Origin of the sequence: Kribbella sp. NBC_01484 (genome assembly GCF_036227145.1) — a bacterium.
In the GTDB taxonomy this organism is placed as follows: domain Bacteria; phylum Actinomycetota; class Actinomycetes; order Propionibacteriales; family Kribbellaceae; genus Kribbella.
In genome coordinates this window covers 1,930,015-2,383,825 of record NZ_CP109437.1, presented here as the reverse complement: position 1 = coordinate 2,383,825, position 453,811 = coordinate 1,930,015, and the positions used below count along the sequence as shown (strand labels likewise).

Below are 453,811 nucleotides of genomic sequence, written 5' to 3'. Positions count from 1 at the left end.
TTGCCGCTGGCACCACGAACGAGGGGCTGAAGGACGGCCCGCTTGCCGATGCGTGGTTCGCGCAGACGAGTGGTCTCGCGGTGGACGGTGACCGGCTCTGGCTGGCCGACTCCGAGATCTCCGCGCTGCGCTGGATCGACACCGAGGTGCACACCGCGGTCGGCACCGGCCTGTTCGACTTCGGGCTGCGTGACGGCAAGGCGAGCGAGGCGCTGCTCCAGCATCCGCTCGGTGTGACCGTGCTCCGGGATGGTTCGATCGCGATCGCCGACACCTACAACGGCGCCGTACGTCGCTATGACCCGCGCACCGACGTGGTCGACACGATGGCGACCGGGCTGGCTGAGCCGAGCGGTGCTGTTGTCGTGGGCAACGAACTGCTGGTGGTCGAGTCGGCCGCGCATCGGCTGACCCGGATCCCGCTCGGCGCGTCGGCGAAGGCGGACGAGTTCAGCACCCGGACGCAGCGGCCGCCGATGGACATCGCGGGCGGCGAGGTGACGTTGGAGGTCGTGTTCACGCCGCCGCCGGGGCAGAAGCTGGACACCCGATACGGCCCGTCGACGCGGTTGCTGGTGTCGTCCACGCCGGAGAGCCTGGTCCGTGAGGGCGCGGGCGACTCGACCGACCTGACGCGCCGGCTCGTCATCGACGAGTGGGTCGGGGACGGGGTGCTGCACGTCGCCGTACAGGCTGCTTCCTGCGACGACTCGGCCGAGGTCGAGTTCCCGGCGTGTCACATGCACCGGCAGGACTGGGGCGTGCCGATCCGCGTCACGGCGGACGGCCCCGCCCGGCTGGAACTGGTGCTCTCGGGCGCGACCGCCTGAGAATCTACTCCTGAACGTCGCGGTGGTGCTCCTCGACGACGCGGTACTCCTCCTCGACCGCGGGGTCGATCGCGTCGGTCTCGACGCGACGGCGCCGGTTGGTGATGTAGAAGGACAACGCGATGCCGGCCAGACCGGCCAGCATCAGGATGTAGCCGACGACTGTCAGGTTGACCGCATCCCACGAGTCCTGGACGGCGAACGCCAGTACGGCGCCGACGACCATCAAAAAGATCCCCACACCGATGCTCACGCGAGCCTCCTAGTGACATCCTCTGTGCCCCGACGCTACTCCGCCGCGACGGCGTAATCCATCAACACCGGTGTCTTGTGCACCACCCGGCACCCAATTAGTACCCGCGGTCAAACCTGCCTGATCAGTGGGTGCGGAGGTCGATGTCGCCGCTCACGGTGCTCGCGTCGATGGTGTGGGACCCGTTCGGGTCGTCGCCCAGCTCGTTGTCGACGTCCCCGCTGCGGGTGTCGGTGCTGACGTTGTAGCCGCCGGACGGAGCGGTCACCTCGATGTCGCTGCTGGTGCCCTTGGCGCGTACGTCGTTCGCCTCGGCCAGCCCGAGTTCGATGTCCCCGGAGCTGGTCTGGACGTTCACCGGACCGCCCTTCAGACCGGAGGCCGTGATGTCGCCGGAGTTCGCCGTCACGTCCAGCTTGCCGGTCAGGTCGCCGATCTCGACGTCGCCCGAGGTGAGGTCGAGCTTCACGTCGCCGCTGACATCGTCGAGCTCGATCTTGCCGGACCTCGACTTCGCGTCCACTCCGCTCACCCCGGAGATCGACAGGTCGCCGCTGCCGTTGTCGCCGGTCACCTTGGTGCCGCGCGGGACCGTCACCACGAAGTCGGACCTGCACTGCCAGCCGCAGTCGCCGTCGAGCTTGAGTACGCCGTCCTTCACGGAGTACGCGTCGCCGTGCTTCCAGAGCCAGTACGTGCGCTTCTCCTGGACTGTGGTCTTGTCGTCGTCGGACACCTTGACGGTGATGTCGGCGCTCTCGGCGGCCAGCTGGACCGTGGTGATCCGCTCGTCGACTTGGTGAGTGTCGTCGGAGTCCCGGTCCCCGAACTGCCAGAACGCCAGCCCGGCCGCGGCCACCAGAAGGATCGCCCCGAGCTGCTTGGTCTCCGCCATCATCCGCCTCTTCTCGAACCCGCCCACCCTTGTCGGCTCGACAGTAGGCGCGGGCACGGTGGCGCAGGATCCGGCAGACCCCCGGAGGCTTCCCTGAGCGGATCCTCAGGGAAGCCTGAGTCGCCGGACGTGACGCGACCCTGGCTCGGACAGGGGAAGCCAAGCCAGGGTCGTGGTGTTGCCACCGGCAGAAACGTTGCTACACCAGCGACGTCCTCACCAGGGCAGATCGTGGGGCAGACCAGGGCAGATCGATCTGCCCCGAGGTCTTCGAGCCTCCGGCTCGACCCGCGCAAGTGGTCGAGCCGGAGGGGCTGGAAACTCAGAAGGCGGACTCGGGCAGGTCCATGATGTCGAGGTCGGTGAGCTCGGCCTTGATGCGCTCGGCCCGGACCGTCGGCATCGTGGAGCGGACGAACCACTGGGCCGCCGCGACCTTGCCGGAGTAGAAGTCCTGGTCGGCGGGGGAGAGCTCGCCGCCGAGAGCGTTCAGCGCGACCTCGGCCTGACGCAGCATCAGCCAGGAGCAGACCACGTCACCGAGGACGTACAGCAGCCGCGACGTGTTCAGGCCGACCTTGTAGATGTTGCGCGGGTCGCCGTTCTCCGCCTGCGGGTTGCTCGCCATCAGCGCCTGGCCCATCACGCCCAGGATCTTCTGGGTGTCCTCCAGACCCTTCGCCAGCAGCGCCCGCTCCTCCTTCAGCCGGCCGTTGCCCGCCTCCGAGGCGACGAAGCCCTGGATCAGGTCGGCCAGGTGGCCCAGCGCCTTGCCCTGGTCCTTGATGATCTTGCGGAAGAACAGGTCCTGGCCCTGGATCGCGGTCGTGCCTTCGTAGAGCGTGTCGATCTTCGCGTCCCGCACGTACTGCTCGATCGGGTAGTCCTGCAGGAAGCCGGACCCACCGAAGGTCTGCAGCGACTCGGTCCCGAGCAGCGTCCACGACTTCTCCGAGCCGTAGCCCTTGACCAGCGGCAGCAGCAGGTCGTTCACACCTTCGGCGACCGCGTCGTGCTCACCGGCGTACCGGGCCTGCTCCGCGCGATCCTGGTACGTCGCGGTGAACAACACCAGCGCCCGCAGTGCCTCGGCGTACGCCTTCTGCGTCATCAGCGAACGGCGGACGTCCGGGTGGTGCGTGATCGTCACCCGCGGCGAGTCCTTGGCCGGCTGGGTCAGGTCGGCGCCCTGGACCCGCTCCTTCGCGTACTCGAGCGCGTTCAGGTAGCCGGTGGAGAGCGTGGCGATCGCCTTCGTGCCGACCATCATCCGCGCGTACTCGATCACCTGGAACATCTGCGCGATGCCGTCGTGCACCTCGCCGAGCAGCCAGCCCTTGGCCGGTACGCCGTCGCCGAAGGTGATCTCGCAGGTCGTGGAGACCTTGATGCCCATCTTCTTCTCGACGTTCGTGACGAAGGCGCCGTTGCGCTCCCCGGTCAGCTCGCCGGTCTCCAGGTCGAAGTCGTACTTCGGAACCACGAACAGACTCAGGCCCTTGGTCCCGGGACCGCCGACACCCTCGATGCCCTGTGGCCGGGCCAGCACCAGGTGGACGATGTTCTCGGTCAGGTCGTGCTCGCCCGAGGTGATGAACCGCTTGACGCCCTCGATGTGCCAGCTGCCGTCCTCCTGCAGGATGGCCTTGGTCCGCCCGGCGCCCACGTCCGAACCGGCGTCCGGCTCGGTCAGAACCATGGTGGCACCCCAGCCGCGCTCGATGATGTGGTGCGCGATCTTCTGGTCCCGCTCGGTGCCGTTGCGCCAGAGCACGTGCGCGAAGTTGGGGCCGGCGGCGTACATGTGCACTGGCGGGTTGGCGCCCAGCACCAGCTCGGCGGCGGCCCAGCGCAGCGACGGCGGGGTCGGCTGGCCGCCCAGCTCGGCGGGCAGCTCGAGCTTGAACCACTCGGCGTCCATGTAGGCGTGGTAGCTCTTCTTGAACGCCTCGGGCATCCGGACCTCGTGCGTGTCCGGGTCGAAGACCGGCGGGTTGCGGTCGGCCTCGGCGAAGGACTCGGCCAGCTCGTGCTTGGCCAGGCGGTCGATCTCCGCCAGCACCTCACGCGCGGTGTCGACGTCCATGTCGGCGTACGGGCCCCGCCCGAGCACCTCGTCACGGCCCAGAACCTCGAGCAGGTTGAACTCGATGTCCCGCAGATTCGACTTGTAGTGGCTCACAGGGGCTCCCCTACCTCTTCGCAGCATTGTACTCACGAGTAACTTAAGTATATACCCGCCGGTAATGAAGGCAAAGTGCGATTGGGTGTGAGGTATGAAGCTGATTTACGAGACTCACGCCACCACTGTCGACAACGAGAACGGAGTAGCGACCGGCTGGCTGCCGGGAGAGTTGTCCGCGCGCGGGCGCGATGAGGCGCGCGAGCTGGGCCGACGGCGCAGCGACGTCGACGTGGTCTTCAGCTCCGACCTGAGGCGTGCGGTCCAGACGGTCGAGCTGGCCGGGCTCGCGGCGCCGCACTTCCAGGACTGGCGATTGCGGGAGTGTGACTACGGCGAGTTCAACGGGGTCTCGCGGGACCTGCGCGTTCCGCCGGCCCAGCACGTCGAGCGCCCGTTCCCCGGCGGCCAGAGTTACAACGACGTGGTCGAGCTGACCCGCTCGTTCCTGGCCGACGTGAAGCGCTGGTACGACGACCAGGTGGTGCTCGTGGTCGCCCACTCGGCGAACCAGTGGGCCCTCGAACACCTGCTCGGCAGCCGGAAGCCGATGGGCGAACTGATCGTTGCCTCGTTCAACTGGCAGCCGGGCTGGGAGTACGAGTTGTAGCCCCGAACCTCGAGTCGAAGACCTTCTCGCGACCTAGGATCGGCGCGGAATGAGCACGAGGCCGCGCACGGCCTCACGAGTCGTACTGGAGATGACAATGGGCTGGGGCTTTGGCACCAACAGCGACAAGGTGAAGGACGATATGGCCGGCGAGGTGGTGGAGGAGAAGTCCAGGCTCTTCGGAAAGGTCGTCGGCAAGCTCGACGAGCTGGGTAAGACCGCGGCGGCAGACAACGTCACCAGGAATGCGGGCCGGGCGGACTCACCAGAGGTGCTGACCGACAGGCGTAGTCGTGGCAAGGGCGGCAGCAGCGGTCAGAGTCGCTGACTGAAAGGATGGCCGGCTGTTGCAGCCGGCCATCCCGTTGCCGCTAAGGCCTGTAGACGCTCGCGCTGCCGTAGAGCTTCTGCGTGAAAGCCGACATGTACGACGAGGTGTCCGACTCGGTGAGGTTGTAGGTGAGGAAGACGCCGTACCCCTCGCTGACCGTCCGTTGGGCGAGGGTAGCCGCGGTGGACGAGCTCGTCGCGGTGTATGACACGGCGGCCGGCGAGAGGCGGGACTTCGAGGTCGGGCCGCTCGGGACGGCCCAGGTGCCGTAGTACGGGTTCCAGGCGTAGTCGAACGTGTTGGCGATGCTCTGGCCGTTGTAGGTGAGGCGGTCCGCGGCGGGGCCGATGTCGTAGAGCGTGATCAGCTTGTTCGGGAGCTTGGCGCGGAGCGCCTGGACCAGGTAGACGAACGAGAAGTCGTTGGGCTGGCCGGTGCCGTTGTTGCCGTACTCGGCGTACTCGTCGTCGAAGTCGATGCCGTCCAGGCCGTACTGGTCGACCGCGTCGGCGAGCTGCTGGGCGAAGGCATCGGCCGCGGCCTGGGACGGGAAGTTCGCGAAGCCGGCGCCCTGGTGGTTGCCGAGGATCGACAGCAGGACCTTGATGCCCTTCTGCTGCAGCGGCCGGACCTGGGTCGCGACGTTGTCGAGCACGCTCTGCACCTGCTGGTTGAAGGACAGGTACGCGTTCGAGCCGTCGTAGTTGATGTTCGCCGCGAAGATCACGGCGACGTCGATCACCTGGGCACCGCCGTTCGCCAGCGTGTACTTGCCGGCGCTCAGCATGCTGTGGTCGTTCACCTCGATGTACGCGACCGTGACCGGGCCGGTCTTCGCCGCGTGGCAGTGCTTCCCTTGCGCCTGGGCGGGCAGCGCGACACCGGTGGTCGCCGCTGCGGCGCCGGCGGCCAGGGCTGACAACAGGGTCCTTCTGCGCATGGGTTGTGGACTCATACGATCGACTCCTCGTCAAAGGCGGGCGGTGCGCTATATCGGTTAAGTACCTGTCACCGTCCGACCGGGAGTGCAGGCGGCAGCAGCAGATAAACCGGTATAGCGACACCGATCATCGATCGGGCCCTCACGCGGTGTCAAGGGCTCACTACGGCGGACTACCTGGTGCGGAGCAGCTTGAAGTCAGGGAAGGTTGCCTCCGGGGTCGCGGGAATGGGAACAAATAGACGAAGATGGGGCGTGGGGCGGGAGGAATTTACCGACGCCGAGTGGAAAAGGATTCCGATGAGCGCACCAGCGACGCCCGTCGTCGACACCCCGCGGATCCGGCGGTCGCTGGTCGCCGGGACGGTCGGCAACTTCGTCGAGTGGTACGAGTTCGGGGCGTACGGGTTCTTCGCGACCGTGATCGCGGCGAACTTCTTCAGCAGTACGTCGACCAGCGACGCGGAGAGTCTGATCAAGACGTACGCGTCGTTCGCGCTGGCGTTCTTCTTCCGGCCGATCGGGGCCGCGGTGTTCGGACGGCTGGGCGACCGGATCGGGCGGCGGCCGACGCTGATTCTCGTACTGCTGCTGATGACTGCGTCGACCACGCTGATCGGACTGCTGCCGACGTACGCGACGGTGGGAGCGGCCGCGCCGTGGTTGCTGACGCTGGTGCGGGCCCTGCAGGGGCTGTCGGCGGGTGGTGAGTTCGGCGGTGCGGTGTCGATCATGACCGAGTTCGCGCCGAAGACGCAGCGCGGCCTGTACGGCGCTTGGCAGTCGTTCACGGTCGCGCTCGGACTGCTCGCGGGGGCCGGGCTGGCGGCGATCCTGGCCACGTCGCTGAGCCAGGAGGCGCTGTCGGACTGGGGCTGGCGGGTGCCGTTCCTGGTCGCGTTGCCGCTCGGCCTGGTGGCGTTGTGGCTGCGGCTCAAGCTCGACGAGACGCCGAACTTCACCCGCGCCGCCCGGGAGGAGCCACGACCGGCGGCGCCGCGGGAGGTCGCGAAGGCGATTGCCCTGGGCATCGGTCGGTTGATGGGCTGGTCCGCGGCCGGCTACACGTTCCTCGTCGTGATGCCGTCGTACCTGCAGGCGACGTTGCACGCGACCTTCCAGCAGGCGCTGGTCGCCACCGTGCTGGCGAACACCGGGTTCGCGATGTCGATCATCCCCGCCGGCTGGCTGAGCGACCGGATCGGGCGGCGACCGGTGATGGTGACCGGCGCCGCGCTGGTCGTCGTCCTCGCGTTCCCGTTGATGAATCTCCTGCAGGACAAGGAGTCCGGGAACGTTGCCAAGGGCATCGCCGTGTTCGTGGCCGGTCTGGTCGTCGGGTTGATGGCGGGTCCGGGGCCTGCGATGCTGGCGGAGATGTTCCCGACCCGGGCGCGCTACACCGGGCTCGGGCTGGCGTACTCGTTGTCCAACGCGGTGTTCTCGGGGTCGGCCGGGCTCATCATCACCGAGTTGATCAAGCGGACGAAGAACGTCGACATCCCGGCCTGGTATGTGGCGGTGACGTGTGCGGTGAACGTGGCAGCGCTGCTCACGTTGCGAGGAGACGACTACCGACGGGAGTTGCGGGACTGACATGCGAGTCATCGGCCTGATGTCCGGGACGTCGTACGACGCCATCGACGCCGCCGCGGCGGATCTTCGGCTGGACGGCGATCAGTTGGTGCTGACGCCGCTCGGCCTGCTGAGCCACCCCTATTCGGACGAACTGCGGGCTGCTATCGCCAGTTCGTTGCCGCCGGCAAGTACGACGATGGAGCAGGTGTGCCGGCTGGACACCGGGATCGGGCAGGCGTTCGCCGACGTCGCGCGGCAGGCGGTCGAGCAGTTGTGTGGCGGGTACGCCGATCTGATCGTGTCGCACGGGCAGACGATGTTCCACTGGGTCGACGGAGGGTCGGTGCGCGGGACGCTGCAGCTCGGGCAGCCGGCCTGGATCGCGGAGGCGACCGGGATCTCGGTCGTGTCGGATCTGCGGTCGCGTGATGTGGCGGCGGGCGGCCAGGGTGCGCCGCTGGTCAGCATCCTCGACGTGCTCTGGTTGCGCGGGCGCAGCGGCGTACCGATCGCGCTGAATCTCGGCGGGATCGCGAACATCACCGTGGTGCATGGTGACCCCGTTGCCTTCGACACCGGTCCGGCGAACGCGCTGATCGATGCGGTGGTGGCGGAGCTGACCGGTCGCGCGTTCGACGCGGACGGGGTGATGGCTGCGCGCGGGCGGGTGAACGAGGAGTTGCTCGGGCGGTTGCTGGCGGAGCCGTACTATGGCCGGCCGGCGCCGAAGTCGACGGGGAAGGAACTGTTCAACCTCGCGTATCTCGCGCGGGCACTGGAGGGGCTGCCGGACATCCCGGCCGACGATCTGGTCGCCACGGTGACGACACTGACCGCCCGGACCGTCGGCGACGCGGTGCGACGGTACGGCGGGACCGAGGTGATCGCGTCCGGCGGTGGGATCCGGAATCCGGTGCTGATGCACCTGCTGGCGTCGGAGGTCGGCGTCCCGGTGCGGACGACGGACGAGCTCGGGCTCCCGTCGGCGGCCAAGGAGGCGTACGCGTTCGCCGTACTGGGCTTCCTGACGGCCCACGGGCTCGGCGGGACGGTGCCGAGTTGCACGGGGGCGGGGCATTCGAGCGTGCTCGGGTCGGTCACTCCCGGGCTGCGCGGCCTGCCGGTTGTTCCGGGCGACGTGCGGCCTCCCGTGCGGCTCGTGGTGCGGTGACCGCACTGAGTGTCGCGCGAGTGGTGGAGCTTGGCGCTGCTGACGCCCATGCACGCACCTCGGGGCACTTGAGCAGCGTCCACGATGCTCCGCATCGAGGACGCTCCTCAAGCACCCCGATGCACGCACCTGGACGCCACCATCGCTCAAGCTCCACCACTCGCGCGACACTAGGACTGTGACGAGGTTGTTCGTGGTGACCGGTGCGCCCGGTTCTGGGAAATCGACAGTGGTGCCTGAGTTGCTCCGGCTGAGTCCGGGGAACCTGGTCGTGATGGACATGGACGAGTTACTGGACGACCACGGTCGGTTGCTCGGGATCGACATCGCGAGTCCGACCGCGGTACCGATCTGGCCGGCGTACAACGCCCTGTGGTTGCGGATCACCGAGCTGATCCGGCGGTCCGGGATCCCCGTGCTGTTGCTGTCGCCGCTGCTGCCCGCCGAGCTGCCCGAGGGGCGGTGGCTGCATCTGGACTGCCCCGACGCCGTCCGGCGGAAACGGCTGGCCGGGCGAGGCTGGCCGGCGGCGCAGATCGAGGAGGCCTTGGAGGACGCGGCCGAGCTCCGCAAGCACGTGCCGCGGTCGGTCCGGGGTGACGTCGCGCCGGAGCGGTGCGCGAAGAGCATCCTCGAGTGGCTCCGCGGCGAACGCTTCGGCGGCCCGCTGAACCTCTGGGAACGGCTGCGCGGCTGATCTGCGGAACATGACTGGCGCTCGGTGGCAGTGATGTTCCACAAAGGTGCCGTGTTGACCTTCAGGCTGGTGGAAGGGGGAGGGTCGGCGGCATGAGTTTGACGATCAGTGAGTTCGCCAGGTTGGTGGGGCTGGCGCCGAGTGCGCTGCGGTTCTACGACGACTGCGGTCTGCTACCGCCCGCGTCGGTGGACAGCTCGAACGGGTACCGCTACTACGCCGCGTCCCAGCAACCTCGCGCCCGCCTGCTCCGCGACCTCCGCGAAATCGACCTTCCGCTCGCCGAGGTCCGCCTTGCACTCGACGCCGACCCCGCCGTACTCGCGGACATCGTCCGAGCCCACCTCCGCACAGTCGAGGCAAAGACCGCAGCCGCCCGAGCCGCCGCCCACCACCTCCTCACCCAGCTACTCACCGAACGAACAACCGTGATCCTGGGCGGCCCAGAGTTCGCCAGCTCCACCCGCCAAGTAGCCCCTGCCGCCGCAACCCCCGCTCCGATCATCGCGCCCATCGCCGGGGCTTCCGCCACCTCCAGTGGAGTCGAGGCGGAGTTGGCTGTTGCGCTCGGGTGTGTGTTGATCGAGCTCGCCGGGGACGAGGTGACGTTTGTGGCGACGGATCGGTATCGGCTGGCGGTGCGGACTGTGCGGGCGATGGAGTTCGCGGGACCGAGCGCGCGGGTGCTGGTGCGGGCAGATGAGTTGGCTGAGCTCGGGCGGTGGGCGGCGGCTGGGGAGACGGTGCGGGTGGAGGTCGGCGCTGGGGGTGCCGAGTTGGTGCGAGGGGACGAGGTCCGGCAGATCAGCGTGGTGGCGGCGGAGTATCCGGCGTACCAGGGGATTCTGGATGGGCTTGCGGCGCCGGTGTGTCGGGTGGTTGTGGACCGGGCCGCGTTGCGGGCGGCGCTGGAGGGGCGTGACGTTGTTGCCTTTGACATCGGTTCGGGGAGGCTGACGGTCGACGGTGAGCAGACGCTCGAGGTGATCGGGTCGGGGGCGGCGCGGATCGGGTTCACCGCGGAGTTGCTGGGCGCCGCGCTGGAGGCGAGTGTCGGACCGGACGTGCTCCTGGAGATCTGCGCCCAGGACCGGCCAGTCGTCGTACGCTCAGCCGATCAGGGCACGTTCACCACGCTGGTGATGCCTGTCCGGCTGGATGGGTGAACCGGGCGTACTGCGGCTGGCTGGCTGGTTCCACACTCTCGGTCTTCGGGGACACCGCCGGGGTGATCGCGGTCGCCGGGTTCGCGCTGGTCCGCGAACCAGTTGGTGTTGTGGAGCGTCGTACCGTGACGTGACGATCATCTGGATCAACGGGACCTTCGGGGCCGGTAAGACGACCACGGCCGGGAAGTTGGTCGGGCTGACCGAGGGGACGCGGCTGTTCGACCCCGAGCATGTCGGCTACATGCTGAGGGCCAATTTGAGCGACCAGGAGTTCACGGACTTCCAGCAGTTGCCACCGTGGCGGACGCTCGTCCCCGTCGTCATGGACGAGATCGGCCGCCTCACGGGCGATCACTTGATCGCCGTACAAACCGTTCTCGTCGAGTCCTACTGGCGCGAGCTCGAGGAGGGCCTCCGTACCCGTGGCTATGACATCGTCCACGTCCTCCTGGACGCCGATCCCGAAACCCTCCACACCCGCATCGACGCCGACCCCGACGGCCACGACATCCGCCCGTGGCGCCACAACCACGTACCCGCCTACCAATCCGCCCGCCCGTGGCTCCTCCCAGCAGCCGACCTGGTCATAGACACCACCAAACACCCAGCCCAATCAGCCGCCGAACAAATCCGCGATCACGTCGCCAACCAGCTCTGAGACCTGAGCGCGCGCAACCGGGTCATCGCTCGTCCTCGCGGTCGCGCGAGATCTCCGAGGCGACATCAACATCGTCCGGTTCCCCGAGAGGTGCGTTCAGAGCGCTGCGCCGCAATTCGGCCACGCGGGGCTCCGACGCTGTCGTCGGTTCGGGCGCGAACTCGATTTCGAAGGTGGGGTAGTCGGGTTGGGGGCAGGGGGCGCCTTGGTGGCCCAGGGCTTCGTAGAAGGGGGCGGAGCGTTCGTGGTGAGCTTGCCATTCGAGGTGGCGGACTCGGGTGGAGGCCCAGGTGGTGACGGCTGCCATCAGGGCGCGACCTACGCCGGTACGACGGTTGGCCGGGTCGACGTAGAGGTCGTGGAGGCGCGCGTGATGGACGCGGCCCGCGCGGAGGTGCGGTCCGTAGTCCTGCACCACCGCATAGCCCACCAGCCCACCGTCGTCGTACCCGAAGGCGGCCCACCGGGGGTCGTCGGCCAGCTCGTCGTAGAGCGGGCGGGTTTCCGCCTCGGACATCGCGGTGCCGAACCCCTGCACCAGCGGCCACAGCTCATCCCAGTCGTCCAGAGTCAAGCGTCGTACGGGCATGACAGGCAGGATGGCAGGCCGGTCGATGTGGAGGCACCTGGTTTGTGGGCTCAGTTGAAGGTCAGGGTGGTGAGGGTGGCCTCGGCGGTGGTGGCGTCGGGTGGGGACGCGTTGGGGAGCGTCACGAAGAGAAGAGCCTTGATGTCTCCGGCGGTGTGATTGAAGGCGTAGCGCAAGGTGGTGCCCTGCTGTGTGCAGGAGTACCAGGAGAAGTCAGGGAGGTCGGCCAGTGGAGCTGACGGGGCTGTCTTGCACCAGTGGGAGTCCAGCGTCTGCTGAAGCAGGGCTGCCTCCTGGCAGGCCTCGTCCGTACTCGCCGTACGGAGTGCCTGCTCGGGCGCGTTCGCGACGACGACGACGGTCTTGTGGTCGGACGAGTTGATGCTTGCGATCTCGGCGTCGGTGCGGTCGCATTGGCCTGGTGTCCAGCCGGACGGCACGCTGATCGTCACCTGATGACCCGGCGGCCGTGCGACAGCGTCCGGGACCCTCGCGATGCTGAGGATCGCCGAGGTCGCGATCACCACGGCCGCGACGGCGCCGGCCGCGAATCTGATCGGACCACCGGCGGGCACCACGGTAGCCGGGGTCCCACCCTTCCACCCTGGACCGACCGGGCGCACCACCGGCTCGGTCTGGCACAACAACGCGAACGTCAACGGAACGATCAGCAGGTTCCACTCGACCCTGGAGCCGTTGTCGAAGAGGCCGATCCCCGCGCCGGCCCCGATCGTGAAGGCCGCCAGGCTGATCAGGGTCGCCCACGTCGCCATCGCCAGCACCGACTTCCAGGCCGGCTTCTCCCGCTCCTCCCGGGTGTCGACGAGGAACCGCCACGCCACCGGCAGGATCACCAGCACTACGGCGGCGGCGGTGGCCGGCGATCCGGACAGCAACGCGTCGATACCGAAGGCCGAGATCGTCGACCCGATCAGCGTCTGTACCAGTAGCGGCGAGACCGCGCCGATGTCGCGGACGCGGATCGCGACGATCAGTACGGCGATGCACACGCACACCACGAGGCGCTGCGGAGACGCAAGGAGCTGGTCGCTGGAGATCCTGTGCTTGCCGACGGCAACCTGCACGGCGCTCGGCAGGGCCCAGAAGACGAAGGCGAGTCCGAACGCCGTCCCTGTCGTCAGCCTCCGATCGGACCGCAGGTACACGCTGGTCACCCAGGCAACCACCACGATCGCGGCGAGACCGTCGTACCGCTGGAACCACAGACCCCAGTCCAAGGCCGTCGGCGCCCAGTCTCCGCGGACGATCGGACCGACGACCAACTGAAGCAGAGATCCGGCCACCAGCAAGACCGAGGGCAGACCAAGTGCGGCGATCGCGACGGCCACGGTACTGCGCAATCGGCCGGGAACGATCGGGTTGCGAGACTCCCATCGCAGGGCCGCGACGCCGGCTGCCGCCACGAGGACGCAGTACGCCCACTGCCAGATCGAGCCGACCCGCCAGATACCTGTCGAGGTGGAGCCGAAGGCACCGAGGTAGCCGAGTGTCAGGACGGCCAGAATGAGTACGGCGGCCGCGATCACCACGCCGCGCCGGTGCAGGACCCGCAACCTGGCGAGACGGCCGGCCAGCGACACCTGCGCCCGGGCGAACTCCGAACCGGACAGCAGGATCAGGATGACCAGCCAGCCGGTGAGTCCGGCAGCGGCGACACCACTGAAGAGCTTCAGTGCCGATGCGGATCGAGGCGCCCGCAGGGACGCGGCGACGTCGGGCGCCAGACCGCCGGCGAGATGGAACGGGATGACGTTCGTGACGTGGCTGGACCACGCCCAGACGGCGATGGTGATCCACAGCGGCACGCTGATAATGAAGCCGGTCGTCACCGGTGACCTGGTGAGTCGCCTGGCCGCCAACAGGAGCCACACCGCTGGGACGAGACTGGACACGACCATGAGACCGAGCGTCCACCGCGGCACGGAACTCCACTCGACCCGGAAGGATGGGAGCTCCTTGGCGACCAGTGCGATGCTGCGCGCCAACCGGGTCGCACCGTCCAGGACGCTGAAGCTCACGCCACAGGTGAGCAATGCCGTTGCTCCGAGCAACGGGCGGGCGTTCGTCGCGACCGAGGCGACGGTCGCCACCGACCAGGCGGCGAGGGCCAGCGACACAAGCATCAGCACGACGGCCGCGTCGGCGAGCGGCGTGCTGTAGAACCACACCTGCGGTTCCGTCGGCCCGATTTCGTAGACGCCCGCCACGATGGCCAGGCCGGCCGAGACCAGCGCGGCCGCGCCGAGCCGGATGCTGGTGTCGTACGGCGCTTCTGCGATCCCCGGGCGAATCAGGCGGTCACCGAAGTACTGCCGCAGCCGCCCGACAGGCCCACCGAGTGCGGCTGTCGTCATGATGCCCCCTGACGTGAGTATGGCATCGCAGCGTTTGGTTATTGACAACATATTGTCGAGATGACAAGGTGTTGTCCATGAGAACTGTGTATGCGGCGGTGTATGACACGTGGGCGGACTGGGAGATCGGGCACCTGCTGGTCGAGTTGCGGACCGGGCGGTTCACCGGGGTGCCCTGGCAGGTCGTGACAGTGGGGGAGTCGAGGGAGCCCGTGGTGACGATGGGCGGGCTGCGGGTCGTGCCGGACCTGGCGCTGGCGGATGTCGAGCCGGACGACGGGGATCTGCTGGTACTCGCGGGATCCGGGCTTTGGGACACCGGACAAGGGGACACATTCGCGAAGCTGGCGCAGCGGTTCCTCGACAGCGGGATTCCGGTGGCGGCGATCTGTGGTGCGACGGCCGGGTTGGCGCGGGCCGGGCTGCTGGACGAGCGCAAGCACACCAGTGCGGCGAAGGAGTACCTGCAGGCCACCGGTTACCAGGGCAGTGACAACTACCTGGACGAGCGGGCGGTCGTCGATGGCGACCTGATCACGGCCGGGCCCGATGCGCCGGTGCAGTTCGCGCGGGCGACGTTGCAGCGGCTCGGGCTCGCGGACGAGCGGAAGCTGGACGCGTACGAGGGCGTGTTCCACCGGGCCGACCCGGCCGCCTACCCGATCCTGGTGGGATGACGGTTCCACCTCGCGAGGACTGGCCGAAGCCGACGCGGCAGACGGAAGGCGGCGCGCTGTTGACGGATGTCGTCCTCGCCACCTTCCGCCTGAACGCGCGGCTGATGGAGGCCGCCCAGGACCTGGCCGCTCACGGCGGGATCACCGCAGCGTGGTGGCAGGTCCTCGGCGGCGTCCTCGACCAGCCGCGCTCGGTGGCCGACGCCGGGCGGATCATGGGCGTCAGCCGGCAGGCGGTCCAGCGGATCGCCGACCTGCTGGTCGAGCGCGGCCTCGCCGAGTACCGCCCGAACCCGGCCCACCGCCGCGCCAAACTGCTCGCCTGCACCGAGGCCGGCTACTGGGCGATCCGGCAGATCGCGCTCGTCCAGCACCCGTGGACGTCCGAACTCGCCAAGGCGGTCGAGTTAGAGGATCTGCGTACGACGTTCGCCACCATGCAGACCCTGATCACCAAGCTGGAAGAAGCCTGACCACCAGACTGCGACCGTTGGTATGGCGCGTGGTGCAGGTGAGTCGCGTCCCGGCCACGGTCCGCACTACCTGTACGCCAGGGGCCGGGGATGCGGACCGAAGATACTGAGCCCAGAGGTTGACCGTGATGGTGTCGCGGGCGGTCGTGGGATCGGACACGGCGATGGTGACCGAGCTCGACTGGCGTCGGAGCAGGACGGAAGCGGGCCCGTCGATCGTCAGTCCAGGCAGGTTGTGAGCGCCAGGCGTGAAGGTATTGGCGCCGGTCAGCCGTGGACCGAGGTGCTGGATCGCCTGCATGCGTGGAGTGTTCGACAGCACCGCGATCCGTCCGTGCTGATACGAACGCAGCCCGGATTCCGTTGCGTTAGGCACCAATGCGTAGGCCATCGACCGCGTGACCCCGGCGGCCTGCGCGACGGCCAGACCGAAGACCTGCTTGGTCACCGCGGTGTCCGGGTTCGACGCCCGCACCACGCGCCGGCTCCGCGTCACCTGCTGCAGCTCCACCGATACCTCGCTCGGCTGCAGGAAGTAGTAGCCGAGTGACACGCCGCCGCCCGCATACCGCAGCCACCGCGGATCGACCGTCCCTGTCCCGGCCCACGTCCGACCATCCCGCCGTACGCCGGTGATCGCGACAGCGTCCCCGGTCGCCGCGATACGCGTGTCGAGTGTCGTGGTCACTGCACGATCCGCGTCGCCCACGCCGGCCGCGAGGACGACGATCTCGTCGTCGAGCAGGAACCACGACTTGGTCGCCGACGCGTTGCGGTAGACCACGAAATCGTCCGGCAGGATGTCGCGCGACGCGTAGGCGAAGTCATCCGACTGCACCCAGCCGGCCGCGCCGTACGCATCGAGCGTCGCACCGCCGGAGTAGGCGTTGGTGCCGGTCGGGAAGTACACATAGGTGTTCTGCGACTCCGACGACGCGGTGAACGTCGGCGGGTTGTCGTAGTACTGCGTCCCGTAGAGCTCGGGGATCGTCTTGCGGGCCTCGACCGGCGCGGTGACGCCGCCCAGCGCGTACGGCGAAACAGTCGTGAAGTAGTCGACACCGTACGACGTGGTCTGGTCCTGGCCGGCCAGGTAGAGGTAGTGCGCGCCGTCGCCCTGGAACCACGGCATCAGGTTCTCGCCGCTCATGTACTCGTACTTGCTGATCCGCTCCGAGTTCCGCGCCAGCGCGAACGCGAACCCCGGCCGCCGATGGACAGTGCGGTCCATCGCGTTGAACGCCGTACTGCTCGCGGCCGGGTTGAGGTCGGCCGGAACGATTGCCGGGTCGGCCTTGATGTCGGCGAACCGCGCGACGCTGACCGGGGAGACGAAGCTCGTCGGGTTGATCGTCGGCCGCGCGGTGAACTTCGCGAACGACTTCAGCCGGGCCGCGTCCGCGCCGGTCGCGTAGTCGGCCAGGTCGACGATCGCCTCCACCACGACCGCGACGTCGTCGTACCCGGTCGCCGTCCGGGACACGGCGCGACCCTTGACGATCTCCATCATCCAGCCCTCGAAGATCAGCGGCGCGAACCCGTGCTCGACCCAGCCCTGGACGACGCCGACCAGGTCGTCGCTCTGCGCGTACTCGGTGCCGTCGAGCACCTTGATGGTCTGCAGGACCCGGCTGAGCAGGGCCTTCCCGTACGACCCGGTGTACGCGACCGACGAGTGCTGGATGAACGAGCCGTCCGCGTAGTACCCGTCGGTGACGCCGTGCTGCAGGTTGTACGGGTCGACGGTCGCGAACACGGTGAACTGGTCCTGCAGTGCCTTCCGGATCCGAGCGTCGTCCCCCATCAGCGCGCCCTGCAGGACCCGGTTCGCGGTGATGTCGACGAGGTTCGCGCCGGTGTGGAAGCGCGAGTCGAGGTCGACGTCGCCGTCCCTGCCGTTGCGCAGGTAGGCGTCCATCGAGGGCACGTACTGCGCGATCAGCGCGGCCGGCCCGTCGAGCAGGGCGAGCGTCTTCGACACGTACGTCGAGATGCCGATCTCCCACGTGAACCAGTTGCCGTAGTACCCCTTCGACTGGTCGCCGTAGTAGTTCTCGTGCAGCCAGACCAGCTTCTCCGCGACACGGGCGCGGACCTGCTCGTTGCCCTGCAGGTCCGAGGCCGGGCCGGGGCGTTTGGTCGCGAGCGCGATCTCGTAGAGGTGCTGGTACGACGCGCTGAGGTTGGGATCGCTGGTCCCGAGGGGGAGCCCGGCGAAGAGCTCACCCGCGCCGGCGCGGTCGAGAGCCGCGATCCAGGTCCGTCCGGTGCTGTCGAGGGCCGCGAGCTTGGCCGCGACTTCGGGGCGCGCGTTGGATTCCGCCGTACCGGCGTAGATCGCGATCGCGTTGGCGAGCAACTGGCTCGGATCGGCCATGGCCTTCAGGGTGGCAGCTCGGGCGCTCGGCGCGGGGTTGACCACGGTCAGCAGGGCGGTGGCAGGTACGAACGACAGCAGGCGGCGGCGGGTGATGTCCACTGGTACTCCCGGGCGGATGGGAAAAACCTCACCCCTGGAGTCAACCAGCCGAAACTATCCTTCAGCAACCGCTTGCCGCCAACTTCTCGGCCGTCCTCGTGGCATCGTTCCGCCGTGACTACGCAGACGTCACCGGACAGCCGGCTCGCCTCGGCTCTCCGGTTCACCACCGAGCTGATCGCCTGGATCGCGACCCCGTGGGCGCTCGCCCCGCACTCGATCCCGCTCGCCGTCGCGTCCGTCGTCGTACTGATAGGTCTGCCGACGATCTTCCAGACCCCAGGGGACAAGCCGCGCGTGATCGTCGCAGTGCCCGGGGTGGTGACCATTCTGCTGGTGCTGCTCCAATTGGTCGCCGCGGTTGTCGCCGCCTGGTTTGCGTGGCCGATGGTGGTCGCAGTCGTGGTCAGCGTGCTTGCGGTTGGGTGTGTCGTGACAGAGCAGCCGCGGTGGCGGTGGTTGTTACGAGCCTCCGGCGCCGACTAGCTGGCCGTCCATCGAGAGGATGCGGATCGGGCCGCCGGTCGCCTTGGTCGGGATGACGAGGGCGAGTTGGTGGAGGTAGTCCTGGTGCAGGGTCTGCGTGTACTTGACCATGCTGCTGAAGGCGGTCGCCTCGCCGCTGGTCCAGTACGCGTTCGAACCCGGCTCGACACGCTGCAGGTACTGCTCGGTGAGGGAGAGGAACACGAGCGCCTCGCCCGACGACGTGATGAAGGTGAGCGGGTCGCCGGACGGCTGGAAGGTGTCGGCGACGCTCGCGATGTACGTCTCGGCGGTGTCCGCGACCTTGGACTTGGCGCGCAGCTCGAGCAGCTTCGACATCCCGGGGGAGGGTGTGAACAACTTCGCCTGCGGAGCCTTCACGCCGCCGGTCAGGTACTCCGCGAGGCTCGCGCCGGCCGCGGCCGGCAGGCTGGCCAGTTTGTCCAGGTCGGCCCTGGCCGGAGTCCGCAGGCCCTCCAGCGGCGGCAGCTTCATCGTCCTCGAGGGGTAGACGGAGTTCGTCAGCAGCCACGGCGCGCCCGCGCTCTGCCGCTGCCAGACGCCGAGCTGGCGGCTCCCCGGGGCGTTCGAGACGCCGGAGCTGACCACGAACCGCATCGGGTACGACCCGAACTCGGGGGCGCCGATCCGCGGGTCGGTGTACGTGAACGGCTTGTCCTTGTCCTTGCCGGGCGCGTCGAGCTTCCGCCCGATCAGGAAGCCGGCCCGGGTCTGGGCGAGGGTCGGATCCGCCTCGATCGTCTCGGACAGGTTGGTGTCGCGGGCCTGGTTCGCCTGGTTGTTGATCTGGTTGTAGCGCTGGACGACGGCCTGCGCGTCGGCGAGCGTCACGGCCGGGCGGCGCTCCGGCGCGGCGTCGCTGTTCCGGGCCGGCAGCAGGCCGCAACTCGTTGTCGTGAGCAACAATGCGCCGCTGGCGAGCAGCGCCGCCGTCCGCCGCACCGCCTCATCACTCTTCTCGAACTCCGGCGACTCCACCAACGAAACGGTCTCCAGCTCAACGCCCCCCTGCTCCGCCGTCCGCTTTCCCGCCGGCGGCCCGTTCGTCGCCCGGCCGTGTGCCGGTCGGTCGTGAGCTGGCGGCTCGTTCGCCGGTCGCTCGTTCGCCGGTCGCTCGTGAGTTGGCTGCTCGTATGGCGGTCGGTCGTGCGCGGGTCCGTCGTACGTCGGTCCGTCGTTGGGCGGCTCGTTGGACGGTGAGCGGTCGCCGCGCGATTCGCCGTAGCCGCGCTTGTCGGAGTGTTCGGTGTACCTCGGCTCGCCGCAGGTGGTCGCGCCGAACCCGACCAGGAGTCCGGGCGACTTCGCCCTCGCGACCGCGGCCGCCGACATGAACATCGGAGCGGCCGGCACGGCCGGGGGAGGCAGCGCGGGCGCGAACGGGCTCGCCGTGACACGCGCCGGCGCGAAGGTGGTCGCCGCGAACGATCCGGATGCCTGGGTGAGAGTGGTTGCCGGGGCGGAGGTGGGCGCCACAGTGGAGGAGGCTAGCGCGGGCTCGAGTGCCGTGGCGGGCTGGAGCGCGGCAGCAGGCTCGACGGTTGCCGCAGTCTGGACAGCCCTTGCGCCAGCCCCATAGCCTGCGCCAGCCCCATAGCCAGAGCCAGCCGCAGGGCCAGCGCCAGCCGCAGCGGCAGAACCGGCGGGAGTGTGTGCAGCCTGACGGGCTGCAGGGAGGGCGACCACCGGGAAGGCGGTGATTGGAGCTGCCGTTGCGGCGGGGCGGCGGAGGGTGAGGGTTAGGCCGAGGGCGAGGACCACGATGCCGGCGCCCAGGGTGATGAGGCTGATGCCGAACGCTCGGTGGACCTCGACGCCGAAGCGGACCTGCGCGCCCACCGCCGGGCTCCCGTCCGCGTTCATCACGACTACGTCGTACCGGCCGTCCTGGATCGGCCAGGCGACCGACGACTGTCCCGTGCCAGACTTCGCGACCCACCAGTCGAGGTCGCCCGGAGCCGTCAGCTTGGTGCTGCGGCCGCGCATGTCCTGGGTGCCGAACGTGGCCGGCAGGTCGAAGCGGATCAGCCGCGTCTGCGCGGCGCCGGCCAGGTAGTCGCGGACGTCGAGGTCCTGCCCGACCCCGACGAACAGCGGCTTGCCGCCGGTCGCGGTCACGTGCAGTGTCGGGCCGTGCCGGTCGAGCAGGTCGGGCGCGGTGATGACGGCCAGGCCCTCGCTGGTCAGCTCCCGGGCGGACGTGGAGATCGTGTTGTCCGGGCCGACCAGCCAGAAGGCCGCCACGGCTCCGGCGACGGTGACCACGAGACCGGCCAAGCTCAGCAGCAGGCCCAGGGCGGTGCGGGCGAAACGCATGAAAAGGCTCCCGTTGTACGACGAAAACCCAGCCCGCGGCGGGTGGACCGGGCAACGGGACCCCCGCCGGGACCCTCAGTGGCCCGACGATCACCCGTTGCCACTGAATAACTGACCGCACAAGAATCTGTTACTGTTCCATCAATTAACGAATGGCCATTCACAAACTCGGAGGTGGCCGGATGGCCCGGCCGAGGCTCGTGAGTGACGACGTGATCCTGGACGCGACCCGCCGGGTCCTCGCCGAGCTGGGGCCGGCGAAACTGACCCTGGCTGCGGTCGGTGCACGGGCCGGTCTCGCACCGCCGACGCTGCTGCAACGGTTCGGCTCCAAGCGCGGTCTGCTGCTTGCCTCGGCCGCCCGATCACCGTTCATGGTGCTCCGCGCGGCCGAGGAAGCGGAGGCGCGGAACACCTCCCCACTGGCCGCGCTGCGGGATTTCGCGCTGACGGCCGTTGCCCACATCAAGCACCGCGAAGAGCTCGGCAACGGGGTCGACGTCACCGACCCCGACTTCCGGCAGCACGCGCTCGCGCACTCGGCGGCGATCGTGGACACCTGCGCCCGGCTCTACCAAGCCGCTGTGCAAGCCGGTGAGCTGCGCCCCGACACCGACGTACCGGCGCTTGCTCGCCACACCCTTGTCTGTTTCACCGGCGCTCTCCAGGTCTGGGCAGTCACCGACTGGGGTTCCCTCCGCGACTTCCTGGCCGACCAGCTGGACCTGATGATCGCGCCCTACCTCGCCCAGGACTGACGCTCGCGACCCGGAGCTGCGCACGGTTGACCAAGGCAACGGTCTGGACCGCAGCTGGGTCAACCGTTTGATGCACAGGCGAGCACGCAACAAAGCCCAGGTCCCGAAACGGTGGGCCTGGGCTTTGACATCTGGAGCGGGACGGGAATCGAACCCGCACTGTCAGCTTGGGAACAGAGTTGTCAGCCGTAGTCGGCTCAGCCTGACGGGCGGCGAGCTGCTCGCCCGGTCCGAATTGTCCGCTGTTGACCGGTGGTTCACGCCGGGTGCCGTCCAATCGGGCACGGATCGGGCACGGATCGGGCCTGCTGCCCAGGTCCGGACCCGACACGCTTTCCAAGTCCTGCACCGATGGTCCGTCGCCACCCTCGGCAGGGTTCGCCGCAATCCTCAACGCGATGCAAGCCCCGACCGAGAGGCACTAAAGCACTTCGCCCAACTCAGGTGGAAGTCCGTCCAACCTCAAGCCGCTCCACCCAAGCCTCCCGGTATCCCCGTGCGGCTGCTTGAACGGGCAGTCGTCGTCTCGATGGGGGACGTCCTGATGGACTTTCGCGAAGCAACGATCGACCTCGGTGGTAAGCCCGGCTTAGCACCCGGTGCAGGTGGCGGCGGCGGTGGAGCCATCGGCTCGGGCGCCCGCGGGGGCTGCGGATCAACGGTGCGGGTCGAAATCACCTCTGGGAGATGATGCCGGCGCGACGGGGCGAGGTGACGCTGGCTGTAGGTGGCCGGCGGCCACAACCTGAACAGGGGGCACCCATCATGGCAGATCGCAACTACACGCTGTTCGTCGCCGCGTACGACGACGAAGCCTCCGCACAAGCGGACTTCACGACCATCAAGGAGCTGGACGACACCGTCGTCATGGCCGCGGTGGTCCTCTCACGTGACTCCTCGGGCCAGGTGGAGGTCAAGGAGCACGGCGGCGGCTACGTCGCCGCCGGTACGACCCTGGGCGCGGTCGGAGGGCTCGTGGTCGGATTGTTCGCCCCGCCCCTGTTGCTTGCCGGTGTGGTCGGCGCCGGGATCGGTGCCGGTGCAGGGGCCATCGCCAAGCGTCACTCGGAGAAGTCCATCGGTGTGGACGCGGAGGAGTGGCTGCCTGCCGGTTCCTCGGCGATCGCCGCGGTCGTCGACGACCTCTACCTCGACCGTGTCGACAAGGCCGTCGGCAAGGCGACCAAGAAGGTCAGCAAGGCCATCGACAAGGGCGACTACGACGCCGTCGTCAAGGCCGTCAACGAGGGCGACGAGAAGGTCATCGAGGCCGCGGAGTCCTGATCCGGACCACACCGGCAGGGGGAGCACCCGCAGACGCTGAGGAGACAGTGCCGTGCCAGCTGAACCAGACACCCCGCGGAGGCCCCGGGTTCTCGACAAGGGCCGGATGGAAGGATTCAGCGACGGCGTCTTCGGTTTCGCCGCCACACTGCTCGTACTGGATCTCGCCGTCCGTCCGCCGGGCACGCCTCTGGAGCAGGTGCTACGCGGCTGGCCCGGCTACCTGGCCTATCTCGTCAGCTTCCTGACCATCGGGGCCGCCTGGCTCCTGCACACCGCCATGACCGACCGGCTCAGCGGGACCGATCAGTTGTTCCTGCGGCTCAACCTGCTCCTCCTGCTCGCGGTGGTCTTCCTGCCGTTCCCGACCGGGCTCATCGCAGACGCGCTGCGCGACGACGACATGAACAGTGAACGCGTGTACGTCACCATGTACGGGCTCACCCTCCTGACCATCAGCCTGCTAGGTTCCGGCCTCGACGCCTACGCCCGGCGCGAGCACCTCTACGCGGTCAAAGCGGGCGAGGAACTGCGCAGCCCACGACGAAAGTCCCTCCGGGGCGTCATCGCGTACGCGATCGCGATCCTCATCGGCCTCGCCCTGCCGATCCTGGCGGTGGCGATCTACTTCGGTATCGCGGTGTACCTCGTGGTGCCGTTCCGGGAGGCCGCACGAGTGCTGCGCAGACGTCATAGCACTCCCCAATGAACACCGCTCACCGGACGTGACGAACGATCCGACGCCGACCACCGAACCACTGATCCGCCTGTATGACGCTCACGGCGGCTTCACCAACCTCGCAGAAGTGCAACTGCTCAAGGCGCCCTGACCATGGTGACGCTGGGTGGCCGGATCTCACCTCGGCGGACGGCCGGTTGACATCATGCGATGGGGATGATGTGGAGCCGCCGCGCAGGCGGAACGATCCTCGTGTACAGGTGTGAACTTTCGAGGGGGTGAGTGGCGGATGAGGTCTCCTATCGTCAGCGCCGCAGTGGCTCTGGTGCTCGGCGCTTCGCTGGTGGGCTGTAGTAACAACCAAGCCGCCGTGTGCGGTTCTGTCGACAAGTTCAAGACGTCGGTCGACGACGTCAAGAAGGTCGATGTGACCTCGTCGACCGGCGTCTCCGACCTGCAGAACGCACTGGCGACCGTCGAGACGAACCTGGCACAGGTCAAGACCGACGCCAAGTCGGACTTCTCGTCCCAGCTCGGGGCGGTCGACACGTCGCTCAACACGCTCAAGACCAGCCTCACCACGGCCAAGTCCGACCCGTCGGGCGCCAGCCTGACCGCGGCAGCTGCGGCGACTCGGGCTTTCGGTGGCGCCGTCGATGCCCTCACCACCAGCATCAAGTCCACCTGCTGACCAGAACCACCTCGGCTGCCCGCCAGCTGGCCGCACAGTCCTGCGCGGCGGCCTCTTCTTCGGCCACCTCCGCCTCCGCTACCTCGATGGCGACACCGATCGCGGCCACTATGCTTCCGGTCCCGCCCGCCCTGAGTGCCGACCAAGAGGCGATCCTCAACGCACTAGATCGCCCGATCCCAAGGCGACGGTCTCACTTGTCGCTAGCCGGCCGAACTCTGCGTAGCTCGGGGTGCCCCGGTGCAGGGCCTCCTCGGCGCGAGCGATACGCCGCACCATTGACGGTCGCATGCGATCGCTTGCCTGGTCCAGTGTGAGGAACTGGCAGCGTCGCGCTTCTGTTGCGTCCAAGGTGATTCGGTTAATCTGTTCATCGGTCAGAATTCCACCGTCGAAGATGAACATGATGCCGTCAAACCAGACTCCCTGAGCTGGAATCCAGTCCACGACAAGCACCGGGCCGATTTCAATGTCAATCCCGATCTCCTCCCGTGCCTCTCGACGGCAAGCTTCGAGAGGGGATTCATCGAACTCAGTCACGCCACCGGGGATTTCAAGGGTTGGCTTGTATGTAGCTTCTAGGAAGAGGATCAGCCCATCGCTATTGCGAACGAGCGCGCCTGCCGCGGTCGTCTTCTTCGGCAGTCTTCCCGCAATGCCTACGTTGAATTCCTTCTCCGGTTCGCCTTCGGCTGCTAGGTCGGCTTCGCGGCTGGGATGGATCATTTCGCTGCACCTTCTGGGTTGAGACCGCTCTGGTCAAAGAAATCTCGGACAACATATGTGTTCATGAATGGTCGAAGTTTCGCGGCAAGTCGTGCGAGATGCCGTCGTGCACGATTAGAGTCAACGTGATCCCGCAGGGAGATTATTTCCGTGCCGTAATGACATGCAAGCTCTAGCTCACCTTCCCGAGCGGCCGCGATTCCGAGTTCTGCAGCGCTATAAATTCTGCGCCTCGGTCGATCCCCCGATCCTTCCCAAACCTGGTTGAGATGCCTCCTCGCTTCCTTCGTATTACCCAGGTCGTTCCAGCAAGTTCCCGCGTGGCTCGCGAACATGATTTCATCCCGCTGCGGCTCCCAAGCACGCGGCTCCGCTGTCTGAATCCGTTCGTACGACTGTTCGGCGCTGTGAAGGGCTGACGTTGCGTCTCGGACAGCACCGAGAGCGGAGTGGGATCGGGCCACCAACAGGTCAGCCTCGACAAGCACCTGTGGACTGCCAGCAGACTCCGCAACGTTTCGTGCGGCCTTGGCGACCCGGAGGGCTGCAGCCGCCTGCCCAACGTGCAGCGCCTGGTGAGTGATACTCGTCATCAGGTAGGCCGACAGAGCGTCGTCGCCAACCTCACGGGCCAGTCGGAGTGCTTGGGTGAAGTAGGCCTGTCCGAATCCGTGGCGTCCGGCGTCGTAGTACATCCATACGACGATCTCGCACAGCTCAGCAACAACGGAGAACAGCTCCGAGCGAGCATTGGTCTCGATCTCGCGTTGGAGCATCGGCAGCGCGATCTCATGGAGGTATCGGCTGGCCGTCGCCCGACACTCCGCACCGCCCGCCCGGCGCTCGATTGTGTCTATTGCCGAGATCATCGTCCGGACCTGCTCGACGTTGCCACTCGTGACGCGGCCACTGTCGGTGGTGGCAATGGCCTGTCCGACCGCCGATGTGGGCCAGTCGAGCACTGTTGCGGCGAGGTCTTCGGGCCGGTACACGGCGCGCTCAGCGGACGGTTCAGCAAGGCTTTCCAGGATCGTGACGGCTGCGTCCAACCCAGACGGATAGGTCGTCAGCGAATGGCCGGCCGCCGGACTGTGTACCTCCCGGAGATCGTCATGCAGGACCTGCGCCTCCACTTCGATATACATGTCAAACGAACGCCTGAAGCATTCGTTTTCACGGGAGCAAAGGGTGCACAGTTGCGTCGGTCAACGTTCCAGCGGAACTGGCGGAAGGGACTCAACGGAGCAGGCCTAACCGGACGCGTCCACTTCCACGACCTGCGCCACACCGGCAACACCTGGGCGGCCGAGTCCGGCGCGACCCTGCGGGAACTGATGGAGCGCATGGGGCACGCCAGCAGCAGGGCATCTCTCATCTACCTGCACACCAACGACGGACGACACCAGGGCGTCGCCCAGGCGATGTCAGAACTCATCGCCGAAGGTCTGCGGGACGACCCGGACGCTGGTCTCCCGGCGGCATCGGGCACGTAACGGGCACGGCGGCGGTAGCCGGTCACTGAGATGACGAAACCCCAGGTCAGAAAGTTGCCTTTGACCTGGGGTTTCGATCTGGAGCGGGTGACGGGAATCGAACCCGCACTGTCAGCTTGGGAAGCTGATGTTCTGCCATTGAACTACACCCGCGCAGCCGGAGGAACCGGCAGGCGCAGAAGAGCATAGCCGATCGGTGGGGGCGAAAGCACGACGGGTGCGGCGCGGCGCGAACGGACGGCCGACTGGGGCGCACTGCCCCGGCCCGGCACCTCGGTCCGTCGTTCGGGACCGGCCGGTGGGGTGGTTGTTGCGGGGTCAGGAGATCAGGTGCCGAACGCATCGAAAAGGGGTCGCGGACGGTTTGCGATCGGGGTTCTTGGGGAGTTTTCCACAAAGGGCACGCTCAGGACTGGGCAGGTCCGTGATCTTCTGGCAGATTAGAACGCGTTGCCGGGGGCAACATTTGACGCAACGTGAGGATGCGGTCCTCGTCAGGACCGGACAAGGTGGTTGCGGGGCAACTGGATGAAGGGGTGAACGGTGGCAACAGACACAAGTGACGCGCTGGAGAACCTGGAGACGGAGCTCGTCACGATGGCGCGCCGGCTGCGTGGTCTGCAGCGGAAGCTGTCCGACGAAGCGCACCCGGACCTGGAGCCGGCGCAGTACGCGTTGTTGAACCACGTCGAGGAGCTGGCGCCGGTGCGGATGGCCGACCTGGTTGCGGCGCTCGAGGTGGACAAGGGTCCGGTCAGCCGGGCCTGTGCGCGGCTGGAGGAGGAAGGTCTGCTGAAGCGGGCGGCCGACAAGTCGGACGCGCGGGCGACCCTGCTGACCCTGACGGCGGCCGGCAAGCGCAAGCTGGCGGCGGCCCGGAAGAAGCGGCACAAGGTGATCGAGGACCTGCTCAAGGACTGGTCGCCGGCGCAGGTGAAGACCTTCGCCACCCAGGTGTCGAGATTCAACAAAGTGGCCGGCTGAGTTAGTTGCCTCAGGCCCGGTTTCGGTACGCCGCAACGGTATCGGAACCGCCCGTGAAGGTCTGGTGGTGAGGTCTCGCCGGGGAGCTGAGGGCTCCGGACGATCCACCACCGGCCCACGGACAGCTCCGCCGGACGACCGGCGGAGTGAGGCGGGAACTGGGCGGATGAGCAGCGCGCTGCTAACGTGCGACCGTGCTGCTCTCCGACCGTGACATCCTGGCCGAGCTCGACGCGAAGCGGGTCCAGCTGGATCCGTTCGACGCTGCGATGGTGCAGCCGTCGAGTGTCGACGTACGGCTGGACCGGTTCTTCCGGGTCTTCGAGAACCACAAGTACCCGCACATCGACCCGGCCGAGGAACAGCCCGACCTGACCCGGCTGGTCGAGCCGGACGGCGAGGAGCCGTTCATCCTGCATCCCGGTGAGTTCGTCCTGGGATCGACGTACGAGCTGGTGACGCTGCCCGACGACGTGGCGGCGCGGCTGGAGGGCAAGTCCTCGCTGGGCCGGCTCGGGCTGCTGACGCACTCCACCGCCGGGTTCATCGACCCCGGGTTCTCCGGGCACGTGACGCTGGAGCTGTCCAACGTGGCGACGCTGCCGATCAAGCTCTGGCCCGGTATGAAGATCGGCCAGCTCTGCTTCTTCCGGCTCTCGTCCCCGGCCGAGCACCCGTACGGCTCCACCAAGTACGGCTCCCGCTACCAGGGCCAACGCGGCCCCACCCCGTCGCGCTCCTACCAGAACTTCCACCGCACCGATATCTAGTACGCCGCAACGCGAAAGGGCTCCCGACCACGGGAGCCCTTCGCCGTGAGGTCCGATCAGGCGGTCGGCTTGAGCGCGATCAACACGCTCTGGAAGCTGGAGCCGCCCGGTGCCTGCGAGTAGACGCCGCCGTACTTCGTCACCGCGGTCGGCGACTCTGGCTTGTCGTTGTACAGGGACATGTCCGAACCGTTCGCACTGCCCGGATCAGTCGGCTGCGAGCCCGGGTCCTGGCTCGGCGTCGACCCCTCGGTCGGCGTGCTGCTCTCCGACGGAGTGCCACCGTCCGACGGGCTCGTGCTGTCCGATGGTGTCGGCGCGCTGGTCGGAACGTCGTTCCCGGTGGCTGCATCGAGCATCACCGGCTGTGCCTCGGTCTGCCCGTAGACGACGCCGTGGAAGGCTGCGGTGAGGTCGGGGACGATCCGGTTCGCAGCCTTGTCGGTGTACCCCCAGGTCTTCTTGCCGGTGGTGTCATCTATACCGATGATCTCGCTGCTGTTGCCGGCGCCTTCGACGCAGACCACGGCGTTGGCCTCGTCGCCCAAGCACCTGAACTTCATCAGGTGATCGACAACCTGAGCCGGGATCGGCACGACCGCACCGGTGGCGATGTCGATCGAGTACACGACGTTGCTGAACTTGTCTCCGCCGCTGGTGCTGCCGGACACATAGGCGCGCTTCGAGCCGTGGCCCGCGCTCCACAGCGAGGCCTGCTTGGTCGGGAACTGCTTGGTGATCTTGCCTGTCGCCGCATCGGCGATCAGGATCGTCGTGGTGCCGCGGCCGGCCGCATCGCCGCCGTTCACTCCGGCGACCACTCCGTTGAGCACGCCGGCCGGTTCGAAGGACGGGATGAGGCCCGACTTCTGGGTCTTCGGGTCGGCGAAGACGGTGAAGATCCCGCCGGACTTCGCGGTCGCAGTGTCGGGATGGACGCCGATCACGATCTGACCGGTGGCGGCGTCGTATGCCTGGCTCACGATGTTGTCGCCGGTCTGGCCGGGGCCGAGGAGCGGAGTGAGGTCCGCGGCCACTTCGGCGACCTTCTTGCCGTCGGCGGCGTCGATCCACTGGAACAGCACTTGGCCCTTGGCCTTCTGGGTGCCGCTGCCGGCGACGGACTGGATGTACGCGATCGCGACCACGTCCTTGCCGTCAAGCTGCACGGGCATAGGCCCGGTGACTGCTGCGATGGTGGTGGTCTCCGCTTCCGCCGGTGGGACGGTCCACGGCTGGCCCTGGCCGGCGATGTTCCGTCCGGTGATGCCGAACTTGCCCGCGATCAGCGTGGTCTGGCCGACCATGCCGGAGGTGAGGCTGTACTGGTTGTCCTTGTCGCTCCGCGGGACGCCGAACGCCGACACGGCGGCGAATCCCTTGGGCGGGTCGAAGGAGGCTACGGGTGGCGCCGACGGGGTGGCCGGGGCCGCGGACTCTCCGCCTGCGGACTTCGCGTCGGACTTCTTGTCGTCTCCGCCGCAGCCGGCCAGCAGGACGACGGCGGCGGTGACGGCGGCTGTTGCGACCATCGGACGCAGCATCGTTGGTTACTCTCCCCAGGTCTCGACCGAGAATGATCGCCTGAACGCTAGCAGTGTTCGCGGGTCCCCGATCGCGGTTATCCACAGGGGTTGCACCAACCTGCAGACTCAGCTGTGACTCCGGGTCCCCACCGTCACCAGTCCCAGGCGGTGCAGCACGCTGCAGAGTGCGGCGGCTGCACCGCTCAGCGGTTGGCTGGTCATCGGTACGCCGGTCATCGGACGATCGACAGGCCGGTCCCGCGGTGGCGGGGCTGCGGTTCGGCCAGCCGGCGGGAGGCCGGCTCGAGGCGGTCGGCCAGGCGGCGGAGGGCGGTGGCGAGTCCGTGCCGCGGGCCGTTGCCCTCCGGCTTGCGGTCGCGGCGCTGGGCCCTGGCCTCGGCGGCCCGCAACTGCTCGGCGACCCGGTAGCGTGCGACCTCTTCGTATTCGGTGATCATGTCCTTGCTCCCCTCACGTTGTCCCCGTACTGATGTGATTTCGGCAATGCTTCGCCCAGGTCCCGCCAGACCTAAGACGTGCGGGACCTTCCTGGGTGGTGTGGTTCAGACCTTGACGACGGTGATGTCGCCGGAGACGGTGCGGGCCCGCAGCATCAGCGCGTGCTCACCCTCGGCCGGCTTCTCGCCGGGCTCCAGCTCGCACCGGATCCGTCCGGTGACGGTCTTCAGGTCCAGGTACGCCGGGACGCCGTCGGGGACCCCGATCCGGACGTCACCGCGAGCAGTCTCGGCTTGGACGCTCGGCCCGTCGGCGATCTCGACCGTGACGTCGCCGGAGCCGGAGGTGGCGACCGAGTGGTCGCGGATCCGCTCGATGGTGATGTCACCCGAGCCGACCTTGACGGTGGTGGGACCGCCGGCGTCGCCGACCTTGACGTCGCCGGAGCCGGTGCTCAGGCCGAGCCCGTCGGCGGCCTCGCCGATGTCGATCGACCCGGAGCCGGTGCTGGCCCGGACCGTGCCGGCCGCGTGCTCGACCTTGACGTCGCCGCTGCCGGTGCTGACTCCGAGGTCACCCTCGACCCGGTCGAGCTGGACGTCGCCGGAGCCGGTCGACAACCGCGCCGTACCCAAGGGCATCCGCGAGTCGATGTCTCCGGAGCCGGTCTTGATCCGCGCGTCCAGCGTCGCCGGGGTGGCGATCCTGACCTGGATCTGCGGGCCGCGGCCACGGACGTTGCGGGGACCCTCGACGATCAGTTCGCCGTCCTCGACGGTGAAGACCACGTCGTCCTCGGGACCGCTGTCGACGTCCAGACTGACGATGGTCTCGGTGCCGTCGTTCGGCACGATCTCGACCTTGCCGGAGCCGATCTCGATCCGGACCCGGTCGATCGTGCCCGCGTCCTCGACGATCTGGCTGCTGAAGCCGCTCACTGGACCCATCCCGTCATCCGTTGTCCCGGCCCGCGGCCCCCACGGCGCTCCTCGTGCCGCCGCTGGTGCTCCTCGCGGCGCTGATCCTTGTCTTCGCGACGGCGCTCCCGGTCGCGGTCGCGGCCACGCCGGCCGCGGTCGTTGCCGAACACGCCTTCCTCACCGAAGGGTCCACCCGGGCCGAACACGCCGTCCGGTCCGAAGACCCCGTCGGGTCCGAGCGGGCCGTTCGGGCCGAGCGGTCCGTCCGGTCCGAAGACCCCACCGCGCGGCGGGCGCGGCGGCCGGGGCGGGCGAGGGCCACCGCGGCGGCGGTCGCTCAGCTCGGTCATCACGGTGCGCATCAGCCACGCGTTCGAGGAGATGCCCTCGGCCGTGGCGGCTTCATCCACCTTGTTCTTGATCGACATCGGCAGCCGCAGCGTGATCCGTGCGGTCGGCTCGTCGGCGTCCAGCGTGAGCTGGTCGGTGACGTCGGTGTCGGTCTCGTCGTCGATGTCGTCGTCGGTCTCGTCCGGACCGGTCAGCTGGCTCGGGGCCGGCGTGACCACGAACTCGGGACGGCCACCGGCCATCCGGAGCTCGACCGAACCGGGGGACAGCTCGCGGCTGATCTCCCCGGCGGCGTCGGACAGGGCTGAGATGAGGGCCAGGCGGCCCGCGTCATCCAGCGTGGCTCCGAGGCGCTGCGCCACGGAGCGAGTTTGGTCGTCGGCCAGGGCGGTTGCGTTCTCGACGCTCCGCCGGACCGACTCGAGGTAGTGGTCAAGTTCCATGGCAGCAAGCATGACGTCATCGTGACGTCACTGTCAACCCCTTTTGATGTCATGGTGGTGGCACGGGCAGAATGAGGGCCAGTCGTCGACAGGAGGAACCGTGTCCAGAGGAGTACTCGTCACCGGCGCGTCCAGGGGCGTCGGAGCGGCCGCCGCGCGGGCGTTCGCGCGGGCCGGCGACCGGGTCGTGCTGCATTGCCGTGGCGCGGTCGACCGGGCCGAGGAGGTCCGGGCCGGACTGCCCGGCGACGGTCACGCGGTGGTCGCCGCCGATCTCGGCGATTCGGCCGCAATCCCTGCCCTGGTTGAGGAATCGGCCACCGCTCTCGGCCGGATCGACGTGCTGGTGAACAACGCCGCGCTGTTCGTCGACGAGCCGGTCGCCGGGTCCCGTCGGATCGGGCATCCGCCGGCCGAGACGCCGTACGACGATTGGGTCGCGGCCTGGCGTCGTACCCTCGCGGTGAATCTGGAAGGGGCGGCGCACGTGACCTGGTGCGTGGCCCGGCAGATGCTCGACAAGGAGCCTGCCGAGGGCGTACGGCGGGGTGCGATCGTCAACGTGGGGTCGCGCGCCGCCTACCGCGGCGAGCCGGACGTGCCCGCCTACGGCGCCGCGAAGGCCGGACTGCACTCCCTGGGCCAGTCGTTGGCCGTCTCGCTGGCGCCACATGACATCACCGTGACGTCAATCGCGCCGGGATTCATCACGACCGACATGACCGAGACCATCCTGTCCGGTCCCGGCGGCGATGCGATCCGCGCCCAGAGCCCCTTCAACCGCACCGCCACCGCCGAGGAGGTCGCCGACGCCATCGTCTGGCTCGCGTCCCCGCAGGCCACCTGGTCCAGTGGCGCCGTCCTCGACTTCAACGGCGCCTCCTACCTGCACTGACGGCTGTTGCGTCCGAAGAAGCGTGGCCTATAGCCCTCACTTCTTCGGACGCAACGGATCGTCAGTTGCCGTAGACCTCGAGTTCGACGATGCGGGAGTAGGTGTGGTCGTTGCCGTCGAGGCAGAGGATGCGGACGGCCGTGGCTTGGACGGGGGCGAAGGTGGACGTGACGTGACCGGCGGTGTTGCCGCGGACCTGGGCGACGGTCTGCCACGTCCCGTTGGCCGAGACCTGGACGTCCCAGTCGCGCAGGCCATTGGTCGCGGCCGGGTACTTGGCCGAGTCGAGGGTGTAGAGCTCGACGCGGTTGATGGTGGTCGGCTGGGCGAGCGCGACGTCGTAGTTGTCGGGGAAGACCGCTCGGGTGCCGTCGTTCCAGCCGGTCAGGGTGTCCCAGTGCTCGGAGTCCTTGTCGCCGTCGACCGCGCCGCAGAGGAAGAAGCTGCCGTGCGTCGACGAGGCGGCGGCCTGCTCGCCGAGGGCGACGTTGCTGCCCGGATCCTTCGACGGCAGCGGGTTCACCTGGACCGGGACGGTGAGCCTGGTCTTGTCGACCTCGAGGTCGATCTTGTACGAGCCGGGCTCGGTGTCACGCGGGACGCGGACCTCGACCGGTGCGGACACCGGCTGGTCGGGGTCGACGGCCGGCAGCCAGGACGAGAACAGCTCCCGGGACAGTTGCAACGGACCACTCGGGGCCAGCGTCAGGTCGGCGTACCGGTCCTGGCTGCCGGTGTTGGTCATGGTGAGCGTCAGGTTGCCCGGGAAGCACGGCAAGCCGACGACGCTGAGCTGCTGCGGTTCGACCGAGATCTGTACGTCGGTCTGCGGGTTACTGTTGGTTGCCTGGGGCACCGAACTGGACGCGACCAGGGTCGCCGCCACCGCGGCACCGAAGCCGACGGCCGACTGCCAGCGGATCTTCATCGCTGCACCTCCGAGATGCCCGGGCGCCCGTCCTCGACGAAGAGCTTGGCGCGGGTGCTGACAGTGCCGTTCTGGACCGTGACCTTGTCGACCACCAGGTAGTCGGAGATCCACTGCTGCGGCGTGATGCTGCAGCTCACGTAACCGCGCTGGAAGTTGCCGAACCTGATGTGCGGGTTCTCGTTCAGCAGAGTCTGGCCGCCGGGATCGATGTCCATGCCGTCCAGGCCGGACGTGATCGACGTACCGACGAACTCGGCGGCGACGGTCTGCGAGTCGGGGTTCGTGAAGTCGAGCTTGAGGTCCGAGGCGACGCTGCGGTGCAGGTCGCCGGCGATCGAGACCAGGTTGCGGACCTTGCGTTGCGCGGCGCCGCCGAGGATCCGGTCGCGGGACGCCTCGTACCCGTCCCAGGTGTCCATCGGGACCAGGACGCCGGGACCGTCCTTGGTGTCGAGCCGGGCGATCGCGGTCTGATGGGCCATCACGTTCCAGCGCGATCGCGAGGCGGTCCAGCCGTCGAGCAGCCACTTCTCCTGGGCGTCTCCGGTGATCGTACGGGCCGGGTCCTTCGTCTCCGGACCGGGCGCCTTGGTGCCGTCGCCGTACGCCTGGTCCGAGCGGTACTGCCGGGTGTCGAGCACACTGAACTCGGCCAGCCGCCCGAACTGGAATCGCCGGTAAAGCTGCATGTCCGAGCCTTTCGGCAACTGCGCGAGCCGCAGCGGCATGTGTTCCCAGTACGCGCGGAACGCGTTGGCGCGCCGGACCAGGAACTGCGCGGGTGGCGCGCTCGGATGCGCCTCGTCGGCCCAGTTGTCGACCACCTCGTGGTCGTCGAGCGTTACGATCCACGGCGCCACCGCATGAGCTCGCTGAAGGTCCGGATCCAGCTTGTACGCCGCGTACCGGAGGCGGTACTCGTCCAGCGTGACGGTCTGCTGGGTGATGTAGGGCTCGTTCGAGTCCGGCCGGATACCGCGGTCGATGCCGAACTCGTAGATGTAGTCGCCGAGGAAGAACACCACATCGTGGTCTCGCTCGGCCATGTCGGCGTACGCCGTGTACCAGCCCTCCCACGAGGCCTGGCAGGAGGCGAAGGCCAACGACAGTTCGGACAGGTTCGCGTCGGCCGGCGGCGCGGTCTTGGTCCGGCCGACCGGGCTGAGCCTGCCGTTCACGCGGAAGCGGTACCAGTACTGCCGCCACGGTCGGAGTCCTCGTACGTCGACGTGCACCGAGTGGCTCGCCTCCGGCCGGGCCTGGGTCACGCCGTCGCGGACGATCCGGCGGAAGTGCTCGTCCTCCGCGACCTGCCACTGGACCTCGACCGGACGCCGGTCCATCCCGCCGAACGGCGCGAGCGGCTCCGGCGCGAGCCTGGTCCAGATCACCACCGCGTCCGGCAACGGATCGCCGGACGCGACTCCCAAAGTAAACGGATCCCGCCGATCGGGCCGGCCGGCCGAGCCGGCCGTCGCACTCCCGATCTCGGGCAGCTTGCCGGTCAGCGCCAGCGCGGCCGCCGTCCCGGACACGGTCAGAAAGGTTCGTCGACTACTGCGCATCGGCACAGGCCCACCCGATCATCCGTAGGTGATCACTTCCGTAACGGGAGATTACGAGAAGTTCTCAGGATCGGGTGGGATCTGACCGGTTCCGGTCTCAGCGGCTGACGACTTTGCTCGCGGGAGGTGCGGTGATGCTGACGGGCTTGTTGTACTCGGACATCGACATCACCATCGACACGCCACTGAGGTCGAACGACAGGCGGCGGACCAGGTGGGACTTGTCCATCCACATCGAGTAGGTCAGGGTCTTCGGCAGGCCCGCGGGGACCTTCTTGCCTTGTGCGGCCAGGGCTTTCGCGGTGTTGACGGTGACGGCGTACCGGTCCAGCTTCTCGCCGCCGATGGTCTCCGTGCGGACGAACTTGACGCTGGCCAGGCTCGAGTCGAAGGACTTGAAGATCTTGGTCGGGTCGCCGCCCTCGAGGAGTTCCCCGAGCTGGTCGGACTGGCCGGTATTGATCTTCAGATACTTGCCGGCAGGCGTGACGCCTGGTATCGACAGGTAGCCGGTGCCTTTGATCATGACCATCTTCGCCGTCTTGCCCTGGAAAGCAGCACCGGTCATCTCCATCGACATGGCCAATGGCTTGGCGGTCTGAAAGCCGTCCATCGTCAGCACGGTGGTGCCGTTGGCGGTCATCTTGCCGGTGACGCGCCAGGACTTCTGCTTGGTCATCGCGGCGTTCATCGACGGGACGAAGGTGACGCGGTTCAGGTGTGCCACGGGTGCGGGCTTGACCGGCGCGGCGGTGTTGGTGGCGGCCGGAGTCGAGGCCGGAGCGGACGGCTTGTAGCCGGTGGCTTCGGGTTTGGCGTCGTTACCGCAGGCGGCCAGGCCGAGAGCAAGCGGAACGGTGGCGACGGCGGCGATCGCCGTGCGGAGCTTCATGGTGTGGATTCCTCCCCAGGTGTGCAAACCGTCGGATCTTATGGTCTGGACCGCCTGGAGAGGAAGTCTTTTACAGCTTGTTGCAAGCAGGCTTAACGCAGCATTGATCAGTTCGCGCCGCGCTTGACCGATGCGAGCAGGAGCTGGGCCACGTCCTGGACCTCGACCGATTCCCGGGCCGAACCGTCCGCCTGCTTGGCGGTGAGGCCGTCGGACAGCATCACCCGGCAGAACGGGCAGCCGGTGGCGATCTTGTCCGCGCCGGTCTCGACCGCCTCCGTGGTCCGGTTCAGGTTGATCCGGCTGCCGAGCTTCTCCTCCATCCACATCCGCGCACCACCGGCACCGCAGCAGAACGACTTGGTCTGGTTCCGCGGCATCTCGGCGTACTCCGCGCCCGGGATGATGTCGAGCAGTTCGCGCGGAGCGTCGTACACCTGGTTGTGGCGGCCGAGGTAGCACGGGTCGTGGTAGGTGATCTTCTGGCCGTTGAGGGAGCTGTCGGCCGGCGCGACCGGAGTCAGCTTGCCCTCACGGACGAGCCGGTTGAGCAGCTGGGTGTGGTGGATCACGTCGAGCTCGACACCGAGCTGGGAGTACTCGTTCTTCAGCGTGTTGAAGCAGTGCGCGCAGGTGGAGACGACCTTCTTCGCGCCGGTCTCCTTGAAGACCTCCGCGTTCTGCATCGCGAGCTGCTGGAAGACGAACTCGTTGCCGGACCGCCGGGCCGGGTCACCGGTGCAGGTCTCGCCGTCACCCAGTACGGCGAAGCTGACGCCGGCGATGTCGAGTAGTTCGGCGACCGCCTGCGTGGTCTTCTTCGCGCGATCCTCGTAGGCACCGGCGCAGCCGACCCAGAACAGGTACTCGACCTCGGCCAGCGTCTCCACGTCCGTACCGACCTGCTTGACCTCGAACGGCAGGTCCTTGGCCCAGTCCATCCGGCCGGACGGGTTCATGTTCCACGGGTTGCCCTTGTTCTCCAGGCCTTTGAAGAGTCCGTTGAGCTCGGACGGGAACGACGACTCGATCAGTACCTGGTAGCGGCGCATGTCCATGATCGCGTCGACGTGCTCGATGTCGACCGGGCACTGCTGCACGCACGCACCACACGAGGTGCACGCCCACAGCGCGTCCTCGTCGATGACCGCCACGTCCGCGGGACCCACGAGCGGCTTGTCCTGTTCCGCGAGTACCAGCTCGGGCAGCGACTTCCGCTCGTCGTCCGACGACGCCAGCAGGTACGGCGCCTTGGCGTACGCGTGCTCGCGCAGGTTCATCATCACCAGCTTGGGTGACAACGGCTTGTCGGTGTTCCACGCCGGGCACTGCGACTGGCAGCGGCCGCACTCGGTGCAGGTGGTGAAGTCGAGCAGGCCCTTCCAGGTGAAGTCCTCGACCTTGCCGACGCCGAGCGCCGCGTCCTCGTCCAGTTCCTCGATGTTCTCGAAGTCGATCGGCTCGCCCTTGACCATGATCGGCTGCAGTGCGCCGAGCGCCGTACCGCCGTCGGCCTTGCGCTTGAACCAGATGTTCGGCCAGGCGGTGAAGCGGTGCCAGGCCACGCCCATCGTGGCGTTCAGCGAGATCGTGATCATCCAGGCGAACGAGATCAGGATCTTGATCATCGCGACCAGGTAGACGGTGTTCTCCAGGGCCTGCTCGGACATGCCGCCGAAGAGCGCCTCCCCGATGAAGAACGTGGTCGGGAAGTGGAACTTCGTGCCGCCGCCGAGCTCATACTCCAGTCCGCGCAGCAACAGGATGCAGATCAGGACGCCGAGGATCGTGTACTCGACGTAGTACGCCTGCCAGGCGGTGGAACCGAAGAAGCGGCTGTAGCGGCCCTTCTCGCCCCGCGGCAGGTTGCGCAGCCGGATCGCCATCAGCCCGATGATCGAGACCAGGCCGGTCCAGGTGAGGAACTCGCTGACCCACTCGAACACGAACCAGTGGCCGATCACCGGCAGCACCCAGTGCGGGTCGAACAACTGACCGAACGCCGTCACCAGGGTGAGGAACAGCCCGATGAAACCGAACGCGACGAACCAGTGCAGGACGCCGACGTGGCTCCACTGCAGCATCCGGGTGTGGCCGAGGGTCTCCTTGGCCAGCGTGGCGGAGCGCCGCCCCGGGTTGTCGGTGCGGCCGGCCGGCTGGCCCAGCTTGATGACGGACACCATGTGCCCGATCGTCTTGCCGAACAGCGCGATACCGACGGCGGTGACCGCGAGCGAGACGACGATGGCGAGGATCTGCATACCAGCGATGTTATTGGTCGGTTACCCATGAGTCATGTCGATGCGGCCCTCGTCACGCCCGAGATGCGGTCGTGAGCGAATCGACACAGAGCGTTACCTGGATCCCGTTGTGACCGCGCTAGACCACTCGTAAGTTTCCTTCCAGTGCGACCGCAGTAGAGTGAATCTTCTTCAAAGGAGAGTGTGATGCGTCTTCGTCAGGGAATCGCGGCGGGAATGCTGCTGGCGACCTGCTTGGTGGTGCCGAGCGTGCCGGCGAGTGCGACCCCGGCCCCCGCCACCGCTCCGGCTGCGGGAAAGAAGTGCAACACCAGAACGATCAACTGGTACACCCGCTATGGGAAAGAGGTGTACGTCGGGACCAATCTGCACAGCGACTGGTTCGAAGGACCCGGCCGGATCACCTACTCGCGGACGGCTACCTCGGAGTCGAACTCGGCGTGGACCGGTGACCTCGGCGTCAGCGTCTCGGCGGTGATCGCGGAGATCCAGAGCAAGTACTCCAAGACTGTCGGTAAGTCCTATTCGGTCTCGCAGAACTGGTCGTACACGGCAGAGGTCAAGGCGGGCCAGGTACGGCGGTTGCAGCAGCTCAAGCAGTCCTGGATGGTGCAGGTTGTCCGCTGGCGCTACACCACCAGCAACTGCAAGAAGACCAAGGAGATCAGCAAGAAGACCGCGACGTTCCCGGTGAAGAACCGCGACTACATGTGGATCCTGGTCGGACAGAATTCCTGAGCGACCGGGGCTGGTCGCTCAACTGATCAGACGGTCGACCCGGGCGGCGACCGCCGGACGGCGCGGGTCGTCCGGCGGCAGGCCGGCGCGTCGGAGCGCGCCAGCAGCGGGCCTGCGTACAGGCCGAGGGCGGCGTCGAGGTCGCCGTTGCGGAGCGCGGCCTGGACGTCGGTCACGTCGCCGGTGACGTCGGCGATGATCCGGTACCGCTTGGTGTCGAGGACTCCACCACCGAGCAGATTCCGCAGCCGGTGCATCTCCGCGCGTACGGTGGTCGGGTTGCCCTCGTCGCCGTACAACTGGAGCATCAGCTGCTCGGCGGTGAGCCCGGACGGATGCAGGAGAAGCAGTGCGAGTACTTCGGGCCGCCTCAGGGTGAGTGCGATCTCGCGGCCGCCGACGACCGCGATCGGTTGACCGGCACCGAGCAGCATCAGCCGGAGTGACGGCCGGCTGCGGCGGACCGGCGTACCGGGCTTGCGGAGCAGGTAGCCCTCGTCGAGTCGCTCGATCAACCCTTCGCGGCCGTCGCCGAGGTCGATGCGGTCGGCACCGTCCGGGACGACGAGGCGGTCGGGCAACCACTCGAGCGGCTGTACGGCGAGCACGCGGCCGGACAGGGTCAGCAACGCACCGGGCGCATCGCCCAGTGCCGTCAGGTGCCGCATGTTGCGGGCGCGCAGCATCTCGTCGGCCGCGGCCATCCGGACCTGCAGTTGTCCTTCTGCGAGTTTGGCCGCGGCTGTCACCAGCGCGACCATCGCTGGGTGGACCGTGCGAAGCGGACCGGAGACGTCGGCGTCTCACCGACCTGCACGGTCCGCTGATGTTCCACCAGTCCGGTGGGTGCTGCGACGGCAGTTCGCCGATGTGTCTCCCGGACGGGAATTTCGAACGGGGTCGGCGGACGTGCATCTAGGTGATCTGGTCGTCGACGGCCTCGACAGGCCGATAGCGTTCTGGATGTCCGCGAATCAGTACGAGTATTGGAAGCACACACAGCTCACCGTCGATGTGGTGAAGGGCCGCGGCAGCGGATTCTCGGTGGAGGCACCGGAGGGCGTCCGCTTCCTGATCCGGTCCCGCGTCTTCACCGACCAAGAGTCCGCAGCGCTGGGACTCCTCTGAGCGAGTGCCGACCGTCCGGTGGCGTTGCCGGACGGCCGGCGCTCTTCATTCCCCGAGCACGGCGCTCGACTTGGTGCCGCGAACGACAAAAACGGCCTCCCGAAGGAGGCCGTTGGACCAAAGCCGCGAGGCGTTGGGCGCGGCGTGGGGGGCGTGAACACCAAACAGGGACCGCGGACACGAAATAGCTTGTTCAAGGTCCCAACTGCCTGCCCCAGCCCCCCACTCCAGACCGGGCGCACCCCAGCAATCCCTCCACGGCCGGAGGCATCATCACGAACTCCGGCTGTAGTCACTAGGTAGCCGGCGCGGCATTCGAGGGCGAGGGAGTCGGGGTGCTGATGGCGGCGCCCCAGCCGGTGCCGGCGACGAAGGGGAGTTGCCAGGTGTCACTGGTGCGGGCGATGGCCAATGGGGTGAAGGTGAGGGTGGCGGACAGGGCGTCGTACCGGAAACCGCTGAGGGCTTCGAGGACGGACCGGCCTGGCCCGGCGGCCGACCGGGCGTAAGGGTCCGGACCGGGAAACTCAGGGGGAAACCTTCATCGCCGGACGGGCTGTCGGCGACCCTGTCAGCCCGGGGAAAATCCGGCTCGATCGGGTCGGCTGTCATGGGTTCACCCATGACATTTGTCAGGGGCCCGATCGCTGGCTTCGGGTCGCGCCGTCGACGGACGATGCGAGAACCCATCCATGCCGGTCTCCGCCCCACCGCAAAGGAACTGGGGCGAAGGCCTGCCCAGCTCGAGGAGTTCTGTTGAGGCAACGGATTCTCGTGTCCGCCCTGGGCGCCGGCGCACTAGCCGTCGCGGGACTGACCGCCCAGGGGGCCATCGCCGCCCCCACCCCGTACACCGCCGGGAAGCACGCCGCCAAGGTCTGCTCGGCCCCGAAGGCCGCGCACACCGCGGCCTGCAACGCGATCAAACTGGTGAACGACAAAGGTGTCGCACCGGCCTCCACCACGCCGCCGTCGACCGGGCTCACCCCAGCGGGCCTGCGCGACGCCTACAAGCTGAACGGCCTGAGCGCCGGCGGTCGCACGGTCGCGATCGTCGACGCGTACGGCTACCCGAACCTGGAGCGCGACCTCGGCGTCTACCGCTCCCAGTTCGGCCTGTCCGCGTGTACGACGGCCAACGGCTGCCTGCGGGTCATCAACCAGACCGGCGGGACCTCGCTGCCGAGGTTCAACGCGGGCTGGGCCGGTGAGCAGGCGCTCGACGTCGACGCGGTCTCGGCCGCTGCGCCCGACGCGAAGATCGTCGTCGTACAGGCCAACTCGGCCAGCTTCGCCGACCTCGGCACGGCCGTGGTGACCGCATCCAAGCAGTCCGGTGTGGTCGCGATCTCGAACAGCTACGGCGGTGGTGACGCGTCCGACGCGACGTACGGCACCTACTACAACCACCCCGGCATCGCCGTCACCGCATCCACCGGTGACAACGGCTACCAGGGTGGCAGCTACCCGGCGTCCTCGTCGTACACGACGGCCGTCGGCGGTACGTCGCTTGTTGCCGCCAGCAACTCACGCGGGTGGAGCGAGACCGTGTGGAGCGGTGCCGGTTCGGGCTGCTCGACGTACAACACCGCACTGAGCGCCGCGTCGTCGTTCAACACCGGCTGCTCGAAGCGCGCGATGGCGGACGTGTCCGCGGCCGCCGACCCGGGCAAGGGCGGGATGGCGATCTACTACCCGACCAGCAAGACGAACTCGACCTGGGCGCAGTTCGGTGGCACCAGCGAGGCCGCCCCGATCATCGCCGCGGTCTACGCGCTGTCCGGCAACACCAGCGGTTACGCGAACGCGCTGCCGTACGCGCACCCGGGCTCGCTGTTCGACGTGACCAGCGGCAGCAACGGCTCCTGCCCGACGACCCAGTGGTGCAACGCTCGCACCGGCTGGGACGGCCCGACCGGCCTCGGCACCCCGAACGGCGCCGGCGCCTTCTGATCGAACGGGCGGACCCCTACCGCGATTGGGGTCCGCCCGTTCCCCAGCAGGTCCACCACCACCGCGGCGACACACGCCGCGGTGCGTTGGTGGCTGGGTGCGACTGTTGGCCTGTCGCTCCTAGTACTCTGCCGGGCACGAAGGACAACCCTCGTCTCCACGTCATTCCGGTGATTTCCCTTCCCAGCGAGCGCTTGCCCGCCTAAGGTCGCCCCCGGACGGGTCGTGGAGGGCGACCCGCAAACACGAACTCCATGGAGATTTGCTGTGACAACATCACGCAGAGGGCGGGGGCTCCTGGCAGTCACCACCGCCGTCTCCGCCGCCACTGTGCTGGCCGTGACGGCCGCCGGTGGCGCCACCGCCGCCCAGACCGCCGGACCGGGTGAGGGCAAGGGCAAGGCGGCCCAGGCCGAGAACCTGTCGGGCAAGGAGCGGAAGGGCAACTACGACGCCCGGACCCCGAGTGCCAAGATCACCCACGCCCGCGCCGCCAAGGTGGCCGGCAAGGAGACCGCGGCCTCGGAGAAGTTCCGCAACTCGCTCGGCACCCAGGGCGTCGTCGAGCTCGACCCGAACACCGGCACCCCGGCCCAGGTCACCAAGCTGAACGGCTTCCTGACCGGCAAGAGCGCGAAGAAGGCGCCGGCCGTCGCGCTCGCCTACGTGAAGGCGCACCCGGAGGTCTTCAAGCTCTCCGACGCCGACCTGTCCACCCTGAAGCTGCGCAAGGACTACGTCGACGACCTGGGCACCCACCACGTGTCCTGGTCGCAGGTGGTCGACGGCGTCGAGGTGTTCGGCAACGGCCTCAAGGCCAACGTCACCAAGAACGGCCAGCTGATCTCGCTGATGGGCTCGCCGGTCTCCGGTCTGACCGCCCAGGCCGAGGCCGCCGCGGCCGCTCCGAAGGTGACCGCCGCCGCGGCCCGCACCGCGGCTGCCGAGGACGTCGGCGGTACGCCGAAGTCCGCCACCGCGAAGGCGGCCGGCGTCAGCACCCGGTGGAGCAACGGCGACACCGCCCAGCAGGTGTGGTTCCACACCGCCGACGGGCTGCGCAAGGGCTGGCTGACCTACGTCAACGCCGGCGGCATGAAGATCTACAACCACGTGATCGACGCCCAGACCGGCAGCCTGCTCTACCGCAAGGACCTGGTCAGCGAGGGCAACGGCGACGCGCTGGTCCAGGACAACTACCCGGGCGCGGCCAAGGGCGGCACCCAGCGGGTCGAGAACCTGATCTACAACAAGTGGCTGCCGAAGAACGCCAAGACCCTCCTCGACGGCACGTCGGTCGCGGCCTGGGCGGACGTGAACGACGACAACCAGCCGAACGCCGGTGAGACGGTCAAGGTGCCGGGCACCAAGACCGGCGCCGAGTACAAGCTGACCACCTTCCAGAGCGCGTCGTCGTTCTGCTCGGCGGCGTTCGTCTGCACCTGGGACCCGGCCAAGCCGGCCTCCTGGAAGACGAACATGAACCAGGACGTCACCAACGCGTTCTACCTGGCCAGCAACTTCCACGACTGGCTGGCCAAGCCGCCGATCAGCTTCACCCCGGCGGCCGGCTCGTTCGACGCCGCGGGCGGCGACCCGGTCCTGCTGAACGCGCTCGACGGCGCGGCCACCGGCGCCGACGGGGGCCCGGACGCCAACCACATCGACAACGCCAACATGTCCACCCCGCCGGACGGCACTCCGCCGACCATGCAGATGTACCTGTGGCACCAGCCCGGCGCGACCGACGCGCAGGATCCGTTCGTCCCGGCCAGCGGCGCGAACGACGCGAGCGTGCTGTACCACGAGTACACCCACGGTCTGTCCAACCGCCTGGTCGTCGACGCCACCGGCAACAGCACGCTGAACAGCATCCAGGCCGGCTCGATGGGCGAGGCGTGGAGCGACTTCTACGCGATGGACTACCTGGTCTCGCACGGCCTGGAGAAGGACACCACCGCACCGGGCGAGGTACTCGAGGGCAAGTACGTCGCCCACGGTGAACTGTTCCGCACCCAGGCGATCGACTGCCGGGTGAAGGCGGTCAGCCCGAACTGCATCCAGCCCGACGGTTCGAAGGGCGGCTACACCTACGCCGACTTCCCGACCATCGGCGGCACACCTGAGGTCCACGCCTCCGGTGAGGTCTGGGCGCAGACGCTGTGGGACCTGCGGGAGCGCTTCGGCCGCAGCTACGCGATGAGCATCATCACCCGCGCGATGGAGCTGTCGCCGGCCGACCCGACCATGCTCGACATGCGCAACGCGATCGTGCAGGCCGACCTGGTCGCCAGCGGCGGCAAGAACGCCGACATCATCTGGACCGTCTTCGCCAACCGCGGCATGGGCTGGTACGCCGGTGTCATCGACGGCGGCGACGCGTTCCCGGCCGAGGACTTCCACAAGCCGCCGACAGGTGCGACCACGACCCTCAGCGGCACCGTGAAGGACAAGGACACCGGTGCTCCGGTGGCAGGTGCGCTGGTCTACATCGGCGGTCACTCGTCCGGCTACGCCGGTGACTACGCCGCCTCGACCGACGCGAACGGCAACTACGCCATCACCGGTGTTGCTCCGGGCACCTACCCGAAGGTCGTCATGTCGGCTCCGGGCTACGAGCTGCTGGTCCAGTCGGCCACGGTCAAGCCGGGTGCCAAGGTGGCCTTCACACCGCGTCGCAACTGGGCGGCCAGCTCCGGCGGTGGCTCGGTGGTCGGCTTCAACGGACCGGACTTCACCCCGCAGTGCGGCCCGGCGTACGCGATCGACAACGCGCAGGGCACCGGCTGGGGCAGCACCACCGGTGACGACGCCGGCACGCCGACCAACAAGATGATCGACAAGCACGTCGACATCAAGCTGCCGGCGAAGGTGAACATCAGCGCCTTCAACGTCGACCCGTCGAACACCTGTGGTGACCCGGGCAGCTCGTCGACCGGCAAGTACCGGATCGAGACCTCGGTCGACGGCACCACCTGGCTGCCCGCTCAGACGGGCGAGTTCACCGCCGCCAACCGGGGCAAGTACACCCTGCTCACCCCGAGCGGCAACGTGACCGGAGTTCAGTACGTGCGGTTCTGGATGCTCAGCCCGCAGGTTCCGGACTTCGAGACCAACTGCCCGGCCGGCGCGTTCGGTGGCTGCACGTTCACCGACATGACCGAGATCCAGGTCTTCGGTACCAAGTAACAACCCCTCCCGCGAAGGCCGGCCGAGCACCCGCTCGGCCGGCCTTCCGACGTTTCAGGACGGGCTGAGCGACGCCGGCCCGGCCAGGCGCAAGTGACTCGTTACTTGGCGGGTTTGGCCGGTGGGACGGTCTGAGCCCAGTCGGCCCAGTCGGCGAGAGAGGTGTAGAGGCGGATGGCCGCCTCGACGGTTACGCGCATTGATTGGGTCTGCGGGCTGTAGCCGAACTCCCCCCGGTCCTTGCGGGCCGCGTACTCCCGGTACTGCTGGGCCAGGTCCCGGTAGTACCGCGCCTCCGCCTGGAGGTGACGCTGCAGGTCGTCGGTGTCCATCAGCCAGAAGAACAGTGATCGCAGCAGCGGCTGCAGGCGCATGGTGTGGTCGACGTCGACCTCGGTCAGCCAGCGCTTGACCTCCGCCACCCCGGCGTCGGTGATCCGATATGCCTTCCGCCGCCGCGGTCCCTCGCTCTCGACCTCGACCAGGCCCTCGGCCGCGAGCTTGCCGAGCTCGGCGTAGATCTTCGGGTGCTGGGCCGGCCAGATCGATCCGAGCACCTCGGTGAACCGGCGGGCCAGGTCGTACCCGCTCGCCGGTCCCTCGGCGAGCAGCCCGAGCAGCCCGTGCCGCAACGACATGCCGTCTCCTCGCATCGCGTCGTACGTCCAGAAGCATCTTGACATGTCCCTGCGGACATGTGCATGCTCGCTTATGTCCCTAGGGACATGTCCTATGGAACATCACGGCGTGAGGGAGTCGATGTGGCGGACAGGCAGGCGGTACTCATCACCGGTTCGACCGGCGGCATCGGGACGGCGACGGTCGAGCTGCTCCGGCGTCGCGGGTTCACCGTGTACGCCGGGGTGCGCGGGCCGGCCGACTTCGGGGCGGGCGTTCACGTGGTCCCGCTGGATGTGGCGGATCCGGAGAGCGTCGCCGCGGCAGCCAAGCGGGTCGCGGGGGAGGTCGACGGGCTGCGGGCGGTGATCAACAACGCCGGGGTGATCGTGCAGGGGCCGCTCGAACTGGTGCCGGCCGACGAGTGGCGGCGGCAGCTCGAGGTGAACACGCTCGGGCCGGCGTCCGTGGTCCGGGAGTTCCTGCCGCTCGTGCGCGCGGGCGCCGGGCGGATCATCAACGTGGGTGCGGCGACCGGGCGGATCGCGTTCCCGCTGCTCGGTGCGCTGTCCGCGAGCAAGGCCGGCCTGGAGGCGTTGTCGAACGCGCTCCGGCTGGAGCTCGCCGCGTGGGACATCCCGGTCGTGATGATCGAGCCGGGATCGACCGAGACGGCGATCTTCGCGAAGGCCGGTGAGGCCGAGCGGGCGGCGCAGGGGCGGATCGGGGCTGATCAGGTGGCGCTCTATCGGGCGCATCTTGCCGCGTACGAGAAGGCCAGTGCGCGCTTCAAGCCCGGGCCGGTCGACAAGGTTGCCGAGGTCATCGTTCGTGCCGTCGAGGCCTCGCGGCCGAAGCGCCGCTACACCATCGGCGACGCCCGCACGTTGGGTGCCGTCCTCACCAAACTCCCCGCGGGTCTGCGCGACCGGGTTCTGACCGGCGCCCTCGGCCTGAACGGCATCAGGCCGTGAAGACGATCGTCGCCGCGGCCGCACCCCGTGACCAAGTGCGCCCACATCATGGACAACGGGAAGTAAGTGTAGTGAATTAGTCTAGTTTCGCGGTGTGGATGTTGCCGCTCGACCGTCGCCGTCCCGCTCAGCCGGGCGGGGCGGCGACCGAGCCGCGCTCGATCAGGACCGGCGCGATCGTGGTCCGGCGGACCCGGCGGTTGGTGTCGACGGTCGAGGTGACGCGGGCGACGACGTCGGCGACCAGCTCGTCGAGCGGCCAGTGGAAGGTGGACAGTGGCGGCGTGAGCAGTTGCGACACCGGCTGGTCGTCGTACCCGAGCAGGGAGAGATCGTCCGGGACGCGGAGGCCGAGCTCGCGGCTAGCGGCGTACACACCGAAGGCCATCGAGTCGGCGAGCGCGAGGATGCCGGTCGGCCGCCGGGTGCTGGTGAGCAGCCCGCGGGCGACCTCGGTCGCGCCGGCCAGGTCGTGCGGGCATTGCAGGATGCGGATCTTCAGCTCGAGGTCGGCGCCGACGCGCTGGGCGATCTCTTCGGCCGGCCGCTCCACCTCGAAGCGGCGGGTCGGACTCAGTACCGCGATCTGCCGGTGGCCGGCGTCGGCCAGCCGGCGCAGGGCCGTGCTGACACCACTCTCGTTGTCGAGCATGACCTCGGACTTCGCCTTCGCGCCCGGCAGCGCGTCGCCGATCGCGACCACCGGCGTCTGCCGCGCGATCTCGGCCCAGCCCTTCGCGGCCGGGTTGATCGGGATCACCACGATCGCGTCGGCGCGGTGGTCGACCAGGTGCTGGGCGAGCTCGAGCTGGCGGTCGGCGTCGCCGGCCGAGTCGATGATCCACGCATTCCGGTCCGGGGCGAGCAGCTCCCGGCCGAGGGCGGCCGCGAGTCGCTGCTGCCAGAGATCCTCCAGCGACGCGCAGAGCACGCCGATCGAACCGCTCCGGCCCGAGGCGAGGGCCCGGGCGACCGGGTCGGCCTGGTAGCCGAGACGGTCGGCGGCGTCCTGGACCCGCTGCCTGGTCTCGGGCGTTCCGTGCAGGCCGCGCAGTGCGTAGGACACAGCGGCCATCGAGAGCCCGGTCTCGGCAGCGATGTCCTTGAGGGTTGGCCTCCGGCCGGTTCCGGACATGTCCACGACCTTAGGGCAGACCTCGGACAAAAGCTTGACAAGAGGTGCATTGAAGCGCTTCACTCTAATCATCCTGAAGCGCTTCAATCTGATCAGACCGCTGGGGGGAGGGTCCGATGATCGACGTCCACCAGCATCTGTGGCCGGTCGGGTTCGTCGACCGCCTCCGGGCCCGCTCCGAGCCGCCGTACCTCGATGGCTGGACGCTCCACACCGCGACCGAGACGCCGTACGACGTGGATCCGGCCGCGCACGCGGTCGACAAGCGGGTCGCGCTGGAGCAGGACAGTGGGACGAAACTCGCCGTGGTCTCGCTGTCGAGTCCGCTCGGGATCGAACACCTCGGGGATGCCGCACTGCTCGATGCCTGGCACGCCGGGGCCGTGGAGTTCCCGGCGCCGTTCAAGGCCTGGGCGGCTGTCGATCTGCTCGATCCTGACGTCGAGGGTCTGGAATCCCTTCTGGACAAGGGGTTTCTCGGGCTGCAGTTGCCTGCGCATGTGCTCGGCACGCCTACCGGGTGGGCCGCGCTGGGTGAAGTGCTTGCCGCGGTCGAGCGACTGAACAAGCCGATCCTCGTCCACCCGGGTGTGGCCCAGCCGGTCGACGAGGCGCTGTGCTGGTGGGCGCCGGTGGTCGATTACACGAGCCAGTTGCAGGCCGCTTGGTGGTCATGGCATGCGTTCGGCGGGCGACGCTCGTACCCGGCCTTGCGGCTGTGCTTCGCGGCCGCTGCGGGGCTGGCGCCGGTGCACCACGAGCGGCTGGCCGCGCGCGGCGGTCGGCTCGGCACCATCGACCCCAATCTGTACGTCGACACCTCGAGCTATGGCCCGCAGGGGATCGACGCGGTCGCAAGGGTCCTCGGCATCGACCAGGTCGTGCACGGCACCGACCGGCCGTACGCCGGGATCACCGACCTCCGCCAAGGCGACGCCGCGACCGCGGTGATCCGCCACAACAATCCACACCGGCTGCTGTTCGGCGCCGGTACACCGACTCCTGAGAGGGGAGTGCAGTGACTGCTCAGCCCATCACCGACGTACCGGTGCCCGCGCGCCAAGCCAGCCGGCTCGTGGAGCTCAACAACTGTCTGTCGCTGGACGACCTTCCGGGCCGCGACCTCGATCCCGCCGAGCTGGCCGAGTTGGCCGCGTCGATCGCCGCGCAGCCGCAGCTGTGGGACGACAAGGTCGCCTACAGTGACGAGGAGCGGGTGTTCGCCTCGCTGCACCGGGACGCGAACGTCGACGTCTGGCTGATCTGCTGGACCCCGGTCAACGACACCGGCTGGCACGACCACGACGTCTCGTCCGGCGCGGTCGCGGTGGCCAAGGGCAAGCTGGTCGAACACAACCTGGCCATCGGCACCGAGTCGGTCGAGACCGAGGTGGAGGCCGGCGACGTCTACGGCTTCGGCCCCGACCACATCCACCGCCTCACCGGCCTCGACAAGGGCAGCGTCACCGTCCACGCCTACAGTCCGCCGCTCTGGCGCATGGGCCAGTACTCCGTCAGAGACGGCGTACTCCGCCGAACCTCCGTCTCCTACGCCGACGAACTCCGCCCCCTCGACTGACCCCCGCCCGTCGACTGACCCCCGGCCCATCCCGCCCACCGGTTGACCCCTGAAATGGCGCTCGACTGATCGCGGCGTGCGTGGTCGGCGGTCTGCGCGTGTTGGTCGGGGGCGGACCCAGATCCGGTGACGTGGAGCAGCCGCTGGTGTGGCCCTGTGGTGCAAGGTCGACAGGAAGTACTGGCCGGACCCTACCCGGGCCGGCCGGTTCCACGCCTGAATACCTCCCCCGACCAGTTCCCCTGAACCGACACCTCCTAATGAGAGTTACCGGGTCGCCGTCGGGCAGACTCGGGGCTGGTAAGCCGCCGGTGGGTGAGCACTTGTACCTCCTGGACCGTTTGAGTCCTGTCGACAGATCGTGCCCCTGCCGGTGACCGGGAGATTTGATCGCTGATGGGATGTCGTGCCCGGCCCTTGGTGTGGTTGGGGGGCGTGAGCACTGCTTCATTAGGTCGCTGATGGTTCTCCCGACCGGCTTGCTGGTGGTGTGGATGGCGTCGAGAGTGTGGGAGATCGGTGTTGAAGTTCTTTGTGGGAGATGACTGGGCCGAGGCGCATCACGATGTGGAGGTGATGGACCCGGCGGGGCGGGTGCTGGCCAAGGCGCGGTTGCCCGAGGGGGTGGCGGGGATGGCGCGGTTGCATGCGCTGGTGGCCGAGCAGTTCGGTGCGGCTGATCCTGACGAGGTCGAGGTGGTGGTCGGGATCGAGACCGATCGGGGCCCGTGGGTGGCCGCGCTGGTGGCCGCGGGGTACCTGGTGTTCGCGGTGAACCCGTTGCAGGCCTCGCAGTACCGCAAACGGCACGCGGTGTCGGGTGCCAAGAGCGACGCGGCCGACGCGCATGTGCTGGCCGACATGGTCCGCACCGACTCCCACCAGCTGCGCCCGGTGGCCGGTGACAGCGCCGAGGCCGAGGCGATCAAGGTCGTCACCCGGATGCACAAGACCCTGATCTGGGAACGGACCCGGACCACGCAGCGGTTGCGGCACGCGCTGCGCGAGTACTTCCCGGCCGCGCTGGAAGCCTTCGAGGACCTGGACGCCGCCGACACCCTCGAGCTGCTGACCAAGGCCCCCGACCCGGCCGCGGCGGCCCGGCTGACCACCGCCCAGATCACCGCGGCGCTGAAACGGGCCCGTCGCCGCAGCATCGCCGACAAGGCCGCGGCGATCCAGGCGGCGCTGCGCGCCGAGCACCTCGGCCAGCCCGCGGTGGTCACCGCCGCCTACGCCGCCTCGACCCGCGCACTGGTCGCGGTCCTGGCCGTCCTCAACGAGCAGGTCACCGGCCTGCAAGGGCAGGTGGAGGCCCATTTTGGCCGGCACCCGGCCGCTGAGATCATCTTGTCCCAGCCCGGGCTGGGACCGATCCTCGGCGCCCGGGTGCTCGCAGAATTCGGCGACGACCCCGACCGCTACGCATCGGCCAAAGCCCGCAAGAACTACGCCGCGACCAGCCCGATCACCCGCGCCTCGGGCAAGAAGAAAGTCGCCCTGGCCCGCTACGTCCACAACGACCGGCTCATCGACGCCCTCATGAGCCAAGCCTTCGCCGCACTCAACGCCTCGCCCGGAGCCCGCGCCTACTACGACAAACAACGAGCCCGCGGAGCCGACCACAACCCCGCCCTACGCCAACTCGCCAACCGACTCGTCGGCATCCTCCACGGCTGCCTCAAAACCAACACCCACTACAACGAAACAACCGCCTGGACCCACCCCACCCAAACCCTCGCAGCTTGACACCCAAACTCCTGGGATGTCTGTCGACCTTGCACCCCAGCCACCCGAACCCCACCAGCCAGACCGCATCCCAGGCCCCCGCCCACATCACCGACACATCCAGCAGCAGAGCCTCAAATTGGGGAGTTGGCGTCCGGGCGATCTGCCCCGGACGGCGCTGGAGTGCTCGCGGACCGCTATCCGGAGCTGGTGCCGGCCAGCTCGCTGCTGTTCGGTGTTGGCCGGCGCGCCTGATGCCTGGTCTTACCCGCCGGCTGCTGAAGCGCCTGTACCGCCGCTGCGACCCTCTCGACCCGATCCTGGATCTCTGACTAAAGTCAGAGAATGGAGATTGGTGGGGTCAGGCGGTTCAATCGGGTGGTTACGCAGCGGGTGGGGGCGTTGCAGGAGGCTTATCTGGCTCGGGGGCGGTCGTTGGGGCTGGATCGGGTGTTGTGGGAGATCGGGCTGGACGGGTGTGATGTCAGGTCGCTGCGGGCCCGGCTTGATCTGGACTCGGGGTATCTGAGCCGGCTGCTGCGATCGCTGGAGAGCAGTGGGCTGGTCCGGGTCGAGCGGAGCGGTGGCGACGGGCGGGTGCGGATCGCGCGACTGACGAAGGCGGGTGTCGCCGAGCGGGAGGTGCTGGATCGGCGGTCGGACGAGCTGGCGGTGTCGATCCTGGAGCCGTTGAGTGAGCGGCAGCAGGAGCGGCTGGTCGCGGCGATGGACGAGGTGTCGCGGTTGCTGACCGCGTCGATGGTGCGCGTCGGGGTGGTCGATCCGCGGCGGCCGGACGCGCAGTACTGCGTGCAGTCGTACTTCGCCGAGCTCGGCCGGAGGTTCGACGCCGGGTTCGATCACACCCGCAGCATCTCGGCGGACAACGCCGAGTTGACGTTGCCCGCCGGATTGTTGCTAATGGCAACACTACACACCGAGCCGGTCGGTTGCGGCGGGTTGAAGCTGCACGGTGCCGAACCGGCCGAGATCAAACGGATGTGGGTCTCACCCGAGGCGCGGGGCCTCGGGCTCGGGCGCCGGTTGCTGACCGAGCTCGAGCGCGAGGCGATCGCCCACGGTGCCCCCGCCGTACGGCTGGAAACCAACCGCAACCTGACCGAGGCGATCGCCCTGTACCGCGCCGCGGGCTACCGGGAGGTGCCGGCGTTCAACACCGAGCCCTACGCCCACCACTGGTTCGAGAAGTCGCTGCGTTAGCTCACGGCTTCCGGAGTACGCCGAGGAGGCCGTGGGTCTCGTCGTTGGGCCCGGCGGAGAAGAAGAGCGAGTCGGTGCCGCCGGTGGTGGCCGTGCCTTGGAGGAGCGCCCAGAGGCCGTCGATCACCAGAGTCTTGCCGTGGGTGTTGCGGACCTGGCCGGCTGGGTTGAACCTGCCGTGGGGGTTCGGATGGAAGATGTTGATCCGGCCGTCGCCGAAGTTGCCGACCAGGAGCGTCCCGGCGGGCTCACCCCAGGCGGCGGGAGCCAGCGCCAGACCCCAGGGAGCATTCAGCGTGCCGCGCGTGGCGACCCGCGCGATCAGCCTGCCGTCCACGGTGAACTCGTCGACGAACCCGAGTCCGCGGCCGGCGATCTCGTCGCCGGTCTGCGGGTCGACCTTGGCGTAGGCGACGAAGATCCGGCCGTTGAGCGTCTGCACGTTGAACGGCCCGAACCCCTTCGGCAGGTGGGAGTCCCGGAACGCCCACCACGGCTTCTTCACCAGGGTGAACGTGGTGTCGAAGACGTCGATCCGGCGCTGGGTGAAGTTGGCGGCGTACAACCGGTCCCCTGCTCTGGTTGTCGCGATCGCCAAGCCCTTGTAGATGGCGCCGGGGGTGGTGGCCTTGATCTGGGCGGCACCGATCAGCGGGCTGACCGGCGGACCCCAGGCCGCGATCTGGCCGGTCTCGGTGGCGAAGATGAACCGGGCCGGCGCGCTCACCGTCCCGTTGGTGAGCACGAACCCGGTGCCTGGGTTGTTGACCTGCCCGGTCGGCACCGGCATCGTCACCCGGACCGTGGGCACCTTGGTCGCGGTGGTCGAGCCTGGCGCGGACGAGTACAGCGTGGACGACGACGTACCGTTGTTCGACACCCACAGCGGGGTGGTCGCGCCGAGGGAGAGACCCCACGGGTTGACCAGGTCGTCGTCTTGCAGCGAGGCCTTGCCGGCCTGGTCCGAGACCAGGTTGACCTGCTGTACGGCGAGTGGAGCGTGGCGGGACTGGTGTGCGCTGGCGGTTGCCGGGCTGAGCAGAGCGAGACCGCTGATGAAAGCGGTCGCCACCGCGAGTGGACGGCCCTTCGAACGGAGTGACATGTCACTTTCCTGTCGGTAGGGATGCGGAACACTCTCGACACGGCCGGGTGGGCTAGGCGGTTCAATCGCCGCAAGGTAAACATGGCGGAGAACTCGGGGCGGGGAATGCACTGGTGAGTAGGAGGGGAGTACATGTCAGGACTTGCGATCGAGCCGTTGAATCCGGAGATCCTGCCGCCGGCAACCGGCAACTACGCGCACGGCGTCCAGGTGGACGGAGCCCAGCGGATGGTGTTCGTCAGCGGTCAGGTGCCGTGGGGCAATGAGCACGGCCGGGTGCCGGAGACGTTCGAGGCGCAGTGCCGGATGGTCTGGCGGAATGTGCTGTCGGTGCTGGCCGAGGCCGGCATGGGGATCCGGAACCTGGTGAAGGTGACGACATACCTGTCCGACCGGCAGTACCGGGCGCTGAACTCGAAGATCCGCGAGGAGGTGCTCGGCCAGCACGTGCCGGCCCTCACCGTCATCATCTGCGACATCTACGCGGAGAACTGGCTCCTCGAGATCGACGCCGTCGCCATGGCCTGACCGGTCCACCGCTCGCCGAGTGGCTATGGAAAGCGTGCGTACGCCGTCTTAGCGTGAAGAGCATGAGAATCCGGGTAGTCGACGCGTTCGCCGATCGTCCCTTCACCGGGAACCCAGCGGGGGTCTGTGTCCTGCCCGCCGGGGCATGGCCCGAGGCCGCCTGGATGCAGTCGGTCGCCGCGGAGCTGCAGCACGCCGAGACTGCGTTCGTGAAGCCGTCGCCGGGTGGTGACGCGGAGTGGGAGCTTCGCTGGTTCACGCCGACGATCGAGGTCGATCTGTGTGGTCACGCGACCCTGGCGACGACACACGCGCTGCTGTCGGACGGGCTGGTCAGCGGCAAGGTGGGCTTCTCGACTCGGAGCGGGGTGCTGACGGCTTCGGTCGACGACGGCTGGATCACCCTCGACTTCCCGGTCAACCGAACGGTCGAGGCGGAGGCGCCGGCGGGTCTGATCGCGGCGCTCGGGGCCGAGCCGGTCAGTGTGCACAGCACGGGCGCGCTGACCGACGTGTTCGTCGTCATGCCCGACGAGTCGGCGCTCCGCGCGCTGTCGCCGGACCTGGGTCAGGTGAAGGCGATCAATCAGCGCGAGCGGAACCGGGGGACGATCGTGACCGCCCCCGCGGACTCCGGCTTCGACTTCGTGTCGCGGTTCTTCGCTCCGGCCGCCGGGATCCCGGAGGACCCGGTCTGTGGCAGCGCGCACACCGCGTTGGCGCCGTACTGGGCCGAGCGCCTCGGACGGAACGAACTGGTCGGATTCCAGGCGTCCGCCCGAGGCGGTGTCGTCCGCGTCGCCACCGTCGGCGATCGCGTTCACCTCAGCGGTCAGGCGATCACCACACTCGACGGTGAGCTACTCGTTTAGGCCCAGGTCTCGGCGTGGGTGGCCACGCCGTTCGGGGCGATGAGTTCGGTGACGACGTCCTCGGCGTCCGCGTCCAGCGGCTCGAACGGGTGCTCCGGTACGACGTACGCGCGGGCGCCGGCCACCATCTCGATGCCGGGGAGCTCGAACCACGCCTCCCCGACCTCGCGGCTGATCTCGTAGATGGCCTGCTCGGCGGAGTCGACCGGCTCCTGCTCGACGGTCTCGTCCAGCTCGGCCGGGTGCCGTTCCTGCGCGGCCCGGCCGGCCTCGAGCAGCGCGTCGAGGTCGATCACGCGCAGGTCGAACCGCGACACCACGCTGATCACCTGGTCCTGCTCGGTGTCCTCGTCGTCCTCTTCGTCGACCGCGTCGTCCAGCAGGAGTGGCGCCGTACCGGTGTGCTCGAAGACGGCGTCGTTCCAGTCCTCGACGAGTTCCTCGAGCGCGGCGTTCTGCTCGAAGAGCGCGGCCTGCTCCTCGTCGCCGGTCATCGCGAGCAGGGCCTCGGTGTGGGCCTGGAGGCGCTCGGCGAGCTTGCGGCTCGCCTCGGCGAGCGCGTCCCGGGTCTCCGTGGAGAAGAACTGCTCGGCGGTGGCGATGTCCATGTCGGTCACTAGGTGTTCTTCCCTTGTCCGTGGGCTGTGATTGCCACGCGTAAGTATGCGGACTGGTGGCGCTCTCGCGAAGTTCTGTCCGCGATGAGCTACCTGTGAGAAGCCTGTGAGAGGTCTGTCAGCGGGTGTGAGAGGCCTGTGAGAACACTCCTGAGCAGGCAGCGAGCGGTGTGCAGTGAACTCATGAGCACTTTTGCCCGTGAGGTGGTGGCGTCATGCATGACGTGATCTACCTCGCCGTCACCGTCGTCGTGTTCGCGGCCGTCTGGTTCGCGCTGCGTGGAGTGGAGAAGCTGTGAGCGCCGAGAACATCGCCGGCCTGGTGGTCGCAGCGGCTCTGGTCCTCTACCTGGTCGCCGCCCTGATCTTCCCCGAGAGGTTCTGATGTCCGACACCGGCGCCGGCCTGTTGCAGGTCGGCCTACTCATCGTGCTCCTGGCCGCCGCATACCGGCCGTTCGGCGGGTACATGGCCAGGGTCTACTCGAGCGAGAAGCACTCTCGGGTCGAGCGTGGTGCCTACAAGCTGTTCGGGGTTGACGCGAAGGCCGAGCAGACCTGGGCTGTCTACGCCCGGTCGGTGGTCGCGTTCTCCGCCGTGAGCGTGATCCTGCTCTACCTGATCCAGCGGCTGCAGCACGCCCTGCCGCTGTCCAACGGTCTGCCCGGGGTCGAGTCGGGACTGGCGTTCAACACCGCCGCGTCCTTCGTCTCGAACACCAACTGGCAGTCCTATGTCCCCGAGGTCACGATGGGCCACCTGGTCCAGTTCGCCGGCCTCGCCGTCCAGAACTTCCTGTCCGCAGCCGTCGGCATCGTGGTCGCGATCGCGGTGATCCGCGGTTTCGCCCGGAACAAGACCGACCGGCTGGGCAACTTCTGGGTCGACCTGACCCGGACCGTGATCCGGGTCCTGCTGCCGATCGCGATCCTGGGCGGCCTGTTGCTCGTCGCGATGGGTGTCGTACAGAACTTCTCCGGCGGCCACGAGGTCACCTCGGTGGTCGGCCAGACGCAGACCCTCCCCGGTGGTCCGGTGGCGAGCCAGGAAGTGATCAAGGAGCTCGGCACCAACGGTGGTGGCTACTACAACACGAACTCCGCGCACCCGTTCGAGAACCCGAACCCGCTGTCCGACCTGTTCGAGATCTTCCTGCTGCTGGTGATCCCGGTCTCGCTGACCCGCACCTTCGGCGTGATGATCAAGGACAAGCGGCAGGGCTACGCGATCCTCGGCGTGATGACCACGATCTGGGCCTCCTTCGTCGCCCTCGCGACGATCTTCGAGGTCCAGGGCGCGGGCACCGCGACCCGGGCCGCCGGCGCCGCAATGGAAGGCAAGGAGACCCGCTTCGGTGAGTGGGCGTCGTCGCTGTTCGCCGTCTCCACCACGGGTACGTCGACCGGCGCGGTCAACTCGATGCACGACTCGTTCACCCCACTCGGTGGAGGCGTGCCCCTGTTCCACATGATGCTGGGAGAAGTCACGCCTGGCGGTACGGGTACCGGTCTGTACGGCATCCTCGTGTTCGCCGTCCTTACGGTGTTCGTGGCCGGGCTGATGGTCGGCCGGACCCCGGAGTACCTGAAGAAGAAGATCACGGCCCGCGAGATGAAACTGGTCTCGCTGTACATCCTGGCCACGCCAACCGTCGTGCTGGTCGGTGCCTCGATCGCGATGGGCCTGGCGACGGCGCGCGCGTCGATTCTCAACACCGACAGCCCGCACGGCTTCTCCGAAGTGCTGTACGCCTTCACTTCGGCCGGTAACAACAACGGCAGCGCGTTCGCCGGTATCAGCGCGAACATCCCCTTCTACAACACGGCTCTCGGGCTCGTGATGCTGCTCGGCCGGTTCGTGCCGATCGTGATCGTGCTGGCTCTCGCCGGCTCGTTCGCCCAGCAGCAGCCCGTCCCGGTGACGCAGGGCACGCTGCCCACCCACAAGGCGCTGTTCGTGGCGATGCTGGTCGGAGTAGTCCTGATCGTCACCGGCCTGACCTATTTCCCCGCTCTCACCCTCGGACCCCTCGCGGAGGGACTGTGACCACGTTAGTGAAGACCCCTCCTCCGGCTCCGGAGAAGGTGGCGAAGAAGGCGGCCTCGGGCGCGTTCGACCCGAAGATGCTGCTCACCTCCTTGCCGGACGCGCTGCGCAAGCTCGACCCGCGGGTGATGGTGCGGAACCCGGTGATGTTCGTGGTCGAGGTCGGGGCGGTCGCGTCCACGATCAAGGCCATCACCGACCCCAGCGTCTTCGTCTGGTGGATCGTGGTTTGGCTGTGGCTGACCGTTGTGTTCGCCAACCTGGCCGAGGCCGTGGCCGAAGGCCGCGGCAAGGCGCAGGCCGAGACGCTGCGGCGGGCGAAGACCGAGACCACCGCACGACGCCTCACCGACACCGGTGAGGAAGAGGTCCCGGCTACCGCGCTGCAACTGGGCGACCGGGTGGTCGTAGAGGCCGGACAGATCATCCCCGGCGACGGCGACGTGATCGAGGGCGTGGCCAGCGTCGACGAGTCCGCCATCACCGGTGAATCAGCGCCGGTGATCCGGGAGTCCGGTGGCGACCGCAGCGCGGTCACCGGCGGCACCAAGGTCCTGTCGGACCGGATCGTCGTGAAGATCACCACCAAGCCCGGTGAGAGCTTCATCGACCGGATGATCGCTCTGGTCGAGGGCGCCTCGCGGCAGAAGACGCCGAACGAGATCGCGCTGAACATCCTGCTCGCCAGCCTCACGATCGTCTTCCTGATCGCGGTGGCGACGCTGCCGACGTTCGCGAACTACGCCAACGTGCACCTGAACATCGTGATCCTGGTGGCTTTGCTGGTCGCCCTGATCCCGACCACCATCGGGGCGCTGCTGTCGGCCATCGGTATCGCCGGCATGGACCGGTTGGTTCAGCGCAACGTGCTGGCCATGTCGGGTCGTGCGGTCGAGGCCGCGGGCGACGTGAACACGCTGCTGCTGGACAAGACCGGAACGATCACGCTGGGCAACCGGCAGGCGTCGGAGTTCATCCCGGTCGCGGGTGTGGCCGACACCGACCTGGCCGACGCGGCTCAGCTGTCCAGCCTGGCCGACGAGACGCCGGAGGGCCGGTCGATCGTCGTCTTGGCGAAGACCGGTTACGGACTGCGCGAGCGGCACACCGGAGAGTTGCCGCATGCAACTTTCGTTGAGTTCACCGCGCAGACCCGGATGAGCGGCGTGGACGTGGACGGCCGGCAGATCCGTAAGGGCGCGGCCGGTGCGGTCAACGCCTGGATCAGCAAGCACGGCGGCGCCACCGACACGAAGCTCGGCGAGATGGTCGACGGCATCTCGGCCTCCGGCGGCACGCCGCTGGTCGTCGCCGAGAGTGTGGACGGGAAGGCCCGTGCGCTCGGCGTCATCCACCTGAAGGACGTGGTCAAGGAAGGCATGCGGGAGCGGTTCGACCAGATGCGCGCGATGGGCATCCGGACCGTGATGATCACCGGTGACAACCAGCTGACCGCGAAGGCGATCGCCGAGGAGGCCGGGGTCGACGACTTCCTGGCCGAGGCGACGCCCGAGGACAAGATGGCGCTGATCAAGAAGGAGCAGGAAGGGGGCCGGCTGGTCGCGATGACCGGTGACGGCACCAACGACGCTCCGGCGCTCGCGCAGGCCGATGTCGGCGTGGCGATGAACTCCGGTACGTCGGCCGCCAAGGAGGCCGGCAACATGGTCGACCTCGACTCCAACCCGACGAAGCTGATCGAGATCGTCGAGATCGGCAAGCAGTTGCTGATCACCCGGGGTTCGCTGACCACGTTCTCGATCGCCAATGACGTGGCGAAGTACTTCGCCATCCTGCCGGCTCTGTTCGCGGCGGCCTACCCGGGTCTGGACAAGCTGAACATCATGGGGCTGCACTCGCCGGAGTCGGCGATCGTGTCCGCAATCGTGTTCAACGCGCTTGTCATCGTGGCGTTGGTGCCGCTTGCCCTGCGGGGTGTGCAGTACAAGCCTTCGTCCGCGTCGGCGATGCTACGGCGCAACCTGCTGATCTACGGCGTCGGCGGTCTGATCACCCCGTTCATCGGCATCAAGCTCCTCGACCTGGTGATCTCGCTGATCCCCGGGCTCCGCTGAAAGGTATATGTTCATGTCAAGTAATCTCCCCGGCTCGGCTCGCCAGTTCGGGGTCGCTATCCGGGTCCTGCTGGTCTTCACCGTTGCCCTCGGCATCGTTTACCCGCTGGCCATGACCGGTGTGGCCCAGGCGCTGTTCCACTCGAACGCGAACGGCTCGATCGTCCAGGTGAACGGCAAGGATGTGGCGTCCGACCTGATCGGTCAGCCCTACACCAAGCAGGCGACCAAGGACGGCAAGCCGGAGGTCGACGCAGACGGCAAGCCGGTGATGGAAGCCGACCCGATGTGGTTCCAGTCCCGGCCGTCCGCGGTCGACTACGACGCGATGGCCAGCTCGGGCTCGAACCTCGGGCCGAACAACCCCGACCTGCTCGCGGCGATCGAGGAGCGGAAGAAGGCCGTCGCCGAGCTCGAGGGTGTCGACCCGTCGCAGGTCCCGCCGGACGCGGTGACGGCCAGCGCCAGCGGTCTGGACCCGCACATCAGCCCGGCGTACGCCGCTCTGCAGGTCAACCGGGTCGCGCGGGAGCGTGGCCTGGACGTGGCCAAGGTCCAGCAACTGGTGAAGGAGAACACGGAGGGTCGCGCCCTAGGCTTCCTGGGTGAGCCCCGCGTCAACGTGGTCAAGCTCAACAACGCCCTCGCGGCGCTGGGCTGAACTGAGAGCATGGGGGTATGAGTAAGAGCGGCCGTGGGCATCTGCGGATCTACCTGGGTGCCGCGCCCGGCGTCGGAAAGACCTACAAGATGCTGGGCGAGGGTCAGCGACGGCTGACCCGGGGCACCGACGTGGTGGTCGGATTCGTGGAGACCCACGGCCGTGAGCACACCGCCGAGATGCTCCAGGGCCTCGAGGTGGTACCCCGCCGGATCCTGGACTACCGCGGCGCGAGCTTCACCGAGATGGACATCGACGCCGTGCTGGCCCGGCGGCCGGAGGTGGCGCTGGTCGACGAACTGGCGCACACCAACGTGCCGGGCAGCCGGAACGAGAAGCGCTGGCAGGACATCGAGGAGCTGCTGTCCGCCGGGATCGACGTGATCTCGGCGGTCAACATCCAGCATCTCGAGTCGATCAACGACGTGGTCGAGAAGATCACCGGCGTACCGCAGCAGGAGACCGTCCCGGACCGCGTGGTCCGGGCCGCCGACCAGATCGAGCTGGTCGACATGACCCCGGAGGCGCTGCGCCGCCGGATGGCCCACGGCAACGTCTACGCGGCGGACAAGATCGATGCTGCCCTGGGCAACTATTTCCGTGTCGGCAACCTGTCCGCCCTGCGCGAACTCGCGTTGCTCTGGCTTGCCGACCGGGTGGACGCCGGCCTGCAGCAGTACCGCGCCCAACACGACATCGACTCGACCTGGGAAGCCAGGGAACGAGTGGTGGTCGCGCTTACGGGCGGCCCCGAAGGCGAGACCCTGATCCGGCGTGCCGCCCGCATCGCCGCCCGCTCTTCCGGCGGGGACCTGCTCGCCGTCCACGTGGCCCGCTCCGACGGTCTGACCGGCGCCGACCCGAAGCGCCTGGCCGAGCAGCGCAATCTGGTCGAAAGCCTCGGTGGGACCTACCACCAGGTGGTCGGTGACGACATCCCGGCCGCGCTGCTGACGTTCGCCCGCGCCGAGAACGCGACCCAGTTGGTCCTCGGTGGCTCGCGAAGATCCCGGCTGTCGTCGCTGCTCACAGGCCCCGGGATCGGGTCAAGCACGATCCGCGATTCCGGTGATATCGACGTCCACATCGTCACCCACGCGCTGATGGGCCGCGGCCGGCTGCCCCGGCTGCGGGGCAGCCTGTCCCGGCGCCGCAAGATCGAGGGTTTCATCCTTGCCGTCGTCCTGCCACCGGTGCTCGCGCTGCTGCTCGGGCTGGGGGGCGACAGCCTCAACCTGACCAGCAACGTGCTGGCATTCCTGCTGGCCGTGGTCGTGGTCGCGCTGGTTGGTGGGCTCTGGCCCGCGTTGCTCACCGCGATCGGTGGCACCGTCGTACTGAACTACTTCTTCACACCGCCGACCCGGACGTTCACCATCGCGGAGCTGAACAATGCGCTCGCCCTGGCGATCTTCGTGCTGGTCGCGGCGATGGTGAGTTCGGTCGTCGACCGGGCGGCCCGTCGGACCAGACAGGCGGCTCGGGCCGCCGCGGAATCCGAGACGCTGGCGACTCTGGCCGGCTCCGTGCTACGTGGCGAGACCGCGCTGCCCGCCCTGCTCGAACGGGTTCGCGAGGCCTTCGGGATGACCGGCGCCTGCTTGATGGAGCGGGTGGACGACGACGAACTGACCGAGGTCTGGCGCCCGCTGGCCTCGGCCGGCACGCTGACGTGCAGCCGGCCGGAGGAAGCCGACGCCGAGGTCCCGGCCCGCGACGACCTCGTCCTGGTTCTGCAGGGACATCAGTTGGCGGCGGACGAGCGCCGGCTGGTCGGCGCGTTCGCCGCGCACGCGGCCGCTCTGGTCGACCGGGCTCGCCTGAGCGAGGCCGCGGCCGAGGCGAAGCCCTTGGCCGAGGCCGACAAGCTGCGGACGGCGCTTCTTCGTGCGGTCAGCCACGATCTCCGGTCCCCGCTGGCGTCGGCCAAGGCGTCGGTGACCAGCCTACGCAGTGACGACGTGGAGTGGAGCGATTCCGAGCGCGAGGAGCTGCTGGAGACGGCGGACGAGTCGCTGGACCGGTTGTCGCGACTCGTGGACAACCTGCTCGACCTCAGTCGCCTGCAGGCCGGGGTCCTGCCCGTCTTCACCCGGCCGATGGCTCTGGACGAGGTCCTGCCCGGTGTCCTTGCCGAGCTGGGTGACGACAGTGACAAGGTCACGGTGGACATCCCGCACACGCTCCCGCTGGTCGAAGCGGACCCGGCGCTCCTGGAGCGCGTGATCGCGAACCTGCTGGCCAACGCGCTTCGCTACTCGCCACCCGGAAGGCCGCCGCTGATCACCGGGAGCGCGCTGGGCGACACCGTCGAGATCCGGGTGATCGACCGTGGACCAGGGATCCCGCGGGAGGACCGGGACCGGGTGTTCGCGCCGTTCCAGCGGCTCGGCGACACCGACAACACCGTCGGCGTCGGCCTCGGGCTGGCGCTGGCCCGGGGCCTGACCGAGGCGATGCACGGCACGCTGCAGCCCGAGGACACCCCGGGCGGCGGGCTCACCATGGTGGTGGCGATGCCAACCGCGACCCTGCCGCCGGCAGACGCGCCGGTGCCGGGCGCTCGCGAACGGTCCGAAGTACCTGAGCCTGAAATGACGCAGTCGGAGGTGCAGGAGTGACCGTGTTGATGCGACGCCTTCGGCGCGGCTGGTCCTGGGGCCTGGCCTCATGACCAGGGTCCTGGTGATCGACGACGAACCGCAGATCGTCCGGGCTTTGCAGATCAACCTGAAGGCGCGCGGGTACGAGGTGCATCTGGCCGGCACCGGTACGTCGGCCCTGAAGGTGGCGGCGCAGCACCCGCCGGAGCTGGTGATCCTCGACCTGGGGTTGCCGGACTTCGACGGTGTCGACGTGATCCGCGGCCTGCGCGGCTGGACCGAGGCGCCGATCCTGGTGCTGTCCGGGCGCACCGACAGCACCGACAAGGTCGAGGCCCTGGACGCCGGCGCGGACGACTACGTGACCAAGCCGTTCGGGATCGACGAGCTGCTGGCGCGGATGCGCGCCGTACTCCGCCGGAGCAACATCGCGCAGGACCAGCCGGTGGTGACGGTCGGCGGCGCCACCGTCGACCTGGCGGCGAAGCGGGTCACGCTCGAGACCGGCGAGGACATCCGCCTTACCCCGACCGAGTGGCACCTGCTCGAGGTCCTGATCCGCCACCCCGGCAAGCTGATGTCGCAACGCCAGCTCCTGACCGAGGTCTGGGGCCCCGGCTACGAAACCGCCAGCGGCAACCTGCGCTTCTACATGGGCCAGCTCCGCCGCAAACTCGAAGAAGACCCAGCCCGCCCCAAGCACCTCCTCACCGAACCAGGCATGGGCTACCGCTTCGAGCCCTGATCCGGGCAGAAGGACAGGAAGTAGTCGGTTCAGCGACCCCTATGCCGGTGGTACTCAGGCGCGCGGTGGGATCTACGTAGACGACTACGTCCTGTTCTTCGGTACGGCGCCAGCCCGTTAGCCCTGGCTGATGGTGACCAGGGTCGGTGCGGGGTCGGCCAGGGCCGGCTCGTTGGCGCGGATGCGGAAGCGGAGGCGGCAGACGATCGCGTTGGTGTCGCGCCGGAGGGCGTGGGCGAGCAGGGCGCCGCGGTGGTTCTGCAGCAAGCGCTGCCACAGGTGCTCGGGTTCGACCTCGGGGATGAGCACGAAGACGGTCTCGATCTCGGTGTGCTTGATGTACCGCACGATCGGGTCGGTCAGCCGGCGGCGGTCGTCGGCCAGCGCGACCAGCGGTACGCCGGGATTCCAGCGCTCCCAGTCCGTGAGCAGCCGGTTGAAGGCGCGTACGTCGTCCGGGTCACTCGCGTTCACCGCGTGAACGGCGACCACGTCGTGCCCGAGTCCGGACGCCACCGAGAGCGCGTCCCGGGTCAGCTTGCTGACGCCGTTCACCGGTACGACGACACGCGACCGGCGGGCCTCAGGACGGTCCGGAACACGGCCGAGCTCGAGTCGCTCACCGATCCGCCGGTAGTTCCGCTGCACGGCCTGCATCACCACCACCAGGACCGGCAGCGCGATCACGATCAGCCACGCGCCGTCGGTGAACTTCGACGCGGTGACCACGACCGCGGCCACTCCGGTGAGGATCGCGCCGAAGCCGTTGAGGGCCAGCTTGAACCGCCACCCGGCCGGCCGCGCGTGCCACCAGTGCCGGACCATGCCGGCCTGCGACAACGTGAACCCGACGAACACCCCGATCGCGAACAGCGGCACCAGCGTGTTCATGTCTCCGCGCGCCCCGATCAGCAGCACCGCCGAGACGAGCGTCAGGAACCCGATCCCGTAGCGGTACACCTGCCGCTGACCCCGCAGCTTGAAGACGTGCGGTACGTAGTGGTCCTTCGCCAGCAACTGCGCGAGCACCGGGAGTCCGCCGTACGACGTGTTGGCTGCCAGGGCCAGCAGGATCACGGTCGAGAACTGCACAACGTAGTACCCGAAACCGTGGCCGAGCGAGGCATCGGCGAGCTGCGACAGGACTGTCACGCCCTCGACCGGCTTGATCTCGAACTTCTTGATCAGCACCGCCAGCCCGATCAGCATCGTCGCCAGCAGAACACCCAGCACGACCTCGGCTCGTTGGGCCCGGATCACGCGCGGCTTGCGGAAGCTCGGTACGGCGTTCGCGATCGCCTCGACCCCGGTCAGTGCCGCGCAACCGTTCGCGAAGGCCTTCAGCAGCAGGAGAATCCCGAGGGCGTGAATCTGACCGGCCTGCTCCGCGCTCGTGGTGGTGACCGCGGCTTCGCCGCGGAGCAGACCGGCCAGAATCACCGTCAGGATGGCCGCGACGAACACGGCCGTGGGCACGATGAACATCCGCGCGCTATGCGCTACGCCCTTCAGATTCACCGCGGTCACCAGGGCGAGCACCGCGAGGGCGATCCACACCCGGTAGCCATACAGCCCAGGTACGGCGGACGCCAGCGCGGCGACCCCGGCTGCGACCGACACCGCGACGTTGAGCACGTAGTCGATCACGAGTGAGGCGCCGGCCACGAGGCTCGCGCGCCGGCCGAGGTACTTCTTCGCCACGCCGTACGAACCGCCGCCATCCGGGAAGGCCGCGATGACCTGCCGATAGGACAACACCAGCACCAGCAGCAGACCCGCGATCGCGAGTGTCACCGGCAGCGTCAGCCCGATCGCACTCGCCCCGCCGAGGGCGAGGACCAGAACGATCGCCTCCGGCCCGTAGGCCACCGAGGCCATCGCGTCCAGCGACAGTGCCGCCAGGCCGCCGATCACACCGAGCCGATGCCGTTCGTCCGCGGAGACACTCACGCCCCCCACTCTCAGGCCCAGGGCCGGCTTCGACACCCGATCCTCACAGCATCCTCATGCCGCGCACGAACTTCAACACGCGCCTCATGCCGGTGTCCGATTCGTTCAAGACGGGCGGTGCGATCTGCGCCAGGGTAGACCCATGGACATCTTCACCGCAGGTCGTGATTTCGTACGGCGGGACGCCCGGCTGCTCGAGAGCCGGCTGTTCGCCACGGTTTTCGAGGACGCCGACCCGCAGGGCGTGGTCGACGCGCTCCGCGGTTATCAGAACGCCGACGGCGGCTTCGGTCACGGCCTGGAGCCGGACAAGCGGTGCCCGGACAGCCTCGCGCTCGACGTGGAGGTCGCGTTCGACACGTTGCTCGCGGCGGGAGCCCGGGACGACCTGATGATCCGCCGGGCCGTCGACTGGCTTGGTCTGACGGCGAATCAGGACGGCGCGGTGTCGCTGTGCGCTCCGGCAGTCGAGGACTATCCCCGCGCCGAGCACATCACCGAATGGACCTACCAGCCCGGCCTCAACCCGACCGCGGGCCTGGTCGGCCGCCTGTACAAACTCGGGTTCGAGCACCCCTGGCGCGAGAAGGCGGGCGCCTGGTGCAGCGCCGAAGTGGCCAAGGGCTTCCCCGAGGACGCTCACGGGATGCGCGAGGTCCTCGAGTTCCTGGAACACACCGACAACGTCGACCTCGATCGCGTCCGCGACTGGCTCCCCAAGCTGCAGTGGTTCCGGGCCGACGCCGCGGACCCGACGTACGGCGTCACCCCGCTGTCCTTCGCCCCCACCCCGGACAGCTTCTGGCGCCCGCTCTTCACCGAGGCCCAACTGGAAGCCCACCTGGACCGCCTGCTCGCCGACCAGCAACCCGACGGCGGCTGGGCCATCACCTGGGAGCCCCCGGGCCCCGCGTCCACCCTCGCGTACCGAGGCATCGTCACCCTCGGTGCACTCCGCACCCTGAAGGCCTACAACCGGCTCTAACTGGACTCGGCGGGATGCTCGACCTGGCGGTCGCCCCATTGGGTCATCAGACCGCGGGCGATCTCCAGGTCCTCCCGCAACGAACGGTCGGCGAGATCACTCGGTAGCGCCGACAGCCCGTCGGCCAGCCACGGGCCGACGGCGGCCGGTGCGAGATCCTCAGGCGTCAACCCGGCCAGGCGAATCGCCCGGACCGCGGTGACCAGCTCACTCGCCAGGACTTCCCGCAACGCGTCCAGGAGCTGAGCCGTCAGTACGGCGGCCTGTGGCGCGAAGCTGGCGTGGTGCTCGGCGCCTCGGGACAGGGTCGCCGTACCGAGCGTGGCCGGCTGGGCGGACGACCGGACCGCGGCCAGCGCGTCGTGGGCGACGTACTCGATCATCATCACGCCGGAGCTCGCCTCGGCCCCGCTGGCCAGGAACCGGCTGAGCCCGGTGAACTCCGGGTCGACCAGGTTCGCGACCCGGGACGTCGACAGGGTCGCGACGCTGTGCAGGCTGAGCCGGAGCGAGTCGAGGGCGAGCGCGATCGGCATCGCGTGCCAGTTGCCGTTGTGCAGCACGGTGTCGCCGGCCACGAGCGGGTTCTCCGCCGAGGCGTTGATGTCGATCCGGATGCTGTTGCCCAGGGCATCCACATGGTCGACGGCCGGGCCGAGCACCTGCGCGAAAGCCCGGAGTCCGAACGGATCCTGGATCCGGGCCGGTGGCAGCGGCAGGTCGTCCAGGAGACCGCGCATCCGGCGTGCGACCCGGACCTGCCCCGGCTGCGGACGAGCCTCGTGCACGCGGACGTCGTACACCTCGGCGTTGCCGCGGAGGGCTACGTGCGAGAGTGCGCCGACGAGCGGTACGACGTTGATCAGTGTGGTGGCCTCGACGTACGCGAGACAGCACTCGGCCAGCGTGATGGCGTTGCTGGAGAGGAGCGGGAGTGCGCTGGTCCCGTCGATGACATCGCCGAGTGCGAGCCCGAGCTCGGCCAGTGGTCCGAGGTCGCCGGTCCCGATCGCGCCGCCGCGGTGCAGGTCGGGCAGCTCGTCATCGTTGAGCAAGGCAACGATCGCGTCGGCGACGGCCGGCTCGAGCCCGGACCCGCCGGCCGCGAGCTGGTTCACCCGGATCAGCAGCCCGAGCCGGACCACGTCCTTCGGGTACGACGTCGTACCAGTGGTGGAATGCGATCCGAGCAACCGGGCGCCGTGCTCGGGATCGGACGTCAGCACGTCGCGGTTGGCGCCGACCCCGGTGGTCCGCCCGTACACCGGCCGGTACCGGGCGACCTCGGCCACCGCGAGGGCCGACTCGTGCATCCGCTTCCGCGCGTCGTCACCCAGCCGCACCGCCGTCCGCCGCTGCCCGAGCGCCACCGCCTCCAGCGGCGTCAACCCACCACCCGTGAGCTCCACCGGTTCCATGCGCACAGTGTGATCCCCGCCACCGTCCGCACCTAGCACCCTCGCCAGTTGACCGTCTCGAATCCGAGATATTCGGCCGCGGTGTGCAGGTCGACAGGAGGTCATCGGCCCGACGGCACCCCGCCACGCTCAGGCCGCTCCTCGGCGGGCGCTTTCCAAGGGACACGTCCTGTCCAGCTGCACACATCGCCCAACAGAAAGCCCGCCGCCTCGGTCGAGGCGACGGGCTGGAAAAGACCAGGGGTTACTTCTGGCCGTAGCGCTTCTTGAACTTCTCCACGCGGCCCTGGGTGTCCATCACGCGCTGCTGGCCCGTGTAGAACGGGTGGCTGGCGGACGAGATCTCGACGTCGACGACCGGGTAGGTGTTCCCGTCGTGCCACTCGATGGTCTCGTTGCTCTCGCGCGTCGACCCGGTGAGGAAGCTGAAGTTGCCGGACTTGTCCCGGAAGACGACCCGGCGGTAGTCGGGGTGAATGGCGTTCTTCATGCTGCGGTACTTCCTTCCAAGTAGGGGGCGAACGGATCGGTCAGGGGGTGGACCGCTTCATCCGCACGAAGGACACAACCATCCAGGCGCTCCCGTAATTCCCGGACGTCCAGGCCGACCCCGGTGACGGACAGGTACGACGCGCGATCGCCGTACTCGGGGTGCCACTCGAGGGCCGAGCGGGCTTGATGCTGCTGCCCGACCGTGGACCAGCGGTCGGCCGGCAGATCGGCCAGCCACGGACCGAGGACGCCGAGCGCGATGTTGGTGCCGAAGCTGTCCCAGCTGAGCCGGTTGCGGTGCTGGGTCGCGATCCACAGCGTCCCCCGGCCGCGCGCCGTACCCGCGACCAGATCCTCCAACGCGTCGTACAGCCGCTCGGGGTGGAACGGCCGGTCCGACTGCCAGACGAGCGTCCGCACCGGCCCGTCGTCCTGCGGAGCCGTGATCGACCCCGGCTCGGTCGCGTCCGGAGCTTGCAGGCGTACGCCGAGGAGCCCGGCCGGCGTGGTCCGGACGAGCAGCTGCGGATTGATCGCCCGGACGAGTGCGCGGACGGTGTCGTCGTCGCTGCTGAGGACGGCCGCGTTCGCGTACTCCAGTTGGCGCGCGACCACCTCGGCGATGGCCCGGCCGTCCTCGGCGGCAGTCGGAACACCACGATCCTGGATCAACTGGTCGCCGGTCAGGTCGTCGATGACGCTGCCCGTGTCGACCGTCGTGACAACCGCATCCACCCGGAGCTCCCCGGCGCCGTCCCGGGCGATCTCCTCGGCCAGGGCCTGGGTGTCTCCGGCGGACGGCAGGTCCACGATCGCGACGTCGTACTGCTCGACGGCTGCGATGCTCAGCAGCAACTCGACCAGCGAGCCGCGCATCGCGCAGGAGGCGCACGGGTGGGCCATCCGGATCACCTCGCGATCGATGACGCCGGTGGCGGTACGGGCAATCCGTACGACGGAGCCCTCGGTCAGCCCGCTGACGTCGTACTCGATCAGGACGCCGGCCGGTCCGGCGGAGGCCAGGGTGTTCCCCGCGACCGCGCCACGGAACTCCTGGTCGACACCCGTCAGCAAGGTCACCGGCAGCATCCGCACTCCCGCCTTACTGAAAACGATAACCAATACAAGGTACCCTCCGAACCGGAATAGCCGCCACCCCACCGGTGTTCTGCTCAGTGTGGGTCACCCGCCAGGTGATCCAGGAAAGGACAGTATGGCCAAGCGCAACGACCTCCGCCCGATCGTGAAGCTCCGCAGCACGGCTGGTACCGGCTTCACCTATGTAACGCGCAAGAACCGGCGGAACAATCCCGACCGGCTCGTGATGCGCAAGTACGACCCGTCGGTCCGCCAGCACGTCGACTTCCGCGAAGAGCGGTAAGCCTGCGTGGCGAAGACCAGCAAGATCGTCAAGAACGACCAGCGCAAGCGGATCGTCGCTCTGTACGCCGACCGCCGCGCGGAGCTGAAGCGGATCATCGCGGACCCGCAGTCGACCTTCGAGGCCCGCGGTGATGCGCAGCTGAAGCTGCAGAAGCTCCCGCGCGACGCCAGTCCGATCCGGATCCGCAACCGCGACGCCGCCGACGGCCGCCCCCGCGGCTACCTCCGCAAGGCCGGCATCTCCCGCATCCGCTTCCGCACCATGGCCCACCGAGGCGAAGTCCCCGGCATCACCAAGTCTTCCTGGTAACACCCCGATGACTCCCCCGAAGCCCACCCGGCCTCGGGGGAGTCGTCGTACGCGCGGTTCAGCCGTGGAGGCGGCGGGTCAGGGCTGTGGCGGCTTGGCGGATGCGGTGGGCCAGGAGGTGGCGATCGGGCGGGGGTACGGCGTCGGTGCGGAAAGTGACGCTGATGGCGGCGGCCGGGTGGCCGGCGTGGTCGAGGGCAGCGCTGGCGACGGACGCGACGCCGGGGGTGATGAAGGAGTCCTCGACCGCGAAACCCTGGCGTTTCTCGTCCGCCAGCAGGCGGCGGAGCTGGGTGAGGGTCTGCGGTCCGTAGTCGGTGCGTCGTACGAAGCTCTCCGGGGTGGGGAAGAGCGCGCGGACCTGGGCCGGTGGGAGCTCGGCCAGGAGCGCCCGGCCGGAGGCGGTGAGGGTGGCGGGGAGTCGTACGCCGACGTCGGTGACCAGCGTGACCGGGCGAGGCGGCTGCTCTTTCAGCAGATAGACGAGCTCACGACCATGCAATACGCCGAGGTGCGCGGTGTGTCCGACCTCCGCGACCAGCTGGACGAGCAACGGCCGCGCCAGCCGCTCGAGCGGGTCGTGCCGCAGATAGGCGGAACCGATCTCGAACGCGGCCACCCCCAACCCGTACCGCTTCTCCTCGGGCAGGTGGACGACGAAGCCCTCGTCGATCATTGCCCGCAGCAAGTGGTACGTCGACGAGCGCGGCAGGCCGACCGCGGACGCGATGCGCTCCATCGGTACCGGTCCGGGCTGCGTGGCCAGGAACGTCAGCACCCGCAGAGTGCGGGTCGAGGCGGGAACGTTGCCGCTCACAACGGCAGGGTAACCGCCCAGGTCTCAGATTCCGGACGATTGCCGCTTCTTGGCGCGGCCCCGCTTCAACCAGAGCCGCAGACACTCGCCCGCCGCGGCCAGTGCGAACAGCCCGCCCGCGACGCCCCAGTCGAAATAGTCGTCGCCGGACACCAGCGAACCGACGACCAGGGACAGGACGCCGAAGAACACCAGCGTCAGCGCGAACCGGATCACAGCGCCTTCTCCGCGGTCCAGGCGCCCGACGACACGCGGTACCCGAGCCACTCGTTCACCGCGAGCATCGGCGCGTTCCCAGCGTCGTTCCCGGTGGATGCGATGCGGAACCCGGCATCCCGGGCCCGCGCCAGCGCGTGCGACTTCACCACCTTCGCCAGCCCACGTCCACGGGCCGACGGGATCGTCCCCGTCAGATTCGACCAGATCATGCTTCGCTCCGGGTCTGCAGTCGTCGTCACAAAGGACAACACGGTGTCGCCGTCGACCACCGCGATACTGAGATCGCGCCGCAGGTCCGGATGGTTCCAATAACTTTCCAGCCACTCGTCGTACGCCGGACCGCCCGAAAGACCACTGGGGTCGTCGTCGCGCACGGCGGCCTCGGCCAAGTAGAGCTGGCGCGGATCCACCTGCTCGTAGTCGACAATGCGAAGCCCGGACGGTGCCGCGACCGGCTCGCGGGCCGCGCTCAGCTCAGCCGTCGAATGGCTCATCCGGCGGCCGATGACGAAGCCACGCCGGGTCGCGAATCCCTTCGACTCGTCGTCATCGCCGACCACGACCAGCAATCGTGCTGCGCCGGCTTCGGCGGCGCCCGCAGTGACCTGCTCGAGCAGCGCGCTCCCGATCCCGAGCCGCCGCGAGCCGGGCGCCACGTGGACGGTGATCCGTACGCGCGGTGCCTGCTCCGTCGGGTCGGGCAGATAGATGTTCGCGTAGCCGACCACCTCCGGGCCGTCGACCGCGACCAGGACGACGCGGCTCTTCGCACGGCGAAGTCCGGCTTCGACACCGCGGGCCGTCATCACCAGTTGCGGCATCGTGACAGCCCAGAGCCGGGCGATTCCGGCCGCGTCCTCCGGGGCCGCCGTCCGGATCTCGAACACCATTCCTGAACTCTAAGGCGGCTGAGGGTTCACAGATGTCTCAGATCCGAGACAGAAAGTGCACGGCGCTGCTGTCGGTTTGCGGGTGCCGCGCGGTGCAATGTTCGAGTGGAAGAGACCAGCAAGGTAACCGTCGGCGTCGGGCCGTTGACACCGGCCGACGTGGTCGCGGTGGCACGGCACGGAGCCCGGGTGGAGATCGACGACCAGGCCCTCGAGGAGATCGCGAAGTCACGCGCCGCGATCGAGGCCCTGGCCCACGCGGACACCCCGCACTACGGGGTCTCGACCGGCTTCGGCGCGCTCGCGACCCGGCACATCGCGCCCGAGCTGCGCGCCCAGTTGCAGCGCAGCCTGGTCCGGTCGCACGCGGCCGGCTCCGGCCCCGAGGTGGAGACAGAAGTTGTACGGGCGCTCGCCCTGCTGCGACTGTCGACCCTCGCCACCGGCCGCACCGGCGTGAAGGTCGAGACCGCCCAGGCGTACGCCGGTCTGCTCAACGCGCACCTGACTCCGGTGGTCCACGAATACGGCAGCCTCGGCTGCTCCGGCGACCTCGCACCGCTGGCCCACGTCGCGCTCGCCGTGATGGGCGAAGGCCCCGTGAGAGATGCCGAGGGCAACCTTCTCGACGCCCGCGACGCGCTGCCCGCCCACGGACTGGCCCCGGTCGTTCTGGCCGAGAAGGAAGGCCTCGCGCTGATCAACGGCACCGACGGCATGCTTGGCATGCTGGTGCTAGCGCTGGCCGACCTCGACCGTCTCTTCAAGACCGCCGACATCGCCGCCGCGATGAGCGTCGAAGGACAGCTCGCCACCGACCGGGTGTTCGCCGCGGACCTGCAGGCCCTGCGTCCGCAGCCCGGCCAGGCCCTCGCCGCCGCCAACCTGCGCGCGATCCTCGCCGACAGCGCGATCGTCGCCAGCCATCGCGGCCCGGACTGCAACCGCGTCCAGGACGCCTACTCCTTGCGCTGCTCTCCGCAGGTGCACGGCGCCGCGCGCGACACCGCCGCCCACGCGGCCACGGTCGCGGGATATGAGTTGGCCGCCGCGATCGACAACCCGGTCGTCCTCCCCGACGGACGGGTCGAGTCCAACGGCAACTTCCATGGCGCCCCGGTCGGCTACGTGCTCGACTTCCTCGCGATCGCCGTGGCGGATGTGGCCAGCATCAGCGAACGCCGTACCGACCGCTTCCTAGACGTCGCGCGCAACCACGGGCTGAACGCCTTCCTGGCCGACGATCCCGGTGTCGACAGCGGTCACATGATCGCGCAGTACACGCAGGCCGCGATCGTGTCCGAGCTGAAGCGGCTCGCCGTACCGGCCAGTGTGGACTCGATCCCGAGCAGCGCGATGCAGGAGGACCACGTCTCGATGGGCTGGTCGGCCGCCCGCAAGCTGCGCAAGTCGATCGACGGGCTCCAGCGGGTGCTCGCGATCGAGATCCTGACCGCCGCGCGGGCGCTGGACCTGCGCGCGCCACTGACCCCGGCGCCGGCCACGGCCGCCGTCCGGGCCGTCCTCCGGGAGTACGTCGAGGGGCCGGGCACCGACCGGCATCTCGCCCCCGAGCTCGAGCACTCCGTCCGGCTTGTTGCCGACGGCACCTACCTGTCCGCAGCCGAGGCCGTCACCGGCCCACTGTCCTAGAAAGGCTGGATCACCCATGTCCGGACCTCGTCCTGTCCGCGCGCCCCGCGGTACCACCCTCACCGCCCGCGGTTGGCAGCAGGAAGCCGCGTTGCGGATGCTGCAGAACAACCTCGACCCCGAGGTCGCCGAGCACCCCGACGAACTGGTCGTGTACGGCGGTTCCGGCAAGGCGGCCCGGGACTGGAACTCGTTCGACGCGATGGTCCGGACGCTGACCACGCTGAAGGACGACGAGACGATGCTGGTGCAGTCCGGTAAGCCGGTCGGCGTCATGCAGACCCACGAGTGGGCGCCGCGCGTACTGATCGCCAACTCGAACCTGGTCGGCGACTGGGCCACCTGGGAGGAGTTCCGCAAACTCGAGGCGATGGGCTTGACCATGTACGGCCAGATGACGGCCGGCTCGTGGATCTACATCGGCACGCAGGGCATCCTGCAGGGCACGTACGAGACGTTCGGCGCGGTCGCGGAGAAGAAGTTCGGCGGTTCGCTGGCGGGCACCATCACGCTCACCGCGGGCCTCGGTGGCATGGGCGGCGCGCAGCCGCTGGCCGTCACGATGAACGACGGCGTCGCGATCTGCATCGACGTCGACTCCAGCCGGATCGACCGCCGGATCGAGCACCGGTATCTCGATGTCCGCGCCAAGTCACTGGACGACGCGCTGCGGCTGGCCGAGGAGGCCAAGAAGGCGCGGCGGCCGCTGTCGATCGGTGTCCTGGGCAACGCCGCGGTCATCGTGCCGGAGCTGCTGCAGCTGGGCGCGCCGATCGATATCGTCACCGACCAGACTTCCGCGCACGACCCGCTGATGTACCTGCCGGTGGGCATCGACTTCGACGACTGGACCACCGCCCGCGAGAAGGACCCGGCCGGCTTCACCGAGCGCGCGCGGGCCTCGATGGCCCGGCACGTCGCCGCGATGGTCGGCTTCCAGGACGCGGGGGCCGAGGTGTTCGACTACGGCAACTCGATCCGCGACGAGGCCCGCAAGGCCGGGTACTCCCGTGCGTTCGAGTTCCCCGGCTTCGTGCCGGCGTACATCCGGCCCTTGTTCTGTGAGGGAAAGGGCCCGTTCCGGTGGGCCGCGCTGTCCGGCAACCCGGCCGACATCGCGAAGACGGACCAGGCGATCCTGGACCTGTTCCCGGACAACGAGCACCTGCGGCGCTGGATCACGCTGGCCGGCGAGCGGGTCGCGTTCCAGGGGCTGCCGGCAAGGATCTGCTGGCTGGGCCAGGGCGAGCGGGACAAGGCCGGGGTGCGGTTCAACGACATGGTCGCCTCCGGTGAGCTCGAGGCGCCGATCGTGATCGGCCGGGACCACCTGGACACCGGCAGTGTCGCGTCGCCGTACCGGGAGACCGAAGGCATGCTGGACGGCTCGGACGCGATCGCGGACTGGCCGTTGCTGAACGCAATGGTGAACGTGGCCAGCGGCGCGTCCTGGGTGTCGATCCACCACGGCGGCGGCGTCGGCATCGGCCGGTCCATCCACGCCGGCCAGGTATCGGTTGCCGATGGCACCGATCTGGCCCGGCGGAAGCTGGAGCGGGTCCTCACCAACGACCCGGCGATGGGTGTCATCCGGCACGTCGACGCCGGCTACGACAAGGCAGTAGAGGTCGCCGACGAACGAGGGGTCCGGATCCCGATGCGGGAGAGCTGACTCCCCTGATCGGGGCGGAGCGACGGGGCTGGAGATAGCACAGTGCGACCGTGGCAATGCCTACCGCTATGGTGCACTTTCTCGGGGATCGAGAAACCGTGCGATCACGTGGCATCGGTCTCGCGGTCCGCTAGGGTCGATCGGGCGACCGACGACGAGCGCGAAGGGGCGCAATGATCGAGTTCGAGGACGTCACCAAGCGGTATCCGGACGGCACCGTCGCCGTCGACACCCTGTCCCTGCGGATCCCGAGCAACCAGATCACCGTGTTCGTCGGGCCGTCCGGCTGCGGCAAGACCACGTCCCTGCGGATGATCAACCGCACGATCGAACGCACCAGCGGCCGCATCTCGATCGACGGCGAGGACATCAACAGCAAGGACCCTGTCACGCTGCGGCGCGGCATCGGGTATGTGATCCAGCACGCCGGCCTGTTCCCGCACAAGACGGTGGTCGACAACGTCGCCACCGTGCCGAAGCTGCTCGGCTGGGACAAGCGCCGGACCCGCGACACCGCGATGGAGCTGCTCGAGCGCGTCGGTCTGGATCTCAAGCTGGCCGAGCGGTATCCGGCCCAGCTGTCGGGTGGCCAGCAGCAACGAGTCGGCGTCGCCCGTGCCCTGGCGGCCGATCCGGCCATCATGCTGATGGATGAGCCGTTCAGTGCTGTCGACCCGATCGTGCGGCACCAGTTGCAGGAAGAGCTGCTCCGGCTGCAGCGCGACATCGGCAAGACCATCGTGTTCGTCACCCACGACATCGACGAGGCGATCAAGCTCGGCGACAACGTCGCCGTACTGAAGGTCGGCGGCAAGCTGGCCCAGTTCGCCCCGCCCGCGGAGCTGCTGGCCAACCCGGTCGACGACTTCGTCCGTGGGTTCGTCGGACAGGATCGTGGTTACCGGGCCCTCACGTTCGTGCATCCCGACGAGTTGCCGGTCAAACCGTTGCCACCTGAGCTCGCGCTGAAGGACGGCGTACCGGTCGGCTGGCGCAACGGCAGCGCGGAGACGTTGCTGCCGGTCGGCGCGGTCTTCAAGCGAGGTGACTCGCTCCGCGCCGCCCTCGACTCCGTCCTGACCTCCCCGAGCGGGTTGGGCGTCTGCGTCGACGACGAAGGCCGTGCCATCGGAGTCGTAGACCAGGGGACCGTCGCAGAGGCGTTGCGGTCATGACTGTGCACATGGCCGCGCCTCCGGCGCGGCGGTCATGGGGCCTTGACTCCCGGCCTTCCTTCGTCGTTCCAGTCGCTTCGCTCCCTACACTCCTCAGTCCAGGCCGGGAGACCCCATGACATGGATCGGCGACAACTCCGGGCTCATCTGGGAGCAGTTGCGCGAACACATCTACCTGTCGATCGTCCCGGTGATCCTCGGGCTGATCATCGCGGTGCCGCTCGGGTACATCGCCACGCGGTACGGGTGGCTGGCCAACCCGTTGGTCGCGCTCGGCGGCGTGCTGTACTCGCTGCCGTCGATCGCGCTGTTCATCGTGATCCCGGCGGTCCTCGGCACCAAGGTGCTGTCCACGGTCAACATCATCGTCGCGCTGACCCTCTATACGGTCTCCCTGCTGATCCGCAACGTGATCGACGGACTTCGCTCCGTACCGGCCGAGGTGCGGCAGTCGGCGATCGCGGTCGGGTACAGCCCGTTGCATCGGCTGATCGCGGTCGACCTGCCGATCGCCGTACCGGTGATCTTCGCCGGCCTGCGGGTGGTCACGGTGGCGAACATCTCGATGGTCAGCGTCGGCGCGGTGATCGGCATCGGCGGCCTGGGGGAGCTGTTCACGCTCGGCTTCCAGAAGGACTTCCTCACCCCGGTGGTGGTCGGCGTGGTGCTGTCGCTGCTGCTGGCGCTGTGTGCCGACCTGATCATCGTCACGTTGCAGCGGATCCTGACTCCGTGGGCGCGCGTCGCGACTCCGGTGGCGGGGGTGGCCTGACATGTGGCAGTACCTCACCGATTCCTACAACTGGTCCGGTAACGAGGGGATCTGGGCGCGGATCGTCCAGCACCTCTGGTACACGTTCGCCGCGCTCGGGCTGTCCGCGGTGATCGCGCTGCCGATCGGCCTGCGGATCGGCCACACCCGGCGCGGCGCGTTCCTGGCGATCAACCTGGGCAACGCCGCCCGCGCCCTGCCGAGCCTCGGCCTGCTGATGATCGCCGTCCTGCTGACCAACGACATCGGCTTCCTGCCCGTGCTGATCGCGCTGGTCGCCCTCGGCATCCCGCCGATCCTGGCCTCGACGTACGCCGGTGTGTCCGGTGTCGATCCGGCCACGATCGACGCGGCCCGGGGGATGGGGATGACCGGCCGGGAGATCCTGACCAAGGTGGAGATCCCGATCGCGCTGCCGCTGATCATCTCCGGCCTGCGCAGCGCCACCCTGCAGATCGTCTCGACAGCGACGATCGCCGCACTGGTGTCGCTCGGTGGTCTCGGGCGCTATGTGGTCGACGGGCTCAAGCTCCGCGACTTCCCGCAGATGTTCACCGGCGCCCTGCTGGTGGCCCTGCTCGCCATCGGGCTCGACGCGATCTTCGCGGCGATCAGCCGGCTCACGGTGTCGGAGGGCCTGAAGGCCAGGTGACCGGTTTTGTCCGACGTATCTGATGAACTTGACGATCTGATGAATCTGCTGAACCGCCCCAACGAAACATCCATCGCCACCGGCCGGTGGCTGACGAGACTCTGGAGGCTCTCGTGTTGAGATCCACACTCATCCGTACTGCGATCGCCGGGGTGGCGGTGCTCGGCCTGGCTGGTTGCGGGGGTGGGGGCGACCAGCTCGGCAGCGACAACGCGGGCTCCTCGCCCGCGCCGTCCAAGGTGTCGAGTATCACCGTCGGGTCCGCCGACTTCTCCGAGAGCCAGCTGCTGGCGGAGATCTACGGGCAGGCGATCGCCGCCAAGGGAATCGAGGTGAAGAAGAAGCCGAACATCGGCAACCGCGAGACCTACATGGCCGCGATCAAGGACGGCTCGGTCGACCTGGTCCCGGAGTACACCGGTGCCTCGCTGGCCTACTTCGACAAGAACTCCACCGAGACCGACCCGGAGAAGGCGTACGACGCCCTGAAGAAGGCGCTCACGCCCGGGCTCGAGGTGCTGGACAAGTCGCCGGCCGCCGATGAGGACACCATCGTGGTGACCAAGGCGACCGCGGACAAGTACAGCCTGAAGTCGCTGGCCGACCTGAAGCCGGTCGGCAAGGAGATGGTCGCGGGCGGTAGCTCGGAGTTCAAGGTCCGGTCCGCCGGCCTGAAGGGCCTGAAGGAGAAGTACGGCGTCGAGTTCAAGGAGTACAAGACGCTGGACGCCGGTGGCCCGCTGAGCATCAAGGCGCTGCTGGACAACCAGATCCAGCTGACGAACCTGTTCACCACCCAGTCGGTCATCAAGGAGCAGGGCCTGGTCCAGCTGGACGACCCGGAGCACATCCTGCCGCCGAACAACATCGTTCCGTTGATCCGGACCGACCACAAGTCGGACGAGATCGCGGCAACGCTGAACGCGGTCGACGCCAAGCTGACCACCGACACGCTGACCGACCTGGTCAAGCGCATCGACGTCGGCAAGGAGAGCGCGGACGCGGTGGCCAAGGACTGGCTGTCCAAGAACCCGCTGTCTTGAGTTTCGAATCCCTGTGGGCGGCCCTGTCCGCCATCGGCCGTGACCCCGACACCGGCGGCTACCACCGAGGCGGCTGGACCCCCACCGAACGCGACGCGACGCACTGGTTCCACGACCAGTGCGTCGCCCGCGGGCTGCAGGTCGAGTCAGACGGCATCGGCAACCTCGTCGCCTGGTGGGACCCGCTGGACCGGCGTAGCGAGGCGGCCGGAGGGCCGGCTTCCCGCCCGGGCATCGTCACCGGGAGCCACCTGGACTCGGTGATCGACGGCGGGGCTTTCGACGGGCCGCTGGGGGTGGTGTCCGCGCTGGCCGCGGTCGATCAGTTGCGGGCGGAGGGGTTCGTGCCGTCGGTGCCGATCGGAGTCGGGGCCTTTGTCGAGGAGGAGGGGTCGCGGTTCGGGATGCCTTGCTTGGGGTCCCGGGTGGCGGCTGGGGTGTTGCCGGCCTCGAAGGCTCTTGCTTTGGAGGACCGCACAGGGGTGACGCTGGCGGCGGCGCTCGAGGCGGCGGGGACGGATCCCGCCGGAGTCGGGCCGTCGCCGTTGCTCGAGCGGATGGGGACGTTCATCGAGTTGCATGTGGAGCAGGGGCGGGGGCTGACGGCTCCGGTGGGGGTGGCCAGTTCGATCTGGCCGCATGGAAGGTATCGGTTCACGTTCGGTGGGGAGGCCAACCACGCCGGTACGACGCTGATGGAAGACCGCCACGACCCGATGCTCACCTACGCGATGACCGCACTGGCCGCGAACAAGCAGGCCCGCCTCGCCGGTGCCCGCGCGACGTTCGGGCGACTGTCCGTGGAGCCCAACGGCACCAACGCCGTACCGTCACAGGTCACCGCCTGGCTGGACGCCCGCGCCGCCACCGACGAGATCCTGCAGTCGTTGCTCGCAGCAATCACCAAGCAGGCCACCGAGCGGGCCGAGCGGGACGGTACGACGCTCGAGGTGGTCGCCGAATCGGTGTCGCCGATCGTCGACTTCCCGACCGGACTGCGGGACCGGCTGGTCGGCGTACTGAATGGTGCGCCCGTGCTCCCGACCGGTGCCGGCCACGACGCCGGGGTGTTCTCCGCGGCCGGCATCCCGACCGCGATGCTCTTCGTCCGGAACCCGACCGGCGTGTCCCATTCACCCGCCGAGTACGCCGAGCTGGACGACTGTCTCGCCGGCGTCGACGCGCTGGCCGCCGTACTGAAGGATCTCGCCACGTGACGTCGTACTGGTGCTCGACCGCCCTGCTACCAACCGGCATCACCCAGGGCGTGCTGATGACGGTCGCCGACGGGCGGTTCGCTACCATCGAGACCGGTGCGGATCCGGGCGACGCCGTACGGCTGGACGGCCTCGTGCTCCCAGGGCTGGCCAACTGTCACAGTCACGCGTTCCACCGGGCGCTCCGCGGGCGGACGCAGACCGAGCGCGGCACCTTCTGGACCTGGCGCGACCAGATGTACGCCGTCGCCGCGGCACTCACCCCGGACACGTACTACGACCTCGCCCGCGCCGTCTACGGCGAGATGCTGCTCGCCGGGATCACCGCGGTCGGCGAGTTCCACTACCTGCATCACGCCTCAGGCGGCCGCCACTACGACGACCCGAACGCGATGGGTACGGCGCTGATCGCGGCGGCTCGCGACGTCGGGATCCGGATCGCCTTGCTGGACACGTGTTACCTCGCCGGCGGCATCGACCAACCGCTCAGCGAGGTGCAGCAACGCTTCAGCGACGGCGACGCCGCGAGCTGGGCCGCGCGGGTCTCGTCGCTGTCCGGATCCGATGACGTCGTGATCGGTGCGGCGGCGCATTCGGTCCGCGGGGTGCCTCCGGAGCAGATCGGTGCGGTCGCGTCGGCGTTTCCCGACGTACCACTCCATGTGCACCTGTCCGAGCAGGTCGCGGAGAACGCTGCCTGCCTCGAGGCGTACGGCCGGACGCCCGCGCAGGTGCTCGACGAGGCCGGGTTCCTCAGCGGCCGGACGAGCGCCGTCCACGCGACTCACCTCACCGATGTCGATGTGCGGCTGCTCGGCAGCTCGGCGACGTACTCGTGCTTCTGCCCGACCACCGAGCGGGACCTGGCCGACGGGATCGGCCCGTCGGTGGCGCTGCGCGACGCCGGCTCGCCGTTGACCCTCGGGTCCGACAGCCACGCGGTGATCGACCTGTTCGAGGAGATGCGGGCGGTGGAACTGGACGAGCGGCTCGCCACCCAGGAGCGCGGCCACTGGTCGGCATCGGAACTCCTCAAAGCCGCAACAGCCGATGGGCACCGGTCGATCGGGTTCGACGACGCCGGCGTGATCGCGGTCGGCGCCCGCGCCGACCTGGTCGCGGTCCGGTTGGACAGCGTGCGTACGGCGGGAACCGGTGGGACTGTGGAGACAGCGGTGTTCGCGGCATCGGCTGCCGATGTGAGCGATGTGATTGTTTCCGGCAAGCATATGGTTGCTGATAGCAAGCATGCGAACCTTGATGTGGCGGCTGAGCTGGCGGCCTCGATCGCGGCGGTGACACGGTGACTTCTCTGCTCTTGACGGGTATCGGTTCGCTGGTGACCAACGACCCAGCGCGTGGCGACCTGCTCGGCGAGCTGCACGACGCGGCCCTGGTGATCGAGGGCAGCAAGGTCGCCTGGGTCGGCTCCCGGCGCGAGGCGCCCGCAGCTGATGAAGTCTTGGAGGTGGGTGGGCGGGCAGTGATCCCCGGGTTCGTGGACTCGCACTCCCATCTGGTGTTCGCCGGCGACCGGGCCGAGGAGTTCGCGGCCCGCATGACGGGTACGCCGTACTCCGCCGGCGGGATCCGGACCACGGTGGCGGCGACCCGGCAGGCCACGGACGAGCAGCTGACGGCGAACGTCGCCCGGCTGGTGGCGGAGATGCGGCGCCAGGGGACGACGACGGTCGAGATCAAGTCCGGGTACGGGCTGACGGTCGGCGACGAGGCGCGGGCGCTGGAGATCGCGGGGCACTTCACCGACGAGACGACGTACCTCGGGGCGCACGTCGTACCCGCCGAGTACGCCGACGATCCGGCGGGCTACGTGTCGCTGGTGACCGGGCCGATGCTCGATGCGGTCGCGGGGCACGCCAAGTGGATCGATGTCTTCGTGGAGCGCGGTGCCTTCGACGAGGACCAGGGCCGCGCGATCCTCGAGGCCGGCCTGGCCCGCGGCCTGCAGGCCCGCGTCCACGCCAACCAGCTCGGCGAGGGCCCCGGGGTCCAGCTGGCGTGCTCGGTCGGAGCCGCAGCGGCCGACCACTGCACCTATCTAACCGACGCCGACGTCGACGCCCTGGCTTCCACGGGCGTGGTCGCCGGGCTCCTCCCGGCGATCGAGTTCTCCACACGTTCGCCGTACCCCAACGCCCGGCGCCTCCTCGACGCCGGCGTGACGGTAGCCCTGGCCACCGACTGCAACCCCGGCTCCGGCTACTCCTCGTCGATGCCGTTCTGCATCGCCCTGGCCGTCCGCGAGATGCACATGACCCCCGCCGAGGCCCTTTGGTCCGCGACAGCAGGCGGCGCGGCGTCCCTCCGCCGGAGTGACATTGGTCACCTAGCCCCCGGCGCCCAAGCAGACCTGACCATCCTCAACGCCCCCACCCACCTACACCTCTCCTACCGCCCAGGCGTACCCCTCGTCTCCCAGAGCTTCGTCCGTGGCCGGCCGGTCTGATCGAGCGGACGCTCGGGCCATCACATCTCGTCACCCAGCCAGCGGCTCCCGCGTGCGACCGCGGATCTCGGGCACATTCTGATGGCGTGGCGGTCCGGCCACCGCCTCCCGGATCGCGCTCACAACCCATTCCCGGTCGAACATCACGTCCTCCCAGGAGAACCGGAGAAGCCGCCACCCGCAGAGGGTCAGGCTGACCTGGCGACGACAGTCACGCGTCAGCGCGGCCCGGGTGCTGTGGAAGGCGAACCCATCGGCCTCGAGAGCGATCAGCAGCCGGGGGTGTCCGAGGTCGACCCGAGCCGAGAAGGTGTCGTCCCGGACCACGACCTGCGGTTCGAAACCGTCGATACCCGCCTCGATCAGGATCGATCGGAGAACGGACTCCAAGGGCGACTCCGCTCGACCGTCCGCGGCGGCCGCGACTCGTCGGGCCCGGCGGGAACCAGGACCGGTGAGCTCGGCCGCCGCGATCAACAGCTGCCCGAGGTCTACCGCGCCAAGTCGCAGCGCCGAGTCCGCGACCGTGAGGGCGGCCTCGAACTGAAGGGTGCGGGCGCAGTCCAGCACCGTCCGGAGCTTGCCGGTACATCGACCGTCGGACGGGACCTCGTCGGCCCAGTGCAGTTCGCACGGGATCGGGCTCAACCGGCGGTGCTGTCCGCGCGGCACGGTGATCTGTGGTTTGTCCGGCAGGTCGAGCACCGAGAAGCCGTGCAGTCGGGCGGCGCTCAGGTGCGACACGATGCCACCCTGGGCACGCGCCGCGGCGAGCGGGTCCGGCACCGGCGGCAGGGCGTAGACCCCCTTCGCGATCCGGCGGATCGCCCCGTCGGCCAGCGCCGTTCGGATGGTCCGCGCGGAGACAAGCGCTCGAAGCTGGGCGAACGTGGCGGTGCCCTCGCGCCGGTGGAGGACGTCAACGACCTGGGACATCCGACGAGGATGGCGGAAACCAGCCTGCGCCGTCGGAGATTGTCCACAGGCGGACCGCCAGGCCATCACAATCGGCCTCGGACTGGCGGTGCCAGGCGGCGCGGACGGCCAAGCCGGCCGTTGTGATGGCCTGGCGGTCCGGCCGGGCGCACTGATCAGTGGAGGCCTGGTTGGGGGCCGCCCGGTCTAGGTCAGGTCTTTGGTGAGGAGGGTTGTGGTGGTGCCGTTGGCCAGGCGTTGTTTGGCTACCTCTACGTAGCCGCGATTGGTGTGGAAGGCGAGGCCGGCGAGGTCGGGTGGGTCGGTGCGGACCCGGGTGGCGGCGCGCTCGAAGGGCTTGGCGGCGCGTTCGATCGCGCCGTACACCTGCGAGGCGAGGCCCTCGCGGCGGTGCTCGGGGGCGATCACGATCCGTTCGATGAACAGGAAGCGGCTCGCGTACGTGGCCGCGAACCACTGGAACTCGAGGCCGTCGTACGCCGACCCCGGGGTGAAGGTGAGCAGGAAGCCGGCCGGACGGCCGTCGAGGTCGACCACGGCGGCGTGCGCGGCGATCAGGCGGAGCCAGTCAAGGCGGTCCGGGCCGAGTGGTTCGACCAGACCCTCCGCGGTGGCGTTGAGCGCAAGTACCGCGGCGAGGTCAGCGGCGGTCATAGGGCGGAGTCTCACGGTGACACCCTCCCACGGAAAACCTTTTCTGCGGCAGGGGTCAGTTCGGGTGCTCCCTGGCCGGACCCTGGACGGAACCCGGAAAATGGGGGGCGCCCTTGGGAATGACCTGGCCCATGTGCCATGTTGAGTCTAGTGAACTCAAGTTTGTTCGGTCTGTGCCGTCTTTGCCGGGCTCATCGCCGGCCGGGATTTGAAACCGAGGCGGACGAACGGCAACATTGAGTCTGCATCACTCAACTCTGTGGAGGTAAAGCATGGCCCGCGCGGTCGGTATCGATCTGGGTACGACGAACTCCGTCATCGCCGTACTCGAGGGTGGCGAGCCCACCGTCATCCCCAACGCCGAGGGAGCGCGTACGACGCCCTCGGTGGTGGCCTTCGCCAAGAACGGCGAGGTCCTGGTCGGCGAGGTGGCGAAGCGCCAGGCCACCACGAACGTCGACCGCACCATCCGCTCCGTCAAGCGTCACATGGGCGAGAGCTGGAGCGTGGACATCGACGGCAAGAAGTTCACGCCGCAGCAGATCAGCGCGTTCGTGCTGCAGAAGCTGAAGCGGGACGCCGAGGCGTACCTCGGGGAGCAGGTCACCGACGCGGTCATCACCGTGCCGGCGTACTTCTCCGACGCGCAGCGCCAGGCGACCAAGGAGGCCGGCGAGATCGCGGGCCTGAAGGTGCACCGGATCGTCAACGAGCCGACCGCGGCCGCGCTCGCCTACGGCCTGGACAAGGGCACCGAGCAGACCATCCTGGTCTTCGACCTCGGTGGTGGCACGTTCGACGTGTCGCTGCTGGAGATCGGCGACGGCGTCTTCGAGGTGAAGGCGACCAGCGGTGACAACCACCTCGGTGGCGACGACTGGGACAACCGGATCGTGCAGTGGCTGGTGACCCAGTTCAAGAACAAGAACGGCACCGACCTGTCCAGCGACAAGATGGCCATGCAGCGGCTCACCGAGGCCGCCGAGAAGGCCAAGATCGAGCTGTCGGCCGCGGCCGAGACCACGATCCACCTGCCGTACCTGAGCCTGACCGAGTCCGGCCCGCTGCACCTGGAGGAGAAGCTCTCCCGGGCCGAGTTCCAGAAGATGACCAACGACCTGCTGGAGCGCGCCCGCGCCCCGTTCAAGGCCGTCATCAAGGACGCCGGCATCGACGTGGCGAAGATCGACCACGTGATCCTGGTCGGCGGCTCCACCCGGATGCCCGCGGTGGCCGAGCTGGTCAAGGAGCTGACCGGTGGCAAGGACCCGAACAAGGGCGTGAACCCGGACGAGGTCGTCGCGGTCGGCGCCTCCCTGCAGGCCGGTGTGCTGAAGGGTGAGGTCAAGGACGTCCTGCTGCTCGACGTGACCCCGCTGAGCCTGGGCATCGAGACCAAGGGCGGCGTGTTCACCAAGATCATCGAGCGCAACACCACGATCCCGACCAAGGGCTCGGAGATCTTCACCACGGCCGAGGACAACCAGCCGTCGGTGATGATCCAGGTCTACCAGGGCGAGCGGGAGATGGCGCGCGACAACAAGTCGCTCGGCAACTTCGAGCTGACCGGCCTGCCGCCGGCGCCGCGGAACGTGCCGCAGATCGAGGTCACCTTCGACATCGACGCGAACGGCATCGTGCACGTGAACGCCAAGGACCTGGCCACCGGCAAGGAGCAGCGGATGACGGTCACGGGTGGCTCCGCGCTGCCGAAGACCGACATCGACCAGATGGTCCGCGACGCCGAGCAGTACGCCGAGGAGGACCGGTTGCGCCGCGAGGCGGTCGAGTCCCGCAACCAGGCGGAGAGCTTGGTCTACCAGACCGAGAAGTTCCTGCAGGAGAACGAGGACAAGATCCCCGACGACGTCAAGACCGAGGTCAAGGACGGCGTCGCGGAGCTGAAGAAGGCGCTCGAGGGTGACGACGCCGACGCGATCAAGGCCGCGTCGGAGAAGCTCGCCCAGTCCAGCCAGAAGATGGGTGCCGCGATGTACGCGAACGCCCAGGCCGCCGGCGGTTCCGAGGACAGCAGCTCCGCGTCCGACGAGAGCAGCTCGAGCAGTGACGACGACGTCGTCGACGCCGAGATCGTGGACGAGGACCGGCCGCAGGACAAGACGGAGGACAAGTGACGGATCGACCGACTGGCAGCGAGTTCGGCGACGGCGAGCCCGTCGTCCGGGACAAGCGCCGGATCGACCCGGACACCGGCGCGGCGCGGGAGCCTTCCGAGGCTCCCGCGGCCGGCGCCGCACCGGGCATGCCGGGCACCCCGGGGGCGCAGCCGCCGCGGGACCCGTCCGATCTGATCGGCCCGTCCGCCCAGGAGGCACTGTTGACCGAGGCGCTCGCCGAGCGTACGGCGGACCTGCAGCGACTGCAGGCCGAGTACGTCAACTACAAGCGCCGGGTGGACCGGGACCGGGAGGCTTCGCGGGAGCTCGTGATCGGCTCGGTGCTGACCGAGCTGCTCGGGATCCTGGACGACGTCGGCCGGGCCCGGGAGGCGGGTGAGCTCGAGGGCGCGTTCAAGGCGGTCGCCGAATCGCTGGAGCGGGTCACCGAGAAGCTCGGCCTGGTGAAGTTCGGCGAGAAGGGCGACACCTTCGACCCGCGCATCCACGAGGCCCTGCTGCACAACTACTCCGACGAGGTGGACGGTCCGACCGCGACCATGGTCATGCAGCCGGGGTACCGCCTCGGCGAGCGTGTCCTGCGGGCGGCCCGGGTGGCCGTGTCGGAGCCGACCGAGCAACTACCGGCCGACGCCGCGAAGGCCGACGTACCGGTGGAGAGCACAGATGATGACGCGGACAGGTCCGCGGAGTAACGACCACGACGGGAGGGGAGGCGTCAAGTGAGCACGAAGGACTGGCTCGAGAAGGACTTCTACAAGGTTCTCGGCGTCTCCAAGACCGCCGAGGCCGATGAGATCAAGAAGGCCTACCGCAAGCTGGCGCGCAAGTACCACCCCGACTCCAACGCCGGTGACGCGTCCGCGGAGGCGAAGTTCAAGGAGGTCTCCGAGGCGTACGACGTCGTCGGCGACCCGAAGAAGCGCAAGGAGTACGACGAGGCCCGCCGGCTGTTCGGCAGCGGCGGCTTCCGGATGCCGAGCGGCAGCAGTCAGGGCGGCGGCGGGTTCAACTTCGACGTCGGCGACCTGTTCAACCGCGGCGGCGGCTCCGGTGGCAGTGGCGGCGGTCTCGGCGACATCCTGGGCGGCATGTTCGGCGGTGGTGGCCGGACCACGACCACCACGTCGACGGCCCGGCCGCGGCGCGGTGCGGACATCGAGACCGAGGCGACGATCGAGTTCGCCGAGGCCGTGAACGGTGTCACCGTCGGGCTGCGGATGACCAGCGACGAGCCGTGCAAGACCTGCCGGGGCACCGGCGCGAAGTACGGCACGGTGCCGAAGGTCTGCCTGAAGTGCGAGGGCACGGGTATGCAGACCTCGGTCCAGGGCGGCGTGTTCGCCATGACCGAGCCGTGCACCGAGTGCAAGGGGCGCGGCCTGGTCGTCGACGAGCCGTGCGAGACCTGCCACGGCTCCGGCCGCGGCCAGTCGAGCAAGACCATGCAGGTCCGCATCCCCGCGGGCGTGCAGGACGGTCAGCGGATCCGCCTGAAGGGCAAGGGCGCGGCGGGCGAACGGGGTGGCCCCGCGGGCGACCTCTACGTCACCGTGCACGTGACGTCGCACCGGATCTTCGGCCGTCAGGGCGAGCACCTGACGCTGAACGTCCCGGTGAGCTTCACCGAGGCCGCGCTGGGCGCCGAGATCAAGGTCCCGACCTTGGACGGCATGCCTGTCACGGTCCGGATCCCTGCCGGTACGGCGAACGGCAGCAAGCTGCGCGTCCGTGGCAAGGGCTCGGTCCGGCGGGACGGCACCAAGGGCGACATCCTGCTCACCCTCGAGGTGCAGGTCCCGCACGAGTTGACCGACGAGCAGCGCGCCAAGCTGCAGGAGTTCAACTCGGCGTCGGACCACCCTGACCTGCGGGCCGGGTTGTTCGGGAGCTCGTGATGGGCCTCCCGTTCAGCCAGGTGCCGACCTGGGACGACCGCACCCCGATCTACGTGATCTCGGTGGCGGCCCAGCTGGCCGGCATGCACCCGCAGACCCTGCGCCAGTACGACCGGCTCGGCCTTGTGGTGCCGAGCCGGGCGTCCGGCCGCGGCCGGCGGTACTCGGCGTACGACGTGGCGAGGCTTCGCTACGTGCAGCACCTGTCCCAGGAAGAGGGCGTCAACCTGGCGGGAATTCGGCACATCCTCGCGCTACAGTCGGAGGTGGAGGACCTGCGAAGGCGGGTCAACCAGCTCCTCGCAGAAGTCCAGCGCGGTGTCGGTGTTTCCCGGCAGAGCACGAACAGCCGGGTCTTCTCAGCCGGCCCGGCCGGCGACGTGATCGCCATGGGCCGGCAGCAGACCACGACCCGCTGGATCCGGACCCAGCCACTGGAGCTGGGTTCCCGCTGACCCAGCATTCTCCGACCACCGGAGGATTCCCGAACCCACCCTTCGGATCCTCCGGTCCCGTGGAGGTCGTCGTCCCCCCGACACCTCCACCGTCGAAGGCGCGCTTTCCCCCAGCGCCCTTCGGCCCCCGCAGGGTGGTCCGTTCCAGGACCGCCCTGCGGCTCGCTCGCAACGGAGCCCCCGGCCCGCATGGCCGGGGGCTCCTCGCGTTCATCTCCCGGTGACCGCGCGCCATGTTGTCTGCGGCGGTTCACCGCCTACTCTGGCGAGGTGACACTCAGTCTGCAGACAGACCGGCTGATCATCCGGGACTGGGAAGAAGACGACGCCGAGGCCGCGCTGGAGATCTACGGCTCGGCCGATGTGGCGCCCTGGCTGTCGCCGGCCATCGACAAGGTCCCCGACGCCGCCAGCATGCGGCTCGTCCTGCAGGCCTGGATCGAGGCCCAGCCGAACTTCGTCCTCCCCGCGGGCCGATGGGCCGTTGCCCGCCGGGACGACGGTGAGGTCGTCGGCGCACTGGTGATCCGGCTGCTCCCGCCGTACGAGGAGGACCTGGAGATCGGCTGGCAGTTGCGGCCGAGCGCCTGGGGCCATGGTTACGCGACCGAGGCCAGCCGCGAGCTGATGCGCTGGGCGTTCAAGGAAGGTGCCGTCGACGAGCTGTTCGCCGTCGCCCGCCCGAACAACAGACGCGCCATCGCCACGGCCCGCCGGCTCGAGATGCAGTGGGTCGGCGAGACCGACAAGTACTACGACCTGAATCTGCAGGTCTACCGCATCCGCGCCTCAGAATTCAGGGCCTGAAGCAACCAGCGGCTGCGACTGGGTGGCCCGTCACAGTCCGCCGGCGATGAAGCCGAGCGTGAGCTGCTCGAACTTCCGGCGGGTGGCGTCGGGGGCGTCGCGCAAGGGCCCTTGGCCGGTAAGCACAGCGAGTCCGTGCACCGTGGACCAGATCGGGTACTCGATGCCGTCGCGGCGTCCGGGCGCGAGCACACCGGCGACGACGAGCTCATCGAGGACGGCTCGCAGTTGACCGAGGGGTGACCGGTCCTGCCCGGTCCCGTCGACTGTCGCCGCGTACTCATGCTGCGCCGGCACTGCGAACGCCGTGGCGAACAGTCCGGGCTCCTCGCGAGCGAAATCCAGGTACGCGGCACCGATCGCGCCGAGACGACGACCGGCAGCCGCGGCATCGCCATGCTTGCCGCGCACCCGACTGACACCGGCTGCCATCCGGTCGGCCAGTTCGCGCATCGCCGCCGCACAGACCGCGGCGAGTAGTTCGTCACGGTCGGCGAAATGCCGATAAGCGGCATTGGGCACGACGCCCACCAGCCGGGTCGCCTCGCGGAGCAGGACCGCGTCCGGGCCACCGGTCCGGGCCAGCTCCAGCCCTGCGGCGACGAGGCCGTCGCGGACCGCGCCCCGCACCCTCCGCCGCGTCGCCTCTGGTGTCATAGGCAACAGACTAACTTAGTGGACACCGTCCACTTGCCGCGTTAATGTGGACAGTGTCCACTAAACGAGGAGGGGCAATGGGAAAGAGTGACGCGGCGGTACTGGTGACCGCGGACCAGTGGTACGCCGGCGGGCAGCGGATCCTGTATCACCCGGATCCGGCGCGGGTCCTGCCCGAGGATGCTGCCGCAACCCCTGGCGCCCTGCGGGTTTTCGAGCGTGTGGTCGGCGCATCTCGGGATCCCGACGCGACCTGGCTCACGATGCTGCCCGGCTTCCCGGACGGCTCGTACGGCTGGGCGCAGGTGGACCGGATGCTCGGCGAGGATCTCGGTCCGCGGCTGTACGTCGAGCCGGTCGGGCAAGGGGATTCGGACAAGCCAGGCAACTACCGGCACTCCACGATGGAGCGTGCGGACCTGGTCGAGGCGTTGTGGCGCCACCACGCCGTACGCCGCACGGTCGTGGTCACCTTCGACTACACGTCTTTGGCGTTGCTCGAACTGCTTCGCCGTACGTCGGAGCGGGCCGGCGCATTGCCGGAGATCGTGGCCGTGTTCATGATGAACGGCGGCCTGTTCGCCGACTCGCACACGCACCCGTGGCAGGTCACGCCGATGCTGCGCAGCCCGCTGGGCGCGTTGGCCATGCGCCGGGCGCAGCGCTCGCCGGAGATGTTCGACTCGGCGATGCTCGGGGCACGGTTGTACTCCCGCAGCTATCGCCCCAGCGCGGAGGAGCTCGCCGAACTGCGGTCGGCGGTCACGCGCCGGGAGGGTGCGGCATTCCTCCATCGAGCCGCTGGGTTCGTCCAGGAACATCGCCGCCATGCCCAGCGCTGGGATCTCGCCGCTGTCGCACGTGACCTGGCGGACACCGTGGCCGTGTACGTCGGCGGCAGCGAGGAAGACCGCTACGAACACCGCCAGGTCGCCGCCGCCCGGATCCGTGTGCCGAGTGCCGACGTACTGACCTTCCCTGGCGGTCATCTGACCACCAGCGAGCATCCGGACCTGCTCGCCGACGCAATCCGCGAGATCGCCTCGCGTCATGGTGTCGGCGTCCGTCCCGACCTTTCGAAGGAGCACCGATGACCAAGCTGTTTCCCTTGCTCGAACGCAATGCGGAGTTCGCCCGGACCTACTCCCCGGCCGCGCTCGGCCTGCCCGCCGTACCGGTGATCGTCGTCACCTGTCTCGACCACCGCATCGACCCGGCTCTTGCCCTCGGGCTCGAACTCGGGGACGCCCCCGTCATCCGCAACGCGGGTGGACGCGTCACGCCGGCGGTCATCGACGACATCGCCTACCTCGTGTTCCTCGCCGAGCAGTTGCGCGGCGGCGCCGGCGCGGTCGATACGCTCTTCGAAGTTGCGGTGATCCACCACACGCAGTGTGGGACAGCCTTCCTGGCCGACCCCGGGTTCCGCCGGCGGGCGGCTGAGGCAACCGGCCTCTCCGAGGTGGCGCTGGAGGCGTCCGCCGTCGCCGACCCACAGATCACCGTCAAGGCCGATGTCGAGCGGCTGCTCGGCTCACCGCTGCTGTCACCCAAAGTGAGCGTCTCGGGACACGTCTATGAGATCGCGACCGGCTACCTCGCCACGAGCGTCGACGCCCGTTTTCCACAGCCGGCGAACTGAGCCTCAACCAGCGGCAGTCAAACGGATACAACTTGTAGTGAGGGTGGGTGGGGACCCTGAGATTTCCCCAGGATTTCTCAGAGTTGAGTGGAATGGACTCAAGTTTGGATAAGTTGTAACCAGTGACTGTTGTAACTTGAGCTGGAAAGGCTGGAACTCGATGGACGTTCAGCGGTTGACGACGCTGGCCCGGGAAACCCTGTCGGTCGCGATCCGTCAGACCTCCGCGGCGGGCAACCCGACCGTGGAGCCCATTCACCTGCTCTCGGCGCTGCTCGCGCAGCCCGAGGGGACGACGGTCGGCCTCCTCGAGGCCGCCGGTGCCGACCTGGACGCCGTACGCCGCAAGACCACCGAGCAGCTGAGTCGGCTGCCGAAGGCGAGCGGTGGCAGCGTGCAGGCGCCGAGCCTGTCGCCGAAGACGAGCGATGTGCTGTCGCAGGCGGAGCAGCGGGCCCTCGGGCTCGGGGACGAGTACGTCTCCACCGAGCACCTGCTGATCGCGCTCGCGACCGTCGAGGGCAACGCGAAGTCGGCGCTCGGCGTGGGCGCCGACGCGTTGCTGCAGGCGTTCGACCAGATGCGTGGCAACCGCCGGATCACCTCCCCGGAGGCCGAGGGCACCACGAAGACGCTGGAGAAGTACGGCGTCGACCTGACCGAGCGGGCCAAGGACGGCAAGCTCGACCCGGTGATCGGACGTGACTCCGAGATCCGCCGTGTCGTGCAGGTCCTGTCCCGCCGGACCAAGAACAACCCGGTCCTGATCGGTGAGCCCGGCGTCGGCAAGACCGCCGTCGTCGAGGGCCTGGCCCAGCGGATCGTGGCCGGTGACGTGCCCGAGTCGCTGCGCGGCCGGCGGCTGATCAGCCTCGACCTCGGTGCCATGGTCGCGGGCGCGAAGTACCGCGGTGAGTTCGAGGAGCGGCTGAAGGCCGTGCTGACCGAGATCAAGGAGTCCGACGGCCAGATCATCACGTTCATCGACGAGTTGCACACCGTCGTCGGCGCCGGCGCGACCGGCGAGGGCGCGATGGACGCCGGCAACATGCTGAAGCCGATGCTGGCCCGTGGTGAGCTGCGGATGATCGGCGCCACCACCTTGGACGAGTACCGGACCCGGATCGAGAAGGACCCGGCGCTGGAGCGCCGCTTCCAGCAGGTGTTCGTGGGCGAGCCTTCGGTCGAGGACTCGATCGCGATCCTCCGTGGCCTGAAGGAGCGCTACGAGGCGCACCACAAGGTCGCCATCTCCGACTCCGCACTGGTCGCTGCGGCCACGCTGTCGCACCGCTACATCAGCGGCCGGCAGCTGCCGGACAAGGCGATCGACCTGGTCGACGAGGCCGCGTCCCGGCTGCGGATGGAGATCGACTCGTCCCCGGTCGAGATCGACTCGCTCCGCCGGACTGTGGACCGGCTGAAGATGGAAGAGCTTGCGCTCGCCCGGGAGGAGGACGCCTCCAGCCAGGAGCGGCTCGAGCGGCTGCGCGCCGACCTCGCCGACCGCGAGGAGGAGCTGCGTGCTCTGGAGTCGCGGTGGGAGAAGGAGAAGTCCGGCCTGAACCGGGTCGGCGAGATCAAGGAGCGGATCGACGAGCTGCGCGGCCAGGCCGAGCGGGCTCAGCGCGACGGCGACTTCGAGACCGCGTCCAAGATCCTGTACGGCGACATCCCCGAGCTGACCAAGGAGCTGGAAGAGGCCTCCGCCGAGCCCGAGGTCGCCGACGGCCCGGACGCGATGGTCAACGAGGAGGTCGGCCCGACCGAGATCGCCGAGGTGATCGCGATGTGGACCGGCATCCCGACCGGCCGGCTGCTCGAGGGCGAGACCGGCAAGCTGCTCCGGATGGAGGACGAGCTGGGTCACCGGCTGATCGGTCAACGGGAGGCGGTCAAGGCCGTCAGCGACGCCGTACGCCGGGCCCGTGCGGGCATCTCGGATCCGGACCGGCCGACCGGAAGCTTCCTGTTCCTCGGTCCGACCGGTGTCGGTAAGACCGAGCTGGCCAAGGCGCTCGCGGACTTCCTGTTCGACGACGAGCGGGCGATGGTCCGGATCGACATGTCGGAGTACGGCGAGAAGCACAGCGTCGCGCGGCTCGTCGGCGCCCCGCCCGGCTACGTCGGGTACGAGGAGGGTGGCCAGCTCACCGAGGCTGTCCGCCGCCGTCCCTACTCGGTGATCCTGCTCGACGAGGTGGAGAAGGCGCACCCCGAGGTGTTCGACATCCTGCTGCAGGTGCTGGACGACGGTCGCCTGACCGACGGCCAGGGCCGGACGGTCGACTTCCGCAACGTCATCCTGATCCTGACCAGCAACCTGGGTTCTGCCTACCTGGCCGACGTCCGGCTCGACGACAACGCCAAGCGGGACCAGGTGATGGCGGTTGTGCGGCAGTCGTTCAAGCCGGAGTTCATCAACCGGCTCGACGAGATCGTGCTGTTCGACGCGCTCGGCAGCGAGGAGTTGACCCAGATCGTCGCCCTCCAGGTCGAGGCTCTGCAGCGCCGTCTGACGGACCGCCGGATCGCCTTGGATGTCGACGAAGGTGCGATGGAGTGGCTCGCGATGACCGGCTACGACCCGGTCTACGGCGCCCGTCCGCTGCGCCGCCTGGTGCAGTCCGCGATCGGCGACGAACTGGCCCGAGGCATCCTCAACGGCAGTATCCGCGACGGCGAGACCGTCAAGGTGACGCTGAACGAATCCAAGGACGCCTTGGAAGTAGCCCCCGCCTAGCAAACCCGACAGCCGGGCCGGTTGACGAACCGGCCCGGCTGTTCTGCGTCAGGCTGTGGTGTAGGTCACGAGCATGACACCGGTCGGGAGCTGGGACTGGGCTTCGAGCGTGAGCTCGGTTCGGGGTACGCCGTCGGGGAAGAGTTTGGCGCCGGCGCCGAGGACCAGCGGGTGCAGCGCGATGTCCAGCTGGTCGACGAGGCCGTTGTCCAGCAGCGTGCGCAGCAGGTTCGGGTTGCCGTACATCATGATGTCGCCGCCCGGCTCCTGCTTGATCTGCTTGAGAGCGGTCACTGTGTCTCCGTCGAGCAAGGACGCGTTCCAGGTGAGCTCGCCGGTGAGAGTGGTGGATGCCACCAACTTCGGCAGGCTCCGCAGCCGATCGGCGTACGGTCCCGGCGCGTCAGCCCACGCCGCGGAGAACATTTCATAGGTACGGCGCCCGCAGAGGAAGTAGTCGCATCCGGACAACTGCTCGATCGACCGCTGGACGGCCTCCGCATCGAAGTACGGCGACGCCCAGCCGCCGAACGCCGTACCGCTGAGCCCGCTCGGGTCCTCCACGACACCGTCCAGCGTCATCAAGGTCGACGCGGTGATCTTGCGCATGGCTCTCCTTCCGTGAACTGCCTTGTAGACCGGCAGGCGACTCGAAAGGAATCGGCGAGAATGAGCGGGTGACACAACCTCGCGCCGACTGGGTCAACACCACGCACGACTGGGCCGGATCGGTCGATCACGCTCACCTGCAGCGGATCCGCGACGACGCCGACAGCTATGCGCCGGGCGGCGTACTCCATCTCGTACTCGAGGTCATCGCCTACCCGGACGACGAGGCGGAGTCGGCCGGGCAGCGGGGGAGTTGTACGGTCACGCTCCACTCCGACGGCTCGATCTCGATCGCTGATGACGGGCGCGGCACGGACACTCGCTTCGACGAACTCGGGAACGTCGTGAAGAAGCCGGTCATGGCCACCGAGGACCTCCGCTTCTTCCGGGACCCGGCCGCGCCACTGCTCCCCGATGGCCGGCCGCGCCGCGGTATGTCCGTGGTCGCGGCCCTCAGCGATCACCTCACCCACACCAACCGCCGCCGCAACGGTTCGTGGACCCAGCGCTACGAACACGGCATCCCGGTCACCGATCTCGAAGCCGTCGAGCCGAGCGACTCGACCGGTACGACTGTGCGCTTCCACCCCGACCCTGCGTACTTCGCGCCGGCCAGGCTCACTGCTGCCGACCTGGCGCCGTACCTGACCTTCGAGCATCTCGACATCACCGTCACGACGGGCTGATCGCAGCACCGGTTTTGCTCGATCTGCGAGGATCGTGGGCAGGGGCAGCTGGAAGGAACACTTGACCGCATGACCGAGCAGCACGGCGACGACTCGACCGAGGACAGGCCCGGCCCGTACCGAGGCGTCTTCGGTTCCGCCGACGCTCCACAGTCTCCCGGCACGACGCCGTACGGCGACCACCCGAGTGCGTACGGCGATACTCCGGCAGCGTACGACGGTGCCTACGGTGCCGGCGCGGATGCGGATCAGGCGAACCCGCCGAAGCAGGTCACGATCGCCGCGGTCATCTCGCTCGGCCTCGGTGCGATGTGCGTACTGCTCGCCGCCATCGCGCTCACGTCCGCGGGCGCGCAGGTCTCCGAGGTCCTCACCGGCTCCAAGGACAACCAAGGCGTCGCGGTCGCGGCGGCGATGATCTGCGCCTTCGTGTACCTGCTGCCGGCGATCTACCTCCGCAAGCGCCGCCCGTGGGCCCGCTACCTGCTCATCGGCGTCGCCGCGATCGGCGTCGTCGGCGGTGTGATGGCGCTGCCGGCCAGCATCCTCGGCCTGGCCATCCACGGCACCCTACTGATCCTGATGCTCCAGCAACCCACCAAGCTCTGGTTCCACCACCGCTGACCGAAGCATCCACCCGTGGAGATCTGGATCAATCCCGCCTGCTCCAAATGCCGAGCCGCCACCGAGGCCCTCGACGAGGCCGGCGTCGACTACACAGTCCGCCGCTACCTGGACGACCCGCCGACCGCGGAAGAACTGGACGCCGTCCTGACCCGCCTCAACCTCGACCCCTGGCACCTCGTCCGCCACAACGAACCCGACGCCAAACCCCTCCGCGACCTCCCCCAAGACGAGTCCCACCGCGCGGACTGGATCCAGGCCATGGTCACCCACCCCATCCTCATCCAACGCCCCATCCTGACCGCCGACGACCAATCCACCGCCATCGCCCGAGACCCCGAAACCATCTCCCGCTTCCTCCCCTGACGATCTGCCCCGCCCTGCCCCTCGACACCTGTGGACAGCGCCGGCGGTCATCCGCGGATCTCCTGCACAATCCGTGGATGATGTCTGGCTGGAATCGCGATCCACTATCCCCGACCGGCGCGACATCTGGCTCGTCGACAGTGCTCGTCGCAAGGGGTTGGTGCCCGGCGGCCTGGTGGTCGATTCGCCCGGCCCAAGGAAGACCCGATGCCTGGATCCCGGACGCGATCGCCGGTGCGGTGACGGCTGCCAACCTTGGGGAACCTCGGTGGATGCTGGCGATGACGGAGATCCTCACCCGGCACGATGTCGACGTGCGCTAGGAAACGCGAAGGCTGGGTCCCACCGTCCGGAGGGGTTCCCAGCCTCACTTCTCGATCGAGCAGCGCTCGTGAGCTGTTAACAGTCTGTCGCACCGCGCCTCGGTTGTCATACGCGTTCAGCCCTCAGAGCTTTTGGAGGCGGGTTAGGGCTTCTTGGAGGACTTCGGGTTGTTTGCAGAAGGCCCAGCGGACGAGGGGGCGGCCGAAGTCCTGGTTGTCGTAGAAGACTTGGTGGGGGATGGCTACGACGCCGGCGCGTTCGGGGAGTTGGCGGCAGAAGGTGATGCCGTCGGTGTGGCCGAGGGGGCGGATGTCGGTGGTGACGAAGTAGGTGCCCTGCGGGCGGTGGACCTCGAAGCCGAGGTCGGCCAGGCCGTCGCAGAGGAGGTCGCGGCGGGACTGCAGGTCGGCCCGCAGGGCGTCGAAGTAGTCGTTGCCTAAGGCAAGCGCTTGCGCGACGGCCGGCTGGAAGGGCGCACCGGAGGTGAAGGTGAGGAACTGCTTGGCGGTCGTCACCGCCGTCACCACCGACGGCGATCCGGTGACCCAGCCGATCTTCCAGCCAGTCACCGCGAACGTCTTCCCGGCGCTGCTGATCGACACGGTCCGCTCAGCCATCCCGTCGTACGACGCCAGCGGCCGGTGCTCGAGTCCGTCGTACACGAGGTGTTCGTAGACCTCGTCCGTGATGACGACCAGATCGTGCTCGACGGCGACCGCGCTGATGCCCCGCAGTTCCTCATCGGTGAGGACGGTGCCGGTCGGGTTGTGCGGGGAGTTGATCAGCAGGACCTTCGTGCGCGAGGTGACCGCGGCGCGCAGCTCGTCGAGATCGAGACGGTACGCCGGGGCGCGCAGGGTGACCGGGACCCGGCGGCCGCCGGCGAAGGCGATGCCGGCCGCGTACGAGTCGTAGTACGGCTCGAGCGCGATCACCTCGTCGCCGGGCTCGACGAACGCGAGCAGCGCGGCGGCGATCGCCTCGGTGGCGCCGGTGGTGACGAGGACCTGCGTGTCCGGGTCGTACGAGAGGTCGTAGAACCGCTTCTGGTGGTCGACGATCGCCTGCCGGAGCGCCGGGATGCCCCGGGCCGGCGGGTACTGGTTGGCGCCGGCGCGGATCGCCGCGATCGCATCCTCGAGCAGCGAGTCGGGTCCGTCGCGGTCCGGGAACCCCTGACCGAGGTTGACCGAGCCGGTCGCCACCGCGAGGGCGGACATCTCGGCGAAGATCGTCGTACCGAGCCCGGTCAACCGCTCAGCGTGTGCGCGCATGCCTCAAGACCCTAGGGCATGTCTGACGTGACCATATGCCCGAGCCACGTCCGGACGGTCGCGCGGTCGCCGGCGCTGAACGACGCCTCGAGTTCTGCCTCGACCTTGCGTACGGCGGGGGCCGCGTCGGCCAGCCGCTGTTCGCCGGCCGGGGTGAGGTGGACCTGCTGGGTACGACGGTCCGACGGGTTGGGGCGGCGCTCGACCAGGCCGGCTCGTTCCATGCCGGCGATCAGCTCGTTCGCAGACTGGCGCGCCGTACCGACCTCCCGGCCGACCTCGGCGACGGTGCGGCCCGGCTTCTCCCGAACCAGCAGCAGCGTGCCGTACTGCTGCACGGAGAGCCCGTGCTCGTCCAGGGCGACGGCCAGCGCCGAGCGCATGCTCAGCCAGGCGTGCCGGACGAGGAAGGTGACGCAGCCGGTCGGGTCGCTGGGGTCCATGCGTCTCATTCTGCCGGGGTCGGGACGAAAAAGGAGATTGACAGGTTCCTGTCAATCGGCGACGATGGAACCTCGTCAGGGTCCTGTCAATTATAGGAGACTTCGTGTCCTCGATCGACCCCTCGCGGCAACGCCGCATTCTCGCCGTCCTGGTCGTGTCGGCCGTCCTGATCTGGATCGACTCGACCGTCCTCGGAATCGCCCTCGAACGCCTCGCCGACCCGGTCGACGGCCTCGGCGCCACGCCGGGGCAACTGCAATGGGCCATCGGCATCTATTCGCTGCTCTTCGCCACCGCACTCTTCGCGGCCGGCGCGCTCGGTGATCGGTACGGTCACCGGACCGTGCTGATGGCCGGCCTGCTCATCTTCGGCGGCTCATCGGCCTGGGCCGCCTGGGCCGGCGGTCCGGTCGAGCTCATCCTGGCCCGCGCGACGATGGGTCTGGGCGGAGCGCTGATCATGCCCACGTCGATGGCCATCATCGGCTGGACGTTCCCGCCGGAGCGCCGGGCCGGAGCGATCGCGGCCTGGTCGTCGTCGGCCGGCGTCGGTGTCGCCGTCGGCCCCGTGCTGGGCGGCGTACTGATCGACCACTTCTGGTGGGGATCGGTCTTCACCATCAACCTGCCGATCGTCGCGTTCGGCCTGGTCGGCGCCGCGCTCGTCCTCCCGAACCCGAAGAGCCCGCGGCGGCGCAAGCTCGACCCGGTCGGCCTCGGCCTGTCCACCCTCGGTCTGCTCGGTGTCTCGTACGGACTGATCGAGGGCGGTCACCAAGGCGGCTGGAACCGCTGGCAGGTGTGGTCGAGTATCACCGTCGGCCTCGTCCTGCTGGCCGGCTTCCTGTACTCCGAATGGCGCGAGCACGAGCCGAGCTTCGACCCGCGCCTGTTCCGCAACCGCCGGTTCGCCGCGGGCAACTTCGCCCTCGCCGCGGTCTTCCTGACGATCACCGGGCAGAGCTTCTACCTGGCCTTCTATCTGCAAGGCGCGCGTGGCATGAGCGCCCTGTCGGCGGGCCTGATGTCACTGCCCGGCGCGGCCGGAGTAGTGGTTGGTTCACCGCTCGGCGCCCGCCTGGCCGCCCGCTTCGGGGTGGCACCAGTGTCTGGCACGGCTGTACTCGCGCTGGCATTGTGCTTCGCGCTCAACCTCACGTACGACGTGCACACCTCGCTGATCTGGATCGGTATAGTCGGTGGACTGGCCGGCCTGGCGATCGGTGTGACCGTCGCACCCACCACCACGGCCGTAATGGCGACTCTGCCGATGGACCGCATCGGCGCCGGCTCGGCTGTCAGCAATGCGCTGCGTCAGGTCGGCAGCGTTCTCGGTGTCGCCGTCCTCGGCACGATCGTGTCGTCGACGTACCAGCATCGGATCGCACCGTCGCTGGCCGGCCTTCCCGATAACCTCCGCGAAGCCGCGGGGACGTCCGCCGAGGCAACCCGGCACGCCGCCGGCACGATCGGCCGGCCGGACCTGGTGCACGTCGCGAACAACACCTTCGTCCACGCGATGCACACCGCAGCAGCGGTTGCCTCCGGCATCGTCTTCGTGGGCGCAGTCGTACTCACACTGGCGTTCCGCGTGGCCCGCCGTACGCCGGAGGTCCCGGCGGAACCCGAGCCCACCACCGTCGAGGTGTGAGCGGGCCGCTGGGGACGAGTTGGGTGGCCTTCTCGTCCCCAGCGGCCGGGATCCCGGGTGGTCAGCTCCAGGGTGACGGTGGCGGCGGAGGTACGACGGCGGGGCGGTCCTCGCACCACGTTGCTCCGGTCCAGCCGCCGTCGTTGCCGGCCAGCAGGCGTACGTCGAACTCCGGCGGCCCGTTGAAGTGGAACGTCCCGCAGTTGTTGACGAACGGCGCGCCGACGTTGCGCGCGTCGACATTCTCGAACGTCGCCCAGCCGCCGACCCGGGCGTTGACCACGTTCGTCCCGGTGCCGTCGACCTTGATGTTGCGCACGGCAACGTTCGTGATCGCGTAGTCGTCCTTCACCGGCCAGTCGACGACGAACATCATCGCGTTGTACGTCGAGTCGAGGAACGAGCTGTCGGTGATCTCGATCGTCCCGGACATCGTGGACTGCAACGCGTACAGCCAGATCGCGCCGAGTCCGATGTCCCAGTTCAGGTCGCGCGGACCACCGCGGACCGTGGTGTTGCGGGTGAACGTCAACTTCCCCTCGAACGGCGTGGCGTTGAACCGCGAGCCCGCGTGCAACGTGCTGCCCTCACGGATCGGGTCGGCGACCAGGTTGTCGGTGACCGCGTTGTCGCGACCGCCGTAGATCGCGATGTCGTTCGCGAGTACCGGCGTCTGGACCGTGTTGTGGTCGTAGACGTTGCTGTGATTGACCAGGCCGTCCGGGTTGGACTCCGACCACATCGCCAAGCCGTCGTCACCGCTGTTGCGGACGAAGTTGTTGGTCGCCCGGACGTTCGAGACACCGAGATGCAGGTTCATCCCGTCGGCGACCGCGTCCGTGACGATGTTGTTGCGGATCAGCAGGCCGTCCATCGGGCCATCGAGCCAGATGCCGACCTTGGTGTGGTGCAGATAGAGGTTCTCGATCGTCGAGCCGCCGCCGATCGCGCCGCCGATCCCGTTGACCTGATCGGTGTCGATCCGTTCCCGTACGTCGCTCTCGATCGCGAAGTCGGCCAGGTGAACCCGGGTGCTCCCGCCGTCGGCGGCGTACTTGCCGTAGAAGCCCGGTGCGCTGTGCACCGACTTGTCCGGCGCGGGTTCGGCCAGCGGCAGGACCTTGCCCTTGATGATCGTCCACCAGTTGCCGGCGCCGCCGACCGTGACGTTGTCGACGACGATGTGGCGGTTGACCTGGAACCTGCCCGGCGGGATGAAGACCGACCAGCCGATCCGCTGCGCCGCCGCGATGGTCCGCTCGATCGCGGGTGCGGCGTCGTGCCGGCCGGTGGGGTCGGCGCCGAAGAGCCGGACGTCCAAGGACCGCGCGGGTTGCTCCAGCGGCGCCTTCACCAGCTCGAAGTCTGCAACATCCAGCACATACCAAGCGGCATTCGTCTTCTTGGGTACGGCGAACCGGACGCGGTCACCGGCCTGGTAGGTCCGGTCGAGCAGGAGCCGCTGCTCGTCGTAGAAGTGGTTCGGCCGGAACGGCTTGGCGACCGGATCCGGCTCGGGCTTCCACCAGCCCGGGATCGGGTCGACGTTCGGGTCGTTGGAGAACGGATACATCCCGTAGAGCCAGGCGTACTGCGACGTCAGCGTCATCGTCCGCTTGTGCTTGCCGTTGACCGTCACGTCGAGGGGCGCCGTGATCCCACCACCGCCCGGTGCGTCCGGGATGCTGTAGCGAAGCGTCAGTGCGTTGGCCGGCCGGGTCAGCGTGAATTCGACGTACTGCGAAGGTTGCAGGCGTACGGCGGTCCGTCCGGACGCCTCGGCCGGCAACGTGTAGGCCTCCCGGCTCGGGCCGATCTTCTCGCCCGTGTAGTCAGCGTTCTCGGCCTCTTGCTCGAGGAACGCGACCTCCGCTCCGCGTCCGGAGACGAGCGCCGGATCCAGCCCGGCGCGGGTAATCCGCGGCGCCGGGCGAGTGGCGACCGCGGGAGTAGTGAGGACGGCACCCAGGAGTGCGGTGGTGAGCGCGACCGCGACGGCGCGCAGGTGTGATCGGGACATTGGCGGATCCCCTCCAGACGAACTGCCTGGAGAGTATGTAGTCGAGCACCTGTCTGCAAGATCTCGACAGAAGAAAGAAAATTCCTTTCAGGAACGAAGGCTCGGCGGACGCACCATGAAGACGTCGACCGGGTCCTCCGACTCCATGACGAAACCGTGCCGCTCGTACAGCCGGCGGGCCGCGCTGCCCTGCAAGACGTTCAGGCCGACGGTCGCGCCCTGAGCGTCGGTCTGCTCCAGAATCGAGCGCAGGATCGCCGATCCCAGCCCTCGGCCCTGGCAGTGTGGGGTGAGGTAGAAGTGCTCGAGCCACTGCCTGCCGGCGCTGGGGCGGAGCGTGATGGAGCCCGCGAACTCGCCGTCGACCAGGATGATCGAGGTGTGCTGCCGGGAGAGCGAATCCCGCAACCGCTGCCGCACGCGGTGCTCGTCGTACCGCCCGAGGCGTTCCAGATCCGGACGCATGACCACAGCGCGCAGGTCGGCGAGCGGCTCGATGTCGGTGGTAGCCACAGCGCGCAAGGCCCAGTCCGAGGTCTGTGCCACCTCAGCGTCCATCGTCAACTCGCCGGCACCGCCTCGGCCGGCAGGTCGACCTGGGGCACGGGGCGGAGGGCCCGGAGCCAGAGTTCGGTTTGGGCGATGTGGGCCGAGGCGGCGGTCGCGGCGGCCGCTGGGTCGCGGGTCGCGATGGCGGCGAGGATGGCGCGGTGGCCGCGGTCGCTGGTCTGCTTGATGGCATCGAAGTCCGCGCCGGGCTCGAAGATGCGGTAGTGCCCACCGCGGCCCCGGATCACGCCGGTCAAGGCGGTGACGGTCGGGTTGCCGCCCGCCGTACAGATCGCGTTGTGGAACTCGGCGTCGAGATGCTGGATCTCGGTCGCGTCCGTGGTCGACTCGAGGCGGTCGAGGATGGCACTCAGCCGCGCCTGCAGGTCCGGGTCCTGGCGGGCCGCGGCCGAGGCGGTGGCGTGGGACTCCAGCACGCGGCGGACCTCGAGCAACTGGAGGACGCCTTCGAGCGGGATCAGCTCGACCGACAGCGAGAACCGGCTGATGATCTCGGCCGGATCCAGCGCCGAGACGTAGGTGCCCGAACCGTGCCGTGACTCGATCACGCCGAGCGCGGCCAGCGACCGGGCCGCCTCTCGCAACGAACTGCGCGACACCCCGAGGTGGTCGCACAGTTCGGGCTCCGGCGGGAACTTGGCCCCTGGCCCGAGCTCCCCGGACGCAATCATCTGGCGCAGGCCGGCCAATGCCTTGTCGGTGGCTGCCACTCGCTACCTCCCCGTCCCTGTCGATACACGTGCAGGGTAAGTCCTCAGACCAATCGCGGTCACGTTGCCCTCTGTGCGGGCCGTTCCCCGCGAGGCGCCGACCGATTCATCAGATGTCAGGAGGTCAGTTCGCGGGCCACGACGAGGCCGAGCTGGAAGCGGGTGGTGACGCCACGGTCGGCCATCACGTGCGCGATCCATCGCCGCGTGGTTCGGAGGCTGATCCCGAGCTGACGGGCGATTGCCTCGTCCTTCAGCCCGGCCGAGAGCAGTTGCAGCACCCGTTGCTCGGACTTGGCCGGCGGCTGGCCGCCGTTCAGGTGCTGGTCGAAGGGAATGCTCCGCTCCCACATGCCGTCGAAATGCGTGACGAGCAGAGAGAGCAAGGAACTCGGATGGACCAGCACCGCGGTCTCCGCCGCGTCCGCTCCGGCGACCCCCAGCGGTAACAGCGCGAGGCGACGGTCCACGATGACCAGCTTGGTCGGCACGACCGGCGAGAGCCGTGCTTGCTCGCCCGCGTCCCGGAAGGCCGTCATCGTGGCGAGCTGACCCGGCTCGGTCAGTGACTCGGTGGAGTAGATCGCCCGCCACCGCACGCCGCGGGCCAGCGCATCCATCTCGTCAGGGTTGTCTTGGGCGCCGACGTACGGAGGCTTGTCGAACACCACCACCTCGTGCTCGGCGCCGCTCATCAGTTGGACCGCCCGCTGACTGATGGCGGCCTGGCCGCTGATCAGCTCGACGACCTGCGAGGTGTGCTCGTAGCGCGTGCCCTGGTGGAAGTCCGCGAGCAGGCTCTCCGCCGCCAGCCTGGCCCGCTCGAGCTCGTCCTGGCGGTGGGCGATCAGCGAGCCGACTGCGACATCCGGCGGTGCCGGGAGGAATCTCGCCGGAACGCCGGGCCTCCTGCTCACCAGTCCGCATCGCTCGAGCCGCGCGATCGCCTGCCGGGCACGGGTCGCGCCGATCTCGGTTCCGGCGGTCAGCTCGGCCAATGTCGATCCGGGAGTGGTCAGCAACCGCCGGTAGAGCTGCTCGTCCAGTGCGGCGACACCGACGGCGGAGAGCTTGCCCTGGTCACGTCGCTCCCTGGTGGACATCGTGGCGAGAGTACTCCGCGGAACCGGTCTCGGCGCAGTGAATATCTCGATGGCCGGTGAAGGACATTGGCTGCATCGTGCCGCCCGATCCTCTGGCCGCTCGCTGCGTGCCGTGAGCACACTGCATCCGCCATAGATCGATTTCCGTCATGCCATCGGGAGTGCCCTCATGCATCCTGTACCGAGACGTGTCGTCCGGGGGGCGGTGGCGTTGGCGACGCCGCTGACCCTCGTCCTCGCGGCCACCCCAGCTGTCGCCACACCCTCGACGCCGAGTTCTCCGACGCCCAGCACGCGGGTGATCGTCCAGTTCGCCGGCGCCCCGGCTCCGTCCGCTGGAGCGCGGGCTCGGCAGCAGGCCGCGATCGTGCAGGCCGCACATGCGAGCTTCCGGCAGTCCGTCGCCACCGCTGGCATCCATGCCACCGTCACCCGCGAGTTCAGCCAGCTCCTCAACGCCGTGGCCGTCACCACGGACGAGGCCGGCGCCGCCCGGCTCCGCACGCTGCCCGGCGTGACCGCGGTGTACCCGGACCAGCAGCTGCACTCCACCGGTGACGCCGCACTGTCGCAGATCCAGGCGCCTCAGGTGTGGCAGACCAAGGATCGGAAGGGTACGCCGGTCACCGGCGCCGGGCAGACGATCGCGATCGTGGACACCGGGATCGACTACACCCACCCCGATCTCGGGGGCGGATTCGGCCATGGCCACAAGGTCGCCGCCGGGTACGACTTCGTCAACAACGACACCGACCCGATGGACGACAACGGTCACGGCACCCACGTCGCCGGGATCGTCGCCGGCCGCAGTACGCAGGCTGACGGCAGGACCGGCGTCGCGCCGGGCGCGACCCTTACCGCCTACAAGGTGCTGGGCGAGGACGGCCGCGGCTACGAGTCCGCGGTCATCGCCGGGTTCGAGGCCGCGGTTGCCGTCGGCAACCCGTACCGCGCGGACGTCGTGAATCTGAGCCTGTCCGGCGACCCGGCCCCCGACGACCCGCTCGAGCAGGCCGCCGAGAACGCCGTCCACGACGGGGTCGTCGTGGTCGCTGCCGCGGGCAACGAAGGTCCCGGCGAAGGCACCGTCGGTTCGCCGGCGGAGGCGCCGGGCATCCTCGCGGTCGGCGCCAGCATCACCGGCATCGACGTACCGACCGTCACGGTCACCGCGCCGATCCGGCGCGCACTCGACGTCCAGCGGGTGGGACTGTCGGCGAACCCGCCGGCCGGTGGTGAGGACCTGGAGGTCGTCGACGCGGTCAACGGCACCCCGGACGACTACGACACCATCGACGCCACCGGTAAGGCCGTCCTGGTCGCGTACAACAGCGAGATGCTCGGCGACATCCTCGCGACGGCCGAGCAGCACGGCGCGAAGGCGGTGCTGCTGCGAACGCCGAACTACTACAGGGGCGGCGCGGGTCACCTGCTGCTCCCGGCCTTCGCCACCGGTTCGTCGGACGATCCGGGCAAGGCTTCGATGGTCGCCGCCGTGATGAACGGGACCGATGCGTCGGATCTGGCGCAGTGGCTCACGCAGGGCCCGGTCCAGGTCCACATCGGTGGCACCGACGCGACCGACCAGATCGCCGGGTTCAGCTCCCACGGGCCCGCGTCGGGCAGCTTCGCGATCAAGCCGGATCTGGTCGCGCCCGGCGTCGAGATCCGGTCCACCTGGCCCGGCGGTCAGTACGCCGACGACAGCGGTACCAGTATGGCCGCGCCGCATGTCGCCGGTGCCGCCGCACTGATCCGGCAGGCGCACCCCGACTGGACCGCCGAGCAGGTCGCCGCGGCCCTGACCGGCGGCGCCGACCGGCTGTCCGGGTACGACGCCGTCACCCAAGGATCAGGTCGTCTCGACGTGGCCAGTGCCGACCGGCTGGCCGTCCTGCCGAGCAAGCGATCCCTGAGCCTGGGCGTCGCGGACCTCAGCAGCCACACGCTGCGCCCCACGACCACGCTCACGCTCACCAACGTGTCGTCCACGACCAGGACGCTGCACTTCGACGCGAAGCCGGCCACTGGCACGCCGGCGAAGGTCTCTGTGACTCCGAGCTCCGCCCGACTCAGCCCGGGGAAGAAGGTGACGGTCCGCCTCACGGTGACCGGCCCGCGTCCATCCGGCGGTGCGGACTGGAGCGGCTGGCTGCGTGCCTCGGTCAGTGGATCCCCGGAACTGTCCGTCCCCTGGCTGCTGGCCGTAAGTCCGCTCGACCTACACGCGAACCCCGACCCGACCGTCTCGGGCGCGTCGGTCTACATCCACTCGGAGGCCGGTCTGGCCACGGCTCCGCGGGTGTCCGTGACTGCGCCCGGTTCGCATCACGCGATCACCGGTACGGCGACGTTCGACCACACCGGCTGGTGGAAGTACACCGTGCCTGCGGGGCCGGCCGGCGCGTACCAGGTGTCCGCGGTCGCCCGGACCCCTTCGGGCGCCTGGCTCGACGGACAGACGTCGTACGAAGAGTTGGGCACTGCGCATGGGTCCGGCCCGAACGGATGGCAGTCCGTCGGTCCGACCAGTCAGGGTGCGGACAAGATCGGGTACACCTCGAAGGCCGGGCGGATGTTCGCCCTGCCGTACCTGTCGCCGCGGCCCGGCGTGTTCCGGACCGACGACGCCGGCACCACCTGGCGTGAGCTGCGCAATCTCCCGATCGGTGGCGGCGTGAACCTGGGGATGGCGACCGACCCGACCCGGCCGGACACGGTGTACCTCGCGGTCGAGGGCGGACCGGACCCGACGTACCAGGGGAAGATCCTGGTCAGCCACGACGCGGGCGAAACGTGGACCACACTGCCGTTCCCGGACGTCAGCCCGAGGGACCTGTCCATCGACCCGACCGGGCGGATCCTCATCGTGCCCGCGTTCGACAACAGCATCTATGTCAGCACCGACCGCGGTCAGACGTGGACGAACTACCGTAGCCCCGGCGAGAACCTGCAACAGGTCAGCCTGATCGGCCACGACCTGTACTTCGGCGATGGGCTGAAGCTCTACGTCATCCGCAACGTCGACGGTACGCCGGAGCCGCGGCAGGAACTCTTCACGTCGCCCGAGGAGGACCAGTTCGTGGAGGAGGTCGCCGGTGACGCGAATCTCCTCGTGGCGCGCACCGCGCGGCGGCTCTACCTGTCCCGTGATAACGGTGCGAGCTGGCAACCCGGGCTGGCTGCGGCGGAGACCGACACGTTCGCCACGGTGCAATTGGTCAACGGCGACCTGTACGCCGCGACCGATGGCCAGATCTTTGTCGACCGGGGCGAGGGGACGCAGTGGAGCACGGTGCCGGCTCCCGTCGGCAACGATATCTTTCGGATCTCCTCACCGCCGAACAGCAAGCGGCTGGTGGTTTCCGCGGTGGGCAGCGGTGTGTACCTCACCGATGATTCCGGTGCCACATACCACCGTGTCGGCCTGACCAGCGCCGACGTTCATGCGCTGGCAGTGGGGCAGGACGCGTCCGGCAAGTCCACCCTCGTCGCCGGTACGACGTTCTCCACCTTCACGACCGGGTTGCCGGTCCAGCCTGTTCCCAGCCCGGCCGACCACGACTGGGGACTCAACGGCAGCGACATCCTGCTGGGGAACCGGATCACGGCGCTGACCACCGACCCGTCCGATCCGCACCGGCTGTTCCGGGCCGTGTCGAAGGCACAGGGCCGTCCGACGATCGAGGAGTCGACCGATGGCGGCAGTACCTGGACGGTCAAGATGAGTGTGCTGGCCAATGCCCGCGTGTACCAGATCGTCGTCGACCCGGCGAACCGCGACTACATCTATGCGGCGGTCAACGACGTCCTGAGCCCGGGCGTGGTGGTCAGCCGTGACGGCGGCAAGACGTGGCGGAAGAACAACCTGCCCATCCTCGTCACCGCGATCGCCGCCGATCCGCGCAACCCCGACCACCTTTGGCTCGGCGGGCCGGACGGGCTGTACCGCTCGGACGACCAGGGCCAGTCGGTCCAGCGGCTGTCCGCCGTACCGGTGTCGGTCCTGGCGCTCGACCCGCACAACCCCGACCACCTGGTCATCGGCGGGAGCGGCTTGTACGACAGCCGGGACGGTGGCCGGACCGTGAAGGCCGCCTCGACGTCCGGGTTCCGGCTGAACATCACCGCCCTGACGTACGGCGCCGACGGCCTGCTCTTCGCGGCCGACGGCGACGGCGCCGACGCGGGACTCCCGGTCGGCGGCCGGGGTGTGCTGAACAGCCGCGACGGTGGGCGCAGCTGGCACAACATCTCCGACGGCCTGCCCAACCTGGACGTGGCCAGCCTGATCACGTCGCCGGACGGGCGGTGGCTGTACGCCGGAACCGTCGGCGGTGGCGTCTACCGGATCACGACCCACTGAGCACGACCTACTGAGCCGTCCGGCCGGTCCCGTGGCGCCGCGGGACCGGCCGGACATCTACGTCATATCCCTGAGGAACGCGGGCAGGTCCCGGACCTGCCAGCGCTTCGGCGCAATCCGCTCGTACGGCGTCCCGTCCGCAGCCGGCTCGTGCGTCACCCACGCGGTCGTCATCCCGCGCTCGTGGGGGAGGGTGAGGTTCACCTCGAGGTCGTCGATCATCGCCGCCCGAGCCGGGTCGATCGCGAACCGGGTCAGGAACGCGTCGAGGCTCTCCGGGTACGGCTTCGGGATCAGGTCGCCGGCGAGGATGTCGAAGACACCGTCGAAGTGGGTCGTCAGCCCGAGTCGCCCGAGCGCCTGCTCGGCGTGGTAGACGGAGCCGTTCGTGTAGACGAAGCGCCGTCCGGGCAACGCCTCGAGCGCCGCGGCGAGGTCGGGATCCGGAGTCAGCACCGAATAGTCGATCCGGCGCTCGAAGCCGAGGAACGCGTGCGGGTCGATGTCGCGAGTGACCATGGCACCGCGCAGCGAGGTGCCGTACTGCGCAACCAGCTCGGCCTGGATCCGCCGGGCACCGGTCAGGTCGGTGCCGTAGAAGCCGGCGACGGCCGAGAGGATGCCGTGCGTGAGTTGCGCGGCCAAAGCGGAGCCGGCGGGATACAGCGTGTTGTCGAGGTCGAGGATCCAGGTGTCGACGTCAGGCCGCATCTGGCCAGGGTAGTGACACACTGGGGGCGTCACCGACGGGAGGAATTGAACGTGGCGACTGCGCTCATCACCGGGCCGGCGACCGGGATCGGCCGTGCGTTCGCGGACAAGCTGGCGCGGGAAGGCTACGACCTGGTGCTGGTGTCGCGGGACGAGGCGCGGCTGAAGGAGGTCGCGGCCGACATCGCCCGGCTCCACGGGGCCGCGTGCGAGGTGCTGGCCGCGGACCTGACCGATGCGGACGACCTGGCCCGGGTGGAGGAACGGTTCCGGACCGGACCGATCGAGGTGCTGGTGAACAACGCCGGCTTCGGGCAGAAGAAGCCCTTCTGGGCCAACCCGGTCGAGGTCGAGGAGAAGCAGCTCGACCTGCTGGTCCGCGTCGTACTGCGGCTCACGCATGCCGCCGTGCTCCCGATGATCGAGCGCGGATCCGGTGCGGTGATCAACGTGTCGTCGGTGGCCGGGTTCATGCAGCGCAACGTCTACAGCGCACACAAAGCGTGGGTGACGAACTTCTCGGCCGGTCTCGCGGTCGAACTGCACGCGAAGGGTGTCGCGGTGATGGCGTTGTGCCCGGGCTTCGTGCACACCGAGTTCCACGAACGGATGGGGATGGACAAGACGATCATCCCGTCGTTCCTGTGGCTGGACGCGACAGACCTGGTCGAGGACGCGTGGAAGGACCTGATGCGCGGCAAGCCGGTCTCGGTCCCGAGCCGCCGCTACAAACTGATCGTCGGCGTGACCCGCTTCATCCCCCGGGCCCTCATCGCACGGGTCTCGACCGTAGGCCTGGACGGCCGCCGCCGCCTTTGACCGGCTGGAGGGACTCGTACAGAGTCTTGGCCAGCGCGCCGGCGTAGGCGTTCCGCTCCTCGTCCGAGGTGTCGATGCCGGTGAAGTTGACCTCGAAACCGCGCTGGAAGCAGGCGCCGAAGAGCAGTGCGGCCGCGGCTTCGACATCCGCCGTACGTCGAATCCGTCCGAGCTTCTGCTCTTCGCGGAGGTAAAGGATCAGACCCTCCTGGGCTTTGTGCGGACCGGCGTTCAGCTCCCGCATGCGCCGGCGGTGCGCGATCAGCAGGTCCTGCGACGAGAACAACGAGACCAGGATCGGGAAACCGTCGACGTAGAAGTCGATCGCGGTCCGTGCCAGCTGGGTCAGATTGGCGCGGACCGTGCCGATGCCGGGGTTGCCGATCAGTTCCATGAGCGAGCCGGGAAGCTCGGGCAGTCGCTCGTGCATGACCGCGAGCAGGATCGCGGCCTTGTCGGAGAAGTGCTTGTACAGCGCGGCTTCGGAGTATCCGGCGACCTGGGCGATCGACTTCGTCGTCGCCCGCGCGAACCCCTGCGTCCGCATCACCTCCGCGGCCGCGTCCAGGATGTCGTCCCGCGTACTCATCCCCGTGCTCCCCTCGTCGACGGCAGCCTACCTTGACAGGTTGGTGAGTATTCACTAACCATGGTGAGTAAGTGTTCACTAACCTGAAGGGCTGACGATGAAGCTCGTGGTGTTCGGGGCGTCGGGGCGGATGGGGATCGAGCTGGTGCGGCAAGGCGTGGCCGCGGGCCACGAGGTGACGGCCGTGGTGCGCGAGGGGTCGACCGTCCAACTACCAACGCCGGCAGGAACTGTGGGCGGTGCCGGCGAGCAGGTGACCGCGGATGTGATGGATCCGCAGGCGATCGCGTCGGTGGTGGAAGGGTGCGACGCGGTGCTGTCGGTGTTGGGACCTCCAGGGAACGGGCCGAGCACTGTGCTCACGGACGGAGCGCAGAGTGTGCTGCGGGCGATGGGGGAGACCGGCGTACGGCGGTTCCTGGTCGTGAGCGTGGCCGGCATTCACAGCAAGGGAGACGGGCCGGTCACGAAATACGTCGTGAAGCCGATTCTCCAGCGGATCCTGCGGGAGCCGTTCGCGGATGCGCGCCGGATGGAGCAACTCGTTCGCGCGAGCGAGTTGGACTGGACGATCGTCTGCCCACCAAAGCTCACTACCGGTGCGGCGAAGGGAACGATCCGCAGCAACACCGACGGGACGGTGCGTGGCGGATTCACGATCACTCGTGCGGACGTAGCGGCGTATCTGCTCAGTGCGATCGACAACGCGGCAGTCATTCGGAAGACCGTTGTCATAGCCAACTAAATATGCCCTTTCAGCCACTGGAGCCATCGCTGAGCTTGTGTGATCCTGATAAATAGCTGAGCACTTGCGGACCGGTCAGGGGCGGGCGGAGCGGGTGCAGGTGGGGGATGACCGACTGGGCGTTCATGCCCCGCTGCGGCGGGGAGGAACCCATGCACATCACCGGTGCACTACGTCTCCGGAGGACAACGTCAGTTGTCATGGCGGTTCTGCTGGCGCCGGCATCGTTGACGGTCGCCGCCGGACCGGCATCGGCGGTCGTGGCGGGCGTCGCGATCTCGGGGACCGTGGCATCGAACGGCACGACGACGCTGAGCTACCGAGCCACGGCGACCCGAGCGGGAACCCTGCGGTACATCGTCGTCTCGATCCCGAAGGGTTCCGGTGGGCGGATCACGTCGGTGAACGGCTCGGTCCGCACGATCTCGCCGGGCGTACTGCTGTGGCGACCGGCCAAGACTCTGGCCGTTGCCGTCGGTGCCCACTTCTCGATTCCGTTCTACGGCGTGCTGCTGCCGAGTGGTGGACCGTGGACACTGAGTTTCAGGGCGACGAGTACCACGGGAAACGTGCTGTCCGCCGGCAGCGGAACATTCATCCGCCCGGCCAACGTCCGCATCACTGCGACCAAGCCGATCCCCGGTCAGAAGACAGCCCTCACCTATGCCGGCACTGTGGGCCGCGCGGGCGTCCTGTCCTCAGTCCGTATGAAGCTGCCGACCGGCGCGAGAGGAACGCTGACGAGTGTCAACGGGACGCTGGCGATCTCCAGCGGTTATGCGACCTGGAGGCCGCGCTCTCGGCTCAGCGTCCGCAGCGGTGTACGACTGGCGATTCCGATCTACGGAGTAGTCCTGTCCAAGTACGGCGGCATCATGAGGCTGGGGATGACGGCCACCGCCTCGACCGGTGCCCAGTTGATGGCGGGTACGGGAAGCCTGGCGCTCATCGCACCACCTGCACCGATGCCCACGATCGCAGCCGGTTCGTTCCCCGCACGACCGGCAGGCTGTCCGTCCGTCTGGCCGGCGACGACCGTGGAGAACGCGAAGGCGGGCACGGGAGCCTGGGTCATCCCGGTATCCATGAGCGGCTCACTGGCGGCTTACCTGACCAAGGTCTCCGCGACGTGCGGCAGCACCGTCGATCTCAAGGTCACGTCCGGCAGACCGGTCAGCGTCGTGGCGTACCGGATGGGGTATTACCAGGGTCTTGGTGCGCGGGAGATCTGGCGTCGTAACGGCGTACCGACCGTTGTGCAGCCCGCACCGACCCTTGGTGGCACCGCCAACGGCCACCCGCTGCGGATGGCGTCCGCAGCGAACTGGACGAAGACGTTGACCATTCCGGTGACCGCGGCCTGGGTGCCTGGCACCTATCTCATCCGGGTCAGCGATGGCAGGTACGCGTCGTACGCGCCGCTGACCGTTCGCGACGACACGGGGAGAAAGCATGCTCTGCTCATCCAGCAGGCGACCACCACGTGGGCGGCATACAACTGGTACGGCGGCCGGAGCTTCTACAGCAGCGCCACGACCGGCTCAGGGCGGCTGACGTTCGACCGCCCGTACGCCGAGGGCCAAGGGTCCGGGCAGTTCCTGGGGTTGGAGCAGGGGCTCGTGTTCTGGGCGGAGTCGAGGGGATTCGACGTCACCTACTGGACCGACAACGACCTGGATCAGTTCGGTGGTCAACTGGCGGCACGGGCCGGGACGATCTTCCTGCCGGGGCACGACGAGTACTACTCGCTGCGGATGCGGGCTTCGCTCAGTCAGGCGATCAAGCGTGGTGTGAATGTGGGCAACTTCGGCGCCAACACGGCGTACCGCCGGATCACCTTCACGAGCAGCACTCTGCGGGCCTGGGACGTCGACCGGTACACCGCAGGCGGGAGCTCGACGCTCTGGCGTTACCTCGGTGATGCCTACGCGTCGCAGCCGCTGCTGGGTGCCGAGTACGGGTGCGGCGTCGCGGGCAACACCCTCGCCACCGGACGCAGTTGGCTGTTCCAGGGCGTCGCGGCCGGTACCGTCTTGCCGGGCTTCCTCGCGGGCGAGGTCGACTATGTCTGGCCGGGTTTGTACAAGCATCCAGGGCTGGGCATCGTCGCAAGTGGCCGCGCTACCTGCCGGGCGGACGGCAGGTCGGTGCCGATGCACGCCACGGCCTTCATCGCGCCGTCAGGTGCCCGGGTGTTCAACGGTTCGACCTTCACCTACAGCTGCTTCCTGCTCCGCCGTTGCCCGTCGAACCTGGGAATCCCCACGCCCTCGGTAGCATCGCGGCGGGCGGTGACGACCATGGTCACCAACATCACCAACTGGGTCGGCCGCGGGACGATCCGAACACCGGCAAGCACCGCGGCCGCCGCGGCGGCCGAGCTGCGGGCGGCCGTCCCCCAGCAGCAACTCGAAGTGGACCGTTGAGAGGTGGTCAGAGCTTCTCGGCGACCTCGGTCAGGACGGCGAGGGTCGCGGTGACGAGTGGGTGATCGGCACGGCCCGCGCGGACGGCGGCGTACACGCGCCGCGTCGGTGCCGGCTCCGGGAGCGGGCGGATGACCGCGAGGGCCGGAGGCGGCACGGCGAGACGCGGGACAAGCGAGACTCCGCCGCCGGCCGCCACCAGCGCCGCGACTGCTTGGAAGTCGTCGGATTGATGGACGATGCGCGGCTGGAAACCGGCCTGCTCGCAGGCGACTAGTACGACGTCCCGGATCGGATTGCCGGGTGCGGTCATCACCCAGTCGTCGTTCGCGAGCATGGACAGCTCGATCGTGTCGTGTCCGGTCGCGGGGTGTGCGGGTGGGAGTACGGCGACGAAGGGCTCGGCGTACAAGGGGATCCGGATCAGGCGCTGATCGTCGGGCCGGGGTGAGCCGCGGTGCTCGACGGCGATCGCGATGTCGGCCTCGCCGTCGAGCAGGTGGGTGATGCCTTGATGGCCTTCGGCGTCGCGGACGACGAGGTCGAGGCCGGGGCTGGTTTCGCGCAGCCGGGTGAGAGCGGGAGCGACGAGCAGCCTGATCGCGGTGGCGAACGCGGTGACGCGGACCTCGCCGGTGGTGCCGTTCGCGTACAGGCGCATCGCCTCTTCGGCGCGTTCGACCTCGGTGAGGATCGTGTCGGTGTGGGCGAGGAGCAGGCGGCCGGCCGAGGTGATCGCGACCCGGCGGCCGCGGCGTTCGAGCAGCTCCTGGCCGACTTCGGATTCCAGTGCGGCCAGTTGCTGCGAGACCGCCGAGGGCGTCAGATGCAGCACCTCGGCGGCCGCGGTCACAGTCCCGTGGTCAGCAAGCGCGCGCAACACCCGCAGGCGTCGTACCTCGATCACGGACCTCAGCTTCGCACAGCCCGTCGATGGACCCGCCCGCTACCAAGGCCAGCTTGGGCAGCGTCTCGGCGACGGGTGCCGGCTCGGCGAGGATTGCGGGTCGCTGCAGGAGCCGTCGGACGGCGCGCAGTGGGTGACGGCGCGACTGTCTGTGCGGGACGACCGGTGCGTTCGGCATTGCTGAGTGGGTCTGCTCGTGGACCGATTTGATCACGGAGAAGGGGACGTACATCACTTTGATTCCTTTCGACCCTTCAACGGTAGAAACAACCCCCTCTATACGTCCAATGGATTCCTTTCGCAGAGTTGATGCGTTTAGTGCATGATCTGACGTATGGAACTACGCCAGCTCCGGTCGTTCGTCGTGGTGGCCGAGGAGATGAACGTCGGCCGGGCTGCGGCCCGACTGCACCTCACCCAGCCGTCGCTCAGCCGGCAGATCGCGACGCTCGAGCGCGATCTCGGCGTGGAACTGTTCGCCCGGGTCCGCCGGCGATTCGTGCTGACCGCGGCCGGCGCGACGTTCCTGGCCGAGGCACAGGATCTGCTCCGGCGCTCCGACGAAGCGGTACGCGCGGCCCAGCGAACCCAGCGAGGTGAGCTCGGGACGCTGCGGCTGCGGTTCGTCCAGTCCGCGACCCACGAGGCGCTGCCGCGGTTGCTGGGTGCGTTCCGCGACGCCTATCCGGAAGTGGTTCTGGATCTGGAGACCATGACGACTCTCCGCCAGACGGAGGCGCTGCGGGACGGCCGCATCGATGTCGGACTGCTTCGGCCGAACGCTCCGGCGCCCATCGAAGGAGGCAGGAAGCGGGGGTCCACAGCGGCGGGCGGCGCCGGGGACCACTCGCCGGGCGTCGGGACCGTCGTCGTACAGCTCGGGCCGGGCTTGGCGTCGCGGGCGGTTTCGGCGGATCCACTGGTGGCGGTGCTGCCGGCGCGGCACCGGTTGGCGCGGCGGCAGCGGATCCGGCTGGCCGAGCTCGCGGACGAGCCGTTCGTGTTCTACTCCCGGCCCAGCGGCCCCGCGGTGCACGACACGATCGTCGGGTTCTGCCGGGCGGCCGGGTTCGTGCCGCGGATCGAGCAGGAAGCGGCCGACGTACAGACGATCGTGTCGCTCGTCGCCGCCGGCCTCGGAGTCTCGCTGCTGATCAGCCCGACCCCGCTGAGTAACCCGGAAGCCGTCGTCTACCGCGAGTTGTCCGACGACCTGCCGCGCTGGCAACTCTCCGTCGCCTGGTCGCCGGACAACCGCTCCCCGGTCCTAGCCCGCTTCCTCGACCTCCTCTGACCGCCCGCTTGCCCGCCGAGCTGGACGGTTGCCCCCTCAAATTCTGAGCGGGCAACCCTCCAACTGAGGGGATGCCCCTTGGGTTGGAGGGTTCGCCGCGCGGGGGGGGGGTGTGGGTGGGGCGAGGGGTGTGGGAGGGGCGTTCAGCCGAAGATGTCCGGGTCGCCGCCGGTGCGGACGCCCGTCTCCAGGTCGGCGATGGCGGCCATGTCGTCGTTGTCGAGCTGGAAGTCGAAGACGGCGAAGTTCTCCTGGATCCGGCTCGGGGTCTTCGACTTCGGGATCACGACGTTGCCGAGCTGCAGGTGCCAGCGGATCACGACCTGCGCCGGCGACTTGCCGTGCTTCTCGCCGAGCGTCTTCAGCGTCGCGTCGGCGAGCAGCTCACCCGAGGCGAGCGGGCTCCACGCCTGCGTGACGATGTCGTTCTCCGCGTTGAACGCGCGCAGCTCGTCCTGCGGCAGCGCCGGGTGCAACTCGATCTGGTTCACCGCCGGACGGATCGTGGTCTCCTCGAACAGCCGCCGCAGGGCCGGCTCGTGGAAGTTCGACACTCCGATCGCGCGCACCCGCTTGTCGGCGTACAGCTGCTCGAACGCCTTCCAGGTGTCGACGTACTTGTCCCGCTGCAGCGACTGCCAGTGGATCAGGTACAGATCGACGTACTCGAGGCCGAGCCGGTCCAGGCTCGCGTCGAATGCCTTCAGCGTGCTGTCGTAGCCCTGGTCGCTGTTCCACACCTTGGTGGTGATGAACAGGTCGTCACGCGGCAGGTCCGACGCGGCGATCGCCCGTCCGACGCCGGCCTCGTTGCCGTAGATGGCCGCGGTGTCGACATGCCGGTAGCCGGCCTCGAACGCGGTGGTGACGACGTCGGTGACGATCTCGTCCTCGACCTGCCAGACCCCCAGGCCCAGCTGCGGGATCTCGACGCCGTTGTCCAGAGTGATGGTGGGGACTGTGCTCATCTGCCCATTCCACCGGGCCGAACCGTTCTGGCCCAGTCATCCGACGTGTGACAACAACCTCATCAACCGTTCGTGACCACCTGATAGGTCTTCGCATCGGGCTCCAGGAACCGCAGCAACGCGGTCCCTTCCCGCTCCAGTTCGGTCAGCGTCCTCTTCAGCGTCCGACCGAACGGCGTCAGGGTGAGAGTCGCCACACCACGCTTCTTCTCGGCCGTCCAGAGCCCGGCGACCAGACCGTCCACGGTGTACGTCGACTTCACCCGGAGGTTCTTCGTGTAGACCGCCGGCTTGTGCTCGTCCGCGATGATCCGCTCCCGTTTCGCGTGCGAGAGCAGCAGATTGTCGAACTCCGGCAGGAACCGCACGGGCGCCGGTGTGTCCGGATCCGGCCGCGGCCCATCGGGTACGTCGTACAACGTCCTGCCGGCCTCGTCCGTGAAGGTCTCCAGCTCGAGGTCGTCGAACAGCGGCTTGGCCTTCTGTAGCCCGGACCACGTCTGGAAGTCCGCGGGCGTGGCCGGTCCGAAGGCGGCCAGATACCTGGTCACCAGCTCTTTGGGCTCGGCGCGCGTGTGCAGCTTGCTGCCGAGCCAGTCCTCCGCAGGGGTGAACCGAGCGTTCGCGGACCAGCTCCACCGGGCGTCCGTCGGGTACATCACCAACGGCACCAGCATCCGTGTGCAGAACCCGAGCGCGCGCTCGTTCACCTCCGGGAACTGCTGCTGGAGCGCATCCCGCACCTCGGTGAACGTCAACGGCTCCTTCGCCAGCAACTTCTTCGCGGCCGCCACCACCTTCGCCGGCTCCAGCCCCTCGCCGCGGTCGCCCAGGATCTTGAGCCCGGCCTCCAGCACCGGGCTCACCGTCGTCCGGAACCGCAAGTAATCCGCCGCGGTCACTAGATGCAACGTCCCCCGGAACATCGTCGCCCGCACCACGTCCCGCTCTGCGACCGCCCGATCCAGCTCGGCCTCTTCGAACCCGTCGATCCGCGACCACAACCCGACGTACGGATGCTTGGGCTCCTGCCCCTGCATCCCCACGAGTCGCCCGACCGCTTCGACCCCGGATACGTCGGCCCGCTCCACCAGCATCTGCCGAGCCAACGTCGCCCGATTCACCGCCCGCGCACTCATCAGCACCATGCAGGCATCCTGCCGGACTCAACCGACAACGTCAGGCCGCGGCGTCGACCGGCCCGGTGTCGACCGATCCGGGCCGGTGCTCTGTGCTGACGGTCAGGGCTTGCGGGCGACGCCGACCCAGAGGCTGCACATCACGTCGTTGAACTCGTCCTTCGCGACCATTGCCTCGGTCTCGGCGTCCGGGTGCCAGCGGAACGGAGCGGACACACCGGGCTCGACGAGCTCGAGACCGTCGAAGAACCGGGTGACCTCTTCCTTGCTGCGGACCTGGGCGTCACCGCCGTCCGCCTTGTAGACCTGGATCGCCCGCTCCCACAGGTCGGGCGCGAAGTCGGGCGTGCAGTGCGAGAAGATCAGCAGCGACCCCGGTGCGAGCGGCTCGACCAGTTGCCTGATCAGGTCGTACGGCTCGAGCGCGTCGGGCAGGTAGTGGAACACTCCGACCAGGCTCAGGGCGACCGGCTTGCTCAGATCCAGCAGGTCCTTGACCTCTTCCGAGCCGAGGATCGACTGCGGGTCGGTCACGTCGGCCTCGAGATACGCGGTCCTGCCCTCCGGCCGGCTGGCCATCAGGGCCCGGGAGTGGGCGAGCACGATGGGGTCGTTGTCCGCGTAGACGACATGCGCCGAAGGCACGATCTCCTGCACGACCTCGTGCAGGTTGGGGCTGGTCGGGATGCCGGTGCCGACGTCGAGGAACTGGGTGATGCCCTGCTCGGCGGCGTACCGGGCGGCGCGATGCATCCACATCCGGTTCGACAACGCCGCGGTGCGGAACCCGGGGAATGCCTCCAGCAGGTGCTCCGCCGCCTGCCGGTCGACCGCGAAGTTGTCTTTGCCGTGCAGGAAGTAGTCATAGACACGGGCGGGATGTGGCCGGTCCATGTTGAGCCGCTCGGTCATGGTGGCGTCTTCGCCTTCGGCCATCGATGAACTCCCTGTTCCGTTTGCGGTTCGGCCTGCAGGAAGAGCGTAGCGGATCTGCGACGGCACGTGACCGCGACCGCGACAGGCTTTTCCGGAACTGAAGGTACGACCGAGCATGTTGCGCCGGCGAGTCGGGATGACCCGCCCGTGTGAGCTAACCCCACAACGGCCTCGGGCTCCCGCCGGTCCCTTTGTGGAACAAAATTGTCACTGGGCGCACATTTGTTTCCACAGATCGTCTGGCCCAGACCTCTTGGACAGTCTTGGGTCAGTTGTTGGGGGGCGTACCGAGCGACGGGCAGTAGTCCTCAAAACAGGAGTCCGCTGGGCGGGCGGCTGGCCGGCAGGGGTGACTACTACCCGTGCTTCGGTACGCCGCGGGACGAACCACCGCGGCTGCCGTCAAGCGGCGGAAGCCGAGGACGCTCTGTTCGGCCTGTTTGGGGCCGCGCGCTTGAGGTGATGTGTTTCTCGATGACGGTCGCGCCCAGCGCTACCGCGTCGCCGATGCCCATGGTGCCGGCAATGTCCGAATATCGCCCCACGCGGATGAGTCGGGCCCGGACAGAAGATGCGATCTTCCTCGTGAGGACAGACCACACGAGGGGATCCCACACCATGATGCGAGCCGTTGGTCTGGCTGTGGCGGTCCTGCTCCTCACCTCGTGCGCAGACAACGGCTCCACCGAGCGGCCGTCCCCGGCGTCAACACGCACGCCGTCCTCGCTGCCGTCCCCGACGGCGACGATCCCGGAAGTCACTCGCACGCCGGAAGGCGGGCAGACGTCATCGACCTCCGAGCCCACCCGGTCACCGGAACGCGGGCAGACGTCGTCCAGCTCCCAGCCCACCCGGTCACCGGGGCGCGGGGAACAGCCTTCGCCCACCGAGACGACGCCGGAACCGACCCGCTCGTCTCAAGCCGTGGCGGCCCCGTCGCCGACGCTGCCGGAGACGGAACCGACCCGCACCGAGTCATCGGCACCCGAGGAGCCCACGTCGCCGACCGAGACGGAATCCACAGCTGCCCCGTCACCCACGACCTCTGCGTCGGTCCAGCCCACCTCGGCCGAGTCGGACGGCGCGCCCACCTGGTTGTGGTGGCTGCTGGTGGCGCTGCTGGTCGCGCTTGCCGTGGCCATTCCGCTGCTGGTGAGAGCCAGCCATCGGCGGGAGTGGCGCGAGGAACTGGCGTCGGCCGAGGACGAGGTGGCGTGGTTCGCCCGCGGGCTCATTCCCCAACTTCGCCAGCTGGGTTCGCTCGCGGAAGTCGCCGGTGCCTGGAACCTCGCCGAGAGCCGGGTCGCCGCGGTGGAGGACCGGCTGACCGCTCTGGCGCCATCGGCACCGGACGAAGTCGCTCGAGCCCGGGCACTCGACCTGCGAGACGCCGTACGAGCAGCCCGGGGTCAGATCCAGGCCCTGCTGGAAGCCGGCCGGCAGGAGACGATGACCCAGGACCTGGACGCGGTCGCCGCCCGGCTCGAGCAGGTCCTGCGAGCAGGAACCCCCCTCGACTGACGACAGCGACCCCGCGAGCGCAGCGCGGGCCTCGGTGAAGGGCGGCGTCACTCGCGGCCGGGTGACGCGATGGCGAGGGAGTTGCGGCGGCAAGCGTCCGCGAGTCGGTCGTCGTACGTAACGACGAGGTCGGCGTCGATCAACACTGCCGTCGCAAGATGGATGGCATCGAGGCTCCGCAGCACTAGCGGCTCGATCCGGCGAGCGACGCTGACGACCTCGGCTGTCATCGGCCGTTCGTCGATACCGGACATCGCCCCATCGATCAGATCGCCGGCAGTCGTCGGCGCCTTGGCGCGCGCCAGTACGGCGCGGGATACCTCGACCCATGCGAGCGAAGACGACGCCAAGAGGTCGGCCTGCTGGTAGTGCGCATCGAGGAAGTCCACCAGATCGGTGGATTCCTGCTCGACGATCACTCGCTTGATGAGGGCGCTGCTGTCCATGTACACGCGCATCAGAAGCGGTCGTCCCGATCGAGCAGGCCGAGACTGTCGGTGCCCTCTGGGAGGTGGAGTCGCGGCGTCACCTTCCGATAGGCCACCCGCGCCGGACGTACGACGTGCGCCGACCTCGCCTGGTCTCGATCGGTTGCGAACGAATCGTCCTCGACCAAGTGGAGATGACGGGTGACAGCGTCCCGGACGATCTCTTGCTGTGACCTGCCGGTGCGCTCGGCCTCGGCCTGGAGCGCCGTCGCGGTCTCAGGACTGAGTCTCAGATTCATGGCCATGAGGACATGGTACCGCGAGCGGTACCATGTCTGGCACCAACGGTGCGGGGTCAGCCGAGCGCAGCGCGGGCCTCGATGAAGGCGGCGATGGCGCGTTCGACGTCTTCGGTCGAGTGAGCGGCGGAGAGTTGGACGCGGATGCGGGCCTTGCCGTGGGGTACGACGGGGTAGGAGAAGCCGATCACATAGATGCCGAGGTCGAGGAGTTTGTCGGCGAGCCGGCCGGCCTCGGCGGCGTCGCCGATCATCACCGGGGAGATCGGGTGGTCGCCGGGGAGGACGTCGAAGCCGGCCTCGGTCATCTTGGTGCGGAAGAGCTTGGTGTTGGCGGCGAGCTTGTCGCGCAGGTCGCTGGAGCCGCCGATGAGTTCGAGCGCCTTCAGCGAGGCGGCAGTGACGGACGGCGCCAGGGAGTTGGAGAACAGGTACGGGCGGGAGCGCTGACGGAGCAGTTCGACGATCTCGCGGCGGCCGGAGACGTAGCCGCCGGACGCGCCGCCGAGCGCCTTGCCGAGGGTGCCGGTGACGACGTCGACGCGGTCCTTCACGCCGAACAGCGACGGCGTACCGGCGCCGTCCGCGCCGACGAAACCGACCGCGTGCGAGTCGTCGACCATGACCAGGGCGTCGTACCGCTCGGCCAGGTCGCAGATCTCGTCGAGGGGAGCGACGTACCCGTCCATCGAGAAGACGCCGTCGGTGGCGATCATCCGGTAGCGGGCGTCGGCGGCGTCCTTGAGTTGGGCCTCGAGGTCGGCCATGTCGCGGTTCTTGTATCGGTAGCGCCGGGCCTTGGACAGCCGCACACCGTCGATGATGCTGGCGTGGTTGAGCTCGTCGGAGATGATCGCGTCCTCGGCGCCGAGCAGGGTCTCGAACAGGCCGCCGTTCGCGTCGAAGCAGGAGCTGTACAGAATGGTGTCCTCGGTGCCGAGGAAGTTGCTCAGGGCGCCTTCAAGGTCCTTGTGGATCTGCTGCGTCCCGCAGATGAAGCGCACCGACGCCATCCCGAAACCCCAACGGTCCAAGGCGTCCCGGGCCGCCGCGATCACCTCGGGGTGGTCGGCCAGGCCGAGGTAGTTGTTCGCGCAGAAGTTCAATACTTCGTTGCCGGACGCAACGGAGATCAGAGCCTGCTGCGGTGAGGTGATCACCCGCTCGGACTTGTACAGGCCGGCGTCCCGGATCTCGCCGATGGTCGCCGTCAGGTCGTCCCGCATCCGTCCGAACATCAGTGCTTCTCCTCCAGGGATTCCGTCGTCCAGTCCATGATCACCTTGCCGCACTGCCCCTGCCGGGCCACGTCGAAGGCCCGCTCGTAGTCGCCGTACCCGAAGCGGTGGGTGATCACCGGGGTCAGGTCCAGGCCGCGTTCCAGCATCACGGACATCGAGTACCAGGTCTCGAACATCTCCCGGCCGTAGATGCCCTTGATCGTCAGCATGTTGAGCACCACCGTGCTCCAGTCGATCGAGATCTCGTCAGAGGGCAGGCCGAGCATCGCGACCTTCCCGCCGTGCGTCATGTTCGCGAGCATGTCCCGCAGCGCGGCCGGCTGCCCGGACATCTCCATCCCGACGTCGAACCCTTCCCGCATCCCGAGGCCGTGCTGGGCCTCCGCGATGGTCTCGGCGCCGACGTTCACCGCGCGCGTGACGCCGATCTTGCGGGCCAGATCCAGCCGGTACTCCGACATGTCCGTGATCACCACGTTCCGTGCGCCGGCGTGGAGCGCGACGGCCGCGGCCATCACGCCGATCGGCCCGGCGCCGGTGATCAGCACGTCCTCGCCGACCAGGGGGAACGACAGAGCAGTGTGTACGGCGTTGCCGAACGGGTCGAAGATCGCGGCGACGTCCAGATCGACCTGATCCCGGTGGACCCACGCGTTGCTCGCGGGCAGAGCGACGTACTCCGCGAACGCGCCGGGCACGTGGACACCGAGGCCGCGGGTCTTGATGCACAAGTGCCGGCGACCGGCCCGGCAGTTGCGGCAGCGGCCGCAGACCAGGTGGCCCTCGCCGCTGACCACGTCACCCACCGCGACGTCGCGGACACCGACGCCGACCTCGACCACCTCACCGCAGAACTCGTGCCCGGTCACCATCGGCACCGGCACGTTCTTCTGCGCCCAGTGGTCCCAACTCTGGATGTGCAGATCGGTGCCGCACAACCCCGTGCGGAGCACCTTGATCAGGACCTCGTCGGCCTCGATCTTCGGCTCCGGAACGTCCTGCAACCACAGACCGGGCTCGGCCTCGGCCTTGACCAGCGCCTTCACTGCACACCTCCACCTTCGACGATCGTCCACATCGTCGTCCCGGGCAACCACCGGCGTCCATCGACACGTCGTGCACAGCCTTTGCAGTTCCACTGAACATCCGTGGACTCACCCTTGTTCTAAGCTCAAGGCTCATGAGCTACGACCGGGACGGATTGCTGGAGCAGGTCAGGAGCAAGGCCATCGTGCACGGGCGGGTGACGCTGGCGTCGGGGAAGGAAGCCGACTACTACGTCGACCTGCGGCGGATCACGCTGGACGCGGCCGCCGCGCCGCTGATCGGCCCGGCGATGCTCGAACTGACCAAGGATCTCGAGTACGACGCCGTCGGCGGGCTGACGCTCGGCGCCGACCCGGTCGCGATGTCGATGCTGCACGCGGCGGCGCAGGACGGACGGTCGCTGGATGCGTTCGTCGTACGCAAGGCCGAGAAGGCGCACGGCCTGCAGCGGCGGATCGAGGGGCCGGAGGTGAAGGGCCGCCGGGTGCTCGCGGTCGAGGACACCTCCACCACCGGCGGGTCGGTGCTCACCGCCGTCGAGGCGCTGCGCGAGGCCGGGGCCGAGGTGGTCGCGGTCGCGGTGATCGTGGACCGCTCGACCGGCGCGCGCGAGCGGGTGGAGTCGGAGGGCCTGGAGTACCGGGCCGTGTTCGGGCTCGAGGACCTGGGGCTCGGCTGATGCAGGGCGGCACCGTCCTCGTCATCCTGCTCGCCGTCCTGGTCGGCGGTGGCCTCTTCTACCTCAACTACATTGCCGCGAAGAGGCGGCGCGAGTTGTTCGCCGGGTTCGCCGCGCAGCAGGGCTGGGCGTATCTGCCGTCCGACAACACGCTGGCCGGGCAGTGGTCGGGTACGCCGTTCCAGGCCGGTGACAACCGCCAGGTCAGGAACGTGCTCTCCGGCGCGTTCAACGGCCACCAGATGGTTGCCTTCGACTACAGCTACCAGACGCACTCGACCGACTCGCACGGCCGGCGTACGACGACCACCCACAAGTTCGGCGTGGTCGTGGTGCAGCTGCCGGGCGCGCTGCCGCATCTCGAGGTGACCCACGAGGGCATCTTCGGCGGCGCGGTCGCGAACGCCTTCGGGTTCCGCGACATCCAGTTCGAGAGCGAGCAGTTCAATCGGGCGTTCCGGGTGAAGGCGGACGACGAGCGGTTCGGGCACGCGGTCGTGACGCCGCGGATGATGGAGCTTCTGCTGGCCCGCGGCGAGATCGGCTGGCGGATCGAAGGGAACTCCCTGGTCGGCTGGGACAAGGGCGCCCACCACCCGACCGAGATCATGAGTCGGCTCGCCCTGCTCCAGCAGATCGTCGAGCAGGTTCCGCCGTACGTCTGGCGCGACTACGCGGGCGTCGACCCCCGCCTTCGGCAACCGCCGCTCGGCCCCGGCTACCCGTAGAGTCGCAGACAGCATTACCGACACTCGGGAGCAGGGAATGACTTTCGTCATCATCGCGATCGTGGTGATCGTCGTGATTCTGGCCATCGCGCTCATCACGTCGTACAACCGGTTCGTCAAGCAACGGAACCTGATTCAGGAGTCCTGGCGGCAGATCGACGTCGAGTTGCACCGCCGGTACGACCTGATCCCGAACCTGGTCGAGACCGTCCGGGCCTACGCCGCGCACGAGCGGCACGTGTTCGAGGAGGTCGCCCGGCTCCGCACCCAGGCCGTCAACGTGCAGGGCGCGACCCCGGAGCAGCGGGCCGCCGCGGAGGGTGAGCTGTCCGGCGCGCTGCGTCAGATGATGATCTCGGTCGAGGCCTACCCGCAGCTGCAGTCGAACCAGAACTTCCTCGGTCTGCAGCGCGAACTGACCGACACCGAGGACCGGATCGCGGCCGGGCGGCGGTTCTACAACGCCAACGTGGGCGACTACAACACACGGATCGAGGCGTTCCCGTCGAACCTGATCGCGGGTGGGTTCAAGTTCGAGAAGGCCGGCTACTTCGAGGTGAAGGACGAGCAGGTCCGCTCGGTCCCGCAGGTCTCGTTCGGCACCATCGGCTCGGTCGCCGGTGAGCAGGCGCCGCCGCAGATGCAGCAGGGTGGGCCGTCCTCGGGTCAGATCCACCCGCAGATGCCGGGTGACCAGGGCAACTACCAGGGTCAGCCGCAGTTCCCGGGCTACCAGGAGCAGCCGGGTCAGCCGCCGTACCAGGGCCAGCCGGGTCAGCCGCCGTACCAGGGGCAGCCGGGCCAGTACCCGGGTCAGGGACAGGGCCAGCCACCGGTGGGCGGCCCGCCTGCGGGTTCCCCCGCACCGCAGGACGGTCAGCCGCCATTCACCGGTGGCCAATAGGGCACCGGCTCCCCGTAGCTCAGGACCCCCGACCCCGAACCCCTGCCAGTGCCAGACCCGGTTGTGACGGCGGTCAAGTCGCCACTTCCGGGCCTGCCTCCCCCCGGTACCTGTGTCAACAGTGCCGCAACGAGATACATCCGGCGTACATCGGGCTTCCCGCCTGGCACAGCCGGATGCCACGATAGGTCGGTTCCAGAGTGAGGAGGTCAGGGCGAGTGGACAGTCTGAGGTACGGCATCCTCGGACCCCTGCGCCTCGTGCACGTCCCGGGTCAGCCGCTGAAGGCCGCGAAACCCCGCCAACTGCTGGCCACACTGCTGCTGCACCCTAACCGGTTCGTCTCGACCGATCTGATCGCCGACGCGCTGTGGGAGACCAATCCGCCGCGCTCGGCGACCGCGAACATCCGCACGTACGTCCGGGCGCTCCGCGGTGTCCTGCAGGAGGCCGGACTGCCCGCGCCGATCGACACATCGACCGCCGGGTACAGCATCGAGGTCGGCGTCGACGAGCTCGACGCCAGCCTGTTCGAGTCGCTGCTCGCGGAGGGCGGGCACCTCCGCGACGCCGGTGATGGCCGCCAGGCGATGCAGGTGCTGTCCCGGGCCTACTCGCTTTGGCGTGGCCGCCCGCTCGAGGATCTGTCGATCCCGGCCGCCTGGGAGGGCTCGATCGCCCGCCTGGAGGCGCAGCACCGTGGGCTGGTGGACAGCCTGCTCGACCTGCGGCTCGAGTACGGCGACGCGAGTGGAGCCGCCGTACTCCTCGGCGCACGCCTCACCGAGGATCCGTACGACGAGCAACTCTGGCGTCGCCTGGTCGACGCCCTGCTCGCCGCCGGCCGGGTCGGCGAAGCCCGGGTCGCCTACACCAAGGCAGTGCAGACACTCGCCGACGAACTCGACATCAAGCCGGGTCCCGACCTCGAGGCCGCCGGCGCCCGCGCCGAGAACGGCCGCTCCGCCAACTGGCCGAACCCGGGCATCCCCGCGGCCCGTACGACGGAACGCCCGGAACCGGATGTCGGCGTACCGCAGGGCCGATGGGATGCGCCGGAACTGACCGATCCGCAGCGGCCACCGAGTCAGTTGCCGCTCGACCTGGCCGACTTCAGCGGCCGGCGGGAACACCTGGAACAGCTGCGTGACCTCGTCTGCGGTCGCGACCCGGTGCGTCCGCCGGTAGCGGTCATCTCCGGAGCGCCGGGGACCGGCAAGACGTCCTTGGCCGTACGGCTCGGGCATCTGGTCCGCGAGTCGTTTCCGGACGGGCAGATCTATCTGGACATGCACGGTGCGACGCAGCCCCGGGATCCGGCCGCGGCATTGACCGATCTGCTGCTCAGCCTCAACCTGCCGGACTACGCGATCCCCACTGACCCCGACCGGCGCTCGGCGATGCTCCGGTCCGAGCTGGCCAGCCGCCGGGTGCTGATCATCCTCGATGACGTCGCCACCGCCGGTCAGGTCACCCCGCTGATGCCGGGTACTGGCGCGTCGGCCGTCGTCGTCACCAGTCGCAACCGGCTGATGGACCTGGCCGGCGCCGACAGCCTGCCGCTCGACACGTTCGACGACCGCGAGGCCGCCGCGCTGCTCGCGTCCGTGGCCGGCGCGGATCGGCTCGACCAGACCTCGCCGGAAGCCGAGGAGATCCTGACCGCCTGCGCGAACCTGCCGCTGGCGATCCGGATCGTCGGCAGCCGGCTGGCCCAGCGTCCCGACCTCAGCGCGCGGGAGCTCGCCCGGCGGTTGCGCGACGAGACGTCGCGGCTGGACGAGCTGAGCATCGGCGAGCTCGCCGTCCGCACGAGTGCGGACCTGAGCTACGGCGCGCTCAACCCGGAGGAGGCCCGGCTGTACCGCCTGATCGGCCACTTCGCGGTCGGCGTCTTCTCGGCGCGGGCCCTGGAGGCGGTCGCGTCGCCGGCCTCGGTACGACGCAGCCTCGACCGGCTGATCGAGGTGAACCTGGTCCGGATCAGCTCGGTCGACCACCGGGGGACGGCTCGCTACCGGGTCCACGACCTGCTGCGTCTGCACGCACTCGGCGTCGGTGACGAGGAGCAGAAGGCGGAGGCGATCCGGGACGTGGAGGCCGTGCTCGACGCGATCCTGAACAAGATCCGCCGGGCCAACAACGCCTTGGCCTTCGAGTACTTCGGCGTACTCGAGCACACCGGGCCGCTGACTGCGCCGGACCCAGCGCCGTTCACAGAGACCGACGCGATCGCCTGGTTCGACAGCGAGCGCAGCACCTTCGTGCCCGCGATCCGCGCCGCCGCGCAGAACGGGCTGCACGAGTACGCCTGGCGGATCGCCGCCGCCTGGGGGCCGTACCTCGACATGCGGGCCGGCTTCGACGACTGGAACGGGTCGCACCAGCAGGGCCTGCTCAGTGCGATCGCCTGTGGCGACCGGCGCGCGGAGGCGATCATGCATCGTAACCTCGGCCAGCTCGGGCTCTACCAGGACGACTGGGACCCAGCGTGGCGGCACCTGAACGAGGCAGCGAGTGGGTTCGCCGAGGCCGGTGACCGGCTCGGCGACGGCATCACCGCCGTCGGACTCGGCACCTGGCTGCGCGAGCGTGGGCGGCCCGACGAGGCACTGGCGCAGTACGAGAAGGCCATCGAGGCGTTTGTCGAGGTCGGCAACGCGAACGGCGAGGCAGTCGCCCGGACCGCGACCGCGTCCATTTGGCTGGCCCGCGACGACACGGTCACGGCCGGGCGGTATCTGGCTCAGGCCTTCCTGCTCGGCGTACGGCTCGGCGACAACCACCGCGAGGCCAAGGTACGGCGGCGGATCGCGGCGCTCCGCATCCACCAGGAGCGCTACGACCAGGCGGTCCGTCAGCTGCGGACCTCGTTGGCGATCTTCAACGGGATCGGTGACGACCACTGTGCGGCGTACACCCGGGCCGAGCTCGGCCGTGCGCTGATGGCCCGTGGCGAGGTGGCCGCGGCCCGGAAGATGCTGCTGGACGCGATCGACATCGGTCACCGGCTGGGTGATCGCAGCGTCGAGGGACAGGCCGCGCAGCACCTCGGCCAGTTGTATCTGACCACGGGCAACCTCGACTCCGCCCGGCGTACCCTCGACCGCGCCGCGCGGGTCTGGCAACAGGCCGGCAACGACGTCCGCGCCGCCGAGTGCCGCCGCGAGCTGGCCGCCTTCGACCCCGGGGCCGCAGCCGGCTGATCACCTTGTGTGGTTGGCGTTTGCGAATGTACGGCGGCTGTATTCGCACCCGGCAGGATCAGTACTGCCACGGCAAGCAGGCCGAGGGTTTCGGGGGAACGGGGAGGAGACCTTATGGCCTGGGGGGAGGTTGCTGTGGAGCGCCCGATCGTCCCGCGGGTCTCGAACCCGCGGGACACGGAGGCGGCGCTGAACTGGCAGCTGGAACGGGTGGGCTCGACGGCCTGGCAGGACTGGCCGTTGAAGTTCCAGCGGATGTCTTTCGGCTATGCCCAGGACAGCGGCTGGCACGACGCGGCCGATGCGGTGCGGTGGCTCGATCATCACACCCTGCTGCACGAAGGGGTGGCGCCACGGGGGGCGCTGGTCTGGTACCACGCGGCAGACCGGATCCGGGTGGCATGTGCGCTCGGATCCGGTCAGGTGGTCGGCCCGTTACTCAACGGTCAGGTCGAGATCGCGGACCTGGCTGTGCTCAGCAATGACTGGGTCTGGTCCGAGCCCCATTTCCCGTTCGGGCACTGACCTTCAGTCGTTGGTGTGGTTGGTGACCGGGCTCTTCGGGGCGGCGTGCCTGGGGGCATCCTCCGCCGGAGTAGCGGTGCGGTTGCGGCGCTTCGCGAGGAAGTACTCCACGACCATCGGGATCAGCGAGATCAGCACCAGCAGGATCAGCGCCGACTCGAGATGGTTGTGGATGAACTTCACGTTGCCGAGCGCGTGGCCGAGCAGGGTGATGCCGGTCGCCCACAGGACGGCGCCGATGCCGGTCCAGAGGAAGAACTTCTTCGGTTCCATCCTGCCCGCGCCGGCCACGACCGTGATGAAGGTCCGCACGATCGGCACGAACCGGCCCAGCACCAGGGCGCGCGCGCCGTACCGCTCGAAGAACTCGTGCGTCTGCACGAGGTACTTCGGTTTCAGGATCCGGGCGTTCGGGTTCTTGAAGAGCGTCGTCCCGAGCGCTCGGCCGATGTAGTACCCGGAGACGTTGCCGAGGAACGCCGCGACGGTCAGGATCACGCAGGCGAGCCACAGCGGGACGCTGATGGTCCCGGCCGCGATGAAGAGGCCGACGGCGAACAGCAGTGAGTCGCCGGGCAGGATCGGGAACAGCAACCCGCACTCGATGAACACGACCAGAGCCGTCCCCCAGAGGGCCCAGTCACCCAGCCAGTGCAGCAGGTATTCCGGATCCATCCAGTTCGGCATCAGCATCGCGGCAAGAGAGAGCACGCGGACAGGGTAGCGTCCCGAACTGTGCAACAGCTGAGTGGCGATGATCTTCGCGGTGCGGACACGGTCGGTCCGAACGAGGTCGGGGTCGGCCCGTGGCAGGGCGAACGGCCGGATGATCCGCGCCTGGATCCGGAGCTGCTGGCGGCCGGCGACCGGCGGAACGTGGTGGATCGGTACCGGTACTGGAAGCTCGAGGCGATCGTCGCGGACCTCGACACGCAGCGGAACCCGTTCCACGTCGCGATCGAGAACTGGCAGCACGACCTGAACATCGGCTCGGTCGTCCGGACAGCAAACGCATTCCTCGCCGCCGAGGTGCACATCGTCGGCAACCGGAAGTGGAACCGCCGCGGCGCGATGGTGACCGACCGCTACCAGCACGTGCGGCACCACCCTCGCTTGACGGACCTGGCGTCGTACGCCGCTGAGCGTGAGCTGCCCGTGATCGGTATCGACAACCTGCCTGGCGCTGTCCCGTTGGAGACCTTCGAGTTGCCGCGCGGCTGCGTCCTCCTCTTCGGTCAGGAGGGGCCGGGGCTCACGCCGGAGGCGCACGAGTCCTGCAGTGCCGTCCTCTCCATCGCCCAGTTCGGCTCGACCCGCTCGATCAACGCCAGCGCCGCGGCCGCGATCGCCATGCACGCGTGGATCCGGCGGCACACCTTCGGTCAGCCGTCCAGCAGCTGATCCAAACGGCCGGCGCAGTCAGGAGAACAGATGTGGGCTGATCAAGCGATCTGGTGGCAGGTCTATCCGCTCGGGTTCTCGGGGGCGGCCGCTCATCGTTTGCGGAAGCTGGAGGACTGGCTGGAGTACGCCGTCGAGCTTGGTTGCTCAGGGCTACTACTTGGGCCGGTGTTCGCGTCGGAGACGCACGGGTACGACACCGTGGATCATTTCCGGATCGACCCGCGGCTCGGTGACGACGAGGACTTCGACCGGCTCGTGGCCGCGGCTCACGCTCGCGGTCTGCACGTCGCGCTCGACGGAGTCTTCAACCACGTCGCCCGTTCCTTCGATGCGCCGGCCGACTGGTTCCGTCGCGGGCCGGACGGCACGGTCGACACCTTCGAAGGTCACGAGCACCTGGTGGCGCTCGACCACAGTCAGCCGGCGGTCGCGCAGTACGTGACCGACGTTCTGACGCACTGGCTCGATCGCGGTGTGGACGGTTGGCGGCTCGACGCGGCGTACGCCGTACCACCCGGGTTCTGGCGCGCTGTGCTGCCGCGTGAGCGGTTCCCGGACGCGTGGTTCTTCGGTGAGGTGATTCACGGTGACTATGCCGGATACGTCGCGAAGAGCGGCCTCGACTCGGTCACGCAGTACGAGCTGTGGAAGGCGATCTGGAGCTCGCTCAACGACGGCAACTTCTTCGAGCTCTCGTACGCCCTTGGCCGGCACGACGAGCTGCTCGACAGCTTCGTGCCGCAGACGTTCGTGGGCAACCACGACGTGACCCGGATCGCGACCCGGCTGGAGGATCAGCGGCACCTGGGTCATGCGCTGGCGATCCTGTTCGCGGTCGGCGGCGTACCGAGCATCTACTACGGCGACGAGCAGGCGTTCCAGGGGTTGAAGGAGGACCGGGCCGGCGGTGACGACGCGATCCGGCCCGCGTTCCCGGATGCGCCGGCCGGACTGGCGTCGTCCGGCTGGCCGACGTACCAGTTGCACCAGCGGTTGATCGGCGTACGGCGGCGCAACGCGTGGCTGACCCGTGGTCGGACGACGGTCGAGCACCTAACCAACCAGTTGGTTGCGTTGCGGACCGTCGGGGACTCCGGCTCCGTGTTGCTCCTGCTCAACATCTCGGACCAGCCTGAGCGGTTCCCGATGGACGCGACCGGACTGACGGTCGGCGCGCAACCCGAGGCGGGTGTACCTGAGGGTGATCCGCTGCTGGTGCCGGCGCACAGCTGGAGATTCCTGACGAGTCCGTAACCTCCGCCCAGGGTCCCGCGTTGTCACTGTAAGACAGAAGTGAGGCTTCTCGACCAAAGTCAGCCCCAACTCGGGCGGGGCGGCGTGCATCGTGCATGTCGTACTGGGTTTGTGACGGGAATAGGGGGTAGTTGATGAGTTCACTGTGGGACGAACTGATCCATGAGCTCGGGACCGTGCGCGCCTTGAGCGCCGCGGCTCTGGAGGCGCGCACGGAAACGTCCCGGGTCGCGCTGATCACCTTGCTGGACGTCGAGGCCGCCGAGATCTCGGCGATCCTCGATCAGATCGTGCGGGAGGCCCAGCCGACGTCAGCGGCCTAGCAGCGTGGTGAAGGCCTGGCGCAGCGCCTCCGTCGGATCTTCGGGCTGCTCGAAGGCGCGGTAGGCGATGTGCGCGTCCGGCCGGACCAGCAGACAGCCACCGTCCGGGATCCCGCGCACCCGCGACCAGTCGCCGTACAGGTCCTCGAGCTCATGGCCCGGACCGATCACGAACGCTTCGATCGGTACGCCGAGCTGCTCGGACACCGTCTGCGCTGCCTTCACCCACGCGCCCCCGCCGATCCCGGTGAGCAGCGTGAACCGGCCCTTGCCGACCACGTCCAGCGTGCTGACAGTCTCCGATCCGCGCGTCAGCCAGCAGTGCGGGATCCGGGCGCCGGGCCACGTCGTCGGGTGGTAGTACAGCTCCTCGTCCCGGTCGTACGCCGGTTCCGGCGTACCGTCGCCGATCACGGCGGCCGACTGGTATCGCTGACCGAGCTCCACGCCGTGCGCGTTGAACTCGTAGTCCTTCAGTTCGATCGCGCTCCGCAACTCCTCGCGCTGCGCGGCGCCTTCCGGGGTGTCGTCCTTGCGCGACTCGATCGTCCGTCCGGCCGGCGCGTCCGGCGTCATCCCGAGTGCACGGAAGATCTGGCCGAACTGCGTCCGGCTCTTGTTCGCCCGTTCCACGATCTGCTGCGCGATCGGTGTCCGCTCCTCGTCGTACGTCTGGAGGAGTTCGGGCGCGGCCTGGCCCTTCAGCACCAGGGAGAGTTTCCAGGCCAGGTTGTACGCGTCCTGGATCGACGTGTTCGAGCCGAGGCCGTTGCTCGGCGGATGCCGGTGGATCGCGTCGCCCATGCAGAACACGCGGTTGACGCTGGCCCTTTGGGCGTACATGTGGTTGACGCTCCAGACCGACGTACCCTTCAGCTTCACGTCGATGGTGTCGTCGCCGACCAGGTTGTGCACGATCTCGGTCGCCATCGCCTCGTCGACCACCGGTGCGGGCTGGGTGATGTCGTAGCCCCAGACGATCAGCCACTCGTTCCAGGGCCGGACCATGCGGACCAGGCCGGCGCCGATCCCGCCGATCTGGGCACCCGGCTGGAGCACCCAGTACAGGACGCTCGGGCGATGTGCGACGTACCGCGAGAGGTCGGCCTCGAAGACGATGTTCATCGAGCCCTCGATGTCCATCGCGCCCGCCATCGGCAGCCCGATGTCCTCGGCGACCTTGCTGCGGCCACCGTCCGCGCCGATCAGGTACTTCGCGCGGATCTGGTACGTCGTGTCACTCAACCGATCCCGGACCGTCGCGGTCACTCCGTCGTCGTCCTGCTCCAGCGAGAGGTACTCGGTGTTGAACCGGAGCCGGGCACCACGGCTGGCCGCCGTACTGACCAGGATCGGCTCGAACAGTGTCTGCGGCAGGTCGCAGGGGAGGGTCGGACTCGCCTCGGTGTAGTCGGCCAGCCGGCGCGGGTGCGTGCCCCAGGTGCGGATCCGGCCGATCTCCTCGCCGGCCAGGCTGGTACAGAACGCAGTCTCGCCCATCAGGTGGTGTGCGGTGCCCTTGTCGACGACCTGGTCCTCGATGCCCATGTCCCGCATCAGTTCGATCGTGCGCTGGTTGGTGATGTGCGCGCGGGGTGTGTTGGCGGTCCAGCCGTAGCGGGACAGTACGACGTTGTCGACGCCGTACGTGGACAGGAAGAGCGAGGCGGCACCGCCGGCCGGCCCGCTGCCGACGACGAGGACATCTGTGGTGATCACTGCTGCGTCTCCTCGGTGGTGGCGAGCACCAGGTCGTAGCTGACGGAGAAGTAGGGCTGGTCCGGGGTCTTTCCATCCGGTGCTCGGCTGCCGGCCGGGTGCTCGGTGAACTCGGCGATCAACGAATCCTTGACGCCGAAGACCGCGTCGTTGCCGAGGTACTCGTCACCTGCCGCGAAGACGTGCGTGATGAGCCGCGCGTACCCGGGTGCGGTGACCATGAAGTGGATGTGGGCCGGCCGCATCGGGCCGCGGCCGCCGGCCCGGAGGAGCTCGCCGACCGGGCCGTCGTCCGGGATCGGGTAGGCGACCGGCTTCACCGCCCAGAACGAATAGTTGCCGTCGGCATCGGTTGTCAGATGGCCGCGGTTCTGCGGCCCGTCGACGTCCTTCTGGACGTCGTAGAAGCCTTCTTCGTCGGCCTGCCAGGTCTCGACCAGAGCTCCGGCGATCGGCTCGCGCTTCGTGTTCAGGACGCGGCCGCTCACCAGGCACGGCTGTCCGGGGGCGCCGTTCGCGATGTCGCCGCCGAGTTGCACCTCGGGCGATCCCTCGACGAAGAACGGGCCGAACACGGTCGACTGGGTGGCCTCCGGCGGCTTGCGGTTGCCGAGGCCGACGGTGAGCATCGACAGGCCGAGGACGTCGGCCAGCAGCACGAACTCCTGCCGGGTGCCGGTGGAGATCTGGCCCGTCCGGGTGAGGAAGTCGATCGCGGTGAAGTACTCGTCCTCGGTCAGGTCCACCTCCCGCGCGAACGCGTGCAGGTGCCGCACGAGGGCGCTCATCACGGTTCTGGTGCGTGGGTTCGTACTCCCGCCGAAGCTGGCCACCACCGCCTCGGTCAGGTCGTCGCCTTGCAGATCCATCCGGTTGCTCCTCATACCTCTCGGCTACCTGGCTCTGGGCTGCCTGGCCGGGTCCCGGCCCAGGCGCGGGTGAGAATCTCTTCCACGAGTTCTTCGGTCACGGGGATCGGGTTGGCCGTCGGCTGGAACGCGCGCGCGGCCTCCTCCGCCTGCTCCCGGCTCAGCCCCAGCTCCCGCAAGCTCGTCGGGACTCCCGCCGCGGCGAACAGGTCGAACAGACCGCCGGCCAGCTCGTCGGTCTGCAGCGCTTCCTCCAGACGTGCCTTGGCTCTCGGTACTGCGGGCGCGTTGAAATGGGCAACCTGGGGGAGTACTGCGGCGTGGGTCTCGGCGTGCGGGAGGTTGTAGGTGCCCCCGAGCAGATGGCAAAGCTTGTGATGCAGGCCGGTGCCGGCTGTCGCGAGCGCGGATCCGCCGAGGCAAGCGCCGTACAGAAGGTTGCTCCGAGCATCCAAATCGGTCGGGTCCGCAAGGATCTGCTTGAGGCCTACAGTGAGCGCCCGGAGGCCTTCGACCGCGGTCGTCTCGGTGATCGGATCGGCCCTGGGAGTCCAGACCGCTTCCACACAATGCGCGATCGCATTGGCAACACTCGCCGCCGTCACCTTCTTCGGCAGGTGCTGACTCAACACAGGGTCGTAGACAACGACCCTCGGCAGCACCCGCAGATCCGTCCCCGTCGTCTTGCTCCCACCGGCCGTCTCACCCCACACCGGCGTCATCTCAGACCCCGCATACGTCGTAGGCACCGCAACAATCACCACCCCACCCGACGCTCCACCCGCCGCCCCGCTGGTCAACCCACCCACCGCCCGACCGGTCGGGTCGCTTGCCGGCCCGGTTGTCAGTGCCACGGCTTTGGCCAGGCCGATTGCGGATCCGCCGCCGATGGCCACGATCCCATCGGCGCCGATCTCCCGCGCCTTGTCCCGGGCTGCCTCGGCGACCTCGGTCGGCACATGCTGAGCCACCCCATCGATCCGCCCGGCGAACCGATCGCCCAACTCCACCTCGACCACGTCAGCCGCATCCCGCGCCGACCTGGTCGCCACCAGGAGCACGCGCCGGACGCCCAGCAGCTCCACCTCGCCGGCGACCTGGTCGAGCGTCCCCGCGCCGAACACCACCCGCCCTGGCAGGAACGTGTGCACGAAACCCGACTCACCCATCGACGACCTCTGGACGGAGGAGCCGGCGCAGGGCAATCACCCGGAGGGCGTCAGGGAGGAGAACTGGACGTTGCATCTGCTGCTCCGCTAGGATTTCGCTGAGCGAATAGTTCTTCTTTCAACGAAAAGTAGGCTAGCCGATGGCGAGTGAGGCGTCTACAGGAACGTTTCTCCAGGGCCTGGAGCGCGGGCTCGCCGTGATCCGCGCGTTCTCGACTGACGCGCCGTCACTGACGCTCAGCGAGGTGGCGCGCTCCGTCGGGATCACCCCCGCGACGGCCCGGCGGATCCTGCTCACGCTGGAGGAGCTCGGGTACGTCCGCAGCGACAGCCGCCGGTTCTCGCTCACTCCGCGCGTACTCGCGCTCGGCTGGGCCTACCTGTCCTCCCTGGACCTCGGCGAACTCGCCGGCCCGTTCATGGAGGAGCTGAGCGCCAAGACCCGCGAGTCCTGCTCGATCGCGACCCTCGACCTCCCAGACATCGTGTACGTCGCCCGCGTACCGACGAGCCGCATCATGACCGTCGCCCTCGGCGTCGGCGCCCGCCTCCCCGCCTACCCGACCTCCATGGGCCGGGTCCTCCTCGCAGGCCTCGCCGACAACGAGCTCACGTCGTACCTCTCGACCCTCCAGGCCGAGTCCCTCACCGCCCGCACGGTCACGTCTGCCGACAAGCTGCGCGAGACCGTGAGCCGAGCCCGTGCGGATGGGTTCGCGTTGGTCGATCAGGAGCTGGAGCTCGGTCTCCGCTCGATCGCCGCGCCCATCCGCAACTCCCGTGGGCGCACCATTGCCGCGCTCAACGTCTCGGCTCACGCGTCTCGCTCGACGCCCGCGTCCCTCCGTGCCGACGTCCTGCCGCATCTCCAAGCCGCCGCCGACCAGATCACCACGGCACTGACGCACCGCGGCCATCTGTAGGAGTCAGGCGTTGTTCAGCCGGTGCAGCAGTTCGGCGTCGAGACTGATCTCGACGGCGTCCAGCGCCTCGTCGAGCTGCGCTACGGACGAGGCTCCGAACAGGGGGACGACGACCGGGTCCTGGTGCAGCATCCAGGCCAGGACGACCTGGTTCGTGGTGACGCCGAGCTCCTGTGCGACCTGGCGGAGTGCCTCGAACCGCAGGGAGGCGGTCGGGTGCGCGTAGCCGCGCACAGCCGGGAGTGGCCGCTCCGGACGGCTGTACGCCCCGGCCAGGAGCGGGCTGTAGGCCACCAGGGTCATGTCCCGGTGTTCGCTGAGGTAGTCGAGATGCTCGATCCCGGCGTGCGAGAAGTGCGGGGTGCCGAGGCGCTCGACGCCGGTCAGGGGCAATGGACTGGGCCAGAGGTAGGTGTAGTGCTGCTGGATCACCGAATATGGTTCGACACCCTGGTCCTGGGCCAGCCGGCGTGCGCGTTCCAGCCGCCAACTGGTGGTGTTGCTGCAGCCGATCACATCGACGACGCCTTCGGCAGCGAGCCGCCCGAACGCACCGACGGTCTCCTCGAGTGGAGTGGAGCGGTTGTCGATGTGGGCGTAGAACAGGTCGATGCGATCTACGCCCAGCCGGGTGAGACTCTCCTTGGCGGCAGCTTCGATGACCGGCGCGCTGAGTCCTTCCCAGTGCGCGTCGCCCGGGTCGCCGGGCTTGGTCGTCTTGGCGCCGCACTTCGTGGCGATGACCAACTGGTCGCGAGTGCCTCGGGAACTCATCCATCGCCCGAGCAACTCTTCACTCCGACCGGCGTCTCCACCCCATTGCCCGTAGTTGTTGGCGGTGTCGACGAACGTCCCGCCGGCCTCGACGAAACGATCGAGGATCGTGGCCGCCGTGTCCGGGTCCGTCGACGTACCGAAGTTCATCGTCCCCAGACACAGCGCACTGACGGTCCGCCGGCCACCAATGGTTCTGTACAACATGTATTACTCCCTCGGTTCGGAGGTGCTAGGCCGAGACTGCGGAGGACTGGCGGGATCCGCGGTAGGCGGCGATTTTGCGGTTGATGATGTCCAGGTCGCTGTGGAGGTTGGCGATGTGGTCCAGGACCCGGTCGCGGTGGGCCTCCAGCAGCTGTATGCGCTGTGGCTCGGTGGCGTCGCCGCCCTTGGCGAGCTCGGCGTAGCGGAGCATCTCGCTGATCGGCATGCCGGTTGCACGCAAGCGCATCAGGACGGCCAGGCGCCGTAGGTCGGTCCGCGCGTACTGCCGACGGCCGGCGTGGTCGCGGGCGACGCCCTCCAGCAGGCCGACACGCTCGTACCAGCGCAATGTGTCGATCGACAAGCCGGTCATCGTGGCGACCTGCCCCACGGTGAGCGGTCCGCCGACCTTCGGGACGAGTTCGTCGATCCCGCAGTTTTCTACGTCCGGTGATTGATCGTTCACGCCCTCCAGCCTTCCCCCTGGAGTGCACTCCAGGTCAAGCCCTTTCGCGGTCAGACTTTCAGACCGGCCAGGATCTCGAGGTAGTGCGGGTTGCTCATGATCCCGATCAGGTTACCGAACGGATCGACCACCGACGCGGTGCGGAATCCGGTGTTGTTGCCACGCTCAACGATCCCCTCGTTCAGTGTGGCCCCCAGCTCCAGCAGGTGCTCGAGCTCGCCCTCCAGGTCGTCGACGTGCCACGAGACGATCGCGCCCGACGGCCCGTTGCCCACCTGGTGCGGGGCGTACTTCGCGTCGATGATCCCCAGCTCACACTGGAAGTCACCGAACCTGAACTCGACGTATGCCGGCTCCTCCGCCGACGGCACCGCGTAGTACGCCTCGATCCCCAACAGCTTCGAGTACCACTCCCGCGCGGCCTTCACGTCGGCGGCGTAAAAACTGACGGTCGCAAATCCTCGCAACATCTCGGTGGCCCTTCCTCGGTGTTCCCGGTTGATGACCACCACCCTTCCAGCCAAAGTGCTCACCGAATGAGCAGTTTGACCGGGACTTCCGAGAGGGCCTCAGTCGGTCTGGGTGACCTTGCGGAGGCCTCGAGGGGCGTCGGGGTTGAGGCCCAGTTTGCGGGCGAGGGATTCGATGGCTCGTTGGGCCGGGATGATCAGGGCGAGCGGGGCAAGGGTCTCGGGGAGGTCTGGGCCTGGGAGGTTGACGTCGCAGCGGGAGGCAAAGGTGGAGTCGCCGCCGATGCCGAGGATCTTGCTGCCCTTCTCGCGGACGATGCCGGCGAGTTCGATCATGCCAGGCAGGGCGGGACCCTCGCCGGCCGCGACCAGGATGGTGACCAGATCGGCGTCGACCACCGCGATCGGGCCGTGCTTCAGGTCGGCGTACGACAGGCCACGGACCGGCTGCAGGCAGGTCTCCTCCAGCTTGAGGGCCACCTCGAGCGTCGTGCCGAAGGTGAGTCCGCGTCCGCTCGCGAGGACGTCGTGCGCTCCGGCGAGCAGGTCCGCGGCCGCCTCGACGGACCCCGACAGCATCTTCGACGCGGCGTCCGGAACGCGGGCGATGTCCGCGTCCAGCGTCCCGGGCCGCTGCGCCAGCGCGTCGACGGCGACCGTGATCGCGGCGAGTTGGGTCGTGTAGGTCTTGGTCGCCGGTACGGCGAGCTCCTGCCCGGCCTGAGTGATCAGCGCGACGTCGGCCGTCGACGCCAGGGGACTGTCGCCATCGTTGGTGATGCCGACGATCGCGGCGCCGTTGCGCTTGGCCCACTCCGCGGTGTCGACGATCTCCTGGGTCGCGCCCGACTGGCTGACCGCGACCACCAGGGAGTTCGACAGGTCGAGGTTGGCGCCGTACAGCGTGGCCACCGAGGGAGCGGCCAGCGACGCCTGCCGGCCGGCGTGGATCTCGGTCAGGTAGCGGCCGTACACGCCCGCGTTGTCCGACGATCCCCGGGCCACGAAGATCACGTGCCGGCGCCCCGCGGCCAGTCGCGTGATGTCGTGCCGCAGCGGCAGAACGTGCTCGAACGTCGCGGCCAGCGCGGCCGGCTGTTCGGCGATCTCGCGCGCCATCTGAGTTTCCTGGGCGGGAACAGACACCACTACGATCACTGGTCCTATCTGGTCTTAACAGGTATGCTGCGCACGATAGCAGTGAGCGGCGTCCCGGGGCACCCCCGAGGGCCGCCCAGGTCTGGAGGATCGAGATTCGATGGTGGCGACCAAGCGGGCCCAGGTCCGATCGGTACTGGAACGGCTGATCGACGTCGAGTTGCACCCCGGGGACCCGATTCCTTCCGAACGGGCCCTGGTGGACAAGCTGAACGTCTCCCGGGTGACCGTCCGGCAGGCGATCAGCGACCTGGTCGAGTCCGGCGCCCTGGAACGCGTGCACGGCAAGGGCACGTTCGTCACCGGTCCACAGGTCGACTCCCAGCTGCACCTCACCTCGTTCTCCCGGGAGATGCGCGCCCGCGGCCTGGAGCCCGGCACGGTGGTGCTGTCGGCCACCGAGATCGAGGCCTCCGACGAGACCGCGAAGGGCCTGCGGGTCGCCAAGGGCACCAAGGTGATCCGGGTCGAACGGCTCCGCACCGCCGACGCCTCGCCGATGGCGTACGAGGTCGGCTACTACCCGTCCGCGCTCTTCCCCGGCCTGCTCGGCCGTGAGCTCGGCACCTTGTACGACGTCTTCGCCAGCGAGTACGACGTCGTCGTCACCTCCGGTGAGCAGACCGTCCGGGCGGACAACGCCGACGGTCATGTCGCCCGGGTGCTCGGCGTGGCCAGGCGGGCACCCCTGCTGGTCCTCGAGCGCACCACCTTCGCCGGCCGCAAGGTCGTCGAGCTGTCCTGGTCGGCCTACCGCGCCGACCGTTACCGGCTGCACATGGCCCTGACCCCGCGCGGCCCGAGAACCGGGTCCGCCTGAGCGACGGCGGCCGGTCGCGGGAACGACGCCGGAACCGGGCACGACTCCCGGACCGGCTGTCACATCCGGGACATCCGGCCGCAACGAACTGGATCTGTCCTGTTCATCAACTGGTCTGCACCCCTGCCGATCGCTCCCTGGCCGCCTGGCCGGCTCGGCAGGCGGGCCGCTGGATCCGACGAAGTGCCCGGTGGCCATACTGGAGCTCAACCCACAGTTCTTTTGTTGTGAGGAGTACCGCGAGACATGCCTATTGCCACCCCTGAGGTCTACGCCGAGATGCTGGACAAGGCCAAGCAGAACCGCTTCGCCTACCCGGCCATCAACGTCAGCTCCTCGCAGACGCTGATCGCCGCGATCCGCGGTTTCGCCGAGGCGGGCTCGGACGGCATCGTCCAGGTCTCCACCGGCGGTGCCGAGTACCTGTCCGGGTCGACCGTGAAGAACATGGTCACCGGTTCGGTCGCGCTGGCCGCCTACGCGCACGAGGTCGCCAAGAACTTCCCGGTGAACATCGCGCTGCACACCGACCACTGCCCGAAGGACAAGCTGGACGGCTTCGTCCGGCCGCTCCTGGAGATCTCCGCCGAGCGCGTCGCCCGCGGCGAGAACCCGCTGTTCCAGTCGCACATGTGGGACGGCTCGGCGGTCCCGCTGACCGAGAACCTGGAGATCGCCAAGGATCTGCTGGCCAGGACGGCCGCGGCGAAGATCGTGCTGGAGATCGAGGTCGGTGTCGTCGGTGGCGAGGAGGACGGCGTCGCCAACGAGATCAACGAGAAGCTCTACACCACTGTCGAGGACGGACTGGCCACGGTCGAGGCGCTCGGCACCGGTGAGAACGGCCGCTACATCACCGCGCTGACCTTCGGCAACGTGCACGGCGTCTACAAGCCGGGCGCGGTCAAGCTCCGGCCGGAGATCCTGAAGGAGATCCAGGACCAGGTCGGCGCGAAGGTCGGCAAGGAACGCCCGTTCGACCTGGTGTTCCACGGCGGGTCCGGCTCGACGCTGGAGGAGATCCGGACCGCGGTCGACAACGGCGTGATCAAGATGAACGTCGACACCGACACGCAGTACGCGTTCACCCGGCCGGCCGCGGGCCACATGTTCAGCAACTACGAAGGTGTGCTGAAGGTGGACGGGGACGTCGGCAACAAGAAGGCCTACGACCCGCGCGCCTGGGGCAAGCTGGCCGAAGAGGGCATGGCGAAGCGCGTCGGCGAGGCCTGCGAGAGCCTCCGCTCCACGGGTACGTCGCTGAACGGCTGACATCGGATCCTCCTAAGGGTCTTCGAGGGAGCTCACCGCTGCGCGCGGTGAGCCCCCTCACTCACATCCGGGCGCGGGCGAGGTGGAACTGCCGGACGCCGGTACGGCGGGATGCTCGGGTGAAGGTGGCGCGGACTCGGTCGATGACGGCGGGCGGGTCGTTGAGGTCGGCCCAGGAGATCCAGCAGCGCTCGACCGGTTGCGGAGCGGTCGGATCGGAGATCGGTGCGGGTGCTGGTGGCTCGTCCTCATCCGGCTCGAATTCGTCGCACCAGAAGGGGAACCGGGGCTCGAAGTCCAGCACGGTGCGTTCCTCGGGGAACCACAGCGAGCTGGTCTCCGGATCGCCCGGGTCAGGCGCGTCCGGGGTCGGGCACAGTGCGGGGGCCGGGAATCCGGCTTCGGCGAGGATGAAACGAAGGCGTGATTCGGCGACGGACGCCGAGTCCGTGCAGGCGTGGGACACCACAGCGAGGGCGCGTTCGTCCCCGTGGTCTTGGACGGCGCGTTTCAGCGAGCGTCTGGTGACGAGACCGGAGTACAGAGCGGCTTCGGTCAGGACGACGGCGGGCGTTGTGGGGGCGGTCGCGGCGACCTCGACGATCGCGCGGGCGGGGGAGACCATCCGGAGCTTGTTCCAGAGTTGGATGCCGGGGCCGACTGGATCGCGGATGTGGCGGTGGACGCCGCCGACGCAGCCCGAGCGGCCGGCGGACGCGGTCACGTGCACGCGGGACAGGTCGAGGCCCCAGACTGGCAGCGCGTGCAGGGCCGCGGCGGACTGGTGGCTGGCGTAGACGTTGGGCCCGCCGGAGCGGAGCACGCGATACACCTTCCGCAGGTGGAGAACTTCGTCGGTCACGAGGATCAGGGAACGACGCTCGGCGTAGGTGCCCGGCCGGATCCGGCGCCAGCGGCCGGTGTCCAGCAGGGAGTCGATATCGGGGTCGGGGTAGCCGCAGGCCCGCGCATCGGCACGGGTGAACACGCCGCCCCGGATGGAGGCCATCACGGAGAGTTGAGGGTTCATGCCCTAGAAACTGCCGTGATCGAACCCCGCCCAGAACGACGACTTCAAATCTGTGGAGAACCTGGGCACAACCTCAACCGACGCAGGCGAACCCCGCCTGGGAGAGGGCATGAAAAAAGCCCGTCATTTGTCTATGACGAGCTCCGCGCGGGTTGGTACCCAGGGTTGCCAGAGGAGCGGCATGTTGGCCTCGGCGGGTGTGCGATTGCCTTTCCGCTCGTTGCAGGAGGCATGGGCGGCGACGGCGTTCAGCCACTCGGTGCGGCCGCCCCTGGATCTGGGTTGGACATGGTCCATGGTGTCGGCATTGTCCAGACCGCAGTACGCACACCGGAACTTGTCCCGCCGCAGCACACCGTGCTTGCTGTACTTCATCCGGCCGGCCGCGTAGCGCCAGTGGGTGACGACGTACCGGACCAGGCGCAGCACGCGTGGAACCGGAAAAGGGCCGATGGTCCGCTCGCCGTGCGCCTCTTCCACCACTGCGACCTCGCGGACCAGCATCCGGATGGCGTGCTGGATCGACACGGTGTGCAGCGGCTCGTATGACGCGTTCAGGACTATGACGCTCATCCGGTGCCTCCTTCCGGCCGTAGCTGGGAACCACGGCGGCTATGACGCAGGGTCTCAAGCATCCGTGGCCGGTCGGTGAACGGTCAACGGATTTCGTCAGACGGTCACGTTCCGGTACGGCTGCGTGATCGGCGAAGATGTGCCTATGGAATTGAACAATCTGCTCTCAGGTCCTCCCGAGACACTACTCCCCGTCGACCCGGCCGCGGCGGAACTCGCCGCCGGGGCAGCGGCAGTGGACGTCGCCGCCAAGTTCCCGACCTCGTCGCTGGCCTGGGGGGTGCTGGCCGAGGCGGCGCTGGCGGACGGACGCACGATCGAGGCGTACGCCTACGCGCGGACCGGATACCACCGCGGCCTGGACCTGCTCCGGCGCAATGGCTGGAAGGGTCACGGGCCGGTCCCGTGGGAGCACGAGCCCAACCGCGGGTTCCTGCGCTGCCTGGCCGCGCTCGGGAAGGCGGCCGCGCTCATCGACGAGAAGGACGAGGCCGAGCGCTGCGCGACCTTCCTGCGCGATTCGTCACCCACAGCAGCCGATGTCCTGAGCTGAAACGTGGTTGTCGGGCTGGTGACTCGACGGCATGATCCGTCGAGTGATCAGCCCGTATGCGCAGGACGGATTCAGAGTCGGCTTCGACTGGGGCCCGGTAGGGGCTGAGGTCGTCGCCGGCTCGCTCGTCGCGGTCGTGGACGTGCTGTCGTTCACCACGGCCGTGACGGTCGCGGTGGATCGCGGCATCGACGTGTACCCGTACCGCTGGCGCGACGAGACTGCCGTTGCCTACGCCGAGCAGTACGACGCCGTGCTCGCGGTCGGACGATCCGAGGCGAGACCGGGTGACGTGAGCTTGTCGCCAGTAACCATCCGCCAATCGACCGGAGTCCAGCGATTGGTGTTGCCGTCGCCCAACGGCTCGACCATCGTGCAGCAACTCAGCGACAGCGGAGCCACAGTCATCGCGGTGTCGCTGCGCAACCGGGCTGCGGCGGCTGCGTGGGTGAACGAGCGCTGCGCCGAGGACCCGGACCTCAAGGTGGTCGCCATCGCGGCAGGTGAGCGGTGGAAGGACGGCTCGCTCAGGCCGGCGGTCGAGGATCTCTGGGGTGCCGGCGGCTTCCTGAGCGCTCTGCAGTTGGACGGGTTGTCGCCGGAGGCGCGGGCGGCGAAGGCGGCGTACGACGCTGTGGCGGACGAGCTCCCGGTCGTGTTGCGCGATTGCGCCGGCGGTCGCGAACTCACGCAGTACGGCTTCCCCGAGGATGTGGCGATCGCGGCCGAGGTCGACAGCAGTCGGTCAGTGCCCGTGCTGCGGGACGGTAAGATGAGGGCGTCAACCTGAACCACGAGGTTTCTGCCCGTTGACAGAGCCGGCAGGCGGCGAGCGTCCCCGCTTCCTGCCGAACATGGACGGTTGTAGGCGGACGGACAGACCGGTGAAGCAGGACGCCCACGGTCGGGTCCCCGCCCCTTCGGGCAGCGGAAGGTCTCACCGTGCCGGCACTCACCGGACGGATCAGCACGCCCACAACCACCTACGCAGCGGTACTGCGTACCCCAGGGGCGTGGAAGTTCTACTTGGCGGCGGCACCGGCTCGCATCGGTATCGCCATGACCGGACTGGGCATCGTCTGGCTGGTCCACGGATCGACCGGCTCGTACGCCGCGGCCGGCAGCGTGACCGGTGGTTTCGCGGTCGCCGAGGCGCTGGCAGGTCCACAGGTGGCTCGCCTCATCGACCGTTTCGGACAGACCCGAATGCTGCCTATCACGCTGCTCGTTCACGCCGCCGCAGTTGCTCTGCTGATCAGCCTCACTGTCTCCGATGCACCACTCTGGTCACTCATCCTGGCGGGTGTCGTGGCAGGCGGATCACTTCCGCAATTGGGTGCACAGACTGCCGCTCGCTGGTCGCACGCACTGCGTGGCACACCGTTGCTCTCGTCAGCCTTCGCTCTGGAATCGCTCAGCGTCGGAGTCGCGTTCATGGTCGGGCCAGGCCTCGTCGGGACCGTTAGTGCCTTCGTCAGTCCGGTCGCAGGGTCTGTACTCGCGACGAGTCTCCTGCTGACCGGAGGCCTCCTGCTGGCGGTGCAACGTCGTACGGCGCCACCGGCCGGCCCACGTGGTCAGCACGAACGCTCAAACCGCCTGCTACACAAGCGATTCGCCGGACTGGTCGGGACGAACATCGGCATCGGCCTCTTCTTCGGCAGCATGCAGGTGTCCGTCACGGCCTTCGCAGTCGCGAGAGGCACACCAGGTCTGGCCGGACCGCTCTACAGCATCACCAGTCTGGTCAGCCTGTTCGCCGGACTCGCCTATGGTGCAAGGCGCTGGCGTACAGCTCCGCAAACGCAGCTCGTCATCGTGCTGGTCGGTCTCACCGTGGCCTGCGTGCCGCTGATCGCGGTGCAGAGTCCTCTCGCTGCGGCTTTCGCTCTGGCGCTACCTGGCTTGGCGATTGCGCCGTTCCAGACGCTCTCGGCCGTATTGGCCGAGTCCTCGGTGGAGCCCGCCGTACTCACGCAGGCCTTCACTTGGCTGAATTCAGGCAGCGCAGCTGGGATCGCACTGGGCGCGGCGTTCGCGGGTCGCATCGTGGACACTCATGAGCCCCACTACGGCTTCCTGGTCGCCCTACTATCCGCACTGAGCGCTGCCGCGATGGCTGGGGTCGTCTGTCGAGTCAGGGCGGGCAACGATTCGACCGGCAGCGCGGGTAGCGGAAGGTCGTGCTGACCTAGCGTAGTTTTGTCGGCGACACCTGCAACACTTCGTTCGGCAAGCAGGTAAGGGCGACGATCGAACATCGTCGATGGATAAGCTCGGTCTCGGTCGAGATGAGGGGGACACGATGACGGACATCTACAGGACGCCACTCCTCACAGCACGGGAGTCGGCGAGGTATTTGAAGATGCCCGAGTCGACGTTGGACGGCTGGTTGGCTGATGACTCTCGGCAACCGCTGGTGCATGCGGTACCTCCCGAGCGGCGCGGGTGGCCGCGGGTCCCATTCGTCGGCATCATCGAGGCCTATGTGCTACGGACGTTGCGTGAGCAGCTGGGCTTTTCCATGCCCGACATCCGGAGAGCTGCCGACCTCGCTCGCTCTGAGTTCGACGATCCGTATGCGTTGGCAAGCGAACGGATCGCAACCGATGGCGTCGGGCTGTTCGTTCGCGTCGCGGATGAGTCGGTCGTTCATGCACGGGACCGCCAGATTGCCATCCCTGAGGTCATCTCCGAGTACCTGACATACATCACTTGGGACGCGACAGGTAGTCCGGAACGGCTCAGCTTGCCGCAGTATCCGGCCGAGGCCGAGGTCATCATCGACCCGCGGTTCGGATGGGGAGCCCCTGTCCTTGCCAGGAGCAAGGTGCCGGTCGAGGCGCTGGTCTCGCTGTGGAGAACCGGCGAACCCATGAGCGCCGTCGCCGAGGAGTACGATCTGCCCGCGGATGTTGTAGAAGATGTCCTCCGCCAGGCCGCCTGAGTTCTTCTTCGATCGCAGTCTTGGCAAAGCTTCGGCCGAACGGCTGCGTGAGAGTGGTTGGATCATTCACCTGATTGCGGACTTCTATCGTGATGATGCCGCGGACGTCGCCGACGAGGAGTGGATAGCCGAGGGCTGCTCTCGCGGCTGGTTGCTGCTCACCAAGGACAAGAAGATCCGCTACCGTGCGAACGAGCTGGGCGCACTGGAGGTTGGGCACCTTTTCTGTCTCGCGTCCGGGAACGTAGACCTGGATGACATGGCCCAAAGGTTCGTCGAGGCGGAGCGTGCAATGGTCAACGCCAGCCAGAGGTACCCCCTCGGATTCTGGCACGTTCATGCACAAGGGCGGATCACCAAAATGTGGCCCTGACCGCTACGGGATGGCTGCAGTGGCGCAGCTCAGCGGTAGGTGATGTGGCGTTCGGCCGCGGCTCTGGTCGCGTACTCGGCCGGAGTCAGGCCGATCTGCTGCTTGAACTCCTTGGAGAAGTGAGCCTGGTCGAAGTAGCCGAGTGAGGCGGACAGCTCCGCCAACTCGACTACTTCGCCCTGGGCGAGCAACTCCGCGCCGTCATGCAGGCGGTAGCGGCGGAGCACCCATTTCGGACCCACACCGACATAGCGACGGAACAGCCGCTGCAGTGTCCGGATCGGGATGCCGAACCGCTCGGTGACCTGGTCCACCCGAGCCACGGACCGATCCGTCGACATCGCCGTGACGATCTCCCGGACCAGTTCGTACGACGGATCCGGGGGCGCCAGGTGGTCCCGGAGAAACGCCTCGAACACCGCACGACGCCGTACGTCGGACTCCTCGGCGAACACCAGGTCCGCAAGCCGGTCGCCGTCGGGGAAGACTGCAGTCAGCGGCAGCACCTGGTCACGGAACGACGCCACGTCCATCCCGGTCACCGCACCGAAGCCACCGGCCCAGAACTTCACCCCGAACGCGCGGCCCCGCCCGACCAGCTCGCGCTCGAACTTGCGTGTGCAGACCCCGTTCACGAACGCGCCGCCCGGCTGTTCGAAGGTGATGTTGACGCTCGGGAACGGCAGTACCTCGGCCGTGTACGGCTCGTCCAGGTCCCACTCGACGATCCAGTACCACTCCACGAACCGGCCGACCTCCGGGCCGGCCGCGAGGCGGCTCAGCGAGCGGTGGCGGGCCTGCTCCCGCGGGTGCAGGATGCCCTTCTCGCTGTCCGGCGGTGGTGTGCTCACACTGGCTGTCGCTTTCTTACAAGACCGGTACGGCGTCCCCGCCGTTGACTGACTGTCATGACGACGAACACGGTAAACCCCATCCCCGACGGTTATCACTCGCTGACCCCGTACCTCGCCGTACCGGACGGCGCGAAGGCGATCGAGTTCTACCAGTCGGTGTTCGGGGCCGAGGTGATCAGCCGGCAGGACATGCCGGACGGGCGGGTCGGACAGGCCGAGCTGAAGTTCGGGAACTCGATGCTGCAACTCAGCGACCAGATGCCGCAGCTCGGGCTGCGCGCGCCGAACGGCGAGTGGGTGCATTCGTCGCTGGTGCACTACGTGCCGGACGTGGACGCGACGTACGCGAAGGCGGTCGCGGCCGGGGCGAAGCCGGTGGAAGAGGTGCAGACGTTCATGACCGGTGACCGCTTCGGCACCGTCATCGACCCGTTCGGCCACCGCTGGGCGATCCTGACGAAGGTCGAGGACGTCTCGCGCGAGGAGGCCGACCGCCGGGTCAAGGAGTGGCTGGCCTCGAACCCGGAAGGGCTGGAATAGGCCAGAAAGCCTTGCGCACAAGGCGCTTCGTCGGATGAGCACGAGAAAGCGGCCCGCCGGAACCGTCCCCTGCGGCAGTTTCGGCGGGCCGCTGACTAAGAGTGTGCACGCGATCACGGAAAATGGCAACCCGTCGGTTGATGAAACAGTTACTTGAAGTGTGCGTTTCGGCCGTGTGGACGGGGCCGAAAGGTGCCGCCGCGGTCCGGTAGGCTTTGGTCGCAAGAGCCTGGATGCGTTGCCGGATGAACGTCCGGTGAACGTCTCCGGGCTTCACCGTTTCCAGCGCCGGCCGCCGGAGTGTGAGGGCCGTTCCTTTGGGGACAGCTCATCGCGTCAGGGCGGCCGGCGCGTGAAGAGGAGGGCTGAGATGCCCGCAATCGTGCTCGTCGGCGCCCAGTGGGGCGATGAGGGCAAAGGCAAGGCGACCGATCTGCTCGGCAACACGGGCGAGGTCATCGACTACGTGGTCAAGTTCAACGGCGGCAACAACGCCGGCCACACGGTCGTGATCGGATCCGAGAAGTACGCGCTGCACCTGCTCCCGAGTGGCATCCTCACACCGGGTGTGACCCCGGTGATCGGCAACGGCGTCGTGGTGGACCTGAGCGTCCTTTTCGAGGAGCTCGACGCTTTGCAGGCCCGCGGGGTCGACACGTCGAAGCTCGTCGTGAGTGCGAGCGCCCACGTCATCCCGCCGTACAACCGCACGCTGGACAAGGTGACCGAGCGGTTCCTCGGCAGCCGCAAGATCGGGACCACGGGCCGTGGCATCGGCCCGACGTACGCCGACAAGATGAACCGGGTCGGCATCCGGGTCCAGGACCTGTACGACGAGAAGATCCTCGAGCAGAAGGTCACCGGCGCGCTGGAGCAGAAGAACCAGCTGCTGGTGAAGGTGTACAACCGGCGCGCGGTCGAGATCCGCGAGGTGCTGGACGAGCTGCTCGGGTACGCCGACCGCCTCAAGCCGATGGTGGCCGACACGAGCCTCCTGCTGAACAAGGCGCTGGACGACGGCAAGACGGTTGTGATGGAGGCCGGCCAGGCGACGCTCCTGGACGTCGACCACGGCACGTATCCGTTCGTCACGTCGTCCAACGCGATCTCCGCGGGCGCGTGTACCGGGACCGGCATCCCGCCGACCCGGATCGACCGCGTCATGGCCGTGGTGAAGGCGTACACGACCCGCGTCGGCGAGGGCCCGTTCCCGACCGAGCTGCTGGACGCCGACGGCGAGTGGCTGCGGCAGCAGGGCTTCGAGTTCGGTACGACGACGGGCCGGCCGCGCCGGTGTGGCTGGTACGACTCGGTCATCGCCCGGTACGCCGCCCGCGTGAACGGCGTCTCCGATTTCGTCCTCACCAAGCTGGACACGCTGACCGGCCGGGACAAGATCCCGGTCTGCGTCGCGTACGACGTGTACGGCGTCCGCCACGACGAGATGCCGATGACCCAGACCGACTTCCACCACGCGACGCCGGTCTACGAGGAGTTCGACGGCTGGTCCGACGACATCACCGGCTGCCGCAGCTTCGACGACCTCCCGAAGGAAGCCCAGACCTACGTCCGCGCCGTCGAATCCCTCAGCGGCGCCCGCATCTCCGCCATCGGCGTAGGCCCCGAACGCTCCCAGATCGTCCAGCTGTAGTTCCCCCACCGCCAACTCGGTCGGGCCCTGCTGCCCCGACCGAGTTGGCGTCGGTCATACCGCGGTCATACCATGGTCGTATGGCAGTAAAGAAGAAGACGTTGTCCTTCGACGAGGACTTGTGGGCAGCCGTCGAGCGACGGGCCCGTGAGGCCGAGACGACACCGTCGGCCTATGTCAACGAGTTGGTGGCCAAGAGCGAGCGGTTGTATCGAGGGCTGCAGTCGGTCTCGGAGTGGGAGTCTGAGCATGGCGCCCTGACCGCAGACCAGCTCGACTGGGCCGATCGGGCGCTGGCTGATGCGCAGCGCGAGTCGGCTGACGACGCCCCGTCGGGCGACGGTGGGGGTTCGAAGGCGTGACACAGCTGGTCTACGACGCGGGCGCGCTGATCGCTGCCGAGCGGAACGACCCCCGGCTGTGGGCGATCCACCTGCGAGCGTTGATGCGCGGCGTCGAGCCGAGTGTTCCCGCGGCGGCGCTGGCTCAGGTCTGGCGCGGCCACAAGCAACGCGGTCTCCGGCGGCTGATCGACGGGTGTGATGTTGTTCCGCTCACTCAGGACCTTGCGACCAGGGTCGGCGAGTTGCTGGCCGTGGCCGATCGGGCTGACGTTGTCGACGCGCAGGTCGTGGCATGTTGCTTCGAGTCGGCGGCGACCTGTGTGACATCCGATCGAGGGGACATCGCGCACCTGGCGGAGGCTGCGCGCACCGGAGCATGGCGTGGCAACACCCGGTGGAAGGTGCCGATCATCTCGCTATGAGACGCGCCCGCCTTCAGTTGCCGATGAACGGGAGGTCGCGAATCAGGGGGGCGTTGCGGAGGTCGCCGATGGTGGGGCGGTTGATGGTGGGGGCCTCGATGGTGGTGCGGGCCCAGGCGGCGCCTTGGCCCTGAGTGGCCTGGTAGAAGGTGAAGCCGCCGACGGCCAGGAGTACGGCGGCCAGGAGGACGGAGAGCCAGTGGGGGCGGAAGGTGTTGCGGGCCGCGATGTGGGCGCCGCGACGGAGTGAACCGCCGCCGGGGCCCCACCACGCGGTGAAGAGTGCGGTGATAGCCGCGCTGCCGAAGCCGACAGCCGACAGGGGCTGCCAGTCGAGTCCGTAGGTGGTTGCGGCGACGGCGGTGACGATGCCGCCGACGACAACGCCCATCACCAGCGGCAGGATCAGGCAGGGCAGAGTGATCAGGGCCGCGGTAACCAGCTGCAGCGGACTGGACGCCGCGGCGACCACGCCGTCCGAGCGCCCGGACCGGCCGCGGAGCTGACGGCGGCGCATGAGCGCGGTGCTGGTGCGGTCGACGGTCCGCGCGATCACGAGCAGGATGATCGCCACAGCGGTACCAAGGCCGGGGTTGAGAGCGGTCAGGCCGGTCAGCGCGACCATCAGGCCGACCACCATCGCAGTCCGCCGGCCGGTCGGCGGAGCCTTCTCGGGCTTCGCCGGCTGACCAGGCTGCTGATACGGCGTCGGCGCCGAGCCCTGCTGGTACGGCGCAGGAGCCGACCCCTGTTGGTACGGCGCGGGCGCAGGACTCTGGTACGGCGCCGGATCCTGGTACGGCGAAACCGGACCGCCCTGATATGGCAAAGGCATCGCCGCAGGTGCGGCCGCGTTCGGAGCCGGACTGTACGTCGCGGGGTGCATCGGAGCCACCGGCACCGGCTGAGCGGTCTTCTTCGCCGCAGCCGCCTCCCGCAGCTTGTCCCGGATCGGAGCGAACGCCGACATCGGCGGAACGACCGGTGGCACCAACTGCGCGACATCCGTCGGCGACGGCTCGTCCGACGGCATCTCACGCGTCATCAGCGCAGTCTGCGGGTGCAGCTGAATCGTCGGTGGTACGGCGGTGATCGTCGGCGTCTCGCGGGGCGGCAGTGCGTCACGGCCCTCGGCGTACCGGTTGAGGCCGGTCATGATCTCGTCCCGCGTCGGCCGGTCGCCCTTGGCCGGCGACAGCGCCGCAGCGAGCAGTGGCTTCAGCCGCGGGTCCAAACCGTCCAGGTCAGCCTGACCGGTGTGCACCCGGTGCAGCACCGCCTCGAACGGGCCCTTGCCGAAAGGCCGGCGTCCGGTGGCGGCGAACGTCACAGTGGCCGCCCAGCCCCACCAGTCGGCCGACTCCGACACCATCTCGCCCTCGATGAGCTCCGGCGCCAGATAGCCCGGCGTACCGATCACCAGACCGGTCTGGGTGAGACGCAGGTCGTCAGCGGCCTGGGCGATGCCGAAGTCGATCATCACCGGTTTGCCGTTGAACATCATCACGTTGCCCGGCTTGAGGTCGCGGTGGATCACTCCGGCCAGGTGGATGGCCTGCAGCGACTCCGCCAGGCATCCAGCCAGTGGCAGCCATTTCCGCGGGGTCAGCGGCCCGCGTTCGTCCACCTGCTCGTCCAGTGGCCGTCCCGGCACGAATCGGGTGACCAGATAGGGCTGGCCGGCCTCCAGGTCGTGGTCGAGGATGCCTGCCACACCAGGGTGGCTCACCTTCTGCAGTGTGGTCGCTTCGCGCTGCAACCGGGCCCGTGCGATCGGGTCGTGTGCCACGTGCGGGCGCAGCACCTTGAGCGCGACCTCCTGGCGCTCCGGTCCCTCCGCCAGGTAGACGACACCCATCCCGCCCTGCCCGAGCCGCCGGATCAACCGGTACGGCCCGACCCGCTCCTGCACCTCCTCGACGGGTGTGGAAGGCGGCCCCCCTGAGACTGACATGGCATCTACGGTACGTCGGCAGCAGACCAAGCGACCGTGATGACCTCTGAGGTAATCGTCTGAATTCTCCTCGTGCCGGAAGCTGAAGGCATCAACCACCGAGGAGGAGACATGAAGGCCTACGCGATCGCCTACCTGCGCAACGTCCGGATGGGCGCGGACATCGTCGAGTACCTGGAGCGCATCGACGACACGCTGGCCCCGTACGACGGGCACTTCATCGTGCACGGGGCCGGCCCGGAGTCGGTCGAGGGTGAGTGGGAAGGGGCGCCGATCGTGATCGAGTTTCCGGACTACGACCACCTGCGCGGCTGGTACGAGTCGGCGGCCTACCGGGAGATCCTCCCGCTGCGCACACGGAACTCCGACGGCGTGGTGATCTTCGTCGAAGGCGTCGACCGCAGCCACAAGGCCACCGACGTACTGGCCTGACTTCCCATCCCGGCTAATTGACCAGCTCGGGGTACAGCACGGTCAGGTCCTGGGAGACGGCGGCCTTGGCGCCGCGGGCTGTGTCGTCGGCGAGGACCTCGTGGGCGCCGGACTCGATGCCGTCGAGGGCCTGCTTGGCGATGTCCTCGGGACGGGACTTCGGGGCGGTGACCGCGGTGGTCATGTCGGTGTCGACGTACCCCATGTGCAGGCCGGTGACGCCGATGCCGCGGTTGCGCAGTTCGAGCCGGATCGCGTTGGTCTGCAGCCAGAACGCGGCCTTGGTCGCGGAGTACGCGCCGTGCCGCGCGACCCAGGACAGGGCCGAGTGGGCGTTCAGGATGTGGCCGCCGCCGTTCCGCTCGATGATCGGAACGAAGGTCCGGGTCAGCTCGAGCGGGCCGAAGAAGTTCGCGTCGAAGACGGCCCGGATCTCTGCGGCCGGTGCGTCCAGGTAGGTGTCCGGCGAGCTGGCGCCGGCGTTGTTGATCAGGACGGTCACGTCGGGAGCGGCCGCGGCCAGCGCCTCGATCGATGTCGCGTCGGTGATCTCCAGTGGCAGCGGGACGACGCGCGGGTCGGAGCTGTCCTGCGGGTTGCGCGCGGTCGCGTAGACCTTGGCGACTCCACGGTCGAGCAGATCGTCGACGATCGCCTTGCCGATGCCGCGCTGCCCGCCGGTGACCAGGACGACGGCGCCTGCCAGTGAGGTCATCTGAAACTCCCTAGGTAGAAACCGATCTGTTTCCGCCACTGTAAACCGATCGGTTTCCGCAGGCAAATCCAGCCGGTACCCTCGTTCCATGACCACCTCGGCAACCCCCCGCGAGCGGCTCCTGGACGCCGCGGGCGAACTCTTCTACCGCGACGGCGTGAACATCGGAGTGGACGCGCTCTGCAAGGCGGCCGGGGTGTCGAAGAAGTCCATGTACCAGCTGTTCCGGTCCAAGGACGAGCTGATCGCGGAGAGCCTGGCCAGCCGCGGGGCGGCGTACCGGACCCTGCTGCAGCCCGGCGCGGAGGACGACCGGCCGGCCCGGGACCGGATCCTGGACGTGTTCGAGCGGCAGGAGGCTGTGGTTGCTGCTGGCAACTTCTTGGGCTGCCCGTATGTGAGCACGGCGGTGGAGCTGAAGAATCCCGAGCACCCGGGGTCGGTGGTCGCGCGCCACTTCAAGCAGCAGCTGACCGACTTCTTCCATCGCGAGTTGGTGCAGGCCGGCGCGGAGGATCCGGGCACGCTGGCGATCCAGCTAACGATCATCTTCGACGGCGCGAGCGCGCGATCGGTCGTGCGGGCGCAGCCGCTGGGCGGCATCGGCGTCACTACCGCGGCCGCGCTGCTGGACGCGGCCGGCGTTCGCTCCGGCGACCTCGCAACGCAGCTGCGCTGATCCCGCCCACACGTACGCTCGGTGCCTTGTCCCTACGGAGGAGGCGCGAGTGGAGATCCCGGCGGCGTTTCAGGACCTGTTGTCCTCGACTGCGGTCGCGATGGTGGGCACGATCGGCAAGCGTGGCGAGCCGCAGGTGACGCCACTGTGGTTCCTCTGGGACCGCGAACGGGTGCGCATCAGTCTGGTCGACGGCCGACAGAAGCTGCGTAACCTCCAGCGCAACCCGCGGATCTCGGTCGTGATCGTCGACCCGACCCGCCCGACGCACTACGTCGAGCTCCGCGGCCGGATCGACGATCTGGTCCCTGACCCGGAGTTCGCGCTCGAGCGGACGATCGCCCGGAAGTACGCCGGCGAGTGGGCGGACGTGGAGCCGCCGGGCACCACGCGCTACGCCACGAGCGTCATCGTCGAACGCATCACGAGTCAGCTGGGACACCCCTGAGAGACCCGGATCACTGCGAGGTGACGTCCGTGGTCGCGGTGGTGACGGAGGGTGGTTCCGAACCGGCAATGACTGCGATTCCGGCGGTCGAGAACTGGCGGCGTTTCGTGGGACAAGTTCTCACTTTGTTCCACTGAGCTGGGAAAAGCCGTGCGGTTGTTCCGTTGTGAAGCCGATGTTCGCTGGGATATTGACGCGCTCACCGTCCGTCGTCAAACTTTCGCAAAGACCCTGCGCTAGTGCCTCCGGGCACGCGGGGAAGCGCAGTGTCCTACCGCCCCCGAAGACAGGACATCCGCCCATGCGAACCAAACCCCTGCTCCTTGCCACAGCGTGTGCAGCGCTGGTGGCCGGAGCCCTCAGCAGCCCAGCGGTCGCCGCGTCCAGCGCCGACTCACCGCATTCCGCCGTACCAGCAGCTGTCGATGCGCCTGCGACGTTCACCCATCCTGGTGTCGGGGTGAGCCGGGCTCAGCTGGACTTCGTCCGGGCCAAGGTGCAGGCCGGTGCACAGCCGTGGACGAGCGCGTTCAACCAGGCCAAGAGCAGCTCCTACGCATCCCTCTCGCGTACGCCGACCCCACGGGCGGTCGTGGAGTGCGGCCCGTACTCGAATCCGAACCTCGGCTGCACCAACGAGCGTGAGGACGCGATTGCGGCGTACACAGACGCCCTGCTCTGGTACCTCACCGGTGACGATCGCTATGCGCAGAAGGCGATCCAGTTGATGGACGCCTGGTCGGCGACCATCCAGGGCCACACGAACAGCAATGCGCCGCTACAGACCGCGTGGGCGGCGTCGTCCTGGCCGAAGGCCGCGGAGATCATCAAGTACGTGTACGGGAACTGGCCGAACTCGGGCCGGTTCGCGACCATGCTGCGCAACGTGTACCTGCCCGAGATCATCAACGGCTCGAACTCCAACGGGAACTGGGAGTTGAGCATGACCGAGGCGATCCAGGGCATCGGCGTGTTCCTCGAGGACAAGACCGTGTACGACAAGGCGATCGCGCTCTACCGGGTTCGGGTGCCGGCGTACGTGTACCTGGAGTCGGACGGCGCGCTGCCGAAGACGAAGCCGAGCCAGAACCTCGACACCCGCGACAAGATCGTCGCGTACTGGCAAGGTCAAGGGACCTTCGTGACCGGTCTGACTCAGGAGACCTGTCGCGACTTCACCCACACCGGCTACGGCATCTCGTCGATCTCGCACGTACTGGAGACGTCCCGGATCCAGGGGATCGACCTCTACCCGGAGTTCGGTGAGCGGCTGCGGCAGGCGCTCGGATTCCAGTCCCGGTGGGAGCGCAACCTCGAGCCGGTGCCGTCCTGGCTGTGCAACGGCACTGTGAACCGCGGCCTCGGCCCGATCACCGAGGTCGGCTACAACGCCCTGCACACCCGCCTCGGCATCGCGATGACGAACACCCAGGCCCTGACCGAGTCGCGTCGCCCGGCCGGCTCGAACAACCTGTTCGTCGCGTGGGAGACCCTGACCCACGCCGAGAACCCTTCATAACAAGGCTTCCGGGAGAGCTGGAACTCTGCCCTTCAGCTCTCCCGGAGCACGTCAGATCTGGGCCTCGCCACGCTTCCAGTAGCCCTGGAAGGAGATGGCCGCCTTCGGCATGCCGACCGCGTTGACCAGGTGGCGGCGGACCGACTTGATCATCGACGACTCACCCGCCACCCAGGCGTAGTCGGCGTCGTACCGCAGGTCGGCGGATTTGAGGGCTTCGAGCAACGACATGTCGTCGGTGGGCGTGATCCAGGTGACGTCGGCGGAGCCGGAGGTCGGCAGTGGCCGGATGTCGCGGGCGTCGGGGACCTCGACGAAGACGGTCGCGTGGACGGCGGCGGGCAGCTGCTCGAGGATCCCGGCGAGAGCAGGCAGCGCGGTCTCGTCGGCGACCAGGACGCGGCGCACGTTCGTCGCCGGTGGGACGTAGTCGACCCCGGAGTGCAGCAGACCTTTGGTGCTGGTGGTGTCGACCGCGAACGGCAGGATCAGACCGACCTGGTCACCCGGCCGAGCCTCGCTGACCCAGGCCGATGCCGGGCCGTTCACGCCGTGCAGGACGAACTCGACGTCGAGCTCGGCGACCTCGGGACGCAGTGCGCGGACGGTGTACGTCCGCATGATGAAACGCTCCTCGACCGGCTGCGCACACCATTGCGGGTACCACTCGGGGCCGGACGGGAGCTTGATGTCGCTGCCGTCGGGCGGTGCGAGCAGCACCTTGATCCGCTGGTCCGGTCCGGCGGTGACCGCCTCCGCGATCCGCGGTGCGACGAACGTCACGCGGCGCAGGTGTGGGCTCAGATCATCGACCGCCGCCACGGTGGCGAGGACGGAGTCGAACACGATCGGCCGCTCGAGCACAGTCGTCATGCCTTTGGTTTCTCCATGTCTTGGCTACCCCGCCCCACCGCCCGGTCAGGAAACTACGCAGGTGCGGACCCATGGACGACCGGGTTATTCTGATGCGTCTAGAGGTTAGCCTTACCTAAGAGGATCCCAAAGTCCAATGCCGCCGCCCACTGCTGTGGTCTCGGCCGACCCCGCTGTCGCCGTCTCGTCGCGCCCTCGGCGTACCAGGCGGGCGACACTCGTCGTCGGCCTGATCGGCTGTGTCGCCTTGCTCGTGCTGGTGACCTTGCTCAGCATCGCCGTCGGGTCGAAGCAGATCCCGCTGCCGACGGTGATCGATGCCTTGCGCCACTACAACGAGACGGACACCGATCAAGTGATCGTCCACTCACTGCGCGTGCCGCGGACCGTGATCGGTCTGCTCGTCGGCGCCGCCCTGGGGTTGTCCGGGGCGCTGATGCAGGGCGTCACCCGGAACCCGCTGGCCGATCCCGGCATCCTCGGAGTCAACGGTGGAGCCGCGCTCTTCGTTGTCGGCGGCATCTACTGGTTCGGGTTGTCGAGCCTGACGGCGTACGTCTGGCTCGCGTTCGCGGGTGCGGCGGCCGCGTCCGTCGTCGTTTATCTGCTCGGATCGCTCGGCCGCGAGGGAGTGACGCCGGTGAAGCTGGCGCTCGCCGGGGCGGCGATGACCGCGATGCTCGGGTCGCTCACCACTGCCGTCCTGATCGGTGACGTCGACACCTTCGACCAGTTCTGGTTCTGGTCGGCCGGGTCGCTGGCCGGCCGCGGTTCGGACATCGCGGGGCAGGTCGCGCCGTTCATCCTGATCGGGATCGTGCTGGCGCTGGTCTCGGGGCGCTTGCTGAACGCGTTGTCGCTCGGTGACGAGGTGGCGAAGTCGCTCGGTCAACGGGTCGGCCTGGCCCGGTTGTTCGTCGCGGTGGTCGTCGTACTGCTGTGTGGAGCGGCCACGGCGGCGGCGGGACCGATCGGTTTCATCGGGTTGACGATCCCGCACGTCGCGCGGTTGGTGACCGGGCCGGACTACCGCTGGATCCTCCCGTACTCGATGCTGCTGGCGCCGATCCTGCTGCTCGGTGCCGACGTCCTCGGCCGAATCGTCGCGCAGCCCGGTGAGCTGCAGGTCGGCATCGTCACCGCGGTGATCGGTGCGCCGTTCTTCATCGCATTGGTACGGCGACGGAAGTTGGCCGACCTGTGACGACGGCTGAGGCGGTTCAGGTCATCACCGGAGCCCGGGCGGCTCGGCAGGCACGATCGCTGCTGGTGATCGTCGTACTCGCGGTCGTCGTCTTCGCGACGTTCTGCGTCTCGCTGTCGCTGGGTGACTTCAAGATCCCGGTTCTCGATGTGGTGAAGACGCTGTTCGGCGGCGGGGACAGGGCGACCGAGTTCATCGTCAACGAGCTTCGGTTGCCGAGGGCACTCACCGGCCTGTTGGTCGGGGCCGCGCTCGGCATGTCCGGCGCGATCTTCCAGAGCATCGCCCGCAACCCGCTGGCCAGCCCGGACATCCTCGGCGTCACGTACGGCGCCAGCGCGTTCGCGGTGTTCGCCATCGTCACCCTGGGGCTGACCGGGGCAGCGGTGTCGGGCCTCGCGATCGCCGGCGCGGTGCTCACCGCGTTCATCATGTACGTGCTGGCCTGGCGGCACGGGGTGTCGAGTTACCGGTTGATCCTGATCGGGATCGGGATCGGCGCGATCGCCACCAGCATCACGTCGTACCTGTTGACCAAGGCAAGGGTCGAGATCGCGCAGCAGGCGCTGATCTGGCTGACCGGGAGCCTGAACGGGCGGGACTGGTCGAACGTGCGGTCGCTCGCGATCACGCTTGTGGTGCTGGCGCCGCTGACGGCGTTCCTCGTGCACCGGCTGCGCATTCTGCAGCTCGGCGACGAGACGGCGTACGGGCTGGGGCTGCGGGTGGAGAGCTCACGGCTCGGGCTGATCGTCATCGCGGTCCTGATGGCCGCGGTGGCGACGGCGGCGGCCGGGCCGATCGGGTTCGTCGCGTTCGTCGCGGCGCCGATCGCGCGGCGGGTGACGCGATCACCGGGGCCGGCGATGATCGCGTCCGCGCTGCTCGGCGCGCTGGTGGTGGCGTTGTCGGACCTGATCGCGCAGCACGCGTTCGGGGACACGCAGTTGCCGGTCGGCGTGGTGACCGGCGTGGTGGGTGCGCCGTACCTGATGTTCCTGCTGGCTCGGGCCAACCGGGTCGGGAGTGGTGGCTGAGAGATGGAGAACTCTGTGGAACACAGCTTGGCTGCCGATGGGCTCGCGGTCGGCTATGACCAGCGCGAGATCATCCACGACCTGTCGGTGCGGATCCCGACCGGGAAGCTCACCGTCATCGTGGGCGCCAACGCCTGCGGCAAGTCCACGCTGCTGAAGACGCTGGCCCGGCTGCTGAAGCCGTCGCGCGGGACCGTGCTGCTGGACAGCAAGAGCATCCAGTCGATCCCGACCCGGGAGGTGGCGACCAAGCTCGGATTGTTGCCGCAGTCACCGACCGCCCCGGAGGGGATCACGGTCGCCGACCTGGTCGGGCGGGGGCGGTACCCGCGGACCCGGTGGATCCGGCAGTGGACCAGGACCGACGACGAAGCGGTCGCGGCCGCGATGACGTCGACCGACGTACTCTCGCTCGCGGATCGGCCGATCGACGAGTTGTCCGGTGGTCAGCGGCAGCGGGTGTGGATCGCGATGGCGCTCGCGCAGGAGACGGACATCCTGCTGCTGGACGAGCCGACGACGTTCCTCGACCTGACCCATCAGTTCGAGGTGCTCGATCTGCTGGTCGACCTGAACAAGTCCGAGGAGCGGACGATCGTCCTGGTCCTGCACGACCTCAACCAGGCCTGCCGGTTCGGCGACCACCTGATCGCGATGAAGGACGGCGCCATCGTTGCCGAGGGCAACCCACGCGAGGTGATCACGGAGGAGGTCGTCGACGATGTCTTCGGCCTCGCTGTCAAGGTCGTCCCCGACCCGGTCGCCGGTACGCCGATGGTCGTCCCGATCGGCCGCCACATCACTCGCACCAACGCCGTCAACGATGCGAAGCCGTCGGCCGCGACAGCATCTCCCATTGCGGCCGCCCTGGCCGCCTCCGCCGCCGCCGCCGCCATCTGCCGCCCCATCGACCGCTGAGCCCCATACCCCGATCCGGACACCCGGGCCTCGAGTCGTGGATCGCGGCTCTGTGCCTCGCGCCGTACGTCCACCGGAATTCACAACTCGGTGCCCGCGCGGAGGTCGCGGGCCGACAAGTGGTGGGGGCGGACCTGCGCCACTCAGCAACCATCCCCGAGTCACCCCGCCCACGCTCGGCAACTCGCGGAGGCCGGTCATCTCCGGGGGGGTTGGAGAGTGGCAGCAGTCCGCCGAAGTGATCGCCGTGCAGGTGAGAGACGACGATCGTGCGGATCTCGTTCGGATCGAAGCCGGCCTGCCGCAGCGCGGTGAGACTCGTTGCCCCCGCAGTCGACCAGAACCTGCGATTCCAACGCGATGCAGGTCTGAAAGCGTCCGCCAGACCCGCATGCGTACCCACTGCCAACGATCGTGACGTCCGTCATCGCGCCACTCTGGCGCGGGTCTGGTACAGGATCAGGCCGGCCAGGAGGGCGCCCAGGGTGCCGAGGGCGAGGTCGCCGAGGGTGTCGGTGTACGCCGTCTGGAGCTCGGTCGAGTTGCGGACGAAGGCGAAGTACTCACCGATCTCCCACACCACGGCCGCGGTAGCGCCGAAGCCGAGGGCTACGAACGCCGTCAGACCGCGGGAGAGGTTGCGGGGTGCGAAGGCGAGCAGGACGCCGGCGGTGAGGAAGCCCCAGAGGATGAAGTGCATGGCGTCGTCCCACCAGTTCACCGTGTCGAACAGGTTGAGCCGGTTGCCGATCAGATCGATCAGCCACGGGAGCGTCATCAGCAGGTCGGCGGGCCACGGGTAGCGGTCGTGCAGCTTGCTCCTCGCCCGCCCGTAAGCCCACCACCACAGCGGCAGCGCCATCGCGCCGATTGGGTAGACGATCAGCCGTGCGGTCGACGCCTTCCCCTTGATCCCGCTCAGGTCCGGCCAGATCAGTGCCGAGAGCAACAAAGCGAAGAGCAGCACCTTGGCGGTCAGAGCGGCGTACCGAATGACGTTCACCCGCACCGTCGGCGTGGCCGTGGCAACCATCGTCGTCATGCCTCTCAGTCAAACCGACCGCTGGGCGAGGCGGATGAGTACAACTACGCGAAAGACCCCCGCGATGCCGCCATTGTGGCGGATCGCGGGGGCCCCGGACAGAGGATCAGCTGACGCTGATCAGGTCGACCACGAAGATCAGGGTCTCGCCGGGCTTGATCGCGCTGCCCGCGCCGCGGTCGCCGTACCCGAGCTGCGGCGGGATGACCAGCTTGCGCCGGCCGCCGACCTTCATCCCCTGGACGCCGGTGTCCCAGCCCTGGATGACCTGGCCGACGCCGAGCTGGAAGGCCAGCGGGGCGCCGCGGTTGTACGACGCGTCGAACTCCTCGCCGGTCGAGTGGGCCACGCCCACATAGTGCACATTGACCCGGGAACCGGCCTTGGCCTCGTCGCCGTCGCCCACGGTGATGTCGGTGATCTCGAGATCCGCCGGCGGCGGCCCGTCCGGAAAGTCGATCTCTGGCTTCTCAGTCATGTCACAAGCTAAGCAGATCGGTTCATTCGGCCCCAAGGCGGTGCGCGGAGAGTTCCGGGCAAATGCCGGTTGAGGACCTGTTCGGTGCGACGCGAGGCGGTCTAGGCTCACGGTCACGAGCCCAACCTAGGGGGATGGGCCCGACCAGAGGAGCGTGTCATGCCGGATCCCGTCACCCACACGATCGGTGTGCCTGGAGCAACCATGACGTACGACGTCCGCGGCGACCTCGCCGATCGGCCGGTGCTGCTGATGTTCGGTTCGCCGATGGGTGCGAGCGGTTTCCCCACGCTGGCATCGCATTTCCCCGATCGGACGGTCGTGACCTACGACCCGCGCGGGGTGGAGCGGAGTATCCGCAGCGGCGACCTAGGTGAGCTGACGCCGGACGATCACGCCGGCGACCTGGTCGCGCTGATCGAGGCGCTCGACGCCGGCCCGGTCGACCTCTTCGCCACCAGCGGCGGCGCGGTGAACGCGCTGGCCCTCGCCGCGAAGCGGCCCGACCTGATCAACATCCTGGTCGCGCACGAGCCACCGCTCGCCGCCGTCGTGCCGGACAGCGAGGCCGCGCTGGCCGCGGTGGCGGACACCTACGACACCTACCAGCGCGACGGCATGGGCGCGGGGATGGCCAAGTTCATCGCCATGGTCGGCTACGAGGGCGAGTTCACGGCCGACTACACGCAGCAGCCGGCGCCCGACCCGGCCATGTTCGGCCTGCCCACCGAGGACGACGGTTCCCGCGACGACGCCCTGCTCGGGCAGAACATGCGCGGCTGTACGTCGTACCAGCCCGACTTCGACGCTCTCGGCAAGGCGAAGGACCGGATCGTGTTCGGGGTCGGTGAGGAGTCCGGCAACCAGATGGCGGGTCGCGGTGGCAAGGCGGCGGCTGCGCGCCTCGACCTCGAGCCGGTCGTCTTCCCCAGTGGGCACGGTGGCTTCCTCGGCAACGAGTACGGCCAGCCGGGGAAGCCGGAGGAGTTCGCGGCCAAGCTACGGGAGGTGCTCGCCCGCTGACTCCGTGAGGGCTAACGTCACACTTTGTGCTGAAGAAACTCGCCGCTGTAGTCGGCGCGGCTGCTGTGGTGACTGCCGTGGCCGTCGTCGCTCCGCGTACGTCGGACGCGAGTACGGCGGCGGAGAACTATGGCCAGTACTCACTTATGTTCGAGAAGTCGGCCGGACAGTACTGGGCGGGTAAGACCGCGGCCGGGCAGTGGGCATGGACGCCGTTGAGCACGACCGAGTCCGACATCTCGTGGGGTGACCCCAAGACGTGGCCGCCGAAGTCGGCGGAGCACTTCATCCACGACGGCGAGTGGGTCCTGCTCGACGGCTACAACGATGGTGCCGGCCGACCGCTGACCCAGATCCAACGGGTCACGTCCGAGAACGTCGGCGACGCCAACTGCGCCAACCTGCAGCCGATCCCCTCAGCCAGCGGCCGCCAGCACTACGTGAAGTCGAACATCCCGACCACCGGTTACTGCCTGGACGCATCCGGCATCATCAAGCCCCCGAACGGCTCCACCACCGTCACCTTCCGCCACCTCCAGAAGTGGCTCCCACCACACCCCTGCTCGAACCCGTACTTCACCGGCCAAACCTGCATCAGCCAGTTCGAACAGTGGTGGGACGACAACCAACACCCGTACTCACTCCAGCTCTCCCGCACGGTAGAAATCGCCCGCGGCCTCGGCATGGCCTTCACCAACCACACCACAGTCCCCCTCCCCTGGAACGCAGACGCCCGCTACTACTGGCACTACTGATCCCGGTTGCGTCCGGACAACTGACGGGGACGCACCCTTCGGATGTACGCGTTGTCGCCAGGTCGCAGCGCCAGCAGGAGCAGGCTGCTGAGGAGCTGTGGCACCTCCAAGAGGATCCGGTGGGCATCTTGGGGCCGGGGCCGACGAGTTGACCGCAGAGATTGGTGAGATGCGCACGCGACTGCGCAAGGCAGCTCGACTGGTCGACGGCAACTGACGTCCTGGTTTCGATCGGTTCAGCGGTCGCGCCAGGCGAGTGGTGAGATCTGGAGGGCGGCTTCTGCGAGGCGCTGGCCGAAGGGGGTTTGGATTCGGGCTCGGGAGGATTGGATCCAGCCGTCGACCCTCTTGTAGCCGGCTTCGCCGTACTCGACGGCTTGCATCAGACATTCAAGGCGGTCGGCGTCCTTGGCGCAGCGGGCCTCGATGGTTTCGGCGGTTTCGTATTCGAGGACGGCATCGCGGACGCTCTTGGCTGCGGCGTCAGGGAGGACGGCGACCTGGTCCTCGGTGATCCGCTCGTTGCTCGCTACGTCCATGTAGGGCTTTGCGCTGTGTGGGATGTCGCCGATTCTCGTCTCCTGGGAGTCGTGCCACATGCCTAGGTAGGCGGCACGTGCTGGATCGCCGCCTTCCTCGCTTGCGATCAACGCTGCGAGCTGGGCGACCCGGAGGCTGTGCTCTGCAACGGATTCCGGATCGCGTACGCCGACGTGCCACCAGCCGGCTCGGCGGAGTCGCTTGAGGACGCCCATCTCGTAGGCGAAGGCGACAACTCCTGCGGCGTCCTGATCGGTGGTGCCATCCGTCACGGCCCTGGCCTTTCTGCCATCGGTCAACCCGCTGCACAGCGCATCGCGGGTTGGTCCAACTCTACGGTGGTGTGGGCAACCGAATTGCCTCCTCGCTGTCTCGACGTGCTCACTTCGACTTCATCAGGACATGTCGTGCAGAGCGAGAGTCAGGCGCCATTGACCATGGATGCTCGGTGGGATATTCACCTGATCTGGCAGATGCTCCAGTGGCCACCCGTCGAAGTCCGTGGAGCATTTCATCCCCGACGACGCGCCGGCTCCGCACAACCCGGTGATACATCTGCGACACGTCGCCGGAGGGCAGCTGTTCGATCATTACCTCGACAGCTTCGATCGGATCTGGGAGCACGCGAATCCGTACATACCGGCGTCGACCATGAAATCCTGATCACGTGGCTCGCACCGACTATCTCGACGATCCTGATGCGCCGGTGGCGAACAGCCTCGTGCCCTCGGCCAATGTGGTCGTCGCCGACGACGTCGGCCGGATCCTGCTCATACGCCGAACGGACAACGGCAACTGGGCACTCCCCGGCGGCGCGATGGACCTCGGCGAGACGATCGTGCAGGCGGCCGAACGCGAAGTACTGGAGGAGACCGGCATCACCTGTCGGGTGAGCGGGCTGGTCGGGATCTACACCAATCCGCGTCACGTTCTGGAGTACACGAGCGACGGCGAGGTCCGGCAAGAGTTCTCTGTCGTCTTCACGGCGGCGCCGGTTTCCGGCGAGCTGACCCCGAGTTCCGAATCGTCCCACGTCGAATGGGTGGACGTCGTCGACATCGACCAGCTCAAGATGCACCCATCGATGAAGCAGCGAATTGACCGATACATGATGGGTGATGATCAGCCCTACTTGGGCCGATGCCGTTCTAGGTAGTCGGTGGCCCGCTTCGCTGCCGACAGGATGTCTTGACGAGCATGGTCGATGGATCTGCTGACGACATGATCGAGTCCGTAGCGTGATGTGATCTCGATGAGTCGGTCTTCGATGCTCAGATCCTGCCCGAGCAGACCGACCGTCATATCGCACAACCACAAGAGGTCTGCCACTGCCGAATCATCTGGCTCGAACTCGCTGAGCAGCAGCTCTCGCAGACCACGTTCCTCGGCTTCGAAGGCAGCGCCCGAGTGATGAGCAACCAGCCGGGAGACCCGATCGTTGAAGCCTGACCTCCGCAGGTAGCGGGCGCCGTCCAATGGATGAAGGCCCGTCTCTGTCACCTGGGACGCGTAACCGATCCGGCCAGCGTGCAGCGAGGCCGCATCCTTCAACAGGTCGCTCTCCCTGCCCAATGCGGGATTCACCGTGCGGGCCGTCACCACAACCGCCCGGACATGCCGCCAGCGCGCGTGCTTCTCGCCGCCGAGTGCTCACTCCAATCCAGCGGGCGGGCGTACTGGTTCCCTGACAACCTGCGCCCGTCCGCTGTTCCAACCTGCTGCCATCGTTCAGCGCGCCGCGGTGATGAGTAGGAGTCAAGGGCGGCCGGCATGGTGCGTTGGGGCCGGGTGAGCGAGGAGGCGGCCGGTAGGGGTGGTGAGTAGGCGGTCGAGGTTGGACTCGAAGGACTCCTGCATGTGCCAGTCGGCGGTGAGGATGTAGAGGGTTCGGCCGTCGGGGCCGCCGAGGGTGCAGGCGAAGCCGGCGTGTTCCAGCGGGACGGTTTCGAGGATCTTGCCGCCTTCGGCGATGCGGAGGCAGGCGGGGGCGTCGTCGGCCCAGCCGGGTGTCCAGATGGCGCCGTCGGCATCCATCACCATGCCGTCGCCGGTGTGGGGTGCCCAGACGCGACGGTTCGACAGCGAGCCGTCCGCTGAAATGTCGTACGCCGTCAGCACGCGGGCAAAGGATTCGGCGATGACGAGGGTCTTGTTGTCGGGCGCGATCACCATCCCGTTGGGGAATGCGAGCTCGTCGGCCACGCGACGTACCGAACCGTCGGGCGTGATCAGCAGGATGAAGCCGGGGCGTTCCCCTTCATCGGGGTGGAAATCGCAGCCGCCGTTCACATAGATGTTGCCGCGCCCGTCGACGACGATCTCGTTCAGACCGCCGTACGACGAGACGTCCGCATGGACCACCAACTCGCCGGAGGATTCCTGGCGCAGAAGCAGCCCTTCCTGACCGGAGGTCACCAGCAGCCGGCCGTCCGGCAGCCAGTCGATGGAGAACGGGAGAGTAGTCGGCACGCGGGCCATCACCTCCCGTCGCCCGGTCGCGTCGACCGCCAGGACCTCCTGCGTCCCCCAGTTCGAGCACCACAAGCGGCCGTCATGCCACCGCGCCGACTCGCCAATCACAAGCCCCGTCAACAAGACCTCGGTCATCACACAACTCCTTCCGTCTTTACCCCTACACGAACGAGAAATGCCGAGATCGACAGTGACCCGCCTGGCTATGCTCGGCGCCATGACGTCGGAGGAGCGCGAGCCTCACCGTGAGACGCTCGCTCAACTGGAAGCGCAAGCAGATCACCGGGACGCGGAGCAGACGCTTCTGGCGGCGGGGTGGACCCGATGCGGGGCCGGCGACTGGGCGATCGCGCTCCGCTCACCGGACGGCACCGCCGCAGCGCGGATCAGCCCGTTCGATCCGGCCAGCTCGTACTCCGTGGCTCTGTACCGACAGGCCGCGCACACCCGGCAGGTCCCGCAACTGTTCGAGCACCGTCGTCTGGCCGGTGGCGGCGATCTCCAGATCATGGAATGGCTCCGGCCCGTCCCCGAGCCCGAGGCCGTCGCGTTCCACCGGGCGATCGCCGCGCGGGAGCCGGGCGTTGCTGATCTCGTCGACGTCGTACGCCGTATCCATGCACGGGCTCGCAGAGAGCTGCCCTGGTTCGGGCCTGAGCTGGATGACAACCCGGACAACGTCATGCGCGCCACGGATGGGCGACTTGTGGCCATCGACCTGTTCGGCGCCGACGGCCCGAACCTCTACGCGACCGTCGCCGATGACCCCGATCTCGTCGTCGCGCGAATCCCCGAGGCCGACCGGCGATTCATGACCGAGATCCCGCTGACCGCCACCGGACCGTGGGACCCCGAGGTGCGGGACGCGATGCGCGCCGGACTAGCCGCAGCCGACGCCCGTAAGACCAGGCCGACGGTCAGTTGAAGGCAGGCGTGACGGGGTAGACCACAGCCACCGCGCCTACACGAACGGCCGAATCGACAGCACAACGTCCGAAGAATCGTGGGTTATAGGCCACGATTCTTCGGACGTAAGCGATCAGGGTGGGCAGTTACTTCTTGACCGTTTTGTTGTATTGGTCGATTTGGGGCTTGATGGAGTCGGCGGCGGCCTTCATGGCTTGGGTGGGGTCGGTGCCGAGGACTGCCTTTTCGATGCCGTCTTCGGCGGCTTTGCGGGCTTGGGGCATGACGCCGAGGATGCAGCCGGACGAGGCGTTCGTGGGCTTGGTGTTGTGCAGTTGGGTGATCGCGGTGGTGAACTGCGGGTACTGCGCCACCCAGGCCTTGTCGTCGGGCTGGTCGAGGGCCTTGGAGTTGATCGGGAAGTAGCCGGTGCCGGTGTGCCATGCGGCCTGCTGCTCCGGCGACGAGGCGAACTTCACGAACTCCCAGGACGCGCGTTTCTCGGCGTCGGAGTGACCCGGGCCGTCGATCCACAGCGACGCGCCGCCGATGATCGGACCACCGGAGTCGGACGCGGTCAGGTGCGGGAACGGCGCCGTGAGTACCGTGAACTTGCCCTTCGCCGCGTCCAGGTAGCCGCGCAGTGAACCGGTCGACTCCAGGTGCATCGCAGACGTGCCGGACTTGAAGACGGCCTGCGCGTCATCGGTCTTCTTGCCGGTGTTCGGCATCAGGCCCTGCTTGACCATCTGCTGGTACCAGGTCGCGACCTTGACGCCCTGCTCGTCGTCGAAGTTCACCTTCGTCGCGAGGTCCTTGCGGCCGTTGTCGTTGTCGCAGTACGCCGTCCCGGACTGGGCGACGAGCTGCTCCAGGAACCAGCCGTAGATCGCCGCGTTGAAGCCGTACTGAACGGTCTTGCCGCCCTGCTTGACGGTGAGCTTCTTCGCGTCCGCCATGATCTCGTCCAGATTCGTCGGCGGTTTCGAAGGGTCGAGGCCGGCCTTCACGAAGGCTTCCTTGTTGATGTACAGCAGTGGCATCGACGTGTTGAACGGCATCGAGTTCAGCGCGCCGTCGATCGAGTAGTAGTTCGCGATGTTCGGCTCGATCGCATCGAGGGAGTAGCTGTCCTTGTCGGCGAACTTCTGCACCGGCACGGTCTGCTTGGAGTCGATCATGAACCGCGACCCGATGTCGTAGATCTGTACGACGGAAGGCGTGTTGCCCTGCTGGACCGAGGTCTTGTACTTCGTGATCGTCTCGTCGTAGTCGCCCTGGTAGACCGCGGTCACCTCGATCTTGCCGGTGTGCGCGGCGTTGAACGCCTTCACCAGCTTGTCGACGGCCGCGCCGTTGGCGCCCTTCATGCCATGCCAGAAGGTGATCTTGGTGACCCCGGTCGCCTTGTCCAGTGCGTCGGCGCCGGGGACGTCCTGGCTGCCGCTGGAGGAGCCGGAGTCGTTGCTGCTGCCGCCACAGCCGGCCGCCACCAGGGCGAGTACCGCCAGCAGGGAAGCACAGACCGCCGTACGTCGTTGTCGGACGGATCGCATCACAGTCACCTCTCTCGAAGGATTAACGAATCGCGCCCGCGGTCAGCCCGCGGACGATGAAGCGCTGGCCGAGGATCACGATGGCCAGCGTGGGCAGGATGGACAGGGTGACGCCGGCCAGGATCAGGCCCGGGTCGGCCGCCTCCGCGTCGTTGAGTTGGCTGATACCGATCTGCAGGGTCCGGCGGGACGCCGAGTCGCCGATCAGCAGCGGCCAGAAGAACTGGTTCCAGGCGGCCAGGAACACGTACAGCCCGACCGCCATCAGAGCCGGTTTGTTCAGCGGCAGCAGGATCCGGCGCAGGAACCGCCAGTGCCCGCAGCCGTCGATCGTTGCCGCGTCGCGCAGTTCGACCGGGAACTGCAGGAACGACTGCCGCAGCAGGAACACCCCGAACGCGTTCGCCAGGAACGGCAGCACCAGCGCGATCATCGTGCCCGCGTACGACGCGGTGAGCCGCTCACCGCCGAGCGACCAGCCGGTGATGGTCAGGTAGTTCGGCAGCACGATCGACTCCCACGGCACCATCAGCGTGGCCAGGAACAGACCGAACAGCACTGTCCGTCCCCACATCTTCATGAAGACGAATGCGTACGCCGCCAGCACGCTGGTGATGAGTTGCGACAGCGTGATCACCGACGTCTGCAGGATCGAGTTCAGGTACTGCTGCCCGAGCGGCGTCCCGGATGACGACGCGCCCTTGTAGTTGCCGGTGAAGATCCCGTGCGGGAAGAGATCCGGCGGGTACGACGAGATCTGGCCGGGAGACATCACCGACCCGGCGATGACGTAGTACACGGGGAAGATCACCAGCAGCGCGGCCCCGATCAGGACCACGTAGGTGATGACACGTCCGGGCCTCACTTGTAGTGCACCCGCCTCTCCAGGACGCCGAACTGGATCGCCGTACAGAGCAGGAGGATCACCAGCAGGACGATCGCCTGGGCCGACGCGGCGCCGAAGTCGCTGGCGTTGTTCGCGAAGGCGGTGTGGTAGATCGAATAGACCAGCGTCTTGGTCGACTGCTCCGGACCGCCTTCCGGCGTGAGGATCTTGATCTGGCCGAAGCCCTGCAGCGACTGGATCGTCGAGATCACGATCAGGAAGAACAACTGCGGGCCGAGCAGCGGGACGGTGATGTACCGCGACGCCCGCCAGCCGCCGGCGCCGTCGAGTGTGGCCGCCTCGTTGAGCTCGGCCGGGATCGCGCCGATGCCCGCGGACAGGACCAGCACGTTGTAGCCGATGCTCATCCACACCGTGGTGATCGAGACGCTGATCAGCGCCCAGGACGGGTCGGTCAGCCAGCCGATCCGGTCCACGCCGAACTTCCCGAGCAGGCCGTTGGCGAGCCCGATCGCCGGGTTGTAGATGGTCGCGAAGATGACCGACGCGCTGGCGACCGAGAACGCGAACGGCAGCGCGAACGCGGTCCGGAAGATCCGGATGCCCTTGATGTGCTGCTCGAGCAGCAACACGATCATCAGGCCGCCGAGGACGCCCGGGATCACGGTGAGCAGGACGAACGCGAACGTCACCCAGAGGATGTGCCGGAACTCACCGGAGCCGAGCATGTCGCGGTAATGCTGCAGCCCGACGAAGGCGTCCGGGCGGCCGAACAGGTCGGAGCCGTGCAGCGACAGCGACACGGATTTCCCGAGCGGCCAGACGATGAACAGGGCGAACACCACCAGGCAGGGCACCAGCATCAGCCAGGACAACAGCGACGCGGGCGACAGACGACGGCGGCTGGGGCGGGGAACTTCGGTCGTGGGGCGGGTGCCGGCGCGCGCCGGTACGGTGCTGGTAGTCAATCGCTTACCTCCAGTGAAAACGCAGTCTTACACCGCCCGGGGGGCGTCCGGGCCAGAGCACGCTAGGCTGATGGCCCGTGAAGGTCTTGGTGATCGGCTCCGGCGGCCGCGAGCATGCACTGGTCTGGGCGCTGGCCCAGGACCCCGATGTCGAGCAGGTCGTGGCGGCCCCGGGTAACCCTGGCATCGCCGTGTTGCGCCCGGCGTACGACGGGCAAACGATCGTTTGCCGTTCGGTGGACATGTCCGACCACGATGCGGTGGTCGCGCTGGCGAAGGAGCTCGGCGCCGACCTGGTCGTGGTCGGACCGGAGGCGCCGCTGGTGGCCGGGCTGGCCGATCCGCTCCGGGATGCCGGGATCGCGGTCTTCGGCCCGTCCAGGGACGCCGCCCAGATCGAGGGTTCGAAGGCGTTCGCCAAGGACGTGATGGCCGCTGCGAGCGTGCCGACCGGCCGGGCCTATGTGTGTACGACGCCTGAGCAGGCGGCGGAGGCGATCGACGCGTTCGGGCCGCCGTACGTCGTGAAGGACGACGGCCTGGCCGCGGGCAAGGGGGTCGTGGTCACCTCCGACCGGGACGAGGCGCTGGCGCATGCCGCCGAGTGCGAGCAGGTCCTGATCGAGGAGTACCTGGACGGCCCCGAGGTGTCGCTGTTCGCGATCACCGACGGCACTACCGTGCTGCCGATGCAGCCGGCCCAGGACTTCAAGCGCCTCGGTGACAACGACGAAGGCCCGAACACCGGCGGCATGGGCGCCTACACGCCGTTGCCCTGGGCACCGGACGACCTGGTCGCCGAGATCACCGAGAACGTGCTGCAGCCGACGACCGACGAGCTGCGCCGCCGCGGTACGCCGTTCAGCGGCCTGCTGTACGCCGGTCTCGCGCTGACCTCGCGGGGTGTCCGGGTGATCGAGTTCAACTGCCGCTTCGGCGACCCGGAGACGCAGGCCCTGCTGCCGTTGCTGAAGACCCCGCTCGCCGGCCTCCTGTACGCCGCCGCGACCGGGAAGCTGGCCGATCACGGACCACTGAGCTGGCAGAGCGCTGCATCAGTGGCGGTCGTGGTCGCCGCGAAGAAGTACCCGGCCAGCCCGCGCAGCGGCGACGTGATCAGCGGTGTCGACCAGGCCGAGGCCGACGCGGTCCGCGTCTTCCACGCGGGTACGGCGCTCGACGGCGACGAACTCGTGACGTCGGGCGGCCGGGTCCTCGCGGTCAGTGCCACCGGCAAGGACCTCGACGAGGCCCGGCAGCGCGCCTACGCCGCGGTCGGCCAGATCCGCATCAAGGGCTCCCAGCATCGCACCGACATCGCCCTCAAGGCCGCGCGCGGCGAGGTCACCGTCTGAGCCTGCGGGTGCGGACATGAAGAAACCGCCGACCCCGGGACGGGCCGGCGGTTCCGTTCTGCCTGGGTCAGGCGGTGCGCGGTTCCGCGCTGCTCAGCTTCGGCATCAGCTCGGCCTCGGCGGGGACCCGCCTCAGGTGGGCGAAGCCCAGCGCCGACAGGATCAGCAGGAGCCCGGCCGCGATGAAGGCGGCGATGGCGCCGATGAGGGCGATCTGGCCCATCTTCCCGAAGGCGTAGGCGTTGAGCAGCAGGCCACGCAGCGTCTCACCGCGGAAGACGGTCTGCACCTGGCCGGCCAGCTTGGCGTCGGTCGGGTTGGCGAGCGACTCCTGGGACAGCTGCGAGTAGGTCTTGCCGCCGGCCATCTCGTTGATGTGGACCGCGATGAAGTGGTTGGCGTAGGCCTCGGCCTGCGCGCCGGTCACCAGCTGCTGGCCGGCGTACTGGGACAGGTAGGGCTTGACGGCCGGGTCGTTGAGAGATTCGCTGCCCGCCTTGGGGAAGAAGATCTTCTGTGCGGCGAGCTGACTGTGGACCTGGTCGTCGACGAAGTTGTGTGCCCACAGCATGAGACCGCCCGCTGCGACCAGGACGATCGCGAGGACGAGGCCGGCAGAGGTGAGCAGCGCGTCGAACGTCTTGCGGCGCATGATCGGTTCCTTTCAAGCCGCGGGGTGCGGCTGCAGAGTGTTGAAGGTTGTTACTTCGAGTGTTCGGCCGGCGGCCCCGTCGCGGCTATGCACCGAACGGCCCTGATCCGTAGGCCGATGGACCCGCATCAGTCGGGAACCTTTCCGCCGTTCCCGACACAAGACGAGTGCAAGGCAGTCGTGTCGGGAAGGGAGCGCGGATGCGCAGCGGTGTGGAGTCGTGAGCGGCCTGCTGGTCGTCGAGGACGGAGTGAGAGTGTCCGGTAGTTCGGACCGGCGTCTGTGGGACCGGACCGTGGAGGGCGACGCCGATGCGTTCGCGGAGCTGTACGACCGGCATGCCCGGGCGATCTACAACTTCCTGTATCGGCGCACCGCTTCCTGGAGTGACGCCGAGGACCTGACCTCGGCGGTCTTCCTGCAGGCGTGGCGGCGGCGGTCCGGGGTGGTGCTCGACCGCGAGTCGGCCCTGCCGTGGCTGCTCCGGACGGCCGACTACACGGTGCGCAACGACTGGCGCTCCAAACTGCGGTACCGCCGGGCACTGGCCGCCGCGGAACGCTTGCCCACCGAGATCGGCGACCACGCCGACGAGGTGGTCGGCCGGATCGACGACGACGAGCGGATCCGGGCCGCCCGTGCGTCGCTGAAGCACCTGCGCCGCCAGGAGCGGGAGATCATCGAGCTCTGCGTCTGGGCCGGCCTGGATCAGGCCGCCGCCGCAGTCGCACTCGACGTCCCGATCGGCACCGTGAAGTCCCGCCTCTCCCGCGCTCGCAAGCGCCTGCGCGAACTCAATCTTCGGTCTGTTGTGGAGAACCAGTCATGAACACGCTGCCGCCGGAGCGGGATCTGCCCGCCGTTACCCGAACCCGTCAACGTCACGAGCTGATGGCCATCGTCGACCACGAATCCGCCGCACCCCGCGGACGCCGCCGCTTCGTTCCCCTGGCCGCTGCCGCCGCAGTCGTCCTCGTCGTCGGCGCCGCGATCGCCGTACCGTCGCTGCGCAACGACAAGTCGGCCGGCCCGGCCGGGAGCCCGACAACCGCGGCGCTGGGGGTTCGCACAGTCTTCGAACCGCTCGACGCTCGCAGACATGCGGCCTTTGTCGCGAAGTGCTTGGGGACTCGCAGGTTCAGCCCACCGGCCAAGCAGCTCGACGGCTTCGAGGCCGTGAACCCGCCCGAGAATGCGCGCGTGACGACCTTCGTGATCTATTCCGCGATCGGCGGCTGGGACTACTGCGGGTTCGGCCCGAAGGGCAATCGGGTCGGAGGCCATGGCCTGAACGCCGGCCAGCCGATCTTCGATCCGATCTCGGAAACCGGGGTAGGCACCGGGGCTTACGTGAAGGGCGTCGCTCGCGTCACCATCACCCCGCGCGGTGGGAAGACGTACGAGGCGGAGCTCCGGCACGGTTTCTACTTCGCATCTGTGCCCGATGTCCCGTTCGACAGGACGCGCACGGACAGTACGCCGGAGGAGTACGTCACCCGGGCGTACGACGGGAACGGCAAGCTGATGTACACGAGCCCGAGGACCGTCGCGGAGCTGAAGGTCCGTCAGGCCCGGTGCGTCCTGGATCCGGCCGGCAAGACGTACCTGGCCTGGAGCGGGCCGTCACTCGAGGAATCCGGTGACGGGTCCACCGAGCACCCTGCTCCGGGCATGCCCGACCTGAAGACCTGTATGCGGGCCCTCATCTGGAACTGGCTGCCCTGACGATGCTCCCGTGCCGCCCCGGTTCGTTGCACCTGGCGAACCGGGGCGGCAGCCGGTGGTCTTGCCTGCGAGGATGGTGGGGTGCTGCGCAGCTGGAGGTTCGCCCTGCTCGCCCTGGTGATCGGCGTCACGCTGGCCGGGTGGTCTGCGTACGGTGGGTCCGGTAAGTCCGCCGTCGTGCAGCTGGCGGTGTTCGTCGTTCTCGCGTTCCTGTTCTCGCCGCTGGTGTTCCCGCGATCGGTGAGCGCGGCCGAGGCGGCGGTCGGGGGCAAACCCATCGTCTACTGGCGACCTGGGTGCCAATACTGCCTGCGACTGCGGTTGGTGCTGATCGGTGCGGCCGGTCGAGCGTCCTGGGTCAACATCTGGGCGGATCCCGAGGCCGCTGCCGCGGTGCGGGCGGTCGCAGACGGCAACGAGACGGTTCCGACCGTGGTGGTCGACGGAGTGGGCCGGGTGAATCCCGGGCCACGATGGGTGCGGGAGCGGCTGCGGGCTGGACCGGTGGGTGAGTAGGTGGCGAGACCAGGGAGAATGGAGGGGTGTCGAAGCCCAGCAAGCCCCGGATCCCCAACGTTCTCGCCTCCCGGTACGCCAGTCTGTCGATGGCGCAGCTGTGGTCGCCCGAGCACAAGATCGTGCTCGAGCGGAAGCTGTGGGTGGCGGTGCTCAAGGCTCAGAAGGAGCTCGGGGTCGACGTGCCGGCCGGTGTCGTCGAGGACTACGAGCGGGTGATCGACCAGGTCGACCTGGAGTCGATCGCGGCCCGCGAGCGGGTCACCCGGCACGACGTGAAGGCGCGGATCGAGGAGTTCAGCGCGCTCGCCGGGCACGAGCACATTCACAAGGGCATGACGAGCCGGGACCTGACCGAGAACGTCGAACAGCTGCAGATCCGGGCGAGCCTCGAACTCGTCCGGGATCGCGCCGTGGCGACCGCCGTACAACTCGGGCAGAAGGCGGCCGACCACGCGGCACTGGTGCTGACCGGCCGGTCGCACAACGTGGCAGCGCAGGCGACCACGCTGGGCAAGCGGTTCGCCTCCGCGGCGGACGAACTGCTGGTCGCGATCGCGCGGATCGAGGAACTGCTCGAGCGCTATCCGCTGCGCGGCATCAAGGGCCCGGTCGGTACGTCGCAGGACATGCTCGACCTGTTCGGCGGCGACCCGGCCAAGCTGGACAAGTTGGAGAGCGACATCGCCTCCCACCTCGGGTTCAGCCGGACGCTGACCAGCGTCGGGCAGGTGTACCCGCGGTCCCTCGACTACGAGGTCGTCTCGGCGCTGGTGCAGCTGGCCGCGGCGCCGTCGAGTCTGGCGACCACGATCCGGCTGATGGCCGGGCACGAGCTGGTCACCGAAGGGTTCAAGGAGGGCCAGGTCGGGTCCTCGGCGATGCCGCACAAGATGAACACCAGGTCCTGCGAGCGGGTCAACGGTCTCGCGGTGATCCTGCGCGGGTACGCCTCGATGGCCGGCGAGCTGGCGGGCAACCAGTGGAACGAGGGTGACGTCTTCTGCTCCGTCGTACGGCGGGTTGCGTTGCCGGACGCGTTCTTCGCGCTGGACGGGTTGTTCGAGACGTTCCTGACCGTGCTGGACGAGTTCGGGGTGTACCCGGCCGTGGTCAGCCGGGAGCTGGAGCGGTACCTGCCGTTCCTGACCACGACCAAGGTGCTGATGGCGGCGGTCAAGAACGGCGTCGGCCGGGAGACAGCGCACGAGGTGATCAAGGAGCACGCCGTCGCAACTGCGCTGGACCTGCGCAAGGGCCTGGCGGAGAACGACCTGTTCCGCCGGCTCGGCGCGGACGGCGGCCTCGGCCTGACCGAGGAGCAGATCATCGGCATCGTCGGCGAGCCCCTGTCCTTCACCGGCGCGGCGGTCGCCCAGGTGAACACCGTCGTCGCCCAGATCGACGAACTCGCCAAACGCCACCCCGAGGCCGCCGCCTACACGCCGGGTGACATTCTCTAGCTCGTGTTCGAACCGCTCACGTGGGCGCTGGTGGCGCTCTCTCTTGCCGCGATGGTGTATGCCATCGTGCTGGCAGCGCGCGACAAGCGGATCGATTGGCCGCTTCTGGGCGTCCTCGGGGTGGTCGAGGTCGGCCTCCTGGCCCAGCTGGTCATCGGCATCGTGCAACTGGTGCAGACCTCCCGGGATGTCTCGGGACCGTTCTTCATCGGGTACTTGGTCGGCTCGCTGCTCATCTTGCCGATCGGCGCGCTCTGGGCGCTGGCCGAGAGCAGCCGGTGGGGAGCCGGTGCACTCGCGATCGCCTGCCTGGTGATCCCGATCCTCGAACTCCGCCTGCACGAGATCTGGACGGCGTGACATGACGGACCCCGAGGCGACCAGGCATGGACCCGGCCGGATCTTGATCGCGGTGTACGGCGTCTTCGCGCTGGCCGCCACCGCTCGGGCCGGAGTGCAGATCGCGACCAAGTTCAGTGACGCGCCGATCGCGTACATTCTGTCGGCCGTTGCCGCGGTCATCTACTGCGCGGCGACCTTTGCGCTGGCCAAGGCAACCAAGGTCTCGCGCCGGGTCGCGACGGTCGCGATCTGCGTCGAGCTGGTCGGCGTCCTCGCCATCGGAGCCTTCAGCTACGCCGTGCCGGACGACTTTCCGGACGCCACTGTCTGGTCGCATTTCGGCCAGGGCTATGGGTTCGTGCCGGTTGTGTTGCCGGTGCTGGGCCTGCTCTGGTTACGCCGTACCAGCTGATTCAGACTGCCAGGAAACTGCCAGCCCTGCGCAGGGGCTGACTCAGGTTGACCGGACAGCATCGGTGGCATGCAGACACCAGGTCATCCTCGGGTCGAGATCGTCGTACCCGTCAAGAACGAGGAACACGACCTCGGTCCGAACATCAGGCGGCTGCGGGCGTTCCTGGACACCGCCTTCCCGTTTCCGGCCGAGGTCTGCATCGCGGACAACGGAAGCACGGACGCGACATATGAGATCGGCATGCTGCTCGCCACCGAGCTGTCCGGAGTCCGGATCGTCCGGCTCGAGCAGTCCGGGCGCGGCCGAGCGCTGAAGCAGGTCTGGTCCGAGAGCACGGCCGATGTGCTCGCCTACATGGACGTCGACCTGTCCACCAACCTGAACGCGCTGCTGCCGCTGGTCGCACCGCTGTTCGCGGGGCACAGCGATGTCGCCATCGGAACCCGGTTGTCGAACGGCTCCCGCGTGGTCCGGCGGCCGAAGCGGGAGTTCATCTCGCGCTCGTACAACCTGATGCTGCGGGCAACCTTGAGTGCACACTTCTCCGACGCCCAGTGCGGGTTCAAGGCGATCCGCGCCGACGTCGCCCGGGAACTGCTGCCGCTGATCCAGGACACCAGCTGGTTCTTCGACACCGAACTGCTGGTCCTCGCGGAGAAGGCCGGGCTGCGGATCCACGAGGTGCCGGTCGACTGGGTCGACGACCTCGACTCGCGGGTCGCGATCCCGAAGACGGTCGGCGAGGATCTGCGGGGGATCTCGCGGCTGATGCGCGATCTCGGCCGCGGCCGGATCGATCTCGAGCCGATCCGGGAGAAGTACGGTCGCCCGCGGATCCTCGATCCCCGTACGGCGATGGCCGCGCGCGTACTGCGGTTCGGTGCGATCGGCGTGCTGAGCACCGCGGCGTACGCACTGCTCTATCTCGTGCTGCGGCAGGGCATGCCGGCTCAGGTCGCGAACGTCCTGGCGCTGTTGATCACCGCGGTCGGCAACACCGCTCTCAACCGGCGGATCACCTTCGGGGTCCGTGGTCTGGAGAACCGGTGGCGTCATCAGCTGCGCGGCCTCGTTGCCTTCGGCCTCGGCTGGAGCCTGACCGCGTGCTCACTGTGGCTGCTGCACACGGCGATCGCCGTACCGCATCAGGCGGTGGAGATCGCCGTCCTCACCATCGCGAACCTGGCCGCGACTCTGGTCCGGTTCAGCCTCTTCCAGGCGTGGGTCTTCGACGACGACGCGCCGACCCTGCCCGCCTTCGAACCCCCGGCGGTTCTCGACCAGACCCGGAGCAACTGACATGGCAACCCTGACCGACCCCGTCCAGGCGACACCACGCCGGGCTCGGACGATCAGTACCCAGTACACGATCGGCCGCGACAAGGTCCTGTACGGCGGGCTGCTGGTGCTGACCGCGATCGCGTACCTGTGGGGACTGTCCAAGAACGGCTACGCCAACGAGTACTACGCGGCCGCGGTGCAAGCCGGGTCGACGAGCTGGAAGGCCTGGTTCTTCGGCTCGTTCGACGCGTCGAGCTTCATCATCGTGGACAAGACGCCGGCGGCGCTCTGGGTGATGGGGCTGTCCGGGCGGATCTTCGGGTTCAACATCTGGAGCATGCTGGTGCCCGAGGCGCTGATGGGCGTCGCGAGTGTCGGGTTCGTGTACGTGTCGGTCCGGCGGTGGTTCTCCGCGAACGCCGGCTTGCTGGCCGGTGCGATCCTCGCGCTGACGCCGGTCGCCGTACTGATGTTCCGCTTCAACAACCCCGACGCGCTGCTGATCCTGCTGCTCTGCGCCGGTGCGTGGGCCGTGACACGGGCTATCGACTCGTCGCGGCATGCGGCTCGGTGGATGATGCTGGCCGGGGCGCTGGTCGGGTTCGGGTTCCTGACGAAGATGCTGCAGGCGTTCCTCATCCTGCCGGCCTTCGGGCTGGCCTACCTGATCGCCGGCAAGCCTGCGCTCGGGAAGCGGATCGTGCACAGTGTGCTGGCGCTGGTCTCGCTGATCGTCAGCGCCGGCTGGTGGGTCGCGATCGTCGAGTTGCTGCCGGCGTCGGCACGGCCGTACATCGGTGGGTCGTCGACGAACAGCATTCTCGAGCTGACGCTCGGGTACAACGGTCTCGGGCGGTTGAGCGGCAACGAGACCGGCTCCGTCGGCGGCGGACAGGGCAACCCCGGGTGGGGTGGCGCGGCCGGTGTGCAGCGGTTGTTCGGTGGTGAGTTCGGTTCGCAGATCGCGTGGTTGCTGCCGGCTGCTCTGCTCGCGACGATCGTCCTGGTCGTTGCTGCGGGCAAGGCTCCGCGGACGGACCGGACGCGGGCGTTCGCCGTACTGTGGGGTGGTTGGTTGGTCGGCACCGGGCTGGTCTTCAGCTATATGCAGGGGATCATCCACAGCTATTACATGATCGCGTTGGCGCCGGCGATCGGGGCGCTGATCGGCGCGGCGATGTCGGTGCTCTGGCGGCGCCGGGACCAGTGGTTGCCGCGGGCAACGCTGGCCGGTGGGATCCTGCTGACGGCCGGCTGGAGCTTCGCGCTGCTGAACCAGACGCCGACGTGGCAGCCGTGGTTGCGGTGGGTGGTTCTGCTGACCGGTGTGATGGCGGCCGGTGCGCTGGTGTTGCTGCCGGAGCTGAAACTACATCGAACGGCGGCTCGGCGGGCCGGGCTGTTCGCGGGCGCGCTGCTCACGGTGAGCGCGCTGGCCGGGCCGACGGCGTACTCGCTGTCGACGATCAGCACGGCGCATACGGGTGCACTGCCGTCCGCTGGGCCGGCTGGGGCCGGCGGGATGCGGGGTGGGCCTGGCGGCGGCTTTGGTGGCCGGATGGGTACGCCGCCTGGGCAGACCGGGAACGGGACGACTGGCAACGGTACGGCGGGTGGGCCGGCGACTGGGAACGGTGCGACCGGCAACGGGACGACTGGTGTGCCGGGGACTACCGGTAACGGGACGACTGGGCCTGGTGCGCGCGGCGGTGGAGTCGGTGGATTCCTTGGTGGTGGCGGGATCGGTGGAGTGTCGACCGACTTGGTGACGCTGCTGCAGCAGGGTGCGAAGGGTTACACCTGGTCGGCCGCGGCGGTCACGGCGAACGGCGCCGCGCCACTGCAGATCGCATCCGGCGAACCGATCATGGCAATCGGCGGCTTCAACGGCACCGACCCGGCGCCCTCCCTGATCGAGTTCAAGCAACTGGTTGCTCAGGGCAAGATCCACTACTTCATCGGCAGCGGCGGAGGTGGCTTCGGCGGCGCCCGCGGTGGCACCTCCAGCGATATCTCCACCTGGGTATCCGAGAACTTCCAGTCCCAAACCGTAGGCAACACCACCGTCTACGACCTCACCACCAACCCCACAAGCTAAGAACCGGAGCACCCCTATGACGCAGAACCCCACCTCCAATCCAGGCGCCACTCCGGAGGCCCAGTGGCAAGCGGCGCGTGCGGTCGGCCCCCGCCCGCAGCACGACGCAGGCGCCGCACCGCAGTCCGCCGCCAACCCCGCCCCGCAGTTCAGCGCGGGCACCGCATCGCAGTCCGGCGGAGGCGCTGCTCCGCCCCAACCCACCGCTGGTCCTGGCCCGCAGTACGGCCCGGGGGCCGCAGTTTCTGCGGGTGCGGCTGGCACAGCGCCGGCGGCTGAGGGGGCTGGGAAGGGCGGCGGGCGGCCGAGCAATGTGGTGTTGGCTGGAGCAGGTTCATTGCTTGCGGTGCTGGCGTTCCTTGGTGGCATGGCGGTTGGCCACTCGTGGGACGGCACTTCGACGCAGCAGAACCAGTTCGGCGGCCCCGGCGGTGGTGGCTTCGGCCGCTTCCCGGGACAAGGCAACGGTCAGGGCACCACCGGTCAGGGCAACACCGGCCAAGGCCAGGGCACGCTTCCCGGCCAGGGACAGGGCAGCACGGGTCAAGGCAGCACAGGTCAAGGCAGCACGGGGCAGGGCACGCTTCCCGGGCAACAAAGGCAGGGCACCCAGCCCGGCACCGGTACGCAGAACGGTTGAGCCCACACCAGCTGACCCTCGCGAAAGCAGCCCGGCGGGCCTCGAGCGGACACTCGGCCCGCCAGGCACCGCGCGGCGTCCAAACCACCTTGTGCACAGGGCAACCATCTAGGAGGTCCGCAGGTGGTTGATGGGTGCACAAGGCGGCCTGGGAGTGTCCACCAAGTGGAACGGACTGTCGCGACGGAGGATTACGACACGCGAAGACGGTTCGCCAGGTGGTGGGGTGGGGTAGGGATGGGGGCGTGGAATGGTCGAACGTCACCTGGTTCCTGACCGCCCTCGGTGCGGTCGTCGTACTGCTGACGCGCGTTCGCCTCGGCGGCACCGTTGTCGACGGCACCGGTCACGGCGCCGGCCGGCACGGGTACTCAGCCGCCCTGCTGCGGCTGCACACCGTCGTCGGCGTCATCACCCTGCTTGGGTGGGTCGTTGCCCTGGTCACCGGTCACCGCGGGATCGCCCTGGTCGTACTGACCGGATGGTGGCTGCTGACGGTCATCGGATTGTTGCTCCTGGCCCGTTGGCTTCCCAGCGGGGGCAAACACTCCGAGGACAAGCAGAGCGACGCGTGGGGCTCCGGCGCAGGCCTGTCCGTCCTGGGCCACGTCGGCATGCTCCTCGGCGTTTGCTACTTCACCTTCGTCATCATCACCGACCGGTTCTGAGCCCTTCGATCAGCGCGGTGACAGAACGCCGTACTGCGGCTTCGAACGCTTCTGGTGAGAGCGTTGCCCCCGCCCCGGCGACCCGGTCGTACAGGAGTCCGTCCATCATCGCGGCGACCGGCCAAGCCGCTTCCGACGGATTTGATACGCCGAGCCCGTCGAGCAACTGTGCGAGCAGAGCACGTAGTTGCCGTCCGCCCTCATCGATAGCGGTCCGCAGTTCCGGCTGACGACTCGCCTCCAGGGACAACTCGTACCGCGCGACCAGATCGTCCGGCCGATCCCGCGCCAGCCCGACCGTCATCCCCACCAACAACTCCACCGGCGGCACGCCCACACCGCTTGACGCCTGTACGCCCTCGGGTGCGGCGGCGCTCACGTCACGGGCGAGCATGCGGTTGACGCAGGCGGTGAGGAGGGCGCTGCGGGTGCGGAGGTAGTAGGACGTCGAGCCCGGCGGGAGGCCGGCCTCCGCGTCGACCGCGCGGTGGGTGAGCCCGCGCAGGCCGCGGGTCGCGACGAGATGGATCGCGGCGTCGGCGATGGCGTCCCGGCGATCCGCGCCCAGCGGAACCTGCTTCGTCACGCCGGTCAGTCTCGCACTTCCCAACCCGACTCTACAGATGTAGAGTCTCAGTCATGAGTACGGCGATCGTGGTGGGAGCGGGCATTGGCGGGGTCACGGCGGCCGTCGCGCTGCAACGGTGCGGGTGGCAGGTCACAGTCCTGGAGCGTGCTCCGGAGTTGGGTGAGGTAGGAGCCGGGATCTCGGTCTGGCCATCGGCGGTCGCCGTTCTCGAGGAACTCGGGGTGAAGGGTGTCGAGAAGGCATCCGCGGTCTCCAAGCCGGCCGGGATGCGCAAGCCCGACGGTCGGTGGGTCGTCGCGGCGGCCGATCTCGGCGTCGAGATCCCGGTGATGATCCACCGGGCGCAGTTGCACGACCTGATCACGGCCGAGTTCGGTCCGGCCGTCACGGTCCGCACCGGGTACGACGTCACCACGATCACCCAGGACGACACCGGCGTGACGATCAACGACGACCTGCGGGCCGACCTGGTCGTCGCCGCGGACGGGATCCGCAGCACGATCCGGACCACGTTGTATCCGGCGTACGAAGGACCGCGGTACTCCGGGTACACGGCGTACCGCGGGATTGCGGATGTGGACATCGACGACGGTGGCGGGGAGACCTGGGGCCGGGGGCAACTGTTCGGATTCGTACCGCTGATCGACGGTCGGTACTACTGGTACGCGACGGCGAACCAGCCCGCCGGTGCTCGGAGTGAGCCGACGGCGTTCCGGACGTGGCACGACCCGATCCCGAAGCTGCTGGCCGGCTCGGAGACGGTGCTGCAGAACGACATCTATGACTTGACGTTGCCTCTGGTGCCGTTCGTGCAGGGGCGGGTGGTGCTGCTAGGGGACGCGGCGCACGCGATGACGCCGAACCTCGGGCGCGGTGCGTGCTCGGCGATCGAGGACGCGGGCGCCCTCGCCCGGCACCTCGGCGAGAGCACTGATCTGATCACTGCTCTCGCTCGGTACGACGCCGAGCGCCGCCCCGCGACCACCAAGCTGGTCAAGCGGTCCCGGGGTCTTGGCCGGGTGGCCCAGGTGGAGAACCCGGTGGTGTGCGCGATCCGCAACGGCCTGTTCACCCTCGGCGGCAAGCTGGTGTCCCTGCGGAAGCCGAAGAGCAAGGTGAAACAATCGCGTCCGTGACCACACTTCCGCAGGCGCCCGAGATCCCCGGTGCGAAGCATGTCCACTCCGGCAAAGTCCGGGACCTGTACGAGCTGGAGTCCGGCGATCTGCTGATGGTCGCGAGCGATCGGATGAGTGCCTTCGACTGGATCCTGGAGCCGCCGATCCCGGACAAGGGCAAGGTGCTCACCGCGATGAGCCTGTGGTGGTTCGAGCAACTGGACATGCCGAATCACATCCTGTCCACCGACGTACCGGCCGAGGTCGCGGGCCGGGCAGTGGTGTGTGAGCGGCTCGCGATGTTCCCGGTCGAGTGCGTCGCTCGCGGGTACCTGAGCGGCTCCGGTCTGCTCGACTACAACGCCACCGGCGCGGTCTGCGGCATCCCGCTGCCGCCCGGGCTGGTCGAGGGCTCCCGGCTGGACGAGCCGATCTTCACCCCGGCGACCAAGGCCGACCTCGGTGAGCACGACGAGAACGTCTCGTACGACGCTGTCGTGGCGACCGTCGGCGCGGAAACTGCCGCTGCGCTGCGGGACCTGACCCTGGCCATCTACACGCGGGCGCGGGCGATGGCGGAGGAGCGCGGGATCATCCTGGCCGACACGAAGTTCGAGTTCGGTGCGCGGGCGGACGGGACGATCGTGCTGGCCGACGAGGTGCTGACGCCGGACTCGAGCCGGTTCTGGCCGGCTGACCAGTGGGCGCCGGGGAAGCAGCAGCCGTCGTACGACAAGCAGATCGTCCGTGACTGGCTCCAGTTCGACTCCGGCTGGGACCGTCACTCCGGCGAAGCTCCGCCGCCGCTGTCCGACGAGGTGGTCGAACGCACCCGATCGGCGTACGTCGACGCGTATGAGCAGCTGACCGGCCGCAAGTTCGAGGGCTGAACCACATTTGAGGGGGCCAACCTCGGAAGTGGTGGGTTGCCCCGTTGAGATCCCAGGGGCAGCCCACTATCTGAGGGGTTGACCGACTCCTGCCCGATGTGTGGGTGATCGTCGGCCGGGTGTGCTGCGGGATAGCGGCGATGTCTGTGTCCCAAGCGCTCGCACCACGTCCTGTCCCAGGCCCCGGCCACCACGTCCTGTCCCGGGCCTCGGCCACCACGTCCTGTCTCGGGGCTCGGCCGGTCGCGGGATCCGCCGCGACCTCGCACGGGTACCGGAGACCGCGGACAAGGCACAACCTGTCCGAGGACCCCAGAGCGTGTCCCAGGTCCCGCAGCTCCGCACCGATCCCATCGCCACCAGCACGAACCCCGCCCAGTTGCAGCAACCGCCGGTGTGGTCCACCACGATGGCGGCCGCTGCGCGCGGGATCGGCTGGACGGAGGCTGATCGGATGCCGTTGGAGGCTGGGACGTGCAGCTCGACAGGAAGTGTCGGCCCCGACCCCGGCCCCTGCCCCGGCCGGGCGGCCGGTTTCAGGCGTGAATGCCTGACCCGGCCAACACCCCGGCACCGACACATCCTGTCGAGCTGCACATCCCAACCGACCCCCACTCACACCACCCCACACATCCAGCAAGACAGCCGAAATGGCCTGCACCAACCCACCACGACCTGTCCGAACCCACCACGACCTGTCCCAGCCCACCACGACCTGTCCCAACCCACCACGACCTGTCCCAGCCCACCACGACGTGTCCCAGCCCGCTGGCTCCGGTCCCGCCCGGCGCTGTGTGTCGGCGCGGACGTGGCCCGATCGACCCATCTCATGGGTTGACGTCCGAGATGGTGGGCGGAGCCCCGGAATCCGGTACGCCAACCCGCTGCATCGGACGTCAACCCACCGCATGGGACGTCAACCCACCAGATGCGCAAGCCGGGTCGCCGACCGCCTGGGCGAGTTGGCGAACCGCCGGACAACCAACGCCGACCGCGTGCCCGGCATACCTGTCGGGCCGGTGGTTTCACCGATGACCTACCGCCCGTCACATCACCCACACATGAAGCAGAAGTACCGGCTGAACGACCCGCAATGGGTTAGAAGAGGCCGACGCCCAGGGCCAGGAGGACGAAGCGGCCGGCTCGGCCGGCGAGGACGGACAGGCTGAAGGTGAGGACGCCCATCCGGGAGGCGCCGCCGATCAGGGCGACGCCGTACAGGGGTGGGATCCCGACGAAGGCGCTCAGCAGCGTGACGGGGATACCCCAGCGGCGGTCGCTCATCGCGTCGAGCAGCCGCTTGCTGACCTCGCGGTTCCACTGCACGAACCGGCCCCAGCGGGTCCCGAGGTTGACCGGCTTGGGCTCCTTCGTCTTCCGGGCGGCGTACCCCGGCCGGTAGCGGACGGCGAGGAACATCGCGACCTTGCCGATGGTCTGCCCGATCGAGATCCCGATCGCGGCCACCACCGGGTCCAGTGCGCCGGACACGCCGACGCCGAGGACGTACGCCTCCGCGTTCAGCACCGGTACGACGGCGGACCCGATCCCGAAGCCGACCGCCAGCACGAGCTGCCAGACCCACATGACCCCGAGGCTATGCGCCGCGGCCAACGTTGCCACGCAACTCAGCCCCACACCCGGGGTGAACCAGGGCCCCACCCGAGCCGGCGGTTCGCCCCCTTGACAGCCACGGCTGACTGGGTACGGCGGGCCGCCGTCCACGCAGGATCGCGGTCAGCCGGTATGACGGGACCACCTCGACAGTGTCCTGCGATGCACTCATGAACGAGTCTCCTTTTGCTGGGAGATGCGTTCGAGGGCGCTGTCGAGCCAGCGCAGGTCGGCGTCGAGGTGGGCCACGATGTACTCGCGGACCAGCGGCGAGGTCGGGTCGTCCGCGGCCGGCGTCTCCCGTAATTCGCGGATCCGGCGCAGGTGGCTCGCGCGCTGCCGGGCCAGGAACGCCGCCACGTCACCACCGGTCCGGATCGCCGCGACGAGTTTGCGCAGGACCTCGTCCGCGCTGCCCCAGGCGGGTGGCACCGGGTCGCTGAGCCAGTCCGTGAGGTGCTCGCGGCCCTTGGTCGTCAGCGCGTAGACCGTCCGGTCCGGGCCACCGCTGGAGGTTTTGTTGACCACCTCGACGAGTCCGTCCCGCTCCAGCCGGCCGAGTGTCGTGTACACCTGCCCGAACGCCAGCGGCCGGCTGTCCGGGAACCACGTGTCATGGCTGCGCTTCACGTCGTACCCGTGCGCCGGGCCGGTCGAGAGCAGCCCCAGGACGAGCTCGGCGGTTGCCATGGCAGCGACTATACACTGCGTGTATGTACTGAGTGAGTAGTCCGCGATGCGGAGTTCTGGGGCTGGATCGGTAGGATTCAGGCGTCACCCCGGAACGAGACCTGGAGTAAGTCAGTGGCTCGCGTTGTCGTCGACGTCATGCTCAAGCCCGAGATCCTCGACCCGCAGGGCAAGGCGGTGCACGGCGCGTTCGGCCGGCTCGGCTTCGACGGCGTGGCCGATGTCCGGCAGGGAAAGCGGTTCGAGATCACCCTGGACGGCGAGGCGACCGAGGAACGGGTCGCCGAGATCCGCAAGGCCGCGGACACGCTGCTGGCCAACCCGGTGATCGAGGACTACACCCTCCACGTCGAGGACGCCCAAGAGGACGCGCAGTGAAGATCGGGGTCGTCACCTTCCCCGGCTCGCTCGACGACGTCGACGCCCGCCGCGCAGCCGCGGTGGCCGGTGCCGAGGCGGTCGCGCTCTGGCACGGCGACGCCGACCTGCACGGTGTGGACGCGGTCGTCCTGCCGGGCGGCTTCTCGTACGGCGACTACCTCCGGGCCGGTGCCATCTCCCGATTCGCGCCGGTGATGGACACCATCATCAAGAGGGCCGGCGAGGGCCTGCCGGTGCTGGGGATCTGCAACGGCTTCCAGGTGCTGTGTGAGTCGCACCTGCTGCCGGGCGCTCTGATCAAGAACCACCACCGCAAGTTCATCTGCAAGGACCAGCCGCTGCGGATCGAGAACAACCGCACCGCCTGGACCAGCGACTACGACGCCAACCACGAGATCACCATCGTGCTCAAGAACCAGGACGGTTCGTACGTCGCCGACGAGGCGACCCTGGACCGGCTGGAGGGCGAGGGCCGGGTCGTCGCCCGCTACCTGGACGAGAACCCGAACGGCTCGTACCGCGACATCGCCGGGATCACCAACGAGCGCGGCAACGTGGTCGGCCTGATGCCGCACCCGGAGCACTGCGTCGAGACACTGACCGGCCCCAGTACGGACGGCCTGGGCTTCTTCACCTCGGTGCTGAAGGCCGTCGTCTCCAGCTGATGAAGTCGTCAAGGTTGCGGCGCCTCCTGGCCCGCAGCCTCTTTCTGACCGCGGCGGCCGTGCTCGCCGCCACCGGTACGGCGAACGCCCAGCCGGCGAGCCTGATGGCCAAGGTCGTGGTGATCGGCGTCTCCGGTCTGACCTGGAGTGACGTGAAGGCGTCGCCGGAGCTGACCGCGCTGGTCGACCAGTCGAACGTCGGCTCCATCACCGTGAAGACCGCCGGCCCGCACACCTGTCCGATCGACGGCTGGCTGACGATCAGCGCCGGCACCCGGGCCTGGGGGAGTGTGGCCGACCTGCCCTGCGGTGACCTGCCGGCTGTCACCAACGGCAAGGTGGCCGATTGGCAGACGTACATCGACCGCCAGGCCGAACACCACACCGGCGCACCGATCGGTCGTCTCGGTCAGGCCGGCTACCCGATGTGCGGCTTCGGACCGGGTGCGGCGATCGCACTGGCTCACACCGACGGCTCGGTGGTCAACTGGCAGCCCGACTTTGACGCGGCCAGGCTGGCGAGCAATGACTGCGGTGACGCGGTCATCGACGCCGGCGCGCTACCTCTCAGGGAAGGGCGCGCGGAGGCGCGCAATCGGGTCGCGGATCTGGTCGCCCAGGCCCGGGCCGCCGGCGGATGGGTTCTGCTGGTCGGCGTCAGCCAGGAGGTCGCCAACGCACACCAGGAGCCGCTCGTTGCGATGCAGCTCCCGCCGGACAACGGTCCGCGCTGGCTGACGAGCGACAGCACCCGCCGACCGGGTCTGATCCAGCTGACCGATATCACCGCAACCATTCTCAGGGGGCGGACAGCCGCAGAAGTCGATCCGGCTGGGGTGGCGAAGGCTGGACCGCTGGATGGGAACGAGATCCACTCCACCGGTGACGTGCACACCGATGCGGACGCGGTGATCGAGAACCGGCTGGACACCAACCAGCGGTTCGAGCAGCCACGGCCGATGCTGGTCGCGGTCTCGATGACGATCCTGGCTGCGGAGCTCCTCGCGATCGCCTGGTTCTGGATCACGCGCAGCCCGCGGTCCCGTCGTACGCTCGTCTTCACGCTGTTGACGCAAGGTGGATTCTTCATCGCGGTGTTCCTGTCCACGGCGACCGTGTGGTGGCGGTGGCCCGCGCCCGCTTTCTCCTTGTACTGCGTGGTTCTCGGGATCAGCGTGGTCCTGGCAGGTGTGGCTCAGGTCGTGCTGAAGCGCTATGCGTTCCTGGGGATCGCGTTGACGGCGTACGTGATCTTGCTGGTGGACGGCGTGCTTGGGACGCCGCTGCAGTTCGGGAGCATGTTCACAGACGGGCCGGTGATCGGTGGACGGTTCTATGGCTTCGGCAACTCCACTTTCGCGACGCTTGCGGTCGCAGCCCTCGTCACTGCCGGCTGGGCCGCGCAGAAGCTGATCGACAAGAGCAGAGTGCAGGCCGCACTCGCTGTGCTTGCGATCGGCGGCGCTGCGATCGTGGTGGACGGCAGACCCGGCTGGGGGACCGACTTCGGCGGCATCATCGCGCTGACCCCGGCGGTGCTGCTCATGGCCTGGCTGACCTGGCGCGGCAGCATCTCACTGCGTGCATTGATCGGTGTGGGTCTGACCGGCGTACTGGCGGTGTCCGCTGTCGCCTACCTCGACTATCTACGGCCGCCGGACCAGCGGAGCCACTTCGGCACGTTCGTGGCCCGGCTGCTCGACGGGGATGTGAGCGACATACTGATTCGCAAGCTGGACATGGCGGTGCAGGTCTTCACCGGTCCGTCCGGCTGGGCCATGCTCGTGGCAGTGGTGCTGTGCATGCTCGCCACTGTGCTACCCGAGAAGGTGCCCTCGGAGTCCTACCGCCGCTTCTACACCAGTCTGCCGATGATCCGGCCGACTCTCCTCGCCCTGTCGACCTGCGGTCTGGTCGGCATGCTGCTGAACGACGCCGGCGTCGCCCTACCCGCGATCATGGCCGGCTTCGCCGTACCACTGCTGGTGGCTCACCTTGTGACCGCTGAGCAGCCCGCTACCGTTTCACCTGAGTCCCACCTAGTGCAGGAGTCCTAACGTGTCCACCGACACTGTCAGCAACGCCAGTAGTACCCCTGACGTCGAGCAGCCGTGGGCGGAGCTCGGCTTGAAGCCGGATGAGTACCAGCGGATCCGGGACATCCTGGACCGCCGGCCGACCAGCTGCGAGCTGGCGATGTACTCGGTGATGTGGAGCGAGCACTGCTCGTACAAGTCGTCCAAGGTGCACCTGCGCAAGTTCGGCGAGATCCCGCAGGAGACACCGGCCGGGAAGATGCTGGCCGGCATCGGTGAGAACGCCGGCGTCATCGACATCGGCGAGGGGTACGCCGTCACCTTCAAGGTCGAGTCGCACAACCACCCGTCGTACGTCGAGCCCTACCAGGGCGCGGCGACCGGTGTCGGCGGCATCGTCCGCGACATCCTCGCGATGGGCGCCCGCCCGGTCGCGGTGATGGATCCGCTGCGGTTCGGCCCGCTGGACGCGCCGGACACCAAGCGCGTGCTGCCCGGGATCGTCTCCGGCGTCGGTGGCTACGGCAACAGCCTCGGCCTGCCCAACGTCGGTGGTGAGGTCGTCTTCGACCCGACGTACCTGGGCAATCCGCTGGTCAACGCGCTCTGCGTCGGCGTGATGCGGCACGAGGACCTGCACCTGGCCAACGCGACCGGCGTCGGCAACCAGATCATCCTGTACGGCGCCAAGACCGGTGGCGACGGGATCGGCGGAGTGTCGGTGCTGGCGTCGGAGACCTTCGCCGAAGGCGGTCCGACCAAGCGGCCGGCGGTCCAGGTCGGCGACCCGTTCATGGAGAAGCTGCTGATCGAGTGCACGCTGGAGCTGTTCGCCGCGCGCGTGGTGGAAGGCATCCAGGACCTCGGTGGCGCGGGCCTGTCGTGTGCGACGTCCGAGCTGGCGAGTGCGGGCGAGGGCGGCATGTACGTGTCGCTCGACAAGGTGCCGCTGCGGGACGCGTCGCTCGCGCCGGAAGAGATCCTGATGAGCGAGTCGCAGGAACGCATGATGGCGGTCGTCACGCCGGACAACGTCGAGGCGTTCCTGAAGATCTGCGCCAAGTGGGACGTGCAGGCCGACGTGATCGGCGAGGTCACCGACACCGGCCGGCTGCAGATCGACTGGCACGGCGAGCGGGTGGTCGACGTACCGCCGCGGACCGTCGCGCACGAGGGGCCGGTCTACGAGCGGCCGTACGCGCGGCCGGACTGGCAGGACGAGCTGCAGGCCGACGGCGCGGAGAAGTTGCCGCGGGCAACCACGCCCGCGGAGCTGCGGGACACCCTGCTGAAGCTGGTCGCGTCGCCGAACCTGTGCGACAAGTCCTGGGTGACGGACCAGTACGACCGCTACGTGCTGGGCAACTCGGTGCTCGCGCAGCCCGAGGACAGCGGGATGATCCGGGTCGACGAGACCAGCGGGCTCGGTGTCGCGGTGTCGACCGACTGCAACGGGCGGTTCGCCAAGCTCGACCCGTACACCGGTGCGAAGCTCGCGCTGGCCGAGTCGTACCGCAACGTCGCGACCACCGGCGCCCGGCCGGCCGCGGTGACCGACTGCCTGAACTTCGGCTCGCCCGAGGACCCCGCTGTGATGTGGCAGTTCGCCGAGGCGATCCGCGGCCTGGTCGACGGCTGCAAGGAGCTCGGTATCCCGGTCACCGGTGGCAACGTGTCGTTCTACAACCAGACCGGTGATACTCCGATCCTGCCGACCCCGGTGGTCGGCGTACTGGGGGTCATCGACGACGTCACCCGTCGTACGCCGATCGGCTTCACGCCCGAGATGGAGGGCCACCAGCTGTACCTGCTCGGTGAGACCGAGGAGGAGCTGTCCGGGTCGGAGTGGGCGCACGTCATCCACGGCCACCTCGGTGGACGGCCGCCGGCGATCGACCTGGCGGCTGAGCAGCAGTTGGCCGACATCCTGATCAACGCGTCCCGCGACGGCCTGATCGACGCGGCGCACGACGTCAGCGACGGCGGCGTGGCGCAGACGCTGGTCGAGTCGGCTCTCCGCGGCGGTGTGGGTGCCCGGGTGTGGGCGCCGGACGGGCTCGACCCGTTCTTGTTCCTGTTCGCGGAATCGGCCGGCCGGGCGGTCGTCGCCGTACCGCGCACCGAAGAGGTCCGGTTCACCGACATGTGCACGGCCCGCCGCTTCCCGCACGCGAAGATCGGCGTCATCACCGGCGACACCCTCGACGTCCAGGACCAGTTCGAGGTGTCGCTGACCGAGCTGCGGACGGCCTGGACGCAGACGCTCCCGGCCGCCCTCAACTAGCCGGCCGCGCGACGACCCGGGCGCTGTGAGTGCCCGGGTCGGCAGGCCGTACCTGTCGGTCTCAGCCGACCAGTGCCACGCGCTGGGTCGCCTCGGCCAGGACGCGGTTCAGGCCGGCCTGGTCCTGCGGACGACCGGCGACCGTGACCTCGATGTAGGCCCGCTTGCCGTGCTCCAGGGTGTCGATGAAGCGCGTGGTGACCCAGCGCTGGCCACGGGCCCCGTCGCGGTACGTGTAGGTGATCGACGTGTAGGCGACCGGCGGCGCGGTCCACGGCACCTTCGACTTCACCGTGCCGTGGGCGCGGGTGACGATCTTCAGGCCGGGGACGCCGTGCAGGGCCTTGACCCGCTGCTGGGAGGCGGTGTTCACGCTCACCTTGCCGTCGAGGCCGCCGTCGACCCGGAGCATCCAGGTGTTCGAGCTGTCGGTGAACTTCGCCTCGTACAGGCCGAGCCGGGTGAACTTCCAGCCGGTCGGCGCGTAGACCGAGACGTTGCAGTTGCCGACGTGACCCCAGCACTTGTACTTGTAGCTGAGGCCTGCCGGGTTGAGCGCGGGCTTGGCGTAGGCCGCGACGCTCGTGCGGGCCGGCGCGGCGGCGTCACTCGGCGCGACGCCCAGTACGAGCCCCACGGCACCGATGATCGCGGTGCCGACCAGTACGCGAAGCGTGGTCTTCTTCATGTTTCCGTCCTTCATGGCCAGGGGCTCCGTTCGGCCCTTCGCGACTTGAGATGACTTGGTGCCCGCCCGCGGTTGAGCGCCGATCTTGTGAGCAACGTCTCCGCGGGACCCGGCAACCAAATCGCGTTCGGCGGTCGGGCCACCGGGCGTCTGGCACACTCGAAGGGGACGAGTGAGGTGAGCGGATGGCGGAGCGGCGGCCGGTCAAGCCGAGTGAGCTGATGGGGCTCGCGGCGGCGGCCGGGCAGGAGGCTCGGGTTGCGGCTGCGCGGCGCCGGATGGCTGGTTTGCGGTTGAGCGATGAAGAGCGGCGGATCTGTACCGACGAGCTGGCCGAGCAGTTCGCGGTCGGTCGGCTGGATGAGGGTGAGCTGCATCGGCGGGTGGATCGGCTGAACGACGCGGTGACGCATGCCGACCTGCAGCCGATCTTCGCCGACCTCCCGGCTCCATCGCTCTACAAGCCCGAGTCGAAGAAGCCTGGCAAGTGGCGGTGGGCCGCGTTCGCGGGCGCTGTGTGGATGGCCCTGCCGTTCGCGCTGACTGGACTGGTGCTGATGGTCTTCGGCCGTGAGATCGCGGCCGCGATCTTCGGGTTGCCCGCGCTGGCCTGGGTGTTCTTCACGTACCGCTGGGCTTCTCGCCCGCAGCGCGAGGAGCGCCGTCGGTCAGGAAGCTAGCGTCGACCCCGCCCGTCACCCGAAAGGCGCCGCCATGCCCGAATCCGCCCACGCCGTCGCTGTTGACCAAGCTGGCGGGCCGCCGGCTACGCGCGGCGGGCATTACGTCCCGCAGCGGGCGCCGCTGAAGCCGGTCCCGTTCCAGAAGCTGCCACCCGGCGCGATCGAACCGCGCGGCTGGCTCGCGCGACAGCTCGAGCTGCAGGTCAACGGCCTCTGCGGCCGGTACGACGAGATCTCGGACTTCCTGGTCTACGACACCAACGGCTGGGTCGATCCGGCCCAGGGCGCCTGGGAGGAGTTGCCCTACTGGCTCCGCGGCTTCGGCGATCTCGGTTACGTGACCGGCGACACCGGCGTACTGACCAGGACACAGCGCTGGATCGACGGCATCCTTGCGACCCAGGCTCCGGACGGCTGGTTCGGTCCGGAACGTCTGCGGACCTCACTGGAGGACGGTCCGGACTTCTGGCCCGGCATGCCGTTGCTGGCCGCGTTCCGGTCCTGGTACGAGTACTCCGGCGACGAGCGGGCCATCCCGTTCATGACGAAGTACCTGCAGTTCCAGAACACTCAGCCCGCCGAGGTGTTCAACCGCTCGTGGGGCGCGTTCCGGTGGGGCGACAACATCGACACTGCGTACTGGCTGTACAACCGCACCGGCGACGAGTGGCTGCTCGACCTGGTGACGAAGATGCACTCCGGCTCGGCTGACTACATCACTGGCATTCCTACCTGGCACAACGTCAACCTGGCGCAGGGGTTCCGTGAACCGTTGCAGTACTGGCTTCTGAGTGGCGACGTGCAGCACCGGGCGGCGACGTACCGGAACTATGCGACGGTGATGGGGCGCTACGGTCAGTTCCCGGGCGGTGGGTTCGCTGGGGACGAGAACTCGCGGCCTGGGTTCGGTGACCCGCGGCAGGGGTTCGAGACGTGCGGGATCGTCGAACTGATGCACAGCTGCGAACTGCTGACCCGCTTCACCGGTGGCACGGTCTGGACGGACCGGTGTGAGGAACTCGCGTTCAACTCGCTGCCGGCGTCGTACGATCCGCAGCAGCAGGTCATGCACTACATCACCTGCGCCAACAGCGTGCAGCTCGACGACCGGCCGAAGCACGGGCAGTTCGAGAATCCCTTCGCCATGCAGGCCTACAAGTACGGCGTGCATCAGTATCGATGCTGCCCGCACAACTACGGCATGGGCTGGCCGTACTACGCGCAGGAGCTGTGGCTGGCGACGACGGACAACGGACTGGCGGCGTCGATGTACGCCGCCAGCAAGGTCACCGCTCGCGTCGGTGCGGGAGACCTGGTGAGCATCGTGCAGGACACGGAGTACCCGTTCTCCGACAAGATCACCTTCACAGTGCGGACTGCACGCGATGTCCGATTCCCCTTCTATCTAAGGCGTCCTGGCTGGGCGCAAGACGTTTCGGTAGAGGTGAACGGCCAGCCGGTCCGGACTGCCGGCGAGTGGATGAAGGTGGATCGCACCTGGCACTCGGGCGACCGCGTCGAGCTGGTGCTGCCGATGCGGACCACCACCCGGGTGTGGAACGACAACCACTCCATCTCCGTCGACCGTGGTCCGCTGACCTACTCGCTGAAGATCGACGAACGCTACGAGCGCATCGGCGGCACCGAGGACTGGCCGGAACTGGCTGCCTATCCGGAGTCTCCGTGGAACTACGGTCTGGTGCCAGATGCGCAGTTCGACGTCGTACGGCGGGACGCCGGCGAGGACCCGTTCACCACCGAGGGCGTGCCGCTCGCCTTGACCACCCAAGCTCGGCGGATCCCGCAGTGGGAGACGGACACCGAGGACGTGGTCGGACTGCTGCAGCCTGATCCGGCCCGCTCATCGGAGCCGGTTGAAACGGTGACTCTCATCCCGATGGGCGCCGCGCGACTCCGGATCACGTCCTTCCCGCAGGTGTCGTCAGATGGAGAGGAGTGGATCCGCCGTACCCGGATCACCGCCTCGCACGTCAACGACGGCGACTCACTCGAGGCGCCGGACGACGGCCGGCTCCCTGCGTCGTCCGCGGACACATCAATCCCGCGCTTCACCTGGTGGGACCGGCGTGGGACGACGGAGTGGATCCAATACGACCTACGCGAAGTCCGCGACCTCTCCCAGGCATCGGTCTACTGGTTCGACGACACGGGGTCCGGGGAAAGCCGGGTGCCGGACTCATGGCGAATCCTGTGGCTCGACGGCGACACCTGGCGCGCAGCCGACAACACCATCCCGTACGCCGTGACCGCAGACCAACTGAACACGACAACCTTCACACCGGTCCGGACGCAGTACGTCCGAGTCGAGGTCGCACTGCATCCGACCTGCTCCGGTGGAGTGCTCCACCTGGCCTTCGACTGATGGACCAGGCGTACCTAAGGACAGGACGTAGTGCGGATCCGGGCGGAAAGTTGGCTCGGGTTCACGCTCAGCCGGGGCTATACGTAGATGACTACATCCTGTTCTTAGGTACGGCGGATGGCGATGCCGTGGGTGTTGGCGAGGTGAGACCGGGGCTGAACTAGCCTGTGGGGCGTGGAGGCTAGGTTGCGGCTGGCGGTGGGGGCGGACGGGCCGGCGATCGCGGAGTTGGCGCGGGCTTCGGTGCGGGAGGTGTTCCCGGCGTACCACGACGAGGTGCAGACCGCGAGCGCGGCGGAACACATCACCACTCTGGACACCGCGCTGATCGATGACGGCACGTACTACGTGTACGAGGCCGCCGGCGAGATCGTCGCGTGTGGTGGGTGGAGCCGGCGGAACAAGCTGTTCAACGCGAGTACGGCGGGCGCCGACGAGCGACTGCTGGACCCGGCCACCGAACCGGCCCGGATCCGGGCGATGTTCGTCCGCGGGGACTGGACCCGGCGCGGACTCGGGCGAGGGATCCTGACCGCCTGTGTCGACGCGGCCCGGGCGGAGGGGTTCACCCGGCTCGCGTTGATGGCGACGCTGCCCGGCGTACCGCTGTACAAGGCCTTCGGGTTCACCGAGGTGGAGCCCGTCGACCTTCCCATGCCCGACGGCGTCGTCCTCAAGGGAGTCGCCATGGAACGACCGATCGACCTGGAGGAGTACGCATGAACGAGCGGAGCGAGTTCATCATCCAGCACAGTCCGTCTCGCGCCTCATCGGCGCCCGGAGCGAAGCGAGGACGACGATGAGCTCAGGCACCAAAGTCTCCGCCCCCGACGGCACCGAGGTGGTCCTCGGCGAGATCGGGACCCGAGTGCTGCTGAAGAACTCCCGCGTCCGCGTCTGGGAGGTGTCACTGCAACCCGGCGAGGCACAGGGCTGGCACCTGCACCACAACCCGTACGTCGTCCTGTGCCTGTCGACGTCCCCCTGTCACATGGACTGGCTCGACGGCAGCCCGGCACGGCAGCTGAGCGAGACCGTCGGCGGCTCGGTGTATCGCCCGGTGTCACCGGTGCACATGCTCACCAACGACGGTTCGGCGCTCTACCTCAATCGGTTGATCGAGATCCTCGACCTGGGCGAGGAGGCGTCCGGCGACCCGTACTTCGTGGTCGCGGGCGTACCCGCGGACGCCGGCTTCGAGGAGGTCGGTGAGTCCCCGGCCAAGGTGGTCGTCGACGAGGACGACGTACGCGTCCAGCACGTCACTCCGGACGCGGGCGAGTCCTACACCTGGCACACCGGCGCCTACCCGGCCCTCGTGGTCGACCTGGACCTCGACAACCCCGACGTCACCTACCTGGAGCCCGGCGAGACCTACACCCTCCCCGCGAAGCCCAACCGCACCGCCGGCTTCAACCTGGTCGAGCTGTTGTACTACAGCAAGCCGCGCACCTGAGCAGCGTCCCGTGCCGCCAGCACCGCGGCCGTGTCGACCTCACTGAGAACTGCCTGCCGTAAGCGTGCCTTCACCAGCGGGACCTGCGGACCGACCGCGCTGAGCTCCTCCACCCCGAGAGCAGCGAGCAGTACGGCGGACTGCGGATCGCTGGCGAGGTCGCCGCAGACTGCGACGCGAACGCCTGCGTTGCGAACGACATGGTCGATCAACTGCAGTACTGCGGGGTCGAGGCCATCGGCGAGTGGGGCGACGGCGGTGTTGGTGCGGTCTGCGGCCGTTGTGTACTGGGTGAGGTCGTTGGTGCCGATGCTGACGAAATCCAGCCCGATGGCGAGGGTGGCGATCCGGAGTGCGGCGGCCGGCACCTCGACCATGATGCCGACTTCCAGGCCGTCGGGCCGTGGGCCGAGATCGTCCAGTTCGTGGAGTCCCCAGGCGACCTCGTCCGCGGTCGTCACCATCGGGAACATCACGTGCACCGGAGTCTCGGCCGCGACCCGGCGGACGGCTTCGAGTTGATCGCGCAGCAGTTCGGGACGCCGCCGGAACACGCGGATCCCGCGCTCGCCGAGGAACGGGTTAGCCTCCCGGTCCTGCGGCAGGAACGGCAGCGGCTTGTCGCCGCCGATGTCCCAGGTCCGGATCGTGATCGGCTTGCCGTCCAACGCTCGCGCGATCGCCCGGAACTGCTCGACCTGCTCGTCCACGGTCGGCGCCGTACGCCGATCACCGAACAACACCTCGGTCCGCACCAGCCCGGACCCGTCCGCACCCCGCGCCGCCACCGCGTCCTGGACGGCGCCGACGTTGACGAGCACGCCGATCGTCCGCCCGTCCACGGTCGTCGCCGGCTCATCGGCCCGCGTCAACGCCCGCTCCCGCTCACCCCGACGCTCAGCGATCGTCGCCCGTACGGCGTCTTCGTCCGGCGCAACCTCGAACGACCCGACCCGCGCGTCAAACGCAACCACCACCCCCGCCGGCACCTCGACGTCCCCGATCCCGGTGATCAGCGGAATCCCGCGAGACCGAGCCACAATCACCCCATGGCCGGTCGTCCCCGCGGCCCGCACAGCAACTCCGGCAACCCGCCCGGCGTCAAGCGTGGCAGCCGTCGCCGCATCCAACTCAGGCACGACGAGGATGCTCCCCTCGGCAGCGCTGTCCGGGGCGGCTCCGGCCGACGTGGGTTCGTCGGTGGCGCTCCCGGTGAGAGCGCGCAGTACGCGGTCGCGGACGGCTCGCACGTCCTGCGCCCGTTCCCGCTGGTAGGCGTCGTCCAGTCCCTCGAAGGCGGCCGCCAGTTCGTCGTAGGTCTGCTTCCACGCGACGGGGGCCGGCGTACCCGCGGTGATCGCCGCCCGGATCTCCTCCAACGGCTTGCGATCGTTCAGCAGCGCGAGGTGGGCGGCGAAGATCTCCCCATGGTCCGGGCTGCCGTCCCGCAATCCGCGAAGCTCGTCCCCAACTGTCGCCACCGCCTGGTCGAGCTGACCCAACTCGTCGTCCCCGGCAACGTAACCGCTCAGGTCGACCGCCACACCGGCCAGGACCGCGGGCCCGATCGCCACATCCAGCCCTGACCCACCGGTCCCCGCGGATCCACCCGTGCCTGGCTCCGGTGCGCCTCCTCCGGCAGCTCCTGCTCCGACTCCGCCGGCAGTGTCGCCGAAGTTTTCCCCTGCCAGCTTGGTGATCGCCGCCAAGACCTCGGCAGCCTGCGCACCGCTCGCTCCCACCCGCAGCCGGTGACCCTGCTGAGCGTTCAGCGTCGCGACCATGCTCAAGCTGCCGGCGTCAACCGGCCCACGCCCCGTGTCGAGATCGGTGAGCGTGACAGTGGCATCGAAACCATTGACCAGGCCAACGAGTCGCGCAGCCGGCCGCGCGTGCAGCCCGTGCTCGTTGCTCACCGCAACTTCCACCGTCTGGTCGGCCTCAACCGCAGCAGTCGACTCGGCAGCACCGCCGACTCCAAGGTGGTCCTGCTTCCCGAGCAACCCGCGCTCGGCCTCGGCCGCCACCGCGTCGAGAGAGGCGTCGGTGGACGCGGTCACCACTGCGGCGACCAGGCCCTCGACCAGTGGCGCGCTGGACAACCGGACGCGCCCGGCGAGCTCGGGATCGACGAACTCCAAGGCCAGTTCGGCGCTCAACACGGCACTGCCGAGGTCGAGGAGGATCAGTACGCCGTCCGGGCTGTCGGCGATCGTGATCGCCTCGGAGACCGCCGCCGCGTCCGTGCCGAACGTCGTGTCGTCCAGCCCGGCCGCGACCGCGATCACCGGACGGTTGTCCTCAGCAACCATCTCCGACGCCAGCCCCACCGCCGCCGCAGCCAGCGCCCGGCTGTGCGACACCACCACGATCCCGATCATGGGAGCGTGCGAGCAGCCGACTCCAACAGCAACGTAGTACTGGTCGCACCCGGGTCCTGGTGGCCGGCGCTGCGCTCGCCGAGGTAGCTCGCGCGGCCCTTCCGTGCCACCAGCGGCACGGTCGCATCCCGGCCCTTGGCGGCCGCCTCCGCCGCCGCGGTCAGCGCACCGGCGAGATCCGATCCGCCTGCCACGGCAGCGTCGTACGCGTCCAGGGCCGGCGCCCAGGCGTCGTACATGGTCTTGTCGCCCAGCTCCGGCTTGCCGCGCTGAAGGATCCCACCGACCCCGGCCGTGAACGCCTCCCCGATCGTCGCCGGGGTCAGTTCGGCGCCGGCCAGCGCAGTCCCGAAGCGCAGGAAGAACGTGCCGTACAGCGGCCCGCTCGCCCCGCCGACCTTGCTGACCAGCGTCATCCCGGCCTTCTTCATCAGCTCGTCGACCGACCCGAAGCTGGTCTCGTCCAGCACCGCGACGATCGCCTGGAACCCACGGTCCATGTTGGCCCCGTGATCCGCATCCCCGATCGCCGAATCCAGCTCGGTCAAGTACGCCGCATTCTCATGCAACGTACTCGCGGCATCCCGCAACCAATCAACGAAACTGTCGACTCCCATGCTCACGCGCCCCAGCGGAGGCCGGGGGTGTTGACCGGGGCGTCCCAGAGACGCACCAGTTCGTCGTCCACCTTCAGGAGGGTGACCGAGCAGCCGGCCATCTCGAGGGAGGTGATGTAGTTGCCGACCAGGGAGCGGGCGACGGTGATGCCGGCGCGGTCGAGCAGTTTGGCGACCTCGTTGTACATCAGGTACAGCTCGAGCAGCGGCGTACCGCCCATGCCGTTGACGAAGGCAATGACCGAGTCGCCTTGCTGATAAGGAAGGTCGCTCACCACCGGGTCGACGAGCATCGCTGCGATCTCGCGAGCCGGTGCCAGTGGCAACCGTTGCCGGCCGGGCTCGCCGTGGATGCCGATGCCGACCTCCATCTCGTTCTCGGCCAGGTCGAACGTCGGCTTGCCGGCCGCCGGGACCGTGCAGGACGTGAGCGCCATGCCCATGCTGCGGCCGTTGTCGTTGACCTTCTTGGCCAGGTCCGCGATCGCCTGCAGCGGGCGCTCCTCCTCGGCCGCCGCGCCGACGATCTTCTCCAGCAGCACGGTCACGCCGACGCCGCGGCGGCCGGCAGTGTAGAGGCTGTCCTGTACGGCGACGTCGTCGTTCGTCACCACCGACAACACCTCGGTGCCGGCGTCGGCGGCGGCCAGTTCGGCGGCCATCTCGAAGTTCATCACGTCGCCGGTGTAGTTCTTCACGATGTGCAGGACACCCGCACCCGCGTCGACCGCCTTGGTCGCGGCCATCATCTGGTCCGGCACCGGCGAGGTGAACACCTCACCGGCACAGGCCGCGTCGAGCATCCCAGGGCCGACGAACCCGCCGTGCATCGGCTCGTGTCCCGACCCACCGCCGGAGATCAGTCCCACCTTGCCCGGCCTCGGGGCGTCCTTGCGGTACACGATCCGGTTTTCCAGATCCACCCGCAACCGATCCGGATGCGCTGCCGCCATCCCCTGCAGCGCCTCACTCACAACATCACCAGGTTCGTTGATGAGCTTCTTCATGCCACCCATCTGAGCACACGCCCGCCCGGAACGGGAGTCCCACGCTCAGGCCGCCGTCGTCGACGGCAACGGGATCGACCGGATCGCGCGGCTCACCGTGAGCGGAAGAGCCGCGACGGTGATCAGAACGCCCAGGACGCAGACTCGGCGCTGATGGCCGGCCTGCCGCGTCCTGGTCGGAGGCCGGACCCGGATCCGGTGACCTGAGACAGCTTGCGGTGGGCGGAGACACGCAATGCCAGGGCCCCGCCCACCACGTCCTGTCCCAGCCCCTCCCACCACGTCCTCTCTCGGGCCTCGGCCACCACGTCCTGTCTCAGGCCCCGGCCACCACGTCCTGTCCCAGGCCCCGGCCACCACGTCCTGTCCCGGGCCTCGGCCACCACGTCCTGTCTCGGGGCCCGGCCGACCGCGGGATCCGCCGCGACCTCGCACAGGTACCGGAGACCGCGGACAAGGCACAACCTGTCCGAGGACCCCAGAGCGTGTCCCAGGTCCCGCAGTTCCGAACCGATCCCATCGCCACCAGCACGAACCCCGCCCCGTTGCAGCAACCGCCGGTGTGGCCCACCACGATGGCGGCCGATGCGCGCGGGATCGGCTGGACGGAGGCTGATCGGATGCCGTTGGAGGCTGGGACGTGCAGCTCGACAGGAAGTGTCGGCCCCGACCCCGGCCCCTGCCCCGGCCGGGCGGCCGGTTTCAGGCGTGAATGCCTGACCCGGCCAACCCCCCGGCACCGACACGTCCTGTCGAGCTGCACATCCCAACCGACCCCCACTCACACCACCCCACACATCCAGCAAGACAGCCGAAATGGCCTCCACCAGCCCACCACGACCTGTCCCAGCCCGCCACGACCTGTCCCAGCCCGCCACGACCTGTCCCAGCCCGCCACGACCTGTCCCAGCCCGCCACGACCTGTCCCGACCCGCCGGCTCCGGTCCCCGCCCGGTGCTGTGTGTCGGCGCGGACCTGGCCTGATCGGCCCATCTGGTGGGTTGACGTCCGAGATGGTGGGGCGGAGTCCAGTGTTCGAAGCAACGGTTCATGCTGCTGCCGGGTTGGCGAGCAGTTCGGCCAGCGCTTGGGCTGGGGTTTTCAGGTTGAGTGTAGGGCGGGGGCGTTGGTTGAGGGTGGCGGCGATCCGGTCGAGGTCGGCGGCGGTGTGGATGGACAGCTCGCTGCCCTTGGTGAGCCAGAACCGCAGGAGCCGGTTGGTGTTTTCGTTGGTGCCGCGTTGCCAAGGGGAGTGGGGGTCGCAGAAGTAGACCGGCATGTCGAGGTCGAGCTGGATGCGCCGGTAGGCGGCTAGTTCGGTGCCGCGGTCCCAGGTCAGCGAGCGGCGCAGGTGGTCGGGCAGGGTCCGCATCTGGGCGATCATGGCCTCGGCGACGCTGTCGGCGTCGTGCTGTCCGGGCAGGTGCAACAAGATGGTGAACCGGGTGCTGCGCTCGACCAGGGTGCCGACCGCGGAGGTGTTGGCGGCGCCGATGATCAGATCGCCTTCCCAGTGCCCGGGCACGGCACGGTCGGCGGCCTCGGCGGGGCGCTGGCTGATCCGGAACGCCTCCCGGTACGGGCCTGTGGACTGGCGCCGGCCGCCGCGGGGCTTGCGCGCCGAGCGGCGCAGGCTCAGCTGCCGGTGCAGGTCCTGGCGCAACTGGCCACGGGTCTGCACATACAACGCCTGGTAGATGGTTTCGTGCGACACACGAGCCATCTTCTCCTCGGCGCTGGCGCCGGGGTGATCGCGGCGCAGAACCGTCGCGATCAGGCCCGGGGACCAGCCGGCGTCCATCCAGTCGGTGATCCGGGCGCACAGCCCCGGATCGGCGGCCAGCTTGAACTCCTTGGGCCGTCGCCGCCGCTCATGCGCGCCACGGTGAGCCACCGGCGCCCAGTACGACCCGTCCGGGCCACGATTGCGGGCCACCTCCCGCCAGATCACCGACCTGTCCCGCCCGATCGCCTCCCCGATCCCGGCATACGACAACCCCTGCCGCAGCAACACCGCGATCACCGCCCGGTCCTCACTGCTCAACGCCCGCCGGCGCCGCGGCTGCTCACCGGCCGCCGCACCCGGGAACGAGGCCGGCGCACTGCCTACCAATCCACCAGCCCTACCCCGCCGCATCGATGGCTCCACAAGCCCCGATGCTCGCCACCACAACCTCCCCGCCTCCCACGACACGCCGGCCCCCACCGCAGCCGCCTGCAACGACTCCCCACCACACACCAGCGCGAAGAACCGCTCACGCACCTCATACGGATACGCCTTCGGCATCAAACAACACCTTCCAGTAGTCGTTGCTTCGACCACTGGAGTCCGCCTGGGTTGGCGCCCCGGAATCGGGTACGTCAACCCGCTGCATGGGACGTCAACCCACCAGATGCGCACGCCGGGTCGCCGACCGCCTGGGCGAGTCGGCGAACCGCCGGACAACCAACGCCGACCGCGTGCCCGGCATACCTGTCGGGCCGGTGGTCTCACCGATGACCTACCGCCCGTCACATCACCCACACATGAAGCAGAAGTACCGGCTGACCCCTCAAATGGCCGCGCCCCTCAAATGGCCGCACCCATCAAATGGCGGCGCGGTTCACGTGGTCGCGCGGCGAGGGTGCGGGGTGGGTCAGTCCTTGGGGCGGAGGAGGGGGCGGACGACCTCGCGGGCGTCGTGGATGCGGGACTTGACGGTGCCGAGCGGGGCACCGACGAGAGCGGCGATCTCCTCGTACGAGAGGCCGTAGACGTCGCGGAGGACGAGTGGGGTGACCATCTGCGGGCGGTCGCGTTCGAGGGTTTCGAGGGCCTCGAGCAGGTCGAGGCGGGTGCCGGCGATGACGCTGGTGGTGCGCGGGTCCGGCTTGTCCATCGTCTCCGGGTTGTGCGCGGCCTGCGCCGTACGCTTCAGCTTGCGGTACGTGGAGCGCGCCGAGTTCGCCGCGACCGAGTGGACCCAGGTGGAGAAGCTGCTCCGGCCGGAGTACGTGCCGATCTTGGTGGCGATGTTCAGCAGCGCCTCCTGGGCCGCGTCCTCAGCATCCGCCGAGTACGGCAGCACGCTGCGGCAGATCCGCAGTACACGCGGGTAGATCTGCCGCAGCAGGTCGTCCATCGCGTGTTTGTCGCCCGCCTGGGCCCGCTCGGCCAGGGTCCCGAGGTCGTCGGTCGGGCTGGTGCTCTCGCTCATCTGCGCCTTCGCTGTCGATCGGCCCCCGGCCTGGGACTCTTGGTACTCCATAATGCCTTGTATGGGGGTCCCAACCAGGCTTGGCCGCTACGTCGTGCGACGACGGCTGGGCTCGGGTGGTTTCGCTACGGTATGGCTTGCTCACGATGAGCAACTGGATGCCGAAGTGGCGATCAAGGTGCTCGCCGACAACTGGGGGCACGACGACTCGGTCCGGCAGCGGTTCCTCGAGGAGGGCCGGTTCCTGCGCCGGGTGGAGTCCGAGCACGTCGTCCAGGTCCACGACGTCGGCGAACTCGAGGACGGCCGGCCCTTTCTCGTGCTCACGTACGCCGACCGCGGCACGCTGGCCGATCGACTGAAGAAGCAGCCGCTGCCGGTGGCCGAGGCCGTCGATGTCGTCGTCCAGGTCGGCCGCGGCCTGCGGGCCCTGCACCGGCGCGGCCTGCTGCACCGGGACGTGAAACCGGCGAACGTTCTGTTCCGCAGCACGGACGACGGCGAGCGCGCCGTACTGTCCGACCTCGGCCTGGGCAAGTCCCTCGACGAGGTGTCGCGAATCACAATGCCCGGCGGCACCCCGTCGTACGTCGCTCCCGAACAGGCGATGGGTGAGCGGCTGGACCAGCGGGCCGACCAGTACTCGCTGGGCGCGGTCGCGTACGCCGCTCTGACCGGGAGGTCACCGCATCAGGTGGACGGGCTGGGCGCGGCGAGCCGGGTCGAGGCCGCGCCGCCGCCGAGCTCGCTCGGGTTCGACCTGCCGGATCTGGTCGACGCCGCCATCGTCCGCGCACTCGACCCGGACCGGGAGAAGCGCTGGCCGGACGTCCAGTCGTTCACCCGCGAGCTCGTCGGCGCGTTGGACGAGACGACCCACGACTTCCCGCTCTCGATCCGCGAGTCGGTGACGGTCGCCGTACCCGCGGGCCCGGAGGAGGACGGCGAGCCGACCGCCCTCAGCGATGCGAACACGCCGACCATCGTCAAGACGTCGTCCACTCCGGACGCCGATTCGAGTGTCGGGGCGCTGGCGGCGGCCGTCGAGTCCGCAGCCGCAGAGCTTGCGGCCGAAGGTACGGCGGAGTCGTCGACCGGGACCGGGACCGCCGGGGCGCAGCCCGAGCCCCCTGCACCGCGGAAGCGGCGGCGCGGCCGGTGGGTGATCGCGGCCGTACTCGCGCTGATCGTGGGCGGCGGCGCGGGCTTCGAGGGGCAGCGCTATCTGGCGGCGCGCGAGCTGATCGGCGTCAGCTACAGCGGGTTCTCGCTCACCCTCCCGCGCGGCTGGGCGAAGTCGGTGGCCGACTCGGAATGGCAGCCGCCAGGCAGCTCCAAGTCGTATCCGGCGCTCCGGCTCAGCCAGGACGGCGACTGGTCGACGCGCACCCCGGGCGTCTTCGTCGGTGTCACCGATGCGCGCGACGTCAAGCTCGCCTTGGTTGCCAGTCCGCAGTTGAACTGCAACACGCTGGGGGATCCGACGCCGTCGACCGGCGACGGGCGGACGGTGACGGATCAGGTTTCCAGCGGCTGTGGGGACAGCGGCGCTATGCTCTTCCAGCGAGTCGTGGACACGGGGACCACCGGCTCGATGCTCATCCAGGTCCTACTGCCGAAGAACCAGCCCGACCGCGCCCGCGAGATCGCCGAATCGGTCCAGTACACCGGCTGATGAGCACCGGCCCTGTTGTCCCAGCACGCTTGAGGAATCCCTGGTGCGAATCCCGACGGAACGGCTCCGGCCGTCCCCTGCGCTGATCCAGTCGGCCCGGCGGCGCTTCTACCGCCTCCGCTCCACGATCTTCCGCACCATCTGGCCGATCGACTGAAATATCAGCTACACGGTGAGCCAGGTAGCCGCGAGGCCGAGGAGCCAGAGGCCGCCTCCGAGCCAGGCCAGGGTGTGCAGGCCGCTGACCATGTTGTGGCTGACGACTGCGCCGTACACGGCGACGCCTAGAGCACCTACCGCCTGGCGGCAGGTGTTGTTGACGCCGCTGGCCAGGCCGGCCCGGTCTGGCGGAAGGGACGCGACGGCTGCGTTGACGACCGCGGCTGTCAAGAAGCCCATGCCGAGGCCAAGACCCAGCTCCACTGGTACGACGGTCGCGTAGCCATCACGTACGCCGAGCAGACAGAGCGATCCGGTGGCGCCGAGGATCAATCCGATCGTCATGGGCAGGCGTGGGCCGTAGCGGGCGGTGATCCGGCCGGACACCGGTCCGAGTACTGCGAGCGGGAGGAAGAGAGGGATGAGCTCGAGACCAGCCCGGAACGCGCTGTGGGCAAGGTGTTCCTGCAGGTAGAGCGTCATCACGAGCACTGTGCCGAGGCCGACGAAGTTCATCAGTCCGGCAATCACATTCGCGCCGATGAAGTCCGCGCCGATCCGCAGTCGGGTCCGGGCACGCGTGTGCGTTGTCTGCACTCGGGGCACGAGCCGCCACGCTACCGGCAGTCCGATCGCGATGATCGGCAGATTGATCAGGAAGACCGCACGCCAACCGAGCCCGCTGACCAGTGCGCCACCCAGGAGAGGTCCAGAAGGCAGTGCAAGTGCTCCCGCACCGGCCCAGATGCCGACCGCGCGTGCTCTTGACCCACTGTCGGCGTACAGGTCGGTGATGACGGCCAGGGTGCCGGGGAGGAGTAGTGCGGCGCCGACGCCCTGCACTGCTCTTGCTGTCACGAGCAGCTCGATGTTCGGGGCCGCACCGCAACCCAGCGACGCGAGGCCGAAGACGGCGAGACCTGCGAGCACCACGCGCCTATGGCCGATCCGGTCGCCCAATGCGCCGAAGACGAGGAGCAGTGCGGCCAGCGTGATCATGTATCCGGCGACAACCCACTGCTGCCCGGTCAGACTGGTGTCGAGCCCGGTCCGGATGGACGGCAGAGCCACGTTGACCACTGTCACGTCCAGCTGGACCAGGAAGATTCCGATGCAGAGCAGGCCGAGCAGCATGCGTCCCACCCTCCCACCGGAAAACTTCGGGCTGCGCCGAAGTGTGGCGATGTCAGCATGGAGACATGAACGGAGATGCCGACATCGCACGCGCGGCCGCTCCCGAGCAGTCACGCTCACCCCGACCGGCCACCGGGAACTGAGCAAGCTCGTCGAGCTGTCCTGGAGCTTGTCGAGGGTGTTGGTCAGCGAGGTGTGATCGGCGAGTCGTCGCGAGCGGCCGAGTCGGCGGCGTGCTGCAGGACGTCTTCCAGCGCGGCCTGGTCCTGGGGGAGTCCGGTGACCGCGATCTCGAAGGTGCAGAGACCGTCGCCGTTGGCAACCCAGCGGACGACTACGTAGCGGACCGAGTTGTCCGGCACATAGGTGTAGACGAGCGTCGCGTCGTGGGTGTCGGGATCGACGGTCTGGGACTTGATCGAGAGCATCTGGTTGGCGGGGACCGTCCCAAGATCCACGAGCTTTGCGGCCATCGAGTCGGCGGGGGACCGGCGGATCGTGAACCCTGCCTCGATCCGCAGCCAGCGCTTGCCGGTCGGGTCGGTGTAGCGGCCGATCTTCGGGGGATCCGGCTGGGTGAAGTTCCAGTTCCCCGGCACCCGAAGGCTGACCTCCGAGCGCACCACGCTGGTCGCGGCGAACTGGCGGGTCTTGTAGTAGAGATCGTCCGCGTTCAGCGGTTCGCTGTTGTCCGGCACGATCTTCTTCGGCGGCGGGGTCGGCGTCGTACCGACCGTGGGCGATGGCGTCGACGGCTGGAGGCTTCCGAGCGGGGCGGCCACGCCGGATGCCGCGTCCGACCGCTCGGCGGTCGTCAACAGCCCGACGCCGTACCCGCCGGCGCCGCCGATGGCGATCACCCCCACCAGCCCCGACACCAGCAGAGCGCCAACAGTCCCCCGTCCAGCCACGCCTGCCCACCTCCCCAGCTCTCCCTAAACCAAGGACCCGCAAACCCCACCCCAGGTTGCATCCCTCAGATAACAATTCCGTGAAACAGCCACCCCGACGAGTCAGTCCTCCGGGGTTACCGACTGGGCTGCTTCGTCGGCGACCAGTTCGAGGGCCTTGGCGTCCTGGGGGAGGCCGGTGATCGACATCTCGACGTTGGCCAGGCCGTCGCCGGCGGTGGCGACCCAGCGGACCATGACGTAGCGAACTGTCTGGGTCGGAATGTAGGAGTAGATCAGCGTCGAGATCGGCCGCGACTGGCCGTCGTCGCCGGTGACGGTGTCGTCGGTCTGCGAGACGATCTGGAAGTTGTCCTCGTACGGCAGGCTCGACTTCAGTTGGGCGATCAGCCGGTCCCGCTGCTGAGCAGGGGTCAGCTCGACCCGGAAGCCGGACTCCACCCGCACCCCGCGTTCGCGCAGGGAATCCAGGAACTTCACCTCACCCGGCGCCTTCTTGTTCACCGACTTCTCCCAGCCCGCCGGCACCCGCACCGACAACCGCACCGGCGGCAACGACTCCTGGTGCACCGTGAACGTCTGTTTCCGGAAGTCCAGGTCGTCCACCGTCAGCGCGGGCAAGTTGTTCGGCACGGGGGTCTTGACCGGCAGGGACGGCTCGCTCGGGGAGACGTCGCCGATGGGGACGGCGTTGCCGGAGGCGGTGGGGAGGGGGGTGTCGAGGTAGTCACCGGTGAAGTAGCCGCCGGTGGCGCCGAGGGCTACGGCCAAGAGGAGCAGACCGGTCAGGAGTAGTCGTTTCACCCGGGCACCGGTCCTGGACTCACGGACGCGGTGTGCGGGGAGGGCAGGGCAGGACCGCCGGTCGGCAGTACGGCGTACGCCGTACGGGCCGGGTCGGGAGAGGCGGTCGTGAGCACGGTGACATCTTCTCAGGCGAGGCGGGCCGCGGCGCAAAATCCGCAGCGGACGGCTTTTCACACCGATTCAGACTGAATCCTTTCAATGAGGTCTTGACACCCTCCGGGGGCGTCCGTAGCGTCCCGCGTGTCAAAAGTAACACCATCTCGCGGTTACTTCACATCGCCCGGCGGTATCTCAGCGTTCCATGCTCAGGAGGAACCATGACACTCGATCAGTCCGTCAGCCGAAGGCGGCTCCTGCAGCTGATGGGTGGCGCCGCAGCGGTCGGCACGCTGGCAGCCTGCGGCGGCAACGGCGGCTCGGCGTCGTCCGGCGGTCAGCTGAAGGTGATCGGCGCCGGCAGCCAGGAAGCCGGTCTGCGCAAGGCACTCGACGACTACAAGAAGGTGCACTCGGACTTCGACTTCAACCTCTCGTTCTCACCCGCCGATCAATTGCAGACCGCGCTCCGCGCCCAGCTCGCGGCCGGCAACGCGCCCGACCTGCACGCGGTCTACCCAGGCAACGGCAGCGCGATGTCGATGGTCCAGCTGAGCAAGGCGAACCTGCTCGCCGACCTCAGCGACCAGTCCTGGTCGCAGAAGGTCCCGGCCGGCTTCAAGGGCGCGTTCGGGCAGGACGGCAAGACCTACATCTTCTCGCCCGGCACCAGCGTGCTCGGCGCGATCTACAACAAGAAGGCGTTCGCCACCGCCGGCGTCGAGCCGCCGACCACCTGGTCGGAGCTGCTCACCGTCTGCGACAAGCTGAAGAAGAAGGGCATCGTCCCGATCGCACTCGGCGCGCAGACGCCGTGGGTGACCCAGCTGATCGACTACGCGCTGGTCCCGGGCACGGTCTACGCCAAGACGCCCGACTTCGACGACAAGATGATCGCCGGCAACGCGTCGTTCGCGGACTCCGGCTGGGCCGACGCGATGACGAAGTACCTGGAACTGCAGCGGCGCGGCTTCTTCAACGACAACCCGAACGGTACGACGTACGAGCAGGCCACCTCGATGGTCGGCACCGGCAAGGCCGCGATGGCCGTCCAGGTGTCTGCGGTGCTGCAGGCGTTCCGCGAGGCGTCGCCGTCGCCGGCCGACCTCGGCATGTTCCCGTTCCCGGCGACGGATGTTGCCGCCGACAACTGGATTCCCGGCGGCGTGGTGGTCGGCATCGCAGTCAGCGCGAAGAGCAAGAAGGCCGAGGAGGCGAAGAAGTTCATCGAGTACTGCGGTCAGCCGGAGACCGTGAACGCATGGGCCGAGGCGGTCGCGTGCGTCCCGCTGTACTCCGACGGCGACGCGAAGGTCGACCCGGTGCTGACGCCGTTCCTGCCCTACCTGAAGGACGACAAGGCCGTCCCGTTCATGGACCAGCGCTGGCCGAACGCCGAAGTACAGCCCACCCACTTCGCCGTCGTCCAGGAGCTGCTCGGCGGCAAGACCACGGTCGACGGCGCGCTCAAGAAGATGGACGAGGCCTACCGGAAGTCCGCATGACCATCACTGCAGAGGCGGTACGCCGCGATGCCGTGAAGGTATCGCGGCGTCGCCGGGGCGGTATCACGCCGCCCTGGCTGTTCGCCGCTCCCGCCCTGGTCGTCTACGCGCTGGTCATGCTCTACCCGAGCATCGTCGGCGCGGGTTCGGCGTTCACCGACTGGTCAGGGGTCGGCGAGTCGCGCTCGTTCGTCGGGCTGGAGAACTTCGAGCAGCTGTTCCACGACGATCAGGCGCTCGGGGCGTTGCGCAACACGCTGTTCCTGACCATCGCGATCGTCGTTGTGCAGAACGGGATCGGGCTGCTGCTCGCGCTCGGGGTGCACACCGGCATCAAGAGCCGGATGGTCCTGCGCGTGGTGTTCTTCGCGCCGGTCGTGGTCAGCCCGGTGATGGTGTCGTTCCTCTGGAAGTACGTCTACAACCCCGCGCCGGACGCGGGGCTCAACGCCGCGCTCGACGCGATCGGTCTCGGCTCGTTGCGGCAGGACTGGCTCGGGAACCCGTCACTGGCGATCTGGTCGGTCGCCTTCACAGTGATCTGGCAGTGCGCGGGCTACTCGATGGTGATCTTCCTGGCCGGTCTGGAAGGCGTTCCGCAGGAGCTGCACGAGTCCGCGATGGTGGACGGCGCCGGGACGGTCGCGCGATTCCGGCACATCACCTGGCCGCTGCTCGCCCCCGCGGTGACGATCAACGTGATGCTGTCGACGGTCGGCGGCCTGACGTTGTTCACCCAGATCATCGCGATGACGAACGGCGGGCCCGGGTACGCCACCGACACCTTGTCGACCGTGCTGTACAAACAGGCCTTCGTGTACGGGAAGTTCGGCTACAGCACCGCGGTCGCGCTGGTCCTGGCGATCTTCGTCGCGGCGGTGTCCTTCATCCAGATCGGGTACCTGCGCTCGAGGGAGACGACGGCATGAGGACCGGCTACCGGCCCCGCACCCTGGTCCGCGAGGTCGTCATGATCGCGGCCGCGGTCGCGTTCCTGTTCCCGGTCTATGCGCTGGTGACCTTGGCCTTCAAGGATCCGGAACAGATCGCGAACAAGCCGCTGTCACTGCCCGATCCGCCGTCGGTCGGCAGCTTCTCGAAGGCCTGGCAGTCAGCCGCACTCGGATCGGCGCTGCTCAACAGCACGCTGATCACCGTGTCGAGTGTCCTGATCCTGATCGTGCTCGGGACGCTGGCGGCGTACTTCCTGGCCCGGACGGCGTCCCGGCTGAGTTACAGCCTCTACATCCTGTTCCTGGTCGGCATCATCCTGCCGTTCCAGCTCGGGATGATCCCGCTGTATCAGGTGGTCAACAATCTGGGTCTGCTCGGGACGTACCAGGGCATGATCCTCTTCTACACGGGGATCCAGCTGCCGTTCACGGTGTTCCTCTACACCGGATTCATCCGGTCGTTGCCGGCCGACTACACCAACGCGGCGCTGATCGACGGCGCCTCGCATCTGCAGGCCTTCGGCTACGTGATCTTCCCCCTGCTGCGGCCGATCACCGGGACCGTGCTGATCCTCAACGCGGTCCACATCTGGAACGACTTCTTCACCCCGCTGCTGTATCTCGGCGGCTCCGGCCGGGAGACGGTCCCGGTCAGAGTGTTTGCCTTTGTCAACGAGTACACCTCCGACTACGGACTCGTCGCGGCCGGCCTGGTGCTCGCGGCGCTGCCGATCCTGGTGGTGTTCCTGATCCTCCAGCGCTACGTCATCCGCGGCTTCTCGTCCGGCCTGAAGGGTTAGCCGGTAGGGCCGGCATCAGCACATCTCGTGCAGCTCGACAGGATGTCTCGGGCGACAGAACGGGGATCACGGCGTAGGCATGCGGCCGGCAACGGGGAGTGGGCGTATACGTCCTGTCGACCTGCACCCTTCCTGGCATGACGACACCCACACCGCCCTACTGAACGGCCTTGGGTCAACCCGTGAGGTGGTCCCGCCGAGAGCCTCCCGCGGAACGTCTGCCTGCGGCTCAGTGCCGGCCCGCGGTAGAACCGCGGCCGCCTAACATAGGGCGATGCTCGGGGAATCGGACGGCACCACAGGCAACGCCACGATCGAGCAGATCGGCCGGCGCCGGACCTTCACCACGACACTCCAACTCGCGCTCGTCCTCGCGGTGGTCCAGTGGCCGATGCGCGCCGCGGTCCACGACGCGGCCGGCTCGGCCATCGCGTGCGAGGTGCCCGGCCGGCTGTCGCTGCTGGTCGACGCGATGTTCATCATGGCCTACGTCTACGCGGCGTTCCGGGCCTACAAGTACGTCAAGTTCCTCACCCGTCAGTCCTTGCTCAATCGTGAATCCTGGCAGGGGATCGCGGCGATCGGCTCGTGGCTGGTCTTCGGCGCGGCGGGGCTCGACGTCGTCGAAGACATCCGGCTGTGGAGCGAGTTCGGCGCGTCGACCGGCGCGTGCGCTGATCTGTCGACGGGCTGGTTGACGTGGCTGATGCGGGCGGTCGCCCTGGCCGGAGCGCTCGTACTCGCGGTCTCCTTGTTCGCCACGAGCCGGCTGGGCCAGCGGAAGTTGTACGGCGTCCGGCTCGACCCACCGGCGACGTTCAAGCGGCCGATGGACGATGGCAAGGACTCCGGCCGGCTCGTGATCACGTGCTCGGGCGGCGGCATCCGTTCCGCGTCGTTCTGTCTCGGCGCGCTGCAACTCCTGCGCGAGCGAGGCCTGTACGACAAGGCCTCGACGGTGATCGGCGTCAGCGGCGGCGGCTACATGGCGGCGGCCTTCCACGTACTGCGGCGGACCTGCACCGACCCGTTCTCACCCGGCTCGCCGGAGTTGGCGAGGCTCCGCCGGCAGACCCGCTACCTGTTGTCGGGCGGCCGGGCGATGTTCCGCGCGGCGCTGTCGGTGCTGTTCGGTCTGGTCGTCAACCTGTTGCTGATCGGGATCATGCTCCGCGCGATCGCCTGGGTGCTCGGCTGGTTCCTGGCCGACCAGCAGGTGATCCTGCCCGGGTACTCCGAGATCCGGGTCGACTGGCGGCCGCACGACTCGTGGTTCTTCGTCGGCCTGTCTCGCGCGGACCGAGCTGGCGCCCTGGCTGGGCAGCGCGATCATCATCGTTGCCGCGGTCATCGTGTTGCTGCGCTGGACCGGCGGCTACGCGACCGACCGTTCCTATCAGGAGGACTGGAACGTCGCGTTGATCCTGGCCGCGATCGCGCTGGCGATCAAGCTGCTCACCGACGCGAACCGTGATGTCGATCTGGATGCCGTGGTCCATCCGCGCGGTCGCGATCGCCTCGGCCAGCGCGGTGAGCCGGTCCTCGGCGTCGTTCGACGCGTCGATCACGATCACCTGGACCTGACCCGGCGCCGATGATCCGCGGGCCGAAGCCGCGCGCCGACCGGGCCTGGACGTACGGCATCGCGACGCATCCGCTGAAGGACGGCGAGGAGAAGCAGTACAAGACCGAGATCTTCTTTGTGAAGGCCGTGCTGGCCGGCCAGCTCGAGTGGGATCTCGAGCAGTACGCCGTCGAGCACTCGGACTTCCCGCGCCGGACCACCGGCGACCAGTTCTACGACGAGTGGGATTTCGAGGCCTATCGAGCCCTCGGGTACGCGCTGACCCAGTCCCTCACCGATCACCACCGCGTCGCCGCCCGGCTGGCCGACTTGTAACACTCCGTCACGGTGACTGGATGTAGTCCCCGAGGGGGACTCACCATGGCGACATTCAACTCACCACCGGGCTGGCCTGCGCCGCCGACGCCCGACTGGCAACCAACAGCGGGCTGGCAGCCCGACCCGTCCTGGCCGCCGGCGCCTCTCGGCTGGTCCTTCTGGCTGAACGCGCGCGGCCTCCGCTCCCGCGGCCCCAGTGGCCGGTACGGCGCTGAGCCGCCGCTGAAGCTGGTCGCGGGCTGGGTGGCCGGCGGGACTGCCTTCCTCGTCATCCTGGCCGCGATCGGTGGTGGCGGCAGCGAGGCATCGACCGCTGCCACGTCGGTCCCTGGCCCTGCCGTGACAGTCCCCGGGCCGACCACCACCGTCACGGTGCGGCAGACGGTTCCCGGGCCTACGGCAACTATCACGCAGCCGCCGCTGCCGGCCCGGACCGTGACGATCAAGGCGCCGCAGGCAACTACCACGGTGACGGAACCTGTGCCGCTGGTGCAATTGCCTCAGGCCGTCAAGCCGGGAAAGACGACGGCACCCCCGGCAGCGGCGTACTACGCGAACTGCTCGGCGGTGCGGGCGGCCGGCAAAGCGCCTTTGTACGCAGGGGATCCGGGCTACGACTCGCACCTGGATCGCGACCATGACGGCGTGGCGGCGAGTGATGCCATGACGACACTCTGTAATCACAGCTGAATCTGTGGATAACCCGCGCTCGGGCTGTGGACAAGGCAACGGAATCTGTGGACAAGGCAACGACTGCGGATGCCGATGCACGTGCAGTCCGCCTGGTGAGCGGGTGGTTGCCGTCGACCGGTGCTGGTGGTCTGATGGGTGACCGTGCACCGGGCGAAACTTTACGAAGATTTAGCCGTGACGTTCGGCGCGCCAGGTCGTTGATCTGTCAGACAGTTCGCGATCAGCGGATCGCTGGGGAATCCGGAGGGACCGCTCGTGTACCGATTCAATCCACCGCCCGACTGGCCGGAGCCGCCGAGTGACACCTGGCGCCCACCTGCGGGTTGGGAGCCCGACCCCGAGTGGCCGGACGCGCCGGCCGGTTGGGGCTTCTGGGTCAACCGCAACGGCCGTCGGTCCAGCGGCCCGATCGGCGCCTACGGAGCCATCGACGCCGGCCGCCTGGATCTCGCCACCGCCGACCCCGCCCTGGTCCTGATGCACTCCTGACACCCATCGAGCCGCGACCCGGTCCTGGGTGCGGCTCTCATCACCTCTCCTGCCGGCTAAGCGCAGTCGCCGGGAGTGCTCGGCTTCCGCACGCTTCCCAGCCGCGGGAGCCGCGTCGCGTCCACCGAGCCGCGGCGTCGTGTCCGCGGAGCCGCGGCGTCGTGTCCGCGGAGCCGCCGCGTCGCCGTCCGCCGAACCGCCGTCCGCCGAACCGCCGTCCACCGAGCGGCCGAGCCCCGTCCGGCGAGCCACCGAGCCCCGGGGTCGCCGTCCGTCGGGCCAGCCTCCCCGGGGTCGCCGTCCGTCGGGCCGGCCTCCGCGGAGTTGCCGGGCCGCTGGCCAAGTCGGGCATGGGGGGCTTGGGTGGGTTCCGGGGGGCGTGAACAGGAAATAACCTGTCGTGGGGCCCCGGTTGCTGTCCGAGCCCCCGGCTTTCGGCGGGCTCTGGGGTGGGCCGGGCGCGAGGGTGGAGCCGGGTTCCGGCGTGAGGGTGGAGCCGGGTTCCGGCGTGAGGGTGGAGGCGGGGTTCGGCCCGGGAGAGGAGCGGGGTTCCGCGTGAGGGTGGAGCCGGGGTTCGGCGTGGGAGAGGAGCGTGGGCTCGGGGGCGGGGTTGGTGGGTTGTGGATCGGGGTGGTGGGGTGACCGAGTTCGGACGTGGGGTGGCGCGTTCTTATCGTCTTCTGGTGTTATGTTATCAATGCAGATAACACCCGACCTGGAGGCGTGATCGTGGCAGGACCCGGCTGGATCGGCGTCGACCTTGGTACGCAGAGCGTGCGTGCCGTGGTGGCCGACGCCGACGGCATTGTCCTGGCGCGCGCGACCCGCCCGCTGACCAGCCACCGCGACGGCGTACGGCACGAGCAGGACCCGCAGGCCTGGCTCGACGCGGTCGACGGAGTGCTGGCCGAGGTGACCCAAGGCCGAATCGAAGGCATCTCCGTCTGCTCGACTTCCGGCACGTTCCTCCTCACTGACCCGAGCGGCCGCCCGGTCACCCCCGCGCTCATGTACGACGACGCCCGCGCGGCCGACCGTCGTGACCACATCGTGGACGCCGATGCGGAGCGCTGGTCGACCGCCATGCAGCCCACCTGGGCTCTCCCCAAGATCCTTGCGCTCATAGCAGACGGTTACGACCTCGCCAACCATCGCGTCGTCCACAGCGCCGACTTCGTTGCGGCCCACCTGGTCGGTCACCCGGTCGCCACCGACACCAGTCACGCCCTCAAGACCGGCTACGACCTGATCGCAGACACCTGGCCGACCGCCGCCTTCGAGAAGCTCGGTCTGCCGATCAGCGCCTTCCCCGACGTCGTCCTTCCCGGCACCGAGCTCGGCCGCACCTCGGCCGGCGTCCCGGTCTACGCCGGCATGACCGACGGCTGCGCCGCCCAGATCGCCGCCGGCGCCCTCGCCCCCGGCGCGTGGAACTCGGTCCTCGGTACGACGCTCGTCCTCAAGGGCGTCAGCAAAGACCTCCTCGACGACCCGACCGGTGCCGTCTACAGCCACCGTCACCCCGACGGCGGCTGGCTCCCCGGCGGAGCGTCCAGCACCGGCGCGGGCGTACTCACCGAGCTCCTGCCCGGCGCAGACCTCGACGCGCTGGACCAGGCTGCTCGCGCACTGGGCCCGATCGACGCCGTCACCTACCCGCTCACCAAGACCGGCGAACGCTTCCCCTTCGTCGCGCCGCGGGCCGAGCGCTTCACCCTCGGCGCGACCCCGGACGACCTGCACACGTACGCCGCCGTCCTGCAAGGAGTCGCCTTCATCGAGCGCCTCGCCTTCGAGCACCTCGAAAAGCTCGGCGCCGACCCGGTCCACTCCGTGTCGTTGACGGGCGGAGCGACCCGCAGCGGCTACTGGAATCAGCTCCGCTCCGACGTCCTCGGCGTACCGGTGGAGCTCCCGGCCGTCCCGGACCCGGCGTACGGCATGGCCGTCCTCGCTGCCTCGGCCGGGACCGAGGTCACCGCGACTGCGCGCAGGATGGTCCGCGTGGACCACATCCTCGAGCCGCGCAAACAATCGCTCGACGACCTGTACGGCGAGTTCGTCGCCGAGCTGGACCGCCGGGGGTACCGCGGATGAGGACCACGATCGTCCTGGCCCGCCATGGCCGGACCGCATGGCATCACGGCAACCGGTACACCGGTTCGACGGACCTCCCGATCGACGAGGTCGGCGTACGACAGGCGCAGCAACTCAAGGAGTGGGCCACCGACTACGCGCCCGACGCGCTCTGGTGCTCACCGATGCTGCGGGCCCGGCAGAGCATCGCACCGGCGGCCGAGGCGCTGAGGCTCGAGCCGACGCTGGATGCGCGGCTGCGCGAGGTCGACTTCGGCTCGGCGGAGGGCAAGATGCTCGGCGAACTCCCGCCGGCCGTGGCCAAGGCGTTCCAGCTGGATCCGGTGCGCGACCACTTCCCGGGCGGTGAGCATCCCGCCGAGGCCGCCGATCGCGTGCACGAGGTCTTCCAGGAGATCGTACGGCGGCATGACGGTCAGAAGGTGCTCGTCGTCGCGCACAACACCCTCCTGCGGTTGCTCGTGTGCAGGGCGCTCGGGTTGCGGCTGAACGACTACCGCAGACTGCTACCTGCACTCGGCCCCGCGGCGTTGGTGCGTTTCCGGTGGGAGGACGGCACAGTGGGTCTCGAGGCGTACAACCTTCCCGCAGTGCGAATGGAGACCCTGGCATGACATCGGATGTCGACGGTGACACCACCGAACTGAGCCGTCCCGCGCGCCGGCAGGCCGAGATCGCGGCCTACGTCGTCAAGCACGGCTCGGTCTCGGCCAACGATCTGGTCGAAGCGTTCGGGGTGAGCGTGATGACGGTGCACCGCGACCTCGACGAGCTCGAGCGCCAGGGCGTGGTGCGCAAGTACCGCGGTGGCGTCAGCGCGCAGCCGACCAGCGTGTTCGAGAGCAACGTGGCCTATCGGCTGAACACCGCGACAGCCGAGAAGGCCGCGCTGGCCCGGCATGCCCGCGCGATGATCGAGCCCGGCATGTCGGTGATGCTCGACGACTCGACCAGCGCGCTGGCCCTGGTCGACCTGTTCGAGGACATCACTCCGTTGACCGTGGCAACGAACTTCCTGCCGGCGATCAGCAAGCTGACCCAACTCCGGGACATCACCCTCGTCGCGCTCGGTGGGATCTACTCCGCGACGCACGACTCGTTCGGCGGGATGCCGTGTGCGGAGGCGGTCGAGGCGCTGCACACCGACCTGCTGTTCTGCTCGGTGTCCGCGGTGTCGCCGACGCACGCGTTCCACCAGGAGGAGGAGATCGTCCTGGTGAAGCGGGCGATGCTGCGGTCGGCGCGGACCAAGGTGCTGCTGGTCGACCACGCCAAGCTGCAGCGCACCGCCCTGCACCGGCTCGCCCCATTGACCGACTTCGACATCGTTGTCGTCGACGAGAAGACCCCGGAAGACCTGATCACCCCGCTGCGCGACCACGGCGCCACCGTGGAGGTTGCGAAACTCTAGGAGGGGGAGCTTATGGACGTCGGAGTAGACGTCGGCACCACCGTTACCAAGGCCGTCGCGTTCGACGACGACGGGCGGCCGGTGGCCGAGGCGTCCCGGCCGACCAGGCTGGTGCGGCCCGGGACCGGGCGGTTCGAGCACGAGACCGCGGAGATCGTTGCCTCGGTCAACGAGGTGGTCGGTCAGCTGGCCGGGACCGTAGGGGACCGGCCCGGCGTCCTGGCGATCACCGCGCAGGGTGACGGCCTGTGGCTGGTCGATCCGGCCGGTACGGCGGTCCGCCCGGCGATCTCGTGGTTGGACGCGCGGAGCAGTGCGATCCTCGATCGCTGGACCACCGACGGTGTCGCCGAGCGGGTGTTCCGCCGATCCGGCAACCGGATGTTCCCGGGCGCCTCCGGTCCGCTGCTGGCCGCCGTACTCGCGGAAGAGCCTGACGTCATCGCTCGAGCGGGGACAGCGGCGTACTGCAAGGACGTCGTGATGCAGGAGCTCACCGGCGTTCGCGCGACGGACGTGTCGGACGCGTCCGCGCCGTTCCTCGACCCACGCACGAATCAGTACGACGACGAGGCGCTGAAGGCGACCGGACTCTCGGAGCTGAAGCACCTGCTCGCACCCGTGGAGCCGGTCGGACCAGTCGGCGAGCTGCGCGATGACTCGACCGGAATGGCCCGCGGGACCAGGGTCTCCGCCGGTCCGTACGATCTCCCGGCCGCAGCCGCGGGCGCCGGTGTCTCCCGGCCCGGCGATGCTCTCCTGACCGTCGGTACGACGCTCGCCTGCCAAGTGGTGACCCGCGAGCTCCCCGTGGACGGCGAGCCCGCAGGGTTGTTCCTCGGCACCTGGACACCCGGAGTCTGGCTCCGGGCGATGCCCGCGATGGTCGGTACGGCGGCACTCGATCGGGTGCTCGCCCTCGTCGGTGCCGGCACGGACCGCTTGCCCGAACTGCTCGCGGAGAGCCCGGTCGGCGCACAGGGCGTGACGGTTCTTCCCTACCTTTCCGAAGCCGGCGAGCGCGCGCCGTTCGTGGACACCCGGGCCCGCGGCACGATCGACGGGATCTCGCTGTCCACGACGGCGGCCGACGTGGTCCGTGCGACCTGCGAAGGGATCGCGTACGCCGCTCGCCACTGTCTGGAGGCGGCCGGGTGGACCGGCCGGGTGACCGTCTGCGGCGGCGGTGCCCGCAGCCGGGAATGGACCCAGATCCTCGCGGACGTGCTGAATGCGCCGCTGCACACGGCCGAGGCCGAGCAGGTCGCCGCCCGCGGTGCGGTGATCTGCGCGCGCCGCGCGATCGATCCGAACAGCGCCGGACCGGAGTGGATCGCGGAGACCCGCCAGGTCGATCCGGACCCGGCCCGGGCAGCGTTCTATGCCGAGGGTTACACCCACTACCTACGCCGGATCGAGGCGGCCCGCCCGCGCTGGTCCGACCCCGCACCGACCTTCGACCAGCAGCGCTGAAACGCACCGCCTTCACTTCAGGAGTTCGATGAGAACCGTCAAGACATTGCTCGCCGGCGACCACTTCGTTCGCAACGACCTGCTCGCCTCGGCACTGTCCACCATCCGCGGAGTCACCTTCGACCTCCGCGAGATCACGCTGCCCTGGCCGCTGACGCCGTACGGGCGGGTGGCCGAGGTGGACGAGGCGAGCGACGCCGAGGACCAGCTCATCGCTGCGCTGGACGGGGTCGAACTGGCGATCACTCAGATGGGCCCGTTCACCGAGCGGGTGCTGGACTCCGCACCGGAGTTGCGCTTCCTGGTCGTGTGCCGCGGTGGACCGGTGAACGTGAACGTGCCCGCGGCAACCAAACGCGGGATCGTGGTGGCCTCCACCCCCGGCCGCAACGCGGTCGCCGCTGCCGAGCACGCAGTCGCCCTGACGATGAGTGCCCTACGCAACCTTCCCCGCCTGCAACGCACCCTGGAGCAGGGCGAGTGGCGCAGCGACCTCTACGCGTACGACGAATGCGGCCGGGAACTGGACGGATCGACGGTCGGGCTGATCGGGTACGGCGCGATCGGGCAACGAGTCGCCCGGGTGATGCTTGCCTTCGGCGCACAGGTTCTGGTCGCCGATCCCTATATCGACGAGGCTCCCGAAGGCATCGAACTGGTCGAGCTCGACGACCTGCTGCGACGGTCCGACGTGGTCAGTCTGCACGCCCGGCTGACCGACCAGACCCGCGGGCTGATCGGTGCCGACCAGATCGCGTTGATGCCGCGAGGCGCCGTACTCGTGAACACGGCGCGCGGCGGGCTGCTCGACTATGACGCGACTGTGGACGCGTTGGAGTCCGGTCAGCTGGGTGCGGCCGCCTTCGACGTGTTCCCGGCTGAGCCGGTCCCGGCGGGATCGCGGTTGCTGACCGCTCCCAATGTGGTGATGACGCCACACCTGGCCGGCGCGACCCGGCAGACCGCTCACCGAGCCGGCTCGATCGCCGCCGAGGCGGTCGCCGCTTATCTCACCGGGAAGGACCCGGTGGGACTGGTCTCGGCGTAATCAGGGCACCTGAACCCATCATGAAACTCGCAACATCAACCACCTGGACCGAACTGCTGCTCCTCCTGGTCGCGTTCGTGCTGTCGATGATCATCGGCATCGAGCGGCAGCTGCGGCAGAAGAGCGCGGGGATGCGGACGCATACGCTGGTCGGCACCGGGGCTGCCCTCTTCACCCTCGTTTCGGGGTTCGGCTTCAACGCTGTGCTCGGCACCGAGGTCAACCTCGACCCGTCCAGGATCGCGGCCCAGATCGTCTCCGGCGTCGGCTTCCTCGGCGCCGGGGTGATCTTCATGCGCCGTGATGTGGTCCGCGGACTGACCACCGCGGCCACCATCTGGATGACCGCCGCGATCGGGATGGCGTGCGGTGCCGGGATGCCGGTGCTGGCGGTCGCCGCGACCGCGCTGCACCTGGTCGCGGTCGGTCCGTTCGCCCGGGTCGGCCGGTTCCTGCCGTCACCGGACCGGCGTCGCCTCGTGACGGTGCGGTACGACGACGGGTCCGGCGGACTGCGCTCGATCTTGTCGACCGCGACGTCGATGGGCTTCGAGGCGTCGGTCGTCGGCACGGAGGTGCACCGCGACGGCGACCGGCCACAGGTCCGGGCCTCGATGCGGTTCAGCGGGCGGCCGCCGTTGCAGCACCTGGTGCTCGCGCTCGACGACCTGGACGGCGTCACCGGAGTGCGGCTGCGGAACGATGACGACGACGATTGAGATCATCAGCTAAGCTGATGGTATGAACTCGTCTGATGCCGCTGCCCACGAGATCCGTTCCAGCCTGTTCCGGCTGGTCCGCCGGCTGCGTCAGGAGCGACCCGAGGGGGAGTTGAGCTATTCCCAGCTGAATGTGCTGGGCTGGCTCGAGCGCGAAGGCCCGATGACGAACGCCGACCTGGCTGCCGCCGAGCGCGTCACCCCACAGACGATGATGCGCGCGACCGCCGACCTGGTCGCCACCGAACTCATCAGCCGTGCTGATAATCCGACCGACCGACGCCAGGTGCTGCTGAAGATCACCGCGGCCGGCACCACCCTCGTCCGCGAGGACCGCCGCCGCCGCGACACCTTCCTGGCCCAGGCGATGGCGAGCACCCTGACCCCCACCGAGCGGGAGCTCCTCCGCCTGGCCGCCGGCCTGATGGACAAACTCTCCGAGGTCCAGGAATGACGAAGGCTGTCGAAGAGACGCGCGCTGCCGAGGAGGTTCAGGCGCAGCCTGGGCTGCCGGCGAAGTATGCGGCCTCGGTGGGGTTGGGCACGCTCCTGCAGCCGCTCAACTCGTCGATGATCGCGGTTGCCCTGGTGGCGATCGGGAACGACTTTCACGCCGGCACCGAGACTCAATGGCTGGTGTCCGGGCTCTATCTCGCGACCGCGATCTCCGCGCCGACCGCTGGGCGGCTGGCCGATCTTGTCGGTGCACGGCGCGTGTTCCTGGCCGGGCTCGGACTGGTGGCTCTGGTCTCCGCGCTGGCTCCGCTCGCGCCGAGTCTCGGCTGGCTGATCGCGGCGCGGGTGCTGCTCGGCATCGGGACCGGCGCACAGTTCCCGTCCGGCGTCGCGATGATCCGCCGGATCGCCGATCGGCGGAAAGCCTCCGCGGTCGGCGCGCTCGGGCTGATCTCGGTCTTCGCCCAGACGTCCGCCGCCCTCGGTCCGAGCGTCGGCGGCTTCCTGGTCGGCAGCTTCGACTGGCAGGCGATCTTCCTGGTCAACCTGCCGGTGTCCGCGATCGCCGGCTTCTTCGTCTTGCGCCTCGTGCCCGCCGACCCACCGCGACCGGCCGACGACGGCCGCAAGTTGTGGCGTGAGATCGATCTGGCCGGCCTGTTCCTGTTCAGCCTGGCGATGACCGCGGTGATGCTGGTCCTGCTTTCGCTCACCGGCCAGCCGACCTGGTGGTTGCTGGCAGTAGCAGTCCCGGTGGCCGTGCTGTTCGTCCTGTGGGAACGGCGGGCCGCCACCCCGTTCGTCGACGTCCGCCTCCTCGCCCGCAGTGCACCGCTCTCGCTCGGCTACCTCCGCACGATGCTCACCTACGTCGCGTTCTACGCGATCTTCTACGGCCTGCCCGGCTGGCTGGAGCAAGCCCGTGGGCTCGATCCGACACAGGTCGGCCTGGTGGTTCTCCCCATCGCGGCCCTCGGGGCGATCACCGTCATCGGCGCCACCAGACTCGCCCGCAACCACGGTCCACGGCTCCTGCTGGTGATCGGCTCGGCCGGGCTTCTGGTCGGCGGTGCCGCACTCGCCTTCGGCGTCCACGCCGGTACGCCGATCGCCGTACTCGTCCTGATCAGCGCGGTTCTCGGCGTACCCAATGGATTCAACGGACTCGGCAACCAGTTGGCCGTCTACGGCGCCGCGCCGCCCGAGGCCGCTGGTGCGGCGGCCGGTCTGTTCCGGACCTCGCAGTACGTCGGTGCCAACCTGGCGTCGGCCGCGATCGCGCTGGTCTTCGCCGGACCGGCTAGCGACGCCGGCCTGCACCGACTCGGACTCCTGGTCGGTGGAATCGCCACGATCCTGCTCGTTGATGTGATCTTCGTGAGAAAATCACACTGATCATCTATACGACACCATGAAACGGTGATAATTTCACCGCGTGCTGAACATCCCGCCCCTCGCCGACCTCTGCGCGCTGGCCGCGACGCTGGCGACCGCGGCCGGTGAAGAGCTGCTCGCCCGCCAGCAGAGCCTCTCGATCGACGCGCCCGATGTCGAGACCAAGACCTCCGCCAGCGACCCGGTCAGCGCGGCCGACCGCGCGTCCGAGAAGCTGATCACCGATGGTCTCACTGCGGTCCGGCCCGGCGACGGCCTGCTCGGCGAAGAGGGCGCCACCCGCCCGTCCGACACCGGACTCACCTGGGTGATCGACCCGCTCGACGGCACAGTTAACTATCTCTACGGCCGCCTCGACTGGTGTGTCTCCATCGCCGTACAGGACGAAGCCGGTGCCTTGGCCGGCGTCGTCCACCAGCCTCGGACCGGCATGACCTGGTCCGCGATCCGTGGCGGCGGTGCCCGCCGCGACGGCTTCGTACTCGGACCACCACGAGAGGTCGGCCTCGCAGCGGCTCTGGTGAGCACCGGGTTCTCGTATCTTGCGGAGCGTCGGGCCGAACAGGCTGACCACCTCCGCCGCGTGCTGCCCGCCGTACGAGATGTACGGCGCGGCGGGTCGGCCGCGCTCGACTTGTGCTCGGTCGCCGACGGGACGGCGGACGCGTACTACGAGCACGTGATCCAGCCCTGGGACATCGCCGCCGGAGCGCTGATCGCGCGCGAGGCCGGCGCCGGCACCATCGGCGGACCCGGCACCGCACTCCCGAACGGCATCTTGGCCGCCGCTCCCGCGCTGGCGGTCGCTCTTGTCGAACTACTCGCCCCATCAACCCTGAGGAGGTCGGTGTGACCACACTGGACCTGCCGGTCCGGACTCATCCGGACGAACGCCGGCTGGCCGCCGGTGTCGACCACAGACGGCGCCGGTGTCGCCGCGAGTACGGGCTGTTCGCCCTGCTGGTGGCGCCGAACCTGCTGGTGATCGCGGTCTTCGCGTACTGGCCGATCATCTACAACGCCTTCCTCAGCCTGACCGACTGGAACATGATCGCGGCCCGGCCGACCTTCGTCGGGCTGGCGAACTACGGCCGCACGCTGACCGATCCGGCGTTCCACAAGACGCTGTGGATCACCATCGTGTTCACCGGTCTGATCGTGGTCGGCAGCCTGGTGATCGGACTGGCACTCGCCTTCCTGTTCAACCTGCCGCTGAAGGGCCGCGGCGCGGTCCGGACGATCGCGTTCGCGCCGCACGTTCTGTCCGGCGCCGCCGTCGCGACCATCTGGGCCTTCATCTTCGACCCCGGTTACGGCCTGATGCGGGCGCTGATCGAGCCGTTCGGCGCCGAGCCGCCGGACTGGATGAACAGCTCCGACTGGGCGTTGCCGGGCCTCGTCATCGTCTACCTGTGGAAGAACGTCGGCTTCGCCGCGCTGATCTACCTGGCCGGTCTGCAAGGACTGCCGAAGGATCTCGACGAGGCGGCCGCGATCGACGGTGCGTCGACCTGGACCCGGTTCCGGGCGATCAAGCTCCCGTTGCTTGCCCCGATCACCTTCTTCCTGCTGATCACCACGGTGATCGGCACCTTCCAGGCCTTCGACGTGATCGCCGTGATGACCGGTGGCGGCCCTGGTGATGCCACCACCACGCTGAGCTGGTCGATCTACAACGAGGGCTTCCAAGCGTTCAACGCGGGCCGTGCGGCCACGCTGTCGATCATCATGTTCGTGATCCTGCTGGTCGTCACCGCGGTGCAGGCCCGGGTGATGGAGAGGCGGGTGCACTACCGATGAAGGTCCGCGCGATCCAGTACGTCGTACTGATCGGTGTGGCGGCCGTGTTCCTCGGCCCGCTGTACTGGCTGTTGTCGACGGCGTTCAAGCAACCGTCCGAGATCTATCAATGGCCGCCGGCGTGGTGGCCGCACCTCACCTGGGAGAACTTCAGCCTGGCCTGGAAGGCCGCGCCGTTCGACCGGTTCTTCCTCAACTCCACGATCATCACGGTGCTCGGCACACTGTTGAAGGTGACGAACGCGGTGCTGACGGCGTACGCGTTCGCCTTTCTGCGGTTCCCGTTCAAGAAGGTGCTGTTCTTCCTGGTGCTCGGCGCGATGATGGTGCCCGGTCACGTGACGCTGCTGCCGAACTACCTGACCGTGGCAACACTCGGCTGGATCAACACGTATGCGGGCCTGATCATCCCGGGCATAGGATCGGCGTTCGCGACGTTCCTGATGCGGCAGCACTTCCTCACCCTGCCGACGGAGGTGACGGACGCGGCCGCGGTCGACGGCGCCGGGCACCTGCGCACGTTGTGGCGGGTGGTCCTGCCGATGTCGCAGCCGATGCTGATCACGGTTGTCGTGATCACCGCGGTCGAGGAATGGAACAACTTCGTCTGGCCGCTGATCGTGACCAACTCCGCCTCGATGCGCACACTGCCGGTCGGTCTGCTGATCCTGAAGGACGAGGAGGGCCTGGCGGCCTGGGGAACGATCATGGCCGGCACCTTGCTGGTGCTCGCACCGATGCTGCTGATCTTCCTGATCGCCCAGCGCTACATCGTCGGCGGGATCACCCAGGGAGCTCTGAAGGGATGAGAATGCACCGCAGGATGTTCCTCGGGCTCGCAGCCGGCGCGACGCTGGCGGGCTGTGGCTACCGCTCGGTCGACGCGATCTACTCGCAGCCGGCCGGATCCGTGCCGAAGCAGTACGCGAACCGTGTCCGCGTCGTCTTCTGGACGTCGTACGGCGGGGCGAACGGCAAGGCGGTCGACAAGCTCGTTGCCAAGTTCAACGATTCCCAGCAGGATGTCTACGTCGAGGTGCAGTTCCAGGGCAGCTACGACGACGTGGCCCAGAAGGTTGCGGCCGCCCTCGTTGCCAAGCAGGCGCCGGATCTGGCCATCCTCTCCGACGTCACGTGGGAACGCTTCTTCCTGAACGAGGCGCTCGAGCCGCTGAACGGCTACTTCACCGACGGCTTCGGTCCGGCCGTCTATCAGCAGAAGCTGTTCGGCGAGTACGTCGTGAAGGGGCAGAGCTGGGCGGTTCCGTTCGCCCGGAGTACGCCGATCCTCTACTACAACCGTGATGCGTTTGCGAAGGCCGGGCTGCCGGATCGCGCGCCGCGGACCTGGAGCGAACTGCGGTCCTGGGCGCCGGAGCTCGCCAAGGTGCAGTCCGGCGGGCGTTCGCTGCGGACGATCGCCTTCGCGAAGATCGACGGCGACTGGCAGTTCCAGGGCAACGTGTGGCAGTTCGGCGGCGCGTACTCGAAGGGCCTCGACGTCACCATCGATCAGGACGGCGCGGTCGCCGCGGGCGAGTGGCAGCGGCAGATGGTGCACGACCTGGGCGCTGCCTACATGGCCAGCAGCCCGAGCACGGACTTCGCCAACGGACTGGTCGGCGTCATCCAGGAATCGACCGGTGGCATGAAGACCATCTCGAGCAAGGCGAAGTTCAAGGTCGGCGCCGGGTTCATCCCGTCCGAGGTGGCGTCCGGGCTCGCCACCGGTGGTGGCGGGATCGGGATGTTGCGGAACATCTCCGCCGAACGCAAGCAGGCCGCCGCCACGTTCCTGGCCTTCCTCGCCCGGCCGGAGAACTCGGCCTTCTGGACGACGCAGACCGGCTACCTGCCGGTGGTGAACGCGGCCCGCGAAGACCCCGAGCTGAAGAAACTGATCGCCGAAAAGCCGAACTACGGAGTCGCGATCGCCCAACTCGCGAATGCCCGCCAGCAGGACGCGATCCGCCTCTACGGCCGCAACGCCAACGTCGTCATCTACACCGCCCTGCAGCAGATCTACGCCGACAACGCCGCCCCCAAGAAGGTGTTCGCCTCGGTCGCCGGCCGGCTCGACGCGATCGGCGCCGAAGTCAAACGTCTCTACGAGGAGAAGGTTCTGTGATCATCACCGGCCATCGCGGTGCGCTGGGGACCGAACCGGAGAACACGTTGCGGTCGTTTCGGCGTGCGGTTGCCGACGGGTGTGACGAGATCGAGCTCGATCTTCGCGTTACCGCCGATGGTGAGCTGGTGATCTTGCACGACGCGACTGTCGACCGGACGACGTCCGGATCGGGGGAGGTCGCGGCGATGTCGTACGACGACCTGCGGTCGCTCGACGCGGGACTTGGCGAGGTGGTGCCGACCTGGGCGGAGACGGTCGCCGAGATCGGCGTCCGCTTCCAGGCCGAGGTGAAGGCGGCGGACGCCGTACCGCTGCTGGCGCAGACGCTGAAGGCGGATCCGTCGCTGGCCGATCGGACGCTGGTGACGTCGTTCCACCCGGAGATCCTGCTGGCCGTCCGCCGCGCCTTCCCGGCCGCGGCGACCGGCCGGATCTTCGGCCGTACGCCGCCTGTCGCCGAGCTGATCGCCCTCACCCGGGAGGCCGACGCCGGCACGGCCCTCTGCGGCATCGCTGGCCTGACACTGGAGGGCGTGGCCGAACTGCACGAGTCCAGCCTGGATGTCACCGCCTGGCCGGTGCCGGACCAGGCAACCCTCGCCCAAGCGGCCACCCTCGCCGTCGATGGCATCACCACGGACAACCCGCACCTGCTCCAGCCGGTGCGATAGCGGACCGCCACGCATCACAATCTGATCCACCCGGCCACTCCCAGCGTGGCCCGCCCGCAGAACGGCGCATTGTGATGGCCTGGCCGTCCGGGTGCGTGGTCCGTGTCACACGTTTCAACGTGTGAATTTGTTCTTCCGTAGAAGATAAATGTGTGATTGCCTTGCTCGCATGGGAATCAGCATCGGTGTGGTCGGAGCCGGCCAGTTCGCGCCCTCGTTCCTGCGGCTGTGGTCCGTGCACCCGGACGTGTCCGACGTGCGGCTGACCGACGTACTGCCGGAACGGACCGCCGAGATGGCGGCCAAGCAGGGCATCTCGATCACCTATCAGTCGTTCGACGAGATGCTCGCGTCCGACGTGGACGCGGTGGCGATCTTCACCCAGCGGTGGCTGCACGGCGAGATGGCGATCCGGGCGCTCGAGGCCGGCAAACATGTGTACTCGACCGTGCCGATGGCGATCGAGGCGGATCAGATCGCCCGCATCATCGAGCTGGTCAAGGAGACCGGCCTGACGTACATGATGGGCGAGACCAGCTATTACTACCCGTCGTCGGTGTACTGCCGGCAGAAGCTCGAGGCCGGCGAGTTCGGCCGGGTCTTCTACTCCGAGGGCGACTACGTCCACGACATGGACCTCGGATTCTACGCCGCGTACCAGTACAGCGGTGGCGAGGAGTGGAAGAAGACTGCTTCGTTCCCGCCCATGCTCTACCCGACGCATGCCGTGGGCAACGTTCTCTCGGTGACCGGGCAGCACGCCACGCATGTGTCCTGCATCGGGGTGAAGGACGACCGTGGCGACGGTGTGTTCGACAAGGACGTCAGCCAGTTCGACAACGACTTCAGCAACGCGACCGCGCTGTTCAAGCTCGCGGACGGTGGCGTGATGCGGACGAACGAGATGCGCCGCGTCGGCTACCCGTCGCACATCCGCGAGTCCCGGCTGCGCGTGTTCGGGACCGAGGGCAGCTTCGAGCAGCTCGCGACGACCACGCTTTGGCAGACCAAGGAGGGTGTGGAGGACGTCAGCCAGTTGATGGAGACCAAGCCCAGCAGCTCGCTCGACGACGCTGACCTGGCGAACGTCGACCCGGCGCTGCGGGAGGCGTTCCGGTCCGGGCTGTCGCCGGTGCACGACCGCAGCCGGCTGCCGGCCGAGTTCGCCGGCATGCACAACGGCCATGAGGGTTCACATCACTTCCTCGCCGACGACTTCGTCCGCGCGGTCGCCGACAAGGCCCTTCCCCCGGTCAACGCCTGGGTCGCCGCCCGCTACACCCTCCCCGGCATCTACGCCCACCAGTCCGCGTTGCAGGGCGGCGTACAACTCGAGATCCCCGACCACGGGGACGCGCCCGCCTAGACGTCGCTTTCCGGAACATCTCTGCCACCAGGTGGCCGCTTGTTTCCGGAAAGCGGAGCTAGAGGTAGTTGCTGAGCTCGATGAGATTTCCATCGGGGTCACGCAGGTAGACGCTGAGGATCGGCCCGGTCGCGCCAGTACGTTCGACCGGGCCTTCCTCGATCTCGACGGCGTGCGCGATCAGCTCGGCCCGCACCTGCTCGATCGGGTCGTCGACGACGAAGCACAAGTCCGCGGTCCCTGGCCCTGGACGCGCCGCCTTCGGCTCGAACTCGTGCCCGACCTGATGCAGATTGATCTTGCTGGTCCCGAACGCGAGCGCCCGCCGGCCACCCTTGAACGTGACCGCCTCCATCCCCAGCACCCGCTGGTAGAAGCCGGTCGTCGCCTCGAGATCCGCGACCGTGAGCACCAGATGGTCCAGTCGATTCACCTTCATGCTTTGTAGGATCGCGTATGGCTCTGGATCTGTTCGCCGGGATCTCGGTGAGTGACTACGCGGCCGCGGTCGCCTGGTACGAAAAGCTGCTCGGAGCGCCGCCGAGCTTCCTACCGAACGACATCGAGGCGGTCTGGGAGGTCGGCGAGCATCAGTTCCTCTACATCGAGGTGGTGCCTGAGCATGCGGGTCATGCTCAGCACACGTTGTTCGTCGAGGACTTCGAGGGGGTGATCCGGGCGATCGCCGAGCGCGGGATCGAGCCGGCGGTGCGTGAGACGTACGAGAACGGCGTCCGGCACGTCACCTACTACGACCCGGACGGCAACGAGGTCTCGTACGGCGGCGCCCCGGTCGAGTGACACATGTTGGGGGGCGAAGTGGGCCAGCGGACGGATAGCCGACTCTCGGGGGATGGGACACCTTCTGGGGGGCTGGGACAAGAAATAACAGCGGTTCGGTTGGTTCGGTGGGTACTGCCCGTGCCGTCGACCGGATCGCCAGGCCATCACAACGAGGCGCGGACGATGGCCTCCCACGGGCGGTCGCGGCGTCTCGGTGATTGTGATGGCCTGGGAGTCCGCCAACCCCGCCCGGCAGTGGTGGGTTGGGCGATGCCGCGCCGCGGACCGGACGTGCACCACTCACAGTGAGCGATGCCAGCGATGCCCCGCTTGGCCGCGAGCAGTCGGCGGTTGCCGGACCGGGTTGGTGAGTGTGCCACGTCCGCCCAGGTCGCGACCCGCGGGCCGGCCGGGTCAGACTGGGGAGGATCTTCCACCCGGTCCGGTCCACCCGGTCCGGTCCACCCGGTCCGGGACGAGATCCTCCCCACCCCGGCGGCAGCCGACAGAACCAGGCCGACTGCCGAGACGCGAAGGAGGCGAACGGACCACCCCACGGATGCGTCAGCCGAAATAGCGTGTGTCAGCCCACCGGTTCCTGTCCGGGGCCCCAGCTCCTTGCACCCCCAGCCGGCTACCTCACCCGAGTTCAGGGTTCGTGGTCGGCGCGGTAGCGGAAGAGGTCGGGGAGGAAGTTCTCCAGGTTGCCGATCTCCTCGACGTGGTGGCGGGTCCAGGCGGCGAGCTTGGGCGTGGGGAAGGCGCGGTCGTGGGCGATCCGGTTGAGGAACAAAGTCGCGAGCGGAGTGGTGTCGCCGACGGTCAGCCGGGTCGTGTAGCGGGAGCCGCCGCTGGCGGGGGTGAACTCGTTCTCCAGCCGGACCATCGAGCTGCCGAGCACCCGCTTGGTCATGATCGCCGCTTGGCTGTCGACCGTCTCAACGGTGACGTGAAGGTCCATCACCTTGCCGGGATCACGCCCGAACGCCTCGGTGAGATGCAGCCGCGAACCGGGGCCGACGACGGCGCCAGGGCTCATCAGCTCGTACGAGATGTGGTCGAGCGGGTGCCAGACGAGATACCGCGGCCAGATCCCACCGGCGTACTGCATCGTCCCGGGGATGTGCCCGTACCACCAGGCCAGCATCTCCGGCGTGACCTGCTCCAGGGGTGCGTGGGTGATCGTGACGATGGTCCGGTTGTTGTCCGAGGACATCGACACCGCCGCCGACTCGAGCGGCCGCAGCGGCCAGAGAACCGGACGCGGGGCAGGCAGTTCCGGCGCCTTCATCCCGAAGCGGTGCCCGAACCCCACGCCCCCAAACCCGCCTCACCCCCGAACCCGCCTCACCCCCGAACCCGCCTCACCCCCGAACCCGCCTCACCCCCGAACCCGCCTCATCCCCCAACCGCGATCGCGTCCAGCTCCTCCCACGGCAGAATCCGGACCGCCACCACCACCCGCCCTGCCAACTCCGCGCGCAACAGCCGATGGACTCCATCCAGAACCGTGAGCCGCCCATCAGTTCGCCGTACGACGTCCAGCGGGTGGTCGAGGTCCGCGGCCATCGTCCGCTGGTACTGCTCGTGATACCGCAAGGGATCCGCCGCGACCTGATGCGGCGTGACCTGGAACGGGCGACCGTCGTAGAGCCAGAACGGCAGGTCGAGGTGCGGCGCCAGATCGGCAAGTGGGACCCGGGTCGTGGGGAGGTCCAGGCGATGGAGTACGGCGACATCCCAGTGGAAATCGAGGAGGTACGGGCGTAGGTCCGGGGGGACGAGGTGGGCCAGGGGGAAGGGTTGACGGGTCACTCGTAGATGCGGCGGAGGCGGTGGGACATGGAGTTCTCGATGTGCTGGGTCATCGCGGACTCGGCGGCTGTGGGGTCGCCGGAGGTGATCGCCTCGACCAGGGTGCGGTGTTCGGTCAGGACTTCGGGGCCGATGTCGCGGTCGTAGTGCAGGCGGAAGATGTGCAGGTGACAGTGGGTGCGCTCGAAGGCCAGCCGGACCTGCTCGCTGCCCGACAGCGCCGCGATCAGCAGATGGAACCGGTTGTCGTGCGCGGTCAGTGACTTGTAGCCGGCGTAGTCCACCGACGTCGGCTCGACCGCGTTCGCCAGCTCCGCCTTCAGCCGCGCGCGCCCCTCGGCGTCGATCAGTTCGGCCGCCCGGCGCGCCGCCCACGGCTCCAGCAACTGCCGGAACCGGTACAGGTCGTCGAACTCCGCGAGCGAGAGCAACGGTGTCGCGCGATACCCCTTCAGCGGCTCCTTGACCGCCAGTCCCTCCGACTCCAGCCGCGCGAGCGCCTCCCGCACCGGCGTCGACGACACCTGGAACTCCCGCGCCAGCCCGTCGATCGAGATCCGCGCGCCGGGCCGGATGACGTGGTCCATCAGCATCGTCTTGATCGCCTCGTACACGTCGTCGGCCAGCATCTGCCGCCGGAGCAACCGCCGGTCCTGCGGCTGAGGAGTCCCAACGAGGTGCGTGGGTTCCGTCATCGGCTCTCTCCGGATCCTGGTCGCGGCCTTGACCCAGCCGGTCGGGTTCGGCAGGGTGACACTGGTAATCATGCATCATGCACGATTTGGCCCCGGCATAGCTACGGGAAGGCAGAAACGATGGTGAGGTTCGACGAGGTCGGCGTACGGCCGGAGCCGGGGGACAACGTCGCGATCGCCTCCCGCCGGCTCGAGGCCGGCACCGAGATCGAGCTCGGGGGTACGACCGTCACGCTGCCACACACCGTGCTCGAAGGACACCGTTTCGTGATCGACCCGGTTGGCCCCGGTGAGGCGCTCACGTCCTGGAACACGCCGTTCGCCCGCGCCTCCCGCGACCTCCTCCCCGGCGACTACGTCTGTACGCCGACCAGCCTGGCTGCGGTCACGGCCCGCGGAGTCGAGGGCCTTCCGGCCGAACCGTCCGCCACCAACGAGCCGCTCGACCCGTACGAGCTCGACGAGTCAGCGCTGAACTTCGGCCAGCAGGTGACCAGCGTCGAGCAACCCGGCACCTTCCTCGGCTACCCCCGCGAGCAGGGCGCGGCCGGCACCCGCAACCACGTCGTCCTGATGGCGACCAGCTCCCGCAGCAGCGGCTTCGTCACCGAGCTCGCCCGGCGCTTCGACGGCGCGGCCGCGGGCGACGGCGTCGTACCGGTTGCGCACACCGAGGGCGGCGAGGACGAGGTCCCGAACAACCTGCATTTCCTGCTCGCCACCCTGGTCGGCTTCACGCTGAACCCGAACGTCGGCGCCGTCCTGATCGTCGACACCGAGGACGACGTGGTCTCCGGCCAGGCGATCAAGGACTTCATGGCCGAGCACGACTACCCGGCGATCAAGGTGCCGCACGCATTCTTCACCCGCCGGGCCGGCTTCGAGCACGACCTCACCGAAGCCGGTGCACTCGTCGAGCCGTGGCTGCCGATTGTCGACAATCAGACGCGCACCGAGGTCCCGCTCGCGGATCTGAAGATCGCCCTGCAGTGCGGTGGCTCCGACGCGTTCTCGGGCATCTCTGCCAACCCGCTCGCCGGTCTCGTCGGTGCGGAGGTGATCAAGCATGGCGGCGCCGCCGTCCTCGCGGAAACCGACGAGCTGATCGGCGCGGAGCCGTACGTACTGAAGAACGTCCGCGACCTCGCCACCGCGCTGCGGTTCCTCGCCACGATCCGCTCGTTCAAGGAACGGGTCGGCTGGCACGGCCACACCGCCGAGGGCAACCCATCCGGCGGCAACGTCTACCGCGGTCTCTACAACATCGTGCTGAAGTCGATCGGCGCCGCCCGCAAGCTGCCGCGCGAGGTCCGGCTGGACCACGTGATCGAGTACGGCGAACCGCTGCCCGGCAACGGCTACATCTTCATGGACAGCCCCGGCAACGACCTCGAATCCGTGGCCGGCCAGATCGGCAGCGGCTGCAACCTGATCTTCTTCACCACCGGGAACGGCTCGATCACCAACTTCCCGTTCGTCCCGACCCTCAAGTTCGTCACGACCAGCGCCAGGTACGAGCGTCTGCACGCCGAGATGGATGTGGACGCGGGCCGGTACCTGACCGGTACGCCGATGGCCGACCTGACCGCGGAGACGTTCGACCTGACCGTCCGGGTCGCGTCCGGCGAACCGAGCGCGGGGGAGCGGGCCGGCCACAGCCAGGTGTCGATCTGGCGGAACTGGAAGCAGAGCGGTCCGCGCGAAGGCATCTCGATCAGCACCGACGGCCGGATGAGCCGCCAGTTGGCCGACCTCCCGGCCGAGGATCGTGACGCGCCCCTCGATGGCCTCCCCTTGGCTGGGCTTCGCTCCGATGCACGCACGGCGGCACGCCTGCTGCAGGTCGACGACCGTCTCGTGCCCGAGGCTGTCGGGCTGATCCTGCCGACCAGCCTGTGCTCCGGCCAGATCGCGCTGCGGCTCGCAGCCCAAGCGGAGGTAGAGAAGTGGGCCGGTGACGCGGTCACGCGAATGGTCGCGCTCCCGCACACGGAGGGGTGTGGCAGCAGCGGCGGCGCGTCCGAGGAGACGTTCGCCCGCATCATGGTCGGCTACCTCCTGCATCCGAACACGCGGATGGCTCTCCTCCTGGAGCACGGCTGCGAGAAGACCCACAACGACTACTTCCGCTCCCGTCTGGTCGAGGCCGGCAAGGACCCGTCCCGCTTCGGCTGGGCCAGCATCCAGGCCGACGGCGGTCTCGATGCCGTCGGCAACAAGGTGAAGGACTGGTTCAACAGCTTCGACTTGGACAAGCCGGTCGAGCAGCGCGGCAACCTGGGCGCACTCAAGGTCGGCCTGGACGCGCGCGGCCCGTTGACGGACACGACTGCGGAGGCGCTGGCGCTGATCGGCCGCGAGATCGTGGGCTCCGGCGGTTCCGTCGTACTGTCGTCGCGCGGTGCCCTGCTCGGGCACGCCGGCTTCCGCGCGGCCGCGTTCGGCTCGGCGGATGCTGCCGCGTTCGGCTCGGCGGATCAAGTGGGGCCGACGATCGCGCACGGGCAGCGGCTCGCGCAGCCGGGCTGGCACGTGATGCGGATGCCTGGCACCGACTGGATGGAGACCGCGACCGGCTTCGGCGCGAGTGGTGTCCAGCAGATCCTCGCGCATGTTGCCGGCGGCACCTTGTCCGCGCAGCGGTTCGTACCGGTCGTCGAGATCAGCAACGATCCGGAGACGGTCGCGACGTACGGCGACGACCTCGACGCGGTCGCCACCGGTGACGCGGCAGACCAGGCCCGGATCGGCCTGGACACGATCGCGATGGTGGCGAGCCGGCAGCTCGTCCCCAAGGCAGTTGCCTCCGGCAACGTCGGCTTCCAGATCACCCGTGGCCTGCTCGGCACCTCGATGTAACTGTGCACTCTGAATGAAGGGTCTCTCCATGCATTTGGTCCGTTACCAGTCCCCGGCCGGCCGGCCGGTCGTCGGCGTACGCACCGGCGACACCGTGGCTCCGCTCGAAGGCGTCAGCAGCGTCGCGGAGCTGCTGCGACTCCGGCTGGACGAGTTGCAGACGGCGGTCGCCAAGGTCGGGGAGGCGGTCCCGGTCGACGGCGTGAAGTTCCTGCCGCCGCTGGACGGACGGGGCGAGGTGTGGTGCTCCGGCGTCACGTACGAGCGGTCGCGTGGCGCTCGGATGGAGGAGAGCACCGAGCAGTCCGTGTACGACAAGGTCTACACGGCTGACCGGCCCGAGCTGTTCCAGAAGGCGCCGGCCTGGCGGGTGGTGACCGACGGCGAGCCGGTCGGGATCCGGGTCGACTCCGGTCACGACGTACCCGAGCCGGAGCTCGCGGTCGTCGCGAACAGCCACGGTGAGATCGTCGGGTTCACGGTCTGCAACGACATGAGCTCGCGGTCGATCGAGGGCGTGAACCCGCTGTACGTGCCGCAAGCCAAGCTGTTCGCCGGTGGATGCGCGCTGGCGACCGGGATCCGCCCGGCGTGGGAGGTCGCCAACCCGAAGGACCTCGAGATCGGCGTGGTGATCGAGCGAGCGGGCGACGAGGTGTTCGCGGAGACGACGTCGACCGCGAAGCTCGTGCGTGAGCTGCAGGACCTGATCGACGTGCTGTTCCTGCCGAACGACTTCCCGGACGGCGTGATCCTGGCGACCGGCACCGGGATCGTGCCCGAGCTGGACTTCGCGCTGGCCGAGGGCGACGTCATCACGATCTCGATCGCCGAGGTCGGCACGCTGACGAATACGGTGGCCGTCGGCCGGGAACCGTTCACGTTCCTGGCGACCGACAACTTGGAGGAGAAGCGATGACCCAGGACACCACCCCCGCCGAGCTGGAGCAGGCGCTGGTCGACGCGACAGCGGCCGCGCCGGCGCTGGGTGCGGCCGAGCCCGCGGTCCGGGCCGGGTGGATCCGCGCTGTCGCCGACGCGCTCGACGCGGCCGCCGACGAGCTGGTGCCGATCGCGATGCGGGAGTCTTCGCTGCCCGAGGCGCGGCTGCGGGGCGAGGTCGCGCGCAGCACCGGTCAGCTGCGGATGTTCGCCGACGTCCTCGAAGAGGGTTCGCTGCTCGAGGTCGTCATCGACACCGCGGACGCGCAGGCGAAGCCGGTGCCGCGTCCGGACCTGCGGCGGGTGCTGGTGCCGCTCGGGCCGGTGCTGGTGTTTGCCGCCAGCAACTTCCCGTTCGCGTTCAGCGTCTGCGGCGGCGACACCGCATCCGCACTGGCTGCTGGGTGCCCGGTGATCGTCAAGGCACACCCGGGCCACCCCGAGCTGTCCGCGCGCACCGCGGAGGTGATGATCTCGGCGCTGCGGGCCGCCGGCGCGCCGGATGGTTCGCTCGGGCTGATCCAGGGCTTCGACGTCGGCGTCACCGCGCTGAAGGACCCGCGGATCACCGCGGCCGGGTTCACCGGCTCGGTGCCGGCCGGGAAGGCGCTGCACGAGATCGCGGTCACCCGGCCGGAGCCGATCCCGTTCTACGGCGAGCTCGGCAGCCTTAACCCGGTGTTCGTCACCCGGACGGCGATCGATGCCCGGGGCAAGGACATTGCGACCGGGTACGTCGGTTCGTTCACGCTCGGCGTCGGTCAGTTCTGCACGAAGCCCGGTCTGCTCTTCCTGCCGTCCGGTCATGGGCTCCAGGAGCAGCTGACCGAGGCGACCGGTGGGGTGGCCGAGGCGACGATGCTGAACGACCGGATCCACGACGGATTCAGCTCAGGGCTCGACCGGCTGCAGAAGGTCGACGGCATCCGGGTCTGGGCCTCTGGCGGTGCGACTCTGCTGCAGACCACGGTCGCGGAGCTGCTGGCTCGGCGGGACGAGATCCTGGAAGAGTGTTTCGGCCCCGTCTCGATCGTCGTGGAGTACGACGGGGTCGAGGAGTTGAAGGCGGCTGTCGAGGCCTTCGAGGGGAACCTGACCGCGACGCTCCACGCTGAGGACGCGGACGCCGAGTTGGCGCGTGAGCTGCTGCCGTTGCTGACGGCCCGCGCCGGCCGCGTGCTCTGGAACGGCTGGCCGACCGGGGTCGCGGTGTCGTGGGCGCAGCATCACGGCGGTCCGTTCCCGTCGACCGTCGGCTCGATCCACACCAGCGTCGGGGTGACCGCGGCCCGCCGGTTCCAGCGGCCGGTCGCGTACCAAGACGCCCCCGATGCGGTGCTGCCCGACGTACTGAAGGACTCGAACCCGGCCGGCATCAGCCGCCGGCTGAACGGGACCGTAACCACAGCTGAGGTGACTCGATGAGCGATCTTCCCCCGACCAACGACCCGGGTGACGCCGACCTTCCGGCCGACGTCGCCGGAGAGCCGACCTCCGAAAAGACCGGGACGACCGGTGAACCGGGGCGGCCCGATGCGCCGATCGGGCGGCGGAGTTTCGATCACTGGTTCGGTGAGAAGGACCGCAACGGGTTCATCCACCGGTCCTGGATGCGGGCGCAGGGCTTCTCCGAGGAGGTGTTCGACGGCCGCCCGGTGATCGGCATCTGCAACACCTGGTCCGAGCTCACGCCGTGCAACGCGCATCTGCGCCGGCTCGCGGACTCGGTCAAGCGCGGTGTCTGGCAGGCTGGTGGATTCCCGCTGGAGTTCCCGGTGATGTCGCTCGGCGAGACGATGCTCCGGCCGACCGCGATGCTGTTCCGCAACCTGCTCAGCATGGATGTCGAGGAGTCGCTGCGCGGCAACCCGATCGATGGCGCCATTCTGCTGACCGGCTGCGACAAGACCACGCCAGGCTCGATCATGGGCGCCGCCAGCGTCGACCTCCCCACCCTGGTGGTCACCGGCGGTCCCATGTTGAACGGTAAATTCCGCGGCTGCGACATCGGCTCCGGTACGGCGGTCTGGCGGTTCACGCAGGACCGCAACGCCGGCCGGATGTCGGAGGCGGACTACGCGGCGGCCGAGTCCGGCATGTCCCGCAGCAACGGCCACTGCATGACCATGGGCACGGCGTCGACGATGGCCTGCATGGCCGAGGCGCTCGGGCTCCAACTGACCGGGTCCGCGGCGATCCCGGCCGTCGACTCGCGGCGGTACTCGATCGCCCAGCAGGCCGGTCAGCGGATCGTGAAGATGGTCGAGGAGGATCTCAAACCCAGCGACATCCTGACGCGCGACGCCTTCGCGAACGCGGTCCGGGCGAACGCGGCGATCGGCGGCTCGACGAACGCCGTCATCCACCTGCTCGCGATCGCCGGCCGGGTCGGCGTCGACCTGACGCTGGACGACATGGACGAGTGGGCCCGCGGGGTGCCGTGGCTGGTCGACCTGCAGCCGTCGGGCAAGTACCTGATGGAGGACTTCTACTACGCCGGCGGCCTGCCCGCGGTGATGAAGGAGATCCTGCCGCTGCTCAAGGCCGACGCGATCACCGTGACCGGCAAGACCATGGGCGAGAACGTCGCCACCGCGGAGCGGACCGACTGGAGTGGTCAGGAGGGTCAGCCCGCGACCGCCGTCATCCGGCCGGTCGGCAACCCACTGGGCAGTGGTGCGGGAACCGCCGTACTGAAGGGGAATCTGGCGCCGGATGGTGCCGTGATCAAGCAGTCGGCGGCGTCCGAGCGGCTGCTGCAGCACCGCGGCAAGGCACTGGTGTTCAGCAGCATCGAGGAGTACGACAAGGCGGTCGACGATCCGGAGCTCGACGTCGACGAGGACACTGTGCTCGTGCTGCAGAACTCCGGTCCGCGCGGCTACCCGGGCATGCCGGAGGTCGGGAACATGACGATCCCGCGCAAGCTCGCCGAGATCGGCGTCGACGACATGGTGCGGATCTCGGACGCGCGGATGAGCGGTACGGCGTACGGCACCGTCGTACTGCATGTCACGCCGGAAGCGGCTGTCGGTGGGCCGTTGGCGCTGGTGCGGACGGGTGACTGGATCGAGCTCGACGTACCGGCTCGGCGGTTGCATCTGGATGTGTCGGAGGAGGAGTTGGAGAAGCGACGTGCCGACTGGCAGCCGCCGGTGCCACCGACGGATCGCGGTTGGGCCCGGCTGTACGTCGACCACGTCACGCAGGCGAACCAGGGCTGCGACCTCGACTTCCTGATCGGCCGCACCGGCTCCGCCGTAGCGAGACAGAGCCACTGATGACTGCCGCACAGCCGCCGAGCGAAGCGAGGCGTTCGTGGGGGCCGTTCGAGGCCGTCCGTGGGTTGCGGCCGGCGGGTGTGCTCCCGCCGGTGACGCCGATCCGGCGGCTGATCTCGGATCTGCCGACCTCGCCGGACCCGTACGCCGCCGCGCAGGAGGCCCTGGACCCGCTGCGGGATCGGATCCTGCCCGGCGCGCGGATCGCGGTGACCGCGGGCAGCCGGGGGATCCACGATCTCGTGCCGGTGGTGAAGGCGGCGGTGGATTGGCTGACTGCGGTCGGCGCTGCGCCGTTCGTCGTACCGGCGATGGGCTCGCACGGCGGTGCGACCGCGGACGGTCAGCTCGAGATGCTCGCCGGCCTCGGGATCACCGCGGAGTCGGTCGGTTGCCCGGTCGAGGCGACGATGGAGACCGTTGTCGTCGGCACCCTTCCCGACGGTACGCCGGTGCACCACGACGCGCTGGCCGCGAAGGCGGACGGCGTCCTCCTGGTCAACCGCGTCAAACCGCACACCGACTTCCGCGGACCGATCGAGAGTGGCGTGGCGAAGGTCCTCGCCATCGGGCTCGGCAACCACAAAGGCGCTGCCGCCCTGCATGCCGGCGGAATCCCGTCGCTGGGTGGCGCGATCGAGGCCGCGGCCCGGATGGTCGTTGCGCAGGGCAAGATCTTGGGTGGGCTCGCGATCCTGGAGAACGCCCTGGAACGGACCGCCGCGGTGGAGTTCGTCGAACCCGACGGCATTGCCGGCCCGGCCGAGAACGCCTTGCTGCAAAGGGCCGGCAGCCTGCTCGGGCGCTTGCCGTTCGACGAGCTGGACGTCCTGGTCGTGGACGAGATGGGCAAGGACAAGTCCGGTGCCGGGATGGACACGAACGTGATCGGCCGGTGCTGGGTGCACGGGATCCCGGAGTTCGACTCGCCGTCGATCGCGGCGATCAGTGTGCACTCGCTGTCGCCGGCGTCGCACGGGAACGCGTCCGGTCTCGGTCTGGCCGACGTCATCCCGGCCCGAATGCTGGAGCAGATCGACCTGCAGGTGAGTTACGTGAACGCGCTGACCTCCGGCGCCGGCGGAGCGCGGCGGTCCCGGTTGCCGATGGTGATGGAGGACGACGAGGCCGCCGTACTCGCCGCGGTGACGATGTGCGGCCGGCGGGACTGGTCCGAGCTCCGGCTGGCCCGGATCAAGGACACCCTTTCCCCGAACGAGTTGATGGTGACGCCGGCCCTGCTGACCGAGTCGGCCGAGCGTTTCGACCTGGAGATCACCGGTACGGCGCGGGACCTGACGTCGGCCGGGCGGCTTGGACCCTGGAGTGACAGATGAACCTTCGCGAAGCGCGCGCCCTGCTGGCCGATCGTGGTTTCCGCCCGGGGGAGACGTCCACGCGGACGTTCCCGGACGGATCGCCGTACAAGGTGGAGATCCCCTCCTGTGAAGGGCCGCGGGTGATGACCGCGGTGCTGGAGGAGGCGAAGACTCGCGGGATCACGATCGACCGGGTGTCGCAGGGCAGTGGTGTGATGATGCTGACCGACGCCGAGATCGAGGAGATGCTGTCGCTCGGCGCGTCGGCCGGGGTCGAGGTCTGCCTGTTCCTCGGGCCGCGTGGTGCGTGGGACATCGGTGGGCAGGCCAAGGTGTCGGCCGCGGTCGGTGGTGTTGCGCGAGGCAACGAGATGGTTGCCGCGTCGCTGTGTGACGCCTACCGCGCGGTGGAGCTCGGCGTCCGGAGTCTGCTGGTGGGAGACATCGGCGTCCTGGAGATCCTGGGCGCGTTGAAGGTGGAAGGTGAGCTGCCGGCCGATCTGGTGCTGAAGACGTCGGTGCTGATGCCGTTGCCGAACGCACCGACTGCTCGGCTGTACGAGCGGTTGGGCGCGACCAGCCTCAACGTGTCGACGGACCTGCCGGTGCCGGTGCTGGCGGAGATCCGGTCCGTGACGACCGTACCGATCGACATGTACATCGAGGTGCCGGACGACCAGGGCGGACATGTCCGGTTCTACGACGTACCGGAGATCGTCCGGGTCGCGGCGCCGGTGTATCTGAAGATGGGTCTGCGCAACGCGCCGAACATCTACCCGGTCGGTGCGCACCTTTCCGGTACGGCGGAAGCCCTCGGGCGCGAGCGGGTCCGCCGGGCGGAGTTGATCCTGCGGCTGCTGGCCGAACAGGATGAGGGATGAATGATCCGCTGGTAGCTCGGCTCCGGTCGGCGCTCGGTGACGCGGCGGTCGTCGACGATCCCGACGTACTGGACAGTCATCGCAACGATCACGCGACCTTCTGCACTGCCGGGGTGCCGCGCCTGCTGGCCCGTCCCTCGTCGACCGCTGAGGTGGTCGAGGTTCTGCGGGCGGCTGGGTCGTTCGACATTCCGGTGGTGACCCAGGGAGCTCGGACCGGGCTGTCCGGGGCGGCCAACGCGATCGACGGATGCTTGTTGCTGTCCACCGCTCGAATGAACCGGATCCTGGAGATCTCGGTCGAGGATCAAGTGGCGGTCGTCCAGCCAGGCGTCGTGAATGCCGATCTGTCCCGGGCCGTCCTGGCGCAGGACTTGTTCTACCCGCCGGATCCGTCGTCGTGGGAAATGTCCACGGTGGGTGGCAACATCGCGACCAACGCCGGTGGGCTGTGTTGTGTGAAGTACGGCGTGACGGCAGATTTCGTGCGCGGACTGGAGGTGGTGCTGGCGTCGGGCGACGTCGTCCGCACCGGCCGGCGGTCGGCGAAGGGCGTCGCGGGCTACGACCTCACGCGGTTGATCGTCGGATCCGAGGGCACATTGGGTGTGGTCACCGAGGCGACGCTCGCGCTGCGTCCTGCGCCGGAGGCTGCGCTGACCGCGGCTGCCACCTTCCTGTCCATCGAGGACGGGATCGCCGCCGCGGCTGCGGTCATGGCGTCCGGCCTGCGTCCCTCCCTGCTCGAGTTCATCGATGGTCCGACCGCCCGTGCCATTCAGGACTACCGCGACATGGGACTGCCGGCGGACGTCGGATCGTTGCTGATCGCGCAGTCGGACCGTGGCCCTCGTGCGGCCGAGGACGTTGCCCGGATCGCGGCGATCTGTTCTGCGCATGGCGCGGTCGAGGTCGCCGAGGCATCCGACGCCGAGGAGTCGCGGATGCTGCTCGAGGCGCGCCGGCTGGTGAACTCCGCGCTCGAGCCGCTCGGAGTGACGCTGATCGACGACGTCGCCGTACCGCGGTCGAAGCTGGTCGCGTTGCTGCGCGGGATCGCGGAGATCGGCACGAAGTACGACGTACTGATTTGTTGCCCTGGGCATGTGGGTGACGGCAACATGCACCCGACCGTCGTCTTCGACCGCGACGACCCGGCGGCTGAGGCTCGCGCGCTGGAGGCCTTCGGCGCGGTGATGGAGCTCGGGCTGGCGCTGGGCGGAACGATCACCGGCGAGCACGGCATCGGCACGTTGAAGGCGCACTGGCTGGAGACAGAGCTCGGTCCGGTGAGTCTGGAGTTGCACCGGCGGATCAAGCAGGCCTTCGATCCGGGCAACCTGCTCAATCCCGGCAAGGTCCTCGTGTGACGCGGGTCGACGTCGAGCCGTCCGACAGTCTGGACGACCTCCGCCGCAAGGCTTCGATGGTACGGCCGTCGCCCCGGCAGGTTGCGTGGCAGCGGCAAGAGCTGACTGCGTTCGTGCACTTCGGGCCGAACACGTTCACCGATCTGGAGTGGGGGACCGGTGTCGATGATCCGGCCGTCTTCGACCCCTCGGCGCTCGACTGCTCGCAGTGGGTGCGGACGTTGGTGTCGGCGGGCTTCAAAAGTGTGATTCTGACGGCGAAACACCACGACGGCTTCTGTCTGTGGCCGAGCCGGTACCTTCCACATACTGTTGCCGCGAGCCCGTATCGCGGTGACGTCGTGGGCTCATTGGCCTCGGCATGTCAGGAGCACGGGCTCGGGCTGGGCTTCTACTTGTCTCCGGCCGATCTGTACCAGGAGAAGGCCGACGGTGGGTACTACGGCAACGGCAGCCCGGTCGTGTCGTCGGAGATCCCTTCGCTGTCGTCGACGAGTCACTGCCACGGTTCCGGTACGAAGTGGACGACTACAACCGGTTCTACCTCAACCAGTTGTACGAACTGCTGACGCAGTACGGGCCGATCGCCGAGGTCTGGCTGGACGGCGCCAACCCGACGAGCACCGCGCAGGTCTACTCGTACGAGGCGTGGTTCGATCTGATCCGGCGGCTCGCGCCCGACGCGACCATCGCGGTCGGCGGGCCGGACGTGCGCTGGGTCGGCAACGAGGACGGCTTCGCCCGTGAGACCGAGTGGAGCGTCGTACCCTTCGCCGGTCAGCGGATGGTCGCCGAGCAGACCGCGTCCGACGTGGCCGGCCCTTCGTTGTTGGGGAAAGCCGACGAGCTGCGGTGGTATCCGGCCGAGGTCGACGTCTCGATCCGGCCGGGCTGGTTTTACCACGCTGCTGAGGACTCGGCCGTGAAGTCGTTGCCGGAACTCCTGGACATCTATCGCAAATCGGTTGGCCGCAACGCAGTACTGCTTCTGAACATTCCGCCCGACCGCCGCGGGCTGTTCGCCCCACCGGACGTTGCCCGACTGGCCGAATTCGGCGCGGCGGTCCGCGAGTACTACGAGACCGATGTGTCGTTGCCGGCAACCGTGAACGTGATCGACCTCCGCGAGGACATCTCACGCGGCCAACAGGTCGAGTCCTTCGCCGTCGATGCTTTGCTCGACGGCGAGTGGACGCAGGTCGCGGCCGGTACGACGATCGGCCACCGGCGACTGCTCCCACTCGACGAGCCGCTGTCGGTGAGCGCCGTACGCCTGCGCATCCTGTCATCGCGGGCCGAAGCGACCGCGGCGCTGTCCCTTCACTACGACCCGACCATCTGACGGTCCCCCTGCCTGGAGTCGAACCAGGGACCCGGCCTTCGGAGGGCCGAGCGTGCATCCGTCACCAGAGGGTCAGGTACGCCGCCACCTGGTGCGGCGTACCTTTCGCGGTGTTACTCCTCGACTGAGACGACGCGGGTCCAGTCGGAGCAGTCGGCTTCACACCAGACGTGATCGCCGGCGCGGGCGATCCGATCACGCTGCACATGCCCACAGGCAAGCCGCACCCGGCGCAACGCGTGACCCTGCTTCACTGGAGCACCGGTCCTGCCGCCGGGCACTCGCTTTCGATTCCTGAGGTCGGCCATGGCCGGTCCTCCTCTCTTTCCTGTTGCTATCGGTTGCCCAGGGCTCCTTTGCCCTGGCGCGTGCAGGAGGCAGGATTCGAACCTGCTCAGTCGAGACAACGGGTTTACAGCCCGCCCCACCTCTCCCACGGTGGCGCTCCTGCTCATCGCTTGGGGAGGTAGCGACCTACGGTCGCGCAGTACTCCTGGTACTCGTCCCCGAACGTCTCGGCGAGCCTTCGTTCCTCACGCAGAACGTCGCGATGCACAGCGGCCCCGGGGATCCGGGGGGTCCGTAAGACAGCGGTCAACTCTGGGTTCGTGTGGCTTCCTCTAGTGCGTTGACGAAGGCGTCCGGTTGTTCGATATGGCGGATGTGTCCGGCGTCGTCGATCACGTTCGGATCCCGTTGACCTCGATCCGCCCTCGCGGGCGGGCGGTTCAGGCCAGGCGGACCAGGGAACCGCCGGCGGTGATGCCGATCGAGGTCTGTACGCCGGCCACGGTCAGGTCGACGACGTACGTCGTACCGGACCAGCGGGTGCGGTACGTGACCGAACCGGTTGCCGGCACCGGGGCGATGAACGACAGAATCGATGCCGTCGTCCCAGAGCGCGCGAACATCAGCGTGGGCGCTGCCAGCCGCGTGGTGATGTTCGGATAGGTCCAGCCCTGGATCGGGTTGGTCTGCGCTTGCTTGAGCAGGATCGCCCCAGGTGGCAGCGGCTGCCGGTACGGCACCTGGAACAGGATCGTCCGGGTGGTGTCGCCCGGCCGCATCGCCAGTGCGGTCGTCCGCGAGTACACCGTCGCCTTCTGATCCGACGGCAGATGCCACAGCGTCTGGAACTGTTGTGCCTTCTTGGCCGACGCCCGGTCGAGCGTGACGACCAGATCCGGACTCCTGAGCACCAGCGTGGCCCGGACGCGGCTGATCCCGGTCCCGGGGACGTCTGAGAACTCGTAGAAGTCCGACGTCGGGTTCAGTGCGTACCGCGTCAGCTTGGTGGCCGGAAGCAGGTCAGCCGACAGCGGCGTCGTCATCGAGCTCTGCGCGAACGGACTCTTCGCCCACGTGCGCCAGACGTCGTTCTGGTAGCCGGCGTGTCCGCCGTCGATCACGATGTCCCGTCCGCGAGCGGTGTACGTGAGCGACGTGTGGTCGCTGTGCCCGTGCAACTGTCGCGCCGGCCCGTACCTGATGCTGTACGACGACTGGTCCGCGAACGTAGCGTTCGTGCCCCATCCGGAGCGGCCGAAGATGTAGCCCGCGGAGTACACCCCGACGCGCTGGGTGGGTGCGATCCCGGATGCGCCCTGGGACCCGGCGTACTCGAGTGGTGTCCCGGCGATGGGCGCCGTACGCACGACCTCGGAGTCGCCAATCTGATGGAGATTGCCCAGCGAGTTCGTCGCCAGGGCAAGCCAGTCCGCCATCAGGGCGCGTCGCGTGGTGATCGTCGTACCGGGGTCGGCGCCGCACGCTCGCAGTACGTCGACCGCACGGCCCCAGAGGGAGTAGTTGAACTGTGCGTACGCGGTCGACTGCTCGTTGGTCGATCCTTGCGCGTCGATCGAGGTGGTGATGGCGGCAGCGAGACGGTTCTGGGCGAGCGTCTTGTAGTCCGCGCGATCGAGTGTGCAGCCGACGCCGAACAGAGCGATGCTCTCGTCGGTGCCGTGATTCCACGCACCGCTCCAGTTGTTGACCAGGAACGTGGCGTGGTCGAGCACGGCGCTGTCGAGCCAGGAGTACTGCGCCGGGAGCGTGGTGACCTTCAAGCCGGCCAGGACCGCTTGCCGGGTACAGATGATCACGTTGGTGCGGTGCATCGTCGACTCCCAGGCGCCGACGTCCGCCTTCCAGGAGTACGGATTGTCGAGCACCCAGTCGTGCACGATCGTCGTCACATGCGCCAGGGCGTTCGTGTCACCCTGGCCGGCCGCGGTGATTCCCTGCCCCAGCCAGCGCAGTGAGTGGAACCACATGTACCAGCTCGGATTGTTGTAGGGGTTGAGTTTCCAGTTGATGTTGCCGCTGCCGTTGCCGACCTTGTACGGCTTGAACCCGCCCCAGGCATAGACGTCCTGCAGGACGGACGACAACGGTGTCGCATCGTCGACGGTGCTGAACCCGGGGCACGTGTACGTGCCGGCAGCTGCCACCCCCGCCGTCGTCTTGGCGTCGCGCCGCGTCGTGATGTCCTTCGCCGGCGCGGCGGTCGCCGCGATCACATTTGTTGCCCCCGGCACGAACTGCGCCCCCGGCGGCTCCGGCAGATCCGCCGCGACCGCGATCCCCGGCCCCGCCGCCACCGCTCCCGCGGCGGCTGTCCCGCCAGTACCGGCCGCGCCCGCGACCAGCAGCCCAAGCACCAGAATCCATCGAACCATGTACGTTTCTCCACCACTAATCCGCGGCCCCCCAGGCGGCGGTGACAACCCCGTCACCCGCACGATGGTCAGTTCGCAGGAAAAGTTGCGGGCAGCCCCGACAACCTCGAAGCGTGCCTACGCCCTACCTCTCGGTATCGGCGGCGAGAGCAAGCTTGGACCTTGGCAGCCGGCCCACGTCTGCCACGGTGGGCCGGCGGCCCTGGGAAGGTCTCGCGGGAGCCGGCTGCGCGGCGTAATGTCAATTCATGGTGCCGTTCGGCCGGAAGACTCCGGTCCAGCTGACCGTCGAGCCGTCGACGGTCACCGCCGGCGAGGAGATCATTTGCCGCGTCGACGTCGGGGAGATCGACGCCCAAGGTTCAAGGTGGCCTGGTCGGGCTCTCCTATCTGAACACCTACTCTCAGCGCCCTGACAGCGACGGGGACAGCTCGATCACCGAGGCGGTGATGATCCAGACGGTCCCACTGTTCGCCACACCGTCGAGTGGCAGGTCTGGGCCACCGTGGACCGTCGTCGAGGCCTCGACACCTGGGAGGACGTGCCCCTGGTCGTCCAAGCCGCCCCTGGCGTGCTGGCACACCGCATGCAGACTCCGTCGGAGTCTGCGACCGAGATACCGATGACCGTCGAGCTCGCGACACGAGAGCTTCGGCCTGGTGGCATTCTGGCCGGCACAGTGACCGCGAATCCGACCGTCGAAGGGGTCACGCGGGGCTTGCGTGTTCAACTGGTCAGCGAGCGCCACGAGCAGGACGGCATCGTCGAGCGCGGCGTCGAGGCCGTCGTGACCCTTACCGGCGAAGCTGATCTGCGGCCGGGCGTATCGATCTCTTCCCCCTTCCAGATCGCCGGCCCGGCGGATCCCGCCCCGTGCTGGGACGCGGAGTACAACTCACAGCACTGGTACCTGGAGGTCGTCGCCGACCTGCCCTTCATGCGGGACGAGGTCACCCGCATCGAACTGTTGGTAACCCAGGGACGGAAAGTGCAGGACGTTGGCCAACCCACCTACTACTTCCTGTCCCTCTTGCACGCTCTCCTGCTCTTGGTCGGCGCCGCCCGCCGTCTCCCCTGACGACGGCGGGCGGCGCATCTTGTGGATAACTTCCAGGCCACTGGGCCTCGCACTTGTACGCTTAGTGCAGAGGAAGAGGCGCACGACGGGCAGGCGCACGCCGGACACTCGCAGCCGGGCAGCCACACCACACTCGGCAGACGCAGCCGGACAACTCCAGCCGACTCAGCCCTTGACGCAGATGAGCTGCTTGAGGTGGGCGACGACCTCGACCAGGTCGGACTGGGCGGCGATGACGGACTCGATGTCCTTGTAGGCCGCGGGGATCTCGTCGATCACCCCGGCGTCCTTGCGGGACTCGACGCCCGCGGTCTGCGCAACCAGGTCGTCGACCGTGTACCGGCGCTTCGCCTCGTTGCGGCTCATCCGCCGGCCTGCCCCGTGTGAGGCCGAGTAGAAGGACCGCGCCGAGCCGAGCCCACGGACGACGTACGACCCGGTGCCCATCGACCCCGGGATCAGACCGAGGTCCCCGAGCCCGGCCCGGATCGCGCCCTTGCGGGTGACGAGCAGGTCGAGCCCGTCGATGTGCTCCTCGGCCACGTAGTTGTGGTGGCACGAGATCGGCTGCTCGAACCGCACTTCCTGCGGGAACGACTGCCGCACCGCCTGCATCACGAGCGCCAGCATCACCGCGCGGTTCCGCGATGCGTACTCCTGCGCCCACGTGAGGTCCCGCCGGTACGCGTCCATCTGCGGCGTACCGGACAGGAACACCGCGAGATTGCGGTCCGGCAGATCCGCGTTGTGCGGCAGGTCCCGGGCGATCCGCATGTGCCGCTCGGCGAGTTCCTTGCCGATGTTGCGGCTGCCCGAGTGCAGCATCAGCCAGACCCGGTCCTCGTCGTCGAGGCAGACCTCGATGAAGTGGTTGCCACCACCAAGAGAACCCATCTGCTGCTTGGCCTTCCGCTCCCGGTCCTGCACGCCGTCGTGCAGGCTGGTGAACCCACCCCACAGCCGATCCCACGGCCGCGGGTCGAGCCCGAGCCGACGGACCCCGACCGGGTCCGCATGCGCCCGGAAACCGACCGGTACGGCGGCCTCGATCCGCGACCGGATCGCCGCCAGGTCGTCCGGCAGGTCCGCGGCCGTCAGCGAGGTCAGGACGCCTTCCATCCCGCACCCGATGTCGACCCCGACCGCGGCCGGCGACACCGCCTGCTTCATCGCGATCACGGACCCCACGGTCGCGCCCTTGCCGAGGTGCACGTCCGGCATCACCCGGACCCCGTGCACCCACGGCAGCGCCGCGATGTTCCGCAGCTGCTGCAGCGCCTGAGCCCCGACCTCGTGCTCGGGCGCCCACATGAGCGTAGAGCTCTTGGCCCCACTCAGCTCCACCGGAAACTCCACGTTCATCTCCCCACTCTCCTCGATGGTTGACATGCGGCGGAAGCAGGTCTCGAACCTGCACGCCCGCTGAGGGCTGACCGTTTTCGAAACGGCTGCCGTTAGGCCGAAGCTCGGCTTATTCCGCCTGGGACAGCTGCCAGGGCAGGGGTCGAACCTGCGGGGCCTCGGGTCAGAACCGAGGGTGGGTCACCGTCGCCCACCTGGCATCGCACTCCGCCGCGACGCCGGATGGGTGTCGCGTCAGAGCGCTAACTCGGCACGGGAAGGGATCCATGGCTGCCACAACAGCGGCATCCCGGCCTCTTCCGGCGTACGCGAGCCCTTCTCCTCGTTGCACGCTGCGTGCGCGGCGACGGCGTTCAGCCACTCGCCGCGTCCGCCACGTGAGCGCGGGACGACGTGGTCCATGGTGGTCGCGCCCGGCCTGCCGCAGTACGCGCAGATGTACTTGTCCCGCTTCAGTACGCCGACTCGCGTGTACTGCAGCCGCCCCGACGCGTACCGCCACTTCGTCACCACGTACCGGACCAGGCGCAGCACTCGAGGAAGAGGGAACGGTCCGATGCTGGCGCCGTCATGCGCTTCCTCGACGACGGCGACCTCCCGGACGAGCATCCGGATGGCGTGCGGGATCGACACGACATGGAGCTGCTCGTACGAGGCGTTCAGCACGATCACACCGCTCATGTGGTTCCTCCTCCCTTCCAGTGTGCCCGACCGCGCGCCGTCAGGTCGGTGATCTCGGTGTCGGTCAGTCGGTGCGGCCCCAGGGATTCGAACCCTGAACCTCCTGGTCCTAAGCCAGGCGCCTCTCCCAGTTGGCCAGAGCCGCAGGTACTGCGTTTGTGACGTACGGCGACCGCCCGCCGCGGGCCGGCCGTCGTACGGATCGGGTACGACGCTCTCCGTCGTACGGAGCGATCGTCGTGGTGAGGGTGTCCGGCGGGGCTCGAACCCGCTTCCTCCGGGTCCACGTCCCGGCGCATCGCCCACTTCCGCTTCGGACACAGCACGCCCGGCAGGACTCGAACCTGCACCCTCCTGCTTCGTAGGCAGGCGCTCTCTCCGATTGAGCCACGGGCGTCCAGTGCCCTGCGCCGGATGTGGTGCGGATTTCCGTCGCAGGGCACGTCTGTGGCGCCCGCTCGGCCGGTAGCAAGCATCCTGCGGGCGCCTGGTCCAGCTGGAGGGACTCGAACCCCCGACGTCCTCATCCCAAATGAGGTGGCCTAGCCGCTGGCCGACAGCTGGTGACGTCCCCAGGGCGTTGCGGCCCCGGGGACGGTTGCCCGGGTCGCGCCCGGGCGTCTTCCCCGGCGCACGGGCGGCGCCGCAGGGAAGGTCTCCTGGACCGGTCCGCGGCCCTGGAGAAAATGCGATGAATGTCCAGTTGTCAATTGTTCGTGCCGGTATTCGTGAATACCGGAAAAGCATCGGTGGAAGGAATCGAACCCTCATGACGCGGGTTTGGAATCTGGTCCGCAACCATTGCGCACCGACGCGGGGTGAAACGGGCAAAGAAAAAGGAGCCGCCTGCTGCCGGACACCCGGCTCAGACGACTCCTGGGAGAATCTCCCGCTCGGAGATCACCCAGGTGGGCCGCCCGCACGCGGGCTCAGCTCGCTGCCGAGCTGGTGGTAGAAGGCGTCTTCGCGCACGGATCGCAGGCATGCCGACAAAACCATGGGGCCAGGCCGCCATGCCTTTCTCGGGTTCCGCGTGCCGTACACGATGTCTCCTCGATGTAGTAGTCGTTGCGGAATTAGTCTCACGCATCCCACGCAACCAAGTCAACGCATTTCCCGCATCAATTGTTCCCGAACCTATTTACCGCCCTCTCCGACGTACGCCGCCCCCCTCAGGTTCCCCACCCACCCCGAGGCCGGCCCTCACTCCGCGCCCATTCCGACCTGCCGGCCCCGCAAGCTCTGCGCCTCACCTCGACGCCCAGACCCCTCGAGTTCTGCGCCCCTCACCTTGGCCCCGGGCCCCTCAAGTTCAGCGCCCCGCCGCTCCGATTCCGTCAGCCAACCCGGCTCCCGGGCCCCTCCACGGACCGCCACCGCTCAGCTACGATCCCGACAGATCCGGCCGGGCGGGGTATCCGATTCGGAATCACCCCCACCCTCCCGCTACACTCTTGCCTCGGCGTCCGCGCCACCCGCCGCCTTAGCTCAGTCGGCAGAGCGTCTCACTCGTAATGAGAAGGTCGTCGGTTCGATTCCGACAGGCGGCTCCACCTCTGACCTGCGGAAACGCAGGTCAGACCTCTCCTCCGGGCAAGGTCCGTGGAGCCATTCGTGGATCCAATGCCCTCTACGATGCGGCTTGTGCAGAAGAAGACCAGCCCGAAGAAGCGCCAAACGGGAGGGATTCACCTGCTGCCGTCCGGCTCCCTCCGGGTCCGCGTGTACGCCGGCATCGACCCTGTCAAGAAGAAGAAGCTGTACCTCGAGGAGACGGTCCCGGCCGGGCCGGACGCCTGGGATAAGGCTGAGGCGCTGCGGGCAGAGTTCGTCGCCGAGGTCTACCAGCGGCGTCACCCTCGAACCGATGCCACCGTTGAGCAGTTGATCGAACGGCACCTGAAGGATGGGATCTCTAACAGCGGGCGGGAGTGTGCCCGCGGAAGTACCGGTTGCAGATGATGACCGCCTCGCCAAGGAGGTGCTCGAGCTGGAGGTCCGCAGACTCGGTACTCCCCTGACGACCCTCAGGGCGAAGGTCGCTGCGGATGATAACGGTTCGCTTCACCGACTGCTGGTGGGCGCTATCAAACGGCAAGGGGGACTCCTAGCCGAAATCGAGGACTATGAGCTCGTTGTTCGGATGCCGGCCACGGCCGAAATCCTGGCTACCTATGTCGCGCTAGCTCCCTGACGGACCGGGAGCAGCCGCGGGCGATGTGGGCCGGATGCTTCCACCCACGCGAAGGATACGTTCGCGGTCGAGTTGGAGCGCCGAACCTGTCGCAGCAGCGGACGCGGTCGCAGCGATGACCTCACACACCAGCGCCGGCGCGTCGTGGTGGATGCGGTGCCCAGCTTCGTGTGCGACCACCAGCTGCCCGTGCCAGCGTCGTGCGTGATTCAACTGGACCATTTGCTGGTCGCCGGACACAGCCGTGACCCGCGAGGTACGCAACAACTGCCGAGTGGCGCCTGCTGAACTCCCCGGTGTGGTCGCGGTGTCGGCCTCTGGCGTGACCACGCTGGCCGGTTACTCCAACACCGGAGGTCCGACCGTGGACGTGACGGCGCCAGGTGGCGACGCGGTGCAGACTCCTGGTACGACGTTCGGCCGGGTCCTTGCCGCCTGGTCGAGCACCGATGGCACCGGCCAATGGGAGGCCTTGGCCGCCACCGGGCGCGGGGTCGAGGACGCCAACGGCGCCCGGTGGGTCTGGATCAGTGGGACGTCCATGGCATCGCCTCACGTGGCCGGGGTGGCAGCGCTGATCCGTCAGCTCCACCCCAACTGGAGCCCAGGTGCCGTGGCAGCGCAGATTCGGCGTACTGCGACGCCGACGGCCTGCCCGGCCGTCTGGCCGGCCGATGACGTCCGCCAGTGCACCGGCGGGCCGTCGAGCAACACCTTCTTCGGCGCGGGCATGGTGAACGCCTTGGCCGCCACCTCTTGACACCGAAGCGCTGAGTGGGGCGGGCACCAGCCCGCCCCACTCCCGCCATCTGTGACTCGAAGTCCCGCTGACCGGCGATGTCGCTCAAAGTGATCACGATGAAGAGGCCGATCACGATCTCGCTGACGACCCAGGAGTTTGTTGTTCATCCAGTCCCGGATCCTGGGCAGAGGCCGCGCGGCACGGTCGCCGGGGAGGATCGGAAACAGCGCCGGGGCAGCGACGAACAGGAGCGTCAGCAGCACGAACGGCGGGACCTTCCGCCCGCGCGTACCGCCGAGGCCGTCGCCGGATTGCCCTGACGTGTGGTCGGGGGCTACGAGGCGTCGGATGCGGCTCGGTTCTTGGGCGCTGGTGGTGCGAAGGCGGCTTCGAGCACGTCGACGAGGACGTACGAGACCACTGTTGCAACGATGATCAGCGGCGTGACAGCGGGTCCGGCGCTCGAAGTCAACAGCAACGCGATCACCACCGCCGACAGCGGCAGTCGCAGTGCCGCCGCAATGGTCGCCGCCATCACCGTGGCGATCGCCGCCCCTTCCGGGAACGAGGGGAGGTGCGAGGCGATCAGGCCACCGACAGCGCCGACGAAGATCGCCGGGAACACGGGACCGCCGCGGAAGCTGCCCATCGACACGCTCCACGCGAGTCCCTTGCAGGCGAGGAGCAAGCCGAGCGTGGCGACAGACAGCGTCCCCGCCTGTTCGACGACCGGAATCAGCGCGCGTGAGCCGGAGAAGAGCACGGCGTACGGGGTCTGATCGCTGAGCTGCGCGAACGTGATGGCGAGTCCGGCGACGATCAGACCCGCGAGCGGCAGCAGGAGGAACGGCTTGGGCCGTACACGGACCGCCAGCCTTCGAGCGGCCCAGAAGATCGCGAACGTGACGACGGCGGCGAGCGCGGCGACGGCCACCGTCCAGCAGAAATCGACGACCGTCAGCTGGGGCATCGCCGGAAGCGCGAGCGGGTTGATCGCGTACGCCGATGTGTCCAGTCCCGTGAGGTATCCCATGCCCAGATAGACCAGGGAGCCGATCCCCGCGGCCAGCAGTCCCGGTAGCAGGATCAATGGGAGCATGGCGCCGCCGAGTCCCGCGGCCTCGATCAGGATGACCGCGCTGATCACCGGCGATCCGAACACCATCGCGAGGGCAGCGAAGCTCCCGGCTGCCGCCATCACCATCACCACGTTGTCCGGCGCATCGCTCTTGGCTTTGCGCACTGCGAAGACGGCGAGGCCCGAGCCGAGGGCGATGACCGGCATCGACGGGCCGAGGACGAGCCCGAGGCCCAACGCGGCGAGCCCGGCCAGCAGAATCCCCGGGAGATCTGCGGGGGAGGTCACTCCTCCGGCGAAGCCCTCCGCCGGGACCGGACCACCGTTGCCGGGGAGGCGGACGATCGCGAACGCGCTGATCAGCCCGGCGATCGCGAGCACTGGAAGCGGCCACCACCAAGGGGCATCGCTGAATCCCAGCGCGTGAGGGATGGTGACGTAGACGCGGTCTTGGGTCCACGGAACCAGCGTCAAGAACGCCCACGCGGCCAGGGAAACGAAGAACCCCACGACGGCGGCCAGAACGAGCAGGCGCCGATACCCGGCGGTCCGGACGATCGCCTTCGGATCCCCGGGGGAGGTGGCCTTCTCATCCATCGCTTCTCACTCTCCGGCGCTAGGCGCTGTAACCGCGGCGACCGCGTCCCTCACGGTCTCGAAGACGTTCGCCTGGCCGACGGCGTCCATCGTCCCTGCCCGTTCCAGTACGCCGAATTCGTCCGTATCCGCGTGCGTAAGCAGCAGGCGCACCCCTCTGTCGGCCAGTTGCCCGTGAATCTTGGTCAGCATGTCCGCTCCGTCGAGGTCGATCACAGGGGTCGCCTCGAGGTCGAGCACGACCGCGGTGGCGTCGTACGCCGACACGAGGTCGAGGAGATGCGTGCGGAAGGGCACGGCGTCTGCGAAGAACAGCGGCCCGTTCATCTCGACGACGAGTACGCCGTCTGGGGTCGTCGCATCCGGGTGCGTTTCGGCCTCGACGTAGGCCTGTTCCGCGGGATCGTAGGCCATCCGACGCAACGGCGACTTCGACGCCTGCGCGATGAGCAGCACCAGGGACAACAGCACGCCGAAGACGATGCCGGCGACCACGCCGACGAAGAACAGACCGACCGCGGTCGCTGTGAAGACGAGGAAGTTGATCCTGCTCGCCGTGAAGAACCGCCCCGCGACCTTGAAGTGGATCAATCCCAGGGCAGCGTCGATGACGACCGCTCCGAGTACTGCTTGCGGCAGGTTGGTGAACATCGGAGCCAGCAGCAGCAGCGTCAGAACAGTGAGCCCTGCGACCGTCAGGCCGGCGAGCTGGGTCTTCTGGCCGGCGCTCTCGCTGACAGCGGTCTTGCTCAGGCTGCCGCATCCGGGGAATCCGCCCACGAGAGATGAACCGACCCAGGCCGCGCCCTGCGCGGTGAGCTCCTGGTCGGGGGCGAACTCCTGGTGATGCTTCGCCGCGCTCTCGGTGGCGTTGGCGATGGACTCGCTGTAGCTGACGAGGATGATCGCCAGGGCGCCGACCGCCATCGACAGCCACTGATCGATCGAGAATCCCGTCGGCAGCCCAACACTGGGAAGTCCGGTGGGTACCTCCCCGACGACGTCGACACCGTGCGTGCTCAGATCGAGCAACGAAGACGCCACGATCCCCAAGATCACGACGATGAACGCTCGGGGGAGCTTCGGAGCCGTGAAGCGCAGCAGGAGCAGCAGGCCGACCGCGACGGCGCCGACCGTCAGCGTGGCGGCGTTCGTCAGACCGAGATCCTTCACCATGCCCACGAGCACGTCCCAGTACGAACCAGCGGCTTTGGGGATCCCGAGGATCTTCGGCAGCTGATCGACGATCAGGCCGAAGCCGACCGCGAACACGAAGCCTTCGAGGACTGCCTTCGCGAGGAAGTTCGAGATCCACCCCATCCGGAAGATGCCGAGGAGGATGTAGATCACACCGACGCAGAGCGTGAGCGCAATGACCGTCTGCAGATACTCGGGCGCGGTCGAAGCAACGTAGAGGGCGGCGACCGGCGCGGTGACCGCCGCCACGGAGGCAGAAGGTCCGGTCACGACCTGGCGCGTTGCGGCGAACACCGCGTACAGGACCGAGGCGCCGAGGATCGTGTACAGGCCGTACTGCGCCGGCACGCCGACCACGGCTGCGTACGCCAGCGCTTGCGGGACGACGAGCGCCCACACGGACAGGCCGGCGAGAAGGTCGAGCGGGAGCCACGACCTCTTGTAGTGAGGAAGCCATTCGACGATCGGCATCGTACGGACGAAGACGTTCGGCTTCTGCCGTACCACTGCTGCACCCCGGCTCACATGATCACCTTCCATGGGTGGGGACGAGCTGACTGTCCGGCAGGTGGCGGAACGAGGCGAGTTGCCGCAGGCGCGGCCAGTCCAGGGGAGGCTCGGGTGCGGGGACGCCGGGCCGTTCCCTCGGCACGACCACCCGTAGCGCCCCGGGCCGGATGGTGCAGCGGACCGGGGTCGGCAGCATGACCGTCTCGCCGTCGATGCCGACCGGGATCTCGGGTGCGTCGGCGTCGACGGTGACCTGGCCGGCTGTGAGTACTGTCAGCCCGGTGCCATGCCCACGGCGGATCAGCTCGGCTGCCTGCAGCGCGTTTTGCGCCCGGATGCCGACCACGCCGAGAGGGCCGGCATCAAGCCGGGCGCGGCGACCCAGCCCGGCGACGTCGCCCATCCCATAGGGGTCGTTGCTGACCAGCAGGGCCTGCGGATCATCTATCGTTGTCCCTGCGGCCTGTGCCGTCACATGGGCGCCCTGGTGACCCCTGAGCAGGTCGGGACGCATCTGCAAGGTGGTGCCGCGTTTGTCATCGCGGTAGGCCGGGCTTTGCACCACCTCGGCGTAGACGCCGAACGAGGCGTTGTTGACGAACGTGCGGTCGGCGATAACGCCCAAGTCCACCCGCAGCTCCTCCCCGTCGGTGAGCCCATCCAGACAGGCGGCCGGGTCCTCTCGGTCCAGTCCCAGATCCAGGGCGAAGTGGTTGCGGGTGCCGGCGCTGACCACCAGGAACGGCAGGTCGTGCTCGGCAGCGATGCCGGCCACCAGCGCCTGGGTGCCGTCCCCGCCGGCTACGCCGAGCAGGTCAGCGCCGTCGGCTACCGCCTGGCGGGCCAGCGCAGCCACGTCTACCATCCCTGGGCCTTCCAGCAGCGCCACCTCGGCGCCCAGCTTCTCCGCCTTGTCCTTCAGCCCGAACTTGGTGACCTTCCCGCCACCCGACCTCGGGTTCATGATCACAAACGGCCGCCGGGGGCGCGCGGCCGCAACGGTGAGCGTTCCCTCGTCCTGACCGTCGGTGCCCAGCGCGGCCCGCGCGGTTGCCGCCGCGGCCACCATCAGCGCCAGCGCCACCACGGCAACCCACAGCAGTTGGTTCGATACGAACGCCACCACGATGAGGACCGGCGCCGCGATCACCAGGCCCAGGGCGAGCCACCGAAGGACCCCCCGGTTGGCCAGGAACCAGTACCCTCCCGCCAGCACTGCGATCACACCGACCACGGACAGTGCCGCCTGATCGCCGACAGCGGGACACGCAGCACGGAGACCACTGCCGCGCCGATCAGGGCGCCGACGGCGGGGGTCTCGGCGAGTCCTGGCAGGTGTGCCGCTAACAGTCCGCCGACCAGCCCGAGGAAGATGGCTGGAAATGTCGGGCCCCCGCGGGCGACGCCCATCGACAGTGCCCAAGCGGTTGCCTTTGCAGACAAGTAGTAGGGCCAGCGTCCCCAGTGATGCGATCGCTCCCTGCCGGACGACGAGCGACATGGCTTCTTGGCCGGAGAACAGGACGGTATCGGCGGTTTCACCGCTGATTTCGGCGAATGCGATGGCCACGAGGCCGACCAGTACGGCGGCGGGGATGAGGATCCAGGCTTGTCGTGCAGCCACGGTCCGGGTGCGTCGCGCTAGCTCCATGACCAGGTATACGAGGAGCGCTGCGACCAGTGCCAGTGCCACCGTCCATCCGAAGTCGCTGAGTTGGGGCGTTGGGTATGTGGCCAGCTTGAGCGGCGGCAGGGCCCATGCGTCTGAGCTGAGCCCGGTCAGTGCGCCGACGCCGACGAACACGAGCGAACCGATGCCTGCTGCGAGGAGGCCGGGGAGCAGAACGAGGGGGAGTGTGGATCCGCCCAGGCCGGCAGCCTCGATGATGATGACTGCGCCGATGACCGGTGACCCGAAGATCGTTGCGAGGGCGGCGAAGGCGCCTGCCGCGCCGATGACGAGGCGCGCCTGGTCGGGAATGTCTCGCCGGCTGAGGTTCATCAGCAGCAGTGCCACGCCGGTCCCGATCGCGATGAGTGGTGCCTCGGGGCCGAGCACGAGTCCGAGTCCGAGGGTGGCCAGGGCGGCCAGCAGGACGCCGGGTACCTCGGTGGGCTGTGTCGGCGGACTTGTGCGGAGACCCTCGGAGGGTTCGTGGCCGCCGTGGCCGGGCAGGCGAATCACGGCGAAGGCAATCGCGAAACCAGCGACGGTAAGTATCGGAAGCGGCCACCACCAGGGCTTCGTGTCGTACCCGAGGTTCCTGGGAAGGTCGACGTAGAGCCACTGTTGGAGCGCATGAACGAGTTCGAGGTAGCCCCACGACACCAGCGATACGACGACTCCGATCAGTGCAGCCACTACAAGCAGGCGGTGATACTCCCGACTTCTGATCAAGGCGATGGGATCGGCCAGAGCTGGCGACGTACCCTCACCTGCCCCACGCCGCGGTGTAGGAAGCTCGCTGGTCGAGTCATGGGTCATGTCGATACCTCGGTACCTGTTCCGCGCCGGTCTTACGAACTGGGCGCGGTCCTGCAGCGGTACTCGGGCCCGTGCGCAGCACTTACGGCGCGGTCGCACGCTCGGAGTTCAGCCCACGTTACTCGCGTGCGGCGCGAGACGGCCAGGGCCTGCTACCGGCAGCGGCGTCGGTGATCTGAGTGCATTTTGAGTCGGTGGGCCTCAGTAGGCTACGTGTGGATCTCGTGGAACGCGGCTAGGTGCGTTCCGGCATCGTGAAGTGCCTCATTGCGTCTCGTGGCTGCCCGGCTTCAGTCAACGGCGACTTTCTTCACGACCCGGTGAAGGGATACGCGCCCGTAGACGCGCGGGATCATGCCGGGCGCGAGGTTGTCGTCGCCCGGTCCTCGCGGCCACACGAATGTTCGCGGCGCACGCCTGCCGCCTTGGAGTAACTGGTTGCTCGGCGCCTCGACGCTGATCGCGGTCAGCCCGTGTGGGGGCCAACAGTCGGCGAAAGCGTCACAATGGATGGATGGACCAGACGGCGATCACGGCGGCGGGCGTTGTCGACACGTTCCTGGTGCTTCTGATCGGCGTCGGACCCAAGCTCGCGCTGGTCCCGTTTCTGGAGATCACGGCCCCCCTTGACGCGGCGACGAAGCGGCGGGTGCAGCGCAGGATGATGATTACGGCGGCGTCGGTGGCCGTGCTACTCATGGTGCTTGGCGAGTTGCTGCGCGCGTTGCTGCACTTCTCGGTCGCATCCTTGTCGATCGCCGGTGGCGTGATCTTGTTCGTCCTTGCGGTCGGGATGGTGCTCGGGGGGCAGTCCGGGGAGGAGCACCTGACGGCCGGGAGAGACCCGATCCAGCTCGCGCGGTTCCCGTTGGCGGTGCCCTACCTGCTGAATCCGGTCGGCATCGTCGGGCTGGTGACGATCTCCGCCGAGGCCAATTCGATCAGCGTCTTCGCCGTGGCGATCGCCATCCTGGCCGTGGTCCTGCTGATCGACGTAGCGGTGTTCCGCTGGGCCAATCGGGTGAGTTCGAAGTTCGATGAGGGGCGGATGCTCGTGACTGAGAAGGTCTTCGGGTTCCTCATCGCCGCAATCGGCGTGCAATTGGTTCTCGACGGTTTGGCGTCGGCCGGGGTTATCGGACCGGTCCCGCACTGAAGCGCACCGTTGCGGCCGGCACGGGGGATTCGCCGGGGAACGTCGAGCCCACCGTACTGGTCGATCAGCGAGAGTTGCCGCTCGGCGGTCAGCGCGGTCCCGTTCTGCATCGTCAACTCGTTGAACGAGTCGGTGACCGTGCCCTCAGGGCCCGCGCGTACGGACGCTTCAGGCCTTCCCTTTCCGAGCTTTGGCATTCGGCTCCGATTCCGCCTCGGCGCTCTGCCGCTGTCCTCGTTTGACAGCGCCAATGATCACTTGGATGCCCAAGCCCAAGACGACGAGGTCCAGCAGCATCTGCACAGTCACCGTGAGACGGGCTACATCGGCATCCGCGGTGATGTCCCCGAATCCGACCGTTGAGAACACGGTGACGGTGAAGTACACCGCATCGGAGCGATTGAGCTGCTGGGTGAAGGCTGCTGGGTCGTCGCGACTCATGCCGTAGTACGTGGCTGCGAAGAGCAGCAGGAACAGCGGAACAGTCACAGCGAGAGCTTCGATGGCACGAATGGCCGGATACGCGGACCGCACTATCGCTCTGACGTGCCAAGCGACAGTTGCAATCAAGAGAGCCAGAGCGATGGACATCTCGAGAAAGGGATGCCCGTTCGACCAGCGATCTAGCGGCAAGGCGTAATACAGAGCCACCAACGCCGCGCTGCTCACCGCGGCGCCTAGCAAGCCACGTACGACGAGCCACCACCGAGGATGAGGCTTGACGTTTTCGAGGCTGTCAGACGGTGCCACTCGATGTCCTCAGCCGACACCACTGCTCCCGGAACAGGGAGCAAGCATGTGTTCCTCTCGCTGCCATCGGTGCTGGTCCCTCTTCTCCGTTGCCCGCCCATCTTGCATTCACCCTGGGAGGACTCCGTGGGCATCCTCCCAGCCAGGGACATCACGACCACGAAGCCCGGCCCTTCCCACGTCAGCGGCTCAGGGAACGAGTGACCGCACGGCAAGCACTACGGCTTCAAGAGAATCAGCCATGACGTGGGCGGGCAAGGCATGGACACCGATCGGTCCACGCCAACGGATAGCACAAACATCAGACGGATAGGAGACAGTGCTCTGGGGTCCTGACTTTTCGGTGACCTGACCGTGTTCGAGTGCTGCTTGCCGTCTACCTACGGGAGCCGGGGCCGTCAGCCCGGCCCGTTCGCGTCCGCACAGGAGGTACTCAACCGAGACGTCGGCGCCGTCATCACCCAGCCGATGCTGACCAGCTCTTGCCCGTCGTACCGGTACCATCCCACCCCCAAAACAAACAGGTGAATCCACGAATCGTAGGTTCACTTGTCCGGGATGTCTTGAGACATCACACCTCGCCGGGCGTGTTACGCGGATGACGAGGCTGGAGTGCCGTTCGACTCGGCTGGCTTCGTCGGCAGTCGCCAGGTCGCGATCAGTGCGACCACGCCGAGGAGAGCGAGGACGGCGACTGCGGCGCGCAGGCCGTCGATGCGGGCCGCTGCGTTCTCGTCGGTGATCGCCTTGGCCGTGTCGGGGGGCACGTTGGCCTCGGCGAGCGCGTCCTCGAGTTGCGCGTCGGAAATGAATGGGGCACCGCTCGACAACTGCACCTGCGCCTGGTTCGAGACCGAGTCGGGCACCGCGGGCGCGTTCGTGATCCCGGCCAGGAACGAGGATGTGAGCGCGGCGATCAGCACCGCACCCGCGAGAGCGGTGCCGACCGATGCGCCGAGGTTCGTGACCGTGTTCTGGAGCCCGCCGACGTCGTCGGTCTGCTTGTCCGGCACCGCACCGACCGTGACCGCACCGAGCTGGGACGCCAGCGAACCAATTCCGAACCCGGCGAGCAGCATCGGCCACGTGACGATCTCCGGACCCGCGCCGACGACGAGCAGCACGATGAGCGTGACGATCCCCGCGAGGAGCATGAGGAAGCCCGGCCGCACCACGCGCCGTGGGTTCGCGTGCGGGAACACCTTCGGGATGCCGACCGCAGTGATGAGCAATGAGACCGACAGTGGGAGCACCCGGACGCCGGTCTCCACCGCGGAGAGCCCGAGTGCGACCGAGAGGAACAGGGGCACCACGAAGAAGCGACCCATCTGCAGCAGGAACTGGAAGAAGAAGGCGATGAGTCCGCCCCGCAACTGCGGGATCTTCAACATCGCTGGGCCGAGAAGCGCGCCCTGGTCGTGGTCGATGCGGTGCTGCTCCCACATCATGAACGCGCCGAGCACCGCGGCGCCTACCGTGAACAGCCATATGACCGGCGAGACGCCCAACCACACCGGCGCGCCTTCCTTTGGCTGGATCACGCCCCAGGCGCCGGCCTGGAGAATGCCAGACACTATGAGGCTGAGGCCGGCGCCCGACAGCGCCGTACCGACGAGGTCGAGTCGCGCGGTGGGGTCGGGTGGTGTGTCGGCCATTCGGCGCGTCAAGAAGGATCGCGATGACGATCACCACCTCGCTCGCGAAGACGAGCCGCCACGACAGGTAGGTGGTGAACAAGCCCCCGATCAATGGCCCCGCGGCGACCGCGATCGCCCCAGAGGCCGCGATCAAGCCGTACGCGCGCGGTCGTTCGGACTGCTCGAAGTTCGAGGCGACGAGTGCCACGATCGCGGGCATGATCAAGGAGGCGCCGATGCCCTCGAGCACCGACCACCCGATGATCAGAACGGTCAGGCTCTGCGAGATCGAGGTCGTGAGGGATCCGGCGCCGTAGATCACACAGCCGATGGCGAACGCGCGCTTGCGACCCAAGATCCCGCCGACCTTGCGCCGGTGATCATGAGCGCGGCCATGACGAGCGTGTAGAAGGTGATCGCCGTCTGGATACCAGTGACCGTCGTGCCGACATCCTCGGCGACAGTCGCGATCGACACGTTCATCACCGAAATGTCGAGAGTCATCAGGAATTGGCCCGAAGCGAGCGTCAAGAGGACCAGGCTCGTCGAACTCGTCGACGGCGTCCCCGGTGCCGTCACCACGTCCCTCCCATCAGCCTGGAAAGACCGAGCGCTACGAACTTGATGCCCACCCGGAGGCGTGTGTGTGCATCATCGAGCGTATAGCCACAAGAATCGCCCGGCGAGGCTCGCGGCCCTCCATCCCGACCGCCCGTCAAGGCCCCAGGATGGGTGCCGACCGCGGCGCGCCGGTAGCCCAGCTATCGGCGCGGGCGGCCTTCCCCATCGCGCGTCGCTCCGCTCTCGTCGGTGGTTGCGCGGCCCGGTCGCCTTCGTTGCGCAGAGTGTCACTCACACGAGACCATCGCGACGGCTTCGCGCTCCAACTCGAGGTACGGCTTGTCCAGTCGGGGCTCCCGTCACAGAAGGTCCCCTGAATCTCCGCCGCCCCCGTCTCAAGCATCACCACCCAGCGCGGATGATCTGACTCAGCGCCCGCCTACGGCCGCGCACATGTGACCCGTCCCGGGACGGGTCACGGGGCCGAGTCATCCCTGGTGAGTGATGCCAGGCGAGTCGGAGCAAAGCTACGCTTCGCACAAGAGTTTGGTGCGAGGAGGCGAACTCGACTATGGGAATCTTGCGTGGACGACGCGGTGACGACGACACACGGCGATTCCGGATGAGGGAGAAGCTGGTCTCCATCGGCGACGACTTCTGGATCGAGGACGAGAACGGCGACCGCAGGTACCGGGTGAACGGCAAGGCAATGCGGGTCCGCGACACTTTCGTCCTCGAGGACGCCTCGGGTAGCGAGGTCGCGAAGATCCAGGAGCGAAAGGTCAGCGTTCGCGACAAGGTGGCCATCGAGCGCGACGGCAAAACCGTCGCGACTGTACACAAGGCCCTGGTGGGCGTTCGGGACAGGTTCGCGATTGACGTCGACGGTGGCCCCGACCTCAAGGCGCACGGCAACATCGTCGACCACGAGTACGAGATCAAGCGCGACGGCGACACGGTGGCCCAGGTCTCAAAGCGATGGTTCCGCGTCCGCGACACCTACGGAGTCGAGATCAACGCCGACGAGGACGAGCCACTCCTCCTAGCAACAGTCGTGGCGCTCGAGGCGCTGACGGACTGAGCCGCACGCTCAGCCGCCGACGACGAGCTCACGCATCATCTGGCCGGCTGTTCCGCCGGATCCTGAAGCGCCGGCTAGGACCGGTCATCGCAACACGGGACGCCCTCCGAGAGCGTCCAGCTACTGCACGGATACGCCAGTAGCCGGATCACCGGCCTGTTAGTGCGCGCCGCGAGGCTTTGACCGAAGGACTATTAGTCCGACGGCCGTTCCAACAGCGGCCTACTTCGGACTTGCTGAGTCCCCACGAGTGGCCCCACGCCATCAGCGCTGTCAACGGCCGAGTCGTGGTCGCCGCTGGTGGCCAGTTAAAAATGTCCCCACCCCTCGGGTTGATCAGCGGTTCTTGGCGCCACCGCCGTGCCTGGTCCGGGCCTCGCGCATGCGGTAGGAGTCGCCGTCGGTGATGACGACGTTGGGGCGGTGGAGTAGCCGGTCGAGCGGGCTGGCGGCGGTGGTGTGTTCGGGCAGAAACCGGCCCCATTACACGAAGGGCCAGTGGCAGGCCCCCAGCCCAGGCGGCGGTGCATCCAGCCCGAGTTCCTCACCAGCCGGCGGTGCAGACCGCCCCTGATCGTGGGTCGGAGTGAGCCGCGGGCGCGGGAGTAGTGGCGGCGGCGTGGAGCCATTCGTGGAGCGAGCTGCCCGATACTGATGAAAAATACGGGCACCGGAGACAGGTTCCTTGCAACGAATCACGCCCGAAGACGGCAGATGTGACGGTGACTTTCCTCCTCGTAATGAGAAGGTCGTCGGTTCGATTCCGACAGGCGGCTCCACCCCTGACCTGCTGAAACGTAGGTCAGGCCTCCTCCGGGCAAGGTCCGTGGAGCCATTCGTGGATCCAATGCCCTCTACGATGCGGCTTGACCAGTCCTCGTCACCCGAGCCCGCGCGCACATTGAACCGACCAACCATGACGCCAGGATGCCACATATTCGAACTGGTGTTCCCTTAAGCCCTCGTAACAATTTCTTTGACGCTTTCATGTGCGACCCGGCGACGGGGACAGCGATTGGCTGGTGTGGGACAACGCGGTCAACGGGCACCGCGGCAGGTGTTCTGAGCGGGATTGCATCTGATCCGGCTTACAGCACAGGTGACACACCGGAGAATCCGCAGGTCAGGGCCTTCATGATGCCAGCTCGCGGATGCGGGTTGGCCTGTCGATCGGTGGCCCGTAACGGATTCAACGATGTTGCGTTGAAGCATCATGGGTGAAGTGGACCTGCCGGGCGCGGCGCATCTGGTGCTGGCCGATGGGGGTTGTGCACCTGGATCCGGCTGAGGCTGTGTTCGAGGCGATGGCGGAGGGGTGGGCGCGGCAGCAGCGGACCCGGTTCCTGAACGTCGACGGCACGATCAAGCCGCGGTTGACGTTGGTTCGGCGGTTCGCGGAGTTCACCGGCGAGTACCCGTGGCGGTGGCGTGCCGAGGACGTTGAGGCGTTCATCGATCAGGCGCGGTCCCCTTGCTGGCCCGGATCGACGACCTCGCACAGCGGGCAGGGCTGCTCGGCTTCCCTGTCCGGGAGGAGATTCCGGCGCTCGGGCTGACCGAGCGCGAGCTCGTCGTACTGCGTGTCCTTGCCCGCGGCCTGTCCAACGCCGAGATCGCCCGCGAGCTGTTCATCTCCCCGAACACGGTCGCCACCCATGTCGTCCGGATCCTCCGCAAGCTCGGCGTCGCCACCCGCACCGAGGCCGCCGCGGTGGCCCCATCGGGCCGGCCTGGGCCCGGATTCCTGAGTTCCGGGCCAATTGCAACAAGTGGCAGGGCCGTCCACCGTGGCCTGACGGCTCAGCTATAGTCAGCGCGATCTTGAGCTCTTCGAGACTCTTCCCGGAGGGGGAACTCCTTATGAAACTGCAGCGCTTCGCGCTTGCACTGGCCGGCGTCGGCATGGTCGCCGCCACGGCCGCTTCGGTCCCGGCTTCCGCGCAGCCGAGCCCAAAGCCGACCTGGTCGTCGAAGGCCGTTCAGTCGAACACGGCGAAGGCAGCGACCGCGGGAACGTGCCTCAACTCGGTCGCCCTGCCCAGCGCCTCGCCGATCGTGAACGGGATGGACATCACCGCGGGCAACCCGCCGAGGGCGGAGATGTACGACCCGCCGATCGACAACTTCGTGGCCACCCGCGCCAACGCCACCTGGTACTGGGCGGCGAACGCTGCGCTGACCCAGTTCTACTACTACGGTCTGTTCCTGCAGGGCGGGAACCTGTACCGGCACACGACGTACGTGCCGGAGAACAAGCCGCCGGTGCCGACCTTCAAGCGGATCGGGTCGGGCTGGACCAGCTTCAAGTCCATCGCGACCTCCAACTACAACCTCGCGCAACCCCGGCACTCGTACCTGTACGGCCTGAATTCGAACGGCAGCCTGTACCGCTACGCGATGATCGGTGGCGGCTTCAAGGCGCTCGGCCCCCTCCCCGGCTTCCGTAGCTTCCGGGCCATGACGGTGATCAGCGAGACCGCGACGTACGACACGCTGCTGATGACGACCAACACCGGTGGGCTCTACACCGTTCACATTCCGGTCGCGGCCGGAGCGAAGCCGGTGCTGAAGCTGATCCGGTCGACCGGCTGGGCGACGTACGACTCCCTGGCCGTTCAGAGCTGCGGCACCCGTGGCGGTTCGATGATCGTCGCGGTCGATCGCGACACCAAGACCGGCTATCAGTACGCCATGAGCAAGGCCAACGGGACCGCGACCGCCATCACGGCGTACGGCAAGATCCCGGCCGCCTTCGACGGCGTCGACCACGTCTCCATGACGACTGCCTACGACCAGCTGGTCGGCGAGTAGTCCGCACCGAACCCGATGCCGCGCCGGTTCTCCGGCGCGGCATCGGTCTTTTCGGCCCTTGCCCGAAAGGGCAGTCTCGCCGGACCGATCCCACCGGGTCGCTCACCGTCAAGCTCTTTGGCTGCAGCTTGCTGCAAGTTTGTCGTCAAACCTCGTTCGGCTCGGCTATTGTCGGCCGATCTCGAGCTCTTCGAGACGACTTGTCCGGTGCCTGCCTGGGCTGACCGTTCAGCAGGCCATGAGCGCACTCGACTCGCCGCCGCAAGCCGCCGGCGCCGCGACGCGCAGCCATCAACCCAGGCCCGCACCAGCGCCAGCCGATCTGCCCCCTGACACCGTCATCAAGAAACTGTCCAGCGCCGGCGCGTTCTACCTGAACAAGGTCCAATACCTGGTCGGCGCCCAGCACGGCTTCCAGCAGGTCCTCGTCATCACCAACGGCGACAAGCCCGGCGACACGATCACCGTTACCGACCTCGAAGGCGAGATCCTCATCGAGTACACCCGCCCCGCACCCGGCACCGGCTACGTCGGCAACGCCAGACCACCCGGACCGCACACCAACAAACCCCAACCGTCACCGAAGTCCTGAGACATCAACTGTCACCGATGTCCTGAGGCAGAACTGTCACCCATGTCCTGAGACATCACATGTCGCTGACTGTCAAGACAGCTAAACGCACGGCTATCTCGGCGGCCCGGGCCCAAAGCCGCAAGCAGAAGGTCGAACGTACACTCATGCGCGCGGCGAGGCTTGCTGCAGCGCCTCGCGGGCCGAGATGTGACCCGCCAACTACTGCGCGACAGATGTCCGCCAACTGATCCGCGACAGGCTAGAAATCTGGCGACTGGGACGCCGGCCAACGCACGGATCTGCCGAATAGCGGACGTTCAGCCTGATGAGATCGCGAGCAGTTTCGCCGCCGGGCGCCGCTGCTGGTCACCTTGGCACTGAAGGTCAACGCGCTCGTGGGGATCAAACAGGCACCGAACAGCTTGGCACTTGTCGCCGCGACCGGCTCCCTGCTGTCAATCTCGCCAATCCGTTCTTCGGGAAGATGAGCGACCGCACCTCGTCGAAGCTGGGCATGCGGCGGCCATGGATGGCCATCGGCCTGGTGGTCGGCCCCCTCGGCGTCCTCGTTGTCGCGTTGGCACCCAACATCCCGGTCGTCCTGCTCGGATGGTGCATCGCCCAGGTGTTCTTCAACGCACTGCTCGCCGCCATGGTGGCGGTGCTACCAGACCAGGTCTCGGTCGTTCAACGCGGTCAGGTCTCCGGTGTCCTGGGTGTCTGTGTGCCCATCGCGTCGGTGAGCGGCACCTTCGTGGTCAAGCTCTTCACCGGCAACCAGCTCACCATGTTCCTGGCCCCGTGCGCGATCGGCGGATTCTTCATCCTCCTCTTGGCGGTCACGTTGAAGGATCGCCGGCTTGCCAAGGCGGACAAGCCATCGCCAGCAGCTTCAACGGTTTCCTGGTCGGGATGGCCATCGGCGGACTCGGCTTCGGCGTGTATGCGGCCGTCGACCTCGCGCTAGTTGTCACGTGCTGCCGGACAAGGACAACGCTGCCAAGGATCTCGGCCTGTTCAACATCGCGGGCGCGCTTCCGTTCTCCATCGCGCCCGCGATCGCGCCGGCCATCCTGGCGATCAGCAGCGGCAGCTACGGCGTGCTTTACGCGATCGCCGGGCTCTGCGCCATCATCGGAGCATTCGCCATCCTGCCCGTGAAGGGTGTTCGTTGAGCGCCCACATCGACGAAGCGGCCGGGCCCCTCGTGGGCCCGGCCGCGTTTTCGACGCTCAGACGGCGACCTCGCGGTAGGCGGGCGGGGTTGCCTCTTCGCGGATGGCATCTGTGATGGGGCAGGGCTTGAAGCCTTTGACGATCAGATAGACGCCCAGCGAGAGCTCCCACAAGGCGATCGGGATGACGGCGATCCCCGTCACCGTGCCGACCCGGTCGACGACGCCGAACATCGTCAGGACTACCGCGGTGAGGTGCAGTGGGGCTCCGATGAGTCCGATCATGGGAAGGACGCGTGGCACGAGGCCGGATCGGTACAGCAAGGTGCCCAGCAGGATGGCGTTGATGCCCGGCATGAGGCTCCCTCCGAGCGTGAACGCCCAGTGGTAGGTCGCGACGTGCGACGCGCCGATGGCGGCCAGCGAGGCTGCGTCGGCTCCGGCCGCTGTGCCCAGGTCCTGGTGCAGGGTCACGAGCGAGAGGAGGCTCGCGACACCGGTGAAGAGCATGGCGGCTTCAAGGGTGCGGGAGGCGACGAAGCCGAGCGCCATGCCTTGGTTCTGTCGCTTGACCACCGGATACAGCGTGATGGCGGTGCCGATGCCGGCGAGGGCGACGATGACCTCGAGGAAGCAGCCCCATAGGGCGGGGGTGTCGGCGGCGGAGCTGATGATGAAGTCCTTGCCCTTCACCGAGCTGTAGAGGGCTGGGGGGGCGAGTGTGGGGATTGAGACGAAGGTAATCAGGTAGAAGATGCCCGCGACGAGCGAGGTCTTTCGCGTTGGGTCCTTCGGGACTCGTTTCGTTGCTGCGGTCTGGACGGTGGTGGCCATGTCGGTCTATCCCTTTTCGCGATTGATCTTTAGTGGGTTGATGAGCTATCGAGGATCGGCGGTGGGTACATCGGGCTGGTCGGGCTCGACCTGAGTGACCGAGACCAGCGGCAGGCCCATGTCGCGGATCTTCTGGAGCAAGCCATACAGCGCGGCCTGGTCGACCACCGAGCCTTGGATGAGGGTGGTGCCGTCGTTCTCGTTGGTGATGGTCAGTCCGTCGAACCAGCCGGCCCATCGGGAATCCAGGTGCCCCTTGAGGCGGATTTCGTACGGTCCGTTCGTTCGCATGCTCGAAAGGTAGGAACGGATGTGGTGAGCGGGCATCACCACGTGTGGTGATCTATGTGGTGATCTGGCCGGCGCCGGGTTCAGCGGTCGCGGGTCCGGGACAACAGGTCAAGCTGCTCGGCCCGGCGCACCGCTGCCCGACGGTTGTTCACGCCGAGCTTGGCGTAGATGTTCTTGGTGTGGGTCCGCACGGTGTTCAGGGACACCACGAGCTCGCGGGCGATGTCCGGGCCGTCCAGGTCGGTCCCGAGCAGCCGAAGCACTTCCAGCTCGCGTTTGCTCAGTGGCTCAACCAAACCCTGTCGGTCCTCGGGCAAGCCCTGACTGACGGGAGGGCTGTCCTCAGTCTTGTCAACGGCCGCCAGGAGCCGACGCACATCGTCCCGGGCGATCCCCTCTTGTTCGCCAGGTGCTACCCGTGCGGCAGCTCTCAGCAGTATGGCCATGGGTGCGCCCTCATCCGCGAACACTCGGACGTAGCCCTCCGGCTCAGACAGCGTCAGCGCACGTTCCAGCGATACAAGCGCAGCCGGGATCTCGCCTCGCGTCTGGTGGGCAAGCGCCTGCAGCACCAGGATCTCGATGACGCTCCCCGTCCTTCCCCCCTCTTCTGCTGCTTGCAGGAGCCGATCCAAGAGCTGGGTCGCCTCGTCGATGGAGCCCTCTGCACGCTCTGCCCTGGGCTGGGCCAAGAGCACCCTGACCAGGGTGATGTGCTCGAACTCGCGCAGGTAGCTGAGGTCGTCCGTGGCGGAAAGACCCTGCTCACGCACCCAGCCGATCGCTTCACCCAACGCCCCCTGCTCGACCCAGACCCGTGCCCTCCACGCCGGGACCGGCCGCACGTTGGGGAAGAAGTCACTGACATACAGGCGCTCCGCCTCATTGAGCAGGTCGAGTGCGGCGCCCAGATCCCCCTCAGCCTCGCGTACCCGAGCCATCGCGACCCGCCAGCGGTATGGGTTCTGCAGCAACCCGAGGTGCTCGCCGAGCTCCTGGCTCCGCAGCAAGTACTGCCTGGCGGTAGGCAGGTCGTTCCGCTCGCGGTGGATCTCGCTGATCCCGACATACATGTCCGCCGTCCCCCGCAACACCGACCCGCCCTGCTCGGATGCGAGCTGCAAGGCCTGCTCGTAGGTGTGCATCGCGTCGCCGAGCCGGCCTTGCCTACGCCGTATATCCGCCAGCGCGATCGCGCACCCAAAGGTGTCGGCGACGTGCCCGACCCGCCGCAGCCCCGCCATGCAGTCGGCATACGCCCGGTGCGCTTGATCCAGGTCTCCGCTCGTCCAGTACGCCAGCCCCAACAGCCCCGATGCCGATGCGCGCCGGAGGTGGTCTTCCTCAGGCGAAAGCTCGAGCGCCCGCCGGGCATGCCCCTCGGTGCCGGGCACGTCGCCCCGGGCCAGGGCCAGAGCAGCGCGATACAGCTCGATCGTCCCCGGGATGCCTCGAAACTCTTCGTCGTCGACGACGACCATCCCCGCCGGCGAGGCTTCCGGTAACACATGGGTACCGGTCGTCGTGTCCAGCCACCGCTCGGCGTCCTCCAGCCGCGCCTCCACGCCTTCGAGCTCGCCGCCCAGCAGCAACGCTCCGGCATACCCGACAATCAGCACGGGCCTGACCTGGACCACCTCGCCGGGAAGCGCCTCGAGCCAGCCACGCATTGTGGACTCCTGCCGGCTCCTGCGCATGGCCGGGATCGCCAGCTCGACCAGGTCCGCCGCCCGCTCGAAATCCTCGGCGGCCAGCGCGTGGCGGATCGCCTCGGATCGTTCGCCGTTCCGCTCGTACCAGTCGCTCGCGCGCAGGTGCAGCTCATGGACGCGGTCAGGCTGCTCGTCCAGCAGATGCGCTCGCAGCACGTCTGCGAAAAGATGCTGGTAGCGATACCACTGGCGGCGGTCGTCGAGCTGGATAAGGAACAGGTTCCCCCGATCGAGAGCCTCCAGCATGGGCTTGCCGCCGTGCTGGCCGGTCACGGCATCGCAGAGCGGGCCGCTCAGCCGGCTGAGGATGGAGGTCTTCAGCAGGAAGCTGCGGACATTGTCGGGCTGGCGCTGCAAGACCTCTTCGACCATGTAGTCGATGATGTACCGGTCATCCCCGGCAAAGCCCGCGATAAAGCCTGCGATGTCGGCGCGGCCCTGCATCGAGAGCGCCGCCAGCTGGAGCGCGGCGATCCACCCTTCCGTGCGCCCCTCCAACGCTGCGACGTCCTGCGCCGTCAGTACCAGTCCCATCACCTCGTTTAGGTACGCCGCGGCCTCGTCAGGCGTGAAGCGCAGATCGGCGGCGCGGATCTCAACGAGCTCGCCGCGCCCTCGCAAGCGAGACAGCGGCAGCGTCGGGTCTGCGCGGCTGGCGATCACCAGGTGCATCTGTGGGGGGAGGTGCTCCAGCAGGAAGGCCATCCCGTCCTGTACGTCGCGTGCGTCGATGACGTGGTAGTCGTCGAGCACGAGCACGACGTCGTCCGAGCTGGCGCTGAGGTCGTTGAGCAGAGTGGCGAGGACCGCTTCGATCGGCGTCTGAGACGACTGCAGGAGCATGAGCGCACCGGCACCGACCCCCGGCGACGCTGCCTGCAGCGCGGCGACAAGGTACGACCAGAACAGGGCGGCATCGTTGTCGCGCCGGTCGAGCGAGAGCCACGCCGCGGACCGTCCTTCGGCAGGCGCGCCTGCCAGCCACTCGGCCAGCAACGTCGTCTTACCGAACCCGGCCGGAGCTGAGACGAGCGTGAGCGTCGACTCCGCCCCGCGGCTCAGGCGCTCGCTCAGTCTCGGACGCGCTACCAGACCGCGTCGTCCCCTGGGGACGTGGAGCTTGGTCTCGAGCAGTGGGCCTGCCATGACCATCTCCCCTCAGGAGCCAGTCTTCATGTGCCGTCGACAAGCACTTGTTGCCAGCGAGACAGCGGTTGGTTCCGGTAACTGATCGTGCCATCAGCTCGCTCGAGACCATCTGACCACACGTGCGAGGCGGTTACCGGTCATGCCGCGGTGAGGGCGGCCACGCTCGCCCGGATCTGCCGCGATCCGCGCGCTCATGCCGAATTCAGGAAGTTGCGCAGTGGACTCGATCGTCCCGCCTGCGGCCAGAAGAGTGCGCGGTTCCGATACCGTCAGGCTGTGGCCGGTTGGGAGAGTCTGCGTGTGGACCTGCGCCTGTTACTTGAGGAGTCACCGGGTGCGCTCGTAGTAGGGCCCGACCCCGATTACGAGCGGCGTGAGCAGCGGATCCGCATCGAGCTCGCCGCCTGGGCAACCGACATCGCGGCCACGCTGAACGGAAAGTACGGGAGCCTCGTGGATCTGCGCGTCGGGCCGAGCTGGCCAGGTTGCGGCGGGAGAATGCGGAGCTGGCGATGGAGCGTGATGTCCTCAAGCGCTCGGTGGCCCTCTGGGTCAAGGACGCGACGGGCCGGTAGCCGTGGCCGCCTTCATCGCCGCCCAGAGGGATACCTACCGGGTGCCGCAGGCGCTCAGCTGCCGGGCGCTGGGGGTCAGCCAGGCGTGGTTCTACAAGTGGCGCCACGGCGACGCCTCGCCCCGGCACGCCCGCCGCGAACAGCTGAAGATTGCGATCGCTCGATGGTTCGCCAAGCATCACAGGACCTATGGGTCGCCGCGGATCACCGCCGACCTGCGCGACGAGGGCTGGCGGGTCAGCCAGAACACCGTCGCCGCCCTGATGCGCGAGCTCGGTCTGCAGGCCCGGCGCAAACGCCGCCGCAAACAAACCACCCGCCCGGGCCGGGGGAAGTGGCGGGCACCGGACCTGATCCGTCGTGATTTCCCTGCCAGCGCAGCGAACCGCAAGTGGTACGGCGACGGCACCGAGATCAAGACCGACGAGGGCAAGCTCTACCTGGCCAGCGTGCTGGACATGGGGTCTCGGCGCATCGCCTGTGTTCAGCCTGGGGGAACACCACAACGCCGAACTCGCCTACAACGCGCTGGTGATGGCGGTCGCGGTCCGTGGCGGCAAGGACGCTATCGCCGGGGTGATCATGCACACCGATCAGGGCAGCGAATACACCGCCGGCACCGTCCGGGCCGCCTGCACCCGGCTCGGCATCGCCCAGTCCATGGGCCGGCCCGGCTCGGCACTGGACAATGCCGTGATCGAGTCCTGGCACTCCACCGTGGAGTTCGAACTGCACAGGCTCGAACACTTCACGACCAGGACCCAGGCCCGCACTCGAGTGGCCGCCTGGATCGAGAACTACAACCACGACCGGCGCCACTCCGCGCTCGGCATGCGCTCCCCGATCGACTACGAACTCACCCACCCCGCCCACGACCACGAACCGGAACAAGCAGCATGAACGACCGGCTTCCCCGCACACCGAGTCTGACCTCGTCCTCCCCGGCGTCAATTCCCAGCCCTCCGGGTGGCCTCCGGCCAGCCTTGACCCCGACTCCGGGCGAGCTCCCCAGCCAACCAGCGGGAGACCGGGCCAACCGAAACAACAAATCTCAAGTCTCTACAGTTTCAGGGGATTGCCGCACATCCCTAGCCGGCCTGTGGCGAAATATCGGCATCACCGGAGTACGTCGACCCAGTTGTCGCGTGGGAGGACCAGCAAAACCTCGTGCACTCATGGGCGCCGCCAGGCGTGCTGCAGCGGCTCGCTGGGCCGCGATGTGATCCCGCGTCGTGATGCGCCGTCCCCTTCGCGGCACCGACAGTTGACGTCAGATCTGAGCGGCCCTCTTGACATCCTCAGCAGACTAAGAATACTTAGGCATATGCCTAAGTATTCGGGCGAGACCGCCGGTGACGCCGAGCTCGACCGGATGTTCCGGGCACTGGCGGACGGTACCCGCCGGGCGATGATCGCCCGGCTGGTCTACGGGCCGGCGTCGGTGAGCCAGCTCGCCGAACCGTTCGGCATGGCGCTGCCCACGGTCCTCCAGCACCTCCGGCTGCTCGAGGAGGCGCAGATCGTGTCGTCCGAGAAGGTCGGCCGGGTGCGTACGTACCAACTCGTGCCCGACGCGCTGGTTCCGGCCAACGCCTGGATCGTGGGCCACCGCCGCCCGCAGGAACGCCGGCTCGACCGCCTGGGCGACTACCTCACCAACCATCACCCAACGCAGGAGGAATGACATGACCGACCGTACCCAGACCCACGCCACGTTCGTGCTCGAGCGCGAGTACCCGGTTCCGGTCGACCGCGTGTGGGCCGCTTTCGCCGACCCCGAGATCAAGGGCAAGTGGTTCGGCAGCGACGACTTCGTCTACGTCGCGCGTACCGACGACTTCCGGGTCGGCGGCGTGGTGATCGACGACGGGCGTCAGGGCGAGGGCGGCCCGCTGTCCCAGTTCCGCGGCACGTATACCGACATCACGCCCAACGAGCGGATCGTCTACACGTACGACATGTGGCTCGACGGGGTGCACGCCTCGACGTCGATCGCCACGATCGTGTTCGAGCCCACCGACGACGGCGCCGGCCAGGGGACCCAGCTCACATTCACCGAGCAAGGCGTCCACCTCGACGGTGTGCACGGTCCGGGGCCGGATGCCGCGGCCGGTCGCGAGTCCGGCACCGCCGGCCTGCTCGACGCGATCGGGAAGCTGTTCGCCGCCGTCGGCTGAACCCGTCCACGGAGGGGCCTACAGGGCATGAGCCCCGACCCCGAGTGACACAGGTCAAACCCAGACCTCTACGCAGGACCCAGTGACGATCTTTGGCGCGAAGGTTCCTGTCAGACAGGGGCGGCAAGAGGTCGACGAGACTCTTCGCTGGCTCGCAGAGAGGTGGTCCGACGCAACTGTGTCGAGCTTCGACCTCGTGGCCGCGGATGTCAGCGGGGACCTAGCGTATGCGATTGGGTTCGAGCACATCGCGAACTCCGTCGTAGGCGTCCCCGTCGAGCCCTATACGTTGCGGGTCACCCACATCTTCCGACGTGAGAACGGCGAGTGGAAGCTGGCGCACCGCCACGCCGATCGCGTCCCGGACGACCAGACCAAGTCGCCGGGATCATCGCCAGGTTAGAGGCGAGAACTCGATCCGCATGCGCCTCGAACTGGATCTGTCAGAACGCCCGCTCATGCCGCGGACAGTGAAAGAGCGAGCTGACGATGACAGCGAAACTACTGACAACCGCGGCGCCGGGCCAAGGCCGGGCCAGTCGAGGGCTAGTCGAGACGTGAGCAGGCATGGCCGCGATCCCAGCCCGCGAGCTCGAAGGCCCAGCCCGTCAGGAGCACGTGCGCATCCCGCATGTCCAGTGCAACTGTCTTGTAGTGCCGATCGGGAGCGCCATCGCGGCGCTCCACGACGTACCGCCCGTCTCCGAGCCTGAGGCCCTGCGCGTACGTCTGCCCGCTCGGTTCGGAGGTCCGCTCGACGATCAAGAACTCGGCCCTGCCGGCTTCGACGTCCGAGAGCAGCAAGAACAAGCCGTCTTCGGACGGGTCCTCAAGGGTCTCTCCGCTTTCCGAAATTGCGCGGAGTATGGGCTGGTGCATGCGGGTCACTCTGCCAGACCCACCCGTTGAGACGTCCTCTCATGCCGCGATTCGCGCGGTCATGCCGATGCAGCGCGCGGCATGGTTGGCAGCGGCACTCCAGCACTCCTTGCCTGCCACGTTTTCCCGGGACTCAGAATGCTCGCTCGCTGCTCGATGGGCCGGTGGGAACTGTGGGCACGTACTCGAGGCGCCGCAGCTGAGGTCGATCGCCGGCATTGGTCACGGCGGCTCCGCCGCACGCGACAACGACCATGGTCGAGCCGGACTGTCGGGGCGGTCGATCGGACGCGGGATCGCGGGTTCGACGACTTGGTGGGCAGATGGCAGAGCGTTCATCGGCGTTGGGGCCAGCGGCGGTTCAGCTCGTGTGATCAGGTTGAACTATTCGGGCGGATCGTCCGTGTTCATCTGTACAGGCCTCGGCTCGCACAGGCCCACGAGTGTAGGGCAGGTCAGGACATGTCATCGCAGCCTACGGCAACCGGTTCATTCCGTTCGTTCGGTGTCAGCGACCGCACGCTGATCGCATGGCGACTACTTAGTGCGATCATGTTGCTGGTGATGGGCGGGATCCATCTCTACCTCGTGTTCTACGGAGTAGGCGGCTTGCTTGGCGCGCTGTTCCTGCTCAACGCGGTTGGCGCGCTCGTGCTGGCAATCGCGGTGACCGTGCTGCGTGGGCGGCTCCTGGCGCTGGCAACGGTACTGAGCCTGCTATTCGTGGTGGGCACGCTGCTTGCGCTGGTGCTCGCGCTGACCGTTGGATTTTTTGGCATTCACGAGGTCTTAAGCTTCAAGCTGGTGCCCACCACACTGGTGGTGGAGTCCATCGGCACGATCATATTGGCGGTAACAGCCGCGCTCGTGTTGCGGTCGCGACGAGCACCCTGACGGCGCACTTACCGGCAACATCACACCTTGTGCCTATGGCTCCGATCATCGGAAGCGCCGATCATCGTCGTCGTATCCATGGGCACAAGCAACGGACACTGATCTGCCGCGATCCGCGCGCTCGTGGTCGCGGGCGGACACCAGAAGACGAGAGGTTACGGTCGCCTGGTGACCTACGAATTCGACCTTGTTGCAGAGAGTGGGGAACTGCGCTTTGTCGGGCGCGGCTTCGAGCGGGCCACGTTCCTTCTGTCCGAATTCCAACCTGCTACCCCGGGGGAGCCTTGTCGGCACCCCGCCTGCGCGGATCAGGATCCTGGCGCTGGGAAGCACCACAGAGATCGCACCCGGGCTACTTGCCGACGTCGAGGCACTCGCAGGGACGCCGCTTCGATACGAACTGTTGGACTAAGCCGCCGCGTTCGCTCACGCCGCGATCCGCGCGCTGTCATGCCGATGTCAGATCGTTGATCGCCGCCGTCGGTTGCACGCTCCTGATGTGGAACTCAGGGGCGCTGTTGGGTTCATCGGCGGTTAGCCTACGGCGGGTTCAACTGAAGTCGCTCAGATTCCATCGGAACTGTTCGTCGGGCTCGTCGCGCCGATCCAAGATGCCCGCTCGGTATAGCGCCAGCAGCGCGTCATGGAGGCCGTTGCCCATCGGGTTGTCGGTCCAGAACGTTCCCTTGCACGCCCAAAACTCTGAGGGCAGCGGCACCCCGATAGCGCGGGCCAGAAGCCATGCCGCGACATCCCAGTCAACCCACTGGTCTGTCGCATCCGAGAATGGAGGTTCGCTCACAGAGGGATGCTCGCACATGCCGCTGTCAGCGCGCGGTCATGCCGGTGCGCGGCGTTGGCGACGGCACGGGAAACTCTTACTCCGTGCCAGGGCTACTTACGGAGCATTGTCCAGAGTGTGGGGCCGTCTTCTGGGAGTGAGATCTCCTGGATCACGGCGAAGCCAAATCGCTGGTAGAGCGGCACGTTCCTCAGATTGCTGCTCTCCGTATAGGCCGGCCCGCCAATGCTTGCCAGGCGGCGCTCCAGCAACGCCGACCCGACGCCTCTTCCCGGCGTCGAGGCGCCGAGCTGCGCGAGATACCAGAACTGTCCGGCCGGCCTCGCCCGCGTGAAGGCGCGCTCCAGTACAACGCCGCGGCGGAAACCCGAGCCCATCCCAAGAAGCAACCTCGACAACCCCATCAGCCCTTGTCGAAGTGACAAGCTGTGGCCCGGTGGATCCCACAAGGCAGCCCCCACCGGTTGACCGTCGTCCAATGCGATGTCGGCGCAACCGGGAGCGGCATGCAGGTGAGCGGCATGAGCTCGAAACATCTGAACGTCGCCGCCTGCCTTCGGCATGAGCCAGCGGACCACGGGATCGGCGACGAACGCAATGGCCAAGACCCTGCTGATTGCAGTCTGGTCCTGCGCCGTGGCTCTGCGGACCTCCAGCATAGCTAGGACTCTATGGGGCGCAGCCTCGCCAAACGAGAGCAGACTCGAACATCCGCACCTGCCGCGATCCGCGCGTTCGATGAGCGGCGTGCGCGCAAGGGAATGATCGGGCGTGCTGGCTGGCGTTGCAGTTACGTCTGCATGGCGACGTGGTGGAAGGCCTTATTGGCTCGGCACTCGCTTGACCCGAACCTGGCCGGGCATCGACCGAGCGGTCCGAGCGGCCGGCCCATGCACGGAGAACTCGGAGTTGAGATATAACGGACATGCCTTGTCGTTTCGTCTTCGGTGAGCGTTGGTGATCCGGCACTGGCTACGATCGCAGAATGACCGAGACCATCACTCCTCGGCAGCTTGCGGCCGAACTGAGCGTCAGCGACCGGATCATTCGCCAGTGGCTTCGCGACCAAGGATGGCAGAGCGTCCCCTACGCTCGCTGGGAACTTACGCCCGATCAGGCTGACCAGGTCCGAGCCCGCTTCCGCCGCTGATGTGTCCACCGGCGGCCTGAGGCTGCTGCACGGACCGCGTTTGAGACGCACGCTCATGCCGCCCGAGCTCACTCACATGCCGATGAGCGGACACGCCGGGGGTGCTAGCTCGCGAAGACTTCTGAGGCGAATTCCGCGTCGGCCTTAGGGTCGACGGCCAAGTGCCAGTGCGCCGTGATCTTCCCGTCCCGCAGGTGGTGGACGTCGACATACTGGCCGGTGTGGCTGCGGTCCCCGAACGTGAGCGTGCTCTCGTGGAGGATCACGGCGTGCTCGTCATTGGCCAAAATGTCGTGGATAGCGACGCTCATCTGCATGCCCGCGGTCTGGAAGACCTGGCCCAGGAAGGCCATGACCTGGTCGCGTCCGCGGCATACGCCCTCCATGCCCGAGGTGGACTCGTACCAGGTGATGTCGTCGTCCAGCAGCGCCGCGAATGCGGCCATGTCTGCCTTGTCCATGGCCTCGTAGGCCGACCGGATGACAGCGGCATTCGGGTGCTCGCTCATAGCCTCTCTCCTCAGTTCAAACCGTGTCCTGGTGTGGTGCTCGCCCTTGCCCCGGCCACGACCTGGCTTGGCAGTGGGCCACGGACCAATGCGGCTGGATCCATGCAATCGACCCTGCCGACGACCACAGGCGAAGACATCACTTGATCAAGTGATGTGCCGTGCCGCCGAATCGACAGGATCGCAGTCCGCCGCGTAGTCGCCTGTGGCGCGCGACGGACCGCCCGCTCATGTCGACAGCGATCCGCTCACATGTGGGCCGGTACACCGCCCAGCTCGTCACTGCGACTGTTGAGCCGGCGGTGGCTGGCGCGGTCGCCTCCGGTCCCTCGTGCGCACAGACGCGGTAGTGGTCGGGGTTGACGCCGGCGGCGGTGCAGACCGCCCCCTGATCGTGGGTCGGAGTGGGCCAGCGGACGGGGGAGTTGTAGCGGCGGCGTGGAGCCATTCGTGGAGCGAACTGCCCGATACGGATGAAAAATACGGGCACCGGAGAGAGGTTCCTTGCAACGAATCACGCCTGAACACGGTAGATGTGACGGTGACTTTCCTCCTCGTAATGAGCAGGTCGGTTCGACTCCGACAGGCGGTCCGCTGTGATGTCTCAGGACATCCCGTACAGGTGAACCCACATATGGTGGGTTCACCTGTTTCCTTTCCTGACTTGGGTCACGTTCGGGCAGGCGCGAGCCGGGCAGTGCGCTGACCTGCAGGTGTTGCAATCACCCCTTGAGCCCGCCCGCGAACTTGCGCACTAATCGGGGCCGCAATTCTCCTGATCAAGGCCGATCACCGCCACCGTCGACAGTTGCTCCAGGCAACCATCGGTGCAGCCGGGTCGCCCTGAACCGGGTGTCAGGCGAGCCGCTCGATGTAGGAGGTGCGACTGGCGAGGCCACGAAGGCTCTGTTCAGCGTCTATCCGCGCAGCCTTTAAGGCGTTTGCGGTACCAAAGGACGTCCGTTCCGGATGGGAAGTCCTCGACGCAACCCACTAGTTCGTAGCCGTTCCGCTCATAGAGTGCCCGGGCCTGAAAGGCGTAGGTGAAGTGGACGGTCTGCGAGCATCCGCGGGCTGCCGCTTCGGCTTCGGCGGCGGCGAGGAGCCGCGTCGCGAGGCCGCGCCTGCGGAGACTCGGCTCCACCCACAGGCTCTGCAGTTCGCAGCAGTTGCCCCAGGTCCACCCGCTGATGCCGGCGACGACCGTGCCGGCGTCGCGGACGAAGATCGCCAGGTCGGCTTCGCCGCCGAGTCCCATGGCGGCGGACGCCTCATGACGGATCTGCGTTTCGAGGACGTCGATGTCGAGCGGATCCGGATGATCCTCGATGTGGAACTCGACAGCGGTCGGCTCGTCAGACACCGGCGATCTGCTCGATCAGCGAGATGTCGTCGAAGTAGGTCCGGAAGGACCGGATCTTCCCTTCGCGGAAGTCGGCCACGGTGACGCCGGGCAACTGGACGTGCCGTCCTGTTGCTTCCAGCACGGTGTCCCCGAGCACGAGTGGCCCGGTGTGGTCGGATTCGACGAGCCATTCGGCGAATGCCTTGTTGCCTACTTCGTCGAGTCCCCGGAACGTGATCACGACGTTGGAGAACGCTTCTTCACGGAGGGCGGACAGGTCAGCGAGTGCTGCCAGCCCGAACACGGTGGCGTATGGTGACCAGCCGACGACGTCATCGGTGAACAGGGTCTTCAGATCTGCCGATGCGCCGCCGACCTCGGCCTTGAGCGCGTTCGCCAGCACCTCTTTGCGAGATCCACTCATTTCAGCCCCCTGTTCCTGCCGGGAATCGATCGATTCGGCATCTTCTGGCAATCGGGCACGCGTTCATGTCCCGAGTATCTTCGCCTTGGCAGCGGTGAACTCTTCGTCTGAGAGCGCGCCCGAGGTGTGCAGCTGTGCGAGGTGTTCGATCTCGTCGGCCGGGTCCGCCGGAGGGGGCGCATATTGCGCCTGGTCATCGGCCGGTGCCTGGTCGTCAGCGGGTGCCTGGTCGTCGGCGGGTGCCTGGTCGTCGGCCTGCTGCTCGTCGGCCTTCTTGGTCTCGTGGTGAGCGATCGCCGCTCCGGCAATGAGCGCGCGCCGCCTTGTCCGTCGCCTGAAACCCATGGGAGAACTCCTTCCCGTGCGTCCGGCCGACCTGCGTCGGTCCGGACAGTGCGCGTCCATCGCCGCATCACCAGTCGACACGAGCTATCCGCACCAGCCACGTTGCCGCACCGGGCCGTTGTGCACACTACCCAGATGGGGTGATTCGCGTGATCGTGATAGCAGCCCGGCGGGCCGCGGCGCTCGCGATTTCTGTCACGGGCGCACTCGGTTGTGTGCGCCTCGCGAGCAGACTCTGAGGTCCGCTGTGCACTTGGGCAATCGCCGCTATCGGTCGTTCTACGGGTGTGAGCGGCGTTCAGGTCCCGCCGACAGTGGTGGTGGCCAAGGTCCTTGGGCGAAGAGTTGGCGAGGACGGCGAACAGGTTCTCGCCCAGTGTCTGGCTGATGTCTGCAAGCGACAGCGGATGGTAGCGAAGGTCGTGACGCCGCTGGGGCGGCGAGCATCTCCTCGGGGAACAGCCGATGACATTCCCGGCGCACCGCCGGTTCGGCCTCTTGCCGACCCGGGTCGAAACGAAACGCCGCTGTCCCGTCCAACAATCCCGGCTGCCCGGCCGCCACATCCACCGTCATCGACCGCTGCCGGTCTGGAGCCGGATCTACGCGTAGTTCCTGGCCGATCCATGCCCTCTAGGCGGGCATTTGGCGCCCGCGAGAACACCAATCACCGGCGGGGCTACGATGCTGGCGTGCGGACGCCGATCAGGAACCCGCCGGACCCGATGTATGCGGAGTTCGAGGTACACCGGACGATGATCTGTGACCGCGTCCGCACCGGGGCCTTCCGGCGTGCGATCGAGTCGGTGGTGCGCCCCGGCGACATCGTTCTCGATGTCGGGGCCGGAAGCGGCATCTTGAGCGTGTTCGCGGCGCGGGCGGGTGCCGCGCGCGTCTACGCGGTGGAGCGGACGTCGGCCGCCGTGCTGGCGCAGGAGCTTGCCGCCGCGAACGGGGTCGCGGAGATCGTCCAGGTGATCCACGGCGACGTCATGGACCTCGAGCCGCCAGAACGTGTCGATGTGATCGTCTCGGAGTGGCTCGGTGGGTTCGGGATCGACGAAGGGATGCTCGTTCCGGTCATCGTCGCCCGTGACCGCTGGCTCAAGCCGGGTGGGGTCATGATCCCCCGTTTGGTCACGGCGTGGGCCGCGCTGGTGCATGACCGCTACCTCGCGGAGATGGTGGAGTTCCTGCGGGACAACCCGTACGGCCTCAGGTTCGACGACCTGATCGAAAAGACCGTCAACGAGATCTTCTATTCCGGCACCTTCCGTCACCTCGCGGCGCACGACAGGCGCTCCGAGGTGAGCCAACTGTGGGCGACGGACGCCGGCCTGATCCCGCTTCAGCAGGCGCAGGCGCCTCACCAAGCCGAGGCGGTGCTGCCCGTCCTTGACCACGGAACGGCCAACGCGCTCGCACTGTGGTTCAGCGCCGAACTCGCGCCCGGCATCTCGCTGTCGGTGGGACCCGGCGATCCGCCGACGCACTGGGGGATGACGACGGCCCCGCTACGCTCGCCCGTGGAGCTCACGCCCGGTATGTTCGTCCGCGCCAGAGTGAGGACCGCCCCAGCCCGGTCGGCCGGGACATGGACTAGCTGGGCTGTCGCGCTGCCAGGCGCCGACTGGGAGGAGCACGACGAGCAGGCGGTCTGGCAGGAGATTGACGACTGAGCAATCTCAGCAACCGCCAGGGGGCTCCCCGGCGGCGCAAGCGTGTCGCCGGAGCGCTCTCATGGCTGCCCTTCCCGCGGGTTCGGGCACCAGCACGGAGTTGTCCGCCCGGTAGGGTAGTTCGTCCCTGTCAGGAGCCCGTGGATCTGGCCTGCTCTTCCTTGCTCGGGGGAGGCAAGAGCTCAAAGCTGACGACCACCGGTCAATGCTCGTCGGCGAGGAGTACCGCTAGGTGGCGGTGAGCGTGCCCGTCGCCCGATCCTCCAAACCGGCTACCTGCTAACGGATTTGCTAACAGGACCTGTGGACGGCCGTAGACGGATCCCCCCGATCCGAGCCCCTGCACGCTCTTCCAAGCGGGCTACGTCCGGGGGAGTGCTGCCCCCGAGGTGCCCCCGGACGGCCCGGAACAGCCGTCAACGAACTGTGACCAGCGAGCATCTTCGACACTCGGGATCGCGGGTCGCTCGGCTGTCTGCGCCTGTGGTGACGGACTCGTAATTAGAAGGTCGTCGGTTCGATTCCGACAGGCGCCTCCACCCCTGGTCAGAGGCAACTTCGAGTCTCGGCGTTTCGTCGTTCCTAGTTGCGGTCGCGGCGATGCCCTGTCCTACGGTCTCGGTCGGAGGTCGTTGTCTCCACGAACCAACATCCTGACCCGGCACCATCGCGGAGCCGCTGCTGCGCAGTACCGGCAGGGGGTCAGGAGATGCGATAGAGGGAGCCGCCGGCGGAGATTCCGACGGATGTGCGGACTCCGCCTACGGAGAGGTCGACGATAGTGGCTGTGCCGGATGTACGAACCGCGTAGGTGACGCCTTGGGTCGCTCCCACGGGGACGATGAAGGAGAGAATCGAGGCGGAGTAGCCGGACCGGGCGAACATCAAGGTGGGGGCCGGGTTGCGGGTGGTGATGTTCGGGTAGTGCCAGCCCTGGATGGGGCTGGTCTGGCCCTGCTTGATCAGGATGGCGCCGGCCGGGAGGGCTTGCTTGTAGGGCACCTGGAACAAGATCGTCCGCATCGAGTCGCCGGTCTTCATCGCCAGCGCGGTGGTGCGGGAGTAGACCGTGGCCTTCTGGTCCGACGGCAGGTGCCACAGCGTCTGGAACTGCTGGGCTGTCGTCGAGCTCGCTCGGTCCAGCGACATGATCAGGTCTGGGTTCTTCAGCACGAGCACGTCCCGGGTGCGGTTGATCCCGACGCCCGGAACGTCTGTGAACTCGTAGAACTCCGACGTCGTAGAAACCAGGGAGCGTGTCAGCTTCGTTGCCGGGTATTTCTCCGCCGACAGTGGTGTCGTCATTGTGCTGGCCGAGAACTGACCTTTGGCCCACGTGCGCCAGACGTCGTTCTGGTAGCCGGCGTGGCCACCGGTGATGAGGATGTCGCGGCCGCGGGCGGTGTACGTGATCCCGGTGTGGTCGCTGTGGCCGTGCATAGCGCGTGAGGGCCCGAAGCGGATGCTGTACGTCGACTCCTGCGAGAATGGGCGCGTCTCTCCCCAGCCGCTCCGCCCGAAGATGTAACCCGCGGAGTACACGCCGACGCGCTGCGGCGGGACCGCTCCCTTGGTGCCAAGGGATCCCGCGTACTCCGTGGGGGTGTCGGCGAACTGGTTGGTGCTGACCACTTCGGAGTCGCCGATCTGGGGCAGCTTGCCGTGCGAGTTCGTGGCGAGCGCGAGCCAGTTCGCCAGCAACGCGCGCCGCGAGCTGATCGTCGTACCCGGGTCGGTTCCGCATTCCTGCAGAGCCGTGACCGCTCGGCCCCAGAGCGAGTAGTTGAACTGCGCATACGCGGTCGACTGCTCGTTGGTCGATCCCTCTGCGTCGATTGAGGTTGTGATGCCGGCGGCGAGGCGGTCCTGGGCGGTCTGCTTGTAGTCCGCGCGATCCAGCGTGCAGCCGACGCCGAACAGCGCGATGCTCTCGTCGGTGCCGTGGTTCCAGGCGCCGCTCCAGTTCGCGATCAGGAACGAGGCGTGGTCGGTCAGTGCCTGGTCGAGCCAAGCGTATGCCGGTGGCAGTGTGGTTTGCCCGAGCCCGGACAGGACTGCCTGTCGGATGCAGAGCAGCACGTCGGTCCGGTGCATCGTGGACTCGTAGGCCCCGATATCGCTCTTCCACGAGTACGGGTTGTCCGTGACCCAGTCCTTCGCGATCGTGGTGACACGATCCATCGCGACGGTGTCACCCGTGCCGGCGGCGGTGATGCCCTGGCCGAGCCAGCGCAGCGAGTGCAGCCACATGAACCAGCTGGGGTTGTTGTACGGGTTGAGCCGTCAGTTGATGTTGCCGTTGCCGTCGCCCACCTTGTAGGGCGCGAAGGTGCTCCAGGCGTAGGTGTCCTTGAGGAGGTTCGCGACCGGGTTCGGGTCGTCGATGGAACTGTAGCCGGGGCAGGTGTACTTGCCGGCTGTCAGCGACGTGGTGGTGGACGTCTTGATATCGGTGGCAGGTGGAGCGGTCGGCGGGATCACGTTGCTTCGACCCGCCTCGAACTGGGCAAACTTCGGCTCCGGCAGATCCGGCGTGACGGCAATCCCGGCCGACGGAGCGGCGGACGACCCACCGGTGATGGTGAGGGTCGCCACAACAGCGGCGGCCGAGGCCGCAGCGATCCAGCCGACCAACTTTGCAGACATGACAGCTTCCCCACCCTGTAAGACACTGATGCCGCTCCCAGCGGCCTGACCACCCCGTGGCGCCCCGCAGCTCGGCGACCGCTCGCCCCAGTACCGATGCGAAGCTTCATGGTTCTGTGCGAAGTTCGCAATGTCAAAAGCTGCAACCACCTCCCCGCAGTACTTCGCCTGTCAGGTCGCAGCTCCCGAAGCACCGTCCGGCTCTCGTCAGGCGCGACTCGTACCTAGACCGTCGATCTGCACCAGCTTGCCGCTCGACGTCACCTTCACCACCACAGTGCCGCTGCGGTAACCGAAGGCCGGCAGCGCGATGACTGCCCGGTACTGGAGCTTCGCGTTGTAGAGGCTGACGGTTCCGACGGCGACGTTGTTGACGTACACCCGCACCGAGCCACAGGTCGGACACTTCGTGGCCACGATGGCGACCCGGCTGAGCGCTGCTCCGGTGCGGCTGAGGTAGACACCCGCCTTCGTCGTTACGGTGGCGGTGCCGCGGTAGAACACGCTCGACGTACTGCGCGTCCATCCGCTGGATGCGCCCATGGATCGGTCGTCGAGCGGCGCGGCGGCGCAGCTCACGGTGGACCAGGCGCCGACGTTGCCGAGCGCACATGCCGAATTCCGGGCGTTCCGATCACCGTCGAAATGCGGCCGCCAGCTGGCTGATCACACCACAGGCCGGCTCTACGGAGCCAGGCCTCATCGCGGCTTGCTTGTGACCTATGCCCCTGTCGCCTCGCGACGGAGTGCGCACACGCTGACGGTAGAAGTTGCGTCGTGGGGAGGTGATGGCGGTGCCTCGGATTGTGGGTGACATCGTCGTTGAACGGCGTCGGATCCCAGCTTCGGCAGAGGGAGAGACATGATGAGATCGCGCGACATCCACGCCACGACCGCGGGGATGCTGCTCATCGCAGCGACCGCCGCGAGTTTGGTGGCCACGGCCCTCTTGGGGTCGCTCCTCGACGGGCCCGGCTTCCTGGCGGGCGTGTCCCAGCACCAGGATCGAATGCTCACTGCGGGACTCTTCCAGCTGGTGGCAGCCTTCACCAGCGCAGCCATCGCCATCTCGTTCTACCCCGTGCTGCGGACATACGCAGCCGGCATGGCGCTGGGATCCGTCGGCTTCCGGCTCATCGAGGGGGTGTTCTATGCCCTCTCGGCTGTCGGCACGCTGGTCCTGGTGGCGTTGTCGGACCAACTGTCGGCGAGCGGAGTGATCGGCGCGACTACGCAAGCATCGGGCGAGCTGGTACGCGACCTGCGCGAGGCTGCCGCAGTGGCGGGGGTGTTGGCCTTCTACACCGGCGGAACCCTGTACTACCTGGTCTTCTTCCGGTCACGACTGATCCCGCGTTGGCTGTCGATCTGGGGCCTTGCGGGTACGACGTTCGGAGCCATCGGTGCCCTGCTCGTCCTGTTCCGAGCGATCGACACCATGTCGGGTCCGCAAGTTGCGCTAAACGTCCCGATCGGTGTGCAGGAGATCGTGCTGGCAGTCTGGCTTATCTGGAAGGGATTCAGCACGACCGTCCCGGCACCGGTTGCTGATCCGGGTACGCCCCTGACCCACGCTCGGGCTTGACGAAGTACGACGCCGCTTCTGACGGATGCGCGGACAAGTAGCCGCGATCCGCGCGCTCATGCCGATGACAGTTCCCGCGCGTCGGCTGGCACATTCGACATGGCCGAGGCCGGCTGACTCTGTCCTGTCGGCGCGCTGGGGCAGGACGACCGCTCGTCGAGGCGCGCGGAGGCATCGCACTGGACGTGCGTGCGGTGGCCGACAGGATAGGTCCCGCAGCGTTCGATGCCGACGGCATGCACCTGACACGTGCGGCTTACGAGGAGCTGGTGTCGGAGATCGCCGACGCGATCGAAGCGAGCACCCAGTGAGATCCCTCCCGGTGGCGTGATCGACGCGCAGCGCAGGTTCCCCCGGAGGCCACCGAGGGACCGACCACGAACCACCCTGCCAAACCACGGAGTCGTGGGCTGGGAAACGTACGCATCTACCGCCGAGGGTAAAGCCCGCAGCCGATGTGCGGATGTCCCCAAACCGCGCCGGGCGGCCTAGCGTGAACCCACGGTGACAGCGACGACCCGGAGGCGACCATGGACCAGGAAGAGATCTGCGCGGAGATGGATCGCGTCCGAAACGACTACCGAGATCTCGTCGACACCGCCACAGTCGCCGAGCTTCGCAAGCCAACCGACGGCACGAAGTGGAACAACGAGCAGTTGCTGTTCCACATGCTCTTCGGGTACTTACTGGTGCGGAACCTGAGGATTCTCGTCTGGGGGTTTTCCCGACTACCCGACGGCGCGTCCCGGCGGTTCGCCGCGCTCCTGAACGCCGGCGCCCGCCCGTTCCACGTCATCAACTTCGTTGGCTCCCTGTTCGGTGCGCGCACTCTGGGATACGCCCGGATGGAGCGGCTCATGGACCGCGTGCTGAGCAACCTCCAGACATCGCTGCGAACACGGCCGGAGCGTGTACTGGACCGAGGCATGCATTTCCCAGTCCGTTGGGACCCCTACTTCACGGACTACATGACACTGCGGGACGTCTACCACTACGCCACCCAGCACTACGACCACCATCGCAAGCAACTGACCCTCGCGAGCGTTCGGGGGTCGTGAGGCTCGGGTCCTGAACGCACTCATCTGCCGCGTTGAGGGCAGGCTACGCACGTATCGGTCATCCGCCGAAATGCGTGGACCTCAACCCCGGCTGGGGCACCATGGGCGCGTGCCTGATCGAGTCATGTTCGTCCAACTCAAGACCGGCCACGGAACCGACCATGGGCCGGCCTGGATCAGCCGTGTGAGGTTCAACAGAACCTGGAAGACGGCCTACTGGCACGGCCGGACGCTGGCCCGCGGCAACGGCATGTGGGACGCGAACTTCTACGACACAGACACGCACGAGGAGTTCTGGCTGTCCGGCCCCCATCGCGACCGTCGAGACACTCGTTGGAGCAACATCGAGCCAACGGTGGACGACGACGTCCTCGACGTCTACAACGCCTTCCTCGACGGCGCACCCCTGCCCGGACGTGAGCGTGGCTGAACGCCCTGACATCAGCGTAAGGCGCTGTGTGTCAAGCCTTCCGGTCCGGTGCCTCGTCCGTCGTCTGTCCCTGCATAGCGGTGATGGGGTTGGGCCCGTCAGCGTGTAATCGGGTTGTTCAGACGACGGGCGGGGCTGCCCATGATGTCCGGCGAGGTGACTGGTGTTCCTCAATGCCGCGTGGGGCTTGCCCCGACCGTCTGCTTGAGTGGCCGCCTGAGCGGGGTTAGGCGGCCTTGGTGTTGGCTGCGTGGTGTCGGGTGCCGTGGGTTGCGATGACCGGGTCCCAAGCGACGCCGCTGGTGATTACGGCGTGCATGTGCCGCAGGATCGCGGCCGCGATCGCGGTCTGCGCCTGGGTCGGGGTCAGCTTGTTGGTCTCTCGGGTTGTCAGGTGCCGGTAGCGGGCGGCGTAGGCGGTGTTGGTTTGCAGGGCGCCCCACACCGCGCGCCAGGCGGCCAGCCGGAGTCTGGGTCTGCCTTGGCCGGTGAGCTTGGTGCGGCCGGTGAAGGTGCCCGAGAGCTTCTCTCGGGGGGCGAGGCCGGCGTGCTTGACCAGGGCGCGTGCGGTCGAGAACCGACGGGGGTCGCCGGTCTCGGCCAGGATCGCTGCGGCGCCGACGGCCGAGATCCCAGAGATCGAGGTGACCAGCGCGGTCAGCTCGAGCTCGTCGAGGACGGCGGTCATCCGCGCTTCGGTGTCGGCGAGCTTGCGCTGGTTCTCGGCCCAGTCCTCCAGCAGCAACTGGACCCGCTCGAGGGCGCCGCGGCGGTGGGCGATCACACCGGTCGGGTTATTGAGCGCGGCGAACAGCTTCCGGACGATGCGCAGGCAGGGCTTGTGCCCGCCCCGGTTGGTGATCTCGCGGCGCACGGCGGTCTCGAACCGAGCCAGGCCGAGGCGCCGGGTCCGGGTGAAGTCGGCGTTGTCCCGGTCCACGACGACCCACATCGCGGCCGCCCAGGTGCGGGACCGGAACGGGTAATTGGCCGTCTCCAACGCGGCGGGCCAGACGCATTCCAGCAGGTCTCGCATCTGCTGGACCTGCGAGACCGCCTCGCCGATCAGCCGCTCCCGGCGGGTTCCCAGATGCCGCAGCCGACCCCAGGTCTCCTCGACCGGCTCGGGAACGTAGCAGCGCAGCTGGGCGGTGAGCCGGGCGATCAGGATCGCGTCCTTGTCGTCGGTCTTGTCGAAGGTCAGGTCCTCGCTCCTGCGCGCCCAGGAGGTCTGCATCGGCTGCACGCACACGAACGGCATCGACCGGTCCGCGGCCAGCTGCCCAAGCACCCGCCAACGATGCCCGGTCGGCTCGCACGCCACCGTGACCCCGGCGAACCCCTTCGCCGTCGCACGCTCGGCAGCCCAATCCAACGCGATCCCGAGATCCCACGCCCGACAACGAAAGGTCCGTCGTGCCAACACCTTGGAGTCGTGATCGGTGACCACCACCACCTGCTTGTTGTCGGCCAGGTCGATCCCGACGATCGCACTGCTCAACGGCACCAGCACCCGCAGCCGAACAAGCCGCGCGTTACGGTTCCGGTCACCTCGAGACACACCACTACTGTTGGACATGAACGTCCTCCTCCTGCGATGGGACACCAAGCCCTACAAGCGCATCAGGAGGACGTTCCTTCGCCCGGATCGACACGCAGAACGTCTTTCTATGCCGCGGAGAGTGAAGCGCGCTGATGCCGAATTCAGGAAGTTGCTCAGCGGACTAGATCGCCGTCCACCTGCGGCTGGAGGAGCGCGCGGTTCGGATACCGTCGGGCTATGGCCGGCTGGGAGAGTCTGCGTGTGGATCTGCGGCGGTTGCGCGAGGAGTCACCGGGCGCGCTCGTGGTATTTCCTGCCCCCGATTTCGAGCGGCGTGAGCGGCGGTTCCGCATCGATCTGGCCGCCTGGGCAACCGACATCGCGGTCATGTTGAACGCGAAGTACGGGGACGTTGTGGATCTGCGTGTCGGGGCGATGACCTTTCCGGCCAGACAGCTGTGGGTGACTGACTACTCACGCCAACTACACGGAGAACCTGCTGAATCCGCCGGGCTCGACGTGCAACCCCTGTCTCCGTTGACGGTCCGGACCGGCTGGTACAAGCACCAAGACGTGCTGGTAACGAATCGAACTGCGCACGAGCAAGTGCTCCTCACCAACGGCCACCTGCGATCGGCGGTGACCGACAACTCCGGCAGCGTGGTCGGTCTGCACGTCGGCCCGCACACCCTGGCAGGAGTGGGGTTCGCCATCGAACCTCACCAGAGCCGCCCCGTGCCCGTCCTGATCGGCACAGCCTCGGTGGTTCCCGACCTGGGGTACGCCGTCCCGCCCGGACAGTGGCAGCTGGTCATCGCACCACAGACCGACAACGGCAACATGCTGACGGCGCCTATGGAAATCACCATTACGCCGTAACAGCACGAGGAGCTCCGCCCAGCGGCTCACCGGGATGCACGCCACACCCCATCGACCTTCATGCCGGGCCCTTGGGGACAACCAAGAACGCACTGATTTGCCGCTGTCCGGTGCACTCACGATGAGTGGACTCCGACCTGGGCTAGCGTGTCGGCGTGCTCCTCACAAGCGGCAACATCCAAGAGGAGTTCCTAAGGGCCTTTCCGCAGGCAGCCGCCGCTGTTGAGGCAGACGACGGCGCAGATCCCGCGGGGCGCGTCGACTGGGTGTTCCGCCACGATGTGATGCCCCACGCCATTGGCGACCCGGCTGCCCTGCGCGATGTCTTCGCCTGGATTGAGCGATTGCTGCAGTCCACTGACAGCATGATCGACTACTGGACTGCAGTACGCCTCCTTGGTCGGACGTTGGGGTGGCCGGAATGGGTGCCTCTCGTCGAGGCGCACGCAGGGCCACTGCTTGCGACAGCGATGAGCAGATAAACCTACGCCTCAGCCGCACGCTCATGTCGCTGTCAGCGCGAACCAACATGCCGATGAGCGCGCTTTGCCGTCCTGCCGATCTCAGAGCATCGCGCGTCGTGCAGGATGTTCGCCATGGGCGTGCTGTTCGACTACTTCGCAGCTGCATCCGATGAGGAAGCGGCGACCGTCGTTGATCGTGTTGGTGGCCCCGGGTCCCAGGCGACGATGATTACTCTCCCTGAAGGGTGGCAGCGCGGGATCTTCCGGCGCAAGCGCCCGGCGCCAGAGCCCGCGCTCGGCGCAGATCCCGACCTCGTCGTTCACGACACGCTTTCGGTCAAGGGCATTGACCCTGTCGTGCAACTCGCAACGCTCGAGGAACTGCTCACGGGGCGGCCATACGACGAGGTGGTCGACGATCCTCGAAGCGGTCACAACCTCGCAATGCGCGACGGGGGTGAGCGCCTCGTGGTCACACTGACTGACCCCCTGACCGCGGCCCTCGCCGAAGCCGGCTACGAACGGCCCGCAGGCTCCTGCGGATCAGAAGGCCGGCGCCCGAGCGCCTGGTCGGCCTCGACCAGGCGTGGGCCGCGACCGAGGGTGGTCGAGATGCATGGCATGACTCGTGGCACGAAACGACGGCTACGCATGGGGAATCTCGCGCTTGCTGGGGGTGCCCGTGTTGCTAGAAGCGCTGGTAGAGAGCGGATGCGACGCTGTCGTTCTTCCTCGCAATGAGAAGGTCGTCGGTTCGATTCCGACAGGCGGCTCCGCCCGGAGCACCAAGAAACCCCAGGTCAAGGCACATGACCTGGGGATCTTCCATCTCTCGGTCCCATTAGAGGGCCTAGCGGTCGTGCTAACGCGGTCGCAGCGCGGACTGGTCCGGGCCGCCTTCGTCCTCCTCGTTCGGAGGAGCGTTCCGGCCGCAGCGACGGCGATGAGTCAGTTGGCCCTGGGTTGCGGCTTGAAGCGGCGAACTTCGTGTGGCCAACCGCAGGCCTCTGCGACCTTGGCCGCCCACATCTTGGCGGTCTCGTCATCGGCCACGTTCACCAGAGCGAACCCGCCCAGAAACTCCTTGGTCTCGACGTATGGTCCGTCGGTGAGCAACACCTCGCCACTGGTGGGGTCGGCGCTGTAGACCGGGCCGTCCTCCTCCTCCAGCCCCCCGGCGAAGACGTAAACGCCGGCAACCTTCATCTCGTCCACGACCGCCCTGGCGAGTGGCCCGCGCCCGCCGAACCACTCTTCGGTGTGGTCACCCACCCACTGTTGGTTGAAGTAGATGAGGTACTCGGGCATGTCTGCTCCTTCGGCTCGAGCGGACCCGCTGTCCGCCTCCACCTACGCTACGAACGGCGCCCGGTGGATACGACAGGCTTTCGGCAAAAGTTTTCACTGGATCGCCGCCGTACGGCCTCCGCTCAGGCGCCATGTATCCCGTGTTCGCGGAAATCCTCGGCCACAGCCAGCCCCACACCACCGCGGTCTGCGAACGGGTCCCTGACGGGGCGCGCTCCTGACCGCTGTGGGGGCCACGAGCGGGCGACATGAGCGCGATGACGCCGAAGTTCATCCGGATGCGTGTCGGGCCTGCTCCAGGTTCGCCTGGTGGGGGCCGGAGAGCCAGTCTTGATCCAGACGCGCGTCGATCGGTTCCTCTCCTCGCCGCAGCGCGTCGATGTAGGCACGATCGGCGGCCAGGCGAGCCGCCACCGCGGGGCCCTCCGCAACGGCGCCGTGGCCCGGGACCACGACATCGACGTGCCGGGCAGCTTCACCGAGCCGGTCGAGTGCCGTCTCGTAGGCGCTCACCTGATCGGGGCGGCGAGGGTCGAGGAGCGGGATCAGGACGTCGGAGAGCATGTCGCCGGCAACCAGGACGCCACGGTCCGCGAGGAGGACCGCGGCGTGGCCGATGGCGTGCGCCTGATGCTCGACGATCTCGCCGGGCACGGGTCCGCCGTCCTCGGGCAGCGGGGTGAGGAGCCCGATCAGTTCGAGAGGGATGCCCGACGCGCTCTCGGCCGCCATTTTCTGTGCCCGCTCTCGGGCTTCGCTAGCTACCTGGGCGCCGCCGGGAGTGGCGTAGCGCGGCACCTCACCGAACCGGGAATGCCACAGCAGGTGGTCCCAGTGGGGATGGGTGGAGAACCCGGCAACCACCGGAATGCCGAGCCGGTCCACGTCATCGGCGAGTTCGTTCAGATCGGAACCGTCGATGCCAGGATCGACCAGGATCAACCCACCCTCCCCGCGCACCACGATGGCATTGCTCCAGACCCACTCGCTTTGACGGACCCAGACACCGTCAGCCACCTGATTCAGCATCCATCGACTCTGTCAGTACAGCCACCCCGGCGCAATCACGCTGAGCAGGAGAATGCGCCGGGTCTGCGCGTCCTGCCGGATTAACCTCTGATGGATCGGCCGGCACCCGAGCGGCACGATGTGGAGAGGAGCCGAGCATGGGCGAAGTGACCAGCTCGCCGATGGGCAAGACCTATCTGTCCACCGCGGTGACGGAGGATGGCAAGCCCAAGCAGTTGGTCTCGAACACGCGCACTCGGCTGGAGTTCGCGGAAGTGCCCAACCGGAACGACGAGGGTCCGCGCGTGTATGACGTCCTCAGGGCGTACGCCGGTTGCAACGAACTCTCCGGCACTGTCGACCGCACCAGAACAGAGCTGACCTTCACCGGGGTCGTCACCACCACCGACCACGCATGCACAGGGGAAACTGCCGAGGTGGAGACCGCGATCCTGACCACCCTCAGGGCCAAGGTCACCTACACCATCGACTACAACCGTCTGACCCTTCTGACCCCCACCGGCACCGGCCTCGACCTCACCGCCGTCCGCTGAGCCTGAAGCCGAAGGCCCTGGTTCGACGGGGTTTCGTAGGAGACCAGCAGCCGGCCGTCGGCGTGCGGAGGCCTTCAGGTGTGGGTTGGGGTTGGCCAGCCGGCGCGGGTCTGGCGGACGAGGACCTTGCCCAGGAAGTCGGTCGCGCAGTCCGAGGCCGGGCGCAGATAGAAGTCGCGCGCTAGCTTCCTGGCGGACAACGGGCGAACGGGCGACCTCATCGACCCATCATCGCGCCTACGATCGCTCACCTGGCGAGGAGGTGGATGTGTCGGTTGATGAGCGGGCGGCTCGGGCGGAGGGGCGGCTGCGGGCGGCGTACGGGATTGTCCGGGAGCTGGAGCTGCTGGAGCGGTGGGGGAAGTACGGCGAGGTGGTGATTGTCGGTTCGGTTGGGATCGGGGTTGTGGTGCCGCCGGACATCGACATGGAGATCCATTCGGACGAGCCGCGGGTGGCTGACGGGTTCGCGGTGATGGCGGCGTTGGCCGAGTTGCCGAAGGCGCGGCGGATCACCTACCTCGATGCTCGCGATCGGCACGAGCAAGGGCAGTACTGGAAGCTCGAGTACGAGCTCACCTCGGATGAGACGTGGACGATCGACACGTGGGTCTTCGAGCATGCGTCGACTGTCGCGAGCGGTGCGGCGTTGACCGCGGCTCTTCGAGACGCACTGACCCCGGAGACTCGAGACCGGATCCTTGCCATCAAAGAGGAAGCCGAAGGGCTGGGGGAGCGGGCGCGTGGCTACTGGCTTTATCAGGCGGTGCTGGATGCCGGCGTCAACAACTACGCCGAGTACCGGGCGTGGCTCGGGGATCGGAACATCTACGAGCGGACGTCGTGGATGCCTCGCCGCGGTTAACGAGAAGTGCCGCCCAGTCTTCTGCGGCGAGGTTGGTGACGGATTGGCTGATGGGCCTAGGACGTCAGTCGGGAGCTCGTAGTTCCGGAAGGGGAGTGTCCGGAATCGGGTTTACGGTGCCGGTATGACTGAGACATGGTGGGAACCTCCGCTGGCTGGCACCGAGGCTGAGCACCTGATCGGGGCGCTCGATCGGCTGCGTACGACGTTCCGCTACAAGGTCGACGAGCTCGACGCGGCCGGGATGCAGGCGCGGATCGGGGCGTCGACGATCACGCTCGGGGGTCTGCTGAAGCACCTGGCGGCGAACGAGGACTACATGTTCACCGTGAAGTTCCGCGGCGAACCGATGGACTCGCACTGGGACGACAACGGGTGGCGCGACGACAACGACTGGGAGTTCAACTCCGCGGCCGACAACACACCCGAGGAGCTCTACGCGCTCTGGGATGGCGCGGTCGCCCGCTCGCGGGAGCGCGTCACCGCTGCCCTCGCCGACGGTGGGCTCGACCAGCCCGCGCATATCAGCTGGCCCGACGGCCGGCACGCGAGCCTGCGCCGCCTCGTCTTCGACCTCGTCGAGGAGTACGGCCGCCACACCGGCCACGCCGACCTCCTCCGCGAAGCCGTCGACGGCCGCGTCGGCGAGGACCCGCCCCCCGGCTGGCACCCCGTAGGCGCCCGCACACCACAAACCGCCTGACCCGTACGACGGCCCGCCGGGATCAAACCGCCTGACCCTGCACGACGGCCCGCCGCATCAGACCGCCTGACCCTGTACGACGGCCCGGCGCTGACCACCCGCCGGGCCGCCGTACGAAGGACTCACTTGACTCGTGTGAGCGTGCCGTCAGCCGCTACGGAAATGGTGGTGCTCACGCCGTCGACCTTCAGTGTGATGCGTACGCCGGAGCCCTGCTGGGACGTGGTGTAGGTGACGGCCCCGTTGCTGCGGGTCGGGACGATGACGGATAGGATCGACGCGGTGCGGCCGGAGCGGGTGAACTTCACGACCGGGGCTGGGTGGCGCTTGTCGATCGTGGTGTAGTGCCAGCCCTGGATCGGGTCGTTGTTGCCGGTTGCGACCTGGATCGCGGTGGTCTGCTGCTGGAACGGGATCTGCAGCAACGTCGTCTTGACCCGATCGCCCGGCCGCGCGGCCACCGCAGAGTTGCCGTTGACAACCACCTTCTGGTCCTCCGGCAGATGCCACAACGTCTGGTAGTCCTGGGACGACGGTGACGTCCCGCGGTCCAGCACGACCATCAGGTCCGGATCCTTCAGTACCAGCACGCCCCGGGTCCGGTCGATCCCCTTGCCCAGCGAGTCATGCAGCTCGTAGAACTCCGACGTCGGCGCGATCGACGACCGCGTCAGCTTGGTCTCCGGGTGTTCCGCGGCGGTGGACAACACCGTCATCTCGTTGTGCGAGAACTGGCTCTTCGCCCAGCTCCGCCAGTCGTCCATCTTGTAGCCGGCGTGCCCGCCGTCGATCAGGATGTCCCGGCCGTGCGAGGTGTAGGTGATCGACGTGTGGTCCTCGTGCCCGTGCAGCTTCCGCGCCGGCCCGAACCTGATGCTGTACGTCGATTCCTGGGTGAACGGCCGCGTCTCACCCCACCCGGTCCGGCCGAAGATGTACCCGGCGTCGAAGATCCCGATCCGCTGGGTCGGCCGGATCCCTTGCGCGCCGAGGGTTCCGGCGTACTCGAGAACCGTGCCGGGGACCGGCGCGGTGCGGACCACCTCGGAGTCGCCGATCTGGTGCAGGTTGCCGAGCGAGTTGGTGGCGAGCGCGAGCCACTTCGCGAGTTCGCGCCGGCGTGCCTTGATCGTCGTACCGGGGTCGACGCCGCACTTCTCCAGTACGTCGATCGCCCGGCCCCAGAGCGAGTAGTTGAACTGGGCGTACGCCGTCGACTGCTCGTTGGTCGAGCCCTGCGTGTCGATCGACGTCTTGATCGCGCTGGTCAACCGATCCGCGGCGACCTTCTTCAGATCGCTTCGCCCGAGCGTGCAGCCAACCCCGAAGAGGGCAAGGCTCTCGTCGGTGCCGTGGTTCCAGTCACCGCTCCAGTTCTTCCGCAGGAACCACGCGTGGTCCAACAGCGCCTTGTCCAGCCACGCGTACTCCCGCGGCAGCCGCGACACGTGCAGCCCGGACAACGTTGCCTGACGCAAACAAATCAGCACGTTGGTCCGGTGCATCGTCGACTCGTACGCGCCGATGTCCGACTTCCACGAGTACGGGTTGTCCTTCACCCAGTCGTGCGCGATCGCGCTGACCCGCTGCAGCGCACGCCGATCGCCATTGCCGGCCGCCACGATTCCCTGGCCCAGCCAGCGCAGCGAGTGCAGCCACATGTACCAGCTGGGGTTCTTGTCCGGGTTCACCCGCCAGTTGATGTTTCCCTTGCCGTCGCCCACCTTGTACGGCGCCGTCGTACCCCACGTGAACGTGTCGCGATAGAGGTTGGCCAACGGGTTCGCGTGATCGATCCCGCTGTACGCCGGGCACGTGTAGGTGTTGCGCTTCGCCGGCGTCGGCGGGGCGGTCGGAGGTTCGGGCGTTCGGACAACGGTCGGGTCCGGGGCGGCCTCCGGCTTCGAGCCGCCCCACGGGATCATCAGCGCGGTCGCCAGGACGGCGACGCTCGCCGCCAGCGCGATGGCGAGCCGGACCGTCGTTCCAGCTGTGCGGGGATGTCTCGCCGGCATTGCTCGTCCTCACCGCATGCCCTGGGCATGCCTGTTCTGGCATAGACCTGAATTAGGGCCGAACGGGTCCCTGGATTCCGGTCCGGTGGTTTGCGTGAAACGCCTCGATTCCGCGGCGTCGGCGGGTGTTACTGGGTAGACGTCAGGCAGTCCGGAGAAGGTTGCAACCGGCATCGATCACGGTGCCGTCACTCCACATCCAGGTACGTCGCCATGCATATTGGGACAGCTCATCGCGTCCAGGTAGATCCCCCCGAGGTCAGAATGTTTCCTCTGTCTGTCTAGATGCCGTGACTCAGGGAAAGGTTGTGCGGATCGCCGACTCCGGTTCAGCGGTGCTGGATCGCCTGCAGAATCAAGGTGTTGCGGGCCGTCTGCCCGGCCGGGACTGTCGTGTGCCGGCCGTCCCGCAGGTCGGTCCGCATCCGCTCGGGACGGGCCGCGAGGAACTCGGCCCAATGCACGATCTGCAGGTTCCGGTAGCGCTCTTGGGCCTGGGCCAACTGGAGATCGACCCACTCACTGTTGCGCTGATCGGCGACCTGCACAGAGGCCGGCCCGTCGGTCCGCGACACCTGGACGTTCACCCAGTACACGGTCCGGCTGGGACCGGCGATCCGCAGCGCCTGATCGACCTGTGCCGTGAACGCCGGCGGGTCGAAGATGTCGTTCGAGCCGACCGCCATCACGATCCGATCCGGCAGCCCGTACGAGCGGGCCCACGCAGCCATGGCGTTGACGGCAGCCGACGTCGGCTGACCGGCCCAGCTGTACTCGGCGAACGACGCACCCGTCCGCTGAGCCAGGAGTCGCCCGAGTGCCTCCCCGTCCTGTACGGCGATGCTGTCGCCGAACAGCAGGACCCCGTCGGTCGCCACGACGTGGCGGACGTGCGCACCACTGGAGATCACCTTGGCGTTGGACCGCCAGGAACCGATCCTGCCCGACCCGTAGCCACCAGTGCTCGTGGCGGGAGCGGCGGCGGCCTTCGCATGGGCCGTGGGGGACTCGAGATGGATGAGTACCAGCAGCGTTGCGGTCAGGACCGCGACGATGACCGCGGACGTCGCCCCGCCGCGAGCGGTGGCGAGCGCATGATGCCGGAGCATGCGTGGACCTCCCTGTGACGCCGTACCCATCCTGATAACGCCGAAGGCGGCGCAGGGGTGCCATCCTCAGGGACTGCCTTGCAGCGCGTCGGCGATCAGGTCGTTGCGCGCGGCCCGACCGACCGGCGAACTGGTGTGGACACCGTCGCGCAGGTACTTCCCCAGTCCGGCCGGCTGCGAGTTGAGGAACTCGGACCAGTGGATGATCTTCAGGTTGGGGTGGCGCGCCGCGGCTTCCTCCAGCTGCTGGTTGATCCACGCGCTGTTGGCCCGGTCGGCGGCCTGGACGTCGGCGCTCTGGCGGAACCGGCTCACCTCGACGTTCACCCAGTACACGGTCCGCTTCGGGCCCGCGATCGCCATCGTCCGCTCCACCTGCGCCCCGAACGCCGGCGGGTCGAAGATGTCGTTCGTGCCGACCGCCATCACGATCCGGCTGGGCAGGCCGTAGTCGCGCGCCCAGCCCGCCAGCGCGTCGACCGCCGCGGACGTCGGCTGACCGGACCAGTCGTGGACGGCGATCGAGTCGCCGGTCCGCGTCGCGAGCAGTTGCTCCAGTGCCAGGCCGTCCTGGACGGCGATGCTGTCGCCGAACATGAAGATCCCGTTGAACGTCAGGACGTCCCGGATCTGGTCGTCGGGCGTGATCCGCCGGAGCAGGTTCTGCCACGGGCCGAGCGTGCCCGAACCGTAGCGGCCCGGTGGCACGGTGGTAGGCCCGGGGGGTGCCGCAAGGAGGCCGGTGTCCGGGCCCGCGGGGGTCGGCGAGCGGGGCTCGAGCAGCACCAGCAGTCCGCCGATCGCGGTGAACACGGCCAGCGTCACGACGATTGCCATGGCCGGAGCGATCACGGACTCACGGAGTCTGCTCCGCATACCCTCCACTCCCCCCAGTTTCGACATACACCCTCATAACTTCTTGACGCGCTGAACCGTGGTATCCGTTGCAAACCTTCTCCATATATCAGATGCGGACACGCCCGGAATGGTTGTCACACCCCTGACCGACCGCGGACCGTGCCCGCATCCGGCCGGACAGTAGTCGCCGCGCATCCCTCACTTGGTTAATGTCCGGAAACCCCGGATAGGTTCCAGCCATGCCAGAAATCGACCAGTCGGGCTACACGCCGGCCGCAGTGTTCCGGCGTACGCAGGCGGAACGGGCGGACCAGCAGCTGGCCTGGCGACGCCCGGACCAGGCATTCTTCGCGGCCGGCGCCTGTCACATTCTCGCGTGGGAGTTCGTCGCGCGCCATCCGTCGTACCGGGTCGCCGGTCTGCGGAAGGTCGGGGAGAAGAACCCGTCGCACGTCATCGCGACCGACGGGACCTGGGCGTTCGACCATGACGGGTGGACGCCCGAGGCCGAGCTCCTCGCGGCGACGGCCGAGTACGAGCCGGAGACCCGCTGGGAGCTCATGCCGATCACGACCGGCCTCGCGGGCTTCTGTGCGGACCATCGGCACCGACTGCCGGAGCAATTCCATGCCGACCCGCGGCCGCGCGCCCGGGCGTACCTCGACCGTTACCCCTCGAGCCCGGCCTGACCGGGGACCCTGGCCACAGACCCGGATCGGCTGGGGGTCGCGAACTGTCGGCGGGCGGGTTTACTGTGCGGGCAAGAGGCCTCACCACCGGGTGCGGCCGGTTGGGGGAAGTGAGTTTCTGATGGCGGCTCGGCTCAATCCGTACATCCAGTTCGAAAGCAACGCGCGAGCGGCGATGGAGTTCTACCAGAGCGTCTTCGGCGGTGAAGTGGCCTCGAACACCTTCAAGGAGTTCGGTGCGAGCCACGGCCCGGACGATGACGACAAGCTGATGCACAGTCAGCTCGAGACGCCGAGCGGCTTCACGCTGATGGCGGCCGACACGCCGCAGGGCATGCCGTACAACCCGGGTGAGAACATCGCGATCAGCCTGAGCGGCGACGGCGACGAGCTCCGCGGGTACTACCAGAAGCTGTCCGAAGGCGGCAAGGTGACGGTCCCGCTGGAGAAGCAGATGTGGGGCGACGAGTTCGGCATGGTCACGGACAAGTTCGGCATCAACTGGATGGTCAACATCGCCGCGGCCGGCTGACGCGGACCCGGCGCCGGTGCGCTCGCCCGCGGTCGGTGGGGTGATGCGGCTGGCAGACGGGTGGCGGATGCAGTGGTGGGAGGGCGGGGCGCCCGACGGCGTCCCGATCTTCTTCCTGCACGGCTGCCCGGACACACGACATGCCGCATACGCCGGCGACGCGGCGGCCCGGCGTACCGGCGTGCGACTGATCGCGGTGAACCGCCCCGGCTACGGGGCGTCGGATGCCTATGCCTCGACGCAGCTGTCCGTGGCAGACGACGTCGTGGCGGTCGCGGATCGGCTCGGGATTGACAGCTTCGCCGTGCTCGGGATGTCGATCGGCGGCCCGTACGCCCTGGCTTGCGCAGCGCGTCATCCGGACCGCGTGGCGGCCGTGGGCGTGGCGGCGAGCCCAGGCAGCGTCCCCGAGCTGGACCCGCCGATCCACCGGGATGATCTCGGCCCCGAGGAGCTGGCGTTCTTCGCCCGGCTCGCCACGCTGCGACCCGACGACGCGGTCGAGGCCATGCGCGCCGACTTCCAGGCGTACGTCGCCCAGCTCGATCCCGCCGACACGGACGACACCGCCCTGGCCCGGCGCTTCCTCACGGAGCTGGACCCGCGCGACGCCGAGGTGATCAGCCGACCCGGTCCGGTCGTCGACGGCCGCGTGCTCGGCTCCGACGCCGCGATCGCGGCCGCGGTCCGCGAAGCGCTGACGAACCCGGCCGGCTATCTCCGCGACGCCGCGATCTCCTTCGCATCCTGGCCTTTCCGCCCCGAGCGGATCACGTGCCCGGTCCTCCTCTGGTACGGCGACTCGGACGCGAACGCCTCGCCACGCAACGGGCACTGGCTCGCCGAGCGGATCCCGCGGGCGACTCTGGTGATCCGCGAGCAGACCACGCATCTCGCCGTACTGCACGAATATTGGGACGAGATCCTCGAGGCCTTGCGGCTAGCGTGAATCGCATGGGACTCAACGACCTGCTGTACGACCCGATCCGGCACAACAACTGGGCGACGAAGAGCCTGATCCAGTTCTGTCGCGCGCAGAACCTCACGCCCGAGCAGCTCGAGGTCACCGGCGTCGGCACGTTCGGCGGGATCCTGGCGACGCTCGATCACATCGTCCGCTGCGACGGCAGCTACGTACGGCGGATCGCCGACAGCCCGCTCGACTTCGTCGACGGCGAGCACGCGCAGGACTTCGACACGCTCGAGCGGTGGAACGACGAGGCCGGCGCGGTATGGGAGGAGTTCCTGGCGAAGCCGATCGACGTCGAGCGGGTGATGATCGTCGACGACAACACCCGCGGGACGCGGGTCGGCATCTTCATCGCACAGGCGATCAACCACGCCAACCACCACCGCGAACAGGTCTGCGCGATCCTCACCGGCTTCGGTATCGAGCCCCCCGACATCCAGGCCTGGGAGTACGCCTGGCAGACCAACCGCATCTGGGACCTCCCCCCAGCCGAACAGCCGGCCGGCTGACCCCGCCGGCGCCCGCTACCCCGTTTGAGCGGTCAACCGGCTGTTCTGGTCGATGTGTGGGGGATCGTCGTCGGCCAGGTGTGCTGGTCGGGATAGGGGGCGGTGGGCAAGGAGGCAAGGTGGGAGGGTGTGCCGAGGCTGGGTCGGACGGTTGTGGCGCGCTTGTTCTCCTGCGGATCGGTCCACCTCTGGTGGGCTGGGACACGTCGTGGTGGGCCGAGACAGGCAATTCCTTGTCCCAACCCACCACGACCCGTCCCAACCCACGGCCCCACCCCACGACCCCAGCCCACGGGCCCCGGTCCCCGCCCGGTGCTGTGTGTCGGCGCGGACACGGTGCCGAGCGACCCCCATTTGGTGGGTTGGCGTCCGAGATGGGTTGGCGCCCCGGAATCCGGTACGGCAACCCACCACATGGGACGTCAACCCACCAAATGCGCAAGCGGGGCGCCGACCGCCTGGGCGAATTGCCGCCCCCGGACGACCACCACATCACCGGCCAGCCGGCAGTAGCACACGCCGGCACACCGCCGCCCCGAGCACCAAGCTCGCCTTCCTCGACAGGCCACCGCGTGCACCAGTTCAAGGCCCGTCACATCACCCACACATCAAGCAGAAAACCGGTCAACCCCTCGACGTGTGGCTTGGCCCCGCGAAATCTGGCGGCCGAGCCCATCGCTTCCGGGGTGACCCCTCAAACGGGAATCGCGCGGCCCTCGTCAGTCGAGGGCTTTGGTCAGGAGACCGGCTTCGTACGAGCCGCCGAGCTGGTTGAGGGTGACGGCCAGCCGGTTGGTGGCGTTGATCATCGCGATCACGGTGACGAGCGCGATGAGCTGATCCTCCTCGTAGTGCTTGCTCGCCCACGCCCAGGTGTCGTCGGAGACGCCGTGGGTGTCGGCCAGGCGGGTGGCTTCCTCGGTGAGAGCCAGGGCCGCCTGCTCGGCCTCGGTGAAGACCGTCGAGTGGTGCCAGGCGGCGACCAGGCTGAGGCGGGTCGCGGTCTCGCCGGCCGCCGCGGCCTCCTTGACGTGCAGGTCGATGCAGTGACCGCAGCCGTTGATCTGGCTGGCGCGCAGCATTACCAGCGCCTGCGTGGTCTCGGACAGGCCTGACTCCTGGACGGCCTGGTGAACGCCGAACATCCGCTTGCCGAGCCTGGCGCCGAGCTCGTTGCTCATCAGGTCGATACGGGGTTCCGTCATGATGTCCTCACTTGTGAGATCTACTGGACGAACACGAGATGCCGCCGAGCCGGCTGCTGTGACGTGACGAACGCCATACCGATCGAGCTGTCACAGAATCCCGGCGGCCGGCATCTGGTGGGCGACAGCCGACGGCGCGAAGGAGCCAGCCATGACCGGTACGGACCGAGCCACCGAGGCGTTCGTTGCGCATCGCAACCTGCTGTTCACGGTCGCCTACGAGCTGCTCGGCTCGGCCGCTGACGCGGAGGACGTCCTGCAGGAGACGTGGCTGCGCTGGGTCGGCGTCGACCTCGACACCATCCAGGATCAGCGCGCGTACCTGGTCCGGATCGCGAGCCGCCAGGCGCTGATGCGGCTACGGACGCTCGGCCGCCGCAAGGAGTCGTACGTCGGTCCATGGCTGCCCGAACCCCTGCTCACCGCGCCGGACGTGGCCGAGGACGTCGAGCTCGCCGACAGCGTCTCGATGGCGATGCTGCTCGTCCTGGAGACCCTGAAGCCGACCGAGCGGGCCGTGTTCGTGCTCCGGGAGGTGTTCGGTCTGGAGTACGACGAGATCGCGGAAGCCGTCGACAAGAAGCCGGACGCGGTCCGGCAGATCGCCCACCGCGCCCGCGCCCACGTCGCGGCCCGCCGGCCCCGCGGGATCGTCTCCGCCGACGAGACCCGGGACGCGCTCGAGGCGTTCCGGCGCGCCATCAACACCGGCGACCTGCAAGGCCTGGTCGACATCCTCGCGCCGGACGTCGTCTTCCTCGGCGACGGCGGTGGCGTCGTCCAGGCGCTGCCCGAGCCGATCGTGGGCGCTGACAAGGTCGCCGGCCTGCTGGCGCTCGGGCTGCGCCGGCTGGGCCAGGCGTCGGTGGAGCTGACCCAGATCAACGGGCAGCCGGCCCTGATCCTCCGCTTCGACGGAGAGATCGACACCGTGACAGCCATCCGGCTCGAGGACGGCATGATCACCGGTCTCTACGCCGTACGCAATCCCGAGAAACTATCCCGCCTGGAGCGGGAGATCACTCTGAGCCGCTGAGCCGCCGGACCAGTTCCGCCGACTCCGGGACCGGGGTCAGCGGAGTGCCGTGGGCCAGCCAGTTGCGGAGATTGTCGACGACCAGGTTGCCCATCGCGGTGCGGGTGGGCATGGTGGCCGAGCCGACGTGGGGGAGCAGGACGGCGTTCTGGAGGGTCAGGAGGTCGGGGTGGACCTTCGGCTCGTGCTCGAAGACGTCCAGGCCGGCGGACAGGATCGTGTTGGTGCGCAGAGCGTCGACCAGCGCCTGCTCGTCGACGACCGAGCCGCGGGAGACGTTGATCAGGATGCCGTCGGGGCCGAGCGCCTGCAGGACCTCGGCGTCGACGAGGTGCCGGGTGCTGTCGCCGCCGGGGATGACGATCATCAGGATGTCGACGTCACGGGCCATCTCGGCCAGCGACGGGTAGTACCGGTAGCCGACGTCCTTGCGGCGGCGGTTGTGGTAGGCAACGGAGATGCCGAACGGCGTGACCCGGTCCGCGATCGCCTGGCCGATCCGGCCGAGGCCGAGGATGCCCATCCGGCGGCCGTGCATGGTTGCCCGGGTCAACGGGTAGGGACCGTCCTGCCACTTGCCCGCCCGCAGGTACCGCTCGGCCTGGGGCAGCTCACGGACGGCCATCAGCAGCAGCCCGAGGGCGGTGTCGGCGACCTCGTCGTCCAGCACGCCCGGGGTGTTGGTCACCACGACGCCGCGCTCGGCCGCGGCGTTCGCGTCGATCCGGTCGTAGCCGACGCCGAAGCTGGCCACGATCCGCACCGCGGGCAGCCGGTCGAGGAACGGGCCGTCGATCCGGCCGCCGCCGGTGGCGACGGCAACGATCTCGTCCCGGCGGGCCGCGAGAACGGCGTCCGGGTCGCTCTCCTCCCAGAGCCTGATCAACTCACAGTGGCCCTCCAGACCCTGCGCGACCGCCGGATGCATCGGTCCTGGCATCAGTACCACTGGTAGTCCCACGGGTTCTCCTCACCGATGTTCACCGCCACTTTCCCGCTCAACCCTATTTCCTGTCGCCGGTCGGTACGACGATCAGGGGAGGAGGTCATCATGATCATCGACTGCGCTTACTACCGGGACGGTCGCCGCCAGCACGTCGAGGCGATGTCGGTCGAGGACGCCGCCGCCAGTTGCAAGGCCGGCGGATTCGTCTGGCTGGGCATGTTCGAACCCACGGACGACGAGCTGACCCAGGTCAGAGAGAGCTTCGGCCTGCACGAGCTGGCCGTCGAGGATGCGCAGACGTTCCATCTCCGGCCCAAGGTCGAGCCGTACGAGGGCGACATCAGCCTGGCCATCCTGCGCACCGCCCGGTACGACGACGAGCGCGAGGAAGTCGATTTCGGCGAGGTGAGCGTGTTCGTCGGGCCGGCGTTCGTGATCACCGTCCGCCAGGGGGTGGCCAGTGATCTGCACGGCTCCCGACTCCGGCTCGAGCAGCGCCCCGAGCTGTTGGAGGGCGGGACGAACGCGGTGCTCTGGGCGATCCTCGACCAGGTGGTCGACGGTTACGGCCCGGTCGTCGCCGAGCTGGAACGCGACATCGAGCAGGTCGAGCAGACCGTGTTCGCCGGCTCGGTCGCGCCGACCGAGCGGATCTACTTCCTCCGCCGCGAGGTGACCGACTTCTACCGGGCCGTCCACCCGCTGCTCGCCGTACTCACGACCATCGAACGCGGCGCGCGGGCCACCCAGCTGCTGCCGTACTTCCGCGACGTGCACGACCACCTGGTGCTGGTGAACGAGGAGGTCGCCGCGCAACGCGACCTGCTCGCCACCGTGCTGGAGGCGAACATGGCGGTGATCGGCGTCGAGCAGACCAAGGTCAGCGTCCGGCAGAACGCGACGATCGAGCAGCTGACCATCCTGGCCACGATCTTCCTGCCGTTGACCTTCGTCACCGGGTTCTTCGGCCAGAACTTCGGCTGGCTGACCGAACGCATCGGCGCGGAGTGGGACTTCCTCGTGCTCGGCATCGGCGGCCTGCTGGTGCCGTGCCTGGCCCTGGCCATCTGGTTCCGCCGCCAGCGAACCGCCCGCCACTCAACCTGACGCCGGCTCGCTCATCGACACCGGTCTCTTGCGTCCGAAGATCTGAGGGCTGGAGCCCTCAGATCTTCGGACGCAGCGTCTACTCGGGCCAGCCGCCGAGGTTCAGGTCGGCGATGACGATCGGCTGGCCGGTGGCCAGGGACTGGTTGGCGGCGATGCCGACCGCGACCGCACGGACGCCGTCGTGGACGTCGGCGGCGCGACCGAGCGGGTCGTTGCCGGGACCCTGGAACAGGTCGGCGTAGATCAGACGGTCACCGCCGCCGTGACCGCCGACGCCGCGGGGGATCTCGACCTCGACCGCGGGAGCCCAGTGCTTCTGCAGGACCAACCGCTCGCCGTCGGACCGTACGTCGCCGGCGACCACGCGCTCGGACGGGTAGCTCGGGTCGATCTGGTCGTCGATCACCGCAGCCCGCTCGACGACCTCCAGCTCCGCGCGTCCCTCGGTGCCGTTGACCGAGACGCGGTACCCCTCCCAGGGGGAGTGGGCGTTGAGCGAGTAGCTCAGGCGGGCGCCGTTCGCGTACTCCGCGATCACGGACATGTTGTCCTCGATCGTGATCCCCGGACCGAACACGTCCTGGTCGCGACGGTAGCCGTCATACTTCTCGCTCTCCCAGTACAGCTGCCGGTTGACTTCGTCGGTCCGCAGGTCCAGCAACCACGGATCGTTGCCCGAGTCATCGATCGTGCCGCGCTCTGGTCGTTGCCCAAGGCCACGGGCGGCCGCGTTGCCGTCGCCGTAGAAGAACAGGCCCCCGGACGCGAACACCCGGGCCGGCGTCGAGGCGATCCACCAGTTCACCAGGTCGAAGTGGTGGGACGCCTTGTGCACCATCAGACCACCGGAGTTCTTCTTCTCGCGGTGCCAGCGGCGGAAGTAGTCCGCGCCGTGCCGGGTGTCGAGCACCCACTGGAACTCGACGCTGGTGACGGTGCCGATCTCGCCGTCGGCGATCAGTTGCCGCAGCGCGCTGTTCCGCGGCGAGTAGCGGTAGTTGAAGGTCACCACCACGGATTTGCCGGACTCGGTCATCGCATCAACGATCTGCCGGGTGCCGTCGGCATCGATCGTCAGCGGCTTCTCCACGATGACGTCCGCGCCGGCGCGCAGCAGCCGGGAGACGACCGCGGCGTGCGTGTAGTCGGGGCTCGTCACGACCACGCGGTCGACGGACTGCTCCTTGACCATCCGCTCCAGGTCGTCGGCGGCGTACTGCGGGAGCTCCGGACCGCCGAGTTCCTGGACGTACCGGTCGTGATACGCGAGGCGGCCCGGGTTCGGGTCGAGGAGAGCGACCAGCTGGGCCTCCTGCGGGTGATCCTCGAGGATCGCGCGGACGTACGCCCGCGCTCGTGAACCGGTCCCGGCGACTGCATAGCGTCTGGGCACGACGACTCCTTCTACTCGTGTAGAACACGCACGCTAGCAATCGCTTTCCAGGCGGTCAAGGGTCGTACTATCGGCACATGCCGAAGGCCACCCCAGTCACCCGGAACGACGTGGCGCAGTACGCCGGGGTCAGCACGGCGGTGGTCAGTTACGTGGTGAACGAGGGCCCGCGGCCGGTCGCGCCGGAGACCCGGGACCGGGTGCTGGAGGCGATCCGCGTGCTCGGCTACCGGCCGAATGCGACCGCCCGCGCGCTCCGGATGGGCACCACCCGGACCTTCGGGCTGATCACCCCCGACGGCGGCAACCCGCTGTTCGCCGAGCTCGCCAAGGCGATCGACAAGGAGGCCGCGGCCCGCGGGTACGTCGTCCTGCAGACCGGAGCCGACGGCGACCCGGCCACCGAACAGTCGAAGATCGCCGAACTCGTGATCCGCCGAGTCAGCGGCCTCATCCTGGTCGCGCCCACGGAAGACCTCGACCTGAGCGACACCGACATCCCGGTGATCGCGATCAACCGCGTGTTGTCCACGGTGAGCTCGGTCCGACCGCAGTACCGTGAGGGAGCCCGTCGCGGCGTGGAGCACCTGCTGGAGCACGGCCATCGGCGCATCGGTCTGGTGATCGGTGGTGGCCGATCGGGGGAACGCGAGTTGGGCTGGCGGGATGCGCTGCTGGCGGCCGCGCTCGAGGACGGACCGATCGCTCGCACCACCTTCAGCCGGCGGGGCGGGTATGACGCCGGCCGTGAGTTGCTCGCGGCAACTAATCGGCCGACGGCAGTCTTCGCCAGCTCCGACCTGCAGGCCGTCGGCGTCCTCCGCGCGATCCACGAGGCCGGCCTGCGAATCCCCGACGACATTGCGGTCCTCGCCTTCGACGGCACCGCCGAAACGGAATACAGCTGGCCGCCGCTCAGCGTCGTACGGCAACCGCTGGAGCAGATGGCCCGCGAAGCAGTCAGCCGCCTGATCGACGGCCAGGGCGCGGTCGAAGCGGTGACCTACCCCACCGAGCTCATCCTGCGAAGATCCTGCGGCTGCTAGAGGGTGCCGAGGTCTTCGAAGATCAGGGCGGTGCGGGTGGCGAGGACCTCGGGGATGGCTTGGAGTTTCTCGAGGACTACGCGGCGGAGGCCTTCGTTGTCGGTGGCGCGGACGAGCAGGATCGCGTCGAAGTCGCCGCCGACCAGTGCCATGTGCTTGATCTCGGGGATTGCCTGGAGCTGCTCCCGGAGAGATCGCCAGGAGCTCTGGCGGAGACTGAGCGTGACGTACGCCGACGTCGCGAGGCCGAGTTTGAGCGGGTCGACCGTGACGGTGAAACCGGTGATCACCCCGGTCGTCGTGAGCCGCTCGACGCGGGCGTACGCGTTCGCGCGGGAGATGTGCACCTGGTCGGCCAGGGCCCGGATCGAGAGCCGTCCGTCGCGCCCGAGCGCCTCGACGATCTGCCGGTCGACCTCGTCCAGTGCGGGGGCGACGACCATCTGTCCAGGACCGGCCCGGTGGACCATCACCTCGTCGGACATCGTGCCCCCTCAGTCGCTGCGGATCGAACCAAACGTCTCGTGATTCTTCCAGGTCTGGATCCGATTGGCCAGAAGTACGACGATGAGGCCACCGTCCGTCTCCTGCGCAGGAGGGTCACGTGAGCGAGCGAAGCGAGTTCACCATCAAATACAGTCCACTTCGCGCCTCATCGGCGCCCGGAGCGAAGCGAGGACGTCGATGAGCCTCGTCGAGGAGCGTTTGCTCCCGTCTGCGGAACCCGTCCGGTTGATCGACCAGGACGGCGTACCGCACGCCAATCCGTCGTACCCGCTGCCCACCAAGGACGCGCTGGTCGACGGTTACGTTCAGTTGATCAAGGGGCGCCGGATCAACGACCAGGCCAGTGCGCTGGTCCGGCAGGGCCGGCTCGCCGTCTACCCGTCGTCGCACGGTCAGGAGGCCTGCCAGGTCGCGGCCGCGATGGTGCTGCGCGAGGGCGACTGGCTGTTCCCGACGTACCGCGACACCGTCTCGATCGTGAGCCGCGGCGTCGACCCGATCGAGACGCTGACGCTGCTCCGCGGCGACTGGCACTCCGGGTACGACCCGTACGCGCGCAACGTCGCGCCGCAGTCCACCCCGCTCGCGACGCAGCTCACCCACGCGGTCGGTGTCGCGCACGCGGCGCGGCTGAAGGGTGAGGACACCGTGGTGATGGCGCTCTGCGGTGATGGCGGGACCAGCGAGGGCGACTTCCACGAGGCGCTGAACTTCGCCGCCGTCTTCCACGCGCCGGTCGTCTTCTTCATCCAGAACAACGAGTATGCGATCTCGGTGCCGCTCGCCAAGCAGAGTGTCGCGCCGTCGCTGGCTCACAAGGGCATCGGGTACGGCGTCCCCGGCGAACGGGCCGATGGCAACGATCTCGCCGGGCTGCTCGCCGTACTCGGGCAAGCCGTGGAGAAGGCGCGGGCGGGGGAAGGGCCGCAGCTCGTGGAGGCACACACCTACCGTGTGCAGGCGCACACGAACGCCGACGACGCGACCCGCTACCGCGAGGACGCCGAGGTCACGCCGTGGCTGGACCGCGATCCGATCAAGCGGCTCGAGACTTACCTCGCGGCGCAAGGGCTGCTCGACGATGCGGTCCGCGAGCGGGCGGAGGGTGCGGCGGCTGAGGTCGCGGACCAGCTTCGCGACGGGCTGATGCCGGAGCCCGAGGTGGACCCGGCGGATCTGTTCGCGCATCTCTACACCGAGCAGACGCAGCAGCTGCGGGAGCAGGCCGCGTTCCTGCGCGATGAGCTGGCGCGAGAGGAGGCCTGAGCTGATGACGCACATGAAGATCTCCATGGCCCAGGCGCTCAACCAGGCGCTGCGGGACGCGATGAAGGCCGACGACACCGTGCTGATGTTCGGTGAGGACGTCGGCGCGCTCGGCGGTGTCTTCCGGATCACCGACGGGCTGACCGCGGAGTTCGGCGAGGATCGTTGCTTCGACACCCCGTTGGCCGAGTCCGGGATCGTCGGGATGGCGGTCGGACTCGCGATGAACGGGATGCGGCCGGTGGTCGAGATGCAGTTCGACGCGTTCGGGTACCCGGCGTTCGAGCAGATCGTGTCGCACGTCGCCAAGATGCGGAACCGGACCCGCGGCCGGATCACGCTGCCGATGGTGATCCGGATGCCGTACGCCGGCGGGATCGGCGGCGTCGAGCATCACTGCGACTCGTCAGAGAGCTACTACGCGCACACGCCCGGTCTGACCGTGGTCGCGCCGGCGACCGTCGCGGACGCGTACACGTTGTTGCGCAAGGCAATCGAATTCCCCGATCCGGTCGTGTTCATGGAGCCGAAGAAGCTCTACTGGGCCAAGGAAGAGGTCGATCTGACCGAGGACCAGCCGGGTATCGGGACCGCCGTCGTACGGCGGGAGGGCGCCGACGCGACGTTGATCGCGTACGGTCCGACGGTGCCGGTCGCGCTGGAGGCGGCCGAGGTCGCGGCGGCCGAGGGGCGGCAGCTGAGCGTGGTGGACCTGCGGTCGATCGTCCCGTTCGACGACGAGACGGTCTGCGCGGCGGTACGCCGTACCGGCCGGGCGGTCGTGGTCGCGGAGGCGAGCGGGTTCGCGAGCGTGTCGTCGGAGATCGTTGCCCGGGTCACCGAACGGTGCTTCCATTCGCTGGCCGCGCCGATCCGACGGGTGACCGGGTTCGACATCCCGTATCCGCCGCCGAAGCTGGAGAAGTACCAGCTGCCCGGCGTGGACCGGATCCTCGACGCCGTCGACGACCTGCAGTGGGAGGACTCGTGAACACCTTCCTCCTCCCGGACCTCGGCGAAGGCCTCACCGAGGCCGAAATCGTGCGCTGGCTGGTGAAGGTCGGCGACGTGATCACCGTCGACACCCCCATCGCCGAGGTCGAAACCGCCAAGTCCGTAGTCGAGCTCCCTTCCCCCTACGCCGGCACCATCGAAGAGCTCCACGGCGACCCAGGCACGACCATCCCGGTCGGCAAACCCCTCATCACCATCGCCGAGGCGAGCCGGACGGCGCAGCCCAGCGCGGGCGAGGCCTACCGTCAGGAGGAACGTGCCGGCTCCGGCAACGTCCTGATCGGCTACGGCACCGGAGCCGGGGCCACATCGGGCCGCCGGCGCAAGCCCCGCCCTTCGGCGACGGTTTCCGGAACATCACTGCCACCCAGCGCAAACAATGTTCCGGAAAGCGGAGACGCGCCGCGGGTGCCGCTGGTGATCTCGCCGTTGGTACGTCGGCTCGCACGGGACGCCGGCGTGGATCTGAAGGGCCTGACCGGGTCGGGTGAGGGCGGTCTCATCGTCCGGCGGGACGTGGAGTTGGCGATCGCTCGCCGGCTGGGCACCGAGGAGGTCCCGGCCGAGGTGCGGCCGGTGACCGTCGCGCAGAGCTCCCGGACCGGGCTGGCGGAGTTGTGGCGGGAGCCTATGAGTGGGTTCCGGAAGGCTGTGGTGGCTACGTTGAGTCGTAGCCGGGCGGAGATTCCGGAGGCGACCACCTGGGTGGACGTGGATGCGACCGCGCTGGTCGAGCTGCGCGAGTCGTTGCGCTCGGCAACCGATGGCGGGCCGGGGTTGCTGGCGTTGATGGGGCGGTTCGTGGTGGCGGGGCTGCTGAAGTATCCGGAGTTGAACGGGTACGTCGACACCGAGCGCGAAGAGCTGGTGCAGTACGACGGCGTCAACCTCGGCCTGGCCGCCCAGACCGACCGTGGTCTCGTCGTGCCGGCGGTGGCCAACGCCCATCGATTGACGACGCGGGCTCTGGACGAGGAGATCCGGCGGCTGACCGAATCCGCGCGCGCCGGCCGGCTCACGCCGTACGAACTCTCCTGTGGGACGTTCACGCTGAACAACTACGGCAGCTTCGGAGTGGATGGCAGCGCGGCGATCATCAACCACCCGCAGGTCGCGATCCTCGGCGTCGGCCGGATCATCGACAGGCCGTGGGTGGTCAACGGTGAACTCGCGATTCGCAAACTCACCCAGCTGTCCCTCGTCTTCGACCACCGCGTGTGCGACGGCGGCACAGCAGCCGCCTTCCTCCGCTTCGTCGCGGACGCCTTCGAGAGCCCGGCCTCGGCCTTCGCGGACCTCTAGAAGGACACGGTTGTGAGGTTGGTGGTATCGCCGGCGCGGATGACTGGCTCCGGAGATACAGGGGGAGGGAATTCGCCCCGGCCCGCCGCTTTCGGCCACAGCAGAGATCCACTTTGTGCACCAGATCCGTACCCGGAGGCCGGCGCCGTACGGATCTGGTGCACAAAGTGACCGACCAAGCCAGCCGGGCGGGGCAGCGAGCCGGCCGGGTGGCGGCGACCAGCGACTGGGGCTGGCGCAGTGGTGCCCGCTGGGATGGGGTTGGTTTCCGTCGGCTACCAACCTCCTGACCGAGTACACCTAAAGGATGTCGGCGATTGCCGCTAGCGTGGCGATATGGCCAAAGCTCCGGCCGACAAGGTTGCCTTGTTCGACGCGCTCGTCGAACTGTTCCCGGACGTCGAGCGGAAGGGCGCCGGGTTCCCGTACACCTCGGCCAACGGCAACATGTTCTCGATCCTGAACGAGAACGGCACGCTCGCGCTGCGACTTCCCGTGGCCGAGCGTGACGCGTTCCTGACCAGGTACGACACGACACTCAACGTCGCCTATGGCGTGGTGCAGAAGGAGTACGTCGTCGTCCCCGACGCGCTCCTGGCGAACACCGACGAGTTGCGCGAACACTTCGCGGTGAGCGTCGCGTACGCCCGGTCGCTCCGGCCGAAGCCGACGACCCGCAAGAAGCCCGCAGCCCGCAAGAAGCCCACGACCGGCCAGAAGCCCACGACCCGGAAGAAGCCGGCGGGTTAGGAGAGCTGGCGCGGGCGGAGGCCGATCAGGATCACGCGGAGGCCCGAGCTGAAGCGGGCCTCGGGACCCGCCAGGCTCTCGCGGTTCAGGTACGACGCGAGGCTGGCCGCGTCGACTCCGAGCGCACCGCCGGCCTCCCGTGCCCACCGGAACTCGTCCATGCCGCTGCGCCGGATGACCGCGGCCCAGGCCGAGTCGGTGACCGCGGACCCGACCAGGTAGTGGAAGATCGCCGACACGGCCGAGTCCAGGTACGCGCCCTTGAACCCAGCCGACTTCAGGATCGCCTGCACCCGGTCGGTCACTGCCTGGTAGTTCGGCCCGAGCCCGGCATGCGACGGAAGCAACTGCGACGCCCACGGGTGCATCCACAACGCGTGGTACGCCGCCTCGACGACCACGGTCACCTGGTCACGCCAGTCGCCTACGCCCTCCGGCACCAGTGCGTCCGCGAGTACTTCGTCAACGGCGAGCTCGAGCAGATCGTTCTTGTTCGCGATCCGCCAGTACAGCGCCGAGGTCGCGGCGGTCCCGAGCTCGGCGGCCATCACCCGCATCGAGAACGTGTCCAGACCTACTCGGTCCAGCACCTTGATCGCCGTACGGACGATGTCGCCCCGACTCAGCCGCGTGCGGGTCGGCTCCGGCTCGTCGCGCAACCACACCGACCCGAGCACCGTCTTCTGATCTGCCTCGCGCGTCACCCGCGAGAGCATAGCGAAACCACTGTTCTTCGTTAAAGAACACTGTTTCAGCGGCGTGTCGGGCCTGCACAACTTGCGCAGGAAACCTCAGCACCGAAGAATGCCTTGGTCGAGCGTCCCCGGGGGCAGGCTCGAGCACGTGACTCGTGCTCGGTCGTGGGGGCGGATGCTTCGGCGTCGGCCGGTCAGTCCGATCGGCCTCAGACCATGGGGTGGGGAAAACTTGTGAACGACACATCGATGGACGCGCGCGTGCGCTCGAAGCGGTCTCGCGCGGTCCCGCTGCTCAGCAGCGTCGGTGCGCTGGCGCTCGCGCTCGGTGGCGTCACGCTTGCGCTGGCTCCGTCCGCGTCGGCGAACGGCGACATCATCGACGGCAACCCGACGTGCGAGGACGTGATCCCGGGTTCGACCGAGATCAAGTTCGACCCGCCGACGCCGGGGTCGGACACCAAGGACGGCGTGACGGTGACGTGGACCGAGCGCATCCTGGCGGTCGACGACCCGGAACACCCCGGTGACCAGACCGGCGGCCAGGTGGTCGACTTCACCGCCACGGGCGGCGTTGTGCTCGCCGTACTGGTCAAGGGCGGCCCGGCGGCGAACTACTACAACTACGAGCCGGCCGGGACGACCGCGGATACCGGCCTGCACCCGCCGGTGAACTCGAACAACGACAAGTACTACGGCATCAGCCACGTCAACTTCTGCGTCAAGAAGGTGACCCCCACGCCGACGCCGTCCCAAACCCCGTCGGAGACGCCGAGCGAGACGCCTTCGGAGACGCCGAGCGAGACGCCTTCCGAGACGCCGAGCGAGACGCCTTCCGAGACGCCGAGCGAGACGCCTTCCGAGACGCCGAGCGAGACGCCGTCGGAAACTCCCAGCGAGACGCCTTCGGAGACGCCTTCCGAGACGCCGTCGGAAACCCCGAGCGAGACGCCTTCCGAGACGCCGAGCGAGTCCCCGTCCGCGAGCCCGAGTGACACGCCGTCTGCGTCGGCCTCGCCGTCGGAGACTCCGGTCGCGGTTCCGACCGATATCGATGCCGGTCAATCGGGTGGGCTCAAGCTCACCTCGGCGATCACCGGGCACCAGAGTGCCTGGGGGCTCGCACTGCTCATGGTCGGCGGTGTTCTGGTCCTGGCCGGTGTCCTGAAGTCACGGCGGTTCCGCGGGCAGCACTCTGCCTGACATGTCCGCGCAGCGTCGCCGCCCGGGTCGCGCTCGGTCGTCATGGTTGACGATCGCGGCTCTGGCGGCGGGCGCCGCACTTCTGCTGGTTGGTGGATTCCTGCAGTTCACCGGCGGCAAAGCTGACGACGGCCGCCAACCGGCGGCCGTCGGCCGGCCCTCGGCGTCAAGCAAGTCGCCGGGTACGACGTCCGCCGTGCCCGGGACGCCGTCGACGCAGACTGAGAGTCCTCGACAGAGCACGCCACCGCCGGAGGTCCGGAGCTCCGCACGGCTCAAGCCTGTGGACCCGATCAAGGTGTCAGTGCCCAGTCTCGGTGTCTCTGCCCGCGTGCTCGGGATCCGCGCCCGCGGCGGCACGCTCATCCCACCGTCGAACCCACTGCTCGTCGGCTGGTGGTCCGACGGCGCCCGGCCCGGAGCGGCCAAGGGTTCGGCCATCATCACGGGGCACACGGTGCATACCGGCGGTGGTGCCTTCGACGACCTGGACCGGCTGACCGCTGGCGACGCGGTCACGGTGACGACCGGTCGGAGCACCATCAACTATGTGGTCGCGTCGGTGACCGTCTACCGCAAGAAGGCGCTGGCCAAGCAGGCTGCGCGCCTCTTCGACCAGACCGTCCCCGGTCGGCTCGTCCTCGTCACCTGCGAGGACTGGGACGGTACGGCGTACCTCAGCAACGTCGTAGTCATCGCGACCCGCAAGAACTAGGTGGCCGGTCCCCGTGGACCGGCCACCATGACTGAGAAGAGTCGTCCTGCCGCCGCGAATGGGGCAAGCGCTTGACAGGGCACATCGGTGACGGGTCATGGCTGTGTCACGCGACCAAAGTCATGACGCCGTGGACCTCGGTACGACGCCCTGACCGGCGTACCGGCGAAAACTCGAAGCTATGAACGCATCGCGTACCACGCGATCCGCCACCGGCTGCATGCGAACTGGGTCAGCATCTACGGCAGCGACGTACGCCGCCTCACCGACACTGCGACCGCCGCACTAGAGCAGGGGCTGACGGTGTCGATCCAGCCGCGGTCTTTCGACGAACCGCAGGCCGACGAGCTGGAGAAGCTACGCAAGGTCGCCGTCGAGGCCGAGCGGTTGCGGCGCCGCCACGACCAGGAGGTGATCCTGGTGATCGGGTGCGAGTTCATGCTGTTCACTCCGGGCATCGTCCCTGGTGCGACCTTCTTCGAGCGGGTCGAGTACCTGACCAAGGGCGAGTTCGACATGGCAGAGCTGCAGCGGAAGTTCCGCACCTTCACCGCCCGGATGGTGAAGGTTGCCCGCAGCAACTTCAAGGGCCGGATCACGTACGGCGCCGCGTCCGACCTGGAGCAGGTGGACTGGTGCCTGTTCGACCTGGTCGGGCTGGACTACTACTCGTACCACGCCGACCGCGCCGGTCACACCCAAGAGTTGGCGCCGTTCCATCGCTGGGGTAAGCCGATCCTGATCCTGGAGTTCGGGTGCTGCACCTTCACCGGCGCGGCCGAGCTGGGCGGCATGGGGTGGGACATCGTCGACTACAGCGGCGATGTGCCGGTGATCCCGCCGCAGTACGTCCGCGACGAGCAGGAGCAGGCCGACCACCTCGCGAACATGCTCGGCGTCTTTACCGCCGAAGGGTTCCTCGGCGCGTCGCCGTACACCTTCATCTCACCCGATGCCCGCACCGCCCGCACGACCGGCCCCATGGCGAGGACATCGCCGCCTTCAGCCTGTGCAAGGTCCTGCGCGACCACGGTGACGATCCGGCCTCGCCGTACCGCTGGCAACCGAAGAAGTCCTTCCACGCTGTCAGTGCGTTCTATGAGCGCGCGTGACAGTCTTCGGGGATGTCTGAACACCTAGGTGTCTACAGCGACTGGATCGAGCATGCGAGTGCGCCGGCTGCCCGCGCGGCGAGCCTGCCGGCGAGCGAGCAGGTCCGCGACGTCGTCCGGCGGATGGTCTCGACCGCCGGCGCCGCCGACGGCCCGTCAGAGGTCGAGGTCGAGCGACGCTGGACGGCCGGCGGGCTGATCGGTGAGGAGATCTCGTACTCGGTCGGATTCGGCCCCCGGACGCACGCCTACGTGCTGAAGCCGGCCGACGCCACCGGACCGCTTCCGGGCATACTCGCGTTGCACGGCCACGACGGCTTCAAGTACTACGGCAAGGAGAAGATCGCGGACACCGATCAACCACCGTCCGCCGCGGTCAGGGCACTGCGCGACGGGCTGTACGAGGGCCGGGCCTTCGCCAATGACCTCGCGGCGCAGGGGTACGTCGTCGTGGTGCCGGACGTCCTCGCCTGGGGCAGCCGCCGGTTCCCGCTGGAAGACATGCCGCCGCAGATCACGTCGGGTGTGGATCTCGAGGTGCCGGAGGACGGCGACGATCTGCGGGCAACCGCCGCGTACAACACCGCCGCAGGTCATCACGAACACCTCGTCGAGAAGTACTGCACCCTCCTCGGTACGACGTTCGCCGCCGTCGTCACCCGGGAGGACCGGATCGCACTCGCGTACCTGCTCGGCCGCGACGACACCACCGACCGGACCGCGAGCATCGGCCTGTCCGGCGGTGGGTGCCGGTCCGCGTTGCTGCGGGCAACGAGCAGCGAGCTGACCGCCGCCGTGGTGGTCGGGATGATGGGCACGTACAACTCGCTGCTCGACCGGAACGTCGTCAGCCACACCTGGATGCTGATGCCGCGGATGTTGCCCGCCGAGGTCGACTGGCCGGATGTAGCGGCCTGTCAGGCGCCGGCCTCGCTGCTGGTGCAGTACAACCGGCAGGACGAGCTGTTTCCCCTGGACGGAGCCACCGCCGCACATGACCGGATCGCGGCGCACTATGCGGCTGCCGGCTCCGCGGCGTCGTACACCGGTCAGTTCTTCGACGGCCCGCACAAGTTTGACCTGGCGATGCAGGATGCGGCGTTCACCTGGTTGCGTGAGTCCTTGTGAGGCTGCCCGGACAGAGCGGGCCGGTGGCCGGTTCCTGACGCCACACTGGCGCTAGGCGTATCGGACCGGCCAGGGTTGATGGCAGTCGAGAGAACGGGAAGGGCGTATGACGAACAGCAACGCCGACAAGCACACCGAGTCGACCGGCTTCCAGGAGCAGGCGCCGTACGACGAATCGATCGACCTGCGTACCGATTTCGTGATGGTCTACGGCCTCAACGACACGACGCCGGAGCGGATCGCCCGCTGGCGCGAGGCCGGGTATCGCGTCCACCTGATGACCGGCATCTCCTGGGGCACCTATCAGGATTATCTGGATGGACGGTGGGACGGCTCCGACCACTGGGCCGACGCGCAGACCGCGGGTGACGGATCGCCGATCCTGCACGGTCAGAGCACCGACATCCCCTACATGGTCCCGACGTTCAGCTTCACCGAGTACCTGGTGCAGAAACTCCGGCCGATCATCGAGCTCGGTGTCGAAGGCATCCACCTGGAAGAGCCGGAGTTCTGGGCCCGAGCCGGCTATTCGGAATCGTTCAAGCGGGAGTGGCAGGCCTTCTTCGGTGAGCCGTGGCAGCCCCCGCACAGCGCCGCCGAAGCGCATTTCCGCTCCGGGCAGCTCAAGCAGCACCTGCTCTCCCGCAGCCTCGACCGGGTCACCTCCGTGCTGCGGGACGCAGCCCTCCAGCAGGGCCGCCAGGTGCGCTTCTACGTCCCGACGCACAGCCTCCTGAACTACACCCAGTGGCAGATCGTCAGCCCCGAATCACGCCTGCGGACGCTGCCCTCGATCGACGGTGCCATCGCGCAGGTGTGGACCGGAACCTCCCGCACGCCGAACGTGTACGCCGGAAAGGTCGCCGAGCGCACGTTCGAGACGGCCTACCTGGAATACGGCATCGCCCAGGACCTCACCCGCGGCACCGACCGCCGGATGTGGTTCCTGCACGACCCGATCGAGGACCATCCGGACCGCACGTGGGAGGACTACCTGGCCAACTACCAGCGCACCCTCGTCGCGTCGCTGCTGCACCCGGGCGTCTCGCGGTACGAGGTGGCGCCGTGGCCGAACCGGATCTTCAACCGCCCCTACCTGCGCGAGGGATCCACCGAACGGCAGCCCATCCCGCCCGACACCGCCACCAGCTACCTGATCGCCATGAACAGCCTGCGCGACCTGGATCAGCCTGACGTGCGCTGGGCCAGCGAAGGACCGCAGATCGGGATCGCGCTCTCGGACACCGCCATGTTCCAGCGCTGGTCACCCGGCGGCGACTCTGCACACTCTGAGGGGGGACATTACGACGGCCTGCAGGACGCGCTGGCGCTGGAAGGCCGCGAGCAGTTGCACTTCTCCGACTTCTACGGTCTGGCGCTGCCACCGCTGTACGACGGACAGCGGGTCAGCCCGGTCCAGTTGGAGAACGTGATCGACACTCCCGATGCACTGGACGATGTCGACGTACTCGTCCTGAGTTACGAATTCCAGAAGCCGCTGGCGCCCGGTATCCATTACGCACTCGCCGGATGGGTCAGCCGCGGTGGCAGTCTGCTGTACGTCGGCGACGGCGCGGATCCGTTTCACGAGATCCGCTCCTGGTGGACTGGCCGCTACGACACCTGCGCCGACCACCTGGCCGAGGCGCTCGGCGCGGACCGCGACAGCGACGGCGTTCAGCCGATCGGTAAGGGCCGGGTTCGATTCCTTCCGTCCCGGCCGGCCGGCTTCACCGAATCGCCGGAACGCGCCGCCGAGCTGGTCGCGGCGATCCGCGAGTTGGCCGAAGCGGGCGGCCACACCTGGGAGTCCACCAACTGGCTGTCGGTGCAGCGTGGTCCGTACCTCGTCGGAGCCGTGCTGGAGCAGGCCGGCGGCTCGCATGTCGTCGAGGGCAGCTACCTCGATCTGCTCGACCCGCAACTGGGCATCGTGCGGAAGCGGGAACTGCGCGCGGGTCAGCTGACCTGGCTCCGCGATCTGACCTTCGACGAGGAACCGCTGCTGGCCTCCGCCGGCCGGGTCGTGGACTGGGAACGCGACCAGACCGGGATCCGCTACGGCTGTGAGGCTCCACGCGGGGTGCAGGTGACTACCGCGCTGCGCGTTCCGGCCGAGCCGACGGCCGTCCGGGCTGACGGCGCCGACGTCACCGACCTGCGGTACGACGCCGAGGCCGGTGTGCTGTGGCTGCGGCATCCCGGCGTTCCCGCCGGGACACGTGTCGAGATCAGGTTCTGATTGCTTCAGGCAACAGAGTTGAGAGCGGAGCGGCGGTACGGCGACGGTCCAGCAGGCTGCTGATCAGGGCGACCATCAGGCCGGAAACGGCGAGCGCGGCGCCGACCCAGTTGGGCGCGGTGTAGCCAAGGCCGTGCTGGATCGTCAGCCCGCCGAGGTACGCGCCGATCGCGTTGCCCAGGTTGAAGGCGGCGATGTTGGCCGCGGACGCCAGCGCCGGAGCGCCCTTGGCCTTGTCCATCACGCGCTTCTGCAGCGGCGCGACGGTGGCGAACCCGGCCGCGCCGAACACGGCGATCGTGACCGCGGCCGGTACCTTGCCGTGCGCGGTGAAGACGAACACGACCAGCACGGCGGCCAGCAGCGCCAGGATCACGGTGAGACTCGGCATCAGTGACCGGTCCGCCGCCTTGCCGCCGAGCAGGTTGCCGATGACCAGACCGACACCGAAGAGCACCAGCAACCAGGTCACGGCGCCGGCCGAGAAGCCCGCGACCTCGGTCATCATCGGCGCGATGTAGGTGAATGACGCGAACACCCCGGCGAACCCGAGCGCCGTCATCGTCAACGCCAACCACACCTGCACACTCTTGAACACGGCCAACTCGCTCCGCAGCCCAGGGCCCTCGGACGTGTCCTGCCGAGGGACGAGGAACACGATGCCGAGCAGTCCGATGACACCGAGCGCGGTCACGGCCCAGAACGTCGACCGCCAGCCGAACTGCTGGCCGAGTGCGGTCCCGCCCGGAACGCCGAGCACGTTCGCCACGGTCAGTCCGGTGAACATGAGCGCGATCGCGCTCGCCTGCTTGGCCTTCGGCACCAGCGATGCCGCGACCACCGAGCCGACGCCGAAGAAGGCTCCGTGGGACAGCGCAGCCACGATCCGTCCGGCCATCAGGACGCCGTACGACGGAGCGACCGCGGCGACCAGGTTGCCGGCGATGAAGACGCCCATCAGCGCGATCAGCACGGTCTTGCGGGACACGCTGGACCCGATCGCGGTGAGCAGTGGAGCACCGACCACGACGCCGAGTGCGTAGCCGGAGATGAGCAGGCCGGCGGACGGGATGCTGACCCCGAAGTCCGTCGCGACCTCGGGCAGCAGGCCCATGATGACGAACTCGGTCGTGCCGATCCCGAACGCACCGATGGCGAGCGCGAGCAGAGCCGCAGGCATGACTGGTGATCTCCTCGAATGTAGTCTTATGACTGTTACCGGCGTGTGCGATAGTTGCACACGCGGGCTATTGCACAAGCGCTATGATTGCGCATGCAATCGTGAAGTTCAAGTGGAGGACTCGTGGGCCTACCGGATGACGCCGCCGAGGCGCGGGCGCAGGGGTGGCGGACCCTGGCCGCGCTGCATGCCCGGATCGAGGACGAGCTGGAGCGCGCGCTGCAGAAGCAGCACGGCCTGTCCGTGAGTGAGTACAGCGTGCTCGACGTACTGGCGCGGCAGGACGACTACCACCTGCGGATGAACCAGCTGTCCAACGCGGTCGTGCTGAGCCAGTCCGCTACCACCCGGCTGGTCAACCGGCTGGAGGACCGCAAGCTCCTGCAGCGGTACCTGTGTCCGACCGACCGCCGCGGTATCTACACCGAGGTCACCAAGGCCGGTCGCGACCTGCTCGACCAGGCCCAGCCCACGCATGACGCCGTACTCACGGCCGCCCTGGAGAAGGCCGCGGAGCTGCCCGAGCTGGCTCCGCTGGTCGATGCGCTGGACAGGCTGACGATGAAGGTCTGAGATGGCCCGCCGGTACGACAATCGGAAGCTCTACATCTGGTTGATGGGTAGTTGCCTGGTGCTGATCGGCCTGGCCTGGTTCGTCGTGCGCTTCTTCTCGGTGCCGGTGGCGATCGGGATGAGCGCGGTCGCGGCCGTGCTGCCGCCGATCGCGGTCATCGTGGCCAACTGGGGTCAGGACTGAGCCAGTTCTCCCGGGGTGGGGTCCAGATAGAGGTGCCGGACCATCGGGAACTGCCGCCGTACGTCGGTGTCGACCTGCTCGGCCAGTTGCTCGATCGCGGAGCCGGTGGTCCGCATGTCGGCGAGGTCGACCGTCGCCACCACCAGGACCCGGTCCGGCGCCAGTCGCAGACTGAGCAGCTCCAGGACACCTTCGATACCCGGCGTGCCGCTGATGATGCCGCGGATCTCCTGCTGGACGTCGTCCGGCAGCGCCCGTCCGATCAGCATGGTCTTGTTGTCCCGGCCGAGCGTGAACGCGACGACGATCAGGAGCAGGCCGATCGCGATCGACGCCGTACCGTCCCAGAAGTGCTGTCCGGTGACGACGGCCAGGGTCACGCCGATCGCCGCGATCAACAGTCCGATCAGGGCGGCCGAGTCCTCGAAGGCCACCGTCTTGACGGCTGGTTCCGCGTTCTTCAGGTGGGTCAGGAAGGGTACGCGGTGCTCGCGGGCCTCCCGCCGTACCTGGGTGATCGCGCGGAGCCAGGACGTCCCCTCGAACACGAACGACACCGCCAGCACCGAGTAGATCACCGCGAGCGCCGCGATCGGTTCGGGAGCGAACAGCGAGCGCAGGCCTTCGGCGATCGAGAAACCGGCGCCGAGCACGAGGATCCCGACCGCGGCGAGCAGGGACCAGAAGTACCGCTCCATCCCGTAGCCGAACGGGTGCCGCGCATCGGCCGGTTTGCGGCTGCGGTGGAGCGCCGTCAGCAGGAACACCTGGTTGAGGGTGTCGGCGACCGAGTGCGCCGCCTCGGCCAGGAGTGCGGTCGACCCCGACAGCAGGCCGGCGACGACCTTCGCGATCGCGATCGCGAGGTTGGCCGCGCCGGCCAGGAGGACGGTGCTGTCGGATTCTTCTGCCATCAACTCCGCGTGCCCGCGGCCCCGCTGCTCCAAACCAGAACGTCGATGAACGCCGCGGCGAGCGGGTCGGGCTCACCCCGGGTGTACGCCGTGAGCGTGCGGCAGACGCGTGGTTCCGGGTGCAGGACGTGACCGTCGAAGTCCTTGGGCAGGATGTTGTCGGGGACGAGCGCGGGACCGAGGCCGGCGGCGGCGAGGGCAGGTGCGGCGGCTGTCTGCTCGGTCCGTACGGCGACGCGCGGTTCGAAACCCGCTTGTGCACAAGCGAGATCGAGTACGTCGGCCAGTCCGTGGCCCGGGGTGTAATGGACCCAGGCGCGGTCGGCGAGATCCTTCATGCTGACGGTGTCGCCGATGGCCGCGGGGTCGTCGGCCGCGACCACCACGACGAGCTCCTCGGTCCCGAGCGTGCGGGTGACGCCGGTCCAGCCGGCCGGCTCGGGGCCGACGGCGAGATCGGCCTGGCCGGCGTTCATGGCCTCGACGAGCTCGTCGGTGTGCCGGTGCTCGAACAGCCGGATGCCGACGTCCGGGTAGGCCTGTCGCCAGCTTCGCAGTGCCTTCGGGAGCACGCCCAAGGTGATCGAGTAGAGGGTCGCGATCTGGAGCTCGCCGACCTCCAGCCCCGCCGCTTGCCGCGCGGCGCAGCGGGCCCGGTCCGCGTCGGCGAGCGCTGCGCGGGCGTGGGGCAGCATCGCGCGGCCGGTCGGGGTGAGCCGGACGTTGCGGGGGAGCCGCTCGAGTAGCGGCCCACCGGCCGAGCGCTCCAGGGTGCGGATCTGGTGTGACAGTGCCGGCTGCGTCACATGCAGCAGCTCGGCGGCCTTGGTGAACGACCCCTGGTCGACCACGGTCACGAGGTATTCGAGCTGCCGCAGCGTTGTCATGATCTGAGCTTATGACATCGGTGAAAACTATGTCTTTGTCTTATCCGCGCAGGTCAGGCAGGCTGTCGGACATGGACAAGGTCGCGTTGGTAGTCGGTGCCCGTGGGGTGATCGGGACGAATCTGGTCGAGCATCTGTCATCGTTGCCGGACTGGCGGGTGATCGGGCTGTCCCGCCGCGGCGGGGTCGACGTCCCGGGCCGGGTCCGGCACGTCGCCGTCGACCTGCTCGATCCGGACGACACCCGGGCGCAGTTGGCCGGGCTGTCCGAGGTGACCCATGTGTTCTACGTCGCGTACCAGGACCGTCCGACCTGGGCCGAGCTGGTCGCGCCGAACCTCGCGATGCTGGTCAATGTGGTGGACGCGATCGAGCCGGTCGCGCGCGGTCTGCGGCACGTCAGCCTGATGCAGGGCTACAAGGTGTACGGTGCGCACCTCGGACCGTTCAAGACGCCGGCCCGCGAGGACGATCCGCCGCACCTGCCGCCGGAGTTCAACGTCGACCAGCAGCGGTTCCTCGAGGACCGGCAGCAGGGCAAGGCCTGGACCTGGTCGGCGCTGCGCCCCTCGGTCGTCGGTGGTGTAGCCCTCGGCAACCCGATGAACCTGGCGGTCGGGATCGCGGTCTATGCGTCGATGTCGAAGGAGCTCGGCGTACCCCTGCGGTTCCCGGGCAAGCCTGGCGCGTACGACGCTCTGCTGGAGCTGACCGACGCCGGATTGTTGGCCAAGGCAACGGTCTGGGCGGCGACCGCGCCGGCCGCGGCGAACCAGGCGTTCAACATCACGAACGGTGACCTGTTCCGCTGGAACGAGCTGTGGCCGAAGCTGGGTGCCTGGTTCGGGCTGGAGGTCGCGCCGCCGTTGCAGTTGTCGCTGACGGACGTGATGGCCGACAAAGAGCCCTTGTGGAAGGAGATGCAGGCGAGGCACGGCCTGGCCGCGACCTCCTTCGCCGAGGTCTCGTCCTGGCCGTTCGCGGACTTCGTCTTCGGCTGGGACTACGACTTCTTCGCCGACTCGTCCAAGGCACGCCGCGTCGGCTTCCACGAGTACGTCGACACGGAGCAGATGTTCTACGACATCTTCACGGACTTACGCCGGCGCCGGATCATCCAGTGACCAGGTGATCCACCGCGCCGCGCCGAAGGCGCGGCAATTGATATGGCATGCTCCGGGCTGTGGCGGCGATGGGTGCGGGTAGGTTGCTCGGAACGAATCTGCGGACGCGGCGGGACGAGCAGGGCATCTCGCTGTCCGAGCTGGCGCGGCGGTCCGGGATCGCGAAGGGGACCCTGTCGCAGCTGGAGTCCGGGGCGGGGAACCCGACGATCGAGACAGTGTTCAGTCTGTCGAACGCTCTGGGAGTCCCGGTATCGGCCCTGCTGAGCGAGTCGCCGACGGCGGACCTGGTGCTCGTGCGGTCCGCGGACATCGACGTACTGTCCGGCGACGCGATCGACCTGCGGATGCTGCGGCGGCTGGAGAACCCGGGTGGGTTGTTCGAGATCTACAACCAGGAGGTCCGGCCGGACGCGGTCCAGCATTCGGATGGTCATCCGGGGACCGAGCATCACATCGTCCTGAGCGGGCGGTTGCGGATCACCTCGCGGGGGCGGACCGAGGAGCTGGGGCCGGGGGACTACCTGGCGTTCCGGGCCGGTGGGCCGCACGGGTACGAGGCGGTGGACGGGCTGGTGCGGTCGGTACTGCTGCTCGAGTACCCGCCGGACGCGTATCCGATCACGCCTGGTGGGCCGCATCTGCCGGGATAGTTCCTGGAGAGTGCGCGGTGAGTGCATTGACCGTGTGCCGGGGCGGCGCGTACGCTCGGAATCGTTCATTTTAGTGAACGCTTCCGACGGAGGAGTGTGCGATGCCCGGATCCCCGACGCCCGATGTGGTGATCGTCGGCGCGGGCATGGTCGGGGCCGCGTGTGCCGAGGCGCTGTCCGCGGCCGGGGTTCGGGTGCTGGTGATCGACCGCGATGGGCCTGCCGCCGGGACGACGGCGTCCGGCGAAGGCAATGTGCTCGTCTCGGACAAGGAGCCCGGGCCTGAGCTCGAGCTCGCGATCGCATCGCGGGCCGAGTGGGACGTCGTACTCGATCGGCTGCCGGCGCGGGTCGCGGACGTCGAGTGGGAGTCCAAGGGCGGGGTCGTGGTGGCCACCGGTGAGCCCGGGCCGCTGCGGGAGTTCGCGGCCAAGCAGTCGGCAGCGGGGGTCGATGCTCGGGTGATCGCGCCTGCTGAGGCGTTCGAGCTCGAGCCGTTGCTCACGCCTCGGGTGACGGTTGGCGTGCACTACCCGGACGACGCGCAGGTGCAGCCGGTGCTCGCGGCAACGGCTTTGCTGGCCGCGGTTCGCGACCGGGGTGGCGAGGTGCGGTCGGGGGTGACGGCGCTCGGGGTGCGGCAGTCCGGTGGGCGAGTCGTGGGCGTGGACACCTCGGAGGGTGACATCGCGTGTGGCGCCGTACTCAATGCCTGTGGTCCGTGGGCTGGGGCATTCGGAGCCGCGGCGGATGCGCCGATCCAGGTGTTGCCGCGGCGCGGGATGATCCTGGTGACGGCACCGCTGCCGGAGTGCGTGCGGCACAAGGTGTACGACGCTGATTACGTCGGCGCGGTCGGGAGCGGTGACGCGGACCTGCAGACGTCGACGGTGATCGAGTCAACGCGAGCCGGGACCGTCCTCATCGGCTCGAGTCGCGAACGCATCGGCTTCGACGACTCGGTCCGGGTGCACGTACTGCGCCAGCTCGCCCGGAAGGCGGTTGGCTTGTTCCCGTTCCTGGGCGACGTTCCAGTCATGCGCGCGTACGGCGGCTTCCGTCCGTACGCACCGGATCATCTGCCGGTGATCGGTCCTGATCCCCGCCTGCTCGGCCTCTGGCACGCGACCGGCCACGAAGGCGCCGGCATCGGCCTGGCCCCCTCGACCGGCCGACTGATCACCGAGCTCTTCCTCGGCCTCACCCCCCACGTCGACCCTGCTCCCTTCCGGGTCGACCGCCCGGCGGTGGTAGCCGCATGACCGCCTACCTCCGTCCTCACTCGGACGACCCGGCCGAGATCGGTACGCCGCCCGCCGTACAAGTCACCATCGACGGCGAACCGGTCACCGCTCGAGCCGGCCAAACCATCGCCGCGGTCCTCCTCGCTCAGGGCCGCACGTCGTGGCGAACCACCCGGAGCACTGCACGCCCCCGAGGCGTGTTCTGCGCCATCGGCGCGTGCCACGACTGCCTGGTCATCGTCAACGGCACCCCCGACACGCGAGCCTGCCAACGCACCATCCACGAAGGCGACGCAATCACCGCCCAACCCGGCGCCGTCCTCCCCCACCCCTCCGCCCCAAGCCCCGAGCCCACCACCCCGAACCAGCCATCGGACGCGCCGCACCCAACTCCCGCCCAGGCGCAGGGGCCTACTAGCACCCGGGAGCAGTACCTCGCCCTCAACCAGCCCCCGCAGTCCACCCCTGATCACCCGCAGCGCACTGCCTTGAACGAGCCGCCGCAGGCGGCGCGGGGTCCTGCGATGGATCGCCCGCCGAAGGTGGCTGATGTTCTGGTGGTTGGGGCTGGTCCTGCGGGGATCGCGGCGGCTCTGGCTGCTGCGGATGCTGGTGTCGACGTGGTGCTGATCGACAGCGGGCGGGCTGTGGGTGGGCAGTTCAACAGGCAGCTGCCGGTGGAGTTCAACGCCCGGCGCCCAGGGAAGTTGCAGCACGGGTGGAAGGGGTTCGCGGAGCGGCGGGATCGCGTGGGTACACACCCACGGATCACTCACCTGGCGGAGAGTTCGGTGTGGGCCATCGAAGGACTCCGCCTGTGGGTGCAGCGCGGGCCGGCGGATGCCGTGGGCCGGGAGGTCTTCGCCGTCGACGCCAAGTCCGTCGTGCTTGCGACCGGAGCCTATGACCGCGTGCTTCCCTTCCCTGGTTGGGATCTACCGGGGGTCTACAGCGCAGGTGCCGCACAGGCGCTCGCGAAGGGACAACGCATCTCGGTCGGGAAACGCGTGATCGTCGCAGGCACCGGCCCGTTCCTCCTCCCGGTCGCGGAATCCCTCGTCGGCGTCGGCGCCCACGTCGTCGGACTACTCGAGGCCAACTCCCTGAAGACAGTCCGCCAGGGCTGGGCCACGGAACCACTAGTTGCCTCTAGCAAGCTTCGTGAAGGCCTTGGGTACGGCGCCCTGCTGGCCCGCCACCGAATCCCGCTCCGCCACGGCTGGACCGTCATCGCCGCTCACGGCACCGACTACGTCGAGGCCGTCACCATCGCCCGCCTCGACGACAACTGGCACCCCATCCCAGGCACCGAACGCCGCGTCGAAGTAGACGCTGTCTGTCTGGGCTTCGGCTTCACCGCCCAACTAGAACTAGCAGTCTCCGCCCACTGCGACCTCACCACCGGCCCCGACGGCGGCCCAGCCGTAACCGTCGACCCCAACCAGCAAACCACCACCCCCGGCATCTACGCCGCCGGCGAACTAACCGGCCTAGGCGGCGCCGACCTCTCCACAGCAGAAGGCCACGTAGCCGGCACCGCTGCCGCCCACCACGCCCGAAGCGCAGAGAGCCGGCCGCATCCCGCCGCGGCTGCAAGCCCGGCGGTGGTTGAGGAAGCGCGGAAGGCTGTGGTTAAGGGGCTGCGGTTTGCGGTGGCTTTGGGGAAGGCTTATCCGGTGCGGGAGGGGTGGCGGGGGTGGAGTCAGGCGGAGACGGTGGTTTGCCGGTGTGAGGAAGTTACGCGGGGGGAGATTGAAGCCGCGGTTAGCGAGCGAGGTGTGGGGGATGGGCGGGGGCTGAAGCTCAGTACTCGCGCGGGGCTCGGGCTGTGTCAGGGGCGGGTGTGTTCGCGCACTGTCGCCGAGTTGGTCGCCGGACCAGGCGACGTACCGAAACCAAGCATGAAACGACCGATCGCCGTGCCTGTCAGGTTGCGGGATTTGGCTGAGGCTCAGGAGGAGCTGTGAGCGAGAAGTTGGACGGCGTGATCGTCGCCACCGCACTGCCGTACGCCGAGGATGCGTCGGCGCCGGCGGGGTTGCGCCCGGATCTGGACAAGTTCGCCGAGCACTGCCGCTGGCTGGTCGACAACGGCTGCCGCGGTGTCGGGCCGAACGGCTCACTCGGTGAGTACTCGTCACTCACCGACGACGAACGCCGGGCCGTCGCGCGGACCGCGATCGAGGCCGTCGGTGACGATGGCGTCGTGGTCGTCGGCGTACACGGCGTCGGCGCGCACCAGGCGCGGGCCTGGGCGGAGAATGCGGCCGAGGACGGCGCGGACGGCGTCCTGTGCCTGCCGCCGACCATGTACCGGGCGAACCGCGGCGAGGTGCTCCACCACTTCACCGAGGTCGCGAAGGCCGGCCTGCCGGTGATGGTCTACAACAACCCGCACGACACGAAGGTCGACCTGACGCCGGACCTGCTGGCCGAGATCGCGCAGATCGACAACATCGTCGCGGTCAAGGAGTTCTCCGGCGACGTCCGCCGGATCCTGGAGATCCGCGAGCAGGCGCCGGACCTGGCCGTCATCGCCGGTGCCGACGACCTGACCCTCGAGGCGCTGCTGATGGGCGCGACCGGCTGGTTCGCCGGGTTCCCGAACGTGTTCCCGAAGGAATCGGTCCGCTTGTTCGACCTCGCCGTACAAGGCAAGCTGGACGAGGCCCGGGCGTTGTACGAGCCGCTGGTCGCCGCGTTCCGGTGGGACTCGCGAACCGAGTTCGTCCAGGCGATCAAGTACGGCATGGACTACGTCGGCCGGTACGGCGGTCCGTGCCGCCCGCCGCGTGGGCCGCTGGTCCCCGAGCACGTCGCACAGCTGGAGCAGGACATGAAGAAAGCCGTGGAGTCCCTCGGATGAGGTCTGTCCGGACGATCACCGCGATCGATTCGCACACCGAGGGGATGCCGACGCGCGTCGTGACCGGCGGCGTCGGCGTCGTCCCGGGGACGACGATGGCCGAGCGGCGCGAGTACTTCGTCAAGCACCTGGACGACCTGCGGTTGTTCCTGATGAACGAGCCGCGGGGTCACTCGGCCATGAGCGGCGCGATCCTGCAGCCGCCGACCCGGTCCGACGCGGACTGGGGTGTGCTGTACATCGAGGTCTCCGGCTGCCTGCCGATGTGCGGCCACGGCACGATCGGCGTCGCCACGGTCCTGGTCGAGTCGGGCATGGTCGAGGTGACCGAGCCGATCACCAAGGTCCGTCTCGACACCCCGGCCGGCCTGGTCGTCGTTGACGTTGCCGTGAGCAACGGTCGGGCGGAACACGTGACCTTGCGCAACGTCCCGTCGTACAGCCACGCCCTGGATGCGGCCGTGGACGTGCCGGGGCTGGGGAAGGTGACCTACGACCTCGCGTACGGCGGCAACTTCTACGCGATCCTGCCGTTGGAGCAGCTGGGGATCCCGTTCGACCGCGCCGAGAAGGACCGGATCCTGAAGGCCGGGCTGGACATCATGGACGCGATCAACGCGACCGATCGGCCGGTGCATCCGGTCGATCCGGGGATCAACGGGTGCAAGCACGTGCAGTTCACCGCACCGGGTCTCGACGGCGCGGACTCGCGGAACGCGATGGCGATCCACCCAGGCTGGTTCGATCGGTCGCCGTGTGGCACCGGTACGTCGGCGCGGATGGCGCAACTGCATGCCCGCGGCGAGCTCGCGCTGGACACCGACTTCGTGAACGAGTCGTTCATCGGCACCCGCTTCACCGGCCGCCTCATCGAGGAGACCACGCTCGGCAACCGCCCGGCCGTTGTACCCACCGTCACCGGCCGAGCCTGGATCACCGGCACCGCCAACTACCTACTCGACCCCGACGACCCGTTCCCAGCCGGCTTCGTCCTCTAGCCGCCGGCCGGCTCGCCGACCGCGCGAGGAGAGTCCACCTCGTGCGGCCCGCGTGCCCGGGCAGTCAGCTGTGGAGTTTGGTGCGCCAGTCGTCGGGGACGTTGCCGCCGGGGACCGGCTGGTCCTCCGGGTGGGACTCCGGCGGAGCGAGCTTGGGGCCGTCGTAGTACTGGGACTCGCCGTAGTGCCAGAACCAGTCCTCGCCCGGCTCGAAGCTGCGGACGATCGGGTGACCGCTCGAGGCCGCGTGGGCGGAGGCGTGCTGGGCCGGGGACGAGTCACAGCAGCCGATGTGGCCGCACTGGGCACAACGGCGGAGGTGGAACCACCAGCCGTCGACCTGCAGACAGTCCGCACAGCCGGTCCCGCTCGGTGGGACCGTCGCGTCGATCCCCGGAATATCCGTCATAGCGGCCATCCTTGCGCGCCCCAGCCTCCCGGACAAGCAGGACCCCCGCCGCGCGCCCGATTGACCGGTCAGCCGGCAGGTTCGCCGTAGCCGCCACCGCCAGGGGTCTCGAGCACGAGTACGTCGCCGGCGGCCACGGAGAGCGAATCATTGCCGGCCATCTGTGTGACGGAGCCGTCCGGGTGCTCGATCCACTGGCCGCCGAGGCCGCCGGGCAGGCCACCGGCCATGCCGTACGGCGGCACGCGGCGGTGACTGGCCAGTGTGCTCACGGTCATCGGCTCCAGGAACCGTATCCGGCGGCGGCCACCGTTGCCGCCGCGCCAGCGGCCTGCACCACCGCTGCCGTCGCGGATCTCGAAGCTCTCCAGCTGGACGGGGTAACGCCACTCCAGCACTTCCGGATCTGTCAGCCGTGAGTTCGTCATGTGGGTCTGGACGACGTCGGCCCCCGCGAAGCCTTCGCCCGCGCCGGCTCCGCTGCCGACGGTCTCGTAGTACTGGTGACGGTCGTTGCCGAACGTCACGTTGTTCATCGTCCCGGAGCCCTCGGCCTGCACGCCGAGGGCGGCGTAGAGGGCGCCGGTGACGGCCTGCGAGATCTCGACGTTGCCAGCGGCAACCGCCGCAGGATACTCCGGTGACAGCATCGTTCCCGATGGGATGATCACCCGCAGCGGTTCCAGGCAGCCCGAGTTCAGTGGGATCTCGTCGTCCACCAGGGTGCGGAAGACGTAGAGAACCGCGGCCATCACCACCGAGGACGGCGCGTTGCCGTTGCCGTGCTGTTGTGCGGAGGTTCCGGTGAAGTCGATCTCCGCCGTCCGCGCGGAGGCATCCACCCGGACCGCCACCTCGATCCGCGCACCCGAGTCGAGCTCATAGCTGTAGCTGCCGTCGTGGAGCGACGGGATGATCCGCTGCACTGCCTCGGCCGCGTTGCGGCGCACGTGTTCCATGTACGCCGATACGACGTCAAGGCCGAAGTGGTCGACCATCGCCCGCAGCTCCTCGACCCCCTTCTCGTTGGCCGCGACCTGGGCCCGCAGGTCGGCGATGTTCGTCGCGGGGTTGCGCGACGGGTACGCCGCGGTGCGCAGCAGTTCGACGGTTTCGCGCTCTCGCAACGCGCCGCCCGAGACCAGCAGCCAGTTGTCGATCAGCACCCCTTCCTCCTCGATCCGGGTGCTGTTCGCCGGCATCGAACCGGGCGTGATGCCACCGATCTCCGCATGGTGGCCGCGGGACGCGACGTAGAACAAGATGTCCTTGCCGGCCCGATCGAAGACCGGGGTCACCACGGTGATGTCGGGCAGGTGGGTGCCGCCCCGGTAGGGGTTGTTGAGCACGTACGTGTCGCCCGGCGCCATCCGGCCGGCGTTCGCGGCGATCACCATCTTGATGCTCTCGCCCATCGAGCCGAGGTGGACCGGGATGTGTGGTGCGTTCGCGATCAGGTTGCCCTCGGCGTCGAACAGCGCGCAGGAGAAGTCCAGCCGCTCCTTGATGTTCACCGACTGTGAGGTGCTCTGCAGCCGCACCCCCATCTGCTCGGCGATCGACATGAACAGGTTGTTGAAGATCTCCAGCATCACCGGGTCGACCTCGGTCCCGATCCCCTGCCGAACCGGTCGTGCCGCCACCCGGTTGAGCAGCAGGTGGCCGAGATCGTTGACGCCGGCCCGCCAGCCGGCTTCGACCACCGTGGTCGCGTTGGCCTCGGCGATGACCGCCGGTCCGTCCACCCGGTCGCCGGGGACGATGTCGTCGCGCTGATAGAGGTCGACGTCGACCCACGCGCCGGCTGAGAACATCGGTACCCGGGCCACGGCGCGCAACTCGCCACCCTGTCGCTCCGGGCGGATCCAGTTGTCGTCGCCGGTTCCGGCGGCGCCGAGCAGCTCGAGCGACACGGCCTCCACGACGATCGGCCGGTCCGCCATCAGGAAGGAGAACCGTCGCCGGTAGGTGGCCTCGAACTCCGCCACCATCTCGTCCACCTCGCCGACAGACACGGCGACGGCGGTGTCGGTGCCGTCGTAGCGCAGCAGCGCGCGACGGATCGCGGTGATCCGCTCGGCCGGGATGCCTTCGCCCTCGAGTTCGCGACCGGCGTCGCTGGTGAGTTCGTCGAGGACCCGCGCGAGCTCAGGGAGTACGGCACCGCTCAGTGTCGTCTCGACCGCCCGCTCGCGCAGGGCGGCGACGTCGGCGACACCCATGCCGTACGCCGAGAGCACGCCCGCGAGCGGGTGAATGAGCACCTGTGTCATTCCCAGCGCGTCAGCGACCGCGCAGGCGTGCTGGCCGCCTGCTCCGCCGAACGTCGCCAGGACGTACTGGGTGACGTCGTACCCGCGTTGCACCGAGATCTTCTTGATCGCGTTCGCCATGTTCGCGACGGCGATGTCGGCGAAGCCGGCTGCGACCTCCTCCGGAGCCCGCCCGTCCCCGATCACGGTGGCGAGCTCCGCGAACTTCCGCCGTACGACGTCTGAGTCGAGCCGCTGGTCGCCGTTCTCGCCGAACACGGCCGGGAAGAAGCCCGGCTGCACCCGGCCGAGCATCACGTTCGCATCCGTGACCGTGAGCGGACCTCCCCTGCGGTACGACGCGGGGCCCGGATCCGCGCCCGCCGATCCTGGACCGACGCGGTAGCGGCTCCCGTCGAAGATCAGGATCGAGCCGCCGCCCGCCGCCACGGTGTGGATGCTCATCATCGGCGCGCGCATCCGCACCCCGGCGACAAGCGTTTCCAGCTCGCGTTCGAACTCGCCTGCGTAGTGCGACACGTCGGTCGACGTGCCGCCCATGTCGAAGCCGATCACCCGGTCGAACCCGGCAGTCGTCGTGGTCCGCGCCATCCCGACCACACCGCCCGCGGGCCCGGACAGGATCGCGTCCTTGCCACGGAACGCGTGCGCTTCGGTGAGCCCGCCGTTCGACTGCATGAACATCAGCCGCACACCGGCCAGCTCGGATGCCACCTGATCGACGTACCGGCGCAGGATCGGGGAGAGGTACGCATCGACCACGGTCGTGTCGCCCCTCGAGACCACCTTCATCAGCGGGCTGCACTCGTGCGACAGCGAGATCTGGGTGAAGCCGACCCGGCGGGCGATCTCGCCGATCACCGCCTCATGCCGCGGATAGCGGTAGCCGTGCAGCGACACCACGGCAACCGATCGCAGGCCGTCGTCGTACGCACGCCGCAGGTCCTCGGCGACGGCCTGTTCGTCGAGCGGGACGAGGACCTTGCCGTCGGCGGCCACCCGTTCGTTCGCCTCGATCACGGCCGAGTAGACGAGCTCCGGCAGCACGATCTCGCGGGCGAAGATGCGGGGGCGGTTCTGATAGGCGATCCGCAGCGCGTCGCGGAAACCCCGGGTGATGACGAGGACGGTCGGCTCGCCGTCGCGCTCGAGCAGCGCGTTGGTGGCCACCGTCGTGCCCATCTTGACGACCTCGATGCGCTCGGCGGGGACCCGTTCGCCGGCCGGCACGGCGAGCAGCCGGCGGATGCCCTCGACGGCGGCGTCCCGGTAGCGCTCCGGGTTTTCGGACAGGAGCTTGTGCGTCACCAGGGTTCCATCCGGGCGCCGGGCGACGAGGTCGGTGAAGGTGCCGCCACGGTCGATCCAGAACTCCCACTTCCGCGCCATGCGCTACCGCCTTTCCGGACAGCCGTCGTGGTGGTGGGACCGACTCTATGGATTGTTCAACAATCCTGCAAGAGGGTTGTTCCACCAAACTTTCACTGATCGGCCGGATTGCGGGATGATGCGGAGATGAGCACGGGTGAGGCCGACGACACACCCCGGCAGGCGTGGTTGCGGTCGGTTGCCGCTGATGTCGCGCGGCTGGACCGCAGCAGTTCGGCCGAGCGGGCCGCAGACATCCTGCGCCGCAGCATCACCGAAGGTGCACTGCCCCCGGGCGCCCAACTGTCCGAGATCGAGCTGACCGCGGTGCTGGAGGTCAGCCGCAATACGTTGCGCGAAGCCTTCCGGCTGCTCACCCACGAGGGGCTGCTGGTCTACAAGCTGCATCGCGGCGTGTTCGTCCCGGAGCTCGACGAGCGGGACGTGGTCGACCTGTACCGGCTCCGCCGGGTGCTCGAGGTCGACGTCGTGCGGGGTCTGGCCGAGCGCGAGCCGGAGCTGCCGGCGAGCCGGCTCGAGCCGTTGCAGGACGATGTCGAGGCCGCCGAGGCGGCCGCGCTCGCGGATCGCTGGCCGGCCGTCGGTACGGCGAACATGCGGTTCCACGAGCACCTGATCGGTCTGGCCGACAGCACCCGGATGGATGCGATGACCAGGCGGCTGCTGGCCGAGTTGCGGCTTGTCTTCCAAGTGATCGCGACGCCGCGTGAGCTGCACCGGCCGTACATCACGCGAAACCGTGAGCTGTTCGAGCTGCTCGAGGCGCGTAAGTACGACGAGGCGGCGGCCGACCTGCATCAGTACCTGCTCGACTCCGAGCACGGTCTGCTGGAGGCGTTCCGGGCCTGTTGAACCACGAGATTCGATAAGGGCTTGCGCGCCCCCGCGCGGACCTGAGTTGATGAACTCTGACCGTCAGCTGCAAAGGGGAGCTCAGCTCATGACCGAAGACGACCGGACCGATCCGACCCCGAAGTCCTACCGCCCGATCGACGCCAACGGATTCCGGGACTTCGTCTCGCGGGGCTGGGGCCCGGTGGACCGGTCGGTGACGGTGCCGGAGGGGCTGGCCGAGGCCGCGGCCGCGCACCGGCGGAAGCTCTCCGCCGCGCTGCCGGGCCGGCGGATCGCGCTCGCGGCCGGCCGGGCGCCGGTGCGCTCGAACGACACCGACTACCAGTTCCGCGCCGACAGCGACTTCGTCTGGCTGACCGGTTGCCAGGCGGAGGGCGCCGTACTGGTGCTGTCGGCGGACGGTGAGGCGACGCTGTACCTGCGGGAGACCGCCGGTCCGGACGAGGCGGACTTCTTCGCCAACGCGCGGGACGGCGAGCTGTGGATCGGCCCGGTGCCGGGGCTGAAGGACTGGTCGGACGCGCTGCAGATCGCCTGCCGTCCGATCGAGGAACTGCCGGCGGCCGTGCGCGGCGCGGTGCCGTTCATGCTGTCGACGCCCGGTGTCGAGCCGATGCTGGACGCGCTGGTCCGGACCTCTCCGACGGACGGCAACTCGCTGCGCCAGACGCTGGCCGAGCTGCGCCGGATCAAGGACGACTGGGAGCTGGACCAGCTGCGCGAGGCGGTCACGGCCAGCGTGCTCGCGTTCGGCGATGTGGCCCGGGAGCTGCCCGAGGCCATCCGGGGTGGCGGCGAGCGGTGGCTGCAGGGCACCTTCGACCGGCGTGCGCGGACCGCGGGCAACGGCGTCGGGTACGCCTCGATCGTTGCTGCCGGCCACCACGCTCCGGTGCTGCACTGGGTCCGCAACGACGGCCCGGTGAACGAGGGCGACGTGATCCTGCTGGACGCCGGGGTCGAGACCCGCACGCTCTACACCGCCGACGTGACCCGGACCTTCCCGGCCACCGGTGAGTACACCGCGGCCCAGCGGCAGGTGCACGACCTCGTGCACAAGGCGCAGTTGGCGTCCCTCGAGGCCGTCAAGGTGGGAGCGCCGTACCGGGCCTTCCAGTACGAGGCGCTGCGGGTGCTGGCCGAGGGCCTGCGGGACTGGGGTCTGCTCGACGTGTCGATGGACGAGCTGCTCGGCCCGGACGGACAGCAGCACCGGCGGTACATCGTCTGCGGGACCGGGCACTACATCGGCCTCGACGTGCACGACTGCGACGCGTCCCGGCCGGAGGCGTACTTCGCCGGCGACATCGAGGCCGGGATGGCGCTCGCCGTCGAGCCGGGGCTGTACTTCCACCCGAACGACGAGACCGTGCCGCCGGAGCTGCGCGGGATCGGCATCCGGATCGAGGACAACGTCGTCGTGCATGCCGACCGGCTCGAGATCCTCACCCAGGACCTGCCGATCACCACCGACGGACTGGAGCAATGGACCCAGTCGCAGCTCAACGCTCGGTGACAGGCCGTCTACGCAAAATTAATCGTCACAAGCAGTAACATTCGCCCCGCCGCCGACGATGTATCGAGCGGGGGAGGGTCGAACTCGGCAGGGCGCGTGGCAGTGGGGGGCCGCGTACCACGCGCCCAGCCGAGCCGGCCCCGACTGGGGCCAGGGGGGACCCAGGATCCCTGGGCACGGGGAGTAGTCATCATGAATCTGCGAGTGCGAGTAGTCCACTACGGAGATCAGCACTGGTACGCCGACATCGACGATGCCGACGATCCGCAGCCCGACGACCCGTTCTGGTACGTCGACCACTGCCGATCGCAGATGCAGGCACTCGAGAGCGCCTGCGCCGAACTCCGTCTGCTGGCGGGCCGCCTGGTCCGCGGCGACCATCTCGACCGCGTTTTCGACGTGGCCGGCGTCCCGGTCTGAGGACCACACGGACACCGGGGCCGGTGCTGGTTGGGAGGCGCCGGCCCCGGATCTCTCTCAGCCCACCGGTGGTACGGCGGGGCAACTGGTGCCGCGTTCCGGCACCTGACGCGAGACCAGATACGCGTCGATCGTCGTCTGCATGCAGGGGCTCGAGTTGTAGCTGCCGTGCCCCCAGCCCTCGTAGGTGAGCAGTACGCCGTACCTGCCGAGCTGACGTTCGAGGCTCCGGGCCCAGTCGTACCCGGTGGCCGGGTCGTGGATCGCGTTCGCGAGCAGGACCGGAGTCCTCAGGCCGTGGACCTTCAGCCGGTGCTGCGGGTTGGCGGCCGGCGGCTGCCCGAGGCAGATCGACACCGCCATCAGCTGACCGGGGTAGCGCATGTCGGGGTTGTTCCTGGCCAGCCGGTCGAGATGGCCGGCGTACTCCCGGTAGTCGCGGACGCCGAGGTTCCAGTCCTGGCAGAACACCGCCAGCGGGTACGACGCGAGTCCGGGCGGGACCGGTGCCTGCCCGGTCGGCGGCGTACTCGCGTCGAGTTGCTGCAACGTATCGGCGAGCGCGACCCACTCCGGGTCGTAGAGCTTGCGGAACACGAAGAAGCTCAGGTTGAACGGTGTGATCGCGACGGTCGGGTGCTGCGGATCCGGCACCTCGCCGTGGTCGGCCCGGGCGAGCAGGTCCGCCCACAAGGTGTGGATATCGCGACCGTGCAATGCGCAGGTTGTTGCCGCGTCGCACCATTTCACGAACTCGGAGAACGAGTCCTGGGCCGCGGTCGCCTGGGCGTCGAGGAATTCCTTCGCCGATGCGGCGCTGTGGTCGCTCACGCTCTCGAGCACCATCGCGCGCACCCGGCCCGGGTACGTCTCGGCGTACTGGCCGCCGAGCACCGTTCCGTACGAGCTGCCGTGGAAGGAGATCGTCGACTCGCCGATCGCCCGGCGGATCGCGTCGACGTCGTGGACCGTCTGCCAGGTGTCGAGGTGGTCGTACACCTGCCCGGTGTGGTCGCGGCAGTCGGTCGCGAGTTGCTGGTTGTAGCGAATGGTCGCGCGGAACTCGGCCGCACTTTTGATGATCGGTGACGGCTGCTTGACCAGCAGTGCGGCCGTGCACTTCACCGGGTTGCTGCGGGCGACACCCCGCGGGTCGAAGCTCACGATGTCGAACTGGTCCTGCAGGTTCTGACTGAACCGGGACATCCCGGTCTTGACCCGGTCGACGCCCGAGTCACCGGGACCACCCGGGCCCCACATCAGCACGCCGACGCGGTCGGCCGGCGACTTCGCCGTACGACGGGCGATCGCGAGGCCGAAGGTGGGGCCGTCGGGATCGTGCCAGTCGACCGGCACCTGCAGGGTCGCGCACTGCGATCCCTCCACCTCCTCCGGATCATCCTTGCCCTCGGGCTTGCAGTCGGACCACTGCACGGTCACTTGCCTGGGTACGGCGGCCGGCGCCGGCAGCGCGGTAAGGCCGGCCGCAGCGAATCCCAGGACCACACCCCACGCGGTGGTCCTGAGAACTCGTCGGGACTTCATCAGCGAATCTCCTGTCTGGGGACTCCCTCGATCCTCAGCAACCGCTTGCCTCACCACATCCGGGACAAGCCCTCGCCAGACCCCGGCCGGCCCTTGGGGGACTCGTTGGGGTCGGTCGCTGATGGTGCGGATCGGCCGGATTGACGTTGCCGGTGGGAGCGCCGTACCGTCCAGACCGTCAGTCAATTCAACAGCCGCATGAACCCGTGCGGGAGAGACCCGGGCGTGACCCGGGCGCCGTAGGAGCAACTCTCCCCAAGAATCTCTCAGGCACCTTCACCGCGCGGGCGAGGCACCTCTGGAAGGCATCAGCCTGACAGAGCGGGGAGGACACCAAACGGTCAACGGCGACCGGAAGGAACCTCCACACGATGGCGATCAGCGTCTTCGATCTGTTCAGCATCGGGATCGGCCCGTCGAGCTCCCACACGGTGGGGCCGATGCGCGCCGCCCGCACCTTCGCACTCGGCCTGGCCGACGCCGGCCTGCTGGCCGCGACGGCGAGGGTCGAAGCACAACTCTTCGGTTCGCTCGGTGCGACCGGGCACGGCCACGGCAGCAACAAGGCGGTCCTGCTCGGACTCGAGGGCGAGGACCCCGAGACCGTCGTCACCCATTCCGTCGACGCCCGGGTCGAGACGATCCGCGAGCGCGGCCGAGTAGTGCTGGCCGGTACGCACGAGATCGCGTTCGACGAGAACACCGACCTGATCATGCACCGGCGCAAGGCGCTGCCCTACCACCCGAACGGGATGAGTTTCGTGGCCCGCTCGGCGGACGGCGCCGTACTGCGGGAACGCACGTACTACTCGGTCGGCGGCGGATTCGTGGTCGACGAGAACGCGGCGGCCGGCGACCGGATCGTGCTGGACACGACCCCGCTGAAGTACCCGTTCACCACCGGTGCCGAGTTGCTCGACCGTTGTCGCGAGTCCCAGCTGTCGATGAGCGAGGTGATGCTCGCGAACGAGCTCGCCTGGCGGACCGAGGAGGAGATCCGGGCCGGGCTGCTGCACATCTGGCAGGTGATGCAGGACTGTGTCCGCGAAGGTTGTGAGACCGAGGGCATTCTGCCCGGCGGCCTGAAGGTGCCGCGCCGGGCACACTCGCTGCACCGTCGACTGAGCGCTGATCCCTGGTCGGTGGATCCGCTGAAGGTGATGGACTGGGTCAACCTGTTCGCCCTCGCGGTGAACGAGCAGAACGCGTCCGGCGGCCGGATCGTCACCGCGCCGACGAACGGTGCCGCCGGCATCATTCCCGCCGTACTGCACTACTACCGGCGGTTCGTGCCGGGGGCGACCGACGACGGTGCGGTCAGATTCCTGCTGACGGCTGGTGCGATCGGCGTGCTGTACAAGGAGAACGCGTCGATCTCCGGCGCCGAGGTCGGTTGCCAGGGCGAGGTCGGCTCGGCCTGCTCGATGGCGGCGGCCGGGTTGTGCGAGGTCCTCGGCGGTACGCCGGGGCAGGTCGAGAACGCGGCCGAGATCGCCATGGAACACAACCTCGGCCTGACCTGCGACCCGGTCGGCGGGCTGGTGCAGATCCCCTGTATCGAGCGGAACGCGATGGCGTCGGTGAAGGCGATCAACGCGGCCCGGATGGCGATGCACGGCGACGGCGTCCACGTCGTCACCCTCGACAAGGTGATCAAGACGATGCGCGAGACCGGCGCCGACATGAAGATCAAGTACAAGGAGACGTCCCGCGGCGGCCTCGCCGTCAACGTGATCGAGTGCTGATCACCAGGGCACGTTGCCGTCCAGGCTGAGGTACTGGCCGGTCGGGCCGTTCGGACCGATCGTGGCCAGGCGGACGATGATCTCCGCGCCCTTCTCGACGCTCTGCACGCCCCGGTGATTGTTGAAGTCGGTCGCGGTGAACCCAGGGTCGACGGTGTTGATCCGGAGCTCTGGTAGTTGCTGCGCGTACTGGACCGTGAGCATGTTGAGGGCCGCCTTGGACGATCCGTAACCCGCCGCGTATACCCAGACCGGTACGGCGGGAGGCCAGACCTCCGGATCGACGGCGGTGGCGATCGAGCCGAGTCCGCTGGACACGTTCACGACAACCGGGTTGTCGCTGCGGTCGAGCAGCGGCAGGAAGTGGTGCAGCATCCGGACCGGGCCGAACACGTTGACGTCGTACGTGATCCGCAGGTCGTCCGCCGTCAGCTCCCGCGCGGTGTGCCGCGGACCGGGGATGCCGGCGTTGTTGATGAGTACGTCGAGCCGGCCGGCCTCGGACTCGAGTTGCCGGGCCGCGGCTGCGACGGAGCCGTCGCTGGTGACATCCAAGGGGAGGTAGTGCGCGCCGAGGTCGGTCGCGGCCTGCTTGCCGCGCTCGGGATCCCGGGCGCCGAGATACATAGTGTGACCCAGCGCGACGAGCCGACGGGCGGTTTCGAAACCGAGGCCCTTGTTGCCCCCGGTGATGAGTGTCGTGGTCATGACTCCACCCTCGCGCTGCGTCGGTCGGCCAGGTAGTGCCCGCGATGTCCTAGGGAATGGCAGTACCAGGCTGGTTCGGGGTGTGCGCGGAATACTGGGCGTATGGGTGAGCTCGGCCGGACACTGCACGCATGGCGCGATCGAGTGACCCCGGACGAGGCCGGGCTGCCGGCGGGCGAACGGCGGCGGGCACCAGGGCTGCGTCGCGAGGAGTTGGCGCAGCTCGCCGGACTGTCGGTGGACTACATCGTCCGGCTCGAGCAAGGCCGCTCGGACTCGCCGTCAGTGCAGGTGCTGACCGCGCTGTCCCGGGCGCTCCGGCTGTCCGATGCCGAGCGCAACCATTTGTTCGTACTCGCGGGGCAGGTGGAACCGTCCCCCGGCCGGATCTCGGCGTACATCCCGCCGGGGGTGCACCGGATGGTCGATCAGCTGGAGGGTGCGCCGCTCTGCGTGTGCGACGCGGCCTGGGGACTGATCACCTGGAATCCGCTCTTCGCGGCCCTGATCGGGGACCCGTCGGAGTGGCAGGGCCGCTGGCGCAACATCATCTGGCGGCACTACGCGGCGCCGGGCGAACGCGTGCTCCAGACACCCGAGCAGCGCCGAAGCTTCCAGATCGCGATGGTGACGGACCTGCGCGCCTCCCTGGCCCGCTATCCGCACGACCCGGAACTCAGAGCGCTGATCGACGAACTGCGCGCCGGGTACGACGAGTTCGCCCAGCTCTGGGATCAGCCCGTCGTCGGTTTCCATCAGACCGAGCAGAAGACCATCCGCCATCCCGGCCTCGGCACCCTCGTCATCGACTGCGACGTCCTCACCGTGCCGGGCAGTGACCTGCGCATCGTCGTCTACACGGCCGCGCCGAACAGCGAGGCCGCCGAGAAGCTGCGCCTGCTGTCGGTCATCGGCCTGCAAACCCTAGCTGAATTCTGAACGCACTAGTCCTGATAACGGACAGAGATGCTACGAGTACGTACTGGTTATCCAGCTGCCAAAAGGTTGCGATCTAGTGTGGAATTTCTTCCACGGTCTGTTTGAAGCGCTGGTTCAACCGCTACTCTGCGGAACCGTGAGACCGTTCCCTGCCACGGCACCCGGCCGCCCGCCCTGGCAGAACCCGCAGCGACTTCGACAGGTCGCCGCCGGCGCCGGCGTACTGCTGCTGCTGTACGTCGTCCTCTTCCTCACGGCGCTGGCCGGCGGCCCGCGGATCGGGGCCTCGTTCCTCCCGCTCCCGGGTGGTGGCCCCGACCCGGCGAACCCGGTCGCCGGCCTCGAACCCGGTCAGCCCAGCCAGAACGTCCCGGCGATCCCGCGTGGTACGACAGCCACGCCGACCTCACCCGGCACCACCCCGCCCACGCCGTTGCCGACAGCAACGACTCCTGGAATCGGTGCGACCACCACCCGCGTCCCCGGCGAGAACACCCCGTACCCGACGCCGGCCCCGGGCCGGCCGACCACGCAGATCGTCGACCGCTTCGAGCCGACCATCCCGGCCGCCACCAAGACGCCAGCCACGCGCCCCGCCGATCCGCCCGTCACCCAGCCCACCACGCAGCCGACCACCAGTAATCCGACGGCCCCACCCCCGACCAGCACCACCCCGAGCACCCCGCCGACAACCCCCGAAAACCCAGACCCGCCGGACTCACCGTCCCTAGGCGGCCTCCTCGGCGCCCTCCTCAACAAGCTCGGCTTGTAGCTCATGTACGTGTGTTAGGGTTGGTACATGTCGATGAAGCGCACAAACGTCTACGCCGATCCTGAGGATCTGGCGCTGATCAAGGATGCCGCCCGTCGACGGGGGATTCCGGAGGCGGAGATCATCCGTGAGGGCATCCACCTGGCAGCGATGGCGACCCGGGTCTGGGATGAACCGCTCGACTGGCCGACCTTCGAGGGCACGGGTGAACCGGTGACCAAGGACGAGATCCGCGCCGAAGTCGAGCGTCGTACCGGCCGGTGATTCTCGTCGCCGACACCTCGGGCATCATCGCGGCGTTCGACCGCAACGCGCCCGAGGGCACTGATTGCAGGAAGCTTCTGCAGGAGGCCGGGACCGTCATCCTCTCGCCGCTGGTGCTCGCCGAGGTGGACCACCTGGCCAGGGCTCGGCTGGGAGCGGAGGCGCGATCCACGATCCTGGACCTCTTGCTGACGCAGATGCGGCGGATGCGTTTTCAGGTGCCGGATATCGGCGCCGAGACACTCGCGACCGCTCTTGCTGTCATGAGCCGGTATGCCGATCTGGATCTCGACCTGGCCGACGCCGTCAGTGTCGCCTTGGCTGCCGACTACCGCACGGACGCCGTCCTCACGCTCGATCGGCGGGACTTCCGGGCCTTGCGCCCGCTCACCCCGCACAAGGCATTCCGCCTGCTGCCCGACGACCTGTGATCCTCAGGCGGTCCGGAGGATCGTGGCGGCCCGCCGATGGCACAGAGAGGCTCAGTAGGCTTCCACCTCGGTTGTCTTCGCGTTGCCGCCGAGGGTGGGCTCCAGGTTCACCTGCCAGCTCTCGTTCCGGCCGAAGGCCTGTTCGAACTTCTGGAACGAGCAGTCCTCGCCGAACTGGCGACGGGTGGGACTCCAGTCCGCGCCGCTCTTGAAGTAGATGTGGTACGCGCCGCCGATCCGGCTGATCGTGGCGGCCTTGCCCGCCTGGATGTACATCATCACGTGCGGCTTGGCCGGCGGCTTCCCGTCGGTGACGATCGAGACCGCGACGTCGTTCGCCGTACCGTTCGTGATCTTCAGCCGGCCGGTGCCGGTCGGGCCGCTGCGGATCACGATGGCACCGTTCGACGGGCGCACGGGCTTGGGTTCCGGTCCGGGATCGGGCAGCGTGCCGCCGAACTTCAGCCCCAGCCGGTCCAACGGCACGGTCGCGCCGCTCAGGTCCGCCCGCAACTGCCGCTGCACTTTCTGCGAGGTGTAGGCGACACCACCGCAGCGCGCGTTCGCCTCCGTCCGGTCGGAGTTCGACAGGGTCTCGGCCGCCGACCCGAGACTGTCCTGCAGCACCTCGTGTACGGCGGTCAGCCGTCTGGTCACCGTGAGGTCGGCCAGCTGTGACGATGCCGCGTCGAGCGAGTCGGCGAGCGTGGTCATCGCCTCGGTCAGCCCCTCGGCAGTCCGCACCCGGGTCAGCGTGCGCAACGGACCGGCCAGGCTCTGCTCGAGCTTGGTCAGCTCCGCCTGGTACGCCGCCGACCCGAGCGGACCGGCCGGTGGTACTGACGCGGCCGGCGCCGGTGCGGACGTCGTACCGATCGTCGATGGTGACGACGCGACCGGAGTCTCCTCCGGCGTGCCGCTACAGCCGGCGAGCACGGCCAGCATCCCCACCCCTGCGCAGAGCGCAGCACAGCGCTTCATGTACTTCCCCCCAGGTCGCCCCAAAACCCTGTGCCGCATAGGGTATGCGCACACCTGCCTCGGAAGCGAGTGGCGTCAGTCCCGCGGAGCCGGCCGCACGAAGGGGAACGCGAGGGTCGCCCGGATGTTCTGGCCCGTCAGCATCATCAGAACGCGGTCCACGCCGATCCCCAGGCCGCCGCTGGGAGGCATCGCGTACTCCAGCGCGTGGAGGAAGTCCTCGTCGAGGGACATGGCCTCGGGGTCGCCGGCGGCGGCTTTCAGCGACTGCTCGGTGAGGCGGCGGCGTTGCTCGACCGGGTCGACCAGTTCGGAGTACGCCGTACCGATCTCGGCCCCGAATGCGACCAGATCCCAGCGTTCGGCCAGGCGTGGTTCGGATCGGTGGGTCCGGGTCAGCGGCGACGTCTCGAGTGGGAAGTCGGTGTAGAACGTCGGCAGCGTGGTGGCCGGCTCGACGAGTTCGTCGTACAACTCCAGGACGAGCTCACCGGCGGACATCTCGAACGTCGTGTGGACGCCGTGCTCCGCGCAGAGCTCCCGGAGTCGCTCGGCCGAGGTGCCGGCGTCGATCGTCACCCCGGCGGCCCGGCTGACCGCGTCGTGCACGGTGATGACCGGCCACTCACCGGAGATGTCGATCTCGCCGTCCGGCCGGCGGATGATCGGCTTGCCGAACACCGCGGTCGCGGTCTCGATCAGCAGTTCGCGGGTGAGCTCGCGCATCACGTGGTAGTCGGCGTACGGCTGGTAGGCCTCGACCGAGGTGAACTCCGGGTTGTGGGTCGCGTCGGCGCCCTCGTTGCGGAAGTTCCGGTTCAGCTCGAAGATCTTGCCCATCCCGCCGACGCTGAGCCGCTTCAGGAACAGCTCGGGCGCGATCCGCAGAAACAGTTCGGTGTCGTAGGCGTTGATGTGGGTGACGAACGGTCGCGCGTTCGCCCCGCCGTGCACCGCCTGCAGCATCGGCGTCTCCACCTCGATGAAGCCGCGCGACTCGAAACCGTTGCGCAGGGCCCGAACCGCCGCGCTGCGGTGCCGCATCATCTGCAGGGAGTCCGGGTTCATCACCAGGTCGATGTGCCGCTGCCGGACCCGCGCCTCCGGATCGGTGAATCCCTTCCGCTTGTCCGGCAAGGGATGCAGGCACTTGGCCGCCATCAGCCAGGCCGTCGCCGCGATCGAGAGCTCGCCGCGGCGGCTCGTCACCACCTCGCCGGTGACACTGACATGGTCGCCGATGTCGACCAGGCGCCGCCACTGGTCCAGCGGCACCTCGCCGCACGCCTCGGCCGTCAGCATCACCTGCAGCTGGGCCAGACCGTCCTGCAGTTGGGCGAACGCCAGGCCGCCGTGGTTCCGCATCCGCATCACCCGGCCGGTCACGGACACCGTCTGGCCGGTGTGGTGATCTGGCGGCAGGTTGTCGTGCAGCTCGCGGATCCGCTCCAGCGTCTCCGTCCGCGGCACGTTCACCGGGTACGGATCGATGCCAGCGGCAATGAGTTCGACCAGCTTGGTCCGGCGGATCAGCTCCTGCTCGGTGAGCTTGCGATCGGGCAGCGCCGGCCGCAGCAACTCCTCTTCCTGCTGCCGTACGGCGTTCGCGAACCGGCCACCGTCCGACGCCATGATCGCGTGCCGTTCGGCGGTCTGGACATTGTCGACGCGCGTCCAGGGCCGGGGTGCGGGCAGGAAGCCCTCCGCGGTCCCGGCCGCCAGCAGCACCTGGGCGAGCGATGCACCGCGCGAGTAACAGATCAGCCGCTGCGACCAGCGCGGCAGGTACTTCTCGTTCGACTGGTAGAGGCTCTCCAGCTGCCAGAACCGCGACGCCGCCGTCAGCAGCGCGCTGGTCAGCCGCAGCACCGGCCCGGCGCCGACCCGCTCGGCATCGCTGAAGATCTCCCGGAACATGGCGAAGTTCAGCGAGATCCGGTGCAGCCCGAGATCGCCGCAGGCGTCCACCAGCGACGTCACCATGAACTCCATCAAACCGTTCGCGGACTCCGGATCCCGCCGCATCACATCGAGCGAGACACCCCGGACACCCCACGGCGCGAACGACAGCAGTCCGCGGACGGCGCCGTCCGCGTCGCGCGCGATCACCATCACGCATCGCGCGTCGGCCGGATCGCCCAGCCGCCCGAGCGCCATCGAGAACCCGCGCTCGGTCCGCGCTCCCCGCCACTTCTCAGCGAGATGGACGTACTCCGACATTGCCTCAGGTGACACGTCGCCGTGCCGAACCACCTCGGCGTGGTAGCCGGCCCGCTGGACCCGGGTGACCGCCTGCCGGACCGGCCGCATCGTCCGGCCTTCCAGCGTGAAGTCGGCGACGTCGATGATCGCCTCGTCGCCCATCGCCAGCGCCCGCAGGCCGGCATCGACGTACGCGTGGGCGGCCTCCTCGCCCGCCGACAGGACAGCGGGGGACCAGCCGTACGTGCGCGCCTCGGCGAGCCAGCGCTGGATCGCGGCGGGCCAGGCGGCCGGATCACCCAGGGGATCGCCGCTGGCCAGGCTGACCCCGTTGACCACCCGGTAGGCGATCGCGGCGTCGTTGCCGGGGGCGAAGATGACCGCCTTGTCGCGCCGGGTGGCGAAGTACCCGAGGGAGTCCCGCTCGCCGTGCAGCAGGAGCAGCCGCCGGACCTCGAGTTCCTCGGCCTGGGTGAGGTAGCGGACCCGGCGGACCGAGCGGAGGAAGATCCAGAACGCGATCACCAGCGAGGCGGCCGAGATCGCGCCGACCGTCAGGCCGATCCAGCCGTGCCCCTCATGCCCGCCCATCTTGTTCCGGGACTGACCGAGCGCGGCGATGACGGCCCAGCCGATCTTCTGCCGCTGACCGGTCAGCGTCCGCGGGAAGATCTGGGTCAGGGTGATGCTCACCGCGATCGAGATCAGCAGACCGAGCACCAGCGCGCCGATCGCGAGCCGCCGGGTGCCGGGTGCCAGCCGGGCCGGGAACGCGGCGCGGATGTTCCACAGCAGCACGATGATCGCGGCCACCACGACCACCTGGACGATGCCCCATTCCAGGTCCTGGACACTGGCGGGGCCGAAGTCGCGGAGCAGTTCGGCATCGTTCGGGTTGGCCAGCCGGACGCTGGTGAACGCGACGGCCGCGGTCTGCGCGACCAGCCAGAGTACCTGGAAGACCCACAGGACCCAGAGCAGCGCCGCCCGTTTGCCCCGCAGCAGTGCGCTGCCGACGACGGCCAGGTAGACGGCCGAGAAGAAAGTATGCCCGGCCGGGATGCCGAAGAAGTCGAACGCCATGTCGACGCGTTTCACGTACGCCGGGGCGAAAATGTGCAGCGGGATCGCCAGGAACGACCACACCGCCGCGAACACGACGACGCGGCCCACCCAGACCGCGGCGCGCTGCTTCCACGCGGGGATCACTTCCTGCTGTTCCGGCCGCACCAAGCGATCATCCCACTTGTTCGCTGAGACTTCGGTCGCCCTGGGTCTACCTGGATGGTATAGCTGACGCCACAGTCAATCCTTTGGTTGACCTGCCGTCTCGGACCTTGCTCGTCTGCTTATTGTTGGCGACAGTGCTACCAGGTCTCAGGCAGGCTTTCCTACGATGACCGTGATCTGGATCGTGCTGCCCGGCCTGGCTGAGACTCCTGAGGAGTTCGGCCGGGTCGTCGAGCTGTTGCCGGGGCAGGATGTACGGGTCATCGATCCGTGGCGTACGCCGATCACGTCCGACGTCGACGAGTTGCGGACGGCGGCCAGCTTACCGGCGGGGGCGGAGGTCGGGCTGGTCGGGCACTCGATCGGCGGATTGGCGGCGCTGCGCTGGGCGCTGACCCGGCCGCTCGAGGTGACCAGGCTCGTCCTGGTCGACACCAGTCTCACCTCGGAGATCGGGTGGCGCGGGCTCTACCCGGGGACGCGCGGTGATCGGGCGGCCCGGGCGTTCCTGCGGTTCCTCGGCCGGATCGGCGGACCGCAGTTGCTGGGTCCCAGGCTGCGGCGGCTGTTCGTCCGGATCGGCAGCCGGTCGAACCACGATCTGTTGTCGAAGGCAACCGCCCGGGCCCGGTACGGCGCCGCGGCGTCGTGGCTGCTGTTCTGGGACGAACTGGCGAGCAGCTGGGAACTGGCCGCCGAGGTCGCCAAGCTCGTCGCCGGTCCGGTCGGCGCGCTCGCCCCCACCACGCTCCTGGTCGCCACTGGCGGCACCTCGCGCTTCACGGCCGCCCGCTGGCTCGCCGCCCAACGCCGCCTCGCCACCACCCTCAGCGGCACACTCGACGTCCTACCCGACTCCGCCCACCTCATGCACCTCGACCGCCCCGACGCCATCGCCGCCGCAGTCGTCTATCGAAACGGCCGCGGCAGTGCCTATGAGTGATGAGGTCAGGTTGTGCTGGTGAGGGCGGGGGTGGGGAGTTTGCGTTGCCAGACCTCGTCAAGGGCCATCCGCATGGCACCGGTGACCACAGCGTCCTCGGCCAGGGCGGACAGCTCCAGCTTCGGGTGGTTGAGAGTCAGCAGCCGCAGCTGGTCCGAGATGGCGTCGAGCAGTACGGCGCCGGCGCGAGCTACACCGCCACCGATGACCACGGCGGTCGGGTCCAGCACCAGTACGGCGGGGGCCAGAGCGCGGGCGAAGTCCCGGGCGACCCGTTGCACGACCGCCTGAGCCACCGGGTCGCGCTCGGCCGCGGCCGCGAACACATCGGCCGTGTCGAGCTGCTCTCCGCCCAGCTCGGCGAGGCGGGACTGTGGGTTGTCCAGAGCGGCCTGGCGGCCGAGTGCGGCGATCGCCTCCGAGCCGACCGCACGCTCCAGCGGACCCCGGCTGTCCTCGGGGTTGATGACGTCGTCCGGAGCGGTGGCGATGAAGCCGATCTCACCGGCCGCGCCAGTACCCCGGTGCAGCCGGCCGTCGATCACGATGCCGGCACCGAGCCGCTCACCCCACTGGACGGCCAGCAGTGTGCCCGTCCCGCCACGAGCGGCCGCGATGGCCAGTGCGGCCAGGTTGGCGTCGTTGTCGAGCATCACCGGGCAGTCGAGCAGACCGCGGACGTGCTTGATCAGGTCGATCGCGGACCAGCCCGGCACACTCGGGACCAGCTGGACCCGGCCGGTGTGCTCGTCGACGATGCCAGGGCTGGCGGCGACCACGGCCGCGATGTCCTCGGCCGGCACCTCGGCCTCCGCGAGCGCCTCGTTGATCACCTCGCCGATGACCCCGAGCAGCTCTTGCGCGGTCCATCCGGGTCCGGAGCGCCGTACCAGGGAGAGCTTGCGGCCGGCCAGGTCGGAGACCCCGACGGTCACCCGGTGCGGGCCGACGTCCAGTCCGAGGACCGGGGCCGCACGGCCGCGGAGCGAGACGCGGATCGCCGGCCGCCCGAGTGAACGGTCGGCCGAATCCGGGCCGTGCTGCTGCAGCCAGCCGGCCTCCAGTAACTCGTCCACGGCCTGGGCCACGGTCGGTCTGGCCAGACCGGTCCGTTCGACCAGTTCGGCGACGCGGAGTGGTGCCGGCGCGGATCGGCGGACCGCATCCAGGACCGCGGCGACGTTGATCCGCCGCAGCATCGTCGTACCGCCGCCGCCGACCGTTCCCTTGCTCATGTCCGACCCCTTGCTTGCCACTCGCCTATCTTAATAGAAAGCGAGCGTTCATAAATTACCGTGACGTGTGTTTCGCGTCGGCTGGCGGACGCCGATGCGTGAGTCGACAACTATCACCCACCTGGGGCCCGATGTCCCAGCACACGCGCCGGTGCCGAAAGAGTCACTGCCGCCGTCAGTCCTGGAGGACCGTCCGGGCGAAACTGCTCAGTGCCTCCCGATCCGGTTGCTGTGTCTTGGTCATCAGGCTGGCCACATGCTTCTCCACGGTCCGGGGCGAGATGTGCAGCCGGGAGGCGATCGACTTGTTCCCGATCCGGTCGACCAGAAGCTGACAGACCTCGTACTCGCGGGTGGTGACGCCGAGCTGGCGCAGATGCGCGGGCACCTGCTCGGTCCCGCTCCGCCGCTGCGAGACGGTCGCTCCGAGCTGCCGCAACAGACTCCGGCACGCACTCGCCACCGCCGGGATCTCCGCGTTGTGGAAGTAGTCCTCAGCTTGCCGCAACCACGCGACCGGCTCGCCCCACCCGTCCGCGTGCGCCGGCTCGGCCACCATCCGCAGCCCGAGGTAGCGCGCCAGCGGATAGATCGACGCGGTCTCGAGCGCCTCGATCACCTTGGCGTTCGCCGCGTCATACCGCCCGTCCCGCCCGAGCAGTACGGCGTGCGCCAGTTGGACGAACTGCTTGTTCCACCGCATCCCACTGGCGGCCGTCGCAGTGACCGCCTCGAAGTGCGCCCAGCTGTTCCTGCCGGACAGTACGCCGAGTAGCAGGCCGAGCCCGTTCTTGCCCGAGGTGTGGAAGGTGGTCGGGTTCTGAGCGTCGTACGCGAGGGCTTGCGCCAGGTCGGAGTCGGCCAGTTCGCGGTTCTCCTCCAGGAGTGCGCAGAACGCACGAGCCAGGCCGTAGGAGTACGGCAGCTCGTACGACGCGCGCTCGCCACCCCAGTTGGCCACCTCGGCGAGTGTCGCCTCCATCGCGGCCCGCCGGCCACGGTGTGCTTCGAGAATCGCCTTGGTGGACAGGAAGTACGTCGCCGACCGGCCCATCCGGAGTCGCCGGGTGACCGCCAGGCACTCGTCGATGATCGCGGCCGCCTTGTCGTACTCGGATCGCAGGATCGCCTGCTGACCGAGGATCCCGTCCACCTCGTAGACCAACGGGATCGCGCCGATCCGCAGCGCCTGCTGCCGGGCCCGCTCCAGCTCGAGAATGCTCCCGTTCGCGAGGCAGATCGTCCCCGCCTGGAAGATGTGCGAACAGACCCGCTGGAACGTCATCGCATGCTCTTCGGCGACCTGCCGGGCCCGATGGAAGTAGTCGATCGACTGATCGAGGTCGTGCTCACGGGCCAGAATCCCCAGCAATTGCAGGGAGTCGCAGGCCACCGCGGGCAGCTTGGCGCGTTCGGCCGCCGCCGCGGCGCGGGTGGCCAGCTCGGTGGCCGCCTTCAGCCGGCCGGGACTCGATCGAGCCAGTTCGAGGTTGGCGGCGATCGCGTCGACCGGCGCGATGTCGGCGTCGGCGGCGTCGATACCGAGCAGCGACCGCGCGGTCGCGACCTGGGTCAGTGCGGCCGACCAGCGACCGGCCATGTGTTCGAGGTTGGCCAGCTGCACGTGCAGGGCAGCGACCTTGCGGCTGTCCAGGTTGCGGTCGGCCATCTCCTCGATCGTCGCGGCGTGGTCCCCGCTGGTCTCGAACTGGCCGGTCTCACTCAACGCGATCAGCAACGAGCCCAGCACCTCGGCGCGGCAGGTGGTGTCCGGATCGCCGGCCAGCAAGGCATTCGAGCGCTCCAGAAGCTTCACCGCCGACGCCATCGACCCTTCGTCGAAGGACCGCCTCCCGGCCGTGGCGAACAGCCGGCCGCCGCGGGCCTTGTCGCCGCCGGTTTCGGCGAGCTCCGCGACCATCGGGCACCACTCACCCGGCAAGCCGGGATGGAGCTCCTCGATCGCGTCCGCACACCGTCGCGCGAGAGTGGAACGCTCGGTCGGTGTCAGCCCGGCCAGCAACGCATCGGCCGTCAGCGGATGCCGGAACGCATACCAGTCCGGCACCGGCTCGTCCGGCCCGACCAATTGCGCAGCCAGGCCGGCACGCAGCGTGGCCAACAGCAACCGTTCGTCGGTCCCAGTGGCTTTGCGTACGACGCTCAGCGGAAAGCGATGACCGATCACCGCCGCCAGCACGAGCAGGTCGCGCGACTGCGGCCCAAGCTGATCGGTGCGGCTACTGATGCTCCGGACAACGGCCGCGGGCACGTTGGTCTGCAGACCGTCGACGACCTGCACACTCCCGTCGGCCCTGGACAGCAGTTGCCCCGTCCGGCTCGCCTCCTGCAGCAGTTCCTCAACGATGAAAGGGATTCCGGCGCTGTCATGCCACAGCCGGTCGACCAGTGTGTCGGGTACGCCGCTCGTGGGCACCTCGAGACAGCCGGCGGCCAACTCACCGACCTCGGCCCGGTCCAGCGGCGGCAGCTCGATCAGGGCTGCCGTTCCGCGTTGTGCTGACAGTCTGGCCAGCTCGAGCGCCGCACAGGTCTCGGAGCGCAGAGTCGCGACCAGTGCGATCGGCTGGTCCTCCAGGTTGTCGAGCAGGTACTCGATCACTGCCAAGGTCTCAGGATCGGAGCCGTGCAGATCCTCCAGTACCAGCAGGCAACCGCGGTCCTTCGCGACCAGGGCGAGTAGCCGCAGGACAGCTTCGCCCAGGACGACGGTCGAGGTCGCGGTGTCGTGCGCCGTGCCGTCGTCCCAGTCCGGGATCAGCCGGCTGAGCACCTGACGGTAGGGGCCGAGCCCGTCGGTAGCGGGCATCTCGCCGCGGCGGACGAGCGACAGTAAAGCCTCGGTGAACGGCCGGAACGCAACCATGGCGCCGATGGCCCCGACCCTTCCACGCAGGGTCGCCATTGCGTCATCCAGTGCTTTGGTGGTGGCCAGTCCGGCCAGCCGGCTCTTGCCGATGCCGGGCTCACCGACCAGGAAGACCGCACCCCCGTGGCCCCCACGGGCCGCGGCCAGCAGGTGGTCGAGATGATCGATCTCCCGGTCCCTGCCGACCACTCTGGGCGAACGGGTCTGCATGCTTGCCAACTCTAACGACGTATCGCTGACCCCGCAGTGAATCGGCGAAGCCGGTCGCCCCCCAGGGCCGGCCGGCTCCGCCGTTCAAACGTTCGCTGGGCGTCAGTTCAGGCTGATGGTCGGCCAGGTGCTGGCGAGTTCGTTGCCGACGGCTGCGATCGCGAAGGTGCTCAGGCCGACGGTGCCGACCAGCGCCATCGCACGGGCGCCGACTTTGGTGCGCTTCGGCAGTGTGATCGGACCGAGCGGGTCGGTGGCGTCCGGGGCGGTGGACTGGGCGTCGGGCTGGGATTCGGGCTGGTGCTGGGCGGTCATGCGCTTCCCCTGTCGCTGTGTGGGTTCCGGCGCTGTGATGGGCGCCTCGACCCGGTGGTTGGTTCGAGCAGCAGCACGGACGGAACGCGTTCGGGGAACGCCAGCCGGAGCAGGCCGTAGCCGATTCCCGCCAGACCGGTCAGCAGGCCTGGAGATGGAACCGCCCGCGGTGTCCCGCACTGCGGCCCGTACTGCTGTACTGCGGCGAGCACCAGCCCGGCACGGCGTCGCCGTACCGCCTCGACGGCTGGGTGATCGCGTTCGGCCAGCCACATCAGTGGCTCGACCGCGCCGAGCTCGCCGTGACACAGACTCATGTCGGCGAGCACCGGACGTTCTGTCGCGGCCCTCAGATACGCATCGAGGTCCGCGGGTACTCCGGCCGCCAGCCGGGCCAGTGCGGTGCCGGCGTCACCCGAGCACCAGCCGTGGCCGGCAGGCCGGTCCCCTCGATCCAGATCGGCAGCCGCGCGCGCGGCATCCAGGTACCTGTCGCCAGGTACGCCGTACTGACCGAGAGACCACGCGATTCCCTGGTAACCGCGAGCGAAACCGTGATCCGCTGCTACTCGGCCACGGAGGCCGCTCTCTACGGTGGTTACCAGTTCGTCGGCGTACCGCGTGGCCAGTCTGTGTGCCGCCGGGAGGCCGTCGATCGCTTGCATGGCGGCGAGTCCGCCGGCTGCGCCCTCGGCGTACGTCGGGAACTCGGTGGACTCGGGGACGAGCCGCTCGGTGAGTTCCAGCGACCCTGTCAACCAGGTGGTGAGCTCGGACTCGCCGAGGAGTTCGCAGAGGCGGTTGAGGCCGTAGCTGATGCCACCGAGTCCGTGGAAGCCGGGTCCCACCAGTTGTGCCGACTCCGGGTCCGCGGCTAGGGCCTCGAGCAAGTGGGGGAGAGGGCGGATGGCGTCGCGGGCGAGATCGCAGTACTTGCCGGCTCCGGTGAGGACGCCGACCTGCGCAAGGAAGAGCGCCGTACCGGTGTAGCCGTTGGAAAGCCCTGCGCCCATTGGCCTGATGGCCCAGTGGTGGTCGTCGAGCAGTTCGAGACCGAGCCAGTTGGCCGCGCCGCCGCGCTCGCTGATCACCTGCGCGACGATCTCGTCGGCGATGTCGGTGGCCGCGGCCAGCAGGCACTCGGGGTCCGCCTCGGTGGCGCCGAGCCACGGCCTGCCGGCCGTCGTGGTGTGCACGATCGGCTCCGGCCGGGTGGCGAGCGATGCCGAGATCAACCACTTCTGCCGGTGCTCGTCGATGTCGCCGAGACTCGCGATCTTCGCCTCGACCGCGGCCAGTCCTTCAGTGGCGAGGACGTTGGCGATGCGAGTGCCGTCGGAGGACCAGACGTCACGGCTGTCCGGACGAGCAGTGAAGAGCGGTACGTCGCCGGCCCACAGGTCGGCCAGCTCGTAAGGCACCAGGTCGCGCAGGGACTCGTCGGCGTCCCACAACAGGTCCAGTAGCCGGCTGCGACCGGCCGCGTCCCGCAGTGCGTCCGGATGCGTGGACTCGTCCAGCAGGCCCGTGTAGAGACTGGTGCTCCTCGGGACGAACCTGATCTGGTCCGCAGCACAGCGAGCCAGCAGACCGTCGGGCCCGATCAGCTCGTCGCGATGCCAGGCGATCGCCTCGTAGGCGGCCCGGAACCCTGTCAGCACAGCGATCTCGTGGTCCCGCGGCTCGATCATCGCACCGTCGAGCAGTGGGCGGTTGGCGGCGCTGTGCGTCCGGCCAGGACGCCGGACCAGGTGCATCGAGTCCAGGCCGGCGTCGGCCCAGTCGACCACACCCATGGGCGCTGTCGCGTCCGCATCACCGCCCAGCCCGGACAGGTCCGCCACTCCGTGCTCGCCAGTGACTAGTAGCGGCAACAGCGCAGTGCGGTAGACCGAACTGAGAAGCGCGCGGTACGCCGGGTCGCGGCTGAGCGAGCCCACTGGTGTGTTGCTCGGATGGAACAGGGTCTCCACGTCGACGAGGACAGGCTGGTCGCCGATGGCGATCAGGTTCTCGTAGTGCATGTCGGTGCCGTCCAGCACGTACAGCAGCGCCAGTAACGCGCCCTGCCGGTGATAGAAGCGCCGTACGCCGGCCAGATCGTCACACTGCTCGTGTACTACGTACTCCAGCCAGCCATAGCCGTGACGGGTCAGCACGTCGACCGTGCGGATGTCCAGACCGGTCTTGTCGTTCAGCCAGTCGACGAGCTCGTTGAAATGCCGGTGCAGGCCGAGCGGCCGGGGCTTGTAGACCAGCCGCCGCCCGTCCGCGAAGGTGAGGGTCGCTGTGCACCGCCCGCCGCGGTGGGGATCGCCGCCGGGCTCGATGGCGGTCAGCGCGCCGGGGTCACGGCCGCCCAGCAGTCCGGTGACGAGCGACTCACGGTCGTCGGCGAGCCGTGCCAGCAACTCGAGATGCCCCTCGACCGCCTGCCGGCACGACTCGCCCAGGACCCGCGCCAGTACCGGGTAGGCGGCCAGGAACTCCGCCAGCTCGCTCCCTCCGACGAGCCGGTGGGTGAAGTCCAGGAACCGTTCGGCCGGGGTGTCGCCGGCCAGCTCACCGCGATCGCGGGCGCGGGCGAGCTCCAGCACCAGCGTCCGCGACGCCAGCTTCACCAGCCGCAGCCCGAGCCGATGCAGGAACTGCTCGGTCAGGACGCCGGTGTGCCCGGCGGCGACCAGATCGCGGCGGGCCGCGGTGAGGAGGGGTTCCAGGCAGCGCATAAGCGCCTGCCGCCAGTCCGTGCCGGGCCCACCCGCTGCCTCGGCCGCCCCACCTGACGTGTGGCCGCCGATGACACCGGTCCCTGCAGGGCCCCGACCGGCGGCAGGCGCGCTCGGTGGGAGAGCGGTACTGCGCTCCACGTACTCGACCCAGGCCGGAGCGGTCTGGGTCAGCTCGTGCGGGCGCATTCCCGCGGACCACCAGGTGTCACGCTGGTCGGTCCGGGCCCGCCCGGTGGTCACTGAGTTGAGCACGCGCACAGGCTGCCATCGGCGACGGGGTCGGGGCATGGGTAACCAGCCCCCATATTTAGCTGGGGCTCGTGGCGGCGTCGGATTCGAGCCTTGTCGGCGATGCCTGCCGCGGGGCGACGACTGGGGGTTGACCACCCCGCGGCAGCAGCGCCCGGCCGAGCGGCCTCTGGTGGAAGGCCGGCCGGCTCAGGTCGGGAACGCTACGGTTCCCAGCTCGGTGTCTGCACTCCTGGTTGGCCTCCTCTGTCCGCGAATCCGCAACGATCGCCGGGAACGATGCCGTGACGATCCGGCCCCGGGCAAGGGCTTCGAACCCCCAATTTCCGGCCGCCCGACAGGCCCGGACAGATGGGTGTGGACCGGCCGGAACATGGGGGGCGAACACCCATGTGTGATGCCGCGGACACTGCGACGGTGAACAGGTGCTCACCCCTGTCGCTCCTGGACTGCCCGTCTCGGCTCACTCCGTGCTGGACGTCGTACCGCAGCTGCCCGGTCAGTCGGCTGCGGCCGCGCTCCGGGAGACCGCGGAGGTGGCACAGGCTGCCGACGACCTCGGCTACCGCCGGTTCTGGGTGGGGGAGCAGCACGGCGTCCGAGGCGTCGGCAGCGCGGCACCGGCTGTGCTCGCTGCGGTCCTGGCCGCGCGGACGGACCGGATCCGGCTGGGCGCCGGCGGTGTGCAGCTGGCCAACCATCAGCCGCTGGTCGTCGCAGAGCAGTTCGCCGCACTGGCAGCGGCGTACCCGAGCCGGATCGACCTCGGCGTGGGTCAGCAGCACAGCCTGATCCCCAGTACAGCGACCGCACTCGGCGGTGGCGCCCGGGACGCGTTCCCGCAGCGGTTGGACGAGCTGTGCGGGTTCCTCCGGGACGGCTTGCCCGGGCGAGCACCTGTGGGCGACGTACGGCTGACACTGGCCGGATTGCCGCCGCCGGTGTTCGTACTGGCCGACCATCCGGGTGCTGCGGCGACTGCCGCCGTCCGTGGGCTGCCTGTGTTCCTGGCGCATCACTGCGCGGCCGCCGGGACGCCGGCGGCGGTGGCGGCGTACCGGGATCACTTCGAGCCGACCGGGCCCACGGTCAAGCCGTACCTCGCCGTCACGGTCGGTGTGGTCGCGGCCGACTCGGAGGAGGAGGCGATCATCCGGTTCGCGGAGTACGTGCGGGTGAAGACCCGCCTCGGTACGACGGGACCGCGAGCGACACCGGCCGAACTGATGGCGGTCCTCGAGCAACCACTGACCGGACGCGAGCGCGGCCGGGCCGAGCGGATGCTGGACGACCCGAGCACCATCGTCGGCTCGAGAGCGTCCGTGGTGGCGGAGCTCGGCGGACTGGTCGCCAGTACGACCGCCGACGAGATCATGCTGGTCCCACTCGCCTTCGACGGCCTGGTCCGGTCGGCGATCCTCCGCACCATCGCCGCCGGCCTGACCCGCATGGTCCGCACGATCCCCAGGCACGCCCCACCACTCATCGCCACCGCTTAATGTGGGTACTGCCGACTAGTGAGAGGCGGGCTCATGTCACGGGAGCGGGAAGTCGTCGAGGCGTGTCCGACCGAGCTGTACATCGGGGGGAAGTGGGTAGCGGCCGAAGGTGGCAAGACCCTCGCCGTCGAGGACCCAGCCACCGGTACGACGCTCTGCGACGTGGCTGATGCCAGTCCGGCCGACGGCAAGGCCGCACTGGACGCAGCGGTCGCCGCGCAGGCGGACTGGGCCGCGACGCCGCCGCGAGAGCGTGGTGAGATCCTGCGCCGCACCTATGAGCTGATGACCGAGCGGGCCGACGACCTCGCGCTGCTGATGACGCTCGAGATGGGCAAGCCGGTCGCGGAGTCCAAGGGCGAGATCGCCTATGCGGCCGAGTTCTTCCGCTGGTTCGCCGAGGAGGCCGTCCGGATCGAGGGCGGCTACCAGATCGCGCCGAACGGCAAGGGCCGCTTCCTGGTGATGCGGCAGCCGGTCGGGCCCTGCCTGCTGATCACTCCGTGGAACTTCCCGGCCGCGATGGGCGCCCGCAAGATCGGTCCGGCCGTCGCCGCCGGCTGCGCGATGGTGATCAAGCCTGCCTCCCAAACCCCGCTGTCGATGCTCAAACTGGCCGAGCTGATGACCGAGGCCGGACTGCCGGCCGGAGTGCTGAACGTGATCACCACGCACAACGCCGGCGGTGTGATGGAGCCGCTGATCCGGGACGGCCGCGCGCGCAAACTGTCCTTCACCGGCTCGACCCAGATCGGCCGGAAGCTGATCGAGCAGGCCGCCGAGCAGGTGCTGCGGACCAGCATGGAGTTGGGCGGCAACGCGCCTTTGCTCGTGTTCGCCGACGCCGACCTGGACAAGGCGGTCGACGGGGCGATGCTGGCCAAGATGCGCAACGGCGGCGAGGCCTGTACGGCGGCCAACCGGATCTACGTGCAGACGCCGGTGATGGACGCGTTCGCGGCCCGGCTGACCGAGCGGATGGCCGCGCTGAAGGTCGGCCGTGGCACCGAGGACGGGGTCGACGTCGGCCCGTTGATCGACGGGACCCAGCGGGACAAGGTGCGCGAGCTCGTCGACGACGCGGTGGACCAGGGCGCGCGGGCGCTGACCGGCGGATCGGTTGCCTCGGGCAACGGATACTTCTACCCGCCGACCGTGCTGGCCGACGTCCCGCAGAGCGCCCGGCTGCAGAAGGAGGAGATCTTCGGCCCGGTCGCACCACTGACCGCCTTCGAGACCGAGGAAGAAGCGGTCCGGATGGCGAACGACACGGAGTACGGCCTGGTTTCCTACCTGTTCACCAACGACCTCACCCGCGCGCTGCGTGTCTCCGAGAAGCTCGAGACCGGGATGATCGGCCTCAACCAGGGCATCGTCTCCAACCCGGCCGCACCGTTCGGCGGCGTCAAGCAATCCGGCCTCGGCCGCGAGGGCGGCACTGTGGGCATCGACGAATACCTGGAGATCAAGTACGTCGCGATCAACGTGGACTGATCTGTTCGACGGTCAGGGTCAGGCGCTGGATGCCCCAGTTGCCGGCGGCGGGGCCGGGCGGGAACCAGACGTCGACGATGTCGTCCTTGATCCAGCTGCCGATGTCGGCCGCGTAGCAGTGGCCGCAGCCGGGCACCCACAGCCGGGTCCCCCACGGGATGATCCGGGCATCGACCGCGCAGATCCCGGTGCCGGCGTTGTAGCCGAGCGCGGTCTGAGCGACATGTTTGTACGCCGAGACCCGGTAGTTCAGCGTGGTTGGTGGGGCGGGACCACGAGGTTTCACCCTCAAGTAGCGGTCCCGCACCCCACTTAGTCAAGGTCTCGACGTAATTCAGTTCACCAGATCGTTCGCCGAGCGCAACACCGGTACGCCGACCTGCGCCGGAGCCGTCCCGCCCGTCACATGGAAGGTGTGGCGCTCGCCCGCGGACAGGGTGATCAGGCACGAGTCCACCCGCGCCGCCGCGTCCAGCCGGTCCGGGAACAGCGCCAGGTCCTTCGCCAGTGCGGTCGCGGTGACGGTCACGTCGTACCCGTCGGTGGTCGGAGCGACCGACGCGGTGTAGGCGTCGCCGGCCAGCCGCAGCGCGGTGTCCTCGACGAAGTACCAGTACGCCGTCGACTCGCCGCTGCGGACCTCCAGGTACTCGCGGTGGGGGTCCCCCGGCGTGGCGACCGACTCGGGAACCGAGCTGAGGATCGCCGAGCGTGGTTCGACCTCGAGCGCGAACGTCTCCTGCGCGAGTACCGTGCTGTCTGTGCCGGTCGATCGCCGGCGGACCGTGATCTCACCCGTCCAGCTCGCGTCCGTGTCGTTGTGCGCGGCAACCACTAGTCCGTCTTCCCGCGGCTGCACGGTCAGCAGGCGTTCGGCGTACACGCGCTGCAAGGCGAACCACAGCGGCTTCCGAATCCCGTGCCCGTCGACCGCCGCCCACGACACAACCGGCCAGTTGTCGTTGAGCTGCCAGACCACCGCGCCGGTGTTCAGCGGGAACAGGCTGCGGAAGTGCTCGATGCCATAGGCAACCGCTCGCGCCTGGTTCAGCTGCGTCGTCCAGTGCCAGTCGTCGATGTCCTTCCATCCCGGCAGGTGATCACCGAGTCCGCGCTCCAGCTTGAGGTTGCCCTCGAAGGCCTTCTGGTGCACGAGCATCTGGGCGCCGTACGGATCCAGCGGCGCGTCGTGCACGACCGAGGTCAGCGTCGACCACGCCGGCGGCCCCTGGAACCCGAACTCCGACACGAACCGCGGCTTGTACTTGCGGTACGTCGTGTAGTCGACCTGGTTCCAGACGTCCCAGATGTGCATCGTCCCGTGCCGCTCGTCGTTCGGGTGGATGAAGCGGTCGTACGAGTACGGGCTGCCCGGCGAGTACGGCGTTCGCGGGTCGAGCTCGGCCACGATCTTCGGCAGCAGGTCGAAGTAGTACCCCTCACCCCAGGCACGCTCGGCCAGCGGCACCCGCCAGCCCCACTCGACGTACCCCCAGATGTTCTCGTTGTTGCCGTTCCACACCGCGAGGCTGGCGTGCTTGCTCAGCCGGCCGACCGCGTCCCGCGCCTCGGCCTCCACCTCGCTCCACAGCGGCTCGTCCTCCGAGTACGCCGCACACGCGAACAGGAAGTCCTGCCAGACAAGGATTCCCAGCTCGTCGCAGATGTCGTAGAAGACTTCGTTCTCGTAGATTCCGCCTCCCCAGACGCGCAGAAGGTTCATGCCGGCGTCGACCGCGTCCTGGATGCTTGTGCGATAAGTCTCCGGGGTCAGCCGGGTCACGAACGCGTCGTCGGGGATCCAATTGGCGCCCCGGATGTAGATCGGCTTGTCGTTCACCGACAGCACGAACGGCGTCCCATCGTTGTCCGGAGCAACATTCAGCGTCACGCTCCGGAAACCGACCCGCCCGTTCCACTCATCCCGGTCGTCGACCGTGACGGTCACGTCGTACAGCGGCTGCTCGCCGTGGCCGCGCGGCCACCACCGGTCCACCGCGTCGATCGTCGAGGTGAGCTCGACGGTCTCGGTGCCGGCGGCAACTGTCGCCGTCTGCGTCGTGCCGCCGACCTCGACGGTGATCGACGCGTCGCCGCCCTCGCGGTCGGCCCACGCGAGCGCGACCTGAGTGGTCAGGACACCCCGGTCGCCTTCGACACCCGCCAACGGACGGACCGTGTCGATCCGCACACCGGACCACGACTCGATCCGGATCGGCCGCCAGACGCCCACGGTCGCGACGTCCGGACCCCAGTCCCAGCCGAAGTTCGACGCCATCTTCCGCAGCTCGTTGTACGGGTGCAGGTTCGTGTGCGGCCAGTCGCCGACAGTCGCCCGGATCTCCTCGGCCCTCGACACCGGACCGGCGAACTCGATGACCAACTCGTTGTCACCGGCAATCAAGGCCTCGGTGATGTCGAACCGGTACGAGCGGTGCTGGTTCGCGGTCCGGCCGAGCTCCCGGCCGTTCAGCGTCACCGTCGCCACCGTGTCGAGGCCCTCGGCGACCAGCTCCTGCCGGGTGTTGCCGTCCGTGGCCCAGGTGAACTCGGTCCGGTATCGCCAGGACGTCCGGCCGATCCAGGCCAGCTTCGACTCGTTGTCACCGTCGAACGGATCCGGGATCTCGCCCGCCGCGAGCAGGTCGGTGTGCACCTCGCCGGGCACCGTGGCGGAGATCGGCCGCCCGATCAGACCCTCCGGCGCGGAACCCTCCAGCGCACTCACGGTCCAGACAGCACCGCCGTCGGTGGTCAGCGGCACGACATTGAGCGTTGTCACAGGCGTTCTCCCAGGTGAACCGGTTTAGTCGGTGCGAACCGCTCCCCGGTCGAAGGGGAGCGGTGAGATCAGTCTTCGAGGACGACGCGTCGCCACAGGTCGGCGATCGCGCGGTGTCCGGCGGCGGTCGGGTGCACGCCGTCGTGGGCGAGGGTGGCCGCACCGACGACCGCAGCCTGCCGGTTCAGCTCGACATCGGCCGGTACCAGGATGGCGCCGTACTCGACGGCGAGCTTGCGGACCACGTCCAGCTTCGGATCGAGGTCCTCGCGCCACGCCTCCTGCCCGTCCTTCACCGGCAGCAGGAAGAGCTCCATCGCGACGACGGGGCAGGTGAGCGGGTCGAGCATCGCCCGGTACGACTCCTCGAACGACTCGGCCGTCGTCGGGTCGTCCTCGTCGTACCGCCGCCAGGTGTCGTTGATCCCGATCAGGATCGACACCAGCGACGGCTCATGGGCCAGCACATCGGCGGACCACCGGGCGGCCAGGTCGGCTGCCCGGTTGCCGCTGATGCCGGCGTTGACGATCCGCGGCCGGCGCGGACCGAGATCGTCGTACAGGTTGCGCACATAGCCGTCGCCGAGCCCGTCCGGGTCGGTACGGCGGCCGCAGTCGGTGACCGAGTCCCCGGCGAACACGAGGGTCCGCCGGGGATCGAGAAGGATCGTGGTCACAGGGTGGCCGCGGTGACGTCCCAGTCGTCCGGCAGGATCGGCGCGACCTCGACGGTGCTCTGCACGTCGACGAACGCGCCGGTGTCGATCGACTCGGTGATGGACGCCATCACGTCGACGATGTGGAACGCCAGCGCCCCGGTCGCCCGGTGCGGCCGGCCGGCCCGGATCGCCCGCGCCATCTCCAGCACGCCGGTGCCCCGCTCGGCCACCGCCGTAGTACTCGCGAGCGTCTCCCACTCGTCCGCGCCTCGGCGGCGGATCTTGACGTCCCCGGCGAACCCGTTCGGGTCCGGTACGGCGAGCGTCGCCTCGGAGCCGGTGATCTCGACGAACCCGGCCCGCGACAGCGGCGAGTCGAAGCTGAAGATGCTCTGCGACGACTGCCCCGACTCGAACCGCGCGATCGCGCTGACGTGGGTCGGCACGGTCACGTCGAAGTCGGTCCCCGCCAGCGGACCGGATCCGATCGTGCGCTTCTCCCGCGACTTCGAGCCGAGCCCCGCCACGGCGCCGACCGGACCGAACAGCTGCACCAGCGTGGTCAGGTAGTACGGGCCGATGTCCCACAGCGGTCCCGCGCCCTCCTGGAACAGGAAGGCCGGGTTCGGATGCCAGGACTCCGGACCGGGCGACTGCATCAGCGTCAGCGCCGTCAGCGGCTGACCGATGTCACCGCGCTCGATGATGCGCCGCGACTCCTGCAGGCCCGGACCCAGGATGGTGTCGGGTGCGCAGCCCAGCCGCACGCCCGCGTCCTGGGCTGTCGACAGCAGCTTCAGGCCGCTGTCCTGGTCGAGCGAGAACGGCTTCTCACTCCACACGTGCTTGCCTGCGGCGACCGCTGCCAGGGCCACCTCGACATGTGCGACCGGGATGGTCAGGTTGACCACGATCTCGACGTCCGGGTGGTTCAGGACCGCGTCGGGACCGCCGTGGCTCTCGATCCCGTACTGCTCGGCCTTCTCCTTCGCCGCCTCCGGCCGCAGGTCGCCGATCGCGACCACCTTCAGGTCGGGGAAGCTCTGCATGCTCTTGATGTAGGCGTCGGAGATCACCCCGGCGCCGATCACCCCTACGCCAACAGCGGTCATGCGGGTGCGCCCTCTCCGGTGAGGAAGGTGTAGCTGCCTTCGACCGCGTCGAAGATCTCGCCGGAGAAGTCGTCCAGCTCGACCACGCGCAGCGCGTTCGGCGCGGCGGCCAGGATGTCCCGGACCGCGATGACGCCGTCGCCGACCGCGACCTGGGCCTTGTTGTCCAGGGTGCCGTCGCCGTCCTTGACGTGGATCGCCTTCACCCGGTCGCCGAACTTGCCGAGCAGCGCCGGTACGTCGGCGCCGCCGACGGCGGCCCAGTAGGTGTCCACCTCGAGGATCACGTCGTCGGACAGGTTGTCGACCAGGATCTCCAGCCCGTGCGCGCCGCCGATCTTGGACTCGAGCTCGAACTGGTGGTTGTGGTAGCCGACCGTGATGCCGTGGTCGGCGGCCTCGATCGCGGCCTTGTTCAGCCCGTCGGCGATGACCTTGATGTCGTCGGCGGACTGCCAGCGCGCGGGGTCGGTGTGCGGGTCGATCACCGTGGTGATGCCGAGCCGCTTGGCCGCGGCGTAGATCGGGGCGCTGTCCTCCCGGAGCAGGCCGGCGTGGGTGGTGGGTGCCGAGAGTCCGTGCTTGGGCAGCGCCTCGGCCAGCCGGTCCGCGAAGGCGGTGACACCGAAGGGTTCGACCTTCGTGTAGCCGATCTCCGCGATCCGGGCCAGGGTGGCGTCGAAGTCCTCTTCGAGCTTGCCCCGGACCGTGTACAACTGGAGGGACAGGTTGTCCACTGCGACCATGGTTTCTCCTCGTCGCCGGCGCCTCGCCCGCTGCCCTGGGGTTCACACCGACTGATAAGCCGAACCGGTTAAGTAACGACGACAACGCTATCCCACCCGACCCCGCCGACACCACCCTCCGCCCAACCACTGAGCGGTCACCATCCCGCAACCCTCCAACTGAGTGGAGATCCCCCGAGCCAGGGGGTTGCCCCCTCAGATTCCGACGGGGCAACCCTCCATCAGAGGGGGCATGCCTTCAGTTGGAGGGTTGCGGCGTGGAGGGGATGTGATCAAGGATCACGCTCTGCGCCAGGGCGATGACACGGTGTAGGATCGGCGCACACTGGAGGATTCCGGACCGACTCGTCAGCGGTCCGGCCGCCGTGAGGGGTGTTCGTCGTGGCTCGAGTGACCATCAAGGAGATCGCCAGACGCTGCGGCGTCTCGCAGGGCGCGGTGTCGTACGCGCTGAACAACCAGCCGGGGGTCTCCGCGGCCACCCGGGCTCGGGTCCTGAGAGTGGCCGCCGAACTGGAGTGGGTGCCCAACCGGGCCGCCCGGCAGTTTGTCGGCGGCGCGCAGCGAGACGTTCGGGCTCGTCCTTGCCAGGACCGTGCAGACCTTGATCGAGGAACCGTATTTCATGGGCTTCGTCGGTGGCGTGGAGTCCGTGCTGGGCGAGAAGTCGTACGCGCTGGCCCTGCAGGTCGTGGCGGACCTGGCCGAGGAGCAGGTGACGTACCGGAAATGGACCGCGGAGCGGCGGGTCGACGGCGTGATCGTGGTCGATCTCCGGGTCGCCGCTTCCTGGATCTCCTCACCGGAGCCGTCCCCCAGGCACACCTCTACCCCACCCCACTGCTCATCATCCGCGACAGCTCAGGCCCGCCACCGCCTGGCTAGCACCTCGCCCAGACTCGAGGCCTCGGACAGGGTCGCGTGGGTCTGAACAGGTTATTGCCTGTTCAGACCCACCGGACCCTGTTCACGGCCCCGCCAACTGGTGGGCCTCAGCAGGCTGTCACCGTGACCGGTACGCCGTTCAGCGCGGCGGTGCCGGCGACGGGGTCGGTGAAGTCCGCGTCCGTCACGTCGTTGGCGCTGGGGCCGGGGACCTGGTTGGCGACGGAGAGGTGGGTGCCGGGGCGGCCGTGGCCGAAGCCGTGCGGGAGGCTGACCACGCCGGGCATCATGTCGTTGCTCGCGGCAACTTCCACCGTGACCGACCCGGCCGCGGACGTCACCGTGACCAGCTGCCCGTCGGCCAGGTCGCGCTTGGCCAGGTCCTCCGGGTTCATCAGCAGCTGATGCCGCGGCTTGCCCTTCACCAGCCGGGCCGAGTTGTGCATCCACGAGTTGTTGCTGCGCAGGTGGCGCCGCCCGATCAGCAGCAACTCGCCGTCACTCCCGGTCGCGAGCGCCTCCAGCCGGGGCAGGTCGTCCAGGATCATCCGCTGGGCGAGGTCGATCCGCTTGGTCTTGTGGTGCAGCGCCCGGGGCAACGCCGGCTGCAGCGGCCCGAGGTCGACCCCGCCCGGCGACCTGCGCAGCTTCCGCAGCGACAGCCGGTACGGCCCGATCCGCAGTCCGAGGTCGACGATCCGTCGCGGCGACAACCGCAGTCGTGCCATCATCTCGACCTTGCGCCGGCTCATCGGCGTACGGCGTACCAGGCCCAGACCGAGGTCGCGGAAGATCTCCCAGTCGTGCCGGGCCTGCGGGGGCTTCGGCAGAACGGCGTCGTTCCAGCGCGAGGTGTTGCGGACCGCGAGCTGGTGGAAGATCACGTCGTAGTGGTCGCGCTCGAGCGGCGGCGCCGGCGGCAGGATCACGTCCGCGTGCCGGGTGGTCTCGTTGATGTACGGATCGACCGCGACCATGAAGTCCAGCGTGCCGAACGCCTCGTCGAGCCTGCGGCCGTTCGGCGTGGACAGCACCGGGTTGCCGGCCACCGTCACCATCGCGCGGATCCGGCCGTCACCCGGCGTCAGGATCTCCTCGGCCATCGTCGACACCGGCAGCTCGCCGCCGAACTCGGGCAACCCGCGGACCCGGCTCCTCCACAACCCGAGGTGGCCACGGCCGAGACCGAGCAGCGCGTTCACCGCCGGCCGCGGGAACATCGTCCCGCCGGGCCGGTCCAGGTTCCCGGTGATGATGTTGAGCACCTGGATCGCCCACTGACAGATCGCGCCGAACTGCTGCGTCGACACCCCGACGCGTCCGTAGCAGGCAGCCCGGTCAGCCGTCCCGAACTCGCGGGCGATCCGCCGGATCACCTCCGCGTCGATCCCGGTCATGCCCCCCGCCCGCTCGGGCGTCCATGGCTCGACCGCGGCCTCGACCGCCTCGAAACCATCGACGTACGACGCCGGCCGAGCGTGACCGTCCTCGATCACCTGATGGATCAGCGCGAGCAGGAAGGCGGCGTCCGTGCCCGGCCGGACGAAGTAGTGCTCGTCGGCGACCGCCGCGGTCTCGGTCCGGCGCGGGTCGATCACGACGACCTTGCCACCGCGCTTGCGCAGTTCCTTGAGCCGCCGCCCGAACCCGGGCGCCGTCATCATGCTCCCGTTCGAGGCGAGCGGATTGGCGCCGAGCATAAGCAGGTACGACGTCCGGTCGATGTCCGGAACCGCCACCATCAGCTGGTGCCCGTAGAGCAGGTACGACGCGAGCATGTGCGGGAGTTGGTCGATCGAGGTCGCGCTGAACCGGTTCCGGGTCCGGAGTTGCCGGATCATCGTCGGCAGGTGGGTGAGCGCGCCGAGGCTGTGCACGTTCGGGTTGCCGAGGTAGACGCCGACCGAATCCCGGCCGTGCTCGCGCTGGATCTCGGTCAGCCTCCCGACCACCAGTTCGTACGCCGCCTCCCACCCGAGTTCCTGCCATCCGTCGGGAGTCCGCCGGACCGGCGTGGTCAGCCGGTCGGGATCCTCCTGGAGATCGCGCAGCGCGACCGCCTTCGGGCAGATGTGGCCGCGGGACAGCGGGTCCGACTCGTCGCCGCGGATGTCGGTCACGCGGCCGTCCTCGACCGTCACGAGCACACCGCAGATCGCTTCACACAGGTTGCACGAGGTCCGCCGTACGGTGGTCGCCATCCAGCCAAACTACCCCCGGGTAGCCTGTCCGGCCATTACTCGAAGCGCGCCTCGTCGAGTCGCCCGAGGATGGCGTCGACGGTCTCGCCGGCGGAGAGGTCGGAGTTGTCGAGCCAGAGTCCGCGGCGCGGGCTGAACGCGTGCAGCTCGTAGTCGAGCTCGTCGACCAGGTGGTACGCCCCGCCGATCCGGCTGGAGATCACCTCGGGTCGCGGCGTCAGGACGACGAGATACCGCGGGCGGGTCCGGATCCCGTCGAGGAACTCGCGGAGCAGTTCGCCGATCACCACGTCCTCCAGGACCACGGTGAAGCCGGCGTCGGCGTACCCGTCCGCGACCTGGCAGGCGAGCCGGTAGCGGAGCTGGAGCTGCTTCTGGGCCGCGGCGCTGTCGTCGCGCATCGAGGCCTGTCCGCTCACGATCATCCGGCGGAAAACATCACCGCGGAGGTGTACGCCGTACTGGAATCTCTCGGCCAGTAATTGGGAAACTGTCGACTTCCCCGCCGCCATGATCCCGCTGACGACGATCACCCCCTCGGACTCCATGCGGTGATGTTGCCACGCGGCGCAAGGTTTTGGTCAGGTCTCCCCGAATCTTGTCTGTAACCGGACAGAAAACCTTGGTTTGCAAGGCTTTTCAGGCCAGCAGCGACTCGACGTGGAGCCGGAGAAGCTGCCGGACCCGGGTCGGTGTGGTGCGGTCGGGCTGGATCGCCGCGTGCAGGGCCAGCCCGTCGATCACCGCGTGCAAACGCTCGACCTCGCGGCGTAGATCGACGCCCTCTTTCAGAACGCCGGCCTGGGCGAGTGCCTGCAGGAGCGATTCGCAGAGTTGGCGCAGTCCGTTGTGCACGGTGTCGACGTGTTCGTGCAGGGTGCCGGCGCCGGACTCGGCCTGGGCCTGGGCCATGAACGCGATCCAGACGTCGAACTCGGCGCGGCGTTCGGCGTCGAGGGGGAGGGCTTCCTCGAGGTAGCGCAGCACGACCGTGGTCGGGCTGCCCTTGGCGTCCAGAGCCTCGATCCGCTGCGTCACGCGCCTGGTGACCAGGTCCATCGCGAAACTCAGCAGACCGTCCTGGTCCGGGAAGTAGTACCGGACGGCCCCCGGTGACCAGCCGGCCTCGGCGGCGATGGTGCGGACCGAGGCCGCGCGGATGCCGTCGCGGCGGACCACCCGCCAGAGCGCCTCGGCGATCTCCTCGCGGCGGGTCTCGTGGTCGACGATCTTCGGCATGGGTCCTTTTTAGCACAGTCGTGTTAGAGTCTTGTCTCAACACAGTCGTACTTAATAACTCGGGAGGGTGAACCGCTGTGCTGCTCGCTGTGATCGCCGGGTGTGAGATCGGCTTCTGGGTTCTGCTCGCCGCCGGGATGGTGACGCGCTACCTGCTCAAGCTGCCCAGGGCGGGCCTGGTGCTGCTGGCCGCCGTACCGCTGGTCGACGTGGTGATGCTCGCAGCCAGCGTGATCGACATCCACCGTGGCGGGGTGCCGGCGTTCAAGCACTCACTGGCCGCGATCTTCATCGGGGTCAGCGTCGGCTTCGGTCATCAGACGCTGAAGTGGGCGGACAAGTGGGCCGCGCACTTCCTGGGCGGTGCGCCGCGCCCGGTCAAGCCGCCGAAGCGCGGTCCGGAGCGTGCTCGTCGCGAGCGCGCCGGATGGTTCCGTCACCTGCTCGCGTACGGCGTCGGAGTCGGCATCATGATCGGCCTCGGCCTGCTGTCCGGTCGCGGGTACGACGCCGCCCTCGCGCCGGCCTGGACCTGGACCGTCGTGCTGGTGATCGACGCCATCGTCTCGTTCAGCTACAGCTTCGACCGCGCCGACGACGAGGCCCGGGAGAAGCAGTCGGTCTGAGATGCCCTCGCCGGCCGCTCCGGCGTCGTACATTTCGGACATGACGACGACGGGGCGTAGCTGGGCCGGGATGACCGCTCTGGTGGTGGCGGCCGGGATCGTGATCCAGCTGATCGTGACGGCGAACGGGACCGAGGGGTTCTTCCCGGACAACCCGGACCGCGTGTTCAACGTGTTCGCGTACTTCACCATCCAGTCGAACCTGTTGCTCGGCGGGACTGCGCTGATGCTGGCTCTGCAACCGGACCGGCCGCAGAGCACGCTGTTCAAGACGCTGCGGTTGAACGGCGTGCTCTGCATCGCCGTGACCGGGATCGTCTACCACCTCGTGCTGGCCGGCTCGGACGACCTGCACGGGTGGGCGGCGGTGGCCAACTTCCTGCTGCACACGCTGGCACCCGTGGTCGGGGTGCTGGGCTGGCTGCTGTTCGGTCCGCGCGGGCAGACCGATGCGCGGATCGTCTCGTGGTCGATCGTTTACCCGCTGCTGTGGCTGGTGTTCACACTGATCCGCGGTGAGTTCGTCGGGTTCTACCCGTATCCGTTCGTGAACGTCGACGAGCACGGGTACGCACGGGTGCTGCTGAACTGTCTGCTGGTCGCGGTACTGTTCCTGGCTCTGGCGGCCGGGGCGACCTACCTCGACCGCCGCTTGCACCGGAAGACAACCGTCGAAAGGTAGACCCGTGCTGGTGACCTCGCGCTCGTACGCCGAGTACGAAGCGATGTTCGACCTGAAGGACCTCCCCGACTCCGTGCTCGACTGCTGTGCGGGTGGTGCCGGGTTCACTGCCGAAGCCGCAGCCCGTGGCGTCGACGCGATCGCCGCGGATCCGGCGTACGAGCTCGATCACCCCGAGCTGGTCGACACGGTCCGGCGGAGCCTGCCGGCGACGGCCGGGATCGTGGACGAGCATCAGGGGAGCTTCGTCTGGCACTGGTACGGGTCGCCCGAGCGCAAGGACCAGTACCGCATCGAGGCCGCCGACGCGTTCCTGCAGGACGTCGCGGCCGCGCCCGAGCGGTACGTCGCGGCCGGCCTCCCGGAGCTGCCCTTCGGTGACCGGCGCTTCGAGTTGGTGCTGTGCTCACACCTGTTGTTCACGTGGGCCGACAAGTACGACCGCGACTGGCACGAGGCGGCGCTGCGGGAGCTGATCCGGGTGGCCAACTCCGAGGTCCGCATCTTCCCGCTGGTCATGCAGGGTGCCGGTGAGTCGGTGCCGTATCTGCAGGACATGCTGCAGGGGCTCGACGGCGTCACCTGGGAGATCCGCAAGGTGCCCTACGAGTTCCAGGCCGGGGCCGACGAGATGCTGGTCATCACTCGCACCTGACGTTTGGTGCTTCCCACCCGATCGCCATCCCGGATGAGTTGCGCACTGACCCGCCACGAGGGGTGGGAAGCGCCAAACGGCAGCTACCGCGTGCCTGCCCGGCCGATCGAGTGGTGGAGGGCGCTTCACCACTCGATCGGTTGGATGGCCGGCTGGTTCAGCGGAGGTACCTGCCGCAGACGGGCCACGGGGAGGCGCCGCGCTGGGCGTAGAGCTTCTTCGCGCGCGTCAGCTGCTCGCCCGCGGACGCCTTCGTCGGGCTGCCGGAGCCGCCCACGCTGCGCCACGTCTGCATGTCGAACTGGAACAGCCCGTAGTACCCGGCCGAGTTGACGGCCCGCGGGTTCCCACCGGACTCACAGTTGGCGACCTTGGCCCAGGCGCCGCTCAGGTTGGCCTTGCCGCTGGACGTGGAGCGATCCTGGGACCGGCTCTCCCGCACCTTGCGCTCGGCCTTGTGGACCTTCTTCGTCTCGACCTTGTGGGTCTTCTTCGCGGTGACCTTCCTCGGCGCGGGAGCGGCGGCCTTGTTCGCGCCGTCCAGCGACAGGGTCTGCCCGATGAGGATCAGGTCCGGGTCCTCGAGGTTGTTGATCTTCGCCAGCTGATGCCAGTCGGCACCGTTCGCCTGGGCGATTTCTGAGAGCGTGTCGCCGGCCTTGACCGTGTAGTCGGTCGCGAAGGCCGCACCGGCGCCGGCGGCGGTGATGCCGGCCCCGAGACCGGCGATCGTGATCGTCCGGGCCACCCGGCGAGTATTTCGCCGGGGGCGCGCATGTCGGGCTTTGGACATCAGAAAAGCGCTCCTCGTGAGCTGGGCATGGTGGAACTCACCAGGCCCCCCGTCAGGGGATGGGGGCATCCGGGCGGGTCACAGGACAGCGTCCGAATGGTCACGCCACGGTAACGACGCGACCTGAGCCATCCTGTGCGACCTTGGCCCGAAGCGCAAGGCCAATCGGGGGATCTGCCCCGGGTTTTTCCGTCGCTTGACGTAGCGAAAGCCCAACAACAGAACGGTTTCCAGTGTGACGCGCCGAAGGTTTGAGCGCGGCTGGAGGGGGTAGGCAACGCTGAGCAACCGCCCGGTTTCCCGCCCGTGCAGACGTCGGGAACACCCCGTTTTCCCACCTGCTGGACCTGCGTTGTCTCAGCGCCGGAAGTATCGCGGCGGGACCAGGTCCGTGGTGAGCTTCCGGATCACGTCCTGCTCCTCGGCCGGCCACGCCTCCCACACCTCTCGCGCCCACGTGATCAGCGCGGCCTCCACGTCCCCGACGTCACCTGCAGTGAGTACGTCGTACGCCGTGAGCCGGCCGACCGTCGCGGGTGGGGTCAGCGCGGGCCAGTCGTCGTACGAATTGGCCATGATCCCGTGGGCGGTGCGGACGTCGATGGTGCCGGAGCCGCGCTCGAAGTACATATAGAGGCCGTTCAGTGCGAACACCGGCCCGATGCGTGGAGCGTCCGGGCTGACGTGCTGGGCGCCGTACGCGTCGATCCGCAGCTGGTGCAAGTACCCGAGCCGAGCCGCGTGCTCCAGCTCGTAGCCGAGCAGCTCACCGGCGACCTCCAGGCACTCCGGGGAGGCGGTGTTCTTCGCCTCGCCCGGCCAGTCCGAGCGCGGGAGTACGGCGCCGCACCCGGGGCAGGCTGACTCTTTCCCCACCCCACCGCCCGATTCGTGCGTGTCATCCGAGGAGTTCACTCGTTGATCGAAGCACGCGCACCGTCGTCCGGCAGCTGGTTTTCACCGCCCGTAACTTCACTTCCAGTGCCTCGTACACACCCAAGAGCGACGACTACTGTCATCCCGTGACCGCCGAGAGCACCCTCTGGAAGATCCACGGCGAACGCCTGATCGACGACACCCGCCGCCTCCGCCTGACCATCGCCACCGTCGAACTCCCCGACGGCGTGCAGTTCGAGCAGTACGTACTACGGATGCCGAAGGCCGCGATGATGGTCGTCCTCAACGACGCCCGCGATCACGTGCTGATGATGTGGCGCCACCGCTTCATCATCGACCGCTGGGTCTGGGAACTCCCCGGCGGTTACGTCGACCCCGACGAGGATCCGGCGGTCACCGCGACCCGCGAGGTGGAGGAAGAAACCGGCTGGCGCCCCCGATCCGTCGAGCCCCTCGTCACTCTCCAACCTTCAGTGGGTACGACGGACGCGGAGAACCTCCTGTTCATCGCCCATGGCGCTGACCACATCGGAGATCCCTCCGACATCAATGAGGCAGAGCGCATCGCCTGGCTCCCTCTGGACTCATTGCCCGGCCGCATCCAAGCCGGCGAGATCATCGGCGCCGCTTCCCTCGTCGGCCTCCTCCACGTCCTAGCGTTCCCGCGCTCATGACCGAGCAATGGCTAGAGGTACGTCGGGAGTTGCAGCAGAACCGTTTTCGTTGGGGTGTCGAGGCCGCTGCCGACTATCCCGCGGATCGTCGAGTGGCCGGGACGCCGTTGCTGGCGGCATCGACGTGGATCCCGGCGCAGCCGATCCCGTTGGCCTCCATTCGGTTGGAGTTCGAGCCCGATGCGGAGTTCCACGGGGTGACAGGACTGGAACCCACGGACGCCCTGCCCCTGCGACCGGACGGCAGCCGCTACCCGTCGTACGCCGAGGCCATCGCCGACCTGGCGTCCCCGGCTGTCTTTGAGAACCGCCCGACGTACAGACTCCTGTCGGCGGACCTGACCGCCGCACAGCCCGTACTGCGCCTGGGTCGAGGCACCTACTTCGACAGCATCAACACCGGCGAAGCCTCCGCCCACGAGTACGCCGCCCGCCGCCTTGGCCTGAGTGGATCGAGCCCGCTGCGCACCGCGATCGGGGAACCCTGGGACCCAACCCGCCGCCCGACCAACCTGGCGATCAGCACCCTCACCATCCGCCACGACAAGACGACCGGCGACTCCTCCTTCCTGATCCACTGGCGTGATCCCGCCAAGGTGGGTCACGCCGGCGGCCTCTACCAGGTCGTTCCGTCGGGCGTCTTCCAACCAAGCGCCGACGCATCCTGGAACGAACGCCACGATTTCTCCCTCTGGCGAAACCTCACCCGCGAACTCTCCGAAGAACTCCTGGGCACGTCAGAAGACCACGGCAGCGACTCCGCCCCCATCAACTACGAAACCTGGCCCTTCGCCACCCAACTCTCAGCTGCTCTCACGGCCGGCTCGGCCCGGGCATACTGCGTAGGCCTAGGCGTAGACCCGCTCACCTTCGCCACAGACCTACTAACAGTCCTAGCAATCGACGCCGACATCTTCGACACCCTCTTCGCCGACCTCACCACCAGAAACGACGAAGGCCACGTCCTCACACCCCAACCCTTCACCGCCGACTCAATCAACGACTTCGTCCACCACAAACCACTACAAGCCGCCGGCGCAGCCATCCTCCAACTCGCCTGGCAACACCAACTGGTCGCGACCAGGGAGCTTGGGCGACTGGAGTCGTGATGTTGCGAGACTGAAAGCGGACCGCCGGCACTCACCAACCTGCCGTTTCCGGTCGAGCCCTTTCCTACGCGAGCGTGGCTAGAGGTCATCGATCGAGGTTGGTGAGTGGCAACGGTCCGCGCAGGACACCAGACCTGACGAACCCCACCGAAGTCACGCCGCCGCCGATACGCAGCGCAGCGGTCACAACGCGAGGCCGCGGACCCCAAACAGGGACCTTGAACACGAAATAACGTGTTCAAGGCCCCCACCGCCTGACCCAGCTCCCCACTCCAGGTCAGCGAGCAACCCCTCAGCAACTCGTCGCCGCCGGAACCAACATCACGCGGTTCAAGCGACCACAGTTGCCTTGCGCCACACGCTGGCGTGGGTAGTCGGTCGCGCGCGACACGAGGCGGCCGAGAAGGCCCGCGAACGGGGTGTGTTCGTCAGCCGCGCCGATGAGCACGGCACCAAGACCATGCCCGCAGAGGTACGGGTGGGCGGGAGCGCGCATAGCTGACGCGACGGAGGTGCGGCTGCGTAACACGCGTGGGCTATTACACCGGGTAGGTGTGGATTTCGGTGGCTTTTAGGGTGGCGTGGAGGGGTTGGCCGGGGGATAGGTGGAGGTCGGCTACTGCTGCGGGGGTGATGTCGGCCAGGAGGGTGGTTGGGCCGGTGGGGGTGGCGTTGAGGCGGACTCTGACTGTGTGGGCGTGTTGTTCTATGCCGGTGACTACGGCGGGCCAGGTGTTGCGGGGGCTGCCTGAGGGTGGTGAGGGGTAGAGGCTGACCGCGGTCGGTGGGAAGGCTACGTGGACCGGGCCGGTGGCTGGTTCGGCGAGGGTGATGGTGCCGCCTTCCACCAGGTCGACCGTGGTGCCGGAGGCGGTGCCGCGGTAGAGGTTGAGGCCTACTAATTGGGCTACGTAGTCGGTGCGGGGGCGGCGGGCTATCTCAGTGGGGCGGCCTGCTTGGACCATACGACCGTTCTCGACGATGACCAGCCGGTCCGCGAGGACCATGGCGTCGAGTGGGTCGTGGGTGATGAGCAGAGTGCGGCCTTCGTAGCGGCTCAGGTGTTGGCCGAGTTCGGCGCGGACGTGGAGCGTCGTACCAGCGTCCAACGCGGCCAAAGGCTCGTCCAGCAACAACAGTTCGGGGTCGGTGGCCAATGCTCGGGCCAGGGCGACTCGTTGGGCTTGGCCGCCGGACAACGAGCGCGGGCGGGTACGCGCGTACGACGACAAGCCGACGATCTCGAGCCAGCGCGAGGCCTCCGACCGGGCGGTGTGTTTGTCGAGTCCGCGGGCGCGGAGGCCGAAGGCAACGTTCTCGAGGCAACTGAGGTGGTCGAAGAGCAGGTAGTCCTGGAAGACCACGCCGATCGGCCGGCGGTCCGGCGGACGGAATGTACGCGGGGGTTCGTCCCACACGTCAGAACCTAAAGCGATGCGGCCACCGCCCAGCGGCAAGAGGCCGGCAATCGCGCGGAGTGCGGTGGTCTTGCCGGCGCCGTTGGGGCCCAGCAACGCGACCACCTCACCTGGTTCGACAACCAGGTCCAGCGAGAGGTCGAAGGAGTCACGGGTCACTCGCACGTCGGCGTACAGAGTCATCGCAGCCCACTGATCCAGCGCTCACGCAGAGACGCCAGTACGAGGACAGACACGATGAGAAGCACGATGCTCAGTACGACGGCCACGTCCGGGTCGGTCTCCAACGCGAGGTACACCGCCAGCGGCATCGTCGTCGTACGGCCGGGGAGGTTGCCGGCGAAGGTGATGGTGGCGCCGAACTCACCCAGCGCGCGAGCCCAGCACAGTACGGCGCCTGCCACGACACCTGGCGCGATCGACGGAAGTGTCACACGTCGAAAGGTCAGCCAGCGACCTGCGCCGAGTGTCGCGGCCGCCTCCTCGTAGCGAGGGTCAGCGGCTCGCAGTGCTCCCTCGACAGCGATCACCAGGAACGGCATGGCAACAAAAGCCTCCGCCACGATCACACCGGCCGTCGTGAACGGCAGAGTGACGCCGAACCACAGATCCAGGTGCTCACCGATCAGTCCGCGTCGCCCCAGAACCAGCAGCAGTGCAACACCGCCCACTACCGGTGGAAGGACCAGGGGGACGGTCACCAGAGCCCGGATGACGGCGCGACCGGGCAACTCGCCGCGAGCCAGCAGCCAGGCGAGCGGGATGCCCAGGACAAGACACACCGCAGTAGCGGAGGTGGCGCAGATCAGGGACAGCCTCAGCGCCTGCCAGACGTCCGGACTGGACAGACGGCTCGGCAACGTCGACCAAGGCGCTTTAGCCAGCAGACCGATCAGAGGGACGACCAGGAACGCCAGCCCGAGCAAGGCAGGCAGCAGGAGCACGAGGGGCAACCGCCCACTGGTGCTCCTGCTGCGACGACTCACGGTGCGTCGAAACTACTACGGCCTACGGCGCGCTGAAACCGGCGGCGGTCATGACCGCCTTGCCCTGGTCGGACAGCACGTAGGCGACGAACGCCTTGGCGCCGTCAGGGTTCGGAGCCTTGGTCAGCGTCGCGATCGGGTACTCGTTGATCGCTTTGTTCGCTTCGGGGAACTCGATGCCCTCGACCTTGTCCTTCGCCGACAGTACGTCGGTCTTGTAGACGAGGCCGGCGTCGACCTCGCCGAGGCCGACCTTGGTCAGCACGGCCTTCACGTCCTGCTCGAGGCTGTCCGGCTGCGGCGTGATCCCGGCCGCCTTGAACACCGTGTCGGCCGCCGCGCCACACGGCACCTGTACCGCGCAGATCGCGATCTTCTTGTCCTTGTCGGCGAAGTCCTGCAGCCCGGTGACCTTGCCCGGGTTCCCCTTCGGTACGGCGATCTCCAGCGTGTTCGTCACGAACACCGTCGGAGTGTTCTTGTCCGTCACCTGGTCCATGTTCTTCGGCGAGGCCGAGGCGAACACATCCGCGGGGGCACCCTGATTGATCTGCTGCGCAAGCGCCGAGCTTCCGGCGAAGTTGAAGGTCACCTTCACGCCGGGGTGGGCCGCCTCGAAGTCCTTGCCCAGCTGGGTGAACGTCCCGGTCAGGGAGGCCGCCGCGAAGACGTTGACGGTCCCGGACAGAGCCGGCGTACTGCTGCTGCCCGACGGCGAGGACGCCGCCGGAGTGTCGTCACCACAGCCGGCGAAGGTGAGCGCTGCAACGGCGGCGAGTGCGGCGAGCGCGGGACGACGGAACATCAGGCCTCCGGGATCTCGACGACGACATGGGTGGACTTGATCGACGCGACGGCGACCACACCGGGCTCCAGACCGAGCTCGTCGGCGGCCTCGCGACTCATCAGCGACACGACGCGGAACGGCCCAGCCTGCAGCTCGACCTGGGCCATCACACCGTCCTTGATGACGCGGGTGACGATACCCCGCATCCGGTTGCGAGCCGATGCGGCGGTGGTGTTCCCCGGCTCCGGCGACTCGGCCAGCTCTTGGGCGAATCGGGCGAGCGCTTGCCCGTCGATCGCCATCCGGCCGCTGTCCTGGACTGACGGCAGCCGGCCCTGGTCGACCCAGCGACGGACCGTGTCGTCGCTGACTCCCAGGAGCGCTGCCGCCTCAGTGATCCGCAAGTTCGGCACGGTAGACAGCATACTGCCGCAGATGCGGATTGTTGCCTGACCTTTTCCACAGTCACCGACCGGTGACGGAAAGTGTCTGCCAATCCGCATAAGTTAAAGGCATGAGGACATCGGGGTTGCGGGACTACCTGGACGGGCCGCACAAGGCGGCGCGCGACGTGGTGCGCGCAGGGCTGGCGGATGCGGAGCTGTTCGACCTGGCCGTGCGCCTGCCGCGGGACGAGTACCGCGACAAGGTGCTCGACCTGCTGCAGCAGATCACGGCCGACGGGCACCCGGCGCGCGGCTTCCCGAAGGAGTACGGCGGCGAGGGCGATCTCGGCGGGTTCATCGCCGGGTTCGAGATGCTGGCCTTCGGGGACCTCTCGCTGATGGTGAAGGCGGGGGTGCAGTTCGGCCTGTTCGCCGGCGCGATCCTGCATCTGGGGACCGAGAAGCACCATGAGCGGTATCTCGCCGACGCGGTCGGTGGCCGGTTGCTCGGCTGCTTCGCGATGACCGAGACCGGCCACGGGTCGAACGTCCAGGCGCTCGGTACGACGGCGACGTACGACGCCTCGGCCGGGGAGTTCGTCGTCCATACCCCGACCGCGGCGGCGCGGAAGGACTACATCGGCAACGCGGCGCGGCACGGGCGGATGGCGGCGGTGTTCGCGCAACTCGTGGTCGGCGGTGAGAGTCATGGGGTGCATTGCCTGCTGGTCCCGATCCGGACAGACGACGGTACGGCGATGCCCGGGGTGACGCTGTCCGACTGCGGCCCGAAGCTGGGACTGAACGGGGTGGACAACGGGCGGATCGTGTTCGACCAGGTCCGGGTGCCGCGGGATGCGTTACTGGACCGCTACGCCCAGGTTGATGCCGATGGCAACTATCAGAGTGAGATCCAGAATCCGGACCGCCGGTTCTTCACCATGCTCGGGACGCTGGTGCAGGGGCGGGTGTCGGTCGGCGGTGCGGCGATCAACGCGAGCAAGGTCGCGTTGACGATCGCGATCAAGTACGGCGCTCAGCGCCGGCAGTTCGGTGCGCCGGGGAGCGCGGAGGAGGCGTTGCTACTGGACTACCGGATGCACCAGCGACGGTTGTTGCCGTTGCTTGCGCGGACCTATGCCTTGCACTTCGCGCAGGGTGAGTTGGTGGACGAGTTCGTGCGGGTGTTCGGGGAAGACGGCACCGAGCACGACCGGCGGGCGTTGGAGGCGCAGGCGGCCGGGACGAAGGCGCTCGGGACGTGGCACGCGACCGAGACGATCCAGATGTGCCGCGAGGCGTGTGGCGGTGCCGGTTACCTCGCGGAGAACCGGCTGGCGACGTTGAAGGCGGACACCGATGTGTTCACCACCTTCGAGGGGGACAACACCGTCCTGCTGCAGTTGGTGGCGAAGGGTCTACTGACGGACTACCGGGAGTCGTTCGGGAAGCTGGACCCGCTCGGCACGGCCCGGTTCATCGCGGCGCAGGCGGTGGAGATCGCGGTCGAGAAGGCGGCCCTGCGACCGCTGATCGAGCGGCTGCGGGACGTCGTACCGAATCGGAGTGACGCGGCCGATCCGGACGCGGGGTTGCGGGACGACGCGTACCACTCGGGGCTGCTGCGGTTCCGGGAGGAGCACATGTTGTCCGGGGTCGCGCGGCGGCTGAAGGCGGGCATCGATGCGGGCGACGAGCCGTTCGAGGTGTTCAACCGGTGCCAGGACCACGTGATCGCGGCCGGCCGGGCGCATGTGGACAGGATTGTGATCGAGGCGTTCCAGGGCGCCGTACTGGACGCGCCGGAGGAGAGTCGTGAGCTGTTGAAGGACGTCTACGACCTGCACGCGCTGACGACGATCGAGGCTGAGCGGGCCTGGTACCTGGAGCACGGGCGGCTGTCGCCGGGGCGGTCGAAGGCGATCACGGCGCTCGTGAACGAGTTGTGCGCCGCCGTCCGGCCCGCCGCTGTCGAGCTCGTCGACGCGTTCGGTATACCGGGCGGGGCGGTGGAGGTGCCGATGGTTGTACCGTCGCAGCATGAGTGAGTCGATCGAACCCGCGTCGGCCGCCGAGGCCGCCCGCGAACTCGCCCGGGTGTTGCTGGAGCAGGCCGACGCTCTGGACCTGCACGACCTGCGGGCCACCGGCGCGATTGAGAACGTCCGGGTCCAGGCCCGGGCGCTCGCGGACGCCGTCCATGAACGGGGCTGGGGTGACATCTTCCTCGGGATCGACTCGTACGACCCCGACGAGCTGGACGACCTCCCGCTCGGGCCGGACGACTTCGACGACCCCGCGGACTACCGGGAGATCGTGGAGGGTGTGGACGATCTCGAGGAGCTGGAGGAGCCGCTGCTGCCGGAGAACGGGGTCCGGGTCAGCTATCAGGCGCGGTACGACTATGTGGTGACGGATCCGGACGCGTTCGTGCAGTACGTCCGGAGCCGGGCCGACGAGGCGCAGAACGACGAGGTGATCGACGACATCGAGGACGCGCAGTCGGCGTTCGAGCTGCTGTGTTACCTCGACGGGATGGGGTCGAAGGAGTACGACTCGTTCGGGCTGATCCCGGCCGGCGGGGAGGAGTCCCACCGGATCGTCGAGTTCTCCCTGTGGGACCTCGACCCGACCCGCCGCGACGACACCTACCCGTACTAGCCAGGACCGATCCGGTCAGGCTCGTCCGCGTCGGCGTAGTCAGCAGCAATCCGCTGCCGAAGCACCCAGATCAGGCTGGCCCGGCCAGCCTCTGTCCTGCTCGGCCAGCCGCAAGTGCCACCGCGCCGCCAAGTTCGAGCGGAAGGCGTCGAAGTCGACGCCTGGTTCTCTAGTCCCAGCCTCAGCGAGGATCGCCATCAGAGCACGGCGGCTGATCCAGTCCACGGTCAGGCTGACCTCGTGCCCGGCCCCATCAGACGTGACGATCATCAATCGACGGAATCGCTCCCGCACTCCGATTCGACGACCTGCCGCCGCTCCCAAGCTCTCTGCTCTCCTTCCCACCTGAGTCGCTTCTCCTCACGGACACCCGTGAAGATGGCAGACACGACCTGGCCGGCAATCGCGCCCCCAGCGCTGCTCTGCTGGTTGATCGGTACGACGTACACGCGGACGCCGGCGTACGGCGGATTCGGTCGCTTCACGAACTCAGCGTCTCCGCGACCGGTGCCGGATCTTGAGGGTGATCGCGAGGGTGAGAAGGGTGAGGCCGGCGGTGGGCGCGAGGGCCAGGGCGGTGGAGGGGCCCAGGTGGTCGGCGGTGTGGCCGGCGATGGAGGCTGCCAGGGCGGAGCCGGCGGCGCTGGTGGAGTTGTTCCAGGTGAACGCTTGGGTGAGGACCGTTGGGTGGACGGTTCGCTCGGTGAGCACGTTGAGGAGGACGAGTGTGGGTGGGATCGCGGCCTCCGTGATGACGACGGCCGCGCCTAGCCAGAGTGCCGATGGTGCCAGCGGAAGCAGGAGTGCGGTGCCGGTGAGATAAGCGGTCGCGATGATCAGTTGGCGGTGTGCCGGCATGCGGTGCCGGCGGAGGCCATAGAGCCAGCCGGCGAGTAGGCCGCTCAGACTTGAGGCGGCGATGATCAGAGCGGCCGCGTCTGGCGTGCCGCTGCTGACGGCGAAGGCACTGACCGAGACGCCCATCGTGCCGAAGTACAGGCCGATCGCGAGGTTGAGCATCGCGATCAGGACGAAGTCGAGGCGCAGCAGCGTGCGTCCGGTGTCACGCTCGCTGAGCCGACGGGCAGGGCGAGGCGCCGTACGACCTTGGGCCGCGAGGCCACCTCCTCCGCCGAGGATCAGGGCCGCCGCGATGATGGTCGCGACCGCCGGGTCACCGGCGGCGCCGAGGCCGGCGACCAGGACCGGGCCGACCAGGAACGCGGTCGCGTTCGCGAGCGACTCGAGCGAGAAGGCGGTTGGTAGGTCGTCGGCCCGGGTTTCGCGCAGCAGGTGCGCCCAGCGGGCGGCCGAGAGCGCGCCGAGTTGAGGCACCGCCGCTCCGGCGCACGTCGCGGAGACGATCAACGCGGTTGGTGCGGTCGACGTGAGGACGACGGCCATTGCGGTGCCGTGGGCGAGCAGGCAGAACGGCAGCACCCGGGTCTGACGGAATCGGTCCACGAGGCGGGCCAACTGCGGGCCGATTAGGGCTTCGGCCAGGGAGAAGCCGGCCGTGGCGAGACCGGCGGTGCCGTAGGAGCCGATGCGGTCGTGGACCAGCCAGACCAGGCCGAGGCCGGTCATGGCGATGCCGACGCGACCAACGGCGGCGGTCAGGAAGAAGGCTGCGGCACCGGGGATGCGCAGCAGTGAGCGGTAGCCAGTAGCGGCGGACGACATGAGAGTCCTTCGTCGCCGCCTGGCGAGGCGGACCACGGCGGGGTCGCCGGCGCCTGACATCCCGCTGGGATGTGATGAATGGTGCGACCCGTGGCCCGCCGGGGACGTCCAGAACTGCGGGAGGACGGGACACGCGTCCTCACCGCCGCCCCTGATCGCCAGGCGGAACAACAAACCTCAGGGCCTGGCCAATGCGGGTCCAAGCGATGCGGCACCGACGCTAACAGCCTGACGACTGTCGCCGCAACGCAAATGCGACGGCCGGTTGCTTTCAGGACGTCCGGCGACGTCCTTCCCGGTGAGTGGGTCGTAGACGTAGACCTCCGAACCAGATCGCTGATGCGATCAGCGCAACTGTTGTGGTGTCGATGAGCCAGAAAGGGCCAGTGGCCACCAACCACCACGAATCTCCGAGCGACTGGCGTCAGCACAGGTGCGGTTCGTGTGAGTCCGGGTGCGGCTTGTGGGGGGAGTTGCAGGTGGTGTGGTTTCGGACTGGGCCGGAGGTGGTGGTTGTTGCGGAAGGCAACGGTTGTACGGAAAGTGAAGAGCTGTCTACGGAGAGTTGCCTTGTTCAAAGGCAATGCAAATGTTTGATCGGGGGGATTCCCGGGGATCGCGGCCCATGACAACGTTCTGTTGTCGGCGGCGGACGGGTCGCTGACACAGGCTCCAGGTGGTTCCCGAAGTACTCCCGTCCGCGACCGGACTGTACCTCCCCTGCCGGTCACGGAATGAGGCATCGGGCCCGCCCGCCTTCGGGCCGACTGCCCTCGGGCAACAGCAGGACGCCGGCCGTGCCGCTAGGGCAGCCGGTCGCCAGTGAGGTGGCGACCGGCGCCCGGCACGGTCGGCGTCACCCGGTCAGATGGGTGAGTACGGCGAGCACCCGCCGGTGGCTGTCGGGAGTGTCGTCGATCCGGAGCTTCTGGAAGATGCTGCGCATGTGCGTCTCGACCGTGCGTTCGGCGAGGACCAGTTCGGCCGCGATCGCGCTGTTCGACCGGCCCTCCGCGACGAGTCGGAGGACCTCGCGTTCGCGGGCCGACAACGCCGCCAGTGGATCGTTCACCCGGGTCGGCGTCACGAGGGCCGCGACGATCGCCGGGTCGAGCGCGGACCCGCCGTCCGCGACCCGGCGCATCGCGTCGAGGAAATCGGCGACCCGCAGGACCCGATCCTTCAGCAGATACCCGAACGCCCCGGTCCCGACCAGATCGACCACGTGCCGCGTCTCGACATGTTGCGACAGCATCAGGATCGGCCGGTCCGGCGCATCGTCGCGCAGGATCTTCGCCGCTCGCGCGCCGTCGTCCGTCATCGTCGGCGGCATCCGTACGTCGATGATCGTCAGCTCGGGATCGACCGCGCGGACCACCTCGACCAGTCCGTCGGCGTCGGCCGCCGTACCGGCGATCTCGTGGCCGTTCTCGGTCAGCAGCCGGCTCAGACCCTCACGAAACAAGGCGGAATCCTCGCCGATCACGATGCGCACGGAATCTCCACCCTGATCGCGGTCCCGGCTCCGGGCGGACTCTCGACGGTGAACTCCCCACCGACCGACGCCACTCGGTCCCGCAACGACGTCAAGCCGAATCCATCCTTCGCCCCGCCCACGCCATCGTCGCGGACGACCGCCCGCAGCACCTGGTCGGACAGGCCGACCTCGATCGAGATCCGGGTGGCGCCGGCGTGCTTGAGCGCGTTCGCGATCGCCTCGCCCACGGTGAAGTAGACCGCGGTCGCTGCGCTCTCGCCTACCTCCAGGTCGGGTACGACGAGGTCGACCGGCAGTGTGCTGTCGGCGACGAGGCGGCGCAGCGCGACTGCGAGTCCGTCGTCGAGGCGGCTCGGGCGGACGCCGTGCGCGATCCGCCGCAACTCGGCCACGATCGCCTCCACCGTCTCGACCACTTCGTCGATCTCCTGGTACGCCGCGATGCTGGGCTCGAGCTGATACTGCAGGGACCGCAGTCGCATTCCGATCGCGATCAGTTGTTGCTGCGCCCCGTCGTGGAGGTCCCGCTCCAGCCGGTGCCGTTCGGCGTTCACCTCGTCCATCAGCCGGGCTCGGCTGGCGCGGACCTCGGCGAGAGCCTCCCGGAGTTCGAGACGCAGCCGGCTGACCTCGATCGGCAGTCGCGCCTCGACAACGGCTTCCCGCGCCCGCCGGATCCGGCGGGCGGACGTCGTACCGAGAACCAAGGCGCCGACGACGGCATCGCCGGTCTGCAACGGGATCGCGCCGTCGGGGATCTCGGGTTGGTCACCCGGCCGGTGGAGGAGGACGCGTAACGACGGGTCGTCGAGGGCGTCGCGCAGTACGGTCTCGATCTGTTCGGGCTCGGCCTCGCCGTCGCGAACCCGCCGGACGAAGGCGCGGATCCTGGCCAGCGCCACGGTCCGGTCGGGATCGACGAAGCGGCCGACCGAGCTGTGGATCCAGTGCTGCAGCGGCAACAGGGCCAGCGCGGTGACGAAGGCGGCTGTGGTGACGCCGACGCGGTCCGGGAAGAAGTTGCCGACAGCAAGAACCACCGCGGCGAAGATCGCCGCCGAGATCAGCGTGGTGACGACCCAGCTCAGCGTGCTCCCGAGCAGCCGGTCGATGTCGAACAGATCGTGGCGAAGGATCGACACCGCGATCGCGGCCGGGACCAGGACGAGCATCGCGATCAGGAACCCGCCGTAGGCGACATCGGCCGGCGCCCCGAGGGCGATCCCCAGCCAGCTTGCCGCGAGCAGGATTGGCACAGCCAAAGCGGCGGCGGTCAGCCAGCGCAACCGCAGCCGGATCAGCTTGTCGCCGCGCCGGTACCGGACGACCAGGCTCGACGCAGCGGCCAGCAGGACGGCCACGAAGAACGCGAACACGACGACGATCACGATCGAATGGAAGGGCTCGGGCGTGACGAATGGAGGTTCGCCGAGACCGCCGTCGGCGAAGGTCGCGGGATCCGTGGAGATCACGAAGTTCACGAGTGCGGCCGCGACCGGAACCATCGCCCAGATCGCCCGCCAGCGACGACCGGGCAGCAGGCCGTCCGGGAAGAGCAGCACCAAGGTCACGAAGCCGAGGAACAGCCACGGCCAGGCGCCGGCCGCGACGATCTCGACCACCCGAGCGGCCGGCCATGGGGTGCTGATTCGGTACGTCGCTCCCCAGTCTTCGATGCTGAAGACGACAGCCGGAGCGGTGGCAGTCAGTGCCAGCGCGGGGCCGATAGGGCTTGACGGCGCTCTGGCGACCACGAGCCAGCCGAGTACGAGAGAGGGCAACAACAGACCGGTCGTGACCGGCCAGTCGGCCGGGCTGCCGATCGACGCCGGGCCGTAGGCGAGCACTGCCCGCAGCGCGGCAGCCGCTGCGAACACCGTCGTCGCGGCGGCGACCAGACGCCGTGGCTGCAACACAACCTCATGATGACGGCGGGCGACTGGTTTCGCACCAGTGCCAGCACGCAAGCGCCAGCCGCGAGCCGGTTCCGGCGACAGCACCGATGTGCGGAGGCCGGACCGAGCGGGACGGTGATGGTGTCAATTCTTCCAGGAGGGGATCCCCATGGTTGCCATCGTCACCGTACTGTTCGCCTTCCCGCTCGGCTTCTTCCTGCGCAACCGGCTCGCGGCGTACGTCGCCTACATCGCGATCTTCGGCTACTCGTTCACCTTCCAGACGCTCTACTTGTTGCGCGCCTGGGTCGGCGACAACCACACCGCTTTCAGCGCGGATCCGGACAAGCTTCCGCTCAGCTACCTCGCCGTCACCGGCGCCATCTACCTCGTCGGCTTCCTGCTGATCACCTTGGGCCACCGCCTCGGCACGAAGCGCCGCAGCCGCACCAACGCTGTGGACCTCGAGGCAACCCGTTGATCAGGCCAGCTCCAAGGACGGACGGGCCGGGACCTCGCCGTACGTCGTGGTGCGCTGGCGGGCCGGGCGGCCGGCGGCGGTGGCCATGGCGGTCAGCTCCTCGATGGACTTGCGGGAGCCGTGCTTGGAGCCGGCCATCCGGCTGATGGTCTCCTCCATCAGGGTGCCGCCGATGTCATTGACGCCGCCGTTCAGGACCGCGACGCAGCCGTCGACGCCGAGCTTGACCCAGGAGCACTGGATGTTGTCGATCCGCCCGTGCAGCATGATCCGCGCCATCGCGTGCACCGCGCGGTTCTCGTCGTACGTCGGTCCCGGGCGGGCGACGCCGGCCAGGTAGATCGGCGAGTTCTGGTGGATGAACGGCAGCAGGACGAACTCGGTGAATCCGCCCGTCCGGTCCTGGACGGCGGCGATCGTACGCAGGTGCTGCACCCAGTGGTGCGGTGCGTCGACGTGGCCGTACATCATCGTCGAACTGGAGGGCAGGCCGACCTTGTGCGCGGTGCTGATCACCTCGATCCAGCTTGCCGTGGGCAACTTTCCCTTGGTGAGGATCCAGCGCACGTCGTCGTCGAGGATCTCCGCCGCGGTGCCGGGGATGCTGTCCAGGCCGGCCTCCTTCACCGAGATCAGGAAGTCCTCGATCGACAGCCCGGTGCGGACCGAGCCGTTGACGATCTCCATCGGCGAGTACGCGTGCACGTGCATGTCCGGCACCCGGTCCTTGACCGCGCGGACGAGATCGGCGTACGCCGTACCCGGCAGGTCGGGGTGGATACCGCCTTGCATGCACACCTCGGTCGCGCCGATCACCCAGGCTTCCTCGGCGCGCTGGCCTACCTCGTCCATCGACAGCGAGTAGGCGTCGGCGTCGGTCCGCCGCTGCGCGAACGCACAGAACCGGCAGCCGGTGTAGCAGACGTTGGTGAAGTTGATGTTGCGGTTGACCACGTACGTGACGTCGTCCCCAACCGTTGCCTTGCGCAACTCATCCGCAAAAGCAGCCAATGCGTCCAGCGCCGGACCCGTTGCCGTCATCAACGTCAGGGCCTGCGCATCCGACAGCCCGGCCGGATCCCGCTCAGCAGCGGCGAGCGCGACCTTCACATCACCTTCGACACGCTCTGGTGCGGACCGATGAGCGACGTCTTCGCGGAGGACGTCCCAGTCGCCGTACGCCGCGTCGAAGTCGGAGCGGGTCTCGGTACGCCGTCCCTCGGTGTCGATCGCGGTGTGCAGGTCGGTGCGCCCGACGCTGTCCCACCCACCATCCGGCTCCTGCCACGGCAGGCCCGTCGGCAGAGCAGCCTCGTTGGCCAGCCCACTCACCGGGTCGACCAACGCCTCGACGTGGGAGATCAGGCGGGGGTCCAGCCAGGGCTCGCGAAGGTATTCGGGGTGGGCGGTGAGACGTTCGCGCAGCGTGAAGCCGGCGTCCGCCGTGACCTTCGCCAGGTCGTCGATCTGCGGCCATGGGCGTTCCGGGTTCACGTGGTCGGGCGTCAGTGGCGACACCCCGCCGAAGTCGTCCACGCCCGCGTCGAGCAGAGCCCGGCACTCGGCCAGGTCGACCAGGTTCGGCGGCGCCTGCACCCGGACGCGCGGCCCGAGCACGACGCGGGTGACGGCGATCGCGGCCAGCCATTCGTCCAGCGGTACGTCGGCGTCGTTGCGCATCGCCGTGTCCGGCTTCACCCGGAACCCCTGGATGATCACTTCCTGGATCCCGTTGTACTGCCGGGCGATCTTGCGCAACGCGAAGATCGAGTCCGCCCGCTCCTCCAACGACTCACCGATCCCGATCAGCAGACCGGTCGTGAACGGTACGTTCGACCGCCCGGCGTCCTCCAGCACTCGCAGTCGGATGGCCGGGTCCTTGTCGGGTGAGCCGAAGTGCGGCTGCCCCTTCTCCTCGAACAGCCGCCGGGACGTGGTCTCCAGCATCATCCCCATGCTCGGCGCGACCGGCTTCAAGCGCTGCAGGTCCTGCCACGACATCACCCCGGGGTTGAGGTGCGGCAGCAGCCCGGTCTCCTCCAGGACCCGGATCGCCATCGCCCGCACGTAGTCGAGCGTGCTGTCGTACCCGGCCTCCTCCAGCCACTGCCGCGCCGCCTCCCAGCGGTCCTCGGGAGCGTCGCCGAGGGTGAACAGCGCCTCCTTGCAGCCGAGTGCGGCGCCCTGCCGCGCGATCTCCAGCACCTCGTCCGGCGAGAGGTACGGCGCGTGCACCCGCCCCGGCGTGGTCGCGAACGTGCAGTAGTGACAGCGGTCCCGGCACAACCGGGTCAGTGGGATGAAGACCTTCTTCGAGTACGTCACGATGCCGGGGCGGCCGGCGTCGGCCAGGCCCTGGTCCCGGACGCGGGCCGCGGTCGCCATCAAGGTGGTCAGCGCGTCGCCGCTCGCGCCGAGCAGCACCTCCACCTCCGCCGGGTCGAGGGTCTTGCCGTCGTCCGCACGCTTCAGGGCGCGGCGCATCGCCGTACTGATGTCGTTGGTTGTCACGTCATCCGAGCCTAGGCGCCGGAAACCGTCCGTTCCCGCGATTCCCGGGACCAAAAACAATCCGTACAGACGTCCTGATAGTTTGCTGTTCGTGCAGGTCAGGAGGGCTGTGGACGGTCGCCGGATGCGCGGTGAGCAGCGGCGGAGCGAACTGCTGCGGGCGACGCTGACCGTGATCGAGCGCGACGGGGTCGCAGGTGTGAGCCATCGCGCGGTGGCCGCGACGGCGGATGTGTCGGTCGCGTCGATCACGTATCACTTCGCGACGCTCGACGAGCTGCTGGTCGCGGCGCTGGGGTGGGCGGCCGAGGATCTCGCCGCCGAGCTGCACGGCTGGGGGAGTGAGCTGGGGGCGCGGCCGGCGGACGAGCTGGCGCGGTTGATCGAGCACAGCGTCGTACGGCGGCGCGGCCGGACGCTCGCGTTGTACGAGCTCTATCTGTACGCCGCTCGCCGTCCGGAGCTCCGCGACGTCGCCCAGGCCTGGTTGGAGCCGTTGACCGAGATCGCCCGGGCCTTCACCGCCGATCCGCAGAAGGCGCGGCTCCTGGTTGCGGCGCTGGACGGTCTGCTGATGCAGGCACTGATCGGTAGCCGACAGGTGGACCGTGCGGACCTCGCCGCTTTATTGGAGGTGCTGAGGTAGGCGGTGCCGGGTAGGGTCGCGAAGGAACTCGCCATCGGGAGGTCCGGGTGTCTGACCCCGCAGTTCAGCCACTGTTCGCGTCGGCTGTCCGCGCCGTACGAAAACTGCAAGATCTCGGCGATCCACTGCCCGCCGATGTGGTCACCCAACTGTTCAAGCTGGAGAGCAGCTCGCTGAGCGAGGCGGAGCGGCGCAGCCAGCTCGAGACCTTGCTGCGGCCGTACGTCTTGGTGGACGTGTCGATCGACGAGCAGGGGATCGCTGTTTGTGCACCGGGCGCCGCGCCGCCGCGACTGGTCCAGCATGGCTGGCGCAGTTTCCTCGTGCGGGTGGCGAACCCGCACCGGATCGCCGCCACCTTGAGCGCGTCGCCCGGCGGCGTGTACGGCGTGATCGACTACCAGAGCCACTCCGCGCGGATCGCGTTGCACGACACGCTGACCGTCGTTCCACGGATCAAGGACGCCTGGCTGGACGCGGCCATCGCCGCACCGAAAGAGCTGTCCGGCCTCGAGGTCGAGTACAAGGTCATCAGCCTGTACAGCCGCGAAGGCGGCGTCCAGTCGGGTGGCGTGTCGCTCTTCGCCGCGGACGAGCACAACCACCACAGCCTGAGCCGGTCGCCACTGGGGTTCGCCGGCTTCCGGACGAACTTCGAGTTGCGCGAGTACGCCGCGTCGTTCGATTTCGACTGTGCACCGGCGCGCGACATCCGGCTGGACATCCGTGAGCCCGACGGCCGGAGCTGCATGGCCGCGATCACGGTTCGCGACGCGCAGGGACGCTCGTACCCGTCCAAGGCGATGCGGCTGGCGCCGGACATGTTCTTCCACGAGCACGTCTACCGCGCGACCGGCGAAATGATCCGGCTGCCCGAGGGGCGGTACGAGGTCTCGGCGATCCGCGGGCCCGAGTATCGACAGGTATTGCTCGAGGCTGACGTCGACGCGGGAACCGAGACGGTTCCGATCACCCTCGACCGCTGGGTCGATCCGGCCGGCCACGGCTACTACTCGGGCGACCCGCACATCCACGCCGGCGGCTGCTCGCACTACAACGTCCCGAGCGAGGGCGTCACGCCCGAAACGATGATCCGGCATGTCCGCGGGGAAGGCCTCTGGCTCGGCAGCGTGCTCACCTGGGCGCCGTGCTACTACCACCAGAAACAGTTCTTCAGCGGTGAGTCGATCAGTCCGCCGGCTGAGCTGGAATATCCGGCGATGCAAGCCGCACAGGGCATGACGTGGACTCCACAGCCGACGGACCGCGATGCCGAGAGCGCGTTGCGGTACGACGTCGAGGTGTCCGGGTTCCCGTCCAGCCATTCCGGTCACTTGATCCTGCTCGGGCTCACCGACCAGGACTACCCGGGAACCAGTCTGATCGAGGACTGGCCGTCGTGGAACCTGCCGGTCCTGCGCTGGGCGAAGGAGCAGAACGCACTGGTCGGGTACGCGCACTGTGGAGTCGGTCTGTCGGTCGGCACCGAGGAGCTGCCCAACTACATCGTGCCGTCGTTCCAGGGCATCGGCTCCAACGAGATCATCGTCGACGTACCTCACGGGGCCGCCGACTTCCAGTGCGGCGGCCAGTTCGCGCCCGCGGCGGAGCTGAACATCTGGTACCACCTGCTCAGCGTCGGCTACCGCACCCTCATGCTCGGCGAGACCGACTATCCGTGCATGTACGACGAGGGCCCGGGAGTCGGGCGTACGTACGTCCGACTGGCCGAACCGCCGGCCGGTCCGCAGGCGATCGAGGCATGGACCAGCGGTCTGCGGGAGAGTGCGTCGTACTTCGGTGACGGTCGCAGTCACGTGTTCGACCTGGCCGTCGACGGTGACGTCAGCCGCGAGCAGTCGCTCGACACGTCCGGCCCGGTGCGGGTCAGCGCGACGGTCGCCGCCTGGCTGCCTGAGCAGCCGCCTCCACCGCCGGCCGGGCGTCCCGTCTACAGCGCTCCAGTCGGCTGGCATCTCGAGCGGTCCCGGATCGGCACGTCCCGCGCTGTCGAGGTCGAGGTCGTGCTGAACGGTGTCGTGGTTGCGTCGCAGGAGCTGGTTGCCGATGGCACCGAGCAGGAGATCGCGTTCGACGTGACGGTCGAGCGCTCGTCCTGGCTTGCGCTGCGGATCCTGCGCAGCGTGCACACCCAGCCGATCTTCGTCGAGGTCGACGGCCGGCCGATCCGGGCCTCACGCCGCAGCGCTCAATGGCTGCACGACTCCGTCGACCAACTGTGGAAGGTGAAGTCGGGGTTCATCCGGGAGAGCGAGCGGGATGCCGCGCGGCAGGCGTACGACGAGGCGCAGGCAAGCTACCTGTCGAGGCGAGAAGAATGCGAGGCCGACTGATGCACCACGCACCTGCAATCGGCTGTTGCGGGCCGGTCGAGACCGACGCGCCGCTGGCGGTGACCATCAACCCGGAGGCGCGGGTCAACGTCGCCCGCAGCGGCGCGCCGATCGGCACCTTGACGCCAGGTGAATGGCACACGCTCGCCGTGACGGTCGTCAACGACGGCTTCGTCACCGGCCCGTTGGCCATCGAAGCGGAGCCGGTCAGCGGGCTCCGACTCGAGCTGCCGGCTCACGAACTGACCGGTGAGCATCGCCAGGAGACGGCCTTCCGGGTCCGGCTCGACGCGCCCACCGTTGTGGACGTGACCCTGACCTTCCGCGCTCTCGGCGCGCTTGGTGGTCTCGCCAACCACAGCACCGTCAATCTGCTGCTGTCGGCCCGCGCATGAGGTAGCGCGGAAGCTACCCGCGCTGGGGTGCCTGAGCCAGGGCGACCAGGAGCTTCTACCTGTTGGGTAGGAGGATGCTGAGGTTGTCTGTGGGTGCGGTGCGGACGAGATGGCATCTATTCGCGGGCGCGGTAGCGGCGGTCGCGCTCGGCGTGGGCCTGGTGCAGTCAGGCCTGCAGATGCTCGCGGCCACCGATCGACCAGCGCTGCCTGCCGGACTGTCGCCGTACGACCGCGCCCGGGTGCGTGAAGGGTACGTCGGAGCCGCGACGCTGCTGGGGATGTCGGTGATGCTCGCGGTGTTTCTGACAGTCTTCATCGTCAGTACGACATTCGGCTTCACGGTCGTGCAGCGGCGGCGGGAGCTGGGCCTGCTGCGGCTGGTCGGCGCACAGCGTGGCTACCTGTGTCTGATGCTGGTGACGGAGGCCGGACTGCTGGGCCTGATCGGGACTGTGGTCGGTGCGCCGCTCGGACTGCTGGGGACCTGGGCGCAGTCGTGGCTGCTGATCAAGCTTGGGATGCTGCCGTCCTGGTTCGATGCGCCGTGGGATCAGGGGGCGGTGTGGGCGGCGATGATCGTCGGCGTGAGCACGGCGCTGGCCGGAGTACTCGCGGCAGCCTGGCGGGCGTCTCGGATCAGCGCGCTCGAAGCGCTCACCGAGAGCCGTGCCGCGCAGCGGGTGATGACCGGCTGGCGATGGTTCTGGGGGCTGTCGGCCGGGTTCTGCACGGTAATGCTGGTGATCGCCGCGCAGGCCGCGCGTGATCTGGTCGCGGCGCTGATGATCGGTCTGGTCGTGATGATCACTGGATCGGTCGCCCTCAGTCAGCTCAGCCCGATCGTCGTACCGCTGGCCGGTCGCCTGCCCGCGGCCGTCCTGCGCGGCAACCTGATCGCCGACCTCGCCCGGGCGGGAGTCCTCCATGCGGTACGGCGAAGCTCGGCAACGGCGGCGCCGTTGATCGTGCTGGTCGGACTCGTGGTCGGGTTGTGGGGGACGTTCGGATCGTTGGCGAAGGCGGTCGGGGTGGAGCAGGAGCGACTCATCACCGCGGACCTGGTCGTCGATCACGCGATACAACGCGGGCCGGACATTGCGGTCGCGTCGCGACAGACCGCCGTACCGATCACTGTCACCCGGGGCAGGACGACGGTGTACTCGGAGGGGATCGGGATCGATCCGGCGGCGTACCTGCAAACCCACAAGCTGCGGCCGCGCACGGGCTCGCTGGATCGGCTGACCGGCCGGACGATTGCCATCGGTCCCGGAATGGCGGCCGAGGGCTACAAACTCGGATCAACGCTGAAGATTGCCTTAGGCAATAGAACTGTTGTCGCCAAGGTCGTCGCGATCATGCCGGAGACGCTCGACGTCAGCGAGAACTTCTTCATCCCCAGGACCCTGCTGCCCGCAGGCGGCCGGACCGAGACGTTGGTGAAGGTTGCACCGGGCATCGAACCGAGCCGGGTGGCGGCCGGGTTCGACGGCAAAGTGCAGACGGTCGGAGAGTGGGCCGAAGATCGTGGCGCGGCGCAGCAGCGGAGCAACTCCGGTCTGTTCGCCGCGCTGATGGGGCTGGCCGGGATCTTCGCGGCTGTTGCCGTGGTCAACGCGGTGGTGATGTCGACGGCCGACCGGCGACGGGAGTTCGCGCTGGCCCGGATGGCCGGGCTGACTCGCGCACAGGTCGTCACGGTTGCTCTCATCGAGTCTGCAACCGTCGTGATCGTCGGCGTACTCCTCGGATCTCTGGTCGCCGCAGCCGCGCTGGCCGGCATCGCCGCTGGCCCGTACGGCCTTGCAGCGTTGGCGATTCCCTGGCGCTTGCTCGGCCTGATCTTCGGCGCGGCGCTCATCGTCGTCGGTGCGGCCGCGGCGTTCACCGCGCACCAGGCGACGAGGCCGCAGCCGGTGTCGTTGCTAGCGGCTCGCGAATGACGTCTCGCCGGCCCGGCACATGCTGAGCAGGACCAGGTGGTGGAACGGGCGGATCAGGTTGTAGTAGAAGCGCCCGACGGGTCGCAGGTACTTGACCAGCGTGACGACCTTGAATTCCGCTGGCCGTCCGTTGTCCGTGATGATCGCCAGCCAGGCGACCAGATGGTTGTCGGAGACCTTCAGCAACAAGTAGTGATCTTCCTCGCCGCGCACGACGGTGAAGAACGAGGCGGGATCACCCGGGGTGAAACTCACCGTCTCCGGCCGCAGTCGAAACGAGTCGGGGACGGCGGTCTCCAGCCGGAGCGCCCAGGCCAGCAGTATCCGGACACCGAACAATGCCTTGATCCACAGCGGTCCATGGCCGAGTGCGCCGGCGGTGAACTCGCGCAGTGACACGGCACCGCGAGCGGTCTTCACATCGATCACGTCGACGATGGGCAGTAGGTCATCCAGCTCAGGCAAGTCGGTGCGGGTCGGCATGGCGACTCCTCTAGTCGATGGACGCGAGACGCAGGGTCAGTGCGTAGATGTCGCGCAGGTCGTCCTTGGCGATGGGCGGCAGCACCTGCTCGGCGCCGATCAGGATCAGATAGAGCAGTTGCGCGAACCGGTCCGGATCCAGGTCGGCCTTCACTCCGTGGCACAGCTCCTTCAGGTACGCCGTCCGCGCCCGGTCCACCCGCTCCTGCGCAGCCCGTACTTCGGGATCCTGGAGGGCCCACGCCCGTACGGCGATCTCGAGACCGGCACTGTCCGGGTCCGACATCACGAAGCGCAGGAGGTGCTGCAGCTTCGCCGCCGGCTCCGCGTCGGGCTGACGCTCGACCGCGTCGATCAGCCGGGTGGTGAACTGCGCCTCGAAGTACTCCAGGAGCGCCGTCCGGTAGCCGGCGGCGCCCTTGAAGTGGTGGTAGTACGAGCCCTTGGTGACACCGAGCTTCCCGGTCAGCCGCTCGATCGTCACCGCCGGCGCACCTTCGTCCGCCAGCAGCTCGAGGCCGGCGTCCAGCCATTCCGTCCGGGTCACCATGCCGGAAACATACCATACCGTTTGGTATGGTCAATCCAGGGTGACCTTCTCGCCGAAGAGTTCGACCGAGGTGAGGTACAGGTCGCCTTCGCGGACGTGGAGCGTTCGCTCGACCGTGTCGAAGGTGCCGAACGCGTCGCCCGTCGACCAGAAGATCCGTCGTACGCCGGGAGTCCGCGGCGCGAACCGCATCACCCCGGTCCGTCCGTCGTAGTCGAAGCCGGTCAGCGCGATCACCGCACCCCAGCTCGCCATCGCCCGCGCGTAGTGGTGACCGCACTCCGCCTCGTCGAACGGGTTGCGCCGCTCCCCGTCGTACCGGGCCCGGATGTCGGCGATCACCGTCAGCCCCTCGTCGACCAGGCCTTCCGCGATCAGGCCGACCGCGAGGATGTGCTCGAACCCGGTCATCACCTCGCTGAAGTACGGGAACGGCCGCTCGGGCCGGTTGCCGCGCGGATAGCTGCACATCAGGACGGCGGACTCGTCGCCCAGCACGTAACTGCGCATGTGGTTGAAATGCCCGGAGAACCCGGAAAGCCCGTTGTGCTTCAGGATGCTGCGCAACGTCGTCACGACCCGGTCCGGATCGAGCAGGGTGCCGAGTTGGGTCAGCCGAGCGAGGTGCTGCCCGACCAGTTGATCGACGAGGCAGCCGTCGCCCAGTTGCAGCACGGGATGGGTCGGATCCGCGGCGCCCATCCGTTCGCGGAGGCCGGGTGCGATGTCGTCCGCGGACACCGGCGGGCGGATCTCGTGCCGGTAGTACTCGCCGTTGAACAGGTGCTCGTCCATCCACGCACTGCCGTTGTCGAAGAGCTTGCGGCACTCCGTCGCGAGGTCGTCGACGCCGAGGTAGCCGGCCATCTCCTCACCCGCGCGCAGGGCCGCCAGGTACCAGGACTGCATCTGCGGGTTGGGTCCGTAGTACTCGACGTCCATCGTGTTGTGCTGGCAGCCCTCCATCACGCCGTCACGGTCGGCATCCCACCCGCCGGGGATCCAGCAGAACTCGAGCGCCCGCCGGGCCGCGGGCCACAGCGAACGCAGCAGCTCGTCATCGCCGCTGAGCCGCCAGTCGCGATACAGCTTGATCAGGCACCCGAGCTGACCATCGGCGGCGGCGACTCGCCAGTCGGTCGCGCTGGTCTCGAGGGGGAGGCCGACCCGGAAGCTCATCAGCCCTTGATCATCTGTCGCGTGGGCGAACTCGACCTCACGCATCGAGCGCGCGATCTGACCGAAGAGGAAGGGTGTGGCTTGCTCGTAGTTCCACACATGCGTGCAACTGCCGAAGCAGCTGCCTTCGTGGTCGGAACATCCTTCCCATCCGAAGAACCGCCCGTCCGGGGTCCGGAAGACCGTCTGGGTCCGCAACGTGCTCAGGTTGAACAGCGCGGCCTCGTGAACCTGCGCGGGCAGGTCGCTGCCGAGGAAGTCCGTGACGAAGGCGACGGTACGACGTTCCAGCTCGTCGAGCTGCGCTGCGAAGCGGCAGAGCATGGTCCAGACGTCGTCGATCAGCGTCGTGTAGTAGTTGCCGACGATGGCGGGTTTCTCCCAGGCGCGCCGGTTCGGGAAGTGCCAGCCCAGGAGGAAGGTGAAGCGCTCGGTCGCGCCCGCGGCGACGGTACGGCGGTCGGCCACCGACGCGATCGGGGTCGCGGACTCGCTCGTACGCTCGTCGAGCCGGCCATCAGCGCTGAAGTCGTCCCAGAAGTCGAGCAGGCTGGCGCCCCAGGTGCGATCCGCCCAGCCGGTCCGGCGGCTCACATCCTGGCCGTCGAGCACTGCCAGCGCGATCGAGCCGTACTGCTCCGCGGCGGGATCGACCTCGCGGCTGCGCAGCAGCACACCGTCCGCGCGGACTTCCGGTCCGCCGGTGACGGTGGTGTTGTAGTTGCCCGCAGCAACGTCTGTGGTGCCGTCCCGGCCGATGAAGTTCTGCAACGATCCGGCCAGCGACACGGTCAGCGGCTCGGTTCCGCGGTTCGTCACGACGAAGCGCAGTACGGCGACCGGCCAGGAGCTCGCCTCGACGTCGGTGGGGACGAGCGGGTTGAACGCCTCCAGGTCCACCTCGACCGGTACGTCGTCGTCGCGGAGTTCGAGCCGGCCGAACGGGTACGCCGTACTGAAGGTGGCCTCGCGGAAGCGGGGGAGGCCGTGGTTCTGGGCGGCGCTGCCGTGGGCGCCTTCGTACTCACTCAGGTCGAGTGGGCCTTCGACGGCGCGGGTGGTCACGCTGCCGTCGCCGGATTCGGTGCGGATCGCGAAGAACGCCGTACCGGGGTGGAAGCCCTTGGCCGGGCGGTTCACGATCTCCCAGTCGCGGAGGTTGCCGCGGCCGCCGAGGGAGACCGTCCCGGTGCCGATACCACCGAGCGGGAGCGCGATCCGGCGGAGGTGGCGGCCGGTGTACGTACGAAGCTGGGGCCAGGTCGTCATGTGACCCGACCCTAACCGCCGCGGCCGCCGGAGAAATCGATCTCCGGCGGGTCGGGTAACCGATCGGTCAGGCGTCGGCGGTGGTGAGTGCCTGCGCCTCGACCGCGGAGTGGTTCGCCGGGATGCGCAGGTGGGACAGCGGCTTCCATACATAGGAAACCTATGTATCTCCATCGTTGGAACGGTGAACCACATCACTGTCGAGATTCGTGCTGAGGCTGGTCTGGCGGGCGCGGGGGGCTTCGATGTCGGGGACGTTTTCCTCGGCCCAGAGCCGTACGGCGCGGAGCGGTACGAGGAGCGAGTGACCCAGTGGCGTCAGGTCGTACTGGACGTGCGGTGGGTTCTCGTCGTACTCGTGCCGGCTGATCAATCCGTCGGCTTCCAGGGAACGGAGGGTCTCGGTCAGGACCTTCGGAGTGATGCCCTGGATGTGGGACCTCAGTTCGGTGAAGCGGCGCGGCCCGTCGGCGAGCGCGTTGACCACGAACACGGTCCACCGGGCGCCGATGCGGTGGAGCACTGTGCGACTCGGACAGGTCGCCGCCATCACGTTGTACGCCCGTGGGGACCCCAGTTCCGTTGAAGATACCGGTATCAAATCCATACCGTTGCACCTGATCCTACGAGAGGGAGTGACACACATGGAGCGGATCCTGGTCATCGGCGGCGCACGGGCGCTCGGGGCGGCCGTGGCGCGGCGGGCGGCGGAGAAGGGGTACGAGGTGGTGATCGGGGCGCGTGATCTGGCCGCGGCGCAGTTGCTCGCCGGCGAGATCGGCGCGACCGCGATCCACATCGATCTGCAGGACGAGACGACGATCGCGGCTGCGGCCGATCGGCTGGCCGACGGAATCGACCACATCGTGACGACCGGTTCGGCGCCGCACGATGTTCGTGCGGTCGAACTGGATCGCGACAAGCTGGTGGGAGCGGTCACGGCGAAGGTGATCGGACCGATGCTGGTCGCGAAGCACTTCGCGAAGGTACTGCGGCCCACCGGGTCGATCGTGCTGTTCTCCGGCGTCGTCGGGTGGCGGCCGGGGCCGGGCTCGCTCGTCAAGGGTGTGACGAACGGCGCGGTCGAGTACCTCGCTCGCCACCTCGCCGCGGACCTCGCTCCGGTGCGGGTCAACGCGATCTCGCCCGGGGTCGTGGACTCCGGCGCGTGGGACCGGCTCGCCGACAAGAAGGCCGGCCTGCTGAGCAAGAGCGCCGCCGGGACTCTGGTGGGACGGCACGGCGAGACCGAGGATGTCGTCGACACGGTGATGTGGCTCCTCCGCGCCGGCTTCATCTCCGGCGAAACGATCCACCTCGAAGGCGGTGCTCGCCACAAGACCGCCTGACGGCCCCAGCACGTGCCTGGGCCTCAAAGCTCCTGGGCGATGGTTGCGGCGGCTTCGGCGGGGCCGTTCGCGGCGGCGTACAGCTTCTGGATTTGTTCGGCGGCCTCGGCGTGGGTGGGGTTGTCGAGCATCTGGGTCGTCAGGGGGGCCAGCGTGCCGGGGCGGGCGCGGCGGGCGGCGCCCAGGCGTTCGACCAGGGCGACGTTGAGGTCCTGTTCGATGTGGAGGGGGATGCCGAGGAGTGGGGTGCCGCCGGCCATGGCAGTTTGAACGCTGCCCTGGCCGCCGGTGGTGATCGCCAGGTCGACCTGTGGCATCACCAGATGACTGGGCAGGACTCCCTCGATCAGGATTCGGTCGGTGGCCAGGTCGCCGAGGTCGTGGATGGTGCCGGCGACCAGGATTCGTACGTCGAGCCGGCTCAGCTCGGCGATCGCCGTACGGACCTGGGTGGGCGGGGTCGAGGTCATGGCGAGATAGATCGTCGGGCCGGGGCGGTCGAGGAACTTCTGCACCCTGGCTGGGATCGGGAGGTCCAGTTGTGCGAACAGCGGGCCGACCGCCGCGAGACGCGCGCCGGCTCGGTTGCCCTTGCCGGGTGTCCAGGCGGCCAGTTCGGCGGCGGAGATTCCGAGCACTTCGGGGATCTCGGGGACCAAGGACAGGTCGCCGAGCAGGAGAGCGGCCAGGCTCGGGACTCCTTCTACGCCGAGCTCCGCGGCGACCCGGTTGAAGCCGCCGCAGTACGCCGTGATGCGGTTGGGGGTCCGATTGACGAGGAAGCGGGCCAGCCAATCGGGTGCATGCTTCAACCGTGGATCCACCGGCCGGGTCGGCGCCGGTAGCAGGCGATGCTCGAAGACCGGCGGTACGAAGCTGCCCGCGTGTTCCGTGATCAGCCGTACGCCGGCCAATCGCGACGAGAGCAACGTGGTCAGGGTGAATCCGGTGACGGCGACCGTGATCCCCTGGGTCCGGAAGTACTCGGCCTCCGCCGCGACGTACATCCGGATCTCGGCGTCGTCGTACATGCTCTGCCGGGGATCGCCGAGGCCGACGGCCGAGCCGACGAAGGCGGCCGCGCGTGCGGCGGAGAGTCCCGGTCCGAGAACGTCGTACCCGATGCCGGCCTCGGCCAGCAGGCGTTCGTGGGGGCCGCCGTGGGTGGCGACGCGGATCTCGATGCCGAGCTGGGTGAGGGCGCGGTGGAGCTCGAGCATCCGGGAGGTCTCGGACAGGTAGGCGCAATGCGGCAGTAGGCAGATCACGGTTGCCTCCTTGGAGAGTGATAGGTAATATATTGCCTATGTCGTCAGGGGGCAAGGGCCGGAAGCTCTTCGGGATCGGCGCGGGCTCGGAGCTGGCGCCGTCGGTGCGGGCGTTCCGGACCGCCCTGATGCTTGCGCAGAAACTGCGCTACCAGATGGACGAGCGACTGCGTGCGGACGGGCTCACCACGCAGCAGGCCGCGCTGATCACCGCCGTCAAGGCGATGGGGAAGCCGTCGCTCGCGGAGGCCGCGACCGCGCTCGGGAGCACCCATCAGAACGTCGCCCAGATCGTCGCGGCCCTGCAGCGCAAGGAGTTGCTGCAGGTCGAGCCGGATCCGGCGGACCGGCGCCGCAAGTTGCTGTCGGCAACTAACAACAGTGCCTCGTACTGGCGGGAGCGGGACGCGGGGGACATCGCCGCGATCGACGACTGGTTCGCGGACCTGAGCCCGGCCGAGCTCGAAACGTTCTGCGACCTCGCCGACCGCGTGATCGCCAGAGTCAACCATGCTTAAGGCGGCGCTGGGCAGCACCGCGTTCTTCTTCGCGGCGCCGTGCGTGGTGGGCGGCGTCGTGCCGTGGTGGGTGAGTGGGTGGGCGGCGCCGCGGTTCTGGCCGGGCTTCGTCGTGGTGGCGGCCGGTGCGTTCGTCGTACTGCGGGCGTTCGTGCGGTTCGTCCGGGAAGGGCGTGGCACGCCGGCGCCGGTGGCTCCGACGGAGGAGTTGGTCGTGGGCGGCGACTATCGCTTCGTCCGCAACCCCATGTACGTGGGTGTGGTGACCGCGATCCTCGGGCAGGCGCTGGTCTTTCTCGACCCGTGGGTGCTGGCGTACGGCGTACTCGCGTGGGCCGTGATGGCGTCGTTCGTGCGCTTCTACGAGGAGCCCGTACTGCGGGAGCGGTACGGCCGGCAGTACCAGGAGTACTGCCGGACGGTGCCCGCGTGGGTGCCCAGGTTCGGAAGAGGCTGAGCGAGATCGGGCCGGGCAGAACTCCGGAGGCTTTCCCTCATTGATCGGGTGAATGGTGCGTCGACGGCGTTGTAGGTTGACGCAATGGACAAGCGCTTTCTCGGTCGGACCGGGCTGGAAGTCAGTGAGCTGTGCCTTGGCACGATGACCTTCGGCAGCGAGACCGACCAGTCGACCGCCCACAAGATCCTGGATGATTTCGTCGCCGCGGGCGGCACCATGATCGACACCGCGGACACGTACTCCGCCGGTGTCTCCGAGGAGATCATCGGCAGCTGGCTGAAGACCAGGAACCGCGACGACCTGGTGATCGCGACCAAGGTGTACGGCGAGGCCGGCCCCGGACTCCCGGTCCGCGGGGCCGGACGCAAGCACATCCTCGCCGGCGTGGACGCGAGCCTGCGGCGGCTGCAGACCGACTTCATCGACCTGTACCAGATCCACGTCTTCGATGACGCGACTCCGCTCGAAGAGACGCTGACCACGCTCGACACCCTGGTCACCAGCGGGAAGGTCCGCTTCATCGGTGCCAGCAACCTGACCGGGTGGCAACTGCAGAAGGCGATCGACCTCTCCCGTCACCACGGCCTGGAGCCGTACGTCTGCCTGCAGCCGCTCTACAACCTGCTCGACCGCGACGCCGAGCTCGACCTGATCCCGGTGTGTCAGAACGAGGGCGCCGGCGTGATTGCCTGGAGCCCACTGGCCGGCGGCTGGCTGTCCGGCAAGTACACCAAGGACGCGGGTGGCCCGCCGGCCGGCAGTCGCAGCAGCCAGGCTGACTGGGACAGCCACGACAACGATCGGACCTGGCGGGTGCTCGACGCCCTCCGCGCGGTCGCGGCCGAGGTCGATCGGACGCCCGCCCAGGTCGCCCTGCGGTGGGTGATGCAACGGCCGGGACTGACCGCGCCGATCATCGGGGCGCGGACCCCGGACCAGCTCGCCGACAATCTCGGCGCGACGGGATGGAGCCTCGACGACGAGCAGTTGCGCCGGCTGACCGAGGCGGGCGACGGTCCGCTGCCGTATCCGCACAACATCCTGCGCCTCCCACAGTTCGTCCGCCGCCCCAGCTGACCGGAGCACTCGGCCTCAGGGCGCAGCACCCCGGGTGCTGCGCCCTCTTCTTGCCCGAACCACGATGTGGTTCGTCGTCCGCGACGTACTGCGTGATCTCGAGAGCGACGGCGAGTTGTCGCGGCGCGGTGAGCTGATCATGCAGTCGCCGACCGTGGTCTATCAGCTGATGATGTCCAGCTTCGACGACGAGCGGCAGCTGACCGCCGCCCTGGCCGACCGGATGGGCGAACCGGATGGTTCGGTCCGGGTGGCGCTGATCGTCGGCGCCGCCGGCGCGGCCTGCCGGGTGGCGATGGAACTGCACAAGAACGCCCCGGACCGGTCCGTCCGTGAGCTCGTCGACGAGGCTTTCCACTTACTTGCTCAAGGCATCGATCCTGCCTTCGGGCCGGATCACCGCAACCAGAAAGGTCACTCATGACAACGACCTCTTCGCCCACGCCCGAGTCGGTGCCGGGTGAGGTCACTGCCACTGACCCGGCCGCCGTCCTGACTCCGCGGCAGACCGTACAGGCCATCTCCGGCCTAATGATGGGCATGTTCGTGGCGATCCTGGCCGGCACCGTGGTGTCGACCGCGCTGCCGCGGATCATTCACGACCTGGGGGCGAGTCAGTCCTCCTACACCTGGGTCGTCACCCTCGAACTGCTCACGATGACGGCCACGGTGCCGTTGTGGGGCAAGCTCGCCGACCTCTACAACAACAAGCTGCTGGTCCAGCTGTCGCTGGGCTTCTTCGTGATCGGCTCGCTGGTCGCCGGCTTCGCTCCGAACATCGAAGTACTGCTGGGCAGCCGGGTTCTGCAGGGCCTCGGCGCCGGCGGACTGACCGCACTGGTGCAGATCGTGATGGCGGCGATCATCCCGCCGCGCGAGCTCGGCCGGTACTCCGGGATCTTCGGCGCGATCTTCGCCTCGGCGACGGTCGGTGGACCGTTGCTCGGCGGGTTCCTGGTCGACTCGCCGCTCGGCTGGCGGGCCTGCTTCCTGGTCGGCGTGCCGTTCGTGCTCGCGGCGATCGTGCTGCTGCAGCGCACGCTGAAGCTGCCGACCGTGCGCCGGGAGGTGAAGATCGACTGGTGGGGCGCGTTCCTGATCACTGCCGGGGTGAGCACACTGCTGGTCTGGTCGTCGTTCGCCGGTAACAAGTTCGAATGGGTGTCCGGCTGGAGCTTCCTGCTGGTCGCGGTGGCGCTCGTGGCGCTGGTGGCCGCCGTACTGGTCGAGCGCCGGCACCCCGAGCCGATCATCCCGATGGACCTGTTCCGCAACCGCACGGTGACGCTGGCCATCGTCGCCAGCGCGCTGGTCGGCGTGGCGATGTTCGGTGGCTCCGTGTTCCTGGCGCAGTACTTCCAGATCGCGCAGGGCTATACCCCGACCAAGGCTGGGCTGATGAGCCTGCCGATGATCCTGGGCATGATGGTCGCGTCCACGATCGCCGGTGGGCTGATCACGAAGTACGGCAAATGGAAGGTCTACCTGGTCGTCGGCAGCGTGCTACTACCGATCGGGCTGGCGCTGTTCGGCACGATCGACGCGCACACCTCGAAGTACATGCTGTGGGCGTTCATGATCGTCCTCGGGGTCGGCATCGGCCTGGTGATGCAGAACCTGGTGCTCGCCGCGCAGAACGACGTACCGGCGCGAGAGCTGGGCGCGGCCACCTCAGCGGTGAGTTTCTTCCGCAGCATGGGCGGCACCATCGGCGTCAGTGTGCTTGGTGCGATCCTGGCGAACAAGGTCACCGAGACGCTGAACCCGGGCGGCGCCTCGTCCGGCGGCAGCGGCGCGGTGCCGAACGTCGCCGAACTACCGGAGCAGGCCCGAGCCGTTGTCGAGAACGCGTACGGCGCGGCGACCGCGGACCTGTTCACGATGTCGGTGCCCTTCGCGGTGCTGGCGCTCGTCGCCGTCCTCTTGATCAAGGAGAAGCCCCTCCTCACCACCAGCGGAGCCGAGCGCCGCGCTCAGGAGGAACCTGACATCCTGGATGCATGATCGTTGCATTCAGCATCAGCCCTTCCGGCGGCGACGAGACCGGAGGTGTGAGCCAGGCGGTGGCCGAGGCCGTTCGCGTGGTCCGCGCCTCCGGTCTGCCGAACGAGACCAACGCGATGTTCACCAACATCGAGGGTGAGTGGGACGAGGTGATGGCCGTGGTCAAGCAGGCCGTCGACGCCGTTGCCGCGGCCTCGCCGCGGGTGAGTCTCGTACTGAAGGCGGACATCCGCCCCGGCTACACCGGCCAGCTCACCGCCAAGGTCGAACGTATCGAGCAGGAACTAGCCGACTGAGTTGAGGATGCCGATCACCTGGTCGTAGCGGTTCTCACGTTCCGCGTCACGCAGGATCCGGACCCGGTCGACCAGGATCTCGTCGGCGTCCGGGTGCGTCTGGAGCAGTTCCATCGTCTCGTCGAGGTACTCGTCCAGCGGCATCGCCCGCTCGTCGTCCTCCTGGTTCAGCAATGCGGTCCGGACGGCGGGCGGGACCACCTCGATCACCTGAAGCGGAGTGTTCGCGAGTTGCGCGCGCAAGCTCTGCGTGTAGCTGTGCACCGCGGCCTTGGTCGCGCTGTACGTCGGCGTCATCGCCAGCGGTACGAACGCCAGCCCGGACGAGACCGTGAGGATCGCGGGGTCCGCCTGCTTCAGCAGGTACGGCGTGAACGCGGTGATGGTGCGGATCGTGCCGAGCAGATTGATGCCGATCGTCTCCTCGCTGGTCGCGAGGTGAGCCGGGTCGTGCAGATCCTCGACCTGCATGATGCCGGCCATCGTCATCAGCACGTTCACGTCGTGGGCGCTGGTCACCTGCTCGAAGGCCCGGGCGATCGAGGCCGGGTCGGCGACGTCGAGCGCGACCCCCTCGATGCTGTCCTCGGCGGCGATCCGGTCCAGGAGGTCCTGACGCCGGCCGCTGATGATCACGGTGTTGCCGAGATCGCGGAACCGGCGGGCCAGACCGAGACCGAGTCCCGACGTACCGCCGGTGAAGAAGATCGTGTTGCCAGTCGTTTTCATGTCTCCAGGCTGCGATCGGATGCCGACGGCAACCAGGGTCGGCCCAGCCTCTGCTCGGCAAGCAGTGGATAACAGCCGCCCGTTCGCGACACTGGATGTATGGAGTACGCCGAACTGTCCGATTTCCTCCGCAAACGCCGCGAGGCCCTGCAGCCCGAGGATGTCGGGTTGCCGCGCGGCCGGCGCCGTCGTACGCCGGGACTCCGGCGCGAGGAGATCGCCGTACTCGCGTCGATGTCGACGGACTACTACAGCCGGCTGGAAGGCGGCCGGGGCCCGCAGCCGTCGGTGGAGATGCTGACGTCGATCGCCCGCGCGCTGCGGCTGACGCTGGAGGAGCGGGACCACCTGTTCGTGCTCGCCGGGCACGGTACGCCGCCGCGTACGACGCGGGCGTGTCACGTCGACCCCGGGATGCTGCGGATCCTCGACCGGCTGCAGGACACGCCCGCGATGCTCCTCAACCGGTGCGGCGAGACTCTCGCGCAGACGCCGGCGCACGTCGCGTTCGCGGGGGAGCTGACCAACTTCGAAGGGCTGGAGCGCAGCGAGGTCTACCGCTGGTTCGCGCATCCGGAGTCGCGGGTGCTCTATCTCGAGCCCGAGCTGTCCACCCACAGCCGGATGCTGGTCTCGATGCTGCGCTCGGTCGCCACCGTCGACGGGCCGAAGTCGTACGCCGCGACGATCGTCCGCGCGCTGCAGAAGCTGAGTCCGGAGTTCGCCGAGATCTGGGACGCGCACGAGATCGGTGTCGCACACAGCCGGACCAAGCACTTCCGGCATCCGGTGGTCGGCGAGCTCGATCTGTACTGCGAGGTGATCGACAACCGGGACCAGCAGCAGACGCTCGTGGTCTTCACCGCGGAACCCGGCAGCGAGAGCGCCGACAAACTGCGGCTGCTCGGTGTCTTGGGCAGTCAGTCGATGAGCTCTGGACAGGACTTTGATCCGGAGTTAATTTAAGTCCTGAAGTTTCATGATGTTCCGCACCGGAAAGGGCCGCCCCCATGCTTTCCGATCGCTTCCGCCTGCCTGCGTTCCTGCTCGCCTTCGTGCTGCTGGTCAGCACCCTCTCCGTCACGCCCGCGACTGCTCAGGTCCAGGCGAACTTCAACGTGCTCGCGTTCTACAGCGGCACCTGGGACGCCGCCCACATCGACTTCGAGAAGGAGGCGAACCAGCGCTTCCCACAGTTCGGGGCGCAGAACGGGTTCACCTACACCGCCACGAACAACTGGGACCAGCTCAACAACCTGACCGCTTCGCAGTACCAAGTGGTGATGTTCCTCGACGACTCGCCGCACACCGACGCGCAGCGCACCGGGTTCCAGCGCTACATGGACAACGGTGGCGCGTTCTTCGGCTTCCACGTGTCGGCGTACAACGATGCGAGTGGTGGCTGGCCGTGGTTCAACAACACGCTGCTCGGGACCGGGCGGTTCCAGTCGAACACCTGGGGACCGACCGCGGTCACGCTGAAGGCGGAGAACCGATCGCACCCGGCGCTGGTGAACACCGGCGCGACGTTCCAGTCGTCGGTGAGTGAGTGGTACAGGTGGCAGAACGACCTGCGGAACAACCCCGACATCCAGATCCTGGCGTCGATCGACCCGTCCAGCTTCCCGGTCGGCACCGATCCGAACCAGACCTGGTACAGCGGCTACTACCCGATCATCTGGACCAACAAGAACTACAAGATGATCTACGCGAACTTCGGCCACAATGCGATGAACTACGAGACCAACACCCGGCTCTCGTCGACCTTCGACAGCCCGGCCCAGAACCAGTTCATGATGGACGCGCTGAAGTGGCTGGGTGGCGCCGGTACGCCGCCGCCGGCGGATCAGCCGTCGCCGACCGCTTGGTACACGATCGCCAACAAGGCCAACGGAAAGTGCATCGACGCCCGCGCGGCCGCGACCGCCAACGGGACCGTGATCCAGCAGTACAGCTGCAACTCCACGCAGGCACAGCAGTTCCAGTTCCAGCCCACGTCCGGCGGCTTCACCCGGGTGAACAACCGCAACGACGCGACCAAGGTCATCGACGTGACCGGAGTGTCGGCCGCCGACAACGCCGGCCTGCAATTGTGGACCTACAGCAACGGCAACAACCAGCAGTGGCAGGCCGTCTCCGAAGGCAGCGGGTACTTCCACTTCGTCAGCCGCCTCAGCACCAAGTGCCTGACCGTCCCCAACGGCTCCACCGCCGACAGCACCCAACTCGTCCAACTCACCTGCAACGGCACCGCGGCACAGTCTTTCCAGCTGACGATTGCCTGACCATGGACTAGGTTCACGCGCATGAGAATCCTGCGTGTGGCCGCTGTGGCGGCAGGAGGTCTGCTGTTGATGTCCCAGCTCGTCCCCGCCCAGGCGAGCGGCGGACCGTCGTACCAGTGGAAGCAGACGCCGACCGGGAGTACGGCGCAGTTCCGCGGGTTGTCGGCGGTCAGCAAGGACGTCGCCTGGGTGGGCGGGACCGAAGGGCAGGTGCTGCGGACCGTCGACGGCGGGAAGCACTGGCAGAACGTCAGCCCGCCCGGCGCCGGCGCACTGCAGTTCCGCGATGTCGAGGCGTTCGACGCGCAGCGGGCGCTGGTCCTGTCGATCGGCACCGGCGAGGACTCCCGGATCTACCGAACCGTCAACGGCGGCAAGACATGGACGGAGACGTTCCGGAACACGGATGGGAACGCCTTCTACGACTGCTTCGCCTTCAACGACCACAAGCACGGGCTGGCGTTGAGCGACCCGGTGGACGGGAAGTTCCGGATCGCGGCGACCTCGGACGGCGGCAAGTCGTGGAAGGTCCAGTCGAACGTCGGCATGCCGGCCGCGCTGACGGGGGAGTTCGCGTTCGCGGCGAGTGGGACCTGCCTGGTCGCCGGACCCGGCCGGACGGCGTGGTTCGCGTCCGGCGGCGGCGACCGTCCGCGGGTGTTCCGGACCGTTGACGGAGGCAAGCACTGGACGGTCGCCGACTCGCCGATGGCCAGTGGTGAGGCGGCCGGGATCTTCAGTCTCGCGTTCCGCGGGCCACTGTTCGGGGTCGCGGTCGGTGGCGACTTCCTCAAGCCGACCGAGGCCGTGAAGGCCGCGTCGGTCACGTACGACGGCGGCCGCACCTGGAAGCTGGTCCCGGCGGACAAGGCGCCGAAGGGCTACCGCAGCGGGTCGCACTTCGTGCCCTGGTCGCCGTCGACCGTGGTCGCGGTCGGACCATCGGGGAGTGACGTGAGCTTTGACGGCGGGCGCAGCTGGAAGCAGTTCTACGACGGCAGCTTCGACAGCGTCGAATGCGCCGGCCACGGGTCCCAAGCGGGCTGCTGGGCCTCGGGTGCCAAGGGCGCCGTCGCGCGACTCGTGCGCTGACGTTCAGGCCGGCGACACTCGGCGGTAGTGCGGGTGTCGCCGGTTTTCCGGAAAGATGAACGCATGCGTAAATTGCTAACGGTCCTCGTGGGGTTCTTGATGGTGATTCCAACCGTTGCCGCGGCTCGGCCCGACGCTGGGCGTCCGGCGCGGCCGCTGACCGTGATGACCTACAACATCCACCACGGCGCTGGGATCGACGGCGTCCTCGACCTCGAGCGGATCGCCGCACTGATCGAGAAGTCCGGTGCGGATGTGGTCGGGCTGCAGGAGGTCGACCGGCACTGGGACGTCCGGAGCAACTGGGTCGACCAGCCGGCCTGGTTCGCCGAGCGGCTCCAGATGCACTACGCGTACGCCGCCAACCTCGACCTCCCGCCGGTGAATCCGGGCGAGCCGCGGCGCCAGTACGGTACGGCGATCCTGTCGAAGTACCCGATCAAGGACTTCACCAACACCCTCCTGCCGCGCTACCCGACCGGGGAGCAGCGTGGGCTCGCGGTGGCGAGCATCAAGGTCCGCGGCGCCGACCTGCGGTTCGCGAACACGCACCTGACCAGCAACAACAACGCCGAGCGGCTGGAGCAGGCGCAGAAGGTGGTCGAGCTCCTCGGTACGTCGAAGGTCCCGACGCTGCTCGTGGGTGACCTGAACGCGACGCCGGAAAAGCCGGAGATCAAGACCCTGACCGCCGTCCTCGACGACACCTGGACCGAGGTCGGTGTCGGCCCGGGCTACACCATCGAGGCCGAGAACCCGACCAAACGGATCGACTTCCAGTTGCACAGCGCCGGGCTGAGCCCGGTCAACGCCGAGGTCCCGGTCACGCCGGCCTCCGACCACCTGCCCGTCGTCGCCACGTTCACTCTGCACTGACAGCCCACTTCGCGGCGCCCATCCGGCCTCCGGATGGGCGCCGTTGTCATGCCGTCGCGAATTACAAGCTTGTAGTTTGTCAAGCCGACACGCAGGTGCAACAAAGATACTTGTGTGAATGGTGTTCCCAATGGGGCTGCGGGCAACTAGTGTCACGTATGTGGTCCATGAGGACCAAAAGTTCACGAACCCTGGGGAAGGGGTTCGTGACTGGCGGAAGGAACGATTCCGATGCGGACGCCCTCGAGGGCCACGTCCGGCGGGCGGGTCGGGAGCACTGGGAAGACCGGTAGGGCGCTGCTCTCCGGGGTGCTCGCGATCTGCCTGGCCGGCTCGATGGCCATCCAAACGGTCCCGGCCGAGGCCGCCAAGCCGAAGCCGCCGGTCATTCCGTCCAAGGCCGCGGTCGAGCGGGCCAAGCAGGCCGCCGCCTCGAAGGCCGGCCAGGTGGCCGCGATCGAGCGGCAGCTCGCCGCGGCGAACGCGCGGCTCGAGCAACTCGGCATCCAGTCCGGGATCGCGGACGAGGCGTACAACGGCGCGGTGTACAAACTGCAGCAGGCCAAGGCGGAGGCGGCCGCCGCGGCGGCCCGGGCGGCGAAGGCGCAGCAGACCCTGGCCATCCAGCGGCAGCAGATCGGCCGGTTCGCGGCGGCGTCGTACCAGGGTGGTGGCGACGTGGCGAAGATCGCGCCGCTGTTCACCGCCGACGGTCCACAGCAGCTGCTCGACTCGGCCGGCGCGGCGCGCTCGGTGTCGACCGCGATGCAGGGGTCCTACCTGCGGTACACGGCGACCCAGGTGGTCACGAACCTGTTCAAGGTGCAGGCCGACCAGGCCGTCGTCAAGGTGAAGCAGGCGACCGACGAGGCCGCCAAGGCGAAGCAGGCGGCCGGGGACGCGGAGGCCGCCCAGGCCGCCGCGGTGACCGCGATGGGCGTGCAGCGGACGCAGTCGATCGCGCAGCTCGCCGTACTGCAGAACACGTCGGTCCGGGTGGCCGCCCAGCGGCAGCGGGGGCTCGAGGAGCTTGCGCGGCAACGCGCCGCCGCACTCGCCGCGCGGAAGGCCGCCGAGCTGAAGCGGCGGATCGCCGCCCGGGAGGCCGCCGAGCGGGCCCGGGAGAAGGCCGAGCAGGCGCGCGAGAAGGCCGAGCAGGCGCGGGAGGAGAAGGAGGCCCGCGAGCAGGCGAAGCGGAACCACGGCAAGAAGCCGCCGAAGCAGCACACGCCGGACCGGCCCAGCAACGACAACGGCAACGACAACGGCAACAGCCACAGCACGCGCCGGGGAGCGCAGGCGGCGATCGACTTCGCGATGTCCCAGCTCGGCGACATGTATCTGTGGGGCGGCACCGGCCCGTCTCGCTGGGACTGCTCCGGTCTGATGATGGGCGCGTGGGAGCGGGCCGGTGTCCAGCTGCCGCACTACAGCGTGGCGCAGTACGAGCAGATCCGGCACATCAACGAGGACGAGCTGCGGCCGGGCGACCTGATCTTCTGGGCGCTGAACCCGGACGACCCGGGGACCATCCACCACGTCGCGATGTACCTCGGCAACGGGCAGATGATCCACGCGCCCCGGACCGGCAAACCGGTGCAGATCGACAGCGTCTTCTACTGGATCCCGCCGAACTTCTTCGGCCGGCCGTGACAGTCAGCCGATCGGTCCAACTTCGAAACTCGTCTCCGACGCGGGCCTGATTCTCACTACGCGAGCTCCGGCCCGGGGAAGACGACGATCAGAAGGTCACCGGGTGAAGCCTTCATCGTGATGCCCCCAATCGGTCGGCGTCCGGTGCACCACCGTGTGCTCGGTGGGCCCCACTACCAGCACACGTGGCGTGGACCCGCCGTGCGCCGTCGAACGGAGGTCTTTCGGCCCAGGCGGAATCGAGGCCGCCGGCCGCAGGATGGACAGGTGAAGCGCGTGTATGAACGGCGGCAGTTGATTCTGTTCGTCGCCTCGACCCTGCTGCTGCTCGGTGGCGGCGTCGCGTGGTTGATCGATCTCCCGTCGGTCGCCGCCCTGTGCTGGGACGTAGGCACCGTGGCCGGTCTCGTGGCGTCGGTGGTCTGGACGGCCGGTGCGGTTCGGCGTCGTCAGCCCACCGTCGACATCATCGCGGTCCTGGCTCTGGCCGGCGCCCTGGCGATCGACGAACCGTTCGCCGGTGCGATGGTCACGGTGATGCTGGCCTCCGGCCAACTCCTGGAGGCGCGGGCGGCGGCCCGTGCCCGGCGCGAACTCAGCCTGTTGCTGGAACTGGCCCCGCGTACTGCGCACCGCCGGACCGGGAGCGGCGTCGTGGACGTCGCGGTCGACGAGATCACGCGCGGCGACCTGGTGCTAGTGGGCTCGGGCGAGGTTGTCCCTGTGGACGGCCGCCTCGTGACCGAGGCGCTCCTGGACGAGGCGGCGATGACCGGCGAGCCGCTCCCAGTGGAACGCGGGCCCGGCGAGGAGGTGCGCAGTGGCGTGGTGAACGCGGGTGCGCCGTTGGACCTCGTGGCTACCGCGACGTCGGCCGAGTCCACGTATGCGGGACTGGTCCGCCTGGTCGAGCAGGCTCAGGCCCGGTCCGCGCCGTTCGTGCGGACCGCCGACCGGCTCGCGGTGTACTTCGTCCCGCTCACGCTCCTCCTCGCGATCGGGGCGTGGGTGGCGAGCGCCGATCCCGTCCGTGCGGTGGCGGTGCTCGTGGTCGCGACGCCCTGCCCGCTGCTGCTCGCGGCCCCGATCGCGTTCATGTCAGGTCTGTCCCAGGCGGCGCGCCGCGGTGTCGTCGTCAAGGGCGGCGGCGCATTGGAGCGCCTGGCCGTCGGGCGCGTGATGCTGTTCGACAAGACCGGCACCCTCACAGCGGGGAGGCCGGCGGTGGCGAACGTCGTGACAGCCAACAGCCAGATCGGTCCCGACGACCTGCTGCGGCTGGCCGCTTCTCTGGACCAGGTGTCTCCGCACGTCCTCGCCACCGCGATCGTGACCGCGGCCGTGAACCGGGGACTTGGTCTGCAGATGCCCGAGGACGTCGTGGAAGAGCACGGCTACGGTGTGCGGGGACGGGTCGGCCCGCACGAAGTCCAGCTGGGCAAAGCATCCTGGATCGTGCCGGGTGAGCCGCCCGCCTGGGTGCGGCAGGTACGCCGGCGCGCGGATCTGGACGGTTCTGTGACCGTCTTCGCCGCTGTGGACGGCGCGCCCGCCGGAGCGTTCCTGCTGGAGGATTCGATCCGGCCCGACGCTCCACGCATGGTCCGGGCCCTGCGTGCGGCCGGTATCTCCCGCATCGTGCTCGTCACCGGTGACCGTGCGGACATCGCGGAGACCGTCGGCCGGATCGTCGGAGTCGACGCCGTGCTGGCCGACCGCGATCCGGCCGAGAAGCTTGCCGCGATCCAGGTCGAGCGCCGGTCCGCCGCCACGATCATGGTCGGCGACGGCGTGAATGACGCACCGGCCCTGGCCGCGGCCGATGTGGGCGTGGCGCTGGCGGCGCGCGGGGCGACGGCATCGTCCGAGGCAGCCGACGTCGTGTTGACGGTGGATCGGATCGACGCGCTCGCCGATGCGATCCTGATCGCGCAACGGTCCAAGCGCATCGCGCTGCAAGCTGTCGTCGTCGGCATGGGGCTCTCACTGGCGGCGATGGCCGCGGCCGCCGCCGGGCAACTGCCACCCGCCGTCGGCGCGGTCCTCCAGGAGGGCATCGACGTCCTGGCCATCGGCATCGCGCTTCGGGCCGTGCTGCCCGGAAAGGTGCACACGGTGACCGTGGACGCGTCCGATCTGGCTCATGCTCGCCGGCTGAAGGTGCAGCACGACGCCACCCTCGCCGTGGTCGAGCAGATCCGTACGGTGGCCGACGGGCTGTCGACGCAAAGCCGCGACCTTGCGCCAACTCGCGCGCTGATGGGACGGCTCGAGGCCGAACTGCTGCCGCACGAGCGTGCCGACGAGGAGGTACTCGTACCGCTCGTCGCCCGCGCTCTCGGCACCACAGCGGCAACCGCGGGCCTGAGCCGCACCCACGCCGAGATCGAGCATCAGATCGGTCGGTTGCGCCGGCTCCTCGGGGACCTGCACGCCGACGTCAGGCCTGAGGACGTCATCGAGCTCCGTCGCCTGCTGTACGGTCTGTACGCCGTGCTCCGGTTGCACAACGCCATGGAGACCGAGGGCGCGTTCAGCCTCATCCCAGCCGCGGAGTTGTCCGGCGAGCCAGACAGCGACCACAAGACGCCAGGCTTGCGGAGGGGTCGCCGGCGCCTGACGGCAACCCGAAGGCACAACCGATGACAGATCGACCGGACCGAACTGCCTACCCGCGGGTCACCGTCAACCATGATCAGAACGTGCACCCGGCAGCAGTCTGTTGCCGGGGGCCCCTTCTAGATCAGCCGGTGTCCGCCGTCGGCGTGCAGGACGGTGCCTGTGATGAAACCATTGCGCAGCAGGGCGATGATCGCGTCCGCAATGTCCTTGGTCCGGCCGATCCGGCCGACCGGGAGGCGCGCGGCCATCGCGGCCAGCGTGTCCGCGGTCGCGTCGCCGGCGACGTGCTGCCAGATCGGAGTGTCCACCCAGCCCGGCGAGACCACGTTGACCCGGAGCGGTGCGAGCTCGATCGCGAGCGCCGCGGCGAGTGACGCGAGTGCGCCGTTGAGTGCCGCGAGCAACGATGCCCGCGGCCCCGGCCGGTACGCCGCGATCCCGGACGTGAACACGATCGAGCCACCGGGTTCGAGCATCGACGCACCGTGCTTGGCGAGCAGCAACGGGCCGAGGAGCTTGGAGTCGACCGCGGATCGCGCCGCGTTCACGTCGTACTCGCTGATCGGCTGGTAAGCGCCGCCGACGTCGGCGGCGGTGGTGACGATGTGACTGACCTTGCCGGTGGTCGCGAACAACCGCTCGATGTCGCGCTCGACCCCGATGTCCATGGCCACGGTCCGCACGCCGAGCTCGCGGCCGACCGTGTCGAGCTTGCCGGCGGAGCGGCCGGCGATCGTCACTTCGCTGCCCTGGGCAACGAGTTCGGCGGCGAGTGCGCGACCCATGCCGGAACTGCCGCCGACGATCACTACGTGTTCTTGCACTGAGAACTCCCTTTGGTGGTTGACGTTTCGAGCCAACCACCGTGGGACTCAGTCCACCACGTCCTGTTGCCTAACGCCGGTTAGGCCTGGGCTAACGGTCAGCGCCTGGAGGACCGGGTTGTGCGAGTCGGTGCGCCAGACGGCGGCGTACCTGGCGATCAGCGGGCGTCCCTTCAAGGGGCGCCAGACGATGTCGGGGGTTGCGGCGCGGCGGGAGCCGAGGCTGATCGCGGAGCGGCGGACGAGCAGGGCGGAGCGGAGCTGGGAGTGGCTCATGCTGATGTCGCTGAGCCGGATCCCGTCACCGAGGCGGCTGAGCGCATCGTCGTAGAACTCCGGTGCCGCGGCACGCGGGATCCAGATCAGCTCGTGCCCGGTCAGATCGTCGAGGGTGAGCACGCTGCTCGCCGCCAGTGGATGGGTCGCGGCCAGCAGTACGCCGAGCTCCTCGGCGGCCAGGTGCTCCGAAGTGATTGCCGGCGGCAACGTCAGCGGGGTCCGGACCAGGCCGAGGTCGATCTCGCCGGCGGTGAGCATCCGGAGCTGGCCGGTGGTGGTGCCGGCCGCCAGGGTCACGGTGCTGTTCGGGAAGCGTTCGGTGGCGAGCTGTTCGAGGGCGGCGGGCAGCCATCCCGGGATGCCGTTGAGCAGGCCGAGCCGCAGCACCGGTTCGTCCAGGCCGGCCGCCCGGCGCGTGTCCTTCAGCGCCAGGCCGGCCGCCTGGATCGTCTCCCGGGCCCGGGCCAGGAAGACCTGCCCGGCCGGGGTGAGCTCGACGCCACGGCTGTGCCGGATCAGCAGGGTGGTGCCGACCTCGCGTTCGAGTTGTTTGATCTGCTGGCTCAGCGTCGGAGTGGAGATGTACAGCCGCTCGGCGGCCCGGCCGAAATGCAGTTCTTCCGCGACACCCACGAAGTACCGCATCTGCCGCAGCTCCACCAGGCGACCTTATCCGCTCTCATCTCCCTCGCCCTCGACCTTGTGCACCGATCAACCATCGAGAGCGCCCGCCGACGGTTGATCCGTGCACAAGGTTGCCCGGTCAGGGGTGGTGGGTGGGTCAGGTGGTGGCGATGAGGCGTCCGAGGTTGGTGCGGGCGTCGAGGGTTTCGTGGATGCGGACGACGTCGGTCAACGGATACGTGGCGTGGACGACCGGGCGCAGGTCGCCGGACTGCCAGCGGCGGGTGACCTCGGCGATGTCGGCACGGGCCTCGTCCGGGCGGGCCTGGCGCCAGCCCATCATCGAGACACCCGTGACGGATCGGCCGAAGAGGCCGAGGCCGGGGATCATCGGGAGCTCGGTCGTGATGGCGCCGTACGTGACCATCGTGCCGAGTGGCTTGACGAGGTCGAAGCCCTGGTCGAACACGGTGCCGCCGACCGCGTCGAGGGCTGTGTCGACGCCGTCGGGTGCGATCTCGCGGACCTTGGCCGGCCAGTCCGGGTCGGTCAGGTCGACGGCCTCGGCGCCGAGTTCCCGGATGAAGTCGAGCCGCTTGGCCGACGACGCCGTACCGATGATCGTCTTCGGGTCGAAGAATCGGGCCAGTTGGACGGCCAGGTGGCCGACGGTGCCGGCCGCGGACTGGATCAGCACGGTGCCGCCGGCGGGGATCCGGCCGGCCTCGAGGAGGCGGAGGGCGAGCGGCGCGGTCATCGACATCATCGTGGCCTCGCCCGCGTCGGCGTCGGCGGGGATCGGGGCGAGGAAGGCTCCGTCGGCGACGGCGAAGTCGGCGAAGGCGTCCTCGGACAGGGCGGCGACCCGTTGGCCGACCGCGACGCCGGGTGGCGTGTCTGGGCCGAGCTTGGCGATCCGGCCGACCACGTCGCCGGTGAGGGTGCCCGGCAGCGGGCGGTCCCAGGGGGAGCCGCCGGCCCGGAGAACGGTGTCGATGGCGTTGGCGCCGATCGCCTCGACCTCGATCAGGACCTGGCCGGCCGCGGGTTCGGGGACGGCGACCTCGTCGACCTGCAGGACGTCGGGGCTGCCGTGCCGGTGGAAGCGCACTGCGCGCATGGGCTGCTCCAAATCGTGGGAGTTATAAATAATGGGAGATTCCCACGATAACGCCAAGGGAGGGCCGATGCCAATAGAGTGGCTGGGTGAAGAAGGCGCCGACGCATCGTCTGGCCGACCGGGTGCTGTGGGCGCTGGGGCGGGCGAGTCAGCAGTCGCAGCGGCTGGTCCGGCAGCACATGACGGACGCCGGTGTGCGGACGCTGCACTACCACGTACTGGCGAGCCTGGCCGACGACGGCGAAGCCGTCCAGGCGACGCTGGCCGACCGGATCGTGCTGGACCGCAGCGACCTGGTCACCGTGCTCGACGAGCTGGAGGCGCTGGATTACGTCGTACGCCGGGTCGACCCGGCCGACCGCCGGCGGAAGATCGTCGCGATCACGGCGACGGGGAAGAAGCAGTTGGTCGCGATGGACCAGTTGATCTATGCGGCGGAGGCGGAGCTGCTCGAGCCGCTGAGTGCGAGTGAACGAAAGACTCTGCTGGAGTTGCTGGGCCGGCTGACCGCGGAGTGAATCCGCCGGCGCCGCGAGTGCGGGCCGGCGGCGTGGCTGCTCAGTGGCCTTCGGTTCAGTGGCCTTCGGTCTTCAGGCGGGCGAAGGAGGCGGTGATCTCGGCCTCGGCGTCGGCGCGGCCCACCCAGGTGGCGCCTTCGACGGACTTGCCGGGCTCGAGGTCCTTGTAGACCTCGAAGAAGTGCTGGATCTCGAGCCGGTCGAACTCGGGCACGTGGTGGATGTCGCGCAGGTGCTCCTGGCGCGGGTCGCCGGCCGGGACGCAGAGAACCTTGTCGTCCGGCCCCTTCTCGTCGGTCATCCGGAACATGCCGATGGCGCGGGCCCGGATCAGGCAGCCTGGGAACGTCGGCTCGGGCAGCAGCACCAGCGCGTCCAGCGGGTCGCCGTCCTGGCCCAGGGTGTCCTCGATGAAGCCGTAGTCGGACGGGTACTGAGTGGCCGTGAACAGGGTGCGGTCCAGGCGCAGCCGGTTCGTCTTGTGGTCCAGCTCGTACTTGTTGCGAGTGCCCTTGGGGATCTCGATGAAGACGTCGAACTCCATACGGCAGATACTGTCACGGTTCCGACCGACCGACTGACAGGAGCAGCCCGGTGGCTCGTCCTCCCCGTGCGGTGTTCGTCACGCTGCTCGCCACGGCCCTTTGTGTGGGCCTGGTGAGCGGTGCACGCGCCGTACCCGGATCAGTGCAGTCCGCCCAGCAGGCTCCCGTCGTACTGGCGCCGGCCAAGGGCGAGGGCGTCGCACCGACGGCGGCCGGCGTCCAGAAGGCGCTCGCCGCGATCCTCAAGGACCCGTCGCTCGGCAAGCACCGGGGCATCTACGTGTACGACGCCTCACGCGGCCAAGCGGTGTTCTCCGCCGGTACGGCGACTCCGTTCACCCCGGCGTCCACGCTGAAGCTGCTGACGACGGTCTCGGCGCTGGAGACCCTCGGAGCCGATCACACCTTCACCACGAAGGTGGTAAGCGCGGCCAATGGTTCGATCGTCCTGGTCGGCGGTGGTGACCCGTTGCTCGCCACGAAGCCCGCTGCGAGCTCCGACTTCCCGGCCCGTGCCACCCTGCAGACGCTGGCCGCGAGTACGGCCAAGGCACTGAAGGCGCAAGGCGTCACGCGCGTCACTCTCGGCTATGACGCCTCGCTCTTCACCGGTCCGGCTGCCAACGCGAACTGGGAGCCGAACTACCTGCCTGAAGGCATCGCGGCCCGCACCTCGGCGCTGTGGGTGAACGAGGGCCGGCTCTCTCCGGGCATGGCCAAGCGGTCGGACGCTCCGGCACAGGCGGCCGCAGCCGCGTTCGCGAGGCTCCTGACCGGTTACGGGATCACCGTGGCGCCGGCTGTCCGCGCCGCGGTCGCTCCGGCCGCGGCGAAGCCCCTCGCGCAGGTGGCGTCGCCGACGCTGGGCCAGATCGTCGAGTACATCAACCTGCACAGCGACAACGACGGGGCCGAGGTGCTGCTGCGCCAGGTCGGCCTGGCGACCAAGAACGGCGGTTCGTACGTCGGTGGCGTCAAGGGAGTCCGGGAGACGCTCACCAAGCTCGGGCTGGACGTCAGCAAAGCGCGGATCTTCGACGGCAGCGGCCTGACGCGGGCCAACAAGGTGCCGCTCGAGCTTCTGGCCGGCGCGGTCCGGGTGGCGGCGTCGGAGGACCACCCGGAGCTGCGGCACCTGCTGACCGGTCTGCCCGTCGCAGGCTTCAGCGGCAGCCTCGAAGACCGCTTCGTCGCGCCCGGTACGAGCACCGGCACCGGACTGGTCCATGCGAAGACCGGAACCCTCACCAACGTGCACAGCCTGGCCGGGCTGGCCCGTGACCGCACGGGCACGCTTCTGGTGTTCGCGATCGCCACGGACAGCGTCGCGGTCCCGCAGACCCTCAACGCCCGCGCCGCCCTCGACCGGGCCGCCGCAGCCCTCGCCAACTGCGGCTGCGCTGTCTGATCGGAAGCGCGTCTTGGGACATACGACTAGGGTCGGAACATGAGTACGGCGGAAGGCGGGACCACGGCCGAGATGGTCGACTGGCAGCTGGCGACCGGAGTGGCGCGCAAGCTGCTGCGCCCCGGACCGGCGGTCAGCCGCGCGGAGGCGGACCAGGTAGTGGCCGAGTTGCGTCAGTTCGCGGCCGACTCCGAGCACCACGTCCGGGAGTTCACGGGACTGCAGGCCACGTCGGCCACCGCGCCGGTCGTGATCGTGGACCGGCCCGGCTGGGTGCAGGCGAACGCGGACGGCTTCCGGACCGTGCTGCAGCCGCTGGCCGACAAGCTGCGGGAGAAGGCGGAGCGGACCGGCGGGCTGTCCTCGGCGGTCGGCTCCCGGGTGACGGCCATCGAGGCCGGCGCACTGCTCGCCTTCCTCTCTTCTAGAGTTCTTGGCCAGTTCGACCCGTTCTTCCCGGCCGAGCCGGACCCGGAGCGGCCCGATCTGACCGGCCGGCTCCTGCTGGTGGCGCCCAACGTGATGCACGTGGAGTCCGAGCTGGGCGTCGTACCGCGGGACTTCCGGCTGTGGGTGTGCCTGCACGAGGAGACGCACCGGGTGCAGTTCACCGCGGTCCCGTGGCTGCGGGATCACCTGCGGTCCGAGATCGCTCTGTTCCTGGACCAGGCCGAGCTGGACGCATCGGCGTACGCGGCGATGTTCCGGGAGGCTGTGCAGCGGCTGGGCCGGTCGATGCGGGGTGAGACCGAGCTGAGCCTGGTGGATCTGATGCAGTCGCCGGAGCAGCGGGCGGTGCTGGATCGGCTGACCGCGGTGATGTCGCTGCTCGAGGGCCACGCGGACTTCGTGATGGACGGGGTCGGGCCGTCGGTGATCCCGACCGTGGAGACCATCCGGTCCAAGTTCACGTCGCGCCGCCAGAGTGGCAACCCGGTGGACCAGCTGCTGAAGCGGCTGCTCGGACTGGACGCCAAGCTGCGGCAGTACAAGGACGGTGCCGCGTTCGTCCGCCGAGTGGTCGAACAGGTCGGCATGGACGGGTTCAACCGGGTGTGGACCGGTCCCAACACGCTGCCGACCAAGAACGAGATCGCGAACCCCGATGCCTGGGTCGCCCGGCTCCACGGCTGAGCCGCCGGGCCGGTCCACGGCCGAGGAGCTCGTCGAGCACCGGAGAGGGAAGCTGCACCCCGCGGTGGCGCGGACCCGGGAGGCGGTCCGGACCATGCTGTCCGAGCTGCCGCACAGTACGACGGTCCTGGTGGCGTGCTCGGGTGGCACGGACTCGCTCGCCCTGGCCGCGGCGACCGCCTTCGAGGCGCCCAAGCTCAAGCTCCGCGCCGGTGCAGTCATCGTCGACCACGGTCTCCAGGCGGACTCCGCCCATGTCGCCGAGACGGCCGCCGAGCAGTGCCGGGGGCTCGGACTCGACCCGGTCCTGGTGCGCCCGGTAGAGGTGGGCAGCGAGGGTGGCCCGGAGGCGGCGGCCCGGTCGGCCCGGTACGACGCCCTCCGCGACGCGGCCGACGAGTTCGGGGCGGACGTCGTACTGCTGGCGCATACTCGCGACGATCAGGCTGAGACCGTGCTGCTGGGGCTGGCCAGAGGGTCGGGTGCGCGTTCGCTGGCCGGGATGGCTCCGGTGGCCGGACTGCTCCGGCGGCCGTTCCTCGAGCTCCCACGCGCCACCACGGCGGCCGCGTGTATCGCGTCCGGACTCCGGCCGTGGCACGACCCGCACAACGACGATCCGCAGTACACCCGGGTCAGAGTCCGCCACGAGGTGCTTCCGGTGCTGGAGGAGGCGCTCGGGCCTGGAGTGCTCGAGGCACTGGCTCGTACGGCGGGACTCCTTCGGGCGGATGCGGATGCACTCGACATGCTCGCCGCGGACCTGGCGGAGACGGCGGTCCGGCGTACTGACGATCAGGTGCAGTGCGACGTCGGGATGCTGGCGGACGAGCCCGCCGCGCTGCGGACCAGGGCGCTGCGGCAGGCGGCCCTCGAAGCCGGTTGCCGGGCCACCGACCTCACCGCCGGGCACATCGCGGCCGTCGACGCACTCGTGACGGACTGGCGCGGACAGCGATGGATCGATCTCCCGCAAGGGGTCCGCGCGATCCGCCGGGGCGGGTTCATCGTCCTGGGTCCGGGTGTGACAGGCTGATCGTGTGGATGCGGCGGACATCGAGAAGGACCTGACCAAGATCCATTACACCGAGGACCAGATCCTGGCGAAGCTGCGGGAGCTGGCGGGGCGGATCGAGCAGGACTACGAGGGCAAGGACCTCCTGATGGTCGGCGTCCTGCGGGGCGCGGTGATGGTGATGGCCGACCTGGCCCGGTCGTTCAGCCGGCACGTGGAGATGGACTGGATGGCCATCTCGTCGTACGGCTCCGGGACGAAGTCGTCCGGTGTGGTCCGGATCCAGAAGGATCTGGACACCGACATCACCAACCGGCACGTGCTGATCGTCGAGGACATCATCGACACCGGGCTGACGCTGAGCTGGCTGGTCAGCAACCTGGAGTCACGGAAGCCGGCCTCGCTGGAGCTGTGCACCGCGTTCGTGAAGCCGGGCGCGGCCAAGATGCGGGTCCCGGTCAAGTACGTCGGGCTGGAGCTGCCGGACGAGTTCGTGGTCGGGTACGGGCTCGACTACGCGGAGAAATACCGGAACCTGCGCAGCGTGGCGACGCTCGCGCCGCACGTCTATTCCTGACGACGCCGGGGCGGTGGGGCGGGGAAAGTCCTAAACTGGTCCCTCGGGGCGGACTTGGTGACGGCCTGTACAACAGGTCGTACCGTCTTTGGTGACCCTCGTGGTGTGTTGTCTTGTGCGACACGAGACACTTGGACTGGTGTTACCGTCTCAAGCCCGCATACCCGGGCCTGCCGAGCTAGGAGGGACGGGGCGTAGGCCTCGATCATGGACGTGAAGCGCATCTTCCGCGGACCCCTGTTCTGGATCGTCATCGCCTTCCTGGGTGTACTGGTGATCGGACAGCTCCTGACCGGCTCGACCGGGTACAAGTCCGAGCCGACCGGCCAGGTCGTGCAGCTGATCCAGCAGGCCAAGTCGTCGAGCGACAAGACGATCAAGTCGGTGACGCTGATCGACCCCGACCAGGAGATCCGGGTCGAGAAGACCGACGGCACCAAGATCAAGGCGAACTGGGTCGACGGTCAGGCCGACACCCTCGGGGCCGACCTGCAGTCACTGTTCCAGAGCGGCAAGATCGAGCGGTACAACGTCGAGAACCCGAAGCCGAGCTTCATCGGCCAGGTGTTCTCCACGCTGATCCCGTTCCTGCTGATCGCGGTCGTCTTCATCTTCTTGATGAACTCCATGCAGGGCGGCGGATCGCGGGTGATGAGCTTCGCCAAGTCCAAGGCCAAGCTGATCACCAAGGACACTCCGAAGACCACGTTCGCGGACGTGGCCGGCTGTGACGAGGCGATCGAGGAGCTCGGCGAGATCAAGGAGTTCCTGCAGGAACCGGGGAAGTTCCAGGCGGTCGGCGCGAAGATCCCGAAGGGCGTCCTGCTCTACGGCCAGCCCGGTACCGGTAAGACCCTGCTGGCCCGCGCGGTCGCCGGTGAGGCGGGCGTGCCGTTCTACTCGATCTCCGGTTCGGACTTCGTCGAGATGTTCGTCGGTGTCGGTGCCTCCCGGGTCCGCGACCTGTTCGAGCAGGCCAAGACGAACGCCCCGGCGATCGTGTTCATCGACGAGATCGACGCCGTCGGCCGGCACCGTGGTGCGGGCCTCGGCGGTGGTCACGACGAGCGCGAGCAGACGCTGAACCAGCTGCTGGTCGAGATGGACGGCTTCGACATCCGCGGCGGTGTGATCCTGATCGCGGCCACCAACCGGCCCGACGTGCTCGACCCGGCGCTGCTGCGGCCCGGCCGGTTCGACCGGCAGATCGCCGTCGACGCGCCGGACCTGCCCGGTCGCGAGCAGATCCTCAAGGTGCACGCGCGGGGCAAGCCGATGGCGCCGGACGTGGACCTGCGGGCGGTCGCCCGTCGTACGCCGGGCTTCACCGGTGCCGACCTGGCCAACGTGCTGAACGAGGCTGCCCTGCTCACCGCGCGGAACAACCTGCAGGTGATCGACAACCGCGGGCTGGACGAGGCGATCGACCGGGTCATCGCCGGTCCGCAGCGCCGCAGCCGGCTGATGTCGGACAAGGAGAAGGTGCTGACGGCGTACCACGAGGGCGGCCACGCCCTGGTGGCGGCCGCGCTGCCGCACTCCGACCCGGTGCAGAAGGTGACGATCCTGCCGCGGGGCCGGGCGCTCGGCTACACGATGGTGATGCCGGACGAGGACAAGTACTCGACCACCCGGTCCGAGATGCTGGACAAGCTGGCCTACATGCTCGGTGGCCGTGCGGCCGAGGAGATGGTCTTCCACGACCCGACCACCGGCGCCAGCAACGACATCGAGAAGGCGAGCGCGCTGGCCCGGGCGATGGTCACGCAGTACGGCATGACCGAGCGGCTCGGCGCGATCAAGTTCGGCTCGGACGGCAGTGAGCCGTTCCTGGGCCGCGACTTCGGCAGCCAGCGCAACTACTCCGAGGAGATCGCGGCCGCGGTCGACGAGGAGGTCGGCAAGCTGATCCTGAACGCGCACCAGGAGGCCTTCGACATCCTGGTCGAGAACCGCGCGGTCCTGGACCACCTGGTCGAGGAACTGCTGGAGAAGGAGACCCTGGACAAGAACGAGATCGCCCGGGTCTTCGCGCCGGTGGTCAAGCGGGAGCGGCGGCCGGCCTGGACCGGTTCGTCCACCCGGGTGCCGTCGGACCAGCCGCCGGTGATGCCGATGCCGACCCGCGCCGAGCAGAACGGCTCGCTGTCCGATGTCCTGCCGGGCGGTTCGGTCGGCCCCGACGAGGCCGTCCGCCCGCCGACCTACGGCAGCGGCCCAACCCCGCCGTCTCCCAACGACTGAGCTGACACACAGCGCCGCCACCCGGATCGGGTGGCGGCGTTGTTCTGTCTACAGTGGCGAGATGACGTCGCCGAAGTTCGACCATGCACGGGCGGAGCGGGCCGTCCGCGAACTGCTGATCGCGATCGGGGAGGACCCGGATCGCGAGGGCCTACTGGACACGCCGGCTCGAGTGGCCCGCTCGTACGCCGAGATGACCGGCGGACTGGGTCAGCGGGCCGAGGACGTGCTGACGACGACCTTCGACATCGGCCACGACGAGATGGTGCTGGTGAAGGACATCGAGGTCTGGAGCCTGTGCGAGCACCACCTGGTGCCGTTCACCGGGGTCGCCCACGTCGGCTACATCCCCAGCCGGGACGGCCGGATCACCGGGCTGTCGAAGCTCGCCCGGCTAGTCGACCTGTACGCGAAACGACCGCAGGTCCAGGAACGGCTGACCACCCAGGTCGCCGAGTCCCTGGTCGAGCTCCTCGAGCCGCGCGGGGTGATCGTGGTGATCGAGTGCGAACACCTCTGCATGACCATGCGCGGCGTCCGCAAACCCGGCGCCAAGACCATCACCTCCGCCGTCCGCGGCCAGCTCCGCAACCCCGTCACCCGCGCCGAGGCGATGAGCCTGATCGTCGGCTGAAACACCCTCCGTAGCCTCGGGCAGCCTTGATTCGTTGGAGTTTGGAAGCCGATACCTGTAGACATTCTGTCGCTGAGCGTTTACTTTCCGTAGTGGCGCTAGGCCAACGGGGACCAGGTGCCGGTGTGAGGAGGACAGGATGTCGGGGCGTTTCCGGGTCGGCGCCGCTCTTGCCGGGGTCGTCGTACTGACGGCCGGTGGGCTGGTCGCGGCGAACTGGGCCACCGCCGAGACGCGGACCAAGCCGACCGGGCAGAAGTCCGATCCGGTCGGGAAGGTGACCGAGCGGTCGCCGGCGGTCGCGGAGGCACTCGAGGAGCACCTCGAGCCGGACTCGGGCGTGGTCGGCAGCTACTACGACGACGCCGGTGACCTGGTCGTCGCGGTGTCCGACCTGACCGCCGCCGAGCTGGTCCGCGAGGCCGGCGCCATCCCGCGGCTGGTCCGCTTCACGATCGGCCAGCTGACCGTCGTGCAGCGCGAGCTGGACCAGCTCGCCACCGGCTCCAGCGCGGGCAAGGTCCGGTCCTGGTACGTCGATCCCGTCTCGGGCACCGTGGTCGTCACCGTGCCGGCGGGCGCGCACGACCAGCTCACCGAGCGGTTCCTGTCCCGCGCCGAAGCGAACGGCGACCGGGTCACGGTCCGCACCGTCGCCGGCACGGTGACCACGACCGCCGACGACTTCAGCCTGCGCGGCGGGGTCCAGGTGGACAAGAACACCGGGTATGTCTGCTCGCTCGGCTTCAACGCCCGGACCACCAAGGGCACCCGGATCTTCCTGACCGCCGGGCACTGCACGGCCGGCAAACCGTCGTTCTCGCGGAACGGCTACATCCTCGGCAACACCCGGACGTCGAGTTTCCCGGGCAACGACTTCGGCACGGTCGGCGTGATCGAGGGCTGGGACCAGCAGGGGTACGTCGAGGGCTGGGGAGCCGGCGACATCGCGGTCCGCGGGATCGCGAACGCGACCGTCGGATCCACGCTCTGCAAGTCGGGCAAGAGCACCGGCTGGACCTGCGGCCGGATCGTCGCCCGGAACGTGACCGTCAACTACGGCAGCAACAAGGTCGTCCGCGGGCTCTTCCAGCACACCGCGTGCGTCGAGGCCGGCGACTCCGGCGGCGCGAACATGACCGGCAACTACGCCCAGGGCATCACCAGTGGGGCCGCGCTGATCGACGGGCAGTGCCTGGAGAAGTACGGCCAGACCAACGAGTCCTACGCACAGCCGATCGCAGAAGCGCTTCAAGCCACCAAGTCACGGTTGGTCCTCAGTAACTGATCCCACCTGGTGGGGTTGGGGGTGGGGGCCACTACGGTGGTCGGGTGAGCGATGGGTCGTGGGGTCACGTCGACGGGCTGCCGGTGCTGGACCGGTGTCTCGTCATGGGCGTCGTCAACGTGACACCGGACTCGTTCTCCGACGGCGGTGAGTGGTTCGAGCCGGCCGCCGCGATCAAGCACGGCCGGGAGTTGCTGGCCGACGGGGCCGATCTGCTCGACGTCGGCGGGGAGTCGACCCGGCCGGGCGCCGAGCGGCCCGCGCCCGAGGAGGAGATCCGCCGGGTGCTCCCGGTGATCGAGACGCTCGCCGCCGAGGGCGCGCTGATCTCGGTCGACACCATGCGAGCCGGCGTCGCCGCACTCGCCCTCGACGCCGGTGCGGTGATGATCAACGACGTGTCCGGCGGCCAGGCCGACCCGGACATGCTTGCGCTGGTGGCAGAGCGCCGTACGCCGTATGTCTGTATGCACTGGCGTGGCCACTCGATCGACATGCAGAACAAGGCGGAGTACGTCGATGTGGTCGCCGAGGTGATTGCGGAACTCGCCGAGCGGATCGACGCGATCCGTGCGGCCGGCGTCGATCTCGGCCGGGTCGCGCTCGACCCCGGACTCGGTTTCGCGAAGAACGCGGACCACAACTGGGAGATCCTGCGGAGGTTGCGGGAATTCGCCGTACTGGATCGGCCGTTGTTGATCGGTGCGTCCCGGAAGGCGTTCCTCGGTAGGCTGCTCGCCGACGAGCAGACCGGTGAACCCAGACCGGCCGTACGACGAGACGATGCGAGCGCGGCTGTATCCGCCCTGGCCGCCGCAGCGGGAGCCTGGTGTGTCCGGGCGCACGCGGTGGCGCCGAGCGCGGACGCTGTCCGGGTGGCGAAGAGATGGGGAGCGGTATGACGGACGGACCGGGCAGTCCGCGCCGGAGCGCAGGAGGCGAAGGCGCGCGCGGTGCCTCGGTGGAGGACGTCGTGCTGACCGCCAACACCGCGTTCTACAACGCGTTCGAGGCCGGCGACCTGGACCTGATGGCGGCGGTCTGGCTGCCGGAGCCCGACCCGGTCTGTATCCACCCCGGGAACGCGGCCATCTCCGGATACGCCGAGATGATGCGCGCCTGGGCGATGATCTTCGCGAACACGCCGTACATCCAGTTCTTCCTCACCGATGTGCAGGTGCGCGTGGATGAAGACGTGGCATACGTCACGTGTACGGAGAATGTCCTGTCCTCGGGTGAAGGTGCTCCCGAGGAGGGGTTCGCGGGCGGCAAGGCGCTCGCCACGAACGTTTTCCGTCGAACTTCTACCGGCTGGCGGTTGTGGATCCACCATGCCTCACCGGTACTGTCGTCTGGGGGCCGACAGGAGGAGGCGGAATGAGCGGTCCCGTGCTAACTCCTGATGTGATCGAGATCCGTGGTATCCGTGGGTTCGGGCGCCATGGAGTGTTCGAGCACGAGCGAGCCGACGGGCAGGAGTTCGTCGTGGATGTCCGGCTGGAGCTGGACACCAGGCCCGCCGCGGCCTCCGACAACCTGGCCGACACCGTGAACTACGGGGTGGTGGCCGAGCAGGTGCACCAGGCGATCGAGAACGACCCGGTGGATCTGATCGAGACCCTCGCCCAGCGCATCGCCGACCTGTGCCTCGCCGACCGGCGGGTGACAGCGACCGCGGTGACCATCCACAAACCCTCGGCGCCGATCACGGTGCCGTTCGACGACGTTGTCCTGACCGTGCAGCGCAGAGCCGGAGAATCCTCGTGACTGAGACCCCTAGTCCCCACGTCATCGACGCGGACACCCTGAGCGGTGGCCTGAAGCCGATCCGCCAGGTCATCCTGTCGCTCGGCAGCAATCTCGGCGATCGTGAGGCGAACCTGCAGGGCGCGGTCGATGCGCTGCGGGACACCCCGGACGTCGTGGTGGTCGAGGTCTCACCGCTCTACGAGACCCAGCCGGTCGGCGGCCCGGACGAGTCCGGCCCGTACCTGAACGTCGTTCTGCTGGCCGACTCGACGCTGTCGGTCGACCTGCTGCTGGACCGCGCGCACGCGATCGAGCAGGCGTTCGGCCGGGAGCGCAGCGTGCCGGGCGCGCCGCGGACCCTCGACGTCGACCTGATCACGTACGGCCAGAAGACGATCGAGTCCGAGGAACTGACCGTGCCGCACCCGCGGGCGCACGAGCGTGCGTTCGTCCTCGCGCCCTGGCTCGACATCGAGCCGGACGCGGTGCTGCCGGGTCATGGCCCGGTCACCGAACTGCTCGCCAAGGTCGGCACCGAGGGCGTGACCAAGCTCGACATCGAGCTGCAGTAGTGGTGTCCGGCGGTCCCGAGCCAGGCCAGGCGCCCAGTAACGAGCCCGGCAAGGAACCGCCGCGTCCGGGCTCGGTCCGGCCGACCTCACGCCGGCTGCTGATCGCGATCGCAGTCCTCGGGGCGGCGATCGGCGTGACCATCGTGCAGGCGATCGAGTCCAGCGGCGGTGTCGCGCCGGCCGTCTCCTGGCTGACCCTGATCGCCTGGAGCTTCCTGGCCGCGCTGCTGTTCGCCGCGGCCCGCAACACTCATCAGCGGATCCAGGTCCGCCGGGAGCGGATGGAACCGTCCCGCGCGGTGTTCCTGTTGCTGATCGGGAAGGCGAGCGCGTTCGTCGGCGCGTTGTGCGCCGGGGTTTACGCAGGGTTCGCGTTATCCTTCCTGGAGGCGATGGGCTCCTCCGGGCCTCGTAACCGTGTGATCATGGCCGGTGCCGCGGCAGTGATCTCAGTGCTGGTCGTCACGGCCGGATTGTTGCTCGAACGCGCGTGTCGTATTCCCGAGGACCCCGACGAGACCCCCTAACATGTCGGTCCATGGGGTCAAGGGGTAGCCGCCGTCGAACCAGGACCACAGTTCTCACCGTCGCCAACGGTCTGCTGATCTTTGTCTGCCTGGGCGTGAGTGCCGCGCTCTTCTCGCAGAACGCCTGGATTCTCCGGGCCGCCGCGGTAGCCGCCGTTGTGATCGCGATCGCCGCCTCGGTGCTGTTCCGCCACCAGTTACTGGTCGAACGCCTGGCCCACTCCGACGAGCGGGCCCAGGTGGCCCAGGAGTACTCGCGGATCACCAGCGCCCGCGTGGTCGAGAACGCGGAGTTCGTCGACCTGATGCAACGCCGGCTGGACAAGATCGACGCCCGCCTGGACAAGATCGACCAGGAGGTGGCCACGGTCGTTGCCGCCGGCGACAAACACTCCCAGGCCGAGGCCCCCACCGTCGTCGACCTCAAACTCCGGGGCCTGGCCGCTTCCTGAGTACGCCGTCCCGCCCCCATACTGCGAGGTGGGGAGGGGATCAGCATGGGGCTGGACGCGAACTACCCGGCCGTGACGATGAACGACCCGAACGGGCACGTCACGGTCTACAACCAGGACCACCTGCCGATCGGGCAGCTGGGTCCGACACCCTTCGAGTCGCCGTCGGTGAACGTGACGTGCAAGCGGAAGGCGTGGGAAGACGCCGACTGGTACCGCCTGCTGAATCCGGAGGGCTGGCCGTTCCCGGCGGACGAGGCGTACGTGTCGGCCGACGAGACCCACGAGCTGAATCCCGGGCAGCCGTACCCGATCCCGCAGTGCGCGTCCGGCTGCCCGATCAAGATCGGCCAGGCCGCTGCCGCGGGCGTACTGGCGATCGGCACGGTGGCCGCGGCGGCCGCCTGGCGTCGCAAGCGCAGGGCGCTCGACACGGCCTGAGGCGTGGTCGCGTAGGTTTTGGGGGTGGATCTCGCCAAGCTGCTGAAGGTTGCCGAAGCCGCCGTCGATCGCGGACGGGTGATCACCGACTCCCGGGGACCGGGCGCGCTGACCTCCAAGGGTGACCGGGACATGGCGTCCGAGGTCGACTTCGCGGTGGAACGGGAGGTGCGGGCGTTCCTCGAACGCGAGACGCCGGACATCGGCGTACTCGGGGAGGAGGAAGGCGGCGCGACCGACGGGACGCGCTGGGTGCTGGACCCGATCGACGGGACCGTCAACTTCATCCACGGTGTTCCGTTGTGGGCGATCTCGCTCGGGCTGATCCACGAGGGCCGTGCGGTGGCGGGCGTGATCGACCACCCGGCGCTCGGGACCAGGTACGCCGCTGCCGAAGGGCTCGGCGCCACATGCAACGACAAGCCGATCCGGGGCAGCGAGTGCAGTGACCTCACCGACGCCTTGGTTGCCGTGGGCGACTATGCCGTCGGCCCCGACGCGGAAGCCCAGAACGCCGAGCGCTTCGCCCTGACCCAGCGGCTCTACCCGCGCGCTCAGCGCCTCCGCATGATCGGTACGGCGGCCACCGCGCTGACCTGGACCGCGAACGGGTACTTCGACGCCACGATCATGTTCTCCAACAAGCCCTGGGACACCATGGCCGGCGTCAGCATCTGCCGGGAGGCGGGCTTGCTGGTGCTCGACCTCGACGGCTCCGAGCACACGCCAGACTCCCGCGGAACTTTCGCGGTCGCTGCCGGCATTGCGGACCCACTCCTCGAACTGGTTCGGCAAGCCTCGACTCCCGCCTGACGAGGAGTTGTCCACAGCCTCGCCGACGTCGGTCGCGGAGATCCGTCACGCTGGTCCGGGTGGAATGGTGGTGGCGGCAACAACTCGAGGACGAGGGCCTCCAGGTCCTGATCCATGCCCAGCACCAGATCGTGTCGCGCACCCAGGCGCTGGCCGCGGGCTTGGCCGACACCGACATCCGCCGACGACTGCGCGGCCGGCGGTGGCGGACGGTTCATCCAGGGGTCTACGCGACGCACACCGGTCCGATCGGGTACGACGAACGGCTCGTCGCCGCCCTGCTCTACGCCGGGCCGGAGGCGGCCTGGAGTCACTACACCGCTGCGGAGCAGCTCGGCCTGATCAAGTGCGATGACCGGCGTCCGGTGTACGTGACCATCCCCTGGCGGCGGCGGGTTCGCGCTCGCCCCGGCCTCGTGATCACGCGGGACAGGCAATGGAAGGATCGACTGGCGGCAGTCGTCCCACCGCGACGCCGGCCCGCGGACGCGGTGCTGGACATCGTCGGCATCTCCGCCGGTCTGGACGACGCGGCAGCGGTGATCGCCGAGGCCTGTCAGAGTGCCCGTGTGACGCCTGACCAGATTCTGCGCGCACTCGCCGACAGGCCGCAGCTTTGTCATCGGGCCGTATTGGGATCGATTCTTGCGGATGTCGCCGAGGGCACACATTCCCTGCTCGAGCTCCACTACCTGCACAAGGTCGAGCGCGCCCACGGGTTGCCGTCGGGGCAGCGGCAGCGCGCGGAGGACGGCGAGTTCACCGACGTCGCCTATCTGCCGTTCGATCTGGTGGTCGAACTCGACGGCCGCTTCCATTTCGCCCCGCGACAGCGATGGCGGGATCTCGCGCGTGACAACCGCGCGGCCCTGCGCTCGGAGGTCTCCCTGCACTATGGCTGGCTCGACGTCACCAGCCGCCCGTGCGACGCCGCCGTACAGGTCCTGCACGTCCTGCGCCGTAATGATCCAAACCTCCCGGCCCACCCGTGCAGCCCGACCTGCCCGGTCCGCTGAGTGGCAGGGCCGGGTAGAGGGGACGGCGGGGAAAGAATTCGTCGCCAGATGCAGATTTCTTTCCCCACCGCTGTGAGGGACGGGGTCGGGGACGGTCAGGTACGGCGGCGGGGCGGTGGCGGGTCGGGTTGGGTCGGTGGGGAAGGAATTCGTCGCCAGATGCAAGCCTCTTTCCCCACCGACCCGACCGCCCTGCCGGCACCCCGCCGCCCCGACCCGCCCTGCCGCCTGCCCGCCGACCCGGCCCGGCGACGCGCGTCGCCGCTGCGCTTCGGGGTGCGGCTACTTGTCGATGTCGCCGACGACGAAGAACATGCTGCCGAGGATGGCGATCATGTCGGGGATCATCGTGCCGGGCAGCAGCGCGGGCAGGGCCGAGATGTTGTTGAAGCTGGCGGAGCGGAGCTTGAGGCGCCATGGGGTCTTGTCGCCGCGGGAGATCAGGTAGTAGCCGTTGATGCCGAGCGGGCTCTCGGTCCAGGCGTAGGTCTGGCCCTCGGGGACCTTGAGGATCTTCGGCAGCCGGACGTTGATCGGCCCGGCCGGCAGCGCCGACAGCTTGTCCAGGCAGGCGTCGACCAGGTCGAGCGACACCTTCACCTGCTCCAGCAGCACCGAGAAGCGGGAGAAGCAGTCGCCGTCGGTCCGGGTAACCACCCGGAGTACGCCGTCGCGCAGCAACTCGTCGTACCCGAGGTAGGGCTCGTCGCGGCGGAGGTCGGCGTCGACGCCGGAGGCGCGGGCGATCGGGCCGGAGACGCCGTACTGCGAGACGAGCTCGGGGGAGAGTCTGCCGACGCCGACGGTGCGGGCGCGGAAGATCTCGTTGCCCAGCACGATGTCCTCGATGTCGGGCAGCCGCTTGCGGACCGCGGCCGAGGCGCCGGCCGCGCGACCGAGCCAGCCGTACGGCAGGTCCTCCTTCAGCCCGCCGACCCGGTTGAACATGTAGTGCATCCGGCCGCCGGAGAGCTCCTCCATCACGGCCTGGATCGTCTCCCGCTCGCGAAAGGCGTAGAAGACCGGCGTGATCGCGCCGAGCTCCAGCGGGTACGAGCCGAGGAACATCAGGTGGTTCAGGATCCGGTTCAGCTCGGCCAGCAGCGTGCGCAGCCAGACCGCACGGACCGGTACCTCCAGGCCCATCATCCGCTCGACCGCGAGGACGACGCCGAGCTCGTTGGCGAACGCGGACAGCCAGTCGTGCCGGTTCGCCAGCACGATGATCTGCCGGTAGTCGCGGACCTCGAACAGCTTCTCCGCGCCCCGGTGCATGTAGCCGATGATGGGCTCGCACCCCACGATCCGCTCGCCGTCCAGCGTCAGCCGCAGCCGCAGTACGCCGTGCGTCGCCGGGTGCTGCGGACCGATGTTGAGCACCATGTCGGTGGTCGCCAGTTCCGAGCCGCTCCCGGTCCCGCCGCGCTCGTAGGCGGGGTCGAATCCGGCCGCTCCGGCGCCGACTCCCACAACTCGTTCAGTGCTCATGCCCTCTATCGTGACAGGCTGGACCTGTGGATGACCTCTTCGCACCCTCGGATGTCAGCTGGACGCCGGTCTCGCCGAAGCTGGCGGCGGTCCGCCGGCTGAACGCGGCGATCATGGCCGGCGTGCTCGGGCTGGCGGCGTTGTTCGGGCTGGGACTGACCCTGGGCTGGGTGTACGGCGGCCTGGCGCTGCTCGTGGCCCTGGCCGCCCTCGGCTGGTCGTGGGTCCTGATCGGCCGGAACCAGAGGTCCTGGAAGTACGCCGAACGCGACGACGAGCTGCTGGTCAGCCACGGGATCATGTTCCGCGAGCTTGTCGTCGTGCCGTACGGGCGGATGCAGTTCGTCGACGTGGCCGCGGGGCCGCTGGAGCGCGCGTACGGGATCGCGACCGTGGAGCTGCACACCGCGACACCGGCGACCGACGCCAAGATCCCGGGCCTGCACCCGGACGAGGCCGGCCGGCTGCGTGACCGTCTCTCCGCCCTCGGTCAGGCCCAGGCGTGGGGCCTGTGACCGAGCATCCGCCCGGGCAGACCGCGGTCGTGGAGCAGACCGGGGCGCGGCTGCATCCGCTGACCCCGTTCGTGAAGGGCTGGGGCTACTTCGTCGTCGCGGCCGTCGCACTGGTCAACAACGAGGGTCTGCGCAGCAATCTGACGTTCGCCGGCATCGGTCTGGCCGCCGTACTCGTCGGCGGCAGCCTGCTCGGCGCCCTGTCCTGGTATTTCACCAAGTGGCAGCTGACCGACGATGCGATCCGGGTGGACAGCGGATTCCTGTTCCGGCGGACGCGGATCATCCGGTTCGACCGGATCCAGGCGATCGACGTGGCCCAGCCGTTCGTCGCCCGCCTGTTCGGGATGGCCGAGCTGCGGATGGACGTGGCCGGCGGTGGCAAGAGCGACGGCAAGCTGAGCTATTTCCGGTACGACGAGGCCGTCGAGCTCCGGACGATCCTGCTGGTCCGGGCCAAGGGCGAGCGCGTCGCCGAGCAGCAGGAACAGCAGGTGGAGTCGGCACCGCTTCTGGTCGTCCCGACGACCCGCCTGCTCGGTGCGACCCTGCTGTCGTCCACAGTCCTCGGTAGTGCGGGGGCCGTGATCTGGTTGATCGTCGCGACGGAGTGGCTCGACTTCCACATCGGTCTGTTCGCTGCTCTGCCGCTGCTGTTCGGTGTGGTGCAGCCGATCTGGAAACAGGTCGTCGGCAACCACGGCTTCACCCTGTCGGAGAGCGGCCATGGTCTGCGGACCAAGCGCGGCCTGTTCGACGTGCAGCGGCAGACCATCCCGCCCGGCCGCGTGCAAGGCCTGCTCATCACCGAGCCGCTGATCTGGCGTCTGCTCGGCTGGGCCCGGGTCGAGCTGGACATCGCCGGTGTGGCCGGCAACAAGGAGGACGGCGACGACGAGCGCCAGGGCGCCCAGCTCCTGCCGGTCGGCGACCGTGGCGAGGTCGCGGGCGTGCTGGCCCGCATCCTCCCAGGACTCGACCTCGCGAGGATCCAGATGCACGTTGCGCCGGAGCGGGCCAAGTGGCTGCGCCCCGTCGGCTGGCGCTATCTCGCGTACGGCGCTGACGACCAGGTGCTGGTCACAGTCCGCGGCTGGGTGAGTCGCCGTACGTCGATCGTGCTGCACCACAAGACACAGTCCGTGCGGCTGGAGCAGGGCCCGCTCCAACGGCGGCTAGGCCTGGCTAACGTCCACGTGGACACTCCACTCGGCCCGACGGACGCCATCGCGCTTCACCGCGACCAACTCGAGGCCGCGCAACTGGTCCAGGCTCAGGCAGACAGAGCCCGCGAAGCACGCCGGGTGGCGTCCGCTCCGACCGCGGTCCACACCCAGCCGAACCCGCCGAGCCCAGAGGGGTCCAGTAGCTCGGCTGCCTCGCCGGCCGACGACAGCTCGGCCACATAGCGCAACGGCTCCGTCTGAGCCAGCTCCAGCCTCGGACGGGCCGCAGTGACGCCCAGAGCACGCAAAGCGTCCCGCTGGAGCACGAGAGACCCACCCAGCGAGTCCCAAGCCACATGCGCGGTCACATCGCACGAGCCGTCCAGGACCGGCTCGCACTCCCGCCCGGCCCGGAAGCCGGTCACAGTCCCGTACGGCGGCCGGTCGGTGCGCAGATGTCCGTAGTCGATGGCGATCGCGACCGCACCATCCGCCAACCGGTCGACCACGGATGCCCAGGCCTCGTCGCGGGTCCGCCCGATCTCGGCGCGGTCGCCGGGTTCGCCGGGCCACCAGCGCCGCAACCAGTCCAGATCGTTGCCGTCGACAACATCTCCTACCGTCAGGTCGGCCGACAGATAGCGCGGTACGCCGTCCTCGTCCCACTCGACCAGCTCACACGGAATGTTGTCGAGCCACTCGTTCGCGATCACCAGACCGGTCAGAACCGACGGCATGTCGTCGTCCAGCTCGATCTCCACCACCGGCAAACCCTCGTCGCGCAACACCTTGCCCAGTTCGCCGGATCCCGCGCCGATGTCCACGACCTGATCAGCACCGACCGCACGCGCCAGCCGGGCGATGGCCTGACCGAACAGCGCCGACGCGTGCACCGACGTACGGAAGTGGGCAGCTGGGCGTTCCCGCCGGTAGAACCCGCCGGGGCCGTAGAGCGCCGTTTGCCAGGCCGCCCGGAACGTGGTCACCGCGCACCCAGCGGTACGGCGTCGAACTGGCGCCACACGCCGTCCTCGCCTTCCCGCCACAGCCCGAGCTCGGTGAGCTGAAGACGTGGCGCGGGCGCGGCGGCGAGAGCCTCACGGGCCTCAGCGACGACCGCCGGACCACCCTGCTCGGACGACGAGATGGTCAGGTGTGGCTGCGGGTCCGGGAACTCACCGCCGTACGGAGGATGCTCAGGGAAAGCCTGGAAGACCGAGTACAGCAACGAGACGACGGCGTCGTACGGTTCGGGCTTCAGCCACGCCGTGCCGTTCGGGAACTGACCCGCGGTCGGGAAGCTGAGCTCGAACGGCTCGAACGACGCCACCGCATCCGCCAGTCGCCGGACGTCGGCCTCCGTGGGTTCCGCGACCCACGGGACCAGCACAGTGACGTGTGGCGGGATCAGCTCGGTCAGTGGGACGTGTGATCGCGCGGTCGACCGCGACACCGAGCGCCAGCGCTCGGTGTACGCCGCAAGTTCGGGGACTGTGATCAGAATCGCGGTCAATCCACTCCGCGCGGCCAAGGCATCGCTCACCAAGGCATGCTCTCATCACCTACGCTGGCAGGGAGATCGTCTGGTACCCCGCGCGGGACTGGAACGAAGAGAGTTGAGTGATGGAACGGATCGGCTTGATCGGAGCCGGCCGGGCCGGAACCGCCGTGGGAGCAGCCTTGGCGGCAGCCGGACATCCCCTGGTCGGTGTCACCGCACGGTCGGGCGCGTCACGCGAACGCGCCGCCCGTCTTCTTCCGCATGTGCCCGTGCTGCCCGCCGATGAGGTCACCACTCGTGCCGACGTCGTCCTGGTCGCCGTACCGGACGACCTGATCCACGACGTGGCCCACACGTTGCCGCTGACCAGTGCGCAGTACGTCGTCCACCTGTCCGGCGCCCACGGACTCGGACCGCTGGCCGGGCTGGCCGCGATGCCGGTGGCACTGCACCCGTCGATGACGTTTCCCGGGGCCGCGGTGCGTCTGGACGGCATCATGTTCACGGCGACCGCGCCGGATGAGGCACGGCCGATGGTGGAGCGTCTGGTGAAGTCTCTCGGGGCTCAGCTGCAGTGGGTGGCCGACGAGCAGCGGGCGCGGTACCACGCCGGTCTCACACATGGCGCGAACCACCTGACAACGTTGCTCACCCAAGCGGTCGGCGTACTGCGGGAAGCAGGCGTGGCGGATCCGGCCGCGACACTCCGTCCGCTGCTGGCCGCAACCCTCGACAACACGCTGCGATCCGGTCATCATGCGCTCACCGGGCCGATCGCCCGGGGCGATGTCGACACGGTGGCAGCACATCTGTCCGTACTGCGGGACCGGACGGCGAGCACGTACGCCGAACTGGCCCGCGCGACGGTGGAACTGGCGGCGGCCGACGGACGACTGGACCCGGACACGGTGGCACGGTTCGACGAGGTGCTCGAGCGGGATCGAACAGGGGAGGCACCGCGATGAGACTCACCCAGACGAAGGCCGAACTGCGAGCGGCCGCGGCGATCCGGCCGCGGGCGGTCGTGATGACGATGGGCGCCCTGCACGACGGCCATGCCGCGCTCCTGGCCGAGGCCCGCGAGCGGGTCGGACCGGACGGCAGTGTGGTGCTGACGATCTTCGTGAACCCGTTGCAGTTCGGGCCCTCCGAGGACTTCGACCGCTATCCGCGCACGCTGGCCAGTGACCTGGCGATCGCCAAGAACGAGGGCGTCGACCTGGTCTTCAACCCGTCCCGCGACGAGCTCTACCCGAACGAGCCGTCCATCACCGTGCATCCCGGGCCACTGGCCGACGAGCTCGAGGGGATGGTCCGGCCGGGCCACTTCGCCGGCGTGCTGACGGTGGTGGCGAAGATGCTGCACCTGACCGCGCCCGACCTGGCCCTGTTCGGCGAGAAGGACTACCAGCAGCTCACGCTGATCCGCGAGATGATCTGTGACCTCGACTGGGACGTCGACATCGTGCCGGTGCCGACCGTGCGGGAGCCTGACGGACTCGCGTTGTCCTCACGCAATCGGTACCTCGACGAGACCGAGCGTGACGAGGCGCTGGTGCTCTACCGCGCACTGACCGCCGGAGCGAAGGCCGGGATGAACGGCCCGGACGCCGTGATGGCCGCCGCCCACGCCGAGCTCGAGGCGGTCCCGTCGGTCCGGATCGACTATCTCGCCCTGCGCGCACCGGACCTCGGCCCGGTGATCGGCCCCGGCGAGGCCCGCATGCTGATCGCCGCCCGCGTGGGAGCCACCCGTCTCATTGACAACATTTCCATCACGCTCAGGTGAAATCGATTGATACCGTCGCGGGATGACCGTGTTGAATGCCGCGCCTCCGGCGCGGGGGTCACGGGGCTTTGACTCCCGGCCTTCCCTCGTCGCTCCAGTCGCTGCGCTCCCTCCGCTCCTCGGTCCAGGCCGGGAGGCCCCGTGACCGGACCTGCAGTCCCGCAACGGCTGGCCGCGCCGGAACCCGGCTGGACCGATACCGTCGATGTGGTGGTGATCGGGTCCGGGATCGCCGGGCTGACCGCCGCCCTGAAGGCTCGTGAGCTGGGATCGGTGCTCGTGGTGACGAAGGACGTCGTCGCCTCCGGCTCGACCCAGTGGGCCCAGGGCGGGATCGCGGCCGCCCTCGATCCGGAGGACTCGCCCGAAGAGCACCTCCAGGACACCCTCGTCGCCGGCGCCGGGCTGAGCGATCCGGAGGCCGTCCGCGTCCTGGTCACGGAGGGCCCGGACGCTGTCCGGGACCTGATCGAGTTGGGTGCGCGGTTCGACACCGTCGACGGCGACCTCTCGCTGGGCCGGGAAGGCGGGCATCACCGCAACCGCATCGCGCACGCCGGTGGCGACGCGACCGGCGCGGAGATCGAGCGGGCCCTCGTCGCCGCGGTCAAGCGGGCCGACGACATCCGGCTGATCGAGCACGCCCTCGTCATCGACCTGTTGACCGCCGAGGACGGCGCCATCGCCGGCGTCACCCTGCACGTGATGGGCGAGGGGCAGCTCGACGGTGTCGGCGCGGTCCGCAGCCGGGTGGTGATCCTCGCCTCCGGCGGCATCGGTCAGTTGTACGCCGCCACCACGAACCCGAGCGTGTCGACGGGTGACGGCATGGCGCTGGCGTTGCGGGCCGGCGCGAAGGTGCGGGACCTGGAGTTCGTGCAGTTCCACCCGACCGTGCTCTGGCTGGGCAAGAGCGCGAAGGGCCAGCAGCCGCTGGTGTCCGAGGCGGTCCGGGGCGAAGGCGCGTTCCTGGTCGACCACGAAGGCAATCGCTTCATGCAGGGTCAGCACGAGCTGGCCGATCTCGCCCCGCGCGACATCGTGGCGAAGGCGATCATGCGGCAGATGCTTGCCACCGGCAAGGATCACGTCTACCTGGACGCACGGCACTTCGGCGACGAGAAATGGCGGGTCCGGTTCCCGACCATCCTGGCGGCCTGCCGGTCGCACGGTATCGACCCGGTGCGGGAACTGATCCCGGTCGCGCCGGCCTGCCACTACTCGTCCGGCGGGGTCTGGACCGACCTGCACGGACAGACCTCGGTGCCTGGTTTGTACGCGTGCGGCGAGGTCGCGTGCACCGGCGTACACGGCGCGAACCGCCTGGCCTCGAACTCGCTGCTCGAAGGGCTCGTCTTCGCCCGACGCATCGCCGCCCAGCTGGCCAACGGTCTTCCCGAGCTGCGCGAGCCGGCCGTGGACACCCGTGTCCCCGGTCTGGTCGACGCGGACGTAGTACCCGAGCTGCAGCGGGCGATGACGGTCGGCGCCGGAGTGATCCGGAGTGCGAGCGGACTGTCGGAGGCCGGCGCGGCGCTCGGCAAGCTGATCGGGCAGCCCGCCGGCGAGCCGGGTACGCCGGGATGGGAGGCGACCAACCTGGTCACCGTGGCGTCCGCGCTGATCGAGGCCGCCACCGCGCGCGAGGAGAGCCGCGGCTCACACTGGCGTGAGGACTACCCGGATCGCGACGACCGGCACTGGTCGGGCAATCTTGACCTGACCCTCCCGTCCGAGGGTCAGTCGGCGCGGCCGGTCAGCACGTTCGTGCCGCACGGATCCGAGGAGAGACAACATGGATGAGACGGTCGACAGGCAGTGGGTCGCCGACCTCGTGCGGGCCACCATCGAGGAGGACCTGGCCGGGGGCGTCGACGTCACCACGACGGCCACGGTCGATCCGGACCAGATCTCGGTCGCCGAGCTGGTCGCCCGGGCCGACGGCGTGGTCGCCGGCCTGGAGATCGCCGAACTGGTGATCCGGCAGGTCGCCGCGCCGGACGAGGTCGAGCTCGAGTACTCGGTCCGCGACGGTGCCTCGGTGCGCAAGGGCGACATCCTGATGACGATCCGCGGCAAGACCCGGCAGTTGCTGACCGCCGAGCGCACCACGCTCAACCTGCTCTGCCACCTCTCCGGCGTGGCGACGCTGACCCGGCGCTGGGTGGACGCGGTCGACGGCACCGGCGTGGTCATCCGCGACACCCGCAAGACGATGCCGCTGCTCCGGTCGCTGGAGAAGTACGCCGTCCGGTGCGGTGGCGGGAAGAACCACCGGATGGGCCTGTCCGACGCGGCGCTGATCAAGGACAACCACGTGATCGCGGCGGGCGGGGTGGCCGAGGCGTTCCGGCTGGTCCGGAAGGCGTATCCGGACATCGCGGTCGAGGTCGAGGTGGACACGGTCGGCGACGCGCTGATCGCGCTGGAGTCCGGCGCCGACCTGATCCTGCTGGACAACATGGACATTCCGTCGCTGCGCGAGGCGGTCGAGAAGGTGGCCGGCCGGGCGCGGCTGGAGGCCTCCGGCGGCCTGACCCTCGACCAGGCCCGGGCCGTGGCCGAGACCGGCGTCGACTACTTCGCGGTCGGGGCGCTCACCCACTCCGCGCCGGTGCTCGACATCGCCCTGGACCTGCGAACTGAGTTGAATTTCAAGGACGTCTGATGCTGCTCGCCGTCGCCGTCGAGAACACCCGGACCCTGGTCGGCCTGGTCTTCGAGGGGACGGTCAAGCGGCATTGGTGGGTCGGCACCGACCCTCGCCGGACGGCGGACGAGTGGGCGGTCCTGTTGCAGGGGCTGCTCACCGGCGAGTCCCCGGTGTCCGGGGTCGCGGTGTGTTCCGCCGTACCGCATGTGTTGCACGAGTTGCGGGAGGTAGTCGCGCGGTACTACCCGGACGTGCCGAGCGTCGTGGTCGAGCCGGGAGTGAAGACCGGGCTGCCAGTGCTGGTGGACAACCCGCGCGAGGTCGGCACCGACCGGATCGCGAACGCCCTCGCGGCGGTCCAGCGGTACGGCGCTCCGTGCCTGGTCGTCGACGTGGGGACGGCGATCACCATCGACGTGGTCAGCCCGGCCGGCGCGTTCATCGGCGGAGTGATTGCCCCAGGCATCGAAACCGCGACCGACGCGTTGGGCACCGCGGCCGCCCAGCTGCGCCGGGTCGAATTGGTGCGGCCGCGCTCCGTAGTCGCCAAGAACACGGTCGAAGCCCTGCAATCCGGAGCGATCCACGGTTTTGCGGCCCTCGTCGACGGCCTGGTCGACCGGATCCGCGTGGAGCAGTCGCTTGATCCCGCGACTCCGGTGGTGCTGACCGGCGCCCTCGCTCCGTTGCTCGCCGGCGAGCTGGCGACCCCGATCCGTCACGAGCCGTTGCTCACTTTGCACGGTCTGCAGCAGGCGTTCGCCCGCAACCACCAATAGCTGCCTCATCGGGCAGAAGCTCTTGTGCCCTTCAGGTGATCTGCATCACCATGAGGTCAGCTACGTGGGGGGAGATCATGAGAGCTACTTATCGGGTGCTTGCCGGACTCGTTGCGGTTGGCGTGGTCCTGCAGGCGATGTTCATCGCGCTCGGCTGGTTCACCGCGATCAAGGACATGGACGACGGTCTGGTGATCGACAAGAACTACGACGGCAACATCGGTCACACACTGCATGGCCAGTTCGGGACAATGGTGATCCCGATCCTCGCGTTGCTGCTGCTGATCGTGTCGTTTTTCGCGCATGTGCCGGGCGGAATCAGGTGGGCGCTGTACGTATTCGGCCTGGTCGTCCTGCAGATCGCGCTCGCGTTCCTGTCGTTCGGCGTAACACCTGTGCTCGGGCTGCTGCACGGTCTGAACGCCTTCGCGCTCCTCGCGGTCGCGGCCATCGCCTCCCGGCGAGCCGCCGGGGCTCCGGCCACCGCGACGGAGACCACCACCGAGGCGACCGCTTAGATGCCTTTGGCAACTGACGGACGGCGGCCGTGACGGTGCGGCTGCCGCCCCGCCGTGTCGTGCTCGCGATCCTCGCGACTCTCGTCGTGCTGACGCCGATCGCGTTCTTCTGGCAGCGGAGCCTGGTGCCCAACAACCTGTCACCAATGGCGATGGGGTACGCCGACTTCGGCGGTGGCCCGGCGGAGCACGTGCATCACGGCGTCGACGTCAGCACGCTCACCGGGCCGCCGAATCGAACGGTCGACGTGGCGGTGGATCTGGTGGCCCGCAAGGAGAAGTTCGACATCCCCGGCCGCGGGTCGATGGACGGCTACACCTTGAACCACAAGTCACCGGGTCCACGGATCGTCGCAAAACAAGGCGATCTGATCCAGGTCACCGTGCACAACGAGTCTGTGCCCGAAGGGATCACACTGCACTGGCACGGCGTCGACGTACCGGCTGCTGAGGACGGCGTCGCCGGAGTCACCCAGGACGCGGTCGGAGTCGGGCAGTCGTTCGTCTACCGCTTCGTCGCGCAGGACGCCGGCACGTACTGGTACCACTCCCACCAGGTCTCGCACGAACTGGTGAAGAAGGGCCTGTACGGCGTACTGATCGTCAAGCCCACACCCAGCGACGTGATCGCTGCGGTCCACACCTACGACAAGGTGCGAACGGTCAACGGCGAGTACGGCGAACGCCGGGTGGCGGCACCTGGTCCGACGGTCCGGGTGCGACTGATCAACACGGACAACGGACCGATGGCGACCTGGGTCGACGGAGCGCCGTACAAGGTCGTCGCGGTGGACGGGAACGAGGTGGACGCGCCGCCGGAGGTGAGTGGCAAGACCGTGCTCGTCACCGCGGGCGGCCGGATCGACCTGCAGGTGACGATGCCGCAGGAATCGGCGGTGCGGATCGGTCTGGGCGGAGGGCCGACCACTCTGGTGATCGGCGAGGGCAACGCGCCGACCGGTACGCAACCGCGGGATCAGGTCGACCTGTTGACCTATGGCTCGCCGAAGGCGCTCGGGTTCGATCCGGCGAAGGCGACGCGGGTGTTCCAGTACAACATCGGGCGGCGGATCGGGTTCTTCGACGGCAAGCCCGGACTGTGGTGGACGATCAACGGGCATCAGTACCCGGATGTGCCGATGTTCGTGGTGACCGAGGGCGACATCGTCCGGATGACCGTCAAGAACACCTCCGGGCAGGTCCATCCGATGCACCTGCACGGGCACCATGTCGTCGTACTGAGTCGCAACGGTGTGGCCGCGACCGGCAGTCCGTGGTGGACCGATTCGCTCAATGTCGAGGACAAGGAGACCTATGAGGTCGCCTTCGTCGCGAACAACCCGGGCATCTGGATGGACCACTGCCACAACCTGCCGCACGCGGCGCAGGGCCTGGTCACGCACCTCATGTACACCGGGGTCACCACGAAGTTCCACCTGGGCGGCGGGCCGGACAATCAGCCCGAGTGAATCGGCCGTCCGACCGTGAGCGCCGTACGGAGCGTCTCCGGCAGACCGTTGAAGGCCGCGTCGGGGGGAGTGCCGGTCGCGTCGAGGGTCTTGGAGAAGAAGGATCGCGCGGCCGCGGCCAGGACCACGTCGAGGACGTCGGTGTCGGTCAGGCCGAGGGCCTTCAGTGCTTCCACGTCATCCTGAGTGACGGTGTCGGCGGATAGCGCCACCTTGCGGGCGAAGGCCATCACCGCCCGGTCGACCGGGTCGTTCGCCGGCTCACTGACGAGGGCCGCGACCTCTTCGGACGTGTAGAACTTGTCGGCCAGGACCTGGCCGTGGGCGAGGCAGCAGTAACTGGACTTCAGTGCGCTCGCCGCAGCCAGCGTGGCGAGCTCGTAGCGGCGCAGGTCCATCGATTCCTTGATCGCGCCGTTGAGTTGCTTCCACGCCTCGTACACGGCCGGACGGGCCGCGAACGTGGTGACGAAGTTGGGCACGTGGCCGGCCGGCGCCCGGTTCTGCTCGAAGAACTCCGGGTCCTTCGGTGTGTCGATGAATGCCATCTTGGTCCCCCCTTGTGGCTCTTCTCACGGTAGAAGCGTCATACCGATCCGGCAACGGTCCCTCGGGATAGGCGCCCGCTACTGGGTATGGTTCACCCGGTCGGTTGTGAGGCAGCTGAGACGAGGTGATCCGAGTGCGGCGTACCCTCGCCGTTGCGCTGGCAGCGCTGGTCGCTGCGACCGCGCTCACCGCCTGCGCGTCGGACCCGATGCCCACGAACGTCGCGGTCGCGTGGGCGCCGCAGGGCCGGGACGCCGTCCTGGTCACCTGGAAGGACGCCAACGCGCCGAACCGGATCACGATCGAGGGTGTGCTCAGCGAGAGTCCGTCGTACGTGAAGTACGTCGCGGCCGGCGAGCCGAACAGCTGGGAGATCCCGACGTCGGCGTTCCCACCGGACGGTAACTACAAGGTGGCGGTCGCCACCGGAACGTCGCAGGGTGGCGTGACCAGCAAGCTCGCCCGCTCGGTCGTGTTCGACACCGACGGTCCGGTGCAGCCGAGTGCGGCCGGAGCGACGCCGTTGGGCCGGGGTGTGCTGATCAAGTGGTCGGTGCCGGTGGCGCCCCAGGACTTCACCCCGAACGACCCGCTCGACGTGACAGGCAAACACACCCAGAAGTACGTGCCGATGATCGGGCGGCCCGGGCAGTTGCTGCGGGATATCGGCCCAGGTACGACGTCGACGCGGCAGGTGATCAAGAGCATCAAGCCGCCGTACGTGTTCCAGCTCCGGACCCAGAACGAGTGGAGCACCCGGATGGGCGGGCAGGTGCTCGGCCTGACCAGCTCGATCAACGCGGCCGTGCCGGCTCTGGCCCAGTTCAGCGTGCCGATCCTGGTTCGCGGGCGAGTCGTCCTGCAGCAGGTCGGCTGCGAGGCGGAGACGCCGTGTGTGCAGCAGCGGGCGACGCCGGCCGGCGTGCCGGTGGTAGTGCTGACCCAGGTCACCCCGGGCTCGCGCTGGACCCCGGCGGCCATCGGTAAGACGACCGCCGGTGGGCATTACGACATCGCCGTACCGACCGGAGGAAGCCGGCCGTACAAGATCACCGTGCCGGCGTACACCAAGGCCGGCATCATCACCGGGCCGTCGACCAGCAAGCCGGCGTACACCCGGAGTGTGGTCCGGATCGCGTCGGCCGGGTTCATCGGCGGGGAGACGGCCAAGAAGCGCGGCACCAGCGTCACCGTCTTCGCGACGGTCAAGCCGGCGATGAACTCGACCGCGATGCTGCAGTCCTGGAACCGGCAGACCCGCAAGTGGGTCAACGTCAAGGCGACGGCGATGCGCCGGGGGCAGACCGCGCTGGCCTTCACCGCCGGGCAGGCGGGTGACTTCGTCTACCGGTTCGTCATCCCCGGCGCGATGATGTTCGGCCGGTCGATGAGCGGGACGATCACGCCGCAGCTGGCGCTACACATCCGCTGACTGGCGCTCCGGCACGGTCGGCACGGCGTGCCGCCGCCGCTTGCGGATCTTGTGGACGACGTACGCCGCGACCACGGCCACCCCGATCACGACCAGGGCCCAGACCGACACCCGGCCGAAGATCTTGTCGGCGTTGTCGCCGACCTTGTACGCGACGATGCCGATCGTGGCCGACCAGGCGATGCCGCCGGCCGCGTTCGCGGCCAGGAACCGCGGGTACGGCATCCGCAACATGCCGGCCATCGGGCCGGCGAAGATCCGCAGCAGGGCCACGAAGCGCCCGAAGAACACCGTCCAGACGCCGTACTTCTGGAAGTACTTCTCGGCGCGGACGATCCGGTCCTCGGAGAAATGGCGGGACCGGCGGCCGAGCCGCTCGAACAGGCCGCGGCCGGCCTTGCGGCCGATGAAGTAGCCGATCGAGTCGCCGACGATCGCCCCGATCGCGGCCGCACCGATCACGTACTGGATGTGCAGGTGGTGCCCCTGGGAGGCGAGCAGCGCCGCCGCGACGAGTGTGGTCTCACCCGGTAGCGGCACCCCCATGCTCTCGATGCCGATGACGAGTCCGACCACCAGATACGCCAGGATCGCCATCCCACCGGTCGGGATCGCGATCGCCAGCGCAAGCCAAGGTTCCCCCATGCACCCATAGTGACATTCGGGAACAACCGATTAGGTGACAGGGCACCTATTTCGGGGGAATCTCCGGGACATGGCCGTTGGGGACCTCAGGGGCCAGGCCGTTGGGGACCTCGGGGGCCAGGCCGTTGGGGACCTCGGGGACCTGGCTGACGGGGAGGCCGGGGATGTGGCCGTTGAATGCCTGGGTGACGCTCTGCAACGCGGCGGTGACCTCGGACGGGATCACCCAGAAGGTGTTGCCGGGGCCTTTGGCGAGCTCGGGCAGCATCTGCAGGTACTGGTACGCGAGCAGCTTCGGGTCCGGGTCGTTGCGGTGGATCGCCTCGAACACCGTGTCGATCGCCTTCGCCTGGCCCTCGGCCCGCAGGATCGCCGCCTGCCGCTCGCCCTCGGCGGTCAGGATCCGGGACTGCCGCACGCCCTCGGCGGTGAGGATCGCGGCCCGCTTCTCCCGGTCCGCCCGCATCTGCTTCTCCATCGACTCCTTGATCGACGGCGGCGGGTCGATCGCCTTCAGCTCGACCCGGTTCACCCGGATGCCCCATTTGCCCGACGCCTCGTCCAGCACGCCCCGCAGCTGCGAGTTGATGTGTTCGCGAGACGTCAGCACCTTCTCCAGGTCCAGGCTGCCGATCACGTTGCGCAGTGTGGTGACGGTGAGCTGCTCGATCGCCTGCTCGAAGTTGGCGATCTCGTACGCCGCCGCGCGGGGATCGGTGACCTGGACATAGAGCACCGTGTCGATGTCGACGACCAGGTTGTCCTCGGTGATCACCGAGCGCGGCTCGAACGAGATCACCTGCTCGCGCAGGTCGATCAGTTGCCGGGGCCGGTCGACGAACGGGATGAGGATGTTCAGCCCGGGTTCGAGGGTGCGCAGGTAGCGGCCCAGACGTTCGACGTTGCTGGCCCGTGCCTGCGGCACGATCCGGACCGTCCGGATGACCAGCACGATGGCGAGCAGGGCGACGACCAGTCCGATGATCAGTTCGGCCATGGATCCTCCTGAGGATGCACGAGGGCGGTAGCCCCCTCGATGGCGAAGACGTCGACCCTGGTGCCCGCGGGAATGAGCAGGTCCGGGTCGTACGAACGGGCGCTCCACTCCTCGCCGCCGATCTTGACCCGGCCGGGTTCGCGGCCGCAGGGGGTCAGGACGACGGCCTCGCGGCCGATCAGCGCGGCCACGCCGGTGCGCAGCTGGGGGTGTCCCATCAGATGCCGGCGGGCGACCGGGCGGACCAGTGTGATCATCGCGGCGGCGGTGACGGCGAACGCGAGCAGTTGGAGCCCGATCCCGAGGCCCAGCCCGGCGATCGTGGCCGCGGCCAGCGCGGCGATCGCGAGCAGGAGCAGATCGAAGGTCGCGGTCATCAACTCGGCCGTGCCGAGGATGCCTGCGATGATCAACCACAGAACCCAGGACTGCATAGCGACCACCTAGCGGCGGAAAGTACCTCTCTTTCGAAGGTACTCCGGGATACGCAGATCCGTAGCTAACGGTTCAGCTATCTTGCGGCGGCTTGCCGGTCGGTACGACGGCCAGCAGCGTGCTGATCGACCGGCTGCCGGCCGGATGCGAGGTCGCCGTCCGGCCCTTGCGGAAGCCGTCGATCACGTCGTTCAGGTCCTTCGCGAGCTGCTCGGTCTCCTCGCGGGTCA

At 68.4% G+C, this 453,811-nt stretch carries 439 protein-coding genes, 9 tRNA genes, 7 pseudogenes and 1 riboswitch (2 of these 456 running past the window's edge); of the genes and pseudogenes, 269 read left to right on the top strand and 186 right to left on the bottom strand.

Annotated features, from left to right (window positions below; all coding sequences use genetic code 11):
- Positions 1-830: the final stretch of an NHL domain-containing thioredoxin family protein gene (locus OG555_RS11710; RefSeq protein WP_329482850.1), read on the top strand. 952 nt of this gene lie to the left of the window's left edge; 830 of the gene's 1,782 nt are visible here — the last part of the coding sequence; its start codon lies beyond the left edge, outside the window; its stop codon occupies positions 828-830.
- A 4-nt stretch (positions 831-834) separates the two neighbouring features.
- On the opposite strand, the gene OG555_RS11705 is transcribed toward OG555_RS11710, so the two are convergent.
- The 3 genes from OG555_RS11705 to OG555_RS11695 all read right to left on the bottom strand — a co-directional run bounded on the left by OG555_RS11705 (position 835) and on the right by OG555_RS11695 (position 4,160).
- Positions 835-1,083: a DUF6458 family protein gene (locus OG555_RS11705; RefSeq protein WP_329482849.1), complete on the bottom strand. Its 249-nt coding sequence runs from the start codon at positions 1,081-1,083 to the stop codon at positions 835-837.
- A gap of 124 nt (positions 1,084-1,207) precedes the next feature.
- Complete coding sequence (locus tag OG555_RS11700) at positions 1,208-1,981, bottom strand: DUF4097 family beta strand repeat-containing protein (protein WP_329482848.1); 774 nt, start codon at positions 1,979-1,981, stop codon at positions 1,208-1,210.
- Between the two features lie 319 nt (positions 1,982-2,300).
- Positions 2,301-4,160, bottom strand: a complete 1,860-nt coding sequence (locus tag OG555_RS11695; protein WP_329482847.1) for an acyl-CoA dehydrogenase — start codon at positions 4,158-4,160, stop codon at positions 2,301-2,303.
- A 94-nt stretch (positions 4,161-4,254) separates the two neighbouring features.
- Here OG555_RS11695 and OG555_RS11690 point away from each other — a divergent pair, with 94 nt between their 5' ends.
- Both OG555_RS11690 and OG555_RS11685 read left to right on the top strand, forming a co-directional pair.
- The gene (locus OG555_RS11690) at positions 4,255-4,770 is read left to right on the top strand and encodes a histidine phosphatase family protein (RefSeq protein ID WP_329482846.1); all 516 of its coding nucleotides are present in this window, start codon (positions 4,255-4,257) and stop codon (positions 4,768-4,770) included.
- 97 nt (positions 4,771-4,867) lie between these two features.
- Positions 4,868-5,098, top strand: coding sequence for a hypothetical protein (locus OG555_RS11685; protein WP_329482845.1), 231 nt, complete (start codon positions 4,868-4,870; stop codon positions 5,096-5,098).
- 43 nt (positions 5,099-5,141) lie between these two features.
- Here OG555_RS11685 and OG555_RS11680 read toward each other — a convergent pair whose 3' ends face one another.
- Positions 5,142-5,888, bottom strand: coding sequence for an endo-beta-N-acetylglucosaminidase H (locus OG555_RS11680; protein WP_442914526.1), 747 nt, complete (start codon positions 5,886-5,888; stop codon positions 5,142-5,144).
- 453 nt (positions 5,889-6,341) lie between these two features.
- Here OG555_RS11680 and OG555_RS11675 point away from each other — a divergent pair, with 453 nt between their 5' ends.
- The 6 genes from OG555_RS11675 (at position 6,342) to OG555_RS11650 (ending at position 11,314) form a co-directional block, all read left to right on the top strand.
- On the top strand, positions 6,342-7,637 hold the full coding sequence (locus OG555_RS11675) for an MFS transporter (protein WP_329482843.1): 1,296 nt from the start codon (positions 6,342-6,344) through the stop codon (positions 7,635-7,637).
- A 1-nt stretch (position 7,638) separates the two neighbouring features.
- Entirely contained in the window at positions 7,639-8,790 is a 1,152-nt protein-coding gene (locus tag OG555_RS11670) for an anhydro-N-acetylmuramic acid kinase (protein WP_329482842.1), read from the top strand.
- 178 nt (positions 8,791-8,968) lie between these two features.
- The gene (locus OG555_RS11665; protein WP_329482840.1) at positions 8,969-9,487 is read left to right on the top strand and encodes an AAA family ATPase; all 519 of its coding nucleotides are present in this window, start codon (positions 8,969-8,971) and stop codon (positions 9,485-9,487) included.
- Between the two features lie 92 nt (positions 9,488-9,579).
- Entirely contained in the window at positions 9,580-10,653 is a 1,074-nt protein-coding gene (locus OG555_RS11660; RefSeq protein ID WP_329482839.1) for a DNA polymerase III subunit beta family protein, read from the top strand.
- Positions 10,650-10,787: a hypothetical protein gene (locus OG555_RS11655; protein WP_329482838.1), complete on the top strand. Its 138-nt coding sequence runs from the start codon at positions 10,650-10,652 to the stop codon at positions 10,785-10,787. The genes OG555_RS11660 and OG555_RS11655 overlap by 4 nt, the downstream gene beginning before the upstream one ends.
- Entirely contained in the window at positions 10,784-11,314 is a 531-nt protein-coding gene (locus tag OG555_RS11650; protein ID WP_329482837.1) for an AAA family ATPase, read from the top strand. Before OG555_RS11655 ends, OG555_RS11650 begins: the two co-directional genes overlap by 4 nt.
- A gap of 22 nt (positions 11,315-11,336) precedes the next feature.
- Here the strand turns inward: OG555_RS11650 and OG555_RS11645 are convergent, their stop codons facing one another.
- Together OG555_RS11645 and OG555_RS11640 are read right to left on the bottom strand one after the other, a co-directional pair.
- Positions 11,337-11,903, bottom strand: a complete 567-nt coding sequence (locus OG555_RS11645; RefSeq protein WP_329482836.1) for a GNAT family N-acetyltransferase — start codon at positions 11,901-11,903, stop codon at positions 11,337-11,339.
- Between the two features lie 50 nt (positions 11,904-11,953).
- Positions 11,954-14,278, bottom strand: coding sequence for a hypothetical protein (locus tag OG555_RS11640; protein WP_329482835.1), 2,325 nt, complete (start codon positions 14,276-14,278; stop codon positions 11,954-11,956).
- Positions 14,279-14,355: 77 nt separating this feature from the next.
- On the opposite strand from OG555_RS11640, the gene OG555_RS11635 reads away from it, so the two are divergent.
- Together OG555_RS11635 and OG555_RS11630 are read left to right on the top strand one after the other, a co-directional pair.
- Positions 14,356-14,955 carry a DJ-1/PfpI family protein gene (locus OG555_RS11635; protein ID WP_329482834.1) on the top strand — a complete coding sequence of 200 codons (600 nt, stop codon included), beginning with the start codon at positions 14,356-14,358 and terminating at the stop codon, positions 14,953-14,955.
- Positions 14,952-15,428, top strand: a complete 477-nt coding sequence (locus tag OG555_RS11630; protein WP_329482833.1) for a MarR family winged helix-turn-helix transcriptional regulator — start codon at positions 14,952-14,954, stop codon at positions 15,426-15,428. Before OG555_RS11635 ends, OG555_RS11630 begins: the two co-directional genes overlap by 4 nt.
- Here the strand turns inward: OG555_RS11630 and OG555_RS11625 are convergent.
- The gene (locus OG555_RS11625) at positions 15,406-17,907 is read right to left on the bottom strand and encodes a polysaccharide lyase family 8 super-sandwich domain-containing protein (RefSeq protein WP_329482832.1); all 2,502 of its coding nucleotides are present in this window, start codon (positions 17,905-17,907) and stop codon (positions 15,406-15,408) included. The two genes, OG555_RS11630 and OG555_RS11625, sit on opposite strands and share 23 nt — an antisense overlap.
- 114 nt (positions 17,908-18,021) lie before the next feature.
- On the opposite strand from OG555_RS11625, the gene OG555_RS11620 reads away from it, so the two are divergent.
- Positions 18,022-18,393 (top strand): hypothetical protein, encoded by a 372-nt coding sequence (locus OG555_RS11620; protein ID WP_329482831.1) that lies wholly within the window; start codon positions 18,022-18,024, stop codon positions 18,391-18,393.
- On the opposite strand, the gene OG555_RS11615 is transcribed toward OG555_RS11620, so the two are convergent.
- Positions 18,370-20,730 carry a hypothetical protein gene (locus OG555_RS11615; protein WP_329482830.1) on the bottom strand — a complete coding sequence of 787 codons (2,361 nt, stop codon included), beginning with the start codon at positions 20,728-20,730 and terminating at the stop codon, positions 18,370-18,372. The genes OG555_RS11620 and OG555_RS11615 overlap by 24 nt on opposite strands.
- Positions 20,731-20,912: 182 nt before the next feature.
- Here OG555_RS11615 and OG555_RS11610 point away from each other — a divergent pair, with 182 nt between their 5' ends.
- From OG555_RS11610 to OG555_RS11595, 4 genes are all read left to right on the top strand, one after another.
- A complete protein-coding gene (locus OG555_RS11610; RefSeq protein WP_329482829.1) occupies positions 20,913-21,488 on the top strand; it encodes a TetR/AcrR family transcriptional regulator in 576 nt (191 codons plus the stop codon).
- Positions 21,489-22,253: 765 nt separating this feature from the next.
- Positions 22,254-22,772 (top strand): DUF1269 domain-containing protein, encoded by a 519-nt coding sequence (locus OG555_RS11605; RefSeq protein WP_329482828.1) that lies wholly within the window; start codon positions 22,254-22,256, stop codon positions 22,770-22,772.
- Positions 22,773-22,824: 52 nt separating this feature from the next.
- Positions 22,825-23,481: a TMEM175 family protein gene (locus OG555_RS11600; RefSeq protein ID WP_329482827.1), complete on the top strand. Its 657-nt coding sequence runs from the start codon at positions 22,825-22,827 to the stop codon at positions 23,479-23,481.
- A 259-nt stretch (positions 23,482-23,740) separates the two neighbouring features.
- Positions 23,741-24,142, top strand: a complete 402-nt coding sequence (locus tag OG555_RS11595; RefSeq protein WP_329482826.1) for a hypothetical protein — start codon at positions 23,741-23,743, stop codon at positions 24,140-24,142.
- A 156-nt stretch (positions 24,143-24,298) separates the two neighbouring features.
- Here the strand turns inward: OG555_RS11595 and OG555_RS11590 are convergent, their stop codons facing one another.
- The gene (locus tag OG555_RS11590) at positions 24,299-24,868 is read right to left on the bottom strand and encodes an NUDIX hydrolase (RefSeq protein WP_329482825.1); all 570 of its coding nucleotides are present in this window, start codon (positions 24,866-24,868) and stop codon (positions 24,299-24,301) included.
- A complete protein-coding gene (locus tag OG555_RS11585) occupies positions 24,865-26,013 on the bottom strand; it encodes a hypothetical protein (RefSeq protein WP_329484953.1) in 1,149 nt (382 codons plus the stop codon). The genes OG555_RS11590 and OG555_RS11585 overlap by 4 nt, the downstream gene beginning before the upstream one ends.
- On the opposite strand from OG555_RS11585, the gene OG555_RS11580 reads away from it, so the two are divergent.
- Positions 25,942-26,361 (top strand): tyrosine-type recombinase/integrase, encoded by a 420-nt coding sequence (locus OG555_RS11580; protein WP_329482824.1) that lies wholly within the window; start codon positions 25,942-25,944, stop codon positions 26,359-26,361. The two genes, OG555_RS11585 and OG555_RS11580, sit on opposite strands and share 72 nt — an antisense overlap.
- Before the next feature lie 79 nt (positions 26,362-26,440).
- Here the strand turns inward: OG555_RS11580 and OG555_RS11575 are convergent.
- Positions 26,441-26,514: transfer RNA gene (locus tag OG555_RS11575), tRNA-Gly, on the bottom strand.
- A gap of 390 nt (positions 26,515-26,904) precedes the next feature.
- Between OG555_RS11575 and OG555_RS11570 the strand changes: the two genes are divergently transcribed.
- Both OG555_RS11570 and dcd read left to right on the top strand, forming a co-directional pair.
- Positions 26,905-27,345 carry a MarR family winged helix-turn-helix transcriptional regulator gene (locus tag OG555_RS11570; RefSeq protein ID WP_329482823.1) on the top strand — a complete coding sequence of 147 codons (441 nt, stop codon included), beginning with the start codon at positions 26,905-26,907 and terminating at the stop codon, positions 27,343-27,345.
- A gap of 194 nt (positions 27,346-27,539) precedes the next feature.
- A complete protein-coding gene (gene dcd / locus OG555_RS11565) occupies positions 27,540-28,115 on the top strand; it encodes a dCTP deaminase (protein ID WP_329482822.1) in 576 nt (191 codons plus the stop codon).
- A gap of 56 nt (positions 28,116-28,171) precedes the next feature.
- Here the strand turns inward: dcd and OG555_RS11560 are convergent, their stop codons facing one another.
- The 4 genes from OG555_RS11560 to OG555_RS11545 form a co-directional block, all read right to left on the bottom strand.
- A complete protein-coding gene (locus OG555_RS11560) occupies positions 28,172-29,647 on the bottom strand; it encodes a hypothetical protein (protein ID WP_329482820.1) in 1,476 nt (491 codons plus the stop codon).
- A 227-nt stretch (positions 29,648-29,874) separates the two neighbouring features.
- Positions 29,875-30,099, bottom strand: coding sequence for a hypothetical protein (locus OG555_RS11555; protein ID WP_329482819.1), 225 nt, complete (start codon positions 30,097-30,099; stop codon positions 29,875-29,877).
- A 105-nt stretch (positions 30,100-30,204) separates the two neighbouring features.
- Positions 30,205-31,047, bottom strand: a complete 843-nt coding sequence (locus OG555_RS11550) for a DUF4097 family beta strand repeat-containing protein (protein ID WP_329482818.1) — start codon at positions 31,045-31,047, stop codon at positions 30,205-30,207.
- Complete coding sequence (locus OG555_RS11545) at positions 31,035-31,814, bottom strand: hypothetical protein (protein ID WP_329482817.1); 780 nt, start codon at positions 31,812-31,814, stop codon at positions 31,035-31,037. Before OG555_RS11545 ends, OG555_RS11550 begins: the two co-directional genes overlap by 13 nt.
- A 100-nt stretch (positions 31,815-31,914) precedes the next feature.
- On the opposite strand from OG555_RS11545, the gene OG555_RS11540 reads away from it, so the two are divergent.
- On the top strand, positions 31,915-32,709 hold the full coding sequence (locus OG555_RS11540; RefSeq protein ID WP_329482816.1) for an SDR family NAD(P)-dependent oxidoreductase: 795 nt from the start codon (positions 31,915-31,917) through the stop codon (positions 32,707-32,709).
- Positions 32,710-32,770: 61 nt separating this feature from the next.
- Here the strand turns inward: OG555_RS11540 and OG555_RS11535 are convergent, their stop codons facing one another.
- The 4 genes from OG555_RS11535 to OG555_RS11520 form a co-directional block, all read right to left on the bottom strand.
- The gene (locus OG555_RS11535; protein WP_329482815.1) at positions 32,771-33,637 is read right to left on the bottom strand and encodes a galactose-binding domain-containing protein; all 867 of its coding nucleotides are present in this window, start codon (positions 33,635-33,637) and stop codon (positions 32,771-32,773) included.
- Complete coding sequence (locus OG555_RS11530; RefSeq protein WP_329482814.1) at positions 33,634-35,175, bottom strand: alkaline phosphatase D family protein; 1,542 nt, start codon at positions 35,173-35,175, stop codon at positions 33,634-33,636. Before OG555_RS11530 ends, OG555_RS11535 begins: the two co-directional genes overlap by 4 nt.
- Before the next feature lie 127 nt (positions 35,176-35,302).
- Entirely contained in the window at positions 35,303-36,097 is a 795-nt protein-coding gene (locus tag OG555_RS11525; protein WP_329482813.1) for a hypothetical protein, read from the bottom strand.
- Positions 36,098-36,204: 107 nt separating this feature from the next.
- The gene (locus tag OG555_RS11520; protein ID WP_329482812.1) at positions 36,205-38,358 is read right to left on the bottom strand and encodes a (Fe-S)-binding protein; all 2,154 of its coding nucleotides are present in this window, start codon (positions 38,356-38,358) and stop codon (positions 36,205-36,207) included.
- Positions 38,359-38,544: 186 nt separating this feature from the next.
- Here OG555_RS11520 and OG555_RS11515 point away from each other — a divergent pair, with 186 nt between their 5' ends.
- The gene (locus OG555_RS11515; RefSeq protein ID WP_329482811.1) at positions 38,545-39,096 is read left to right on the top strand and encodes a hypothetical protein; all 552 of its coding nucleotides are present in this window, start codon (positions 38,545-38,547) and stop codon (positions 39,094-39,096) included.
- Between the two features lie 26 nt (positions 39,097-39,122).
- On the opposite strand, the gene OG555_RS11510 is transcribed toward OG555_RS11515, so the two are convergent.
- Entirely contained in the window at positions 39,123-39,857 is a 735-nt protein-coding gene (locus tag OG555_RS11510) for a helix-turn-helix domain-containing protein (RefSeq protein ID WP_329482810.1), read from the bottom strand.
- A 65-nt stretch (positions 39,858-39,922) separates the two neighbouring features.
- On the opposite strand from OG555_RS11510, the pseudogene OG555_RS11505 reads away from it, so the two are divergent.
- The 3 genes and pseudogenes from OG555_RS11505 (at position 39,923) to OG555_RS11495 (ending at position 45,366) form a co-directional block, all read left to right on the top strand.
- Positions 39,923-40,224 (top strand): annotated as a pseudogene (locus OG555_RS11505) (DUF779 domain-containing protein).
- 756 nt (positions 40,225-40,980) lie between these two features.
- Positions 40,981-42,177 (top strand): S53 family peptidase, encoded by a 1,197-nt coding sequence (locus OG555_RS11500; protein ID WP_329482808.1) that lies wholly within the window; start codon positions 40,981-40,983, stop codon positions 42,175-42,177.
- Positions 42,178-42,444: 267 nt separating this feature from the next.
- Entirely contained in the window at positions 42,445-45,366 is a 2,922-nt protein-coding gene (locus tag OG555_RS11495; RefSeq protein ID WP_329482807.1) for a M36 family metallopeptidase, read from the top strand.
- A gap of 101 nt (positions 45,367-45,467) precedes the next feature.
- Here the strand turns inward: OG555_RS11495 and OG555_RS11490 are convergent, their stop codons facing one another.
- On the bottom strand, positions 45,468-46,004 hold the full coding sequence (locus tag OG555_RS11490) for a PadR family transcriptional regulator (protein ID WP_329482806.1): 537 nt from the start codon (positions 46,002-46,004) through the stop codon (positions 45,468-45,470).
- Between the two features lie 123 nt (positions 46,005-46,127).
- On the opposite strand from OG555_RS11490, the gene OG555_RS11485 reads away from it, so the two are divergent.
- Positions 46,128-46,958, top strand: coding sequence for an SDR family NAD(P)-dependent oxidoreductase (locus OG555_RS11485; protein ID WP_329482804.1), 831 nt, complete (start codon positions 46,128-46,130; stop codon positions 46,956-46,958).
- A 127-nt stretch (positions 46,959-47,085) separates the two neighbouring features.
- Here the strand turns inward: OG555_RS11485 and OG555_RS11480 are convergent, their stop codons facing one another.
- The gene (locus OG555_RS11480) at positions 47,086-48,093 is read right to left on the bottom strand and encodes a LacI family DNA-binding transcriptional regulator (protein ID WP_329482803.1); all 1,008 of its coding nucleotides are present in this window, start codon (positions 48,091-48,093) and stop codon (positions 47,086-47,088) included.
- Positions 48,094-48,209: 116 nt separating this feature from the next.
- Between OG555_RS11480 and OG555_RS11475 the strand changes: the two genes are divergently transcribed.
- From OG555_RS11475 to OG555_RS11460, 4 genes are all read left to right on the top strand, one after another.
- Positions 48,210-49,115, top strand: a complete 906-nt coding sequence (locus tag OG555_RS11475) for an amidohydrolase family protein (protein ID WP_329482802.1) — start codon at positions 48,210-48,212, stop codon at positions 49,113-49,115.
- Positions 49,112-49,672, top strand: coding sequence for a cysteine dioxygenase (locus tag OG555_RS11470; protein WP_329482801.1), 561 nt, complete (start codon positions 49,112-49,114; stop codon positions 49,670-49,672). The genes OG555_RS11475 and OG555_RS11470 overlap by 4 nt, the downstream gene beginning before the upstream one ends.
- Positions 49,673-50,248: 576 nt before the next feature.
- Positions 50,249-51,421: an IS110 family transposase gene (locus OG555_RS11465; RefSeq protein ID WP_329484779.1), complete on the top strand. Its 1,173-nt coding sequence runs from the start codon at positions 50,249-50,251 to the stop codon at positions 51,419-51,421.
- Between the two features lie 324 nt (positions 51,422-51,745).
- The gene (locus OG555_RS11460) at positions 51,746-52,621 is read left to right on the top strand and encodes a bifunctional helix-turn-helix transcriptional regulator/GNAT family N-acetyltransferase (RefSeq protein WP_329482800.1); all 876 of its coding nucleotides are present in this window, start codon (positions 51,746-51,748) and stop codon (positions 52,619-52,621) included.
- A gap of 1 nt (position 52,622) precedes the next feature.
- On the opposite strand, the gene OG555_RS11455 is transcribed toward OG555_RS11460, so the two are convergent.
- Entirely contained in the window at positions 52,623-53,726 is a 1,104-nt protein-coding gene (locus OG555_RS11455; protein ID WP_329482799.1) for a TIGR03118 family protein, read from the bottom strand.
- 132 nt (positions 53,727-53,858) lie between these two features.
- Between OG555_RS11455 and OG555_RS11450 the strand changes: the two genes are divergently transcribed.
- Together OG555_RS11450 and OG555_RS11445 are read left to right on the top strand one after the other, a co-directional pair.
- A complete protein-coding gene (locus tag OG555_RS11450) occupies positions 53,859-54,254 on the top strand; it encodes a RidA family protein (protein ID WP_328524528.1) in 396 nt (131 codons plus the stop codon).
- A 62-nt stretch (positions 54,255-54,316) separates the two neighbouring features.
- Complete coding sequence (locus tag OG555_RS11445; protein WP_329482798.1) at positions 54,317-55,126, top strand: PhzF family phenazine biosynthesis protein; 810 nt, start codon at positions 54,317-54,319, stop codon at positions 55,124-55,126.
- On the opposite strand, the gene OG555_RS11440 is transcribed toward OG555_RS11445, so the two are convergent.
- Entirely contained in the window at positions 55,123-55,734 is a 612-nt protein-coding gene (locus tag OG555_RS11440; protein WP_329484802.1) for a hypothetical protein, read from the bottom strand. The two genes, OG555_RS11445 and OG555_RS11440, sit on opposite strands and share 4 nt — an antisense overlap.
- 304 nt (positions 55,735-56,038) lie before the next feature.
- On the opposite strand from OG555_RS11440, the gene kdpF reads away from it, so the two are divergent.
- The 6 genes from kdpF (at position 56,039) to OG555_RS11410 (ending at position 63,873) form a co-directional block, all read left to right on the top strand.
- Entirely contained in the window at positions 56,039-56,128 is a 90-nt protein-coding gene (gene kdpF, locus OG555_RS11435) for a K(+)-transporting ATPase subunit F (RefSeq protein ID WP_130442715.1), read from the top strand.
- On the top strand, positions 56,128-57,789 hold the full coding sequence (gene kdpA, locus OG555_RS11430; RefSeq protein WP_329482797.1) for a potassium-transporting ATPase subunit KdpA: 1,662 nt from the start codon (positions 56,128-56,130) through the stop codon (positions 57,787-57,789). Before kdpF ends, kdpA begins: the two co-directional genes overlap by 1 nt.
- A gap of 77 nt (positions 57,790-57,866) precedes the next feature.
- A complete protein-coding gene (kdpB, locus tag OG555_RS11425; protein ID WP_329484801.1) occupies positions 57,867-59,864 on the top strand; it encodes a potassium-transporting ATPase subunit KdpB in 1,998 nt (665 codons plus the stop codon).
- A 13-nt stretch (positions 59,865-59,877) separates the two neighbouring features.
- Positions 59,878-60,525 (top strand): K(+)-transporting ATPase subunit C, encoded by a 648-nt coding sequence (kdpC, locus tag OG555_RS11420; RefSeq protein WP_329482796.1) that lies wholly within the window; start codon positions 59,878-59,880, stop codon positions 60,523-60,525.
- A gap of 47 nt (positions 60,526-60,572) precedes the next feature.
- Complete coding sequence (locus OG555_RS11415; RefSeq protein ID WP_329484800.1) at positions 60,573-63,146, top strand: sensor histidine kinase; 2,574 nt, start codon at positions 60,573-60,575, stop codon at positions 63,144-63,146.
- A gap of 49 nt (positions 63,147-63,195) precedes the next feature.
- Positions 63,196-63,873 carry a response regulator gene (locus tag OG555_RS11410; RefSeq protein ID WP_328524523.1) on the top strand — a complete coding sequence of 226 codons (678 nt, stop codon included), beginning with the start codon at positions 63,196-63,198 and terminating at the stop codon, positions 63,871-63,873.
- Positions 63,874-63,990: 117 nt separating this feature from the next.
- On the opposite strand, the gene OG555_RS11405 is transcribed toward OG555_RS11410, so the two are convergent.
- Positions 63,991-65,823, bottom strand: a complete 1,833-nt coding sequence (locus OG555_RS11405; RefSeq protein WP_329482795.1) for an APC family permease — start codon at positions 65,821-65,823, stop codon at positions 63,991-63,993.
- A gap of 142 nt (positions 65,824-65,965) precedes the next feature.
- Here OG555_RS11405 and OG555_RS11400 point away from each other — a divergent pair, with 142 nt between their 5' ends.
- A complete protein-coding gene (locus OG555_RS11400) occupies positions 65,966-66,808 on the top strand; it encodes a hypothetical protein (protein ID WP_329482794.1) in 843 nt (280 codons plus the stop codon).
- Here the strand turns inward: OG555_RS11400 and OG555_RS11395 are convergent.
- The 3 genes from OG555_RS11395 to OG555_RS11385 all read right to left on the bottom strand — a co-directional run bounded on the left by OG555_RS11395 (position 66,805) and on the right by OG555_RS11385 (position 69,807).
- Complete coding sequence (locus OG555_RS11395) at positions 66,805-68,226, bottom strand: aromatic amino acid lyase (protein WP_329482793.1); 1,422 nt, start codon at positions 68,224-68,226, stop codon at positions 66,805-66,807. The genes OG555_RS11400 and OG555_RS11395 overlap by 4 nt on opposite strands.
- Before the next feature lie 244 nt (positions 68,227-68,470).
- On the bottom strand, positions 68,471-68,716 hold the full coding sequence (locus OG555_RS11390; protein ID WP_328524519.1) for a type B 50S ribosomal protein L31: 246 nt from the start codon (positions 68,714-68,716) through the stop codon (positions 68,471-68,473).
- Positions 68,713-69,807 (bottom strand): CobW family GTP-binding protein, encoded by a 1,095-nt coding sequence (locus OG555_RS11385; protein ID WP_329482792.1) that lies wholly within the window; start codon positions 69,805-69,807, stop codon positions 68,713-68,715. Before OG555_RS11385 ends, OG555_RS11390 begins: the two co-directional genes overlap by 4 nt.
- Positions 69,808-69,931: 124 nt before the next feature.
- Here OG555_RS11385 and rpmG point away from each other — a divergent pair, with 124 nt between their 5' ends.
- Together rpmG and rpsN are read left to right on the top strand one after the other, a co-directional pair.
- Positions 69,932-70,099, top strand: a complete 168-nt coding sequence (gene rpmG / locus OG555_RS11380; RefSeq protein ID WP_328524517.1) for a 50S ribosomal protein L33 — start codon at positions 69,932-69,934, stop codon at positions 70,097-70,099.
- Positions 70,100-70,105: 6 nt separating this feature from the next.
- Positions 70,106-70,411 (top strand): 30S ribosomal protein S14, encoded by a 306-nt coding sequence (rpsN, locus tag OG555_RS11375; protein WP_329482791.1) that lies wholly within the window; start codon positions 70,106-70,108, stop codon positions 70,409-70,411.
- Between the two features lie 58 nt (positions 70,412-70,469).
- Here the strand turns inward: rpsN and OG555_RS11370 are convergent, their stop codons facing one another.
- From OG555_RS11370 to OG555_RS11360, 3 genes are read right to left on the bottom strand one after another with little or no spacing between them, the layout of a single operon-like run.
- Positions 70,470-71,228: an IclR family transcriptional regulator gene (locus OG555_RS11370; protein ID WP_329482790.1), complete on the bottom strand. Its 759-nt coding sequence runs from the start codon at positions 71,226-71,228 to the stop codon at positions 70,470-70,472.
- A gap of 24 nt (positions 71,229-71,252) precedes the next feature.
- A complete protein-coding gene (locus OG555_RS11365; RefSeq protein ID WP_329482789.1) occupies positions 71,253-71,444 on the bottom strand; it encodes a hypothetical protein in 192 nt (63 codons plus the stop codon).
- Positions 71,441-72,337, bottom strand: coding sequence for a GNAT family N-acetyltransferase (locus tag OG555_RS11360; protein ID WP_329482788.1), 897 nt, complete (start codon positions 72,335-72,337; stop codon positions 71,441-71,443). The genes OG555_RS11365 and OG555_RS11360 overlap by 4 nt, the downstream gene beginning before the upstream one ends.
- 105 nt (positions 72,338-72,442) lie before the next feature.
- On the opposite strand from OG555_RS11360, the gene hutH reads away from it, so the two are divergent.
- The 9 genes from hutH to hutI all read left to right on the top strand — a co-directional run bounded on the left by hutH (position 72,443) and on the right by hutI (position 82,988).
- Positions 72,443-73,990, top strand: coding sequence for a histidine ammonia-lyase (hutH, locus tag OG555_RS11355; RefSeq protein ID WP_329482787.1), 1,548 nt, complete (start codon positions 72,443-72,445; stop codon positions 73,988-73,990).
- A gap of 16 nt (positions 73,991-74,006) precedes the next feature.
- On the top strand, positions 74,007-75,662 hold the full coding sequence (hutU, locus tag OG555_RS11350) for a urocanate hydratase (RefSeq protein WP_329482786.1): 1,656 nt from the start codon (positions 74,007-74,009) through the stop codon (positions 75,660-75,662).
- 173 nt (positions 75,663-75,835) lie between these two features.
- Complete coding sequence (locus OG555_RS11345) at positions 75,836-76,837, top strand: ABC transporter ATP-binding protein (RefSeq protein WP_329482785.1); 1,002 nt, start codon at positions 75,836-75,838, stop codon at positions 76,835-76,837.
- 115 nt (positions 76,838-76,952) lie between these two features.
- Positions 76,953-77,609, top strand: coding sequence for an ABC transporter permease (locus OG555_RS11340; protein ID WP_329482784.1), 657 nt, complete (start codon positions 76,953-76,955; stop codon positions 77,607-77,609).
- 1 nt (position 77,610) lies between these two features.
- Positions 77,611-78,261: an ABC transporter permease gene (locus OG555_RS11335; protein WP_329482783.1), complete on the top strand. Its 651-nt coding sequence runs from the start codon at positions 77,611-77,613 to the stop codon at positions 78,259-78,261.
- 113 nt (positions 78,262-78,374) lie between these two features.
- Positions 78,375-79,304: an ABC transporter substrate-binding protein gene (locus tag OG555_RS11330; protein ID WP_329482782.1), complete on the top strand. Its 930-nt coding sequence runs from the start codon at positions 78,375-78,377 to the stop codon at positions 79,302-79,304.
- A complete protein-coding gene (locus OG555_RS11325) occupies positions 79,301-80,521 on the top strand; it encodes an allantoate amidohydrolase (protein ID WP_329482781.1) in 1,221 nt (406 codons plus the stop codon). Before OG555_RS11330 ends, OG555_RS11325 begins: the two co-directional genes overlap by 4 nt.
- Positions 80,518-81,828, top strand: a complete 1,311-nt coding sequence (locus tag OG555_RS11320) for a formimidoylglutamate deiminase (RefSeq protein ID WP_329482780.1) — start codon at positions 80,518-80,520, stop codon at positions 81,826-81,828. The genes OG555_RS11325 and OG555_RS11320 overlap by 4 nt, the downstream gene beginning before the upstream one ends.
- A complete protein-coding gene (gene hutI, locus OG555_RS11315) occupies positions 81,825-82,988 on the top strand; it encodes an imidazolonepropionase (protein ID WP_329482779.1) in 1,164 nt (387 codons plus the stop codon). The genes OG555_RS11320 and hutI overlap by 4 nt, the downstream gene beginning before the upstream one ends.
- Before the next feature lie 30 nt (positions 82,989-83,018).
- Here the strand turns inward: hutI and OG555_RS11310 are convergent, their stop codons facing one another.
- Both OG555_RS11310 and OG555_RS11305 read right to left on the bottom strand, forming a co-directional pair.
- Complete coding sequence (locus OG555_RS11310; protein WP_329482778.1) at positions 83,019-83,924, bottom strand: DUF559 domain-containing protein; 906 nt, start codon at positions 83,922-83,924, stop codon at positions 83,019-83,021.
- A gap of 186 nt (positions 83,925-84,110) precedes the next feature.
- Positions 84,111-84,578, bottom strand: coding sequence for a GNAT family N-acetyltransferase (locus OG555_RS11305; protein WP_328524504.1), 468 nt, complete (start codon positions 84,576-84,578; stop codon positions 84,111-84,113).
- A 272-nt stretch (positions 84,579-84,850) separates the two neighbouring features.
- Between OG555_RS11305 and dnaK the strand changes: the two genes are divergently transcribed.
- The 5 genes from dnaK (at position 84,851) to OG555_RS11280 (ending at position 89,876) form a co-directional block, all read left to right on the top strand.
- On the top strand, positions 84,851-86,713 hold the full coding sequence (gene dnaK / locus OG555_RS11300; RefSeq protein WP_329482777.1) for a molecular chaperone DnaK: 1,863 nt from the start codon (positions 84,851-84,853) through the stop codon (positions 86,711-86,713).
- A complete protein-coding gene (grpE, locus tag OG555_RS11295; protein WP_329482776.1) occupies positions 86,710-87,411 on the top strand; it encodes a nucleotide exchange factor GrpE in 702 nt (233 codons plus the stop codon). The genes dnaK and grpE overlap by 4 nt, the downstream gene beginning before the upstream one ends.
- A gap of 27 nt (positions 87,412-87,438) precedes the next feature.
- Positions 87,439-88,614, top strand: a complete 1,176-nt coding sequence (dnaJ, locus tag OG555_RS11290; RefSeq protein WP_329482775.1) for a molecular chaperone DnaJ — start codon at positions 87,439-87,441, stop codon at positions 88,612-88,614.
- A complete protein-coding gene (locus OG555_RS11285; RefSeq protein ID WP_329482774.1) occupies positions 88,614-89,069 on the top strand; it encodes a heat shock protein transcriptional repressor HspR in 456 nt (151 codons plus the stop codon). The genes dnaJ and OG555_RS11285 overlap by 1 nt, the downstream gene beginning before the upstream one ends.
- Positions 89,070-89,339: 270 nt before the next feature.
- Positions 89,340-89,876 carry a GNAT family N-acetyltransferase gene (locus OG555_RS11280; RefSeq protein WP_329482773.1) on the top strand — a complete coding sequence of 179 codons (537 nt, stop codon included), beginning with the start codon at positions 89,340-89,342 and terminating at the stop codon, positions 89,874-89,876.
- Between the two features lie 30 nt (positions 89,877-89,906).
- Here the strand turns inward: OG555_RS11280 and OG555_RS11275 are convergent, their stop codons facing one another.
- Positions 89,907-90,533 carry a TetR/AcrR family transcriptional regulator gene (locus OG555_RS11275; RefSeq protein WP_329482772.1) on the bottom strand — a complete coding sequence of 209 codons (627 nt, stop codon included), beginning with the start codon at positions 90,531-90,533 and terminating at the stop codon, positions 89,907-89,909.
- Between the two features lie 77 nt (positions 90,534-90,610).
- On the opposite strand from OG555_RS11275, the gene OG555_RS11270 reads away from it, so the two are divergent.
- The 3 genes from OG555_RS11270 to clpB all read left to right on the top strand — a co-directional run bounded on the left by OG555_RS11270 (position 90,611) and on the right by clpB (position 94,918).
- A complete protein-coding gene (locus OG555_RS11270) occupies positions 90,611-91,627 on the top strand; it encodes an alpha/beta fold hydrolase (RefSeq protein WP_329482771.1) in 1,017 nt (338 codons plus the stop codon).
- Positions 91,624-92,175: a carbonic anhydrase gene (locus OG555_RS11265; RefSeq protein WP_329482770.1), complete on the top strand. Its 552-nt coding sequence runs from the start codon at positions 91,624-91,626 to the stop codon at positions 92,173-92,175. Before OG555_RS11270 ends, OG555_RS11265 begins: the two co-directional genes overlap by 4 nt.
- A 160-nt stretch (positions 92,176-92,335) precedes the next feature.
- Entirely contained in the window at positions 92,336-94,918 is a 2,583-nt protein-coding gene (clpB, locus tag OG555_RS11260) for an ATP-dependent chaperone ClpB (RefSeq protein ID WP_329484799.1), read from the top strand.
- Between the two features lie 48 nt (positions 94,919-94,966).
- Here clpB and OG555_RS11255 read toward each other — a convergent pair whose 3' ends face one another.
- A complete protein-coding gene (locus tag OG555_RS11255; RefSeq protein WP_329482769.1) occupies positions 94,967-95,527 on the bottom strand; it encodes a dihydrofolate reductase family protein in 561 nt (186 codons plus the stop codon).
- A gap of 68 nt (positions 95,528-95,595) precedes the next feature.
- On the opposite strand from OG555_RS11255, the gene OG555_RS11250 reads away from it, so the two are divergent.
- The 3 genes from OG555_RS11250 (at position 95,596) to OG555_RS11240 (ending at position 97,203) form a co-directional block, all read left to right on the top strand.
- On the top strand, positions 95,596-96,213 hold the full coding sequence (locus OG555_RS11250; protein ID WP_329482768.1) for a hypothetical protein: 618 nt from the start codon (positions 95,596-95,598) through the stop codon (positions 96,211-96,213).
- 69 nt (positions 96,214-96,282) lie between these two features.
- Positions 96,283-96,837, top strand: coding sequence for a hypothetical protein (locus OG555_RS11245; protein WP_329482767.1), 555 nt, complete (start codon positions 96,283-96,285; stop codon positions 96,835-96,837).
- 15 nt (positions 96,838-96,852) lie between these two features.
- Entirely contained in the window at positions 96,853-97,203 is a 351-nt protein-coding gene (locus tag OG555_RS11240) for an ArsC/Spx/MgsR family protein (protein ID WP_329482766.1), read from the top strand.
- Between the two features lie 446 nt (positions 97,204-97,649).
- Here OG555_RS11240 and OG555_RS11235 read toward each other — a convergent pair whose 3' ends face one another.
- Together OG555_RS11235 and OG555_RS11230 are read right to left on the bottom strand one after the other, a co-directional pair.
- Entirely contained in the window at positions 97,650-98,801 is a 1,152-nt protein-coding gene (locus tag OG555_RS11235) for a pyridoxal phosphate-dependent aminotransferase (RefSeq protein ID WP_329482765.1), read from the bottom strand.
- An 11-nt stretch (positions 98,802-98,812) separates the two neighbouring features.
- The gene (locus OG555_RS11230) at positions 98,813-99,244 is read right to left on the bottom strand and encodes a MarR family winged helix-turn-helix transcriptional regulator (RefSeq protein ID WP_329482764.1); all 432 of its coding nucleotides are present in this window, start codon (positions 99,242-99,244) and stop codon (positions 98,813-98,815) included.
- 104 nt (positions 99,245-99,348) lie between these two features.
- On the opposite strand from OG555_RS11230, the gene OG555_RS11225 reads away from it, so the two are divergent.
- Positions 99,349-100,896, top strand: a complete 1,548-nt coding sequence (locus OG555_RS11225; RefSeq protein WP_329482763.1) for an MFS transporter — start codon at positions 99,349-99,351, stop codon at positions 100,894-100,896.
- Positions 100,897-100,957: 61 nt separating this feature from the next.
- Here the strand turns inward: OG555_RS11225 and OG555_RS11220 are convergent, their stop codons facing one another.
- From OG555_RS11220 to OG555_RS11205, 4 genes are all read right to left on the bottom strand, one after another.
- Entirely contained in the window at positions 100,958-102,916 is a 1,959-nt protein-coding gene (locus OG555_RS11220) for a glycosyl hydrolase family 28-related protein (RefSeq protein WP_329482762.1), read from the bottom strand.
- Positions 102,917-103,003: 87 nt separating this feature from the next.
- Entirely contained in the window at positions 103,004-103,474 is a 471-nt protein-coding gene (locus OG555_RS11215) for a GNAT family N-acetyltransferase (protein ID WP_329482761.1), read from the bottom strand.
- Positions 103,475-103,476: 2 nt separating this feature from the next.
- A complete protein-coding gene (locus tag OG555_RS11210; RefSeq protein WP_329482760.1) occupies positions 103,477-104,196 on the bottom strand; it encodes a FadR/GntR family transcriptional regulator in 720 nt (239 codons plus the stop codon).
- A 116-nt stretch (positions 104,197-104,312) separates the two neighbouring features.
- Positions 104,313-105,299, bottom strand: coding sequence for a helix-turn-helix domain-containing protein (locus OG555_RS11205; RefSeq protein ID WP_329482759.1), 987 nt, complete (start codon positions 105,297-105,299; stop codon positions 104,313-104,315).
- Between the two features lie 169 nt (positions 105,300-105,468).
- Between OG555_RS11205 and OG555_RS11200 the strand changes: the two genes are divergently transcribed.
- On the top strand, positions 105,469-109,665 hold the full coding sequence (locus OG555_RS11200) for a S8 family serine peptidase (protein WP_329482758.1): 4,197 nt from the start codon (positions 105,469-105,471) through the stop codon (positions 109,663-109,665).
- Between the two features lie 57 nt (positions 109,666-109,722).
- Here OG555_RS11200 and OG555_RS11195 read toward each other — a convergent pair whose 3' ends face one another.
- Positions 109,723-110,376, bottom strand: a complete 654-nt coding sequence (locus OG555_RS11195) for an HAD-IA family hydrolase (protein WP_329482757.1) — start codon at positions 110,374-110,376, stop codon at positions 109,723-109,725.
- Positions 110,377-110,427: 51 nt separating this feature from the next.
- Between OG555_RS11195 and OG555_RS11190 the strand changes: the two genes are divergently transcribed.
- Positions 110,428-111,195, top strand: coding sequence for an SDR family NAD(P)-dependent oxidoreductase (locus tag OG555_RS11190; RefSeq protein ID WP_329482756.1), 768 nt, complete (start codon positions 110,428-110,430; stop codon positions 111,193-111,195).
- Here OG555_RS11190 and OG555_RS11185 read toward each other — a convergent pair.
- Positions 111,146-111,784 (bottom strand): TetR/AcrR family transcriptional regulator, encoded by a 639-nt coding sequence (locus OG555_RS11185; RefSeq protein WP_329482755.1) that lies wholly within the window; start codon positions 111,782-111,784, stop codon positions 111,146-111,148. The genes OG555_RS11190 and OG555_RS11185 overlap by 50 nt on opposite strands.
- Before the next feature lie 97 nt (positions 111,785-111,881).
- Between OG555_RS11185 and OG555_RS11180 the strand changes: the two genes are divergently transcribed.
- Positions 111,882-112,529 (top strand): NAD(P)-dependent oxidoreductase, encoded by a 648-nt coding sequence (locus OG555_RS11180; protein ID WP_329482754.1) that lies wholly within the window; start codon positions 111,882-111,884, stop codon positions 112,527-112,529.
- A gap of 200 nt (positions 112,530-112,729) precedes the next feature.
- Positions 112,730-114,955 (top strand): N,N-dimethylformamidase beta subunit family domain-containing protein, encoded by a 2,226-nt coding sequence (locus OG555_RS11175; RefSeq protein WP_329482752.1) that lies wholly within the window; start codon positions 112,730-112,732, stop codon positions 114,953-114,955.
- A 7-nt stretch (positions 114,956-114,962) separates the two neighbouring features.
- On the opposite strand, the gene OG555_RS11170 is transcribed toward OG555_RS11175, so the two are convergent.
- Complete coding sequence (locus OG555_RS11170) at positions 114,963-115,862, bottom strand: LysR family transcriptional regulator (RefSeq protein WP_329482751.1); 900 nt, start codon at positions 115,860-115,862, stop codon at positions 114,963-114,965.
- 334 nt (positions 115,863-116,196) lie between these two features.
- On the opposite strand from OG555_RS11170, the gene OG555_RS11165 reads away from it, so the two are divergent.
- Positions 116,197-117,156 carry a LysR family transcriptional regulator gene (locus tag OG555_RS11165; protein WP_329482750.1) on the top strand — a complete coding sequence of 320 codons (960 nt, stop codon included), beginning with the start codon at positions 116,197-116,199 and terminating at the stop codon, positions 117,154-117,156.
- 143 nt (positions 117,157-117,299) lie between these two features.
- Here OG555_RS11165 and OG555_RS11160 read toward each other — a convergent pair whose 3' ends face one another.
- The 3 genes from OG555_RS11160 to OG555_RS11150 form a co-directional block, all read right to left on the bottom strand.
- Entirely contained in the window at positions 117,300-118,124 is an 825-nt protein-coding gene (locus OG555_RS11160) for an aldo/keto reductase (RefSeq protein WP_329482749.1), read from the bottom strand.
- 62 nt (positions 118,125-118,186) lie between these two features.
- Positions 118,187-119,272: a winged helix DNA-binding domain-containing protein gene (locus OG555_RS11155; RefSeq protein ID WP_329482748.1), complete on the bottom strand. Its 1,086-nt coding sequence runs from the start codon at positions 119,270-119,272 to the stop codon at positions 118,187-118,189.
- A 93-nt stretch (positions 119,273-119,365) separates the two neighbouring features.
- Positions 119,366-120,199 (bottom strand): SAM-dependent methyltransferase, encoded by an 834-nt coding sequence (locus tag OG555_RS11150; RefSeq protein WP_329482747.1) that lies wholly within the window; start codon positions 120,197-120,199, stop codon positions 119,366-119,368.
- A 924-nt stretch (positions 120,200-121,123) separates the two neighbouring features.
- Between OG555_RS11150 and OG555_RS11145 the strand changes: the two genes are divergently transcribed.
- Complete coding sequence (locus tag OG555_RS11145; RefSeq protein WP_329482746.1) at positions 121,124-121,720, top strand: hypothetical protein; 597 nt, start codon at positions 121,124-121,126, stop codon at positions 121,718-121,720.
- A gap of 47 nt (positions 121,721-121,767) precedes the next feature.
- On the opposite strand, the gene OG555_RS11140 is transcribed toward OG555_RS11145, so the two are convergent.
- The 4 genes from OG555_RS11140 to tdh are packed head-to-tail and all read right to left on the bottom strand — an operon-like array spanning position 121,768 to position 124,734.
- Positions 121,768-122,178, bottom strand: a complete 411-nt coding sequence (locus OG555_RS11140) for a type II toxin-antitoxin system VapC family toxin (protein ID WP_329482745.1) — start codon at positions 122,176-122,178, stop codon at positions 121,768-121,770.
- Positions 122,178-122,453, bottom strand: a complete 276-nt coding sequence (locus OG555_RS11135) for a ribbon-helix-helix protein, CopG family (RefSeq protein ID WP_329482744.1) — start codon at positions 122,451-122,453, stop codon at positions 122,178-122,180. Before OG555_RS11135 ends, OG555_RS11140 begins: the two co-directional genes overlap by 1 nt.
- Positions 122,454-122,503: 50 nt before the next feature.
- Positions 122,504-123,673, bottom strand: a complete 1,170-nt coding sequence (locus OG555_RS11130) for a glycine C-acetyltransferase (protein ID WP_329484798.1) — start codon at positions 123,671-123,673, stop codon at positions 122,504-122,506.
- A gap of 11 nt (positions 123,674-123,684) precedes the next feature.
- Complete coding sequence (gene tdh / locus OG555_RS11125; protein WP_329482743.1) at positions 123,685-124,734, bottom strand: L-threonine 3-dehydrogenase; 1,050 nt, start codon at positions 124,732-124,734, stop codon at positions 123,685-123,687.
- Positions 124,735-124,868: 134 nt separating this feature from the next.
- On the opposite strand from tdh, the gene pyrE reads away from it, so the two are divergent.
- The 5 genes from pyrE (at position 124,869) to OG555_RS11100 (ending at position 130,777) form a co-directional block, all read left to right on the top strand.
- Positions 124,869-125,414 (top strand): orotate phosphoribosyltransferase, encoded by a 546-nt coding sequence (gene pyrE, locus OG555_RS11120; RefSeq protein ID WP_329482742.1) that lies wholly within the window; start codon positions 124,869-124,871, stop codon positions 125,412-125,414.
- On the top strand, positions 125,414-126,142 hold the full coding sequence (locus OG555_RS11115; protein WP_329482741.1) for a DUF3137 domain-containing protein: 729 nt from the start codon (positions 125,414-125,416) through the stop codon (positions 126,140-126,142). Before pyrE ends, OG555_RS11115 begins: the two co-directional genes overlap by 1 nt.
- A gap of 37 nt (positions 126,143-126,179) precedes the next feature.
- Positions 126,180-127,046 carry a LemA family protein gene (locus OG555_RS11110; RefSeq protein WP_329482740.1) on the top strand — a complete coding sequence of 289 codons (867 nt, stop codon included), beginning with the start codon at positions 126,180-126,182 and terminating at the stop codon, positions 127,044-127,046.
- Between the two features lie 218 nt (positions 127,047-127,264).
- The gene (locus OG555_RS11105; protein WP_329482739.1) at positions 127,265-130,252 is read left to right on the top strand and encodes an AfsR/SARP family transcriptional regulator; all 2,988 of its coding nucleotides are present in this window, start codon (positions 127,265-127,267) and stop codon (positions 130,250-130,252) included.
- A gap of 114 nt (positions 130,253-130,366) precedes the next feature.
- Positions 130,367-130,777 carry a hypothetical protein gene (locus OG555_RS11100; protein WP_329482737.1) on the top strand — a complete coding sequence of 137 codons (411 nt, stop codon included), beginning with the start codon at positions 130,367-130,369 and terminating at the stop codon, positions 130,775-130,777.
- A gap of 3 nt (positions 130,778-130,780) precedes the next feature.
- Here OG555_RS11100 and OG555_RS11095 read toward each other — a convergent pair whose 3' ends face one another.
- Entirely contained in the window at positions 130,781-131,488 is a 708-nt protein-coding gene (locus OG555_RS11095; RefSeq protein ID WP_329482735.1) for a DedA family protein, read from the bottom strand.
- 24 nt (positions 131,489-131,512) lie between these two features.
- Between OG555_RS11095 and OG555_RS11090 the strand changes: the two genes are divergently transcribed.
- The 3 genes from OG555_RS11090 to OG555_RS11080 all read left to right on the top strand — a co-directional run bounded on the left by OG555_RS11090 (position 131,513) and on the right by OG555_RS11080 (position 133,758).
- On the top strand, positions 131,513-132,178 hold the full coding sequence (locus OG555_RS11090) for a TrmH family RNA methyltransferase (RefSeq protein WP_329482734.1): 666 nt from the start codon (positions 131,513-131,515) through the stop codon (positions 132,176-132,178).
- A gap of 30 nt (positions 132,179-132,208) precedes the next feature.
- A complete protein-coding gene (locus OG555_RS11085) occupies positions 132,209-133,435 on the top strand; it encodes an alpha-amylase family glycosyl hydrolase (protein ID WP_329482733.1) in 1,227 nt (408 codons plus the stop codon).
- A gap of 134 nt (positions 133,436-133,569) precedes the next feature.
- Entirely contained in the window at positions 133,570-133,758 is a 189-nt protein-coding gene (locus tag OG555_RS11080) for a hypothetical protein (RefSeq protein ID WP_329482732.1), read from the top strand.
- Here the strand turns inward: OG555_RS11080 and OG555_RS11075 are convergent.
- The 3 genes from OG555_RS11075 to OG555_RS11065 are packed head-to-tail and all read right to left on the bottom strand — an operon-like array spanning position 133,747 to position 137,515.
- Positions 133,747-135,477: an FAD-dependent oxidoreductase gene (locus OG555_RS11075; RefSeq protein WP_329482731.1), complete on the bottom strand. Its 1,731-nt coding sequence runs from the start codon at positions 135,475-135,477 to the stop codon at positions 133,747-133,749. The two genes, OG555_RS11080 and OG555_RS11075, sit on opposite strands and share 12 nt — an antisense overlap.
- Entirely contained in the window at positions 135,474-136,346 is an 873-nt protein-coding gene (locus tag OG555_RS11070) for an intradiol ring-cleavage dioxygenase (RefSeq protein WP_329482730.1), read from the bottom strand. The genes OG555_RS11075 and OG555_RS11070 overlap by 4 nt, the downstream gene beginning before the upstream one ends.
- Positions 136,347-136,357: 11 nt before the next feature.
- Positions 136,358-137,515, bottom strand: coding sequence for a maleylacetate reductase (locus OG555_RS11065; RefSeq protein ID WP_329482729.1), 1,158 nt, complete (start codon positions 137,513-137,515; stop codon positions 136,358-136,360).
- Between the two features lie 140 nt (positions 137,516-137,655).
- Between OG555_RS11065 and OG555_RS11060 the strand changes: the two genes are divergently transcribed.
- Positions 137,656-138,438, top strand: coding sequence for an IclR family transcriptional regulator domain-containing protein (locus tag OG555_RS11060; protein ID WP_329482728.1), 783 nt, complete (start codon positions 137,656-137,658; stop codon positions 138,436-138,438).
- A 3-nt stretch (positions 138,439-138,441) separates the two neighbouring features.
- On the opposite strand, the gene OG555_RS11055 is transcribed toward OG555_RS11060, so the two are convergent.
- The 4 genes from OG555_RS11055 to OG555_RS11040 all read right to left on the bottom strand — a co-directional run bounded on the left by OG555_RS11055 (position 138,442) and on the right by OG555_RS11040 (position 141,474).
- Positions 138,442-139,419, bottom strand: coding sequence for an aldo/keto reductase (locus OG555_RS11055; RefSeq protein WP_329482727.1), 978 nt, complete (start codon positions 139,417-139,419; stop codon positions 138,442-138,444).
- Positions 139,420-139,444: 25 nt separating this feature from the next.
- Complete coding sequence (locus tag OG555_RS11050; protein WP_329482726.1) at positions 139,445-139,885, bottom strand: MerR family transcriptional regulator; 441 nt, start codon at positions 139,883-139,885, stop codon at positions 139,445-139,447.
- 50 nt (positions 139,886-139,935) lie between these two features.
- Positions 139,936-140,355 carry a VOC family protein gene (locus tag OG555_RS11045; RefSeq protein WP_329482725.1) on the bottom strand — a complete coding sequence of 140 codons (420 nt, stop codon included), beginning with the start codon at positions 140,353-140,355 and terminating at the stop codon, positions 139,936-139,938.
- 99 nt (positions 140,356-140,454) lie between these two features.
- Positions 140,455-141,474: an SIS domain-containing protein gene (locus tag OG555_RS11040; protein ID WP_329482724.1), complete on the bottom strand. Its 1,020-nt coding sequence runs from the start codon at positions 141,472-141,474 to the stop codon at positions 140,455-140,457.
- A gap of 139 nt (positions 141,475-141,613) precedes the next feature.
- Here OG555_RS11040 and OG555_RS11035 point away from each other — a divergent pair, with 139 nt between their 5' ends.
- Together OG555_RS11035 and fbaA are read left to right on the top strand one after the other, a co-directional pair.
- Entirely contained in the window at positions 141,614-142,333 is a 720-nt protein-coding gene (locus tag OG555_RS11035) for a GntR family transcriptional regulator (protein ID WP_131363764.1), read from the top strand.
- A gap of 246 nt (positions 142,334-142,579) precedes the next feature.
- Positions 142,580-143,605 (top strand): class II fructose-bisphosphate aldolase, encoded by a 1,026-nt coding sequence (fbaA, locus tag OG555_RS11030; RefSeq protein WP_329482723.1) that lies wholly within the window; start codon positions 142,580-142,582, stop codon positions 143,603-143,605.
- A 61-nt stretch (positions 143,606-143,666) separates the two neighbouring features.
- Here the strand turns inward: fbaA and OG555_RS11025 are convergent, their stop codons facing one another.
- Together OG555_RS11025 and OG555_RS11020 are read right to left on the bottom strand one after the other, a co-directional pair.
- Positions 143,667-144,635, bottom strand: coding sequence for a type IV toxin-antitoxin system AbiEi family antitoxin domain-containing protein (locus OG555_RS11025; RefSeq protein ID WP_329482722.1), 969 nt, complete (start codon positions 144,633-144,635; stop codon positions 143,667-143,669).
- A 123-nt stretch (positions 144,636-144,758) separates the two neighbouring features.
- Positions 144,759-145,208, bottom strand: a complete 450-nt coding sequence (locus OG555_RS11020; RefSeq protein WP_328524452.1) for an HNH endonuclease — start codon at positions 145,206-145,208, stop codon at positions 144,759-144,761.
- 145 nt (positions 145,209-145,353) lie between these two features.
- Here OG555_RS11020 and OG555_RS11015 point away from each other — a divergent pair, with 145 nt between their 5' ends.
- The 5 genes from OG555_RS11015 to OG555_RS10995 all read left to right on the top strand — a co-directional run bounded on the left by OG555_RS11015 (position 145,354) and on the right by OG555_RS10995 (position 149,081).
- On the top strand, positions 145,354-145,761 hold the full coding sequence (locus tag OG555_RS11015; RefSeq protein ID WP_328524451.1) for a DUF3151 domain-containing protein: 408 nt from the start codon (positions 145,354-145,356) through the stop codon (positions 145,759-145,761).
- 31 nt (positions 145,762-145,792) lie between these two features.
- A complete protein-coding gene (locus tag OG555_RS11010; protein ID WP_329482721.1) occupies positions 145,793-146,551 on the top strand; it encodes a 2-phosphosulfolactate phosphatase in 759 nt (252 codons plus the stop codon).
- A gap of 152 nt (positions 146,552-146,703) precedes the next feature.
- Complete coding sequence (locus OG555_RS11005) at positions 146,704-147,951, top strand: MFS transporter (RefSeq protein WP_329482720.1); 1,248 nt, start codon at positions 146,704-146,706, stop codon at positions 147,949-147,951.
- Between the two features lie 115 nt (positions 147,952-148,066).
- A complete protein-coding gene (locus OG555_RS11000; protein WP_329482719.1) occupies positions 148,067-148,708 on the top strand; it encodes a DUF433 domain-containing protein in 642 nt (213 codons plus the stop codon).
- Complete coding sequence (locus OG555_RS10995) at positions 148,686-149,081, top strand: hypothetical protein (RefSeq protein WP_329482718.1); 396 nt, start codon at positions 148,686-148,688, stop codon at positions 149,079-149,081. The genes OG555_RS11000 and OG555_RS10995 overlap by 23 nt, the downstream gene beginning before the upstream one ends.
- Before the next feature lie 29 nt (positions 149,082-149,110).
- On the opposite strand, the gene OG555_RS10990 is transcribed toward OG555_RS10995, so the two are convergent.
- Entirely contained in the window at positions 149,111-149,932 is an 822-nt protein-coding gene (locus OG555_RS10990) for an AraC family transcriptional regulator (protein ID WP_329482717.1), read from the bottom strand.
- A gap of 57 nt (positions 149,933-149,989) precedes the next feature.
- On the opposite strand from OG555_RS10990, the gene OG555_RS10985 reads away from it, so the two are divergent.
- The 4 genes from OG555_RS10985 to OG555_RS10970 all read left to right on the top strand — a co-directional run bounded on the left by OG555_RS10985 (position 149,990) and on the right by OG555_RS10970 (position 152,892).
- Complete coding sequence (locus tag OG555_RS10985; protein WP_328524447.1) at positions 149,990-150,475, top strand: VOC family protein; 486 nt, start codon at positions 149,990-149,992, stop codon at positions 150,473-150,475.
- Positions 150,476-150,845: 370 nt separating this feature from the next.
- Complete coding sequence (locus OG555_RS10980; RefSeq protein ID WP_329482716.1) at positions 150,846-152,126, top strand: adenylosuccinate synthase; 1,281 nt, start codon at positions 150,846-150,848, stop codon at positions 152,124-152,126.
- Positions 152,127-152,206: 80 nt separating this feature from the next.
- Positions 152,207-152,488 (top strand): hypothetical protein, encoded by a 282-nt coding sequence (locus tag OG555_RS10975; RefSeq protein ID WP_329482715.1) that lies wholly within the window; start codon positions 152,207-152,209, stop codon positions 152,486-152,488.
- Entirely contained in the window at positions 152,485-152,892 is a 408-nt protein-coding gene (locus tag OG555_RS10970) for a PIN domain-containing protein (protein ID WP_329482714.1), read from the top strand. Before OG555_RS10975 ends, OG555_RS10970 begins: the two co-directional genes overlap by 4 nt.
- Positions 152,893-152,905: 13 nt before the next feature.
- On the opposite strand, the gene OG555_RS10965 is transcribed toward OG555_RS10970, so the two are convergent.
- Positions 152,906-154,846: a serine/threonine protein kinase gene (locus OG555_RS10965; protein ID WP_329482713.1), complete on the bottom strand. Its 1,941-nt coding sequence runs from the start codon at positions 154,844-154,846 to the stop codon at positions 152,906-152,908.
- A gap of 111 nt (positions 154,847-154,957) precedes the next feature.
- Between OG555_RS10965 and OG555_RS10960 the strand changes: the two genes are divergently transcribed.
- The gene (locus OG555_RS10960; RefSeq protein ID WP_329482712.1) at positions 154,958-155,278 is read left to right on the top strand and encodes a DUF1330 domain-containing protein; all 321 of its coding nucleotides are present in this window, start codon (positions 154,958-154,960) and stop codon (positions 155,276-155,278) included.
- 13 nt (positions 155,279-155,291) lie between these two features.
- On the opposite strand, the gene OG555_RS10955 is transcribed toward OG555_RS10960, so the two are convergent.
- On the bottom strand, positions 155,292-155,993 hold the full coding sequence (locus OG555_RS10955) for an SDR family oxidoreductase (RefSeq protein WP_329482711.1): 702 nt from the start codon (positions 155,991-155,993) through the stop codon (positions 155,292-155,294).
- Positions 155,994-156,081: 88 nt separating this feature from the next.
- Between OG555_RS10955 and OG555_RS10950 the strand changes: the two genes are divergently transcribed.
- The 3 genes from OG555_RS10950 to OG555_RS10940 all read left to right on the top strand — a co-directional run bounded on the left by OG555_RS10950 (position 156,082) and on the right by OG555_RS10940 (position 158,639).
- Positions 156,082-156,672: a TetR/AcrR family transcriptional regulator gene (locus OG555_RS10950; RefSeq protein WP_329482710.1), complete on the top strand. Its 591-nt coding sequence runs from the start codon at positions 156,082-156,084 to the stop codon at positions 156,670-156,672.
- 49 nt (positions 156,673-156,721) lie between these two features.
- Positions 156,722-157,120, top strand: coding sequence for a TIGR03618 family F420-dependent PPOX class oxidoreductase (locus OG555_RS10945; protein ID WP_329482709.1), 399 nt, complete (start codon positions 156,722-156,724; stop codon positions 157,118-157,120).
- Between the two features lie 301 nt (positions 157,121-157,421).
- Positions 157,422-158,639 carry an alginate lyase family protein gene (locus OG555_RS10940; protein WP_329482708.1) on the top strand — a complete coding sequence of 406 codons (1,218 nt, stop codon included), beginning with the start codon at positions 157,422-157,424 and terminating at the stop codon, positions 158,637-158,639.
- 51 nt (positions 158,640-158,690) lie between these two features.
- Here OG555_RS10940 and OG555_RS10935 read toward each other — a convergent pair whose 3' ends face one another.
- A complete protein-coding gene (locus tag OG555_RS10935) occupies positions 158,691-159,512 on the bottom strand; it encodes a siderophore-interacting protein (protein WP_329482706.1) in 822 nt (273 codons plus the stop codon).
- A 136-nt stretch (positions 159,513-159,648) separates the two neighbouring features.
- On the opposite strand from OG555_RS10935, the gene OG555_RS10930 reads away from it, so the two are divergent.
- From OG555_RS10930 to OG555_RS10920, 3 genes are read left to right on the top strand one after another with little or no spacing between them, the layout of a single operon-like run.
- A complete protein-coding gene (locus OG555_RS10930; protein ID WP_329482705.1) occupies positions 159,649-160,716 on the top strand; it encodes a FecCD family ABC transporter permease in 1,068 nt (355 codons plus the stop codon).
- Positions 160,713-161,753: a FecCD family ABC transporter permease gene (locus tag OG555_RS10925; RefSeq protein WP_329482704.1), complete on the top strand. Its 1,041-nt coding sequence runs from the start codon at positions 160,713-160,715 to the stop codon at positions 161,751-161,753. The genes OG555_RS10930 and OG555_RS10925 overlap by 4 nt, the downstream gene beginning before the upstream one ends.
- Before the next feature lie 3 nt (positions 161,754-161,756).
- Positions 161,757-162,671 carry an ABC transporter ATP-binding protein gene (locus OG555_RS10920; protein ID WP_329482703.1) on the top strand — a complete coding sequence of 305 codons (915 nt, stop codon included), beginning with the start codon at positions 161,757-161,759 and terminating at the stop codon, positions 162,669-162,671.
- Here OG555_RS10920 and OG555_RS42800 read toward each other — a convergent pair.
- From OG555_RS42800 to OG555_RS10910, 3 genes are all read right to left on the bottom strand, one after another.
- Positions 162,571-163,074 carry an MBL fold metallo-hydrolase gene (locus OG555_RS42800; RefSeq protein ID WP_442914495.1) on the bottom strand — a complete coding sequence of 168 codons (504 nt, stop codon included), beginning with the start codon at positions 163,072-163,074 and terminating at the stop codon, positions 162,571-162,573. The genes OG555_RS10920 and OG555_RS42800 overlap by 101 nt on opposite strands.
- 21 nt (positions 163,075-163,095) lie before the next feature.
- On the bottom strand, positions 163,096-163,713 hold the full coding sequence (locus OG555_RS10915) for a hypothetical protein (RefSeq protein WP_329482702.1): 618 nt from the start codon (positions 163,711-163,713) through the stop codon (positions 163,096-163,098).
- A 106-nt stretch (positions 163,714-163,819) separates the two neighbouring features.
- On the bottom strand, positions 163,820-164,191 hold the full coding sequence (locus tag OG555_RS10910; protein WP_328524434.1) for an FKBP-type peptidyl-prolyl cis-trans isomerase: 372 nt from the start codon (positions 164,189-164,191) through the stop codon (positions 163,820-163,822).
- A gap of 159 nt (positions 164,192-164,350) precedes the next feature.
- Between OG555_RS10910 and OG555_RS10905 the strand changes: the two genes are divergently transcribed.
- Both OG555_RS10905 and OG555_RS10900 read left to right on the top strand, forming a co-directional pair.
- A complete protein-coding gene (locus OG555_RS10905; RefSeq protein WP_329482701.1) occupies positions 164,351-165,214 on the top strand; it encodes an alpha/beta fold hydrolase in 864 nt (287 codons plus the stop codon).
- Positions 165,215-165,240: 26 nt separating this feature from the next.
- Entirely contained in the window at positions 165,241-165,969 is a 729-nt protein-coding gene (locus OG555_RS10900) for a hypothetical protein (RefSeq protein WP_329482700.1), read from the top strand.
- Positions 165,970-166,205: 236 nt separating this feature from the next.
- On the opposite strand, the gene OG555_RS10895 is transcribed toward OG555_RS10900, so the two are convergent.
- On the bottom strand, positions 166,206-166,808 hold the full coding sequence (locus OG555_RS10895; protein WP_329482699.1) for an HD domain-containing protein: 603 nt from the start codon (positions 166,806-166,808) through the stop codon (positions 166,206-166,208).
- A gap of 368 nt (positions 166,809-167,176) precedes the next feature.
- On the opposite strand from OG555_RS10895, the gene OG555_RS10890 reads away from it, so the two are divergent.
- Positions 167,177-167,665 (top strand): NUDIX hydrolase, encoded by a 489-nt coding sequence (locus OG555_RS10890; protein WP_329482698.1) that lies wholly within the window; start codon positions 167,177-167,179, stop codon positions 167,663-167,665.
- On the opposite strand, the gene OG555_RS10885 is transcribed toward OG555_RS10890, so the two are convergent.
- Both OG555_RS10885 and OG555_RS10880 read right to left on the bottom strand, forming a co-directional pair.
- Positions 167,638-168,108 carry a phosphohydrolase gene (locus OG555_RS10885; RefSeq protein WP_329482697.1) on the bottom strand — a complete coding sequence of 157 codons (471 nt, stop codon included), beginning with the start codon at positions 168,106-168,108 and terminating at the stop codon, positions 167,638-167,640. The two genes, OG555_RS10890 and OG555_RS10885, sit on opposite strands and share 28 nt — an antisense overlap.
- Positions 168,109-168,264: 156 nt before the next feature.
- Positions 168,265-169,116, bottom strand: a complete 852-nt coding sequence (locus OG555_RS10880; protein ID WP_329482696.1) for an SMP-30/gluconolactonase/LRE family protein — start codon at positions 169,114-169,116, stop codon at positions 168,265-168,267.
- Between the two features lie 82 nt (positions 169,117-169,198).
- Between OG555_RS10880 and OG555_RS10875 the strand changes: the two genes are divergently transcribed.
- The gene (locus tag OG555_RS10875) at positions 169,199-169,906 is read left to right on the top strand and encodes a hypothetical protein (RefSeq protein WP_329482695.1); all 708 of its coding nucleotides are present in this window, start codon (positions 169,199-169,201) and stop codon (positions 169,904-169,906) included.
- Positions 169,907-170,033: 127 nt separating this feature from the next.
- Here the strand turns inward: OG555_RS10875 and OG555_RS10870 are convergent, their stop codons facing one another.
- The 3 genes from OG555_RS10870 to OG555_RS10860 are packed head-to-tail and all read right to left on the bottom strand — an operon-like array spanning position 170,034 to position 173,258.
- Entirely contained in the window at positions 170,034-171,443 is a 1,410-nt protein-coding gene (locus OG555_RS10870) for an ABC transporter substrate-binding protein (RefSeq protein WP_329482694.1), read from the bottom strand.
- Positions 171,444-171,465: 22 nt separating this feature from the next.
- Positions 171,466-172,308 carry a carbohydrate ABC transporter permease gene (locus OG555_RS10865; RefSeq protein WP_329482693.1) on the bottom strand — a complete coding sequence of 281 codons (843 nt, stop codon included), beginning with the start codon at positions 172,306-172,308 and terminating at the stop codon, positions 171,466-171,468.
- Positions 172,305-173,258, bottom strand: coding sequence for a carbohydrate ABC transporter permease (locus OG555_RS10860; RefSeq protein ID WP_329482692.1), 954 nt, complete (start codon positions 173,256-173,258; stop codon positions 172,305-172,307). The genes OG555_RS10865 and OG555_RS10860 overlap by 4 nt, the downstream gene beginning before the upstream one ends.
- A 77-nt stretch (positions 173,259-173,335) precedes the next feature.
- Here OG555_RS10860 and purD point away from each other — a divergent pair, with 77 nt between their 5' ends.
- Complete coding sequence (gene purD / locus OG555_RS10855; RefSeq protein WP_329482691.1) at positions 173,336-174,613, top strand: phosphoribosylamine--glycine ligase; 1,278 nt, start codon at positions 173,336-173,338, stop codon at positions 174,611-174,613.
- A gap of 67 nt (positions 174,614-174,680) precedes the next feature.
- Here the strand turns inward: purD and OG555_RS10850 are convergent, their stop codons facing one another.
- Positions 174,681-175,265: a hypothetical protein gene (locus OG555_RS10850; RefSeq protein ID WP_329482690.1), complete on the bottom strand. Its 585-nt coding sequence runs from the start codon at positions 175,263-175,265 to the stop codon at positions 174,681-174,683.
- Between the two features lie 220 nt (positions 175,266-175,485).
- Between OG555_RS10850 and OG555_RS10845 the strand changes: the two genes are divergently transcribed.
- The 8 genes from OG555_RS10845 (at position 175,486) to OG555_RS10810 (ending at position 183,105) form a co-directional block, all read left to right on the top strand.
- On the top strand, positions 175,486-176,094 hold the full coding sequence (locus OG555_RS10845; RefSeq protein ID WP_329482689.1) for an RNA polymerase sigma factor: 609 nt from the start codon (positions 175,486-175,488) through the stop codon (positions 176,092-176,094).
- Complete coding sequence (locus tag OG555_RS10840; RefSeq protein WP_329482687.1) at positions 176,091-176,990, top strand: hypothetical protein; 900 nt, start codon at positions 176,091-176,093, stop codon at positions 176,988-176,990. The genes OG555_RS10845 and OG555_RS10840 overlap by 4 nt, the downstream gene beginning before the upstream one ends.
- An 81-nt stretch (positions 176,991-177,071) precedes the next feature.
- Complete coding sequence (locus OG555_RS10835) at positions 177,072-177,506, top strand: glutaredoxin domain-containing protein (protein WP_329482686.1); 435 nt, start codon at positions 177,072-177,074, stop codon at positions 177,504-177,506.
- 89 nt (positions 177,507-177,595) lie between these two features.
- Positions 177,596-178,969: an adenylosuccinate lyase gene (gene purB / locus OG555_RS10830; RefSeq protein ID WP_329484797.1), complete on the top strand. Its 1,374-nt coding sequence runs from the start codon at positions 177,596-177,598 to the stop codon at positions 178,967-178,969.
- 3 nt (positions 178,970-178,972) lie between these two features.
- A complete protein-coding gene (locus OG555_RS10825) occupies positions 178,973-179,329 on the top strand; it encodes a hypothetical protein (protein WP_329482685.1) in 357 nt (118 codons plus the stop codon).
- A 1-nt stretch (position 179,330) separates the two neighbouring features.
- A complete protein-coding gene (locus tag OG555_RS10820) occupies positions 179,331-179,723 on the top strand; it encodes a hypothetical protein (protein WP_329482684.1) in 393 nt (130 codons plus the stop codon).
- Between the two features lie 69 nt (positions 179,724-179,792).
- Positions 179,793-181,025 carry a bifunctional glycosyltransferase family 2/GtrA family protein gene (locus tag OG555_RS10815; protein WP_329482683.1) on the top strand — a complete coding sequence of 411 codons (1,233 nt, stop codon included), beginning with the start codon at positions 179,793-179,795 and terminating at the stop codon, positions 181,023-181,025.
- 1 nt (position 181,026) lies between these two features.
- Entirely contained in the window at positions 181,027-183,105 is a 2,079-nt protein-coding gene (locus OG555_RS10810) for a glycosyltransferase family 39 protein (protein ID WP_329482682.1), read from the top strand.
- A 334-nt stretch (positions 183,106-183,439) separates the two neighbouring features.
- On the opposite strand, the gene OG555_RS10805 is transcribed toward OG555_RS10810, so the two are convergent.
- Positions 183,440-183,751, bottom strand: coding sequence for a hypothetical protein (locus OG555_RS10805; protein WP_329482681.1), 312 nt, complete (start codon positions 183,749-183,751; stop codon positions 183,440-183,442).
- A gap of 239 nt (positions 183,752-183,990) precedes the next feature.
- Between OG555_RS10805 and OG555_RS10800 the strand changes: the two genes are divergently transcribed.
- Positions 183,991-184,413, top strand: coding sequence for a hypothetical protein (locus tag OG555_RS10800; RefSeq protein ID WP_329482680.1), 423 nt, complete (start codon positions 183,991-183,993; stop codon positions 184,411-184,413).
- Here the strand turns inward: OG555_RS10800 and OG555_RS10795 are convergent.
- Positions 184,397-184,999, bottom strand: coding sequence for a TetR/AcrR family transcriptional regulator (locus tag OG555_RS10795; RefSeq protein WP_329482679.1), 603 nt, complete (start codon positions 184,997-184,999; stop codon positions 184,397-184,399). The genes OG555_RS10800 and OG555_RS10795 overlap by 17 nt on opposite strands.
- A 53-nt stretch (positions 185,000-185,052) precedes the next feature.
- Here OG555_RS10795 and OG555_RS10790 point away from each other — a divergent pair, with 53 nt between their 5' ends.
- Together OG555_RS10790 and OG555_RS10785 are read left to right on the top strand one after the other, a co-directional pair.
- Positions 185,053-186,138, top strand: a complete 1,086-nt coding sequence (locus OG555_RS10790; RefSeq protein WP_329482678.1) for an FAD-dependent monooxygenase — start codon at positions 185,053-185,055, stop codon at positions 186,136-186,138.
- Positions 186,135-187,010, top strand: coding sequence for a phosphoribosylaminoimidazolesuccinocarboxamide synthase (locus tag OG555_RS10785; RefSeq protein ID WP_329482677.1), 876 nt, complete (start codon positions 186,135-186,137; stop codon positions 187,008-187,010). The genes OG555_RS10790 and OG555_RS10785 overlap by 4 nt, the downstream gene beginning before the upstream one ends.
- 1,098 nt (positions 187,011-188,108) lie before the next feature.
- Here the strand turns inward: OG555_RS10785 and OG555_RS10780 are convergent.
- Together OG555_RS10780 and OG555_RS10775 are read right to left on the bottom strand one after the other, a co-directional pair.
- On the bottom strand, positions 188,109-188,597 hold the full coding sequence (locus OG555_RS10780; protein ID WP_329482676.1) for a hypothetical protein: 489 nt from the start codon (positions 188,595-188,597) through the stop codon (positions 188,109-188,111).
- Positions 188,598-188,792: 195 nt separating this feature from the next.
- Positions 188,793-189,314, bottom strand: a complete 522-nt coding sequence (locus OG555_RS10775; RefSeq protein ID WP_329482675.1) for a PadR family transcriptional regulator — start codon at positions 189,312-189,314, stop codon at positions 188,793-188,795.
- Positions 189,315-189,428: 114 nt separating this feature from the next.
- Here OG555_RS10775 and purS point away from each other — a divergent pair, with 114 nt between their 5' ends.
- Genes purS through purL form a run of 4 tightly spaced genes read left to right on the top strand, consistent with a single transcriptional unit; the run spans position 189,429 to position 194,680 of the window.
- Entirely contained in the window at positions 189,429-189,692 is a 264-nt protein-coding gene (gene purS / locus OG555_RS10770; protein ID WP_329482674.1) for a phosphoribosylformylglycinamidine synthase subunit PurS, read from the top strand.
- On the top strand, positions 189,689-190,360 hold the full coding sequence (purQ, locus tag OG555_RS10765) for a phosphoribosylformylglycinamidine synthase subunit PurQ (protein ID WP_329482673.1): 672 nt from the start codon (positions 189,689-189,691) through the stop codon (positions 190,358-190,360). The genes purS and purQ overlap by 4 nt, the downstream gene beginning before the upstream one ends.
- Positions 190,360-192,417 (top strand): hypothetical protein, encoded by a 2,058-nt coding sequence (locus tag OG555_RS10760; RefSeq protein ID WP_329482672.1) that lies wholly within the window; start codon positions 190,360-190,362, stop codon positions 192,415-192,417. The genes purQ and OG555_RS10760 overlap by 1 nt, the downstream gene beginning before the upstream one ends.
- Position 192,418: 1 nt before the next feature.
- Entirely contained in the window at positions 192,419-194,680 is a 2,262-nt protein-coding gene (gene purL, locus OG555_RS10755) for a phosphoribosylformylglycinamidine synthase subunit PurL (protein WP_329482671.1), read from the top strand.
- Between the two features lie 61 nt (positions 194,681-194,741).
- Here the strand turns inward: purL and OG555_RS10750 are convergent, their stop codons facing one another.
- On the bottom strand, positions 194,742-195,368 hold the full coding sequence (locus OG555_RS10750) for a hypothetical protein (protein ID WP_329482670.1): 627 nt from the start codon (positions 195,366-195,368) through the stop codon (positions 194,742-194,744).
- Between the two features lie 185 nt (positions 195,369-195,553).
- Between OG555_RS10750 and OG555_RS10745 the strand changes: the two genes are divergently transcribed.
- The 4 genes from OG555_RS10745 to OG555_RS10730 all read left to right on the top strand — a co-directional run bounded on the left by OG555_RS10745 (position 195,554) and on the right by OG555_RS10730 (position 199,890).
- Positions 195,554-196,048, top strand: a complete 495-nt coding sequence (locus tag OG555_RS10745) for a DUF1707 SHOCT-like domain-containing protein (protein WP_329482669.1) — start codon at positions 195,554-195,556, stop codon at positions 196,046-196,048.
- A 34-nt stretch (positions 196,049-196,082) separates the two neighbouring features.
- Positions 196,083-198,434 carry a beta-L-arabinofuranosidase domain-containing protein gene (locus tag OG555_RS10740; RefSeq protein ID WP_329482668.1) on the top strand — a complete coding sequence of 784 codons (2,352 nt, stop codon included), beginning with the start codon at positions 196,083-196,085 and terminating at the stop codon, positions 198,432-198,434.
- 174 nt (positions 198,435-198,608) lie between these two features.
- A complete protein-coding gene (locus tag OG555_RS10735) occupies positions 198,609-199,157 on the top strand; it encodes a GNAT family N-acetyltransferase (RefSeq protein ID WP_329482667.1) in 549 nt (182 codons plus the stop codon).
- A 76-nt stretch (positions 199,158-199,233) separates the two neighbouring features.
- Positions 199,234-199,890: a hypothetical protein gene (locus OG555_RS10730; protein ID WP_329482666.1), complete on the top strand. Its 657-nt coding sequence runs from the start codon at positions 199,234-199,236 to the stop codon at positions 199,888-199,890.
- On the opposite strand, the gene OG555_RS10725 is transcribed toward OG555_RS10730, so the two are convergent.
- The 6 genes and pseudogenes from OG555_RS10725 to OG555_RS10700 all read right to left on the bottom strand — a co-directional run bounded on the left by OG555_RS10725 (position 199,869) and on the right by OG555_RS10700 (position 207,092).
- Positions 199,869-201,806, bottom strand: coding sequence for an HPr family phosphocarrier protein (locus tag OG555_RS10725; protein WP_329484796.1), 1,938 nt, complete (start codon positions 201,804-201,806; stop codon positions 199,869-199,871). The two genes, OG555_RS10730 and OG555_RS10725, sit on opposite strands and share 22 nt — an antisense overlap.
- Before the next feature lie 63 nt (positions 201,807-201,869).
- A pseudogene (gene dhaM / locus OG555_RS10720) lies at positions 201,870-202,271 on the bottom strand (dihydroxyacetone kinase phosphoryl donor subunit DhaM); the annotation flags it as partial.
- The gene (gene dhaL, locus OG555_RS10715; RefSeq protein ID WP_329482665.1) at positions 202,268-202,888 is read right to left on the bottom strand and encodes a dihydroxyacetone kinase subunit DhaL; all 621 of its coding nucleotides are present in this window, start codon (positions 202,886-202,888) and stop codon (positions 202,268-202,270) included. The gene dhaL and the pseudogene dhaM, both read right to left, overlap by 4 nt.
- Before the next feature lie 2 nt (positions 202,889-202,890).
- Positions 202,891-203,895 (bottom strand): dihydroxyacetone kinase subunit DhaK, encoded by a 1,005-nt coding sequence (gene dhaK, locus OG555_RS10710; protein ID WP_328524398.1) that lies wholly within the window; start codon positions 203,893-203,895, stop codon positions 202,891-202,893.
- 1,048 nt (positions 203,896-204,943) lie between these two features.
- A complete protein-coding gene (locus tag OG555_RS10705; RefSeq protein ID WP_329482664.1) occupies positions 204,944-206,182 on the bottom strand; it encodes an IS30 family transposase in 1,239 nt (412 codons plus the stop codon).
- A 349-nt stretch (positions 206,183-206,531) separates the two neighbouring features.
- The gene (locus OG555_RS10700) at positions 206,532-207,092 is read right to left on the bottom strand and encodes an RNA polymerase sigma factor (RefSeq protein ID WP_329482663.1); all 561 of its coding nucleotides are present in this window, start codon (positions 207,090-207,092) and stop codon (positions 206,532-206,534) included.
- 52 nt (positions 207,093-207,144) lie between these two features.
- On the opposite strand from OG555_RS10700, the gene OG555_RS10695 reads away from it, so the two are divergent.
- On the top strand, positions 207,145-208,767 hold the full coding sequence (locus tag OG555_RS10695) for a serine/threonine-protein kinase (RefSeq protein WP_329482661.1): 1,623 nt from the start codon (positions 207,145-207,147) through the stop codon (positions 208,765-208,767).
- A gap of 165 nt (positions 208,768-208,932) precedes the next feature.
- On the opposite strand, the gene OG555_RS10690 is transcribed toward OG555_RS10695, so the two are convergent.
- From OG555_RS10690 to OG555_RS10680, 3 genes are all read right to left on the bottom strand, one after another.
- On the bottom strand, positions 208,933-210,060 hold the full coding sequence (locus OG555_RS10690; protein WP_329482660.1) for an MFS transporter: 1,128 nt from the start codon (positions 210,058-210,060) through the stop codon (positions 208,933-208,935).
- Positions 210,061-210,245: 185 nt separating this feature from the next.
- Positions 210,246-210,971, bottom strand: a complete 726-nt coding sequence (locus OG555_RS10685) for a hypothetical protein (protein WP_329482659.1) — start codon at positions 210,969-210,971, stop codon at positions 210,246-210,248.
- 102 nt (positions 210,972-211,073) lie between these two features.
- Complete coding sequence (locus tag OG555_RS10680; protein ID WP_329482657.1) at positions 211,074-211,775, bottom strand: hypothetical protein; 702 nt, start codon at positions 211,773-211,775, stop codon at positions 211,074-211,076.
- 320 nt (positions 211,776-212,095) lie between these two features.
- Between OG555_RS10680 and OG555_RS10675 the strand changes: the two genes are divergently transcribed.
- From OG555_RS10675 to OG555_RS10575, 21 genes are all read left to right on the top strand, one after another.
- Positions 212,096-213,379: an ABC transporter substrate-binding protein gene (locus OG555_RS10675; protein ID WP_329482656.1), complete on the top strand. Its 1,284-nt coding sequence runs from the start codon at positions 212,096-212,098 to the stop codon at positions 213,377-213,379.
- Complete coding sequence (locus OG555_RS10670; protein WP_329482655.1) at positions 213,376-214,308, top strand: carbohydrate ABC transporter permease; 933 nt, start codon at positions 213,376-213,378, stop codon at positions 214,306-214,308. Before OG555_RS10675 ends, OG555_RS10670 begins: the two co-directional genes overlap by 4 nt.
- Entirely contained in the window at positions 214,305-215,132 is an 828-nt protein-coding gene (locus OG555_RS10665) for a carbohydrate ABC transporter permease (RefSeq protein ID WP_329482654.1), read from the top strand. Before OG555_RS10670 ends, OG555_RS10665 begins: the two co-directional genes overlap by 4 nt.
- 274 nt (positions 215,133-215,406) lie before the next feature.
- On the top strand, positions 215,407-216,606 hold the full coding sequence (locus OG555_RS10660) for a hypothetical protein (RefSeq protein ID WP_329482653.1): 1,200 nt from the start codon (positions 215,407-215,409) through the stop codon (positions 216,604-216,606).
- A 120-nt stretch (positions 216,607-216,726) separates the two neighbouring features.
- On the top strand, positions 216,727-217,032 hold the full coding sequence (locus tag OG555_RS10655) for a hypothetical protein (protein WP_329482652.1): 306 nt from the start codon (positions 216,727-216,729) through the stop codon (positions 217,030-217,032).
- A 45-nt stretch (positions 217,033-217,077) separates the two neighbouring features.
- A complete protein-coding gene (locus OG555_RS10650) occupies positions 217,078-217,725 on the top strand; it encodes an excalibur calcium-binding domain-containing protein (RefSeq protein ID WP_329482651.1) in 648 nt (215 codons plus the stop codon).
- Between the two features lie 258 nt (positions 217,726-217,983).
- On the top strand, positions 217,984-218,217 hold the full coding sequence (locus OG555_RS10645) for a hypothetical protein (RefSeq protein WP_328524385.1): 234 nt from the start codon (positions 217,984-217,986) through the stop codon (positions 218,215-218,217).
- 729 nt (positions 218,218-218,946) lie between these two features.
- The gene (locus OG555_RS10640) at positions 218,947-220,314 is read left to right on the top strand and encodes an FGGY-family carbohydrate kinase (RefSeq protein ID WP_329482650.1); all 1,368 of its coding nucleotides are present in this window, start codon (positions 218,947-218,949) and stop codon (positions 220,312-220,314) included.
- The gene (locus OG555_RS10635; RefSeq protein ID WP_329482649.1) at positions 220,311-220,928 is read left to right on the top strand and encodes a histidine phosphatase family protein; all 618 of its coding nucleotides are present in this window, start codon (positions 220,311-220,313) and stop codon (positions 220,926-220,928) included. Before OG555_RS10640 ends, OG555_RS10635 begins: the two co-directional genes overlap by 4 nt.
- Positions 220,925-221,725 carry a DeoR/GlpR family DNA-binding transcription regulator gene (locus OG555_RS10630; protein ID WP_328524382.1) on the top strand — a complete coding sequence of 267 codons (801 nt, stop codon included), beginning with the start codon at positions 220,925-220,927 and terminating at the stop codon, positions 221,723-221,725. The genes OG555_RS10635 and OG555_RS10630 overlap by 4 nt, the downstream gene beginning before the upstream one ends.
- Positions 221,726-221,737: 12 nt before the next feature.
- Positions 221,738-223,198 (top strand): FGGY family carbohydrate kinase, encoded by a 1,461-nt coding sequence (locus OG555_RS10625; RefSeq protein ID WP_329482648.1) that lies wholly within the window; start codon positions 221,738-221,740, stop codon positions 223,196-223,198.
- A 28-nt stretch (positions 223,199-223,226) separates the two neighbouring features.
- On the top strand, positions 223,227-224,246 hold the full coding sequence (locus tag OG555_RS10620; protein WP_329482647.1) for a 2-hydroxyacid dehydrogenase: 1,020 nt from the start codon (positions 223,227-223,229) through the stop codon (positions 224,244-224,246).
- Between the two features lie 20 nt (positions 224,247-224,266).
- Positions 224,267-224,965, top strand: a complete 699-nt coding sequence (locus OG555_RS10615; protein WP_329482646.1) for an MgtC/SapB family protein — start codon at positions 224,267-224,269, stop codon at positions 224,963-224,965.
- Between the two features lie 22 nt (positions 224,966-224,987).
- Complete coding sequence (locus OG555_RS10610; RefSeq protein WP_329482645.1) at positions 224,988-225,419, top strand: MarR family winged helix-turn-helix transcriptional regulator; 432 nt, start codon at positions 224,988-224,990, stop codon at positions 225,417-225,419.
- Positions 225,416-226,816: an MFS transporter gene (locus tag OG555_RS10605; protein ID WP_329482644.1), complete on the top strand. Its 1,401-nt coding sequence runs from the start codon at positions 225,416-225,418 to the stop codon at positions 226,814-226,816. Before OG555_RS10610 ends, OG555_RS10605 begins: the two co-directional genes overlap by 4 nt.
- 40 nt (positions 226,817-226,856) lie before the next feature.
- Entirely contained in the window at positions 226,857-227,669 is an 813-nt protein-coding gene (locus tag OG555_RS10600) for an inositol monophosphatase family protein (protein ID WP_329482643.1), read from the top strand.
- On the top strand, positions 227,666-228,616 hold the full coding sequence (locus OG555_RS10595; protein WP_329482642.1) for a carbohydrate ABC transporter permease: 951 nt from the start codon (positions 227,666-227,668) through the stop codon (positions 228,614-228,616). Before OG555_RS10600 ends, OG555_RS10595 begins: the two co-directional genes overlap by 4 nt.
- The gene (locus tag OG555_RS10590) at positions 228,613-229,425 is read left to right on the top strand and encodes a carbohydrate ABC transporter permease (protein WP_329482641.1); all 813 of its coding nucleotides are present in this window, start codon (positions 228,613-228,615) and stop codon (positions 229,423-229,425) included. Before OG555_RS10595 ends, OG555_RS10590 begins: the two co-directional genes overlap by 4 nt.
- A 2-nt stretch (positions 229,426-229,427) precedes the next feature.
- Positions 229,428-230,744 carry an ABC transporter substrate-binding protein gene (locus OG555_RS10585; protein ID WP_329482640.1) on the top strand — a complete coding sequence of 439 codons (1,317 nt, stop codon included), beginning with the start codon at positions 229,428-229,430 and terminating at the stop codon, positions 230,742-230,744.
- Positions 230,741-231,418 (top strand): glycerophosphodiester phosphodiesterase, encoded by a 678-nt coding sequence (locus OG555_RS10580; RefSeq protein WP_329482638.1) that lies wholly within the window; start codon positions 230,741-230,743, stop codon positions 231,416-231,418. The genes OG555_RS10585 and OG555_RS10580 overlap by 4 nt, the downstream gene beginning before the upstream one ends.
- A 169-nt stretch (positions 231,419-231,587) precedes the next feature.
- The gene (locus tag OG555_RS10575) at positions 231,588-232,784 is read left to right on the top strand and encodes a Gfo/Idh/MocA family protein (protein ID WP_329482637.1); all 1,197 of its coding nucleotides are present in this window, start codon (positions 231,588-231,590) and stop codon (positions 232,782-232,784) included.
- A 58-nt stretch (positions 232,785-232,842) separates the two neighbouring features.
- Here OG555_RS10575 and OG555_RS10570 read toward each other — a convergent pair whose 3' ends face one another.
- The gene (locus tag OG555_RS10570) at positions 232,843-233,223 is read right to left on the bottom strand and encodes a VOC family protein (RefSeq protein ID WP_329482635.1); all 381 of its coding nucleotides are present in this window, start codon (positions 233,221-233,223) and stop codon (positions 232,843-232,845) included.
- Positions 233,224-233,240: 17 nt separating this feature from the next.
- On the opposite strand from OG555_RS10570, the gene OG555_RS10565 reads away from it, so the two are divergent.
- Complete coding sequence (locus OG555_RS10565) at positions 233,241-233,585, top strand: VOC family protein (protein ID WP_328524370.1); 345 nt, start codon at positions 233,241-233,243, stop codon at positions 233,583-233,585.
- A gap of 631 nt (positions 233,586-234,216) precedes the next feature.
- Here the strand turns inward: OG555_RS10565 and OG555_RS10560 are convergent.
- From OG555_RS10560 to OG555_RS10550, 3 genes are all read right to left on the bottom strand, one after another.
- The gene (locus tag OG555_RS10560; protein WP_329482634.1) at positions 234,217-234,882 is read right to left on the bottom strand and encodes a hypothetical protein; all 666 of its coding nucleotides are present in this window, start codon (positions 234,880-234,882) and stop codon (positions 234,217-234,219) included.
- A gap of 83 nt (positions 234,883-234,965) precedes the next feature.
- Complete coding sequence (locus tag OG555_RS10555) at positions 234,966-235,382, bottom strand: hypothetical protein (RefSeq protein ID WP_329482633.1); 417 nt, start codon at positions 235,380-235,382, stop codon at positions 234,966-234,968.
- The gene (locus tag OG555_RS10550) at positions 235,379-236,149 is read right to left on the bottom strand and encodes a GntR family transcriptional regulator (protein WP_329482632.1); all 771 of its coding nucleotides are present in this window, start codon (positions 236,147-236,149) and stop codon (positions 235,379-235,381) included. Before OG555_RS10550 ends, OG555_RS10555 begins: the two co-directional genes overlap by 4 nt.
- A 48-nt stretch (positions 236,150-236,197) precedes the next feature.
- Here OG555_RS10550 and OG555_RS10545 point away from each other — a divergent pair, with 48 nt between their 5' ends.
- From OG555_RS10545 to OG555_RS10505, 9 genes are read left to right on the top strand one after another with little or no spacing between them, the layout of a single operon-like run.
- The gene (locus OG555_RS10545) at positions 236,198-238,936 is read left to right on the top strand and encodes a UxaA family hydrolase (protein ID WP_329482631.1); all 2,739 of its coding nucleotides are present in this window, start codon (positions 236,198-236,200) and stop codon (positions 238,934-238,936) included.
- A 28-nt stretch (positions 238,937-238,964) separates the two neighbouring features.
- Entirely contained in the window at positions 238,965-239,855 is an 891-nt protein-coding gene (locus OG555_RS10540) for a fumarylacetoacetate hydrolase family protein (RefSeq protein ID WP_329482630.1), read from the top strand.
- The gene (locus tag OG555_RS10535) at positions 239,852-241,303 is read left to right on the top strand and encodes an aldehyde dehydrogenase (NADP(+)) (RefSeq protein WP_329482629.1); all 1,452 of its coding nucleotides are present in this window, start codon (positions 239,852-239,854) and stop codon (positions 241,301-241,303) included. The genes OG555_RS10540 and OG555_RS10535 overlap by 4 nt, the downstream gene beginning before the upstream one ends.
- Entirely contained in the window at positions 241,300-243,159 is a 1,860-nt protein-coding gene (locus OG555_RS10530) for an IlvD/Edd family dehydratase (RefSeq protein WP_329482628.1), read from the top strand. Before OG555_RS10535 ends, OG555_RS10530 begins: the two co-directional genes overlap by 4 nt.
- The gene (locus OG555_RS10525; protein WP_329482626.1) at positions 243,159-244,496 is read left to right on the top strand and encodes a DUF2088 domain-containing protein; all 1,338 of its coding nucleotides are present in this window, start codon (positions 243,159-243,161) and stop codon (positions 244,494-244,496) included. Before OG555_RS10530 ends, OG555_RS10525 begins: the two co-directional genes overlap by 1 nt.
- Positions 244,493-245,359 (top strand): U32 family peptidase, encoded by an 867-nt coding sequence (locus OG555_RS10520; protein WP_329482625.1) that lies wholly within the window; start codon positions 244,493-244,495, stop codon positions 245,357-245,359. The genes OG555_RS10525 and OG555_RS10520 overlap by 4 nt, the downstream gene beginning before the upstream one ends.
- Positions 245,356-246,729, top strand: coding sequence for an FAD-binding oxidoreductase (locus tag OG555_RS10515; RefSeq protein ID WP_329482624.1), 1,374 nt, complete (start codon positions 245,356-245,358; stop codon positions 246,727-246,729). The genes OG555_RS10520 and OG555_RS10515 overlap by 4 nt, the downstream gene beginning before the upstream one ends.
- Positions 246,726-247,298 carry an alpha-L-fucosidase gene (locus tag OG555_RS10510; protein ID WP_329482623.1) on the top strand — a complete coding sequence of 191 codons (573 nt, stop codon included), beginning with the start codon at positions 246,726-246,728 and terminating at the stop codon, positions 247,296-247,298. Before OG555_RS10515 ends, OG555_RS10510 begins: the two co-directional genes overlap by 4 nt.
- Positions 247,250-248,071 carry an alpha-L-fucosidase gene (locus OG555_RS10505; protein WP_329482622.1) on the top strand — a complete coding sequence of 274 codons (822 nt, stop codon included), beginning with the start codon at positions 247,250-247,252 and terminating at the stop codon, positions 248,069-248,071. The genes OG555_RS10510 and OG555_RS10505 overlap by 49 nt, the downstream gene beginning before the upstream one ends.
- 369 nt (positions 248,072-248,440) lie before the next feature.
- On the opposite strand, the gene OG555_RS10500 is transcribed toward OG555_RS10505, so the two are convergent.
- Both OG555_RS10500 and OG555_RS10495 read right to left on the bottom strand, forming a co-directional pair.
- Positions 248,441-248,522, bottom strand: a tRNA-Tyr gene (locus OG555_RS10500).
- A gap of 277 nt (positions 248,523-248,799) precedes the next feature.
- Entirely contained in the window at positions 248,800-250,752 is a 1,953-nt protein-coding gene (locus OG555_RS10495) for a heparinase II/III domain-containing protein (protein WP_329482621.1), read from the bottom strand.
- Positions 250,753-251,375: 623 nt separating this feature from the next.
- Between OG555_RS10495 and OG555_RS10490 the strand changes: the two genes are divergently transcribed.
- Positions 251,376-251,831, top strand: a complete 456-nt coding sequence (locus OG555_RS10490) for a hypothetical protein (RefSeq protein WP_329482620.1) — start codon at positions 251,376-251,378, stop codon at positions 251,829-251,831.
- 165 nt (positions 251,832-251,996) lie between these two features.
- Here the strand turns inward: OG555_RS10490 and OG555_RS10485 are convergent, their stop codons facing one another.
- The 8 genes from OG555_RS10485 to OG555_RS10450 all read right to left on the bottom strand — a co-directional run bounded on the left by OG555_RS10485 (position 251,997) and on the right by OG555_RS10450 (position 254,438).
- Positions 251,997-253,193, bottom strand: a complete 1,197-nt coding sequence (locus tag OG555_RS10485; RefSeq protein WP_442914494.1) for an RtcB family protein — start codon at positions 253,191-253,193, stop codon at positions 251,997-251,999.
- Positions 253,194-253,221: 28 nt separating this feature from the next.
- Positions 253,222-253,312: transfer RNA gene (locus tag OG555_RS10480), tRNA-Ser, on the bottom strand.
- 8 nt (positions 253,313-253,320) lie between these two features.
- Positions 253,321-253,393: transfer RNA gene (locus tag OG555_RS10475), tRNA-Gln, on the bottom strand.
- A 34-nt stretch (positions 253,394-253,427) separates the two neighbouring features.
- Positions 253,428-253,874: an HNH endonuclease gene (locus tag OG555_RS10470; RefSeq protein ID WP_329482619.1), complete on the bottom strand. Its 447-nt coding sequence runs from the start codon at positions 253,872-253,874 to the stop codon at positions 253,428-253,430.
- 72 nt (positions 253,875-253,946) lie between these two features.
- Positions 253,947-254,019: transfer RNA gene (locus tag OG555_RS10465), tRNA-Leu, on the bottom strand.
- 102 nt (positions 254,020-254,121) lie between these two features.
- Positions 254,122-254,195: transfer RNA gene (locus OG555_RS10460), tRNA-His, on the bottom strand.
- Between the two features lie 2 nt (positions 254,196-254,197).
- Positions 254,198-254,271: transfer RNA gene (locus tag OG555_RS10455), tRNA-Arg, on the bottom strand.
- A gap of 91 nt (positions 254,272-254,362) precedes the next feature.
- Positions 254,363-254,438, bottom strand: a tRNA-Pro gene (locus tag OG555_RS10450).
- A gap of 913 nt (positions 254,439-255,351) precedes the next feature.
- Between OG555_RS10450 and OG555_RS10445 the strand changes: the two genes are divergently transcribed.
- The 4 genes from OG555_RS10445 to OG555_RS10430 all read left to right on the top strand — a co-directional run bounded on the left by OG555_RS10445 (position 255,352) and on the right by OG555_RS10430 (position 257,130).
- Positions 255,352-255,427 (top strand) — tRNA-Thr (locus OG555_RS10445).
- A gap of 91 nt (positions 255,428-255,518) precedes the next feature.
- A complete protein-coding gene (locus OG555_RS10440) occupies positions 255,519-255,836 on the top strand; it encodes a hypothetical protein (protein WP_329482618.1) in 318 nt (105 codons plus the stop codon).
- A gap of 476 nt (positions 255,837-256,312) precedes the next feature.
- Entirely contained in the window at positions 256,313-256,828 is a 516-nt protein-coding gene (locus OG555_RS10435) for a S8 family serine peptidase (RefSeq protein ID WP_329482617.1), read from the top strand.
- Positions 256,829-256,926: 98 nt separating this feature from the next.
- Positions 256,927-257,130 carry a hypothetical protein gene (locus OG555_RS10430; RefSeq protein ID WP_329482616.1) on the top strand — a complete coding sequence of 68 codons (204 nt, stop codon included), beginning with the start codon at positions 256,927-256,929 and terminating at the stop codon, positions 257,128-257,130.
- A 14-nt stretch (positions 257,131-257,144) separates the two neighbouring features.
- Here the strand turns inward: OG555_RS10430 and OG555_RS10425 are convergent, their stop codons facing one another.
- From OG555_RS10425 to OG555_RS10415, 3 genes are read right to left on the bottom strand one after another with little or no spacing between them, the layout of a single operon-like run.
- On the bottom strand, positions 257,145-258,485 hold the full coding sequence (locus tag OG555_RS10425) for a chloride channel protein (protein ID WP_329482615.1): 1,341 nt from the start codon (positions 258,483-258,485) through the stop codon (positions 257,145-257,147).
- A 6-nt stretch (positions 258,486-258,491) separates the two neighbouring features.
- A complete protein-coding gene (locus OG555_RS10420; RefSeq protein ID WP_329482614.1) occupies positions 258,492-260,207 on the bottom strand; it encodes a SulP family inorganic anion transporter in 1,716 nt (571 codons plus the stop codon).
- 4 nt (positions 260,208-260,211) lie between these two features.
- Positions 260,212-262,677 carry a diacylglycerol kinase family protein gene (locus OG555_RS10415; protein WP_329482613.1) on the bottom strand — a complete coding sequence of 822 codons (2,466 nt, stop codon included), beginning with the start codon at positions 262,675-262,677 and terminating at the stop codon, positions 260,212-260,214.
- A gap of 514 nt (positions 262,678-263,191) precedes the next feature.
- On the opposite strand from OG555_RS10415, the gene OG555_RS10410 reads away from it, so the two are divergent.
- On the top strand, positions 263,192-263,833 hold the full coding sequence (locus tag OG555_RS10410; protein WP_329482612.1) for a MarC family protein: 642 nt from the start codon (positions 263,192-263,194) through the stop codon (positions 263,831-263,833).
- 168 nt (positions 263,834-264,001) lie between these two features.
- Here the strand turns inward: OG555_RS10410 and OG555_RS10405 are convergent, their stop codons facing one another.
- The 4 genes and pseudogenes from OG555_RS10405 to OG555_RS10390 form a co-directional block, all read right to left on the bottom strand.
- Positions 264,002-264,502 (bottom strand): potassium channel family protein, encoded by a 501-nt coding sequence (locus tag OG555_RS10405; RefSeq protein ID WP_329482611.1) that lies wholly within the window; start codon positions 264,500-264,502, stop codon positions 264,002-264,004.
- Between the two features lie 671 nt (positions 264,503-265,173).
- Positions 265,174-266,238 carry a hypothetical protein gene (locus OG555_RS10400; protein ID WP_329482610.1) on the bottom strand — a complete coding sequence of 355 codons (1,065 nt, stop codon included), beginning with the start codon at positions 266,236-266,238 and terminating at the stop codon, positions 265,174-265,176.
- A 70-nt stretch (positions 266,239-266,308) separates the two neighbouring features.
- A pseudogene (locus OG555_RS10395) lies at positions 266,309-266,542 on the bottom strand (MFS transporter); the annotation flags it as partial.
- Entirely contained in the window at positions 266,539-266,751 is a 213-nt protein-coding gene (locus tag OG555_RS10390; protein ID WP_329482609.1) for a hypothetical protein, read from the bottom strand. The pseudogene OG555_RS10395 and the gene OG555_RS10390, both read right to left, overlap by 4 nt.
- Before the next feature lie 652 nt (positions 266,752-267,403).
- On the opposite strand from OG555_RS10390, the gene OG555_RS10385 reads away from it, so the two are divergent.
- On the top strand, positions 267,404-267,862 hold the full coding sequence (locus tag OG555_RS10385; RefSeq protein WP_329482608.1) for an LURP-one-related/scramblase family protein: 459 nt from the start codon (positions 267,404-267,406) through the stop codon (positions 267,860-267,862).
- A 336-nt stretch (positions 267,863-268,198) separates the two neighbouring features.
- Here the strand turns inward: OG555_RS10385 and OG555_RS42795 are convergent, their stop codons facing one another.
- Positions 268,199-268,333 carry a hypothetical protein gene (locus OG555_RS42795; RefSeq protein WP_442914525.1) on the bottom strand — a complete coding sequence of 45 codons (135 nt, stop codon included), beginning with the start codon at positions 268,331-268,333 and terminating at the stop codon, positions 268,199-268,201.
- Between the two features lie 1,000 nt (positions 268,334-269,333).
- On the opposite strand from OG555_RS42795, the gene OG555_RS10380 reads away from it, so the two are divergent.
- From OG555_RS10380 to OG555_RS10360, 5 genes are all read left to right on the top strand, one after another.
- Positions 269,334-269,672, top strand: coding sequence for a response regulator transcription factor (locus OG555_RS10380; protein WP_329482607.1), 339 nt, complete (start codon positions 269,334-269,336; stop codon positions 269,670-269,672).
- 50 nt (positions 269,673-269,722) lie between these two features.
- Positions 269,723-270,673, top strand: a complete 951-nt coding sequence (locus OG555_RS10375; RefSeq protein ID WP_329482606.1) for a hypothetical protein — start codon at positions 269,723-269,725, stop codon at positions 270,671-270,673.
- 238 nt (positions 270,674-270,911) lie between these two features.
- A complete protein-coding gene (locus tag OG555_RS10370; RefSeq protein WP_329482605.1) occupies positions 270,912-271,265 on the top strand; it encodes a hypothetical protein in 354 nt (117 codons plus the stop codon).
- A gap of 466 nt (positions 271,266-271,731) precedes the next feature.
- Positions 271,732-272,214 (top strand): MFS transporter, encoded by a 483-nt coding sequence (locus OG555_RS10365; RefSeq protein WP_329482604.1) that lies wholly within the window; start codon positions 271,732-271,734, stop codon positions 272,212-272,214.
- A 7-nt stretch (positions 272,215-272,221) separates the two neighbouring features.
- A complete protein-coding gene (locus OG555_RS10360; RefSeq protein WP_328522204.1) occupies positions 272,222-272,422 on the top strand; it encodes a hypothetical protein in 201 nt (66 codons plus the stop codon).
- A 57-nt stretch (positions 272,423-272,479) separates the two neighbouring features.
- Here OG555_RS10360 and OG555_RS10355 read toward each other — a convergent pair whose 3' ends face one another.
- From OG555_RS10355 to OG555_RS10345, 3 genes are all read right to left on the bottom strand, one after another.
- Complete coding sequence (locus OG555_RS10355; protein ID WP_329482603.1) at positions 272,480-273,256, bottom strand: DUF4386 domain-containing protein; 777 nt, start codon at positions 273,254-273,256, stop codon at positions 272,480-272,482.
- 45 nt (positions 273,257-273,301) lie between these two features.
- Positions 273,302-273,547, bottom strand: a complete 246-nt coding sequence (locus OG555_RS10350; RefSeq protein ID WP_329482602.1) for a hypothetical protein — start codon at positions 273,545-273,547, stop codon at positions 273,302-273,304.
- 80 nt (positions 273,548-273,627) lie between these two features.
- Positions 273,628-276,405: a tetratricopeptide repeat protein gene (locus OG555_RS10345; protein ID WP_329482601.1), complete on the bottom strand. Its 2,778-nt coding sequence runs from the start codon at positions 276,403-276,405 to the stop codon at positions 273,628-273,630.
- A 580-nt stretch (positions 276,406-276,985) separates the two neighbouring features.
- Between OG555_RS10345 and OG555_RS42790 the strand changes: the two are divergent.
- The 5 genes and pseudogenes from OG555_RS42790 to OG555_RS10325 all read left to right on the top strand — a co-directional run.
- A pseudogene (locus OG555_RS42790) lies at positions 276,986-277,228 on the top strand (IS3 family transposase); the annotation flags it as partial.
- A 235-nt stretch (positions 277,229-277,463) separates the two neighbouring features.
- Positions 277,464-277,883: an integrase core domain-containing protein gene (locus OG555_RS10340; RefSeq protein WP_329482600.1), complete on the top strand. Its 420-nt coding sequence runs from the start codon at positions 277,464-277,466 to the stop codon at positions 277,881-277,883.
- A gap of 424 nt (positions 277,884-278,307) precedes the next feature.
- The gene (locus OG555_RS10335; protein WP_329482599.1) at positions 278,308-278,667 is read left to right on the top strand and encodes an ArsR/SmtB family transcription factor; all 360 of its coding nucleotides are present in this window, start codon (positions 278,308-278,310) and stop codon (positions 278,665-278,667) included.
- 1 nt (position 278,668) lies between these two features.
- Complete coding sequence (locus OG555_RS10330; RefSeq protein WP_329482598.1) at positions 278,669-279,160, top strand: SRPBCC domain-containing protein; 492 nt, start codon at positions 278,669-278,671, stop codon at positions 279,158-279,160.
- Positions 279,161-279,242: 82 nt separating this feature from the next.
- Positions 279,243-279,563 carry a YybH family protein gene (locus OG555_RS10325; protein WP_329482597.1) on the top strand — a complete coding sequence of 107 codons (321 nt, stop codon included), beginning with the start codon at positions 279,243-279,245 and terminating at the stop codon, positions 279,561-279,563.
- Between the two features lie 143 nt (positions 279,564-279,706).
- Here OG555_RS10325 and OG555_RS10320 read toward each other — a convergent pair whose 3' ends face one another.
- A complete protein-coding gene (locus tag OG555_RS10320) occupies positions 279,707-279,970 on the bottom strand; it encodes a hypothetical protein (RefSeq protein ID WP_329482596.1) in 264 nt (87 codons plus the stop codon).
- Positions 279,971-280,501: 531 nt separating this feature from the next.
- On the opposite strand from OG555_RS10320, the gene OG555_RS10315 reads away from it, so the two are divergent.
- On the top strand, positions 280,502-280,933 hold the full coding sequence (locus OG555_RS10315; protein WP_329482595.1) for a hypothetical protein: 432 nt from the start codon (positions 280,502-280,504) through the stop codon (positions 280,931-280,933).
- A 550-nt stretch (positions 280,934-281,483) separates the two neighbouring features.
- On the opposite strand, the gene OG555_RS10310 is transcribed toward OG555_RS10315, so the two are convergent.
- Together OG555_RS10310 and OG555_RS10305 are read right to left on the bottom strand one after the other, a co-directional pair.
- On the bottom strand, positions 281,484-281,735 hold the full coding sequence (locus OG555_RS10310) for a hypothetical protein (protein WP_329482594.1): 252 nt from the start codon (positions 281,733-281,735) through the stop codon (positions 281,484-281,486).
- A gap of 92 nt (positions 281,736-281,827) precedes the next feature.
- Positions 281,828-282,394 (bottom strand): GNAT family N-acetyltransferase, encoded by a 567-nt coding sequence (locus OG555_RS10305; RefSeq protein WP_329482592.1) that lies wholly within the window; start codon positions 282,392-282,394, stop codon positions 281,828-281,830.
- Between the two features lie 326 nt (positions 282,395-282,720).
- Here OG555_RS10305 and OG555_RS10300 point away from each other — a divergent pair, with 326 nt between their 5' ends.
- Entirely contained in the window at positions 282,721-282,885 is a 165-nt protein-coding gene (locus OG555_RS10300; RefSeq protein ID WP_329482591.1) for a hypothetical protein, read from the top strand.
- A 104-nt stretch (positions 282,886-282,989) separates the two neighbouring features.
- On the opposite strand, the gene OG555_RS10295 is transcribed toward OG555_RS10300, so the two are convergent.
- The 4 genes from OG555_RS10295 to OG555_RS10280 all read right to left on the bottom strand — a co-directional run bounded on the left by OG555_RS10295 (position 282,990) and on the right by OG555_RS10280 (position 285,508).
- The gene (locus tag OG555_RS10295) at positions 282,990-283,394 is read right to left on the bottom strand and encodes a nuclear transport factor 2 family protein (RefSeq protein ID WP_329482590.1); all 405 of its coding nucleotides are present in this window, start codon (positions 283,392-283,394) and stop codon (positions 282,990-282,992) included.
- Between the two features lie 910 nt (positions 283,395-284,304).
- Positions 284,305-284,757 (bottom strand): GNAT family N-acetyltransferase, encoded by a 453-nt coding sequence (locus OG555_RS10290; protein WP_329482589.1) that lies wholly within the window; start codon positions 284,755-284,757, stop codon positions 284,305-284,307.
- Positions 284,750-285,163 carry a nuclear transport factor 2 family protein gene (locus OG555_RS10285; RefSeq protein ID WP_329482588.1) on the bottom strand — a complete coding sequence of 138 codons (414 nt, stop codon included), beginning with the start codon at positions 285,161-285,163 and terminating at the stop codon, positions 284,750-284,752. The genes OG555_RS10290 and OG555_RS10285 overlap by 8 nt, the downstream gene beginning before the upstream one ends.
- Positions 285,164-285,226: 63 nt before the next feature.
- Entirely contained in the window at positions 285,227-285,508 is a 282-nt protein-coding gene (locus OG555_RS10280; RefSeq protein WP_329482587.1) for an SHOCT domain-containing protein, read from the bottom strand.
- Between the two features lie 692 nt (positions 285,509-286,200).
- On the opposite strand from OG555_RS10280, the gene OG555_RS10275 reads away from it, so the two are divergent.
- Complete coding sequence (locus OG555_RS10275; RefSeq protein WP_329482586.1) at positions 286,201-287,187, top strand: 50S ribosomal protein L11 methyltransferase; 987 nt, start codon at positions 286,201-286,203, stop codon at positions 287,185-287,187.
- 702 nt (positions 287,188-287,889) lie between these two features.
- Here the strand turns inward: OG555_RS10275 and OG555_RS10270 are convergent.
- The 3 genes from OG555_RS10270 to OG555_RS10260 all read right to left on the bottom strand — a co-directional run bounded on the left by OG555_RS10270 (position 287,890) and on the right by OG555_RS10260 (position 290,376).
- Positions 287,890-289,437, bottom strand: coding sequence for a heparinase II/III domain-containing protein (locus OG555_RS10270; protein ID WP_329482585.1), 1,548 nt, complete (start codon positions 289,435-289,437; stop codon positions 287,890-287,892).
- A 33-nt stretch (positions 289,438-289,470) separates the two neighbouring features.
- The gene (locus OG555_RS10265; RefSeq protein WP_329482584.1) at positions 289,471-289,833 is read right to left on the bottom strand and encodes a hypothetical protein; all 363 of its coding nucleotides are present in this window, start codon (positions 289,831-289,833) and stop codon (positions 289,471-289,473) included.
- Positions 289,834-290,040: 207 nt separating this feature from the next.
- Positions 290,041-290,376: a hypothetical protein gene (locus OG555_RS10260; RefSeq protein WP_329482583.1), complete on the bottom strand. Its 336-nt coding sequence runs from the start codon at positions 290,374-290,376 to the stop codon at positions 290,041-290,043.
- A 319-nt stretch (positions 290,377-290,695) separates the two neighbouring features.
- Between OG555_RS10260 and OG555_RS10255 the strand changes: the two genes are divergently transcribed.
- The 3 genes from OG555_RS10255 to OG555_RS10245 all read left to right on the top strand — a co-directional run bounded on the left by OG555_RS10255 (position 290,696) and on the right by OG555_RS10245 (position 292,906).
- Complete coding sequence (locus OG555_RS10255; RefSeq protein ID WP_329482582.1) at positions 290,696-291,418, top strand: DUF4386 domain-containing protein; 723 nt, start codon at positions 290,696-290,698, stop codon at positions 291,416-291,418.
- A gap of 530 nt (positions 291,419-291,948) precedes the next feature.
- Complete coding sequence (locus OG555_RS10250) at positions 291,949-292,476, top strand: DinB family protein (RefSeq protein WP_329482581.1); 528 nt, start codon at positions 291,949-291,951, stop codon at positions 292,474-292,476.
- A gap of 109 nt (positions 292,477-292,585) precedes the next feature.
- Positions 292,586-292,906 (top strand): hypothetical protein, encoded by a 321-nt coding sequence (locus tag OG555_RS10245; protein WP_329482580.1) that lies wholly within the window; start codon positions 292,586-292,588, stop codon positions 292,904-292,906.
- A gap of 226 nt (positions 292,907-293,132) precedes the next feature.
- Here the strand turns inward: OG555_RS10245 and OG555_RS10240 are convergent, their stop codons facing one another.
- Positions 293,133-294,485 (bottom strand): IS110 family transposase, encoded by a 1,353-nt coding sequence (locus OG555_RS10240; protein ID WP_329482579.1) that lies wholly within the window; start codon positions 294,483-294,485, stop codon positions 293,133-293,135.
- A gap of 201 nt (positions 294,486-294,686) precedes the next feature.
- Here OG555_RS10240 and OG555_RS10235 point away from each other — a divergent pair, with 201 nt between their 5' ends.
- The 3 genes from OG555_RS10235 to OG555_RS10225 all read left to right on the top strand — a co-directional run bounded on the left by OG555_RS10235 (position 294,687) and on the right by OG555_RS10225 (position 296,533).
- Entirely contained in the window at positions 294,687-295,328 is a 642-nt protein-coding gene (locus OG555_RS10235; protein ID WP_329482578.1) for a hypothetical protein, read from the top strand.
- A 155-nt stretch (positions 295,329-295,483) separates the two neighbouring features.
- Positions 295,484-295,810, top strand: a complete 327-nt coding sequence (locus tag OG555_RS10230) for a hypothetical protein (protein ID WP_329482577.1) — start codon at positions 295,484-295,486, stop codon at positions 295,808-295,810.
- Between the two features lie 114 nt (positions 295,811-295,924).
- A complete protein-coding gene (locus OG555_RS10225; protein ID WP_329482576.1) occupies positions 295,925-296,533 on the top strand; it encodes a hypothetical protein in 609 nt (202 codons plus the stop codon).
- A gap of 207 nt (positions 296,534-296,740) precedes the next feature.
- Here OG555_RS10225 and OG555_RS10220 read toward each other — a convergent pair whose 3' ends face one another.
- Together OG555_RS10220 and OG555_RS10215 are read right to left on the bottom strand one after the other, a co-directional pair.
- Positions 296,741-297,100, bottom strand: a complete 360-nt coding sequence (locus OG555_RS10220; RefSeq protein WP_329482575.1) for a YciI family protein — start codon at positions 297,098-297,100, stop codon at positions 296,741-296,743.
- 270 nt (positions 297,101-297,370) lie between these two features.
- A complete protein-coding gene (locus OG555_RS10215) occupies positions 297,371-298,129 on the bottom strand; it encodes an MBL fold metallo-hydrolase (RefSeq protein WP_329482574.1) in 759 nt (252 codons plus the stop codon).
- Between the two features lie 137 nt (positions 298,130-298,266).
- On the opposite strand from OG555_RS10215, the gene OG555_RS10210 reads away from it, so the two are divergent.
- Positions 298,267-298,662 (top strand): META domain-containing protein, encoded by a 396-nt coding sequence (locus tag OG555_RS10210; protein ID WP_329482573.1) that lies wholly within the window; start codon positions 298,267-298,269, stop codon positions 298,660-298,662.
- Positions 298,663-298,736: 74 nt separating this feature from the next.
- Here the strand turns inward: OG555_RS10210 and OG555_RS10205 are convergent, their stop codons facing one another.
- A complete protein-coding gene (locus OG555_RS10205) occupies positions 298,737-298,883 on the bottom strand; it encodes a hypothetical protein (protein ID WP_329482572.1) in 147 nt (48 codons plus the stop codon).
- A 47-nt stretch (positions 298,884-298,930) separates the two neighbouring features.
- On the opposite strand from OG555_RS10205, the gene OG555_RS10200 reads away from it, so the two are divergent.
- Positions 298,931-299,527: a hypothetical protein gene (locus OG555_RS10200; protein ID WP_329482571.1), complete on the top strand. Its 597-nt coding sequence runs from the start codon at positions 298,931-298,933 to the stop codon at positions 299,525-299,527.
- A 124-nt stretch (positions 299,528-299,651) separates the two neighbouring features.
- Positions 299,652-300,230 carry a mycothiol transferase gene (locus OG555_RS10195; protein WP_329482570.1) on the top strand — a complete coding sequence of 193 codons (579 nt, stop codon included), beginning with the start codon at positions 299,652-299,654 and terminating at the stop codon, positions 300,228-300,230.
- A 122-nt stretch (positions 300,231-300,352) separates the two neighbouring features.
- On the opposite strand, the gene OG555_RS10190 is transcribed toward OG555_RS10195, so the two are convergent.
- The 3 genes from OG555_RS10190 to OG555_RS10180 form a co-directional block, all read right to left on the bottom strand.
- Positions 300,353-302,245 carry a heparinase II/III domain-containing protein gene (locus OG555_RS10190; RefSeq protein WP_329482569.1) on the bottom strand — a complete coding sequence of 631 codons (1,893 nt, stop codon included), beginning with the start codon at positions 302,243-302,245 and terminating at the stop codon, positions 300,353-300,355.
- Positions 302,246-302,574: 329 nt separating this feature from the next.
- Positions 302,575-303,354: a hypothetical protein gene (locus OG555_RS10185; protein WP_329482568.1), complete on the bottom strand. Its 780-nt coding sequence runs from the start codon at positions 303,352-303,354 to the stop codon at positions 302,575-302,577.
- Between the two features lie 66 nt (positions 303,355-303,420).
- Positions 303,421-304,230 carry a hypothetical protein gene (locus OG555_RS10180; RefSeq protein ID WP_329482567.1) on the bottom strand — a complete coding sequence of 270 codons (810 nt, stop codon included), beginning with the start codon at positions 304,228-304,230 and terminating at the stop codon, positions 303,421-303,423.
- A gap of 221 nt (positions 304,231-304,451) precedes the next feature.
- Between OG555_RS10180 and OG555_RS10175 the strand changes: the two genes are divergently transcribed.
- The 4 genes from OG555_RS10175 to OG555_RS10160 all read left to right on the top strand — a co-directional run bounded on the left by OG555_RS10175 (position 304,452) and on the right by OG555_RS10160 (position 306,912).
- The gene (locus OG555_RS10175) at positions 304,452-304,901 is read left to right on the top strand and encodes a hypothetical protein (protein WP_329482566.1); all 450 of its coding nucleotides are present in this window, start codon (positions 304,452-304,454) and stop codon (positions 304,899-304,901) included.
- A gap of 121 nt (positions 304,902-305,022) precedes the next feature.
- Positions 305,023-305,433 (top strand): VOC family protein, encoded by a 411-nt coding sequence (locus tag OG555_RS10170; protein WP_329482565.1) that lies wholly within the window; start codon positions 305,023-305,025, stop codon positions 305,431-305,433.
- A 43-nt stretch (positions 305,434-305,476) separates the two neighbouring features.
- Complete coding sequence (locus tag OG555_RS10165; protein WP_329482564.1) at positions 305,477-306,382, top strand: alpha/beta fold hydrolase; 906 nt, start codon at positions 305,477-305,479, stop codon at positions 306,380-306,382.
- A gap of 5 nt (positions 306,383-306,387) precedes the next feature.
- Complete coding sequence (locus OG555_RS10160) at positions 306,388-306,912, top strand: DinB family protein (RefSeq protein WP_329482563.1); 525 nt, start codon at positions 306,388-306,390, stop codon at positions 306,910-306,912.
- A gap of 719 nt (positions 306,913-307,631) precedes the next feature.
- On the opposite strand, the gene OG555_RS10155 is transcribed toward OG555_RS10160, so the two are convergent.
- Positions 307,632-308,117: a carboxymuconolactone decarboxylase family protein gene (locus OG555_RS10155; protein WP_329482562.1), complete on the bottom strand. Its 486-nt coding sequence runs from the start codon at positions 308,115-308,117 to the stop codon at positions 307,632-307,634.
- Between the two features lie 151 nt (positions 308,118-308,268).
- On the opposite strand from OG555_RS10155, the gene OG555_RS10150 reads away from it, so the two are divergent.
- On the top strand, positions 308,269-309,153 hold the full coding sequence (locus OG555_RS10150) for an RNA polymerase sigma-70 factor (protein WP_329482561.1): 885 nt from the start codon (positions 308,269-308,271) through the stop codon (positions 309,151-309,153).
- Here the strand turns inward: OG555_RS10150 and OG555_RS10145 are convergent.
- Positions 309,137-310,114: a 2-hydroxyacid dehydrogenase gene (locus tag OG555_RS10145; protein WP_329482560.1), complete on the bottom strand. Its 978-nt coding sequence runs from the start codon at positions 310,112-310,114 to the stop codon at positions 309,137-309,139. The two genes, OG555_RS10150 and OG555_RS10145, sit on opposite strands and share 17 nt — an antisense overlap.
- Positions 310,115-310,204: 90 nt before the next feature.
- Between OG555_RS10145 and OG555_RS10140 the strand changes: the two genes are divergently transcribed.
- Positions 310,205-311,206, top strand: a complete 1,002-nt coding sequence (locus OG555_RS10140; protein ID WP_329482559.1) for a magnesium and cobalt transport protein CorA — start codon at positions 310,205-310,207, stop codon at positions 311,204-311,206.
- A gap of 79 nt (positions 311,207-311,285) precedes the next feature.
- On the opposite strand, the gene OG555_RS10135 is transcribed toward OG555_RS10140, so the two are convergent.
- Entirely contained in the window at positions 311,286-312,602 is a 1,317-nt protein-coding gene (locus OG555_RS10135) for a Gfo/Idh/MocA family protein (protein WP_329482558.1), read from the bottom strand.
- A 77-nt stretch (positions 312,603-312,679) separates the two neighbouring features.
- Here OG555_RS10135 and OG555_RS10130 point away from each other — a divergent pair, with 77 nt between their 5' ends.
- Positions 312,680-313,648, top strand: a complete 969-nt coding sequence (locus OG555_RS10130; RefSeq protein WP_329482557.1) for a LacI family DNA-binding transcriptional regulator — start codon at positions 312,680-312,682, stop codon at positions 313,646-313,648.
- Here OG555_RS10130 and OG555_RS10125 read toward each other — a convergent pair.
- Complete coding sequence (locus tag OG555_RS10125) at positions 313,645-314,133, bottom strand: Lrp/AsnC family transcriptional regulator (RefSeq protein WP_329482556.1); 489 nt, start codon at positions 314,131-314,133, stop codon at positions 313,645-313,647. The genes OG555_RS10130 and OG555_RS10125 overlap by 4 nt on opposite strands.
- A 199-nt stretch (positions 314,134-314,332) precedes the next feature.
- Here OG555_RS10125 and OG555_RS10120 point away from each other — a divergent pair, with 199 nt between their 5' ends.
- The 4 genes from OG555_RS10120 to OG555_RS10105 all read left to right on the top strand — a co-directional run bounded on the left by OG555_RS10120 (position 314,333) and on the right by OG555_RS10105 (position 318,487).
- Complete coding sequence (locus tag OG555_RS10120; protein ID WP_329482555.1) at positions 314,333-315,421, top strand: thiamine pyrophosphate-dependent dehydrogenase E1 component subunit alpha; 1,089 nt, start codon at positions 314,333-314,335, stop codon at positions 315,419-315,421.
- Between the two features lie 4 nt (positions 315,422-315,425).
- Positions 315,426-316,412: an alpha-ketoacid dehydrogenase subunit beta gene (locus OG555_RS10115; RefSeq protein ID WP_328525694.1), complete on the top strand. Its 987-nt coding sequence runs from the start codon at positions 315,426-315,428 to the stop codon at positions 316,410-316,412.
- Positions 316,409-317,737 (top strand): dihydrolipoamide acetyltransferase family protein, encoded by a 1,329-nt coding sequence (locus OG555_RS10110; RefSeq protein WP_329482554.1) that lies wholly within the window; start codon positions 316,409-316,411, stop codon positions 317,735-317,737. The genes OG555_RS10115 and OG555_RS10110 overlap by 4 nt, the downstream gene beginning before the upstream one ends.
- Positions 317,738-318,073: 336 nt before the next feature.
- Positions 318,074-318,487: a hypothetical protein gene (locus tag OG555_RS10105; protein ID WP_329482553.1), complete on the top strand. Its 414-nt coding sequence runs from the start codon at positions 318,074-318,076 to the stop codon at positions 318,485-318,487.
- Here OG555_RS10105 and OG555_RS10100 read toward each other — a convergent pair.
- Complete coding sequence (locus OG555_RS10100; RefSeq protein WP_329482552.1) at positions 318,484-319,191, bottom strand: TetR/AcrR family transcriptional regulator C-terminal domain-containing protein; 708 nt, start codon at positions 319,189-319,191, stop codon at positions 318,484-318,486. The two genes, OG555_RS10105 and OG555_RS10100, sit on opposite strands and share 4 nt — an antisense overlap.
- A 240-nt stretch (positions 319,192-319,431) precedes the next feature.
- Between OG555_RS10100 and OG555_RS10095 the strand changes: the two genes are divergently transcribed.
- The 5 genes from OG555_RS10095 to OG555_RS10075 all read left to right on the top strand — a co-directional run bounded on the left by OG555_RS10095 (position 319,432) and on the right by OG555_RS10075 (position 325,582).
- Positions 319,432-320,385 carry a hypothetical protein gene (locus tag OG555_RS10095; protein WP_329482551.1) on the top strand — a complete coding sequence of 318 codons (954 nt, stop codon included), beginning with the start codon at positions 319,432-319,434 and terminating at the stop codon, positions 320,383-320,385.
- Position 320,386: 1 nt separating this feature from the next.
- A complete protein-coding gene (locus OG555_RS10090; RefSeq protein WP_329482550.1) occupies positions 320,387-321,100 on the top strand; it encodes a class F sortase in 714 nt (237 codons plus the stop codon).
- Positions 321,101-321,403: 303 nt separating this feature from the next.
- The gene (locus OG555_RS10085) at positions 321,404-322,240 is read left to right on the top strand and encodes a hypothetical protein (protein WP_329482549.1); all 837 of its coding nucleotides are present in this window, start codon (positions 321,404-321,406) and stop codon (positions 322,238-322,240) included.
- A complete protein-coding gene (locus OG555_RS10080; protein ID WP_329482548.1) occupies positions 322,225-323,340 on the top strand; it encodes a dienelactone hydrolase family protein in 1,116 nt (371 codons plus the stop codon). Before OG555_RS10085 ends, OG555_RS10080 begins: the two co-directional genes overlap by 16 nt.
- Positions 323,341-323,446: 106 nt before the next feature.
- Complete coding sequence (locus OG555_RS10075) at positions 323,447-325,582, top strand: hypothetical protein (protein ID WP_329482547.1); 2,136 nt, start codon at positions 323,447-323,449, stop codon at positions 325,580-325,582.
- Here OG555_RS10075 and OG555_RS10070 read toward each other — a convergent pair.
- Entirely contained in the window at positions 325,572-326,762 is a 1,191-nt protein-coding gene (locus tag OG555_RS10070) for an MFS transporter (protein ID WP_329482546.1), read from the bottom strand. The two genes, OG555_RS10075 and OG555_RS10070, sit on opposite strands and share 11 nt — an antisense overlap.
- Before the next feature lie 123 nt (positions 326,763-326,885).
- On the opposite strand from OG555_RS10070, the gene OG555_RS10065 reads away from it, so the two are divergent.
- Positions 326,886-327,335, top strand: a complete 450-nt coding sequence (locus tag OG555_RS10065; protein ID WP_328525704.1) for a MarR family winged helix-turn-helix transcriptional regulator — start codon at positions 326,886-326,888, stop codon at positions 327,333-327,335.
- Between the two features lies 1 nt (position 327,336).
- The gene (locus OG555_RS10060; protein WP_328525705.1) at positions 327,337-327,519 is read left to right on the top strand and encodes a DUF3099 domain-containing protein; all 183 of its coding nucleotides are present in this window, start codon (positions 327,337-327,339) and stop codon (positions 327,517-327,519) included.
- Here OG555_RS10060 and OG555_RS10055 read toward each other — a convergent pair.
- Both OG555_RS10055 and OG555_RS10050 read right to left on the bottom strand, forming a co-directional pair.
- Positions 327,510-328,433, bottom strand: a complete 924-nt coding sequence (locus OG555_RS10055) for a cation diffusion facilitator family transporter (protein WP_329482545.1) — start codon at positions 328,431-328,433, stop codon at positions 327,510-327,512. The genes OG555_RS10060 and OG555_RS10055 overlap by 10 nt on opposite strands.
- Positions 328,433-329,320 (bottom strand): LysR family transcriptional regulator, encoded by an 888-nt coding sequence (locus tag OG555_RS10050; RefSeq protein ID WP_329482544.1) that lies wholly within the window; start codon positions 329,318-329,320, stop codon positions 328,433-328,435. The genes OG555_RS10055 and OG555_RS10050 overlap by 1 nt, the downstream gene beginning before the upstream one ends.
- Before the next feature lie 71 nt (positions 329,321-329,391).
- Between OG555_RS10050 and OG555_RS10045 the strand changes: the two genes are divergently transcribed.
- From OG555_RS10045 to OG555_RS10015, 7 genes and pseudogenes are all read left to right on the top strand, one after another.
- Positions 329,392-330,444 carry an SDR family oxidoreductase gene (locus tag OG555_RS10045; protein WP_329482543.1) on the top strand — a complete coding sequence of 351 codons (1,053 nt, stop codon included), beginning with the start codon at positions 329,392-329,394 and terminating at the stop codon, positions 330,442-330,444.
- 47 nt (positions 330,445-330,491) lie between these two features.
- On the top strand, positions 330,492-331,097 hold the full coding sequence (locus OG555_RS10040; protein ID WP_329482542.1) for a helix-turn-helix domain-containing protein: 606 nt from the start codon (positions 330,492-330,494) through the stop codon (positions 331,095-331,097).
- 101 nt (positions 331,098-331,198) lie between these two features.
- Positions 331,199-332,359: an NAD(P)/FAD-dependent oxidoreductase gene (locus OG555_RS10035; RefSeq protein WP_329482541.1), complete on the top strand. Its 1,161-nt coding sequence runs from the start codon at positions 331,199-331,201 to the stop codon at positions 332,357-332,359.
- A pseudogene (locus tag OG555_RS10030) lies at positions 332,356-332,589 on the top strand ((2Fe-2S)-binding protein); the annotation flags it as partial. The gene OG555_RS10035 and the pseudogene OG555_RS10030, both read left to right, overlap by 4 nt.
- 294 nt (positions 332,590-332,883) lie before the next feature.
- Positions 332,884-334,308 carry an FAD-dependent oxidoreductase gene (locus OG555_RS10025; RefSeq protein WP_329484794.1) on the top strand — a complete coding sequence of 475 codons (1,425 nt, stop codon included), beginning with the start codon at positions 332,884-332,886 and terminating at the stop codon, positions 334,306-334,308.
- Positions 334,305-335,207, top strand: a complete 903-nt coding sequence (locus tag OG555_RS10020) for a dihydrodipicolinate synthase family protein (protein WP_329482540.1) — start codon at positions 334,305-334,307, stop codon at positions 335,205-335,207. Before OG555_RS10025 ends, OG555_RS10020 begins: the two co-directional genes overlap by 4 nt.
- The gene (locus OG555_RS10015) at positions 335,204-336,205 is read left to right on the top strand and encodes a proline racemase family protein (RefSeq protein WP_329482539.1); all 1,002 of its coding nucleotides are present in this window, start codon (positions 335,204-335,206) and stop codon (positions 336,203-336,205) included. The genes OG555_RS10020 and OG555_RS10015 overlap by 4 nt, the downstream gene beginning before the upstream one ends.
- A gap of 64 nt (positions 336,206-336,269) precedes the next feature.
- Here the strand turns inward: OG555_RS10015 and OG555_RS10010 are convergent, their stop codons facing one another.
- Positions 336,270-336,614: a UBP-type zinc finger domain-containing protein gene (locus OG555_RS10010; RefSeq protein WP_329482538.1), complete on the bottom strand. Its 345-nt coding sequence runs from the start codon at positions 336,612-336,614 to the stop codon at positions 336,270-336,272.
- Between the two features lie 68 nt (positions 336,615-336,682).
- A complete protein-coding gene (locus tag OG555_RS10005) occupies positions 336,683-340,276 on the bottom strand; it encodes a hydantoinase B/oxoprolinase family protein (protein ID WP_329482537.1) in 3,594 nt (1,197 codons plus the stop codon).
- Between the two features lie 126 nt (positions 340,277-340,402).
- Here OG555_RS10005 and OG555_RS10000 point away from each other — a divergent pair, with 126 nt between their 5' ends.
- The 3 genes from OG555_RS10000 to OG555_RS09990 all read left to right on the top strand — a co-directional run bounded on the left by OG555_RS10000 (position 340,403) and on the right by OG555_RS09990 (position 343,067).
- The gene (locus OG555_RS10000) at positions 340,403-341,128 is read left to right on the top strand and encodes a GntR family transcriptional regulator (RefSeq protein ID WP_329482536.1); all 726 of its coding nucleotides are present in this window, start codon (positions 340,403-340,405) and stop codon (positions 341,126-341,128) included.
- A gap of 88 nt (positions 341,129-341,216) precedes the next feature.
- The gene (locus OG555_RS09995; RefSeq protein ID WP_329482535.1) at positions 341,217-342,647 is read left to right on the top strand and encodes an aminopeptidase P family protein; all 1,431 of its coding nucleotides are present in this window, start codon (positions 341,217-341,219) and stop codon (positions 342,645-342,647) included.
- Positions 342,648-342,839: 192 nt separating this feature from the next.
- On the top strand, positions 342,840-343,067 hold the full coding sequence (locus OG555_RS09990) for a hypothetical protein (RefSeq protein ID WP_329482534.1): 228 nt from the start codon (positions 342,840-342,842) through the stop codon (positions 343,065-343,067).
- A gap of 57 nt (positions 343,068-343,124) precedes the next feature.
- Here OG555_RS09990 and OG555_RS09985 read toward each other — a convergent pair whose 3' ends face one another.
- Complete coding sequence (locus OG555_RS09985; protein WP_329482533.1) at positions 343,125-344,612, bottom strand: alpha/beta hydrolase; 1,488 nt, start codon at positions 344,610-344,612, stop codon at positions 343,125-343,127.
- Positions 344,613-344,811: 199 nt separating this feature from the next.
- A riboswitch (glycine riboswitch) is annotated at positions 344,812-344,904 on the top strand.
- A gap of 79 nt (positions 344,905-344,983) precedes the next feature.
- On the opposite strand from OG555_RS09985, the gene OG555_RS09980 reads away from it, so the two are divergent.
- The gene (locus tag OG555_RS09980) at positions 344,984-346,357 is read left to right on the top strand and encodes an L-serine ammonia-lyase (RefSeq protein WP_329482532.1); all 1,374 of its coding nucleotides are present in this window, start codon (positions 344,984-344,986) and stop codon (positions 346,355-346,357) included.
- Here OG555_RS09980 and OG555_RS09975 read toward each other — a convergent pair whose 3' ends face one another.
- Positions 346,358-347,065, bottom strand: a complete 708-nt coding sequence (locus OG555_RS09975) for an SDR family oxidoreductase (RefSeq protein WP_329482531.1) — start codon at positions 347,063-347,065, stop codon at positions 346,358-346,360.
- A 102-nt stretch (positions 347,066-347,167) separates the two neighbouring features.
- On the opposite strand from OG555_RS09975, the gene OG555_RS09970 reads away from it, so the two are divergent.
- From OG555_RS09970 to OG555_RS09955, 4 genes are all read left to right on the top strand, one after another.
- Positions 347,168-348,004, top strand: coding sequence for a helix-turn-helix transcriptional regulator (locus OG555_RS09970; RefSeq protein WP_329482530.1), 837 nt, complete (start codon positions 347,168-347,170; stop codon positions 348,002-348,004).
- 136 nt (positions 348,005-348,140) lie between these two features.
- A complete protein-coding gene (locus OG555_RS09965; protein ID WP_329482529.1) occupies positions 348,141-348,776 on the top strand; it encodes a hypothetical protein in 636 nt (211 codons plus the stop codon).
- A gap of 33 nt (positions 348,777-348,809) precedes the next feature.
- Entirely contained in the window at positions 348,810-349,040 is a 231-nt protein-coding gene (locus OG555_RS09960) for a CopG family transcriptional regulator (RefSeq protein ID WP_329482528.1), read from the top strand.
- Positions 349,037-349,471, top strand: a complete 435-nt coding sequence (locus OG555_RS09955) for a PIN domain-containing protein (RefSeq protein ID WP_329482527.1) — start codon at positions 349,037-349,039, stop codon at positions 349,469-349,471. Before OG555_RS09960 ends, OG555_RS09955 begins: the two co-directional genes overlap by 4 nt.
- 51 nt (positions 349,472-349,522) lie before the next feature.
- Here the strand turns inward: OG555_RS09955 and OG555_RS09950 are convergent, their stop codons facing one another.
- Together OG555_RS09950 and lysX are read right to left on the bottom strand one after the other, a co-directional pair.
- Positions 349,523-350,452 carry a hypothetical protein gene (locus OG555_RS09950; protein WP_329482526.1) on the bottom strand — a complete coding sequence of 310 codons (930 nt, stop codon included), beginning with the start codon at positions 350,450-350,452 and terminating at the stop codon, positions 349,523-349,525.
- Positions 350,453-350,527: 75 nt separating this feature from the next.
- Positions 350,528-353,812 carry a bifunctional lysylphosphatidylglycerol synthetase/lysine--tRNA ligase LysX gene (gene lysX / locus OG555_RS09945; RefSeq protein ID WP_442914524.1) on the bottom strand — a complete coding sequence of 1,095 codons (3,285 nt, stop codon included), beginning with the start codon at positions 353,810-353,812 and terminating at the stop codon, positions 350,528-350,530.
- A 238-nt stretch (positions 353,813-354,050) separates the two neighbouring features.
- Between lysX and OG555_RS09940 the strand changes: the two genes are divergently transcribed.
- The gene (locus OG555_RS09940) at positions 354,051-354,827 is read left to right on the top strand and encodes an alpha/beta hydrolase (RefSeq protein WP_329482524.1); all 777 of its coding nucleotides are present in this window, start codon (positions 354,051-354,053) and stop codon (positions 354,825-354,827) included.
- A 5-nt stretch (positions 354,828-354,832) separates the two neighbouring features.
- Here the strand turns inward: OG555_RS09940 and OG555_RS09935 are convergent, their stop codons facing one another.
- The 4 genes from OG555_RS09935 to OG555_RS09920 form a co-directional block, all read right to left on the bottom strand.
- The gene (locus OG555_RS09935; RefSeq protein ID WP_329482523.1) at positions 354,833-356,062 is read right to left on the bottom strand and encodes an ROK family transcriptional regulator; all 1,230 of its coding nucleotides are present in this window, start codon (positions 356,060-356,062) and stop codon (positions 354,833-354,835) included.
- A gap of 175 nt (positions 356,063-356,237) precedes the next feature.
- Entirely contained in the window at positions 356,238-359,162 is a 2,925-nt protein-coding gene (locus OG555_RS09930; RefSeq protein ID WP_329482522.1) for an ATP-binding protein, read from the bottom strand.
- A gap of 102 nt (positions 359,163-359,264) precedes the next feature.
- Positions 359,265-359,477, bottom strand: coding sequence for a hypothetical protein (locus OG555_RS09925; protein WP_328525731.1), 213 nt, complete (start codon positions 359,475-359,477; stop codon positions 359,265-359,267).
- Positions 359,474-362,461, bottom strand: coding sequence for a type 2 lanthipeptide synthetase LanM family protein (locus OG555_RS09920; RefSeq protein ID WP_329482520.1), 2,988 nt, complete (start codon positions 362,459-362,461; stop codon positions 359,474-359,476). Before OG555_RS09920 ends, OG555_RS09925 begins: the two co-directional genes overlap by 4 nt.
- Positions 362,462-362,883: 422 nt before the next feature.
- Here OG555_RS09920 and OG555_RS09915 point away from each other — a divergent pair, with 422 nt between their 5' ends.
- Both OG555_RS09915 and OG555_RS09910 read left to right on the top strand, forming a co-directional pair.
- Positions 362,884-363,957, top strand: a complete 1,074-nt coding sequence (locus tag OG555_RS09915) for an MsnO8 family LLM class oxidoreductase (RefSeq protein ID WP_329482519.1) — start codon at positions 362,884-362,886, stop codon at positions 363,955-363,957.
- A 33-nt stretch (positions 363,958-363,990) separates the two neighbouring features.
- Positions 363,991-365,451, top strand: a complete 1,461-nt coding sequence (locus OG555_RS09910) for an NAD-dependent succinate-semialdehyde dehydrogenase (RefSeq protein WP_329482517.1) — start codon at positions 363,991-363,993, stop codon at positions 365,449-365,451.
- Here the strand turns inward: OG555_RS09910 and OG555_RS09905 are convergent.
- The 5 genes from OG555_RS09905 to OG555_RS09885 all read right to left on the bottom strand — a co-directional run bounded on the left by OG555_RS09905 (position 365,438) and on the right by OG555_RS09885 (position 370,750).
- On the bottom strand, positions 365,438-365,758 hold the full coding sequence (locus tag OG555_RS09905; RefSeq protein WP_329482516.1) for a 3D domain-containing protein: 321 nt from the start codon (positions 365,756-365,758) through the stop codon (positions 365,438-365,440). The genes OG555_RS09910 and OG555_RS09905 overlap by 14 nt on opposite strands.
- 27 nt (positions 365,759-365,785) lie before the next feature.
- Positions 365,786-368,233 (bottom strand): glycoside hydrolase family 2 protein, encoded by a 2,448-nt coding sequence (locus OG555_RS09900; RefSeq protein WP_329482515.1) that lies wholly within the window; start codon positions 368,231-368,233, stop codon positions 365,786-365,788.
- 68 nt (positions 368,234-368,301) lie between these two features.
- Positions 368,302-368,910, bottom strand: coding sequence for an SGNH/GDSL hydrolase family protein (locus OG555_RS09895; protein WP_329482514.1), 609 nt, complete (start codon positions 368,908-368,910; stop codon positions 368,302-368,304).
- Positions 368,907-370,004: a Gfo/Idh/MocA family protein gene (locus tag OG555_RS09890; RefSeq protein WP_329482513.1), complete on the bottom strand. Its 1,098-nt coding sequence runs from the start codon at positions 370,002-370,004 to the stop codon at positions 368,907-368,909. The genes OG555_RS09895 and OG555_RS09890 overlap by 4 nt, the downstream gene beginning before the upstream one ends.
- Positions 370,001-370,750: a sugar phosphate isomerase/epimerase family protein gene (locus tag OG555_RS09885; RefSeq protein ID WP_329482512.1), complete on the bottom strand. Its 750-nt coding sequence runs from the start codon at positions 370,748-370,750 to the stop codon at positions 370,001-370,003. Before OG555_RS09885 ends, OG555_RS09890 begins: the two co-directional genes overlap by 4 nt.
- A gap of 372 nt (positions 370,751-371,122) precedes the next feature.
- Here OG555_RS09885 and OG555_RS09880 point away from each other — a divergent pair.
- Positions 371,123-371,221, top strand: a pseudogene (locus tag OG555_RS09880) (LacI family DNA-binding transcriptional regulator); the annotation flags it as partial.
- Positions 371,222-371,354: 133 nt separating this feature from the next.
- Positions 371,355-371,681: a hypothetical protein gene (locus OG555_RS09875; RefSeq protein WP_329484952.1), complete on the top strand. Its 327-nt coding sequence runs from the start codon at positions 371,355-371,357 to the stop codon at positions 371,679-371,681.
- Positions 371,682-371,742: 61 nt separating this feature from the next.
- Here OG555_RS09875 and OG555_RS09870 read toward each other — a convergent pair whose 3' ends face one another.
- From OG555_RS09870 to OG555_RS09860, 3 genes are all read right to left on the bottom strand, one after another.
- Positions 371,743-373,836 carry a molybdopterin-dependent oxidoreductase gene (locus OG555_RS09870; RefSeq protein ID WP_329482511.1) on the bottom strand — a complete coding sequence of 698 codons (2,094 nt, stop codon included), beginning with the start codon at positions 373,834-373,836 and terminating at the stop codon, positions 371,743-371,745.
- Positions 373,837-373,871: 35 nt separating this feature from the next.
- Positions 373,872-374,384 (bottom strand): AAA family ATPase, encoded by a 513-nt coding sequence (locus OG555_RS09865; RefSeq protein WP_328525743.1) that lies wholly within the window; start codon positions 374,382-374,384, stop codon positions 373,872-373,874.
- Between the two features lie 91 nt (positions 374,385-374,475).
- Positions 374,476-375,075, bottom strand: a complete 600-nt coding sequence (locus tag OG555_RS09860; protein WP_329482510.1) for a TetR/AcrR family transcriptional regulator — start codon at positions 375,073-375,075, stop codon at positions 374,476-374,478.
- Positions 375,076-375,152: 77 nt separating this feature from the next.
- On the opposite strand from OG555_RS09860, the gene OG555_RS09855 reads away from it, so the two are divergent.
- Genes OG555_RS09855 through OG555_RS09845 form a run of 3 tightly spaced genes read left to right on the top strand, consistent with a single transcriptional unit; the run spans position 375,153 to position 377,038 of the window.
- The gene (locus OG555_RS09855) at positions 375,153-375,701 is read left to right on the top strand and encodes a 2TM domain-containing protein (protein WP_329482509.1); all 549 of its coding nucleotides are present in this window, start codon (positions 375,153-375,155) and stop codon (positions 375,699-375,701) included.
- Positions 375,702-375,741: 40 nt separating this feature from the next.
- The gene (locus tag OG555_RS09850; protein WP_329482508.1) at positions 375,742-376,383 is read left to right on the top strand and encodes a Pr6Pr family membrane protein; all 642 of its coding nucleotides are present in this window, start codon (positions 375,742-375,744) and stop codon (positions 376,381-376,383) included.
- Between the two features lie 4 nt (positions 376,384-376,387).
- Positions 376,388-377,038 carry a hypothetical protein gene (locus tag OG555_RS09845; protein WP_329482507.1) on the top strand — a complete coding sequence of 217 codons (651 nt, stop codon included), beginning with the start codon at positions 376,388-376,390 and terminating at the stop codon, positions 377,036-377,038.
- Positions 377,039-377,195: 157 nt separating this feature from the next.
- On the opposite strand, the gene OG555_RS09840 is transcribed toward OG555_RS09845, so the two are convergent.
- Both OG555_RS09840 and OG555_RS09835 read right to left on the bottom strand, forming a co-directional pair.
- Positions 377,196-377,786 (bottom strand): transglycosylase family protein, encoded by a 591-nt coding sequence (locus OG555_RS09840; RefSeq protein ID WP_329482506.1) that lies wholly within the window; start codon positions 377,784-377,786, stop codon positions 377,196-377,198.
- A gap of 402 nt (positions 377,787-378,188) precedes the next feature.
- Positions 378,189-378,707 carry a DUF5946 family protein gene (locus OG555_RS09835; RefSeq protein WP_329482505.1) on the bottom strand — a complete coding sequence of 173 codons (519 nt, stop codon included), beginning with the start codon at positions 378,705-378,707 and terminating at the stop codon, positions 378,189-378,191.
- Between the two features lie 146 nt (positions 378,708-378,853).
- On the opposite strand from OG555_RS09835, the gene OG555_RS09830 reads away from it, so the two are divergent.
- Positions 378,854-379,402: an NUDIX hydrolase gene (locus OG555_RS09830; RefSeq protein WP_329482504.1), complete on the top strand. Its 549-nt coding sequence runs from the start codon at positions 378,854-378,856 to the stop codon at positions 379,400-379,402.
- Entirely contained in the window at positions 379,399-380,511 is a 1,113-nt protein-coding gene (locus OG555_RS09825; protein ID WP_329482502.1) for a hypothetical protein, read from the top strand. Before OG555_RS09830 ends, OG555_RS09825 begins: the two co-directional genes overlap by 4 nt.
- A gap of 539 nt (positions 380,512-381,050) precedes the next feature.
- Here the strand turns inward: OG555_RS09825 and OG555_RS09820 are convergent.
- The 4 genes from OG555_RS09820 to OG555_RS09805 all read right to left on the bottom strand — a co-directional run bounded on the left by OG555_RS09820 (position 381,051) and on the right by OG555_RS09805 (position 384,115).
- The gene (locus OG555_RS09820) at positions 381,051-382,112 is read right to left on the bottom strand and encodes an ABC transporter ATP-binding protein (protein ID WP_329482501.1); all 1,062 of its coding nucleotides are present in this window, start codon (positions 382,110-382,112) and stop codon (positions 381,051-381,053) included.
- Positions 382,109-382,873 (bottom strand): molybdate ABC transporter permease subunit, encoded by a 765-nt coding sequence (modB, locus tag OG555_RS09815; RefSeq protein ID WP_442914493.1) that lies wholly within the window; start codon positions 382,871-382,873, stop codon positions 382,109-382,111. Before modB ends, OG555_RS09820 begins: the two co-directional genes overlap by 4 nt.
- A 64-nt stretch (positions 382,874-382,937) precedes the next feature.
- On the bottom strand, positions 382,938-383,720 hold the full coding sequence (gene modA, locus OG555_RS09810) for a molybdate ABC transporter substrate-binding protein (RefSeq protein ID WP_329482500.1): 783 nt from the start codon (positions 383,718-383,720) through the stop codon (positions 382,938-382,940).
- Positions 383,720-384,115: a TOBE domain-containing protein gene (locus OG555_RS09805; protein WP_329482499.1), complete on the bottom strand. Its 396-nt coding sequence runs from the start codon at positions 384,113-384,115 to the stop codon at positions 383,720-383,722. Before OG555_RS09805 ends, modA begins: the two co-directional genes overlap by 1 nt.
- Positions 384,116-384,216: 101 nt before the next feature.
- Here OG555_RS09805 and OG555_RS09800 point away from each other — a divergent pair, with 101 nt between their 5' ends.
- Together OG555_RS09800 and OG555_RS09795 are read left to right on the top strand one after the other, a co-directional pair.
- The gene (locus tag OG555_RS09800; protein WP_329482498.1) at positions 384,217-386,136 is read left to right on the top strand and encodes an acyl-CoA dehydrogenase family protein; all 1,920 of its coding nucleotides are present in this window, start codon (positions 384,217-384,219) and stop codon (positions 386,134-386,136) included.
- Positions 386,129-386,749 (top strand): hypothetical protein, encoded by a 621-nt coding sequence (locus OG555_RS09795; protein WP_329482497.1) that lies wholly within the window; start codon positions 386,129-386,131, stop codon positions 386,747-386,749. Before OG555_RS09800 ends, OG555_RS09795 begins: the two co-directional genes overlap by 8 nt.
- Before the next feature lie 269 nt (positions 386,750-387,018).
- Here OG555_RS09795 and OG555_RS09790 read toward each other — a convergent pair whose 3' ends face one another.
- From OG555_RS09790 to OG555_RS09775, 4 genes are all read right to left on the bottom strand, one after another.
- Positions 387,019-387,234: a hypothetical protein gene (locus tag OG555_RS09790; RefSeq protein WP_329482496.1), complete on the bottom strand. Its 216-nt coding sequence runs from the start codon at positions 387,232-387,234 to the stop codon at positions 387,019-387,021.
- Between the two features lie 4 nt (positions 387,235-387,238).
- Complete coding sequence (locus OG555_RS09785; protein ID WP_329482495.1) at positions 387,239-388,432, bottom strand: MFS transporter; 1,194 nt, start codon at positions 388,430-388,432, stop codon at positions 387,239-387,241.
- Positions 388,433-389,288: 856 nt separating this feature from the next.
- Positions 389,289-389,927 (bottom strand): response regulator transcription factor, encoded by a 639-nt coding sequence (locus OG555_RS09780; protein ID WP_329482494.1) that lies wholly within the window; start codon positions 389,925-389,927, stop codon positions 389,289-389,291.
- The gene (locus OG555_RS09775) at positions 389,915-391,846 is read right to left on the bottom strand and encodes a sensor histidine kinase (RefSeq protein WP_329482493.1); all 1,932 of its coding nucleotides are present in this window, start codon (positions 391,844-391,846) and stop codon (positions 389,915-389,917) included. The genes OG555_RS09780 and OG555_RS09775 overlap by 13 nt, the downstream gene beginning before the upstream one ends.
- Before the next feature lie 148 nt (positions 391,847-391,994).
- Here OG555_RS09775 and OG555_RS09770 point away from each other — a divergent pair, with 148 nt between their 5' ends.
- Entirely contained in the window at positions 391,995-392,306 is a 312-nt protein-coding gene (locus OG555_RS09770; RefSeq protein WP_329482492.1) for a hypothetical protein, read from the top strand.
- Here the strand turns inward: OG555_RS09770 and OG555_RS09765 are convergent, their stop codons facing one another.
- Positions 392,307-394,790, bottom strand: coding sequence for a bifunctional FO biosynthesis protein CofGH (locus tag OG555_RS09765; RefSeq protein WP_329484792.1), 2,484 nt, complete (start codon positions 394,788-394,790; stop codon positions 392,307-392,309). It lies immediately after the preceding gene.
- A gap of 118 nt (positions 394,791-394,908) precedes the next feature.
- Between OG555_RS09765 and OG555_RS09760 the strand changes: the two genes are divergently transcribed.
- From OG555_RS09760 to OG555_RS09745, 4 genes are all read left to right on the top strand, one after another.
- Positions 394,909-395,463: a TetR/AcrR family transcriptional regulator gene (locus tag OG555_RS09760; protein WP_329482491.1), complete on the top strand. Its 555-nt coding sequence runs from the start codon at positions 394,909-394,911 to the stop codon at positions 395,461-395,463.
- A 47-nt stretch (positions 395,464-395,510) separates the two neighbouring features.
- Positions 395,511-397,817, top strand: a complete 2,307-nt coding sequence (locus tag OG555_RS09755) for a CehA/McbA family metallohydrolase (RefSeq protein ID WP_329482490.1) — start codon at positions 395,511-395,513, stop codon at positions 397,815-397,817.
- Positions 397,817-398,212 (top strand): hypothetical protein, encoded by a 396-nt coding sequence (locus OG555_RS09750; protein WP_329482489.1) that lies wholly within the window; start codon positions 397,817-397,819, stop codon positions 398,210-398,212. Before OG555_RS09755 ends, OG555_RS09750 begins: the two co-directional genes overlap by 1 nt.
- A 74-nt stretch (positions 398,213-398,286) precedes the next feature.
- Positions 398,287-400,155: an ABC transporter permease gene (locus OG555_RS09745; protein ID WP_329482488.1), complete on the top strand. Its 1,869-nt coding sequence runs from the start codon at positions 398,287-398,289 to the stop codon at positions 400,153-400,155.
- Here OG555_RS09745 and OG555_RS09740 read toward each other — a convergent pair.
- The 4 genes from OG555_RS09740 to OG555_RS09725 all read right to left on the bottom strand — a co-directional run bounded on the left by OG555_RS09740 (position 400,138) and on the right by OG555_RS09725 (position 404,159).
- Positions 400,138-400,638, bottom strand: a complete 501-nt coding sequence (locus OG555_RS09740) for a DUF2867 domain-containing protein (protein WP_329482487.1) — start codon at positions 400,636-400,638, stop codon at positions 400,138-400,140. The genes OG555_RS09745 and OG555_RS09740 overlap by 18 nt on opposite strands.
- Before the next feature lie 10 nt (positions 400,639-400,648).
- A complete protein-coding gene (locus OG555_RS09735) occupies positions 400,649-401,188 on the bottom strand; it encodes a TetR/AcrR family transcriptional regulator (protein ID WP_329482486.1) in 540 nt (179 codons plus the stop codon).
- Positions 401,189-401,218: 30 nt separating this feature from the next.
- Positions 401,219-403,636 carry a GH116 family glycosyl-hydrolase gene (locus OG555_RS09730; RefSeq protein ID WP_329482484.1) on the bottom strand — a complete coding sequence of 806 codons (2,418 nt, stop codon included), beginning with the start codon at positions 403,634-403,636 and terminating at the stop codon, positions 401,219-401,221.
- Positions 403,637-403,796: 160 nt separating this feature from the next.
- Positions 403,797-404,159 (bottom strand): winged helix-turn-helix transcriptional regulator, encoded by a 363-nt coding sequence (locus OG555_RS09725; protein ID WP_329482483.1) that lies wholly within the window; start codon positions 404,157-404,159, stop codon positions 403,797-403,799.
- Between the two features lie 121 nt (positions 404,160-404,280).
- Between OG555_RS09725 and OG555_RS09720 the strand changes: the two genes are divergently transcribed.
- A complete protein-coding gene (locus OG555_RS09720; protein ID WP_329482482.1) occupies positions 404,281-404,985 on the top strand; it encodes an SDR family NAD(P)-dependent oxidoreductase in 705 nt (234 codons plus the stop codon).
- 23 nt (positions 404,986-405,008) lie between these two features.
- On the opposite strand, the gene OG555_RS09715 is transcribed toward OG555_RS09720, so the two are convergent.
- A complete protein-coding gene (locus tag OG555_RS09715) occupies positions 405,009-406,253 on the bottom strand; it encodes a glycosyltransferase (protein WP_329482481.1) in 1,245 nt (414 codons plus the stop codon).
- Between the two features lie 38 nt (positions 406,254-406,291).
- Here OG555_RS09715 and OG555_RS09710 point away from each other — a divergent pair, with 38 nt between their 5' ends.
- From OG555_RS09710 to OG555_RS09685, 6 genes are all read left to right on the top strand, one after another.
- Positions 406,292-406,771: a MarR family winged helix-turn-helix transcriptional regulator gene (locus OG555_RS09710; protein WP_329482480.1), complete on the top strand. Its 480-nt coding sequence runs from the start codon at positions 406,292-406,294 to the stop codon at positions 406,769-406,771.
- Complete coding sequence (locus OG555_RS09705) at positions 406,764-407,228, top strand: methyltransferase family protein (protein ID WP_329482478.1); 465 nt, start codon at positions 406,764-406,766, stop codon at positions 407,226-407,228. Before OG555_RS09710 ends, OG555_RS09705 begins: the two co-directional genes overlap by 8 nt.
- An 84-nt stretch (positions 407,229-407,312) precedes the next feature.
- A complete protein-coding gene (locus tag OG555_RS09700) occupies positions 407,313-408,308 on the top strand; it encodes an aldo/keto reductase (RefSeq protein WP_329482477.1) in 996 nt (331 codons plus the stop codon).
- Between the two features lie 34 nt (positions 408,309-408,342).
- A complete protein-coding gene (locus OG555_RS09695) occupies positions 408,343-408,732 on the top strand; it encodes an acyl-CoA-like ligand-binding transcription factor (protein WP_329482475.1) in 390 nt (129 codons plus the stop codon).
- The gene (locus tag OG555_RS09690) at positions 408,729-410,312 is read left to right on the top strand and encodes an MDR family MFS transporter (RefSeq protein ID WP_329482474.1); all 1,584 of its coding nucleotides are present in this window, start codon (positions 408,729-408,731) and stop codon (positions 410,310-410,312) included. Before OG555_RS09695 ends, OG555_RS09690 begins: the two co-directional genes overlap by 4 nt.
- Positions 410,309-410,608 carry a thiamine-binding protein gene (locus OG555_RS09685; protein WP_329482473.1) on the top strand — a complete coding sequence of 100 codons (300 nt, stop codon included), beginning with the start codon at positions 410,309-410,311 and terminating at the stop codon, positions 410,606-410,608. The genes OG555_RS09690 and OG555_RS09685 overlap by 4 nt, the downstream gene beginning before the upstream one ends.
- Here the strand turns inward: OG555_RS09685 and OG555_RS09680 are convergent.
- Positions 410,597-411,337: an SDR family oxidoreductase gene (locus OG555_RS09680; RefSeq protein WP_329482472.1), complete on the bottom strand. Its 741-nt coding sequence runs from the start codon at positions 411,335-411,337 to the stop codon at positions 410,597-410,599. The two genes, OG555_RS09685 and OG555_RS09680, sit on opposite strands and share 12 nt — an antisense overlap.
- A gap of 99 nt (positions 411,338-411,436) precedes the next feature.
- Here OG555_RS09680 and OG555_RS09675 point away from each other — a divergent pair, with 99 nt between their 5' ends.
- The 6 genes from OG555_RS09675 (at position 411,437) to OG555_RS09650 (ending at position 419,889) form a co-directional block, all read left to right on the top strand.
- Positions 411,437-412,303, top strand: a complete 867-nt coding sequence (locus tag OG555_RS09675; protein ID WP_329482471.1) for a helix-turn-helix transcriptional regulator — start codon at positions 411,437-411,439, stop codon at positions 412,301-412,303.
- 44 nt (positions 412,304-412,347) lie between these two features.
- Positions 412,348-413,622, top strand: coding sequence for an RICIN domain-containing protein (locus tag OG555_RS09670; protein WP_329482470.1), 1,275 nt, complete (start codon positions 412,348-412,350; stop codon positions 413,620-413,622).
- A 21-nt stretch (positions 413,623-413,643) separates the two neighbouring features.
- Positions 413,644-414,714, top strand: coding sequence for a WD40/YVTN/BNR-like repeat-containing protein (locus OG555_RS09665; RefSeq protein WP_329482469.1), 1,071 nt, complete (start codon positions 413,644-413,646; stop codon positions 414,712-414,714).
- 63 nt (positions 414,715-414,777) lie between these two features.
- Positions 414,778-415,590 carry an endonuclease/exonuclease/phosphatase family protein gene (locus OG555_RS09660; protein WP_329482468.1) on the top strand — a complete coding sequence of 271 codons (813 nt, stop codon included), beginning with the start codon at positions 414,778-414,780 and terminating at the stop codon, positions 415,588-415,590.
- A gap of 231 nt (positions 415,591-415,821) precedes the next feature.
- Complete coding sequence (locus OG555_RS09655; protein WP_329482467.1) at positions 415,822-417,243, top strand: C40 family peptidase; 1,422 nt, start codon at positions 415,822-415,824, stop codon at positions 417,241-417,243.
- A 267-nt stretch (positions 417,244-417,510) separates the two neighbouring features.
- Positions 417,511-419,889 (top strand): heavy metal translocating P-type ATPase, encoded by a 2,379-nt coding sequence (locus tag OG555_RS09650; RefSeq protein WP_329482466.1) that lies wholly within the window; start codon positions 417,511-417,513, stop codon positions 419,887-419,889.
- Between the two features lie 92 nt (positions 419,890-419,981).
- Here the strand turns inward: OG555_RS09650 and OG555_RS09645 are convergent, their stop codons facing one another.
- From OG555_RS09645 to OG555_RS09635, 3 genes are all read right to left on the bottom strand, one after another.
- On the bottom strand, positions 419,982-420,689 hold the full coding sequence (locus tag OG555_RS09645; protein ID WP_329482465.1) for an SDR family oxidoreductase: 708 nt from the start codon (positions 420,687-420,689) through the stop codon (positions 419,982-419,984).
- A 48-nt stretch (positions 420,690-420,737) separates the two neighbouring features.
- Positions 420,738-421,628 (bottom strand): LysR family transcriptional regulator, encoded by an 891-nt coding sequence (locus OG555_RS09640; protein ID WP_329482464.1) that lies wholly within the window; start codon positions 421,626-421,628, stop codon positions 420,738-420,740.
- Between the two features lie 121 nt (positions 421,629-421,749).
- Positions 421,750-422,712 (bottom strand): quinone oxidoreductase family protein, encoded by a 963-nt coding sequence (locus tag OG555_RS09635; protein WP_329482462.1) that lies wholly within the window; start codon positions 422,710-422,712, stop codon positions 421,750-421,752.
- A gap of 86 nt (positions 422,713-422,798) precedes the next feature.
- Here OG555_RS09635 and OG555_RS09630 point away from each other — a divergent pair, with 86 nt between their 5' ends.
- Positions 422,799-423,230 carry a MarR family winged helix-turn-helix transcriptional regulator gene (locus OG555_RS09630; RefSeq protein WP_329482461.1) on the top strand — a complete coding sequence of 144 codons (432 nt, stop codon included), beginning with the start codon at positions 422,799-422,801 and terminating at the stop codon, positions 423,228-423,230.
- A 55-nt stretch (positions 423,231-423,285) separates the two neighbouring features.
- Here the strand turns inward: OG555_RS09630 and OG555_RS09625 are convergent, their stop codons facing one another.
- Positions 423,286-423,774, bottom strand: a complete 489-nt coding sequence (locus OG555_RS09625; protein WP_328525793.1) for an inorganic diphosphatase — start codon at positions 423,772-423,774, stop codon at positions 423,286-423,288.
- Positions 423,775-423,824: 50 nt separating this feature from the next.
- Between OG555_RS09625 and dacB the strand changes: the two genes are divergently transcribed.
- The 16 genes from dacB to OG555_RS09545 all read left to right on the top strand — a co-directional run bounded on the left by dacB (position 423,825) and on the right by OG555_RS09545 (position 437,645).
- Entirely contained in the window at positions 423,825-425,183 is a 1,359-nt protein-coding gene (dacB, locus tag OG555_RS09620) for a D-alanyl-D-alanine carboxypeptidase/D-alanyl-D-alanine endopeptidase (protein WP_329482460.1), read from the top strand.
- A 39-nt stretch (positions 425,184-425,222) separates the two neighbouring features.
- Complete coding sequence (locus OG555_RS09615; RefSeq protein WP_329482459.1) at positions 425,223-426,317, top strand: zinc-dependent metalloprotease; 1,095 nt, start codon at positions 425,223-425,225, stop codon at positions 426,315-426,317.
- Positions 426,289-427,353: a tRNA lysidine(34) synthetase TilS gene (gene tilS / locus OG555_RS09610; protein ID WP_329482458.1), complete on the top strand. Its 1,065-nt coding sequence runs from the start codon at positions 426,289-426,291 to the stop codon at positions 427,351-427,353. Before OG555_RS09615 ends, tilS begins: the two co-directional genes overlap by 29 nt.
- 4 nt (positions 427,354-427,357) lie before the next feature.
- Entirely contained in the window at positions 427,358-427,909 is a 552-nt protein-coding gene (gene hpt, locus OG555_RS09605; RefSeq protein ID WP_328525797.1) for a hypoxanthine phosphoribosyltransferase, read from the top strand.
- A 207-nt stretch (positions 427,910-428,116) separates the two neighbouring features.
- A complete protein-coding gene (ftsH, locus tag OG555_RS09600) occupies positions 428,117-430,153 on the top strand; it encodes an ATP-dependent zinc metalloprotease FtsH (RefSeq protein WP_329482457.1) in 2,037 nt (678 codons plus the stop codon).
- 61 nt (positions 430,154-430,214) lie between these two features.
- A complete protein-coding gene (gene folE / locus OG555_RS09595; RefSeq protein WP_328525799.1) occupies positions 430,215-430,787 on the top strand; it encodes a GTP cyclohydrolase I FolE in 573 nt (190 codons plus the stop codon).
- Between the two features lie 139 nt (positions 430,788-430,926).
- Positions 430,927-432,075 (top strand): S1 family peptidase, encoded by a 1,149-nt coding sequence (locus tag OG555_RS09590; RefSeq protein WP_329482456.1) that lies wholly within the window; start codon positions 430,927-430,929, stop codon positions 432,073-432,075.
- A 104-nt stretch (positions 432,076-432,179) separates the two neighbouring features.
- On the top strand, positions 432,180-432,977 hold the full coding sequence (folP, locus tag OG555_RS09585) for a dihydropteroate synthase (RefSeq protein ID WP_329484791.1): 798 nt from the start codon (positions 432,180-432,182) through the stop codon (positions 432,975-432,977).
- On the top strand, positions 432,974-433,456 hold the full coding sequence (locus OG555_RS09580) for a nuclear transport factor 2 family protein (protein WP_328525801.1): 483 nt from the start codon (positions 432,974-432,976) through the stop codon (positions 433,454-433,456). The genes folP and OG555_RS09580 overlap by 4 nt, the downstream gene beginning before the upstream one ends.
- Positions 433,453-433,842: a dihydroneopterin aldolase gene (gene folB, locus OG555_RS09575; RefSeq protein ID WP_328525802.1), complete on the top strand. Its 390-nt coding sequence runs from the start codon at positions 433,453-433,455 to the stop codon at positions 433,840-433,842. The genes OG555_RS09580 and folB overlap by 4 nt, the downstream gene beginning before the upstream one ends.
- Positions 433,839-434,396, top strand: a complete 558-nt coding sequence (folK, locus tag OG555_RS09570; protein ID WP_328525803.1) for a 2-amino-4-hydroxy-6-hydroxymethyldihydropteridine diphosphokinase — start codon at positions 433,839-433,841, stop codon at positions 434,394-434,396. The genes folB and folK overlap by 4 nt, the downstream gene beginning before the upstream one ends.
- 2 nt (positions 434,397-434,398) lie before the next feature.
- Positions 434,399-434,923 (top strand): DUF3180 domain-containing protein, encoded by a 525-nt coding sequence (locus tag OG555_RS09565; RefSeq protein ID WP_329482455.1) that lies wholly within the window; start codon positions 434,399-434,401, stop codon positions 434,921-434,923.
- A gap of 11 nt (positions 434,924-434,934) precedes the next feature.
- On the top strand, positions 434,935-435,375 hold the full coding sequence (locus OG555_RS09560; RefSeq protein ID WP_329482454.1) for a hypothetical protein: 441 nt from the start codon (positions 434,935-434,937) through the stop codon (positions 435,373-435,375).
- A 45-nt stretch (positions 435,376-435,420) separates the two neighbouring features.
- Positions 435,421-435,816 (top strand): hypothetical protein, encoded by a 396-nt coding sequence (locus OG555_RS09555; protein ID WP_329482453.1) that lies wholly within the window; start codon positions 435,421-435,423, stop codon positions 435,814-435,816.
- A 24-nt stretch (positions 435,817-435,840) separates the two neighbouring features.
- Positions 435,841-436,629, top strand: a complete 789-nt coding sequence (locus OG555_RS09550) for an inositol monophosphatase family protein (protein ID WP_329482452.1) — start codon at positions 435,841-435,843, stop codon at positions 436,627-436,629.
- A gap of 59 nt (positions 436,630-436,688) precedes the next feature.
- A complete protein-coding gene (locus OG555_RS09545) occupies positions 436,689-437,645 on the top strand; it encodes a hypothetical protein (protein ID WP_329482451.1) in 957 nt (318 codons plus the stop codon).
- A 282-nt stretch (positions 437,646-437,927) separates the two neighbouring features.
- On the opposite strand, the gene OG555_RS09540 is transcribed toward OG555_RS09545, so the two are convergent.
- Positions 437,928-439,133, bottom strand: coding sequence for an NADH-quinone oxidoreductase subunit D (locus OG555_RS09540; RefSeq protein ID WP_329482450.1), 1,206 nt, complete (start codon positions 439,131-439,133; stop codon positions 437,928-437,930).
- A 26-nt stretch (positions 439,134-439,159) separates the two neighbouring features.
- Here OG555_RS09540 and OG555_RS09535 point away from each other — a divergent pair, with 26 nt between their 5' ends.
- Positions 439,160-439,648, top strand: a complete 489-nt coding sequence (locus OG555_RS09535; RefSeq protein WP_329482449.1) for a PH domain-containing protein — start codon at positions 439,160-439,162, stop codon at positions 439,646-439,648.
- Positions 439,645-441,057 (top strand): PH domain-containing protein, encoded by a 1,413-nt coding sequence (locus OG555_RS09530; RefSeq protein WP_329482448.1) that lies wholly within the window; start codon positions 439,645-439,647, stop codon positions 441,055-441,057. The genes OG555_RS09535 and OG555_RS09530 overlap by 4 nt, the downstream gene beginning before the upstream one ends.
- A 155-nt stretch (positions 441,058-441,212) precedes the next feature.
- On the opposite strand, the pseudogene OG555_RS09525 reads toward OG555_RS09530, so the two are convergent.
- Positions 441,213-441,551 (bottom strand): annotated as a pseudogene (locus OG555_RS09525) (SAM-dependent methyltransferase); the annotation flags it as partial.
- Between the two features lie 245 nt (positions 441,552-441,796).
- Complete coding sequence (locus tag OG555_RS09520) at positions 441,797-442,357, bottom strand: 2'-5' RNA ligase family protein (protein ID WP_329482447.1); 561 nt, start codon at positions 442,355-442,357, stop codon at positions 441,797-441,799.
- An 80-nt stretch (positions 442,358-442,437) separates the two neighbouring features.
- Here OG555_RS09520 and OG555_RS09515 point away from each other — a divergent pair, with 80 nt between their 5' ends.
- The 7 genes from OG555_RS09515 (at position 442,438) to OG555_RS09485 (ending at position 449,523) form a co-directional block, all read left to right on the top strand.
- Positions 442,438-443,280 carry a Rossmann-like and DUF2520 domain-containing protein gene (locus OG555_RS09515; protein ID WP_329482446.1) on the top strand — a complete coding sequence of 281 codons (843 nt, stop codon included), beginning with the start codon at positions 442,438-442,440 and terminating at the stop codon, positions 443,278-443,280.
- The gene (panC, locus tag OG555_RS09510; RefSeq protein ID WP_328525813.1) at positions 443,277-444,104 is read left to right on the top strand and encodes a pantoate--beta-alanine ligase; all 828 of its coding nucleotides are present in this window, start codon (positions 443,277-443,279) and stop codon (positions 444,102-444,104) included. Before OG555_RS09515 ends, panC begins: the two co-directional genes overlap by 4 nt.
- Before the next feature lie 141 nt (positions 444,105-444,245).
- Positions 444,246-445,907, top strand: a complete 1,662-nt coding sequence (locus tag OG555_RS09505; protein WP_329482445.1) for an L-aspartate oxidase — start codon at positions 444,246-444,248, stop codon at positions 445,905-445,907.
- On the top strand, positions 445,900-446,772 hold the full coding sequence (gene nadC / locus OG555_RS09500) for a carboxylating nicotinate-nucleotide diphosphorylase (protein ID WP_329482444.1): 873 nt from the start codon (positions 445,900-445,902) through the stop codon (positions 446,770-446,772). The genes OG555_RS09505 and nadC overlap by 8 nt, the downstream gene beginning before the upstream one ends.
- Complete coding sequence (locus tag OG555_RS09495) at positions 446,772-447,536, top strand: type III pantothenate kinase (RefSeq protein WP_329482443.1); 765 nt, start codon at positions 446,772-446,774, stop codon at positions 447,534-447,536. The genes nadC and OG555_RS09495 overlap by 1 nt, the downstream gene beginning before the upstream one ends.
- Positions 447,537-447,613: 77 nt before the next feature.
- The gene (locus OG555_RS09490) at positions 447,614-448,054 is read left to right on the top strand and encodes a hypothetical protein (protein ID WP_329482442.1); all 441 of its coding nucleotides are present in this window, start codon (positions 447,614-447,616) and stop codon (positions 448,052-448,054) included.
- A gap of 29 nt (positions 448,055-448,083) precedes the next feature.
- Positions 448,084-449,523 (top strand): multicopper oxidase family protein, encoded by a 1,440-nt coding sequence (locus OG555_RS09485; protein ID WP_329482441.1) that lies wholly within the window; start codon positions 448,084-448,086, stop codon positions 449,521-449,523.
- Here OG555_RS09485 and OG555_RS09480 read toward each other — a convergent pair.
- Positions 449,511-450,071, bottom strand: a complete 561-nt coding sequence (locus tag OG555_RS09480; RefSeq protein WP_329482440.1) for a carboxymuconolactone decarboxylase family protein — start codon at positions 450,069-450,071, stop codon at positions 449,511-449,513. The two genes, OG555_RS09485 and OG555_RS09480, sit on opposite strands and share 13 nt — an antisense overlap.
- A gap of 134 nt (positions 450,072-450,205) precedes the next feature.
- Here OG555_RS09480 and OG555_RS09475 point away from each other — a divergent pair, with 134 nt between their 5' ends.
- Complete coding sequence (locus OG555_RS09475; protein ID WP_329482439.1) at positions 450,206-451,504, top strand: hypothetical protein; 1,299 nt, start codon at positions 450,206-450,208, stop codon at positions 451,502-451,504.
- Here the strand turns inward: OG555_RS09475 and OG555_RS09470 are convergent.
- The 4 genes from OG555_RS09470 to OG555_RS09455 form a co-directional block, all read right to left on the bottom strand.
- Positions 451,490-452,149, bottom strand: a complete 660-nt coding sequence (locus OG555_RS09470) for a DedA family protein (RefSeq protein ID WP_329482438.1) — start codon at positions 452,147-452,149, stop codon at positions 451,490-451,492. The genes OG555_RS09475 and OG555_RS09470 overlap by 15 nt on opposite strands.
- Positions 452,150-452,195: 46 nt before the next feature.
- The gene (locus OG555_RS09465) at positions 452,196-453,146 is read right to left on the bottom strand and encodes an SPFH domain-containing protein (protein ID WP_329482437.1); all 951 of its coding nucleotides are present in this window, start codon (positions 453,144-453,146) and stop codon (positions 452,196-452,198) included.
- Positions 453,134-453,580 (bottom strand): NfeD family protein, encoded by a 447-nt coding sequence (locus OG555_RS09460; RefSeq protein ID WP_329482436.1) that lies wholly within the window; start codon positions 453,578-453,580, stop codon positions 453,134-453,136. Before OG555_RS09460 ends, OG555_RS09465 begins: the two co-directional genes overlap by 13 nt.
- Positions 453,581-453,653: 73 nt before the next feature.
- Positions 453,654-453,811, bottom strand: partial view of a winged helix-turn-helix domain-containing protein gene (locus OG555_RS09455; protein ID WP_329482435.1) — the final stretch only. It continues 421 nt past the right edge of the window; only the last 158 of its 579 coding nucleotides appear in the window; the start codon falls outside the window, past its right edge — the gene reads right to left on this strand; its stop codon occupies positions 453,654-453,656.

Bases quoted from the DNA above. Each gene is read 5' to 3' on its own strand.
- OG555_RS11020 (WP_328524452.1), bottom strand. From the start codon at position 145,208: ATGAGCGTCATAGTCCTGAACGCGTCATACGAGCCGCTGCACACCGTG.
- OG555_RS10570 (WP_329482635.1), bottom strand. From the start codon at position 233,223: ATGAAGGTGAATCGACTGGACCATCTGGTGCTCACGGTCGCGGATCTC.
- OG555_RS11645 (WP_329482836.1), bottom strand. From the start codon at position 11,903: ATGCCCGTACGACGCTTGACTCTGGACGACTGGGATGAGCTGTGGCCG.
- OG555_RS11455 (WP_329482799.1), bottom strand. From the start codon at position 53,726: ATGTCACTCCGTTCGAAGGGCCGTCCACTCGCGGTGGCGACCGCTTTC.
- OG555_RS11235 (WP_329482765.1), bottom strand. From the start codon at position 98,801: ATGCGCGCACACGCTGAGCGGTTGACCGGGCTCGGTACGACGATCTTC.
- OG555_RS11110 (WP_329482740.1), top strand. From the start codon at position 126,180: ATGACTTTCGTCATCATCGCGATCGTGGTGATCGTCGTGATTCTGGCC.
- OG555_RS10055 (WP_329482545.1), bottom strand. From the start codon at position 328,433: ATGGCAGAAGAATCCGACAGCACCGTCCTCCTGGCCGGCGCGGCCAAC.
- OG555_RS10295 (WP_329482590.1), bottom strand. From the start codon at position 283,394: ATGAGCGAGCACCCGAATGCCGCTGTCATCCGGTCGGCCTACGAGGCC.
- OG555_RS11100 (WP_329482737.1), top strand. From the start codon at position 130,367: ATGGCCTGGGGGGAGGTTGCTGTGGAGCGCCCGATCGTCCCGCGGGTC.
- OG555_RS10120 (WP_329482555.1), top strand. From the start codon at position 314,333: ATGAGCCTCGTCGAGGAGCGTTTGCTCCCGTCTGCGGAACCCGTCCGG.
- OG555_RS10075 (WP_329482547.1), top strand. From the start codon at position 323,447: ATGACGAACAGCAACGCCGACAAGCACACCGAGTCGACCGGCTTCCAG.
- OG555_RS10255 (WP_329482582.1), top strand. From the start codon at position 290,696: ATGATGAGATCGCGCGACATCCACGCCACGACCGCGGGGATGCTGCTC.
- OG555_RS11310 (WP_329482778.1), bottom strand. From the start codon at position 83,924: ATGTCCCAGGTCGTTGACGTCCTCCACCGGCGCGAGGGCACCGCCACG.
- OG555_RS09825 (WP_329482502.1), top strand. From the start codon at position 379,399: ATGACCGAGCAATGGCTAGAGGTACGTCGGGAGTTGCAGCAGAACCGT.
- OG555_RS09465 (WP_329482437.1), bottom strand. From the start codon at position 453,146: ATGGCCGAACTGATCATCGGACTGGTCGTCGCCCTGCTCGCCATCGTG.
- OG555_RS11545 (WP_329482817.1), bottom strand. From the start codon at position 31,814: ATGGAACTTGACCACTACCTCGAGTCGGTCCGGCGGAGCGTCGAGAAC.
- OG555_RS10355 (WP_329482603.1), bottom strand. From the start codon at position 273,256: ATGGCCACCACCGTCCAGACCGCAGCAACGAAACGAGTCCCGAAGGAC.
- OG555_RS11510 (WP_329482810.1), bottom strand. From the start codon at position 39,857: ATGGTCGCGCTGGTGACAGCCGCGGCCAAACTCGCAGAAGGACAACTG.
- OG555_RS10730 (WP_329482666.1), top strand. From the start codon at position 199,234: ATGAGCTCAGGCACCAAAGTCTCCGCCCCCGACGGCACCGAGGTGGTC.
- tilS (WP_329482458.1), top strand. From the start codon at position 426,289: ATGCCTGGGTCGCCCGGCTCCACGGCTGAGCCGCCGGGCCGGTCCACG.
- OG555_RS11560 (WP_329482820.1), bottom strand. From the start codon at position 29,647: ATGGTCGCAACAGCCGCCGTCACCGCCGCCGTCGTCCTGCTGGCCGGC.
- OG555_RS10105 (WP_329482553.1), top strand. From the start codon at position 318,074: ATGGCCAAAGCTCCGGCCGACAAGGTTGCCTTGTTCGACGCGCTCGTC.
- kdpB (WP_329484801.1), top strand. From the start codon at position 57,867: ATGCTGCTCACCTCCTTGCCGGACGCGCTGCGCAAGCTCGACCCGCGG.
- OG555_RS11230 (WP_329482764.1), bottom strand. From the start codon at position 99,244: ATGGACCCCAGCGACCCGACCGGCTGCGTCACCTTCCTCGTCCGGCAC.
- OG555_RS10525 (WP_329482626.1), top strand. From the start codon at position 243,159: ATGACTGCCGCACAGCCGCCGAGCGAAGCGAGGCGTTCGTGGGGGCCG.
- OG555_RS09910 (WP_329482517.1), top strand. From the start codon at position 363,991: ATGTCACGGGAGCGGGAAGTCGTCGAGGCGTGTCCGACCGAGCTGTAC.
- OG555_RS11535 (WP_329482815.1), bottom strand. From the start codon at position 33,637: ATGAAGATCCGCTGGCAGTCGGCCGTCGGCTTCGGTGCCGCGGTGGCG.
- OG555_RS10425 (WP_329482615.1), bottom strand. From the start codon at position 258,485: ATGGATGAGAAGGCCACCTCCCCCGGGGATCCGAAGGCGATCGTCCGG.
- OG555_RS09660 (WP_329482468.1), top strand. From the start codon at position 414,778: ATGCGTAAATTGCTAACGGTCCTCGTGGGGTTCTTGATGGTGATTCCA.
- clpB (WP_329484799.1), top strand. From the start codon at position 92,336: ATGGACGTTCAGCGGTTGACGACGCTGGCCCGGGAAACCCTGTCGGTC.
- OG555_RS09460 (WP_329482436.1), bottom strand. From the start codon at position 453,580: ATGCAGTCCTGGGTTCTGTGGTTGATCATCGCAGGCATCCTCGGCACG.
- OG555_RS11055 (WP_329482727.1), bottom strand. From the start codon at position 139,419: ATGTTGTACAGAACCATTGGTGGCCGGCGGACCGTCAGTGCGCTGTGT.
- OG555_RS09700 (WP_329482477.1), top strand. From the start codon at position 407,313: ATGGACAAGCGCTTTCTCGGTCGGACCGGGCTGGAAGTCAGTGAGCTG.
- OG555_RS09930 (WP_329482522.1), bottom strand. From the start codon at position 359,162: ATGCAGACCCGTTCGCCCAGAGTGGTCGGCAGGGACCGGGAGATCGAT.
- OG555_RS11590 (WP_329482825.1), bottom strand. From the start codon at position 24,868: ATGATCCATCCCAGCCGCGAAGCCGACCTAGCAGCCGAAGGCGAACCG.
- OG555_RS10850 (WP_329482690.1), bottom strand. From the start codon at position 175,265: ATGCGCCGCAAGACGTTCGACGCGCTGCTCACCTCTGCCGGCCTCGTC.
- OG555_RS10485 (WP_442914494.1), bottom strand. From the start codon at position 253,193: ATGAACGTGGAGTTTCCGGTGGAGCTGAGTGGGGCCAAGAGCTCTACG.
- OG555_RS10410 (WP_329482612.1), top strand. From the start codon at position 263,192: ATGGACCAGACGGCGATCACGGCGGCGGGCGTTGTCGACACGTTCCTG.
- OG555_RS11640 (WP_329482835.1), bottom strand. From the start codon at position 14,278: ATGACGACAGCCGCACTCGGTGGGCCTGTCGGGCGGCTGCGGCAGTAC.
- OG555_RS10370 (WP_329482605.1), top strand. From the start codon at position 270,912: ATGAGCGCACTCGACTCGCCGCCGCAAGCCGCCGGCGCCGCGACGCGC.
- OG555_RS10220 (WP_329482575.1), bottom strand. From the start codon at position 297,100: ATGCCCGAGTACCTCATCTACTTCAACCAACAGTGGGTGGGTGACCAC.
- OG555_RS11340 (WP_329482784.1), top strand. From the start codon at position 76,953: ATGACATGGATCGGCGACAACTCCGGGCTCATCTGGGAGCAGTTGCGC.
- OG555_RS09680 (WP_329482472.1), bottom strand. From the start codon at position 411,337: ATGAAAACGACTGGCAACACGATCTTCTTCACCGGCGGTACGTCGGGA.
- OG555_RS09925 (WP_328525731.1), bottom strand. From the start codon at position 359,477: ATGACCGCCCAGCACCAGCCCGAATCCCAGCCCGACGCCCAGTCCACC.
- folP (WP_329484791.1), top strand. From the start codon at position 432,180: ATGGGCGTCGTCAACGTGACACCGGACTCGTTCTCCGACGGCGGTGAG.
- OG555_RS10225 (WP_329482576.1), top strand. From the start codon at position 295,925: ATGGGCGTGCTGTTCGACTACTTCGCAGCTGCATCCGATGAGGAAGCG.
- OG555_RS11010 (WP_329482721.1), top strand. From the start codon at position 145,793: ATGATCCGTCGAGTGATCAGCCCGTATGCGCAGGACGGATTCAGAGTC.
- OG555_RS10875 (WP_329482695.1), top strand. From the start codon at position 169,199: ATGACGTCGGAGGAGCGCGAGCCTCACCGTGAGACGCTCGCTCAACTG.
- OG555_RS10150 (WP_329482561.1), top strand. From the start codon at position 308,269: ATGACCGGTACGGACCGAGCCACCGAGGCGTTCGTTGCGCATCGCAAC.
- OG555_RS11205 (WP_329482759.1), bottom strand. From the start codon at position 105,299: ATGTCCACCAGGGAGCGACGTGACCAGGGCAAGCTCTCCGCCGTCGGT.
- OG555_RS11155 (WP_329482748.1), bottom strand. From the start codon at position 119,272: ATGGTGCTGATGAGTGCGCGGGCGGTGAATCGGGCGACGTTGGCTCGG.
- OG555_RS10930 (WP_329482705.1), top strand. From the start codon at position 159,649: ATGCCGCCGCCCACTGCTGTGGTCTCGGCCGACCCCGCTGTCGCCGTC.
- OG555_RS09560 (WP_329482454.1), top strand. From the start codon at position 434,935: ATGGGGTCAAGGGGTAGCCGCCGTCGAACCAGGACCACAGTTCTCACC.
- OG555_RS11700 (WP_329482848.1), bottom strand. From the start codon at position 1,981: ATGATGGCGGAGACCAAGCAGCTCGGGGCGATCCTTCTGGTGGCCGCG.
- OG555_RS10015 (WP_329482539.1), top strand. From the start codon at position 335,204: ATGAGGTCTGTCCGGACGATCACCGCGATCGATTCGCACACCGAGGGG.
- OG555_RS10740 (WP_329482668.1), top strand. From the start codon at position 196,083: ATGCCCGAATCCGCCCACGCCGTCGCTGTTGACCAAGCTGGCGGGCCG.
- OG555_RS10810 (WP_329482682.1), top strand. From the start codon at position 181,027: ATGGCAACCCTGACCGACCCCGTCCAGGCGACACCACGCCGGGCTCGG.
- OG555_RS11400 (WP_329482794.1), top strand. From the start codon at position 65,966: ATGGACATCTTCACCGCAGGTCGTGATTTCGTACGGCGGGACGCCCGG.
- OG555_RS11040 (WP_329482724.1), bottom strand. From the start codon at position 141,474: ATGGCGCGCGAGATCGCCGAACAGCCGGCCGCGCTGGCCGCGACGTTC.
- OG555_RS10665 (WP_329482654.1), top strand. From the start codon at position 214,305: ATGAGGACCGGCTACCGGCCCCGCACCCTGGTCCGCGAGGTCGTCATG.
- OG555_RS10005 (WP_329482537.1), bottom strand. From the start codon at position 340,276: ATGGCGCGGAAGTGGGAGTTCTGGATCGACCGTGGCGGCACCTTCACC.
- OG555_RS10995 (WP_329482718.1), top strand. From the start codon at position 148,686: ATGTCCTCCGCCAGGCCGCCTGAGTTCTTCTTCGATCGCAGTCTTGGC.
- OG555_RS11305 (WP_328524504.1), bottom strand. From the start codon at position 84,578: ATGACCGCCGCTGACCTCGCCGCGGTACTTGCGCTCAACGCCACCGCG.
- OG555_RS11345 (WP_329482785.1), top strand. From the start codon at position 75,836: ATGATCGAGTTCGAGGACGTCACCAAGCGGTATCCGGACGGCACCGTC.
- OG555_RS10630 (WP_328524382.1), top strand. From the start codon at position 220,925: ATGACATCGGATGTCGACGGTGACACCACCGAACTGAGCCGTCCCGCG.
- OG555_RS11000 (WP_329482719.1), top strand. From the start codon at position 148,067: ATGACGGACATCTACAGGACGCCACTCCTCACAGCACGGGAGTCGGCG.
- OG555_RS11135 (WP_329482744.1), bottom strand. From the start codon at position 122,453: ATGGCCATGAATCTGAGACTCAGTCCTGAGACCGCGACGGCGCTCCAG.
- OG555_RS10585 (WP_329482640.1), top strand. From the start codon at position 229,428: ATGCACCGCAGGATGTTCCTCGGGCTCGCAGCCGGCGCGACGCTGGCG.
- OG555_RS10690 (WP_329482660.1), bottom strand. From the start codon at position 210,060: ATGCTGCTCGGCCTGCTCTGCATCGGAATCTTCCTGGTCCAGCTGGAC.
- OG555_RS10080 (WP_329482548.1), top strand. From the start codon at position 322,225: ATGTCTGAACACCTAGGTGTCTACAGCGACTGGATCGAGCATGCGAGT.
- OG555_RS11680 (WP_442914526.1), bottom strand. From the start codon at position 5,888: ATGCTGAGCGCCGGCAAGTACACGCTGGCGAACGGCGGTGCCCAGGTG.
- OG555_RS10175 (WP_329482566.1), top strand. From the start codon at position 304,452: ATGCCAGAAATCGACCAGTCGGGCTACACGCCGGCCGCAGTGTTCCGG.
- OG555_RS11550 (WP_329482818.1), bottom strand. From the start codon at position 31,047: ATGGGTCCAGTGAGCGGCTTCAGCAGCCAGATCGTCGAGGACGCGGGC.
- OG555_RS11690 (WP_329482846.1), top strand. From the start codon at position 4,255: ATGAAGCTGATTTACGAGACTCACGCCACCACTGTCGACAACGAGAAC.
- OG555_RS11630 (WP_329482833.1), top strand. From the start codon at position 14,952: ATGACGGTTCCACCTCGCGAGGACTGGCCGAAGCCGACGCGGCAGACG.
- OG555_RS10980 (WP_329482716.1), top strand. From the start codon at position 150,846: ATGCCCGCAATCGTGCTCGTCGGCGCCCAGTGGGGCGATGAGGGCAAA.
- OG555_RS09690 (WP_329482474.1), top strand. From the start codon at position 408,729: ATGACAACGACCTCTTCGCCCACGCCCGAGTCGGTGCCGGGTGAGGTC.
- OG555_RS11035 (WP_131363764.1), top strand. From the start codon at position 141,614: ATGGTGGCGACCAAGCGGGCCCAGGTCCGATCGGTACTGGAACGGCTG.
- OG555_RS09750 (WP_329482489.1), top strand. From the start codon at position 397,817: ATGCACCACGCACCTGCAATCGGCTGTTGCGGGCCGGTCGAGACCGAC.
- OG555_RS10000 (WP_329482536.1), top strand. From the start codon at position 340,403: ATGAGCACGGGTGAGGCCGACGACACACCCCGGCAGGCGTGGTTGCGG.
- OG555_RS10775 (WP_329482675.1), bottom strand. From the start codon at position 189,314: ATGGCAACCGCCGAGCTCGTCCTGGGGCTGCTCTCGACCGGCCCGGCG.
- OG555_RS10160 (WP_329482563.1), top strand. From the start codon at position 306,388: ATGGGACTCAACGACCTGCTGTACGACCCGATCCGGCACAACAACTGG.
- OG555_RS09940 (WP_329482524.1), top strand. From the start codon at position 354,051: ATGACCGTGATCTGGATCGTGCTGCCCGGCCTGGCTGAGACTCCTGAG.
- OG555_RS10345 (WP_329482601.1), bottom strand. From the start codon at position 276,405: ATGGCAGGCCCACTGCTCGAGACCAAGCTCCACGTCCCCAGGGGACGA.
- OG555_RS09985 (WP_329482533.1), bottom strand. From the start codon at position 344,612: ATGAAGTCCCGACGAGTTCTCAGGACCACCGCGTGGGGTGTGGTCCTG.
- OG555_RS11270 (WP_329482771.1), top strand. From the start codon at position 90,611: ATGGGAAAGAGTGACGCGGCGGTACTGGTGACCGCGGACCAGTGGTAC.
- OG555_RS09515 (WP_329482446.1), top strand. From the start codon at position 442,438: ATGGAACGGATCGGCTTGATCGGAGCCGGCCGGGCCGGAACCGCCGTG.
- OG555_RS10625 (WP_329482648.1), top strand. From the start codon at position 221,738: ATGGACGTCGGAGTAGACGTCGGCACCACCGTTACCAAGGCCGTCGCG.
- OG555_RS09740 (WP_329482487.1), bottom strand. From the start codon at position 400,638: ATGCCGACCCGCACCGACTTGCCTGAGCTGGATGACCTACTGCCCATC.
- OG555_RS09675 (WP_329482471.1), top strand. From the start codon at position 411,437: ATGGAGTACGCCGAACTGTCCGATTTCCTCCGCAAACGCCGCGAGGCC.
- OG555_RS10790 (WP_329482678.1), top strand. From the start codon at position 185,053: ATGAGTACGGCGATCGTGGTGGGAGCGGGCATTGGCGGGGTCACGGCG.
- dhaL (WP_329482665.1), bottom strand. From the start codon at position 202,888: ATGGGAGTCGACAGTTTCGTTGATTGGTTGCGGGATGCCGCGAGTACG.
- OG555_RS11615 (WP_329482830.1), bottom strand. From the start codon at position 20,730: ATGCGTTTCGCCCGCACCGCCCTGGGCCTGCTGCTGAGCTTGGCCGGT.
- OG555_RS11160 (WP_329482749.1), bottom strand. From the start codon at position 118,124: ATGAGCACAGTCCCCACCATCACTCTGGACAACGGCGTCGAGATCCCG.
- OG555_RS09935 (WP_329482523.1), bottom strand. From the start codon at position 356,062: ATGAGCAAGGGAACGGTCGGCGGCGGCGGTACGACGATGCTGCGGCGG.
- OG555_RS11060 (WP_329482728.1), top strand. From the start codon at position 137,656: ATGGCGAGTGAGGCGTCTACAGGAACGTTTCTCCAGGGCCTGGAGCGC.
- OG555_RS10195 (WP_329482570.1), top strand. From the start codon at position 299,652: ATGACTGAGACATGGTGGGAACCTCCGCTGGCTGGCACCGAGGCTGAG.
- OG555_RS10115 (WP_328525694.1), top strand. From the start codon at position 315,426: ATGACGCACATGAAGATCTCCATGGCCCAGGCGCTCAACCAGGCGCTG.
- OG555_RS10530 (WP_329482628.1), top strand. From the start codon at position 241,300: ATGAGCGATCTTCCCCCGACCAACGACCCGGGTGACGCCGACCTTCCG.
- OG555_RS10470 (WP_329482619.1), bottom strand. From the start codon at position 253,874: ATGAGCGGTGTGATCGTGCTGAACGCCTCGTACGAGCAGCTCCATGTC.
- OG555_RS10575 (WP_329482637.1), top strand. From the start codon at position 231,588: ATGGGAATCAGCATCGGTGTGGTCGGAGCCGGCCAGTTCGCGCCCTCG.
- OG555_RS11480 (WP_329482803.1), bottom strand. From the start codon at position 48,093: ATGTCCGGAACCGGCCGGAGGCCAACCCTCAAGGACATCGCTGCCGAG.
- OG555_RS10565 (WP_328524370.1), top strand. From the start codon at position 233,241: ATGGCTCTGGATCTGTTCGCCGGGATCTCGGTGAGTGACTACGCGGCC.
- OG555_RS11265 (WP_329482770.1), top strand. From the start codon at position 91,624: ATGACCAAGCTGTTTCCCTTGCTCGAACGCAATGCGGAGTTCGCCCGG.
- OG555_RS10905 (WP_329482701.1), top strand. From the start codon at position 164,351: ATGCCGGATCCCGTCACCCACACGATCGGTGTGCCTGGAGCAACCATG.
- OG555_RS10385 (WP_329482608.1), top strand. From the start codon at position 267,404: ATGAGGGAGAAGCTGGTCTCCATCGGCGACGACTTCTGGATCGAGGAC.
- OG555_RS10955 (WP_329482711.1), bottom strand. From the start codon at position 155,993: ATGACCTCACTGGCAGGCGCCGTCGTCCTGGTCACCGGCGGGCAGCGC.
- OG555_RS10545 (WP_329482631.1), top strand. From the start codon at position 236,198: ATGGTGAGGTTCGACGAGGTCGGCGTACGGCCGGAGCCGGGGGACAAC.
- OG555_RS10490 (WP_329482620.1), top strand. From the start codon at position 251,376: ATGACCGTCGAGCTCGCGACACGAGAGCTTCGGCCTGGTGGCATTCTG.
- OG555_RS11685 (WP_329482845.1), top strand. From the start codon at position 4,868: ATGGGCTGGGGCTTTGGCACCAACAGCGACAAGGTGAAGGACGATATG.
- OG555_RS09625 (WP_328525793.1), bottom strand. From the start codon at position 423,774: ATGGAGTTCGACGTCTTCATCGAGATCCCCAAGGGCACTCGCAACAAG.
- OG555_RS10010 (WP_329482538.1), bottom strand. From the start codon at position 336,614: ATGACGGATATTCCGGGGATCGACGCGACGGTCCCACCGAGCGGGACC.
- OG555_RS09655 (WP_329482467.1), top strand. From the start codon at position 415,822: ATGCGGACGCCCTCGAGGGCCACGTCCGGCGGGCGGGTCGGGAGCACT.
- OG555_RS10265 (WP_329482584.1), bottom strand. From the start codon at position 289,833: ATGTCTGCAAAGTTGGTCGGCTGGATCGCTGCGGCCTCGGCCGCCGCT.
- OG555_RS10940 (WP_329482708.1), top strand. From the start codon at position 157,422: ATGCGAACCAAACCCCTGCTCCTTGCCACAGCGTGTGCAGCGCTGGTG.
- OG555_RS10305 (WP_329482592.1), bottom strand. From the start codon at position 282,394: ATGCTGGAGGTCCGCAGAGCCACGGCGCAGGACCAGACTGCAATCAGC.
- OG555_RS10695 (WP_329482661.1), top strand. From the start codon at position 207,145: ATGCCTTGTATGGGGGTCCCAACCAGGCTTGGCCGCTACGTCGTGCGA.
- OG555_RS11595 (WP_329482826.1), top strand. From the start codon at position 23,741: ATGAGGTCTCCTATCGTCAGCGCCGCAGTGGCTCTGGTGCTCGGCGCT.
- OG555_RS09960 (WP_329482528.1), top strand. From the start codon at position 348,810: ATGAAGCGCACAAACGTCTACGCCGATCCTGAGGATCTGGCGCTGATC.
- OG555_RS11635 (WP_329482834.1), top strand. From the start codon at position 14,356: ATGAGAACTGTGTATGCGGCGGTGTATGACACGTGGGCGGACTGGGAG.
- OG555_RS10750 (WP_329482670.1), bottom strand. From the start codon at position 195,368: ATGAAGAAGACCACGCTTCGCGTACTGGTCGGCACCGCGATCATCGGT.
- nadC (WP_329482444.1), top strand. From the start codon at position 445,900: ATGGATGAGACGGTCGACAGGCAGTGGGTCGCCGACCTCGTGCGGGCC.
- OG555_RS10250 (WP_329482581.1), top strand. From the start codon at position 291,949: ATGGACCAGGAAGAGATCTGCGCGGAGATGGATCGCGTCCGAAACGAC.
- OG555_RS09490 (WP_329482442.1), top strand. From the start codon at position 447,614: ATGAGAGCTACTTATCGGGTGCTTGCCGGACTCGTTGCGGTTGGCGTG.
- OG555_RS09795 (WP_329482497.1), top strand. From the start codon at position 386,129: ATGAGTGAGTCGATCGAACCCGCGTCGGCCGCCGAGGCCGCCCGCGAA.
- OG555_RS10550 (WP_329482632.1), bottom strand. From the start codon at position 236,149: ATGATTACCAGTGTCACCCTGCCGAACCCGACCGGCTGGGTCAAGGCC.
- OG555_RS10090 (WP_329482550.1), top strand. From the start codon at position 320,387: ATGTCCGCGCAGCGTCGCCGCCCGGGTCGCGCTCGGTCGTCATGGTTG.
- OG555_RS11385 (WP_329482792.1), bottom strand. From the start codon at position 69,807: ATGCTGCCGGTGACCTTGCTGACGGGTGTCGACCAGGAGTTCCGTGGC.
- OG555_RS09710 (WP_329482480.1), top strand. From the start codon at position 406,292: ATGTCGTCAGGGGGCAAGGGCCGGAAGCTCTTCGGGATCGGCGCGGGC.
- OG555_RS11070 (WP_329482730.1), bottom strand. From the start codon at position 136,346: ATGGATCTGCAAGGCGACGACCTGACCGAGGCGGTGGTGGCCAGCTTC.
- OG555_RS09735 (WP_329482486.1), bottom strand. From the start codon at position 401,188: ATGGTGACCCGGACGGAATGGCTGGACGCCGGCCTCGAGCTGCTGGCG.
- OG555_RS11445 (WP_329482798.1), top strand. From the start codon at position 54,317: ATGAGAATCCGGGTAGTCGACGCGTTCGCCGATCGTCCCTTCACCGGG.
- OG555_RS10540 (WP_329482630.1), top strand. From the start codon at position 238,965: ATGCATTTGGTCCGTTACCAGTCCCCGGCCGGCCGGCCGGTCGTCGGC.
- OG555_RS09635 (WP_329482462.1), bottom strand. From the start codon at position 422,712: ATGCGCGCAGTGCGCTTCCACCGGCACGGCAGCCCCGACGTCCTGCAG.
- OG555_RS10650 (WP_329482651.1), top strand. From the start codon at position 217,078: ATGGCGACATTCAACTCACCACCGGGCTGGCCTGCGCCGCCGACGCCC.
- OG555_RS11285 (WP_329482774.1), top strand. From the start codon at position 88,614: ATGGGCCTCCCGTTCAGCCAGGTGCCGACCTGGGACGACCGCACCCCG.
- OG555_RS11175 (WP_329482752.1), top strand. From the start codon at position 112,730: ATGGCGGTTCTGCTGGCGCCGGCATCGTTGACGGTCGCCGCCGGACCG.
- OG555_RS11215 (WP_329482761.1), bottom strand. From the start codon at position 103,474: ATGGACGCTGAGGTGGCACAGACCTCGGACTGGGCCTTGCGCGCTGTG.
- OG555_RS10155 (WP_329482562.1), bottom strand. From the start codon at position 308,117: ATGACGGAACCCCGTATCGACCTGATGAGCAACGAGCTCGGCGCCAGG.
- OG555_RS09820 (WP_329482501.1), bottom strand. From the start codon at position 382,112: ATGACTCTGTACGCCGACGTGCGAGTGACCCGTGACTCCTTCGACCTC.
- OG555_RS11245 (WP_329482767.1), top strand. From the start codon at position 96,283: ATGACCGAGCAGCACGGCGACGACTCGACCGAGGACAGGCCCGGCCCG.
- OG555_RS11335 (WP_329482783.1), top strand. From the start codon at position 77,611: ATGTGGCAGTACCTCACCGATTCCTACAACTGGTCCGGTAACGAGGGG.
- OG555_RS10285 (WP_329482588.1), bottom strand. From the start codon at position 285,163: ATGAGTGGATCTCGCAAAGAGGTGCTGGCGAACGCGCTCAAGGCCGAG.
- OG555_RS10655 (WP_329482652.1), top strand. From the start codon at position 216,727: ATGATCCGCGGGCCGAAGCCGCGCGCCGACCGGGCCTGGACGTACGGC.
- OG555_RS11475 (WP_329482802.1), top strand. From the start codon at position 48,210: ATGATCGACGTCCACCAGCATCTGTGGCCGGTCGGGTTCGTCGACCGC.
- OG555_RS09785 (WP_329482495.1), bottom strand. From the start codon at position 388,432: ATGTCGTCCGCCGCTACTGGCTACCGCTCACTGCTGCGCATCCCCGGT.
- OG555_RS10170 (WP_329482565.1), top strand. From the start codon at position 305,023: ATGGCGGCTCGGCTCAATCCGTACATCCAGTTCGAAAGCAACGCGCGA.
- OG555_RS09865 (WP_328525743.1), bottom strand. From the start codon at position 374,384: ATGGAGTCCGAGGGGGTGATCGTCGTCAGCGGGATCATGGCGGCGGGG.
- OG555_RS10670 (WP_329482655.1), top strand. From the start codon at position 213,376: ATGACCATCACTGCAGAGGCGGTACGCCGCGATGCCGTGAAGGTATCG.
- OG555_RS09730 (WP_329482484.1), bottom strand. From the start codon at position 403,636: ATGACGACCTGGCCCCAGCTTCGTACGTACACCGGCCGCCACCTCCGC.
- modA (WP_329482500.1), bottom strand. From the start codon at position 383,720: ATGTTCCGTCGTCCCGCGCTCGCCGCACTCGCCGCCGTTGCAGCGCTC.
- OG555_RS11085 (WP_329482733.1), top strand. From the start codon at position 132,209: ATGTGGGCTGATCAAGCGATCTGGTGGCAGGTCTATCCGCTCGGGTTC.
- OG555_RS10040 (WP_329482542.1), top strand. From the start codon at position 330,492: ATGCTCCGGGCTGTGGCGGCGATGGGTGCGGGTAGGTTGCTCGGAACG.
- OG555_RS10780 (WP_329482676.1), bottom strand. From the start codon at position 188,597: ATGTGGGTCTGGCAGCTCGTGCTGGCGGTCGGCTTCGGGATCGGGTCC.
- OG555_RS11410 (WP_328524523.1), top strand. From the start codon at position 63,196: ATGACCAGGGTCCTGGTGATCGACGACGAACCGCAGATCGTCCGGGCT.
- OG555_RS11460 (WP_329482800.1), top strand. From the start codon at position 51,746: ATGGAGATTGGTGGGGTCAGGCGGTTCAATCGGGTGGTTACGCAGCGG.
- OG555_RS11065 (WP_329482729.1), bottom strand. From the start codon at position 137,515: ATGGGTGAGTCGGGTTTCGTGCACACGTTCCTGCCAGGGCGGGTGGTG.
- OG555_RS11450 (WP_328524528.1), top strand. From the start codon at position 53,859: ATGTCAGGACTTGCGATCGAGCCGTTGAATCCGGAGATCCTGCCGCCG.
- OG555_RS11525 (WP_329482813.1), bottom strand. From the start codon at position 36,097: ATGAAGCTCCGCACGGCGATCGCCGCCGTCGCCACCGTTCCGCTTGCT.
- OG555_RS09870 (WP_329482511.1), bottom strand. From the start codon at position 373,836: ATGGCGACCACCGTACGGCGGACCTCGTGCAACCTGTGTGAAGCGATC.
- OG555_RS10260 (WP_329482583.1), bottom strand. From the start codon at position 290,376: ATGGGCGCATCCAGCGGATGGACGCGCAGTACGTCGAGCGTGTTCTAC.
- OG555_RS10140 (WP_329482559.1), top strand. From the start codon at position 310,205: ATGATCATCGACTGCGCTTACTACCGGGACGGTCGCCGCCAGCACGTC.
- OG555_RS11025 (WP_329482722.1), bottom strand. From the start codon at position 144,635: ATGAACCCTCAACTCTCCGTGATGGCCTCCATCCGGGGCGGCGTGTTC.
- OG555_RS10965 (WP_329482713.1), bottom strand. From the start codon at position 154,846: ATGTCAGTCTCAGGGGGGCCGCCTTCCACACCCGTCGAGGAGGTGCAG.
- OG555_RS10915 (WP_329482702.1), bottom strand. From the start codon at position 163,713: ATGACGACGATGGTTGCCACGGCCACGCCGACGGTGCGGGTGAACGTC.
- OG555_RS09800 (WP_329482498.1), top strand. From the start codon at position 384,217: ATGAGGACATCGGGGTTGCGGGACTACCTGGACGGGCCGCACAAGGCG.
- OG555_RS11195 (WP_329482757.1), bottom strand. From the start codon at position 110,376: ATGCGGCCTGACGTCGACACCTGGATCCTCGACCTCGACAACACGCTG.
- OG555_RS09995 (WP_329482535.1), top strand. From the start codon at position 341,217: ATGACCGAAGACGACCGGACCGATCCGACCCCGAAGTCCTACCGCCCG.
- OG555_RS11675 (WP_329482843.1), top strand. From the start codon at position 6,342: ATGAGCGCACCAGCGACGCCCGTCGTCGACACCCCGCGGATCCGGCGG.
- OG555_RS11515 (WP_329482811.1), top strand. From the start codon at position 38,545: ATGCGTCTTCGTCAGGGAATCGCGGCGGGAATGCTGCTGGCGACCTGC.
- OG555_RS10870 (WP_329482694.1), bottom strand. From the start codon at position 171,443: ATGCGATCCGTCCGACAACGACGTACGGCGGTCTGTGCTTCCCTGCTG.
- OG555_RS10215 (WP_329482574.1), bottom strand. From the start codon at position 298,129: ATGCTGAATCAGGTGGCTGACGGTGTCTGGGTCCGTCAAAGCGAGTGG.
- OG555_RS11150 (WP_329482747.1), bottom strand. From the start codon at position 120,199: ATGGCCGAAGGCGAAGACGCCACCATGACCGAGCGGCTCAACATGGAC.
- purB (WP_329484797.1), top strand. From the start codon at position 177,596: ATGGCGCAGCTGTGGTCGCCCGAGCACAAGATCGTGCTCGAGCGGAAG.
- ftsH (WP_329482457.1), top strand. From the start codon at position 428,117: ATGGACGTGAAGCGCATCTTCCGCGGACCCCTGTTCTGGATCGTCATC.
- OG555_RS10705 (WP_329482664.1), bottom strand. From the start codon at position 206,182: ATGCCGAAGGCGTATCCGTATGAGGTGCGTGAGCGGTTCTTCGCGCTG.
- folB (WP_328525802.1), top strand. From the start codon at position 433,453: ATGAGCGGTCCCGTGCTAACTCCTGATGTGATCGAGATCCGTGGTATC.
- OG555_RS09665 (WP_329482469.1), top strand. From the start codon at position 413,644: ATGAGAATCCTGCGTGTGGCCGCTGTGGCGGCAGGAGGTCTGCTGTTG.
- OG555_RS10400 (WP_329482610.1), bottom strand. From the start codon at position 266,238: ATGGCCGACACACCACCCGACCCCACCGCGCGACTCGACCTCGTCGGT.
- pyrE (WP_329482742.1), top strand. From the start codon at position 124,869: ATGAGCTACGACCGGGACGGATTGCTGGAGCAGGTCAGGAGCAAGGCC.
- OG555_RS11220 (WP_329482762.1), bottom strand. From the start codon at position 102,916: ATGTCCCGATCACACCTGCGCGCCGTCGCGGTCGCGCTCACCACCGCA.
- kdpC (WP_329482796.1), top strand. From the start codon at position 59,878: ATGTCAAGTAATCTCCCCGGCTCGGCTCGCCAGTTCGGGGTCGCTATC.
- OG555_RS10430 (WP_329482616.1), top strand. From the start codon at position 256,927: ATGAAGAGGCCGATCACGATCTCGCTGACGACCCAGGAGTTTGTTGTT.
- OG555_RS10610 (WP_329482645.1), top strand. From the start codon at position 224,988: ATGAACTCGTCTGATGCCGCTGCCCACGAGATCCGTTCCAGCCTGTTC.
- OG555_RS09770 (WP_329482492.1), top strand. From the start codon at position 391,995: ATGGTTGCCATCGTCACCGTACTGTTCGCCTTCCCGCTCGGCTTCTTC.
- OG555_RS10125 (WP_329482556.1), bottom strand. From the start codon at position 314,133: ATGTCCGACGAGGTGATGGTCCACCGGGCCGGTCCTGGACAGATGGTC.
- OG555_RS10205 (WP_329482572.1), bottom strand. From the start codon at position 298,883: ATGAGGTCGCCCGTTCGCCCGTTGTCCGCCAGGAAGCTAGCGCGCGAC.
- OG555_RS11555 (WP_329482819.1), bottom strand. From the start codon at position 30,099: ATGATCACCGAATACGAAGAGGTCGCACGCTACCGGGTCGCCGAGCAG.
- OG555_RS09670 (WP_329482470.1), top strand. From the start codon at position 412,348: ATGCTTTCCGATCGCTTCCGCCTGCCTGCGTTCCTGCTCGCCTTCGTG.
- OG555_RS10985 (WP_328524447.1), top strand. From the start codon at position 149,990: ATGACGACGAACACGGTAAACCCCATCCCCGACGGTTATCACTCGCTG.
- OG555_RS10935 (WP_329482706.1), bottom strand. From the start codon at position 159,512: ATGACGACTGTGCTCGAGCGGCCGATCGTGTTCGACTCCGTCCTCGCC.
- OG555_RS11660 (WP_329482839.1), top strand. From the start codon at position 9,580: ATGAGTTTGACGATCAGTGAGTTCGCCAGGTTGGTGGGGCTGGCGCCG.
- OG555_RS10130 (WP_329482557.1), top strand. From the start codon at position 312,680: ATGCCGAAGGCCACCCCAGTCACCCGGAACGACGTGGCGCAGTACGCC.
- OG555_RS11490 (WP_329482806.1), bottom strand. From the start codon at position 46,004: ATGTCGTTGCGGCACGGGCTGCTCGGGCTGCTCGCCGAGGGACCGGCG.
- OG555_RS09980 (WP_329482532.1), top strand. From the start codon at position 344,984: ATGGCGATCAGCGTCTTCGATCTGTTCAGCATCGGGATCGGCCCGTCG.
- OG555_RS09970 (WP_329482530.1), top strand. From the start codon at position 347,168: ATGGGTGAGCTCGGCCGGACACTGCACGCATGGCGCGATCGAGTGACC.
- OG555_RS09890 (WP_329482513.1), bottom strand. From the start codon at position 370,004: ATGACCGCTGTTGGCGTAGGGGTGATCGGCGCCGGGGTGATCTCCGAC.
- OG555_RS10350 (WP_329482602.1), bottom strand. From the start codon at position 273,547: ATGCGAACGAACGGACCGTACGAAATCCGCCTCAAGGGGCACCTGGAT.
- OG555_RS11275 (WP_329482772.1), bottom strand. From the start codon at position 90,533: ATGACACCAGAGGCGACGCGGCGGAGGGTGCGGGGCGCGGTCCGCGAC.
- OG555_RS10950 (WP_329482710.1), top strand. From the start codon at position 156,082: ATGACCACCTCGGCAACCCCCCGCGAGCGGCTCCTGGACGCCGCGGGC.
- OG555_RS10605 (WP_329482644.1), top strand. From the start codon at position 225,416: ATGACGAAGGCTGTCGAAGAGACGCGCGCTGCCGAGGAGGTTCAGGCG.
- OG555_RS10185 (WP_329482568.1), bottom strand. From the start codon at position 303,354: ATGCTCCGGCATCATGCGCTCGCCACCGCTCGCGGCGGGGCGACGTCC.
- OG555_RS09720 (WP_329482482.1), top strand. From the start codon at position 404,281: ATGGAGCGGATCCTGGTCATCGGCGGCGCACGGGCGCTCGGGGCGGCC.
- OG555_RS10760 (WP_329482672.1), top strand. From the start codon at position 190,360: ATGAAGTCGTCAAGGTTGCGGCGCCTCCTGGCCCGCAGCCTCTTTCTG.
- OG555_RS11165 (WP_329482750.1), top strand. From the start codon at position 116,197: ATGGAACTACGCCAGCTCCGGTCGTTCGTCGTGGTGGCCGAGGAGATG.
- OG555_RS10840 (WP_329482687.1), top strand. From the start codon at position 176,091: ATGAACACGCTGCCGCCGGAGCGGGATCTGCCCGCCGTTACCCGAACC.
- OG555_RS09580 (WP_328525801.1), top strand. From the start codon at position 432,974: ATGACGGACGGACCGGGCAGTCCGCGCCGGAGCGCAGGAGGCGAAGGC.
- OG555_RS11390 (WP_328524519.1), bottom strand. From the start codon at position 68,716: ATGAAGAACGCCATTCACCCCGACTACCGCCGGGTCGTCTTCCGGGAC.
- OG555_RS10210 (WP_329482573.1), top strand. From the start codon at position 298,267: ATGGGCGAAGTGACCAGCTCGCCGATGGGCAAGACCTATCTGTCCACC.
- OG555_RS11255 (WP_329482769.1), bottom strand. From the start codon at position 95,527: ATGCGCAAGATCACCGCGTCGACCTTGATGACGCTGGACGGTGTCGTG.
- folE (WP_328525799.1), top strand. From the start codon at position 430,215: ATGACGTCGCCGAAGTTCGACCATGCACGGGCGGAGCGGGCCGTCCGC.
- OG555_RS11670 (WP_329482842.1), top strand. From the start codon at position 7,639: ATGCGAGTCATCGGCCTGATGTCCGGGACGTCGTACGACGCCATCGAC.
- OG555_RS11360 (WP_329482788.1), bottom strand. From the start codon at position 72,337: ATGGTGTTCGAGATCCGGACGGCGGCCCCGGAGGACGCGGCCGGAATC.
- OG555_RS10520 (WP_329482625.1), top strand. From the start codon at position 244,493: ATGAACCTTCGCGAAGCGCGCGCCCTGCTGGCCGATCGTGGTTTCCGC.
- OG555_RS11605 (WP_329482828.1), top strand. From the start codon at position 22,254: ATGGCAGATCGCAACTACACGCTGTTCGTCGCCGCGTACGACGACGAA.
- OG555_RS09555 (WP_329482453.1), top strand. From the start codon at position 435,421: ATGGGGCTGGACGCGAACTACCCGGCCGTGACGATGAACGACCCGAAC.
- OG555_RS11440 (WP_329484802.1), bottom strand. From the start codon at position 55,734: ATGGACATCGCCACCGCCGAGCAGTTCTTCTCCACGGAGACCCGGGAC.
- OG555_RS10240 (WP_329482579.1), bottom strand. From the start codon at position 294,485: ATGTCCAACAGTAGTGGTGTGTCTCGAGGTGACCGGAACCGTAACGCG.
- OG555_RS10315 (WP_329482595.1), top strand. From the start codon at position 280,502: ATGTCATCGCAGCCTACGGCAACCGGTTCATTCCGTTCGTTCGGTGTC.
- OG555_RS10300 (WP_329482591.1), top strand. From the start codon at position 282,721: ATGACCGAGACCATCACTCCTCGGCAGCTTGCGGCCGAACTGAGCGTC.
- OG555_RS10635 (WP_329482649.1), top strand. From the start codon at position 220,311: ATGAGGACCACGATCGTCCTGGCCCGCCATGGCCGGACCGCATGGCAT.
- OG555_RS10050 (WP_329482544.1), bottom strand. From the start codon at position 329,320: ATGACAACGCTGCGGCAGCTCGAATACCTCGTGACCGTGGTCGACCAG.
- OG555_RS11610 (WP_329482829.1), top strand. From the start codon at position 20,913: ATGGCCCGGCCGAGGCTCGTGAGTGACGACGTGATCCTGGACGCGACC.
- OG555_RS11080 (WP_329482732.1), top strand. From the start codon at position 133,570: ATGAGTTCACTGTGGGACGAACTGATCCATGAGCTCGGGACCGTGCGC.
- OG555_RS11180 (WP_329482754.1), top strand. From the start codon at position 111,882: ATGAAGCTCGTGGTGTTCGGGGCGTCGGGGCGGATGGGGATCGAGCTG.
- OG555_RS09885 (WP_329482512.1), bottom strand. From the start codon at position 370,750: ATGGTCGCAGTGGACAACCTGTCCCTCCAGTTGTACACGGTCCGGGGC.
- dhaK (WP_328524398.1), bottom strand. From the start codon at position 203,895: ATGAAGAAGCTCATCAACGAACCTGGTGATGTTGTGAGTGAGGCGCTG.
- OG555_RS10060 (WP_328525705.1), top strand. From the start codon at position 327,337: ATGGCCCGCCGGTACGACAATCGGAAGCTCTACATCTGGTTGATGGGT.
- OG555_RS10335 (WP_329482599.1), top strand. From the start codon at position 278,308: ATGCCTAAGTATTCGGGCGAGACCGCCGGTGACGCCGAGCTCGACCGG.
- OG555_RS10330 (WP_329482598.1), top strand. From the start codon at position 278,669: ATGACCGACCGTACCCAGACCCACGCCACGTTCGTGCTCGAGCGCGAG.
- OG555_RS10070 (WP_329482546.1), bottom strand. From the start codon at position 326,762: ATGCCTGCGGCTCTGCTCGCGCTCGCCATCGGTGCGTTCGGGATCGGC.
- OG555_RS10820 (WP_329482684.1), top strand. From the start codon at position 179,331: ATGACGGACCCCGAGGCGACCAGGCATGGACCCGGCCGGATCTTGATC.
- OG555_RS11395 (WP_329482793.1), bottom strand. From the start codon at position 68,226: ATGGAACCGGTGGAGCTCACGGGTGGTGGGTTGACGCCGCTGGAGGCG.
- OG555_RS10615 (WP_329482646.1), top strand. From the start codon at position 224,267: ATGAAACTCGCAACATCAACCACCTGGACCGAACTGCTGCTCCTCCTG.
- OG555_RS10590 (WP_329482641.1), top strand. From the start codon at position 228,613: ATGAAGGTCCGCGCGATCCAGTACGTCGTACTGATCGGTGTGGCGGCC.
- OG555_RS10375 (WP_329482606.1), top strand. From the start codon at position 269,723: ATGAAACTGCAGCGCTTCGCGCTTGCACTGGCCGGCGTCGGCATGGTC.
- rpmG (WP_328524517.1), top strand. From the start codon at position 69,932: ATGGCCAAGCGCAACGACCTCCGCCCGATCGTGAAGCTCCGCAGCACG.
- OG555_RS09590 (WP_329482456.1), top strand. From the start codon at position 430,927: ATGTCGGGGCGTTTCCGGGTCGGCGCCGCTCTTGCCGGGGTCGTCGTA.
- OG555_RS10415 (WP_329482613.1), bottom strand. From the start codon at position 262,677: ATGACCCATGACTCGACCAGCGAGCTTCCTACACCGCGGCGTGGGGCA.
- OG555_RS09990 (WP_329482534.1), top strand. From the start codon at position 342,840: ATGAATCTGCGAGTGCGAGTAGTCCACTACGGAGATCAGCACTGGTAC.
- OG555_RS10960 (WP_329482712.1), top strand. From the start codon at position 154,958: ATGAAGGCCTACGCGATCGCCTACCTGCGCAACGTCCGGATGGGCGCG.
- OG555_RS10920 (WP_329482703.1), top strand. From the start codon at position 161,757: ATGGAGAACTCTGTGGAACACAGCTTGGCTGCCGATGGGCTCGCGGTC.
- OG555_RS09495 (WP_329482443.1), top strand. From the start codon at position 446,772: ATGCTGCTCGCCGTCGCCGTCGAGAACACCCGGACCCTGGTCGGCCTG.
- OG555_RS10365 (WP_329482604.1), top strand. From the start codon at position 271,732: ATGAGCGACCGCACCTCGTCGAAGCTGGGCATGCGGCGGCCATGGATG.
- OG555_RS10910 (WP_328524434.1), bottom strand. From the start codon at position 164,191: ATGACTGAGAAGCCAGAGATCGACTTTCCGGACGGGCCGCCGCCGGCG.
- OG555_RS09745 (WP_329482488.1), top strand. From the start codon at position 398,287: ATGCTGAGGTTGTCTGTGGGTGCGGTGCGGACGAGATGGCATCTATTC.
- OG555_RS09765 (WP_329484792.1), bottom strand. From the start codon at position 394,790: ATGCGCCGCGCCCTGAAGCGTGCGGACGACGGCAAGACCCTCGACCCG.
- OG555_RS11585 (WP_329484953.1), bottom strand. From the start codon at position 26,013: ATGTATATCGAAGTGGAGGCGCAGGTCCTGCATGACGATCTCCGGGAG.
- OG555_RS11185 (WP_329482755.1), bottom strand. From the start codon at position 111,784: ATGAGTACGCGGGACGACATCCTGGACGCGGCCGCGGAGGTGATGCGG.
- OG555_RS09860 (WP_329482510.1), bottom strand. From the start codon at position 375,075: ATGCCGAAGATCGTCGACCACGAGACCCGCCGCGAGGAGATCGCCGAG.
- OG555_RS10235 (WP_329482578.1), top strand. From the start codon at position 294,687: ATGGCCGGCTGGGAGAGTCTGCGTGTGGATCTGCGGCGGTTGCGCGAG.
- OG555_RS10975 (WP_329482715.1), top strand. From the start codon at position 152,207: ATGGCAGTAAAGAAGAAGACGTTGTCCTTCGACGAGGACTTGTGGGCA.
- OG555_RS11130 (WP_329484798.1), bottom strand. From the start codon at position 123,673: ATGCGGGACGACCTGACGGCGACCATCGGCGAGATCCGGGACGCCGGC.
- OG555_RS09480 (WP_329482440.1), bottom strand. From the start codon at position 450,071: ATGGCATTCATCGACACACCGAAGGACCCGGAGTTCTTCGAGCAGAAC.
- fbaA (WP_329482723.1), top strand. From the start codon at position 142,580: ATGCCTATTGCCACCCCTGAGGTCTACGCCGAGATGCTGGACAAGGCC.
- OG555_RS10675 (WP_329482656.1), top strand. From the start codon at position 212,096: ATGACACTCGATCAGTCCGTCAGCCGAAGGCGGCTCCTGCAGCTGATG.
- dnaK (WP_329482777.1), top strand. From the start codon at position 84,851: ATGGCCCGCGCGGTCGGTATCGATCTGGGTACGACGAACTCCGTCATC.
- OG555_RS09470 (WP_329482438.1), bottom strand. From the start codon at position 452,149: ATGGGGGAACCTTGGCTTGCGCTGGCGATCGCGATCCCGACCGGTGGG.
- OG555_RS10035 (WP_329482541.1), top strand. From the start codon at position 331,199: ATGCCCGGATCCCCGACGCCCGATGTGGTGATCGTCGGCGCGGGCATG.
- OG555_RS10700 (WP_329482663.1), bottom strand. From the start codon at position 207,092: ATGAGCGAGAGCACCAGCCCGACCGACGACCTCGGGACCCTGGCCGAG.
- OG555_RS09685 (WP_329482473.1), top strand. From the start codon at position 410,309: ATGATCGTTGCATTCAGCATCAGCCCTTCCGGCGGCGACGAGACCGGA.
- OG555_RS11115 (WP_329482741.1), top strand. From the start codon at position 125,414: ATGCAGGGCGGCACCGTCCTCGTCATCCTGCTCGCCGTCCTGGTCGGC.
- OG555_RS09975 (WP_329482531.1), bottom strand. From the start codon at position 347,065: ATGACCACGACACTCATCACCGGGGGCAACAAGGGCCTCGGTTTCGAA.
- OG555_RS11045 (WP_329482725.1), bottom strand. From the start codon at position 140,355: ATGTTGCGAGGATTTGCGACCGTCAGTTTTTACGCCGCCGACGTGAAG.
- OG555_RS10190 (WP_329482569.1), bottom strand. From the start codon at position 302,245: ATGCCGGCGAGACATCCCCGCACAGCTGGAACGACGGTCCGGCTCGCC.
- OG555_RS10815 (WP_329482683.1), top strand. From the start codon at position 179,793: ATGCAGACACCAGGTCATCCTCGGGTCGAGATCGTCGTACCCGTCAAG.
- OG555_RS10660 (WP_329482653.1), top strand. From the start codon at position 215,407: ATGCTCGGGGAATCGGACGGCACCACAGGCAACGCCACGATCGAGCAG.
- OG555_RS10880 (WP_329482696.1), bottom strand. From the start codon at position 169,116: ATGACCGAGGTCTTGTTGACGGGGCTTGTGATTGGCGAGTCGGCGCGG.
- hutU (WP_329482786.1), top strand. From the start codon at position 74,007: ATGTCCGGACCTCGTCCTGTCCGCGCGCCCCGCGGTACCACCCTCACC.
- panC (WP_328525813.1), top strand. From the start codon at position 443,277: ATGAGACTCACCCAGACGAAGGCCGAACTGCGAGCGGCCGCGGCGATC.
- OG555_RS10620 (WP_329482647.1), top strand. From the start codon at position 223,227: ATGAGAACCGTCAAGACATTGCTCGCCGGCGACCACTTCGTTCGCAAC.
- OG555_RS10515 (WP_329482624.1), top strand. From the start codon at position 245,356: ATGAATGATCCGCTGGTAGCTCGGCTCCGGTCGGCGCTCGGTGACGCG.
- OG555_RS09950 (WP_329482526.1), bottom strand. From the start codon at position 350,452: ATGAAGCGCTGTGCTGCGCTCTGCGCAGGGGTGGGGATGCTGGCCGTG.
- OG555_RS10280 (WP_329482587.1), bottom strand. From the start codon at position 285,508: ATGGGTTTCAGGCGACGGACAAGGCGGCGCGCGCTCATTGCCGGAGCG.
- OG555_RS11520 (WP_329482812.1), bottom strand. From the start codon at position 38,358: ATGCAGATCCTCGCCATCGTCGTCTCGCTCGCGGTCACCGCCGTCGGT.
- OG555_RS10535 (WP_329482629.1), top strand. From the start codon at position 239,852: ATGACCCAGGACACCACCCCCGCCGAGCTGGAGCAGGCGCTGGTCGAC.
- OG555_RS10270 (WP_329482585.1), bottom strand. From the start codon at position 289,437: ATGTGGCTGCACTCGCTGCGCTGGCTCGGCCAGGGCATCACCGCCGCC.
- OG555_RS10165 (WP_329482564.1), top strand. From the start codon at position 305,477: ATGCGGCTGGCAGACGGGTGGCGGATGCAGTGGTGGGAGGGCGGGGCG.
- kdpA (WP_329482797.1), top strand. From the start codon at position 56,128: ATGTCCGACACCGGCGCCGGCCTGTTGCAGGTCGGCCTACTCATCGTG.
- OG555_RS09615 (WP_329482459.1), top strand. From the start codon at position 425,223: ATGAGTACGGCGGAAGGCGGGACCACGGCCGAGATGGTCGACTGGCAG.
- OG555_RS10095 (WP_329482551.1), top strand. From the start codon at position 319,432: ATGGACGCGCGCGTGCGCTCGAAGCGGTCTCGCGCGGTCCCGCTGCTC.
- OG555_RS11140 (WP_329482745.1), bottom strand. From the start codon at position 122,178: ATGCGCGTGTACATGGACAGCAGCGCCCTCATCAAGCGAGTGATCGTC.
- OG555_RS11465 (WP_329484779.1), top strand. From the start codon at position 50,249: ATGGACCCGGCGGGGCGGGTGCTGGCCAAGGCGCGGTTGCCCGAGGGG.
- OG555_RS11200 (WP_329482758.1), top strand. From the start codon at position 105,469: ATGCATCCTGTACCGAGACGTGTCGTCCGGGGGGCGGTGGCGTTGGCG.
- OG555_RS10180 (WP_329482567.1), bottom strand. From the start codon at position 304,230: ATGCGGAGCAGACTCCGTGAGTCCGTGATCGCTCCGGCCATGGCAATC.
- OG555_RS10045 (WP_329482543.1), top strand. From the start codon at position 329,392: ATGGACAAGGTCGCGTTGGTAGTCGGTGCCCGTGGGGTGATCGGGACG.
- OG555_RS09540 (WP_329482450.1), bottom strand. From the start codon at position 439,133: ATGAGCACTGAACGAGTTGTGGGAGTCGGCGCCGGAGCGGCCGGATTC.
- OG555_RS10495 (WP_329482621.1), bottom strand. From the start codon at position 250,752: ATGGTTCGATGGATTCTGGTGCTTGGGCTGCTGGTCGCGGGCGCGGCC.
- OG555_RS09705 (WP_329482478.1), top strand. From the start codon at position 406,764: ATGCTTAAGGCGGCGCTGGGCAGCACCGCGTTCTTCTTCGCGGCGCCG.
- OG555_RS11015 (WP_328524451.1), top strand. From the start codon at position 145,354: ATGGAATTGAACAATCTGCTCTCAGGTCCTCCCGAGACACTACTCCCC.
- OG555_RS09850 (WP_329482508.1), top strand. From the start codon at position 375,742: ATGACGACGACGGGGCGTAGCTGGGCCGGGATGACCGCTCTGGTGGTG.
- OG555_RS10745 (WP_329482669.1), top strand. From the start codon at position 195,554: ATGGCGGAGCGGCGGCCGGTCAAGCCGAGTGAGCTGATGGGGCTCGCG.
- OG555_RS11580 (WP_329482824.1), top strand. From the start codon at position 25,942: ATGGCCGGCCGCCGGACTGTGTACCTCCCGGAGATCGTCATGCAGGAC.